Origin of the sequence: Atribacter laminatus (assembly GCF_015775515.1) — a bacterium.
GTDB classification, from domain to species: domain Bacteria; phylum Atribacterota; class Atribacteria; order Atribacterales; family Atribacteraceae; genus Atribacter; species Atribacter laminatus.
Map to the genome: position 1 here is coordinate 2,479,873 of NZ_CP065383.1, position 461,373 is coordinate 2,941,245.

418 protein-coding genes, 5 tRNA genes, 3 rRNA genes, 1 other RNA gene and 5 pseudogenes (1 of these 432 only partly in view) are annotated in these 461,373 nt (G+C 39.6%); 206 read left to right on the top strand and 226 right to left on the bottom strand.

Going from position 1 to position 461,373, the window contains the following annotated elements; all coding sequences use genetic code 11:
- The 4 genes from RT761_RS11155 to istA (RT761_RS11170) all read right to left on the bottom strand — a co-directional run.
- On the bottom strand, positions 1–1,040 hold the 5' portion of the coding sequence (locus RT761_RS11155) for an IS4 family transposase (RefSeq protein ID WP_218111502.1). 340 nt of this gene lie to the left of the window's left edge; only the first 1,040 of its 1,380 coding nucleotides appear in the window; the start codon lies at positions 1,038–1,040; the stop codon falls past the left edge of the window.
- Between the two features lie 653 nt (positions 1,041–1,693).
- Positions 1,694–2,884 carry a uroporphyrinogen decarboxylase family protein gene (locus RT761_RS11160; protein ID WP_218111503.1) on the bottom strand — a complete coding sequence of 397 codons (1,191 nt, stop codon included), beginning with the start codon at positions 2,882–2,884 and terminating at the stop codon, positions 1,694–1,696.
- Between the two features lie 768 nt (positions 2,885–3,652).
- Positions 3,653–4,396 carry an IS21-like element helper ATPase IstB gene (istB, locus tag RT761_RS11165; protein ID WP_218110943.1) on the bottom strand — a complete coding sequence of 248 codons (744 nt, stop codon included), beginning with the start codon at positions 4,394–4,396 and terminating at the stop codon, positions 3,653–3,655.
- Positions 4,389–5,942, bottom strand: a complete 1,554-nt coding sequence (gene istA, locus RT761_RS11170; protein ID WP_218110944.1) for an IS21 family transposase — start codon at positions 5,940–5,942, stop codon at positions 4,389–4,391. The genes istB (RT761_RS11165) and istA (RT761_RS11170) overlap by 8 nt, the downstream gene beginning before the upstream one ends.
- A 788-nt stretch (positions 5,943–6,730) precedes the next feature.
- Here istA (RT761_RS11170) and RT761_RS11175 point away from each other — a divergent pair.
- From RT761_RS11175 to RT761_RS11190, 4 genes are all read left to right on the top strand, one after another.
- Positions 6,731–8,185 (top strand): IS4 family transposase, encoded by a 1,455-nt coding sequence (locus RT761_RS11175; RefSeq protein ID WP_218111504.1) that lies wholly within the window; start codon positions 6,731–6,733, stop codon positions 8,183–8,185.
- Positions 8,186–8,367: 182 nt separating this feature from the next.
- Entirely contained in the window at positions 8,368–8,673 is a 306-nt protein-coding gene (locus RT761_RS11180; protein WP_218111505.1) for a hypothetical protein, read from the top strand.
- A gap of 10 nt (positions 8,674–8,683) precedes the next feature.
- The gene (locus tag RT761_RS11185; RefSeq protein WP_218111506.1) at positions 8,684–9,889 is read left to right on the top strand and encodes a metallophosphoesterase family protein; all 1,206 of its coding nucleotides are present in this window, start codon (positions 8,684–8,686) and stop codon (positions 9,887–9,889) included.
- Positions 9,886–12,603 (top strand): AAA family ATPase, encoded by a 2,718-nt coding sequence (locus tag RT761_RS11190; protein WP_218111507.1) that lies wholly within the window; start codon positions 9,886–9,888, stop codon positions 12,601–12,603. The genes RT761_RS11185 and RT761_RS11190 overlap by 4 nt, the downstream gene beginning before the upstream one ends.
- Positions 12,604–12,738: 135 nt before the next feature.
- Here the strand turns inward: RT761_RS11190 and RT761_RS11195 are convergent, their stop codons facing one another.
- Together RT761_RS11195 and RT761_RS11200 are read right to left on the bottom strand one after the other, a co-directional pair.
- Entirely contained in the window at positions 12,739–13,572 is an 834-nt protein-coding gene (locus RT761_RS11195; protein ID WP_218111508.1) for a class I SAM-dependent methyltransferase, read from the bottom strand.
- A gap of 81 nt (positions 13,573–13,653) precedes the next feature.
- Positions 13,654–13,875, bottom strand: a complete 222-nt coding sequence (locus RT761_RS11200) for a hypothetical protein (RefSeq protein WP_218111509.1) — start codon at positions 13,873–13,875, stop codon at positions 13,654–13,656.
- Positions 13,876–13,985: 110 nt separating this feature from the next.
- Between RT761_RS11200 and RT761_RS11205 the strand changes: the two genes are divergently transcribed.
- On the top strand, positions 13,986–15,326 hold the full coding sequence (locus RT761_RS11205; protein ID WP_218111510.1) for a GH1 family beta-glucosidase: 1,341 nt from the start codon (positions 13,986–13,988) through the stop codon (positions 15,324–15,326).
- Between the two features lie 5 nt (positions 15,327–15,331).
- Here RT761_RS11205 and RT761_RS14310 read toward each other — a convergent pair.
- From RT761_RS14310 to RT761_RS11250, 9 genes and pseudogenes are all read right to left on the bottom strand, one after another.
- A pseudogene (locus tag RT761_RS14310) lies at positions 15,332–15,406 on the bottom strand (hypothetical protein); the annotation flags it as partial.
- 11 nt (positions 15,407–15,417) lie between these two features.
- Positions 15,418–15,963 carry an alpha-L-arabinofuranosidase C-terminal domain-containing protein gene (locus RT761_RS11210; protein WP_218111511.1) on the bottom strand — a complete coding sequence of 182 codons (546 nt, stop codon included), beginning with the start codon at positions 15,961–15,963 and terminating at the stop codon, positions 15,418–15,420.
- Between the two features lie 15 nt (positions 15,964–15,978).
- Positions 15,979–16,551: pseudogene (locus RT761_RS14395) on the bottom strand (hypothetical protein).
- 75 nt (positions 16,552–16,626) lie between these two features.
- Entirely contained in the window at positions 16,627–17,277 is a 651-nt protein-coding gene (locus RT761_RS11225) for an ABC transporter ATP-binding protein (protein ID WP_218111514.1), read from the bottom strand.
- A gap of 156 nt (positions 17,278–17,433) precedes the next feature.
- Positions 17,434–18,483 (bottom strand): amidohydrolase family protein, encoded by a 1,050-nt coding sequence (locus RT761_RS11230; RefSeq protein ID WP_484463098.1) that lies wholly within the window; start codon positions 18,481–18,483, stop codon positions 17,434–17,436.
- A 78-nt stretch (positions 18,484–18,561) separates the two neighbouring features.
- The gene (locus tag RT761_RS11235) at positions 18,562–19,416 is read right to left on the bottom strand and encodes a carbohydrate ABC transporter permease (RefSeq protein WP_218111516.1); all 855 of its coding nucleotides are present in this window, start codon (positions 19,414–19,416) and stop codon (positions 18,562–18,564) included.
- On the bottom strand, positions 19,413–20,324 hold the full coding sequence (locus RT761_RS11240; protein ID WP_218111517.1) for a carbohydrate ABC transporter permease: 912 nt from the start codon (positions 20,322–20,324) through the stop codon (positions 19,413–19,415). The genes RT761_RS11235 and RT761_RS11240 overlap by 4 nt, the downstream gene beginning before the upstream one ends.
- 96 nt (positions 20,325–20,420) lie before the next feature.
- Positions 20,421–21,743, bottom strand: a complete 1,323-nt coding sequence (locus RT761_RS11245; protein WP_218111518.1) for an extracellular solute-binding protein — start codon at positions 21,741–21,743, stop codon at positions 20,421–20,423.
- A gap of 150 nt (positions 21,744–21,893) precedes the next feature.
- Positions 21,894–22,904: a Gfo/Idh/MocA family protein gene (locus RT761_RS11250; protein ID WP_218111519.1), complete on the bottom strand. Its 1,011-nt coding sequence runs from the start codon at positions 22,902–22,904 to the stop codon at positions 21,894–21,896.
- Positions 22,905–23,091: 187 nt separating this feature from the next.
- Between RT761_RS11250 and RT761_RS11255 the strand changes: the two genes are divergently transcribed.
- The gene (locus tag RT761_RS11255) at positions 23,092–23,379 is read left to right on the top strand and encodes a sugar ABC transporter substrate-binding protein (RefSeq protein WP_246465353.1); all 288 of its coding nucleotides are present in this window, start codon (positions 23,092–23,094) and stop codon (positions 23,377–23,379) included.
- Between the two features lie 118 nt (positions 23,380–23,497).
- Here RT761_RS11255 and RT761_RS11260 read toward each other — a convergent pair whose 3' ends face one another.
- Both RT761_RS11260 and RT761_RS11265 read right to left on the bottom strand, forming a co-directional pair.
- Positions 23,498–24,457 carry a sensor domain-containing diguanylate cyclase gene (locus RT761_RS11260; RefSeq protein ID WP_218111520.1) on the bottom strand — a complete coding sequence of 320 codons (960 nt, stop codon included), beginning with the start codon at positions 24,455–24,457 and terminating at the stop codon, positions 23,498–23,500.
- Positions 24,450–25,586 (bottom strand): cobalamin B12-binding domain-containing protein, encoded by a 1,137-nt coding sequence (locus tag RT761_RS11265; RefSeq protein WP_218111521.1) that lies wholly within the window; start codon positions 25,584–25,586, stop codon positions 24,450–24,452. The genes RT761_RS11260 and RT761_RS11265 overlap by 8 nt, the downstream gene beginning before the upstream one ends.
- 745 nt (positions 25,587–26,331) lie before the next feature.
- Here RT761_RS11265 and RT761_RS11270 point away from each other — a divergent pair.
- The 6 genes from RT761_RS11270 to RT761_RS11295 all read left to right on the top strand — a co-directional run bounded on the left by RT761_RS11270 (position 26,332) and on the right by RT761_RS11295 (position 33,902).
- Positions 26,332–27,657, top strand: coding sequence for an ABC transporter substrate-binding protein (locus RT761_RS11270; protein WP_218111522.1), 1,326 nt, complete (start codon positions 26,332–26,334; stop codon positions 27,655–27,657).
- 65 nt (positions 27,658–27,722) lie between these two features.
- A complete protein-coding gene (locus RT761_RS11275; RefSeq protein ID WP_218111523.1) occupies positions 27,723–28,622 on the top strand; it encodes a carbohydrate ABC transporter permease in 900 nt (299 codons plus the stop codon).
- A gap of 2 nt (positions 28,623–28,624) precedes the next feature.
- A complete protein-coding gene (locus RT761_RS11280) occupies positions 28,625–29,449 on the top strand; it encodes a carbohydrate ABC transporter permease (protein WP_218111524.1) in 825 nt (274 codons plus the stop codon).
- 24 nt (positions 29,450–29,473) lie between these two features.
- Complete coding sequence (locus RT761_RS11285) at positions 29,474–30,643, top strand: uroporphyrinogen decarboxylase family protein (protein WP_218111525.1); 1,170 nt, start codon at positions 29,474–29,476, stop codon at positions 30,641–30,643.
- Between the two features lie 530 nt (positions 30,644–31,173).
- Positions 31,174–32,025 (top strand): hypothetical protein, encoded by an 852-nt coding sequence (locus RT761_RS11290; RefSeq protein ID WP_218111526.1) that lies wholly within the window; start codon positions 31,174–31,176, stop codon positions 32,023–32,025.
- 455 nt (positions 32,026–32,480) lie between these two features.
- A complete protein-coding gene (locus RT761_RS11295) occupies positions 32,481–33,902 on the top strand; it encodes a DUF1254 domain-containing protein (protein ID WP_218111527.1) in 1,422 nt (473 codons plus the stop codon).
- Between the two features lie 248 nt (positions 33,903–34,150).
- Here RT761_RS11295 and RT761_RS11300 read toward each other — a convergent pair whose 3' ends face one another.
- Positions 34,151–36,100, bottom strand: a complete 1,950-nt coding sequence (locus tag RT761_RS11300) for an IS4 family transposase (protein ID WP_218111164.1) — start codon at positions 36,098–36,100, stop codon at positions 34,151–34,153.
- 27 nt (positions 36,101–36,127) lie between these two features.
- Positions 36,128–36,484, bottom strand: a complete 357-nt coding sequence (locus tag RT761_RS11305) for a hypothetical protein (protein WP_218111165.1) — start codon at positions 36,482–36,484, stop codon at positions 36,128–36,130.
- A gap of 86 nt (positions 36,485–36,570) precedes the next feature.
- Here RT761_RS11305 and RT761_RS11310 point away from each other — a divergent pair, with 86 nt between their 5' ends.
- The 4 genes from RT761_RS11310 to RT761_RS11325 all read left to right on the top strand — a co-directional run bounded on the left by RT761_RS11310 (position 36,571) and on the right by RT761_RS11325 (position 39,617).
- Positions 36,571–36,708 carry a hypothetical protein gene (locus tag RT761_RS11310; protein ID WP_218111528.1) on the top strand — a complete coding sequence of 46 codons (138 nt, stop codon included), beginning with the start codon at positions 36,571–36,573 and terminating at the stop codon, positions 36,706–36,708.
- A gap of 633 nt (positions 36,709–37,341) precedes the next feature.
- A complete protein-coding gene (locus RT761_RS11315) occupies positions 37,342–37,623 on the top strand; it encodes a type II toxin-antitoxin system Phd/YefM family antitoxin (RefSeq protein ID WP_218111529.1) in 282 nt (93 codons plus the stop codon).
- Between the two features lie 71 nt (positions 37,624–37,694).
- Positions 37,695–37,940: a type II toxin-antitoxin system RelE family toxin gene (locus tag RT761_RS11320; RefSeq protein WP_218111530.1), complete on the top strand. Its 246-nt coding sequence runs from the start codon at positions 37,695–37,697 to the stop codon at positions 37,938–37,940.
- A gap of 1,167 nt (positions 37,941–39,107) precedes the next feature.
- Positions 39,108–39,617, top strand: coding sequence for a hypothetical protein (locus RT761_RS11325; protein WP_218111531.1), 510 nt, complete (start codon positions 39,108–39,110; stop codon positions 39,615–39,617).
- A 189-nt stretch (positions 39,618–39,806) separates the two neighbouring features.
- Here the strand turns inward: RT761_RS11325 and RT761_RS14315 are convergent.
- The 3 genes and pseudogenes from RT761_RS14315 to RT761_RS11335 form a co-directional block, all read right to left on the bottom strand.
- Positions 39,807–39,935 (bottom strand): annotated as a pseudogene (locus tag RT761_RS14315) (ATP-binding protein); the annotation flags it as partial.
- A 496-nt stretch (positions 39,936–40,431) separates the two neighbouring features.
- Entirely contained in the window at positions 40,432–40,809 is a 378-nt protein-coding gene (locus RT761_RS11330) for a HEPN domain-containing protein (RefSeq protein WP_218111532.1), read from the bottom strand.
- The gene (locus tag RT761_RS11335) at positions 40,793–41,167 is read right to left on the bottom strand and encodes a nucleotidyltransferase domain-containing protein (protein ID WP_218111533.1); all 375 of its coding nucleotides are present in this window, start codon (positions 41,165–41,167) and stop codon (positions 40,793–40,795) included. Before RT761_RS11335 ends, RT761_RS11330 begins: the two co-directional genes overlap by 17 nt.
- A 404-nt stretch (positions 41,168–41,571) precedes the next feature.
- Here RT761_RS11335 and RT761_RS11340 point away from each other — a divergent pair, with 404 nt between their 5' ends.
- The 22 genes and pseudogenes from RT761_RS11340 (at position 41,572) to RT761_RS11440 (ending at position 53,945) form a co-directional block, all read left to right on the top strand.
- Positions 41,572–41,796 carry a DUF433 domain-containing protein gene (locus RT761_RS11340; protein WP_218111534.1) on the top strand — a complete coding sequence of 75 codons (225 nt, stop codon included), beginning with the start codon at positions 41,572–41,574 and terminating at the stop codon, positions 41,794–41,796.
- 307 nt (positions 41,797–42,103) lie between these two features.
- The gene (locus RT761_RS11345) at positions 42,104–42,499 is read left to right on the top strand and encodes a HEPN domain-containing protein (protein ID WP_218111535.1); all 396 of its coding nucleotides are present in this window, start codon (positions 42,104–42,106) and stop codon (positions 42,497–42,499) included.
- On the top strand, positions 42,469–42,789 hold the full coding sequence (locus RT761_RS11350) for a nucleotidyltransferase domain-containing protein (protein ID WP_218111536.1): 321 nt from the start codon (positions 42,469–42,471) through the stop codon (positions 42,787–42,789). The genes RT761_RS11345 and RT761_RS11350 overlap by 31 nt, the downstream gene beginning before the upstream one ends.
- Positions 42,790–43,468: 679 nt before the next feature.
- Positions 43,469–43,858, top strand: coding sequence for a DUF5615 family PIN-like protein (locus RT761_RS11355; protein WP_218111537.1), 390 nt, complete (start codon positions 43,469–43,471; stop codon positions 43,856–43,858).
- Complete coding sequence (locus RT761_RS11360; protein WP_218111538.1) at positions 43,855–44,088, top strand: DUF433 domain-containing protein; 234 nt, start codon at positions 43,855–43,857, stop codon at positions 44,086–44,088. The genes RT761_RS11355 and RT761_RS11360 overlap by 4 nt, the downstream gene beginning before the upstream one ends.
- A gap of 241 nt (positions 44,089–44,329) precedes the next feature.
- Complete coding sequence (locus RT761_RS11365; protein WP_218111539.1) at positions 44,330–44,539, top strand: hypothetical protein; 210 nt, start codon at positions 44,330–44,332, stop codon at positions 44,537–44,539.
- The gene (locus tag RT761_RS11370) at positions 44,536–44,784 is read left to right on the top strand and encodes a type II toxin-antitoxin system HicA family toxin (protein ID WP_218111540.1); all 249 of its coding nucleotides are present in this window, start codon (positions 44,536–44,538) and stop codon (positions 44,782–44,784) included. The genes RT761_RS11365 and RT761_RS11370 overlap by 4 nt, the downstream gene beginning before the upstream one ends.
- Before the next feature lie 434 nt (positions 44,785–45,218).
- A complete protein-coding gene (locus tag RT761_RS11375; protein WP_218111541.1) occupies positions 45,219–46,037 on the top strand; it encodes a hypothetical protein in 819 nt (272 codons plus the stop codon).
- Positions 46,027–47,226 (top strand): BREX system ATP-binding domain-containing protein, encoded by a 1,200-nt coding sequence (locus RT761_RS11380; RefSeq protein WP_218111542.1) that lies wholly within the window; start codon positions 46,027–46,029, stop codon positions 47,224–47,226. Before RT761_RS11375 ends, RT761_RS11380 begins: the two co-directional genes overlap by 11 nt.
- Position 47,227: 1 nt before the next feature.
- A complete protein-coding gene (locus RT761_RS11385) occupies positions 47,228–48,481 on the top strand; it encodes a BREX system ATP-binding domain-containing protein (RefSeq protein ID WP_218111543.1) in 1,254 nt (417 codons plus the stop codon).
- A gap of 97 nt (positions 48,482–48,578) precedes the next feature.
- Positions 48,579–48,803 carry a type II toxin-antitoxin system HicB family antitoxin gene (locus tag RT761_RS11390; protein WP_218111544.1) on the top strand — a complete coding sequence of 75 codons (225 nt, stop codon included), beginning with the start codon at positions 48,579–48,581 and terminating at the stop codon, positions 48,801–48,803.
- Positions 48,803–49,044: pseudogene (locus tag RT761_RS11395) on the top strand (type II toxin-antitoxin system HicA family toxin). Before RT761_RS11390 ends, RT761_RS11395 begins: the two are co-directional and overlap by 1 nt.
- A gap of 273 nt (positions 49,045–49,317) precedes the next feature.
- Complete coding sequence (locus RT761_RS11400) at positions 49,318–49,578, top strand: type II toxin-antitoxin system prevent-host-death family antitoxin (RefSeq protein WP_218111546.1); 261 nt, start codon at positions 49,318–49,320, stop codon at positions 49,576–49,578.
- Complete coding sequence (locus RT761_RS11405; protein ID WP_218111547.1) at positions 49,571–49,879, top strand: type II toxin-antitoxin system RelE/ParE family toxin; 309 nt, start codon at positions 49,571–49,573, stop codon at positions 49,877–49,879. The genes RT761_RS11400 and RT761_RS11405 overlap by 8 nt, the downstream gene beginning before the upstream one ends.
- A gap of 129 nt (positions 49,880–50,008) precedes the next feature.
- Complete coding sequence (locus RT761_RS14210; protein ID WP_281387978.1) at positions 50,009–50,140, top strand: hypothetical protein; 132 nt, start codon at positions 50,009–50,011, stop codon at positions 50,138–50,140.
- Complete coding sequence (locus RT761_RS14320) at positions 50,088–50,291, top strand: nucleotidyltransferase domain-containing protein (protein ID WP_218111548.1); 204 nt, start codon at positions 50,088–50,090, stop codon at positions 50,289–50,291. Before RT761_RS14210 ends, RT761_RS14320 begins: the two co-directional genes overlap by 53 nt.
- A gap of 668 nt (positions 50,292–50,959) precedes the next feature.
- Positions 50,960–51,349 carry a hypothetical protein gene (locus RT761_RS11415; RefSeq protein ID WP_218111549.1) on the top strand — a complete coding sequence of 130 codons (390 nt, stop codon included), beginning with the start codon at positions 50,960–50,962 and terminating at the stop codon, positions 51,347–51,349.
- Positions 51,349–51,891 carry a helix-turn-helix domain-containing protein gene (locus tag RT761_RS11420; protein WP_218111550.1) on the top strand — a complete coding sequence of 181 codons (543 nt, stop codon included), beginning with the start codon at positions 51,349–51,351 and terminating at the stop codon, positions 51,889–51,891. The genes RT761_RS11415 and RT761_RS11420 overlap by 1 nt, the downstream gene beginning before the upstream one ends.
- Positions 51,888–52,313, top strand: a complete 426-nt coding sequence (locus RT761_RS11425) for a hypothetical protein (RefSeq protein ID WP_218111551.1) — start codon at positions 51,888–51,890, stop codon at positions 52,311–52,313. The genes RT761_RS11420 and RT761_RS11425 overlap by 4 nt, the downstream gene beginning before the upstream one ends.
- A gap of 537 nt (positions 52,314–52,850) precedes the next feature.
- Complete coding sequence (locus tag RT761_RS11430; RefSeq protein ID WP_218111552.1) at positions 52,851–53,345, top strand: outer membrane protein assembly factor BamD; 495 nt, start codon at positions 52,851–52,853, stop codon at positions 53,343–53,345.
- 21 nt (positions 53,346–53,366) lie between these two features.
- The gene (locus RT761_RS11435) at positions 53,367–53,684 is read left to right on the top strand and encodes a thermonuclease family protein (protein WP_218111553.1); all 318 of its coding nucleotides are present in this window, start codon (positions 53,367–53,369) and stop codon (positions 53,682–53,684) included.
- A gap of 27 nt (positions 53,685–53,711) precedes the next feature.
- Positions 53,712–53,945, top strand: a complete 234-nt coding sequence (locus tag RT761_RS11440) for a hypothetical protein (RefSeq protein ID WP_218111554.1) — start codon at positions 53,712–53,714, stop codon at positions 53,943–53,945.
- Positions 53,946–54,277: 332 nt separating this feature from the next.
- Here RT761_RS11440 and istB (RT761_RS11445) read toward each other — a convergent pair whose 3' ends face one another.
- Together istB (RT761_RS11445) and istA (RT761_RS11450) are read right to left on the bottom strand one after the other, a co-directional pair.
- Entirely contained in the window at positions 54,278–55,021 is a 744-nt protein-coding gene (gene istB / locus RT761_RS11445; RefSeq protein ID WP_218110943.1) for an IS21-like element helper ATPase IstB, read from the bottom strand.
- Positions 55,014–56,567, bottom strand: coding sequence for an IS21 family transposase (gene istA / locus RT761_RS11450; protein ID WP_218110944.1), 1,554 nt, complete (start codon positions 56,565–56,567; stop codon positions 55,014–55,016). Before istA (RT761_RS11450) ends, istB (RT761_RS11445) begins: the two co-directional genes overlap by 8 nt.
- Positions 56,568–56,711: 144 nt before the next feature.
- On the opposite strand from istA (RT761_RS11450), the gene RT761_RS14385 reads away from it, so the two are divergent.
- Positions 56,712–56,804, top strand: coding sequence for an Ada metal-binding domain-containing protein (locus RT761_RS14385; RefSeq protein ID WP_218113420.1), 93 nt, complete (start codon positions 56,712–56,714; stop codon positions 56,802–56,804).
- A 669-nt stretch (positions 56,805–57,473) separates the two neighbouring features.
- On the opposite strand, the gene RT761_RS11460 is transcribed toward RT761_RS14385, so the two are convergent.
- On the bottom strand, positions 57,474–60,587 hold the full coding sequence (locus RT761_RS11460; protein ID WP_218111555.1) for a sacsin N-terminal ATP-binding-like domain-containing protein: 3,114 nt from the start codon (positions 60,585–60,587) through the stop codon (positions 57,474–57,476).
- Positions 60,580–64,185, bottom strand: a complete 3,606-nt coding sequence (locus RT761_RS11465; RefSeq protein ID WP_218111556.1) for a helicase-related protein — start codon at positions 64,183–64,185, stop codon at positions 60,580–60,582. Before RT761_RS11465 ends, RT761_RS11460 begins: the two co-directional genes overlap by 8 nt.
- A gap of 785 nt (positions 64,186–64,970) precedes the next feature.
- Here RT761_RS11465 and RT761_RS11470 point away from each other — a divergent pair.
- The 6 genes from RT761_RS11470 (at position 64,971) to RT761_RS11495 (ending at position 69,621) form a co-directional block, all read left to right on the top strand.
- Positions 64,971–66,350 (top strand): IS4 family transposase, encoded by a 1,380-nt coding sequence (locus tag RT761_RS11470; RefSeq protein ID WP_218111557.1) that lies wholly within the window; start codon positions 64,971–64,973, stop codon positions 66,348–66,350.
- 21 nt (positions 66,351–66,371) lie between these two features.
- Positions 66,372–66,581 (top strand): nucleotidyltransferase domain-containing protein, encoded by a 210-nt coding sequence (locus tag RT761_RS14325; RefSeq protein ID WP_218113421.1) that lies wholly within the window; start codon positions 66,372–66,374, stop codon positions 66,579–66,581.
- Positions 66,526–67,110 (top strand): hypothetical protein, encoded by a 585-nt coding sequence (locus tag RT761_RS11480; RefSeq protein WP_218111558.1) that lies wholly within the window; start codon positions 66,526–66,528, stop codon positions 67,108–67,110. Before RT761_RS14325 ends, RT761_RS11480 begins: the two co-directional genes overlap by 56 nt.
- A 211-nt stretch (positions 67,111–67,321) precedes the next feature.
- Entirely contained in the window at positions 67,322–68,014 is a 693-nt protein-coding gene (locus RT761_RS11485) for an HNH endonuclease (RefSeq protein WP_218111559.1), read from the top strand.
- Between the two features lie 309 nt (positions 68,015–68,323).
- Positions 68,324–69,175, top strand: a complete 852-nt coding sequence (locus RT761_RS11490; RefSeq protein ID WP_218111560.1) for a TIGR02391 family protein — start codon at positions 68,324–68,326, stop codon at positions 69,173–69,175.
- Positions 69,176–69,372: 197 nt separating this feature from the next.
- Positions 69,373–69,621, top strand: coding sequence for a DUF2188 domain-containing protein (locus tag RT761_RS11495; protein WP_218111561.1), 249 nt, complete (start codon positions 69,373–69,375; stop codon positions 69,619–69,621).
- Between the two features lie 286 nt (positions 69,622–69,907).
- Here the strand turns inward: RT761_RS11495 and RT761_RS11500 are convergent, their stop codons facing one another.
- Complete coding sequence (locus RT761_RS11500; RefSeq protein ID WP_218111562.1) at positions 69,908–72,763, bottom strand: hypothetical protein; 2,856 nt, start codon at positions 72,761–72,763, stop codon at positions 69,908–69,910.
- Positions 72,735–73,442: a hypothetical protein gene (locus RT761_RS11505; RefSeq protein ID WP_218111563.1), complete on the bottom strand. Its 708-nt coding sequence runs from the start codon at positions 73,440–73,442 to the stop codon at positions 72,735–72,737. The genes RT761_RS11500 and RT761_RS11505 overlap by 29 nt, the downstream gene beginning before the upstream one ends.
- A 441-nt stretch (positions 73,443–73,883) precedes the next feature.
- Here RT761_RS11505 and RT761_RS11510 point away from each other — a divergent pair, with 441 nt between their 5' ends.
- The 11 genes and pseudogenes from RT761_RS11510 to RT761_RS11560 all read left to right on the top strand — a co-directional run bounded on the left by RT761_RS11510 (position 73,884) and on the right by RT761_RS11560 (position 86,528).
- Positions 73,884–76,637, top strand: coding sequence for a type I restriction endonuclease subunit R (locus RT761_RS11510; protein WP_218111564.1), 2,754 nt, complete (start codon positions 73,884–73,886; stop codon positions 76,635–76,637).
- A gap of 5 nt (positions 76,638–76,642) precedes the next feature.
- Positions 76,643–78,100 carry a restriction endonuclease subunit S gene (locus RT761_RS11515; RefSeq protein WP_218111565.1) on the top strand — a complete coding sequence of 486 codons (1,458 nt, stop codon included), beginning with the start codon at positions 76,643–76,645 and terminating at the stop codon, positions 78,098–78,100.
- On the top strand, positions 78,097–78,873 hold the full coding sequence (locus RT761_RS11520; protein ID WP_218111566.1) for a transposase: 777 nt from the start codon (positions 78,097–78,099) through the stop codon (positions 78,871–78,873). Before RT761_RS11515 ends, RT761_RS11520 begins: the two co-directional genes overlap by 4 nt.
- Before the next feature lie 20 nt (positions 78,874–78,893).
- The gene (locus tag RT761_RS11525) at positions 78,894–80,357 is read left to right on the top strand and encodes a type I restriction-modification system subunit M (protein WP_218111567.1); all 1,464 of its coding nucleotides are present in this window, start codon (positions 78,894–78,896) and stop codon (positions 80,355–80,357) included.
- A gap of 207 nt (positions 80,358–80,564) precedes the next feature.
- Positions 80,565–81,011: pseudogene (locus RT761_RS11530) on the top strand (TrlF family ATPase); the annotation flags it as partial.
- Positions 80,971–82,317, top strand: coding sequence for an ATP-binding protein (locus RT761_RS11535; protein ID WP_218111569.1), 1,347 nt, complete (start codon positions 80,971–80,973; stop codon positions 82,315–82,317). The pseudogene RT761_RS11530 and the gene RT761_RS11535, both read left to right, overlap by 41 nt.
- A gap of 832 nt (positions 82,318–83,149) precedes the next feature.
- On the top strand, positions 83,150–84,229 hold the full coding sequence (locus tag RT761_RS11540; protein WP_218111570.1) for a hypothetical protein: 1,080 nt from the start codon (positions 83,150–83,152) through the stop codon (positions 84,227–84,229).
- A 3-nt stretch (positions 84,230–84,232) separates the two neighbouring features.
- Positions 84,233–85,066 carry a transposase gene (locus RT761_RS11545; protein WP_218111571.1) on the top strand — a complete coding sequence of 278 codons (834 nt, stop codon included), beginning with the start codon at positions 84,233–84,235 and terminating at the stop codon, positions 85,064–85,066.
- Positions 85,067–85,226: 160 nt separating this feature from the next.
- Positions 85,227–85,394 carry a hypothetical protein gene (locus RT761_RS11550; protein WP_218110910.1) on the top strand — a complete coding sequence of 56 codons (168 nt, stop codon included), beginning with the start codon at positions 85,227–85,229 and terminating at the stop codon, positions 85,392–85,394.
- Positions 85,378–85,689, top strand: coding sequence for an IS110 family transposase (locus RT761_RS11555; protein ID WP_218111572.1), 312 nt, complete (start codon positions 85,378–85,380; stop codon positions 85,687–85,689). The genes RT761_RS11550 and RT761_RS11555 overlap by 17 nt, the downstream gene beginning before the upstream one ends.
- A 119-nt stretch (positions 85,690–85,808) precedes the next feature.
- Positions 85,809–86,528 (top strand): transposase, encoded by a 720-nt coding sequence (locus RT761_RS11560; RefSeq protein ID WP_218111573.1) that lies wholly within the window; start codon positions 85,809–85,811, stop codon positions 86,526–86,528.
- A gap of 247 nt (positions 86,529–86,775) precedes the next feature.
- On the opposite strand, the gene RT761_RS11565 is transcribed toward RT761_RS11560, so the two are convergent.
- Both RT761_RS11565 and RT761_RS11570 read right to left on the bottom strand, forming a co-directional pair.
- Positions 86,776–87,717, bottom strand: coding sequence for a nucleotidyl transferase AbiEii/AbiGii toxin family protein (locus tag RT761_RS11565; RefSeq protein WP_218111574.1), 942 nt, complete (start codon positions 87,715–87,717; stop codon positions 86,776–86,778).
- 26 nt (positions 87,718–87,743) lie between these two features.
- Positions 87,744–88,619, bottom strand: coding sequence for a type IV toxin-antitoxin system AbiEi family antitoxin domain-containing protein (locus RT761_RS11570; RefSeq protein WP_218111575.1), 876 nt, complete (start codon positions 88,617–88,619; stop codon positions 87,744–87,746).
- 506 nt (positions 88,620–89,125) lie between these two features.
- On the opposite strand from RT761_RS11570, the gene RT761_RS11575 reads away from it, so the two are divergent.
- The gene (locus RT761_RS11575) at positions 89,126–89,293 is read left to right on the top strand and encodes a hypothetical protein (RefSeq protein WP_218111576.1); all 168 of its coding nucleotides are present in this window, start codon (positions 89,126–89,128) and stop codon (positions 89,291–89,293) included.
- Positions 89,294–89,939: 646 nt separating this feature from the next.
- Here RT761_RS11575 and RT761_RS11580 read toward each other — a convergent pair.
- The gene (locus tag RT761_RS11580; RefSeq protein WP_218111242.1) at positions 89,940–91,202 is read right to left on the bottom strand and encodes a hypothetical protein; all 1,263 of its coding nucleotides are present in this window, start codon (positions 91,200–91,202) and stop codon (positions 89,940–89,942) included.
- Between the two features lie 324 nt (positions 91,203–91,526).
- On the opposite strand from RT761_RS11580, the gene RT761_RS11585 reads away from it, so the two are divergent.
- The 9 genes from RT761_RS11585 (at position 91,527) to RT761_RS11625 (ending at position 101,365) form a co-directional block, all read left to right on the top strand.
- Positions 91,527–92,741: an ROK family transcriptional regulator gene (locus RT761_RS11585; RefSeq protein ID WP_218111577.1), complete on the top strand. Its 1,215-nt coding sequence runs from the start codon at positions 91,527–91,529 to the stop codon at positions 92,739–92,741.
- Positions 92,742–92,758: 17 nt separating this feature from the next.
- Positions 92,759–93,982, top strand: coding sequence for an SIS domain-containing protein (locus RT761_RS11590; protein WP_218111578.1), 1,224 nt, complete (start codon positions 92,759–92,761; stop codon positions 93,980–93,982).
- 223 nt (positions 93,983–94,205) lie between these two features.
- Positions 94,206–95,519 (top strand): M20/M25/M40 family metallo-hydrolase, encoded by a 1,314-nt coding sequence (locus RT761_RS11595; protein ID WP_218111579.1) that lies wholly within the window; start codon positions 94,206–94,208, stop codon positions 95,517–95,519.
- 276 nt (positions 95,520–95,795) lie between these two features.
- Entirely contained in the window at positions 95,796–96,809 is a 1,014-nt protein-coding gene (locus RT761_RS11600; RefSeq protein ID WP_218111580.1) for a beta-galactosidase, read from the top strand.
- Positions 96,781–97,161, top strand: coding sequence for a cupin domain-containing protein (locus RT761_RS11605; protein WP_218111581.1), 381 nt, complete (start codon positions 96,781–96,783; stop codon positions 97,159–97,161). The genes RT761_RS11600 and RT761_RS11605 overlap by 29 nt, the downstream gene beginning before the upstream one ends.
- Positions 97,162–97,218: 57 nt before the next feature.
- Positions 97,219–98,559, top strand: coding sequence for an ABC transporter substrate-binding protein (locus RT761_RS11610; RefSeq protein ID WP_218111582.1), 1,341 nt, complete (start codon positions 97,219–97,221; stop codon positions 98,557–98,559).
- 108 nt (positions 98,560–98,667) lie between these two features.
- On the top strand, positions 98,668–99,546 hold the full coding sequence (locus RT761_RS11615; protein WP_218111583.1) for a carbohydrate ABC transporter permease: 879 nt from the start codon (positions 98,668–98,670) through the stop codon (positions 99,544–99,546).
- A gap of 14 nt (positions 99,547–99,560) precedes the next feature.
- Positions 99,561–100,394 carry a carbohydrate ABC transporter permease gene (locus tag RT761_RS11620; RefSeq protein WP_218111584.1) on the top strand — a complete coding sequence of 278 codons (834 nt, stop codon included), beginning with the start codon at positions 99,561–99,563 and terminating at the stop codon, positions 100,392–100,394.
- A gap of 23 nt (positions 100,395–100,417) precedes the next feature.
- Entirely contained in the window at positions 100,418–101,365 is a 948-nt protein-coding gene (locus tag RT761_RS11625) for a glycoside hydrolase family protein (RefSeq protein ID WP_218111585.1), read from the top strand.
- Between the two features lie 492 nt (positions 101,366–101,857).
- On the opposite strand, the gene RT761_RS11630 is transcribed toward RT761_RS11625, so the two are convergent.
- A complete protein-coding gene (locus RT761_RS11630) occupies positions 101,858–102,304 on the bottom strand; it encodes a hypothetical protein (RefSeq protein WP_218111586.1) in 447 nt (148 codons plus the stop codon).
- Positions 102,305–102,627: 323 nt separating this feature from the next.
- Here RT761_RS11630 and RT761_RS11635 point away from each other — a divergent pair, with 323 nt between their 5' ends.
- The 9 genes from RT761_RS11635 to RT761_RS11675 all read left to right on the top strand — a co-directional run bounded on the left by RT761_RS11635 (position 102,628) and on the right by RT761_RS11675 (position 115,645).
- Entirely contained in the window at positions 102,628–103,362 is a 735-nt protein-coding gene (locus RT761_RS11635) for a GntR family transcriptional regulator (protein ID WP_218111587.1), read from the top strand.
- 1 nt (position 103,363) lies between these two features.
- Complete coding sequence (locus tag RT761_RS11640; protein WP_218111588.1) at positions 103,364–103,912, top strand: chromate transporter; 549 nt, start codon at positions 103,364–103,366, stop codon at positions 103,910–103,912.
- Complete coding sequence (locus RT761_RS11645; RefSeq protein ID WP_218111589.1) at positions 103,909–104,433, top strand: chromate transporter; 525 nt, start codon at positions 103,909–103,911, stop codon at positions 104,431–104,433. Before RT761_RS11640 ends, RT761_RS11645 begins: the two co-directional genes overlap by 4 nt.
- A gap of 93 nt (positions 104,434–104,526) precedes the next feature.
- Positions 104,527–106,593 carry an alkaline phosphatase family protein gene (locus tag RT761_RS11650; RefSeq protein WP_218111590.1) on the top strand — a complete coding sequence of 689 codons (2,067 nt, stop codon included), beginning with the start codon at positions 104,527–104,529 and terminating at the stop codon, positions 106,591–106,593.
- A gap of 72 nt (positions 106,594–106,665) precedes the next feature.
- Positions 106,666–108,063: an ABC transporter substrate-binding protein gene (locus RT761_RS11655; protein ID WP_218111591.1), complete on the top strand. Its 1,398-nt coding sequence runs from the start codon at positions 106,666–106,668 to the stop codon at positions 108,061–108,063.
- Positions 108,064–108,342: 279 nt separating this feature from the next.
- The gene (locus RT761_RS11660; RefSeq protein ID WP_218111592.1) at positions 108,343–109,206 is read left to right on the top strand and encodes a carbohydrate ABC transporter permease; all 864 of its coding nucleotides are present in this window, start codon (positions 108,343–108,345) and stop codon (positions 109,204–109,206) included.
- Positions 109,203–110,039, top strand: coding sequence for a carbohydrate ABC transporter permease (locus RT761_RS11665; protein WP_218111593.1), 837 nt, complete (start codon positions 109,203–109,205; stop codon positions 110,037–110,039). Before RT761_RS11660 ends, RT761_RS11665 begins: the two co-directional genes overlap by 4 nt.
- Before the next feature lie 252 nt (positions 110,040–110,291).
- Positions 110,292–112,187 (top strand): DUF3604 domain-containing protein, encoded by a 1,896-nt coding sequence (locus tag RT761_RS11670; RefSeq protein WP_218111594.1) that lies wholly within the window; start codon positions 110,292–110,294, stop codon positions 112,185–112,187.
- Positions 112,188–113,830: 1,643 nt separating this feature from the next.
- Positions 113,831–115,645, top strand: a complete 1,815-nt coding sequence (locus RT761_RS11675) for a serine hydrolase domain-containing protein (protein ID WP_246465355.1) — start codon at positions 113,831–113,833, stop codon at positions 115,643–115,645.
- Positions 115,646–115,904: 259 nt separating this feature from the next.
- Here RT761_RS11675 and RT761_RS11680 read toward each other — a convergent pair whose 3' ends face one another.
- Positions 115,905–116,720 (bottom strand): M55 family metallopeptidase, encoded by an 816-nt coding sequence (locus tag RT761_RS11680; protein WP_218111596.1) that lies wholly within the window; start codon positions 116,718–116,720, stop codon positions 115,905–115,907.
- 92 nt (positions 116,721–116,812) lie between these two features.
- On the bottom strand, positions 116,813–117,760 hold the full coding sequence (locus RT761_RS11685; protein WP_218111597.1) for an NAD-dependent epimerase/dehydratase family protein: 948 nt from the start codon (positions 117,758–117,760) through the stop codon (positions 116,813–116,815).
- 1,079 nt (positions 117,761–118,839) lie between these two features.
- Here RT761_RS11685 and RT761_RS11690 point away from each other — a divergent pair.
- The 7 genes from RT761_RS11690 to RT761_RS11720 all read left to right on the top strand — a co-directional run bounded on the left by RT761_RS11690 (position 118,840) and on the right by RT761_RS11720 (position 125,645).
- Complete coding sequence (locus RT761_RS11690; protein WP_218111598.1) at positions 118,840–119,979, top strand: uroporphyrinogen decarboxylase family protein; 1,140 nt, start codon at positions 118,840–118,842, stop codon at positions 119,977–119,979.
- Between the two features lie 199 nt (positions 119,980–120,178).
- The gene (locus RT761_RS11695; protein WP_218111599.1) at positions 120,179–120,766 is read left to right on the top strand and encodes a carboxymuconolactone decarboxylase family protein; all 588 of its coding nucleotides are present in this window, start codon (positions 120,179–120,181) and stop codon (positions 120,764–120,766) included.
- 75 nt (positions 120,767–120,841) lie between these two features.
- Positions 120,842–121,909: an aminopeptidase gene (locus RT761_RS11700; RefSeq protein WP_218111600.1), complete on the top strand. Its 1,068-nt coding sequence runs from the start codon at positions 120,842–120,844 to the stop codon at positions 121,907–121,909.
- Positions 121,910–121,919: 10 nt separating this feature from the next.
- Positions 121,920–123,455: an FGGY-family carbohydrate kinase gene (locus tag RT761_RS11705; protein ID WP_218111601.1), complete on the top strand. Its 1,536-nt coding sequence runs from the start codon at positions 121,920–121,922 to the stop codon at positions 123,453–123,455.
- Between the two features lie 361 nt (positions 123,456–123,816).
- Positions 123,817–123,957 (top strand): hypothetical protein, encoded by a 141-nt coding sequence (locus RT761_RS11710; protein ID WP_218111602.1) that lies wholly within the window; start codon positions 123,817–123,819, stop codon positions 123,955–123,957.
- A gap of 3 nt (positions 123,958–123,960) precedes the next feature.
- The gene (locus RT761_RS11715; protein WP_218111603.1) at positions 123,961–124,779 is read left to right on the top strand and encodes a BtpA/SgcQ family protein; all 819 of its coding nucleotides are present in this window, start codon (positions 123,961–123,963) and stop codon (positions 124,777–124,779) included.
- A gap of 92 nt (positions 124,780–124,871) precedes the next feature.
- A complete protein-coding gene (locus RT761_RS11720) occupies positions 124,872–125,645 on the top strand; it encodes an inositol monophosphatase family protein (RefSeq protein WP_218111604.1) in 774 nt (257 codons plus the stop codon).
- A gap of 411 nt (positions 125,646–126,056) precedes the next feature.
- Here the strand turns inward: RT761_RS11720 and RT761_RS11725 are convergent, their stop codons facing one another.
- From RT761_RS11725 to RT761_RS11745, 5 genes are all read right to left on the bottom strand, one after another.
- Positions 126,057–127,040, bottom strand: a complete 984-nt coding sequence (locus RT761_RS11725; RefSeq protein ID WP_218111605.1) for a sugar phosphate isomerase/epimerase family protein — start codon at positions 127,038–127,040, stop codon at positions 126,057–126,059.
- Between the two features lie 73 nt (positions 127,041–127,113).
- Entirely contained in the window at positions 127,114–128,118 is a 1,005-nt protein-coding gene (locus RT761_RS11730; protein ID WP_218111606.1) for an ABC transporter permease, read from the bottom strand.
- 36 nt (positions 128,119–128,154) lie between these two features.
- Positions 128,155–129,165: an ABC transporter permease gene (locus tag RT761_RS11735; protein WP_218111607.1), complete on the bottom strand. Its 1,011-nt coding sequence runs from the start codon at positions 129,163–129,165 to the stop codon at positions 128,155–128,157.
- Positions 129,166–129,170: 5 nt separating this feature from the next.
- A complete protein-coding gene (locus tag RT761_RS11740) occupies positions 129,171–130,682 on the bottom strand; it encodes a sugar ABC transporter ATP-binding protein (protein WP_218111608.1) in 1,512 nt (503 codons plus the stop codon).
- Between the two features lie 154 nt (positions 130,683–130,836).
- Positions 130,837–131,844, bottom strand: coding sequence for an autoinducer 2 ABC transporter substrate-binding protein (locus RT761_RS11745; protein ID WP_218111609.1), 1,008 nt, complete (start codon positions 131,842–131,844; stop codon positions 130,837–130,839).
- 374 nt (positions 131,845–132,218) lie between these two features.
- Between RT761_RS11745 and RT761_RS11750 the strand changes: the two genes are divergently transcribed.
- The 5 genes from RT761_RS11750 (at position 132,219) to RT761_RS11770 (ending at position 137,489) form a co-directional block, all read left to right on the top strand.
- Complete coding sequence (locus RT761_RS11750; RefSeq protein WP_218111610.1) at positions 132,219–133,250, top strand: sugar phosphate isomerase/epimerase family protein; 1,032 nt, start codon at positions 132,219–132,221, stop codon at positions 133,248–133,250.
- A 248-nt stretch (positions 133,251–133,498) separates the two neighbouring features.
- Complete coding sequence (locus RT761_RS11755; protein WP_218111611.1) at positions 133,499–134,767, top strand: ABC transporter substrate-binding protein; 1,269 nt, start codon at positions 133,499–133,501, stop codon at positions 134,765–134,767.
- A 62-nt stretch (positions 134,768–134,829) separates the two neighbouring features.
- Positions 134,830–135,732 carry a carbohydrate ABC transporter permease gene (locus RT761_RS11760; RefSeq protein ID WP_218111612.1) on the top strand — a complete coding sequence of 301 codons (903 nt, stop codon included), beginning with the start codon at positions 134,830–134,832 and terminating at the stop codon, positions 135,730–135,732.
- 32 nt (positions 135,733–135,764) lie between these two features.
- Positions 135,765–136,610 (top strand): carbohydrate ABC transporter permease, encoded by an 846-nt coding sequence (locus RT761_RS11765; protein WP_246465357.1) that lies wholly within the window; start codon positions 135,765–135,767, stop codon positions 136,608–136,610.
- 48 nt (positions 136,611–136,658) lie between these two features.
- Positions 136,659–137,489 (top strand): creatininase family protein, encoded by an 831-nt coding sequence (locus tag RT761_RS11770; RefSeq protein ID WP_218111614.1) that lies wholly within the window; start codon positions 136,659–136,661, stop codon positions 137,487–137,489.
- A 198-nt stretch (positions 137,490–137,687) separates the two neighbouring features.
- Here the strand turns inward: RT761_RS11770 and RT761_RS11775 are convergent, their stop codons facing one another.
- Positions 137,688–140,441 carry an EAL domain-containing protein gene (locus RT761_RS11775; RefSeq protein ID WP_246465364.1) on the bottom strand — a complete coding sequence of 918 codons (2,754 nt, stop codon included), beginning with the start codon at positions 140,439–140,441 and terminating at the stop codon, positions 137,688–137,690.
- On the opposite strand from RT761_RS11775, the gene RT761_RS14135 reads away from it, so the two are divergent.
- The 3 genes from RT761_RS14135 to RT761_RS11785 all read left to right on the top strand — a co-directional run bounded on the left by RT761_RS14135 (position 140,326) and on the right by RT761_RS11785 (position 144,375).
- Positions 140,326–140,811 carry a hypothetical protein gene (locus RT761_RS14135; RefSeq protein ID WP_246465379.1) on the top strand — a complete coding sequence of 162 codons (486 nt, stop codon included), beginning with the start codon at positions 140,326–140,328 and terminating at the stop codon, positions 140,809–140,811. The two genes, RT761_RS11775 and RT761_RS14135, sit on opposite strands and share 116 nt — an antisense overlap.
- A gap of 1,819 nt (positions 140,812–142,630) precedes the next feature.
- The gene (locus RT761_RS11780) at positions 142,631–143,587 is read left to right on the top strand and encodes an ATP-binding cassette domain-containing protein (RefSeq protein WP_218111616.1); all 957 of its coding nucleotides are present in this window, start codon (positions 142,631–142,633) and stop codon (positions 143,585–143,587) included.
- Complete coding sequence (locus tag RT761_RS11785; RefSeq protein WP_218111617.1) at positions 143,584–144,375, top strand: ABC transporter permease; 792 nt, start codon at positions 143,584–143,586, stop codon at positions 144,373–144,375. The genes RT761_RS11780 and RT761_RS11785 overlap by 4 nt, the downstream gene beginning before the upstream one ends.
- A gap of 418 nt (positions 144,376–144,793) precedes the next feature.
- Here the strand turns inward: RT761_RS11785 and RT761_RS11790 are convergent, their stop codons facing one another.
- Positions 144,794–145,618: a zinc finger domain-containing protein gene (locus RT761_RS11790; protein WP_218111618.1), complete on the bottom strand. Its 825-nt coding sequence runs from the start codon at positions 145,616–145,618 to the stop codon at positions 144,794–144,796.
- A gap of 367 nt (positions 145,619–145,985) precedes the next feature.
- Here RT761_RS11790 and RT761_RS11795 point away from each other — a divergent pair, with 367 nt between their 5' ends.
- The 6 genes from RT761_RS11795 to RT761_RS11820 all read left to right on the top strand — a co-directional run bounded on the left by RT761_RS11795 (position 145,986) and on the right by RT761_RS11820 (position 156,923).
- Entirely contained in the window at positions 145,986–147,125 is a 1,140-nt protein-coding gene (locus RT761_RS11795) for a PQQ-dependent sugar dehydrogenase (protein WP_218111619.1), read from the top strand.
- A 357-nt stretch (positions 147,126–147,482) separates the two neighbouring features.
- Positions 147,483–150,209, top strand: coding sequence for a PAS domain S-box protein (locus RT761_RS11800; protein WP_218111620.1), 2,727 nt, complete (start codon positions 147,483–147,485; stop codon positions 150,207–150,209).
- A 1,302-nt stretch (positions 150,210–151,511) separates the two neighbouring features.
- Complete coding sequence (locus tag RT761_RS11805) at positions 151,512–152,678, top strand: IS481 family transposase (protein WP_218110800.1); 1,167 nt, start codon at positions 151,512–151,514, stop codon at positions 152,676–152,678.
- Positions 152,679–153,004: 326 nt separating this feature from the next.
- Positions 153,005–154,516 (top strand): phytoene desaturase family protein, encoded by a 1,512-nt coding sequence (locus RT761_RS11810; protein WP_218111621.1) that lies wholly within the window; start codon positions 153,005–153,007, stop codon positions 154,514–154,516.
- A 120-nt stretch (positions 154,517–154,636) separates the two neighbouring features.
- The gene (locus tag RT761_RS11815) at positions 154,637–156,103 is read left to right on the top strand and encodes a four-carbon acid sugar kinase family protein (RefSeq protein WP_218111622.1); all 1,467 of its coding nucleotides are present in this window, start codon (positions 154,637–154,639) and stop codon (positions 156,101–156,103) included.
- Positions 156,104–156,392: 289 nt separating this feature from the next.
- Positions 156,393–156,923 carry a peroxiredoxin family protein gene (locus tag RT761_RS11820; RefSeq protein ID WP_218111623.1) on the top strand — a complete coding sequence of 177 codons (531 nt, stop codon included), beginning with the start codon at positions 156,393–156,395 and terminating at the stop codon, positions 156,921–156,923.
- Positions 156,924–157,040: 117 nt separating this feature from the next.
- On the opposite strand, the gene RT761_RS11825 is transcribed toward RT761_RS11820, so the two are convergent.
- Together RT761_RS11825 and RT761_RS11830 are read right to left on the bottom strand one after the other, a co-directional pair.
- A complete protein-coding gene (locus tag RT761_RS11825; protein WP_218111624.1) occupies positions 157,041–158,285 on the bottom strand; it encodes a SufB/SufD family protein in 1,245 nt (414 codons plus the stop codon).
- A complete protein-coding gene (locus RT761_RS11830) occupies positions 158,282–159,034 on the bottom strand; it encodes an ABC transporter ATP-binding protein (RefSeq protein WP_218111625.1) in 753 nt (250 codons plus the stop codon). The genes RT761_RS11825 and RT761_RS11830 overlap by 4 nt, the downstream gene beginning before the upstream one ends.
- A 1,322-nt stretch (positions 159,035–160,356) precedes the next feature.
- On the opposite strand from RT761_RS11830, the gene RT761_RS11835 reads away from it, so the two are divergent.
- The 9 genes from RT761_RS11835 to RT761_RS11875 all read left to right on the top strand — a co-directional run bounded on the left by RT761_RS11835 (position 160,357) and on the right by RT761_RS11875 (position 172,350).
- The gene (locus tag RT761_RS11835; RefSeq protein ID WP_218111626.1) at positions 160,357–161,649 is read left to right on the top strand and encodes an extracellular solute-binding protein; all 1,293 of its coding nucleotides are present in this window, start codon (positions 160,357–160,359) and stop codon (positions 161,647–161,649) included.
- 98 nt (positions 161,650–161,747) lie between these two features.
- Positions 161,748–162,623 (top strand): carbohydrate ABC transporter permease, encoded by an 876-nt coding sequence (locus RT761_RS11840; protein ID WP_218111627.1) that lies wholly within the window; start codon positions 161,748–161,750, stop codon positions 162,621–162,623.
- On the top strand, positions 162,620–163,420 hold the full coding sequence (locus RT761_RS11845) for a carbohydrate ABC transporter permease (protein ID WP_218111628.1): 801 nt from the start codon (positions 162,620–162,622) through the stop codon (positions 163,418–163,420). The genes RT761_RS11840 and RT761_RS11845 overlap by 4 nt, the downstream gene beginning before the upstream one ends.
- 659 nt (positions 163,421–164,079) lie before the next feature.
- The gene (locus RT761_RS11850; protein ID WP_218111629.1) at positions 164,080–166,326 is read left to right on the top strand and encodes an FAD-dependent oxidoreductase; all 2,247 of its coding nucleotides are present in this window, start codon (positions 164,080–164,082) and stop codon (positions 166,324–166,326) included.
- A 412-nt stretch (positions 166,327–166,738) separates the two neighbouring features.
- Positions 166,739–167,764: a LacI family DNA-binding transcriptional regulator gene (locus tag RT761_RS11855; protein WP_218111630.1), complete on the top strand. Its 1,026-nt coding sequence runs from the start codon at positions 166,739–166,741 to the stop codon at positions 167,762–167,764.
- A 37-nt stretch (positions 167,765–167,801) separates the two neighbouring features.
- Positions 167,802–169,118, top strand: coding sequence for a hypothetical protein (locus RT761_RS11860; RefSeq protein ID WP_218111631.1), 1,317 nt, complete (start codon positions 167,802–167,804; stop codon positions 169,116–169,118).
- A gap of 85 nt (positions 169,119–169,203) precedes the next feature.
- On the top strand, positions 169,204–170,502 hold the full coding sequence (locus RT761_RS11865; RefSeq protein ID WP_218111632.1) for an ABC transporter substrate-binding protein: 1,299 nt from the start codon (positions 169,204–169,206) through the stop codon (positions 170,500–170,502).
- A 65-nt stretch (positions 170,503–170,567) separates the two neighbouring features.
- Entirely contained in the window at positions 170,568–171,467 is a 900-nt protein-coding gene (locus RT761_RS11870; protein WP_218111633.1) for a carbohydrate ABC transporter permease, read from the top strand.
- Positions 171,468–171,522: 55 nt separating this feature from the next.
- The gene (locus tag RT761_RS11875) at positions 171,523–172,350 is read left to right on the top strand and encodes a carbohydrate ABC transporter permease (RefSeq protein WP_218111634.1); all 828 of its coding nucleotides are present in this window, start codon (positions 171,523–171,525) and stop codon (positions 172,348–172,350) included.
- Positions 172,351–172,385: 35 nt separating this feature from the next.
- On the opposite strand, the gene RT761_RS11880 is transcribed toward RT761_RS11875, so the two are convergent.
- From RT761_RS11880 to RT761_RS11910, 7 genes are all read right to left on the bottom strand, one after another.
- Positions 172,386–173,312, bottom strand: coding sequence for an IS4 family transposase (locus tag RT761_RS11880; protein ID WP_218111635.1), 927 nt, complete (start codon positions 173,310–173,312; stop codon positions 172,386–172,388).
- Between the two features lie 14 nt (positions 173,313–173,326).
- Positions 173,327–173,842, bottom strand: a complete 516-nt coding sequence (locus RT761_RS11885; protein ID WP_218111636.1) for a transposase — start codon at positions 173,840–173,842, stop codon at positions 173,327–173,329.
- 139 nt (positions 173,843–173,981) lie between these two features.
- Positions 173,982–175,334: an FAD-dependent oxidoreductase gene (locus RT761_RS11890; protein WP_218111637.1), complete on the bottom strand. Its 1,353-nt coding sequence runs from the start codon at positions 175,332–175,334 to the stop codon at positions 173,982–173,984.
- Between the two features lie 819 nt (positions 175,335–176,153).
- Positions 176,154–177,716, bottom strand: a complete 1,563-nt coding sequence (locus RT761_RS11895; RefSeq protein WP_218111638.1) for a hydantoinase/oxoprolinase N-terminal domain-containing protein — start codon at positions 177,714–177,716, stop codon at positions 176,154–176,156.
- Complete coding sequence (locus RT761_RS11900) at positions 177,713–178,810, bottom strand: S-methyl thiohydantoin desulfurase family protein (RefSeq protein ID WP_218111639.1); 1,098 nt, start codon at positions 178,808–178,810, stop codon at positions 177,713–177,715. Before RT761_RS11900 ends, RT761_RS11895 begins: the two co-directional genes overlap by 4 nt.
- Before the next feature lie 26 nt (positions 178,811–178,836).
- Positions 178,837–180,123 carry a cytosine permease gene (locus RT761_RS11905; protein ID WP_218111640.1) on the bottom strand — a complete coding sequence of 429 codons (1,287 nt, stop codon included), beginning with the start codon at positions 180,121–180,123 and terminating at the stop codon, positions 178,837–178,839.
- A gap of 122 nt (positions 180,124–180,245) precedes the next feature.
- Entirely contained in the window at positions 180,246–180,983 is a 738-nt protein-coding gene (locus RT761_RS11910) for an aspartate/glutamate racemase family protein (protein WP_218111641.1), read from the bottom strand.
- A 687-nt stretch (positions 180,984–181,670) separates the two neighbouring features.
- Here RT761_RS11910 and rbsK (RT761_RS11915) point away from each other — a divergent pair.
- Positions 181,671–182,627, top strand: coding sequence for a ribokinase (gene rbsK, locus RT761_RS11915; RefSeq protein WP_218111642.1), 957 nt, complete (start codon positions 181,671–181,673; stop codon positions 182,625–182,627).
- On the opposite strand, the gene RT761_RS11920 is transcribed toward rbsK (RT761_RS11915), so the two are convergent.
- From RT761_RS11920 to RT761_RS11930, 3 genes are all read right to left on the bottom strand, one after another.
- Positions 182,628–183,452, bottom strand: a complete 825-nt coding sequence (locus RT761_RS11920) for a carbohydrate ABC transporter permease (RefSeq protein WP_218111643.1) — start codon at positions 183,450–183,452, stop codon at positions 182,628–182,630.
- Positions 183,449–184,330 carry a carbohydrate ABC transporter permease gene (locus tag RT761_RS11925; RefSeq protein WP_218111644.1) on the bottom strand — a complete coding sequence of 294 codons (882 nt, stop codon included), beginning with the start codon at positions 184,328–184,330 and terminating at the stop codon, positions 183,449–183,451. The genes RT761_RS11920 and RT761_RS11925 overlap by 4 nt, the downstream gene beginning before the upstream one ends.
- Before the next feature lie 69 nt (positions 184,331–184,399).
- Positions 184,400–185,809, bottom strand: a complete 1,410-nt coding sequence (locus RT761_RS11930; protein ID WP_218111645.1) for an ABC transporter substrate-binding protein — start codon at positions 185,807–185,809, stop codon at positions 184,400–184,402.
- A gap of 374 nt (positions 185,810–186,183) precedes the next feature.
- Here RT761_RS11930 and RT761_RS11935 point away from each other — a divergent pair, with 374 nt between their 5' ends.
- Positions 186,184–186,897, top strand: coding sequence for a protein-L-isoaspartate(D-aspartate) O-methyltransferase (locus RT761_RS11935; RefSeq protein WP_218111646.1), 714 nt, complete (start codon positions 186,184–186,186; stop codon positions 186,895–186,897).
- Between the two features lie 33 nt (positions 186,898–186,930).
- On the opposite strand, the gene RT761_RS11940 is transcribed toward RT761_RS11935, so the two are convergent.
- The gene (locus RT761_RS11940) at positions 186,931–189,246 is read right to left on the bottom strand and encodes a spermidine synthase family protein (protein WP_218111647.1); all 2,316 of its coding nucleotides are present in this window, start codon (positions 189,244–189,246) and stop codon (positions 186,931–186,933) included.
- Positions 189,247–189,525: 279 nt separating this feature from the next.
- On the opposite strand from RT761_RS11940, the gene RT761_RS11945 reads away from it, so the two are divergent.
- Complete coding sequence (locus tag RT761_RS11945) at positions 189,526–190,650, top strand: GGDEF domain-containing protein (RefSeq protein ID WP_218111648.1); 1,125 nt, start codon at positions 189,526–189,528, stop codon at positions 190,648–190,650.
- 213 nt (positions 190,651–190,863) lie between these two features.
- Here the strand turns inward: RT761_RS11945 and RT761_RS11950 are convergent, their stop codons facing one another.
- The gene (locus RT761_RS11950) at positions 190,864–191,868 is read right to left on the bottom strand and encodes an IS110 family RNA-guided transposase (RefSeq protein WP_218110940.1); all 1,005 of its coding nucleotides are present in this window, start codon (positions 191,866–191,868) and stop codon (positions 190,864–190,866) included.
- Positions 191,869–192,671: 803 nt separating this feature from the next.
- Between RT761_RS11950 and RT761_RS11955 the strand changes: the two genes are divergently transcribed.
- On the top strand, positions 192,672–192,902 hold the full coding sequence (locus tag RT761_RS11955) for a radical SAM protein (RefSeq protein WP_218111649.1): 231 nt from the start codon (positions 192,672–192,674) through the stop codon (positions 192,900–192,902).
- Positions 192,903–193,048: 146 nt separating this feature from the next.
- Here the strand turns inward: RT761_RS11955 and RT761_RS11960 are convergent, their stop codons facing one another.
- From RT761_RS11960 to RT761_RS11975, 4 genes are all read right to left on the bottom strand, one after another.
- Positions 193,049–193,237: a hypothetical protein gene (locus RT761_RS11960; RefSeq protein ID WP_218111650.1), complete on the bottom strand. Its 189-nt coding sequence runs from the start codon at positions 193,235–193,237 to the stop codon at positions 193,049–193,051.
- Complete coding sequence (locus RT761_RS11965) at positions 193,197–194,732, bottom strand: sodium:solute symporter family transporter (protein ID WP_218111651.1); 1,536 nt, start codon at positions 194,730–194,732, stop codon at positions 193,197–193,199. The genes RT761_RS11960 and RT761_RS11965 overlap by 41 nt, the downstream gene beginning before the upstream one ends.
- Complete coding sequence (locus RT761_RS11970; protein ID WP_218111652.1) at positions 194,729–195,043, bottom strand: DUF485 domain-containing protein; 315 nt, start codon at positions 195,041–195,043, stop codon at positions 194,729–194,731. Before RT761_RS11970 ends, RT761_RS11965 begins: the two co-directional genes overlap by 4 nt.
- 270 nt (positions 195,044–195,313) lie before the next feature.
- Positions 195,314–195,931 (bottom strand): hypothetical protein, encoded by a 618-nt coding sequence (locus RT761_RS11975; protein ID WP_218111653.1) that lies wholly within the window; start codon positions 195,929–195,931, stop codon positions 195,314–195,316.
- A gap of 32 nt (positions 195,932–195,963) precedes the next feature.
- On the opposite strand from RT761_RS11975, the gene RT761_RS11980 reads away from it, so the two are divergent.
- The gene (locus tag RT761_RS11980; protein ID WP_218111654.1) at positions 195,964–196,446 is read left to right on the top strand and encodes a GNAT family N-acetyltransferase; all 483 of its coding nucleotides are present in this window, start codon (positions 195,964–195,966) and stop codon (positions 196,444–196,446) included.
- Between the two features lie 119 nt (positions 196,447–196,565).
- Here RT761_RS11980 and RT761_RS11985 read toward each other — a convergent pair whose 3' ends face one another.
- Complete coding sequence (locus RT761_RS11985; RefSeq protein ID WP_218111655.1) at positions 196,566–197,669, bottom strand: alcohol dehydrogenase catalytic domain-containing protein; 1,104 nt, start codon at positions 197,667–197,669, stop codon at positions 196,566–196,568.
- Positions 197,670–197,878: 209 nt separating this feature from the next.
- Between RT761_RS11985 and RT761_RS11990 the strand changes: the two genes are divergently transcribed.
- Positions 197,879–198,040 carry a hypothetical protein gene (locus tag RT761_RS11990; RefSeq protein WP_218111656.1) on the top strand — a complete coding sequence of 54 codons (162 nt, stop codon included), beginning with the start codon at positions 197,879–197,881 and terminating at the stop codon, positions 198,038–198,040.
- 97 nt (positions 198,041–198,137) lie between these two features.
- Here the strand turns inward: RT761_RS11990 and RT761_RS11995 are convergent, their stop codons facing one another.
- From RT761_RS11995 to RT761_RS12015, 5 genes are all read right to left on the bottom strand, one after another.
- Positions 198,138–198,479 (bottom strand): hypothetical protein, encoded by a 342-nt coding sequence (locus tag RT761_RS11995; RefSeq protein WP_218111657.1) that lies wholly within the window; start codon positions 198,477–198,479, stop codon positions 198,138–198,140.
- A gap of 71 nt (positions 198,480–198,550) precedes the next feature.
- Positions 198,551–200,005: an IS4 family transposase gene (locus tag RT761_RS12000; RefSeq protein WP_218111658.1), complete on the bottom strand. Its 1,455-nt coding sequence runs from the start codon at positions 200,003–200,005 to the stop codon at positions 198,551–198,553.
- An 82-nt stretch (positions 200,006–200,087) separates the two neighbouring features.
- On the bottom strand, positions 200,088–200,630 hold the full coding sequence (locus tag RT761_RS12005; protein ID WP_218111659.1) for a hypothetical protein: 543 nt from the start codon (positions 200,628–200,630) through the stop codon (positions 200,088–200,090).
- A gap of 151 nt (positions 200,631–200,781) precedes the next feature.
- On the bottom strand, positions 200,782–201,291 hold the full coding sequence (locus tag RT761_RS12010) for a hypothetical protein (RefSeq protein ID WP_218111660.1): 510 nt from the start codon (positions 201,289–201,291) through the stop codon (positions 200,782–200,784).
- Positions 201,292–201,395: 104 nt separating this feature from the next.
- Complete coding sequence (locus RT761_RS12015) at positions 201,396–202,511, bottom strand: aminopeptidase (RefSeq protein WP_218111661.1); 1,116 nt, start codon at positions 202,509–202,511, stop codon at positions 201,396–201,398.
- 168 nt (positions 202,512–202,679) lie between these two features.
- Between RT761_RS12015 and RT761_RS12020 the strand changes: the two genes are divergently transcribed.
- From RT761_RS12020 to RT761_RS12030, 3 genes are all read left to right on the top strand, one after another.
- Positions 202,680–202,755, top strand: a tRNA-Arg gene (locus RT761_RS12020).
- 130 nt (positions 202,756–202,885) lie between these two features.
- Positions 202,886–205,369: a diguanylate cyclase gene (locus RT761_RS12025; RefSeq protein ID WP_218111662.1), complete on the top strand. Its 2,484-nt coding sequence runs from the start codon at positions 202,886–202,888 to the stop codon at positions 205,367–205,369.
- A 57-nt stretch (positions 205,370–205,426) separates the two neighbouring features.
- A complete protein-coding gene (locus tag RT761_RS12030) occupies positions 205,427–206,575 on the top strand; it encodes a Gfo/Idh/MocA family protein (protein WP_218111663.1) in 1,149 nt (382 codons plus the stop codon).
- 71 nt (positions 206,576–206,646) lie between these two features.
- Here the strand turns inward: RT761_RS12030 and RT761_RS12035 are convergent, their stop codons facing one another.
- Both RT761_RS12035 and RT761_RS12040 read right to left on the bottom strand, forming a co-directional pair.
- A complete protein-coding gene (locus RT761_RS12035) occupies positions 206,647–208,923 on the bottom strand; it encodes an HD domain-containing phosphohydrolase (RefSeq protein ID WP_218111664.1) in 2,277 nt (758 codons plus the stop codon).
- A gap of 83 nt (positions 208,924–209,006) precedes the next feature.
- The gene (locus RT761_RS12040; protein WP_218111665.1) at positions 209,007–211,571 is read right to left on the bottom strand and encodes a hypothetical protein; all 2,565 of its coding nucleotides are present in this window, start codon (positions 211,569–211,571) and stop codon (positions 209,007–209,009) included.
- A gap of 267 nt (positions 211,572–211,838) precedes the next feature.
- Here RT761_RS12040 and RT761_RS12045 point away from each other — a divergent pair, with 267 nt between their 5' ends.
- The gene (locus RT761_RS12045) at positions 211,839–212,129 is read left to right on the top strand and encodes a hypothetical protein (protein WP_218111666.1); all 291 of its coding nucleotides are present in this window, start codon (positions 211,839–211,841) and stop codon (positions 212,127–212,129) included.
- Positions 212,130–212,238: 109 nt separating this feature from the next.
- On the opposite strand, the gene RT761_RS12050 is transcribed toward RT761_RS12045, so the two are convergent.
- A complete protein-coding gene (locus RT761_RS12050; RefSeq protein ID WP_218111667.1) occupies positions 212,239–212,448 on the bottom strand; it encodes a hypothetical protein in 210 nt (69 codons plus the stop codon).
- 390 nt (positions 212,449–212,838) lie between these two features.
- On the opposite strand from RT761_RS12050, the gene RT761_RS12055 reads away from it, so the two are divergent.
- Positions 212,839–213,330: an ureidoglycolate lyase gene (locus RT761_RS12055; protein WP_218111668.1), complete on the top strand. Its 492-nt coding sequence runs from the start codon at positions 212,839–212,841 to the stop codon at positions 213,328–213,330.
- Between the two features lie 148 nt (positions 213,331–213,478).
- On the opposite strand, the gene RT761_RS12060 is transcribed toward RT761_RS12055, so the two are convergent.
- The 6 genes from RT761_RS12060 to thiT form a co-directional block, all read right to left on the bottom strand.
- Positions 213,479–214,738: an extracellular solute-binding protein gene (locus RT761_RS12060; RefSeq protein ID WP_218111669.1), complete on the bottom strand. Its 1,260-nt coding sequence runs from the start codon at positions 214,736–214,738 to the stop codon at positions 213,479–213,481.
- Positions 214,739–215,411: 673 nt separating this feature from the next.
- Positions 215,412–216,275: a carbohydrate ABC transporter permease gene (locus RT761_RS12065; protein ID WP_218111670.1), complete on the bottom strand. Its 864-nt coding sequence runs from the start codon at positions 216,273–216,275 to the stop codon at positions 215,412–215,414.
- Positions 216,276–216,277: 2 nt separating this feature from the next.
- Positions 216,278–217,210 (bottom strand): carbohydrate ABC transporter permease, encoded by a 933-nt coding sequence (locus RT761_RS12070; RefSeq protein ID WP_218111671.1) that lies wholly within the window; start codon positions 217,208–217,210, stop codon positions 216,278–216,280.
- Between the two features lie 76 nt (positions 217,211–217,286).
- Positions 217,287–218,669: a hypothetical protein gene (locus RT761_RS12075; RefSeq protein ID WP_218111672.1), complete on the bottom strand. Its 1,383-nt coding sequence runs from the start codon at positions 218,667–218,669 to the stop codon at positions 217,287–217,289.
- A gap of 39 nt (positions 218,670–218,708) precedes the next feature.
- Positions 218,709–219,503, bottom strand: a complete 795-nt coding sequence (gene budA, locus RT761_RS12080) for an acetolactate decarboxylase (protein WP_218111673.1) — start codon at positions 219,501–219,503, stop codon at positions 218,709–218,711.
- A gap of 78 nt (positions 219,504–219,581) precedes the next feature.
- The gene (thiT, locus tag RT761_RS12085) at positions 219,582–220,157 is read right to left on the bottom strand and encodes an energy-coupled thiamine transporter ThiT (RefSeq protein ID WP_218111674.1); all 576 of its coding nucleotides are present in this window, start codon (positions 220,155–220,157) and stop codon (positions 219,582–219,584) included.
- Between the two features lie 169 nt (positions 220,158–220,326).
- Between thiT and RT761_RS12090 the strand changes: the two genes are divergently transcribed.
- The 8 genes from RT761_RS12090 to RT761_RS12125 all read left to right on the top strand — a co-directional run bounded on the left by RT761_RS12090 (position 220,327) and on the right by RT761_RS12125 (position 230,656).
- Positions 220,327–220,938, top strand: a complete 612-nt coding sequence (locus RT761_RS12090) for a hypothetical protein (protein ID WP_218111675.1) — start codon at positions 220,327–220,329, stop codon at positions 220,936–220,938.
- Positions 220,939–221,135: 197 nt separating this feature from the next.
- Positions 221,136–222,284: a branched-chain amino acid ABC transporter substrate-binding protein gene (locus RT761_RS12095; RefSeq protein WP_218111676.1), complete on the top strand. Its 1,149-nt coding sequence runs from the start codon at positions 221,136–221,138 to the stop codon at positions 222,282–222,284.
- A gap of 40 nt (positions 222,285–222,324) precedes the next feature.
- A complete protein-coding gene (locus RT761_RS12100; RefSeq protein WP_218111677.1) occupies positions 222,325–223,242 on the top strand; it encodes a branched-chain amino acid ABC transporter permease in 918 nt (305 codons plus the stop codon).
- A gap of 6 nt (positions 223,243–223,248) precedes the next feature.
- Entirely contained in the window at positions 223,249–225,135 is a 1,887-nt protein-coding gene (locus tag RT761_RS12105) for a branched-chain amino acid ABC transporter ATP-binding protein/permease (protein ID WP_218111678.1), read from the top strand.
- 10 nt (positions 225,136–225,145) lie between these two features.
- Positions 225,146–225,892 (top strand): ABC transporter ATP-binding protein, encoded by a 747-nt coding sequence (locus RT761_RS12110; protein WP_343073788.1) that lies wholly within the window; start codon positions 225,146–225,148, stop codon positions 225,890–225,892.
- Between the two features lie 286 nt (positions 225,893–226,178).
- A complete protein-coding gene (locus RT761_RS12115; RefSeq protein ID WP_218111680.1) occupies positions 226,179–227,066 on the top strand; it encodes a class II fructose-bisphosphate aldolase in 888 nt (295 codons plus the stop codon).
- Positions 227,067–227,334: 268 nt separating this feature from the next.
- On the top strand, positions 227,335–229,698 hold the full coding sequence (locus RT761_RS12120; protein WP_218111681.1) for a DNA internalization-related competence protein ComEC/Rec2: 2,364 nt from the start codon (positions 227,335–227,337) through the stop codon (positions 229,696–229,698).
- Positions 229,661–230,656 carry a DNA polymerase III subunit delta gene (locus tag RT761_RS12125; RefSeq protein WP_218111682.1) on the top strand — a complete coding sequence of 332 codons (996 nt, stop codon included), beginning with the start codon at positions 229,661–229,663 and terminating at the stop codon, positions 230,654–230,656. The genes RT761_RS12120 and RT761_RS12125 overlap by 38 nt, the downstream gene beginning before the upstream one ends.
- Here RT761_RS12125 and rpsT read toward each other — a convergent pair.
- The gene (gene rpsT, locus RT761_RS12130) at positions 230,595–230,879 is read right to left on the bottom strand and encodes a 30S ribosomal protein S20 (RefSeq protein WP_218111683.1); all 285 of its coding nucleotides are present in this window, start codon (positions 230,877–230,879) and stop codon (positions 230,595–230,597) included. The two genes, RT761_RS12125 and rpsT, sit on opposite strands and share 62 nt — an antisense overlap.
- 398 nt (positions 230,880–231,277) lie before the next feature.
- On the opposite strand from rpsT, the gene RT761_RS12135 reads away from it, so the two are divergent.
- The 25 genes from RT761_RS12135 to RT761_RS12255 all read left to right on the top strand — a co-directional run bounded on the left by RT761_RS12135 (position 231,278) and on the right by RT761_RS12255 (position 260,475).
- The gene (locus tag RT761_RS12135; protein ID WP_218111684.1) at positions 231,278–232,429 is read left to right on the top strand and encodes an MFS transporter; all 1,152 of its coding nucleotides are present in this window, start codon (positions 231,278–231,280) and stop codon (positions 232,427–232,429) included.
- 145 nt (positions 232,430–232,574) lie between these two features.
- Positions 232,575–233,018 carry a 50S ribosomal protein L13 gene (rplM, locus tag RT761_RS12140; RefSeq protein ID WP_218111685.1) on the top strand — a complete coding sequence of 148 codons (444 nt, stop codon included), beginning with the start codon at positions 232,575–232,577 and terminating at the stop codon, positions 233,016–233,018.
- A 7-nt stretch (positions 233,019–233,025) separates the two neighbouring features.
- Positions 233,026–233,415 (top strand): 30S ribosomal protein S9, encoded by a 390-nt coding sequence (gene rpsI / locus RT761_RS12145; RefSeq protein ID WP_218113422.1) that lies wholly within the window; start codon positions 233,026–233,028, stop codon positions 233,413–233,415.
- A gap of 50 nt (positions 233,416–233,465) precedes the next feature.
- On the top strand, positions 233,466–234,599 hold the full coding sequence (locus tag RT761_RS12150; RefSeq protein ID WP_246465365.1) for an alanine racemase: 1,134 nt from the start codon (positions 233,466–233,468) through the stop codon (positions 234,597–234,599).
- Between the two features lie 15 nt (positions 234,600–234,614).
- Entirely contained in the window at positions 234,615–235,550 is a 936-nt protein-coding gene (gene argF / locus RT761_RS12155; RefSeq protein WP_218111687.1) for an ornithine carbamoyltransferase, read from the top strand.
- A gap of 15 nt (positions 235,551–235,565) precedes the next feature.
- Positions 235,566–236,327, top strand: a complete 762-nt coding sequence (cdaA, locus tag RT761_RS12160) for a diadenylate cyclase CdaA (RefSeq protein ID WP_218111688.1) — start codon at positions 235,566–235,568, stop codon at positions 236,325–236,327.
- A 23-nt stretch (positions 236,328–236,350) separates the two neighbouring features.
- The gene (locus RT761_RS12165; protein WP_218111689.1) at positions 236,351–236,626 is read left to right on the top strand and encodes a hypothetical protein; all 276 of its coding nucleotides are present in this window, start codon (positions 236,351–236,353) and stop codon (positions 236,624–236,626) included.
- Between the two features lies 1 nt (position 236,627).
- A complete protein-coding gene (gene fusA / locus RT761_RS12170) occupies positions 236,628–238,715 on the top strand; it encodes an elongation factor G (protein ID WP_218111690.1) in 2,088 nt (695 codons plus the stop codon).
- A complete protein-coding gene (gene acpS / locus RT761_RS12175) occupies positions 238,712–239,110 on the top strand; it encodes a holo-ACP synthase (RefSeq protein ID WP_218111691.1) in 399 nt (132 codons plus the stop codon). Before fusA (RT761_RS12170) ends, acpS begins: the two co-directional genes overlap by 4 nt.
- A gap of 2 nt (positions 239,111–239,112) precedes the next feature.
- Positions 239,113–240,702: an NAD(P)H-hydrate dehydratase gene (locus tag RT761_RS12180; protein ID WP_218111692.1), complete on the top strand. Its 1,590-nt coding sequence runs from the start codon at positions 239,113–239,115 to the stop codon at positions 240,700–240,702.
- Positions 240,668–241,804, top strand: coding sequence for an alanine racemase (alr, locus tag RT761_RS12185; protein ID WP_218111693.1), 1,137 nt, complete (start codon positions 240,668–240,670; stop codon positions 241,802–241,804). The genes RT761_RS12180 and alr overlap by 35 nt, the downstream gene beginning before the upstream one ends.
- A complete protein-coding gene (gene tsaE / locus RT761_RS12190; RefSeq protein ID WP_218111694.1) occupies positions 241,801–242,247 on the top strand; it encodes a tRNA (adenosine(37)-N6)-threonylcarbamoyltransferase complex ATPase subunit type 1 TsaE in 447 nt (148 codons plus the stop codon). Before alr ends, tsaE begins: the two co-directional genes overlap by 4 nt.
- Positions 242,237–242,947, top strand: a complete 711-nt coding sequence (gene tsaB, locus RT761_RS12195; RefSeq protein WP_218111695.1) for a tRNA (adenosine(37)-N6)-threonylcarbamoyltransferase complex dimerization subunit type 1 TsaB — start codon at positions 242,237–242,239, stop codon at positions 242,945–242,947. Before tsaE ends, tsaB begins: the two co-directional genes overlap by 11 nt.
- Positions 242,940–243,413, top strand: a complete 474-nt coding sequence (rimI, locus tag RT761_RS12200) for a ribosomal protein S18-alanine N-acetyltransferase (RefSeq protein WP_246465366.1) — start codon at positions 242,940–242,942, stop codon at positions 243,411–243,413. The genes tsaB and rimI overlap by 8 nt, the downstream gene beginning before the upstream one ends.
- A 15-nt stretch (positions 243,414–243,428) precedes the next feature.
- Positions 243,429–244,445, top strand: coding sequence for a tRNA (adenosine(37)-N6)-threonylcarbamoyltransferase complex transferase subunit TsaD (gene tsaD, locus RT761_RS12205; RefSeq protein WP_218111697.1), 1,017 nt, complete (start codon positions 243,429–243,431; stop codon positions 244,443–244,445).
- 320 nt (positions 244,446–244,765) lie between these two features.
- Positions 244,766–246,349, top strand: a complete 1,584-nt coding sequence (gene groL, locus RT761_RS12210; protein WP_218111698.1) for a chaperonin GroEL — start codon at positions 244,766–244,768, stop codon at positions 246,347–246,349.
- A gap of 375 nt (positions 246,350–246,724) precedes the next feature.
- Positions 246,725–247,891: a GuaB3 family IMP dehydrogenase-related protein gene (locus RT761_RS12215; RefSeq protein WP_218111699.1), complete on the top strand. Its 1,167-nt coding sequence runs from the start codon at positions 246,725–246,727 to the stop codon at positions 247,889–247,891.
- Positions 247,891–249,426 (top strand): glutamine-hydrolyzing GMP synthase, encoded by a 1,536-nt coding sequence (gene guaA, locus RT761_RS12220; protein WP_218111700.1) that lies wholly within the window; start codon positions 247,891–247,893, stop codon positions 249,424–249,426. The genes RT761_RS12215 and guaA overlap by 1 nt, the downstream gene beginning before the upstream one ends.
- Before the next feature lie 50 nt (positions 249,427–249,476).
- The gene (locus RT761_RS12225) at positions 249,477–250,766 is read left to right on the top strand and encodes an adenylosuccinate synthase (RefSeq protein WP_218111701.1); all 1,290 of its coding nucleotides are present in this window, start codon (positions 249,477–249,479) and stop codon (positions 250,764–250,766) included.
- A gap of 18 nt (positions 250,767–250,784) precedes the next feature.
- A complete protein-coding gene (ligA, locus tag RT761_RS12230; protein ID WP_218111702.1) occupies positions 250,785–252,806 on the top strand; it encodes an NAD-dependent DNA ligase LigA in 2,022 nt (673 codons plus the stop codon).
- 117 nt (positions 252,807–252,923) lie between these two features.
- Positions 252,924–253,229 (top strand): Asp-tRNA(Asn)/Glu-tRNA(Gln) amidotransferase subunit GatC, encoded by a 306-nt coding sequence (gene gatC / locus RT761_RS12235; RefSeq protein ID WP_218111703.1) that lies wholly within the window; start codon positions 252,924–252,926, stop codon positions 253,227–253,229.
- A gap of 1 nt (position 253,230) precedes the next feature.
- The gene (gene gatA / locus RT761_RS12240; RefSeq protein ID WP_218111704.1) at positions 253,231–254,724 is read left to right on the top strand and encodes an Asp-tRNA(Asn)/Glu-tRNA(Gln) amidotransferase subunit GatA; all 1,494 of its coding nucleotides are present in this window, start codon (positions 253,231–253,233) and stop codon (positions 254,722–254,724) included.
- Complete coding sequence (gatB, locus tag RT761_RS12245; RefSeq protein WP_218111705.1) at positions 254,724–256,172, top strand: Asp-tRNA(Asn)/Glu-tRNA(Gln) amidotransferase subunit GatB; 1,449 nt, start codon at positions 254,724–254,726, stop codon at positions 256,170–256,172. The genes gatA and gatB overlap by 1 nt, the downstream gene beginning before the upstream one ends.
- Before the next feature lie 4 nt (positions 256,173–256,176).
- Entirely contained in the window at positions 256,177–259,608 is a 3,432-nt protein-coding gene (locus RT761_RS12250; protein WP_218111706.1) for a DNA polymerase III subunit alpha, read from the top strand.
- A gap of 6 nt (positions 259,609–259,614) precedes the next feature.
- Complete coding sequence (locus RT761_RS12255; RefSeq protein WP_218111707.1) at positions 259,615–260,475, top strand: tetratricopeptide repeat protein; 861 nt, start codon at positions 259,615–259,617, stop codon at positions 260,473–260,475.
- Positions 260,476–260,492: 17 nt separating this feature from the next.
- Here RT761_RS12255 and RT761_RS12260 read toward each other — a convergent pair.
- Positions 260,493–260,579: transfer RNA gene (locus RT761_RS12260), tRNA-Leu, on the bottom strand.
- A gap of 72 nt (positions 260,580–260,651) precedes the next feature.
- Between RT761_RS12260 and RT761_RS12265 the strand changes: the two genes are divergently transcribed.
- The 24 genes from RT761_RS12265 to RT761_RS12380 all read left to right on the top strand — a co-directional run bounded on the left by RT761_RS12265 (position 260,652) and on the right by RT761_RS12380 (position 289,532).
- Positions 260,652–261,569: a 5'-3' exonuclease gene (locus tag RT761_RS12265; RefSeq protein WP_218111708.1), complete on the top strand. Its 918-nt coding sequence runs from the start codon at positions 260,652–260,654 to the stop codon at positions 261,567–261,569.
- Between the two features lie 64 nt (positions 261,570–261,633).
- Positions 261,634–263,058: a glycogen synthase gene (locus RT761_RS12270; RefSeq protein WP_218111709.1), complete on the top strand. Its 1,425-nt coding sequence runs from the start codon at positions 261,634–261,636 to the stop codon at positions 263,056–263,058.
- An 11-nt stretch (positions 263,059–263,069) separates the two neighbouring features.
- A complete protein-coding gene (gene coaE / locus RT761_RS12275; protein ID WP_218111710.1) occupies positions 263,070–263,705 on the top strand; it encodes a dephospho-CoA kinase in 636 nt (211 codons plus the stop codon).
- A 4-nt stretch (positions 263,706–263,709) separates the two neighbouring features.
- Entirely contained in the window at positions 263,710–265,770 is a 2,061-nt protein-coding gene (gene uvrB / locus RT761_RS12280) for an excinuclease ABC subunit UvrB (RefSeq protein WP_218111711.1), read from the top strand.
- Between the two features lie 46 nt (positions 265,771–265,816).
- Complete coding sequence (uvrA, locus tag RT761_RS12285; protein WP_218111712.1) at positions 265,817–268,618, top strand: excinuclease ABC subunit UvrA; 2,802 nt, start codon at positions 265,817–265,819, stop codon at positions 268,616–268,618.
- Entirely contained in the window at positions 268,590–270,449 is a 1,860-nt protein-coding gene (uvrC, locus tag RT761_RS12290; RefSeq protein WP_218111713.1) for an excinuclease ABC subunit UvrC, read from the top strand. Before uvrA ends, uvrC begins: the two co-directional genes overlap by 29 nt.
- On the top strand, positions 270,446–271,354 hold the full coding sequence (gene whiA / locus RT761_RS12295; RefSeq protein WP_218111714.1) for a DNA-binding protein WhiA: 909 nt from the start codon (positions 270,446–270,448) through the stop codon (positions 271,352–271,354). Before uvrC ends, whiA begins: the two co-directional genes overlap by 4 nt.
- A gap of 206 nt (positions 271,355–271,560) precedes the next feature.
- Positions 271,561–272,664, top strand: a complete 1,104-nt coding sequence (locus tag RT761_RS12300; RefSeq protein ID WP_218111715.1) for an ABC transporter ATP-binding protein — start codon at positions 271,561–271,563, stop codon at positions 272,662–272,664.
- A 194-nt stretch (positions 272,665–272,858) separates the two neighbouring features.
- Entirely contained in the window at positions 272,859–273,851 is a 993-nt protein-coding gene (gene gap / locus RT761_RS12305) for a type I glyceraldehyde-3-phosphate dehydrogenase (RefSeq protein ID WP_218111716.1), read from the top strand.
- A gap of 12 nt (positions 273,852–273,863) precedes the next feature.
- Positions 273,864–274,634 carry a triose-phosphate isomerase gene (tpiA, locus tag RT761_RS12310; protein ID WP_218111717.1) on the top strand — a complete coding sequence of 257 codons (771 nt, stop codon included), beginning with the start codon at positions 273,864–273,866 and terminating at the stop codon, positions 274,632–274,634.
- A 12-nt stretch (positions 274,635–274,646) separates the two neighbouring features.
- The gene (gene secG, locus RT761_RS12315) at positions 274,647–274,871 is read left to right on the top strand and encodes a preprotein translocase subunit SecG (protein ID WP_218111718.1); all 225 of its coding nucleotides are present in this window, start codon (positions 274,647–274,649) and stop codon (positions 274,869–274,871) included.
- Between the two features lie 18 nt (positions 274,872–274,889).
- The gene (locus RT761_RS12320; protein ID WP_218111719.1) at positions 274,890–275,930 is read left to right on the top strand and encodes a nicotinate phosphoribosyltransferase; all 1,041 of its coding nucleotides are present in this window, start codon (positions 274,890–274,892) and stop codon (positions 275,928–275,930) included.
- Between the two features lie 16 nt (positions 275,931–275,946).
- On the top strand, positions 275,947–277,785 hold the full coding sequence (locus RT761_RS12325) for an ABC transporter substrate-binding protein (protein WP_218111720.1): 1,839 nt from the start codon (positions 275,947–275,949) through the stop codon (positions 277,783–277,785).
- A gap of 71 nt (positions 277,786–277,856) precedes the next feature.
- The gene (locus tag RT761_RS12330) at positions 277,857–278,888 is read left to right on the top strand and encodes an ABC transporter permease (protein WP_343073790.1); all 1,032 of its coding nucleotides are present in this window, start codon (positions 277,857–277,859) and stop codon (positions 278,886–278,888) included.
- Between the two features lie 4 nt (positions 278,889–278,892).
- A complete protein-coding gene (locus tag RT761_RS12335; protein WP_218111722.1) occupies positions 278,893–279,774 on the top strand; it encodes an ABC transporter permease in 882 nt (293 codons plus the stop codon).
- 10 nt (positions 279,775–279,784) lie between these two features.
- Positions 279,785–280,798 carry an ABC transporter ATP-binding protein gene (locus RT761_RS12340; RefSeq protein WP_218111723.1) on the top strand — a complete coding sequence of 338 codons (1,014 nt, stop codon included), beginning with the start codon at positions 279,785–279,787 and terminating at the stop codon, positions 280,796–280,798.
- Positions 280,791–281,810, top strand: a complete 1,020-nt coding sequence (locus tag RT761_RS12345; protein ID WP_218111724.1) for an ABC transporter ATP-binding protein — start codon at positions 280,791–280,793, stop codon at positions 281,808–281,810. The genes RT761_RS12340 and RT761_RS12345 overlap by 8 nt, the downstream gene beginning before the upstream one ends.
- Positions 281,811–281,957: 147 nt before the next feature.
- Positions 281,958–282,467: a translation initiation factor IF-3 gene (infC, locus tag RT761_RS12350; RefSeq protein WP_281388070.1), complete on the top strand. Its 510-nt coding sequence runs from the start codon at positions 281,958–281,960 to the stop codon at positions 282,465–282,467.
- A 12-nt stretch (positions 282,468–282,479) separates the two neighbouring features.
- On the top strand, positions 282,480–282,677 hold the full coding sequence (rpmI, locus tag RT761_RS12355; RefSeq protein ID WP_218111725.1) for a 50S ribosomal protein L35: 198 nt from the start codon (positions 282,480–282,482) through the stop codon (positions 282,675–282,677).
- 58 nt (positions 282,678–282,735) lie between these two features.
- Positions 282,736–283,089, top strand: a complete 354-nt coding sequence (rplT, locus tag RT761_RS12360; protein WP_218111726.1) for a 50S ribosomal protein L20 — start codon at positions 282,736–282,738, stop codon at positions 283,087–283,089.
- Between the two features lie 122 nt (positions 283,090–283,211).
- A complete protein-coding gene (pheS, locus tag RT761_RS12365) occupies positions 283,212–284,231 on the top strand; it encodes a phenylalanine--tRNA ligase subunit alpha (RefSeq protein ID WP_218111727.1) in 1,020 nt (339 codons plus the stop codon).
- A gap of 15 nt (positions 284,232–284,246) precedes the next feature.
- Positions 284,247–286,634: a phenylalanine--tRNA ligase subunit beta gene (gene pheT, locus RT761_RS12370; RefSeq protein WP_218111728.1), complete on the top strand. Its 2,388-nt coding sequence runs from the start codon at positions 284,247–284,249 to the stop codon at positions 286,632–286,634.
- Between the two features lie 23 nt (positions 286,635–286,657).
- The gene (locus tag RT761_RS12375; protein WP_281388071.1) at positions 286,658–287,200 is read left to right on the top strand and encodes a CvpA family protein; all 543 of its coding nucleotides are present in this window, start codon (positions 286,658–286,660) and stop codon (positions 287,198–287,200) included.
- Positions 287,163–289,532 (top strand): endonuclease MutS2, encoded by a 2,370-nt coding sequence (locus tag RT761_RS12380; RefSeq protein WP_246465369.1) that lies wholly within the window; start codon positions 287,163–287,165, stop codon positions 289,530–289,532. The genes RT761_RS12375 and RT761_RS12380 overlap by 38 nt, the downstream gene beginning before the upstream one ends.
- 14 nt (positions 289,533–289,546) lie before the next feature.
- On the opposite strand, the gene RT761_RS12385 is transcribed toward RT761_RS12380, so the two are convergent.
- Positions 289,547–291,511 carry a penicillin-binding protein 1A gene (locus tag RT761_RS12385; protein WP_218111730.1) on the bottom strand — a complete coding sequence of 655 codons (1,965 nt, stop codon included), beginning with the start codon at positions 291,509–291,511 and terminating at the stop codon, positions 289,547–289,549.
- 139 nt (positions 291,512–291,650) lie between these two features.
- Here RT761_RS12385 and RT761_RS12390 point away from each other — a divergent pair, with 139 nt between their 5' ends.
- The 25 genes from RT761_RS12390 to RT761_RS12510 all read left to right on the top strand — a co-directional run bounded on the left by RT761_RS12390 (position 291,651) and on the right by RT761_RS12510 (position 316,127).
- Positions 291,651–292,109, top strand: coding sequence for a QueT transporter family protein (locus tag RT761_RS12390; RefSeq protein ID WP_218111731.1), 459 nt, complete (start codon positions 291,651–291,653; stop codon positions 292,107–292,109).
- A 5-nt stretch (positions 292,110–292,114) separates the two neighbouring features.
- Entirely contained in the window at positions 292,115–293,347 is a 1,233-nt protein-coding gene (gene tyrS / locus RT761_RS12395) for a tyrosine--tRNA ligase (RefSeq protein ID WP_218111732.1), read from the top strand.
- Between the two features lie 417 nt (positions 293,348–293,764).
- Positions 293,765–294,823 (top strand): transcription termination factor NusA, encoded by a 1,059-nt coding sequence (gene nusA / locus RT761_RS12400; RefSeq protein ID WP_218111733.1) that lies wholly within the window; start codon positions 293,765–293,767, stop codon positions 294,821–294,823.
- Positions 294,820–295,122, top strand: a complete 303-nt coding sequence (rnpM, locus tag RT761_RS12405; protein WP_218111734.1) for an RNase P modulator RnpM — start codon at positions 294,820–294,822, stop codon at positions 295,120–295,122. Before nusA ends, rnpM begins: the two co-directional genes overlap by 4 nt.
- On the top strand, positions 295,109–297,034 hold the full coding sequence (gene infB / locus RT761_RS12410; protein WP_218111735.1) for a translation initiation factor IF-2: 1,926 nt from the start codon (positions 295,109–295,111) through the stop codon (positions 297,032–297,034). The genes rnpM and infB overlap by 14 nt, the downstream gene beginning before the upstream one ends.
- The gene (locus RT761_RS12415) at positions 297,034–297,315 is read left to right on the top strand and encodes a DUF503 domain-containing protein (RefSeq protein ID WP_218111736.1); all 282 of its coding nucleotides are present in this window, start codon (positions 297,034–297,036) and stop codon (positions 297,313–297,315) included. Before infB ends, RT761_RS12415 begins: the two co-directional genes overlap by 1 nt.
- Positions 297,316–297,353: 38 nt before the next feature.
- Positions 297,354–297,707 (top strand): 30S ribosome-binding factor RbfA, encoded by a 354-nt coding sequence (gene rbfA, locus RT761_RS12420; protein WP_218111737.1) that lies wholly within the window; start codon positions 297,354–297,356, stop codon positions 297,705–297,707.
- Between the two features lie 2 nt (positions 297,708–297,709).
- Positions 297,710–298,714, top strand: a complete 1,005-nt coding sequence (locus RT761_RS12425; RefSeq protein WP_218111738.1) for a DHH family phosphoesterase — start codon at positions 297,710–297,712, stop codon at positions 298,712–298,714.
- 4 nt (positions 298,715–298,718) lie between these two features.
- Positions 298,719–299,624, top strand: a complete 906-nt coding sequence (truB, locus tag RT761_RS12430; protein WP_218111739.1) for a tRNA pseudouridine(55) synthase TruB — start codon at positions 298,719–298,721, stop codon at positions 299,622–299,624.
- Entirely contained in the window at positions 299,614–300,552 is a 939-nt protein-coding gene (gene ribF / locus RT761_RS12435) for a riboflavin biosynthesis protein RibF (RefSeq protein ID WP_218111740.1), read from the top strand. Before truB ends, ribF begins: the two co-directional genes overlap by 11 nt.
- A 36-nt stretch (positions 300,553–300,588) precedes the next feature.
- Positions 300,589–300,858, top strand: coding sequence for a 30S ribosomal protein S15 (rpsO, locus tag RT761_RS12440; RefSeq protein ID WP_218111741.1), 270 nt, complete (start codon positions 300,589–300,591; stop codon positions 300,856–300,858).
- A 16-nt stretch (positions 300,859–300,874) separates the two neighbouring features.
- A complete protein-coding gene (locus RT761_RS12445; RefSeq protein ID WP_343073791.1) occupies positions 300,875–303,022 on the top strand; it encodes a polyribonucleotide nucleotidyltransferase in 2,148 nt (715 codons plus the stop codon).
- Positions 303,023–303,041: 19 nt separating this feature from the next.
- Positions 303,042–305,231: an FtsK/SpoIIIE family DNA translocase gene (locus RT761_RS12450; RefSeq protein WP_218111743.1), complete on the top strand. Its 2,190-nt coding sequence runs from the start codon at positions 303,042–303,044 to the stop codon at positions 305,229–305,231.
- Complete coding sequence (locus RT761_RS12455; protein ID WP_218111744.1) at positions 305,228–305,998, top strand: helix-turn-helix domain-containing protein; 771 nt, start codon at positions 305,228–305,230, stop codon at positions 305,996–305,998. Before RT761_RS12450 ends, RT761_RS12455 begins: the two co-directional genes overlap by 4 nt.
- Positions 305,995–307,332 (top strand): 30S ribosomal protein S12 methylthiotransferase RimO, encoded by a 1,338-nt coding sequence (rimO, locus tag RT761_RS12460; RefSeq protein ID WP_281387985.1) that lies wholly within the window; start codon positions 305,995–305,997, stop codon positions 307,330–307,332. The genes RT761_RS12455 and rimO overlap by 4 nt, the downstream gene beginning before the upstream one ends.
- Positions 307,329–308,585: a CinA family nicotinamide mononucleotide deamidase-related protein gene (locus RT761_RS12465; protein WP_218111746.1), complete on the top strand. Its 1,257-nt coding sequence runs from the start codon at positions 307,329–307,331 to the stop codon at positions 308,583–308,585. The genes rimO and RT761_RS12465 overlap by 4 nt, the downstream gene beginning before the upstream one ends.
- Positions 308,572–309,147, top strand: a complete 576-nt coding sequence (gene thpR, locus RT761_RS12470; protein WP_218111747.1) for an RNA 2',3'-cyclic phosphodiesterase — start codon at positions 308,572–308,574, stop codon at positions 309,145–309,147. Before RT761_RS12465 ends, thpR begins: the two co-directional genes overlap by 14 nt.
- Positions 309,148–310,158 carry a recombinase RecA gene (gene recA, locus RT761_RS12475; RefSeq protein ID WP_218111748.1) on the top strand — a complete coding sequence of 337 codons (1,011 nt, stop codon included), beginning with the start codon at positions 309,148–309,150 and terminating at the stop codon, positions 310,156–310,158. It begins immediately after the preceding gene.
- Between the two features lie 4 nt (positions 310,159–310,162).
- Positions 310,163–310,630: a regulatory protein RecX gene (locus RT761_RS12480; protein WP_218111749.1), complete on the top strand. Its 468-nt coding sequence runs from the start codon at positions 310,163–310,165 to the stop codon at positions 310,628–310,630.
- A 188-nt stretch (positions 310,631–310,818) separates the two neighbouring features.
- Positions 310,819–312,360, top strand: a complete 1,542-nt coding sequence (rny, locus tag RT761_RS12485; protein ID WP_218111750.1) for a ribonuclease Y — start codon at positions 310,819–310,821, stop codon at positions 312,358–312,360.
- A gap of 12 nt (positions 312,361–312,372) precedes the next feature.
- Positions 312,373–313,146, top strand: a complete 774-nt coding sequence (locus RT761_RS12490; RefSeq protein WP_218111751.1) for a TIGR00282 family metallophosphoesterase — start codon at positions 312,373–312,375, stop codon at positions 313,144–313,146.
- A 46-nt stretch (positions 313,147–313,192) separates the two neighbouring features.
- A complete protein-coding gene (locus RT761_RS12495; RefSeq protein ID WP_218111752.1) occupies positions 313,193–313,459 on the top strand; it encodes a stage V sporulation protein S in 267 nt (88 codons plus the stop codon).
- Between the two features lie 86 nt (positions 313,460–313,545).
- Positions 313,546–314,877: a tRNA (N6-isopentenyl adenosine(37)-C2)-methylthiotransferase MiaB gene (miaB, locus tag RT761_RS12500; protein ID WP_218111753.1), complete on the top strand. Its 1,332-nt coding sequence runs from the start codon at positions 313,546–313,548 to the stop codon at positions 314,875–314,877.
- Entirely contained in the window at positions 314,855–315,826 is a 972-nt protein-coding gene (gene miaA, locus RT761_RS12505; RefSeq protein ID WP_218111754.1) for a tRNA (adenosine(37)-N6)-dimethylallyltransferase MiaA, read from the top strand. The genes miaB and miaA overlap by 23 nt, the downstream gene beginning before the upstream one ends.
- Complete coding sequence (locus RT761_RS12510) at positions 315,819–316,127, top strand: DUF1844 domain-containing protein (protein WP_218111755.1); 309 nt, start codon at positions 315,819–315,821, stop codon at positions 316,125–316,127. Before miaA ends, RT761_RS12510 begins: the two co-directional genes overlap by 8 nt.
- A gap of 65 nt (positions 316,128–316,192) precedes the next feature.
- Here RT761_RS12510 and hflX read toward each other — a convergent pair whose 3' ends face one another.
- The 58 genes from hflX to RT761_RS12800 all read right to left on the bottom strand — a co-directional run bounded on the left by hflX (position 316,193) and on the right by RT761_RS12800 (position 365,422).
- Positions 316,193–317,494, bottom strand: coding sequence for a GTPase HflX (hflX, locus tag RT761_RS12515; RefSeq protein WP_218111756.1), 1,302 nt, complete (start codon positions 317,492–317,494; stop codon positions 316,193–316,195).
- Complete coding sequence (locus tag RT761_RS12520; RefSeq protein ID WP_218111757.1) at positions 317,478–318,155, bottom strand: glycosyltransferase family 2 protein; 678 nt, start codon at positions 318,153–318,155, stop codon at positions 317,478–317,480. Before RT761_RS12520 ends, hflX begins: the two co-directional genes overlap by 17 nt.
- 8 nt (positions 318,156–318,163) lie before the next feature.
- Positions 318,164–319,417 carry a proline--tRNA ligase gene (proS, locus tag RT761_RS12525; protein WP_218111758.1) on the bottom strand — a complete coding sequence of 418 codons (1,254 nt, stop codon included), beginning with the start codon at positions 319,415–319,417 and terminating at the stop codon, positions 318,164–318,166.
- A gap of 14 nt (positions 319,418–319,431) precedes the next feature.
- Positions 319,432–320,505 (bottom strand): flavodoxin-dependent (E)-4-hydroxy-3-methylbut-2-enyl-diphosphate synthase, encoded by a 1,074-nt coding sequence (gene ispG / locus RT761_RS12530; RefSeq protein WP_218111759.1) that lies wholly within the window; start codon positions 320,503–320,505, stop codon positions 319,432–319,434.
- Positions 320,502–321,551: an RIP metalloprotease RseP gene (gene rseP / locus RT761_RS12535; RefSeq protein ID WP_218111760.1), complete on the bottom strand. Its 1,050-nt coding sequence runs from the start codon at positions 321,549–321,551 to the stop codon at positions 320,502–320,504. Before rseP ends, ispG begins: the two co-directional genes overlap by 4 nt.
- A complete protein-coding gene (locus RT761_RS12540; RefSeq protein ID WP_218111761.1) occupies positions 321,545–322,705 on the bottom strand; it encodes a hypothetical protein in 1,161 nt (386 codons plus the stop codon). The genes rseP and RT761_RS12540 overlap by 7 nt, the downstream gene beginning before the upstream one ends.
- Before the next feature lies 1 nt (position 322,706).
- Positions 322,707–323,516, bottom strand: coding sequence for a phosphatidate cytidylyltransferase (locus RT761_RS12545; protein ID WP_218111762.1), 810 nt, complete (start codon positions 323,514–323,516; stop codon positions 322,707–322,709).
- A gap of 3 nt (positions 323,517–323,519) precedes the next feature.
- The gene (gene uppS, locus RT761_RS12550; RefSeq protein ID WP_218111763.1) at positions 323,520–324,248 is read right to left on the bottom strand and encodes a polyprenyl diphosphate synthase; all 729 of its coding nucleotides are present in this window, start codon (positions 324,246–324,248) and stop codon (positions 323,520–323,522) included.
- Positions 324,212–324,778 (bottom strand): ribosome recycling factor, encoded by a 567-nt coding sequence (gene frr, locus RT761_RS12555; RefSeq protein ID WP_218111764.1) that lies wholly within the window; start codon positions 324,776–324,778, stop codon positions 324,212–324,214. Before frr ends, uppS begins: the two co-directional genes overlap by 37 nt.
- Positions 324,778–325,512 (bottom strand): UMP kinase, encoded by a 735-nt coding sequence (gene pyrH, locus RT761_RS12560; RefSeq protein ID WP_218111765.1) that lies wholly within the window; start codon positions 325,510–325,512, stop codon positions 324,778–324,780. The genes frr and pyrH overlap by 1 nt, the downstream gene beginning before the upstream one ends.
- 1 nt (position 325,513) lies before the next feature.
- Positions 325,514–326,110: a translation elongation factor Ts gene (tsf, locus tag RT761_RS12565; protein ID WP_218111766.1), complete on the bottom strand. Its 597-nt coding sequence runs from the start codon at positions 326,108–326,110 to the stop codon at positions 325,514–325,516.
- Positions 326,107–326,988 carry a 30S ribosomal protein S2 gene (rpsB, locus tag RT761_RS12570; RefSeq protein ID WP_218111767.1) on the bottom strand — a complete coding sequence of 294 codons (882 nt, stop codon included), beginning with the start codon at positions 326,986–326,988 and terminating at the stop codon, positions 326,107–326,109. Before rpsB ends, tsf begins: the two co-directional genes overlap by 4 nt.
- Before the next feature lie 178 nt (positions 326,989–327,166).
- Positions 327,167–328,564: an ATP-dependent protease ATPase subunit HslU gene (hslU, locus tag RT761_RS12575; RefSeq protein WP_218111768.1), complete on the bottom strand. Its 1,398-nt coding sequence runs from the start codon at positions 328,562–328,564 to the stop codon at positions 327,167–327,169.
- A gap of 42 nt (positions 328,565–328,606) precedes the next feature.
- Positions 328,607–329,140, bottom strand: a complete 534-nt coding sequence (hslV, locus tag RT761_RS12580; protein ID WP_218111769.1) for an ATP-dependent protease subunit HslV — start codon at positions 329,138–329,140, stop codon at positions 328,607–328,609.
- Positions 329,141–330,079: a site-specific tyrosine recombinase/integron integrase gene (gene xerA, locus RT761_RS12585; protein ID WP_218111770.1), complete on the bottom strand. Its 939-nt coding sequence runs from the start codon at positions 330,077–330,079 to the stop codon at positions 329,141–329,143.
- Positions 330,045–331,394, bottom strand: a complete 1,350-nt coding sequence (der, locus tag RT761_RS12590) for a ribosome biogenesis GTPase Der (RefSeq protein WP_218111771.1) — start codon at positions 331,392–331,394, stop codon at positions 330,045–330,047. The genes xerA and der overlap by 35 nt, the downstream gene beginning before the upstream one ends.
- Before the next feature lie 10 nt (positions 331,395–331,404).
- Complete coding sequence (gene ispH / locus RT761_RS12595) at positions 331,405–332,262, bottom strand: 4-hydroxy-3-methylbut-2-enyl diphosphate reductase (RefSeq protein ID WP_218111772.1); 858 nt, start codon at positions 332,260–332,262, stop codon at positions 331,405–331,407.
- A 1-nt stretch (position 332,263) separates the two neighbouring features.
- On the bottom strand, positions 332,264–332,929 hold the full coding sequence (gene cmk / locus RT761_RS12600; RefSeq protein WP_218111773.1) for a (d)CMP kinase: 666 nt from the start codon (positions 332,927–332,929) through the stop codon (positions 332,264–332,266).
- A complete protein-coding gene (gene aroA, locus RT761_RS12605) occupies positions 332,926–334,284 on the bottom strand; it encodes a 3-phosphoshikimate 1-carboxyvinyltransferase (RefSeq protein ID WP_218111774.1) in 1,359 nt (452 codons plus the stop codon). The genes cmk and aroA overlap by 4 nt, the downstream gene beginning before the upstream one ends.
- Entirely contained in the window at positions 334,277–334,672 is a 396-nt protein-coding gene (gene aroH, locus RT761_RS12610; protein ID WP_218111775.1) for a chorismate mutase, read from the bottom strand. Before aroH ends, aroA begins: the two co-directional genes overlap by 8 nt.
- Positions 334,672–335,199 (bottom strand): cob(I)yrinic acid a,c-diamide adenosyltransferase, encoded by a 528-nt coding sequence (locus tag RT761_RS12615; RefSeq protein ID WP_218111776.1) that lies wholly within the window; start codon positions 335,197–335,199, stop codon positions 334,672–334,674. The genes aroH and RT761_RS12615 overlap by 1 nt, the downstream gene beginning before the upstream one ends.
- Positions 335,183–335,917 (bottom strand): pseudouridine synthase, encoded by a 735-nt coding sequence (locus RT761_RS12620; RefSeq protein WP_218111777.1) that lies wholly within the window; start codon positions 335,915–335,917, stop codon positions 335,183–335,185. The genes RT761_RS12615 and RT761_RS12620 overlap by 17 nt, the downstream gene beginning before the upstream one ends.
- Positions 335,904–336,452 (bottom strand): SMC-Scp complex subunit ScpB, encoded by a 549-nt coding sequence (gene scpB, locus RT761_RS12625; RefSeq protein WP_218111778.1) that lies wholly within the window; start codon positions 336,450–336,452, stop codon positions 335,904–335,906. The genes RT761_RS12620 and scpB overlap by 14 nt, the downstream gene beginning before the upstream one ends.
- Positions 336,445–337,026, bottom strand: a complete 582-nt coding sequence (locus RT761_RS12630) for a hypothetical protein (RefSeq protein ID WP_218111779.1) — start codon at positions 337,024–337,026, stop codon at positions 336,445–336,447. The genes scpB and RT761_RS12630 overlap by 8 nt, the downstream gene beginning before the upstream one ends.
- 3 nt (positions 337,027–337,029) lie before the next feature.
- Positions 337,030–338,034: a tryptophan--tRNA ligase gene (trpS, locus tag RT761_RS12635; protein ID WP_281387987.1), complete on the bottom strand. Its 1,005-nt coding sequence runs from the start codon at positions 338,032–338,034 to the stop codon at positions 337,030–337,032.
- Positions 338,018–340,627 carry a CBS domain-containing protein gene (locus RT761_RS12640; RefSeq protein ID WP_218111781.1) on the bottom strand — a complete coding sequence of 870 codons (2,610 nt, stop codon included), beginning with the start codon at positions 340,625–340,627 and terminating at the stop codon, positions 338,018–338,020. The genes trpS and RT761_RS12640 overlap by 17 nt, the downstream gene beginning before the upstream one ends.
- A gap of 97 nt (positions 340,628–340,724) precedes the next feature.
- On the bottom strand, positions 340,725–341,885 hold the full coding sequence (locus RT761_RS12645; RefSeq protein WP_343073792.1) for a phosphopentomutase: 1,161 nt from the start codon (positions 341,883–341,885) through the stop codon (positions 340,725–340,727).
- Positions 341,886–341,887: 2 nt separating this feature from the next.
- Entirely contained in the window at positions 341,888–342,448 is a 561-nt protein-coding gene (locus tag RT761_RS12650; RefSeq protein ID WP_218111783.1) for an NUDIX hydrolase, read from the bottom strand.
- A gap of 2 nt (positions 342,449–342,450) precedes the next feature.
- Complete coding sequence (locus tag RT761_RS12655) at positions 342,451–343,113, bottom strand: CBS and ACT domain-containing protein (protein ID WP_218111784.1); 663 nt, start codon at positions 343,111–343,113, stop codon at positions 342,451–342,453.
- Between the two features lie 239 nt (positions 343,114–343,352).
- A complete protein-coding gene (locus tag RT761_RS12660) occupies positions 343,353–343,907 on the bottom strand; it encodes a 2-oxoacid:ferredoxin oxidoreductase subunit gamma family protein (protein ID WP_218111785.1) in 555 nt (184 codons plus the stop codon).
- Positions 343,897–344,652: a thiamine pyrophosphate-dependent enzyme gene (locus RT761_RS12665; protein ID WP_218111786.1), complete on the bottom strand. Its 756-nt coding sequence runs from the start codon at positions 344,650–344,652 to the stop codon at positions 343,897–343,899. Before RT761_RS12665 ends, RT761_RS12660 begins: the two co-directional genes overlap by 11 nt.
- Positions 344,653–344,663: 11 nt before the next feature.
- Positions 344,664–345,716 (bottom strand): 3-methyl-2-oxobutanoate dehydrogenase subunit VorB, encoded by a 1,053-nt coding sequence (locus tag RT761_RS12670; protein ID WP_218111787.1) that lies wholly within the window; start codon positions 345,714–345,716, stop codon positions 344,664–344,666.
- The gene (locus RT761_RS12675; protein ID WP_343073752.1) at positions 345,713–345,934 is read right to left on the bottom strand and encodes a 4Fe-4S dicluster domain-containing protein; all 222 of its coding nucleotides are present in this window, start codon (positions 345,932–345,934) and stop codon (positions 345,713–345,715) included. The genes RT761_RS12670 and RT761_RS12675 overlap by 4 nt, the downstream gene beginning before the upstream one ends.
- Positions 345,935–345,984: 50 nt before the next feature.
- Complete coding sequence (recN, locus tag RT761_RS12680) at positions 345,985–347,682, bottom strand: DNA repair protein RecN (protein ID WP_218111789.1); 1,698 nt, start codon at positions 347,680–347,682, stop codon at positions 345,985–345,987.
- A 2-nt stretch (positions 347,683–347,684) separates the two neighbouring features.
- Positions 347,685–348,539, bottom strand: a complete 855-nt coding sequence (locus RT761_RS12685; RefSeq protein WP_218111790.1) for an NAD(+)/NADH kinase — start codon at positions 348,537–348,539, stop codon at positions 347,685–347,687.
- A gap of 6 nt (positions 348,540–348,545) precedes the next feature.
- Positions 348,546–349,406, bottom strand: coding sequence for a TlyA family RNA methyltransferase (locus RT761_RS12690; RefSeq protein WP_218111791.1), 861 nt, complete (start codon positions 349,404–349,406; stop codon positions 348,546–348,548).
- A gap of 31 nt (positions 349,407–349,437) precedes the next feature.
- Positions 349,438–350,328, bottom strand: a complete 891-nt coding sequence (locus RT761_RS12695; RefSeq protein ID WP_218111792.1) for a polyprenyl synthetase family protein — start codon at positions 350,326–350,328, stop codon at positions 349,438–349,440.
- On the bottom strand, positions 350,328–350,762 hold the full coding sequence (nusB, locus tag RT761_RS12700; protein ID WP_218111793.1) for a transcription antitermination factor NusB: 435 nt from the start codon (positions 350,760–350,762) through the stop codon (positions 350,328–350,330). Before nusB ends, RT761_RS12695 begins: the two co-directional genes overlap by 1 nt.
- Positions 350,752–351,138 carry an Asp23/Gls24 family envelope stress response protein gene (locus tag RT761_RS12705; RefSeq protein WP_218111794.1) on the bottom strand — a complete coding sequence of 129 codons (387 nt, stop codon included), beginning with the start codon at positions 351,136–351,138 and terminating at the stop codon, positions 350,752–350,754. Before RT761_RS12705 ends, nusB begins: the two co-directional genes overlap by 11 nt.
- Before the next feature lie 11 nt (positions 351,139–351,149).
- Complete coding sequence (efp, locus tag RT761_RS12710) at positions 351,150–351,716, bottom strand: elongation factor P (RefSeq protein ID WP_218111795.1); 567 nt, start codon at positions 351,714–351,716, stop codon at positions 351,150–351,152.
- 71 nt (positions 351,717–351,787) lie between these two features.
- Complete coding sequence (locus RT761_RS12715; protein ID WP_218111796.1) at positions 351,788–352,849, bottom strand: M24 family metallopeptidase; 1,062 nt, start codon at positions 352,847–352,849, stop codon at positions 351,788–351,790.
- 18 nt (positions 352,850–352,867) lie between these two features.
- A complete protein-coding gene (gene aroQ, locus RT761_RS12720) occupies positions 352,868–353,326 on the bottom strand; it encodes a type II 3-dehydroquinate dehydratase (RefSeq protein ID WP_218111797.1) in 459 nt (152 codons plus the stop codon).
- Positions 353,323–354,420, bottom strand: coding sequence for a 3-dehydroquinate synthase (gene aroB / locus RT761_RS12725; RefSeq protein WP_246465372.1), 1,098 nt, complete (start codon positions 354,418–354,420; stop codon positions 353,323–353,325). The genes aroQ and aroB overlap by 4 nt, the downstream gene beginning before the upstream one ends.
- Positions 354,389–354,907 (bottom strand): shikimate kinase, encoded by a 519-nt coding sequence (locus RT761_RS12730; RefSeq protein WP_218111799.1) that lies wholly within the window; start codon positions 354,905–354,907, stop codon positions 354,389–354,391. The genes aroB and RT761_RS12730 overlap by 32 nt, the downstream gene beginning before the upstream one ends.
- Positions 354,904–355,773 carry a hypothetical protein gene (locus tag RT761_RS12735; RefSeq protein WP_218111800.1) on the bottom strand — a complete coding sequence of 290 codons (870 nt, stop codon included), beginning with the start codon at positions 355,771–355,773 and terminating at the stop codon, positions 354,904–354,906. The genes RT761_RS12730 and RT761_RS12735 overlap by 4 nt, the downstream gene beginning before the upstream one ends.
- Positions 355,774–355,788: 15 nt before the next feature.
- The gene (locus RT761_RS12740) at positions 355,789–357,468 is read right to left on the bottom strand and encodes a secretin N-terminal domain-containing protein (RefSeq protein WP_218111801.1); all 1,680 of its coding nucleotides are present in this window, start codon (positions 357,466–357,468) and stop codon (positions 355,789–355,791) included.
- A 71-nt stretch (positions 357,469–357,539) separates the two neighbouring features.
- The gene (locus tag RT761_RS12745; RefSeq protein ID WP_218111802.1) at positions 357,540–358,124 is read right to left on the bottom strand and encodes a hypothetical protein; all 585 of its coding nucleotides are present in this window, start codon (positions 358,122–358,124) and stop codon (positions 357,540–357,542) included.
- Positions 358,121–358,663 (bottom strand): type IV pilus inner membrane component PilO, encoded by a 543-nt coding sequence (locus RT761_RS12750; protein WP_218111803.1) that lies wholly within the window; start codon positions 358,661–358,663, stop codon positions 358,121–358,123. The genes RT761_RS12745 and RT761_RS12750 overlap by 4 nt, the downstream gene beginning before the upstream one ends.
- The gene (locus RT761_RS12755; RefSeq protein WP_218111804.1) at positions 358,653–359,210 is read right to left on the bottom strand and encodes a PilN domain-containing protein; all 558 of its coding nucleotides are present in this window, start codon (positions 359,208–359,210) and stop codon (positions 358,653–358,655) included. Before RT761_RS12755 ends, RT761_RS12750 begins: the two co-directional genes overlap by 11 nt.
- A complete protein-coding gene (gene pilM / locus RT761_RS12760) occupies positions 359,201–360,187 on the bottom strand; it encodes a pilus assembly protein PilM (protein ID WP_218111805.1) in 987 nt (328 codons plus the stop codon). The genes RT761_RS12755 and pilM overlap by 10 nt, the downstream gene beginning before the upstream one ends.
- Complete coding sequence (locus RT761_RS12765) at positions 360,187–360,660, bottom strand: hypothetical protein (protein WP_218111806.1); 474 nt, start codon at positions 360,658–360,660, stop codon at positions 360,187–360,189. The genes pilM and RT761_RS12765 overlap by 1 nt, the downstream gene beginning before the upstream one ends.
- Before the next feature lie 48 nt (positions 360,661–360,708).
- A complete protein-coding gene (locus RT761_RS12770; RefSeq protein ID WP_218111807.1) occupies positions 360,709–361,218 on the bottom strand; it encodes a PulJ/GspJ family protein in 510 nt (169 codons plus the stop codon).
- Complete coding sequence (locus RT761_RS12775) at positions 361,184–361,534, bottom strand: PulJ/GspJ family protein (protein WP_218111808.1); 351 nt, start codon at positions 361,532–361,534, stop codon at positions 361,184–361,186. Before RT761_RS12775 ends, RT761_RS12770 begins: the two co-directional genes overlap by 35 nt.
- Positions 361,515–361,982 carry a GspH/FimT family pseudopilin gene (locus tag RT761_RS12780; RefSeq protein ID WP_218111809.1) on the bottom strand — a complete coding sequence of 156 codons (468 nt, stop codon included), beginning with the start codon at positions 361,980–361,982 and terminating at the stop codon, positions 361,515–361,517. The genes RT761_RS12775 and RT761_RS12780 overlap by 20 nt, the downstream gene beginning before the upstream one ends.
- Before the next feature lie 79 nt (positions 361,983–362,061).
- Positions 362,062–362,511, bottom strand: coding sequence for a prepilin peptidase (locus tag RT761_RS12785; RefSeq protein ID WP_218111810.1), 450 nt, complete (start codon positions 362,509–362,511; stop codon positions 362,062–362,064).
- 85 nt (positions 362,512–362,596) lie between these two features.
- Positions 362,597–363,019, bottom strand: a complete 423-nt coding sequence (locus RT761_RS12790; protein WP_218111811.1) for a type IV pilin protein — start codon at positions 363,017–363,019, stop codon at positions 362,597–362,599.
- Between the two features lie 100 nt (positions 363,020–363,119).
- Complete coding sequence (locus RT761_RS12795) at positions 363,120–364,352, bottom strand: type II secretion system F family protein (protein WP_218111812.1); 1,233 nt, start codon at positions 364,350–364,352, stop codon at positions 363,120–363,122.
- Positions 364,352–365,422, bottom strand: coding sequence for a type IV pilus twitching motility protein PilT (locus tag RT761_RS12800; RefSeq protein WP_218111813.1), 1,071 nt, complete (start codon positions 365,420–365,422; stop codon positions 364,352–364,354). The genes RT761_RS12795 and RT761_RS12800 overlap by 1 nt, the downstream gene beginning before the upstream one ends.
- A 530-nt stretch (positions 365,423–365,952) precedes the next feature.
- Between RT761_RS12800 and RT761_RS12805 the strand changes: the two genes are divergently transcribed.
- Entirely contained in the window at positions 365,953–366,957 is a 1,005-nt protein-coding gene (locus RT761_RS12805; protein WP_218110940.1) for an IS110 family RNA-guided transposase, read from the top strand.
- Positions 366,958–367,493: 536 nt separating this feature from the next.
- On the opposite strand, the gene RT761_RS12810 is transcribed toward RT761_RS12805, so the two are convergent.
- From RT761_RS12810 to rbsK (RT761_RS12865), 13 genes are all read right to left on the bottom strand, one after another.
- Positions 367,494–369,197: a GspE/PulE family protein gene (locus RT761_RS12810; protein WP_218111814.1), complete on the bottom strand. Its 1,704-nt coding sequence runs from the start codon at positions 369,195–369,197 to the stop codon at positions 367,494–367,496.
- A gap of 500 nt (positions 369,198–369,697) precedes the next feature.
- Positions 369,698–370,564: a shikimate dehydrogenase gene (locus RT761_RS12815; protein ID WP_218111815.1), complete on the bottom strand. Its 867-nt coding sequence runs from the start codon at positions 370,562–370,564 to the stop codon at positions 369,698–369,700.
- The gene (locus RT761_RS12820) at positions 370,543–371,061 is read right to left on the bottom strand and encodes a YqeG family HAD IIIA-type phosphatase (protein ID WP_218111816.1); all 519 of its coding nucleotides are present in this window, start codon (positions 371,059–371,061) and stop codon (positions 370,543–370,545) included. Before RT761_RS12820 ends, RT761_RS12815 begins: the two co-directional genes overlap by 22 nt.
- Positions 371,058–372,041 carry an endolytic transglycosylase MltG gene (gene mltG / locus RT761_RS12825; RefSeq protein WP_218111817.1) on the bottom strand — a complete coding sequence of 328 codons (984 nt, stop codon included), beginning with the start codon at positions 372,039–372,041 and terminating at the stop codon, positions 371,058–371,060. Before mltG ends, RT761_RS12820 begins: the two co-directional genes overlap by 4 nt.
- Positions 372,038–372,451, bottom strand: coding sequence for a Holliday junction resolvase RuvX (ruvX, locus tag RT761_RS12830; RefSeq protein WP_218111818.1), 414 nt, complete (start codon positions 372,449–372,451; stop codon positions 372,038–372,040). The genes mltG and ruvX overlap by 4 nt, the downstream gene beginning before the upstream one ends.
- Before the next feature lie 87 nt (positions 372,452–372,538).
- Positions 372,539–375,151 (bottom strand): alanine--tRNA ligase, encoded by a 2,613-nt coding sequence (gene alaS, locus RT761_RS12835; protein WP_218111819.1) that lies wholly within the window; start codon positions 375,149–375,151, stop codon positions 372,539–372,541.
- Between the two features lie 48 nt (positions 375,152–375,199).
- Positions 375,200–376,186, bottom strand: a complete 987-nt coding sequence (locus RT761_RS12840; protein ID WP_218111820.1) for an adenine nucleotide alpha-hydrolase family protein — start codon at positions 376,184–376,186, stop codon at positions 375,200–375,202.
- On the bottom strand, positions 376,183–378,165 hold the full coding sequence (locus RT761_RS12845) for a S1 RNA-binding domain-containing protein (RefSeq protein WP_218111821.1): 1,983 nt from the start codon (positions 378,163–378,165) through the stop codon (positions 376,183–376,185). Before RT761_RS12845 ends, RT761_RS12840 begins: the two co-directional genes overlap by 4 nt.
- 41 nt (positions 378,166–378,206) lie before the next feature.
- A non-coding RNA gene (gene ssrS, locus RT761_RS14390) (6S RNA) lies at positions 378,207–378,363 on the bottom strand.
- A 66-nt stretch (positions 378,364–378,429) separates the two neighbouring features.
- The gene (gene aspS / locus RT761_RS12850) at positions 378,430–380,196 is read right to left on the bottom strand and encodes an aspartate--tRNA ligase (protein WP_218111822.1); all 1,767 of its coding nucleotides are present in this window, start codon (positions 380,194–380,196) and stop codon (positions 378,430–378,432) included.
- On the bottom strand, positions 380,180–381,466 hold the full coding sequence (gene hisS / locus RT761_RS12855; RefSeq protein ID WP_218111823.1) for a histidine--tRNA ligase: 1,287 nt from the start codon (positions 381,464–381,466) through the stop codon (positions 380,180–380,182). The genes aspS and hisS overlap by 17 nt, the downstream gene beginning before the upstream one ends.
- Before the next feature lie 57 nt (positions 381,467–381,523).
- Positions 381,524–382,186: an MgtC/SapB family protein gene (locus tag RT761_RS12860; protein WP_218111824.1), complete on the bottom strand. Its 663-nt coding sequence runs from the start codon at positions 382,184–382,186 to the stop codon at positions 381,524–381,526.
- On the bottom strand, positions 382,179–383,135 hold the full coding sequence (gene rbsK / locus RT761_RS12865; RefSeq protein ID WP_218111825.1) for a ribokinase: 957 nt from the start codon (positions 383,133–383,135) through the stop codon (positions 382,179–382,181). Before rbsK (RT761_RS12865) ends, RT761_RS12860 begins: the two co-directional genes overlap by 8 nt.
- Before the next feature lie 563 nt (positions 383,136–383,698).
- On the opposite strand from rbsK (RT761_RS12865), the gene purH reads away from it, so the two are divergent.
- Positions 383,699–385,249 carry a bifunctional phosphoribosylaminoimidazolecarboxamide formyltransferase/IMP cyclohydrolase gene (gene purH, locus RT761_RS12870; RefSeq protein WP_218111826.1) on the top strand — a complete coding sequence of 517 codons (1,551 nt, stop codon included), beginning with the start codon at positions 383,699–383,701 and terminating at the stop codon, positions 385,247–385,249.
- 44 nt (positions 385,250–385,293) lie between these two features.
- Here purH and RT761_RS12875 read toward each other — a convergent pair whose 3' ends face one another.
- Entirely contained in the window at positions 385,294–386,868 is a 1,575-nt protein-coding gene (locus RT761_RS12875) for an FGGY-family carbohydrate kinase (protein WP_218111827.1), read from the bottom strand.
- Positions 386,869–387,154: 286 nt separating this feature from the next.
- Here RT761_RS12875 and RT761_RS12880 point away from each other — a divergent pair, with 286 nt between their 5' ends.
- The gene (locus tag RT761_RS12880; protein ID WP_218111828.1) at positions 387,155–387,625 is read left to right on the top strand and encodes a Mut7-C RNAse domain-containing protein; all 471 of its coding nucleotides are present in this window, start codon (positions 387,155–387,157) and stop codon (positions 387,623–387,625) included.
- Positions 387,626–387,740: 115 nt separating this feature from the next.
- Here RT761_RS12880 and RT761_RS12885 read toward each other — a convergent pair whose 3' ends face one another.
- The 59 genes from RT761_RS12885 to ftcD all read right to left on the bottom strand — a co-directional run bounded on the left by RT761_RS12885 (position 387,741) and on the right by ftcD (position 438,957).
- Positions 387,741–388,934 (bottom strand): phosphoglycerate kinase, encoded by a 1,194-nt coding sequence (locus RT761_RS12885; RefSeq protein ID WP_218111829.1) that lies wholly within the window; start codon positions 388,932–388,934, stop codon positions 387,741–387,743.
- Between the two features lie 16 nt (positions 388,935–388,950).
- Positions 388,951–389,385: a CBS domain-containing protein gene (locus RT761_RS12890; RefSeq protein WP_218111830.1), complete on the bottom strand. Its 435-nt coding sequence runs from the start codon at positions 389,383–389,385 to the stop codon at positions 388,951–388,953.
- A gap of 33 nt (positions 389,386–389,418) precedes the next feature.
- Positions 389,419–390,102 (bottom strand): rhomboid family intramembrane serine protease, encoded by a 684-nt coding sequence (locus RT761_RS12895; protein ID WP_218111831.1) that lies wholly within the window; start codon positions 390,100–390,102, stop codon positions 389,419–389,421.
- 70 nt (positions 390,103–390,172) lie between these two features.
- Positions 390,173–391,321: a radical SAM family heme chaperone HemW gene (gene hemW, locus RT761_RS12900; RefSeq protein WP_218111832.1), complete on the bottom strand. Its 1,149-nt coding sequence runs from the start codon at positions 391,319–391,321 to the stop codon at positions 390,173–390,175.
- Complete coding sequence (gene lepA, locus RT761_RS12905; protein WP_218111833.1) at positions 391,318–393,126, bottom strand: translation elongation factor 4; 1,809 nt, start codon at positions 393,124–393,126, stop codon at positions 391,318–391,320. Before lepA ends, hemW begins: the two co-directional genes overlap by 4 nt.
- A gap of 4 nt (positions 393,127–393,130) precedes the next feature.
- Positions 393,131–394,693, bottom strand: coding sequence for a murein biosynthesis integral membrane protein MurJ (murJ, locus tag RT761_RS12910; RefSeq protein ID WP_218111834.1), 1,563 nt, complete (start codon positions 394,691–394,693; stop codon positions 393,131–393,133).
- A 126-nt stretch (positions 394,694–394,819) separates the two neighbouring features.
- Positions 394,820–394,936: ribosomal RNA gene (gene rrf / locus RT761_RS12915) — 5S ribosomal RNA — on the bottom strand.
- Between the two features lie 57 nt (positions 394,937–394,993).
- Positions 394,994–398,004: ribosomal RNA gene (locus tag RT761_RS12920) — 23S ribosomal RNA — on the bottom strand.
- A 130-nt stretch (positions 398,005–398,134) separates the two neighbouring features.
- Positions 398,135–398,210: transfer RNA gene (locus RT761_RS12925), tRNA-Ala, on the bottom strand.
- Positions 398,211–398,246: 36 nt separating this feature from the next.
- Positions 398,247–398,323: transfer RNA gene (locus RT761_RS12930), tRNA-Ile, on the bottom strand.
- A gap of 50 nt (positions 398,324–398,373) precedes the next feature.
- Positions 398,374–399,947 (bottom strand): 16S ribosomal RNA (locus tag RT761_RS12935).
- The 16S, 23S and 5S rRNA genes sit together here with 2 tRNA genes alongside, the layout of an rRNA operon.
- A 751-nt stretch (positions 399,948–400,698) precedes the next feature.
- On the bottom strand, positions 400,699–401,559 hold the full coding sequence (truA, locus tag RT761_RS12940) for a tRNA pseudouridine(38-40) synthase TruA (protein WP_218111835.1): 861 nt from the start codon (positions 401,557–401,559) through the stop codon (positions 400,699–400,701).
- An 18-nt stretch (positions 401,560–401,577) separates the two neighbouring features.
- Positions 401,578–402,381 carry a cobalt ECF transporter T component CbiQ gene (cbiQ, locus tag RT761_RS12945; RefSeq protein ID WP_425491277.1) on the bottom strand — a complete coding sequence of 268 codons (804 nt, stop codon included), beginning with the start codon at positions 402,379–402,381 and terminating at the stop codon, positions 401,578–401,580.
- A gap of 4 nt (positions 402,382–402,385) precedes the next feature.
- Positions 402,386–403,249, bottom strand: a complete 864-nt coding sequence (locus tag RT761_RS12950; RefSeq protein ID WP_218111837.1) for an energy-coupling factor transporter ATPase — start codon at positions 403,247–403,249, stop codon at positions 402,386–402,388.
- On the bottom strand, positions 403,234–404,070 hold the full coding sequence (locus RT761_RS12955) for an energy-coupling factor transporter ATPase (protein WP_425491278.1): 837 nt from the start codon (positions 404,068–404,070) through the stop codon (positions 403,234–403,236). The genes RT761_RS12950 and RT761_RS12955 overlap by 16 nt, the downstream gene beginning before the upstream one ends.
- A gap of 72 nt (positions 404,071–404,142) precedes the next feature.
- Positions 404,143–404,487, bottom strand: a complete 345-nt coding sequence (gene rplQ, locus RT761_RS12960) for a 50S ribosomal protein L17 (protein WP_218111839.1) — start codon at positions 404,485–404,487, stop codon at positions 404,143–404,145.
- An 8-nt stretch (positions 404,488–404,495) separates the two neighbouring features.
- Positions 404,496–405,506, bottom strand: a complete 1,011-nt coding sequence (locus tag RT761_RS12965; protein ID WP_218111840.1) for a DNA-directed RNA polymerase subunit alpha — start codon at positions 405,504–405,506, stop codon at positions 404,496–404,498.
- Positions 405,507–405,521: 15 nt separating this feature from the next.
- Positions 405,522–406,148: a 30S ribosomal protein S4 gene (rpsD, locus tag RT761_RS12970; protein ID WP_218111841.1), complete on the bottom strand. Its 627-nt coding sequence runs from the start codon at positions 406,146–406,148 to the stop codon at positions 405,522–405,524.
- A 17-nt stretch (positions 406,149–406,165) separates the two neighbouring features.
- Positions 406,166–406,552, bottom strand: coding sequence for a 30S ribosomal protein S11 (gene rpsK / locus RT761_RS12975; protein ID WP_218111842.1), 387 nt, complete (start codon positions 406,550–406,552; stop codon positions 406,166–406,168).
- 28 nt (positions 406,553–406,580) lie between these two features.
- A complete protein-coding gene (gene rpsM, locus RT761_RS12980) occupies positions 406,581–406,949 on the bottom strand; it encodes a 30S ribosomal protein S13 (protein WP_218111843.1) in 369 nt (122 codons plus the stop codon).
- A gap of 11 nt (positions 406,950–406,960) precedes the next feature.
- Positions 406,961–407,074, bottom strand: coding sequence for a 50S ribosomal protein L36 (rpmJ, locus tag RT761_RS12985; RefSeq protein WP_218111844.1), 114 nt, complete (start codon positions 407,072–407,074; stop codon positions 406,961–406,963).
- A gap of 179 nt (positions 407,075–407,253) precedes the next feature.
- Positions 407,254–407,472: a translation initiation factor IF-1 gene (gene infA, locus RT761_RS12990; protein WP_218111845.1), complete on the bottom strand. Its 219-nt coding sequence runs from the start codon at positions 407,470–407,472 to the stop codon at positions 407,254–407,256.
- Positions 407,473–407,477: 5 nt separating this feature from the next.
- Entirely contained in the window at positions 407,478–408,239 is a 762-nt protein-coding gene (gene map, locus RT761_RS12995) for a type I methionyl aminopeptidase (protein WP_218111846.1), read from the bottom strand.
- Positions 408,236–408,889, bottom strand: coding sequence for an adenylate kinase (locus RT761_RS13000; RefSeq protein ID WP_218111847.1), 654 nt, complete (start codon positions 408,887–408,889; stop codon positions 408,236–408,238). Before RT761_RS13000 ends, map begins: the two co-directional genes overlap by 4 nt.
- A gap of 21 nt (positions 408,890–408,910) precedes the next feature.
- A complete protein-coding gene (gene secY, locus RT761_RS13005; RefSeq protein ID WP_218111848.1) occupies positions 408,911–410,179 on the bottom strand; it encodes a preprotein translocase subunit SecY in 1,269 nt (422 codons plus the stop codon).
- 2 nt (positions 410,180–410,181) lie between these two features.
- Entirely contained in the window at positions 410,182–410,622 is a 441-nt protein-coding gene (rplO, locus tag RT761_RS13010; protein WP_218111849.1) for a 50S ribosomal protein L15, read from the bottom strand.
- On the bottom strand, positions 410,619–410,828 hold the full coding sequence (gene rpmD, locus RT761_RS13015; RefSeq protein WP_218111850.1) for a 50S ribosomal protein L30: 210 nt from the start codon (positions 410,826–410,828) through the stop codon (positions 410,619–410,621). The genes rplO and rpmD overlap by 4 nt, the downstream gene beginning before the upstream one ends.
- Before the next feature lie 15 nt (positions 410,829–410,843).
- Positions 410,844–411,350 carry a 30S ribosomal protein S5 gene (rpsE, locus tag RT761_RS13020; protein ID WP_218111851.1) on the bottom strand — a complete coding sequence of 169 codons (507 nt, stop codon included), beginning with the start codon at positions 411,348–411,350 and terminating at the stop codon, positions 410,844–410,846.
- 17 nt (positions 411,351–411,367) lie between these two features.
- Positions 411,368–411,727 (bottom strand): 50S ribosomal protein L18, encoded by a 360-nt coding sequence (gene rplR / locus RT761_RS13025; RefSeq protein WP_218111852.1) that lies wholly within the window; start codon positions 411,725–411,727, stop codon positions 411,368–411,370.
- 12 nt (positions 411,728–411,739) lie between these two features.
- Positions 411,740–412,276 (bottom strand): 50S ribosomal protein L6, encoded by a 537-nt coding sequence (rplF, locus tag RT761_RS13030; protein ID WP_218111853.1) that lies wholly within the window; start codon positions 412,274–412,276, stop codon positions 411,740–411,742.
- A 16-nt stretch (positions 412,277–412,292) separates the two neighbouring features.
- Positions 412,293–412,694 (bottom strand): 30S ribosomal protein S8, encoded by a 402-nt coding sequence (rpsH, locus tag RT761_RS13035; protein ID WP_218111854.1) that lies wholly within the window; start codon positions 412,692–412,694, stop codon positions 412,293–412,295.
- A gap of 15 nt (positions 412,695–412,709) precedes the next feature.
- Entirely contained in the window at positions 412,710–412,895 is a 186-nt protein-coding gene (locus RT761_RS13040; protein WP_218111855.1) for a type Z 30S ribosomal protein S14, read from the bottom strand.
- A gap of 14 nt (positions 412,896–412,909) precedes the next feature.
- Positions 412,910–413,449 carry a 50S ribosomal protein L5 gene (gene rplE, locus RT761_RS13045; protein WP_218111856.1) on the bottom strand — a complete coding sequence of 180 codons (540 nt, stop codon included), beginning with the start codon at positions 413,447–413,449 and terminating at the stop codon, positions 412,910–412,912.
- A gap of 14 nt (positions 413,450–413,463) precedes the next feature.
- The gene (gene rplX, locus RT761_RS13050) at positions 413,464–413,805 is read right to left on the bottom strand and encodes a 50S ribosomal protein L24 (protein ID WP_425491279.1); all 342 of its coding nucleotides are present in this window, start codon (positions 413,803–413,805) and stop codon (positions 413,464–413,466) included.
- A gap of 17 nt (positions 413,806–413,822) precedes the next feature.
- On the bottom strand, positions 413,823–414,191 hold the full coding sequence (gene rplN / locus RT761_RS13055; protein WP_218111858.1) for a 50S ribosomal protein L14: 369 nt from the start codon (positions 414,189–414,191) through the stop codon (positions 413,823–413,825).
- Positions 414,166–414,456, bottom strand: a complete 291-nt coding sequence (gene rpsQ / locus RT761_RS13060) for a 30S ribosomal protein S17 (RefSeq protein WP_218111859.1) — start codon at positions 414,454–414,456, stop codon at positions 414,166–414,168. The genes rplN and rpsQ overlap by 26 nt, the downstream gene beginning before the upstream one ends.
- Positions 414,449–414,670: a 50S ribosomal protein L29 gene (gene rpmC / locus RT761_RS13065; RefSeq protein ID WP_218111860.1), complete on the bottom strand. Its 222-nt coding sequence runs from the start codon at positions 414,668–414,670 to the stop codon at positions 414,449–414,451. The genes rpsQ and rpmC overlap by 8 nt, the downstream gene beginning before the upstream one ends.
- Positions 414,671–414,681: 11 nt before the next feature.
- Positions 414,682–415,092, bottom strand: coding sequence for a 50S ribosomal protein L16 (gene rplP, locus RT761_RS13070; protein WP_218111861.1), 411 nt, complete (start codon positions 415,090–415,092; stop codon positions 414,682–414,684).
- Positions 415,070–415,786, bottom strand: a complete 717-nt coding sequence (gene rpsC / locus RT761_RS13075) for a 30S ribosomal protein S3 (protein WP_218111862.1) — start codon at positions 415,784–415,786, stop codon at positions 415,070–415,072. Before rpsC ends, rplP begins: the two co-directional genes overlap by 23 nt.
- The gene (gene rplV / locus RT761_RS13080; protein ID WP_218111863.1) at positions 415,787–416,131 is read right to left on the bottom strand and encodes a 50S ribosomal protein L22; all 345 of its coding nucleotides are present in this window, start codon (positions 416,129–416,131) and stop codon (positions 415,787–415,789) included.
- A 17-nt stretch (positions 416,132–416,148) separates the two neighbouring features.
- Entirely contained in the window at positions 416,149–416,433 is a 285-nt protein-coding gene (rpsS, locus tag RT761_RS13085; RefSeq protein ID WP_218111864.1) for a 30S ribosomal protein S19, read from the bottom strand.
- 18 nt (positions 416,434–416,451) lie between these two features.
- Positions 416,452–417,276, bottom strand: coding sequence for a 50S ribosomal protein L2 (gene rplB / locus RT761_RS13090; protein WP_218111865.1), 825 nt, complete (start codon positions 417,274–417,276; stop codon positions 416,452–416,454).
- Positions 417,277–417,296: 20 nt separating this feature from the next.
- Positions 417,297–417,584: a 50S ribosomal protein L23 gene (locus RT761_RS13095; protein WP_218111866.1), complete on the bottom strand. Its 288-nt coding sequence runs from the start codon at positions 417,582–417,584 to the stop codon at positions 417,297–417,299.
- On the bottom strand, positions 417,581–418,204 hold the full coding sequence (gene rplD, locus RT761_RS13100) for a 50S ribosomal protein L4 (RefSeq protein WP_218111867.1): 624 nt from the start codon (positions 418,202–418,204) through the stop codon (positions 417,581–417,583). The genes RT761_RS13095 and rplD overlap by 4 nt, the downstream gene beginning before the upstream one ends.
- Positions 418,205–418,214: 10 nt before the next feature.
- Complete coding sequence (rplC, locus tag RT761_RS13105) at positions 418,215–418,847, bottom strand: 50S ribosomal protein L3 (RefSeq protein ID WP_218111868.1); 633 nt, start codon at positions 418,845–418,847, stop codon at positions 418,215–418,217.
- Positions 418,848–418,877: 30 nt separating this feature from the next.
- Positions 418,878–419,189, bottom strand: coding sequence for a 30S ribosomal protein S10 (gene rpsJ / locus RT761_RS13110; protein WP_218111869.1), 312 nt, complete (start codon positions 419,187–419,189; stop codon positions 418,878–418,880).
- Between the two features lie 39 nt (positions 419,190–419,228).
- Positions 419,229–420,431 carry an elongation factor Tu gene (gene tuf, locus RT761_RS13115; RefSeq protein ID WP_218111870.1) on the bottom strand — a complete coding sequence of 401 codons (1,203 nt, stop codon included), beginning with the start codon at positions 420,429–420,431 and terminating at the stop codon, positions 419,229–419,231.
- Positions 420,432–420,448: 17 nt separating this feature from the next.
- Complete coding sequence (fusA, locus tag RT761_RS13120) at positions 420,449–422,545, bottom strand: elongation factor G (protein ID WP_343073753.1); 2,097 nt, start codon at positions 422,543–422,545, stop codon at positions 420,449–420,451.
- 18 nt (positions 422,546–422,563) lie between these two features.
- Positions 422,564–423,037, bottom strand: coding sequence for a 30S ribosomal protein S7 (gene rpsG, locus RT761_RS13125; RefSeq protein WP_218111871.1), 474 nt, complete (start codon positions 423,035–423,037; stop codon positions 422,564–422,566).
- A 15-nt stretch (positions 423,038–423,052) separates the two neighbouring features.
- Complete coding sequence (gene rpsL / locus RT761_RS13130) at positions 423,053–423,427, bottom strand: 30S ribosomal protein S12 (RefSeq protein ID WP_218111872.1); 375 nt, start codon at positions 423,425–423,427, stop codon at positions 423,053–423,055.
- Between the two features lie 211 nt (positions 423,428–423,638).
- On the bottom strand, positions 423,639–428,648 hold the full coding sequence (rpoC, locus tag RT761_RS13135) for a DNA-directed RNA polymerase subunit beta' (RefSeq protein ID WP_425491280.1): 5,010 nt from the start codon (positions 428,646–428,648) through the stop codon (positions 423,639–423,641).
- Positions 428,649–428,693: 45 nt separating this feature from the next.
- Positions 428,694–432,440 (bottom strand): DNA-directed RNA polymerase subunit beta, encoded by a 3,747-nt coding sequence (rpoB, locus tag RT761_RS13140; protein WP_425491240.1) that lies wholly within the window; start codon positions 432,438–432,440, stop codon positions 428,694–428,696.
- Positions 432,441–433,306: 866 nt separating this feature from the next.
- A complete protein-coding gene (amrB, locus tag RT761_RS13145; protein ID WP_218111875.1) occupies positions 433,307–434,146 on the bottom strand; it encodes an AmmeMemoRadiSam system protein B in 840 nt (279 codons plus the stop codon).
- A gap of 4 nt (positions 434,147–434,150) precedes the next feature.
- A complete protein-coding gene (locus RT761_RS13150; RefSeq protein WP_218111876.1) occupies positions 434,151–435,533 on the bottom strand; it encodes an NHL repeat-containing protein in 1,383 nt (460 codons plus the stop codon).
- Positions 435,520–436,107: a lysophospholipid acyltransferase family protein gene (locus RT761_RS13155; protein WP_218111877.1), complete on the bottom strand. Its 588-nt coding sequence runs from the start codon at positions 436,105–436,107 to the stop codon at positions 435,520–435,522. The genes RT761_RS13150 and RT761_RS13155 overlap by 14 nt, the downstream gene beginning before the upstream one ends.
- Positions 436,108–436,322: 215 nt before the next feature.
- Positions 436,323–437,096, bottom strand: a complete 774-nt coding sequence (locus RT761_RS13160; RefSeq protein ID WP_343073794.1) for a class I SAM-dependent methyltransferase — start codon at positions 437,094–437,096, stop codon at positions 436,323–436,325.
- Between the two features lie 204 nt (positions 437,097–437,300).
- Positions 437,301–437,378 (bottom strand) — tRNA-Pro (locus RT761_RS13165).
- Positions 437,379–437,479: 101 nt separating this feature from the next.
- Complete coding sequence (locus RT761_RS13170; RefSeq protein ID WP_218111879.1) at positions 437,480–437,965, bottom strand: Hsp20/alpha crystallin family protein; 486 nt, start codon at positions 437,963–437,965, stop codon at positions 437,480–437,482.
- An 86-nt stretch (positions 437,966–438,051) separates the two neighbouring features.
- On the bottom strand, positions 438,052–438,957 hold the full coding sequence (gene ftcD, locus RT761_RS13175) for a glutamate formimidoyltransferase (protein ID WP_218111880.1): 906 nt from the start codon (positions 438,955–438,957) through the stop codon (positions 438,052–438,054).
- Positions 438,958–439,662: 705 nt separating this feature from the next.
- Here ftcD and RT761_RS13180 point away from each other — a divergent pair.
- On the top strand, positions 439,663–439,839 hold the full coding sequence (locus RT761_RS13180; RefSeq protein WP_218111881.1) for a hypothetical protein: 177 nt from the start codon (positions 439,663–439,665) through the stop codon (positions 439,837–439,839).
- On the top strand, positions 439,829–441,304 hold the full coding sequence (locus tag RT761_RS13185) for a sodium:solute symporter family protein (RefSeq protein WP_218111882.1): 1,476 nt from the start codon (positions 439,829–439,831) through the stop codon (positions 441,302–441,304). Before RT761_RS13180 ends, RT761_RS13185 begins: the two co-directional genes overlap by 11 nt.
- 408 nt (positions 441,305–441,712) lie before the next feature.
- Here the strand turns inward: RT761_RS13185 and RT761_RS13190 are convergent, their stop codons facing one another.
- From RT761_RS13190 to RT761_RS13245, 13 genes are all read right to left on the bottom strand, one after another.
- Positions 441,713–442,360 (bottom strand): protein-L-isoaspartate(D-aspartate) O-methyltransferase, encoded by a 648-nt coding sequence (locus RT761_RS13190; protein WP_218111883.1) that lies wholly within the window; start codon positions 442,358–442,360, stop codon positions 441,713–441,715.
- A complete protein-coding gene (locus tag RT761_RS13195; RefSeq protein WP_218111884.1) occupies positions 442,360–442,638 on the bottom strand; it encodes an acylphosphatase in 279 nt (92 codons plus the stop codon). Before RT761_RS13195 ends, RT761_RS13190 begins: the two co-directional genes overlap by 1 nt.
- A gap of 1 nt (position 442,639) precedes the next feature.
- Positions 442,640–443,413: a 5'/3'-nucleotidase SurE gene (surE, locus tag RT761_RS13200; protein WP_218111885.1), complete on the bottom strand. Its 774-nt coding sequence runs from the start codon at positions 443,411–443,413 to the stop codon at positions 442,640–442,642.
- A complete protein-coding gene (locus RT761_RS13205) occupies positions 443,414–444,805 on the bottom strand; it encodes an NAD(P)/FAD-dependent oxidoreductase (protein WP_218111886.1) in 1,392 nt (463 codons plus the stop codon).
- Entirely contained in the window at positions 444,789–445,742 is a 954-nt protein-coding gene (locus tag RT761_RS13210; RefSeq protein WP_218111887.1) for a Gfo/Idh/MocA family protein, read from the bottom strand. Before RT761_RS13210 ends, RT761_RS13205 begins: the two co-directional genes overlap by 17 nt.
- Complete coding sequence (locus tag RT761_RS13215) at positions 445,739–446,845, bottom strand: DegT/DnrJ/EryC1/StrS family aminotransferase (protein WP_218111888.1); 1,107 nt, start codon at positions 446,843–446,845, stop codon at positions 445,739–445,741. The genes RT761_RS13210 and RT761_RS13215 overlap by 4 nt, the downstream gene beginning before the upstream one ends.
- 608 nt (positions 446,846–447,453) lie before the next feature.
- Positions 447,454–447,687 carry a GIY-YIG nuclease family protein gene (locus tag RT761_RS14330; protein ID WP_343073795.1) on the bottom strand — a complete coding sequence of 78 codons (234 nt, stop codon included), beginning with the start codon at positions 447,685–447,687 and terminating at the stop codon, positions 447,454–447,456.
- A 378-nt stretch (positions 447,688–448,065) separates the two neighbouring features.
- A complete protein-coding gene (gene aroC / locus RT761_RS13220) occupies positions 448,066–449,250 on the bottom strand; it encodes a chorismate synthase (RefSeq protein WP_246465153.1) in 1,185 nt (394 codons plus the stop codon).
- The gene (locus RT761_RS14215; RefSeq protein ID WP_218111889.1) at positions 449,237–449,581 is read right to left on the bottom strand and encodes a prephenate dehydrogenase dimerization domain-containing protein; all 345 of its coding nucleotides are present in this window, start codon (positions 449,579–449,581) and stop codon (positions 449,237–449,239) included. The genes aroC and RT761_RS14215 overlap by 14 nt, the downstream gene beginning before the upstream one ends.
- Positions 449,578–450,093, bottom strand: a complete 516-nt coding sequence (locus tag RT761_RS14220; protein ID WP_218111890.1) for a prephenate dehydrogenase/arogenate dehydrogenase family protein — start codon at positions 450,091–450,093, stop codon at positions 449,578–449,580. The genes RT761_RS14215 and RT761_RS14220 overlap by 4 nt, the downstream gene beginning before the upstream one ends.
- A 1-nt stretch (position 450,094) precedes the next feature.
- On the bottom strand, positions 450,095–451,111 hold the full coding sequence (gene aroF, locus RT761_RS13235; RefSeq protein ID WP_218111891.1) for a 3-deoxy-7-phosphoheptulonate synthase: 1,017 nt from the start codon (positions 451,109–451,111) through the stop codon (positions 450,095–450,097).
- Entirely contained in the window at positions 451,108–452,151 is a 1,044-nt protein-coding gene (gene rlmN, locus RT761_RS13240; protein WP_218111892.1) for a dual-specificity RNA methyltransferase RlmN, read from the bottom strand. Before rlmN ends, aroF begins: the two co-directional genes overlap by 4 nt.
- Complete coding sequence (locus RT761_RS13245) at positions 452,133–452,657, bottom strand: ECF transporter S component (protein ID WP_218111893.1); 525 nt, start codon at positions 452,655–452,657, stop codon at positions 452,133–452,135. The genes rlmN and RT761_RS13245 overlap by 19 nt, the downstream gene beginning before the upstream one ends.
- 797 nt (positions 452,658–453,454) lie before the next feature.
- Between RT761_RS13245 and RT761_RS13250 the strand changes: the two genes are divergently transcribed.
- Positions 453,455–453,814, top strand: coding sequence for a TraR/DksA family transcriptional regulator (locus tag RT761_RS13250; RefSeq protein WP_218111894.1), 360 nt, complete (start codon positions 453,455–453,457; stop codon positions 453,812–453,814).
- Positions 453,815–453,865: 51 nt separating this feature from the next.
- Here the strand turns inward: RT761_RS13250 and speD are convergent, their stop codons facing one another.
- Complete coding sequence (gene speD / locus RT761_RS13255) at positions 453,866–454,315, bottom strand: adenosylmethionine decarboxylase (RefSeq protein WP_218111895.1); 450 nt, start codon at positions 454,313–454,315, stop codon at positions 453,866–453,868.
- A 1,015-nt stretch (positions 454,316–455,330) separates the two neighbouring features.
- Here speD and RT761_RS13260 point away from each other — a divergent pair.
- Together RT761_RS13260 and RT761_RS13265 are read left to right on the top strand one after the other, a co-directional pair.
- Positions 455,331–456,785, top strand: a complete 1,455-nt coding sequence (locus RT761_RS13260) for an IS4 family transposase (RefSeq protein ID WP_218111896.1) — start codon at positions 455,331–455,333, stop codon at positions 456,783–456,785.
- A gap of 51 nt (positions 456,786–456,836) precedes the next feature.
- On the top strand, positions 456,837–457,418 hold the full coding sequence (locus RT761_RS13265) for a hypothetical protein (protein ID WP_218111897.1): 582 nt from the start codon (positions 456,837–456,839) through the stop codon (positions 457,416–457,418).
- Positions 457,419–457,601: 183 nt separating this feature from the next.
- On the opposite strand, the gene RT761_RS13270 is transcribed toward RT761_RS13265, so the two are convergent.
- From RT761_RS13270 to RT761_RS13290, 4 genes are all read right to left on the bottom strand, one after another.
- Entirely contained in the window at positions 457,602–457,865 is a 264-nt protein-coding gene (locus tag RT761_RS13270) for a type II toxin-antitoxin system RelE family toxin (protein WP_218111898.1), read from the bottom strand.
- Positions 457,862–458,071: a type II toxin-antitoxin system RelB family antitoxin gene (relB, locus tag RT761_RS13275; protein WP_218111899.1), complete on the bottom strand. Its 210-nt coding sequence runs from the start codon at positions 458,069–458,071 to the stop codon at positions 457,862–457,864. Before relB ends, RT761_RS13270 begins: the two co-directional genes overlap by 4 nt.
- 1,691 nt (positions 458,072–459,762) lie before the next feature.
- Positions 459,763–459,987, bottom strand: a complete 225-nt coding sequence (locus tag RT761_RS13285) for a type II toxin-antitoxin system HicA family toxin (RefSeq protein ID WP_218111901.1) — start codon at positions 459,985–459,987, stop codon at positions 459,763–459,765.
- Complete coding sequence (locus RT761_RS13290) at positions 459,988–460,206, bottom strand: type II toxin-antitoxin system HicB family antitoxin (RefSeq protein WP_218111902.1); 219 nt, start codon at positions 460,204–460,206, stop codon at positions 459,988–459,990.
- Between the last annotated feature and the right edge of the window lie 1,167 nt (positions 460,207–461,373).

Genomic DNA, 461,373 nt, shown 5'->3' on the forward strand with positions numbered 1-461,373 from the left:
TTCACCATCTTGAAGAAGACTTCAATGTCCCAGCGCTTCCCATACAGGGTGACGATCTCTTCTCCAGAAAGGGAGAGATCGGTCGATAAGAGTGCCAGCCATTGGGATTTTTGTTTTTCACTTTTGACAAAGACGATGCGAGCCAGGAGCGGTTCACCGGTATAATTTAAGTTCACCACACCGGAACCAATGATATTTCCATTCGGTCTTTTTTGAATCCGGTTGAAAAGAGATGAAAGAGAAAGGGCTTTCCCGCCAAAAGAGTAGTAAATTTTTGGGGTGTTTTTGAGCATACACACCACAGAAAGTCCCCGGGTTGAGCATTTCCGGATGAGGGTTGGGAAGCTAAACCAACTATCAAAAAGGATGGTATGAACCAAGGGACAGCATTTGAGTGCTCCATCTAAGAGTTTCAAAAGCACTTCTGGAGCCTTTTCCTGGGATTCTTTGCGAATTCGAGCCCTGAGGATCCGTCGATCAATAGAAGGATCCATTGGATAGAGTTGGTTTTTGTGGTGATGGGAACTTAAGAGCGAAAAGGAAAAGGGGATGAAGGTGGCTCCATCAGTCAGACCGAGGGTGAGCATCCGGAAACCCCGGCTGAAACGCCCTCTTGAGTGGTCAAAGAATCGAGAAAGACCTTCGACGCTTGTGCTGCGGGGTCGCTCATAAGGAGAATCATCTACCACCCAGGTATACCGTTTCGGTGTTGTAAAGGGAAGTAGGGCTTCATTCACCACTTTGGCACTCAGTAGAAATAAGAATTTCCGCCAATTACAGCGAGTCTGCTGGAGGAAACGGTAGATGGTATCTTTCTTTCCCTGAAAGGGATTATTCCTGGAATGGAGAAAACCCGAGAAGCTTTTCCCGGTGAAGGCAAGGAGAAAGATCATCTGAAAGACTTCTTTGACTGGGATCCCCTTCTCTTTGTAAATATGACATTTCCGAAACAGTTGGTTCAATTTGAACTCCTTCATAAAGGAGGAAAACATGGGTAACAAGGTCCTTTCATTTTCCACATTTTCTGGTAGTATAGTCATAAAGACACCTCTCTCTTTTTGGGAATTGTTTTATTACCTAAGTCAATTCTACCAAAAAGGAGGGGTGTTTTCATTAAAAATCCCTTTAATATCAAGGTTTTTCTGTATTTATTTTGGTGCGAAAGTTGAGTTATCCATTAAAAAAAACAGATCGGTCAATAATTTCACTTGTTAAAATATATTAGTATCGGCGAAACCAAGAAATTATAGTGATATTATTAACCATTATTTCATTATAAGTTTTATTGCTTATCACAGAATGAAAGTTAAGATACTTGAACTCATAGTAGAAAAAAACCTAAAAAAGTATCAATGAGACCTAGATTATCATCTTTTTTATACATTTTTAATGTTATCAATAAAAAAAATACTTCGAACCAGCAAGAACACATTCAAAGTCATTTTATGCAATCATGATATCAGAAAAGAAATATTCTTATTTATAGATGAATAAATATTTGAATTTCAATTTATTTTAAAATTTTTACAATTATATTTTTATTAAGTTAATCAAACCATAATAATAATATTTAATATAATTTATTATATTATACTATAATTTTATATCAGTATAAATGTGAATGAGTTTTTAATTATCAGTATACTTTTATTCAAATGATTCAAAAATTGAATTAATGCTAAACAAATAATTGCTAATCTATCTCTTTTTTAATTTTCTCACCCAAAATGACTTTACCAATATGAGCCCATCGATAGATATTATTGAGGTCGTCTTCGAGGGTGCTAATTAATTGCATACCATCAGCTCGGACCGTCACTGGCAAACCACTGGTTACTTCTCGAACTGATGTAAGATGAGCTGTTATTTCTTTATCACTTGCTTGTTGAACATCACGCAAAGGATGAAGAACAACCTCTAAGGATATACCGGAATCGCGAAAATTTTCTACTGATTTTTGTAGGTTGGTCCATGGGCTAACGTGAACCATTTCTAGGTGAGGAATTGTTTTTATCGTTTTTTGTAACTTCTCGGTATTACCACAACTATGCCAATACGAAATTCCCCCGTAAAAATTACTAAGTTCAATTTCATAAGGAAGAACCAATTCTTCATAGAATCGGGGAGAGATCATCGGAACATTCACTTCATCGTTATAGAGGCTTCCTACTTGGATTGGAACACCCATAAAGTCAGCTCTCTGTTTTGACCATTTTTTTCTTGCATCGGTGGTTAATCTCATTAAATCATGAACAAATGTTGAATCTTCTGTCATATCAATAATAATCTGATCCATTCCTCGCAAATGGCAAGCAAGACCAAAAGGTCCTCGACACCATTCCGGCATGATTACATTAAAATCACTTGGAATCCTATTTTTTATCTCAAGAAAAAAGGCATGAACTTTTTCCATAATATGACCTTTAAAAAAATCTGGGATAGATAACCTATCAAGATTCTTGGTATTTTTTAAAATTGGCTCTCGCCCTAACCAGGGATCTTTGTCGCTCGTGTATTTTTGTTCCATTCCAAAAAGAGAAGACTCAAAACCTGTTCCCATCCATAATGGAATAGCACGACCTATTGGGGTCTCGTCGAGGAATTTTTCAAAACGATAAACTTTCATGTTTAATTCAGCTAATAAGTAAGTTGAAGGATTATTGTAATAATCATTAAGATGGAATTCTAAAATTTTACCCCACATCTCGTGCTCGGGTTCAATCGTAATAGGTATATATGATAGATCTTTTTTGGGTTTACCATGCCAATACGCTTCTGCAGTATTAACAATAGGAACCCATGCGTTATTACGCCTTTCATTTTCTTTTGAATTTTCAAGATTTCTTATTTTCTCAAAAAGGTAATCCAAATCAGTATTTAACATTTCTGTATTCCTCATTTCATTTATTTTATTATATAGGGAATAGGATTAAAGCATATTAAAAAAATGGTATTAGTTGATTTTTATAATAAGAATTTTTACAGGTTTTTTTAATTTTTTCTCTTTTCTTAAGAATGAAAAATTTTTGGCAGTTTATCAAAAGAAAATAATGAATGAAAAAAAAGTATGGTTCTATCAAAAATAATTTGCTTGATAACTCGAAGCACTTTAAGTTTATTATTAGTACACTACAAAATTATACAAGCTGATAGGGTATATGAATTGCATTTGTTGAAAAAATTCTTCAATAAAAACCAATAGAATAGATAGTTTCGAATTATTCTAAACACTAATAGGGTATTTCTATATGTTTACAAATATATTAATACCAATTCGTTAACTTTATGTTTATTGTCTTATGATAAACCCAGTAGTATGATGTTTTAGACCCATCGAGTGCACCAAATAAATCCACTAGGTGCATACGTTAACTCCATAGCTATATATGACGGTTTAAATGAACCACAATAGCTATAAGCCCACTTTTCCGAATCATGAGTTTTACTGTTCTGAGAATAGTACTCTTTGATGGGTAGTTTGAAGGAACAAGATTAAGATTTCTATAGAACACCAGATGCCGAGGCTGTGGAGAGCGTGAACAACGTGTTTTGGTCGTCCACGAAGCGGAGGGTTGTCCACAAGAGGTCGGTACTATCCATCAGCCTCTTTAACCGGCAGACATAAATACACTCTTAATTACTTAGTTCTGGCTCAATTTTTAATCCCATGTCGTTCCCTCATTGACACTTTGCCGTCAATAAGGATGGTATAGGAATCATGGACAATACGATCAAGAATGGCATCTGCTAGTGTATCTTCGCCGATCTTTTCATGCCACCCACGTGGAGCAAATTGGGTGCAAAAAATAGTAGAAGCATTCTGATGTCTTGCTTCAACGATCTCAAGGAGATCCATTGCCTGGGTGTCTTTAAGTGGAGTTAAGAGCCATTCATCCAAAATGAGTAAGCCAACCTTTTTGTACTTCTTCATCACCATCTGATAGACACCTTCACCTCGAGCCACTGCCAGTTCATCCAGAAGATCCGGTAGTCGGATATACTTAACGGTATAATAGTTGCGACAAGCCGCCATACCAAAAGCACAGGCAACATAAGATTTCCCGTTTCCAGAGGCACCCATGATGATGAGGTTGCGTTTCTCCTGGATGTAAGCGCACCCAGATAGCCGTAGGATTTGTGCCTTATCTAGTTTCCTGTCGGCATGGTATTCAATATCTTCAATGCTAGCCTGAGGATAGCGGAAATCTGCTTTTTTAATGAGATGGAGCAGTTTATTGCTTCTGCGTTTAGCCCATTCCACATCAACAAGAATACCAACCCGTTCTTCAAACGATAGCTCCTGATATTTCTCATCAGACAGTTGGCGTTTGAAAGCATCCGCCATAGCGGAGAGTCGCATGTCATGCAGCTTGTTCATGGTCGTAGAATTAATCATTGTCTTTTCCTCCATAGTAGCCGGCACCCCGGACAAATCCGTAGATGTTGGGATTGTCTTTTGTCGCTTTTTGTCGATCTGATTGGACTGATATTCTATCCTGACCGGTTTTGAGGATGGTCTGGATGATTTTGAAACTCGGACTGGGCGTGTAACAAAGTGCCCGCTGGCACGCTTCTTCAAAGCGGGATAAAGAATACTTGTCAGCGAGTTTCATAAGCGATGTACAAGAACGGTAACCTTGTTTCTCAACTCTTGATGCTGACAAAAGAGCATTCACCACAATGACGGCATGAGGTCCAATGGAAGCAGCCCAATTCCTAAAATGATCAGCATTTACAGCCAGGTACTGTTTATGTTTCTCTGGCATGTGATCCGGTACCGTGACAATCTGGCCTTCCTGACCGCGAATCCGAATATGGGAAGCAATGCGATGATTGTGGTAAAAAACTTCAACAGTTTTGCTGGTTATACGTACCTCCACTTGATGCCGGATGTACTCATAGGGCACTGAGTAGTGATTTTTATCCACAATTATGTGATAATCGTACTGTACGGACGCCGTTGACCAGGTGGCAAGCTCGTATGGGGAAGTAGGCAAAGGCAAAAGCAGTGCTTTTTCCTCTTCTAGGAAGGCGCTTTTCCTGCTTCCCGGCTTCTTTTGAAAAGGTTTCTGGTTGAATTCTTCCAGCTTAAGACGGATGGCGCTATTCAGTTCGTGTAATGAAAAGAACTGTTGGTTTCGCAAAGAGGCAATGATCCAGGTGGAAATAATACCCACCGTACTTTCGGCATGGGGCTTGTCTTTGGGGCGCCTGACTCGGGCTGGAATGACTGCTGTCCCGTAATGCTCGGCCATTTCTTGATAGGTTCTATTAATCTTGGGATCTGGTCGAGAGGCTTTATCTACACTGGTTTTTAAATTGTCTGGCACGAGGATTCTGGCCACTCCACCAAAGTATTTGAACGCATGAACATGAGCATTGACCCAGCTTTCCATATCCATTGACAGGAAGGCTTCTACATAGGCATACTGGCTGCAAGATAGGCTCGCTACGAAGATATAGGCTGGAATAAGTTCACCGGTTAGATTATCAACAATAAAACCAGTCTTTCCAGCCCAGTCCACTTCCAGCATTTCACCGGGTTTGCGCTTAATGCGCATAGTGGCTTTGGTGGTATTGGCATACTTATGATAATACCGACAGAATTGGCTGTACATGAGTGGGATTTCACCATTGAAGCGGCATTGTTCATGGTACTCATGCCACAACAAACTTAAGGTGACACCACTTTTGGCCATTTCTTTATGAACATATTCGCAATCCGGTATTTTTCGATTGGACTGACTCCTTTTTTCCGGAAAAAGGAGTTCCTGAAGATCTGCATCCGACATGTTTTTATCGAAAGGCCATGAAATCTCATGCCTTTCTGCCCGTTCAACCACATTACGGATTGTGGTCCGTGAGCACTGGCAACTGGCAGCAATGCCACGTTGACTCACACCTTGGCTGTGAAGCCGAAGAATTTCTCGATACTTGATCATTTATTTGATCAGCCTCCTAATGAAGATTTACACTTTACAGTGTATTTCCTCATTATATGTCAGGTGGATCTCTCCATGACCAAGGTGGGCCTATTTGATACTCATGGTGGACCTTTTTGAGTATACGAGTGGGTCTATCCCAAAATATTACTCACTTTATATGTGATGAGGTGAAAAACCGTTTCAAAATCGCGGTTATTGAGACATCGCCTCCTTATTGTTTGATAAGCTTGTAAATCGCTTTTAATCCTACAAAAAAATTTTTAATATTTATAACCTTTAAAGCCTGAGTTATTTATTGATTCCAATTATTAACACTAACATGAAAAATAATGAGTGTCCATATAAATCAATAATTTCGTTTATAAATCAATGAAAATTCAAAAAAAATTACCTTTGATTTAGATCATGCTAATCTTTCTATAATTTATTGCTTTTAAATCAATGAAGTTATGTAAAGTTAGTGAGTATATAACCTAAGCTTTTAAGTAATTCTTCATTTTATAGTTGAAAAAATTATCCGATTTAAGAAAGTTAGTTGATCAGGAAAATATGAATAAAAAGAAGGATTCTGAAAAGATAGAGCAAATCATTATAGTTGGCAAATATGGAATTGTGTATTTTTTTTAATTAAAATATTTGTGCTCTTTAGGTTAATAAATAACAGAAGAAATTATTATTTATTTAAATACTATGATATTATAATTATAATAGATAAATTTATTATTATTACCTCAACTTTCGCACTAAAATAAATGCTGAAAAACCTTGATTTTAAAGGGTTTTTAATGAAAACACCCCTCCTTTCTGGTAGAATTGACTTAAGGAAAAAAACCAATCACCACAAAGAGAGAGGTGTCTTCATGACTATCCTACCAGAAAATTTGAAAAATGAAAGGACCTTGTTACCCATGTTTTCCTCCTTTATGAAGGAGTTTAAAGTGAACCAACTGTTTCGAAAATGCCATATGAACAAAAAGAAAGGGTTCCCAGTCAAAGACGTCTTTCAGATGATCTTTCTCCTAGTCTTTACTCAGAAAAACGTTGCTGGTCTTCTCCAATCTCGACATCCCCTTTTCCAAGGAAAGAAAGACACTCTTTACCGTTTCCTCCACAAGACCAGTGGGAGCTGGCGAAAATTGCTCTTTCTTTTGAGTACCAAAGTAGTCTCTGAAGCGCTCCTTCCTTTTACCAGTTTGAAACGCTACACCTGGGTGGTGGATGATTCCCCCTATGAACGGCCTCGGAGCTTGAAAGTTGAAGGGCTCTCTCGATTCTATGATCACGCCCAAGGACGGTTCAGTCGGGGTTTCAGAATGCTCACTTTAGGACTCACCGATGGTGCTACCTTCATTCCCTTTGCTTTTTCATTGTTAAGTTCTCACCGCAAAGAAAACCAGCTCTGTCCCATGGATGCCTCCGTTGATGGGCGGAGCAAAAGAGCTCACCTTCGGAAAGAATCCCAAGAAAAAACTCCAGATGTCTTCTTCAACCTACTGGATGGAGCCTTAAAACACTGTCCTTTGGTCTCAACTATTCTCTTTGATAGTTGGTTCAGTTTTCCAGCCCTCATCCGCAAATGTGCTCTTCGCGGATTATCAGTGGTGTGCATGCTCAAAAACACCCCAAAAATTTACTATTCTTTTGGTGGAAAAGTTCTTTCTCTTTCCTCTCTTTTCACCAGAATTCAGAAAAGACCACACGGCAATATCATTGGATCGGGTGTCGTGAATCTCAATCTCACTGGGAAACCACTTTTAGCTCGGATTGTCTTTGTCCGAAGTGAAAAACAAAAATCTCAATGGTTGGCACTGCTTTCAACTGATCTGTCTCTTTCTGAAGACGAGATCGTCACCCTCTATGGGAAACGCTGGGATATCGAGGTTTTCTTCAAGATGGTGAAATCGGTCTTGAAACTCACTCGGGAATTTCAGGTTCGATCCTATGATGCTCTGGTATCCCATACCAGTATCGTCTTTATCCGCTATATCATGCTCGCGGTTATTGCCCGGAGAAACACCGATCCCCGAACCTTTGGCGAGCTTTTCTATGCCTGCTATGATGAAATTCAGGATATCACTCTTATGGAAGCACTCACTCTTCTTCTTGAGCTCCTGAAGACGACCATCAAACAGATTCTTGTCCTTTCAGAAGAAAAAGTCAAAGAGCTACTCATCTATTTTGTAAATAGTCTTCCAGCATGGTTGAGAGAAAAAGTGCTATTATTGAACTGCGAAAGTTGAGTTATTACTTTTTAAAGCTTCATCAACGATAACTTAAAAAAAGTACATTATTTTAAAGAAATGTATTGATTGATTAACGTTTTATAGAGGTAATGTAATTATAAATAAGCTAAGATTAACCATGAATTTAAAAAAACCGTAATTATAATTTAGCACTTTGATTAAAAAATGAGGAGGGCAAAATGTCACTTTCAGAAGCGTTGAGACAATTAGCATCAGTACAACGGATTCAAGCTTATTCCGATTCACCATCCTATACCGAGAGAGTAACCGCACCAATTTATGCTGCAATCGGACGAGAAATCGAAGTATTAATCAAGGAAGAAGTCTCCGGTATGAAAACTTATATAGCGAATACGATACAGCAAGCAGTACAAGAGGCAGTTCGGGAAGTCGGTCGTGAGGCTATTATTGCTGCAGTCCAATCATTGACTGAAAATGAAAAAGAGACGAAACAAAAAGATAAATCAAAATCAGATCCGGTTTAGGAGGTGAAAAATGGCCAGATTTCTGCACACGGCTGATTGGCATTTAGGGATGAAGTATGCCAAATTAGGTTTGAATGCCGAAAAGGCTCGGGAAGTGAGAATTCAAACCGCCAATGCCGTAATTGAATATGCTCAAAAGCATAATGTCGATTTCATCATTGTTGCTGGAGATTTATTTGATAGCAATGATATTGAAAGAGACCTGATTGATACGGTAATTCGCATCTTACAAAAGGCTATGCCAATACCAGTTTATATTTTACCGGGAAACCATGACCCCTTGACCATAGATTCCATCTATGCAGATCCTTTCTGGAAAACCCTTTCTAATACTTTTATTATTGACCAGCCTAAGCCCTTATCCGTTCCAAATATCCCGGTTACCCTCTATCCGTGTCCAGTCACTCAGAAACAAACCAAAAAAGACCTCACTGACTGGATTCAAGTGACCGGTGGCCAAATCTCTATTGGTATTGCCCATGGGAATCTTCAAATACCAGGGTTTACTGATGATCCCAACTTCCCAATTGATCCCGATCGGGCAGAGCAGTCTGGTTTGGACTATCTTTCTTTAGGAGAATGGCACTCTTTGTTCTCGCTTAAGGGAAAGGACGGGGCCATCCGAACGCTTTACCCCGGAACCCCAGAACCAACCAAATCTGGAGAAAACAACTGTGGAAGAGTGGTTATTGTCGAAATTGAAGAACACGGTTCCAAGCCTATTCTACAAGAGGTTGAAATCGGGACTCTCAAATGGGAAGAACGATTAATCGAAATTTCCAGCTTCGATGAGATCAAATGTGTTGAGAAAGAACTCAAGGACATAACTGACCCGGAAAACTGGGTTTTAGACCTTATATTGAAAGGAATCATTGACCAAGAAGCTTTTAATTATTTAGAAGCTATTGAAAACCAATGTGTTAAAAACTTCCTCTATTTTAAATTAAATAAAGACAAACTGCATATCAACCCCGACCTGACAAAGCTCAAAAACTTGATTCCAGAAGGAGTATTGTTTGGTAAAGTTATCGATGCCATCGAAGCCTTTAAAAGGTGTCATCCCAGTCTTCAAGAATTTTCTAATCTGTCCGCTGAAGATGCTGAAATCATGCTCCAAGAATTAACTAATGCAAGTCTTCCGTTGAATCCTTCACCAGAAGCCTTAGAAAGGGCTCTGATGATTCTCTATCAAATGGCAAGAGAGGTGGCAAGGTGATCATCAAGAAAATTTACCTCGAAAATTGGAAAATCTTTAGAAATCCCTTTGAAAGAGATTTTACCGAAGGCTTGAATATTATCTACGGTCCTAATGAAAGTGGAAAAACCACCTTGATCGATTCAATAAGAACCATCTTTTTTTCCAAACATACCAGTCAATCGGAGAAAATAAAATCATTAATTCCTTGGGGGTCATCATTGTCTCCTGGTGCAACAATTACCTTCTCTCATCATGATGAACTGTATAGAATAACCAAAAAGTTTGTCTCATCTCGAAGTTTAATAGAAAAATTCGCCGGTGGAAGTTGGGAACGAGTTGCTGAAGGTGATAGAGCTGACAACGAAATTATCAAATTAATCGGAGGTAAGTTGCCCAGTAGAGGGGATTCCAAACCAGAACTTTGGGGATTAGGCCAAACTCTTTGGATGGTTCAAGGACAACCAATAATTGAAAAAGAGCAAAGTTTGAACGAAGAGACTATATCCTCAATTCAAAAGCTAATCGGTGCCGTTGTTGAAACTGATATCGAAAAAAAATTATTCAATCAAATCATGGCTCAATTTTTGGATATATATACTGAGAAACGAAGAGATTTTAGAAAAGATTCTAAGGTTTTTATTGTCAAAGAACGAATAGATACCTTAGAAAAGGAAAAAGATGAACTTGATCAGAAAAGAGTAGAAAAAGAAAACTTAATACGGGACATTGAAGACAAAGAAATCCTTCTTCAAAAAAAGAAACCCGGTTTGACAGCAGCCTTGCAAGAAAAAGATGAACTAAAAAGTAAAATAAATTTAGCCCATGAACATCGATTAAACCGAGAAAAACTAAATGAGGAAGTAAAAAGGATATCCTCTGAATATAAATATTTAACTAACCAAATTGGCGAAATACAAAATAATGAGAATCATATCAAAGAAATTGAATTAAATAATGAAAAACTAATCAAGGAGAAAATGCTGAGCGAAGAAGATTTAGAAAAACTACTGGAAGAAATCGAGACTTTTAAACAAAATTTAAAGGATCTAACTGAGATTTATGAGCAAAAAGAAAGTGAACACCGTTACACCAGAACTGCTCATATTGCAATTCAGGAGGAAATAGAATTAAAAGAAAAAGAAGAGCGGCTTAAAAAAGTAAACAACTTAGAACAAGAGAAACTGGAAAAAAGGAAAAAATTGGAATCGCTTAAAGCCCCATCACAAAAAGATTTAAATATCATAGAAGACTATTATCGGAAAATCCATGATACCCAAACCAAATTAGATGGGCTTGGGTTAAAAATCAAGGCAAGTGCTCAAACTAATATATCTGGAACAATCCATTTAGATGATAAAAGGTTTGAATTCGAAATAAAAAAGGGAAAGAAAAAAGATTGGATCTCCCATGAAGTAGCAAGAATCTCGATTGATAAAGTCGGAGAAATTGAAATCATGAGTGGGAGCGAAGATGTCAAGGAAATGAAAAAACAATTAGAAGAACTCGAAATTGAGTTTGAAAAAATAACCGCTCCCTACGAAACCAAAGCGATTGAAGAATTGAGAGACCGTTTCCACCAAAAAAATGAATTGGATAATCATATTAAAAGACTTGAAAATGAAATAAAAGGTCAAACTAAAAATGGAAAAGAAATCTTAATTGGAGAGATTGCCGAACACAAAAAAAGAATTGAGTCCGACTGGAGTAAAATACCAGAGAATTTTGATTTAATAAAATATGCAGGAAATGAAGACAAGATTCAAGCGAAAGAAATATCTGCTAAAAAAATAAATGAATTAGAAAAAGAGCTTGAAGCATACAAAGACAAAGAAAAAAATCTTAAAAAAGAGTTGGAAGAGTTGAATAATAAAAAAGATGCGGTCCAAAGTAAAATTCGAGATTTTGAAAAAATTCTTCATGGAAATAATGAACGAAAGAGTGCCTTACAAAACAGTTTAGAAAACCTTCAAAAAGATGGGTTTACTCTGAAAGAAAGGGAAGAAAAACTAAATGATATTTCGATAGAATTGGATCGAAAAGAAAGAGCTCTTCAAAAATACACCGAAGATATTGAAGAGATGGAAAATCAGCCGGAAAAAGCCTTTGCTGAATGCGAAAATAAGATTAGAAGATTAGATCAAGATATTCACCAATTAGAAAAAGACCTTGCCGAGAAAAACGGAAAACTCAATTCCATGTTGGTTTCTTTTAAAGATACCAACCGGATCGAGGAGGAATTGTTTTTTCTCAAAGAAGAAGAAAAGCGGTTGGAAGTCGAAGCATCAGCGCTTGAATTGCTGTATGATTTAATAAAATATTATAGAACCAAATCAGTAGAAAGCTTATCCGACCCAGTTAAAAAAATGGTCAATGAAGATTTAAAACGGCTTTTGGGGATTAAATATGCGGTTCATTTAGATGAAGGGATAAAGCCTATCTCGGTAACATCGTCCAGCTGGGGAACGGTGATTCCCATCGAAAACCTCTCTTTTGGTACCGAAGAACAGATATGGTATCTTTTCAGGTTGGCTTTGGGGAGATTGCTTAGTCATGAAGAAAGGCAATTAGTCGTTCTTGACGATCCTCTGGCCAATACCGATGCGAGCCGCTTGCACCGTGCTTTGCAAATTTTAGAAGATGCCGCCAATCAGCTCCAAATTATTGTGGTAACCTGTGATGTCGATAAATATAACTGGCTCTCCAATGCCAACTATATTACTATGGAAAAATAATATTTGTAGGGGCACAATGTATTGTTCCCATTTTTTAATTAATGAAGCGACATGCCATGGCATGTCGCTTCTTGGTTTTCATTGTCACCATCTGGTGCCACAAAAGTGACATGAAGGCCTATTAAAAATAATAAATCACTGAGTTTGTTGTTGCTTCCCCAACTGAAAATGAATCACATACTGTATTCCCAATAAATCTGAAAGAAATCCCATAAACTGGTTACGAATTCCTTTGAAATGATGGTCTCGGAAATAGTAATAAGTGCCTAGTAATTTGATTCTCTCATCCCAGGCTAAAATATCTTTTTTATTTTTCAATCCCCATACCAAATTCGATTTTTTGTCTAAACCTGAGCTTTCTATAACCTTTTTATTGGCTATTTTCATTCCAAGGGGCGAGCAGACGTCAACCAATAATTCACTTCCGGGAAAAGTATTCACCAGCGTAATTATAAAATCTCTAATTTCTTGTTCCTGAAAGTAATACAATATTCCTACGGCAATGAACAAAGCCTTTTCTTTGATTTCAATTTCGCTCAACCATGCTTTTTCTAAAAAAGAAGAGGCAATGAACTTTCTTCTTGCGCCTTCTTTAATGAACTTTCTTCTTAATTCAATGACATCGGGTAAATCCAAATCATACCAAATTAAATAGTCATTATCGATTCTTTCAAAAGTCGTATCCAGGCCGCAACCAATATTGACAATGGTTCCTTTTGGAGTGAGATTGATGAATTTTTTGATAATTTGATCACCGATGAGGCTTCGTTTGATCCAGGCAATTTGGGTTATATCATCCAGGTTCCTGGTCATCAATGAAAAGTCGAAATTGACTGAATCAATGATTTTCACTGCCAGGTCATCAATGAGCAGAGGGTGAGGTTTTTTTGATTCCATAGCTCGACCCCAAAGCGGTAAGAATAAGGTTTTCTGAACATCACCCAACTCAACATTTAATTTTGTTATCATTTTCTTTCCTTTTCTCCTCTCAAAAAATAGACCTCAATGTTGACCAGCAATCCTAAATGAGGACAAAAACCAATTCAGGAATCAAATTCTACTTTTAATAAAAGGAATAAGTTGAGCTTGTAATAAAAGGAAACTGATTGAATTCATTTCAATCTCTCTTTCGCAAAAGGGAGAAAATGGTATCTTGGACCAAGAAAATATCTCACCGAAGATACCAACAAAACCAAGAATTGGCCATTCAAACATTACTCGAATGGTAGGCTTTAAAAGAAGATAGCGACTTAAAAATCCCTGCTTTTTCATTTAGGTCAGAGACCCTGGGTAAAAGGTTGTATAATTTTTATTGTATTCATAATATATTATACAATACTGCGGTCTTTTAAGAAGTAAATCAATGTAAGGAGGGACTAAACATGGTTATCTTTCCTTTGCATTTTATATTTGGAGTGGCAACCGCTGCTTATCAAATTGAAGGGGCTTGGAATGAAGATGGAAGGGGAGAGAGTATCTGGGATCGCTTTGCTCATTCACCGGGGAAGATTAAAGACGGAACAACTGCTGATGTAGCCTGCGATCATTATCATCGTTTCGAAGAAGATATCGCATTTATGAAAGACCTGGGTATTGATGCCTATCGCTTTTCTATTTCTTGGCCCAGGGTTTTTCCAAAGGGAAAAGGGCAGGTGAATGAGTTGGGAGTTAACTTCTACCATCGATTGATCCAAAAGCTCAAGGCGGTTCATATTCAACCGGTTGCCACGTTGAATCACTGGGATTTACCCCAAACCCTCCAGGATAAAGGTGGCTGGGAGAACAGAGAAACGATTGATGCGTTTGTTGAATATGCACAATTTCTTTTCCAGGTTTTTGGCAAAGATGTTCCTTTCTGGATCACGCATAATGAACCATGGGTGGTCGCCTTCCTCGGACACTACGAAGGAAGAATGGCACCGGGGAAAGATGATTTTGATTCAGCTCTCTTGGTTTCTCGAAATCTTCTCTTGGCTCATGGATTAGCCATTCGAAACTTTCGAGAAGGAAAAGTCAACGGTAAAATTGGAATCACTCTCAATTTGTCTCCGGTTCACCCAGCTTCAGACAATAAAGAAGATATAGAAGCGACCAGACGGTTTGATGGATATCTCAACCGGTGGTTTTTAGATCCTCTTTATCGAAGGCAGTTTCCCGATGACATGATAGATTGGTACCAACGAAAAGGTTTAAATATTACCCCCTTGACTCATGAAGAATCGAAAGTTGTCTCTCAACCTCTGGATTTTCTTGGTGTGAATTACTACTCACGCCGTATCACAAAAAAAGGAAAAGAGCCGATTCTTGAGAATGATTTAGTTCTCCCTCCAGAGAGTGAATATGCCGAAATGGAGTGGGAAGTTTATCCTTCGGGAATATATGAGATTATAAAAAGAGTAAGCGAAGAGTATAAACCGGTGGAAATCTATCTCACTGAAAATGGTATCTCGATTCAGGATACCATCGATGAAGATGGGAAAGTGAGGGATATTAAAAGAATCGAATATCTCCGTGAGCACTTAAAAAAAATTTCTCAGACAATGCAGGAAGGATGTCCAGTTAAAGGATATTTTGTCTGGAGTTTGATGGATAATTTTGAATGGGCTCATGGTTTTTCTCAAAGGTTCGGTTTGATCTATACTGATTACCAAAGTTTGCGAAGAATTCCCAAGGAAAGTTTTTATTGGTATCAGAAAGTCATCCAGAACCGGAGGATCGATTGAGCAAGTTAACTTTCTCTTACCCACACCGTCATTTCTCCAATACCACGATTATTCCAGGCATAATAAGGAATGAATTGAAGTGGTACTTCTTCTACGGAATGCTTTTCAGAGCTGTAAAGATGCCAAGAGGCGTTCGGCTAGCATGTTTCACGAACAAGTCAAAAACATGATAGATCGGTGTCAAAACTATACTTTGGGAATTGGTTTTTATCATTCCTAAAGCATTGACCATTTGAGCCAGATTGGCCATTTGAACCGAATCACACCTTCGATGCAGGGCAAAAAATACACCGGCAGCAAACAAAGCATCTTTTAGAGCATAAGGTTCTTCAAGAAAGACCATCTTTTTTTCTGTTACTTCGGCTTCTGGTATAACCTGATACCAGACGTTCCATTCATCAAGGGCAATTTTGATATGATCTAGTTGAAGGTGCTTAATTAAGCTGTCTAAAAGTTGTAACCGTTCTTCAACATAGTACGCAGAAGCTACTGTGTCGTAGTAATCATCTGAGCCATGGTACTGGTGTATAGAAATATAATCAATTACTTTTCCTGCATGCTTCAATACCGTCAGGTCCCATTCCGGATTATCGGCTCCCACTGCTATGACTTTTATTGAAGGATCGATACCTTTCATGAACAGGGCATACTGTCATAACTTTTCGGAATATTCATTGGCGCTGCAATGACCAACTTGCCAATCACCGTAGACCTCGTTTCCGATCCCCCAATACTTAACTCGGTAAGGATCCGAGTTTCCATATTTTTTGCGCAAATCAACATATTCAGTAGGAGTGTCAAGGTTGGTGTATTCTAACCAACTCAATGCTTCATCAAGGGTGCTGGTTCCTAAGCTGATAGCGAAGTAGGATTCTACTCCAATTTCCTTACAGTAGTCAATGAATTCGTCGGTTCCAAATTCATTGCTTTCCAGTCCTCACCAAATATAATTTAACCGAGTCGGTCTTTTATCAAGTGGTCCAATTCCATCTTGCCAGTGATAGGCTGATACAAAATTGCCACCGGGCCATCTCAGAATTGGACACTGAATTTTCTTGACAGCTTCTAAAACATCTTTTCGATATCCGCGTTCATCAGACTTCGGTAAATTCTTATCATAAATACCACCATAAATACATCGACCCAAATGCTCGATGAAATGACCATAAATGAGATCATTTATTTCACCGGTTTTAACTTTCCATACTTTAACATAACCATCCATTACCTTCCCTCCCCAATTTATTTCTCTTTCAATCTATTTAAAATATACGAATAAATGAGTTGATAAAAATAGGGATTACCGGTATAACCAGCATACAACATAGTGTTGTTGAGAATCAATATTAAGCAGTTCAGGTCTCGAATCGGAACACACTTCTGTACCTCGAGGGCATCTTGGGCAAAATCTACAACCAGGAGGTGGATTAATAAGACTAACAGGATTCCCTGGGATCGATTTTTTTTCCGTTTTATCACCAATTTTGGGTATTGACGAGAGTAGAAACTTCGTATAAGGGTGAAGGGGATTGGCAAAAACTGATTCAGTCGAGCCAAATTCTATAATACAACCGCCATACATGATTGCCATCATGTTTGACAAACCAGGAACCAAGGAAATATCGTGCGTAATAAAAATAAATGTACTTTTTGATTGATTCTGAATAGTGCTTAAAAGTTGCAAAATATCTCGTTGAGTGACAACATCCAGTGCCGACGTTGGTTCATCAGCAATGATTACATCTGGTTTTAAAAAGGTAGCTAAAGCTATGACACACCTTTGTCTCATTCCTCCAGAAAGTTCAAAGGGGTAAATGCGTAAGACATGAGAAGGAAGATTTACCATTTCTAAATGATCTTTTACTTTTTGTTCGTCAAAAGTTTTTCCATGGGAGTTTGCCAGGTCGGAAAATATATCTTTTAATCTTCTAACCGGATTTAGCGAACTCATTAAAACATAACCACTCAATAAAATCAAGTTGACAATTTGAAGCTAAAATATTTTTTTATAAGGTTTCCAGAAGCTAGAAAACCAAGATGAAGGTTCTCCAAATTCAATCCTTCCTTGCGAATACACTATTTGTTTCTTTTCTTGGTTGCTGAAAGATTATTGCTTATTAATACCTAATATTCGGCTTAGATTTTTATAATAAACTTTTTCTAATACCTCATCGGGTAAATAAAGCCCATAAATAAACCAGCGACCTTGTCGTGGTGGGTAAGTGGGATCATAATTAAAATATTCATCATCGGTTTCTAAAAACCGCGCATAGATTTGATACCATACTTTATCGGGAAGTCGATCAATTCCAAAAATGATACGGTCAGCATAGTCTAAGAAAAATTTTCTTGTCGTGTAAGGCTGCCTTCCTAATTCACCAATTCTTTCTGAAATATCCACATATAAATTGGGACACTCATTTAATAGAGAAGATACCCAAGCAAGATTTTCTGCATAGCTGGCTACATGACAACCAATAAATTGGGTTTTTTTATGGCGACGAATCCGATTGGCAAATTGCTCCATAACTTCTAAAAAAGGTGGGAATTGAGAACCAAAAAAACTCCATTCGGGATGCTCTCCAAGGTCATCAATTCTTTCATTAAATTGGTCCACGGGATCAAAGAAAGCAACTGGATCTGAGATATGCATATATACCGGAATTTTTAACGAAGCGGCTGTTTCAAAAATTGGATCTAATCTTGGATCGTCCACTTTGACTAATTTTCCTTGCGGGCCTTTAACATGAAGCCCCAGATTTTTCCATATTTTAATACCAGAAGCCCCCAATTTTACTTGTTCTTCAACCCGCTTAGCTGCCCAGTCTCCAAAGTTTTTTCCTTTTTCTTCCCATTTAGACCAATCAATTCCACCCATATGATAAAAACGGTCAGGTGCTTTAGCTTTAAATCTTTCTATATGAGTTATAAGCATTTCTTCGTTTTCCATGCCATCAAGGTCAACAATCACCTGCACATTCATATCATCCATCATCGCTAATAATTCTTCTACTGAATGTTCCATCCAGTAACTTCCCAATATCTCAAGATGGTTGTGACCATCTATCAGGGGAATTTTCGGTTTTTCAATATTGGTTTTCTTGACAACCAGTTTTGGTGTCGGGTGATATTCGGCAAGTGTAATCTTCTTACTAATCTTGCATCTCCTCCTTTGTCAGGTTGCTATTTTTATTTATGAAATTATTTACTAAGCCATTTTTAACTACAAAAGAGCTTAACCTTTCACTGCTCCGGAAACCAGACCTTGAACAATATACTTTTGCAACAGTAAGAAAATAATGACGATAGGAATTGTAATCAATACTGATCCAGCAAATAAATAACCCCAATCAATCAAATATTGACCACGAGAGCTGCCAAGTGCTAAAGGTACAGTCCAGTTTTCATAATTATTTAAAAAGGTTAAAGCAAACATGAACTCATTCCAGGAAAGGATTAAAGCTTGAGTAAGGGTGACTACAATGCCTGGGGCTGCCAAAGGGAAAACAACCCGAAACAAAGCTCCAACTGGACTACAACCATCAACTTTAGCTGCTTCATCGATACCAATCGGAATAGAATCAAAATATCCCTTTAGGAGATAAGTGCAATAGGGAAGAGTGAGAGAAGTATAGGCAAAAACCAATCCCATTAAATTATCGATCAACTTTAAATCTCTCATTAATAAATACAGAGGAATTAATATCAATGATCCAGGAAGCAGTTGGCTGAAAATGATCATGTATTTTAAAGAAGAATTTCCTCTGAAGCGAAACCGCGAAAGTGAATAAGAAGCGAACGAAGCTAAAATAACGGTTATTACAGCAGTAAATAATGAGACAACCATGGTGTTCCTCAGAAATTTTCCGAATCCAACACCACCATAGGGTTTTTCACGGATGAGATTTAAAAAAGCATCAAAGGTTGGTTGCCGGGGAATCCAAACCGGTGGGTAAGTAAATATTTCGGCTCGGGGTTTAAAGGAAGATGAAATCATCCAAAAAAAGGGGATAAGAACAAAAGAACACAAAAGAATTAGAAGAATATAAACAATTGTCTTTCTCACAAATTTATGTTTTTTAAAGCTCATCGTTCACTATCCATTCTGTCCAATAGTCTAAGGTAAGCAATTGTAAAAACCATTGTTACGATAAGCACTAAGACGCCAGCAGCTGATGCTTCACCCATTCGCAAAGCTTCAAAAGCTTTTTGATAAATAAAAATAGTTATATGCTCGGTGGCATGAGCCGGTCCACCTTTATTGAGAACATACACAATATCAAAATCTTTAATCGTCCAGACCATTAATAATATAAAAACAGTCAGAGTAACCGGTCTAAGCGTTGGTAAAGTCACATACCAAAACTGCTTAAAATATCCCGCTCCGTCAATTTCAGCAGCTTCATAATGTTCCTTTTGGATTCCTTGTAGTCCAGCTAAAAGCATTATCGCAACCCAAGGCCACCCTTTCCAAATATTAACAAACATGGCAACTGGTAAGGCTAAGTCCTTATTCGAAAGCCACTTTACCGGTTCTTTGATAATACCGACAGCTGCTAACATATAGTTAAAAATACCGTATTGGTAATCAAACATCTGGACAAACAAAAGGCAAACTACCACAACCGGCATTGCCCAAGGAATAACAACAATCGATCGAGCAATTCCTACTCCTTTTATTTTTTCGTTCAAAAGTAGGGCAGCAATTAAACCAATCACGAAACGCAACAGCACAGTGATAACCACATACTTGATGGTGATGATAATGGAATTAACAAAATACTTGTCACCAAAGAAGTTCATATAATGTTTAAGGCCTACAAAGGGGTTTACACCTGGTCGGGCTAAATAATTCTCAAAAAAACTCATTCCCACAGTTTTAGCTATTGGATAAAGAATAACAATTGCCATCATCAATACCATTGGGAATACTAAAACGTAGGGAAGTGACCATTTTCCTAATTTTGGATTTAATATTTTGGCTTCCTTTTTTCTCATAGGCCATCCAAGATATTTTTTAATTTTCTTCGACTCATTAACCTCAAGAAGGAAGAAAATTAATCCTTCCTTCTTGAGTGCTTTTAAACAATCAGATTACCTAAAAAGAGCTTTGATTTCTTCGGCAGCTTCATCCAACACGTCGGCAACATCTTCTTGGTTAATAAAGGCTGCTTGGGCGAAATTAATCATTATGCGGTTAATCTCTCCGAGTTCAGGTATTTCTGGATCAAGAATAGGAGGTTCATAATATCTTTCCTCAGCCAAACTGGCTAATTTCGCATTCAATGGCCAAGTTTCATAGTAATCAGCACCAGTTGAGTAATCAGTGTTAGACGGAATCATACCGCATTCCGATACAAGTGCTTGAGCTTCTGGTGTGGTCATCCAAAGGAGAAATTTGATAGCTTCATCTGGATTCTTGCTGTTACTCGAAACTAAATGAGTAATACCATAATTCTGTTTGTTGAAGGGATATTGCTCACCATTATAAACAATATCTGGTGATGCTATGATATCTAAATCGTCCAACAATGCTTCATTGTATTCCTTAGTCATACCAACAAACCATGGTCCGTCAATATTCATTGCTACCACACCATTCCAAAATAAATCTCTCTCATCGGCTTTGTCGTATGAACCAGGTGCAACCACTTTATGGGTAAATATCATATCTTGCCACCATTTGAAGGCATAATTCCACGCTTCATTGCCAACAATAATATTATCTGGTTCGTAGGGCGGTTTGTTGAGCGGGGAATAAGTAGCACCGATTGGGTAGCAGATAAAGGTCTTCATTTCATCATAAACAAAATCGTGGGTCGAAATTACTGCACCGAAACCATACTGCATGGTTCCATCATCTTTACTTTTAGTTAGTGACTTTGCGACCTCGAGAAAATCTTCATTGGTGATGATGGTATCCGCATCAATTCCAGCTTCTTCAAATAATGATTTACGGTAATACACTCCACGCATCCCCGTTGCATAGTTAGCGATACCAATATAATGACCGTTAAAAACCAATTCTTTTTGTCCAATCAGCTTATCTTCTAATTCCGTTCCTTTAATATATTGATCTAAGTTAACAAAAGCTCCGGTTTCTCCCTCGCGTAAAGATGCATAAGTAGCATATCGTGCCGCAGCGTCTTGTAACTGGACAATATCTGCTTCAGTCCCGGAAACAATTTCGACAGCAAGTTTATCCCAATATTCATCGTAGGCTGGGCCATAGTACACAATTTCTACATTCGGATTTTGTAATTCATAAGCTTCTTTCAACAAATCAAACGCTTTTTTATGAGGAGCTTCAACATACACCGACATCTCAACCGTTAAGCGGACTTTTTCTTGAGCTACAACTGCAGAAACACAAACCAGAATCAACAATATTACTAATGGTAAGGTTAACTTCTTCATTTCTACCTCCTTATATTGCAAAAAATCCAATCCCATGATTAAAAACACTTTTTGAAAAATACCAAACCCTCATCTATCACTTTCTTTTTTAAATTACATTACCACCTCCATATTCGCAGATTTATTTCTTTAAAGAATAACTAAAAAAAGCTATAGATTAAGCTCGACAATCTTTCCTGACTCAATAGACTTCTCAATGGCTACCACAATTTTTGTATTAATGAGTCCATCTTCAACTCCCACCAAACAGGGTATATCGTTAACAACATGATCAATAAAATGAAGAATGGGTTCTTTAAAGAAACCGAACATGCGATCGAAACCGTCTTGCCGACCTCCAATAAAAGGTATTTGGTATCCTTCATCAGCACACATCGAAATCCCATTAAAGGTGGGTTCTAATTCCATTTTTCCATTGGTTGTAAGTATATCCATTCGAAAGTCGAGTGAAGGCCAGTTTTTTGGGACAATCCATGAAGTATCAATGGTAGCGAATGAATCCTCGAATATAAGTTGGGCCTGAATGGCATCATAGGTATCATAGCCAATTGATTTTAAAACTTTTCGCTTTCCTGAAGCGAAAACTTTAATTGGTTTTTGCCCATAAATCCAACAAACCAGGTCCACTATGTGGGGTCCTAAAAACCATTGAGGTCCAGATTTTGCGCTCCAAGACAACCATTTGGTAATCATTATACTGTTAGCTAAGCGAATGTAAGCACTGACTGGTTCACCATATTTTCCTGACTCAAGGTTTTGTTTCGCTTGAATAAAAGGGGTATTCCAGCGGTTTTGAAAATCGGTCATGAATTTGACGCCTTTTCGCCTTACTGCATCGGTGATGGCCTGAGCATCCTCAATGTTGGTTGCCAGTGGTTTTTCAACAATGAGGTTTTTTCCGGCTTCGATAACTTTTAAGCTAATATCTCGATGGGAGAAATCAGGAGTTGCTACGCTAACAATATTAATTGAAGGGTCATTGGTTATTTCTTGAAGATCGGTAGTAAAATTGCAATTATATCTTTGTGCTGCTTGTTTTGCCCGTTCTTGATCTTGGTCACAAACCCAAGCTAAATCTACACTGGGACTTTCTGAATAGGCACGACAATGAGTATCTCCAAATATACCAGCTCCTATAACCGCTGCCTTAATTCTTTCCATAAAGACTTCCTCCTTATTCTTTAACGTTAAAAAATAATTGCAACCATATCAATCAGGTTAAAGAATTTACCTTATATGATCATATTTATCAGCACTCCAATATCCATTTTTATCTTTCTAATGTAAATTAGTCTAACATAATCTATTTTAATTTGCGATAATTTTAACGGTAAAGGACAAGAAAGGTATCTATGTCACTGCCGGTGGTCCTTTTGGAGCAGCCAAAGCCATTAAGGATGCTGGATTGACTGGGAAATTGAAATTGGTGTGCCATGACTGGATGGAAGAAACTGTTGCTTATATCCGGTCGGGTGAAGTCACTGCCTGCCTCGATCAGGATCCTTTCAACCAAGGGTATGCCCCAGCCGTTTCAGCCTTTAATCAGATCGTCGCTGGTATCGTTCCAGAAGAAATTAACTTTTTCGAAGGGGATGTTGCTACTCCAGAAAATGTGAACGAGAAGATCCCACAATAAGAATTAAACAGCTCGGTTTTTTATAGGATTGGGCTAATTGAACGGTCCAATCCTATTTTTAAAAGCCCCTTCACACCAAGGTATTTTTTTTCCTTTATTAGATTCCCAAAAAAGCTTACTAATTTTGACGTTGTGTTTTTTGACAGATGAAAGTTTGATTTCTTCCCTTCCGTTTTGCCTGGTAAAGCGCATCGTCGGCATTTTTCAAAAGTGATTCAAGAGTATCGTTTGGAGTTTTTTCTGCAACTCCGAAACTAACAGTGATTCGAAATCCATATTGCGGAAAATGATAATCCTCAACCATTTTCCGAAGACGTTCGGCAAGATTTGCTGCCACTAAGGAATGAGTTTGTGGAAGAAGAAAAATAAATTCTTCACCACCAAAACGAGCTACGATATCCTCAATTCTGGAATTTTTGATAAAAATATTGCTTACATCAATCAAAACTTGATCTCCAACACTGTGTCCATGAATATCGTTAACAGTTTTGAAATGATCAATATCAGCCATAACCAAAGATAACGGTGAATGATGGCGCTTGGCAAAAGAAAAGGCACTTTCTAATTGAATCATAAAATAGCGACGATTCCATAGATTGGTGAGAGGGTCGGTATTCATCAATTTTTGAATAGTATCATTAGCTTTTTCCAGCGCTTTATTCTTTTTGTTGAGCTCGCGAACCAAGTCAGTCAGCTCGTTATTGAGGCTGGAAATTGTGGAAATTGTATTGTCCCCGGTAAGAACTGGTTTTTCCCCAATTATTAAATAAGAATCGTTTAAGCCAATAATCGTCCCAAAAACCAGAAAAGAAAAAGTATTTTCTCCCTGAAAAAGGAATTTAAAAGGATGAATTTCATTTGGTGAGGGGAGAGGTATCGTTTTTGTCGATTCAGTAGAAATGAAATCCGAAATTGTTCTTCCAATTGGTTCGTGTGAAAGATTCAGAAGTTTGATTAAGCCCTGATTGCAGCCTATGATTTCCAAATTTGAATTAATAATGACCATAACAATTGAACTCATTTGTTCAAAATACTGGAATAGACTTTCTTGATAAAGAGAAAGATATTTTTTAAACATCTAAGGAATTTGCCTCATTCCACCAAGAATTGGCTAATTTTACTGCTTCTAATCCATTTGACGCCCAACCATCAGCGCCAATTTTTTGCCAGAGATTAGTTGTATGAAAAAAGGCTAAACCTCCCACCATAATTTTTATAGCATTAAGATCAGGATCATTTTTCACTGACCAAATGATTTGTCTGGCATTTTCTATAAGATAGGGCATAGTAACCGACAAACCAAACAGAAATGGCTTCTTTCCTTTCAAGTGTTCCAGAAGATCTTGTTGAGGAATATTCGTCCCTATATAATCCACATTCCAGCCTTCAATTTCAAGTAAATCAGCAACGATACGGCCACCAACTTCGTGAAACTCATTAGGTGCCGAGGTAATGACTGCATTTCCATATTTTGTATCTATCAAAGGAAACCGTGTATATAAAGAAGCCATTATCCGGCTTACAATAGCCGTAGAAAGATGTTCTATTGCCACCGATATTTCCCCAATTTGCCAAAGAAAACCCACCCGATATAAAGCTGGTTGAATAACCTGAAGATAAAAGGGGGCTAAGTCGGCGGGGGTTTTCACATTTTTTTCCGAATAAAGAATACAATTTTTATAATCGCCCTGTAGGAGATAATGAAGGAATTGCTCATGTTCTTTTTGAAGGTCCCCATGGAAGGAGAGTCCAATATCTCGATTGGTTTCCACCAAATCTACCAGAGCAGGATGCCATTTAATTAAAAAATGGTAAACGAGACTCAATGATTGAGCCTCATTTGATTTCAAATGTTCTTCGATGGCTTTTATCCACTGATGAAAAGCTATAGGAAAATAATCATAATGAAAACCATGAATGTGATAAGTTCGATAAACCCAGGGAATCATATTTATAAGCATATCGAAATCTTGGAGCTTCATAATTTGAATGATTAAGTTAAAATGATACCGGTGGTTGTCATACATCATTTGAAGGGGGTTGTAGCCAATTAACCGGTGAATATCAGGAAGCATACTTATTCGCGTATTTACCGTTTCAATGATTAGATCTTTTTTTCCGCATAATTCAGACCAAGAATGAGTTAAAGTTGTAGTTAACTGTTTGGCATCATTTCTCATCTGGTACAAAACCATTGGTCGGCTCAAATTAACACCTCCTTTTTTTAAACTCAAAAAATCTTTGTTTATTATACCTTTTTTAATGAGAAGTTATAAAATGATTCCCACTTCATGTTTTTCGTTGATTTTGAATAAGACCAATGCATACCTAACTCGATTGATTTTTAAAAAGCTTTTTCAAAATAATTTCTTTCCTTCTATTGGATAAACATTTCTTTCTTTTCTTAGTTATTATTCTAAGTTGGGTATTGGGTGAAGTAAGAATCCTATCTGATGCTTTGGACGTCATCCTGAACCCGCTTTCTTACTCCTTTTTCTCTCCCTCGCCCCATCGCGCTCTTATTCTCTGAGGGTGTGAATATCCCATCTGACTCCATCGTCATCCTGAGGATTCGCTTTTCGAAGCCGTGAGAATCTCATCCTTTTTTTTTCCACGATCTCCCAATCCCCAATCCAACCTATATTCTAAAATCAAAACCTGAACTTCAAGATTTATTAATTCAAATAGCAATAATTTTCATTCATAAATATAATTTAATTAATAATATTAAATAATGATCGAATTCAAAAATCAAGACATGATGCTCAAGAATTCGTTATACTAAATCAGATAGGGGAAAGAAAGTGGTAAAAAACTAATGAATAATGGAGGAAAATATATTTTATATAATTAAATAATTTAAATAATTTATTGAAAAAGCTTGAATTGGCATTTAAAGCCAGTTAGAATGGGTCTTAGTAAAAATTCTTTATAGATAGGAGAGAGAAAGGAATGATTAAAAAGAGTAAAAAAAGCGTTGTTTTATTAGGACTATCATTTATATTCATTCTTTGTGTTAGTGCTTTTGCTTCAGATTTAGCTGAATTCGAAAAGGCATCCATTAATTGGAGACAAAAAGAAGGGGAACGACTTCTTGTTGGTATGAACAAACACGGATTTACTGATGCTATCCAACAATTTCTTCCAGAATTCGAACAATTAACTGGGATAAAGGTAACCTTGGACGTCTATCCAGAAGAAGAGTTTAGAAAGAAAAGATTGGTTACGATGGCTGGTGGAGGGGGCATTTACGATGTATTCATGATTGACCAGGCATTATACCAATATGCAGAAGCCGGATGGGTTGAACCTTTAATGACGTATATTGAAAATCCAGATCTTACCGATAATAATTGGTATGATTTTGAAGACATATTTGATAAAGCAAGGGGTTTTGGTGAATACAAGGGAGTATTTTATGCATTGCCTATAACCGGAGAAGCCGAGATTCTCTTTTATCGTAGCGACCTTAACGAAGAGAAAGGATTGGCAGTTCCACAAAGCATGGATGAGCTCTATGAAAATGCTAAAAAGTTAAAATCAGATTCCATAGCTGGTATCGTACTAAGAGGTCAAAGAGGATGGGGTGCCAACGTATGGCCTTGGTCTGGGTTTTTATGGACATATGATGGCAGATATTTTGATGCAGATGATAATCCTGCCTTTAATAGTCCAGAAGCAGTAGCAGCAACCGAGATGTACGCAAAGCTACTCATAGATGCTGGTCCTCAAGCCCCAGCTAGCTACAACTGGTATGAAGTTCAGTCTGACATAGCGCTCGGAAAAGCGGCAATGGGTATTGACACAGGTATGTTTATGGCCGTTTATGAAGATCCTGAAAAGTCAGAGGTTGCTGGAAAGATGGGTTATATAACCATGCCAGGAGTAAATGGAAAGAAGTCTGTACCGAACTTCCATTATTGGCAGATAGCTATGGACCCAAAATCAGTTCATAAAGAAGCAGCTTGGTTGTTTATACAGTGGGCTACCAGTAAAAATATCCTGCTTCCAGTTGCGGTTAAAAATGGAACTGCCCCACGAGCAAGTATTTGGAACAATGAGGAATTTCTATCCAAATACTCGAAAGAATGGGCAGAAGCAAGCTCTCAGGGCTTGGCTTCCGCAGACCCTTCACTAGTACCCTATTATAAACCTGAATTTTCGGAATTTGGAGAAATTCTCTCAATTGCCATCAGTGATGTAATTACTCAGACCAAAGATTGTCAAGAAGCTCTTAATTTTGCTGTAGAAGAAACTAAGAAAATATTAAATAAATAATTATATAAACATTCAAACCATGCCTGAGAATTTCAATCCTCTCAGGCATGGCACCCAAAACTCATATGAAAAAAAATAATACACTCAATCTCGAAAATAAAAAATTCATCGTAACGTCTTTGGCTCCAGCATTAATTTCTTTAATATTGATAACGGTTGTCCCTTTTGTAATCAATATTATTAACAGTTTAAGAAACTATTATCTGGCAGATCCAAAAGGACCTACATTTGTAGGTTTAGAAAATTTTAAGCAAATCCTTTTTAATGATGCAAATTTTTGGCATTCACTTTGGATAACACTCCTCTTTACTGCGGGATGTATTTTAATTGAATTTTGGTTAGGATTATATATTGCAGGGCTCCTCAGTTCAGGCGGTACTTTCCGAAACATAATTCGTTCTCTTTTAATACTCCCGATGGCAGCCACTCCAGTCGCAGTTTCGTTTACTTGGAAGATCATGTACAGTCCCTCGCTGGGAATTATTAATTATTTTTTAAAGCTATTTAATATTAACGGAGCTGCTTGGGTTGGTGATCCAAAAATTGCCTTATTATCAGTTATTCTTGTTGATGTTTGGCAATGGACCCCTTTTATGATGTTAATCATGTTAGCAGGCTATATGTCTCTTCCAACAGAACCCTTTGAAGCGGCTACAGTGGATGGAGCAAAAGATTGGCATATTTTCAGATATATCACTTTACCGCTTATAAAACCGGTCGCTCTTACAGCTCTGCTATTTCGAGTAATTGACTCCCTGAAGACTTTTGACATTATTTTCGTGTTAACCCGTGGTGGTCCAGGAAACACTACTGAAACCCTCAATTTGTATACCTATTTGAAGGGATTTAGCTATTTGCGTATTGGAGAAGCAAGTGCACTTGCAATTATATTTTTGCTCATTGTGATTGCCATCTCGCAAATATATTTAAAATATGCCGGACTCGAGTTTGGGGGATCAAACTAACAATGAGGAAAAACAAACTAAAATACTTTATTCAAAATATCATTCTCATTATTGTCGGAATCTGGGCAATCTTTCCAATTTTCTGGATGTTTTCGATGTCCTTAAAAAGGAGAGTTGATGCTTTGGCCATGCCACCCAGATGGATTTTTTCCCCAATAATTGACAATTATATTAAAGTATTTAACTCACAAGATTTCACCCGTTTCTATTTTAACAGCATATTAATTGGTCTTTTTACAATTCTTTTTGTGCTTATCATTGGAATACCCGCTTCATATACTTTGTCGAAAATGAACTTTAGAGGGAAAAAAGATATTGATTTTTGGATCCTTTCCACCAGAATGGCTCCACCGGTTGGTATATTAATTCCTTATTTTCTCATTTTTAAAAATCTTGGCATTTTAGATACAAGAGCCTCAATAGTCATAATGCATATAGCTTTAAATCTTTCTTTTGCCATCTGGGTGATGAAGGGGTTCTTTGCTGAAATCCCAAAAGGAATCGAGGAAGCCGCCTTGGTTGATGGGTGCTCACACTGGCGTGCATTTATAAGAATTATCCTACCACTTGTTGCACCTGGGTTAGTAGCAACCGCAATAATTGTATTTTTATTTTCCTGGAATGAGCTTTTATTTGCGGTTACCCTGGCTGGAAATGCCTCAAAAACGGTACCAGTAGCTCTTTATAACTTTGTATCCTATGAGGAAATTGATTGGGGCCCACTATCCGCATCTGCCATGTTGGCCCTTATACCAGTTTTAGTATTTATAAGTTTCGTGCAAAAACAGCTAATTAAAGGTTTAACTTTAGGGGCTATTAGCAAGTAATTGGAAAGAAAGGGTGGTTTATCTATGCTCGATTCGATTAAAAGGTTGGATGAAAGAATTGATGAATTAATTCACTCTCAGCGAAATAAAGAAATAACAAACTATTGGGAACCTCAGTTATATACCGCTAAAGACCATTGGAGAGGGATACCCAAGAAAAGCACCGATCTAAACATGATTCCTTTTACGGTTGAACCAGAAATTCCTCTTTGGGCAAATATCATTGGATTTGACATTATCGATTACTATAAACAACCACTGGCTTATTTAGAAAATACTTTAAAAATGATGATTTATCGATTTGAAGTTTTTCAGGATTTTACCTGTATCGAGAAAACCATTCCAATCTGGTTAGGTCCTCCTTTTGAATCAACCCTTTTAGGAAGCGAAGCTGTTTATGTAAGCGGGGAGAGCCCCTGGCTAGACCGAGAGCCTGTGATTAAAGATTATGATGATCTTTCCAATATTCAAATGCCAGATTTTTATAAAACTGGTTTGATGCCGCTGGCCCATAAAATGTATCATGAAATATCTGAAATGGTTGATGGAAAATACACAGTTGTATTTCCCGAATGGGGGAGGGGCCCTTTTGGTGTGGCATTTCACATCCGTGGTTTTAACAACTTGCTGATGGATATGATTGTCAATCCAAAGTTTGTGCATCAATTGATGGCTTTAATAAATGAAGCTCGAAAAGAATGGGTATCAGATCGTGCCCAATTTCTTGGAAGACAGGTAGAGAAGGGAAATCTTTATAATGATGAGGTAAACTGCCCCACTTTATCTCCCAATCAGTATGAAGAATTTGTTTTGCCTTACGAAATAGAACTGTGCAATTTCCATGGTGGAATTGTCTATTGGCATAGTTGTGGAGATATTACTAAGCTGCTCGAATCAATAAGGCAAATACCACAGATAGATATGCTTCATATTGGTCCCTGGACAAGCCTTCTTGATTCAGAAAGGGTCTTTGGTAAGGATACAGCTTTGGAGAAATGCCTTATGCCGACTGAGGACGTTCAGATGGCTTCGCCAAAAGAAATGGAAATAAAGCTTCAAGAAATAAAAAATATATTTGAAGGAAGCCATTATACTGTGCGCGCTGATGGTCTTCAGTTAATTAATGACGTTAACCATGATGTAGAAGTAATTAATCAGTGGATAAAAATTGCACGAAAAGTTTTAAAAAATTGAAGACTTTAGACTTCCATAGGAAGCAGCTATTCTTAAATAATTAATTTCCTCTTCGTTTTAAATCAGATGCTGCTTCCTTTTTCTTATTATTGCTATCATCATGCTTCACAACCACAACAACGCTTTTTGCTATTCTAACACCAATAAAGCTTGAAAAATTTATCATTCTTTATTTTCTGGATGATTTCCTTTCAATAACAATTTAGAAAAAATTCACCACTGATCTGAATCTAGAATGAGTATCGTTTATCATGGTCTAGATTTTAGCTAAAAAGCCTTGCAATTTTTCTTATCAAGGTGAGATTAATCATTCAAATAATTACTTTACTTGGATAAAACGGTACAAAATACAACGGGAAGGATGTTGTATTTTTCATCTTGATCACTTGATTCCCAGGGTTTTTACTCAAAAGAGGTATATAATAATCGTGGCAATTGACCTCGAATATGTTTCAATATCACCCATAGGAATAGCTTAGTAACAACTGTTGAAAATTTATTATAACAAAACCTAAAGAAGGGAATAGACAATGGAAACTAAAAGCATGAGTTTAAAACGGGTCATTATTGTTAGCATTTTAGCTATTTTCCTTTCGGCAATTTTTGCTATTTTAGTCCATGCAATTTTACCAGCATCTGTAAATCCTGAGAAATTTAATAGTATTTTGGTTCAATGGCTTGGTTTTCCTGCTGTAGCAACGTTATATTTTGTTCTCCTATTCACCCATTGTACAATTGGCGTCAGGTATGTAGGGTTAAGAACGGCTGCCTTAAAAATACAAATAGGTATTCTATTTGGTATAGCTTACGCCATGATTTATTTACTTGGAATGCAAGAGATAATAGTTGATTATTCTCCTTTTTCAACTTGGGGATTGGATTTTATTAAATATCAATTTTTAATTGGAATAGGGGATGGCATACCGGCATTTTTATTATGTTTGATTATCTCATATTTTACTTTGAGAAATAACCGTCAAAACAAAGCGATTCCAACACTGGGTTTGAAGAAAAGCATTGGGGTTATTGCTATCTTGGCGGTGGCCATTTTAGTTGAGAGAACTATTTTCTACCAATTAGGACTTGTTAATAGTGAACGTGCTACCTATCCAATACCTTGCTACCTTTGGACTGCTTTATTCGGAGTATTAATGGGTCTTATTTATGTCATTTTGCGACCTTTATTATCATATGGAAATAGAAGAATATTCTGGGCTATACCGCTAAGGTTTACCTTAACTATTGGATTAAACTGGATTATCTTTAATAGTTTTATGGGTCTTATCATCAAAGGTGCTATGCCTCAAATGCTTTTACGAAGCGGATTAGACGTTTTTGTATTATTTCTAATATCAGCTGGGTTGGAAAAACTACTTTCATAGCACCAGATAAGGATTAAAATATATACTCAAGAACTCATCTCCCTTTAGAAAAGGGGGAAGAAGGGGAATTTTAGTTTTTTAATACTCTGTCATTACTAAGAGTCCATCTCTTCTTTGGTTGGACGCCATGTGAATCCCATCTGGCTCCGCCTTCGTCATCCTGAGGCTTCGCTTTCCGAAGCCGTGAGGATCCCATCTGACTCCACCGTCGTCATCCTGAGGATTCGCTTTCCGAAGCCGTGAGGATCCCATCTGACTCCACCGTCGTCATCCTGAGGCTTCGTTTTCCGAAGCCGTGAGGATCCCATCTTTTATTTTTAGAATTTTAAGATTCAACCTCACGATTCATACTTACTCATTCACTGTATTTTCATAGTAATTATTTACAATACCAGCATTCAAATGTATTATGGAAAAAATTAATTTAATATTATATTAAAAAATGGAGGGGTAACATGAAAAAATTTAGTCATCATTTCTTCTTCATTACCTGTCTTTTTTTAATTATTCTGAGTGGTACTGCTATGGCCACCGAAAACCTTTATGACATTGCTTATCAGACTTGTGTTTATGCCTATCCGTTAGTTTTAACCAAAGCGACTCAACTCAGTCAGAACATGCCTGATAATCACTTTGGCCACTTTCGGAAACTCCCATCACCCAGTAACCGGGATATCGTCCGACCGAATCGTGATACCATGTATTCAATAGCTTGGCTCAACCTTAACAAAGGTCCAATTCTTTTAACTGTTCCTGAGACATTGGACCGCTACTATCTGGTGCAAATAATGGATATGTGGACTGATACCTTTGCCGGTCCCAGTTCCCGAACCATCGGTCCCAAAGGAGGCCAATTCCTTATTGTTGGTCCCAACTGGGATGGCCAACTTCCCGAAACCACATTACCGGAAATCATAGAGCTCACCAATGATTACAGATTAATAAAATCACCAACCAATCAGGTCTGGATTATGGTCAGGATTGAAGCTGGTAGCGAAGCAGAGTATCCCATCGTCCAAAAAATTCAAGATGGGTATCAGCTTGAGCAAATTGGGATTCCAAAAGATCAATCCAGCCAAACCCTATCAAGTCCACGAAAAGATCCTCGTTTTCTTAAAATAACCCAAGCTATTGAAAAGGGAGCTGCAACCCCACCTCAAGTGGTAGAAAAGATGGATGCCGCAACTTTTTTTGAAACCTTCACTGAATTGATGATCGAAAATCCTCCCCATATTCAGGATTGGCCGATTGTTGCCCTCATGAGTCAGATAGGAATTATCCCGGGTAAAGTTCTTCACTTTGAAAGTTTAGATGAGAATGCTCAGGATGCCCTCAATCAAGCAGTTCAAGATGCTTTAAAAGACATCCATGTTCAAACACCGATCCCCTTTCAGGATAACTGGCGTTTCTTGCCCATGTTTACTGGATCCTACGGCGCCAATTACATGTTCCGAGCGGCTATTGCTTTTACCGGACTGGGGGCGAACCTTCCTGAAGATGCCGTATATCCAGTGACCAATCTAGATTATAACTCCGAAATTCTTGATGGGAGCAAAAATTATGTAGTTCACTTTGAAAAAGACCAAATCCCACCTACTTATGCCTTTTGGTCCCTCACCGTTTATGACTCGGAGATATATCTTATCGAGAATCCTATCCATCGCTATAATCTAACCAGCAGACAAAACGTAATGAAGTTCAATCCTGACGGTTCTTTAGATATTTACTTGCAGAATTCTTCACCGGGGGCGGAGTTTGAGTCGAATTGGCTTCCGATTCCTTCCGATGAACCGTTCAGCATCACCTTGAGAATCTATTGGCCAAAACGGGAAGTTTTGGAAGGAATCTGGAAATTGCCCAAAGTCTGTCCTCGTTAGCAAGGATAGATATCCATGCTGCGAAGCAGTACCAAATGAGGATGAAAACAAAAATTCGACATGCCATGGCATGTCGCTACATTAATCGGGCGCAATAAAATGCGCCCCTACATTTTTTAATTTTTTTGTAGAGGCTTGATTTATCATGCCCGTAGATTTTCAGAATAGACTTTCATGCCATTTTCATGGCACCAGATAAAGATGAAAATACTTAACCAGGAATCGTTTCCCCCTTTAGAAACTCATCGTTACCCATATCTCCCCTGTCTGGACACCGAAGGAGGTTTGCAAGGCGGATCAAATTGACAGTAAGGAAAGAGGACCTTGTACGTCGAGGTGATATCGTCTAAACGTTGGAGTCCCAACCACATGCTTTTGGTTCCAGGATGGCCATCCCCTTTGCGCCCCAAGAACCCTCCCAAGGAAGCCACCATCCTGATGGCTTCTTGAAGAGTCGGAGGATGAGCTGGTGGAAGAGGATTGTGAGTAACATAGGCAACTAAAGCTTTCCACTCGGCTTCTTCAAAGAAAACAGTACAGGGAACATCGGGGGTTTCTCGTCCTTGCTTGGCTAAAAAGAAGATCCGCCAGGCAACCACGAGATCAATAGCCAGACAATTTTCAATTCGATCGGCAGTTCGAAGCTGGCGCTCTTCAATTTTGCAGCCACTCTTCAAGGTCCGGTGGTAGATTTCAATCAACCACCGATGACAGTACCACTGTATTCGTTCACAGGCATCTTGAAAGTGATGAACCGGCATGGTGGTGAGGAGCACCCAGCTGATGGGGTCACTCCCATCGGGAGGAGGAGTCTCTTCTTCCGCGCTCACCGCCCACAGCGTAACGGGAGGTTCTTGAGGACGGTTGCGAGGCGGTTGAAGGGTCACCTCGCAAAAGCGAACAACGAGTTCGGCGTGACGGGCTCGACGGTTTTTCCGTCGGGGAACGGTGATGGGTTGACATCCAGCACCTGGGGTGGTGGCCAGTTTTTGGAGATAGGTTCCTTCTTCTCCAGCCAGAGCTCGTTTTTGAAAAGCTCGAATGAGCAGTTTGGGAGCGTGGGGATGGGTCGTCGCCCGCACAAAGAGATCATACAGATCAGCTTCCCGATCGGCGATACTCACCAGAGTGGTCTGAGGGCATTCTTTTTGCAGACGAGCGGTGGCATCAAAACTTGTTAACCAACGCTGGCTTTCTTTTTCTTCTAAGGGAAGCACTGAGCGCCGGTGTTTTTTCCCGAGGCTTGCTGGATCACGGGCATAACATTGGATATCGACTAATCCTAAAGGAACCCCATTGGGAGTCACGGCTAAGCTAGCATGCAGGAGGAGTCCAATGGCTTTTTGGGAGCTGGTGCCGATTGGTCCGAACCCTTCGGTCTCAAGATGGGTTTGATAGTTGAGGGTGGTGGTGTCTTGACAGACCAGAGCCAAGGGTTCTTGAGCGACTCGATGTTGAGTCGAGCGGAAGTGGGGAGCAAGGATGGTCTTCAGGTTCATGGCTGGATGATCGAAAAACCGGTAGCACGCCTTGGTTTTGGCTCGGCTGCCACAGACTTGGGGGATATTCCCGGTGGGACAGGCATAGAAATCCCGGACCAGGGTGAGCAAGCGTTTTTTGAGTCGGAGATCGCCACAGCTGACTCCTTGGAATTCCTCTTCCACCCAATCGGCAAATTCCACTGGGGAGGAAGGAGGAAAAGTAGACACATCTCTTTCATTATACCGTAAAAGGGTCCGATAGTGACGGTGGAGCGGATAGAGAAAAAGACGTTTGACTGAAACGGGATGCTGGGCGAACCGGTCTTGGCGACCTCGGCCGTTGGTGAAGCCGGCGTCGATCCAGTTGGCGGCTCGATAAGCGGTTCCTCGATAAAAGCGGGTATCAACAAAAGTTTCAAGGAGCAGCGGCCTCACCTGATAGCGATGGTACCAATCAGCAGGAAGCCGACGGATCGCCAGTGAGAGGACAAAAGACGCCAGATTCTTCACCCTTACCTCAGGACGGAGGAGAAACCGGCTGTTATTGACCACCTGTGATAAGTTGGCGGCTCGAGTGTGATCATTCCAGCCGATAAAGGTATCTCGGGCTTTCACCCGCCAGGCGGCAGCGCTAAAGGCCAGACCCCCAATCACTCCATAGCGGTGACTGTGAATGAGGTAGCGAAGCTGGGCTCCGCATAAAGGACCGGATCGCAAGGGATGGTAGCGATCAAAAAGAGTATTTCAGAGGTGAGAGGCTGATTTATCCTGACTGGTCACCAGCACAAGCTTTGTCTCCCCGAGGTCAGCTATTGAACCAGTGATACCCGGCAAGGGTTCAAGGAAGGGATCAGGCCCTGATTTTCGTTGAGGAATCGAGCGGTGATGAGGAGCCGGGAGAGTCAGTTTCCCCCATTTTTCTAGGCGAAGGAGTGCCACCCGGGCGCTCATCTCTTTCCATTTTCCATTGGGGCTTTTCCAGTCCAACCATTCACAGACCAGTCGAGAGAGTGCCCTTCGAGAAATGATCGGTTCCTGGTTGACTTTTTCTTGTATAGTTTGGATCATCGTATCGGTAAACTCGTGACCGCAGACTTTCATGCGGAGGAGTATAGCACCTTTTGCCCATTGTGTCCAGAGTAAGGTTATGGGACACGATGAGCTTTAGAAAAGGGGGTTAGGGGGATTTGATTTTTTACTGCTCAGTCATTGCGAGAAGTCCAACCAGTTTTTTGTTTGGACGACGTGGCAATCTCATCCACCCAGCCTGTCATTCTGAGGAGTCCGGTGTTTTTGCCGGACGAGGTGAGAATCTCATCATTTAAAGTATTTAAAAAAAAGCATATAAAAAATGAAATCTTCACGCGGGAAAACACCAATCCGAATGGCACTCTTTTTAAAATCTTTTTTTGGGCTTAGTTTATCATGCCCTTGGGTTTTCGGAATAGACTCTCATGCTACCTATCAGTACCGGATGAGGATTAGAATATTTACTCAAGAAACAATTTCCCCCTTTAGAAAAGGGGGGTTAGGGGGATTTGATTTTTTACTGCTCAGTCATTGCGAGAAGTCCAACCATTTTTTTGGTTGGACGACGTGAGAATCTCACTTGGTTCATCTTTATTATTTTTTTTACATTGTAAATCCATTAGTTATCATGACAATTCAAGCCTCTACAAGAGATTTAAAAAAGCTGTTTTCCTGAATCCTCTTCTTTTCTCATTTTTCTCCCCCTCGCCCCCTCATTATTTGAGGGCGTGAAAATCTCATCTGACACCACATATGTCATCCTGAGGATTCGCTTTTCGAAGCCGTGAGGATCTCATCTTTTCATTTTTCCATAACCCCAATTCACCGAGCTTCAAGAATCAAGACCTGACCCCACATTTTTTTTAAGTAGAATAAATGATATAATTGTATATATAATTATATATTAAAAGAGTGGAAGGGATGATAATGTGTTGATTGATAGCGATAACATGATCTCGATAACCAAGTTCCAGAAGGAAATGACGAAAAGGATACGAGAACTCCAAAATACCAAAAAAGAGCTCTATATCATGAAAAACAATGTGGTGTCCGCCGTTCTTTTAGATCCTGATGAATACTACCATTTGAAAAAACTGGAAGAGGAGCTTGAACAATCCTCAATCGCCAATGTGGTTTTGGAAAGAATGGCCAACTATGATCGTGCGAAGAACAAATCCTGGGAAGAAATCAAGCACGATTATGAATTATGACTCATAGAATTGAATTCATCACCGAAGCGGTAGAGGACTTTGGTCGTTTGGATGGATAAGTACGAAAAAAGGTGGCAAAAAAGATCGATGAGTTGGCGGCAAACCCCTATCTGGGAAAACCACTCGGTAATCTCAATGATATCAACCTCACTGGATTTTATAAGCTCTATACCGATGATAAAAAAATCCGTATCGTTTACCGCCTTCTTTTAGAAGATAGAGTTATTGTAGAAATCTGGGGAATTGGGAAAAGGGAAAAAAGTCAAATTTACCAAAAGGTAAATCGCAGAGTGCAAAACCGAAAGAAGAAAAAATGAATCGACTTCCATATAATTCTTCTAAAATACTTTAAACACCAACGATATGAGTAAAACCCTTAAGATTTTTTTTTATTTTGATTCTCCGTTTTAATATAGAAAAATGTTTATTGATTATTTAGCAGGATTTGGTTTTTGTATCAGCACAAGCATTGAAGAGAAGCTTGTCATGGGTAGTCGTTTGGAGGAGAATCAAAAGAGTAAGTCATAGAGGTTCAATTATGAAAAAAAGCTCAGCTGTTTTGCCCATTAGATTGTTTAGCTAAGAAAATTCAAGAATCAAGATTTGACCCCAGAAATTGTCACGGACCCCAACAGCCACACCCCGGTCTTAAATTGAATACCATATTTAATCTGGAAATCTTTGATTTTCCTTTTATAATTATATGATAGACCCCACAGGATTTGATCCCTAAGGTTTCATTGATAATTAATAAATGGGACTTTTCCTTTTAGAGTGGGACTATTATCCCTTAAAAGTTAGAAAAAATTATGGTATAAAAAATATATATTTTTTTGTTTGAAGATAATCGTTTTTATGTTTGTGACAAGACATAATGCATAATAAATTAGTAAAAGGATATGAATAAGATTTAAATCATAATAATTACTAGTACTTTAAAACTTTCGTATACGCTGGAAATATCCTTTTTAAATATTTTTCAGTCTTACTGAATAAATGGTTGTATACATTAGTAATTAAAATTGTATTCGTTGTCTTATGAAGAAAAAATACAAAATTATTCTTTTTTTGAAAGTTGAATAAAAAAATGTTTTTGGAAAAATGATTAATGAGAAGCCGGTATTACAGATTGAAAAGTAAATAAATTTACTTTTCAAAAGAGGGGGAACTTAGGAAAGGAGTTGAATCTGAGTCTTTTGATATTCAGGTGGATTTTTATTTATACTAGTTCATTCCTAACTTAATTAAGTAAAGAAAATATAAAGAAAAGGAGGTGTTTCCTGATAAACTTAGAAATTGAAAAGAGAACAACGTGTTAAACGATCAAACTAAACAACTCATGAATTTTCACTGATCTATCATTTTAATGGCGGCAATAATTTAAAGCTTTTTCGAATTTTGTATCATTATGAATAGTATTTATTTGGATTGTAAGGTGTTAATTATTATGAGATTTTACTTAGCATTTATTGGGAGGGAAAACATTGAATAAAAAATTGTTCGTTGAAATTCTATCCATAACATTGATAATGATGCTCGTTGTAGGTTGTTCGTTAACTAATATTCCTGATGCCCCAAACCTAAATGAAACAAAAAAACCTTCAGCACAAAGTATGGCACACCAACAGGCTACAGTACATGTTCCAGCGTGGGCACATGCTGCGTTGCCGTTTAGCCCGGTTTGGACTAGTAAAATAGAAATTCGAGATTATTGGAAAGAAGATAATACTTTTGAAGTAATTAAAATTGGTGACAAAATTATAGCAGAACCTGGTTTGTATACAGGAGTTTATGTAACGAATAAAAGTGAAATTGAACAAATTTTTGAATGTTTTAAGGGAGATACCTGTATTATGGGACCGTACAGTATTGATCCTAATTATGGATCGATGGTGAAGCTTGACTATAACCAATCGCTAACTGGATGCACGCTTGTTAGCGTGGAACCTAAAGAAGATTTTGAGAATTATTGGATAATTAAGTTTTTAGAATAAATATTGAGATAGAATTTATAAGAACAACATTTTGATTTTTTCGCGTTCATTATTAATAAAAATTATTATAACTAAAAAAGGGCGGGAAGGTTCTTAACTGTTTATCTCCGACCTTTTTTAGTTCTCATTGATGTATCTGACAAGTCAACCTGCATTTGGCAAATAAAAACTCCAACACCCCATATGAGATTAGTGATTTAAACTTAAATGTTCCAAACGATAATTCTTTCCTGTAAACACCAATAGATGACAGCGATGGATCAACCAGTCAAGAATAGCACTGATGATCACGTCATCAAAAAATTTCCTATTCTGTTTACTGAAATATTTTGCTAAATATAAACTAGTCCAAACCGATGGAAATTCATACCAGGTCTTTCCTGAAGCAGACCTTTTACAATTACCAGAACAAGCTTTTCGATCTTCCCTTCAAATGCTTGGATTGGTATCCGTCCCAACCTCAAATGATAGCTTTCAATATATTGCATCAAAAAAACCCAAGGTATTTCACAAAATAACATTTGAGTAGGTTGCAACCATCAAAGAAGAAAATCTCATTCATTTTCATAGCCTTGGAGAAGCCCAAGCTTCAGGGAGAAAAGGGTGTAAGAATTGTAAACCCGACAAATAACTCCATTATTCAAAGGAGAAAAGCGGTTGAGAGAGCCATACCAAATAAAATTATAAGGTTTATAATTTATCAAAAGAGGGGAGTAATTGGTCTAAAATTCAAGAATCAAGACCTGACCCCCCATATATAATCAAAAACTATTTAATAGATTCCATGAATTCTTTTATTAAGTTTAAAATTAATTCAGCTTTTTATTGCTTGCCAACATAAACGAGCTAAGACAATTGCTTCCTCTGCCTCTTCTTTTCCAGGTAAACTTTCATCCAAAATCCCAGGTAAGGCATCAGGATAGCGGGTAGGAATATAGAAGATATCCATTTGACTCAATCGGCTTCTCAATTCAAAAAGAAAATCTTGAGGAATTAAACTGAAGAGGTCGACTATCGAATGGGTTCGAGGTGGTGTTTTCCCTTGATTGGCTAAAATACCCTTAAGACATTTTTCAATGCATTGCTGGCTATGAAAACAAACCTGATTATAAATTCCATCTTGGTAAGCAAGCTCCGCCATTTGTAAATCTTGCTGGGCAAAAATGAACCATCGGTTACTTGCTTTGTTCATAAATAATCTTTCCTTTAGCAATGATTTCTTCTCTAAAGAAAGGGCTATTCGCTTGGAGTTGATCAAACTCTTCAGGGGTATACACGACAATATCTAACCCTACCTGTGGTTGGATTAATTCTCGAATCTTACGTAGCCTCTGATAAAAAGGTAAATTGCTTTTTTCGACAACCACAAGATCAATATCCGACCATTCATGGAGCTCTCCTTGAGCGAGAGTTCCGAAAAGAATCAATTTCTCAGGAGAACCGTGTTTGGTCAACAAGCGAATGTAGCGTTTTAATTCCTGGTTCAAAAGCTTCTTTCGATTATTGATCTCAGTTGAGACTTTAAATGGTTTTTTTCTTCTTTCATTCATCAATAAACCCCATTTGGAAAAAGTCCAATATTTTGAAAGGAATTCATTATACATTTAATCACTGTATCTTCCATTCATTATAAAGAATATATTAAACCTGTAAACTACGAGATGAAAAGAGTTCACTTTTTTGTGCCCGACGACGTGGCAATCTCATCCACTCCTGCCGTCATCCTTAGGATTCGTACTTAGAATCCATAAGGATCTCTTCTGACAACCTAGGCGTCATCCTGAGCGATGTTTTTCCGCGTGAGGATCTCATCTTTCTATCTTTTTCCATTCCCATTTCCCCAAAATTCAAGAATCAAGACCTAGCCACAACTGAATTTTGACTTTAAATTATTGATGAATGATGGAGTATAGTAATAAATCAGGGAAGAAAGATACATTTCCGAGGTGAAACAATGGATTATAAGGAAAGGATAGCTTCCGACCCAGATATAATGCTTGGCAAGCCTGTAATAAAGGGGACAAGAATTACCATTGAACTCATCTTAAGGAAATTATCTGAGGGAATGGTGATAGAAGAATTACTTGAAGCTTATCCTCATCTGACAAAAGAAGACATTTTTGCAGCACTTTCTTATTCTGCTGATGTCATATCTCAGGAGGAGTTGATTGAAACTTAGAATTGTTGCTGATGAAAATGTCGATTATAGACCCTCATGCCGCATAGCGGCACCTGATGAGAATGAAAATACCTATTTAAAACCGTCATTGCGAGGAACGCAGTGACGTGGCAATCTCATGTAATGTTTTTTTTTAAATAATGAAAGGATGAGATCCTCACGCGGGAAAGCACCGCTCAGGATGACAGTCCAATGTAGCCGTAGGCTGCTATCCTGTGTAGTTTACAGGATAGACTCCACGTTTTCTTTCTTAATTTTCTCTTATGGTATAATTTAATCCAATATTTAAGATAATATGAGCTAAATTATGGATAAAAATGCGTTCATATCATATTGGATTGAATCAGCCAATCGTGATTATCAAACCATGCTGAACTTGTATCAAAGCAAGGATTATCACTGGAGTCTGTTCATTGGTCACCTCATAATCGAAAAACTGATAAAGGCTATCTATGTGAAAAATATCAATGAGAATCCACCAAGAACTCACGATTTGGTGAGGCTAGCTGAAAAAGCTGGAATTGCAACAACTGAGGAGCAAAAAGATACACTTGATCTCCTTACAACATTCAATATCAAAATTCGATATCCAGATTATGAATTTTTTTTCTATAGGAAATGTGATTACGACTTTACCACGGAGAATATTAAAAAAATCAATGAGGTCAGGGTATGGCTTCTATCGATGATAGAGAAAGAATAGAAGAAATTGTAAAAGCTTTTGGTAAATTAATTAAAGAAAAAATAAGGGTACGACATCTTTATCTCTATGGCTCGTATGCCAAAGGGACTCATTCGCCAGAAAGTGATATCGACGTTGCCGTCGTTGCTGATAATTTTAGTGGAGACCCTATTGAAGATACCATGTTACTCATGAAATTGAGGCGGAAAATTGATTATCGCATTGAACCTCATCCATTCAAAACTGAAGAATTCAATTTATCCAATCCTTTGGCAAAAGAAATAATCACGACTGGAAAAGAAATTTACTAACTTGAACCATGCTTTCTGTTTCAATTGCTCATAAAATACGACCTATCACCTCATTAGTAGTTTATTCCTGTTCGTTTCCTCCTTGGCTGTCATTTTTTGGGATGGATTATGCGACCTGGCAATTTCATCTGTTATCGATGGTGTCATCCTGAGTGGTGCTTTCCTGCGTGAGGACCCCATCTTTCCATCTTTTTCATAATCCCAAATCCCCGAACTTCAAGAATCAAGACCTGACCCCACTAACGAGTAGTTTATTCCTGTTCGTTTCCTCCTTGGCTGTCATTTTTTGGGATGGATTATGCGACCTGGCAATTTCATCTGTTATCGATGGTGTCATCCTGAGTGGTGCTTTCCTGCGTGAGGACCCCATCTTTCCATCTTTTTCATAATCCCAAATCCCCGAACTTCAAGAATCAAGACCTGACCCCACTGATGAACAATTCATTTGATGGAATTCTTTCAATTTTAAAAAATGATCAATAATTCAGCAAAATTCCTTTAATGGTTCCTGTCTCTCTTAGATGGTATAATAAATTTGAAAATAATTGTTTTAGGGGAAGGACTCTTTCTTAATTTGAATATTATGAGCATTATTATATGGTAAATTATTTTTGGAAACACAAAAAGGAAAATACCAACTACTTCAGTAACATTATTAAGTGGAATGAGTGGTAGAAATATGCCTCAGTTTGGAGAAAATGAGACATTGCAATTTCTTGCTGATGTGAATGTTGAAAAAACGATTATTGATTTTTTAAGACAGTTTGGGTATTTAGTCCAATCGGTTGCTGAATTAAGTACTTCTATGTTAGATGAAGATATATTAAATTATGCTCAAAGAAATAATTTTATTCTCATCACGAATGATAAAGACTTTGGTGAATTTGTTTTCCGGCAGAAAAAAATGACAAAAGGAATAATTTTATTCCGGTTTGAAAACCAGAAAGCGATTGAAAAAATAACTACCATTCAATTTGTTTTGGAACATCATCAAGATAAAATTGCAAATCATTTCGTTGTTTTATCGCCAAAAAAAGTCAGATTTATTCCTTTGGAGGTTAATATATGAGAGAAGACCTTCTTAAAAGAATAGAAACCAATCCTAAGGTGATGTTAGGAAAACCAGTCATTCGTGGAACCCGTTTGACGGTAGAAATCATCTTAGAAAAATTATCTTCTGGAATGACCCCTGAAGAAATACAAATGGAATACCCTTTTATTCAAGCAGATGATATTAGAGCAGCCCTGCTTTATGCCTCTGAATTTCTCTCCCTCACCGGAGAATACACAATTAATTAATATCTCAAATCCCTGGGGTCTATCTCTTCTTGATTCTTGGATTTTTGAAGGAAAAATGACATTTCCTATCTAAATCCGTCATTGCAAAGAGGATAGAGGTGTTGACAACCTCATCCTTTCCTGCACACACAACCTTTTATAAATTCAAGAACCAAGACTTGATTCCCATTTTTTTTAATCTTTTATTTAAAAAGGATTCAATGATAAAATAGGGCAAACAAAAACAGTGAGGTATTTCTCAATGAAAGACGAAATTATTTTTTTGGTAGAAGAATCACCAGAAGGAGGGTACGAAGCAAGAGCATTGGGTTTTTCTGTATTCACCGAAGCCGATTCCATTCCAGAACTAAAAGTAAATATTCAAGAAGCGGTTAAGTGTCACTTTGAAGAGGAAGAATATCCTCTCTATATTCGTCTTCATTTCGTTAAGGATGAAATTATCGTTTTATGAAAATTCCCCGGAATATAATTGGTAGCCAACTGGCTACATTGTTAGAAGTTTATGGGTATAAGGTAACCCGTCAAATTGGAAGTCATATTCGACTCACTACTCAGAAAAATGGTGATCATCATATAACCATTCCACTGCACAAAGCTATTCATATTGGTACTTTAAACAATATACTAAAAGCTATTTCCGATCATTTGGAAATTGATAAGGAAACGCTTGTTGATGAACTGTTCTCAGCCAGGTAGAGTTATATTTTTCATAATTCTCAGTTTATACATTGAAACATACAATTGAGAAATTTATTTAGAGAATTCTAAAATATAAAAACTCACTTCTCTATAAATTCCAGTACTCCTTTAGCTTTTTTCATTTTTATCTCGTGCTGCGAATCAGCAGGAGTGCCTATCCTGATAAATACCATCAAATGAATTCTTTAATCCGTCATCATGAGGATTTGCTTTGAGAATCTGTGAGGATCTCATCTTTTCCATTTTTTTCAAGAGCGTTCCATTACCACGATCTCATTCGAATTTCCATTTTTTAATCTAACTTAATTTCAAAAATCAAGACCAGACTCTCAGGATTCTGTTGCAAATATTTATTATTCAAGGTATATATAAAACAAAACATTTAACTTATCCTAAAAATTATGAAAACCAAAAAAAGGGAGGATACTCATATGGAGTTGAATCCAAAAGAAAGTTCACCACCTATCAGCTGGAATTTACTCGAAGATAATACCCATATCTTATCTAAAAGTGTTAAACACCTGAAAAAAGCCCAAAAAAATTGGGATTTTCGGTTTTATGAACAGATGAAACAACAATTCCAAGAATCTTTAAATAAAATTAAAAAGTCCTGGGAGGCTTTGGAACCTTATCTTGAAAACGAAATGACTCTTCATAAAGAATTTGTAACCAATGAACAATTCATCAAAGACTTTGAGCACGAACTCGCTGAATCAAACATTCTTTTTCAAGGTAAGTTTCCAGATTATATTTTTCCACCCTATCACCTCCATTTTGATTTGGAAAATTATCAAGTTCTTCTTATCTTGGGTAGGAAAAGTAAACGTTTTTCTGTTTTACAACCACAAGAATTGGCAATTTTAATCGCCAATGAATATAAGGCAATATATAACTGGCGTTTTAATTCTAAGATTTTTCTTAAGGATTTACTCAACGCCTATAAGATAGCCAATTGCCTTTCATACAAACAAAAGGAAGCTCTATGGGGAAAAGCGGTTTCTCTGGATAAAATTTATGAAATACTCACAGTAAGACGTTCAACTCATCAAGAATATCCAAAAATTTTCTTTCAATTTGAATTAGGTCTTTTAAAGGAAAGATTCGATCTTTCATTGAATGAAGAATATGTATTTGAGTTTGGATTTACTCGAAGTGCAAGGAAAGCTTTAGTTATTTTAGATAGTCAAGGCAGAGAAAGTCGAATCAGTACTTTAACCATTTACAAGGAGGAACGCCCTCATGTTGATTGACGAAAAAGACATCGAGCTTTTAAAAAGAGGGGAACCTCCAATTAATTCTGATATCCTAAAAACTATTACCATTGGTCGTGAACTTTGGCTGGATTTTTTTAAAGAATACTATCTCAATAATTTTATTTACCAGGGTGGAAGCAAGGTCAAGGTTGTGGTTGGATCAGAAGGAACAGGTAAAACTCAATTATTACGCTGCATAGAACAAGAAGCACGTGATCAAGGTTACGCCACCGTATTTTTCTCACTCCGTGATTTTTATTTTAAATTAAATGACCTTACCTCATTGTACATAATGATAGTCTCACAAATTGATTTAGAAGAGCTGGTCCGAGGCCTTTGCCGGAAAACAGCCAGTATGCTTGGATATGATAGCAATCATTATGATGGATCGGAACGCCTCCTTCCTATAATGGTTGAAGATGGTATGACGAAGGTTACAGCGGAAAAAGAAATTCGCAATACTGCCAGTCAAGTTTTTAAAGATGCTGATTTCGGCAGTTCATTCTCAGCATTTGCCTATACAGTAGTTAAAGAACGTATGATAAAAGGCAGGGATGGAACCTTAACGACGGCTTTACGATGGTTGTCTGGTGAAAAATTAGAGCGACAGGAACGACAAACGACTTATTTATTTGAGAAACTGCAAAAATCGAATGCTCGTTATTGGCTCAATTCTTTGATTCGTCTATTGAAGTATGCAGGATGGAGTGGTTTGCTTGTTCTTATCGATGACGTAGATATCATAACCCGCCGTTCTCCAGAAACAGCTCGCTATTATTACACACCAAATGCCATTAAAGATGTCTGCGAGATAATACGACAACTTATTGATGACACAGAGTTATTAGAAAGTTTTGTAATGATATTATCTGGTCGATACCCTATGCTAGAAGATGAAAAAAGGGGATTTAAAAGTTATGAAGCCCTTTGGATGCGCTTACAATCAGGTTTAGTAACAGTTAACCGATTTAATCGTTTTGCTGATATTGTAAACATGGATGATTTCGTAAAAGCATTGGATGACCAATTAGAAACAAAATTAACTTCTAAAATGAATGAACTTTTTACCTCGGCAGGATATGAACGGAAATATCTTGAAGTACTCCCTGACACCTCGACCATGAGTAAGCTTCGGGCTGTTGTAATGGAAAATGCCATGTTTATGAAAAAAAAGGAGGGATATTAATATGGACCATTATAATGAAAATCGTATGGAAGCCATAAAAGTAGTTGAAGCCCTCCGAACTGGAGTACCAACGCGAATTTCGACGAGAACCTTACCGGATCTTCGTAAAAACCTCACCGAAACCCTTCGTGCTGACCTCGATTTATTAACCACCGGAAAAATACCTCGTGGTAGATTAATATGGGGTCAATACGGTCAGGGCAAAACCCACGTTTTAACCACTACCGAACATTTGGCTCTTGATCGACAATTTGCAGTGAGCTTCGTCTCACTCAGTCGTGAGGTATCCTGCCATAATCTTTTTCATTTTTATGGCCGGGCTGCTTCTCGTTTAAGGACTCCTGATTCTTCGATGTTCGGACTGGAACGTGCTTTATCAAAAAAACATGCCAGCGATCTTCAAAAAACACCAATACTTGTACCCGACAGATATATACATCCTCTCCCTGCAATTATTATAGAAAATTATTTACATTCAGCTGGAGAAGAGCAGAACTTGCTTTATGGAGACTTAATGGGTACTCGTATTCCATTGACAGAATTGAAGCGAATCCATCGTCAGAACTGCTCTGAAAAATTTCCCACTTTTGAAACCAGCTTTCGAATGATTGACCACGCAAAAGCTTACTTTGGATGTTTAGCAGACACGATAGTCTTTTGTGGTTATCGCGGGTGGGTCATTCTTATCGATGAATTAGAACTTGTGGGACGCTTGGGTAGTCAATCCCGACTCAAAGCTTATCAAAATCTTCAATGGTTGCTTAATTGGTCGAATGCTCATCACTATCCAATTTACGTTATCGCTGCAGCAGCAACCAGCCTTCAGAGTGAAATGTGGTATGGAGGGAAGGATGATCGTACCCTTATGCCTAAATTAGCTGAAGAAAAGTTTGGAAAAAGCGCTTATAACGAAATGACGGAGTTTTTTGAATTTGCCCTGAGCCCTCAAAGTTTAGTTGTCACTCCAGTTTCAGAGGAATCCATTTCAGAACTCTTAGAACGAATCGTCGAATTACATGGAAAAGCCTACAACTGGGATGCAAAGCTTGATGTTAATGCTTTAATTGGTAATTTAGGTGAGACCACACTTCGTACTTATATTCGAGCCACTCTTGAGAGCTTAGATCATCAGTTCCTCTACCATGAAACTATCCAAACCACTCCGTTCAATTTTAAAGAAAAACCTCTAACTGAAGACGATTCTTTTTCTTCTAATTCAAATAACCAGGAAAACTTTACAGAAAATAATAAATGAAGATTTGCATAATCACCATTATTAAACATTTTCTCCTTAATACAATGTAATAGGTAGTGTTTTCGGAAAGAATTATTATTATAGAGGAGGTGTCTCGGTGCAGCAACTTAAAATTATTGTGGAAAAGCACCCCGATGGGTATGTGGCCTACCCTTTGGGACTTCGGGGAGTCGTGGTTGGACAGGGAGAGACCTACGAGGAAGCTCTTCAAGATGTGAAGTCTGCTATCCGATTTCACATTAACACCTTTGGAAAAGAAGTCTTCGAAATTGACCCACCAATATTAGAGGCATTTGTTGCTGAAACCAATTTTAACCAGTGATGTCAAAAAAATTTCCTACTGATGCCCCAAAGCGAAAAGTCATTCAGTCTTTAGAAATTCTCGGTTTTCGAATTGTGCGCGAGAGAGAACACATTGCCATGATTCGGAAGAACCATGATGGAAGCACAACGCCCCTTACAATGCCCAATCATCCACGAATCAAAGCTTCTACCTTAGAACTATCTGTACTCAAGCAGGCATCTCACGGGACGAGTTTCTCAAAGCCTATGACGAAGTATAATTTGCCCAGTATCGAAAATTTTAGTAAAACCTAATTCAAAAATTCAAGAATCAAGACCTGACCCCAGAAATTCTGGAAATTTCAAGCCCCAGGTGTCATCCTGAGCGGTGCTTTCCCGCGTGAGGATCTCATCTTTCCATCTTTTTCCATTCCCATCTCCCCAAAATTCAAGAATCAAGACCTGACCCTCAGGATTATAATAAACCAATAAATGATTGCATGATATAGGCATAATTATGGTATAATAAGGCCACATTAGGAGGTCAAATAATTATGCCAAAAATCATTCCAATTCGCGATTTAAAAAATACAAGTGTGATTTCACAGATGTGTCATGAATCGGATGAGCCTATTTTTATAACTAAAAACGGATACGGGGATATGGTTATCATGAGCATGAAAATGTATGAAGAAAAGTTATTCATGTCTGATGTATACCGTAAGCTGAATGCTGCTGAAGAGCAATTGACGGAGGGGAAAATACTTGACGGGGATGAATCTCTGAAGAGAATTAAAGAAAAGTACAATGTATAAGCTGGTTGTCACAGAACTTGCTCATCAGGATTTGGATAGTATTATATCGTACATTGCTATCCAATTGGCGAATCCAACGGCTGCGTCAGATTTTCTTTACGAAGTTGACAAATGTTACAGCTATCTGAAAAGCAATCCAGAAATGTATTCCAAATGTAATTATAGTCGTTTGGAAAAAGAAGACTACCACAAGGCTGTTATAAAAAACTATATCCTTGTCTATAAAGTAGATGAGAGCAATAAAACGGTAATTGTTTTAAGGTTCTTCTACGGCGCTAGGGAATATGCCAAATTGTTGTAATTATTAATAATTTGGACATGGTAATTGGAGGTTTATAACGGAAATAAATGAAAGGATTCAGATTGAGGAACATAACCCTGAGTCTCAGAAATTCATGGAGATTCTAAAAAAAATCAATGAGGTCAGGGTATGGCTTCTATCGATGATAGAGAAAAAATAGTAGAAATTGTAAAAGCTTTTGGTAATTTAATTAAAGAAAAAAATAAGGGTGCGACATCTTTATCTATATGGCTCTTATGCAAAAGGGACTCATTCGCCTGAAAGCGATATCGACGTTGCCGTCGTTGCTGATAATTTTAGTGGAGACCCTATTGAAGATACCATGTTACTCATGAAATTGAGGCGGAAAATTGAACATGAGAATCTTATCTGGCACCACATATGTCATCCTGAGCAGTGCTTTCCTGCGTGAGGAGCACATCAATATAATCCGTCATTGCGAGGAACGAAGTGACGTGGCAATCTCTACCGGTTCATCTTTATTTTTTTCCCTTAGAAATCAATTCACTGACACGATAAGTCAAGTTCCTACACAAAATAAAAAAATGAAGTCATCCTTAGTCCACATCTCTTTCATTTTTCTCCCCCTCACCCCCTCATTATTTGAGGGCGTTAGGATCTCATCTTTCCATCTTTTTCATAATCCCAAATCCCCAGAATTCAAGAATCAAGACCTGAAACTCTGACTTCTGGTGGGTGAAGATGCAAGAATTGTAAGCCGGAGGAATAATTTCATTATTTCATAGAGGAAAAGCGGTTGAGAGAGCAACAGTAAAAAACAATAAAGAATAAATGATTATCATGAGAGGAGAGCAGTAGGTCTAAAATTCAAGAATCAAGACCTGACCCCAGTAATTACGCTTCGCCTTTCTCGCGGTGGATAATTTTATCAAAGAACAGTGCTGTTGGAATTTTCTTGTAAAAGGGCCGAGGATCGGGGAAAAGGTATATTGAAGTTATATTTTATTAATAGCATAATTAACCAAATTAGGGAGATAAAAACCATGATTTCATCGTTAATTTTTTTCCCAATACTAATTGACAATATAACAAATGTGTTATATTATTGGTGAACCGTTAATGAAGATAGTTTTTTTCCCTTCTGAAATTCGCCCAAATTCGAGAAAATACGTAGAAGATAAATTGTCTAATATTTCTAAAAAATACCCAAAATTTATTAGTTTATTTGAGGAAATAATTCATAATTTGGGAAAAGATTATGGAAGAGAGCAATTCAAAATATATCAAAAAATTGAAACCATAACTAATCTAGGGGATGGATTATGGGAATTACGATGTCCAAAACAATCAAAAAGTGCAGTTTTAAGGGTATATTTTGCTTTTTCAAATTTAGAAAATAATAAAATTGTATTGCTTGATTGTGAAGTAAAAACAGATAGAAAAGCAAAAACAAGGAATGCGAAAAAGAGACTGATTGAATATAGAAGATGGGAAGAGGAGGAAATATAGTGGTGGAAAAAACATTAAAGGAATTTTTTAATAATTTAAAAAATAATAAAGAAATTGAGTCCAAGATTGAATATTATAAGGCTTTATCTCGTTTGGTTTTAGAAGTAGAAGAAGAGAGGCTTTTTAAAAATATTTCTCAAGAAGAACTTGCGAATCGAATGGGAACCAAACAAGAAGCCATATCACGTTTTGAAAGCTTAAAACATAAACCAGGATATGATTTTCTTGCCAGATTATCCAAAGCGCTGGGTGGTCGTTTATCAATAACAACAAATGGAGATTATGCATTTGTGGTCCCCAATAAATATAGACACATTATTGATAAATGTGCTATGGAAAAAGGAATATTAACGGATGATCTGATTGAAGACCTATTTACTCAAAAACTCGAAGAAATGCAATACTCTACTATAAAACATGAAAAGAAACAAATAAATATTTACGAGAAGACAACGAAGAAATACATTATCATGGAAGATGATAAAGAGGAATATACTGGTAATTTACAATTATTAGATAAGAATCTGGAATACGCGGCATGAAAAAAGAAACATTTGAAGACTTTAGAAAAATCTTAGATAGTATTGAGTTCGAAGATATAAACATTGCGATTATGGGTTATAAGATTGAAAAGCAACCTGAAAAAGGCGAAATAACAATTAATATTGGAAAAAGTATCTCTGATCTTAATATTAATCAAAATATTATGGCTGTAAACGCGTCATTTCGAATTGCAATCGAACAGAATAATGAAAAAATAATGAGTTTTCGAGTTGAATATAAACTATTATTTGATATCCAAATTCTTGAACAATTGGAAAAATCATTAAAAAATAATGAAGCAAAAAAGATGTTTATTGAAAATCAAATTCCTAAATTTGCTTGGTCTTTTTTAAGGGAAGATTTTAGAACAGCTTGTACAAAATTAGGATTGAGACCAATAACTTTAAAAATGATGAAATAATTTATTAAAGATTATTAGGAGACATCATCAATGTTAATTTTAATAATTAAATTAAATTTACTTTTCCTTTAAAATCCAAGAATCCGGGAAACTACTGTCGATACATTCAATATATCATCAATTAATTTGCTTCCATTTGATATTGACCGAATGGACGAAATAGTTGCTCGATTGTCTTCAGTCTGTAGTTAAAACTAGGAAACAAAGGTCGCTGAAAAGGGACATATAGAATTTGCATATTTTTCCAGGTACCAAGGAGGATGCTGATCGTCATCGATTAAAAATTTAAAATAATAATCAAACTCTACCCTACCTGAACATGAGCGTATTCATACCATCCTTCATGAAATTGGATATTTTATACTCCTTGGATAACAGAACCTGTAACTCTTTTTTCTGTCATAAATACCTGGTGAACCCAGATCGAAAAAGAAGCCGATTCCTTCGCTTGGCTCCTGGTAACAAAAGACATAGCTGAGATGTGCATGTGGAATTTTTTTTCCATTATGCCGATAATTAATAATGGAGATTGAAAATATGAATAAATATTTACTGATGATAGTATTTGCTATGATAGTATCGTTATTTATTAATGTATCCTCTTTCGCATCTAATGGTTTCAGCATCCTTGGTAACAAAGCTCAAGAGGCTTACGAAAAGGGGAATTATCAAAAAGCCATCGATTTCCTCTCGGAAATGATTGAAATCGCACGATTAAAAATGGGTGATTCTGAATCCACTAAATTAAATGAGGAATCCTGGAAAGTAATCAAATCGTGGAATGGAAATGGCATCAAGAACACTGAATCGTTTACCATCAAATCAGATGAATGGCGAATCAAATGGACAAACAAAGGTATGTTGTTTCAGATATATGTATATCCCAAAGACGAGGACGCATTTTCATTTTTTGATATGGCAGCCAACACTACGGAACCATGTTCAGATGTTTCATATTTTCATAAGCCAGGTGAATACTACTTAACTATCAGTGCAATAGGCAATTGGTCAGTAGCTGTGGAAGAAAAGTAAAAAAAATCAGGAGAAAGATAATTGAATAAGATTTTCATTATCATCACGTTGATCACCCTGCTCACTCTTCCAACTATTGCACAAACCTACGAGGTCTCGAGAGTCATTGACGGCGATACCATCGAATTATCAAACGGAGAACAGGTCCGCTATATTGGCATAGACACTCCAGAATTTCACAATGGGATACCAAACCCTTACGCTCAAGAATCTTATGAAGCAAACAGAAAATTAGTAGAAGGAAAAGAGGTGTATCTCGAGCTCGATATAAAAGAACGAAACAAATACGGCAGGATCCTCACTTACGTTTATGTTGATGGCATTTTCGTCAATACCTAGCTTATTGAAAACGGATATGCCCAGATCATGACCATCCCACCGAATATTACCCATCAGGAACTATTTTTACCGCCCCAGACCAAAGCACGGGAGGGGAATAGAGGATTATGGGGATTTGAAGGAAATGCAAACATTGAATCCGGTGATATCATTTATCCGTATGTCGGAAAGCGGAACAGTATGAAATTTCATCATCACTACTATAATTTGGTGAACGATATGAAAGATGTTTATTGTCTTATGATAAACCCAGTAGTATGATGTTTTAGACCCATCGAGTGCACCAAATAAATCCACTAGGTGCATACGTTAACTCCATAGCTATATATGACGGTTTAAATGAACCACAATAGCTATAAGCCCACTTTTCCGAATCATGAGTTTTACTGTTCTGAGAATAGTACTCTTTGATGGGTAGTTTGAAGGAACAAGATTAAGATTTCTATAGAACACCAGATGCCGAGGCTGTGGAGAGCGTGAACAACGTGTTTTGGTCGTCCACGAAGCGGAGGGTTGTCCACAAGAGGTCGGTACTATCCATCAGCCTCTTTAACCGGCAGACATAAATACACTCTTAATTACTTAGTTCTGGCTCAATTTTTAATCCCATGTCGTTCCCTCATTGACACTTTGCCGTCAATAAGGATGGTATAGGAATCATGGACAATACGATCAAGAATGGCATCTGCTAGTGTATCTTCGCCGATCTTTTCATGCCACCCACGTGGAGCAAATTGGGTGCAAAAAATAGTAGAAGCATTCTGATGTCTTGCTTCAACGATCTCAAGGAGATCCATTGCCTGGGTGTCTTTAAGTGGAGTTAAGAGCCATTCATCCAAAATGAGTAAGCCAACCTTTTTGTACTTCTTCATCACCATCTGATAGACACCTTCACCTCGAGCCACTGCCAGTTCATCCAGAAGATCCGGTAGTCGGATATACTTAACGGTATAATAGTTGCGACAAGCCGCCATACCAAAAGCACAGGCAACATAAGATTTCCCGTTTCCAGAGGCACCCATGATGATGAGGTTGCGTTTCTCCTGGATGTAAGCGCACCCAGATAGCCGTAGGATTTGTGCCTTATCTAGTTTCCTGTCGGCATGGTATTCAATATCTTCAATGCTAGCCTGAGGATAGCGGAAATCTGCTTTTTTAATGAGATGGAGCAGTTTATTGCTTCTGCGTTTAGCCCATTCCACATCAACAAGAATACCAACCCGTTCTTCAAACGATAGCTCCTGATATTTCTCATCAGACAGTTGGCGTTTGAAAGCATCCGCCATAGCGGAGAGTCGCATGTCATGCAGCTTGTTCATGGTCGTAGAATTAATCATTGTCTTTTCCTCCATAGTAGCCGGCACCCCGGACAAATCCGTAGATGTTGGGATTGTCTTTTGTCGCTTTTTGTCGATCTGATTGGACTGATATTCTATCCTGACCGGTTTTGAGGATGGTCTGGATGATTTTGAAACTCGGACTGGGCGTGTAACAAAGTGCCCGCTGGCACGCTTCTTCAAAGCGGGATAAAGAATACTTGTCAGCGAGTTTCATAAGCGATGTACAAGAACGGTAACCTTGTTTCTCAACTCTTGATGCTGACAAAAGAGCATTCACCACAATGACGGCATGAGGTCCAATGGAAGCAGCCCAATTCCTAAAATGATCAGCATTTACAGCCAGGTACTGTTTATGTTTCTCTGGCATGTGATCCGGTACCGTGACAATCTGGCCTTCCTGACCGCGAATCCGAATATGGGAAGCAATGCGATGATTGTGGTAAAAAACTTCAACAGTTTTGCTGGTTATACGTACCTCCACTTGATGCCGGATGTACTCATAGGGCACTGAGTAGTGATTTTTATCCACAATTATGTGATAATCGTACTGTACGGACGCCGTTGACCAGGTGGCAAGCTCGTATGGGGAAGTAGGCAAAGGCAAAAGCAGTGCTTTTTCCTCTTCTAGGAAGGCGCTTTTCCTGCTTCCCGGCTTCTTTTGAAAAGGTTTCTGGTTGAATTCTTCCAGCTTAAGACGGATGGCGCTATTCAGTTCGTGTAATGAAAAGAACTGTTGGTTTCGCAAAGAGGCAATGATCCAGGTGGAAATAATACCCACCGTACTTTCGGCATGGGGCTTGTCTTTGGGGCGCCTGACTCGGGCTGGAATGACTGCTGTCCCGTAATGCTCGGCCATTTCTTGATAGGTTCTATTAATCTTGGGATCTGGTCGAGAGGCTTTATCTACACTGGTTTTTAAATTGTCTGGCACGAGGATTCTGGCCACTCCACCAAAGTATTTGAACGCATGAACATGAGCATTGACCCAGCTTTCCATATCCATTGACAGGAAGGCTTCTACATAGGCATACTGGCTGCAAGATAGGCTCGCTACGAAGATATAGGCTGGAATAAGTTCACCGGTTAGATTATCAACAATAAAACCAGTCTTTCCAGCCCAGTCCACTTCCAGCATTTCACCGGGTTTGCGCTTAATGCGCATAGTGGCTTTGGTGGTATTGGCATACTTATGATAATACCGACAGAATTGGCTGTACATGAGTGGGATTTCACCATTGAAGCGGCATTGTTCATGGTACTCATGCCACAACAAACTTAAGGTGACACCACTTTTGGCCATTTCTTTATGAACATATTCGCAATCCGGTATTTTTCGATTGGACTGACTCCTTTTTTCCGGAAAAAGGAGTTCCTGAAGATCTGCATCCGACATGTTTTTATCGAAAGGCCATGAAATCTCATGCCTTTCTGCCCGTTCAACCACATTACGGATTGTGGTCCGTGAGCACTGGCAACTGGCAGCAATGCCACGTTGACTCACACCTTGGCTGTGAAGCCGAAGAATTTCTCGATACTTGATCATTTATTTGATCAGCCTCCTAATGAAGATTTACACTTTACAGTGTATTTCCTCATTATATGTCAGGTGGATCTCTCCATGACCAAGGTGGGCCTATTTGATACTCATGGTGGACCTTTTTGAGTATACGAGTGGGTCTATCCCAAAATATTACTCAAAGAGAAAAATAAGGTCTTTTTTAAGACAAGGGAAGAAGCGATTGAGGCTGGATATGTGCCGTGTAAAAGGTGTAAGCTATAATTCAAATTTCATAAGGTGGGATAAATATGCAATTAGAATGGATTAAGTGTCAAGGAAATATTTGGTGTCCACTGAGTAGTGTAAAATTGAGGGACAAATATTTCGATGACTAAGAAGGGGTTTATATTATTTGGTATTAAGATTCTTATGGCTCAATAGTAATAGTACGCGTAGGACAAGGAAATATCAGAGAAAGGCTCCAATCCCATCGTGAAGAATCTTAGGGTTAGGTCTTGATTCTTGAATTTTTAAAAAATTATTGATGTGGCTCAAGGAAAACAATCTCATTACTCCTGTTTTATACGAATAGGGTACCCTCACCCTCATTCTTGATTATAATGTTGCCAGATCTGTGAGAGTTGAGTCATAAAGGATTTTTCCCCTTTATGAAAGATATAGACGAGGATGATGCGTATCATGTATATGTACCTCGTCCCTATATCATTGGCAGGGACAATAAAAAAACCAGGGCGGCATTTCAAAAGCCCGAGTGAACCCAGTTGCCTAGGTAACGAACCCCGTTAGCCACACCCCACGTATTAAATAGAAAAACACATTTTAACCGGGGATGTCTTATTGTACTCTTATTATTGTATGATAAACACCAGAAATTCTTCCTAAAAACTAAAAAATATCCCTCCACAGGATTCTTCTAAATATATTAAAATTTTATCCAAGAATTACCTTTAAGTCACTGAAATGGACTTCAACAAATTTGATACTAGTTTTTAAATTTCCTAATCTTAATTCAATTTCAGGTTTATCATTATTCTTAATAGAGTAATATAGATCATTCATTGTGTTTTCATCGTTCTTTACAAATTCTTTATACATTGCTGCACATAATGGGCAAAGAGCTAAGAACTGTGCTTCATGCTCTTTTTTAAAAAAATCTCTTGATAAAGCTTCTACTGCCTCGAAATAATACTCACCATCACGCTTTTTGAAAGGCATTACATTTTTACAGATCTGGCAAATCATTTCATCATTTTTGTTGGTATATTTGTTTCTTAGCCAAATATTTGGATCTATCGAACCCCTGGATGTCCTAACGCTTCTTTCAGTTTTTTCGTATTCTTTAATAGAAGCATTTTTAATTTGTTTAAATATTTGTTCTTTTCGACGCTCCAAATTATGAGCCGCATCTGTTGGAAAGACTGGCTTTTCGTTTCTCATCGATACACTTTTTTTCCATTGTATGAATTCTTCTGGGTGCAGTTTTATAAAATTAATATCCTCAGCATGAATGCCTACTTTTTCTGCAAGCTCAGCAACCATGTTTTTTTTAAATCCTAATAGATTTTCGAGCTTTTTATCACTTTTAAAAAGTTCAGGAAGTTCGTCAATGTATAATTGACTTGGTTTTTTAAAAACTCCATTAACGTCTGGTAACCAAGAATTTTCCATCAATAATCGTCCAAATTCGGATATTACCTCTTTTTTTTCACTGTTCAGATAGTTTTGATTGGTTGATTTTTCTACAATACCTCTAATGCAATCAGAATTAGGAATAGCAATAGTGTTCCAAATATATGCGCTTTTTTCTAAAGAGGGTGATTTCAAAGCATGTTCTAAACCTTCTATTTGAATATCGGGATCAAATCCGTTTAAACCGCGTTTATGGTCAGCATAATAATCTCTAATTATTACAAACCCTCTTGGATCAGAATTTTTTTTGATAACTTTAACTTTATTTCTAACACCAAGGTCTCTAAATAAATTAAATAAGGAATCACTATAATTCGAAGAAACAAATCCAACTGATATATTACCTTCAAAATATATTTTTAATTTCTCATTAAAAAAATAGACCTCTGATGGTTTACGATATGTTATCTCATTTGAGCCATTAATTTCAGCTAAAATAAAAGCCGATTTTTCAAGAGCCTTATATAATCTATTTTTTTTATCTTGGGAATCCGTTTTATATGCATGTTGGATTTTATCGATATCAGAAAGATGATCTTTTAAAGAGGGAGGTTTTGATGTAGATGAGTATTTAGGAATTACATATTTAATGACCTCCTCTACAATATCCAGCTCTGGAATACCCAATTCTTTTAAAAAAATCCGTGCAGATTTATCGTCAGCGATTTTAGTTTTTACAACTGGTAAAGAAATATCTCCATTTATTTCAATAGGTAAATAGACATTTGGTAAGCCATCATCACTAAAAGGTTTTACATGCTGTCCATTTTGGGTACGTATAATTGGTTTTTCGCGAAGAGGTACATCTCCGTTCCAAATGGAATTAGTAAATCTCTTTTTCCACAAATTTCTTTGTTCTATAAGTTGCCTGTAGAACTCAATGAACCATTTATCTGATTGTTTTTCAAAAAAGTGAATATCCACCTTACGTGCAAATGTGTCAGGATAAATCACATCTATTTTTAATTCATTTCGAAAAAATTTCCATAAAATAGAACTTTCGGTTACATCACTAGAAATCCATTTCAGAGGTGCATTAGTTTTAAATAACTGTTTAAGCTGTTCTTCTCTTAACAATTTTCGTAACCATTCTCCTCTAGCTAATTTAGCATTTCTAGCAGACACGAATGTCTTATCATCAGTTGGAAGTAATTCAGTATTCAGTAGTACATCACGAACCGCAACGAAAATTGGATAAAATATACTATCTTTATCTTCAGAAATGTTATTTAATCTACTAATGAGTGCTTCTAGAAAATTAACTTTTAAAAGATTTCTTTCCTTTAATTCTGGCAATGAGGTCTTAACTAGTTCTGATGCGCATGTCATCAACCAACGATTCCACGGCACATCCCTAATATCTTCTCGTGAACTTGGCAAAATAAAGTCACCATTGATCAGAAAAGGCAAACCCGAATCAGAACGAACAGGCAAATAGGCAAAAATTTTCCCTATGCCCCTTTGATTATTATTTATTGGAAATGCGATTGATACTTCTCGTTCTCTGATATTTTCTCGTTTTTCTTGAATAATTTCAGGTGGTCTATTAAAGGATTTAGAAAAAAATAGAAATTCAAAAGAGTCTAAATATGAATTGACTAACCTCTTTTTCTCAACATAAATTTTGACTAAAGGTAAAAGCGAATCGTCTTTCCATATCCTCATCATACTTACTTTATTAGTTTGGATTCTAATTTCTTTGATCTTTGTCAAAAAAAGAATTATTTCTGGTTGAATATCATGAAGCATTTTTTCAACGTCTGAATAATTAATTTCAATTTTATTGAGAGGCAATATAATAGTAGTATGAGAGTTATTAATTAGTTTATCCGGAAGTTTTTCAACCCATTGGGGTACAATATATCCAAGTCCTGTTATTTCTTCTTCTTCAGGGAAGCAAATACTATAACCATTAGAAATTATATGAGGTTTTGATGTTACTTTAAAAACGGACTTGAAGCCTATTCCTTTTTCTCCGATATATCCCTGATTTTTTTTCTTGGTAGATTTTCCTATTGCACAGATTGCTTCAATGTTTTCTGGAGAAAAACCTAACTCATTATTATGAATAATCAATGCTCCATCAGATCCTTTGGTTTCGGTAGGATCCTTTTGCACTAAATGAAATGACAGACTTGGTTTTGTGTTATGAGGATAAGTATTGTCCTCAGCGTTTTGAATTAATTCAAATATAAAGTGAACGTTACTTGAATAAAGGCCATCGGAAAGATGTTTTATAGAATCCATGAGATCTGAAGATAAAGGATTGCGTCCTTTTTTAAGATAACCATTTTCATCAATCCAATACTTTTTTAATCTTATCTTATTGATATGTTCACGTGCACCTTTAAACAATATTATTACCCCCCTCAATGAATAAAATTCCAATTGCAACAAGGTCTGCAATTATGTCTGCTTTTCTCACAGCAATATCAATATCCTGTATATGTCTTTCGTAATCTGCTTCAGCGGCTAGTATTTGGGATTGGCGCATTCTTTTAATTTTCTCATCAGATGCACTCTTTAACTGTTCTTCAAGTAGCATTAGCCTTGACCGATGGCTGGTAGATAAACTTTCCCTTCGATATTCAGCCAATTCTTGGGTTTGTTGGCGATGCTTATCTCTCGCTTCTGACCATAATTTATAATGTTGCTCATCTAATTCATTCCAAACCGGAATGTTAATAATATCCTGAATTTCAACTGTAAAATCTTTCGCTTTTTCAAGTAATTGAGTAAGATGGGGTTTTATTAACTCTGATTTAGCAACCGGACAAAGTACTAAATCTTCCTTGATACCATGGAATCTCCATTGATAAATGGCAAATTCATATTGACCCGTTGGAACATCATTAATTTGCACTTTTAATTTAGTTATAACTCGTTGTTTTGCATCAAATGTATTTGCTGCTTGTTTTACTAAAGGGTGGTGTGGCATTATAAAAGTAGCATTATGGTTATGTAATGCACAGTCCGATTCGAAGGTAATAATAAGATGAGGATTGCCTTCTTTTAACCACTTCATCCACTCACGATATTGAATAGTGTTTTGTTTTGGAAGACGTTGAAAATCATGCAAAAGTTTATTCCGTGCGTCTTGTGATAGGCGGAGGGTCTTTAAGGGCTTTTCGCCAAGAATGTAATCTTGTTCCTTTCCGCATGTTTGTTTTAAATAGCAATCTACCAACCTATAAATTGATTTGGGTGATAGCCAATAGCTTGTGGCTTCTTCTATTTCTTTTCTAAATTTATCTTCAGGGAAATGAATTCCAAATAATTCCATCTGCCTTTCTTCAAGGGATTCTTGCTCTTGTATCAACCTAATCTTGTTATCTGCTAATTGCTGTAGTTTTGATCTTCGTTCTTCTGTGTTTAGGATATAGTTTTCAGCAATGTTTTTGATCTCCCTAGTAATTTCCCCGAGTATTTCTTCACAGGAACCCAAAGCATTATTAAAAACTCCTATTCGAAGAAGGCAACGCTCATAGATGTCAGCGTCTACAGTTCCTGGAGTAACCATGTTGATAATGGTTACAGTCTCGCTTTTCTGACCTTTTCTATCAATACGACCAATTCGTTGCTCTACACGCATAGGATTCCAAGGTAGATCATAATTAACAATACAATCGCAAAACTGATAATCCAAACCCTCACATCCAACTTCCGAAAATAATAGAAGATCAAGGCTATCTGCTTCTTCTCGTGGTTTCTCAAAGCGATTTCTCAACGAAACTCGTTCTTCTTCAGGTGTATCACCATGTACCATTCCTACTCGGAAACCCTTTTTTACAAGATTTTTATAAAGATAATGAAGCGTGTGTCGAAAACTACTAAACAGCATCAATTTATTATTATAGAGGTTTTGCTTATCTCGAATAACGTTATACAAAGCCTCGAGCTTTGGATCATAAGGATCAAGCAAACGTGCTCTATTAAGCAGTGTCTGAATCTGCATTTGGATTGGAATAACAACATCGTTTTTTGGTATCGTTTCAGTATCATCAGCTTCATCCCATAACAATTCATCTATGTGGCAGTTTAAAATATCTTCAAGGAAAGGAACGAGTCCAAAAATACAACTTGCCGCTTGGCGCCTAATAGTTGTCATCATAAACTTGATATTGACATCTCCATGAAGTCTGCTAAATATTTCAGCTTGTAATTGTAGTAACTCATCATGAAGATTTTTTTGAGCAGGAGTGAATTCAACAGCTACTGTTTCTGGTTTTCGCATTGTAAAATCTCCAATATCTCTACGACGAGTTCTATTAATTATTCCTGCAAATGTATACAAATTTTCAATTTCTGTAACTAAATGTATTCTCTCATTATCGTTTATATTTCCTTCAGTCAATCTTGAACATATTCTCGTAAACTCGGGATTATGTCTTAGAATTGCTTTGCCCCAATTCGTATTTGCTGCTTGAACAAGGGCTTCAAGTGTTTTGGCAGGCCATTCATTTTCTCGGGTACGAACTAGAGACACTGCTTTATTAATGAAAGGATTAGGTTCTGCCATATGTTCATAACTTTCCTGATCTATGATTAAATCTGGCCGAAGAGCATTGAGGAGAACAAAAAGGTCTTGACTTCCTAACTGAATTGGTGTTGCCGTCAAAAAAACGACTGCTCCTGCGTAATCACAGAAGAATCTCACTGCTTTATGGCTAAAAGTGTTTTGGTTCCTAATATGATGAGCTTCATCAACTATAACAAGATCAAACCGTGGGGGTGGGTCGAGATCAAGGAGACCCTTTTTCCGTTTTCTTTTATCACTTGGGTTTGAACCATAAAGTAGAGCCTCGTCGAATAAAGAATAGGGAATTATTGCCTTATGATATTCTTCTGGCCAAACTCCTTCTAGATCCATCTCTTGAATGCAGTATCGTAAGGTTCTTCCATCAAGATGAGAAAATCGTTCATCAAAACGCTTCATCTCATTCTGCCATTTACGTTCAGTAATCAGTGGGCGCGGACATATGATTAGAATAGAACGAATGTCGTGTCTCGCTTGAAGCTCCCGAAGGATTAGGCCTGCTTCAATGGTCTTACCAACACCTACACCATCAGCAATTAGCAACCTCGGTCGATCCGATCTGATAAATCTTAAAACAGGTCTGAATTGATATGGGATAAAATCAATTCGGGCTGCATTAAGTGAGTAGAGTGTGGACACACCTGGATATCTTATATGTAGGGCAGTAAGGTAAGATTGAAATTCCTCACAAGAAAAAAATACATACTCGTTTTCATATATACTTTCAGCATGCAGTTGAGAAGCATAAAACGTTTGAACTTCATTGTCCACAAAGACTTTAATGCGATTCTCTGGCATACTGGGTATAATAGAAATAACAGCACCTCGAACATTTGGGTTCGACTTCAAAAAAACAATTTGTCCTGGTTCAAACTCTGAATAAAGTTTGTTATCTTGTGACGACAGGGAACCATTTTTTTCATTTCGGTTGCAAAAAATTAATTTATTTGCTAGTACATTTTCTTCAATTAAACATAATTCCTTAAACAAATCATCATTTGGTCCAATGATTTCAGAAAAGTTGTGGAGTGTATCTAGATTACGATATAAACTTTCAAGTGAAAAATCTTTTTCTGTCGTGTAAGACCAACGATTGTACATTAACTGCGTTTTTTTAACGAAATGACGTGCTTTTTCTGTAAGGCCTAATTTAATTGATATTTCATACCAATTTTTATCAAATATTCTAAGCAATCCGTCAAGATCTAATTCTTTGAGAGAGCTAATGTTGTTCTGTTCTACAAAGTGCTTTTGCTGAAACGATAAAGAATTTAATACGGCTTGGTTCCACCAATCCTCAAACAAAGATGGCAACATCTTTTCAAGAAATTGAGCAAGTTGTTTAGTTACTATACTTAAAAGTTTTGAAATAGCAGCATTAATTTCAATTTTTTCATGAGTGTTATCACTCGTCATGAATTTTCAACTCCTAAATGATTCCATTTTTGACTTTTTTTCCGAATCATCCGTTCCGTCTTTTATTAATGGAAAGCTTAGTGAAGTACAAAAATATTTAATTAGAACGATGTTATTATTAATCAATTGGTTCATTCGAATTTTAAAAAGGCACTACCTGTCCAATGAAAAAAATGTTGTATTTTATGAATTAATTTAATCAAAATGAAGAAGATTGAAGAGGTTTTTGGCTTCTTTTTTAGTGTAAAAAAATTAATAGTCGGATTAGAAAAAATCATTGGTTTCAACCAGTTAAAGTATTCATATTAAAGGTCTTAATATTTTTATTAATCTAAGAATATCTGTCATTTTTCTAAAATTAATTGTTTTAGATCGAAAATTTAAAAAATTAAAAAAGAACCAAATAAAACAGTTACACTCAGAGATTATGATGCTAAAAACGAATAACACGAGAGAGTGCGTTTTTTTTGTTTTAAAAAAATTTCATTGTGTATAAAGTAAATTATACAATAACTAAATAATAATATTAATTATTTTTTATTGATCTCACTCGGAATTTATAGATAACAGGAAAAATTTCTTTTTGATAATAAACAACCCACTTTGATTTTTTATTCATCTAAGCCCTTAAGACCTAATTCATAAATATACATAACTCAACTTTCGCACCAAAATAAATACTGAAAAACCTTGATATTAAAGGGATTTTTAATGAAAACACCCCTCCTTTTTGGTAGAATTGACTTAGGTAATAAAACAATTCCCAAAAAGAGAGAGGTGTCTTTATGACTATACTACCAGAAAATGTGGAAAATGAAAGGACCTTGTTACCCATGTTTTCCTCCTTTATGAAGGAGTTCAAATTGAACCAACTGTTTCGGAAATGTCATATTTACAAAGAGAAGGGGATCCCAGTCAAAGAAGTCTTTCAGATGATCTTTCTCCTTGCCTTCACCGGGAAAAGCTTCTCGGGTTTTCTCCATTCCAGGAATAATCCCTTTCAGGGAAAGAAAGATACCATCTACCGTTTCCTCCAGCAGACTCGCTGTAATTGGCGGAAATTCTTATTTCTACTGAGTGCCAAAGTGGTGAATGAAGCCCTACTTCCCTTTACAACACCGAAACGGTATACCTGGGTGGTAGATGATTCTCCTTATGAGCGACCCCGCAGCACAAGCGTCGAAGGTCTTTCTCGATTCTTTGACCACTCAAGAGGGCTTTTCAGCCGGGGTTTCCGGATGCTCACCCTCGGGCTCACTGATGGAGCCACCTTCATCCCCTTTTCCTTTTCGCTCTTAAGTTCCCATCACCACAAAAACCAACTCTATCCAATGGATCCTTCTATTGATCGACGGAGCCTCAGGGCTCGAATTCGCAAAGAATCCCAGGAAAAGGCTCCAGAAGTGCTTTTGAAACTCTTAGATGGAGCACTCAAATGCTGTCCCTTGGTTCATACCATCCTTTTTGATAGTTGGTTTAGCTTCCCAACCCTCATCCGGAAATGCTCAACCCGGGGACTTTCTGTGGTGTGTATGCTCAAAAACACCCCAAAGATTTACTACTCTTTTGGTGGAAAAGTTCTTTCTCTTTCCTCTCTTTTCAACCGGATTCAGAAAAGACCACAGGGTCCGATCCTTGGATCTTGTGTGATTAATCTCAATTTGACTGATAACCCCCTGTATGCCCGCATCGTCTTGGTCCGAAGTGAAAAACAAAAAAACCAGTGGCTGGCACTTCTTTCAACCGATCTGTCTCTTTCTGAAGACGAGATCGTCACCCTCTATGGGAAACGCTGGGATATCGAGGTTTTCTTCAAGATGGTGAAATCGGTCTTGAAACTCACTCGAGAATTTCAGGTTCGATCCTATGATGCTCTGGTATCCCATACCAGTATCGTCTTTATCCGCTATATCATGCTCGCGGTTATTGCCCGGAGAAACACCGATCCCCGAACCTTTGGTGAGCTTTTCTATGCCTGCTGCGATGAGATTCAGGATATCACTCTTATGGAAGCACTCACTCTTCTTCTTGAGCTCCTGAAGACGACCATCAAACAGATTCTTGTCCTTTCAGAAGAAAAAGTCAAAGAGCTAGTTGCTTATTTTGTGAATAGTCTTTCAGCGTGGTTGAAAGGAAAAGTACTATTATTGAACTGCGAAAGTTGAGTAAATTAATTCAAGAAAAAAATAAGGGTACGACATCTTTATCTCTATGGCTCTTATGCAAAAGGGACTCATTCGCCTGAAAGCGATATCGACGTTGCCGTCGTTGCTGATAATTTTAGTGGAGACCCTATTGAAGATACCATGTTACTCATGAAATTGAGGCGGAAAATTGAACATGAGAATCTTATCTGGCACCACATATGTCATCCTGAGCAGTGCTTTCCTGCGTGAGGAGCACATCAATATAATCCGTCATTGCGAGGAACGAAGTGACGTGGCAATCTCTACCGGTTCATCTTTATTTTTTTCCCTTAGAAATCAATTCACTGACACGATAAGTCAAGTTCCTACACAAAATAAAAAAATGAAGTCATCCTTAGTCCACATCTCTTTCATTTTTCTCCCCCTCACCCCCTCATTATTTGAGGGCGTTAGGATCTCATCTTTCCATCTTTTTCATAATCCCAAATCCCCAGAATTCAAGAATCAAGACCTGACCCCAGTAATTACGTTGCCGGATTCTATGAAAGGCATAGTTGACATTTTTTCAACATTACGTCGTGGTGAGGCAATATTAATTGGAGATGCTGTTATGATGCCAACTAGAATAAAAGTTGACCAACCAAATCCCACACCAGATAGTGATGATATATCTTTCGTTGAAGAATGGAATAAACAACATTCCATTATTGATGTTGCTTCTGTATTAGACATATGGCGGAAACAGACAATAGAAAAAGATAATATCAACTATGAATAACATCGCGTTTCCACCTCGGGCGCGGATTAGCGTAAGAAGTTGGCAAGGATATAGCCGAAACATATTTCGCGATACACCGATCTAAGTTAAGCATAACCCAGCTCAATGGGACTTATGTTTCCGTAAGTAAAGCTAAATCACGACTATTGCCTTAAAAAAACAGAGCTGTTAGCCAAAATTAATCAACTAATAATAGGAGAGGAGTGAAATTATGGCATTTACTGAGAGTGTTAAGAATGAAGCGAAGCGCAAGGCGAGTTTTAGATGTGTAATATGCCAAAAGTCTTTTGTTGAAGTTCATCATATTATTCCTGAATCAGAAGGGGGAAGTAACGATTTAGAAAATGCTGCTCCACTATGTGCTTCTTGCCATGATTTGTACGGAGGAAATCCAGAAAAGCGAAAACAAATAAGAGAAATGAGGGATCATTGGTTTGATTTAATGGAAAAAAGATACAATGGGGAGATCAACGTACTCAATCCTATAGAAGATGATCCTAATAACTATAATAGGCTTAAAAATAAAGGAATAGCAGTTTATCATGTAGTATATGACCATGAAGACTTTAAAACTTCTGCTAATATTTTGGTTAAATTATTACAAAATACTCAAAAACAGTTTCCTAATTATGAACGATACCTCTATTTAGATATTGAAGGCCATAGAAACAAAAATGGTGGATTTGACCATGATATGTATGAACTTCAAAAAGATTTTGCCTTGGGACTTTTAACGCAGTTTTTTACGGAAATTCATATGCCGCTTGTAGGAGTTAAGAATCCTAAACTTCAAAGAAATGATATGCCGCAAGAATTAGTTATTTTTAATAATGAGAAGGAATTGATATCAAAACTCAAAAAAGAATCTCGAGATAAACATTTTGAGATATATCCTTCTGAATAAAATAATTAAATTAATATGGAAATTTTCTATTATCTTCACCAAAAAATTCTCTCCCAAGGGTCTGGATAGAAGGGTTCAAAGTTTACTGAATTTTGTGGTTTTGCTTAGGCGCACACACCACATTCACGAACTTAACAGAAGTTGTGGATAACTTAATCAAACCCAAGAAAAAACTTTCTTGGTTATTGGCTTTGTCCAAAGGTCGGTAGATGCCGGCAATACAAAACAGTTATCGGAAAGATTAAGCAAGGTCACCACACCCTACAACAGATTACTAATAGAGAGCGTTATGGTTAAAAGGTGATGTTTATGAGAATAGAGAAGAAACTAAATGAACAACATCTTAAGGCAGTGTGCGATGTTATTGCAGACACAAATCGTGGACTTACAAAAACTGAGTTATCAAGATTGTTGGAACAGTGTCATATTCAACTTGAAGATGATAGGAAGTCTTATAACGGCATTACCTATACAATGGGTTTAAATAAAAGAGACTGGCTATACAATTGCTTCGTAAATGAAATCAATCAGAGTCAAACGTTCGAAAAGATTTTTTTATTTATCGAGAAAGCATTAAATCCCGCCAGTTATATAAATGAATCCAGTAGAGAGAAGTATAATTTTCTTTTTGAAGAGATAAATAAGGTACTGTTATTTGTAGGATTGTCTGTATCTAAAGAGGGAGTACTTAGCGAAGTCATTGAAGCTAAAACTCTTGACGAAGTAGATAGGAGAGTAAACAACCTAAGAAAACATCTTTATAATAGGGCCATTCATCACGAGGTCGAGAAATATTGCATTAAAGATTTATTGAGAAAAGATTATTATGATACCGTATTTGAAGCAGCCAAGAGTTTAGCAGAAAGAGTTCGTCAAATTACTGGTTTAACTTTGGATGGTTCTGCACTGTTTCAAAAAGCTTTCGCCAAGAATGACCCTTATATTTTTTTTAATTCACTAAAGACTGAAAGTGAATTAAATGAATTTACAGGATTAAAAGAACTTTTAGAATCAATATTTCATTTGGTTAGAAATTCCGCAGCACATACTCCTAAGATAAATTGGAAAATTGATGAAACAAAAGCTTTAGATATATTAACGTTGATATCATTTTGCCATAAGTATTTAGATGAATGTTATAAATTTCCAAAACAAAGTTAAGGTAATTACAAAAAAGTAGGACGTTCTGTCAAGCTCTCAGCTTGTGAGATCTCAACTTTCCGAAAACAAGGTTTTCAAGGAATGTAACCTAATACTATGGAAACACTTTGGAAATAGATATTTCGGCATTCGTTAAATTTAAATTGCGAATATTATTTGATACAAACCAATAAAATCATCTTTTAGGAGAAAAGCCTATGTCTAAAAAATCCGATAGGATAGTTTACAAAAATGATAATGGGAAATGGGTAAACAAGAAAGCTTCGGCAAAAAAAGCAACAAGTATTCATGATACACAAAAAGATGCTGAAAAAGCAGCAAAAAATAATCTAAAGAATCAGGGAGGGGGAGAGTTAATCACAAAAGGGAAAGATGGAAAAATTAGAAGCAAAGATACTATTTATCCCGGCAACGACCCCAATCCTCCGAAAGATACTGAGCATTAAATTTAAATAAAACGATATCTTTTAGTTTTTTTGATAATAGCTCTATTTATTTCTTTGATATTCTATATTTTATTGATTTAGTAGGGCCTGGAAACATCGCTTATTAAATTACGCATTCTTGATTATCCAGTATAAAATGAAAACTCTATAACTATTTTAAAATAGTTAAGCGTCCTACATTACAATTAAAACATCACTAACAGCTAAACAACTAAGTACCCTAAGCAACAGGTACAATTACGATTATTGGATAAACATATAAACAAGACAGTTATTTAGAAACTTTTTATCTTAAAAGATCTCTGAATTCCAAAAAGCCGATACTTCCCATATAATGAATCAAATTCTCGGCAAGATTTTTTGCTTTAATATCTGAACTTTGGAGTACTTTTTTAATAATTTCTTTGGTTTGTTCATTCCAAATTGTAAATTTCCAATACTCTTTTGTTCTCCTTATCATTGTATCCAAAATTTTTATTGATACTTTAGGGAAAATATCTACTTTAATGTAAATCTTTTCTAAAACTCTTGCATCATCACCAATTGTTCCGCTAGTTTGAAGAACCTGGAATAATTGCTTATAAGCCCATGCATCATTGAACTTTCCTGATGTAAACCACCATCCAAAAGCTTCTAATTCTTCTTTAGATTCTTCTTGATTTGGTGAACTCTTGGCAGCCCTAAGTCTATCTTCCCAAATTTTCTTGAGTCGAAAAATGGTTTTAATTGGAATAGTTTCTTTTGAACTTCTTAAAGAACTACCTATAAATCTTAATGCATGAGATCTAATACTTATTGGTGAACTATTCCAAAACTTTTTTAAAAGTGGATCGTCAATTTCAATTTGACCTCTCCCATAAATTAACATTAAATGTTCTGCAAGTCGTTCAAAGGGATTATTAATAGCATCCCAATTTTCAGGAGACATTGCTAAGCGTTCAATTGCTAATAAATATTGTTCTCTTAAAATGCTAAAGGTTTTACTATGAGGACTATTGAAAACAACAAAAGAATTCCAGGCAGCAAACCAGTAATTAATATATTCTTCGTCTTGAGGAAATATTATATTCACATTTTGAATTGTCCAATTCCTATCAAACAATACCAATTGACTGAAATACCATCCATAGACTGCTCTAATGGTTAACGATGGATCTTTTTTAATATCAAGGTGTTCGCCAAGAATTTTTTTAACTTCTGGGATCAAATCAAGGTTAAAAATAAAATCATCATTATGCTTACTTAATTTTTCTAAGTTCTTTTTCACCCAAAGAGCGTATTTCATAACAGCATGCATGGCAAATCCTCGTGTTGTATTGATAGACATAGTTGCAGGATCCATGTTTTTCCCACCATATTTGTTTTCATACTCGGGAGTTGGGTCAGGATCTTTGGATAAAATTTCAAGAATAAACCATATTCTTTTCTGATGCAGAATATCAAAACTACCTTCTGTCAACTTGAATCCATGTATAAAAAGATCTGCTATTGTTTTTCGTGCCCAACCCCAGTTGGGGTCAGAACCATCAAAATTACTATTTTTTAAGATTGAAATATCACGTGGCTGTTTTACAACCCATTCACAAAGATCAAGAATTGATTCCAATTCTATTGTTTTTAATTTTTTTATTGCTTCGATAAATCCGGAAAGAAGAGATCGAACATAAGTAGCATCTAGTCCAGTGAATCGATTTGCATATTTTGCGAAAGATTCTGGATTTTCTGCCACTAGGTTTGTAATGATTCGTCCTAAACCTTCTGGGGAAGGAGCAGTAAAATCTTTAGATGGTTGCCATGTTTTAAGAAATTGAACCAGTTCTTCAATTGACAATCTTTTAAGTTCTTCAATACTTTTTGGACTTGTTGGGCCTTCCCAAGTTGCTATTGCATAAGAGGGTATAGTGGGATCATCCGGTTTCCCTAATTTCTCAATCAACTTTTCGAAATACTTAGCCAATTCTTTCGGGAGACTTTCTTCTAACCAAGATAATCTATCACGTTGCCAATTTTTTCGATAATGTTCAAATTCTTCTTTGTTAGGAGATCTTCCATGCCACTCTTCAAATCGTCTTTTGTATTCATCAAGATCGGGACCTTTTTCAATCCAATCTATTATTATTTGTTGTTTTTCTTGGGTAAGTATAATAAAGTTCTCCCTCAATAGAAGGATATATTCATGGTAAATATTAGGATTGTCAAATAGATTTTTATCAACCATATATTTAACGACAAGATCTTGATTAATGTTAGGATAAATTCTTATTAGGTAAAGTATTATCCGTTTTAAAACCCACCATGATCTATTTTCAAAAAGATCTATTATCTCTTGAAAATATTTAATATCTTCATTTATAAGCTGTATTGCCGCATCTCTTACTGTTTGAACTAAAATGCATTTGATATCATCACGATGATAATCCAGAGGTAAATCTTCAATAGCTGGATACCAAGTATATGAATGGTCATTGGGCTTTCTCATGTTTTCTGAGAGATAGATTGCTTCTTCAAGAAGATCACAAATTAATATAAAAGCAGGAACTTTAACTGCCTTTAACACTTTTGGGAAGTAGTTTTTTAGGAATACTTCAAAAAAATATAGATTAAACCTTGTCTTTGGTTTTGGTATTTCCTCGTTAATCGAACTGGGAACTAATTTTAAAATTTCTTTACAGAGTTCTAAAGACTCTTTTGAATATCCACCATGAGAAAGATGTACTATTAATGAACCAAGTTTATCTGGGAGGAAAATTTCATAAGGTAATTGAAAAACTTTTTTAATCCTTTGGAGTAATTTAATTGATAAATCCGTAGGCATATTTAACGCAGCTTCAATAAAATTCTCAATAATTTGATAGTTTTCAGTTTCTGGAATATCAAGGATTATCTTTAAAACTTCCTCTGGTTTTTCTTTTGCCATTCTTGCCAAATAATGTGATTCAGGCCATGGAGGAAACTGAATTGTACCATTCTCACTGTTTTGAATTGGTTTGGGAGGATTTTGGAAGTATCCTTTATTTTTTAAGTGTGATATCCATTCAGGATTATCTAAGCGGTCAAAAAAATAACGGTAGCTTTGTATGTCATTTAATAATGATACTGCATGATTTATTTGTTCATGTGTTGGTATCTTCCAGGATTTCATCTAAATCCTCCAATTTTTCAAAAAATTTATTTACAAATGTTAAACTAAACAATAGGTTTTCAAATATTGTGAAATTGTCTTTTAATTCCTTTTCATTAAATTGCTTAGGATTATTTTCCAAATGGGCATATTTCATAAAATAATTATCATGAATTTCTTTCCATAATTTAACTAAAGGGTAAAGGAATTTATTATTATTTTTATAATTAGAAAATATTGTCTCAAAAAGTTTTTGTATTAAATCAAGTTGTGTTACATTAATTTTTAAGAAATCACTTAATAACATCGATATTTCTCTGAATAACTCAATTGGAATATTAATATTATCAGAATGCGATAATTCAGATTCATCCACTAACGACTCTTGTCTAATGGTATTAATTGAAAAACCTGAATTTTCCCACATTTTTAATAAATGCTTAAGGCGATCTTTATATTCAAACCTTTTATTATTTTTTTTCGGACCTATTATAATTGTAGGCATTCTATTTAATATTTCTCGAACAGCATGAGAAATAAAAACAATCCTACCAGGAAAATCTTCGTTGTAGAATATAATTAAAGCAGCCTTATAAAGTTCACCTAAATGCGGAGCATTTCTATCAAACCAACTATTTAAATTTATTCTATTTGTATTCCAGAAAGATTCTTTGAAAAAAAATGAACCATCATTGTCCAATTACACTTTACCCTCCATCATCGAACGTTTCATTTAAGATTAAAGTTTTCAGTACCTGGTGATGGTCTATCTCCAATATTGATAACCACATCTCAAAATTCAACATCTTTTTCTGTTTCGATAAGTATTTCGTTTTTAAAATAAATTAGTCATTTTTTATTAACTCTATTCCCATCTAAATATCTTTTACAGGTTTCTCAAATATTATATTATATATTCTAATAAACTGCAGAAATATATTAATCAGGTGCGACTAATTTTTATATTTTATATACGATATTTAGTTTTATTTGATAAAATAGGAAATGCTGGTGGTTATTTCTTTACAAGAAAAGATAGAAAAGTGCCCCAAAAACGAAAGGCGAGAGTGAAGGAATGAAAAGACCATACATTGTCTTAATCCTCAGCAAAATAATTTGGATAATAGAGCGGTAAAGGACGATGAAACCTGAAGAAAAAGCCAGGCAAGAGATCGACATTTTGCTGGAACAGGCGGGCTGGGTGGTTCAGGATTATTATGAGGTGAACCTCCAAGCCTCTTTTGGTGTTGCAGTTCGAGAGTTTTCTCTTATAAAAGGAACTGCTGATTATTTGCTTTTTGCAAATGGGAAGCCTGTCGCTGTTGTTGAGGCAAAACCTGAGGGAACAACATTAAGCGGTGTTGCTGAGCAGAGTAGTAAATATATTGCAGCCATTAAAGAAAGCCTCCCTTATATAACCAACTCTCCTCCTTTTTCTTACGAAACCACCGGTACAGAAACTTTTTTCCGAGATTTACGAGATCCTGAGCCTTGCAGTCGTAGAGTATTTGCTTTCCATCAACCTAAGACACTTTTGGACTGGCTTTTGGAAAAGGATACCTTAAGAGAAAGACTGAAAAAGATGCCACCCCTTATCAAAACCGGATTGAGAGACTGCCAAATTGAAGCGATTGAAAACTTGGAAAAATCTCTGGCTGATTCACGACCAAGAGCATTGATTCAAATGGCATCGGGTGGCGGAAAAACCTATACCGCTGTGAGTACCATTTATCGACTAATAAAATTCGCTGAAGCCAGAAGAATTCTTTTTTTGGTTGACCGCAGTAATTTAGGACGTCAAACCAGAAACGAATTTCAACAGTTTATAACCCCTGATGATGGGAGAAAGTTTATCGAGCTTTATAATATCCAGCATCTCACGTCAAATACCATAGATCTCGTTAGCCGTGTTTGTATCACCACCATTCAGAGGCTTTACTCAATGCTTAAAGGGGAATCAGAATTTGATCCCGAGCTTGAGGAACAGTCTAACTTTGAGTTATTTCCTTACGAAGAAGCGCCCAAAGAAGTGGTTTATAATCCCCAAATTCCAATTGAGACATTTGATTTTATCATTACCGATGAATGTCATCGATCCATTTACAATCTCTGGCGTCAGGTGCTTGAGTATTTCGATGCTTTTATCATCGGGTTGACGGCAACCCCTTCCAAGCAAACTCTGGGATTTTTTGACCAGAATTTAGTTATGGAATACAGCCACGAACGAGCAGTCGCTGATGGAGTGAATGTTGGATATGATGTATATCGCATTAAAACCGAGATTACCGATAAAGGAAGCAAGGTCGAGGCAGGTTATTATATTGATAAGCGAGATAAACAGACTCGCGAAGTAAGATGGCAACAATTAGATGAGGATTTGGAATATGCGCCTGTCCAATTGGATCGAGACGTCGTTGCCCTGGATCAAATAAGAACTGTTATCAAGTCTTTCAAAGATAATCTCTTCACCGAGATATTCCCCGGGAGAAGAGAAATCCCCAAAACTTTAATTTTTGCCAAAGACGATTCCCATGCCGAGGATATTGTCCATATTGTCAGGCAGGAGTTTGGCAAAGGAAATGACTTCTGTAAAAAGATAACTTATAAAACGACCGGGGAAAAACCTGAAGATTTAATTGCCAGTTTCCGAAACTCATATAATCCGCGTATCGCTGTTACTGTGGATATGATAGCTACCGGCACCGATATAAAACCATTGGAATGTCTTATCTTTATGAGAGATGTGAAGGCTCAGGGCTATTTTGAGCAGATGAAGGGGAGAGGAACCAGGACAATTCAAACAACCGATTTTAAAGCGGTTACTCCTGATGCTTCCAATAAAACCCATTTTGTAATCATCGATGCGGTGGGGGTTTGCGAAAGAGACAAAACTGATTCTCGACCATTGGAAAGGAAAAGGAACATTTCTTTTGATAAACTCCTTCAATTAGTTTCCCTTGGTAATAGAGATGAAGATATTCTCAGTACCTTAGCAGGAAGACTTTCCAGACTGGATAGGCAAGTTGATGAAAGGGATAGAAAAGAAATTGAGACTTCATCGGGTGGCAAGCCTCTCAAGGAGATCATCAACAACCTGCTTGATGCTATAGATCCGGACAAGAAAATTGAAAAAGCAAAGGCAATTTTCAATACTAAAAGCCCTACCGATAAACAAATCGAAAAAGCATCGGAAGAACTCGCTAAACAAGCCTGTACACCCTTTGATAACCCATCCTTCAGGAATACGCTTATTGTCATTAAACAGAAAAATGAGCAAATCATAGATACTGTCAGCAAAGACAATGTGATATATTCTGGTTTCGATGAAAAAGCCAAAGAAAAAGCACGGACTATTGTGGATACTTTTAAAAAATTTATCGAAGAGAATAAAAATGAGCTCACCGCAATCCAGCTTATCTACCAAAAACCTTATAATCAAAGGCATTTAGCCTATAAAGAAATCAAACAACTGGCAGAGTCTATCAAAAAACCACCATATTTATTAACACCAGAAGCTATCTGGCAAGCATACGAACAACTGGACAAGTCAAAGGTAAGAGGAGCAGGTCCACAAAAACTTTTAACCAATATTATTTCTTTAATCCGTTTTACGATTGGACAAACTGATGTTCTTGAACCCTTCAACAATCTGGTTGATCGAAATTTCAAAGAATGGTTGGGTCAACAAGAAAGTATAAATAAAAGATTTACACCAGAACAGTTGGAATGGTTAATCATGATTAAAAACCATATTGCAACATCACTTACCATAGGTATGGAAGATTTTGAATTTGCTCCATTTATTCAAAAGGGTGGAACAGCAAAAGTGTATCAGTTATTTGGACAAGAATTAAACGAGATTTTAGAAGAATTGAATGAAAGGCTTGCGGTATAAGAAATATGGAATTTAATTCAGATTTACCAGCACTCCCTAAAGGTTGGGTGTGGGCAACTTTTGAGGGAATAGCTTCGAATGATAAAAATGCTATCGTGGACGGACCTTTTGGATCGAATTTGAAAGTATCTGATTATATTGATGATGAAAATGGCATACCTGTTCTTACTACAAGAAACTTAGAATACGGTTATGATAAACAATTCGTTAGGTATATTTCGAGAGATAAATTTCTGGAACTAAAAAGAAGTGAAGTTAAGGGTGGAGATATCTTAGTAGCTAAAATTGGTTCATGTGGGAAAGCAGCAATCTATCCTGAAAATCTTCAATCTGCAATGATACCAGCAAATCTTTTAAAAATGACCGTTTACCCTGATATTAATAAACTATATGTATTTTATTTTCTAAATTCCAGATTTTTCAAAAAGGAATTGGAAAACATTACTACTGCAACTGCTCAACCTGCTTTCAATGTGACAAAATTCAGAAAATTACACCTCCCTCTTCCACCACTTCCTGAACAGTACCGCATTGTCAATAAAATTGAGGAACTTTTTACCAAGCTGGATGCTGGTGTTGATGCCCTTAAAAAGATAAAGATTCAACTCAAACGTTATCGACAGGTAGTTTTAAAAAATGCTTTTGAAGGCAAGCTCACCCAGCAGTGGCGAGAAGCTCACAAAGAAGAACTCGAACCCGCCTCAGTGTTATTAGAAAAAATAAAGGAACAACGTAAAAAGGGATCCAAAGAGAAATTTAAAGAACTGCCACCGATAGACACATCTGAATTACCTGAATTACCAGAGGGATGGGTGTGGACATTACTCGAAAATTGTGTAGAAATTTTAGATAACCAGAGAGTTCCAGTTAATTCAAAAGATAGAGAAAAGAGAAAAGGAGATATTCCATATTATGGAGCAACTGGACAAGTTGGCTGGATTGATGATTTTATATTTGATGATGAACTAATTTTATTGGGTGAAGATGGCTCTCCATTTCTCGACCCTCATAAATCAAAGGCTTATATCATCAGAGGTAAAAGCTGGGTTAATAATCATGCTCATGTTTTAAAAGCTATTTTTGGAGTAACAATCAACGCCATTTTGTGTCACTACCTTAATATTTTTGACTTCCATAATTATGTTTCTGGGACTACTAGATTAAAATTAAACCAATCTCAAATGAGACAAATACCAATCCCTCTCCCACCACTACTTGAACAGCACCAGATTGTTGTAGAAATCGAAAGTCGTCTTTCTGTGGCTGACCACTTGGATAAAGTTGTCGAGCAGAGCCTTAAACAGGCAGAAAAGTTACACCAGAGTATTTTGAAGCAGGCATTTGAAGGAAAGCTCGTTCCCCAGGACCCAACCGATGAACCAGCAGAAAAGTTGTTGGAAAGAATCAAGGTAGAAAAAGAGATCATGGGTTTAGCCTCTCAAAAATCCAGAAGAAAAAAATGAAATACATTCAGAATCTACACCATCACCGTCAACCGCTTCGTTTAAAGGATTATGATTATTCCCAGGCTGGGATGTATTTTATCACTATATGCACCCAGAATCATGGGTGTTTATTTGGGGAAATTATCGAAGAGAAAATACTTTTAAATGAAGCCGGAAAGATGATCGAAAAATGGTATGTGGAATTAATCAATAAATTTCCCGACATTGAAGATTATGAATATATCATTATGCCCAACCATATCCATTTTATTATTCATAAAATCGATCAAAATAAACCGGATCAACAAAAAATGAACAATCCCCGTAGGGGCGAACCTGTGTGTTCGCCCAATATATGTTCACGCATTGATATTTTACCAATCACAAATAGGGCGGACACGCAGGTCCGCCCCTACGATGATAAAAATGAAAAATTAAACGATGAAAAAAATTCAATGGATTTGAATTGTATTGGTGTTGACTTGGGCGGACACGCAGGTCCGCCCCTACGGAAAATCGAAAAATATGATGAACGAATCACGGAAAATAAAGAAACTGGTGAATACACCATGGGTTCATCCATACCAAAAATTGTGCAATGGTTTAAAACTATGACCACCAATGAATACATCCGTCGGGTAAAACAAGATGGATGGAAACCGTTTAACGGTAGATTATGGCAACGTAATTATTACGAACATATCATCAGGAATGAAATTGAATTAAACCAAATCCGTGAATACATTATGAATAACCCTTTAAAATGGTTATTAGATAGAGAAAATTTATAAACTAATTGGAGGTAATATAAATGGCCAACGAATCAGCAACCATTGTTCAAAGGCTTTGGAACTACTGCAATGTCCTTCGGGATGATGGTGTCAGTTATGGTGATTATGTCGAACAATTAACCTACCTCCTATTTCTCAAAATGGCCGATGAGCAGACCCAACCACCCTATAACAAACCTTCGAGCATTCCCCAAGGACTTGATTGGCAAAGCCTTATAGAAAAAGATGGTGATGCCTTAGAAATCCATTATCGTCACATTCTCGAAAGCCTCGGTAAAGAAAAGGGTATGCTGGGGGTTATTTTCAGAAAATCTCAAAACAAGATTCAAGATCCAGCAAAACTCAAGCGTCTGATTGAGCTCATTAATGACGAAACCTGGATTGGCTTAGATATTGATATCAAGGGAGATATTTACGAAGGGCTTTTGCAGAAAAACGCTGAAGACGTTAAGGGAGGAGCAGGGCAGTATTTTACTCCTCGATCCCTTATTAAAGCTATGGTAGAAGTGGTCCGTCCCGAACCAGAACAAACAATCTGTGACCCTGCCTGTGGAACCGGGGGATTTATATTAGCCGCCCATGACTTTATTTCTCAAAATTTCCAATTGGATATCGATCAAAAGAAATTCTTAAAATTTCATACTTTTAAAGGGAAGGATATTGTTGATGGCGTCGCAAGACTCTGTGTCATGAATCTTTTTCTCCATGGTATTGGAGGAGAGGAAAGTCCTATAGAGGTTGGAGATTCTCTGATTTCTGACCCGGGAGAGAGGTTTGATATCGTCCTCACCAATCCTCCTTTTGGAAAAAAGAGCAGTATTACCATCGTGAATGGTGTAGGGAAATCAGACCGGGAAACTTTAGTCTATGAACGCCAGGATTTCTGGGCAACCACTTCTAATAAGCAACTGAATTTTCTTCAACACGTTAAAACCATCACCAAGATGAATGGAAAAGTCGGGATTGTCGTCCCTGATAATGTTCTTTTTGAGGGTGGTGCCGGCGAAACCGTCCGAAGAAAACTACTTGCCGAATGTGATGTTCATACCCTTTTGAGGCTTCCCACTGGAGTATTTTATGCTCAGGGAGTGAAAGCCAATGTCCTTTTCTTTGATAGAAGACCAGCCAGTGAAAAACCTTGGACGACGAAGCTCTGGATATATGATTTGAGAACCAACATGCATTTTACTCTTAAAACAAATCCCCTGAAATATGAGGATTTGAAGGATTTTATTAAATGCTTCAAATCAGAAAATCGAATGGAAAGAAAAGAAACCGAACGATTCAAAGCATTTACCTATGACGAATTGATGCAAAGAGATAAGGTAAGTCTCGATATTTTCTGGCTCAAAGATGAAAGTCTTGAGGATTCAGAAAATCTCCCATCTCCGGATATTATAGCGAGTGAAATTGTAGAAAATTTAGGATCAGCCTTAGAGCAGTTTAACGGTATTTATGAAGACCTGGAGGGTGAGAAAACATAGGGAACAGGTTTTGATTCTTGAATTTATAAAATTCTATGGAATAGTGCAATTGAAAAAATGTTAATTGATCTTTTATAAGCTGCTGATAATTTTATATTTTTTGCCGATGCAAAGGTTGCAGCTCATCAAAAAGATTTAGAAAAAACCGAAAAAGAATTCACACCTTTTATGACAAAAGCAAAATTACAGGACGAGTTGGAAAAGATGGACATAATGTCACCTGGCAAGAAAAGTCTTGTGCTTCTGAGCTTTCTTATTGACTTGAATAATGAAGAATGGCCAATTCTTTTGGGCCAACCTGAAGACGATTTAGATAATAGGTCGGTCTATGATGATTTGGTTTCATTTATTAAAAATAAGAAAAAGAAAAGTCAAATAATCATAGTTTCGCATAACCCTAATTTGGTTGTTGGTGCAGATGCCGATCAAATCATTGTTGCAAATCAAGAAGGACAGGAAAGAGGACGAGATAATAAAAAATTCAAATTTGAGTATGTTTCTGGTTCGTTAGAAAATACCTTTGAGCTTTCAGAATCTCAACAAAAAGCTATATTGTTTCGGAAGGGCATACGACAGCATTTTTGTGAAGTTCTTGAAGGAGGTCAGATAGCATTTGAAAAAAGAGAAAAGAAATATGGATTCAAAACAAGTTGAATCCCAGGTAACTGAATTTAAACCCTCATGGCGTGATGATTATTTGAAGTGGGTTTGTGCATTTGCTAATACCGATGGGGGAAGATTGATCATTGGAGTTGATGATAGTGGTAATCCTATTGGTATAAAAGATACGAAAAAACTACTCGAAGATTTACCTAATAAGTTTAGGGACATCCTTGGTATCATACCATCTGTGAGATTTGAAAAGAAAAAAGACATGGATATAATTACAATAGAAGTTAAACATTCAAATGTTCCAATTTCTTATAACGGAAGATTTTATATCAGAAGTGGGAGTACAATTCAGGAATTAAAAGGCAAAGATTTATCAAGGTTTTTGATTTCAAAATCAGGAAAGGGTTGGGATGAGTATATTGAGGAAAGCGCTATTAAAGATGATATAAATATTGGGACAATAGAAAAACTCAAGCGAATTGAAATAAAAAGAATTCCATTTATAAAAGATGAAAATGAGCCCATGAAAGTGCTTGAGAAATTGAATTTGATTGAGAATGGAAAGTTTAAAAGAGCAGCAATTTTGCTTTTTGGCAGGAATCTAAAGAAATTCCGATCAAGTGCCTATATAAAAATCGGTAAGTTCTTATCTGATACAGACATCGTAAGTTCTGATGATGTTGAAGGAAATCTGTTTGAACAGGTTGAAAAGACAATGGAGTTACTCCAGACAAAGTATCTAATATCCGAGATAAGATTTGAAGGGATATATCGAAAAGAAGAACTTGAATATCCTGCAGAAGCACTTAGAGAAGCAATTATTAATGCAGTTATACACAGGGATTATATTGGACCGCATACTCAATTAAAAGTATATCCTGATAAAATAATACTCTGGAATTCTGGAACGCTTCCCAAGGAAATCAAGATTGAAGAATTAAAGAAAAATCACTCATCTTACCCAAGAAATGAATTATTAGCAGATGTTTTTTTCAAAACAGGGCTTATAGAAGCATGGGGTAGAGGAACAATAAAAATTATTGATGAATGTAAAAAGGCAGGATTACCAGAACCAGAATATAAAGAAGAATTTGGTGGGTTTGCTGTTTATTTCTATAAAAATATCCATACAGAAGAAAATTTAAGAAAATTAGGGTTAAATGAAAGACAGATTAGAGCGATAAACCATATTAAAGAGAAAGGTAGAATAACGAACAAAGATTATCAATCGTTAAACAATTGTTCCCGAAATACGGCATTTAATGATCTCTCTGATTTGACAAAAAGAAAAATTTTGAAAGATAGCGGTAAAAAGGGGAAAGGAGCTTTTTACGTTATTGAACAATAAATGCACATATTGCACATTATTTGCACATTATTTGCACATACAGTATTCACAAATTGATCATTAACTGTAACAAAATACGATGGGTCAAGCCTTGATTCTTAAATTTATCAAAATCATGGAATAGTGCAATTGAAAAAGCTTAAGGATGAGATACTCACGGACAAAGGCCGAGGGGGAGAGGGGGAGAGTGGGCGAGGAGGAACAAGTTAAAAGATGAGATCCTCACTGATTTGCAAAACGAATCCTCAGGATGACACCTATGGTGTTTTATGAAAACATTACTTGATAAAGCCGCGTCAATTAAATTTATTCATTCTTAATAATATTTATTATTAGTATAAAGCTTCATAGATCCGCATTATTCTACATTATTGTGTATTATCATTCATTATTCCCCTTAGGTGTGATGTTTATATTACAGCTTGTAAAGCCAAAAAATCAATATTATAATATTTACCATTAGGTGTAAAGGATAATTAAAAATATTAACCGAAAGGGGATATTGACATTGAAAATCCAGATTTGTACTCAAGTACTCAAGAAATACCTGAGCACCAAGAAAATTAGCCAAAACCAACTCGCTAAAAAATTGGTATCTCTCGAGAACACTTCAACCGCATCATACACGGACAGTATATAAGACCCAGCAATCGAGTGATAGCCGGCTTGCTCCACTGGACCAAAATCCCTTTTGAGGAACTTTTTATTCTTTGTCCGAGTTCGGATCTAAGTTCGGTTTCTGAAAATCGTCCGCTTTATCCTTCCGATCCCGCATCGGATCATTCTTAATACTTCTTTTTAACAAAAAAAAATAACTAAGGAGGCCCTCTTTATGAAACTCCACAATCGTCAAATCAAAGCATCATTTTGGACTGACACCGAAATGATCCGGAATTTTACTTTAGAAGAACGACTCTTTTACATTGGTCTTTGGCAGTTGGCTGATGATTCAGGATGCGTAGAAAATGATCCCTATGCTTTTAAGCTGTTTCTTTTCCCACTGAATGAAGAAGTGACCATTGAAATTCTAAATGACTGGACAGCTAAGCTTATTGAAAAGAATAAACTCATTTCCTACCAAGTCCAAGGGAAAGATGGGCTGTATCTTGCCAACTTTCATAAACACCAGACCATCAAAAACCCTCAACCTCCAGAAGTGCCTCTTCCTCCCTGGATTACCTGGAAACCCTATAAGAGTAACCCCCGTACCGGCCGTTATGAAATCAGAGCTCCTCAAGATCATCAAGAGATCCAACACTCAAAAGATACTCAAGAATCCCAGGACTCTTTTTCATCTTCTGACACTTTTCTTACACCTTGCTTACAAGATAAATATAAAGAGAATTTAAATAGAAATAAAAAAGAACCAAAAGAGGGAAGGGATTGTCAAGGGAAGGGAGAAGATTTATCGGCTAACGCCGAATCGCGTTCGGTAAGTAAGGGGGAGAATATAAATGTAAAAGATGTAAAAGATCCAATAGTAATGAATCCAAAACCTAATAATTCCAAACCCAGTACTCGTCAAACCAACAATGCTAAGCCCAAGATTCAAAGTACCAACCCCGTTCCTCAAACCATCATGGACTTCTATAACCAGGAATTTCAAGGTCTTTGGAAAGGACCCTTGCGTTTAACCCGAGAACGAGAACGACAGATCAAAGCCAGGTTAAAATCTTTTTCAGTCGATGAACTCAAAGCTGCTATCACCAACCTTCGGCAATCTCCCTTTCACTGTGGGAACAATGACAAAGAACGAGTCTATGGAACTCCTGAGTATCTCTTTAAAAACGACTCCCAAGTCGATAAGTGGCTGAATGAGAAAGCCCAGAAAAAGTTCAAGAGTCGGGATGAGGTCTGGAAAGAATACCTTGCTCAAAATCCCACCCTCAATAGTAACTGGTTGGGAGTCTAACCCATGTTTTGTCGAAAAGCTGCTCATCTCAATAGCCATTGCCAAGACTATGGAAGCTGTCCTGATTATTGCTTTCTATCGGTTGATAAAGATGGGAAAAATAAAAAAGAGAACATGAAAGAGAATCCAGACCTCCGCCACCGTCGATCGCTTCGGTTAAAGGATTATGATTATTCCCAAGCTGGGATGTATTTCATAACCATAGACACCCAGAATTACCAATGGTTATTTGGAGACATTAAAGGAGAGACAATGCATTTAAATGCTGCCGGGAAAATGATCGAAAAATGGTATTGGGAATTATCCAATAAATTTCCCGATATTCAATACGATGAATACATTATCATGCCCAACCATATCCATTTTATTATCCATAAAATCGATACAACCACCATGCGGCCAGATATGAGGTCAGACACCGTAGGGGCGGACCGATGTGTCCGCCCAAAAGATAATCAAAATTCATCGGTTGAACAAAAAAAGGGCAGACACCCAGGTCTACCCCTACGGAAAATTGGGAAAAATCGTGAATACACTATACGTTCATCCATACCAACACTTGTGCAATGGTTCAAAACCATAACCACCAATGAATATGTCCGTCAAGTAAAACAAAATGGTTGGATACCGTTTAACGGGAGATTATTGCAGCGCAATTATTATGAACATATTATCAGGAATGAAATTGAATTAAACCAAATCCGTGAATATATTATGAATAATCCTTTAAAATGGGAATGTGATCAGGATGATAAACAATATTTCTTAAGAAAATTTCACCATAACTCAAAGGGTCTATCATACAATTTTGAGAGGATAACTATCATACAATTTTGAGAGGATAACGAGGCATCCCCGGATAAAATATGCTATGCTATTTGAGACGGGGGTGTGGCTGTTGGGGTTCGTTATCCAGGAAACTGGGTTCACTCGACTCTGAAATGCCGCCCTCGTTTTTTTATTGTCCCGTAACATCTGCTGGGATGGTGCCGGTCGTGTGACTGTGGCTCTGTTAATAGACGCGATGTGGGACAATAAAGAATACATCCTCAATATATCAAGCTTGGAGGCTCCGCTCATGAACGAACACCTTCTGGTTGGCATCGATGTTGGATGTCATTCACATCAGGTTGCCATTGCAGAATCAAATGGCACACATCTTTAAAGAATTTGGGATTTCTCATAATGCCAGTGGTTTTAACTCTCTTTTTTCTGAAATTAATCATTATGAATCAACTTTGAAATGTCCAGTCATAATCGGAATGGAAGGGTTTAATGGGTATGCTCGACCTCTTGATCAATTGATTCAACAGAAAGGCTATATCCTGTATAACATCAATAATTTAAAACTGGCTCGATTCAAAGAGCTGTTCTCTGGTCCTGCAAAAACTGATGTGATTGTGCCCAAAAAGATTGTCGAGTTCATGCGGATTGCTCCTTCTTTCCAAGGAGAGCGTTGAGCCATCACCGAAATCAAACCAGGAAACGGAGTGAATCAGACCCTCAAACGGCTCACTCGACGACGTCGACAGTTGGTGAATGAAAAGATCAGCATCCAGAATCGAATGCAAGGCTCTCCTTGCAATCAGTCGCTCCGGGGTTAGTTGATTTGGTGAAAAATGTTGATAGTCGCTGGTATCTCCATTTTCTCACCTGCCGTCCTTCACTCCGAAATCTCGCTACCATGCGGAAAGAGAGTCTCCTCAAGATTAAAGGAGTCGGGAAAAAGTATGCTGCAGTAATCGCTTCCTGGCAAAAAGAAGCTCATTTTTCTACTGATGTTGACTTGGTCAGTTCCATGATCATTGAGGATGCCAAACGCATACTAGCGCTTATGGAAGCCATTGCAACCATTGAAAACGAATTCGAGCCTCTCTGCGAACAATCAGATCTGGCTAGAACCATCGGAAGTATTCCTGGTTTTGGACCAATTTCTTCAGCTGAACTAGCTGGTGAAATTGACGATCTCAGTCGTTTTCCGCAAGATATGAGCTTAGCTTTGTACCTAGGAATGGCACCACTTGATAATAGTTCAGGGAAAAAAGAAGGCTGTAAAGTTGCCAAATCAGTGAATACTCGAACTAAAGCAGCAATGATGGTTGCGGTGGCTCATCATTCTTGGCAAGTCGAAGAATCAAAGCGATACTATGAGAAAAAACGATTAGAAGGGAAAAAGCATAATCAGGCTATCCGATCACTGGGGAGACATCTGGTGAGGGTTATTTGGTCACTCATAAAAGAAAAGCGCTTCTATGAAATCCGAGAAGAAAACGAGAGAAATATTTTAAAAATGGCTTGAAATTTGTAGTGGGATGTTCAGGTCTTGAATATTAAAGATATTTGGAAAATATAAGTCTAATTGATTTAAATAAATGATAATAAATGAGAAACAAAATGGGGAAATTGGATGTTTGAAAGAATAGAGATGCTCTTCTAGCAAAGGAAGATGAGATAAAAGCTTAAACTTGGAAAATTTGGAGTTGAGTCAATTGAATGATTAGTATTAATCTGAAAACGAATGTGTAAATCGATATAGGATTTTTTCGTCAGGACAATCCCTTGTGATGTTTTACATTATAAGCTTTCCATTGAAGAAGTGGCTGGGATCGTATGCGCTGTTGAAGAGATGAATCAGTGGTCAAAAGGGTAGGATCAACCTCTCCTCGATCCATTAGTAGATCCAAAAATGCCCGTTCGGAATCTGTGAAAGGTAAGACTACAGATAAACCCTCACGACATTCCCTTACAAGGCGTGCCCCGAATTCCTCCATAGAAATTTGCTCCTTTGTTTCACGGACATGTAAAGTGGGAATGAGTAATTTTGTTAATTCCACAGCATTGAAATCGACGTCTTTGATTGAAATGGTCCTCCAATCTTTGCGGTTCATCCCTCCGTAAACAACGAATGCTAGGCGAAGCGAGTCATGTTTCAGATTGTCCATATGAAGAATCCGATGACTATCGAACAAATCTCTTGCCTGCCCGCGCGCCAATAGAGCCGAAAGTTTGCCAGCTGCTAATTCGTAAATATTTTGAACCGGAATTCCCATGAGCTGAAAATTTCCGAGCGGTTGTGAATCGACGAGATGAAAATCCCAGAGCGGTTGTCTGAACATGAAATTCATGTCGACCTCGAGATTACCGGATTGTCCCGTATAGCTCTGATAGGTAAGTTGCCATTTTCCACCAGCATGTTCGTCTGGGACTCTCTTAGTTTTGAACCCCTCTCGAGAAAACACCGCTTGCATCGCCTGTTCTATCTTTGGTCTTTCAGCCAGCATTTCCTCGCGATCTAACTTTCCGATGTAATTGAGATCGATATCCACTGACAATCTTGGGAGGTTTAGTAAAAACATGTTTAAAGCCGTGCCGCCCTTTAAAATCCATTTACCTTTTAAGAACGGATGTGAATTTAAAGCATTGAGCAAGTTCATCAGGTGAAGAACTTTTTCAACCATCCCTGCTTTGAAACCGGTAACCTCAGCCACTTGTAATACATCCGATGACGAGAATTTCACAGCACTTCCCCCCATGACCGGTTTATAATTTCGACAGGAATCATCAGGTTCCACTCTTTAATCAACCGGCACTCTTTGCGTTGGCTGCGATCAAGGTAGTGTGGTTGCCGGGGACGCAGGTTTCTCAACAGATTCAGGTGGACATCGTCAACCATCAAGGTTTCTTTGTGTTGATTCAGAAAGAAACCAACCTTTGCAGCGGTCGTCGCATTATTCAACAGGTGAACATATTCAACGACCTGATCCAGATCGAAGAATTCGACCGATTCCAGAGAACGAAATATTTCTTCCCAACTCCCCGTCAAATCCGGTCGATCCAGTACGTCGACAAAGGTTCTTTCAAGATTGGTTACCTTGAGTTCCACACCAGAACGTCTGTGGATTACAACACCGAACATCTCCTTTCCCTTTTCCAGAAGGAGATTCGGTATGGGAACACGGGTAAATACATGAGATTGAAAACTCAATGGAAGCGATTTACGCGCGGATAAGTAATACAACCTCGAGTAGACTGTATACGCTTTTCCATGGAATTCCAACGCCGTGTGATAAGCAATAACCGCATCTTCGCTCATTTTTGCCGCCACGAGATAAGGATCGATTGGGCTCGACACAGGATTGTTGCCCAAAGGAATGGTCGCATAAAGTCCACGGCGTATAGATACTATTCTCCCCTGATTGCGATAGTACGTTAGGAGCGACCTGCGGGTATTCCTTTTAACAGGTCCCTTGACAGACAAAAAGCGGTCTAATTCGTCCACCGTAAATACAGCATGCCGAGACAGGAATTCTCCCAATTTTATTATTGTATCCTTTTGACGTTTGTTCGACATAGTATCAAAAATTTTAGTCTTATCTCGATTGTTTGTCAAATTACATCCCTGGCAAATGTGACGAATTGGCGAGATAGTATTAAATTTTTTGCGACCTTTTCACCTATTTGTCAAATAATCCAACAAACCACTAACTAACAAAACTCAAATGGTCAGGTCTTGATTATTGAATTTTTTTATTGATTGCCTACAATGAAAAACCTTAAAAAAAGGGTGGGTAGAGGGTATGGTTAGGATTTATGAGCAGTTAGTAAATAAAGATGATAGATTTGTTGATTTTCTGGATTAAATTCGAAATCTCATCATTAATTTAATCAAATTTTATTCAAGGCAAATCTCCACTGTTTTTAATTGGTTCAAGATTTTAAATTATCATCTTATCCCTCATATGTGAGTAATATTTTGGGATAGACCCACTCGTATACTCAAAAAGGTCCACCATGAGTATCAAATAGGCCCACCTTGGTCATGGAGAGATCCACCTGACATATAATGAGGAAATACACTGTAAAGTGTAAATCTTCATTAGGAGGCTGATCAAATAAATGATCAAGTATCGAGAAATTCTTCGGCTTCACAGCCAAGGTGTGAGTCAACGTGGCATTGCTGCCAGTTGCCAGAAGAAATCAGGGGGTCAGGTCTTGATTCTTGAATTTATGAATCCAGAGGGTCAGGTCTTGATTCTTGAATTTATGAAAAATGCTGTGGTTTAGAGGAATTATGAATAAAGATAAAAGATGAGATCCTCACTGCTTCATAAAGCGAAGCCTCAGGATGACGTGTGCGGCGTCAGATGAGATCCTCAAACCCTCGAAAAGTGAGGGCTCAGGATGACGGCATTTTTTAAATTTTTGTAGAGACTTGATTTATCACACCCGTAAATGGATTTACAATGTTAAAAAATAATAATGATGAACCGGAGGAGATTGCCACGACCTCAAAAAACGAGGTCTCGCAATGACGGATTTGGTTGATGAGATCCTCGCGGCCAAAATAACAATGAGGAAGGAGTATTGGTGAAAAATGCCGAGGGGGAGAGGGGGCGAGGGGGAGATAAAGGAAAAGAAAATTAAATTCAGGAATACGGAGTGAAGACTCAATTAAGGTTCCTTTGATGAACCATTTTTTTATTCCGAAATCATCAAAAATTCTTATATGTGTTAAACATAATTTGAGCTATTTTAAATCTCTGTCTTGTTTGAAATCAACTTCTGAGAAGTAAACTTTTCTTCGTTAAGTTGTTTAACTTTAAAGAAAACCATGCATTTCCCAACAGATTTATGAGAAACGAAATTTTTGATGCTTTAAATAATATATTACAGTATGTTAGCTAAAATTTAAAATTGCACCTTTTAAGTTTTAAAATTGCACTAATTTTAATTCCGAACATTTTATCTTTTCTATTCCCACCAACTGGGATTTATACCAAAAACGAATTTCAGCAAGGTTCATTTCGTCATCTGGGACAATACGGAGCTGAACCTTTTCCCGGATCGGAACCCCGGGAACCTTGAATTCAACATTTTGAAAGGAGATCTTCCGGTAGGGATTCACCACCCGTTCCGCTCGTAAGCAGAAGATATCTTTGGTAGATTGGAAAGGAACCGGAAGAGTAAATTCTCGAAAAAGTGATTTTCCTTGCTCGAAAGCTTTTGCCATCCGGAGCGCTGGTATTTCTCCGGTAGTACTATGAACCTGATGATAATTATAGCGATTCATTTCATTATTGAGGATCTGTTGTCCCTCTTCAATGGTAGTGGCGTTTTCCCGATAACAGGTCCGAACAATGCGATCCTGCAACCACTGAAAAGGTCTTTCAATTTTGCCTTTGGCTTGGGGTGAAAGAGCATAGGCGATCTTGACCCGGCATTCATCTAAGACCTGTTTCCACTGGGGATTGATTTCATCAGTGAGACGTTGATGTTTTCTCCAGAAACTATCCCGGGTTTGAACAAAACGAAAGATCGAGTGATTGTCGACATAATAAGAATAAGGAAAGCCGTAGCGCAGCCAGACGGTTTCTAAAGCTTGGATATGGTTCCAGCTGGTCTCCCTTAAGACGAACTGGGCAAAGACAATCATCCGACTATAATCATCTAAGCTGGTGATAAGATACCACTTGTCTTCGGCACTGGGTGAAAAGCGGTGATGGGAGGAATCATGTTGGATGAGTTCTCCGATATAGTGGGTGAGGACTTCCCGGTCATGAGTTTTTTTGGGTGGTTTTTCTTGAAAAAAGCCATGTTTTTTCGCCCGGTTAATGATGGTGGGAAGAGATACTTTTTGCTGGTATTTCCGAAAGAGTTCATCTTGTATGTAACTATAGTTGTAGGTTCGAATGGGAAGGTCGGGATTCACGATCAGGACTTTTTCCAGAGCCAGTTCGTTAAAGATGTTGATTTCAATCTCGGGAGCAAGGGTTCGAGGTGGTTTTTCCCTGGGAAACACCAGAGAAAAATGTTTCGGATCAGTCTGATACCGGTTGAGGAGCTGGAAAAACCGTCTTCTTTTAATACCGAGGATATCTAAAAGATAAGAAAGCTCAAGGGTCTTATCAAGATATCGTTCCAAATAGGATTGAACCATTTCAGTGGAAAATCGCTTATGAAGTTGTTGTCCCATGGATTTCGACCTCCTTCTTCTTAAAAAGAAGTCTATACCATAGGAGGCTCTGGTGGATACTGACGCTGATGGGGATAATAGAAAGGATCATTATCCCCATCGCTTGGACAACTCTTAAAACGAGTTGCCCACAGTTTCCACCAGCCGACGACGAAATATTTATATGGTAATAATGATCTACCCATTACAATTTAGTGCACTTTTAAATTTTAATTTAGTGCACTTTTAAAACTTAAATGACATAATATATTACAGTATTGACAACTTGGTTAGTTAAGTTTATTATCTACAATATATTATAAAAGACCTGAGGAATTGTGTTATATGCATTATCTAAAACAGTCACAAAGAGACGTTAAAAAAAATAATTTAAACTTAATTCTGAATACCATTATCAAACATGAACCACTATCAAGAGCTGACATCGTTAGGATTACCAAAATCTCAAAGCCTACAGTTTCAAACCTTATTGATTATTTACTTCAAAGAGTAATTATTAATGAAATTGGAATCGGTAAATCAAAGGGAGGAAGAAAACCAATTCTTATTCGCTTTAACAATTTAAGGAAATATATTGTTGCGACCGATTTAGGAAGAGAAGATTGTACAGTTGCCATTTCTGACCTAAAAGGAAATATCCTCGAGAAAGCTTATGAAAAATTTAAAAAGGAAGATCGGCTAAACGATAAACTTAAAATCGCCAAAGATCTTATTCACTTATTGATAAATAGCTTAAAAATCGAACCAAGTCTCATTTTTAAAATTTCATGCATTGCACCAGGAGTTTATGCCGAGCGGGGGAAAGAGCTGAAATGGTCCCCAGTAAACACCCAAAACGAAGGAGCAGATATAAAGAATTATTTTGAATCTGAATATCATGTTCCTGTGATCATAAACCACTCAACCAAGCTTTCTTTACTGGGAGAAAAAGTAGCAGGAAAGGCAAAAGGATACAAAAACGTTTTATATATCGATTTTGCATATGGCTTAGGATGTTCGTTTATGATTGATAGCAATATTTATTTTGGGGTTAATAACTCGGCTGGAGAATTTGGCTATTTTTATTCAAGCCTTCAAGAATTTATGAATAATACAGTAAAGCCGTATGAATTTGGCTGTTTGGAAAAAAGAATTTCAGGATATGCATTACAAAATAAAGGTCTTGAAAAAGTTAAAGAAAATCCTCAATCAAGAATCCTCCAATTAGCACAAGGTGATCAGGACAAAATCACCGGCCGAACCGTTTTTCAAGCAGCAATGGAAGGCGATCAGGAAGCAACCCAAATTTTAAAAAGCTCTTTCGATTATTTTAATATGGCTTTAGCGAATATAATTAATTTACTTACACCAGAAATAGTTATTTTTGGTGGAGGGTTTTCTAATGCTGGTGATTACCTACTCGACCTTATCAACGATGGGATAAAAGATAAGGTTTTATATATGCCAAAGTTTGAAATTTCTGAACTTAAGAAAGATGCAAGTATTGTAGGTGCTATACATTATTTATTAAATAATACTGATCTTTTAGAAGAGATTTGAAAAAAGGAGTCTAATAAATGAACCCTTTATCTGCATTCATTTCCCTGGATGATCCCCAAAAAGAAGCTCTGGGTATTCAATATACCCCCCAGGAGATCCATGACCAAGTGGATCTATGGGCTTCCAGTGTTGAAAGAGTCTTCAAATACCGAGAAAGGTTAACTGAGCTTTTTAACTCGGTATCAGAAAAGAAGAAGAATCTTATCTATTTAGCCGGTGCCGGCACTTCGGAATTTGTCGGATATTGTTTGCAAGGGTTATTTCGTCAGAACTTTCCAATTCCGGTTCAAGTGGTTTCAACCGGGAAGATGGTCACTCATCCTGAGGAGTACTTTGCCCATATCAATCCGCTGATGATCTCCTTTGCCCGATCAGGAGACAGTCCGGAAAGTTGTGGCGCCTATGAGATTGCCAATCAATTCTCCGATTCCATACGTCATCTGGTGATTACCTGTAATAAAGAGGGTGGCTTAGCCCGAAGAGCACGGCACGATCCCAACAGTCTGGTCATCGATCTTGATGAGAAGACCAATGACCGGGGATTAGCCATGACGGCCTCGTTTAGCAATATGGTGATTGCCGGTCAAGCCTGTTCCCAGATTCATTCCCCTGAAGAGTACACCCAAAAGCTTCCCCAACTGGTGGCGGCTGGAAGAAAAGTGCTGACCATGGCCTCAGAAGTGGTCAAGAAAACCGCTGAAAGTGATTTCCAAAGAGCAGTCTTTTTGGGAAGTGGCAGTCACTATGGAACAGCTATTGAATCCCACCTCAAACTCCAGGAGCTCACCAGCGGACAGATCATGTGTGGGTACAACACCTTCCTTGATGTGCGCCACGGACCAAAAGCGGTCATCAATAAGCAAACTTTGGTCGTCGCTTTTCTTGCTTCTGATCCCTATGTTCGCCGCTATGAACTGGAACTCTTGAAGGAAATCCGACAGCAGGAGTTGGGAAAAACAACCATTCTCATCGGAGAGGGACTGGATGATGAAATCAGTCGATATGGAGATGAGGTGATTGATATCAAGAGTGATTCCCAACCAGCTCTTCCCGACTCTCTTACCCCACCAGTCTATGTCATGATTGGGCAATTGTTGGGTCTTTTCAAATCCCTTCACCTCGGCTTCAAACCCGATTCACCAAGTAAGACTGGAGTTATTCATCGAGTGGTTCAAGGAGTGAAGGTGTACGACCCAAAAGTATTTAAAGAAAAAGGGATATTTCAAGAAATCAGAGGATGAGCATTCAATTATTAATAAGCTGGAAAAATTAATTAAATTGAGCCCTGATAAATTATTTAAAATATTAATAAAAAAGATAACGAAATTTATTTAAAACAATTAGATTTTTTCATATGAGAAATACGTTGACACAAGTTTATACTAAGTTAGATAATATATCTAACTTACAAAGTTCTTTTCTTATTAACAAAATTTCAAAAATTGATTAAGGGAGTAGTAAATTATGGACGATATCTCATTAAACTTGAGAAAAAATATTTCTGCGTTGAGAATGGCTGATGATGTTAAGAAATTAGTATCATTTGGACCACGGCATGCAGGAACCGAAAATGAATTTAAAGCTGCAGAATATGTTAAGAAAGAATTTGATAAAATTGGAATTAAGGTTTCTGTTGACAAAGTAGACGGCATCATTTCTTGGAAACAAAAAGATTGTAGAGTAAAAGTTATTAAGCCAATTGAACAAGATTTAACTTCAATTTCTTTACTTGGTTCAGGTTCAACTCCCCCAGAAGGTTTAATCGCCGAATTATTATATGTAGGCAAGGGCACAAAAGAAGATTATGAAAAAGCAGAAATAAAAAATAAAATTATCATGAGAGATCCACCTCGTGCATTAATGTTAGATAATGCCTCTGATGAAGTTGCACCTCAAGGTCCTACTAAAATGCTTTTAGAAAAAGGAGCAGTAGGATTTTTAGAACACTCTCGGATTCCAGGTAAAATTCTACAAATGCCACTTCTTTCAGGACCTGAAGGACTCACTGTACCTGCTGTCGCTATAACTTATGAAGACGGTCAATTTCTAAAAGAATTATTAAGAGAATGGTATGCGATTCCATCTGGTTTTAAAAGAAGAGAGGAGAAATTACCAATTATCCTCAAGCTTGATGTTAAAACTGAAGCTAGTCCAAGCTTTGGTCTTAATGTTATAGGAAAAATAGAGGGAAAAGAAAATAAAGATGAAGTCATTTGTTTGATTGCGCATCATGATAATGCAAATGGACCTGGAGCTTGTGATAACGCAACAGCTGTTGCAGTAAATCTTGAATGTGCTCGAATTTTATCCAGAATGCCTACACCCAAGAGGTCAATTGAATTTCTGTCATTTACTGGGGAAGAATATGGAGAAATAGGTTCTTTTGCATATGTGGACAAATACGTTAAGAAAGACCCATCTAAATATAAAGGTTGTATAAATCTCGACATAATTGGGAATGGTGACCATTTATATTACATTGAGGAATCAATATGCATGGGAAAGTTAGTAAATAACGATAGCAATCTCAATAAGGAAATTGTTAATGTTTGCAATAATCTTGGCTATCATATTGAAGGAACTCCTCTTGAATATGCTGGAGATGATGGACCGTTTATTTTAGCCGGGGTTCCAACTGCATATCTAGCAAAATTAATCTCTGCAAGTTGGCCATATTTGCATACTTATATTGATGATTTTGAAGTTGTTGATATTAATGGCCTTACTGTAATTGCTGAAATTGTATCGAATTTTATTTACAAATTGGCAATACAATAAAAGTATACATCAAAAGGAGAAAAGCTTTTGGATAGCATTATTGGGATGCAAATTCATTTTATCCAAGAATTGTTTGACGAGGGAATAGAAAAGGCGCTCCTCTTTTTAAGGAATGAGGGAAAAATAAATTCAATATTTGTAGCATCTCAACATGACTATTTAGATTCCTCGGGTTTTGATTCACTTTATCACAATAAAAAAAGAAATAAGCATGTTGTTAACGGTTATTTTTTTGACCATCAGCTTGATAAATATGACTCAACACCAATTAAACCCATGAAAGATGTTGATTTGTTTTTATCCTCAAAAGACCCTTTTGGTGATATTCAATATTATGCCAAAAAACTAGGATTTAAATTTTACGCAATGATTCTCAATCGTTGGCCTCAATCAGATTTGTTCCCTGATTGTCATATGAAATCAATCAATGGCAAAATTATTCCAAAGGTTCTATGTGCAAATAACCCAAAAGTGATGAATCTTTATAAATCAATTATAAAAGATCTCGCAACGAAATATGATTTAGATGGTATTTTTTTGGCACTTCTTGATCATTATGTACAATTTGGTTTTATCCATTTAACTGACGAACTGGCTTATTCTCTTGGTATAAAACGATTTAACAGTCCGGAGGTCGGATTGGCTTGCTTTTGTGATTATTGTACTAAAAAAGCAACTTCCGAAGGAATTGATATTGAAAAAATAAAAAAAGGGTTATATCGAGGAATTGAAATGGGTATTATTCCTCATCACGTTGAGAATATTACTTCTCCAGATGAAGTTTTTAATTTTTTAGATAAGGTTCCAGAGTTTTTACAATGGATGCACTTCAGATCAAAATCTTTTACTGAGATTCATAAAGAACTCTATAAGTATATAAAGAAATTAAACCCTTCCATACAAGTTGCACTGAATACCTACGGACCGGCAGATTCGTGGAAATACGCTGCAAATTTTAATGATTTGGTAAGTCAATGTGATTGGGTAAAACCTATGTTTTATTCAGGAACCTATCCTGGATTACCTAAAACTCCTGAACAAGTGAAAGTTGAAATGAGCAAAGCAGTTAAATATGCTAAAGATAAACCGGTGGTAGCAGGCATTAATGGGATCGGTAGCGCTAGTAATTTAGAGAATATTAGGAAGAGCTTTAGCTCCGCTCTATCAGCAGGATCAAAAGGACTCATTTTGTCGTGGGATTATGCCTTAATACCCCTTGAGCACATAACCTATTTTGGAAAATTATGTGAGGAGGTTTTTTATGAAAAAGGTAAATTGGGAAGAATGTGAACCTTACTTAGTTCATGGAGAGGCAATAGAAAGGTCTTTAGTTGGACTTGAAGGTTTTCAAAAATATAGTCCAGTATCACCAAAATTAACAGTGTCAAAGAAAATTTTATTTTTTAATTATGCTATTCTAAATCCCGGAAAGAGACTTGAGAAACACTTTGGTAATCAAGAAGAAATTTATTATATTATCAAAGGGAATGGAATATTTTATTGTGACCAAGAAAAAGCATCTGTAAAAAGCGGAGACGCAGTGTATGTCCCAACTGGGTTAGAACATGGTTTGGATAATAATGGAAACGATGATATTGGATATTTGGTTTTAGGCACAAAGCCAGATAATTTTAATGAATAATTTAAAAAAAAATTTATCTCACCATTTATTTTGGTGAAATAAAGGGAGGATGAAAAAATGAGTAAGAAAATATTTTTAATATTTTTCTTAACAGTAGTAGTAATAGCTTTTTTGTCTTTTCATATTTTTGCAGCTGATCAATTAAAAGAAATACGATTTTTATGTCAAGCATCACCAGCTGGAGAAAAATATGCAGAAGTCTTTTCAGGTTTCGAAAAATATGGTTTTAAAGTAATAGTAGAACAGGTACCTTGGGTTAATTACTTAGAAAAAGCACAATTAGCTGTTCAATCAAAAGTATCACCGTATGACGTTATTAATGCTAACGTTGAGTGGGTTCTTCCGTCTTATGTCATGTCCGATGCTGTTATGCCCTTGAATGAGTTTGTTGAAAAAGATCCAATTGATTATAATGATTTTTTATCAATAACACTCGACAATGTTTTTTGGCCAAAAGATAGTAAATATAAACCAACAGGGACCTATAGAGATTGGCAAAATGGTCTTCTCTATGGAATACCATCACTATCAGATACTACACCTTTATCTTACCGCAGAGACTGGTTTGAAGAAGCAGGTATAGCGGGAACTCCAAAAAACTGGGAAGAATTTCTTGATGTATGTCAAAAAATGACTAAAGATATTGATGGTGATGGAACACCAGATAGGTATGGATATGCTTTTGCATCTATACCAGAAGGTGGGCAATTAACTGATTATTGGATGTTATTTGTTTATAGTTGGGGTGCGGATTTACTTGATGAAAATTTTCAGCCAGCTTTCAATAATCAAAACGGAATTGAAGCAACCCAATTTATGGCTGACCTTTTACATAAACATAAAGTCGTTCCACCAGGTGTCTTAACCTATGGAATTCCCCAGGCTTTTGATGCCTTCAAGAAAGGTATTACCGCCATGACTTCACAATGGGGATATGCTTTGGCATCAGTTGAAGATCCAAATGAATCCGCAGCAGCTGGTAATACTGCTTATGGTGTTCCACCTTCTAAAGACCGCTTGGGTGCACGTTTCGCACAATGGGCTTACACAATACCTACCAATGCCAGAGATCCACAAGCATCCTGGGAGTTTATCAAAATTGCAAGTAGCGTTGAATCTCAAATAGCATTATTACCCGATGTGGCACCTTCGCGACAGCTCGCTGCTGAAAAAGCTATTAGTGAGTTCCCAAATCTTTATTTATCGGCTCAAATGAAAACAATAAGTTATCCTGAAATTTCAATCAAACCTCAAATTCCAAATATTTTAGAACTAGATGCAGCTGTTTCTTACATCGTTTTTGAAGCAATAGCTGGACAAAAAAGCGTTCAAGATGCTTTGAAGGAAGCAGAATTAAATGCAATTGAAGTTTTGAAAAAAGGTAATCTACTGAAATAGCTTTTTTGATACAGGGAGAAACTAACATTATTCAGGTATATTAAAATAATAAGCTAGTTTCTCCCAGAAATTCATTCATACAATAGGAGTATGTGGATGTCGCATGCAATGTTAAAAAATAAAAATTTATTAAGCAGAATCCCACTTTATTTTTGGTTTCTTATTCCTGCTTTTTTAATTATTTTATTTTTTCTTGTTTATCCTATGGTGTACCAAATATATTTGAGTTTTTTTTCAACCACTTTTTATTCAAAAGGCTCTTTTGTTGGATTAAATAACTATATCCAGGTACTTAAAGATAAAATAACTCATGATTCATTCAAAGTGACAGTATCATTTGTTGCTTTATCTACACTATTTGAAATTGCTTGGGGTTTAGTTCTTGCAATAGTATTTAATACAATTACTAAAGGGAAAAAATTTTTAAGAGGAATATTAATAGTCCCCTTAATGCTCACACCTGTTGCTGTTGGTAGTATGTGGAATCTTATGTTTTTCCCTGAGGGTGGTGTAATTAATACTGTTTTTAAAGCATTTTCTATCTCGCAACAAACATGGCTTTCTTCTCCTATTTCAGCTCTATTTTCTCTTGTTCTTGTAGAAATATGGCAATATACTCCTTTCACTACTTTAGTGCTATTAGCAGGCCTACAAAGTATTCCAAGAGAACTCTACGAAGCATCAAATATTGACGGAGCTTCGAAATTTCAAAGTTTCCGCTTTATTACTATTCCACTGCTAAAAAGTTTAATTTTTTTAGCTATTTTATTTAATATCATGAGACAGTTTAAAGCATTTGATATCGTATATACTGTTACTAAAGGTGGACCAGGAAGAGCGACAAGTGTAATTTCGTTTTATATTTATCAGAGAGCTTTTCGTTTTTATAACATAAGTGAAGCAGCAGCTTTATCATTTATTGTTCTCATTATTGTCTTAATTATTAGCAATGTTTTTCTCAAAATATTTCAATCAACTACAGAATAAGGTTGGCTATAATTATGTCAGTACCTTCAATGATTAAACAAAAAAATAAAGCATTAATAATATCCTACATAATAGCAATAGTAAGTATAGCTTTTTTTCTCTATCCAATATTTCAGTTCCTATTAACCTCTGTAAAGCCCACTAAGGATTTATTGTGGTCAATTTGGCCAGAAAATTTTACTCACGTTAATTATCAAGAAGTTTTAAAATCATCAAGCTTCAGGGAAGCTATTCTTAATAGTATTATTATCTCATCTTTTGCAACGTTAATGGTTGTTATTATTGGAGTACTAGCATCCTATGCTTTATCGAGTTTTAAATTTAAAAAAAGAGAAAATATTGCTTTTTTCATACTTAGTTTATATATCCTTCCCCCAATCGTGACCCTTATACCAGTTTGGCACATTGCAAGAGGGTTAGGTGTTCTTGATCAAAAGTGGTTTCTCTCTCTTGTTTACACTTTTTTTAATTTACCCTTTACAGTATGGCTTTTAAGGAATTTTATTATTTCTATTCCAAAAGAAATTGAAGAAGCTGCTTTAGTAGATGGTTGTACAAAGTTAAACTCTTTGTATAAGGTTATTCTTCCATTAATTAGTCCTGGAATTGCTGTTGCTGCAATTTTTGCTTTTATTTTTAGTTGGAACGAATTCCCCTTTGCCGTTGTGCTAACTGAAACCTTATCACGTACAATGCCTGTAGAGATAATTTCACAAGTAAGTTATTTTATTGAATGGGGTAAACTTTCATCGATGACCATCATATCAATAATTCCTGTTCTGGTTTTAAGTTTGTTTCTACAACGCTATATTGTAATGGGGTTAACCTTAGGAGCGGTAAAAGAATAATAAATAAAAAAGTAGGTTAAAGCATGAGTAGCTCGCTTATTGAAAAACTTAGTTTTAATAGGACAATTTATTTTAGTAAACTTTCTCAAATTCCTTTTATAGGGACTAAGGAAAATACTTTCTATCAAGAATCTGCTACAACTGCTGACATTCTAGAATACAAAAATGAAACGATTTTGTTTTTTGGTGGTGTTAAAAATAACCATGAAAGCATTGGGTTAGCTAGGATATCGCAAGTGAATAATGATATAAAAGTGTTTGATATTAAGAATACGCCAGTAGTTGAGCCAAGTAATAAGAATAGTTTTGACAATAATCATGTTACCGATCCAGCAGCGGTTTATACAAATGGTAAAATTTATCTTTATTATAGTGGAATAGGCGCATATGATGATGCAATTGGCTTATCAGTTTCAGTAGATGGAAAACATTTTGAAAAGGTTAACGAGAATCCGATCATTAAGGGTCGTTCACCCGAGGTGGTTTTTCACAAGGGTATATTTTATTTATTCTATGTATTACCGGGTAATAAGGATGGCTATAATATATATTTAGCTTTTTCTAATGATGGTATTCATTTTACTGAAAAATCGAAGAAGCCCATTTTAAGTTCAAGTTCAGAAGGTTGGGATAGTAAAACCGTAACAACGCCAAGAATATTGAGTGCAAATAATTGTTTTTACATGATTTATGCTGGAGATAAAGAAAGTAAAGATTTTCCAAGCGGGTTTGGTTTAGCTTTATCCAAAAATTTAATTGAATGGGAAAAATACCCTAATAATCCTATTTTTGTAAAAGGAGAAAATGGTAGTTGGGATGACTCTGCAATTTGGTTTGGTACGCCATTTATTTTAAATCAAGACTTATATATTTTATATGAAGGTTGCACAAAAAATAAAATGGGTCAATATAAATCACAAATAGGATTAGCTAAATTAATGAAAATAAAGGGCCCAAGTCTTGATTCTTGAATTTAGATAAAGCTGTGGAACTGAGGAATTGGTAGTCTGGAAAAAGAAAAAAGATGAGATCCTCACGGCTTCAGAAAACGAAGCCTCGGGATGACATTTCAGGTGTCTAATGAGATTCTAAAGCAGAAAATTGCTACTCAAGATAATGTCATTTTTAGTTGATCATTGTCTTTATAGGATAGGTAATCGTTAAGTGAACCAAAAAATGAAAAAAATGAAGATTTAACAATTGGTAAAAGAGGGTTGGTAGTAATTCTGTAATTAAAAAAATCAAGATCTGATCTAGTCTGAATAGCTACCTTTAAAGGGCTTTAACCTCAAACCAATGACGTTCAGAGAAAAAAGGTTTGAACCCACCCACTTTAGTGGGTGGGTTTTTTAGAGACCTACAATTAATTTAAGGTTGTGGTCTGATGAGATTAAAAAACTGTCTCACTTAGGATTGGGACAATGAAGTGAAATCAATCAGCGCTAAATTCAAGAAATAGCTACTTAGGATTCATCATCCTCCAGAACGAGTTGATAAATCATGACTTTGGGCAGATCGTTTCCCTCCAAATAGACGATATCAATTTCATTTCCGTTGATAACCTGTCCCATTCCAGTGCCATCAAGGTGCTCTATAATATAGAACCGTTGGGAATTCTTCTCAAAAGCACCGCTGAATTCTTCTTCGAACATCATTTCTCCTGTGTCGGTAAACACTTTCTTGATTCCCCAGAAAAGACGCTCTTTCTGTTCCTGGATTATGTAGTGTACTTTCATTGATTCTCTTTCATCCAAGAACTTGTGGTACTCAGTGGTTCCCTTGATAGGGAAATACCCATGGCCATAAGTGCTGCCGACCCAGGTTCCGGTCAATTGGGGATAATTTGATGCATAAACCACGCTGATCCCGGCCAACAAAATCAAGATGACAATAAGAATGATCTTTTTCATGACAATTCTTCCTCCAGACTTTTTGATATATCAAGCTGTTCCGCGTTTCAGGAACACGTTGATACTTATAATCAATAATCGGCAATCATGACTATTTTTTTAATCTGTGAAAATAACGGTATGCTTGATTCTTGAATTTCTAATAATTTAAAATTTGAGGAAATATGGAGGAGGGGAAGCGGAAAAGAGATGAGATTTTCAAAATTTTAATATTTTTTGAAAGTATTTAAAGCTCACCATATTATCTATCAATTGATTATTATGTATTTATTTTATAAAATATAAAAGTATAATTGTATAGACAATATATGGAGATGATTTTAATGAAACTCATTTTAGATGAGAATAGTCCAGTTCCACTTTATCATCAATTAAGCCGTATTTTTAGAGAAAGAATTGAACGACAAGAATGGAAAGAAGGAGAGAAAATTCCCACCGAGATTGAGCTCTGTGATGAATTTGCTCTATCAAGGGGGACTATCGCTCAAGCTCTAAAGGAATTGGAAAACGAGGGGTTAATATATCGAAAACAAGGGCGGGGAACTTTTGTCAAAGAAAAAATAATAACTCAGGATCTTTCTCATTTTTATAGTTTTGCAAAAGATATGAAAGCTCGAGGTCAAAATTTTTATTCTAAAATTATTAAAATGGAAAAAGAAAAACCTACAAAATCTGTACAAGAAAAATTTTCTTTAGACTTAAGTGAAGTCTTTACCATTGAAAGGTTACGGTATGCAGATAAAATACCAGTCATTTTAGAAAAAATATATCTTCTTCCTCAATTTGAAAGCATAATTCTTAACAAAGAAGAACTTGAGAAAGGGATATTATATGATGTTTTTTTTAAAGAATTGGGAGTACTTGTAAAAAAAGCCAAAGAAGAGTTTGAGGTTATAAGGATGAATCTTTATGAATCAAAACTTTTTCAAGTCGAAGAAGGTTCGCCAGCTCTTTTAGTACGGAGGGTAACTTTCGGTGAGGATGAAAAACCTTTTGAGTACCGAAAAAGTATCGTTCGTGCTGATCAATGCCGCTATACAGTGGAGCTGAAAGCTTAAAATGACTTTCTTTAGCAAAAAAAAGCGAAAAGTTCTTTTTGATCTATTTTTTTCTTTTTTCAAAATTGGAGCCTTCACCTGGGGCGGTGGTTATGCCATGCTTCCATTAATTAAAAGAGAGATTGTTGAAAAAAGAGAATTAATGACTGAAGAAGAATTCATTCAAGGTTTGTCAGTAGCTCAAAGTATGCCCGGAGCCATAGCTATAAACACTGCTTGTTTTGTGGGACGAAAAGTATGTGGAATTTCAGGAACTTTTTTTTCAGTATTAGGGGCATCCATTCCTTCTTTTTTCGTAATCATTGTTTTCATATCACTTTATAAACAATATCGTCATTTAACTGTATTTCAAAATTTTTTTCGCGGCGCTGCTCCTGCTATAGTTGCTTTAATTGGTGGAGCAGTTTTAGATATTGGGAAAAGTGTGCTGAATAATTGGATGGATTTATTAATTGCTATATTTCTTTTTCTCTTGATTTTTTTCTTTAATATCCATCCTCTTTGGATTGTGCTTATTGGGGGCATGCTTGGAATGCTGAGAACTCGATGATTTATTTACAACTTTTCTTAGCATTTATTCAAATTGGTTTTTTTTCTTTTGGTGGGGGGTTAGCTGCGCTTCCTTTAATTGAAAAGGTAGTAGTAGAAAATCATCATTGGTTAGGAAATGGTGAGTTCATAGAATTAGTTACAATTTCTGAACTTTCGCCTGGACCAATAGGAATTAATTCAGCGACCTTTACAGGATTTAAGGTTGGTGGAATTTTCGGTTCTTTTATAGCTACAATTGCCTTCTGTTTGCCTTCGGTTTTGTTAGTTTACTTGGTTTTTCATTTCATTTTCTACTACAAAAAAAACATATTTGTAAAAAAATTCTTATTAGGATTAAGACCATCAGTTATTGCTTTAATGAGCATAGCTGGTTTTTCTATTGCTGAAAAGGGAATATCCGACTGGTTTTCTGTTGTAGTTGGAATAGTGATATTTATATTCATCTACAGGAAGAAAACCGATCCTATTCTTCTCCTTTTCTTGGCGGGAATAAGCGGCTTGGTGTGGTATCGGGGTTGACATTGTTTTAAGATATAATAAAATTCAATAGTATAAATGAATAGACAAATAAAGTAATATAATATATAAATATCCTTGGAGGGATTAAATAATATGAATAAACCGAAAAAAGTGGTTTTAATAGGAATTGATGGAATGATCCCAGAATTTGTGAAAAAATTTTCTCATGAAGGCATAATCCCCAATATGACAAAGTTAATAAATAACGGAGTTTTTTCAGAAATGCTTTCTATGATTCAAGTGGAAACACCTACAAACTGGACCTGTATTGGTACCGGAGCTTTACCTGGAACCCACGGAATAAATTCTTTTGGATTTCATATAGAAGGAGAATCATTCGAAAAGGTTTATGACATGGGAAACAACCTATTTCCCGTTGTCGCTAATGCCAATACAACTCATTTTATGAATAGGCTTTCCCATGCTGATTATATTTGGCAGTCGGCAGAAAAAGCGGGAAAAAAGAGTATTCTTGTAAATTTTCCAGGAGGATGGCCCTCAAACATTCCAAAAGGTATAGTGGTGGACGGTACTGGTCCATTTTCTTCTCCTCTAAGCAAAATGACTGAATGGGGAAGGTATTCTTCAAAACCAGACGCTCTTGATGAATTGATGATTGAAATTTTACCAGCTAATGATTGGAAAAATTTACCAGTATCCAATTTACAGCCCTTAGAATCGGTAATTGATATTACAGGAAGAGAAGAATTTAGCCATTCACCAAAGGGGTGGATTACCAAAGAAACTAGTGAAATTATCCATGATTATAATAAAATCAATCCCACCTATTATTTATTAATTTATTCGGTGAGTGGTGAAAAATATGACACAATAGCAGTAACTAAAGACAAGGACTTTAATAATAAAATTGCCATTTTAAATGTTAATGTTGGAAGTGATTGGCTTTACGAACAATTCCAACCAACAATAGGCGAAAGAGTTTATGCAAACATGCTGGTAAGAAAAGAATTTAAAACCAAGGTTAATGGAAAATTTCGCCTCAAACTTCTAAGTCTTTCACAAGACGGCAAATTAATTCAAATAGATCGAACTCCTATTTATAATTTAGAAAATTGGGCAAGCCCTCAGAATATCGCCGATGAGTTAATTGATAACCTTGGATTAGATAAAACATCGTTTGATCAAGAAAAAAACCGAAAAGGTGGGATCAGTTCAAAAAAATCACCCCTTTGTCAGGTTTATGAAACCGTTGAAGGTATGGCAGAAGGTCTGGTTAAAACCTGTAGATATCTCGCAAAAACCTACGATTGGGATTTATTTTTCATACAAATTCATTCGCCTGATGGCATAAACCACGATGAATTAAATGGGTTGTGTAAGGAATCACCAACCTATGATCCAAATGAAGAAGGGAGGTGTTGGGACAAGTTTCGAGAAGTGTATAAAAGACTTGATTGGTATGTAGGTGAGGTTGTATCAGCATGTGCTGATGAGGAAACAGTAGTTATTGTTGTTTCCGATCACGGTGGAATACCGACAAAGAAATACGTTTTATTAGAGCATTTTTTACTGGAAGATAATCTTTTAGCCTACAAAAAAAATGAAAACGGTAGATTAATTATTGATACAAAAAAGAGTAAGGTTATATCAGGGTTAAATTATGTCACTCAAAATATTTGGATTAATTTAAAAGGGAGAGACCCGGACGGAGTTGTCGATCCTTCAGAATATGAAAAGGTAAGAGATCGTGTCATAGAAGTTCTATACTCTATCAAAGACCCGAAAACAGGAGAACATCCCATCGTTTTAGCTTTAAGAAAAGAAGATGTAAAAAACCTTGGCAATTGGGGAGACCGCTTGGGAGACATTGTATACCTATATAAAGAGGGGTATACAAACAAATTTGCTAATGGTATTACTGGTATTGACCCTAAAGAATTTTCAGGAAATGGATTTGAGGATGTTGTTGAAGGCCCTGAATATGGAAGACATCACTCTTATCTCCCTGCAACTCAGTATTGTGGATGTTCGGTTAAAGCTGCTTTTATCATGGCTGGACCAGGGATTAAAAAAGGTTATTGCAGAAAAACCCCAATTCGGACTATAGATGTAGCACCTACTATATCTTTCTTAATGAAAATCCCTTACTCTGAAACAACCGATGGTTTAGTTTTTGCAGATGGATTATTGTTCGATTAAAAATATTTGTAATTCTCTTAATAATTTTAATCTTTTAATGAGGAGGTGAAGCGCTTTTTAAGCGCGTAAACAATGAATAAAAAGTATTATTTTGTATTTAGTCTAATTTTAGTATCACTTCTTTGCCTTGGTTTTTCAACAATTGCCCTTGGATGGAGTTGGGAAGAAGCATCTGAACCTTATAAAGGAACAACCATTAACGTTTTAACTATTCCTCACCCCACTGCAATAGAACCCGTCAAGCCTCTCATCCAAGAATTTGAAAAGATGACCGGAATAAAAGTTAATATGGAATATTTAGAACGGGTTTCACTTGGAACAAAACAAGAGATGGAATTGGGAGCCCATACTGGAGCCTACGATGTAATGCATATGGATACCTCAAAATTATCAAGATATTATCGGGCAGACTGGGCTTATCCTTTGAATGATTTTTTTGATGATCCAAAACTTACCAGTCCAGAGTTTGTACTGGATGATTTTGTTAAAATTTACGTTGATCTAGTGACTATGGAAGGAAAAATTTTTGGCATTCCCTTTACTGGAGAATCTACAATAATTTTTTATTTGCCTCAGGTTTTAGAAGAAAAGGGTATTGCTGGACCCCCCTCAACTTTTGAAGAAATAGAAGACATAGCGGCAAAAATTCATAATCCTCCTGATTTCGCTGGATTTGGAACAAGAGCAAGAAGAGGAGAAGGTATGAATGTAAGTTGTAATTGGGCTGCCTGGTTGTGGGGTTATGGAGGAAGTTATTTTGATGAAAATGGGAAACCAGCTCTTGATAGCCCAGAAGCAATTTTGGCTACACAAAAATATGCAGAATTGATCCAAAAGTATGGACCACCAGGTGGTGGAGACTTCACTCATTATGAGCTCTACACCCTTTTTGCTCAGGGAAATTTAGGAATGTATCTCGATGCTTCAGTATTTAACGGTATATTTGAAGATAAAACAAAATCTTCGGTTGTTGGAAAATGGGATGCTGCTCCAGTTCCTGCTGGACCCAAAAACCGCACTACATCCGCTTATAGCCATGCTATGATGATTGCCAACGATTCAAAAAATAAAGAAGCAGCGTGGTTATTTATCCAGTGGTTCACCAGCAAGGATGTCCAATTCAGGTCTTCAACTATCGAAGGGGGAGGACCTGGGATTGTGAGACTATCAGTTATGGAAACTCCTGAATATATAGCCAAATGGGGCTCAAACAACTGGATCAACGCCAATGTAGAGTCATTAAAATATGGACGCTCTGATTATCGACCAACATATTTACCAGATTGGCCTCAAATTGGAGACACTATTGGAGCATATGTACAAGAAGTAATAGTTGGTGAAAAGAATGCAGAAACTGCCATGACCGAGCTTAATAAATGGCTAATAGAGTTTATGGATGAAAAAGGATACCCTGATTGGCTTCCAAACTTTTTAAAAGAAAACAATTTAGATATTAACAGAAATATGTAAAATAAATCTCACAACTTGCAAGAAATATTAATCATTTGACTCAGTTTGGTTTAGTTGAATTTGTAACCAAACTGAGTCACTAACCCTTTAATAAAATGCTATTCAGAATATAGAAAAAATAATTTTAACAATTCTCATATCTAATGCATTCATAACCCAACATGATAATGAGTAGTATTTTTAAAAGGAGGCCTTTCTCAGAAATGTTTAATTTTTTAAAATTTATCAGATTAAGTTGTTACATAAATTTTATCTTAGATACTGGGAAAAAATATTAACATGAACCGAAAACATTTATTTTTAATGCTTATACCAACGATTATTGCATTTTTTGTTGTATTCTTTATTCCTATAGGTTATCTCTTTAATTATAGCTTTCTTAATTATGAATTAACTGATCCATTGGGTATTAAATTTATTGGTTTAAAAAATTACTTTCGTATTTTTAGTGACAAAGAATTTTGGAATTCGTTACGAATAACAATTATTTTCTTAATAGTTGGAATAGGTATTCAGGTTCCCATTGCCCTGTTATTGGGGGAAATACTAAGTGGTCCCCTAAAAAGATTACAATTTCTTAGATCTTTATTCTTACCCCCTATGGTTGTTCCACCCGTCGTTGCGGGAGTTATGTTTAGAATTATGTATCATCCAACAATTGGAATTATTAACTATTTCTTGAGTTTTCTTGGTATAAGCCATCCTTGGCTTGCCAACAATAAAACTGCTCTTTTCTCGGTCATTATGGTGGACGTTTGGCAATACGTCCCTTTTCTGTTAATTTTATTTTTAGCCGGATTTTCATCTATCCCTGAAGAAGTATATGAGTCAGCGATGATTGATGGAGCAAATAGGTGGCAAACCTTTATAAAAATCAGCCTTCCTTTAATAAAAGGCTCTTTGCTATTGGGGTTGTTGTTCAGGGTAATAGATATTTTAAAAGTTTTTCCGACCATCCATATTATGACCGCAGGAGGTCCTGGTAGAGCAACGGAAACAGTCAATTATTATACATATAGGATGGCTTTTTCATATACAAATATCGGTTATGCATCGGCTTTAGGAGTAGCTTTAGTAATTATTACAATTCTTTTAAGCCTTATTATGTTAAGATTTTTTAGACAAGCGAGGGTCAACCAATGAATTACTTAAAACATGATCGATCTAGCAAAAGTGTTTTAGATTACATCATAGCAATAATCTTTATATTCGCAGCTCTATTTCCTATTTACTGGATATTAACCCTTTCTCTAAAAAATCAGATAGACAGTTTTGTTTATCCTCCAACTTGGATTTTTAAACCGATTGCTGACAATTATATAAAACTATTTGTGGATGAGTCATTTGTAAAGTATTTGATAAATAGTTTAGTGGTGAGCATTATATCGGTAGGAATTGGGTTAGTTCTTGGAGCTCCTGCAGCATACGCTCTTTCTCGTTTAAAAATTAAAGGAATTGAGTGGTTACTTTTTATTATTCTATGTATAAGAATGATTCCTCCAATGAGCTTGGCCGTTCCATTTTTTACTATATTTGCAAAATACAGAATGATCGATACTTATCTTGGGCTTATTATTGTTTACCTAACATTCACTTTGCCATTAATTATTTGGATTTTAAAAGCATTTTTTGATGAAGTCCCTCAGGCACTTGAAGAGTGTGCCGTTTTAGAAGGATGTTCAACATTTCAGGTTTTTCGAAAAATTTCCTTACCTTTAATATCTGAAGCTACTGTTGCAGCAGCAATTTTAAGCTGGATTTTTTCTTGGAACGAATTTCTATTTGCGATGATCTTAACAAGAGAATCAGCCAAGACAGCTCCAGTAATGATTACATCGTTTATGAAATTTGAAGATCTTGAATGGGGTTTAATAGCAGCTGCCTCAATGATTATAGCTTTTCCAGTTGTAATTTTCGGTATATTTGTGAGACGTTATCTTGTTAGCGGTCTTACAAGTGGTGCATTAAAAGAATAAATCATATTTAAAATGTATAAAATTTTATTTATATTTTGGCAGCAACTTATAAATATGCAAATATAACAAAAATATTTTACCCACTCCGAAACCCTTCCTAAGAGATGAATAAAATAGGTTTAATATTGAAAATTTTAAAAAGATTCCTTTCTCCGAAGGGTGATTTTTTAGTAACTTATTGAACCTATTATCACGACTCAATATTCATTATTTTAAAAGAAAACATAAAAAATTATTTGAGGATTAACTAAAATGAGCGGAATTAAAAATAATAATGGATTTGCAATATTAAAACCGAACAGACCAATTCAGGCAGGCGAATTTGGAACATGGATTTTAAAGTATATTTGTGGGAAAAAGAAACTTGTTCCAGGATCAGTTATTAAGATAACTCTTCCTCGTATTTGGAGTAATTTTCAGATAAACGATCCCAAAGGAGAAGGGTATACAACCATAACTATTTCTAAAAATATAAAATATGATTTGTATATCAGTTATTCGGAAATGGCGGCAGCCTTTCAGCATCTTTTTATAAAGATTATTGATGGATATCTATCTGAAGGAGATGTAATTCAGATTATTTATGGAAATAAGCAATTTGGAAGTATTGGTAGCCAAGCTCAAAAAATAGTAGAAGATTATTTTGTGAAAGACGAAAGCTGGTGGGGTATGCCAACCACCTATTTCCATACTTCTGTTGATTATATGGGAAATAGTCAATTTATCAGTTTACAAGATAATCATTTATGGAATCCTTCAATAATCCCTGCAAAACCCTGGAAAATCGTTTTCACTGGTCATTCGATACTCTCTACTAAAGAAAACACTAACTTCGTTTTGTATGGAATAGATGAATTTGGAAATAAAGTAGATTTGGAACCAACTGATACAATCATTTTTAAGCATGATCCTAATTTGAAATGTAATTTATCAAATCCTAATATGAGATTTCATGATGGTACTTGGATTATTGAAAATATTGCATTTTCCGAACCTGGTCTTTATCGCTTAAAAACAATCTTTAATGATGAAATTGTCGCCGAAAGTAACCCCATTCGGGTTCAGGAAAATCCTGAGGAGAGGATATATTGGGGGGATATTCACATCCACTCAAATTTTTGTGATGGAAGAAAGCATCCAATAGAAATTTATCAATACTGTCGAGATATTGTTAAGCTGGATTTTGCCTCGGTAAGTAGTCATGATTGGGGTCCTCTTATGGATGATGAAGGGTGGCAACAATTACAAAAAATTACCAATCAATTCAATGAGAAAGGAAAATTCTCAACTCTTATTGGTTACGAATGGACAAATTGGGAAGATAATGGGAATCGTAATGTATATTACGCAGACGATTCTGGTCCTTTGTTTAGGTATAAAGTAGGTTCATCTAAGGGCCTTGAGAAAGCCGATATTGATGAGCGTTATCGCACAGCTCAAAAATTATGGAAAGCCCTTGAAGGAAAAGAGGTTTTAGTTATTCCCCATCACTCCTTAGCAGCAATGGATAATACGATAAACGAGGAATTAGAACCGGTTATTGAAATTTATTCATGTTGGGGCAGTTCAGAATATCGAGGAAATCCATTGTGGAATAGCGATATAAATTCTGTCCCTTCTGGAATGAGGTCTCCTAATAAATCGTTATCTGTCCAGGAAATTTTAGAAAAAGGTCATAAACTTGGTTTTATTGCCGGTAGTGATAACCACGGAGGGATGCCCGGGGGTTATCACAGAAGTCCATATCTTAATCTTAGTCTTAAGGGAGGACTAACTGCTGTAATTGCTAAGAATTTATCAAGAAAAAATATTTTTAATGGCATAAAAAGGCGTTATTGTTACGCAACTACAGGAGCAAGGATACTTCTAAATTTTGCTGTGAATAGAACTAGGATGGGTTCGGTTGTAAATTACAACAAATCAAAAAATCCTTACGAAATTTCTTTTGAGATAAATGGAACAGATATTATTAAACAAGTTGATTTAGTAAAAAACAACCAAGTAATTTATCAATGGTTTCCTGGAGGAAAAGATTTTAAAAATAGTTATGTTGAAAAAGGAAATATAGCAAAAGGGACTTACTATTATTTGCGAGTTACCCAAGAAGATGAAGAAATTGCTTGGAGCAGTCCGGTATGGATTGACTAATAATTTTAAGTCAGTAAAAAATTCTATAGATTAAATCCTGATTCTTGAATTTTTTTAAATTGTTGAATAGAGGGATTGAAAAAACTAAAAAAGATGAGATCCTCACGCCCTCAAAAAGCGAGGACTCAGGATGACGCTTGCGGCGTCAGATGAGATTTTTACGACCTCGAAAAGTGAGGGCTCAGGATGACGGCATTTTTTAAAATTTTTGTAGGGACTTGATTTATCACACCCGATAATGAATTTAAAAGGTAAAAAAATAATAAAGATGAACCGGATGAGATTGCCACGTCGTCTAACCAAAAGACGTTTAGCCTCCTCGCAATGACGGATTTGGTTGATGAGATCCTCGCAACCAAAGGGATGAGGGGAGAGGGGGAGTATTAGCGAAATGCGCTGAGGGGGCGAGGGGGCGAGGGGGAGAAAATTAAAAGATGAGATCCTTTCGCCCTCAAAAAGCGAGTGCTCAGGATGATGCGTGCGGCACCGGATGAGATCCTCGCAACCAAAAGGATGAGGGGAGAGAGGGAGATATGAGGAGAAAAAAGAGAAGGAAAGTGTTTTTAGGATAATGCTTTCTTGAAGTTTAAAATTTCCTTTAAGAAGCGATAGAAACAAAACCAGGTGGGGCGATGAATCTTTATTTATTCAGCTTAACTGTGATATATTATGTGAAAATAAACTGACAGTAACAACAATAGAAGTATGTTATTGTTATCATTAAAAGAATATGAAAAAGAATAATTCAACTATCAAAAATAACTATCCTACTGATTGAGTAAAATCTTGGGGCCAGGTCTTGATTCTTGAATTTTATAAATTTAACTCGCGGGATTTCCACAATGTTTTTCTCCTTAGAATGACGGCTCTCAGTTCCTTCTCCCTTGATGGGAGAAGGTTAGAAGACCGCGAATTTCTTCTATTTCTCTACTCACTGTATTTACAGGATGGACTCTCTTGAAGCTTTGCCACACCAGATAAGGATTACAACCAGAGAGGAATTTTATCAATAGTTCTCAGAAAGGATTGCAGTATCTGGTATTCAGAAGGTCCGAATCGAGGTAAAAAAAATAAAGGGTTTATACTAATTATCATTTACGAATAGCCGATAGTAGTCATTAAGAAAGGAGTTATACAAAATACCAGAACGGTTGGGAACGAGAAAGCCATCAATGAAATCGAGCACAAAGTCAGCTGTTCGAACAAAGGCATTTTTCAAGAACTATCCGAACTGACTAGGACTTCATCCGGCAAGGAATCAGCCGGACATTTCAAAAAAAATTGGGCTAACACGTGTAATTGATCATGGAGAATACTCATAACATAGGGGATAATCCCCAAACCTGATCAATTGGTAATAAAAAGCCCAAGAAGAACTGGTAAATCAAATAAAGGAATTAGGAGGTTTTTAATTTATGGGGAAATTTAAGACCATGAAGCGTTTTTTAATCCTTTTATTCGTTATGATAACGATTGCCCTGCTGGCAATCGGACCTGTCTGGGCGGAAGAACAGGACCCTTACCAATCGGCCATCATCACTGCTCGGACGGAATCCTGGCGGAGTATCAATTCCGGAATTTCTGGGAGTGCCACAGTGGCGATAATGGACCAAGGACAGCTGGTTTATGCAGAAGGCTTTGGCATGGCTGACCGAGCCAAGAGTATTCCGGTCGATACCGAGACCATCTTCAATATCGGGTCGATCAGCAAGCTGTTTTGTGCAACCGCAGTGATGCTCCTGGTGGATGATGGACTGGTGGAACTTGATAACCCAGTCATTGAATATCTTTCGGAATTCACCATGGCCGATGACCGGTACCATGATATTACCGTACGGATGTTGCTGGACCACTCTTCCGGTTTTCCCGGCTCGTGCTATGCTAACATGATTGGCTACCAAGCAAAACCCGATGTTTTCCATGACACTCTGGATAATCTGTCGCGGGCAACCTTGAAACACGCTCCAGGAGAAATGGCACCATATTGTAACGATGGTTTTACCCTGGCAGAAATGCTGGTCGAGCGGGTTAGTGGTCAATCTTATATCGATTTTTTATCAGAAAGAGTCTTCCAACCGCTTTCACTGAAAAGGACCGGCAAGAGTCTCGGGGAAAGACCCATGGACCTACTCGCATTATTTTACGCCCCTGATACCGGTCAGGAAATTCCCTTGGAAGTACTATCGGTTTTAGGTGCTGGCGGACTTGCTTCCACGGCGATCGACCTGGTTCGCTTTGCCGATGCTTTTTCCGGAAAAGGTAACCAGATTCTTTCTTCAGAAGCTATTGGGGAAATGACCAGTTGGCAGCCGTCCCTTCTCGCTCAAAAGGCTTGGGAAGAGACGGGATTATATGTAGAATTTGCCTACGGATTGGGTTTGGACCTGGCAATCCAGTATCCCCAGTCGGGGAAAGGGGTCAAGTTGATCGGAAAAGGGGGCGACACGACAGACTATCACTCGATGCTCCTTTCCGTTCCAGAAGAAAGGCTCTCGGTTGCGGTTATCCAGAGTGGCCGGAACGCTGACGCTGTAAAAATTGCTTTTGACATCATGGACAGCCTCCTTATTCAGAAGGGCTTAATGGAAGCTCCCGCAACGACAGTAGCCAAGCCGAAGGAACCGCAAGCCATCCCAGAAGAGTATCTTGCTTTCCAAGGCTATTACGCACCTAACCCATTCAAAGTAACCTTCGATCTTGAAACCAATACCGTTAATGTAACCAAGCTGGATAAAAAAGAAGAAGTACCAGTTATAACCCTGACTTACCGGGATGGGCATTTTTACGGCCCTGATGATAGTCGTTTTTCTTTTCTTACAGTGAATGGCCATCATCTGCTGATGGTCTCCATTTTTAATCAAGTCGTCGAGATGCCTATCGGTCAGCAGCTCAGTAAACTCGATGAACCTCTGAATCTGGGAATCAATGTCGATGGGAAACGATGGCTGAGGCGAAACGTGCTCCCTGGAGAAGCATTCAACCCAGAGCATATCATGACCTCTCAGCTTATTGAAGACCTTCCTGGGTATGTGGTTTTCCAAGGGATCAAACAGATCCTGTCTCCACAGTATGCCGGTATCCCGGTCGGCGCCGTTCGAGACCAGACTGATTTAACTCTTTCCGAAAATAACGGACACACCTGGGCAAGGGTTTTTGATTTTCTCTACAGTTCCATCGAAGCCGCTCCTCCACTGGAAATAGGAGAAAATGAAGTGAATATCGGTAGCCTCAATTACAGCGAGTGGCTATCGGCGCCAGAAGAGTGCATTGTTGACATCCAGAAGTCCGAGCAAAGTAGGGTATTTATCTTTTCTCCGGAAGGATCGGTTCTCTACGACAGCCTGCGTGATAGCGGTGCCGCCTATGTTCCTTCTGGTGGTTTCATTGAGCTAATCGGACATGCCGGTGATGTGTTTCAAGTGTTGAGCAAACAAGATTCTATGAACGATGAGAATTGATTTTTGAGCCGATTGTATAGCCTGGATTTGGAATGGGAAAGCTTGTAATGATGCTTTCCCATTCCATGAAAATCTCTGGATCGGGTCTTGGTTCTTGAATTTTGGAAGATGTTAGATTGGATAAGGATAGGTTCTATTAATTTGGCAAGATGAAATAAATACCAAAACCCACTGCTGGTATCAGGTGGCTATTGATTCAAATAGTTCTATCCTGAAAATACCATCTTATAAATTCCCCCATTGAGGGGGAATAAATTGTTTATTGGTAATTTTGGCAGAAGCCGATGAATTCTTCCCAAAGAAGAGGAAGGTCATCGCCCTGGGCTTGAACGATTAATTCATCAATTCGTGTAACTCCTGCGAGTTTCTCCATTTTTTCGGCTTTTTCAGGAAGGAAAAATTCTACTTCGATACTAAAGGGTGGTTCAAGAGCATAAGGTTTGAATTCTGCGATTTTTTCCAATGATTCTTTGGCAGTTTTCCTGATCTCATTATGAGTTACTTCAACAGGAAGACATAAGGCACTGTGCTCGTTGACAGCCCATTTGACTGTGACGGTGGGAACATCACCCAGAAGGCTTTCGATCTCTTCCGTCCCTTTCGAATCACCAGCTACAAAAATTAACGGCACTCCATAAAAACCAGCAATTGCTGCCTCCATGCCAATTTCTCCAACCAGCATCCCGTTGAGGTAAAGGCTCTTGATAGAATGGTCATAAGTGTGAGTCAATAAACCTCCCGGAGTTTGTGCCATAGCATGGAATCCGACCATCATAAAACCATCGGCTTTTTGATAAACTTCTTTTAAAAGAGGATAAATCTTCCGAGGTTTTCCCATAAAAATCCGGGTTTGAGGATGCATTTTGCTCAGGTTGAGATTTAACCCATAGTAGTGCATATCAAAGATGGTTATCTCGGTAGCCCCTCCATCTAACGCTCCTTCAATGACGGCACTGACGTCGGATAACAGATATTCTCTCGCTTCCTGGTAAAGGGGAGCCCCAGGTTTAGCCTGCTGCTCGTTATCTACTACTCCAGAAACGCCTTCCAGATCAGCTAATATGATTATTTTCAAATGATTCTCCCTCCCTTATTTATGGCTTATCGATTTTTATATCTACAATATTTTTAAATCACGTTTTTCACTGGGTGTTTATCAACTCGTAACTACATTTTAGAACGAAGCTGTTTTTGAATCCATTCGGAGTATTCTGCAACCGCTTTCTCCATCCGATATTGAGGTGTATAACCCAGCTCTTTCATAGCCAAAGATATATCGAGAGTTTCACCGCGAGGGAAGAGTTTGCCTCCACCAAGAATTACTTTTCGAGGTTGCTCACTGTATTTCTGTGCTAACCTGGCTAATTCCGGAAAGCTGGTTGCTTCATCAGTGGCTATATTGAAAACTCGATGTTCGGGATGTTCTGTTTCATAAGCCAACACTGTCCCCAGGGCGGTATCCTTCACGTAGGTAAATCCCAAACTTTGATCTCGACCCTTTTCCAACTGGAGATTATCCAATCCTTCCATTGAGCCCAAAAGGTTTCTGAATAACGGATTCATTTCCGAAGGGAGAAGTCCTGGTCCAAAGAAAAAATAAGGACGGATCACCCGAACATCAATTTGGTAGTGGTTTCCATATTGAAGAGAAATATATTCTGAACCAACTTTTCCAGCACCGTAGAGATCGGAGGGATTAACCGGATGGGTGAGTTCTGATGGCGTATCTTTGACTTCACCATAAACCGCACCAGAACTTACATAAAGAAATTTTGGGATCTGGTAGAGGCGAGCAAATTCCAGCAAGTTGAGTGTTCCTACCACATTCAAATAGGTGCTGCGATAAGGGTTGTTCCAGTATCGGGGAGAAGCCATCTCTGCAGGAGTATGGATTATCCCTTCAATATTCACTCCTTCAGCGTGAAATATCGACAAAAGTTGTGACCATTCCAGTACATCGCCCTGAATAAAGTTTATTTGGTCTTTAAATTCTTCCAGGTAGTCAAAAGCACGTGGTTTGAGATCGACTGAAATAATTCTTTTCCCCTTTTGAGCCAAATAATAGATAATCCAGGAGCTTATAAGCCCGTTTCCTCCAGTAATAAGAACCGACATAAGAGGTACCACCCCCCTCAAGTAATTTAGTTTAAAAAGATATTGTTAGTTGAAAAGTCGATGATAATGAAAGTCATTTCACCCTCATCAATACATTTTCTCATTTAAAGCGAAGGAACTTTTAAAATCATTTTGCCATAGACTGGAGAACTATTCAAGGAAAAATGGTTTGGTTATTTTTAAGGAATTGATGATAATAAAAAAGGTTCATTAATCCTTCATTTTAACGAGCGTTTTGTGCGATTGGAAAATTTCAGATGACATGTCATATTGCGGCACCAGATGACAATGAAAACCAAGGATTCGACATGCCATGGCATGTCGCTACATTATATGAAGATCGGTCGCAATAAATTGTCGCCTCTACATTTTTATATTCTTTGGTAGGGGCTTGATTTATCATGCCCGTGGGTTTTCAGGATAGGCACTCATGTTGCTAACCAGCACCATACAACAATGAAAATTCCTATCTAGATCCGTCATTACGAGGAACGAAGTGACGTGGTAATCTCTCATTCACTCATTTTGTCATCCTGAAGAGCGTCTTGTGCGACGTGAGAATCTCATCCTTTCCGATTCCACAGTTCCACAATTACTCAATTCCACAAATAATAAAAGATGACTCATGAGATTGCCACGACCTCAAAAAACGAGGTCTCGCAATGACGGATTGGGTTGATGAGATCCTCACGCCCTCAAAAAGCGAGGGCTTAGAATGACCGATTTAAGGCACACCCCCCTTTATCCCCCCTCAATGGGGGAATTTATAAGATGGTATTTTCAGGATAGAAACTTAATCAAAGGAAATTACGAAAGTAAATTGAAATTGTTTTTGGTTTTCGAAATCTGAAGAAGAGGATACAATGTAATAAGAAAGAGTAAAGTTGTAATATTCGATGGTAAGAATTTATGCCTTAAATATTAGTCATTATGAAAATTGTCCTTAAAAGGGGATAGAATATTATAGGTAACTATTGGTTTTGTTGGAAAGAATGACTGATTTGAACTTGAAACTAACATATTTAAGAGAATGATGTCAATTTCAAAAGGTTAATTATCCAAATGAAGGAGGAAAAGATATGAACAAAATTCTTAGCTCTCGGGAGAGAGTTCTTACTGCATTGGACCACAAAGAACCCGATCGGGTCCCCCTGGACCTGGGAGGGTATCAATCAGGTATAACCACCATTGCTTATGAGAAACTCAAAAACCAATTGGGAATCAATCGACCCACCAGGATCTCAGAACGCAATCAACAACTGGCGGTGATCGATGACGAAGTTTTGAAAGAGTTTGGAATCGACACCCGATATGTTTTTATGAAACCATCGGTTCATTGGGACCCCAAAGAAGGCAGTGATGAAAACTCAACCTGGTATGTTGATGAATGGGGGGCTCAATGGAAAAAACCCCATACCAGCTTTTATTATGACCCGGTCGGGGTTCCTTTGAAAGAAGCAACGATTGAAGACCTCCGTCATTACCCCTCGCCAGATCCCAATGAAAAAAGCCGGTTTGAAAATGTCGAAAAAGAAGCCCAAGCGATTTATGATGCAGGTTATGCTCTTGGTACCACGGTATCGGGGGTTTTCGAACAAGCCTGGTACCTGGTCGGTTTAGAACGAATCATGATCGAAACCATCGAGAATCCCTCCTTTGTCGAAGCCTTACTGGATCAGGTTCTGGCCATCCTTTCCCAACAATACAGTCGCTTCTTGGAGAAGATTGGTCAGTACCTCACTTTCATTGAAATCTGGGAAGACATCAGTTCCCAGCAAGGACCCCTAACCTCACCCAATATCTACCGAAAAATCATCAAACCCCGAACCCGGGATTTGATCCAAGTCATCAAGTCAAAAACCAAAGCCAAAGTCGCCCTTCACAGCTGTGGGAGCACCAGCTGGGCAATTGACGATTTCATTGAAATTGGAATTCAAGTCTTAAATCCGGTTCAGGTGAGTGCTGCTCACATGGACACCAAGGAATTGAAAAGGAAATATGGAAATTCGATTAGTTTCTGGGGTGGAATTGATACTCAACGGGTTCTCCCCCGTGGGACAACCCAGGAAGTCGAGGATGAAGTGAAAAGACGAATTGACGACCTGGGAGAGAGAGGAGGATATCTGTTAGCGCCAGTTCACAACATCCAGCCTGACGTTCCCCCTGAGAATATTATTGCCATGTACCAGACTGGATTGAAGCATGGAAGATATCATTGATAATACTTAGAAAACTATTAATCGTTTTCTTTGAATAACAAGGAGATAAATCAGCAGGTAAACAATACGAGGCCTATTTGAGCAATCCCAAAAAAACCGCCCCAGAAAAGTTGAAAACCATAATCAGACAACCGGTCACCAAATAATCTACAAGGCCTAATGATCAATAATTGAGGAATAGGAGCTGTAAGAATAAAATATGGAAACCAGCAAAAAATTATATTCGGTTCGTGAATTGTATTGGATATTTTATAACGGACAGCGAACCATGAAGCATCTGTTCAGGGCAAAAAAGAATAAGGAGTTAAGCCAGGAATTCATTGAAAGGATCATGCTTGCCGTAACTGAGGTGAATGGTTGCAGTGTATGCTTCTATGCTCACACCAAAATGGCTCTTGAAGCTGGGATGACTAATGAGGAAATTACCAAGATGTTAGCAGGGGTGATTGATGATGTTCCAGTTGACGAAGTAGCAGGAGTGATGTTTGCCCAATATTATGCGGATTCCAAAGGAAATCCGTCGGTGGAGTCCTGGCAGCGAATCTTAGAGCTCTACGGGAAATCTAAGGCTTATGGTATCTTGGGTGCGATCCGTGCGATTATGATCGGGAATGCTCTGGGAATTGTGTGGTCAGCTTTATTCAGCCGATTGAAAGGCAAGCCGGATTCAAGAACTAGTTTGCTATACGAGGTTGCAATGATTTTGGTGTCCATAGTCATTTTACCGGTTTCATTCATCCACGCCCTTATCTCGGGATCATTGAAAGTACCAATTACTAATTTTTAAGGTATAAAAAGAAATACCTATGGTAGAATAGTTGAACGACGATAAATAAAGAAGAATTCACAAAAGGGAAATAATATGGATAAGCGTTGGAAAGAGCTGGGAAAGCTATTGGTCAATTACTCTACAGGTGTTCAACCGAATGAACGGGTTATGATTGCTATGACGGAGGTCGAGACTTATCCCTTGGTTCAAGCCGTCTATGAAGCATGTATTCAGGCAGGCGCTCACCCACAGGTGCAATTTCTATCGGAAGAATTAAATCGTTCTTTGCTCAAATATGGTTCTGAGAAGCAAATCGAATGGGTTCCTGGGATTGAAGCCCACGGTATGGAGTGGGCAGATGTATACATCGGATTGCGCGGCGCTCATAATTTGAAGGTATTTTGGGACATACCCTCACCTAAGCTTGCCCAACTACGTCGTTCGATGGGAAAAATATCGACTCTTCGGTGGGAAAAGACCCGCTGGTGCCTGGTGCGGGTACCCAATGCCTCTCTGGCTCAGGAAGCTGAAATGGATGAGGAAACCATTACCGATATGTTTTTTAATGCCTGTTTGTTAGATTGGCCTCAAGTGAGCGAGAAGTGGAACCGCTGGGCAGCACTTTTATCCCAGGGGAAAGAAATACGTATCCTTGGTCATAAAACTGATTTGCGTTTTTCGGTAAAAGGACGAAGTTGGCAAGTTGCCAACGGCAAAATTAACATGCCTGATGGTGAAATCATGACTTCACCCGACGATTCAACGGTTGAAGGAGACATCTACTTTGAATTCCCAGGGGTGTTGGGCGGACGCCTCATGCACGACATCCACTTACAATGGCAAAAAGGAGAGCTGGTCAAAGCGGCCTCATCCACTCATCAGGACTTTCTCCAATCGACCATCCAAACTGACCCAGGTGCCAGCCGGATCGGCGAATTCGCTTTTGGAACCAACCCCGAAGTCAAGTACTTCTGCAAGGATATTCTCCTTGATGAAAAAATTGGCGGGACCATTCATATTGCTCTCGGTCGTGCCTATCCCGAAACTGGAGGAACCAATAAATCGGCCATTCATTGGGATATCGTGAAGGACATGAGAAAAGAGGGCGAAGTCTATCTGGATGGGAACTTAATTTTCCAAAAAGGAAAAATGTTGATATAAGGAGAATTTTATGGCCAAAGGGTATTTGCTGGGAGTTGATATCGGCACCTATTCGTCCAAAGGGGTTTTGGTTCAAGAGGATGGGAAAATAATTACTCAAAAGGTTGTTCCTCATGGAATGGACATGCCTAAACCCGGTTATTTTGAACATGATGCCGATCGAGTATGGTGGCACGATTTCGTTATCATTGTAAAAAACCTATTAGATATATCCGGGATTGATCCAAAACACATCTTGGGAATTGGAACCAGCGCTATCGGATCTTGCGTTCTTCCCATTGACGAAGCGGGCCAACCGCTGCGACCAGCCATTCTCTATGGAATAGATACTCGAACTACTCAAGAAATAGAATATTTGGAAAAAACCTTGGGGAAAGAGGAAATCTTTCGCCATAGTGGAATGCATCTGAGTTCTCAGGCTTCAGGTCCTAAAATTTTGTGGATAAAAAACCATGAACCGGAGGTTTTTCAGAAAACCAGATGGTTTCTCACCAGTCAGGCTTATCTCGTTTATAGACTGACCGGTCAAGCCACAATTGATATTTATACTGCGAACGGCTATGCTCCATTGTTTGATGTCCATAATTTAGGTTGGCGGGAGGATATTGCTCCTCAGATTACACCTATTGATCGACTTCCCAAGGCTTTCTGGAGCTGCGAAATAGCCAGCCGAGTCACCGCGCAGGCAGCTCGAGAAACCGGCTTAGCTTCCGGTACTCCGGTCATCGTTGGGACAACCGACGCTGCCGCTGAAGCCATCAGCACTGGAGTAAGAGAATTCAATGATATGATGCTTATGTTTGGAAGCAGCATTTTCTTTATCGTTAAAACAGCTGATTTGGTGAATACCAGTCATTTTTGGAGCGCTCCTTTTCTGGAAAAAGATGTTTATACTTTCTTAGGAGGAACTTCAACCGCTGGAAGTCTTACCACCTGGTTTCGGAACCAGTTTGCCGAATTGGAACTGGAAAAAGAAAAAACCGTAGGCGGTAACGCATACGACCGATTAGCAAAATTAGCGGCTCAGTCTCCACCCGGTGCTAAGGGGCTTATTATTCTTCCCTATTTTGAAGGTGAACGAACACCTTTGAATGATCCGAGAGCAAAGGGAATGTTTTTTGGTATCAGTCTCAGACATACCAAGGCTGATATCTACCGAGCTATATTGGAAGGGGTGGGATATGGTATTCGCCATAATCTGGAAGTCATGGAAGAAGAAGGAGTAAAACCCGGACGTATTTTAGCCACCGGTGGTGGGACTAAAAATGACTTATGGATGCAGATTGTTTCGGATATAACCCGGGTTGAATTGGTTATTCCTAAAGAGCAAATCGGTGCCAGTTATGGGGATGCTTTTATGGCAGGGGTGGGTATCGGATTATTTCATAATCTGACTGAAATTGACCGTTGGGTTCAAATCGGAAAAATTGTTCAGCCCGATTTTGAAGCAAGTGGAAAGTATGATTTCAATTATCGCCTTTTCCGTTCTCTTTACGAAAATACCAAGCCACTTATGCATGACTTATCTGAATCTTTATCAGAATAGACTCTCACGGTGTTTCGCAGCATCAGTTGAGGATGAAAGGTTGATGTGTTGAGGGGAGTGTGCCTTTATCTTTTTTATTTCATCACTTTTCACTTATTTCGATATTTTCAGGATGGACCATCATGCCACTTGTGTGGCACTATATAATGATGAAAACCAAGATTCGATCGACATGCCATGGTATGTCGCTACATTAATTAAAGAATGAGCACAATACATTGTTCCCCTACATTTTTAAATTCTTTTGTAGGGGCTTAATTTATCATGCCCGTGAATGGATTTACAATGTAAAATAAATAATAAAGATGAACCAAGTGAGATTGCCACGTCGTCCAACCAAAAAACGGTTGGTCTCCTCGCAATGACGGATTTGGTTGATGAGATCCTCACGCCCTTAAATAATGAGGGGGAGAGGGGGAGAGAGGGCGAGGGGGAGAGGGAAGAGATGATTAGCCAAGGTGAGAAGAAAAATAAAAAAAAATTACATTCCGAGGAGGAATAGAGAATGCCGAGATCAAATTGGTTAAAAGAAGTATTTCACTGTCAAAAGCCCATCATTGCCATGTGCCACTTTGGTGCTATGCCTGGTGATCCAGGTTTTGACCATAAAGGTGGAATGAAAAAAGTCGTAGAGTGGGCAATCAAAGACTTAACTGCTCTCCAAAATGGTGGGGTCGATGCTGTGATGTTTTCTAATGAATTCAGCTTGCCCTATATGACCAAAGTTGGTACTGTCACTGTTGCTTCTATGGCTCGGATAATTGGGGAATTAATGCCACATTTAAAAGTACCCTTCGGAGTCAATGTTCTCTGGGATCCAGTGGCGAGTCTTGATTTGGCTGCAGCCACTGGTGCCAAGTTTATTCGAGAGATTTTCAGTGGAGTCTATGCCAGTGATTTTGGCATATGGAATACCAACTGCGGAGAGACGGTGCGTCACCAATATGCTATCGGTGCCCAAAATGTAAAACTGCTGTTTAATATCGTACCTGAAGCCGCTCAATATCTCGTTGATCGAGATATCGTCAGCATTGCAAAATCGACGGTTTTTAATGATCGCCCGGATGCTTTGTGCGTTTCAGGATTAACGGCAGGAGTTGAAACTGATGTACAAATTCTAAAAAAAGTCAAAGAAGCTTTGCCAGAAACGATCGTTTTCGCCAATACCGGTGTGAGGTTAGAGAATTTAGGAAAACAGCTTGAGTTTGCTGACGGAGCAGTGGTGGGAACGACTTTCAAATATGAAGGGAAATTCGAAAACCATGTCGATGAAGAACGGGTCAAGGCATTCATGAATAAGGTGAAAAAATTTAGAGAAGAATAAATCAGTGAGATTCTGATCATCTGAAACAGTATCGAATATCCAATATAACCAGCTCAACAACTAACTATTAAATTGATTGGAGGTTTTAATCTATGCCTTCCAGCATCTTGGAAGCGATGATAGTTGCATCGTTAACCGGCGGAAGTATTCTGAGAAAGTACTTTGAGAAAGAAAAATTTTCTGTCGTTCAGAAATCGGTTTCTTATGACCTGGTAACCAATATCGATAAAGAATCCCAAGACAAGATAAACGAAATTTTAACCAATCGTTTCCCAGATATTCCAGTGGTTGGCGAAGAGGGCAGCATTCAAGTCGGAAAGCAATCCCGGGCATTCTATGTCGATCCTCTGGACGGGACTTTTAATTTTGTTCATAAATATCCTTTCTTCTCGGTGTCTCTGGGATATTGGGAAGAGAATGTACCGGTAGCTGGAGTTGTCTTTGATCCAATTAGACGGGATTTGTTTTATGGCCAAAAAGGGGAGGGTGCCTTTTTAAATGGAGAAAGAATCACCGTCTCCGATCGAACCACCTTAGAAGGAAGCTATCTGGTAACCGGCTTCCCCTACAAAGAAGGAAAACATCCACGGATTGAAAAGGAAATTGGTTCGGTTATGAAGCTCACCGATTTGAGAGTTTTGGGAAGTGCAGCCTTAGAACTGTGTTATGTTGCCTGTGGAATTATTGATGGATATTGGGAATATGACCTTTCCTCCTGGGACTTAGCCGGAGGAGTTTTAATCGCAAAAGAAGCCGGAGCAGTGGTTACCAAACCCAATGGCGAAGATTTTGATCTTTTTGAGGGAGACGTGTTGGCGGCTCCGCCGGCTATTCACCAGAAGCTATTAGAGGCGCTAAAGCATTAAAAAATGAGATGACGGAACAGTAAAAAAATCAAATCCCCCCAACCCCCTTTTCTAAAGGGGGAAATTGATCGGCATATTACTATTTTCATTGTCATCTGTATTATCCGGTAGAGTAAAGATCTATACTGAAAATACTAAAAAAGATTAAAAAATGATCAAAAAAGAAAAAAGTACACCTCCCTGAATCCTCCCTCAATGGGGGAATAAGCCGATCAATTCCCCTCCATGGAGGGGTGCCGCTTAGCGGGGGGAGGGTGCTTTTCAGTTTTTCATTAATATATTGAGTAAAGGATAAAAAATATATTAAAAGATGAGATCCTCACGGCTTCAGAATACGAAGTTTCAGGATGACGGCTATATTTACTTGTCACTGGACTGAATAAAAGCATTAGATGGCCTTATACAAGCGCCTTACTTAAAGAAAACTTTTCGGACTACTTCGTGAGTGTCGGCTGCATCCATCTTCTTTTGTCCCTTTAACAAGGCGTCTTTGTCCACCTCTTGCAGCAAACGATAAAGGTCCAGGGTGTTTCGAGTACACAGTTCCAAAGCTCGAACTGGATGAATGCGGTAGGGGAATATGTCAAAACCGAGATAACCTTGATAACCGGATTTCTCTATATAGTAGAGAAACTCCAGAGTTTCATAAAGGTTGGTGCTTCCTGCTATGAGGTCATCATCCCACTCCCGATAGGCATCGTTAAAATGAACATTATAAAGAACCTTTTCTCTGGAGAGAATCGAAACCACTTCACCAGGATTTTCTTTCGCCATCAGAGCATGGCCGAAATCAACCGTCACTCCAATGTTCTTCCGGTTTAAAGCTTTGATGAGATAAAGCGATCGAAAAGCATTTCCCACAAAAAGATATTGTCGAGGTTCTTTGAGCTTATATTCAAGTGATATTTTCACCTGCGAACCATAATCAGCGATTTCCCCGACCGACTCCATAAGCAAATCCCATTCAATTCCATAATCGACCTCAAAGGGATAATCAAAACCATCCACTCCCAACCAAAGGCCCACTGAATCACACTCAAGAAACCCGGTTAAATCCACCAATTTTTTGGCTGCATCAATAGCTTCGCGTCTGAGTTTTTCATCTCGGTGGGTTAGGGCTCCCAACTGCCATTTGGGGCGGGAGTGAGTATTGAGGTTGATACAGCTCACTTTTAGACCATTGTCGTCCAGCAGGGATTTAAAATCTCGAGGGCTTATTTTTTCAAATTCATCATCAAAAAATTCAATCGCCTCAACTTCCGGCACCTTTTTCACTCGTTCTACTCGTTCCTGGATGTTAAGCGGTTCTTCATATCCCTGAGGCAAAAACCGGTCAGACATCCCTCCCATGCACCAGATTCCTACAGAAAGTTTCAATTTTTTCCCGGCAGCCATTTATAACTCCTTTCTCAGCTCGTTGAGCTATTCAATTTGGAAAAAAGACATTTAAAAATTTGCCCATATAAATCTAGTCGACTTTCATTCTTTTTCTTATCTTCTGTGAATATCTTGAACTATAAAAGTTGAGGATCATCACCAAAATCAACATTAAACCCCAAACCACGTTTTTGAAGAAAGGGCTAAAAGATAAAATATTAAAACCACTTTGAAGGATTTGTAAAACAATTATTCCCATAACCAGACCAGATATGTTTCCATATCCTCCGCTGGGATCGACTCCTCCTAAAACACAAACCAAAATGGCTTGAAGGAGATAGGCTGACCCATAACCCGGCCGGATCGAATTGACTCTCGATATCATGATGATCGATGCCAAACCAGAACAAAGACCGCTTAAAATATAGGTCCGAACTAAAATTCCTCGGTTATTTATCCCACTAAAACGAGATGCGACTGGATTAGAACCCAGCATATAGAGATTAAAACCGAAAGAGGTTCGGTTCAGGATTAAAGACATCAATAGGATACAAACAATAAAAATAATCATTGGCATGGGAATGGCAAAAATAGTGCCGCTTCCAATAAACAGAAATTTTTCCGGGAATCCCTGAATACCATATCCTTTGGTTATAACGATGGCAATTCCAGAAAAAATACTCATGGTACCTAAGGTGGCAAGAATTGCCGGTACTTTTATATAGGCTATGAGAAGTCCGTTTGCTAAACCGCAAAGCAGGGATATGCCAATCGCTGAGACTATCGCTAAAAATATTAGATATGACTCTTCATAGGCCCCCAACTGGGGAAGGGCATACTTGGTTAGTATTAGTGCTGCCCCCACACCGGCGAGATTAGCGGTTGATATAATTGATAAATCAATGCCCCCAGTCAGCATAGCTAACATGATGGCGATTGCCAGCAACCCAAACTCCGGTATTTGACTGGCTATGGATTGGAAATTACTCAAGGTTAAAAATTTACCGGGAAGAAAAATAGACATGACAATAAAAGCGCCAAACATCATGACAAACAAAATTGTGGTTCTTGAATGCTTCAAATATTGATCAAACAAGATTTGCCCTCCAACCAAGATTTTTAATTTTCATAATTAAATCATCATACTCTTTCGAATCTGATAAGAACTCAAGCTGACGCTTATGGCTACAATAACTCCAGTGAAAAATTCCTGCCAAAAAGAAGAGAGACCAATCAAAATAAGACTATTATTCAACAAAGTAATCATGGCGACTCCTAATATGGTGCCAATGACCGTTCCCGATCCTCCGGTTATCCTGGTTCCACCCAATACCACCGGCGCTATGACGCTCAGCTCAGAACCAACTAAATAAGTCGGATTACTATAGCGAATGAGTGAAACGTGGAGAACACCGGCTATTCCGGCTAATATTCCAACATAACAGTAAATAAAAAATTGAATGTTGAAAACATTCATACCCGATCGTTTGGCAGCTTCCATATCGCCACCTATGGCGTATATTCCTCTTCCTAACTGGGTATAGGTAAGGATAAACCAGGTGAGAAGAGCAACAGCTATGAAAATCACGGTAAATATTGATAATCCATAACTCCCCCCCTCGGGTTTAACCACAGTAAACACATTGGTAGCACCAAACTTTTTAAAACAATCCGGTAACTGTGCCGAATTCACCGCTTTGGTTCCGACCACGGTGAGCAGGATTCCATGAAAAACATTTAAGGTACCCAGGGTAGCAATAAAGGTTGGAATTTTAAAGTAGGAAATGATTAGGCCATTTACTGCCCCTAAGCTTAACCCAACCAAACAGGAGATTAAAAAAGCGAAAAAGATATTATCCACTCCACTGGCTATCAAAACATTGGCCGCAATGTACTGGCCGGATATGGCGATTGCAGTAAAAGACATATCAATGCCACCGGAGAGGAGAACCACAAAAACTCCAATTGCCATGATGCCCATACTTGCACTGCTTTTTCCCAGATCGAGTAAATTTTCAAAAGATAAAAAAGAGGGATTCAAAGAGGTGACCAAAATAGAGTAGGCCACGATTATTAAAGATAAATACGCTTCGTTTTGATTGAATACTTTCTGGATCTGACTTTTACTAATCGTTCCAGTCATGGTCTTTATCCTTCACTATTTTTTGAATTGCTCGATACTAAATCGAATAACTTATCCTCGGTTATATCAATAGTATTGACTTCTTGAACAATTCTTCCGTCTGCCATTACCAGAATCCGATTACAGTTACGCACAATTTCTGGAACTTCATCGGAAATCATGATAACCCCAATACCTTTTCTTGCTAACTGTCGAATCAAATTGTGTATATTGCTTTTAGAATTGACATCAATTCCAACTGTAGGACTGTCTAAGATAAATACCTTGGGATCGGTAGCCAACCACTTGGCTATAACAACTCGCTGTTGATTCCCACCGGAAAGCGCTTGAACCGCAACTTCTAAAGAAGGAACATTGATATTCAATTCATCAATCCACATTTTGGCATATTCATGTTTCTTGCTGTAATTGAGGAGTTTGGATTTAGTCAATATTTTTCTCAAATTGGTGACGACTACATTATTCTGAATCGACTGCCTTAAAAATAAACCCTGGTTAAGCCGGTCTTCTGGCAAATAACATAAACCCAAACTGATTGCTTTTCGGGGAGAGTTAATTTTCACCGGCTCTTCATTCATATATATAGTTCCTGAGTCAGGTTTATTCAAACCAAATAGGGATAGCGCTACCTCAGTCCTTCCTGAACCCAGAGACCCAATCATACCGATTATTTCACCTGGCCTCAGTTTAAAGCTAATATCCTTGAATTGACCTTTCTTGGAAAGGTCCTTTACTTCCAATAAGGTTTTTTGATCAGCTCCTTCGTGATAGTCGAAAACCGAACGATCGATTTTTTTCCCGCTCATATAAAAAGAAAGGTTATCGTAATCTAATTCACCAGCGTTATAGTCACCAACTTTTTTCCCATCCCTTAAAACCGTCACTTTTTCAGCAATTTGCAAAACTTCACTCAACTTGTGGCTCACAAATAAGGTAGAAATTCCACTTTCTTTCAAATCTAAAATGACTGATAAGAGTTTATCAATTTCTTTCTTGGTGATAGCTGTAGTCGGTTCGTCCATGATAATGAGTTTGGCATTTCGAAGCAGGGCACGGCAGATGGCAACCAGTTGTTTATTGGCAATAGAAATATTTTCTACCTTTTCCTTTAGATCGAGCTCCTTTTTTATTGTTAATAAAACACTCGAAGCAATATCTTTTACTTCTTTCCAATTAATAATTTTCTTTTTTTCTTCAATCAGCTGATTAAGAGAAATGTTTTCGGCTACCGAAAGGTTGGGAAACAAAGATAAATCCTGATATATAACTTGAATCCCTTCATTGATTGAATCGATCGGTCTTAGGTTTTTATAGCTTTTCCCCTGGATAATAATTTCGCCACCATTTGGTGCAACCACGCCAGCAATAATCTTGATGAGAGTAGACTTCCCAGAACCATTTTCACCGACCAAGCAATGAATTTCACCCGGGCCGATAGTCATGCTGACATTATCTAAAGCTTGTACTCCGGCGTAGAACTTACTCACATTTTGAATTTTTAAAAAATCTTCAGTCATGGTATCCCTTCTAAAATAAATGAGCTGGGGAGATAGTACACATCACCCAACTCACTTATTTTATCGTGTTCTTTTTTGAAACTGTCCTTTAATATGGGCTTTTTTAAAGATACATAAAAGAAAAATCACTATCTATTCTATTCATTTGTACCAATTATAAGTCGTAGTCATCCACGTTTTCGGCAGTAACGTCATGCCAGGCCTGGCCATAAATTACCGGGAAGCCATGTTGATTATTTTGAATAGTGATGCTTTCATATCCAGGTTTCCCTAAATCCATACCTTCTTTGATTTCATTTCCTTTAAGAACTTCCCAGGCTACCTTGCAAGAGACATACCCAGCATCGGCTGGAATCCAGAAATGGATTGACTTGGCAGCTCCGTTCTTCAAGTAGTCATAGGCAACTGAGGGGAGGCAGGTTCCATACGCTCCGACTTTGCCAATGAGACCTTTTTCTTCGATGGCTAAAGCTGCTCCCGGAACCGTGCTCATAGCGCTTCCCATAACACCTTTAAGATTTGGATAGGTCCTTAACAATTCCAAGGTTTTTTCATAAGCAATCTGTTGGTTTTCTTGTTCTTCGATCCGATCGGTTACCAATTTCATGTTCGGATATTTTTCCTGTTGTTGGGCGATTTCAGCATCAACCCATTCATTGTGGGTGGTCGAAGTCAGGTGTCCAACAAAACAAGCATATTCTCCTTCTAAATTCAAATCTTCTGCCATAACATCCATCATATGTCTTCCATAGGCATCATTATCGAAGGCTTCAATATCAAAGGTTACCTGTTTTTGGTTGGATGCTTCGTGGGTAAAAGTAAGGATTCCGGCATCATTGGCTTTTTTAAATACTGGCTCTAAGGCAACCGGATCATTCGGTACGACGATAATGGCGTCAACTTTTTTGGCAATCAGGTCTTCAATTAAAGCGATCTGTGAGGCTGGATCAGCAGTAGCAGCACCAATTTGATAGGCGTTAACACCAGTTTCCTCGGCAAATTCTTCAACACCAAGTCTCATGTTATCAAACCAGGCAACTCCTTCAAGTTTGACCACCATAACAATTTCAAAATCAGTATCATCGGCTTCGGCAACGACAAATAGGGATAAGGTTAACAACAATACCGTCGAGAGCAATAATAGCAGTTTAAATCTTTTCATTTTCATCCTCCTTAATAAATTATAAGAAATAAAATTAAACTATTGGATTTACCTAAAAGACAATATCGTTTGTCAATGAATGATAACTAACTTCCGTGGGTCACCTCCATTCCTAGGTATCCAATTTCAGGAATTACAGAAAATACCTCCTTTCCTGCTAGTAAGCTTTATATTTTTAAATTCAAATCTTTAAAAATAATTAACAATATTCTAAACTTCATATTATCCCAATTCTTATTTTAAAGTCAATTTCTCTTCAGAAAATTTGTATACATGATTTTATACCATTTAGAGTCAAACATACGAAAAATATTCTTTCACCTAAAAATTTTGATATTGTCATGATAAAATAAAAAAAGAAAGGGGATATAGCAATGTCAAAATTTAAATTTTCAGTTGGTCCCTGGAACGTTCATGAGGGAGCAGATGCCTTTGGTCCTCCAGTAAGAGAAAGCATACCGTTAACTGAGAAGATCAAGAAATTTAAGGAAATTGGTTTTGATGCAGTGCAGTTTCATGATGATGATGTCGTACCAGAGATGAACGATCTTTCCGATGCAGCTATTAAACAAAAAGCGAAAGAAGTCAAAAAAGTATTAAAGGACAACGGATTGGGAGCCGAATTTGTCGCACCCCGGCTGTGGATGGATCCTAGAACAATTGATGGGGGTTTCACCTCAAACGATCCGAAAGATCGAGATTTTGCCCAATGGAGAGCTTTAAGATCTATAGATATTGCCAATGAACTGGGATGCAACAAACTGGTTCTTTGGTTAGCTCGAGAAGGCACTCTTTGCTATGAAAGCAAAGATCCGGTTCTTTCAGTGAATCGTATTATTGAAGCTATAAACAAGATGCTTGAATATGATAAGAATATTCATGTGCTCATTGAGACCAAACCAAACGAGCCAATAGATAGAAGTTTTTGTCCTACCATCGGTCATGCTATTGCTTTATCTAATAAAACGATCGATCCCGATCGAGTCGGTGCTCTTTTGGAAAGTGCCCATGCCATCTTAGCCGGTCTCGACCCGGCCAATGAGATCGCCTTTGGTCTTGCCAACAAAAAGCTTTGGAGCGTTCATCTCAATGATCAAAATGGTATCAAGTACGATCAGGACAAAACTTTTGGTGTGGAAAATTTAAGACAGGCATTTAATCAGATAAAAGTTCTCGTCGAAAACAACTATGGGAAAAATGGTGAGTACGTTGGTCTCGATGTAAAAGCCATGAGAACTCAAAAAATCGAAGATAGTTACCGCCACCTTTACAATAGTCTTAAAATTGCTAAAATTCTCGAAGACAAAGCCAACAAATTCGATTATACTTTCCAAAAGAAATGCGTTGAGGAGAGAAACTACGAAGCGCTCGAGATGTATGTTCTTGACCTCATAATGAAAGGATAAATGACGGTTTTTGTTATATATGATACTGATGAAAATAGGTTCTCCCTCACCTTTCCTCCCCCTCCCACCAGGGGAGAGGAAAAAAAGAAAAATGGGAGAAGGTGAGGATGAGGGTGAATATAAATAAACTACCGAATTTTTTTATTTTTTTTTAATTCATTGAGAAAGGAGGTTGCTTTTTGGTATTAAAGAAATTTTTGTGTTTATGAATTTGAAAGAATTTAAAAAATGAAGGAGGGTTACAATAAGTGAAAAATTTGACGATAGTTTTTGTCATATTGTTTTTGTTGATTTCCGTTTCTATGGTATGGGCTCAAGAAGAAAAGATAAATATTGTTCATTATCACTGGACTCAGCCTCCTTATGACGAAATAAATGCCAATGCTGCAAAAACCTTTATGGAAAAATATCCCAACGTCAATATCGAAATCATTTTCATTGCTGATCCCGATATGCCTACCAAGGTCAGAACCGCGGCTCTTGGAGGAGGAGGAATGGACTCCTTTGCCATGCCCAACATGCAATCGGCCTGGTTTATGGCCAACGGTATATGTGCTGAAATAATGCCCTCTGCCTTTGGCAAAGAAACCATAGAAGAAGTCCTGGAGATGTGGCAAGAAGGTTCATTACAAAAAACTGGAGGTTTTTACAACGGGAAATATTATGGTATTCCCTTTGAAATGAGTAGTTATGTGGCATGGATTAATACCGGCCATATGAAAGAAGCTGGTTTAGATCCAGTCGCCAATTTACCCAAAACCTGGAAAGAGTTTGTCGATGCCTGCAGTAAGATGACGGTTCGTCAAAATGATGTCATTGTCAGAAACGGTTTTGCCATTAACCTGAAAGCTTCAGTATTTCCATTTTTAGTTCTCCATAGCTTTATGGAGCAAAAAGGCTTAGATTGGCCAACCGAACAAGGGTTAATGGATAGCTTGGATAAACCAGAAGCCCTGGAAGCGCTGTCCACTTTCACCAATTTTGCCACCAAGGATGGTATTTTTAATCCTGGCTTGTTCGATGATGAAAGAGAAGGGTTTGGAAATGGTCTTTGCAGTACCTTCCTTACCGGTGGAAGCTGGTATTGGGGTGTCCTCGACAGCTATTCGGTTGCTCGAGAAGATGTCACACCGATACCCTATCCTCGTTTTGAAGGTGGGAAAGATATCGGTGGACCGGTTTATGGGTACTGTGTATTTGTAGCCGAACAGAGTAAGAACAAAGAATGGGCTTGGAAATGGCTTGACCATCTTGCCAACCAACCGGAAGCTTTCATAGAACATGGGTATTTCCAGCCCAGAAATTCTTTGGATCCTGCTCTTGCAGATAAATACATACTGAATAATGACGTTTTTGATGCCGAAAGACGGAATGGTGCCGCTCTTCTTGCTTCTCCAAAATTCAGTGAAACTCAAGATGCCGTTGGAGAAGCCGTCCGCCGGGTTGTCTTCGGAGGAATGTCCAACGAAGAATCTTTGAACGCCTTGAAGGAAGAATTAAGCGATATTCTTGAATAAGCGTGATGAAGGTTTTCAAAAAATTTTTAAACAATAATAACTGGGGAGGGTTGGGAAGTAACATGAAGAAGAAAAATGCAGGAATCCCAAAAGCCAATTACTACGATCGGTTGCAAAAACAAGGATACATTTTCATTCTTCCAACTCTCCTCCTTTTTTCCATATTTCTTATTTATCCCATGTTAGATGCCTTTCGCCTATCGCTTTACGAGTGGAATTTTACCGGATCACCACTCTATATTGGGCTAAGAAACTTTATTAAATTATTCGCAACTAAAAGATTTTGGAGCTCCTATTCAGTCACCCTCCAATTTACCTTCCTTAGCGTCTTTCTTCTCATGTTTATATCCTTTTGGCTTTCTTTGGCTTTCACCAGCAAGTTGTGCTGGTTCAAACAATTATATCAATCAATGGTGTTCCTCCCGGTTGTCCTGCCCATGGTTGCAATAGCTGTGGTTTGGAAATTTATGTTCCAAAGCACCGGATTGTTGTCGGTGGTTTTCCTGGATATTTTTGGTTGGAACATTCCCTGGCTGACGTCAACCAAGATAGCTCCCTATACTATGGTTTTGGTAAATGTTTGGAAATTTACTGGGTATTATATGGTCATGTTTATCGCTGGTTTATTAAATATTCCCGATGTTTATCATGAAGCCGCTAAAATCGATGGAGCTGGTTTTTGGAGACGTTTGATACACATAACACTGCCGCTTCTAAAAAATACCTTAATTTTGGTTTTTGTATCCTGTGCCATATTCTCTTTTGGCACTTTTGCTCTGCAATATGTTATGACTGGCGGAGGACCAAGCCGATCAACCGAAGTACTGACTCTTTTAGTTTATAAAGAAGCTTTTGAATACACCAAGTTTGGCTATTCAGCAGCTATATCAGTTATGTTTTTTTTGACTTTGTTTATCTTTTCAATCATTCAGTTGAGAATCTTTAGTTCGCAAGCCGAGGTCTAATCATCCAAAGCTTATCGGAGGAAGTGATTTTGGTGCAAATTACAAATAAAGGTAAATTGAGGATAGCAGCCATATTTTTAAACTTGACTTTGTTTATTGTTGGAATTATTTATCTCATTCCTTTTATTTGGATGGTTTTATCCTCTTTTAAGCTTAATGCCGATGTATTATCGATTCCAATAAAAATTTTACCCAGAACCTGGAATTTCCAGAGCTATCCCAACGCCCTGAATTATGCAGGATATAATTTCCCCAGGTATTTTTTCAACAGTTTTATCGTTCTGGTATTTGCGGTCTTATTATGTTTATTTTTGTCGGCCACAGCAGGATATGGTTTTGCCAAATACAAGTTTAAAAAGAATAAACTTCTTTTTGTCGTTGTCATGTCGACTCTGATGATTCCTTTTGAGGCTATTGTGATACCCTTGTTCCTTCTGATAACCAGGCTCAATTTACAAGATAACTACTTAGCTCTGATCATTCCCGGAGGTCTTACTGCTTTTGGCGTATTTCTAATGAGGCAGTTTTTCTATTCAATTCCCGATGAAATCATTGAAGCGGCAAGAATTGATGGAGCATCAGAATGGCAGATATTTTGGCGAGTGTCAATGCCCTTGGCGAAAACAGCCGTTCTCTCTTTAGCTATTCTTCACGGACAATGGGTATGGAACCTTTTACTGTGGCCTTTAATTGTCATGTCAAAACCCGATATGCGAACTCTTCCCCAGGGAATCTCACTTTTCAGTGGAGTTTATTTTACTCCTTATCCCGAGCAGTTAGCCATTAGCGTACTGGCTTGTTTGCCAACTTTAATTCTGTTTATTTTCCTGTCGAGGAATTTCATGGAAGGAGTTGCTTTAACCGGATTAAAGACCTGAGTTTTGAATTGAATAAATTTCTTATAACTTTAGACTGGAGGAATTTCAATGAACAAGAATGATCGGGAAATTCGATTTGAACTTCTTAGACCAGGGCAGTTAATACAAGAAAGAGAAAGATGTCCATTAATTTTTGTACCAATTGCACCCTTGGAGTACCACGGTCCCCATTTACCGGTAGGCATGGACCCAATAAATGCAACCTTTTCCGCTTTAGAAACCTGTAGAAGATTAGGGAAGGGAGTGGTGTATCCCACCATTCATTGTGGAACCGAAAGAGAGCGGCCAGCGTGGATGCTGGAAAGTCTTGGTTTTAAGGCGACTGACTGGGTAGTAGGGATGGATTTCCCAACTGCTTTATGGAAAAGCCATTACTCCAAAGAACACATTTTTGGCCTTATTCTTGCCAATGAAATACAGTTTTTGGTTGACCATGATTACAAGGTGATAGTCATTGTAAACGGACATGGGGCAGTCAATCACCAGGAAACCATCGACCGTATTGCCAAAGATTTTTCTCATACAACCGATACTTTGGTGGTATGGAATTTAACCATTCCTGATGAAGTTCTCAAAGATGGGTTAGCCGGTCATGCTGATATCTATGAAACCTCGATGATGTTGTATTATCAAAAGCTTTTTGGTTCAGATTCTATAGTGGATTTCTCGGCTATACCGGATAAAAGCGTACCAATTCATTATCCTGACTTTTCAATCGTTGACGGTGCAGGATTTAGCAAGGAACCCGATCCGGAAAAAATAGTCAGAACCGACCCCAGAAACGCGAACGAAGCTTTGGGCAAAGAACTCCATGAAAAAATTGTCGGGGATTTTTTGAATCTTACCAAAGATGCCTTGAAGAATAAAGGATTACTATAGAGAAGCGTCCACTTAGGAATTGAGTCAAAGGCAAAGGAACAGCTTCAAACAGAGGCGAAAAAGAACAGCCACCTTCAAGCGTAAGTGCTGGTTGTGGCTGTTCTTTTTATTCAAACACTGAAAGTTTAAAAACTCTTTCCTATTCTTAGATCGCTAAGGCAAACCAAAGACGAGATTGATCTTGGATGTTCTTAATAGCTACTGTTTATTATTTTTCAAGAAATGAAGTGCCGAATCCGCATCAAGCGGTTTACTGATTAGAAACCCCTGTATCCGGTCACAACCGAGGGTTCGTAGGCAACTGAGCTGCTTCTCATGTTCAACACCTTCGGCCACAACACAGTGGCCCAGCTTATGAGCCATGGATATTATGTCTCCAGCCAGCGCTTCTTCTGGTTCCAACACCAGCAAATTATCGATGAAGCTTTTATCAATTTTAACGCAATCAATGTTTAATTCACTTACACGAGAAAAAAAGGAGTAGCCTGTCCTAAAATCATCGATGAGTACTTCAATTTCAGCCGCTTTAAGCGCAGAAATAACCGTGTTTATTTCTGCTCGCTCTGTGGCAAATACCGATTCAGTAATTTCAACGCCGACATTCTCTGGATTCAGATGCATTTCGTTGATCAGATGTAACATCCTATCGGCAAATCCAGGTTCCAGCAACTGCATTGTCGAAATATTAATAGATACGGCAATTGTATCGTGACCATTGGCTTTCAACTTGTTTAAAAAATGGAAAGCCTGAAGAATAATTCTTTCTCCCAAAGAAACAATCATGTTTGATTTTTCGGCTATTGGTATGAACTCCAAAGGATAAACCAATCCATATTTCTCATTGTGAAGCCTGGCTAAAGCTTCGAACCCGCATACTTGATTTGAAGCAAGGTCGAAAATCGGCTGAAACAACAAATAAAGCCGGTCGGTGTTTATCCCTTCTGCGATTTCGGTAAGCTCTTGGTTAATTTCAATCTCACGGGTCGCAAGAGCTTCAATTTCCGGACCATAGAATGAAATGATATTATCCTTGCTATTATTATTTGCTGCCATTTCACTTGTAATCAGAAGCAATTTCAATAACTCATCAGTATTACTTATTCGAGATTCGTCTATCTCGATTACTCCTATACCACCATTAATTCCATGGGTATGAAGATGCGAGTATAATGTATGAGAAATGGCTTCACAAAAAGCCGTTAGGTCTTTTTTATCCTGATAATCTTTCACATAAAAAACAAATCGACTTTCGTGGGTATTGAACAAGGAATAATTCTCATTACAAAAAGTCCTTAAAGAATCAGCGATTCTCTTAAGCATATCTTGGTTGTAACGAAATCCGTAACGCAGACTAAGTATGTGCATAGCAGACAGGTTGATAATTATTAACGCTCTCTTGCCCTCCGGGTGCATCAATGCATCGCGTTCCAATATTTTTTCCAATACATAACGGTTATACAGCCCAGTTAGCAGCACATGCTCATGGTTGTATTTCAAGGTAGCTTCCATTTTCTTGCGTTCGGTTATATCCGTAATAATGCAAAGATGGTCATCGGATTTTCCGCCCGAGGTGCTGAACGGAGCTACCAGCATATTAACCCAAACAACAGAGCCGTCTGGTTTAATATAACACTTTTCCAACGAGTATTGATCGATTTTGCCATTTTTAAATTGCTTGTAATAGGCCAGATCGGCAGCCAGGTCTTCCGGGTCGGTTAGCTCTGCCCAGGTCATTTTTTGCAGTTTTTCTTTTGTACGCCCAAGAATTTGCTCATACGCCGGGTTAATATTAATATCTTCAAATTCTTCGTTTCTTGTATGACTTTTGTCATTCATGATAGCTATTCCAACCGGGGCTTGTTTAAATATTTTGGAATAGAATTCTTCTCTGATTACCTGAGTTTTGATTCTTTTTATATAAGCAGCATTTTTCTCTTTGTAGGCTTTTATCAGCGTGATGATAACCAGGACGCCCGAATAAGAAATGATTCCCGGCAAAGATGCGGTTGAATCGCTTCTTATTAGAAATAATACTGAACTCAAGAGACTGATGGTGTTTATAATAACAGATGAGATATACCCCGGTCTGTTTTCTTTCAATACCAGGTATATTGAAATGAACATCTGTATTTGAACAATAATCCCTCTGATTACTGATTCGTCAAGAACGATCGAACCCACGGCAAGGCTTTTATCTGAAAGAAATACTTGCAAGAAAGAAAGTACTAAATATACAAGAACACTGGCAAATAAGATTATGTAGCTGGTTTTTCTATCTATGCCTTCTTTTGTGCCAAAGCTATCTTTTTGAAGAACGTTGTATATGGAGAGGGCGGGTATCAGCATAATAACAGGCGCTAACTGAGGCAAATCAGAATACAGACTGCTTAAAATCACATCGGTTATTGTTCCAAGAATAAGAGCACTGATTATTGACAGACGAATAATGCGTGATTCCCTTTTTATGATGTTATCGGTTGATTTTTTACTCCATCGATACAAAATCAATAACCCGGTTAGTGTGAATCCGATATAGTAGGCGTAGAATATCCAGTCCCAAATATTATTTTGGGCAATATTAATCCAACCATAATTTGTTTGATAAAGATTATACGGATAAGGGTTTAATCCATTGGGAACAGCAAAAGCAAACAAAGAGAAGAAAGCCGGTAAATAAAGATATAAATAGTACCACCACTTTTTAATTGATATAGCTTTGCCGGTTATGGTGAGTATAAAATGCAGCAAAATCGCGTAAACTGTGCCCCAACCAATCGCCGAAAAACGACGCCATATTTCACTCGTTGCGGCATCAGATGCAATGGTTGACAGCGACATGCCTGACGACCAAATTGTAATCGCTGCGGTAAGAGCAAAGAATACTCTGTTGGTCGGAGCTTTATGGTTGCTTTGCAATGTAAATATTCCGCTGACCAGCACAATAGTGCTCACAGCGAAAAAGAGTAATGAAATCATCCAAGTAATAAGCATCCGGTTTCTCCCTTTATTTTCAGAAGATAACGACTTGATTGCAGCCGTGGTTTTTCTCCTTGCAACAATGAATGCTATGTCTGTTTTTTTTACAGTTTCCAGCAAACCTTCCTCTACACAATATTCTGCAACATCATCTGTTTTATTTCCTGTTTCAGTGTTTGTTCTCCAATCATATTATCTTTCAACATATCAGCCCTATGCGCCAGTTTTCCTATTTCGTCTGCTCCTTGCCTTTATGGTATTGAGTAATCCACTTTCCCTGACTGATGTTCTCCAATATAAGTATATAATATCATTGAATGGTTGGACATATTTTCTTCTAAAATAAATCGAGAGAAAAATAACAATTATTATATTTATAAACAATTGGCTGAGGCTCACCAAAAGATTCTTAAATTTTTTCAATATTCTTTTAATTTTCTGATCTAATCATAAGGTTGTTCATTGGAAACAGCTAAAAAAATTTGATGATATTATGATCTTTCTTTCAGGATAGACGTTCATGCCGCTTAGTAGCACCAGATGTGGATGAAAATACCTATCTAAATCCGTCATTGCGAGGAGCGTCTTGTGCGACGTGGCAATCTCTACCATCCACTTAGTCATTCTGAGGAGTCCGGTGTTTTTGCCGGACGACGTAAGAATCTCATCATTTAAAGTATTTATGAAGAAAAAACTTAAAAGATGAGATCCTCACGCCCTCAAAAAGCGAGGGCTCAGGATGACCGATTAAAGGCACACCCCCCTTTATCCCCCCTCAATGGGGGAATTTATAAGATGGTATTTACAGGATAGACCTTCATGCTGCTTTCGCAGCACCAGATGTGGATGAAAATACTTACCCAGGAATCGTTTCTCCCTTTAGAAAAGGGGGTAAGGGGGTTTTGATTTTTTAGTAACTAATTGAATCCCTCTTAATTTCCCTTAATATAAAGAGAGAAAATAATAAAGATTGAGCATGAGAGATTGCCACGTCACTCCGTTCCTCGCAATGACGATTCAGAGTTCCTTCTCCCTGGATGAGGGTGAAAGCCCAAGATTCGACATGCCATGGCATGTCGCTACATTAAATAAAGAACGGGCAAATACATTGCGCCCCTACATTGTTGATTCTTTGGTATGGGCTTGATTTATCATGCCCGCATATAGATTTTCAGGATAGACCCTCGTGCCACTTTCATGACACTAGATGTGGATGGAAATACTTACCCAGGAATCGTTTCCCCCTTTAGTAAAGGGGGTAAGGGGGATTTGAATTTTTCCTGTTCCGTCATTCAGACTGTGTCACAATTATTCTATAAATTTTTTACCACCACTTATGTTAATGTTTTACAGGAATATTGGGAATAGATAACCCAAAAACTGAAGATAAATAGAATGTATCCTCCACTTTCAAACTATTCTTGGTGTATGAAAGGGATTGTGACACAGCCTGATTGCGAGGAGCGTCCTATGCGACGTGGCAATCTCATTCCTAAAAACAGTGAGTCGTGAGAAGTGAATTGTGAGCCGTGAGCCGAATAAAAAATTAAGAATTGATGAACATTAGTAGCGAGAAATCCATGAAAAAAGCCTCTCCCTTAAAACAAAGGGAGAAAAAACAATATAAAATAATTAGAAGATGAGATCCTCACGCCCTCGAAAAGCGAGGGCTCAGGATGACTAAAAGGGATGTGAGATTGCCACGACCTCAAAAAACCAGGTCTCGCAATGACGGATTGGATTGATGAGATCCTCACGCCATTAAATACTGAGGGGACGAGGGGGAGAAAAAGGAGAAAAGAAGAGGGCTCAGGATGACGGCATTTTTAAGCATTAGTGTATTTTCAGGACAGCAACTTCAGCTATCTAGTTAAATTTTGGGTTCTCAGCTTTTATGATAAAATTGATTGGTTTTTTCTTGTTAGTTAGTCCAATTAATAAATATTAAAGCTGGATTTTAACTATTATTCTTTCTAATTAGAGGCGAGCCAAAATGCAAGATACCAAATTGCTGGGAGCATGTGGCTTGTATTGCGGAGCTGGTTATCACTATCTGGTTTTTTACCGGGAAACGAACACCTTTTGGAAAAGTACCGCCTATTAGGACATGAATTGGAATTAAGAGAACAATCAAAGCGAATTATCTTCAGGAAGGAAGGCAGAAGGTGCACGAGTACGCCATAGAAATAGAAAACCTTAAAAAATCCTTTAAAAAATTAGATGTACTCAAAGGAGTCAATTTAACCGTCAAACCAGGTGAGGTATTAACTTTACTGGGTCCCAACGGTGCTGGGAAAACAACAATTATCCGCATCTTAAGCACGTTATTGAAACCGGATAGCGGAAAGGTCATCGTTAACGGTTATAATCTCAAAACCCAAGCCCAGGAAATCCGCCAAAGCATTGGTCTTACTGGTCAGTATACCGCTGTGGATGAATATCTCACCGGATTGGAAAATCTGGAAATGATGGGAAGACTCTACCATTTGAATCGAACTGAAATAAAACAGCGGGTTCCGAAGTTATTGGAACAGTTTGACCTTATGGAAGCGGCTCGTCGGCCAGTAAAAAATTATTCAGGAGGGATGCGCCGCAAACTTGACTTAGCTGCTGGCTTAATTGCATCTCCTCCCATCGTTTTTTTAGATGAACCGACCAGTTCCCTTGATCCCCGCAGCCGTCTCGCCGTTTGGGAAATTATAAAATATTTAGTATCTGAAGGAATAACAGTTTTTTTAACTACTCAGCATCTGGAAGAAGCCGATACCTTAGCTGATCGAGTAGCGGTGATTAATGGTGGCCGTATTATTGCCAACGATACTCCGGAACGTTTAAAAAATCTGGTTGGGAAGGAGCGCTTGGAATTGGTTTTTAAGACTTCCGAGGATTTTGCCCGAGCTTTGACCATCATCAAGGGGAGTGAGCTGTACCATGATCAAAAAACCAACACGGTGAGTTTAGCTGTGGAAAGAGGGGTAATTGATATTCAAGAAATCTTGAATCGAATGGAGAAAGCCGGGATTCAGGTTGAGACTCTAACTCTTCGCAAACCAACTTTGGATGATGTCTTTATGCATTTTACCGGTCGGAAATCTGAAGAAGGGGAGGGATTGAAGGCATGAAAAGACAATCTCTCTATCAGAAAGCTTGCTGGTTAGCGAATGATATTCAAGTGCTTTTTATTCGCAGCCTCAAACATATCTATAAGAATTATGACCAATTGCTTGGCTTGACTATTCAACCGATCATGTTTATGCTCCTCTTCCGATATGTCCTGGGTGGCGCTATTTTGGTTGAAGAGGGGACTTATATAAATTTTCTGATGGCAGGTATTCTTATCCAAGGAGTGGCATTTGGTTCTTTAACCACTTCCTATAGCATTGCGATGGACCTCCAGCGGGGCATTATCGACCGCCTAAAGACGCTCCCCATTGCCAGCTGGGCGGTAATGATGGGGCACGTAGCCGGTGATCTGGTCCGTAATACTCTTCAAGCAGTTATTATTATTTTTATGGGGCTGTTGGTCGGTTTTCATCCTTCAGCATCAGTACCGGATTGGGTAGTAATCGCTGTTTTAGTTTTTCTTTTTACTCTAGCCGTTTCTTGGATGGCTGCCATTATGGGATTAGCAGCAAAAACTCTGGAATCGGTTTCTTGGATAGGCTTTCTGGTTATGTTTCCTCTGACCTTTGCCAGTGCTGCCTTTGTCCCGACCAAAACCATGCCTCCTGTGCTTCGAACTTTTGCCGAGAATCAACCGGTCACCCACATAGTGGAAGCTATACGCGCTCTGACACTAGGAAAATCAGCAGGTCAGCATCTATGGTTCGCTCTGGTATGGTGCATGGCAATCATTATTATTTCAATTCCCGTTGCAGCCTACTTATTCAGAAGACATGGAGGTAAGTAGTTCAAGGGAGAAGGGTCTTAGTGAATGTGTCATCCTGAGCCCTCTTCTTTTCTCCTTTTTCTCCCCCTCGCCCCCTCGCGCCCTCTCCCCCTCAGTATTTAATGGCGTGAGGATCTCATCAATCCAATCCGTCATTGCGAGACCTCGCTTTTTGAGGTCGTGGCAATCTCATTTTTTTATAATTTCTTCTTCATAAAATTTTAAAGGATGTGATTCTAACGTCGTCCGGCAAAAAACACCGGACTCCTCAGAAAAAAGAATAGCTAAAAGAGATTTCCACGTCGTCCAACCAAAAAACGATTAGATTCCTCGCAATGACGGATTTAGATACCTCATCCTCTTATACTGACTGGTAAATGGTACGGGGGCAGTTTAAGCTATATGGTGGTTTATACGGAAGGCAAGGTCTTATCAGTACTTATTTCTGGCAATGTTCACAGAAATAAATACTCCCTCCCAAATAGGCTTCCTTTTTTATAATTGTTCCGCAAATAGGGCAGGGCTGGTTGGCGGTATTTTTGCATAGAATAGTCTGATACCCACCAGGGTGACCGAAGAGGTCCAGCTCAGTATCACGTCCGCCTTTTTCTGTCATAGCCATAAGTGTAGATCGAACCGCCTGATACAAGGTTTTCTTGTCATCCTCAGAAAGATTGTTAACTTTTCGTTTGGGATGCATTTTCGCATTGAAGAGAATATCCTGCAACACACCATTCCCGAGCCCAGGAATTCTTTGTTTGGTTGCCAGCAATGCCTTAAGGCTGAGTTTCTGTGCATCTGAAGGAGAAATGATTTGATAAAAATAACTCTCATTAAAATCAGGTGATAAGGGGGAAGTCTTTTCCTTGGCAATGAAATAGTAAGGATTATCCAATTCACCAGCAGGGAATGCCCCTAATCCTCCATACATCTGGACTGAAGCGCTCAGAGCGGCACGATCGTCAAATTCAATAAGGAGTTGATGGCGAGCTGGACGGGGTTCGCCTTCTTTATGCAATCTTAGATTTACCCCTTCAGTAAACAAAAGCCGATTCTCCTCAACATCCATTTCAACCATGCTTCCAAAACCGCGGGCCTCTCCACATTTTTTATGAATAAGTAAATTGGGATATTCAGCTGGCTTTCCAAAATACCAGGCTAATTTATGAGGAGTTTGCTCAGCAATTACACTCGTAATTCTTTTTCCTGAGAAAGTTGTTCTCAATTGACCGGCCATATTCATCGCTTCTGGTAATTCGATCATAATCCCACCTCCTTTAATTTGCCCCTCATTTTATCCTTTCTAAATCATTTTACAATAATACGAGGAAGGACGACTCAAAAATAGATTTTATAGCCTTCAAATTACCTGGAATAATATCCCTTTAATTCTTCTTTTATTCTATAACTCAATTTTTCTAAATAGCTAGCGATAAAAATAAAACCAGAAACGACCGATGCATATCAGCTAATAACCGGTAAAAAATATGCAAACAAGTACTTTCACCTTTATTTAGCTTTAAGAAATAAGTGAACACCTATAAGAGGAAAACTTTAAAAATGGCGTTTCATTCAATATCAATTTCAGAGCCAGGATAAGTTGAACTTTTGGAATTTAAGGAGTGAGAACAATGAATAAGTCAATGATAAATAGAATTTTAGGTATTATGATGATCCTCGGCATATTTGCTTTCTCTTCCGTCACTCTTTTAGCAGCTGACGGTTTTCCCGATAGAATGGTTCCAGAGCCTCCCGGTATCATAGTCGAACGATGGGTTGAGAACTTGGAAATCCCCTGGTCTCTCATTTTCCTCCCCAACAATCGCGCCTTGGTAAGTGAGCGTCCGGGAAGAATTCGATTGATCGAAAACGGAATTCTTCGAGAAGAACCCTACGCAACTCTTGAGGTTACCCATATTGGAGAAGGGGGGTTAATGGGTCTGGCCCTCCATCCCAATTATCCAGAGGAACCCTATATATATGCAATGCATACCTTTCAGGGAGCAACCGGCTTGGTTAATCGGATAATATTACTTCGTGACCAAGGCAATAGGGCAGTTTTTGAACGAGTAATTTTTGATGATATCCCGGGAGGACGGAATCATAATGGCGGCCGGATAGCTTTTGGACCGGATGGAATGCTTTATGCAACAACTGGAGAAACCTTTCAGGGTAAGCTGGCTCAGGACCTCGATTCCTGGGGTGGTAAAATTCTTCGTCTAACTCCCGATGGAAAGATACCCAATGATAATCCTTTTCCTGGGTCGCCGGTTTACTCCTATGGAAATCGCAACCCGCAGGGCTTAGCTTGGCATCCCGAAACCGGTGATCTCTTTTCCTCCGAACATGGACCATCTGGCGAACAGGGATGGCGGGGTCATGATGAAATCAATCTGATCATCCCGGGAGGAAATTATGGGTGGCCTATAGAAATAGGAATTCACCAAAACCCTGCTTTCATCGGGCCGATTGTCTTCTGGCAAAACTCAACTCCTCCAACCGGAATGACTTTTTTCCGGAAGGATCTTTTTGTTGCTTCTCTCAGAAGCCAAGCCTTGCTCAGGATTATCTTAGAGATCAAAGATGGCGATTACCAAGTCAAGGAAATAGAGCGATGGTTTGCCAGTGGTCCGTCTGCTGGACACTTTGGAAGACTTCGAGATGTGGTTAAAGGCCCGGATGGCAATTTATACCTTTTAACCAGTAATCGCGATGGAAGAGGGCGACCTCGACCAGGTGACGATACTATCTTGCGTTTGATTTTTCCTTAGTTTCTTGGTCAATTCAGACAAAAAAGTTGATTAGCGAAGCTTTTCTCCCATTTCCGAGTTTGTTGTTTCAAGAATTTTATCGAATCGGATCTTCTCATTTCTATTTATATAGAACTAAAGATTTTGGTTATTATGCCGATATTTTTTAAGAAAGACGTGGGACAAAATCTAGGTAAAGATATTCGAAACGTCTTATGGCTGAGCGAACTTTTTTAAGAAAATAACCAATTTAACTCATCTTAAAATTCCATCAATTCATTTTTTATTGCTGATTTCTTTATTCGTCTTATGAACTCACTCTAAAAATTCAAATAATTGAAAAATGAATGAAAATATCTTAGTAACGGATAAAAAATAATGAAAATATCTACGGCTTTATTAAAAAAAATTCAGCCCTCTCAAAACACTCCAACTCTATTTACCATTTTTATTAGTCTTTATGCTGTCTTTCTTTTTTTAGGAGCGTATTATTTTCCCACCATCATAACGACAATATTAATCCTTCCCTTTTTTATGATTAGTGCTTACCGTTGGAAATTAGTTGGAGGGATATTATCCAGTGTTTGGAGTGTTATACTCATAATTTTCTCCTCAGTTACCCACCACCATTCTCTCCTTCAAGATCTCATCGTGAGTTTATCCTCCTATATGGTAATCGGCTTATTACTAGTCATCTTATACAATTATTTAGAAAACCAGAATCTCAAATTAAAGGAAAGCGAAAATCTTTACCGACAACTTTTTGAGCAAGCTAACGATGCCATCCTGATTGTAGATAATGAAGGAAAAATTGTTAATTGTAACAATGTTGCCAGTAATCTGATTGGATATAGTCGCAACCAGCTTTTGTCCAAAAACTTAAAGGAATTCATTATCCCTCGCCCTGAACAAATAAATCAATTAGAAAACATGGACCCTCAATCGGGGGAATGGACTCTTCGCAATACTCAAGGTCGTGAAATTCTTTTTGAGGTAACTATCACTAAAATTCAAAATGGACTTTTCCTTGGAACCGGAAGGGATATCACTATAAAGAAGCAAATGGAAGAAGCCCTACGGAGTGAGTGGAAACGAGCCCAAACCTATCTGGAATTGGTACAGGTCATCCTTGTTGCTTTAGACAATCAAGGAAGAGTGACGCTCATCAACCGGAAAGGGCGGGAAATTCTTGGTTTCGAAGCCGAGGAAATCATTGGAAAAAATTGGTTCGATTATTTCATTCCAAAAAGCCTAAGAACATCGATAAAATCAGTTTTTCAAAAAATAACCTCAGGAGAAATTCAATCTTTTGAACAGTATGAAAACTCCATTGTAAATAAAGCTGGTGAAGAAATACTCATTGCTTGGCAAAATACTTTTTTATACGATAACACCGGGGAAATCATCGGTACTCTCAGTGCCGGGGAAGATATCACCGAAAGAAAAAGAACTGAGAATCAAATTAAAGAACAAATAAATACCTTGGAGGTTTTATACAAATTATCACAAGAATTTACTAAAACTTTAAATCTAAAAGAAAGAGCTAACGAAATTGTGCAGACTTGTGTTGAAAGGTTTGGTGTTTGTTTAGCTTGGTTAGCTCAGGTTGAACCAGGTGGTCGAGTAAAAATTATTGCCCAATACCCATTAGAACATTCTTACCCTCAGCAAATAAAAATACGCTGGGACGAAACTCCTGAAGGGCAGGGACCTTCCGGTCGGGCAATTCGGAGTGGGACTTATCAAATTGTTGAAGAAAGCACTACCGATCCTTCTTTCACCCCTTGGAAAGTACAAGCTATGCAAGCTGGTTTTGTAACTTCTGCTGCTTTCCCCCTCATCGGTCGTGGTCGGACTTTTGGAACATTGAATCTTTACAGTAAAACACCGGGCTTCTTTCATCCAGAGCGCTTAGAATTATTCCAAACCATAGCCCATCATGCGGCATCATCCTTAGAAAATGCCCGTTTATTTGAAGAAACCGAACAACGCCTTAAGCATATCCAAGCTTTACGTACCATCGATATGGCTATTTCAGGAAGTAGTGAACCAATGTTGGCTCAAAAAGTTGCCTTGGAGCAGATTGTTCAGCGGTTAGAAATTGATGCTGCTTCTTTATTGCGCTATGACCCCCAGCAACAAACTTTAATCTATGCTGAGGGAATTGGTTTTCGCACTCCTGCTATCGAAAAAACCTCTTTGAAATTAGGCGACGCTTTTGCCGGCCAAGCTGCTTTGGAACGTCAAATCATTTCCATTCCAAATGTGAGCGATCATAGCACTTATTGTCAAACCAATCTTTTCCGGGATGAAGGCTTCATTTCATATTATGCTGTACCTCTCTTAGCCAAAGGGCGGTTGTTTGGGGTCCTGGAAATTTTTAATCGCTCTCTCCATATCGGGAGTGAGGAATGGTACGATTTTTTGAGAAGCCTGGCTGAACAGGTGGTTATTGCAGTCGAGAAAGAAGAATTGCTTTACAACTTGGAAAAAACTAATGCTTTGCTGATCGAAACCTATGATGCGACCATTGAAGGTTGGGCTTATGCTTTAGACCTCAAAGATAGGGAAACGGAGAATCATAGTAAACGAGTGACCGAGTTAACTCTTCTCATCGCTCGAGAAATGGGAGTCGAAGAAAAAGACTTAGTACACATTCGGCGTGGAGCGCTCCTTCACGACATCGGTAAAATGGGTATTCATGACTCAATTCTTTTTAAACCAGGAAAGCTTACCAAGGAAGAATGGGAAATAATGAGGAAGCATCCAATTTATGCCTATGAGATGCTTTCACCCATTCAATATCTACACCCAGCTATCGACATTCCTTACTGTCATCATGAAAGATGGGATGGGAGTGGGTATCCCCAAGGCCTAAAAGGCGAAGCTATTCCACTTTCGGCTCGAATTTTTGCCGTTGCCGATAACTTTGATGCCTTGACCAGCAAACGCCCTTATCGTGATGCCTGGCCAGTTAAAAAAGCTCTTGACTATATTCGTAAACAAAGTGGGAAAATGTTTGATCCTCGGGTAGTCGAGGTATTTCTTCATTCAGATGCAATAAAAATTCTGCATAAAGAAAAACCCTCGACTTTAGGATATTAATTTTTCAATAAAAAAACTGAGTATAATACAATTAAAATATAAATTTCAATTATTCTTTCCATAGAAACATGCGATAATAAGGATAGACTTTCATGCCATTTTCGTGGCACCAAATAAGGATGAAAATCCAAGATTCGACATGCCATGGCATGTCGCTACATTAGTCGGGCACAATTTATTGTGCCACTCCATATTTTGATTCTTTTGTAGGGCTTGATTTATCATGCCAGCATATAGATTTTCAGGATAGACCCTCATGCTGCTTTCGCAGCACCAGATGAATATGAAAATAAGTTGCCCCCTCACCCTGGCCCTCTCCCACCGAGGGGCGAGGGAAAAAAGAACAAAAGAATTCAGAGTTCCTTCTCCCTGGATGGGAGAAGGTGAGGATGAGGGTGAAAGCCCTGGATGAGATTCTGGTGAGTTACTTAATATGAGTTACCTTTAAAAAATCATTCCGGTATTTTCAGGATAGACTTGTTCCTCATACGGAACAGGTATTTTCAGGATAGACTTTCATGCCATTTTCGTGGCACCAAAATAGAATGAAAATATATACTCAAGAATCAATTTCCCCCTTTAGCAAAGGGGGTGAGGGGGATTTAAATTTTTTCCTGTTCCGTCATTCAGACTGTGTCACAATCCCTTTCACACACCAAGAAGAGCTTGAAAGTGGAGGATACATTCTATTTATCTTCAGTTTTTTGGTTATCTATTCCCAATATTACTGTAAAATATTAACATAAGAGGTGGTAAAAAATTTACAGAATAATTATGACACAGCCTGATTGCGAGGAGCATCCTATGCGACGTGGCAATCTCTGCCACCTAATTTGTCATTCTGAGGAGTCTGGTGTCTTCTCCCGGACGACGTGAGAATCTCATCCTTTTCAATCTTTTCCAAAATTAAAATATAAAAAGATGAGATCCTCACGGCTTCTGAATGAGAAGCCTCAGGATGACGCTGGCTGCGTCAGATGAGATCCTCACGGCTTCTGAATGCGAAGCCTCAGGATGACGGATTAAAGGCACACCCCCCTTTATCCCCCCTCAATGGGGGAATTTATAAGATGGTATTTTCAGGATAGACCTTCATGCTATTTTGCCGCACCAGATGAGGATGAAAACGAGTTGCCCCCTCACCCTGACCCTTTCCCACGAAGGGGCGAGGGAAAAAAGAAAAAAAGAATTCATAGTTCCTTCTCCCTTGATGGGAGGGTATGATCCGGACACATAGGTAACAGAAAGTTCCTGACACATAGGTAACACTTTGTATACTACTGGCATAAGGAGGAATGCCTTATGCCATGGACGGAGGTACACAAAGTGGATCTCAGACAAGAATTGATTTATCGTTATCTCAACAAGGAAAAGGTGACAGATTTGTGTCGAGAATATGGAATCTCTCGAAAAACCGCCTATAAGTTTATTCATCGTTTTCAAGCCTTTGGTTTGGATGGACTTAAAGATCAATCCCGACGTCCTCATCACCTGGCGGGTCAAACTGATGCCCTGACCGAGCAAATGATTCTGGATACCAAATTCAAGCATCCCAGTTGGGGAGCTAAAAAGCTCAAGCCCGCCTTGGAAAGACAGTATCCCGATATTGTCTTTCCAGCAATCAGTACCATCAGTGCCATCTTATCTCGCCATGGACTGGTGAGATCACACCCTCGTCGATTGAGAAGAAGTGTGCCAACCAGTCAACTTCGAACCAGCCATGAACCCAATGAGATCTGGTGTGTCGACTTTAAAGGACAATTTCGAACCCAAGATCGGAAATACTGTTATCCTTTAACCATCACCGATCACTATAGCCGGTATCTCCTTGCCTGTGAAGCTCTTTCCTCTCCCAGCATTCAAGAATCCCTTCCGGTCTTCAAAGAGTGCTTTTCCACATATGGTCTTCCCCAGGTGATCCGCAGTGATAACGGGAGTCCCTTTGCTTCTCTTCACTCTCCCTTTGGACTCACTCAACTCTCGGTGTGGTTAGTGAAACTCGGCATCATCTTAGAGCGCATTGATCCGGGACATCCAGAACAAAATAGCCGTCATGAACGGATGCACCGCACCTTAAAAGAAGAGGCCTGTCAAAAACCAGCCACCAATCTTTTCACCCAACAAGACCGCTTTGAAACCTTTAAAACCATCTATAACACCGTACGACCCCATGAAGCAATCAACCAAGAAACCCCAGCTTCCTGGTACCACAAAAGTGACCGGCCCTATCCAAAAACCTTAAGTGATTGTGAATATCCTCATCATACGCTCACTCGTAAAGTCGATTCCTCAGGACGGATTTCTCTTTATGGCAACCGTCTGATCAGAATCAGTAAAGTCTTTGCTGGTGAACTTCTCGGATTCAAAGACTATACTCATTCCTGGTTAGTTAGTTTCTCTACCTATGATATTGGTATAATTGATAAAAAGACCCTTACTTTTGAATCAACGGAGATTCAAGATGATTAAAAAGTGTTACCTATGTCCTTAGACTAAAGTGTAACCTATGTCCCCGTTCGTACAGAGAAGGTGAGGATGAGGGTGGATTTTTAAACTGTTCACGGTTCACACTTCACAGTTCACGGTATTTTCAGGATAGACCTTCATGCTATTTTGTAGCACCAGATGAGGGATAAAACCTAAGATTCGACATGCCATGGCATGTCGCTCCATGAATCGGGCGTAATAAATTGTCGCCCCTACAATTTTATTTTTTTTTAAGGGCTTAATTTACCATACCCGTGGCTTTACAGAATCGTTCTTATCGAATTTTGATTTTTTTGGAGGGGTCATTCATGAAGAATCAATCCATAATTGTTATTGGAGCAGGATTTGCCGGGCTTTCAGCAGGAATCTATGCTCAAATGAATGGATATCAAAGCCAAATTTTCGAAATGCACAATCTTCCCGGTGGTTTATGTACGGCATGGAAGCGCAAAGGATATACTATCGATGGCTGTGTCCACTGGTTAGTCGGTACTTCACCTCAGAGTGAGATGTATCATTATTGGGAAGAGGTCGGCGTCATGCCAGGACTCAAAATTGTCAATCCAGAAGAGTTTATGCGCTATGAAACCAGCGATGGTCGGACTCTCATTCTCTATAGCGATGTGGATCGATTAGAAAAACATTTACTTGACTTTTCACCACAAGACGCCAAACCAATACAACAATTCATTCAGGGTATTCGGTTATGTATGAAATTCGATCAACCTTCTCCATCTGACCCTTGGTTGACCCGTTTAGGCAAAAAAATGAAGTTAGGATGGTTATATGTTGCCAAAGGGAAAGCTTTCCATGAAATGATGAAGATAAGCACCTATGAGTTTACCCAAGTTTTTAAAGATCCGATTTTAAGAGATGCCTTCCAAGAAATGTGGTTACCAGAATTCTCGATATTTTTCATCCTTTTTACCTTTGGTTTTCTTCACAAGAAAAACGCCGGATATCCTATAGGAGGATCGATGCCCTTGTCACAGGCTATGGCTCAACGATATCTCGACTTGGGCGGTATAATCCATTACCAAAGTCGGGTGAACAAAATTTTAGTTGAAAATAACCAAGCGGTTGGAATTAAATTAGAGGATGGAAGCCAACCTACCGCCGATCGAGTTATTTCTGCTGCTGACGGGTATAGTACCATTTTTAAAATGCTCGATGGAAAATATGTTGACGACGAAATCAAAGAGCGTTATGAGAAATGGCCTCGGTTTCCTGCATTATTATATATCGGCCTGGGAGTAAACCGTTTATTCCCTGATGAGCCACAATCAGTTTCTGGTTTGAGCTTTCCACTTCGTCAACCTACTGAGATTGGAGATGCTGTACAAAGCCGTTTATCAGTTCATCTATTTAATCAAGATCCAACTTTGGCGCCAGCAGGAAAAACCAGTTTAGTTGTCATGATGCCTTCTAATTACCAATATTGGAAAGACTTATCGTCTGATCCTGCCGCCTACCAAGCAAAGAAAGAGCAAATTGGACAAACTATTGTTCATTTGCTGAACCAGCGCTTTCCCGGTATTTCGCAAGATGTCGAAATGGTTGATGTGGCTACCCCTCTGACTTTTGAACGGTACACCGGTAACTGGCAAGGATCATTTGAAGGTTGGCTGATCACTCCCCAAAACACCATGACTGTGCTCAAACCAACGCTTCAGACTCTCTCAGGGTTACAGAATTTCTATATGTGTGGTCAATGGATAGAACCCGGAGGCGGATTGCCCAGTGCAGTGATGTCGGCAAGACGATTGATTCAGACCATATGCAAAGAAGATAAAGAAGAGTTCCATGCTACGGTTAAATAAAAAAGGGGACGAATATTGGAGCTTAGGAATCTTAATTGGGAGCGATGGAATTGAATAAAAAGAAGACAGATCTAAACTGGGAAGGCCAGTATTTTATCTTTCATGGAGCAAAGATTATTGATGAATGATCAGCTCCTTTTAAATGATTTTTTAAACCGTTTTCCTCATTACACTCGCACCGATATTGTATTCATCGATCAGCAATGGAATGATGCCCTGGAAAAAATACCGACGAAAATTATTGTTTTAGATGATGATCCAACTGGCGCACAGGCCGTTGATTCTGTTCCAGTTTACACCCGATGGGGTAGAGATACCTTTCAGCATATAGCCGATTCTTCCGACCCGATCTCTTTTATCTTAACCAACTCACGTTCGCTCTCAAGAGAAGAAACCATAAAGGTTCACAAAAATTTATGTACTAATTTGCGAACAGTTTTCGAAAAAGATCATCAGGATTTCTGGTTAATTTCACGAAGCGACTCAACTTTAAGGGGGCACTATCCTTTAGAAACTGAAGTCATCTATACCGAACTTAAAAAGTGGAAAAACCTTGGCGGAGAAATTCTTATTCCCTTTTTTAGGGAAGGGGGAAGAATAACCGCCAATGATATTCAATATGTTCAAGAAGGTAATGTTCTTAAACCAGTTGGTCAGACCGAGTTTTCCAAAGATACAAATTTTGCATTCCAGGCATCAAATTTAAGAAACTGGATCGAAGAAAAATCAAATTATTCCATTAAGCCTGAACAAATATCGAGTATCTCCTTAGAGTCAATTCGACAAAAGGATTTTAAATCAATAAGTGATCAATTAATAAATTTAGAAAACTTCAATAAACTTATTGTCAATGCTCTTGAATATACCGATCTAAAAGTCCTGGTAATTTCATTAACCGAGGCTTTTCGGCAAGGAAAATCCTTTATTTTTCGGACAGCGGCATCTTTCATTAAAGTATTAAAAAAGGAGAAGCCGAAACCGATTTTGACTCATTATGATTTATTTCCTCAGGAAAAAAAAGCCAAGGCTGGTTTAATAATCATCGGCTCATATGTAAAAAGAACCAATGAACAATTTAGAAAGTTACAAGAAACAAACAATATAAAATTTATTGAATGGGATATATCCAAAGCTCAATCAGCCGATCTTCGTGACCATGAAACTGAAAGAGTGAGTAAAGAAACCGATGAAGCGCTGAAACAAGGCATTGATGTATGTATCTATACCACTCGACCTGATGAACAAGAAGGAATAGCCGGTAAAGAAAAGGAGATTGGGGAAAGTTCAAACGACATATCCGAAGGATTGGTTGCTGTCCTAAAAAAAATTCAAATTATACCTTCCTTTTTCGTTGCAAAAGGAGGATCAACAGCCAGTGATATCGCAACCAAAGGGATGGGTGTAAAGAAAGCCTTCGCTATAGGACAGATTCTTCCTGGTGTACCAGTATGGCTTTTAGAACCAGAAAAACGCTTTAACCAAATGCCATTTATAATCTTTCCTGGAAATGTTGGCGATGAATTGGCTTTGAAAAAGGTCGTTCAAATTTTGAGAAACCAAGAGAATAATGATGATGAAAAAAAATAGTGACCGAAAAAACCAACATTTGTCAAAAGAACAACGTTTCTTTCAGAATCTCAAATCAGTGATATAAAAATAATCTAAAATGTCTCCTCTGTGGGCAGATTTTAATAATTGAAAGCAACGAATTAAAAAAAGTACTATCGAAATTTTTCAATTTTTTTAAACGAATAAGATGCTCATAACGTATAATAATAAAAAGATTCGTTTCACTTTAGTGTTAAATAGTTGATCTCAAAAACGGATTTAATTATTTTTTCAATAATAATCCAAACAATGGATAATAGGAGGAAATATGATGAAAAAATTTTCCCTTTTGATTATGGCTCTCTGTGTAATAATGCTAATAGCAGTAACTGGATGTATGCCAACTCCTCCCACGCCAACTCCTCCCACGCCAACTCCGACTCCAACTCAAACTCCTGGGATGGAGAAAAATTTTACCCTATTGGATTTAAGCGGTCAATCTTTTACTTTAAGTGACCACTTAGGAAAGCCCATTGTTCTTTGCTTTTTTATGTCCAATTGTCCAGCCTGCAAAAGTGAAGTCCCTCACTTGAATTCAATACATCAAAAATACGCTGACAGTGAAGAGCTGATGGTTATCGGGATTGGTATCCGGGCCGGTATCGCTGAATTCGTCCAATCTCAGGGGGTTCAATACCTGGTTCTACAGGATGATGAAGACGAAACGGTATCAGATCTCTACGGTGTGCGGAGTGTCCCTCATAATGTTTTTATCAACCGTCAGGGGAGGATTACTCGTCAAATTTCTCGCTCTCTCTCGGAAAGTGAGCTGGAACAATATATCAACGAAATTTTCTAATAAGGTTAATCATTGAAATAAAGTGAAAAGCCCAGGCATCTTTTGCTCATTTCTTTGATGAGCACCTGGGCTTATTTTTTAAATAATCTTAAAAAGATTGATTACAGCAAGGTTTTTTTACATGAGGTCTTGCGAGGTCATCTTGACAATTTCCTCAATATACTTTTTTAAGGCTGGTGGAACCCCAGGAAGATCAACGTTCAAAAATCCTCTGGTTATCAAGGATAGAGCTTCTTCTTTGCTGAGGCCCCGTGAACGTAAGTAATTAATTGCTTCTTCCTCTATAGGTCCAACCGCTGCTTCATGAGATAAACGACTTTTAGGAGCGCCGTAAACTTCAAGTTCCGGTATCGAAATAATCTCTGAATCGCGGGAAAAAAGTATACCCTTACATTCTAAATGAGCCTGAGCTTCATCATGATAAGAAGCTAATTTACCCCGAGCATATACCTTCGAATGATCGGCAGCACAAACCCGAGAAACCGAATTCCCCCGGCATCCTCGGCTTTTCATAATTAGATTGGAACCGACATCGATAATCGATGACTCTTTCCCAAAAATGATGCTTTGGAAGTTAGCATTGGCATTCTCTCCCTTTAAAATAGCCTTAGGAAAAGTTTGTAGGGAAAGAAGGGGTTTCATAAGCACATAAGTGCTGCTGTAAAATGAATTATCTTCCATTTCCACTACGGTACGGGGACGAACATGGAAATTTTCACCCCAATTATGGATCATAGTAAAGGTTAACTGGGCATTTTTACCAATATAAAATTCACTGACACCGATATGCAAACCGTTTTTATTTCCCTTAACCGAAGCACACCCAGTATTGATGTTAGCTTGAGCTCCCTCTTCGAGGATAATTAAATTATGAACACTCTGCACTCTGGCTTCCTCTGACATCAACAAACAGGCTTGAAGGGGAACATTAATCTGCTGATGAGCAAAGACCCGGATAAAATATCCTTCGGTCTGGCACAATTCGGTATAAGCGGTATATTTATCAAAATCAACCGGGATAAGATTCCAGTAATAATTCCTCACTTCAGGATATTTTTCAATTGCCTGGCTAATACTCATAATTTCTAATTTTCCCTGAAAAGCTTTTTGTATCTTTTCAAAGATGGCGGAACGATCAACCTGAACATAGGTTGCTGCATTACCGGATTCCTGTAGATCAACACCAGCATATAAAGCAGCCTCTTTCATTGATCGGGAAATGCTTTCGATACTTTCGACCTTTTCATGAGGAGAGCATACTGAAAATTCACTCAAGTCAATATCCGGACCTAATGCTGCTTTTTTATTATATGCTGCTTCAGCTTTTTGTTTGATATCGTGAAAATATTCATCTTTTTTCATCGCTCGCACCTCACGCAGGCTTCATATCCATTGAGCTTAATACCGGAAAAAATATCCCTCGGGTTCCCTTGGCAAATTATTTTCCCATCCATTAAAACATGCCCCATTTCAGCATTTATATAATCCAGAATAAACCCGGTATGAGTGATGATTAACCCTGATCGTTTTTTCTTTCTCACTAACTTCCTATCAAAAAGCTCTTGGAGGGCAATTCCTACCAGCGATATGTTATCAAGATCAACACCCGATTCTGGTTCATCGATCATAGAAAACATAGGACGATGCAAAAGAAGTTGAAAAAGCTCAGCCCGCTTTGCTTCTCCTCCAGAAAATCCTTGACCAATACTACGATTTAAAAGAGAACCACAATTTACTTTCTCCGAAACCTCATCAACGGATATTGAGTTTTTATGTTTTTCAACAATTAATTTCCCGAGAGTTTGAAGTTGGACTCCTGGTATAGTCGGCATCTTTTGGAAAGCCATTCCTATCCCCAGTTGGGAACGTTCTTCTACACTCAGAGAAGTTATGTCTTTTTCCTGAAAAATTATTCGCCCATCTAAAATAGTATATCCTGGCATTCCCATGATAGCCATTAATAGAGTTGTTTTTCCAGCTCCATTGGGTCCAAGTAAAATATGAACTTCACCCTCACCAATGGTAAGATTTACGTCTTTCAAAATGATCTCGTTACCTACCTCAACTTTTAAATGTTCAACCTGAAGCATAATTTCACCTGAATTCTCCATAAATAAGTCTCTTTTTTTTCATTATATCATGGAACCGGATCCTTGTTCTTATCAAAATCAATCATTTGAAATTTTTAGTTCAAAGACATTAAATTTTCCAAGTACAATAGGGCATAGGTTCTTACCATTCTGAGTCCAGTTGAGGGGAGAGGTGAAATTAAGACCATAACTCATAACCGGCTGGAATTTTTGGATCGAAAAAATTGTAGAAATTCACTTTTATCATTATAAAGGGCTTCATAAAGATTCTATTGAAGAATTTTATGTTATTGATATTGCTCTCGTATTATGGGAAAATAGAAAAAAGCTTGACTTCTTGGGTTATTTTTGAAGCCGCCTCGTCATAATAAAAGATTGAACACCAATAAATCTATCCTGAAAATACAATCAAATGAATTCCCCCATTGAGGGGGGATGCAAAGGGGTGTGCCTTTCATCAGTCATCCTGAGTGGTGATTTTACGTGTGAGGATCTCATCTTTTAAGTTTTTTCTTCATAAATACTTTAAATGATGAGATTCTTACGTCGTCCGGCAAAAACACCGGACTCCTCAGAATGACTAAGTGGATGGTAGAGATTGCCACGTCGCACAAGACGCTCCTCGCAATGACGGATTTAGATAGGTATTTTCATCCTCATCTGGTGCTGCGAAAGCAGCATGAGGGTCTATCCTGAAAATACTATCAAACAAATTCCCCCATTGAGGGGGGTTAGGGGGGTGTGCCTTTCATCAGTCATCCTGAGTGGTGATTTTACGCGTGAGGATTTCATCTGACGCCGCTGGCGTCATTTTGAGGCTTCGTATTAAGAAGCCGTGAGGATCTCATCTTTTAGGTTCTTTATTTATAAATATTTAAAAAGATGAGATTGCCACGTCGCTGCGCTCCTCGCAATGACGGGGCGGGTTGATGAGATTGCCACGTCGCTGCGCTCCTCGCAATCAGGCTGGGTCACAATCTCTTTCATACACTAAAAAGAGTTTGAAAGTGGAGGATATATTCTATTTATCTTCAGTTTTTTGGTTATTTATTCCCAATATTCCTGTAAAATATTAACCTAAGTGGTGGTAAAAAATTTACAGAATAATTATGACACAGCCTGAATGACGGAGCGGGAAATAATTCAAATCCCCCTAACCCCCTTTGCTAAAGGGGGAAACGATTCCTGGATACCTATTTTCATCCTCATCTGGTGCCACAAAAGTGGCATGACAGTCTATTCCACTAAGGAGGTGATAAGCATATTACTGCTGAAAAATAAAAATAACTGAGGGCTTCATCTTGGTTCCCCAATTTTCCAAAATATTTAAGGAGGTAGAAGAAATGTTTGATTTTTCTCAATCGAAATGGTGTACCAAAAAGACAGCGTTTTTCCTTATGGTTATATTCGTTTTCCTGGTTTTAACCCCTTTGGTTTCAGCGACTACAATTCAATGGTTAGCCCACCCAGTTCATTTCGCTGTAACTGGCGACGGTGAGTTACTCAAGCAATTTCAAGAAAAAACTGGAATTGAAGTTGTACCGGTGCTCTATGGAGTAGACGTCATCATGGAGAAAGCCATGATGGAAATGCTTTCGGGAAGCAGCACCTTTGATGTTATCTCCTTATCCAATACGACTTGGCGTAACGATTTAGGATCGGATGTCTTCCTTGAACTGGATTCCCGCATTTCTGAAATTGAGGATTATGATGATTACGTACCCGGTCTCATCGAAGCTTTCCGAGCTGCAGATGGAAAATTGGTTGCTTTGCCGATCAGATCCGGCGCAGCCATGCTTCATTATCGCGAAGATCTCTATAATGAATTCGGATTAGCCGTGCCAGTAACCATAGATGAATTTGTCAGCAATGCTCAAGCTCTCACCAAGGACACAACCGGAGATGGGGTTGTGGATGTATATGGATACGCTTTCATGGGAAAAGAAGGATCGCAGCTTATTGATGATTTTGAAAGCTGGCTCTATCCCCATGGCGGTGCTTTTTTTGATGGTGAGAAGGTTGTAGTGAATAATGAAGCCGGTGTAGAAGCCGCCGCTTTACTGACCGATCTTCTCAATACCTTTAAGGTCGTTCCCGCCGGAACTCTTTCCTATACCTCCAGTGAAGTCAAAACTGCCATGCAGGAAGGTTTGGCTGCCATGACCACTCTTTGGTGGCAATATAATATTGACTGGAACAAACCAGAGCTTTCTAAAATCGCTGGCAATGCACGAATGGCCAAACTTCCGCAAAAACCCGATAAAGGATTAGGATATGGGCATATGGGTTGCTGGGCAGTGTTTATTGATAAAAACTGCAAAGAAGTCGAGGCTGCTTGGGAATTCATTAAGTTTATCTCCAGTGCCGAGGCCCAAAAATACATGGTCGCTCGTGGAAATGGTCCAACTCGTTTATCGAGCTTCCAGAGTGAGGAATTTATCAATGCAGTAGGACCAGAAGCTGCCGCGATCATTGCCGATGTGTACGCCGTCGGGAAAATGCCTTCTCCTTCTCCAATCTTCCCCGAAGCCCGGGAGACAGTCGCTCGCGAGCTTCATCAAGCATTCACCGGTGCCAAAACCCCCAAACAGGCAATGGATGATGCCGCTAGCGCAATTCAGAAACTCATTCAATAAATTCTAATAATACCATCTCCCACACGGCATTGACCTATGCCGCGTGGGAGATAAATAATTTTAAAATGGAGCTTCAATCTTGCTTTGGAGGCTATTGAATGGCTTCAAGAAAATTTAATAAAAGCGTTCCGTACTTGCTGATCCTTCCTGCTCTCGCTATCATTTTCCCTTTGTTGATTTATCCGGTTTTTTATAACGTCTACCTCAGTTTTTTTTCCTGGAAAGTTCTTCCTCCAACTTTTAATTTTATCAAATTGCAAAATTATCTTGATGTGTTTAATAATCCGGTATTTTGGAATTCGGTGAAAATAACTCTTCAATTCACCGGAATTGTGGTTGGAATCCAATTTGTCCTCGGCTTGGGCTTGGCTTACCTACTTAACGGTCAAAAATTTGCCAAGCAAACCACTCGTTCTATTGTACTCATTCCCTATATCAGTGCCCCTGCCATAATCAGCTTGATCTGGCGTCTCCTCTGGGATCCGGACCTGGGCCAAATTAATCAGATTCTCCGTTTTTTCGGTATAAGAGGGCCGGGGTGGATCGCCGATCCGGCTACCTCGCTTTTTTCGGTCACCGTAACTGAAATTTGGAGGGGGATTCCTTTTGTCATTTTGGTCCTTCTCGCCGGTCTTCAGGCTTTACCTGATGAACCCTATGACGCCGCTAAAGTTGATGGAGCATCGTCGGTACAAATATTTTTTCTCATTACTGTACCGCTTTTAAAAACCATTATCTGGATTGTTCTTCTTTTTCAAACTATTTTCACCCTTCGGGCTTTCGATATCATCTGGGTCTTAACCGGTGGGGGACCGGGTGGTTCAACCCAAACTCTCAGCATCATGATTTATCGAACGATGTTCCGGTTCTGGGATGGTGGGACATCTTCAACTCTTTCGGTGATCATTCTTATCCTCACCCTGCTGATTAGTTTTGTTTTCTTCCGATATTTGTATAAGGAGATGGAAGTATGAGCCGAAAAATAGAAGGCATCATTATTATCCTGGTTATTCTCTTTATTGCACCGGTCATTCAAATGGTCTTGATGTCTTTCAAACAACCTTTAAACTTGTTTTCAACTTTTTTGTTTTTTAAGCCTACTGGTGCCAATTATATTGATCTGTTCAGCCGGCTCAATCTCACCTACTTTTTTAAAAATAGTATCATTATCGCCTCAGGGACGGCAGTATTATCGGTCATTTTAGGGGCAGTTGCTGCCTATAGTTTCGCCCGATACAATTTTCCGATGCGAAAATTCCTCCTCTTTATGGTCCTCTTTTCTCGAATGCTTCCACCGGTAGCGGGTGTGGTCCCACTTTTTTTAGTCATGAGGAAACTGGGTTTCACCGATACCTATGGAGGGATCATTCTTTTATATACTGCCTTTCAAACCCCCTTTGTCATTTGGATGATGCGAGGCTTTTTTCTGTCCATTCCGAGAGAACTGGAAGAAGCAGCGGTTATAGATGGGTGTTCGCGACTGACTGCTTTTTTACGAATCACGCTTCCTCTCAGTCGGCCAGGTTTAGCGGCGACTTCGATTTTTGCTTTTACCCTCTCATGGAATGAATTTCTCTTTGCCTTAATATTCACCGGTACCAATACGAAAACTATACCAGTCGCAGTACCAGAGCTGATCGGTGAAATGGGTATCTTCTGGGGTCAAATTTGTGCGGCAGGAACCCTGGCGGTCCTGCCAATTTTTATCTTCTCATTTTTAGCTCAAAAACAACTCATCAGCGGTCTTACTTTTGGAGCCGTAAAAGGGTAGACCATTATACCGTTTCGCGGCACTAGATGAGGATGAAAAAACCGAGGGGGAGTATTGGCGGAAAGCACCGAGGGATCGAGGTGGTGTAATCTTTCATTCCTTCTTCCTTGATGGGAGAAGGTTAGGATGAGGGTGAAAAGCCTGGGCTAAGATCCCGGTTAGGCGTTTTTAAATTGAGCCAGGAAGAGATAATCTGGTTCCCCCCTCACCTTAATCCTCTCCCACCAGGGGAGAGGAAAACAAAAAAATTAACAAAAGGATTATAAAAAAGTTAGAAAAAAGCTATCTCAAGAAAAAAGCTAAGGGGTCTATGGGAAAAAAAGATAAAGGATCTCATCTTTTAATGTTATGGAATTTGGTAATCGTGGAACTGTGAAACGGAAAAAGATGAGATTCTCACGTCGCAAAATACGCTCCTCAGAATGACTGATTGGGTGGAGGAGATTGCCACGTCGTCTAACTAAAAGACAGTTAGCCTCCTCGCAATGACGGATTTAGATAGGGATTTTCATCATCATCTGGTGTTGCAAAGCAACATGGATGTCTATCCTTTTGCATTTTTTTATTTTTTAATTTTTTTCAAACGCTTAGACAGCAATTACGGTTTTTGCAAAGCAAAAATTATAATATTGTAAAGAAGAATGACTAAGGAGGTTTTCATGAGCGAACAATATGATCTCATCGTCGTCGGAGGAGGTTTGGCCGGAACCTGTGCTGCTATCGCTGCTGCACGCTTGGGATGTCGAGTTGCCTTGGTCCAAAATCGTCCAGTACTTGGCGGAAATTCCAGCAGCGAAATTCGCGTTCCAGTTGGGGGAGCTTGCGATTTCAACCCCTGGGCAAGAGAAACTGGCCTACTGGAAGAGTTTTTTTTAGAGGATCGCTTTCAGGATACTGCACGAATCTGGACCGGTCATGGATCTTCAACCTGGGACTATACCTTATATAAAGCTGCGGCCAATGAAAAAAATCTTGACCTTTATATCGATACACCAGCTCAGAAGGTTCTGATGTCGAAAACCAATCCAAAATTGATTGATTCAATCGTATGCTATGAAAACGGATCAGAAAAAGAGATCGTTCTTAAAGGTCGTTTGTTTATCGATGCCACTGGAGATGGCGTGATCGCCTACCAGGCAGGAGCGGAATTCCGGATGGGAAGGGAAGCGAGAAGTGAATTTAAAGAAAGTTTAGCACCAGAAAAAGCCGACAGCTATACTCAGGGGAGTAGCTTACTCTTCCATGCGAGAGATGTCGGTTTCCCAGTTCCATTTACCCCACCGGATTGGGTTCCCCAACTCTCCAGCGATGAAGACTTAGCTTTTCGCACCCATCATGATGTTGAAGCTGGCTATTGGTGGATCGAAATTGGAAATCCTCCTTATCATACCATAGCAGATCATGCAAATATCCGAAAGGAACTCATTAAAATGGTCCTGGCGGTTTGGAACCACATAAAAAATCACGACGACCATCAAGCTGACCACTTGGTTCTCAATTGGATTGGAATGGTCCCTGGAAAACGAGAGTCGAGAAGGATTATGGGTGATTATATTATGAAAGAAAAAGATGTCACTTATGGATCTTTATTTGATGACCGAGTAGCCTACGGGGGATGGTTTGTCGATATTCACACTCCAGGAGGCATTCTTGCAAAAGATTTACCTCCTGAACCGTCGTTTCCAGGAAAATCAGAAGAAATTGGAAAACGGCAAGCTACCGTTTACAGTATTCCATTTCGATCGCTTTATTCCAAAGACATTCCCAACCTGATGATGGCAGGAAGGGATATTAGTGTTACCCATGTCGCTCTAGGAACCACTCGTTTGATGGGCACTTGTTCGACCATTGGCCAGGCAGCTGGCACCGCCGCTTATTTGTGTACCAAATATTCTCTTCAACCTCGAGAACTGTATCCGGAGAAAATCCACGAACTCCAACAGCTTCTCCTCAAACAGGATGGTTTCATCCCTCAAATAAAGAATAGCGATCCGAAAGACTTAGCTCAGGATGCCGAAATCACCGCATCAAGTTCAGCCAAGCTCCAATTTGCCCAAGGCGATTTGGCGACCGAGTATGACCACCCCCGGCAGCGGACGATATCAATGACTGGGCTTGAAGTTGAAAGAGCCTTGATTTTTCCAATAACTTCCGACCACATTGACTCAATTGATCTCTATGTCGAATCCCATCTCTCCGAGCCGGTTGAAATAGAGGTTACTCTTAAAAAAGCCAAGCATATTTGGGATTACGATGGATCGGAAGGAATTCTCACAAAACAAAAAGTGAGTGCACCTGCTAATGGTGTTTCCTGGGTGAAGGTCCCCATCAATCTTTCAGTGGATCTGAAATCTTTTTATATTATCACTGCCCGTTCACAAGCCGGTATCTTTTGGAGATATCATAAAATACCACCGGTAGGAACGGCATCTTTATCAAAAGAAAAAAATAAATGGACTTCAACCAAAGGAGCATATACCATTAGGATTTATCCCGAAGTCTTCCCCTACGAAGCAGAAAATATCCTCAGTGGAGTGAGTCGTCCAGAAAACTGGACCAATATCTGGATTTCCGATCCCTCTCAAGGTATGCCACAAACGGTAACGTTGGAATTTCCAGTCGAAACCAGTTTCAATACGGTTTACCTGACTTTCGATACCAATCTTACTCAAACCCATATGTCCACGCCACCTCTCTATCGTTTTCCTGAGTGTGTCAAAGACTATGCCTTGTTTTATGATGCTCAGGGTACCTGGAAGGAAATCATCCACTGCCATGACAATTACCAAAGGAGAAGAATCCATCGGTTTTCACCTATCACAACTCAAAAACTCCAAATCGAGGTCTACGCTACCCAAGGGGAACCTTCAGCGCGGATTTACGAAATACGGGTGTATAACGAATAGAGATTGCTTTTGAGCCCATTCAAAGCACTTTATCCTTAAAAATACACTTCAATTATTATTATTTTTTAAAAAGGAGGGGCTAGTTTTTTTAAATGAATAATCATACTACTTTCCAATGATTTTCTATGAAGATTTACTAATTGAAAATTTTTAGCGTATCACTCATTGATTTAAGAACTCAAAAAATTCATTTTTTTAAAGACATTAATTATATAAAAAGCAAAACGTTTTGTGTTTTATAACCTTCATTAAAAAATTACATCCCTCCATTATAAATTACAATAAAATGCTTGGTTATTATTGCTTTTAGTACTCAATATTCGAATATGTTTTATCTATTTTTTTTCTAAATCTAAAATTATGAATTGACAAATGCAAAACGTTTTGTATATATTATTTGAAGGAGGGTTTCATGGTTACTATACGTGATATCGCCAAAGATGCAGGAGTGTCAATTACAACTGTATCTCATGCATTAAGTAACAAAAGAGCAGTCAGTAATAAGACGCGAGAAAGAATATTTCATTCGATCGAAAAGTTAGGTTACAAACCAAACGCCTTAGCACAAAGTCTTAAAACCAAAAAAACCAATACAGTTGGCTTGATAATTCCTCATAAGAGTAAGTATTTCGTAGAAAATTATACCTTTATTGATTTAATACCCAAATTATTAGAAAATCTCATTTTCAATAATTATTACCTTTTAATTTATAAGGACTACCAAGACTATAATCCGATAATGAGTTATGAATTTCTTATAAAAGAAAATCGAGTAGATGGATTTATTTTGGTTGATCCAAAACATAATGACTTAAGGATTCAGTATTTATTAAAACAAAAAAAACCTTTTGTTATTTTCGGAAGATCACCTGAATATCCTGAGATTCCTTCTGTTGATGTTGACAATATTAATGGAATTTTTAAAGCAACCGAATTTTTAATACGAAAAGGGCATAAAAAAATTGCTTATGTCGGAGTTTCTCCCAATTATATTTATGCCGAAGATCGCTTGGAAGGTTACAAAAAAGCTCTAAAACATTATAACCTTCCTGAAGATTCTCAGCTAATTTATCTCAATCCAACTTATGACGAAAACGCTGGTTACTGGGGTATTAAGGATGTTTATGATCATTGCCAGTCGATAACTGCAGTTGTCTGTCCGAGCGATCAAATTGCCATAGGGGTTATCAAGGGTTTAAAAGAAAAAAGCCTAACTATTCCTAACGATGTATCAGTGATTGGATACGACGACTCTTTGTTGGCCTCTTACTTTTATCCACCCTTAAGCACTGTTCGACAACCAATTGATACCCTCTCAAGTCTTCTCGTTCAAGAAATAATCAACTTGGTAGAACAAAAAAATCCCAAACAGGTTCAGCATCATATTTTAGAAACTCAATTAATTGAAAGAGGTACAACAAAGTCGATAATTAATTGAAATTAATTAAAAATAAATTTTTAAAGAAGGTGTTTAAATGAAAGCATATGAAACTCAGCTTGAGTTCTCCGGAGCAAAGGGTCATGCAGTTATTGTTGAATTCGACAAACCCTGGAGATTGGTTTTTTGGTCAAAAGCCCAGTACGTAGCCTGTTGGGACGTCGGTAATGGTGTCTGGTTTACACCAGAATGGCTTGAAACAAACAGCCCAGAAGATCATCATTGCTATGAACCAATAATGGACAAACAGTTGAAATATAGTCGAATCGAAATCCTAAAATCCGGTCCGGCAAGAGCACGAGTTCACTGGCATTATGCTTGTTGTAACGTAAGATATCAAGTTTTCAATGGGAATACCACTGCTGATGAATATTATACTGTTTATCCTAATGGAGTTGCCGTCCGAAAATTGGTAGCTTGGCCTGGGAATGAAAGTGACTTTGGAGGAAATCCCAATTTTTGGCAAGTCCTGGAATGGATTCTAGTCAATGGAAAGGGAACAACTCCTGATGAGGTTTTAAATGCCCAAGAAGCGTGGACTCTCCAAAATTCTGAGGGAAAGAAAATCAGCCTCCCATGGCCGTTACCAACCAATCCCAACAATGACGGAACTCGTCCTCTTTGTTCTGTTTTTCCGGAAATAAGTGATTGGAATGAGTATATCGGTCGAGTTCATGTCAAAGATCGTCCAAATCCCTATGTAATTTTTGTCAAGGACAAAAGAATTTTTCCTTTCCAACCTTGTGTCGCCTGTGGAAAAAACCACCCCTACTTTGGTCTCTTTGATGGTGCTAATAATATTTATAAGCACTGGCCAGCTACTGACATGGAAGATTTCATTTTAGCTGCTAAAGCAAATGAAAACATCAAGGATATCGCCACTCATTCCTGTATCGTCGATTGCAACTATACTTCAATTCCTGCAGATCGACCTCATCGCCCAACTTCCTGGTTATTCCTTACTGGGGCAACAAATGAACCTACCTCGTCTTTAGTCAATCTTCTTAAATCTTGGTATAACCCAGCTGTTATTCAAACTGGATTTGAAAGTCATGGGAACCTTCCTGGAATGAGTCAAGGACAAATTATTTATGAAGGATATGCATTCTCTGAAATGGCTTATCGATTCAGAAAATATGGAGATGACCGAATTCAATTTCGAATGTTCCCAAAAGAATCAGTTATCAACCCAGTATTCATTATCAGTAACTGGAAAACCCCTGACGTTAAAGTTCGATTAAATGGTGAAACACTTAGTCCAGAGCTCTATCGCAGTCAAATTGAAGGAGATGATTTGGTCGTCTGGGTTGAGAAGGTGATTACCCAAACAACTGAATTTCTATTAGAAAGTTAATTTTATCTGAGTAAAAAATGGGTTTCATGTAATGGTTTAGATAGGGAATGGAATCCATCGTATTAAATTAAAAGGAGGTATTTAAATGAAAAGTCGTTTAACCGCATCTATTTTAATCTTTTCACTGGTAGTTTTTATGGCTTTTAGTTTAATCACTGTTGTTGGTGCTCAGCAGATTACGCTTTCTTTGTGGGATCAACGTAACGATTCAAGAGAACAAGAAGCAATTAAATACATTATTGATATCTTTGAAAAAGAACACCCCAATGTTAAAATAAGCCGTCGGGTTATGCCCAATTTAGAAGCAGATCAAATGGTCAGAATGGCATTTGCTGGCGGAACCCCACCGGATATTTCTGAATCAGAAGATCCCTATACCATGATTGAAACTTTTAAGCAAGGAAAATTGTTGGATCTCACTGAGTGGTATGAAAAATACGGTGATCGTTATCCCCAGTCAGCAAAATCAGCTATGTCATTTGAGGGAAGATATGTCGCTGTTCCAATGATCGGATTTACTACTGAAGCAGTTTTTTATAATAAGAAACTTTTTAATGAAATGGGGTTAACCGAACCTACAGAATACGCAGAGCTTTATAATATCTTTGAAACAGCGAAGGGTAAGAATTATATCCCCATTGCATTAGGAGCTAATGAAGGCTGGCCGGCACAACATATTTATCAGCATTTTCTCAACCAGACCGTTAGCGCTGAGGCAATCAATAATATGATCGATCGAAGGGATCCCAATCAAGGACCAAAATGGACAGATCCCGGTTGGCTAAAAGCTGCTGAGTATTTTGACGATCTTCGTACAAAAGAATTTTTCTCACCAGGTGCTGCCATGAATAGTATGGATATGGCAAAAATGGAGCAATTCGGTGATCGGGCACTATTTTTATTCACTGGCAACTGGTACACCTCTTATGATATGCCTCCCGACTATGAATGGGGTTTCTTTTGGTTCCCACGCATTAAAGGAGAATATGGTTTTGATCGAGATGATCAATTAGTAGATTTCTTTGCTAACTTACAAATTAGTAAAACCACTCAATATCCGGAGCTTTGTCTGGAATTCTTAGAAACCTGGACTCGACCAGAAGTGATGTATAACTCTTGGTTCAAAATTGCTAACAACCTACCCATAGTCATTGGATCAGCTCCAGACGAAGAATTGGATGAATTTCAAAATGCACAATTAGACATTGTTGAAACCAATACTGGTACCTATCGCTTTATGGATGTCTGGAGCCCACCAGCGGTTGGTTTTGGAGCACTTTATAATGATATGACCGCATTAACAGCTGGGCAAATCACCCCACAAGAAATGTGCGAACATATGGAAAAGATTCATGTAGAAGAATTACAAAAACTCATGCAATAACAAAAAGAATAAGCTGGAGATTCAAATCTCCAGCTTATTCTTGACTACCCAGGAGGGAGGGTATAATGAATTCAAAAAGAGTTTCTTTCTGGTCAGGACCTTGTTATTTTATCCTGCCCGCTCTAGTGATTTATATATTATTCATGATTGTCCCTTTCATGGGAACTATTAGTTTATCTTTAACCCGATGGGATGGTATTAGTTTTGATACGATCCGATACATTGGATTTCAAAATTACCGTGAAATGTACACAGATAATGTATTTTGGTTAGCCCTAAAAAATAACCTCTTTTTTGTTGTTTCTGCGGTTGGATTCCAGTGCATTTTAGGATTAATTGTTGCTTTACTTTTGGAGCAAAAGAAGCTATTCCTGGGAAATTTTCTTCGTGGCAGCTATTTCATCCCTGCTATTCTATCTCAAATAATTATTGGTTTATTATTTGAAACAATTCTCAACCCATCATTAGGCGTACTTGATACACTTTTAAGAAAAATAGGCCTTGAACAACTTACTGGTTTAGGACTATGGCTTTCAAGCTCTCAAAAAGCGCTTTGGTTATTAATCTTAATTGAAATATGGTATGGATTTGGATGGAGTATGTTTATATTTATTTCCCGACTCAAAATGATTGATCCCCAAATTTATGAAGCCTGTGAGATTGATGGTGCCAATACATTTCAAAAAAACATCTTTATTACAATACCAATGCTGAAAAGCGTAGCTCCAGTAGCTATACTTTTTGCCACAATGTGGGCAATGAAAGTATTTACCATTCCCTATGTCATCACCAAGGGAGGACCAAATCACGGAACAGAAGTTCTTGCAACCTGGGCTTTTTCTCATGGAATCTCCTATCAGCATGTCGGATATGGTAGTGCTATTTCAGTTATTCTCCTCATTTTTGGAATGGTATTAGGAATACTGATTTTTAAATTTACCGGAATGGGGCAGAGCAAAGCGTGAAAATAACCAACAGATTTTTAGTAATTTTAAGGATGTTTGAAAGGAAAGAATGAACATGTATAAAAAAGATATGATTAGCAGAGGAATCACTTATTTTGTTCTTATTGTTCTTTTTATCATGGTTGCCTATCCGCTTTTCTGGACCTTATCCACTTCTCTTAGAGAAAACTGGGATATTTTTAGAAACCCAATAAGTTTACCAACTCAACCTACTTTTCAAAATTACCAAAAAGTCTGGACCTTAGGAAGGTTTGGATCTTACTTTTTTAATAGTATCATAATTACCATAGTGTCTTTACTTGGCGTGCTCTTTCTTTCAGCTGCTGCTGGATATGGGTTTGCTCGATACCGTTTCAAAGGCTCAAACGGTCTTTTTTTCCTATTTATGCTTAGTTTAGTTATCGTCCCTTCTTCAATTATGATAGCTCAATATCGAGTGATTACCTTTTTTGGACTATTAAATACTTTAACTGGTATTATTCTGGTTTATTTAAGCTGGACGGCTTACGGGATTATAATGTTTCGACAAGCTTTTTCGGATATACCTGAGGATATTATTGATGCTGCAGTTATTGACGGATGTAAAGAATACCAAATATTTTACCGAATAGCTTTTCCACTCCTAAGACCTACTATTGCTACCGTTGCAATTTTTACTTTTGTTTGGATATGGAATGATTTTATTTGGCCTTTAATTTTACTTCAAGATCCCAGCAAGGAAACAATAACTCTTGGAATAATGACTCAAAGAGGACAATATCTTTCTGACTGGGCAGTTCTCACGGCAGGGCTATCAATCGGTTTCTTGCCGGTTTTAATTTTATATTTCCTTTTCCAAAAACAATTCATACAAGGAATCACCATGGGATCACTAAAGGAATAATTAAGTTTGAAGTAAAATATTAATAATTTACCTTCTCAACTTTCGCAGTTCAATAATAGCACTTTTTCTCTCAACCATGCTGGAAGACTATTTACAAAATAGATGAGTAGCTCTTTGACTTTTTCTTCTGAAAGGACAAGAATCTGTTTGATGGTCGTCTTCAGGAGCTCAAGAAGAAGAGTGAGTGCTTCCATAAGAGTGATATCCTGAATTTCATCATAGCAGGCATAGAAAAGCTCGCCAAAGGTTCGGGGATCGGTGTTTCTCCGGGCAATAACCGCGAGCATGATATAGCGGATAAAGACGATACTGGTATGGGATACCAGAGCATCATAGGATCGAACCTGAAATTCCCGAGTGAGTTTCAAGACCGATTTCACCATCTTGAAGAAAACCTCGATATCCCAGCGTTTCCCATAGAGGGTGACGATCTCGTCTTCAGAAAGAGACAGATCAGTTGAAAGCAGTGCCAACCATTGAGATTTTTGTTTTTCACTTCGGACAAAGACAATCCGAGCTAAAAGTGGTTTCCCAGTGAGATTGAGATTCACGACACCCGATCCAATGATATTGCCGTGTGGTCTTTTCTGAATTCTGGTGAAAAGAGAGGAAAGAGAAAGAACTTTTCCACCAAAAGAATAGTAAATTTTTGGGGTGTTTTTGAGCATGCACACCACTGATAATCCGCGAAGAGCACATTTGCGGATGAGGGCTGGAAAACTGAACCAACTATCAAAAAGAATAGTTGAGACCAAAGGACAGTGTTTTAAGGCTCCATCCAGTAGGTTGAAGAAGACTTCTGGAGTTTTTTCTTGGGATTCTTTCCGAAGGTGAGCTCTTTTGCTCCGCCCATCAACGGAGGCATCCATGGGACAGAGCTGGTTTTCTTTGCGGTGAGAACTTAACAATGAAAAAGCAAAGGGAATGAAGGTAGCACCATCGGTGAGTCCTAAAGTGAGCATTCTGAAACCCACGACTAAAATCGTCCTTGGGTGTGATCATAGAATCGAGAGAGCCCTTCAACTTTCAAGCTCCGAGGTCGTTCATAGGGGGAATCATCCACCACCCAGGTGTAGCGTTTCAAACTGGTAAAAGGAAGGAGCGCTTCAGAGACTACTTTGGTACTCAAAAGAAAGAGCAATTTTCGCCAGCTCCCACTGGTCTTGTGGAGGAAACGGTAAAGAGTGTCTTTCTTTCCTTGGAAAAGGGGATGTCGAGATTGGAGAAGACCAGCAACGTTTTTCTGAGTAAAGACTAGGAGAAAGATCATCTGAAAGACGTCTTTGACTGGGAACCCTTTCTTTTTGTTCATATGGCATTTTCGAAACAGTTGGTTCACTTTAAACTCCTTCATAAAGGAGGAAAACATGGGTAACAAGGTCCTTTCATTTTTCAAATTTTCTGGTAGGATAGTCATGAAGACACCTCTCTCTTTGTGGTGATTGGTTTTTTTCCTTAAGTCAATTCTACCAGAAAGGAGGGGTGTTTTCATTAAAAAACCCTTTAAAATCAAGGTTTTTCAGCATTTATTTTAGTGCGAAAGTTGAGTTACCTTCTTTTAACTTTTTGAGAATTAATAAGAAATTCGTATAATGCGTGCCTAGTGGAAATATTCAGGCACGCATTATTTTTTATAAAATTGCTCCTTGATCTTTTAAAGTTCTCTGCAAAACATCTACCGGAACCTTCCGAAGAGAAGAGCACTCCTCTTGAATAGTTAAAGCGCTTGCCACTCCGGCTGCTTGACCGATTGCCATACAGGGTGCCATCACTCGGAAGGATGCCATGGCCTCATGGGTTGCTGATATGGAACGACCGGCAACCAGAATATTTTCTAGTTCCTGAGGTAACAAACAACGGTAGGGAATACCGTATTCACCTTGATCCTCGACATATTGAAAATAGGAATCGATCCGATCCTGCTTGTGAACATCGATTGGATATCCACACCAGGCGATGGTGTCTTGGTATTTTTTGCCCAAAAGAATGTCTTCCTTGTTTAAAGAATAGTCGCCAATAATCCGCCGTGATTCTCGGATCCCTATTTTTACCGGAGTGAAAGAGAGATGAGCATTTTCGAATCCAGGAACATGTTGACGTAGGAATTGAAAAATTTGATGAGCTTCACGTCGTGCCGAGATCTCTGCCCAGGAGAGAGCAGCGGGGTCAAGTGAATCGGCGATGATTTTTATGGTGTTGATAAACATTTCTCCTTGATAGAGGCACATCAACCAGGCACGATGGTCAGCAATTCCATCGAAGAGGCCTTCTTTTTCAATTATTTGTCGCCAAGGTTTAAATTGAGTTGTGATATGAAAAATTGGGGCAAAATTAGAATTGGGATCGTAATGGGGATTCACTACGATCTCCTCGTCGGTTAATTGAAAAGCTTTTTGACTGTCGATGCCATTTATTTTAAAAATCATCGTCATTGGTTGACAGTTCCCCGAATCATCTCCCAATTCAAACTCCATTCCGGCTTTTGCAATAATATCAGCGTCTCCAGTACAATCGATAATAATTTTCCCCTCTAAATAAAAACGACCACCCTTACTCTCAAAAAAAACTCCTTTGACCTGATTATTCTTTAACACAGGATCAATAGCTAAGCAACGGTGAAGAATCTCAACCTTTTGCTCCAAAAGAAGTTCCTGGGCGGCAATTTTCACTTTTTCCGGATCAATAGGGGTAATGGTTTTCATATGTCCATGTTGGAGTGGAACATGCCCTGGTGTACCTCCCAGTTTTTTTAGATAATCGACGAACAACTGGGCAAATCCACCAATGATTTGTTCACCCTTCATATTATGGAAAGTCAATATCGGTAGGCCAGAAGTTGCCATTCCTCCTAAAAATCCATACTGCTCCAAAAGAACAACTTTTACCCCTAAGAGCGCAGCAGAGTATGCAGCAGCAATACCTGCAGGACCACCACCACAAACAATAACATCATAAGATCCATAAGGTTCAACTTGGGTTTTCATTCTTTTCCGAACCGTAAATATCAGCTCCTTTTTTTAAATTATGCTTATTATAATTCATGATAATTCAGGAGATAGTCAAAATTTTTTTTGTCTTTTTCTATTTCTTTTAATATCCTTTTCCTTGGTGGGAAAGGCATAGGTGAGTGGGAACGTCATTTTTTGCCTTTATCTCTATTTTAAAACATCAAACCTGGTTTTCAAACGTAACTTTCACCCTCATCCTGACCTTCTCCCATCAAGGGAGAAGGAACTTTGAGTCGTCATTGCCAGACCTGGTTTTTTGAAGTCGTGGCAGTCTCTTGAGTCATCTTTTATTATGTTTGGAATTGGAATAAATGAGATACTTATCATGTCCGGTTAAAAACGCCACCCTGCTCAGAATAAAAGAATGGATAAATGAGATTGCCACGTCGCCAAACCTAAGAACGGTTGGGCTTCTCGCAATGACGGAGCAGGAAAAAGTTCAAAGCCCCCTAAACACCTTTTTTTAAAGGAGGAAACGATTCCTGGATACCAATTTTCATCCTCATCTGGTGCTGAGAAAGCAGCATGAGGGTCTATCTTGAAAACCAACGGGCATGATACATTGTGCCCATTCTTTTATTAATGTAGCGGCATGCCATGGCATGCCGAATCCTTAGGTTTTCATCCTCATCTGGTACCACCAAAGCGACATGATGGCCTATTTATTAAATAGAAATGTATAAAAAGATGAAGTGTTAGTTCGGTTTATAAAAGCGGAATTCAGGATTGTCAGCCCTTCTTTGAATTATTTATAGGAGATGACAACGAAGGGCTGACGTAATTTTACTATCTCTTTTATGATTCTTGATACTTCAAGTCTCCGGCTGCTTTGGCTCGAATCCGGGTGGCGTTCCCGGGAAGATAAGCCAGGGGGACATCTTCAATTTCGACGATATGAACTGTGGCAGGGTCAGCACCAGCTTTAACAGCTTCTTCGGTTGCAATGGTTTTAGCTTGATGAAGTGCCTGTTCTCGACTCATCTCGCTTAAAGAAAATACTCGCTCAACCTGACCGCTAACCTGAGCAATGGCGGCACCAAGAGCATTGGCCACTTCATAATTATCCGGTCGGAGGATTTCGGAAATTCCTTCAAGGTGATCACCTACCAAAATACTCCCACCTCCAACTAAGATAAGCGGCATTGGATCAGAAGAAAGTTTCATCTTGTCGACAGCTTCATTGAACATATTGCGAATGATCCCCAATACTTGCCGGACAAATCCTTCATCCAGATGGCTCACTCGAGATGCATCACCAATCGATGCCATTCCAGCTCGGACGGCTACATCGGTGGTAGTAAGGGTCTTTCCTCCAAACACCAAAGCCTCCTCAGTGATAAGATATCCAACACTTTCTGGACCTACTTTAATTTTTCCATCATGTTCGGTTACAATTGTTCCGCCTCCCAAACCAAGGGAAATTAAATCGGGCATCCGGAAATTGGTTCGAACACCTCCAATTTCTTCAGCAACCGATGACTCGCGCGGGAAACCTTTGTTAATGACTCCCACATCACTGGTGGTGCCACCAATATCTAAAACAATAGCTTCATCAACACCACTTAAATATGAAGCGCCCCGAATGCTATTGGTAGGACCACAAGCCACGGTTAAAATTGGATAATTCATGGCATAATCTATCGACATGAGTGTTCCATCGTTTTGACAGAAAAAAATGGCGGCTTTTTGGATTCCTTCTTGTTGAAGCCCTTTGATAAATGCTTGAGCAGTCGTTTTAGCAACATGGTGGAGGGCAGCGTTGAGAATAGTGGCATTTTCTCTTTCCAGAAGACCGATTGAACCAATTTCATGGGAGAGTGAGACGGGAATGTCTCCTAATTTTTCCCGAATCATTTCGGCAACTTTCAATTCATGGGCTGATGAAATAGGGGAGAAGACTGAAGTAATGGCTATTGCGTCAACTTTCCCTTTTAATTCGGAGACACAGGTCAGAATCTCACTTTCATCAAGATGAGTAATTTCTCGTCCGTCGAATTCATGGCCACCCTGGACAATGTAATAATTTTCTCCAACCGCTGAAACCAAGTCCTCCGGCCAATCTACCATGGGAACAACAGCCATGGTTGCCGGTTTGGCAATTCGAATAACTCCCACTCGGCAAAGTCGCTTTCTTTCAACAATAGCATTAGTACAGTGAGTGGTTCCCAACATGGCAAAGCGTATTTTATTTCGATCTACACGAGAACTTTCGAGAACCTGATGGACCGCATTCAAAATCCCGGAAGTTACATCAGCAGTGGAAGGGGTTTTTGTCTTGCTCATTAATTCATTGTTTTGGTTGATGAGCACAGCGTCGGTATTGGTACCTCCGACATCGATTCCGAGACTGTAAATCATTGATGGTTTCCTCCTTCGCTGATGAGTTTTTCAACCGGTATATAATCGACATCATATCCAAAATAGCGGGGCCCCACAGTTTCAATCCCCCTTGGTGTCCGCCATTTTGGATCGCAGGGAATGCTCAATACCAAAACCCGATGACCATAACGAATAGCTTCGGTAGTGACCGGAATAGCGCTATCCAAATTAACAATACAGATTAAATCAGGAACCGAGGCGATAATTTTTTCGTCACGAATGGCAATTAAGTTCTCGTTTTGAAATTGGACTTTGAGGTTTTTCCCTCGATAGTCTTCGATGCCCTCAATTTGAGCTTCGCCTCGCACAAAGCCTCCCTCAGTACGACGTAAAACATCAATCACTTTTCCCTTGAAAAGCTCAAAACCTCCGGTCACCTCTAAAAGATTTTTAATGGGATTTTTACCCTTTTTTCGAGCAGTTAGGATCGATTCTCCAATTTTTGCTGAAAGCGAAAGAGTATTTCGAATACAAGCTTCCTTAAGGACCTTGCCTGGCATTTGATAAATACTGAGCATGACCGATCCACCCATGGTTACACAGATATTTCGAGCCAAAGTCTCTGTCCAAAAATTATTAATACTTTCCATGATTACGGTATTTCCCTTTTCATCAGCAATAATCATGGGGGTCGCTGAAACATCCCAAAGATGGAAGGAAGTCATTTGCAATTCAGGAAAAGCTCGTCCCATTCCATCGCAATCTAAAAGTGGAATTCCAGTTCTTGCCGCAACCGATATCGGAATCATTGAATTGACTCCACCAGCTTCAATGGGAAGAGTGGCATAAATATCCTTTCCGGCATATTTCTTAATCCCGTTAAAAGCTCGGAGTACTTCTTCGCCATTGGCCAGTTTCTCAATGAGAACCGTCGGTGCACCCATCATGGCAGTCGGAACAATAACGGCATCATCGGGAACTTCGTCAGGATCAAAGAGCTGAACTGGCCCGTTTTGTTTTATAGCCTGAATGGCCATCAGTTTACCCAGGTGTGGATCGCCACCACCACCGGTTCCCAAAAGAGCGGCCCCGAGAGCGATATATTCAACATCTTGAAGATCAATAAATTTCATTTTTTACCTCCACGCAGTTTTTAAGCTTACTTTTTGGATGGAACCGGTTGAGGTTGCTTAACAACTGAAATTAATCCAAGATAAACAACAAAGGAAACAACCATGGCATTGATTGGAGCAATGCCAATCTTAAGATATATACCTACCAGTGCTCCAATTAGCCAGGATAGGATCCCCACCCAATTGGCTCCCGGATATTTAAACCATTTAGAGGGATCACCTTTTTTCTTAACCCAGTAGTCGGCAATCATGACTCCGGCAACTGGCGGTATAGTCGAGGTTAAAATCGTTAAAAAGTTCAAAAAGTAATTCATAATTCCAGCAACGGCTAACACGGTTCCTAAAATACCTGCTATAGCAGTGGCTAAGGCCCGTTTTGAATCGGGTAGCTGAAACAAATTGGTAAGTGCTATACCAGCCGAATACGCATTGATGGTATTAGTTGTCCAAGTTGCTAAAATGAGAATAATTAAACCCAAAACCGGAGCCCCTAAAGCTGACATGACTTGAGTAATATCATAAGTACCGGCTAAAAGTGCCATAACCGAGCCCATAAAAAGCATAGCAACTCCGGCAGGCCAGACACCCCACACCGATGAAAGAACCGCTTCTCGGCGATTTCGAGCATAACGGGAAAAATCTCCAGCAATAACACCACCTACTGCAAAAGTACCCACCGCCAGGGCAATTCCTTGAACAAATGGAAAGGGAGTAGGAGGTTGATAGGAGGAAAGAATTGAAGAACCGTATTTTACAAAAGACGAATAGGTTCCATATACGCTCAGAGCGATCAAAGCTGGAACGGCAATATAGTTCAAATACTTGACTGCATTAAACCCTATAATCGCAGTACTGAGCATGATAACTCCCCAAATTAATGATGAAAGCCAAACCGGAAAATTCACACCCAACCATGTATTCAATACGCTGCTAAAAGCCGCACCACAAACGTTTGCTTGTACGCCAAACCATCCCAAAGTTGAAATTCCCAAGATCAACGATATCAAAACCCGAGACCCGCTAAAACCAAAAGAAGGAATGGCAGCGCTGACTGTCGGTCTTCCTAAATCGGCTGCTTGCATTCCCTGAAAACTCATATAAATTACCACAATGGTATAGCCAATAATGCCAGCAAGCAGAGCATGTAATAAATTCAAACCGGTTATTAAAGCTCCTCCCATCATCAAGGCCGGAACACAAATCATTGTTCCAATCCAGATCAAAGCAATACTCGGCCAACTTTGACGATTTTCCTTTGGTACAGCTTCTAATGCATATTTTTCAAAAACATCTTCACCTTTCTTAGTACTCATGTTCTCATCCCCCTTAAATATCGGTTATTGTATTCGAAAGCTTTTACAAATTTAGAAATACTTATAAAATCTTATTTTTCAATATTTATATGTATAATCTAGAACTGCTAAAAAAGCTTTTATTATGAACCAAGCCGCTCCCATAGATTCCGTTCTTTGTTAGAAGGAAATTGATAGGTTTTTTTGCTCTGAGCAAGCTTTAAATTAACCAGTGCTTCCAGATAGGCAAGTGCGGTAGATACTGGATAAATCAACGGAACTCGATGCCCTCGCTTGAAAAGCTCCGCAGAAAGTTCATCGGCAACACCCATCATACCGGTACAACCCAAAATAAGAGCATGAGCCTGGTCTTTACAAAGTGCTTTTTCTGATTCTTCAACCAGTGCATTCATTAATTTACTCCGATCGCCTAATTCAAGAACCGGAATATTAACCCATCGGATTGATGCCAATTTTTTCCCAACACCGGCTTCATACGCCAAGTTTTCCAGTAAGACAACGACACTTTCCAAAACAGTAATCACTGAGAAGCGGTGGGAAAGATCAGCAGCAAAAAGTATCGAGGTTCTTCCTGGGCCTACTACCGGAATTTCTAAACGTTCTCGAGCTGCAGCCAGTGCAGGATCCCCCATGCAATCAATAAACACGCCATCGAATCCTTGCTTTTGAGCATTTTCCGCTAAATGAAGAATTCCTGGCGCACAGGCGGCCTCATCATAAGCTGATTCGATAGAAGCCGATCCATAAGGAATACATTCTACATCGATTTCTGTCCCCGGTGACAAAAATTGTTTCACCTCTTTCTCGGTTTCTGCCTCAAATAATTTGGTAATTATTGGTACAATAATTTTAAGTTTCACTATATCCTCCTTAGTAGTTATTTATTATTATATATAAATATATTTACGATAAAATTTAAACAATTCACGTAACAAAAAATTAATAGGATGTTGAAGTTTTAGTAAGTCCTGACTTATCACTTTCGCTCTTAGATAATGTCTCCCGAATAATACAAGATTAGTTATTAATGCTTTGGTTGTCAAGAATAAGAAGTAAAAAGCGAAGTAAAAAAGAAGAGGGGGATTTGAGTTTTTACTGCTCCGTCATTGCGAGGAGATCAACCTTTTTTTGGTTGAGCGACGTGACAATCTCTACCACCCAGTTTGTTATTCTGAGGAGTCCGGTGTTTGCTGCCGGACGACGTGAGAATCTCATCTTTTTCAATACCACAATTCAACACATAATAAAAGATGAATCATGAGATTGCCACGACCTCAAAAAACCAGGTCTCGCAATGACGGATTGAGTTGATGAGATCCTCACGCACTCAAATACTGAGGGGAAGAGGGTGCGAGGGGGCGAGGGTGAGAAAAAGGAGAAAAGAAGAAGGCTCAGGATAACGGATTCAAGGAATTCATATGATGGTATTTTCGGGATAGACAAAGGTTTTTATTAAATCGAAAAGAAAATAGTAAATATCTTCGATTTTTGATATAAAATGGGATACAGATATTTAATTTATCATTTTTCTTTTGAAGGAGGGAAATATGCATTCTCATCAGTCTCAATACAAAGTAGCTATGATTGGTAGCAATATGATGGATTTGATTACCTATTATGATGACTCGTTCCCCAAAGTAGGTGAAACCATCTTTGGAAAAGACTTTGAAATTGGTTTCGGAGGAAAAGGTGCAAACCAGGCAGTTGCCATTGCCAAACTGGGGGGAAATCCTTTCGTAGTAACTGCCGTTGGGAATGACCTTTTTGGACCCTTAGTAAAAGAAAATTTTAAGAATCAGGGAATAGATACCACCTGGATAAAAACCGTCGACGGAAAAACCAGTGGAGTTGCTCCAATATTTGTCGATAAAAATGGGTACAATAGCATTTTTATTATTCCCGGAGCCAATTCTTATCTCGAACCAGAAGATATCTTTCAGATAAAATCGGTTCTCACTGAGATGTCTTTTTTTCTCCTTCAACTTGAAATTAAATTAGATACTGTTTATGCCGTTCTGGACTTAGCCCATGAGCTTGGTAAAAAAGTCATTCTCAATCCAGCCCCGGCCCGCAATTTAGATTGGAAATATCTGGAAGGGATTTACCTTTTTGCTCCCAATGAAACCGAACTTCATACTCTCACTGGAGTAAACACCAGTTCCCGCGATGATATTCTCAAAGGTGCTCATTTGCTCTTAGAAAAGGGAGTCCAAAACGTATTGGTAACTCTTGGAGAAAAGGGATCTTTGTTGGTTAATAACACAATAAATCGATCATTCCCAGCCTATCCGGTTAAATCGATTGATACTACTGGAGCCGGTGATGCTTTTATTGGTGCCTTGGTCCATTTTCTGTGCCAGGGTAAAGGGCTGGAAGAATCAATCGATAAAGCCAGTGGTTACGCTGCTTTATCAACGACTCAAAGAGGCACTCAAAAATCCTTCACTGACAGAGAGACCTTCGAACATTGGTTTTCCCAGCAACCGAAAGAGAAAGATCTTTGATTATCCTTTTACTGCACCTAAGGTGAGACCACGAACTAAATAGCGCTGAAGTAAAATTGCCAGAATGATAATCGGAATACTCGCCATAATGGAAGCGGAAGAAATTTCCGCCCAGAGTATTTCGTGCCCTCCAATCAATCCAGAAATATTTACCGTTATTGGAGTTACTCTGGATCGACCTAAAATGAGAGCAAAAATGAATTCATTCCAAGAAAACATAAAGCAAAAAAGGGCGGTCGCCACTAAGCCTGGAGTTACCAAGGGAAGGGCGATTTTAACGAAAGCCCCCAACCTTCCACAACCATCAACTAAAGCTGCCTCTTCCAATTCATGAGGCAATTCCTCGAAAAAACCTTTCATCATCCATACCGCAAAGGGAACGTTGAAGAGAGAATAGGTTAAAATTAAAGCCTGATAGGTATCAAGCCATCTCAGCGTCCGAAAAAAAAGAAAAAGAGGGAGAATCGATGCGACAGGGGGCATCATACGAATAGACAAAATCCAAAATGCCAAGTTTTCTCCTCCAATTTTAAAACGGGCCAAAGCATATGCAGCCAGGGAACCAAGAACTAAGGCAATTAAAGTAGTAAAAACCGCAATGATTAAACTATCCTGTATTCCCTTTCCCGCTCCCAGGTTCCAGGCTTGAGTGTAATGTTCAAAGTTGATGGTTTGAGAAATGAAAACCGGAGGATAGGTAAAATATTCACCCTTGTCCTTGAATGAAGTCATAAAATTCCAAATAAAGGGGCTTAGAAAAACCAGAAGAAGAACAATGATGACTAAAATAATAAAACTATTAAACCTCCTTTCTGTCCGATTCAAATCGTTTCCCTCCTCTTCCAAGACTTGAGAAAAATATTGGCGATGATGACAATGATAAGCAGCTGGAAATATGCCATAGCCGAGGCATAACCCATATTAAAGTATTTAAAACCGGTTAAATAATTAAAGAACGATACGGTTTCCGAGGATTGACCGGGACCTCCCATGGTCAGCAGAACAACCAAATCAAAAATTTTAAAAGCATCCATTATTCGAATCAGAAGGACCACGATCATAACCGGAGTGAGTAGAGGAACTACTAATGCTGAAAAAGTCTGCCAACGAGTCGCACCATCCACTCGGGCTGCTTCATAAAGTTCATCAGGAATTGCCTGCAGACCAGCGAGCAAGGTAATCATCATAAAGGGGGTCCATTCCCATATATCAGCTATAATGACCGAAAAGATCGAAATCGATCCGCTGCCCAACCAATTAACCGAAGCAATACTGACCCGGTTAAGAATATAGTTGAGAGGGCCATATTGATAATGGTATATAATCCTCCAAATACAACCGACAACTACTGGCGAGATCATCATGGGAAGAAGGTAAAGAGTAGTAACCCAATTTTTCCCTCGGAAGGTACGATTTAAGAGCAAGGCAATGCCTAAGCCGATTAAAAATTGTACTCCAACCCCTAAAATAAGCTCTAAACCGGTATTTTTCATGGCATTCCAGAAACGCTCATCGGTAAGCAGATTAAGATAATTGCGGACTCCGATAAACATCCGTTCTCCACCGGTCCCAATGTTCCACTGGCAGAGACTCAACCAAAAGGAATAAATCAAAGGAAAAATTGAGATCACTAAAAGCAGAATAATAGTTGGAAGAATAAAAAAGAATCCGATGAGTTTTATCCTCTTAACTAAGGAAAACACCCCCCTCTAAAAAATTTGACTACCGGGTTAAGCGCCCGGTAGTCAAATTCTATTCAAATCCTCAACACATTACCAAAGACCGGCATCTTTCCACCCTTTAACCAGTGCTTGAAACATCTCTTTCTGTTTTTCATAACCTAATCGATCAGTTATTTCTTTCCACTGCTGGGCAGCATCATCGAGAGCTTGCTTGGCATCTTTTTCTCCTGAAAGGGCCTTAATCAGTTCAACTCCAAGGGTTTCTTCATATTCAACCGTTCCGGGGAGAACCATCTCCGGATAACCTTTTACCATGTTCATTTGGACGCCTTCAAGATAGATGCGGGCATCTTCAACGTTCTCAAACATATCATATTCTTCTGGATGCTCAAAGTGGGAATACCGGTAGGGATCGAGTCCGGTTTCTGCGGTCGATACATCATCCATACTGGTAACAGTAGAAAGATAATGAATCACCTTAAAAGCTGCTTCCTGATTCCTTGAATCGTTAGCGATAGCCAAAACTCTTCCGCAAGGCATGAGAGCCCGGAAATAAATTTCCCCATCAGTTTCAACACCTGGAACGTGTGATACTCCGACTTTCCCTACAATTTTTGATTGAGCCGGATCCGCTCCTTTTTTCCCAACACAAGGCCATTGAACAACCATGAAGCAATCACCATTTAAGTAAATATCTTTTAATTCTTCGTATCCATAAGCGAGCACATCGGGTGGGCAAAATTGATGAATATTCATGTTCACTTCAAGAGCTTTTAGTGCTGCTTCAGAATTAATCCCTGGTTCAAGAGTTTCTTCATCAAAATAGACTCCGCCATACCCAGCAAAAATATTGCCCCACCAACCAAACAAATTGTCTTTCTGTCCGTAGTAAGCGGTTCCATAGAAATCTCGATCCAATACTTCATCACCAAGGCTCTCACCGGCTTTACGGTTAAAAAACTCAGCAACAACAAGATATTCATCCCAGGTTTCAGGTACTTTTAAGTCGTGTCCATATTTTTCCTTGAAATTGGCTTTTTCATTTTCGTTTTCAATCAAGTCTTTTCGATAGTAAAGATTAAGAATGTCACCGTCAAAGGGTAGAGCATAGAGTTTTCCACCATACTTACAGTAGAAATCTCGATATCCAGGTGTTACATCATCGAGAAGCGGATCATATTTTTGTGCAAGTTCATCAAAGGGATACAACCAGCCATTCGCTGCAAATTCGGTTAAAAATCTTGGATAAACGATTAAAATATCATAAGCACCGGTTCCGGCAATTAATTCAACTTTCTCTTTTTCATACAATTCTCCAAAGGGAACGCCAATGACCTGTAATTCAACATCAAATTTTTCCTTTATATCATCAGCATACCATTCAAAAGGCTTTAAATTGTGACCGGCATCACCAACAACCACTAACTTAACTGGAGCAGCTATTGAAATTGAAGCAAAAAGAAGCACTACCAATAAGGATAACAACAACTTCTTAAACATAAAAACCCCTCCATTTAAAATATAATTTCTTAATCTCCTATTCGGTTGAAGATTAAGAACAACATTTTCTATTATATTTTATAAGAATAGTATATCATTTCTTGTCAAAAGTGACTCAATAAAAATATAAAATATCAGAAATTGGTAATGAACAAGAAGAGATTGAAACCAGATTGAGCTCACTATTTTTATTGACATCAGGTGCCACACAAGTAGCATGAGAACTTATCCTAAAATAGAGGTATGGATCAAAAAATGTAGGAAAATCGCCAGATTAAGGAATAAAGAATTCGTGTTTTAACCTTCTTTAATCGATATAATAAAGATATTGGTTTTTCTTAAAATCAATAATACCTCAAGGGAGGGGGGTTAAAATGAATAAAAAAAATTTTATCACTCTTTTTACCGTATGGATAATTTTTGTGTTGATTTCTTCTGCTTATGCTGAACAATATGACCAAGAACGTCAACTCATGGTTGAGAAACAGATCAAACAACGAGGAGTTGTTGACCCACAGCTTCTCGATGCTATGTTAAAAGTACCCCGCCATCTATTTGTACCAGAAAACTTAACTTCGTCAGCTTATAGTGACACACCACTCCCCATCGGATATGGTCAGACTATTTCTCAACCCTATATAGTTGCGTTGATGACCGAAAGCTTGCAAGCGAAGAAAGGGTTTAAAGTTTTAGAAGTCGGAACCGGCTCTGGATATCAGGCAGCCGTTTTAGCACAAATCGGTTGTCAGGTTTTCAGTGTTGAAGTGATCAAAATTTTAGCAGAAACAGCTCAAGAAAGGCTAAACCGACTTGGTTATCCTGAAATTAGTGTCCGTTGGGGTGATGGATATTTCGGTTGGGAAGAAGAAGCTCCTTTTGATTCAATCATCGTTACTTGTGCCATTGATCACCTTCCACCTCCACTGATTGAGCAACTCAAAGAAGGAGGGAAAATGGTCATTCCAGTCGGTCCACCTTACAGCTTGCAAACCCTCTGGCTTTTCACCAAAGAAAATGGTCAATTAACTTCGGAAAATTTAGGAGGAGTCATTTTCGTCCCACTTCTTCGTGAAGTTCGACAAGAGTAGAAAACAGTTATTAGATCATCTTTCCACATTTGTCTAAGAGATGGGATGGAACGGTTTATTTAAAAAATGCACAATTATCCAAAAACCACCGTACAGCGGAATAGACAAGAGATAAGGGAAATGAATCCCGTATTCAATGGCAGCAAAATGAGAAAGCAGAGAGGCGATAACCGACATAAAACCATTCCAGGCAAAAACCACCTGGAAAAAATCCGGGTTTCTTTTTTGAGTTAATCTTGATAAAACTGGAAAAGGCATTCCCGCTATAAAAGCGACTATTGAGAAAGGAAAAAGGATGACCAATAGGCTTAGTACACCAGGTAATTCCAATAACCAGTTACGAAGGTAATTTATAAAGAGAAAAAATCCTAAAATTACCAGGGGATGAATAAAAATCATCCTGGTAAAAAATTGGTTAACCCGAATATTTTCCACATAGCGACTTCCCAAACCGGAAAAAACTAATAAAACAGTGAGAACCAAAGCAAAAGAATAGATTGGAAATCCAATAATCATCTCTAATTGAACAATTACCGGAATCTCGATCAACATATAACCCACGCCGGTTATAATTGCCGCTAATTCAAGCTCCTTGCACCCGGTAAAATGCAGTTTTTTTCTTCCCAATAAAACTCGTCCGGGAATGAGAATAAAGAGGAGAGAAAGAGCAGTTATAACCAAAAAAATAAAAAGGACGAATAAAAAACCTGCCCCTCCAAAGGGAAGCCAGCGCTTTCCCAGGTTATAGAGAGTATCCTTTAATTGTGCCCAACGGAAAAAATGGAAAAAGTAGGGTTTCATGTCATGGGATGCTTCGACCTGATAAGAAGATTTCTGAAGAGCATCAAACGGGTTTTGAAAGTAGTCTATTACCGTCTGGTAGTTCAATTTTTGATTTTGAAATATAACTTCGGCTTCTTCTCTGTTGATATCGGGATAATAAATGAAGTCAAAACCGTAAAATGAAACCTCCTGGCGAAATTTTTCCACCACCACTTGGTCTAAAACTTGATTGGTAACAATCATACTCACAAAATCTAAATTTTTTATGATAATCATACGATTTTTTAGGAAGTCTGAATTTCCCCAAACCTGAGAAACTAAATCGAGTAGTTTTAATAGAACCATTGGCGGAGCTTGTGGGAAAAAAGATATCACTAACTTCCCATCGTCGTTTAAATGGTTAAAAACCGATTGAATCCCTTCGGTGGTATAGAGATAATTTTCCTTCATTGAAAATGAACCGGGGAATATTTCAGCATTGCCAATAGGGATTTGGAGAAAAATCAGATCGTAGCGAGATTGAGTTTGACTGAGATATTTTCTTGGTAAAGCAATCTCAATTTCAAAAGGTAATGATGGGTGGATATTTTTTAGAAATTCCCGATATAGAGGCGATGAAGTAACGATTCTTCCTGAGACACCGGAATAATACATAGCATACATTTCATATCCCCAATCACATTCAATACAGAGCACCTCATCAGGGTTAAAAATTCGTAAGGGAAGAGAGAAAAGGGTATGGTTTATGAAATCCTTGCTTGGTTGGTTGGGAAAAATGATTTGATGAGTATGATCGGTTATCAGCGAATAAGAAGAGGGAGGAATATCTCGGTACCGCATGCTTAAACCAGTTGCAGCTCTTAAATAGGGAGTTGAAAATACTTCTAAATGCTGAGAAGGATTTCGTTGGGTAGATAAAAGCTGATTTTCAGGAATAAGCCTCAATTGAAGAGTAGGGCTATAATCAGAAATTTTTAAAGTCAATGGTAAGAAAAACAGGATACCAACCAATAATACCAATAAAAAAAAGAGTTTTTTTCGATACCATAGACTAAAACATCCAATGCCCATGATACAAACCAAACTATGGATTTCATTTAAAAACATAAGTAAAACGATTCCGATTATAACTCCAGCTGCCGACCCAAGAAGGTTCATAGAATAAAATCGAGGGAAATGGTCGGGATATTTATCAAAAAGATGGATTTGGTAAAGACCGTGGCAAAAAAAGGGAGTTGAAGTAATAATAATCAGTAAAATAAAATTAATTTTAAAAATAGAATAAGTCCAGAATTCATAAACATCAATAGGTAATATAACAAATCCGGCCAATATGGCTGCCATCCCGATGATAAAATAGAGAGGGATCAAAGATTTCATTGCAACTGGATAAAAGCGGAAAAGAGCACCGGAGGTACCATAACCCAATAAAACCAATGATATAATAAGTGAGACAAAATGAAAACCCGCCAAAAAAGCAAACAATCGAAAGAGAACCATTTCAACTGCCAAGGCGCATAAAGAAAGCATGAAAAGTTGGAAAGATTCGGTGGTTTCCCCTCTCATCTCAATTCAATCCCAGGTTTTTTCCTAATTGTATCATAGTAAGAAAGAGGATTATTTTTGATGAGGGGGTAATACGGTTAAGCCCTTCTTTAAAAAAAACATTTTTGATAGATCTTCATGCTCCTATGCAGCACCAGGATTTTACTAACTTTATTTTCAGTCCAGAATGATTTAAATTTGACATTTTGGAAAAATTCGGTATATATATAGTCCGACGAAAAACTGTAAGATTTTTTACATTTAAATACTCATTAATCGATTATTACAGGTGAAAAATTAGTGGAAAACCTCTATATATCTATCATCTCTCTCGAAATACTCTTTATTAATTTATACACAACTCATGTATGTCTAAAAAGAAAATATTCCGCTTATATAACCTGGAGTGTTTTCCTTGCATTTACTGTCGTAATAATGACAACAGTGATCCCTTTGTTAAGAAAGTTCCCAAGCTATGGAAGCGGAAGCGGTTTGTTTATTTGTATTGGCTTTTTGTATATCATCCCTTTAAAATTTTTATTCCATCAATCGATTAAATATACCTTAACTGTTATGTGCTCGGTCTGGATTTATACCATGTTTTCCTTTTCTTTGTCTATACAAGCTGGAAGTTTTATAACAGGACCACAGAATAGATTATTCGTGGTGATTTTTCAAACCGCCTTTTATTTATTAACGTTTCCTTTCTTTTTCAAGCTGATAAAAAATAAATTGGTTTATATTTTGCAAAATGTGGATGATAAAACACTGAATTCTCTGCTCAAGTTAAGCCTCAGCTGGTTTTTATTCATTCTATTTTTGAATGTGAGTTTTACCATGGGAAATCCTCCGGTCATGAAAATCATCGTCTTCATTTTTTTAGCAATCAATTCCTTGTTATCCTATCATCTTTTTTATTCGTTGGTATTCATGAATAAAACAGCAGAAAAATTGGATGAAAGAACCAAAAGGGATATACTTACCAAACTGAGAAACCGGGAAGGTTTTATTGAAGATGCCCAAAAAATGATGAATAAAGATATTCCCTTTTCAATTATCTTTATCGACCTGGACGATTTTAAAACGGTCAACGATATTCATGGTCATTCGGTAGGAGATGAATACCTGGTTCGATTTTCTCAAACTGTGAAAGGAGCTGTCGGGAAAAAAGGACATCTCTACCGAATATCAGGCGATGAATTCATTTTTTTATATGAAGGGCATGACGTGGATTCCTTTGCTCAATCCTTGAAACATATACGGTTTACCAGATCAAAAAATCTAATTGAATTTAAAGGTCTAAGTATCGGTTGTTCTTCTTTTCCAAAAGATGGAAGAAACCTGAATGACTTGCTTCGTTTAGCAGATTTTAATATGTATCAGGAAAAGAAGAAAAAGCATAGAATGTCAGCAGAAATATCCTGAATTATATCTATCCTGAAAATACCATCTTATAAATTCCCCCATTGAGGGGGGATAAAGGGGGGTGTGCCTTTAATCGGTCATCCTGAGCCCTCGCTTTTTGAGGGCGTGAGGATCTCATCTTTTAAGTTTTTTCTTCATAAATACTTTAAATGATGAGATTCTTACGTCGTCCGGCAAAAACACCGGACTCCTCAGAATGTTCTGTGTTAATTGTCAAGTCAAAACTACTTCAAGATTACTTTTTAGTTTTAGGTAATGAGGATCATAAGGACAACCACTTTTTAATACTGCAAAGGCCTGTCTTAAGAGCTTATTGGCGACTGCTATGAGAGCGACTTTCTTCGGTTTTCCTTTCGCAAGGAGTCGCTGATAGAGTTCCCGACATTGAGCATTAGACCGTGAAGCCGAAAGAGCCGCAAGATAGAGAAGCCTACGGAGATAGCCGTTCCCCTTTTTACTCAGCCAGGCTTTGCCTTTGTCTTTTCCAGATTGAGAGATCTGGGGAGCAAGGCCTAAGAAACTGGCCACTTCTTTCCCTCGAGAGAAGCGATCCATCTTTTGGAGGAGTCCTAAAAGAGCAGTCGCCGAGCATTTCCCGATTCCTTTGATACTCAGGAGCAGTTGGTATTCTTTCGGAGCATACTGGGAAACCAGTCGTTTTGCTTCGGCTTCGAGGGTTTTGATCGCTTTTTCGATCTCTTCCAGCTGTTTTTGATAGATATCCCTCACCACTGGGTTGATCTCGTTATGGCAGGTGAATGCTTCTCGGTAATTCTTCAAGTTGGTTCTTTCTTTTTTGAGTTGGTCTAGACCTTTTAAGACTTGAGTTATTTCTTCAGCCATGCTCTCTTTGGGAGCAAAGAGAGTGACCTCCTGATAAAAACCAAATTGGGCAATCAACCGAGCATCTTTCCTATCAGTCTTGGCTCTTTTTAAGAGCATCTCGGCATATTTTTTGATGATGAAGGGATTGACGACGGCAACGGAGTAACCTTTCTTATAGAGGGTAGTGGCGAGTTTGAGATGATACGCTCCAGTTGCTTCCATGACAAAAAGAGTGTGAGAGGGATCACTTTTTGGGATGCTTTTCTGAACCTCTTTCAGGAACGACTTTTCTTGGTTGGGAAAGGAAAAATCAAAAAAAGTTGTTCCATCAAAGCGACTGGCTTGCACTGAGTCTTTCGCAATATCCATGCCCACTACTTGTTGGTACTTCATGTTTTTTATCTCCCTTTTCTTTTGGTTGGTATTTTGATCTATTCTTCCTTGGACTTTCATCGTTTTTTTATTCAGGCTTTAGTTGCCTCATGTTCTGTAAAGTCTTGGGGAAGAGAAGAAGGTGGTGGACAACATTCTGAACGGTTTTTTAACCAATGACGAAAATGTCCTTTTTCCACCTTCTTTTTTCTTTTATAAAACATTTTAGTAATTATTTGGTATTTTTGGTATAGGAATCAATATACGATGACGGGGAGGGTGGATGAGATTGCCACGTCGCACAAGACGCTCCTCGCAATGACGGATTTAGATAGGTATTTTCATCCTCATCTGGTGCTGCAAAGCAGCATGAAGGTCTATCCTGAAAATACCATCTTATAAATTCCCCCATTGAGGGGGGTTAAAGGGGGGTGTGCCTTTAATCGGTCATCCTGAGCCCTCGCTTTTTGAGGGCGTGAGGATCTCATCTTTTAAGTTTTTTCTTCATAAATACTTTAAATGATGAGATTCTTACGTCGTCCGGCAAAAACACCGGACTCCTCAGAATGACTAAGTGGATGGTAGAGATTGCCACGTCGCACAAGACGCTCCTCGCAATGACGGATTTAGATAGGTATTTTCATTCTCATCTGGTGCTGCAAAGCAGCATGACGGTCTATCCTGTAAATACCAGAACGTTTTTTAAGGAAATTTTTTAGAGCAACTCACCAGGATTTCACTCTGTCCTAGGCTTTCACCCTCATTCTCACCTTTTCCCATCAAGGGAGAAGGAACTTTGAGTCGTCATTGCGAGACCTGGTTTTTTGAGGTCGTGGCAATCTCTTGAGTCATCTTTTAGAAACGGACTTAATATCCCCATTGTTTATAATTGCGGCGGTTATGAAAGTACGGCTATCTTAAAGAAATTGGATGGTGTTATTGATATTTACCTTCCCGATGCCAAATATGCTGATGAAAATACAGCACTGCAATTATCCAGAATACACGGATATCCGGAAGCCATGAAAGCTGGGTTAGAAGAAATGTACCGGTAAGTGGGTGATTTAAAGGTTGATCGACGGGGAATCGCCTAGCGGGGCCTGCTTATCCGGCACCTGGTCCTTCCTGACAATCTTGCTGGAACAAAAGAAATTATGACTTTTATAGCCGAAAAGATATCCCCAGGTTGCTGCCATTAATATCATGGCGCAATATTATCCAGCCTATCAGGCCTATAAACATCAATCACTGCAACATCGCCTCCAACCAAAAGAACATGAAAAAGCGTGTAAATTAGCTTTTTCCATAAGCCCAAAGTTCCAATTTGATTTTTAGAAGCTATAGTACTATTATACCCCTCCGATACAGCTGCGGACAACTTCCTCAGCAAACTGTTCCTCTGCTTGTGAATCATGCGTAAATCTTGAAACTATAATACCTACAAGAAAAGAACCGGCCATAGAAAAAAGCCCGGGATTTTTTAACGGAAAGAGTGCCTGAGCATGATGGAAAATATCCACCCAGATCGTGGGGCTTAAAACGATAAGTATGATTGCTAAACTCAATCCTGTAAACATGCTGGCTACTGCACCTTGAGTGGTAAATTTTTTCCAATAAATCGACATAAGTAACGCTGGAAAATTGGCACTGGCTGAAATTGCGAAAGCTAATCCCACCATAAAGGCTATATTTTGACCTTTAAAGAGGATCCCTAATACAATGGCAACAATGCCCAAAAAAAGAGTGGAAACTTTTGCCACTCTCAATTCCTTTTTTTCATTGTTAATACCCTGCTTAAAAACTCCAGCATATAGATCGTGAGAAACCGCTGAAGCACCAGCCAAGGTCAAACCAGCAACCACCGCTAAAATAGTCGCAAAAGCGACCGCTGCCAAATAGCCAAGAAAAACTTGCCCTCCCAACACCTCAGCCAATAGAAGAGCTGCCATATTCCCGCCTTTATCAATGGCTTGAATAGCAGTTTTTCCGACAATTACTGCCGCTCCAAAACCTAAAATAAAAGTGAGGATATAAAAAAATCCAATGAAACCAGTAGCATAAAAAACTGATTTTCTGGCTTCTTTCGAATTGGGAACGGTGTAAAATCTCATAAGAATATGTGGAAGACCTGCAGTACCAAACATTAATGCGAGTCCTAGAGATATAGTATCCAAGGGATTTTTGACTAAACCCCCCGGGAGAAGAAAATCGAGACCATATTGATTCTGGGCGTCATTAATTAGATTCCCAAAATGGAATCCATAACGAGATAAAGTCCAAACTGCCAAAACAGTTGCACCACCAAGCAGGAGTGCTGCTTTAATTATTTGAACCCAAGTGGTTGCTAACATCCCTCCAAAAAGGACGTAAGCAAGCATGATTGAGCCTACTATAACAATCGCTGCTTCATAAGGAAGACCAAATACAAGTTTAATTAAGGTCCCGGCACCTACCATTTGAGCAAGGAGATAAAAAAGCACAGTGACGATACTCCCTATAGCGGCAGCACTTCGTACCGGTCTTTTACTCAATCGATAGGCCACGACATCCGCATAGGTATATTTCCCTAAATTTCTGAGTGGTTCAGCGATGAGAAAAAGCACCACCGGCCAGCCAACCAGCCAACCGACTGAATATATCAGACCATCATAACCACTCAGAGCCACCATACCGGCAATTCCCAAAAAAGATGCAGCACTCATAAAATCTCCCGAAAGTGCCAAACCGTTTTGAAAACCACTGATGCCATGTCCAGCAGCATAGAACTCACTGGTAGAATGGGATTTCTTTGAAGCCCAATAGGTAATGAACAGAGTAGCTGCCACAAATACAAAAAAGAAAGAAATTGAAATCGGATTGACTTGCCCCAAACTGGTTGTACTCATGAGTGGCCTCCAGTAGTCCTTTTCATTCTATCAAGAAGTGAATCGTATTTTTTGTTCGCCCACCAAACGTAAACTCCCGTGGTGATCCATCCAATAATGATAATTCCAATTCCAATATAAATACCCAAGGTAATACCACCAGATATTTTCCGAGCTAACAATTCCCGATCAAAAGCATCAATCAAAATATATGCAACATAAATACCAACAATAAGCAAAGTTAAAGTAAAAGTAATGGTTTTTCTTCGGTTATATAATTCTTGAAAAGCAGAATTATCTAATCTCTTATTTTTGTTTGGCTTTTTTTTCATTTGCTTCCCCTCACTAGAAATCAAATTGTCGGCTTTGAAGTAAATCAATAATTCATACTGTTAAAACGGCACAATTGTCAGAGGCAATTATAATCCTATCTCCGTAATAAAACGGGGCTCCAAAACAAAGGGCTATAAGCTCAATGAGCTTAGAGGAAATATTAACTTGGTGGAGGATGAAACTGGCGAATCATAGTAAAAATCAACTGCATTCCCCTGTCTTTTATTTTCAATTACCATTTATTATACCTCTCATTGTGAAAAAAGAGGCTATTCGAAACAACTATCCCGGTATAAAATTAAATAATCCACGATAATCGATGTGGCTTCAGGACGAAAGTCTTCCTCAAGGGATTTATTGTTCAATACCGTTTCAGCAAAACACCAAATCTGACACCAATCGTAATCAAAGGCGACCTGACCTCGTGCTATGGCAGTTACAATATTTACTGTAAAACTCTTTGGTTTGATTTTCAAAGCTCTTTCAAGAATTTTCATGGCCTCTAAAGGGTGAAAATAATCATCAAGAAGTTTAAGATATCCAAGACACATCAACTCACTCCTGTTTAAAGCGTAGATGGGAAGGTCCTTGGTCTGAAATCGATATTTTTTCATAAGATATTGGGTAAATATTTCGGTATTCTTTTTCCCCTCGAATTTCCATCCTAAAGCATTAACTAAAGCGGCTTTTTGATCCAAAGAAATATTGAGATCAGTTAAAAATCGACACATTTCTTCATTAAGAACCCCTTGTTCTTGAGCTATTTTGACTAGAGGAATATCCAGATAAGCTTCAGAAAAGGGAGTTGAAGTTGCTGGAGAATCAGCGAAAACGCCTTGCGAAAAAACCAATAGGACATATAAAATAGTAAAAAATTTAATTTTCATTTATCCACCTCCAGTAGGAAAGGAATTTAAATATGAATAAGCCGTTTACGGTCATGGAAGTCACCAACGAAAAAACTTCCATCGATATTATCAAGCAATTATTCTTGGAATACGCCCAATCGTTGAACTTTAGCTTGTGCTTTCAAAACTTTCAAAAAGAACTCGATGAACTCCCCGGCGTCTATTCGCCCCCCAAAGGTTTGCTTTATTTAGCTCTGGTGAATGGAAAACCAGCTGGATGCATTGCTCTGAAACCTCTTAAGGATCAAATCTGCGAGATGAAGCGACTTTATGTCCGACCGGAATTCCGAGGACTGGGAATCGGGAAGGGCTTGGCAATTCATCTCATCTCCCGTGCTAAAGAATTAGGCTACCATAAAATGCGTCTTGATACCATTTCGACCATGAAAGAGGCAATTACACTATACAGGTCGTTGGGCTTTTATGAAATTGAACCTTATTACAATAATCCAGTTGAAGGCGCTCATTTTATGGAAATGAATCTAATTGGGTAAGATGAAATTGTGGAAGAAGGAACTTTATGCTTTTATCTTGAGGTGTACATAAAAATTGCCCCTCTTTTTGATATAAAGAGGGGCAATTGACCATTAGACTTATATATTCATATATGTGGTTACGGAACCAATACCACCTTAATTGACTCGTCCCCTTTTTCTGCCAATTCCATTCCTTTTTCGAACTCAACCAGAGGAAATTCGTGGGTTATGATATCTTCGGCTTTCACTTTGCCTTCTTGAATAAAGCGAATTGCGGCTGGATAAGTGTAGGGGCTTAAATGGGCTCCCCGAATTTCAATTTCTTTCACGTCTCCAATAATCGACCAGTCAAGGAGAGTTGGTTCATTGAAAACGCTGAACTCAACATATCTTCCCAATTTTCGAATCATATTCATTCCTTGATGAACTCCTTTGGGGTTACCACTGGCATGAATATACACATCGCAACCATAGCCATCAGTCAGATCTTTTACTTTGGCAACTACATCTTCCTTTAGCGGGTTCATTACTAAATCTGCACCTAATTCTTTGGCTAAATTTAATCTTTTTTCTTTTGCGTCGATCGCAATCAGGAGTTTCGGATTTTTAAGACGAGCCGTCTGAAGCATACCAAACCCCAGAGGTCCAATACCGGCAATCACCACAACGTCATCGAGTTGGATATCAGCTCTTTCAACAGCATGGATTGCACACCCCAACGGTTCAATGTAGGGAGCCATGTGAAGGGGGAAACCTTCAGGTAGTTTGTGATTGCGGGCAGTAGCAGGGAATCTCATATACTCGGCAAAACCACCCTCGGCATCATGTTTTTGGTAGCCGTAAATATTATGAACTTCGCACATCCAGTATTCTCCACGAAGACAATAACGACAAATACCACAGGGAATAATTTGTTCGGAAGTTGCCCAATCACCCAGCTTCAAACCGTATTTTTTGCTTGCTCCCTCTCCTAAAGCTACCACTTTACCATAAAATTCATGACCGGGAATAACTGGAGGTTTCACATAAGCCGGTTGGCCATCTCCTCCCCAGATTCGTGCGGCGCCATGGAAAGTTTTTACGTCTCCAGCACAAATACCGCAACCACCAACTTTAATTAAAACTTCTTCTGGCCCAATTTCTGGAACATCAACTTCTTCTAAGCGGAAGTCACCGGGAGCATAGTTGACTACTGCCTTCATCTTTTTTGGAATGTTTCCAGTTGATTCGATATGTGCCATAATAAGATACCTCCATAATTCTAATTTTTTTTATTAATCACTTTCCCCAATGATTTTCTTGGTTCACTTTAATATTATATACAAATTTGCAGAAGAAGACAGAAATTATTAGATGGAAAAGAAAATAGTTGCCCCTCACTTTGACCCTCTCCCACCAAGGGGCGAGGGAATATTGGCGAAAGACACCGAGGGGGAGAGGGGGTGATGGGATGATGGGGCGCGAGATTTTGGTTCCTTCTCCCTTGATTTTTTTACTGTTCCGTCATTGCGAGGAGAACAACCGTTCTTTGGTTGGACGACGTGGCAATCTCATCCACCCACCCCGTCATTCTGAGAAGTGTATTATGCGACGTGAGAATCTCATCCTTTAAAGTATTTATGAAGAAAGAACCTAAAAGATGAGATCCTCACGGATTCGCAAAGCGAATCCTCAGGATGACGGATTAAAGAATTTATTTGATGGTATTTTCAGGATAGATGATCAAGGTGTGGGGGTTTTATGTTGGTGGATATTAGTGCGATTGGTAATCCCCGCCGATCTATTTCATAGGCCATAATGTAAGGAGTTTTTTGATCATGATTAAAATTAGGCTGTTCCTCAATAATTTCAATTATAGTTTCCATGAAATTGGAAAGATATGGGTAAATGAGATAGAGAGCAGTAAAGAGCAATATAGCGATAACAATAAGGAAGGGGAGGGTGCGATATTTAAAACGCTGCTTAGCTCGCTGTTGTTGTTCCTCAATTCCTTGCAAGAGGTGGTGAATTTTTTCAGCTTTCTCTTTATTTTCTAAGTCATCCGTTATCATTCACCTCCTGTAAAACAAAGAAACTCATTTCTTTTTTCTTAACTATTAGGTTGTTATTTATAATAAATGACTCAACTTTCGCAGTTCAATAATAGCACTTTTTCTCTCAACCATGCTGGAAGACTATTTACAAAATAGATGAGTAGCTCTTTGACTTTTTCTTCTGAAAGGACAAGAATCTGTTTGATGGTCGTCTTCAGGAGCTCAAGAAGAAGAGTGAGTGCTTCCATAAGAGTGATATCCTGAATTTCATCATAGCAGGCATAGAAAAGCTCGCCAAAGGTTCGGGGATCGGTGTTTCTCCGGGCAATAACCGCGAGCATGATATAGCGGATAAAGACGATACTGGTATGGGATACCAGAGCATCATAGGATCGAACCTGAAATTCCCGAGTGAGTTTCAAGACCGATTTCACCATCTTGAAGAAAACCTCGATATCCCAGCGTTTCCCATAGAGGGTGACGATCTCGTCTTCAGAAAGAGACAGATCAGTTGAAAGCAGTGCCAACCATTGAGATTTTTGTTTTTCACTTCGGACAAAGACAATCCGAGCTAAAAGTGGTTTCCCAGTGAGATTGAGATTCACGACACCCGATCCAATGATATTGCCGTGTGGTCTTTTCTGAATTCTGGTGAAAAGAGAGGAAAGAGAAAGAACTTTTCCACCAAAAGAATAGTAAATTTTTGGGGTGTTTTTGAGCATGCACACCACTGATAATCCGCGAAGAGCACATTTGCGGATGAGGGCTGGAAAACTGAACCAACTATCAAAAAGAATAGTTGAGACCAAAGGACAGTGTTTCAAGGCTCCATCCAGGAGGTTGAAGAAGACATCTGGAGCTTTTTCTTGGGATTCTTTCCGAAGACGAGCTCTTTTGTTTCGTCCATCAACGGAGGCATCCATGGGACAGAGCTGGTTTTCTTTGCGGTGAGAACTTAACAATGAAAAAGCAAAGGGAATGAAGGTAGCACCATCGGTGAGTCCTAAAGTGAGCATTCTGAAACCCCGACTGAACCGTCCTTGGGCGTGATCATAGAATCGAGAGAGCCCTTCAACTTTCAAGCTCCGAGGCCGTTCATAGGGGGAATCATCCACCACCCAGGTGTAGCGTTTCAAACTGGTAAAAGGAAGGAGCGCTTCAGAGACTACTTTGGTACTCAAAAGAAAGAGCAATTTTCGCCAGCTCCCACTGGTCTTGTGGAGGAAACGGTAAAGAGTGTCTTTCTTTCCTTGGAAAAGGGGATGTCGAGATTGGAGAAGACCAGCAACGTTTTTCTGAGTAAAGACTAGGAGAAAGATCATCTGAAAGACGTCTTTGACTGGGAACCCTTTCTTTTTGTTCATATGGCATTTTCGAAACAGTTGGTTCACTTTAAACTCCTTCATAAAGGAGGAAAACATGGGTAACAAGGTCCTTTCATTTTTCAAATTTTCTGGTAGGATAGTCATGAAGACACCTCTCTCTTTGTGGTGATTGGTTTTTTTCCTTAAGTCAATTCTACCAGAAAGGAGGGGTGTTTTCATTAAAAAACCCTTTAAAATCAAGGTTTTTCAGCATTTATTTTAGTGCGAAAGTTGAGTAAATGATAACAAAATGATCGATAAGTCAGTGGAGAAGGCGAGTGTGCGAGTTCGTGTTTTTTTGTATTGAATCCAGGGCTTTCTTCATATTTTCCGGTTTATAAGTACCGAGTAAAATCTTCTTTTGATCAATGGTGACCAATTGAACTCCGATATCTCCAGAGAGAGTATAAGCCTTTCCGTATTTTCCATAACGGATTCCCCATCCCCCATAATCTCGCAAAGGTCGATAATGGATAATTTGGTAACTCACTAGACGGTCTTTTGGTAATCTTTGGTATCGCAGATGAAAAGGACTATAACGGTAACCAACCCCCTGGTTATGAACTATTATTTCTAAACGAATAAGTGACACAAACAGAGGAAGACCAATCACAACAATCAACCCAACGATTAATAATCCAGTATCTGACATTGGATTATTTCCCCAAGGTTTTTTAAAAATTAACTGCTGTATCATCCCAAACAAAAAAACCACAACAAGAATCAAAACTAGTCCCCAGATCCACCAGGATTTGACGGTTTGAATTTCTTTAAAAAATACCTGATTGGAATTTCCAATATTCATCTTTTTCCCTCAATATCTTCATCTTTTTCCTTAAAATAATGTAATTGATTTTTCAGCTTAATGCAAATTACTCTGGATATAATCATAGATGGAAAATTCAAAAAATAAAAAAGGCTGCCCATTCAATGAGCAGCCTTTATTTAAATCATTTTTACCGGTTACGATTTCCCCGGTTTCCCATCATGCCACGACCACTCCCATCTTGATCACGACCGCCTCGTCCGCGGCAATCCCAATCTTCATCTTGGTTTCGATTTCCTCGATTATCATCATTATTTTTTCTACCCGCCCAAAGGGGGTATCCATCAGCATCTCTTAATTCATAAGTTTTATCATTCACTTTGAATGAATAGGGGAGAAACACATTATCGGCGACATATTCACCGGTTAGAGAAATAGATGCTCCAATTTGAAAATCTTTTGGATCATATTGCCATACTGGACCTAATTCAACTTCAACGACTTTACCATCCACATCAACTTTGATTTCAATCTGCGGTGGAGTGAAATCAACGGCTTGTATTGTTCCATTCATATCAACTGTTTTTCCGGTTAATTGTCTCCCATAATTATTATCTCCTCGGCCACGGGCTAAAGCAAAACTACTTACCATCAGAACAACCAGAAGAGCTACGGTAAAACCACTTAAAATCTTTTTCATTTTTTTCAGCTCCTTTTCATCTTTTTACTGATTGTTCCTATTTTAACCGCCCAACCTTAGAATAACCTTAGAATTTCATTAAAGTTTGATTAGAATTCTAGCTTTTATCCTAAAACATCTTCTATAAATTTTCCCTGTTTATAAAACAACTCTCCATCAGCATAGATTTCCCCTTGGTCACGCATGTCGCAAAGCATATCCCAATGAATTGAAGATTGATTGGTCCCACCTGCCTCCGGCATCGAGTCTCCCAAGGCCATGTGTATCGTACCTCCAATTTTTTCATCAAACAACATATTCCGGGTAAATTGCTGGATTTGATAATTCGTCCCAATAGCCACTTCTCCAAAAAAACCAGCACCGTTATCAGTGGTAAGAAGGGAACGAAGTAAATCCTCCCCTTTTTTTGCCCGGGCTTCGACGACTCGGCCGTTACTCACCCTTAAAGAAATCTTCTCAACTTCTTTTCCCATGTATATCCCTGGAAAACTAAAAGTAATACGTCCGTCAATTTGATTTTCAATTGGTGAGGTAAAAATTTCTCCATCCGGGAAATTTTCCCGTCCACAACAGTTAATCCAGGTACGACCAGCAATTCCCACCCGCAAATCTGTTTTCTCACTAACGATACGCAATTCTTTTTTTGAATTGAGATAACGAACCCATTTCTCTTGATCTTTTTCAATTCGCAACCACTCAGCTATGGGATTTTCGGTATGAAGATATCCCGCTCTATAAACAAAATCCTGGTATTCTTCTAAACTCATACCGGCTTCCTGGGCATCGGCATGAGTTGGATACTGAGTTCCACACCAACGCAGACTTCCATCCCCCATTCTTTGGGAAAATTTTCGACGTACTGCTTCGTTGGCTTGAATGCCCATTTTAATTTTTTCGGCATCAATGTTGGTAAAGGACTTGGTATTCCAACTTCCCCAAGCAGACAAAAAGATATCAGCATGATCTACAATGGTTTTAAAAAATAGGTCTTCGGCTTGGATTGCCTCCTGGCTTCCATACCGGAATTTTGCCAGCCTAACCGACTTAAGTTCGACGGTGGTTCGTACCAAAGCACCCATCTGAAAAGCTTGGGACGCAACAGCTTCAATCCAAGGGATAGCAACATCTTCAGCAGTAATAAAAACTTTCTCACCGGGCTGGACTCGGGTGGAATAGGAAAGGAGGAGCTTGGCTAATTTTTCTAAATAAATATCAGACATATTCATCCCTCAATTTAAATATTTTTTTAAAACCAAACCTAATAAGTATATCAAAAGATGATGCATCGCGATATTTAATTTTAAATCGTTAAGAAACCAAACAAGAATAACCGAAATTAAACTCTTTTCTTTTTTCAGGATTTTTCTTATAATATGCAAAGAAGGAGTGCGCCTGTAGCTCAATGGACAGAGCCGCGGACTTCGGATCCGAAGGTTGGGGGTTCAACTCCCTCCAGGCGCGCCATTTTTTTCCTTCATCTCACTTCAAGAAGACCCCTTATGGAAATAATAATGCATTTCATTAAATCTTAGTTATGGTAAAATATTGAAAATTATTAATATTTTAGGTAAAAATATTTGATGGAATGAATCTTATGAAAATGAAGCTTTTTCCGGGACTTAAACCTCCTTCAATTATTCTAACATGTCTAATAGTTGTTTTATTACTTTGGCATTTTTCAGCAGAGAGTTCTGCCTCTCTCCGTATCTCTGAATTTATGGCTTCCAATGGTTCCATAATTTTAGACCAATCGGGAAAACCTAATGATTGGATCGAAATTCATAATACATCTTCCCAACCTATTGATTTGAGCGGTTATTTTATATCCGACAAATTGAACGAACCCTTAAAATGGCAGATTCCGGAAGGCTATCATCAGGAAACCATCGTTCCTGGTGGTGGTTTTATCATTCTCATTGCCGATGGAAATCCTGATCATGGCCCTCTTCATCTCGATTTTGAGCTTTCCAAAGCCGGGGAGAGTATTATTTTAACTGCACCAAATGGGAATACGGCTGTTGATGTCATCACCTTTGGTCCGCAGTGGAAAGACGTCTCATATGGAAGATCAGCAACAAATCCGGAAACCTGGGTTTTCTATCTTTCGCCTTCCCCTGGAAACCCGAATCAGGGAGCAAAAACAGCTTCCTATTGGATTGCTGGTCTGTATCTCTTTTATAAATCGTACAAGGAACTTTTTCTAACCTTTTTTGCTTTTTTAATCATTCTTATCTACATCAGTATTCGGCTTTCTCAGGTGCTCAAAAAGCTTAGACGGGTTGAGGAAAAACAGACTTCCTTGATCCAAGCCGTTCCTGAAATTATCCTTCAACTCAACCACAAGGGACAAGTTGAATGGCTTAACCAGCCAGGTATTAACTTTTTCGGTGAGAATGTATTAGGAAAAGGCTGTCGGGAGTTATTTAAAAATGCTGTTTCCTCAGTACCCATTGAAGATTTTATCCAAGATCATAATTCTGAAAAACTTCCTCCCGATGCTCATTTCATTACTGAATTTCCATCGCATAAGGATGAATTAAAAAAAATTATTGATTGGAGCTCAAATCCCTGTATCCTCCAAGGAAGTAAAAATGGGATTCTTTTAGTAGGGCGTGATATAACTCAGCAGCAATATAATGAAAAAAGAATTAAAGATAGTGAAAAAAACTATCGAGATCTTTTTGAAAAAACTCCAATTGGCATTTTAAAAGTTGATGTACAGGAGAAAATTCTTGATATCAATCAACATATATTGGACATCTTAGGAGCATCTGATAAGGAAGAAATTCTTCAAATGAACCTGGTAAATCTCTTTATCCCAGAACAATTCCTTTTTATTAATGATTATAAACAATTAACTAAAAATCAGGTGATATCAGAAGATAGAGAATGTACTTCCCAATGGGGAAAGAGGTTTTGGCTTCGTTATAAAATTTTTCCAATTTTTGGCGATTCCAATGAACTAAAAGAAATGATTATAACCGGAGAAGATGTTACTGAGAGGAAAGAGGCCGAAGGTAAACTTCAATATATTAGCCTTCACGATAGCTTGACCGGGCTCTATAACCGACCTTTTTTTGAAGAGGAGTTGAAGAGGTTAAACACTGAGCGACAGTATCCCCTTAGTGTCATTATAGGTGATGTAAATGGATTAAAAATATTAAATGACACCTTTGGACACTTAGAAGGAGACCAACTCCTAGAAAGAACCGCTGAAATATTACAAAGATGCTGCCGACATGAAGACATAATCAGTCGCTGGGGAGGAGATGAATATGCAATTATCCTTCCCCAGACCGATCATGAAACGGCATTACAAATTTGTGATCGAATCAGAAATGAATGTCAGATCCAGGAAAATATTCTAATCCCCATCAGTATTTCACTTGGAGTTTCGACAAATTCTTTACCCACTCAAAATGTTCAGAAAATCATTACTGACGCGGAAGAAAAAATGTATCAAGAAAAACTAATAGAATCTGATCATTATCGACGTAAGATGCTTTCTACTTTTATCAGTAACCTGAAACCGAAAACCTGGCATTCTGCTGATCTCTGTCGGCTTTGTCTCTGGTTTGGAATGGTTTTAAATCTTCCCTATTCTGAAGAAGAACTCATGTATTTAACCGACCTCCATGACTTGGGCAAAATCAATATGGATATAAGCTTTCTCTCCCAAGCCGGCTCACTCGATGAAGACGGATGGAAAAAGATAAAAAAACATCCTGAAATCGGATATCGTATCGCCCAGGCTATTCATCAAATATCAACCATCGCTGATGCAATTTGGGCTCATCATGAACGATGGGACGGAGCCGGGTATCCTCGGGGTCTTTCTAAAGAGAACATTCCTCTCTTGGCCAGAATTATGGCTATTGCCGATGCATATGATGCCATGAGATGCGGCCGACCTTATAAATCACCTCTCACCAAAGAAGAAGCCATTAATGAGCTCTTGCGCTGTTCTGGAAGTCAATTTGATCCTTATTTAGTAAGCTTATTCATCAAAAATTGTCCAATAATCATTTCTGAAGATACCTCCATTAATGTTAAGAATGATCAGATCATGGGAAAATAATGGTAGACTAATCCTAATATCTTTATAAATCATAATGTCTATAAAGGAGGAAGCGATATGAATCGTTCACTCAATGTTGGTGTGATCGGAACTGGCTTTATTGGTCCTGCACATATCGAGGCAGCACGGCGAACTTTCTTGGCCGAAGTCATCAGTCTCGCTGATGTTAATGACGAAATTGCCCGGAATAAAGCTCTCCAGTATGGTGTGAAAAACCATTTTGGAAATTACCGCGATTTACTGAAAGACGATAAGATTCAAATGGTTCACATCTGTACCCCCAACCATCTCCATTTCCAGATGAGTAAAGAAGCACTCGAAGCTGGAAAACATGTTGTTTGTGAAAAACCGTTAGCTATGAATCGCCGGGAAGCCGAGGAGCTGGTTGAACTTGCTGACAAGAAAGGGTTGGTCAATGCTATTCATTTTAATCTTCGTTATTACCCCTTAGCCCGTGAATCACAGCGGATGGTGGAACGAGGCGAACTGGGGACGGTTTTTGCTGTCCATGGGTCCTATTTACAGGATTGGCTCTTTTATCCCACTGATTACAACTGGAGGTTGGAACCAGATATGAGCGGCGAATCACGAGCAATTGCTGATATAGGGTCCCACTGGTTGGATATGATTGAATTCATTGCTGGAGAGGAAATAATTGAGGTCTTTGCGGATTTTGCCACTTTTCACCCTATTCGGAAAAAACCATTGAAACCGGTAGAAACCTATGCTGGAAAAATTCTCCAACCCGAAGACTATCAAGATATTTCAATTAAAACCGAAGACTACGCAACCGTTCTTCTCCATTTTGGGAACGGAGGCCATGGCGTGTTGACCGTGAACCAGGTCGCAGCCGGAAGAAAAAATCGATTATACTTTGAACTAGACGGGTCTCAAAAAGCCATTGCCTGGGATTCGGAAAAACCCAACGAACTCTGGATTGGTTATCGAGATCAAGCTAATCAAACGCTCTTAAAAGATCCTTCGCTCTTAGACAGTGAAACCAGGAAAATTGTTTCTTTCCCTGGAGGGCATAATGAAGGCTTCCCTGATACCTCCAAGCAACTCTTTAAAGAAGTGTATCAAGCTGTTCTGGATCCATCCGCTCCAAAAAATTATCCAGGATTTAAGGCTGGCCTTCGAGAGGTCCTTTTGTGTGAAGCGATTCTGAAGAGTTCCAAAACCAACCAATGGGTAGAAGTAAATTAAAACAGTGACCAGAAACATTGAATGTGTGAAAATCAGCAATGATTGAATTGAAGTAAAAATTCAAATACCTATTAATTCATTACCCTTAGAAATACTTCAACCAGGTGCGGGTCGAATTGATATCCTGCACCTTTTTTTATCTCGTTTAAGGCTTCTTTTTTGGCTATCGGTTTTTTATAAGCTCTTCCACTCACCATCACATCATAAGTATCGGCAATAGCAATAATTCTTGACAGGAGCGGGATAGCATTACCCTTTAAACCTTGTGGGTAACCGGTACCATCCCATCTCTCGTGATGGTAAAGGATTGATTCAGCAATGGGGGTTAATTCGGAAGAACTCAAAGCAATCTGATAACCAATCTTGGGATGACGTTTTACCATATCCCATTCTTTGGGTGAGAGGAGTCCGGATTTATTTAAAATAGATTTGGGCGTAGCAATTTTTCCCAAATCGTGCAGTCGAGCTAAAAGGTTCAAATGATGGAGTTTTTCTTGGGAAAATCCTAATTCTTGGCCAATTTTTTGAGTAATTTTTTGGAGTCGATCGGAATGTTTCTCGGTTTCTTGAGTAATTTTAAGAAGCGACTTTTCAATAGCAGTAACCAGGTCTTGGCCGAGCTCGCTGCTTCTCGTCAATTTTTTCCAATACATCCATCCTTCAGCTTTTTCAATAACTTCACCTATCGATTGATCCTGATTTTCTTTCAAGGCATATCCAAAAGCAATACTTACTTGCATAGGGTTGGTTTCGATGTTAAGCAATTCCTTTTGTATTGATTCCACGGTAGTCTGGAGATATTCATTATCGACTTGAGGTGTAAAAAGAATAAATTCATCTTCATCCCAGCGGGCTAAAATATCTTGATTTCGAGAAAACCTCTTTAAGATATTAGCGGTATCAATCAGAATCCGATCGCCTTCCTGATGACTGAATCTTTCATTCACTAAGTGAATTTCATTCACATCTCCTAAAATGATACCGATGGGATGGTTTTCAGGAAAATTTTGACGGGAAATTTCTTCTTCAAAAAAAGCACGATTGTATAATCCGGTAAGTGGGTCATTGAAGCTGATATATCGAATTTGTTCTTCGGCTTTCTTCCTTTCGGTAATATCTCGAGCAATCCCCTCTACAGCTATGATTTTCTTCCTTCGATTATAAACCGGTACATATTTATGCTCCATCCAGATAATTGTGCTGTCTTTCCTAACCATTCTGATAGCCAGTGGCTTATCAAGGGCAGAGGGATTTTTTAAGTATAAGTCCAAAAGCGGTCGATCCTCAGGGTAAACTCTTTGAATAAAAAGAGTAGGGTTAGCATAAAATTCCGACGGGGAAAATCCGATGATTTTTTCTACTGCTGGATTAATATATTCCAATTTTATGGGCTCAATCGCCTGGAAACGAAAGAGAAGGTCCTGAGCGTTATCAACTAAAGATTGGATATGGTCGGGAAGATTAAAATGATCAGGAGAGAAAGAGACTTGGTCTAATCCATGGTCATCGGTCTCCCTCTGGGATTGAGTACTTTGTTTAAAATGACTCCACCAATGACTGGATAGGCGGGCTTTTCCGTTTTTATTTTGAATAGCTTGGACGACTGCCTGATAAATAAAGAGGAGAGATAAAAACTTCACCATTACCCGCCATTCGATCATGAAACCATATTGGTTACGAAGCATAGTGAATATCACTTCCGCTCCAATACTCAGAATTAAAGAAATAATCAGCGGGCGTAGTACCGGGATGGGTATTTTCTTCTTTCGAAAAAGGATAATAGACAAAGCTATATAAATAAAAGCACTGATGAAATATTCACTTAATAACGTAAAATTGGTTAACCCTAAACCTGGTTGATAACTTCGAGGAAATACATTCCATAGAAATGTAGTACAAAATAAAAATACCACTGAGCCTAAATAAATAAGTCCTAAATATAAAAAACGGTATCTTTTAAACCAAGCGAGAAAACCGATTAAAAAAACAGCGCACTCGGCAAAACGAGAAACCAACCAGAGCTGTATGGTTAGGTCAATAATGTTTCTTAATAAAAAAGGATTTCTCCATAACAGGAATACTCGTATAAAATCAATGAGAACATAAACAATGGATAATATGCTAATACTAAAAATGAAGGGTTGGGAAGAGAGTCGCAAATAGTTCGAGCCAAGAAAAAAGATATTATAAGCAATAAGCAGACTTATGATCCCCATAGCACTATGAAAGAAAAGCATTGAAGGTGAAGCAATAAGGAAAAAGATACCAACTAAAACAATCTCACCAATAATCAGTTGATATTCCTTAGGTATAAACTCTAAAATTTTTTTCGCATAAAAATTTTTCATGGTCCCCCCCATGATTGCTTAAGGGTAGTATATCGCAAGCTATTCAAGAATGCGATTTTTTCCAAAAAATTTTAATATAAATCTCAACGAAAATGAGTGCTGAGAGTCAAATACCATTCACCGGAACGATTTGATTCCAATGGTTGAGCAAATCCCAAAGTTAAATTAACCGAAAAGCCTTCTGCCAAAAAGCTTTGTAAAGAAAGTTCGCTCCCTATGTTTCCTATCCAGTTCAAGGTATCCCAGCTTTCCCCAGCAGCTGACTCCACCCAATATATTTTTCCTTGGACACCCTTGACCAACCCTATGCTGAATAGGGGTTGATCAAGAATCAATAAGGGAAATTTATATCCCAACTCAAAACGGCCGGCAATTCTTCCTCGAAGGAAATCTTCGGGATAACCCGCAACTCCCCAAAACGAATCACGACCACCCAAGGCAAAATCCAGGGGGAGGGTGCTTTGTCCCAAAGCTATTTGAGCATACCAGGAATGATCGACACTCCCAGCTCGATAGGACTGGATATCCCAGGAAAAAAGTCCTTTTTGGACGGGATACAACTCATATTGACCATTCTGATAGGTTAGGTTAAAAGATTGGCTGGTAATCCAAGAATCACTACCACCAGTTGTTGAAAACTGGCTATGAAGAAAAAATCCTTCCCAAAATCCAGAATACAAACTGTCATCTCGATAAATCTTTTCATATCCTGCCTGGAAAGTAAGCTGGCTCGGGTGTGATAAAAAAATCGGGTATCCCAATGATAGGGAATACTGAAATTTCTCCTGGTCCAAATATAACCAGGTGTTGATTTCCGGATCCATAAAGAGACCCTGATAGGAAAACGTAGTTGAAAAATTCTCTTGCAAATCACTTTGATAGGCAAGGGAATAGGAATGAAACCCCAGGTAATCACTTGCCCTGGTTGATCCACCCCAAAGAAGCGGCACCCAATAGCGGGGGAAAAGATGTTTGATCGCTTGATAGGGCTTATCCTCGTAATTCTGGGACGGAGTGATTTTATCATCAGAATCAGGAATAATCGCTTTTTCAACCTCAATCTTTCTCCAGCTCTGAATATCGGCAAGTAACTCTACAACGTCAAAGCCCAATCCATGGTAAGAAATACCGTAAAACTTTTGTCCATCATAGCTCGGTTCAAATAAACCATTCACCACATTGGTCACCTGATAGAATTCATCAGTATCAAGATTATAGGCGTAAACATTGTACACGCCATTCCGGTCTGAGGAAAAAAACAAAATTTTCCCATCGGGAGAGAAAGATGGTGATAGATCGGCATAAATATCCGAAGTAATAAAGTGAAGTCTTTTATCTTCATCAAATAATGCCAAATCAAGGAAACCATTTTTCCAGCCGGAAAATACCAGAATTTCTTCCGATGGATTAACCAGGGCTTGATTCGGTCGGAAAGAAGCTGAGAATTCATAAACCAATTCTATCTTTTTTGAAGTGAGATCAATGGAATAAAGACCTTCGGGAAAAATATTCCTTCTTAGAAAATATATTTTATCCTTTCGGAAAAAAGGGCTAAAAGCTCGGGCACCATGAGTCATTCTGCTTTCTTTCCCGGTATCCAAATCATACAGAAAAACATCAAACCAGGAATGATACCGCTCAGTAACAATTTTTGAATAAACCATTTTTTTTCCGTCTTGAGAAAAAACTGGGTTTCCAACAATTGAACCCTGGACTATTAAGCGTTCCTGACTGCTTCTCAGGTCGCGAAGCCGTAATCCTGAGAGATATTCAGGGTGGGATAATGAGTAAATAAGCTTCTCTCCATCGGGAGATAGGCTTAAGCTGGAAACATAATATCCCCGATTGGTTAAAAAGGTAATAGGGGTTATACCCTGTTGCCGAATTTTCTGAAATTGTTGCCGATATTTTTCCTTGAGATTTTCCTTCCAGAGTATCCATAATTCATTGGTATCCACACCGATCGCTTTTTTAAGAGCCGTATCAAATCCATGAATTTGAAAATTCTCTGAGCGGAGGGTGCTAATTTCTCCCAGTTTCTTCTCTCCAAACTCATCAGCTATGAATTGACAAACACTGGCGCCATAAATATAACAACCACTCTGAGCCGGCCATCGGTCAAGATAACTGTATCCACCAAAGAGATGAGGAGGCTCGAAATGATCCCCTAAGGCCATTTCCCTCAAATACATATCGTATAAAGTATCGGATGGACGACCTTGAGTTCCGAAGTGATTTTCGACATACATAGCATATCCTTCCCACGCCCACATTGGTTGAATAACATTGGGAAGAACAATATAACCCAGAAGATTCCGCCAGCGCATTATTTCAGGACTCGCCGCTTCAAGGTGGAGCATGTGGGTCAATTCGTGAGCCAAAACCATTTGTATCCAATTCCGAAACCTGGTTCCTAAAAATTGATTATAGGGATGAGATACCACCAATTGGATTTTACCTTGAAGAGGATCGGCATAGCCATTGGGAATATCGGTATTATCTGCCAAAACGATTGCCGGTCGAAAAGAAAGAGTGGTGTTAAGGAATGTTTCGATTTGAGGAAGAATAGTTTCGGCAAGCACGGCAACCTCTAAAGCGACATTCTTCAAAGAAGATGGAAAAATGACCAGAAAATGACCGGAATCCATTTCCCGCCAATCCAAAAAGGGATCAAAACGTTGAGCAAATACCGAATATGAAAAAGAAATCAGGATGATCAGGATATAAAACCAGATTAAGAAATACTTTTTCATAAAAGGATTATAACTGAGAAAGCTTCCATCAACCAACTTTTTTTATTTTTTTGCAATTAAATTTTTAAATTTTATCTTATCACTTCTTTATGACAGCTGGCATAAATCATCTATTTTTGGGTTGTATTTCATTGGGTAAACGAATAAAAGGATGTGATATGTATGAATTTTGAAGAATATCTTTATACTCTCAACCTGAAAGACCTCTCTGAGCTTCTGCTTAAAAGCAGCCAAAAAGACAGATTTCAATATCAACAAATTAATAATGATCTTTATCTTATCTGTGGTGTTAAAACTCAAGACTGCAAAATGTGGAAAATTTTTCCCGAAGTCAATGACGAAATCAATTTAAAAGCATTACGGTCTATTGCCCTTGAAGCTTATCGAAATGGTTTTTTAAAACCTCTTCTTCCCGAAACCAGCGAAGAAAGGGCAAAAATGAGCAAAGGATGAAGGTCCTCAACAGAATTTTTTGACCTGATGTTTTGTCAACAACAAGGAAGGGATAAATCCAGGGAGAGCAAGAACTATTCCCCCGATTGGAAATTCTTTTTTTATTGGTTTATTGTCCTGAAAATTCCGGCGTCAATTCAATTTCCCAGTCTTCAACAGGAAAAAAATCACAGAAATCAAAACCAAAGGCTTGAATTTGGTTTCGGTTGAGCTCAATGAGCCGATCATCAAAGAGCAGCCAAAAAGAACCGTCCTTTTTTTGGAGTATCCGAATATCATTGACTACCCAAAATATTCCTCTTCCCACCTGTACTACCATGTTCAACCTCCCTTTATACCAGGATGATATTATATACGTAACTCTGTCCGGATGGTTTTTGTGGATAACTTGAATATCAAGCGAAATCGTTGTGATTTCCGTGCAAAAATCTTTTTATACACCGTTTTTTCACCGGATATCAACAGGCTTACTGAGTTGAATGATCATTTTGTTTGAAAGCATCAAAAATTGAATTATCAACTCGTAAAAAAACTGGAGAAAGGGCATCTTTCAAACTTTAATAGTTACTGTTCACTCTCACATTTAACTATCTCCTGAATTCTTACCGGTTGCTTTTTCCGGTAATTATTGAATCGACCATCAGTCAAAAAATTGCTACAATAAGAAAATAAAAAATTACCATCATTTAATTCCAAAGGAGAGAATCTTATGAGCACAATACAAATCCAACCACTGTCTTTTGAAACATTCCAAAAATATGGTGATTTTGTTCAACTGGATAAGGTCAATCCTGATAAATACCAGAGAATCGGACAACCACCAGTTGAATTTTATCCCGACTTAGCATTACAGAATTTAGGAAGTTCTATCCTGGGAGTTTCCCTCTGTCGGGTTTTTCCTCGTGATTTTAAAATTGAGTTCACCGAACACCACAATACTACCGAAGAGGGAATGTTGCCCCTTGATGGAGATGTACTTATTCACGTGGGCGCTTCAGCAGAAAAATCTGAAGACATGAAAGTCGAAATCTTCGAAGTTCCCAAACTTACCTTTGTCAGGCTAAAAATAGGGGTATGGCATCATGCCGCATATGCCAAAGGGGATCAACCAGTTAACATGCTGATTCTTTTGGCAGAGAGGACTTATCACAACGATTGTGAAGTTGAAAACTATCACTTTTCATTCGGTAAAAAATGCTAAAAAGAGAGTAGGGGTTGACATAATAGGGAAAAGGTTTAATTCTTTCCAACTGATGCTTTTTAATATAAATAGAGATTGTTTTATACTTTTTTTAATTTTTGGAAATAAACCAAGGCGAGAGGATCCTCTCGCCTTGGTTTATTTTTTATTAAAGATTTTTCTCAATGGCATCATACATGCTTTGGAGTGCTTCCTGTGGAGTTTTGGTTCCCATCAAAGCATTTTGAACTTCAATCTGTTGAGCGTATGACCATTCGTCATACCAAGTGAGTTGAGGCAAAGCCCGGGCAAATTCTGCCTGTTTTCCAAAATTTTTCCAATAGGGATAGAGAGTTAATAGTTCAGGATCTTCGAAATGGGCTTTCCAGATGGGAAGAGTTCCAATTTCCAGAGAACGAACTTTGTCTCTCTCCGGACTGGTCATATATTCAATGTATTTCCAGGCTGCTTCGGGGTTCTTCGATGTGGCTGGAATAGCTAAAGCTTCCGGGAGGTTTAAAGTAGCTTGAAATTCTGGTTTTGCTGCCGGAATATATTCAGCTATTTCAACTTCCCCAACGATTTGCGAAATAGATTCATCATTTGAAGCGTTATAAACACCCGGCCAGGCTTGGGGGAAAAACGCTGTGCTTCCATTATAAAAAACATTGGCGGTCATTTCCTGATTCATGGTAAGTGAAGCTTGATCAATGACTTTCGTATTCAGGAAACAATCAGCCATAAAGGTGAGGGCATCGATTGCAGGTTGCTCTAAAAAGGTTGGTTTCCCTTCGCTGTTAAACAGATCAGAACCAAAGCTATAGCTTATAAAGGAATGCCAGTTCGCAAGCGATTGGCTTTGTTCGGCCGCTTCACTGCTTCCGTATTGAATCAAGTTGGCAGTAATCATTTTCTGTGACTGCTCGACAAATTCTGCCCAGGTGCGAGGTGGTTCAGCAATACCGGCATCTTTTAATTTCTTTCCGTTATACATAAAAAAGCGAGTGTCGTTATTCCATACTATACCATAGAGGGTACCATCGACACTGAAAGTATTGACTAAACCTGGCAGCATTTGATCGATAACATCAGCTTCCATATATTGGTTGAGTGGAACCAACCAGCCAGCTTCATTAAATTTAGCGACCCAGGCATTATCAAACTCGATAACATCAAAAGATGTTCCGCCCGCAGCCAATTCGGTGAGTACTTTATCCGCTACTCGGTCCCAGGCCATGGTGATTAATTCCACCTTGATACCGGTTTCTTTTTCAAATTCTCGAGTTTGCTGTTCCCACAAACCCTTGACATCCATCTCGTGACGAGGCATAATGACCGCTATTTGTTCCTGGCTATAGCCAACCATTACTATCGATAACATCCAAACCAAGGTTAACAATAATATCCAAACACTTTTTTGGGTTTTCATATCTTTACCTCCAAAATTTTTTTATATAATACTCAGAAAATTCTTATCTTTATTGCACCTCCTTCTTTCCTTTTTTTATAAAATTCCTATTTATATTAGTGAATAAGAATTTATCTACCCTGAAAATACCATCTTATAAATTCCCCCATTGAGGGGGGATAAAGGGGGGTGTGCCTTTAATCGGTCATCCTGAGCCCTCGCTTTTTGAGGGCGTGAGGATCTCATCTTTTAATTTTTTTCTTCATAAATACTTTAAATGATGAGATTCTTACGTCGTCCGGCAAAAACACCGGACTCCTCAGAATGACTAAGTGGATGGTAGAGATTGCCACGTCGCACAAGACGCTCCTCGCAATGACGGAGCAGAAAAAAACTCAAATCCCCCTAACTCCCCTTCGCTAAAGAGGGAAATTGATCGGCAGATAAATATTTTCATTGTTATTTAGTGCTATTAGGCAGCATGAAAGTCTATCCTGAAAATCCCCGGGCATGATGAATCAAGTCCCTACAAAAGATTAAAAAATTGCAGGGGCACAATGTATTGTGCCCGTTCTTCATCTAATGTAGCGACATGCCGTGGCATGTCGAATTTTGGGTTTTCATCCCATTTTCTGACATAAAAAGGAATAGGAGAGACTATCCTTCCTCCCTGGTACGGTACTATTATGAATATTTACCCTTTCACTGATCCAGCAGTTAACCCCTGAATAATAAACTTTTGAAAAATTAAAGCGAGAATAACTGGTGGAAGACTGGCTAAAACTCCAGCCGTACTCATTGAAATAAAATCAGAACCAAATTTACTACTGAATTCTTCAACTAAAACTGATAGGGTTTTCGAAGACTGGGTTGAAGCAAAAATTAGGGCAAAGAAAAACTCATTCCAGGCAATAATAAAAGCAAAAATCGATGTAGCAGCTATTCCGGGTGCCGATAGGGGAAGGACAATCCTCATTAACGCTCCAATTCGAGTACACCCATCAATTCGAGCTGCCTCCTCAATGCTGGAAGGAATTGAAGCAAAATGACCCATCATCAATCGGATGACCAGAGGGAGAATAAAAGAAATATAAGTTAAAATTAAAGAGAGTCGAGTATCGACCATCCCAAAGCCATTGATAATCAAAAACAATGGAATAATGAGAGCAATGGGAGGGAGAATCTGGGGTAAAATTATCGAGGTCCCGATGAATCCTTTCCCTCGAAAATCCAGCCGGGTTAATCCATAAGCAGCTAAAGAACCGGCAACCATCGATATCAAGGTGACAAAAAATGCGACGATAAGACTATTTATTGTACATTGTCCAAATTGGGAAGCGGCATCGGTTACTCCCCGACCACCAAAAAATATCTTCAAGTAATTCTCAAAAGTTGGATTTTTGGGGAAAAAATGGAGTGGTACACTGGTTAAATCTACCTTGTGGGAAATACTGGATATAACGAGCCAGAGAAAAGGGGCTAACACTGCAATAAGGATCACTACCACGGCAATCCATAGGAGTAATCGGTTCAATTTTCTTTTTGATTTATTGTCCATCTTCAATCAACCTCCTGCTTTCGCATATAGCGAAAATAGGGGATGCCAATAAAAATAACCAGGACGATAACCAAATAAGCAATGGCGCTTCCAAAGCCCATTCTTGAGAACTTGAAGCTATTAAGATAAGCGTAATAACTCAAGACACTGGTCCCTTCACCCGGACCACCCCGGGTAATAATATAGAATATATCAAATTCCCGAATCGCCCAGATGATTTTTATAATAGCTAAAGTAACAATCATCGGCTTTAACAGGGGAAGGGTGATATACCAAAATTTTTTCAGAGTATTAGCTCCATCGACTAAAGCTGCTTCGTAGAGTTCACGCGGTATTTGTTCTAAAACTGCCAAAAACATCAGCACCCCTACCGGCGTTTCCTTCCAGATATTTGCAAGCATTACAAAGTGAAGAGCTCGGGTTGGATCGGCCAACCAGACTTGATAACGTTCAATCAGTCCCAAGCGCTTTAAAAGAGCATTCAGAACACCATAGTTGGCGTTATATATCCATTTCCACATGATCCCATTTACCGAAGTTGGTAATGCCCAGGGAAGAATAATCAAACCCCGAACCACACCTCTTCCCCGAAATTTCTGTTGGAGCACTAAAGCTACTCCTAAACCCAAAACCAGCTCAATCCCCACTGAAACAAAGGCAAAATAAAGAGTGCGAATGACACTTTTCAGAAAAAAATTACTTTGTAAAGCTTCAAGGTAGTTGGCTAATCCAATAAAATTGTATATTCCGGGCTTAGTGAGAAGATAGTCATGAAAACTAATATAAAGAGAATAGAGAAGGGGATAGATGAGGATCCCAAAAATAAGCACTAAACTTGGTATCAGCAATAAATAAGCAACACCATTTTTCTTTTCCAAAAAGAAAAGGCTGAGTCTTTTTCGCAGAGAACGATTATTTGGTAGCGAATCAATCACGATTTCAATTTCCTCTCCTTATTCATCTTGTAATGAAAAAACTCACTCTTTGCTCTTAGATGATATTCAAAACGTTCTAAGGTAGAACCACCTTAATTCCGGTTAATTCACAAAAATCAATGATAGCGGGATAAAGTTCTTCTCCATACCCCAAACAAGCATATTCATTCATCCAATTTTCCAGCAAGCATTCAATACTTCCCTCTACGGTTACAAATCCATGAGGCCAGAAAGGAATTCCACATTCATCCAGTCTTTTCATGATGGTTTCTTGGGAAGGTTCAAAAATCGATACCGGGACAACGACCATTCGAAATTCTCCATTTATTCTTCCTAAGCGAGCCAGTATTCCTTTCCCTACCTTCGCAATGGCTCGTATCGATAATCCACCAGCCTGTCCTTCAGTTGGAATTCCGTGAACTGAAAATCCTGCTGGACCTACTTTCCCAGCTAAAGAAGGTGGTATGGCACCATCCCCGATGATCTTAATCTCACGACGTTTTTTATCGATATGTTGAAGATCACCGTAATACACCGGTTCAGAGCTTAATCGGGTCATGAGATAAACCGTTAAAGCAGTGTTAAAATCTCCCAGGGTTGAGGTTCCAACTCGATCCTCGAGCATCATTGACTGGGCAAAACAGGTAGCAGAATAATCATCTCCTAATCCGGGGAAGGATTGGATGGTGTAAAATTCCCATTTTTCTTTTTCAACCAGGATCTTGATTGCTAAATAAAGGCGAAGAGAGCGTTCATTCACCACCGATGCCTCGGGTAATTTACCAAAAAGCTTGGTCATGCGTGGTTCAAGCTTTTTAAGTTGTTCGGAGGTCACTTCTTCTGCAGTGCGAATCAGCTCAGTGGTGTCTCGAGAATCAATATCGATTCCAAAAACTTTCATCCATTGGGAAGGATCGGCAACACCCACCGTTTGCCCCATACCTCGTCCACCAAATGCTCCAATAGTGGCTTGGTTTAAACGATTTTTTAGATGGCATGCTTGACTGAAATGAACAATTTTATCTATTTCGTCTTCATCCTCAGCTAAACCATAAACAAATTTATGAGGAATTCCTATTTCCATGAGCGCTCCATGAAGCACCAAACCGCCTACCGGACGCCACCCCTGAGATCCCGGATGGGTCCAGATGCAAATACCTTTTCCAGTCAATCCATAATCCCGGATAGCTGCAATCATATTCGATGCCCAAACCCAAGTACCGGAAAACAAAATAACTCCGTCGACTCTTTCATCATCTTTCATGGTTTTGAGCGCTAATCGGGCTTCTTCTTTGGTTGCCACCACAATAGGATATTCTACCAACTCAACGCCACGACTTGCTATGGCTTTCTTTGATTGAGCAATTATTTGTTCATCAATGAAAGGATTTCCCATGGGATCTTTTAATCCGTCTTTGTGAACTCCATAAATAATAAAACCCATTTTTGGTGTAATCATATAAATACTCCTATTCTTTGACCCGTATTCGGGGATTTTTTATTTTTCAACCTGTTGAATTTCATCAATCCTCTTGCCAGCAAGATTGGCTCTGGCAAATTCCTGATTGCGAGGAAGCTGCATGAACACATCATAACATGGAGATACTCGAACGGAACCTAACAAAAAAGAACAATCCAGCAGGTGGCCTCCATGTTTCAAGTCTTTATCGATAAAATGAAAATGGTAGCCAGGTACACAGATACCTTCAAAATATTGGGGACACCAAAAACCTACTAAATCACCGCTCATTTCTGTAAATTCAAAAATTGCCTGGTCAGGAGTAACCTCAGTAAGCGGCGGGTAAGGCTTGGTTTGTCGGTGCACACTGCGAGCCTTGAGGGTTTGGAAATCAGCTTCAATGTGAATAATATAAATCAGGTTGGGGTTTTCAATCATCTTATTCAATTCCAACTCAAGTTCTTCATAAGAATCAATTAAAAATAAATTACGTGAATTGGAAGAAGGTTCCTGAGCAATAGCCGCAAAAGGGGTTGTCTCATCTGCTGTCACTTCTTCAACCATTCCTTGGCTATTCACTCGAAAACAACGACCATCGATTATCACCATTTCACCGTCGAGTGCATCAAAAGTTCCCAAGCCTATCTGTCCTTTTTGTAGGAGCTTTTGAATGGTTAATTCTCCCTTATACACCCCCTCAAGAAGAGCATTGATGGTTGAAAACTGAAAGAAGGAAGAAGAATTAGCCGCCCAAAGCAGTGGATTGAAAAAAAACAGAAATATAAATCCGATGAAGATCGAGAATGATGGTTTCTTTATCCAATGCCGATTCAATAATATTAACCTCCTTTCAAGTCATCCTACCCAAAAGAATCAATAATTTTAAATATTATAACCTATGTTTTATCGGCCTTAAGAAACCCGACTTCTTTTTACTAAATCGGAAAAACGGGGGATAAGAAGCCAAATAACCAAAACACTGATCAAGAATTCGATTCCCAAGTAACTTCCATTGTAAATCAATGAATATATCCATGGTGACATCCCCTCTGGAGCATATTGACCCCAAAATACGACACCGGCTAAATAATGGCACAGCAGCCGGCCTCCAATACCCAGACAAACTGCCCCAATTACTCGTGTTATTTGTTGAGAACGGTTTAATTTTCCCCAAATAGATGGTGATAACAGCAGTCCTGCCAATCCTAAGGAACCAAATGCTAAAGGAAAATCAAGAAGGAATTGAAGAGGGGTTAGAAATATCGGGCCTAAGATAAATTGGAGTATTCCATAAATAAAAGCAACTAACAATCCTCCCTTGGGCCCGCGAAGGATGGAAAAGAGGAGAATGGGAACCATGCTAGCAGCAGTGACCGATCCGCCATAGGGTGCTGAAAAAAGTTTAATCATACTCAATCCTGAAGCCAGAGCTAAAACCATCCCTCCTTCGGCTAAAAAACGAGGATTAAATTTAAATTTGGATGTCATAAGAAATCACCCGTCCTGATTATAAATTTCATACCATAATCATTATCTTTATGAGGATTTATCAAAAAGAATATCATTATTTCTTCATCCAATATTATCATGAATAGGAAACTTTTTGATTCGAATTAAGATAAAAGAAGATTAAAAGGTCTGAATTTGGTGAAATGACATGAAAATCCTCTCTTTAATTTTGTTGGTTTTTCTCATGCCCGGAGCGGTCTTGGCTCATTCTTTTAGCGAAATTCCTTCTCATCACTGGTCAATTCAAGCTTTACACGATCTAGAATTGAAATATTCTCTTCAACTATCAATCCAAAATCTTCCTTCAGAAAAAACCACCCTCACTCGTTATGAATGTGCCCAGGCTGTTTTTGAAATTCTCCATACAGTCAATGATAAAATTGCTTCTCATCAAGAAATTCCCTCAGAAGACATCAATCAGCTGGAAAAATTGGTCAGAGAATTTTCAGCAGAATTAAGAAATCGAAAGCTCGAAAAAGAAATTCTTATTCAAATATTTGGTGAAAACCATGAAATTGTTCACTTAATCACCGATTCGAGAAAAAAGTTATCCAGCAAAAATGAACCGCTCTCAATCTCTGGAGAATACACTCTTTCCTATGAGGTCTATTTCCCACCTGACCCTCAACACTATAAAATCAAACCCCGTTGGAAAGATGAACTCCAGCCGGAAATCAATCTAAAATTGAGCCCATCGGTAAGCGGAAAATTGAAATTGAGCATACCTGACGTCTTGGTTACCCCTCAACCTCAATATTAGCTTCTTCCTGTTTCGCTTCAACAAAAAAACGCTCTACCCGTGATAAACTTTGGGTTTCTTTTTTTCTTTTTATAAAAAACTTCTCCCAAATCCTAAAACAGTATGAAAAAAATCCTGAATATTTTGTTATAATTTATCGATTAGGTAAAGGAAAAAAATGAGACTCAATAAAATATTGATATTAGGAGGGTGGAAAAGTGAAAAATAATAAGATATTTTTTATGGTTTTAGCGGTCGGAATTCTTTTCTTTAGTAGTGTATCTTGGGCTGAAGAACCGGTCATTATTGGCCTACAGGCACCTATTACCGGTGATTATGCTATTGAAGGTCAAATGGCAAAACAATGTGTTGAAATTGCCGCCGAACTCATCAATCAAGAGGGAGGTATCAATGGACGACCTGTAGAAATAATCGTCGCCGATGATGCGTCCAATCCTAAAGATAGTGCCTTAGCCGCTCAAAAACTCATTTCTCAAAAGGTAACCGCTGTTGTTGGAAGCTACGGTTCGTCGGTTACCGAACCAGCTGCCGATTTATACGAACGAAACAAAATGGTTTCGATCGGTTATGGATGCACTGCAGTGAGATTAACCATGAGTAAAGATCGAAAATATTTCTTCCGAACCTGTGGGCGCGATGATTCCCAAGGTCAATTTTTTGCAAAATTCGCTGTTGAAACCATGGGCTGGAAACGAATTGCCATTATGCACGATAACCAAACTTACGGAAAGGGCGTTGCTGAAGAAACCTTGAAATACTTGGAACCTTACCTTCAAGAGGGAAAAGCCGAAGTGGTCTATTACGACGCGGTGACTCCGAAAGAGAAGGATTACAGCGCGGCTATTACCAAACTCAGAGAAACCCAACCGGATGTTTGGTATTATACTGCCTATTACCCCGAAGCTGGTTTGCTCGTCCGACAAGGCCGAGAAGCAGGAATAACCATTCCCTTTGTAGGGAGTAACGCTGTTCCCAATGATGACTTTGTTAAGATTGCTGGCATCGAGTATGCCAAGGGTACATTAATGACCCAAGAACCAATGCCTCAAGACATCGATACTCCTATATCAAAAGTTTTCCTTGAAGCCTACCAGGCAAAATTCGGCGATATTCCATCTTCTCCCTGGCCGATTTATGCTGCCGATGGTTTGTTCGCCATAGTTCAAGCTATAAAAAATGCCAACTCAATTCAATCAGAAGACATCGCCAATGCATTAAGATCGATGACCAATGCCGAAGGGGTTACCGGAAATATTCTTTTCACTGAACGCGGTGATCGAAAAGATATTCCCTATGCCATGTATGAATACAACGAAGACGGGAAGCTTCAGATCTATCAACCCTAAATCGAAAATTAACCATTTCTTATAACACTGGGGGTTCGTCGTGGGAATATTTTTCGAACAATTACTTAACGGTCTCACCATTGGTTCATTTTATGCCTTAGTCGCCTTAGGTTATTCAATGGTGTATGGGGTGATGAAACTCATCAATTTTGCCCACGGCGATCTCTTTGCTTTTGGGAGTTATGTTGGGTATACCATTCTGGTATGGGGCTCTGGTCGTATTACCCAAATCTTTGGGATTTGGGGTGGAATGGCAGTAACCTTACTTATCACCTTTATTGCTGTCGCTATGGCTGGAATTTTAGTAGAAAAGGCAGCCTATCGGCCGGTTTATCCAGCTGGAAGGCTGCCCTTAGTCGTATCAGCTTTAGGAATGTCAATATTCATTCAAAATGGAATCATGGCAGTGTGGGGACCACGTTTTCAAGCCTATCCCAGTGAAGTTGTTCCTTCAGCGGCTTTTGACTTCTTTGGGATTCACATCACCCTTTTAAAAGTCTTCATCCTCTTTTTCTCGTTTTTTCTGATGGCAGTCATTTATTATGTTGTGGAAAAAACCACCTTTGGCGCTGCGGTTCGAGCAGCTGCTTTGGATCGGGAAACCGCCACCATGTTAGGGATTGATATCCGTAAAGTAATTTTCTTCGTCTTTGCCTTGGGGCCGGCTTTAGGAGGCATGGCGGGCGTGATGAATGGAATGTATTATCGATCGATCCAATTTAACATGGGGTGGAATTATGGTCTCAAAGCCTTTACCGCAACCATATTAGGAGGAATAGGGAATATACCGGGTGCCATGATTGGAGGGTTACTGTTGGGAATCATGGAGTCGCTTTTCGCCGGTTATTTTCCCGGTGGAGGAGCTTGGAAAGACGGTTTCATTTTTATCGTTCTGATTCTGGTCCTCATTTGGCGACCAACCGGACTTATCGGTGAAAAAATTGCAGAAAAGGTATAAATAGAAATGGACCTGACCCATATTTTTCAACAACGCATTCACAACTCCCAAGTTAGTAATGATTCTCATAAACCACAACGTTCTCCAATTATCCAGAAGTGGTTCAGTGGTTTGATCGTTCTTCTCTTTCTGTTGCTGCCATTTTTTCCCTTTATGAACGATTATTGGATTGACGTGGCTTTTTTTGTGGGTATTTACGCTTTACTGGGTTTGAGTCTCAATATCGTTCTGGGTGAAGTAGGACTCTTCGATCTAGGCCATACTGCTTTCTACGCAATCGGTGCTTATACAACAGCCATCTTAAACACTCAATTTAATATTCCCATTTTGCTTTTACTTCCTTTGAGTGCGATTATGGCAGGAGCTTTCGCCTATCTTGTTATGTCACCAGTCATTCATTTGCGTGGAGACTATCTCTGCATTGTCACCATAGGAATCGGAGAGATTGTTCGCATTATTATTGTCAACAATCCCTGGGGCTTAACCAACGGACCCAACGGGATTACTGGAATCGGCGTCCCCCAAATTGGCCCGTTGATGATATTAAGTTCGACTCATTTTTATTATCTCATCTGGGGACTGATTGCCTTAGCCATTATTGCCTTGATTCGATTGCAGCGTTCCCGAATCGGCCGAGCCTGGAACTATATTCGCGAAGACGCAATTGCCGCCGAACTAAATGGAATCGATGTCCGTTCTTATAAGCTTCTGGCTTTTGTTTTAGGCGCAGCTATAGCCGGCATAACCGGGAATGTCTATGCCTCGAAAATGATGATCATTTCACCGGATAGCTTCCTCTTTATGGAATCGGCATTACTATTTTGCATTGTCTTATTAGGTGGATTGGGCTCGGTACCCGGAACTCTTTTTGGTGCTGCTGTTATCGTGGTTTTTCCCGAGATTTTTCGACAATTTGCCAGCTTCCGCCTGCTATTTTTTGGCGCTGCTCTCATGGTCATGATGATTTTCCGTCCCGGAGGGATACTACCCAGAAGAAGAGGACACGTAGGACTGGAAGGCTTAGGAATTCGAAATCTTCCTCAACCGGATGAAATCTTGGTTCAAAACGGCCAGAATCGAGTTCAAAACCTTCGAGCCTCTCTTCCTAAAATCACCAATCCTGATTCCTCCGCGATTCTGGAAACAAAACGAATCACCCTTCATTTTGGCGGTCTTACTGCGGTGAACTTTTTCGATCTCCATGTCAAACCCAAAAAAATAACCAGCTTGATTGGACCAAATGGTGCCGGAAAAACCACCCTTTTTAACATCATCACCGGAATTTACCGACCCAGTCAGGGTCAGGTTTTCTTTCAAAATAAAGAAATCACCGGATTGAAACCCCATCAAATCGTTCAAAAGGGAATAGCCCGTACCTTTCAAAACATTCGCTTATTTCCTAACATGACTTGTCTGGAAAACGTAATGTCCGGACCTCATTGCCATGCCCGGACTAACTATTGGTCAGCAATTTTACGAACTCCTACTCAATACCAAGAAGAAAAAACCATTGTTGAAATTTCCTCTCATCGCCTTCATCAGGTCGGTCTCTGGGAATATCGGAACGAATTGGCAAGAAATCTTCCCTATGGAAAACAACGGTATTTAGAAATTGCCCGAGCTCTGGCTACTTCTCCCCAACTGCTCATTTTGGATGAACCCTCTTCGGGATTGAACGACAAAGAATCGGAAGATTTGATGGAGCTCCTTCAAAGCTTGATATCTGAAGGCTTCACCATTCTCTTGATTGAACATGATATGAATGTCGTGATGGGTGTATCCGACTGGATTGCGGTAATGGACATGGGATCAAAAATAGCCGAGGGTGTTCCAGCAGATATTTATAATCATCCAGTAGTTATTGAAGCCTACCTGGGGAAGGAGGAAGAGTAGGGTGGATCTACTGCTTGCTATCCAGAACTTAAATGTTTCCTATGGGGCAGTTCAAGCACTGAAGGGGATCTCACTTGAACTCAACCGTGGGAACATCGTGGCGGTTTTAGGGTCCAACGGAGCTGGAAAAACCACTTTATTAAAGGCCATCTCAGGCTTAATTCCCATTAGAAGCGGAAATGTCCTTTTAAAAGGGAAAAATCTCGCTACTATCCTTCCTTATCAGAGAATTGTTTATGGTATCTCTCATGTTCCGGAAGGAAGAAGAGTATTTGCAACTCTAACAGTTGATGAAAATCTTAATTTAGGAGGCTATGGAGTTCGAAACCAGCCGATGGGAAAGGAAATGAATAAAATCAAGGAATGGATCTTTGAACTCTTTCCCATTTTAAAAGAGCGAAGAAGACAACTAGCTGGGACACTTTCTGGGGGTGAGCAGCAGATGCTCGCTATCGGCCGAGGACTTATCTGCAAACCGCAAATTCTTCTCATGGATGAGCCTTCATTAGGATTAGCACCGATAATCGTTCAAGAAATATTTCGAGTAATCAGACAAATCCACCAAGAAGAAAAGGTTTCAATTTTATTGGTCGAACAAAATGCCCGAAAAGCTCTAAGCATATCTAATTATGCCTATATATTAGAAACAGGAAAAATCCCCGTTCAAGGCAAACCGGAAGATTTAAAGAATGATGAGAGGATTCGTGCTGCTTACCTTGGAGGGAATAAAATTCCTCGCCCCCTGACCAGGTCCTGAAGGGAAAACAAACCATATCTTTATTGCAGGAGTACAGCTAAGCAATCTCATCCACCCAATCCATCATTCTGAGGAGCGTATTATGCGACGTAAGAATCTCATCCTTTAAAGTATTTATGAAGAAAGAACCTAAAAATGAGATCCTCACGCGGGAAAGTACCGCTCAGGATGACGGAAACACAAAACGTTGTTATATTTTCAGGATAGAAAAGAGGGTTGATCATCCTATCAAATTTTAAAAATTCACAAAAATTACTCTTTCATAAAGAGAAGGGAGACAAGATAAATGGCTTTAGCACCTTTTAAAAATCTTTTGCACTACGCCTTACAAGAACACTATGCAATTGGAGCTTATACCACCTTCAACATGGAATATACCAGAGGGTTGGTTGAAGCTGCCCAGGAAAACCAATCGCCAATAATTATCATGTTCGGTACAGTTGAAACTGATTATGCCGGCATGGAACGATTATGTTCAATTATTTTGCGAGAAATTTATTTGAGCAAGGTTCCGATTGGTCTCCATTTTGATCACGGCAATTCATTTGAAATAGTTATCAAAGCAATTGCTTCTGGTTTCAATTCGGTCATGTTTGATGGCTCCCATTTACCCTATGAAGAAAACGTAGAAATTACTCGAGAAATAGTTCGAGTTGCCCATGCAGTTGATATCGCCGTTGAAGCTGAATTAGGTTTGGTAGGAGGAACCGAGGGGGAAACGGGAACCGAAGAACTGGACACCGAAACCACCGGGCTCACCGATCCCGATCAAGCCTTGGATTTTGTAAATAAAACCGGAGTTGATGCCCTGGCAGTGGCTATCGGCACTGCCCATGGATTATACCGAAAAAAACCAACTATCGACATCGATCGTTTAATTGCTATTCGCAAGAAAGTTGCAGTTCCTCTGGTATTACATGGTGGATCAGACACTCCTGAAGAGAAGCTTCTATCATCGATTGACCATGGAATTGCTAAAATCAATATTAACAGTGATTTGAAAGCAGCCTTTACCCGATCTTTGAGAAGTTCACTATCAAATGCACCCGATGATATCGCTTTTGAAAAACATCTCGCTCAGGCAACTACGGCCATGAAAAAAGCCCTTAAACAAAAAATGGAGCTTTTCCGTAGTTCGGGAAAAGCCTCCGGTTTGGTTTCTCATTCCTTTTAAAGGAAAACCAATTTTATAATTTTTTCCCGATTGGAAAGGCAACGATGAGGGAATTTTGAATTCAAATGGAACTCAACCTCTATGGGCGAGTTCCATTTCTTTTCCCCATACCTCTTTTCATCCTCAATCTCTCAAAAACAAAAATATTTAAAAACCAAAGTCAAGGGTATTCTCAACAATATTAGTAATAGGGTATTATATTATTACGTTATAATAAAAATACATTTTAACAGTGTCATCTTAAATTAAAATACTATAAATATAAGTTATGAATTTAAAATCATACGATAGATCCGATTCTGAATACAATTATTTATTATCCATTACCAATAAAACCATTCCTCCAAATGTTTTTCACAAATTCTTTCGTTATCCGGCTTTCCTTTTTAGTATCTGGATTATCATTGGTTTTTTTCTTCAAGAGTATTTTAATTTATCCCTATTATTGATAATCGTTTTATTTGGTTTGGGCTTTTTTGGACAAATCTTTCTTTATAAATATTCTCTTTGGTTTAGTCTTGCTAATTGCCTCTTTTGGCTGATGTTTGCCGGTTTCATCCATTATTTTACTTACCAGATTCCCATAAATGCTTTTCGCTTGGTCCAAGGCACAAAGGTAACTTATCAGGGGACAATTCAGCGGATCAATGAAAAATACTATTTGAGCAAAATCGAATCATTTTCGGGATATCGGCCGGTTCTCCTACTAAAAAATCCAGAATTAGATCTCGACCAATTTTTATTTCAGAGAGTGGAGGTAACCGGACTTTTTCAGCCTTTTTTAGCTTGCTCCAATCCCGGAAGCATCAATCTTCAAACCTATTGGAGGCGAAAAAGAATTTTTGGCGAAATTCAAGTATATAAATGTTACCCGATCGGCAACAATACTTTTTGGAATAATTTCCTATCGTGCTTTGAACAAAAGAGAAAAGCCTTATCCAATCATTGGAGGATTAAACTGGGCATTGAATATCCCTATTTTGCTGCCATGCTTTGGGGAGAAAAAAATGATCTTTTTCAAGATAATACTGTTCTTTTACAGGAAACTGGCATCTACCATACTTTTTGCATATCTGGTCTCCATCTCACTATCTTAGGAGGTATTCTTTTCTTCGTTTTACAAAAAATCCGTTGCCCAAAGCCTTTAGCCATGGGCACGAGTATTCTTTTCTGCCTCCTTTATCTTTTTTTCTGCAGTATTGCCCCATCTGCCTTTCGAGCTTTTCTTATGTTCGCCCTTTATCTTGTAACCAAGCAAATAGGTCGCAACACCTTCTCAATTCATTTCATTTCTATTGCCTTTCTGGTGATGTTTTTCCTCCAACCGGAAATTATTTTCCAACCTGGATGTCAACTCTCATTTGTATCAACTCTGGCAATTATTCTTATGAGTTCTCTAAACCCAATTTCCACCCAATCTACAAAATTACTTCGATGGATAATCAATGGTACCTTACTCTCAACGGCTGTTTCTCTTTTTACGCTTCCTCTTCTTATTCTTAACCACCTCTCTTTTTCCAGTCTCATTTGGACCAGCAATCTGATTCTAATTCCCATTGCTCAGCTTTCAATTCTCATAAATTTTATTTCCATTTTTGTTTCGTGGGTTCCACCTTTGACCAACGTCTTTTCTCACTTAATTCGCTTTTTAATTCGAATCCTAATAACACTGTCGGAGTGGAGCCAGAATAATATTCCTCATCTCTTTTGGAATTTTGATGTCGAAAAGCAACGAATTTTCGGCTGGGTATTCTGGGTATCTTTATCATTCTTAATTACTTTGTTCATGACGAAAAAAATAAAAATTATCCTTCTGGGAAGTATGATTTTCTTGTCATTAATATTAATCTTATTCGGTTTCTCTGTACAATCTCAGTTCCAGGTATGGGTTTTGGATGTCGGGCAAGGGTTAGCGTTGGTCGGTCTTTTTGATAATCAGGCTATTTGTATTGATACCGGGGGAGTCATCAGAACTTACGGGAATACTGGATACACCATTTTGCTCCCTTTCCTAAAAAATTATGGCATCCATCAACTCCAGTCAGTTTATCTCACTCATTATCATCAGGACCACACGGCAGGAATTCAAAGTTTAACCGAAGTATATGATGTCTCGGGGATCTACGGACGTTTCGAAAACCAGTTGGAAGGAGGTATAATAACAACTCCAATTGACTCTCCCACCATTTCAAAGCATCACCATCCCTATCAAATAGAAATTATTCCGATTTCTGGGTTTAAAGAAAATGACCAAGCATTGGTATATAGACTTTCCATTCAGAATTTTTCTTGCTTAGTTTGTGGTGATATAGAAGAGGAGGGAATTCATCAACTTCTTAAAGCCGGAGAAGACAAAATTCAATCGGAGGTTATAATTATTCCTCACCATGGGTCTTATACAACCGACTTAGCTCAACTTATCCGACAGGTTCGGCCATCTCTTGCTATAATATCTACGGGTGAAAACCGTTATGGCCATCCCGACCAACGTACCTTGAAGCTTTTAAACGATTTAGAAATACCCTACTATCGGACTGATTCTCATGGTGCAGTTGGTTTTCTCATTCAAAGAACAAACTGGAAGGGTATCGTTCATGGAAAAAACGACTTTTCAAAAATGGATCACCAGTAATATTCCCAGCAACCAATATTTTTTTCTCATTTCACTCAATATCAGTCGTCATTTTTGGGAACAGCATTATTTTCCTCAGATAAAAACCAAATTTAAAACCAATATCGTCTATCGGGTAGACAATGAAAAAACCTGGAAGGAAATGGAAGCGGAAAGAATGCTACCTAAATTGTTTCCAGAAAAGGAAATAATTCTTCTTGATGGGATCTCAGAAAAAGTTGCCTTCGAAATGAATCAAAAAATATCTTTCTCCGCCAATTTAATATTTCTTTATTTAACCGAAAGTGAACTAACCAAACCATGGAAGAATGCCACAATAATTCAAGTAGGGTTTGGTGAAAGGGAGTTTACTAAGTGGATTGAAAAAACTGCTGGAAAGAAGCTTTCTAGCCTTCCTGCAGCGGTCATCAAAAGTCTTTATAAATATTGGGTAGAATACAATCTTGGCGAGGAAGACATCATGGGTTTTATTCGTCAAACCGAATTCTTACCGAAGCTAATACCTTTGGATGTAGAGCTCTTTTTCGAAAAAAGCGAAAAGACTCTTTTGTTTCGATTTTTAGATGCTCTTAGCGATCGCAATACTCAACTTGCGACCAAATATTTCTTTTCTCTTCTAAAAATTAATTATCCTTCTCATCTGCTGGTATCAATGATTGCTCGCCGCTTTCGTTTGATGGCACAAGTTCTGATAACTGGAATAGAAAACCAGGATTTATGGAAAAAGAACCGAGTGAGTCCTTTCGAAATTCGAAAAATTAAAACCTACAGTAAAAAATATAGCCCATCCGAAATAACGAACTTATTTGATTCTCTTCGTCAAATGGACAGGCTACTTAAAACCACCAATAGCGATTTTTCAATTCTAATGTTGGATTTTATCGATCTAACTTCGATTAGGACTCCGACACTCCATCCTCAGCCGGAACAAATAACTTCTTCCCCAAACGGGATTTAATTCGGGAGGATTTGTTTTTGTGAAAAACCTTTTTAGTAGCAGCCATGTCCAGTTGCTTTTGAACAACCGGTAAGTAATCTCGGGCTTCCTCAATTTTCCCAGCTTCGATCAGTTGTAAATATTTTTTAATCATGGTTTTGGTTGAGCTTTTCACGCTGAGATTTTGAATTCTTCTTTTTTGACTTTGTCTTAAATTTTTAATTGCTGATTTTACATTTGGCATTTTTTCACCTCATACCCTATACAATTGAATTCCAAATAACGAAGGAAATTCTATCATTAACTGATAAGGATTTCAATCATTCAATTTTTCCCTTGTCAATTTCTTGAAAACTCTTTAAGCTTATATAGTATCTAAAAAAGAACAGACCCTCATGCTGCCTAGCAGCACCAGATGGGATGAAAATCCAAGATTCGGCATGCCATGGCATGTCGCTACTTTAGTTAAAGAATGGACAAAATACATTACATTATGCCCCTACAATTTTATATTCTTTGGTAGGGGTTTGATTTATCATGCCAGTGGGTTTTCAGGATAGACAACCACCATGCAGCCTGAAGGCAATAAACTTTATTATCAATAGCCATGAAAGGGGATGAAATCCAATCAACAGTTTCACCATGCTCAGTCATGCCAGCCATGCGGTAAACGATATTTATTGGTTTGTTATCCCTGCCGTCCTTCCCGTTATTCTTGACGAATTTAAACTTGGTTATGGATGGGCAGGTGGAATACTCACTGCCTTTCTTTTAACCATTGCCGTTTTCTCTCTCATTTTTGGACATTTTTCCGATCGCTTTTCCCGTTGGGCAATTATCAGTTTGGGTTTTATTTTAGCTTCATTAGGTTTCTTTTTATCCGGGTTTAGTCATACTGAAGGCACCTTAATTGCCACTCTATTAATAGCTGCTGTTGGCGTGAGCACTTATCATCCTTCTATGTACGCAGCGGTCGATGAGAACGCTAAGATAAAAAGAGGGAAAATCTATGGATTTTTTGAATTTTGGGGAGTAGTGGGAATTTTAGGGGTATTCTTTCTTTTCGGTTCACTTCTTCAAAGGGTGGATTGGAGAGGAATTTTCTTCCTCACTGCTATTCCTGGAGTTTGGTTGGCTTTTCTCTTCATTCGAAATCCAGTTCCCAAACAGGATAATTCAAAGCTATCTGATACCACCCAAAGCAAAAAAACAGTTCCCGGTTTTTCGCTTAAAATCATCTCACTATTTTTTATCGGTTTGTCGCTTCGGATCCTCAGTATCACCGCTATTGTTAATTTTGCCCCCACCTATTTAGTTCGAGAATTCAATCTTCCTGTTGATATCGCTAATTATGGAACCGGATTGATATTCCTCGGTGGCATGATTTTTGCGCTCACTTTTGGCATTTTATCCGATCGTTACAACCAACTGGCTATATTACTCTTTTTATCGGGAATGATCGCACCGATCATTTTCTTTTTAGGTATCACTCATCAGCTATTCTTGGTCTATATGCTTCTTTTCTTATTAGGGGGCTTTTGGTTGGGTTTTTCACCCGTTCAAAACATTTATGTTTCAACGCTCACCAGCTCCATAGGAAAGGGAATGGGGTTTGGCTTTTTGATGGGATTCATGACCCTGACCAATGCCTTTGGTCCTGGATTATTTGGAGTACTGGCTGATTTTACCAACCTCCGTACCGCAATTCTATGGTACACATTACCAGCTTTATTAGGATGGATTCTTTTACTCATCATGGCACGGTCTATGAAAAAAACTGTTGTTAATTATTGACGAAAAAATTTTTTAATTTTTAAAAAACAAAAGAGAATAGGGTGTATCGATTGATTGACTGTGGTATAATCGATAGGCACTTGACATTTGGCGGAACGTTCATTAAAATTCGTATGTTCTAATATGCGCGGAGGAGAAGGTGTTTATGGTTCCGAAAACATATATTCCATCATTTAAAAATATTCAGCAAAAATGGTATGTCGTTGATGCCCAGGACTTAGTACTGGGGAGAATGGCCTGCCAAATTGCCAAAATTCTATTAGGGAAGAACAAATCGATGTATACGCCCTTCCTTGATACTGGTGATTTTGTTATTGTCGTTAATGCCGACAAAGTCCGGGTTACCGGAAAAAAGCTCTCCAATAAAATATATCGACATCACACCGGTTATCCCTCCGGCTTTCGAGAAGAAACATTGGAGCATTTAATGAAAAGAAAACCCGAGGAAGTGATTCGTAAGGCAGTATGGGGGATGATTCCCCATCATAAGCTGGGAAACCGCATTATCAGCAAGTTAAAAGTTTATACTGGCGATTCCCATCCCCACGCAGCCCAAAACCCGATTCCTCTTGATCTAAGGAGTGAATGACGTGAGTATGGATATGAAATATTACGCAACCGGGAGAAGAAAAACATCGATCGCCAAGGTGTGGTTAACTTTGGGAAGTGGTAAAGTAGTTATAAACGGCAGAGAATTAAAAGATTATTTTCCCCAACCAGTTCTTCAAATATTAGCCATCCGTCCGTTAACCCTGACCGGGAGTGATAGCCGCTTTAATGTCAACGTCATGGTAGAAGGCGGAGGCCTAAGCGGTCAGGCAGGGGCCATGGCTTTGGGAATTTCCAGATCACTAATCAAAATTGATGAAAATCTGAAACCAACTTTAAAAAAAGCTGGACTCTTGACTCGTGATCCTCGGATGAAAGAGCGGAAAAAATACGGACAGCGTTCAGCTCGGGCTCGTTTTCAATTCTCTAAACGGTAAAATTTTTAATTATTGGAGCCCCCGAAGTCCGGGGGCTCTTTTTGTTTCAGGTGAATTTAGGTTTTTCAAGATTGCCGGTCAAAATAGGAAAGGTTTTGGTGGTGATTGGTTTGTATCCGTTTCTTGAAATTAATTTATCTAAGCTGAAACAAAATATCGAAACCCTTCAAAAAAAATGCTCCCAGTGGATGCTGAAACCGGTCGCTGTCACCAAAGGCTTTTGTGCCGATTCCAAAATAACCGACCTGCTTTATGATTCTGGAATTCAAACTTTCGCTGATTCCAATATATCCAATCTGATAAAATTGATCGATCGGTATGGCCATAAAGCTCAATATCAATTAATCCGTCTTCCCATGAAAGAAGAAATCGATGTAATCCTTGAAAACCAAATAATTCCTATGGTTTCCCAAATAGAAATTCTCAACCTCTTTAATCAGAAAGCCAAGCAATTGCATGCCCGATCGTCGGTTATCCTTGCTATCGAAACTGGTGATGGAAGAGAGGGATTTCTTCCGGAGGAACTACTCAATAATATTGACCAGGTTGTCTCTTTCAATGATCTTACTATAGTTGGTATTGGAACCTCCTTAGCATGTTTGAGTGGAGTCCTTCCTCAAATAACAACACTCGAAAAATTAAACTCTTTGAGAAATCAACTCCGAATATTCCTACATAATCCTCATCTTTTTATATCAGTTGGCGGAACGACTTTCTTTTCCCTTTGGGAGGAATACTCCCAACCACCTCCGGTAGGTCAGATTCGTTGCGGAGAAGCTTTTCTCTTCGGTAGTGATATCAGCAGAAAAAGAAATCTTAATTGGCTGCAACAGGGAGCTTTCCACATCGAAGCTGAAATTGTGGAAATAAAAAGCAAGCTTCCTGACTCCACAGATCGAGGATTTGATGCCTTTGGTCGGGCTTGCAAGATTTCCAGTGAAAATAACTATCCTCGGAAACGAGCGTTAGTTGCGGTCGGACTGCAAGACATTGATGATACGCAGTTATTTTTCGAAGACAGAAATGTTACAATAATTGGAGCAACCAGCAATTATTTAGTTTTAGATTGTGAAGAAAGTCAGCATGATTATCGGATTGGTGATTTAGTCCGATTTCAAGCTGGGTATGGAACTGTACTGCGGGCATTTTTATCGCCCTATATCCAGAAACGCTACATTGAATGAGAAAGGATGGGTACTATGAGGTGGGTATTTAAAGGAAGAGATTTCTTAAATCTAGCCGATTATTCAGCCGATGAAATTTATTACCTTTTAGAAACGGCAGTTGTTTTAAAGAGACGCTGGATGATAGGAGAGAAGATCGAAATCCTTTCCGGAAAAACCCTGGCCATGCTTTTTGAAAAACCATCTTTACGGACCCGGGTTTCTTTTGAAATGGCAATTCATCAACTGGGTGGAAAAGCAATGTACATTGGACCTCAAGAAGTGGGTTTGGGAAAGAGGGAAGCAATTAAGGATGTAGCTATGGTTCTCGACCGTATGGTTGATGCGATTATGATTCGTACTTTCAGCCATGATAACCTCATCCAAATGGCAAAGTATTCTGTAATTCCGATTATTAATGGACTTTCTGACCTGCATCATCCTTGTCAAATTTTAGGAGATATGTTGACCATTTTAGAAAAAAAAGGAACTCTTAAAGGTCAAAAAATTTCTTATTTTGGTGATGGAAACAATGTCTGCCATTCCTGGCTGGTAGCAGCCGGAGTCCTGGGGCTCAATCTCACCATCTGTTCTCCCAACAACTATCAACCGCAAACCGAAATATGGGATTGGGCTCAAGAAAAGGGAAGTCACTCAGGAGCGACCATAGTTTATGAAGCCGATCCAGATATAGCCGCACAGGATGCCGATGTTATTTATACTGATGTCTGGGCAAGTATGGGAAAAGAAAATGAAATGGAGGAAAGGATTCGTCATTTCCAAAAACTTCAGGTTAACCAAAATACTCTTGATAAAGCTCAACCCGATGCGATCGTACTCCATTGCATGCCAGCTCACCGAAATCTGGAAATTACTGATGAAGTTATGGATGGTTCCCATTCAGTCGTAATTGATGAAGCCGAAAACCGACTTCATGCTCAAAAGGCTTTGCTGGCATTGATTATGAGTTAGCGGAGGAGTTATCTTTTGAATCTTTCTGTGCACTGGCGATGGATAATCGAACTTATTCTCATTTTATACTTATCTTTTCGATTGTTTTCTATCACCAAGGGCACTTCGCTTTATTCGGTTTTAAAATTCCTCATGGTCTTTTTTATCATTGCCGGGTTGGCCAATTTTTCCGGGTTAAAAGAACTCAATTTTATATGGAAGGTTATTCTTGTTGCCTATATTGGCGGGGCTTTTATTGTTTTTCAACCTGAGCTTCGCCGTCTCTATGTTAATCGGGCTTACCACCGACCGGATAGCACGTCCCGTTTCTTTTTTCACAGCGAGGAAGATCGAACCAAGTTTATCGACGAAATTACCATTGCCTGTCAAACGCTCTCTCGTAAGAAAGTTGGAGCTTTGGTCGTATTAGAGAGGAACAACGATTTACGCGATTTTCTTCAAACTGGCATTGCCATTGACGCCGTATTTTCATCCGAATTAGTTTATTCAATTTTTTTAACCGAATCACCGCTGCACGATGGAGCAGTGATTGTCAAAGAAAACCGGATTATTGCTGCCGGTTGCATTCTCCCCTTAGCAGAAAAAACCGAGGTTAAAAAATTAGTTGGAACCCGGCACCGAGCTGGAATCGGTATCACCGAACAAACTGATGCTCTATCTTTGGTGGTTTCAGAAACAACTGGGAAAGTATCGATCGCAGTTCAGGGTAAAATGGCCTGGGATGTTGAGACGAGTACTTTGAAAAAAATGCTAAGAATTCTCTATCGAAAACTATGATTAAAATCTCTGATATTATTAAATTGATAAAAAATAGCTGGAAAAAAATTAAAACCTGGTATCATCATGACCGGGAAACCAAATGGTATGCTATTGGTTTTGCTGTTGCTTTATGGTTTTATTTATTAAGTGAAAATTATGCCCAAGTAGGATATAGCTGGCATAAGGTGTGGGATCACTCAACACCTATTCCTATTATCACCACCCAGCAAAACCTATCAGGAGATGCCATACCCGGTGCTATCCTTGAAGAAATAAAACCAATTGATAATGTTAAGACGGTGAAGGGAGGAAATTAATTTGAAAAAGTATGACAGTAAAGACATTCGAAACGTGGGATTATTTTCACATGCCGGTGCAGGAAAAACCACTCTTGCCGAAGCGTTACTTTTTCATTCAGGTCTCATCTCCCGAAAGGGAAAAGTTGAAGAAGGAAACACCGTATCCGATTGGGAGCCAGAAGAAATAAAAAGAGGAATATCAATCGATCTATCAGTGCTCCCCTTTGAATGGCTGGGAAAGAAAATTAATTTGATTGATACTCCCGGATACGCAGATTTTGTCGGAAATGTTTTAGGTGCACTTCGTGCGGTCGATTGTGGATTAATCCCGGTTTGCGGAGTTTCTGGAGTTGAAGTTGGAGTAGAGCGGAGCTGGGCGTATTTGGAGCAAAATCAGCTCCCAGTTTTCCTTTTTATCAACAAAATGGATCGAGAGGGTGCCAATTTTGATAAAGTCTTAGGTGAAATACAAAATGAACTCTCGGCTAAAGCAACTCCATTATACATCCCAATTGGTAAAGAAAGCAATTTTCAGGGTGTCGTCGATGTTTTAGCAATGAAAGCCTTGTATTTCCAAGCCGATGGAAAATCATTTAAGGAAGATGCCATACCGGCAGACCTTCAAAATCAGGCTCAGGAAATTCATGACTTCTTAGTCGAAAATATTGCCGAAACCAACGATGAATTATTAAACATGTATTTGGAAGGACAAACCATCGAACCCGAACTCCTTAAAGAAACTCTTCGCCAAGCAATCTTACAGCGAAAGCTCTTTCCAGTGTTATGTGGGTCTGGTTTAACCGATCGAGGAGTTACTCTTCTTGGAGATGCTTTGTCTCATTACGCCCCATCTCCGCTTGACCGTCCTCCCGTTCGAGGAATTAATCCGAAAACCAAAGAAGAAATAGATAGAAAAAACAATGAAGCCGAGCCTTTTTCGGCTTACGTCTATAAAATTATCAGTGATCCCTATGTAGGAAAGTTGGCTTTAGTGAGAGTTTTTTCTGGAAAATTAACTTCTGACTCCCGTTTGTTCAATGCTTCCCGTGAAACTGAAGAGAAAGTGGGACAGATACTGACCTTACGAGGCAAAAACCAGGAATCGGTGACCGAAATCGGACCGGGAGATATAGGTGCCATCGCCAAAATCAACGAAATCTATCTCGGAGATACCCTTTCAGAAAAGGAAAATCCAATTGTTTTTGCTAATCTGGAATATCCAGAGGCAAATTACTTATCAAGCATTAAACCTCTTGGACGGGGTGATGAAGATAAAATCAGCTTAGGAATCAGCCGAATATTGGAAGAAGATCCTACCATCAAAGAGGTTCGTGACCCCGATACCAAAGAAGATGTTCTTTATGGTTATGGGGATATTCATCTCGACGTATTAATCGAGAAAATGAAACGTAAATTTGGTGTGGAAGTCGGTTTGGCTATTCCAAAAGTTCCTTATAAGGAAACTATCAAGGGAACCACCAAGGTGGAAGGGAAATATAAAAGACAATCAGGCGGGAGAGGGCAGTATGGTCATTGTTGGCTGGAACTCGAACCGCTTCCTCGCGGCAAGGGTTTCGAATTCGTTGATAAAATTGTGGGTGGAGCTATCCCCCGTAATTATATTCCTTCGGTGGAAAAGGGTGTTCAGGAAGCAATGTTGGAAGGAGTTTTAGCCAGTTATCCAGTCATCGATATCCGGGTCACCGTTTACGACGGATCTTTCCACCCAGTCGATTCATCGGATATGGCCTTTAAAATTGCTGGCTCGATGGCTTTAAAAAAGGGATGTCTGGAATGCAATCCAGTTCTGCTGGAGCCAATTATGAACCTTGAAATCACCGTTCCCGAAGAGTTCATGGGAGATGTTATCGGCGATATTAACAGCCGAAGAGGCAGAATCTTGGGGATGGATCCAAAGGATGGTTATCAGCTCATCCGAGCCAATGTCCCGTTGGCTGAAATTTTTCGCTATTCTGTGGACCTTCGTTCTATTACTCAAGGCCGAGGGTTCTATAAAATGACCTTCTCCAACTACGAGGAAGTTCCAGGCCAGATTGCCGAGGGTATTATTCAAAAAGCCAAGAAAGAAAAAGAAGAGGCAGGATGAATCCAAAGGTATATGTTGGAATTGATCTTATCAATCTCTCGAGAGTGAAAAAAACTCTTAGCCGATGTGAAAAAAGGTTTGTAAACCGAATTGCCACCTCAGCTGAGCTTGAATATTACCGTGGCGGGAGCGAGCGGCGTTTTATAGAAGGTGTCGCTTCGCTCTTCGCCGTGAAGGAAGCCGTTAAAAAAATCTTTCTTCAAAAGAATCTGAATCCCAGTTGGAAACATATCCAGGTTTTTCATCACCCTTCAGGAAAGCCTTGGATTTCTTTAACCGAGGAACCATTAAAGCAAAAATTTGAAAGCATATCTCTATCCCTTTCCCATACTGCCGAGATGGTGGTCGCTGTGGCGGTGGGAGTGGAAAGGCTCATAGATAATACCGAGGCTTAACAGTGAAACTTATTACTTCCGAATCCATGCAAAAACTGGAAAAAAGGTTAGTCGAATCCTACCGGATTCCGACTCAGCTCCTCATGGAGAATGCCGGAAGAAATATTGTCGAAAAAATCGAAGGCATTGGAATGGAGAAATCATGGAAACAAGTGGCGGTGATCTGTGGCCCGGGAAACAATGGAGGTGACGGATTGGTCATTGCCCGTCATCTCAATCTTCGTTATCCGTCATTGCCTATTACCATTTTTTTAGCAGGAAATCCCGAGCGCTTAAAAAACGATTCTGCTCTTAATTATGAAATCTGTCAGCGAATCGGTATACCGATACAGCGAGTCTTCCCAGAAAATCCACTCGGTTTCGAGCCAGGAACTCTGATAATTGATTCTCTTTTTGGTACAGGACTATCAAAAAATGTTGAAGGCATTTTTCAAGTAGTAATCGATGCTATCAATGAAGCCAAGCAATCAATGATTATTGCCGTTGATGTCCCTTCGGGTATCGATGCGACCTGGGGGAAAATCATGGGAAGGGCAGTGAAAGCCCACCATACCATTACTTTAGGAATGATCAAGAGGGGATTGGTAGTCGCTCCTGCTCGTGAATACTGTGGAACTATTCATCTTGCTGATATCGGAATCCCTTTTGATCGAGAACCGGGAATTGTTCCCCAAGAAGGCTTTCTAATCACGCCTGATTTCATACGTCCCTTTTTGCCAGAGAAAGCTTTTCTCAGCAATAAAATAAGTACCGGGGTTGTTATGATAGTTGCAGGAAGCCCAGCTATGACTGGAGCTGGTCTTTTAACCTGTCAAGCCGCTTATCGAAGCGGAGCAGGGATGGTTATTTGGGCTACCAACCCTCAACTTGCGCCTTTAGTAAAAACTTCAATTCCTGAAGTGGTGAGCACCATTCTTTCCGACAATAAAAATAGTTTTCAGTGGGAATATTTGCCTCATCATGCCGATGAAATATGTAAAGCCATCTTACAACGAAAATGCCGTTCAATTGCCATTGGTCCTGGTTTAGGTTCGTCTTGGTCATCCAAATACTTTATTGAAAAAGTCATTGAAAAATCACCAGTCAAGGGTGTGATCGATGCTGATGCCTTAAATGCCATCGCTGTAAACCGGGAGTTTTGGAAAAATCGTTTACAAGGTTGGATTCTCACTCCTCACGAAGGTGAAATGGGTCGACTCCTTAACCGCTCGGCTTCTTCAATTGCTGAAAATCGAATCGCCGCGAGTTGTGCTTTGTCTCAATACTTTAACTGTATTACCGTTTTAAAGGGACCGGGAACCATTGTTGTATCTCCCCAGGGAGAAATTGCTATCAACCCGACGGGGAATCCCAATCTCGCTACTGCTGGGAGTGGAGACGTTTTAACTGGAATTATTGCTTCTTTATTAGCTCAAGGGAGGTCTCCGTTTATCAGTGCCGTGACCGGAGTATTTCTCCATGGATTAACAGCTGATTTATATCAAAAACAGTCTCCTCAACTTCTTGCCAGTGATCTAGCATCTTATCTCCCATACGCTATAAAGGTGGTTAAAAATTGTGAATACCGATTACCCATTGTGGATAGAGATTGACTCACGATCGCTCCATAATAATTTTAATCGAATACTACAGCATCTAAGCATCCCCAATGCTTCCCGAATAATCGGAGTAGTCAAGGCAGATGCTTACGGGCATGGCATAGAAAGCGTTTTGCTCCTTCAGAAGTGGGGCATGAATCGCTTTGGAGTTGCTACCGTTCAAGAGGGTGAAGCTCTCCGGCAATTAGGAATCAAAGGGACCATCTATTTATTAGGAGGATTCATAAACCAGGAAATTCCTGGAATTTTTAAAAATCACTTAACACCCGCCCTTTCCTCTCGAGATGAATGGAATCAGCTGAAATCTGCTGTTCAATTGAATCAACAAGAGCTGGAATTTCATTTAAAAATTGATTCGGGGATGTATCGAATGGGCTTTCTTCCGGGGGAGCTGGATGAATCATTCATCAAGCAAATAAGTCATCACCCCTATTTGCGTCTAAAAGGTGTAATGACCCACTTTGCCAGTTCAGAAAATGATCCTGCTTATACCCACCAGCAGTTTGAGATTTTTCAGAAATTTTTACAGAATAAATCCCTATCGGAACAGATCCCAATTCAAAATTTAGAAAAGCATTGCTGTAACAGCGCAGGATTCCTTTTTTTCCCCCATTATCACCTCGATATGGTGAGAGTAGGAATTGCGTTATTTGGTGTTTCGCCCATCCAGGACCCTTCTCCAGTCCGATCACTTGGGTTATCACCAGTGATGAGGGTAAAAAGCCGGGTTAAACTTTTAAAAAACCTTCCATCGGGATGTTGTATTGGATATGGTGGAACCTGCATTACCCAACGTCCGACCCGATTGGCAGTTATTCCTATCGGTTATGCTCAAGGGCTTTTGCGCCGTCTTTCAAACCGAATGGAGGTTTTAATCAAAGGACGACGAGCCAAATGCTTAGGAGTTATTTCCATGGATCAAATGATGGTAGATGTAACCTCTCTCCCTGATGTGAAAAGGGGAGATCTGGTTACAATTCTTGGATCAGATGGACCTGATGAAATTCGAGCGGAAGAGATGGCTGCCTGGGCAGAAACCATTCCTCACGAAATTTTATGTAGTTTTATTCGGATTAAAAATCGGATTGTGGTATGACTCACCTTGATGCTCAATCATCATCCAATGAAGCCCAAACCATGAAAATTGCCGGTTATTTTACTCAGACCTATTTTCAACCGGGAATTCCCATTCTTTTATCCGGTCAGTTAGGTGCTGGAAAAACCTATTTTACCAAAGGGATCGCTCAAGCACTGGGTATTTCCAGCCATGAGGTGATTAGTCCAAGCTTTGCTTTAATCAATGAATATCATGGCCCGGTTTATATTCTCAACCATATGGATTTTTATCGTCTCGAAAACTGGCAGGAGGTTGAACAGCTGGGGATCGAGGAATATTTAACCTCGCATTCTTTTACTGTTATTGAATGGGGTGAACGTTTTTTAGCTCATTTTCCTCCTCCTTATTTTGTGGTTAAATTAACCGAAACTAATGAAAAAAATCGACTCATCGAAATCTTTTATCAAGATTATGAAAAATAATCCATTACCGAATACTCTCGCCTTGGATACCAGTACTCCCTGGCTGACTTTATCTTTAGGAAACAGTTCCGAGATTATCTATCAGCATCGATCCCAGGTCATTGCCGACCATTCCCGGATTCTGATTCAATCTTTAGAGAAAATGCAAAAAAGGGGGCTCTTTTCAAACTTTCCACCAGAACGGATCGTTATCGGTCGCGGCCCTGGTTCTTTTACCGGAATAAAAATAACCAATATTACTGGCCGTTCTTTGGCTTACAGCTTGAATTGTCCTTTATATGGTTTTTCCACTTTGGAGATGTTAGCTTACCAGGGAAGTAGGCTCGTCTCACCCCATGAAGATTTGATTATTCTTCCGGTAATTTTTCATAAAAAGAATGAAGTCTTCTGGTCCGAATTTAAGTCAAACTTTCATAAACAATCGGATCGCCAAGTTAAAATACAAATTGGACCCTGTTCAAATATTATGAAGCTTTATTCTCCTAAAGATGTTTTGATTATTACTCCTTGGCAAGAACTCTATAGCCTTTTTCAAACCAGCCAATTTCAATGCCTTCACCCGGATAAATCGCAACCTGATTCCATTAACCTTATTGAATTAATGGAAAGTCGAGATATTTCTGTTCAAAAGAATGATTCTGAATTCTTCGAAGAAAGCGCTGAACCTTTATACGGATCGCGAGTCTTTGAGCATGAATAACTCTCCTTTCCCAACCGAACCCTATGCCATTGAAAAGATGAAACCAATCCATTTATCAGCGGTTTTAGCTATAGAAAAGAAATCTTTCCCCCAGCCCTGGAGTTTATCTCTTTTTATGAGCGAATTTACCAACCGTCTGGCAACTTACCTAGTTCTTCGCCTGAAAAGAAAGGTGATTGGTTACATAGGTTATTGGTATCTTTTCGAAGAAGCTCACATAACCACTTTTGCCATACATCCCGATTATCGCCGTCAGGGATTGGGGAAGCAACTCCTCAAACACGCTCTGAACCTAATTTTGAATCAGGGTTGTCATGAAGTTTTTCTTGAAGTAAGAATTTCCAATTTCCCTGCCCAAAATCTTTATCATTCTCTGGGTTTTACTGCCGTTGGAATTCGAAAAAAATACTACATTGATGGTGAAGATGCCATCATTATGAAAAAAATCATGAGTCAAGAAAGTTAAAAAGAAAGGATTATCATGTACTGTTTGGCAATTGAAACTAGTTGCGATGATACCTGTGTCGCTATTATAAAAAATGGGAATACTATTCTCTCCAATGTAATATCCAGTCAAATCGATATTCATCGTCGTTTTGGTGGAGTTGTTCCAGAAGTCGCATCCCGACGCCATTTGGAATATTTGATTCCGGCTTTAGAACAGGCTTTTCAACAGGCCAATCTCACTCTAAAAAATATCGATTTAATTGCAGTAACCCGTGGCCCAGGGTTAACTGGATCACTGCTAATGGGACTTTGTATGGGGAAAACTTTCTCTATCCTCCATCAAAAACCCTTCATCGCCGTCAATCATTTGGAAGGACATCTTTTTGCTTCTCGATTGGACCACCCAGACATTACCCCACCTTTCATTTCACTCATCGTTTCAGGAGGGCATACCGAGTTAACCGTGGTTCAAGACTGGGGCAAATATGTTCATTTAGGACGAACTCGTGACGATGCTGCCGGAGAAGTTTTTGATAAGGTAGCTAAATATCTGAAAATCGGCTATCCAGGCGGCCCTTTAATTGACAATCGAGCAAGCAACGCCAATCCAACTCGCTTCCATTTTCGGGGAGGGTTAGAAGATCAAGAAAATTATGATTTCAGCTTCAGCGGTCTCAAAACTGCGGTTATTCGAGCTTATGACCAGCTTTCTGATTCTTCCAAAAAAGATGAAAAGGGAATCAACGATCTTTTGGCATCCTTTCAGCAAAGTGTGGTTCGTACTCTCTGGAAAAAAACCATCCGAGCTGTTAAAAAAACCGGTATTCGAAGTGTATCGCTGGGAGGTGGAGTAGCAGCGAACAGCTCCCTCCGTTCGCTTTTTTCACAAAAAGGATTTCAAAACAACATAAAAGTTTATCTCCCATCACCAGCCTTATGTACTGATAACGCTGCTATGATAGGAAGTTGTGGCTCTTTTCATTTTTCCTTCGGAAGGATTAGCCCTCTCGACTTGGAACCTGATCCCCAGCTTCGCTTGGGTGACGTATGAAGCTCAATTGTGAAATTTCTCAATTGATAGGTAATTTTTATGTATTGACCTTGCTTTATTCTATAGCCAATGTGAGCTGGTTGAATTTTCACCTTTGTTTGATTAATATATTATGATATATTTTCAATGAACCTATAGGTTTTTTTCTTCATTAACGTTATAATATATTTTTGTCGCTGATTTCTAAGAAACTAAAGCTATTCTGATTCACTCCGCTTTAGATTTCGATGCTTTGCCAGACTTCTCCCCAGAGAATAGTCTGACCTTTTCCATGAAATGGAAATAATCTATACGATATAATAGAAGGGAAGGTGTTAATTATGCCAAAAAAACTCATTTTCGATGAAGAAGCTCGCCGTGCAATTGAAAAAGGAGCGAATATTATTACCGATTCGGTAAAGCTAACCTTAGGCCCTAAGGGTCGAAATGTCATTTTAGAAAAAAAATTCGGAGGGCCAACCATCACCAATGACGGGGTTACAATTGCCCGAGAAATTGAGGTCAAAGATCCTTTTGAAAATATCGGAGTAACCTTGGTCCGAGAAGTTGCAACCAAAACCAACGATATAGCTGGAGATGGAACCACTACAGCCATGGTCCTTGCCCAAAAAATGATCCGCAATGGATTGAAAAATGTCACCGCCGGTTATAATCCAGTTTTTCTTAAAAATGGTATGGATAAAATTCTCGTCCAAATCGTCGATAAAATTAACCAATACAGTATTCCGGTTGATGATCAAAAATCCATCGCTCAGGTCGCCGCAATCTCCGCAAAAGATCAGTCAATTGGTCAAATCATTGCCGAAGCCATTGAAAAAGTTGGAAGAGATGGTGTCATTACCGTGGAAGAATCCAAATCAACCGAAACCACACTTGAGGTGGTTGAGGGCATGCAATTTGATCGGGGATATCTTTCTCCTTATATGGTAACCGATCAGGAGAGAATGGTTTGTATTCTGGAAAATCCCTATATTTTGATTACTGATTCTAAAATTAGCTCCATTCAAACGCTGCTCCCCATACTCCAGCAGGTCGTCCAAACCGGAAAACCTCTATTGATCATTGCCGAAGATTTAGAAGGTGAAGCCTTAGCGACTTTAGTGGTCAATCGACTTCGTGGTGCACTCAACGTTGCAGCAGTAAAAGCACCGGCTTTTGGAGATCGACGGAAGGAAATCCTTCACGACCTGGCTATTCTTACCGGTGGTCAGGTTATCTCCCAGGAAATGGGGATGAAATTAGAGAAAGTCAGCATAGATCTTTTAGGAAAAGCCGGTTCGGTAAAAATCAATAAAGACAACACCATCATTGTTGATGGCCAGGGAAATCCCGATGAAATAAAAGCTCGAGAAAAGGAAATCCGAGTACAAATTGAAAAGACCGATTCCAGTTATGACCGTGAAAAACTTCAGGAACGATTGGCAAAGTTAATTGGAGGAGTGGCAATCATCAAAGTAGGAGCACTCTCCGAAACCGAGCTCAAAGAAAAGAAACATCGAGTTGAAGATGCTCTCTCAGCAACTCGTTCGGCTATTGAAGAAGGTATCGTTCCCGGAGGAGGATCAATACTTCTGCATATTGGACAGGAAATCTCTATTGATAACCTATCCAATGATGAGCAAATTGGTGCTCAAATCGTTTTAAATGCTTTGGAAGAACCTCTCAAAAGAATCGCTGAAAATTCTGGATACCAAGGGAACATTATCGCTGGAAAGGTTCGAGACCTGGATAAAAAAATGGGTTTTAACGCTATGACCGGTGATTTGGTTGACATGGTCAAATCGGGAATAGTAGATCCTGCCAAGGTTACTCGAGCTGCTCTCCAAAATGCTGTGAGCATTGCATCCTTAGCCTTGACTACCCAAACCATCATAGCTGAGCACAAAGAAGAAGAACCGGAGTAAAGACAATGTACAATCCGAGTTTTCCAACCATCGGATTACAGGAAAACTCGGATTGTTCTTATATAATCAATTCAAGTGTGCTATTTTGATAATAACCAAAGGACACCCCTTCAAGGAGGGGGATTTTTAAATGTTTATTCCTTTATCACACAACTTCAAAACCTTCTTTTGGGTTGGGGTGTCCCCATACGTTTTCCTTTGCTTTCAAACTGGAGTGGAGTCGAATCCTACCTATTTATACCTACTCAGTGTCCGATATTATGTCTCAAAGAGAGAAAAAGAAAAGCGTCAACCATAATGAATCAAAGGGAATATATTTGTGAATCAATACTTGGTTTTTAATACTGCTGAGATGAACGGAGGAAGGTGAAACCCATGCATGAAGTGTCATTAGGAAAATACCGGATGGCTCGAATGACTTACGGGTTTGATGAAATTTCCTTGGTTCCTGGACTTCGAACCATAGACCCGCTAGATGTTGACCTAAGCATCTCCATTGGGAATGAACATCTCGACCTCCCTATACTTGGAGCAGCCATGGATGGAGTTATTGATCCGATAATGGCGGTGACTATGGGAAAATTGGGTGCCGTGGGAGTTCTCAACCTGGAAGGCATATTCTGTCGTTATCAAGATCCCTATCCGATGATTTCCAGTCTTATTCAAAAATCACGAGAAGAAATCACCAGTTTCTTGCAAAAAACCTATCAAGAACCAATCCAAGAATCACTTATAAAAGAACGAATCCAGCAAATTAAATCCCAGGGTGTTCTTACCGCCGCATCAGTGACTCCTTCTCGAGCTCAAACCTTAGGCATTAAAGCCATTGAAGCCGGTCTCGATCTCTTGGTTATCCAATCCACCGTCACTACTCGGGAATTTTTATCTTCTCGGAGCACTGCTTTTGATTTAAAAAGCTTTTGCCAAGGTCTTCCTATACCGGTTATCGTTGGAAATTGTGCAACTTACGAAGTTGCTCTGGAATTAATGAAAGCCGGTGCTTCAGGAATTTTAGTGGGCATTGGGCCAGGTGCTGCCTGTACGACTCGTGCTGTATTGGGAATAGGGATCCCTCAAATTACTGCTACTGTTGATGCAGCAGCTGCTCGTTATGACTATTGGAAAGAAACCGGTCGATATGTAACGGTCATTACCGATGGAGGAATGAGAGTTGGTGGTGACGTTGCCAAAGCGATTGCCAGCGGTGCTGATGCCGTCATGCTTGGTTCTCCTTTAGCTTCGGCGCAAGAGGCTCCGGGTCAAGGCCATCATTGGGGGATGGCAACTCCCGACCCCAACCTTCCCCGTGGTACACTGGTTAAAGTTGGCATTAAAGGAACCTTAAAAGAAATTCTGCTTGGACCCAGCCATGTCACCGATGGAACGATGAATTTTGTTGGTGCTTTAAGAGGTTCAATGGGTTCTTTGGGAGCTCAAAACATTAAAGAAATGCAGCAAATCCCTATCGATATATCTCCAAGCATTTGGACTGAAGGAAAATTTCTTCAGAAAATTCAAGGAGTGGGCATGGGGAGGTCATAATGGACAAAATCGTAATTTTAGATTTTGGTTCCCAATACACCCAGCTCATTGCTCGAAGAATCAGGGAATATCAGGTTTATTGTGAAATCTGGCCTTATCACTTAAAAGAATGTGATTTGAATAGTTCCGATATCAAAGGGATCATCCTCTCGGGAAGTCCCTACAGTGTTGCTGACTCTCGCGCTCCTTTGCTGGAAGAGATGGTTCTCAAATCCAATAAACCTTTATTGGGAATATGCTACGGTCTTCATCTTTTAGTGAAAACTTTAGGTGGGAAGGTGGTCCAGTCCCAAACTCGAGAATACGGGAAAGCCCTCCTGACAATTTTGGAAAAAAGAGGCATCTTTGAAGGTTTCGGAAACGAAATAGTTTGCTGGATGAGTCACGGTGATAGCGTTAAAGAAATTCCGCCGCAATTCCAATGTATTGCTCGAACTGAAACCTGTGACTATGCTGCTATTGTCGATGATCAGAGAAGAATTTGGGGAATTCAGTTTCACCCTGAGGTATCTCACACTCCTTTAGGAAAAGAGATATTATCCAACTTCATTTTTAACGTATGCGGATGTGCTCCGGATTGGACAGCAGAATCAATCGTCAAACAACAAATTCAATGGCTCCGCAATACTGCTCAAAAGGAAAAAGTGGTCTGTGCTTTAAGTGGTGGAGTCGATTCGGTAACTGCAGCAGTTTTAACCTACCGAGCGATTGGCGATCAGCTGAGCTGTATCTTCGTGAATAATGGTTTGATGAGAAAGGGTGAGCCAGAACACGTTCTCCGGAATATGGAAGCTCTATTGGGAAAGGGACGGGTTATTGCCGTCGATGCTAAAGATCGTTTTTTAAAAGAACTTCAGGGTGTTATCGACCCAGAACAAAAAAGAAAAATTATTGGTCGGGTTTTTATCGAAGTTTTCGAAGAAGAAGCCCGAAATTTAGGTGATGCCACTTGCTTGCTCCAGGGCACCACTTATCCTGATGTTATAGAAAGCATCTCGGTTTGCGGACCATCGGTAAAAATCAAAAGCCACCATAATGTTGGCGGGCTCCCCGAACTGATGCATCTTCGGGTAATCGAACCTTTGCGATTCCTTTTCAAAGATGAAGTCCGACAATTAGCAATAGAATTAGGCATTCCCGATGAGATTGTTTGGCGACAACCCTTTCCCGGGCCGGGTCTTGCGGTCAGAATTATTGGTGAAGTAACCGAAAACCGACTGGAAATTTTGCGGGATATGGATTACATCATCTATCAAGAGTTGAGGAATTCCCCAATTTTCAAAAAACTTTGGCAATCCTTCGGCGTGTTGGTTCCAGTTCGAAGCGTAGGCATCATGGGGGATGAGAGAACCTATAAATACGTCGGTGTACTTCGGGCTGTCATGAGTGAAGATGGGATGACCGCCGATTGGGCAAAAATTTCCTACGAAGCCTTAGACATAATCGCCCGCCGAGTGGTGAATGAAGTTGCTGGTATTGGACGAATGGTTTTTGATATTACTTCCAAACCACCGGCGACAATTGAATGGGAATAGAAAACGAATACTGTATAAATAATATTGGAAAATAAAGAGGAGGAATATCCATGCCTCTCGCAATCATCTCTGGCACCCATTGGGGTGACGAGGGAAAAGGAAAAATAGTAGATTATATCAGCCAAAAAGCCAATATAGTCATTCGAGCTCAAGGAGGGAGTAATGCCGGGCACACAGTCGTCGTTGAAGGTAAAAAATACGTCTTTCATCTTATCCCTTCAGGTATTCTTCATTCTGGTATAAAATGTATTTTAGGAGATGGTATGGTCATTGACCCTGCCGATCTTCTGCAAGAAATTCAATTTCTACGGGATAATGGATGGGAAGAATCACTGCAAAGATTACTCATCAGTGAAAAAGCCCATCTGGTTATGCCTTATCATCGTTTATTCGATCAACTCCAGGAAACTTTTCGTCAGAGTTCCCGAATCGGAACCACCGGTCGAGGGATTGGCCCTGCTTATGAGGATAAAGTTGCTCGATGGGGAATCCGGACTGTCGACCTTTTAAATCTGGATACCTTTAAAGAAAAACTCCAGCTGGTTTTAAATTATAAGAATATTATTCTGGAAAAGGTTTTTCAAAAACCTCCACTTTCTTTTAAAAGTATTTATGAACAATTTGAAAAATACTCTGAGCAATTAAAACCGTATATCGTTAATACCCTTCCTATTATTCACGACGCTCTTGCTTCCCATCAGAATCTAATCGTTGAAGGAGCCCAGGGTACCATGCTGGATCTGGATCATGGAACCTATCCCTATGTTACTTCTTCCCACCCAATAGCTGCCGGTTCTTTACTGGGAGCCAGCTTAGGTCCCCTTTCCCACATCCAATCGGTTGGAATCTGCAAAGCCTATACCTCCCGAGTCGGAGAGGGACCCTTCCCAACTGAATGTCTCGATCATATTGGTGAAACTTTACGGGAACGTGGGGGAGAGTATGGGTCCACTACCGGCCGGCCAAGACGATGTGGCTGGTTGGATGGAGTGGTGCTGAAGTATGCGGCTCGGATTAACGCTCTGACCTCTTTGGTTATAACCAAACTTGATGTCTTAGGCGGTTTTTCGAAAATTCAATTTTGCACTCATTACCGTATGGGAAATCGCATTTCTTGGGAACTTCCCAATCATTCTTTCGACTGGAATACCGCTCAGCCAGTTTACCAAGAATTGGAGGGATGGGAGAGTGATATCTCAAAAATCCAATTCTATAATGACCTTCCCCGGGCTACCCGCGATTATATTGAATTTATTGAAGATTTTATAGAAATCCCGGTGGCAATTCTCTCGGTTGGCCAAGATCGAAGCTCTACCATTGTCCGGAAAGAAATCTTTTAAAAAGGCGGCTTCTCTGGCATGGAAAGAGACACAATTCGTCAAGAAATCGAAAAATTAAGAGAAATTATTCGTCAACACGACTATCGGTATTACGTTCTTAATCAACCAACGGTTACCGATGATGAATATGATGCCTTAATGAGAAAGCTACAGGAATTGGAAAAGAACTATCCTGAATATTTAACCGCCGACTCTCCCACACAGCGGGTTGCCGGTAAACCTCAGGATGGTTTTCCGCCTTTCCTGCATTTTCAACCACTCCTGAGTCTTAGTAATGCGGTTGAAGAAGATGATATTCGAGAATTCGATCAACGGCTGCAAAGGCTTCTCAATCAAAACCAAGCTGAATATGTAGTTGAATTAAAAATTGATGGTTTGGCAATCAACCTCAGATATGAAGAAGGAATTCTTACTCATGGAGCTACCCGGGGAGACGGAACTGTTGGTGAAGATGTGACTCCGAATATTCGGACCATTAAAACCATTCCACTGCGCTTATTGGGTGACAAAATTCCCCAGGTCATTGAGATCCAGGGCGAAATATTTATGGGGAAAAACGCTTTTAACCGTCTCAACCAAGAAAGAATTGCTAAAAATGAACCTCCCTTTGCCAACCCTCGTAATGCCGCTGCGGGTTCGCTTCGTCAACTTGATCCGCGGATGACAGCCACTCGAGAACTCCATTTGTTTGTCTATGGAGCAACTTTGATTGAAAGCAACCTTTCTCCCATCACCCACTGGGAACTTCTAATGTATTTAAAAGAATTGGGATTCATGGTTAACCCCTACATTCAGTTGGTATCTTCCATAGAAGAAGTCATTGATATTCATCGTAAATGGGAAAAGAAACGAAAACAATTAGAATATGAAATCGATGGGTTGGTCATTAAACTTAATTCTTTACCCGATCGAAGTCGTTTGGGATCGACCAGCAAGAGTCCCCGTTGGGCAATCGCCTACAAGTTCGAAGCAACAACTGAGATGACCAGAATCCTTAACATCGAAGTAAATGTAGGACGGACGGGAACACTTACTCCGGTTGCCGTATTAGAACCGGTTAATATCGGGGGAGTTACCGTTAAGCGAGCTACCCTTCATAATGAAGACGAATTAAAGAGGAAAGATGTCCGAATAGGTGATTGGGTTTTGGTCGGTCGAGCCGGAGACGTCATCCCCGAAGTGGTTCGGGTTATTTCAGAACAAAGAACCGGTTCGGAAATTATTTTTCAAATGCCCTCAACCTGTCCAGCCTGTCATGCTCCAGTGAAAAGAGAAATCGGAGAGGCCGCTTGGAAATGCGTCAATATAAACTGTCCGGCTCAGCGAAAGGAGAAAATTAATCACTGGGCTTCACGGGATGCGATGGATATTGAAGGACTGGGGGAAAAATTAGTCAGCCAACTTATTGAGACCGGTTTAGTTCAATCCATTTCCGATCTCTATCGCTTGAAAATCGAGGAATTAATTGATTTGGAACGAATGGGACCGAAATCGGCAGAAAACCTGATTAAAGCCATCGGTCAGTCTAAAACGAGAGAATTAGCTCGTTTCGTCTATGCTCTGGGAATTCCTTTTGTTGGTTCCCATGTTGCCCAGATTCTCACCAATCATTTCTCCTCATTAGATCAGATTATTAAAGCGTCAGAGGAACAATTTCTAATCATAGATGGAATCGGGCCTACAGTTTCTCAATCGATACTCAATTTCTTTTCTATTTCCGAAAACCTTCATTTGATCAAGGAATTAAAAGCTCTTGGGGTCCATCCTACCCAGAAAAAAAAGGAAAAATCGGTAAAACCCCAAGAATTTTTTCAGGGAAAAACTTTCCTTTTTACCGGAACTCTCAGCCATTTTTCTCGTAAAGAAGCCGAGGATCTGGTGGTTTCTCGAGGAGGAAAAGTTGTTAAAGCTATTTCTTCTCAGGTGAATTATCTAATAGTGGGAGAACAACCGGGTTCAAAACGGGAACAAGCGATAAAAAAAAACATTCCTCTTTTAACTGAATCAGAGTTCGAGGAGAAAATTCAATCGGATTTTTGAAAAGAGGAAAGCTTTTCACTATAATAGTATGGTATTGTAAAAAAATAGCAACGTAATCAATGAGCGAATGCAAAAAATGATAATAGAATATACCCCCGCAGGAAAGGAGTGGGTCGATTGCCAGAGACAATTTCATTGTCGGAAATAAAAAAAGTCGTTGCTCTTGCTAAGCTGTCCATTCCCGATATCGATTTGGAACAGTTTTTTATAGAAATTAACAACATCCTTTCTCACTTTGACAAATTAAATCGCCTTGAACTCAAGGAGGTCTCGCCCACATCACATATCTCCTGGAGCCAACCACCATCTAATCCCGACGAGCCTCGGGAATGGATGGCAAAGGAAGAACTATTTTCCCAGGCACCAGACGTCATCGATCAGTATTTTATTGTGCCAAAAGTGGTTGACAAACAGGAGGAATAAAATGAACATCGATACTATTAAAAATTTTACTATAGATGATTATCAAAATGCCTATAAAAATAAAGAAATTTCCCCGACAGAAATAACCCAGCTTTTTCTAGATCGTATACGTCTTCTCGATCCTTCCCTCCGAGCTTTTCTAACCGTTGATGACAAGGGTGCCATGCAACGTGCTCAGGAGTTGGAAGAAAAAAAATTCGGAGAAGCCGATTTTCCCCCTCTCTATGGTATTCCCCTCGCTATTAAAGATAACATCTGCATCCAGGGACTACCGACTACTTGTGGATCGAGAATTCTCAGCAACTACCATTCACCTTTTAACGCAACCGCTGTTGAAAAAATAATAAAAGCTGGTGGTATTTTTTTGGGAAAAACCAACATGGACGAATTTGCCATGGGTTCTTCGACTGAAAATAGCGGTTTTGGGCCAACTCGAAATCCTTTCGATCCCAAACGAGTACCCGGGGGTTCGAGCGGGGGATCAGCTGCCAGCGTAGCTGCCCTGGAAGCACCATTGGCACTGGGCTCTGACACTGGTGGATCAGTCCGTCAACCTGCAGCTTTCTGTGGAATAGTGGGGCTGCGTCCTACCTATGGCCGGATCTCTCGTTATGGATTGATTAGTTTTGCTTCTTCTCTTGACCAAATTGGAACTCTCACTCGTAATGTCCAAGATAGTCTAGCGCTTTTTTCAGTGATCAGTGGTCAAGACAATCGTGACTCGACCTGTGCTCCTTATCCTCCTTTTTCTTCATCCGATTGCCTTCACGAGGATGAAATCAAAAAAATGAAGGTGGGAGTTGCCAAGGAATATTTCACCACCGGTGTAGATCCGGTTATTACCCAGCGAATTCAAGAAATCCTTAATATTCTCACCAAGGAAGGATTTGAAGTAGTAGAGGTTTCACTCCCCCATACTGATTACGCCTTGGAAGCTTATTATATTGTTGCACCGGCTGAAGCTTGTTCCAATTTAGCCCGTTATGACGGCGTTGCTTACGGTTATCGTTGCAATCAACCACTCAACCTTCAAGACCTCTATACTCGAACCAGAACCACCGGTTTTGGAAAAGAAGTACTTCGCCGGATTATTTTAGGAACCTATTGTTTAAGTTCTGGTTATTATGATGAATTCTACCTCAAAGGAATGCAGGTTCGCACTCTGGTGAAAAAGGACTTTGAAGAGAGTTTTGAGAAATGTGATATCCTTCTCGCTCCGGTTACGCCCAGCTTACCTTTTAAGTTTGGTGAAAAGAGCCACGATCCCTATCAAATGTACTTAGCTGATGTTTTTACCATTCCTTCAGCAATGGCAGGCATTCCAGCTCTTTCACTCAATTGTGGGTATCACCAACATCTTCCCATTGGGCTGCAGATCCTCGGAGCGCCCTTCCAGGAAGGAAAAATTTTGAGTTTTGCTTCCTTTTTAGAAAAAATTCTTTTGGTTCCACCTCCCGATATCGATTCACTTCATCCCAAAAAGGAGGTGCATTGATGAGTACTTGGCACATTACCATAGGCTTAGAAGTTCATTGTCAGCTTCTTACCCAGGCAAAACTCTTTTGCCAATGCGGAACCGATTACATTGGTAAATCACCGAACAGCCTCGTGTGTCCAGTTTGTTTGGGGCTTCCAGGTTCATTACCAGTCATGAATCAACACGCCATGCAATTGGCCATTCGAACGGCTTCTTCACTCCACTGCCAGTTGCTGCCAAAGGTAGTTTTTCATAGAAAAAACTATTTTTATCCCGATCTTCCCAAGGGATATCAGATTTCTCAATATGACCTTCCGATCGGTGTTAATGGTTATTTTGAGTTTTTAACTCAGGGTGAAAAAAAACAAGTCCGGATTAAACGAGTTCACATTGAAGAAGATGCCGGGAAACTCATCCATGAGGGGGTCACCCTCCCCGAAAACAGTTCGGGTGTGGATTTTAACCGTTGTGGGATTCCGCTGGTTGAAATAGTTACCGAACCTGACCTTCATCATCCCGAAGAAGCCCGGGATAGTTTAATCGCTCTTCGGGATTTGGTGCGATTTATCGAAGTCAGCGATGGAAATATGGAAGAAGGCTCCTTGCGATGTGATGCCAACATCTCCATATCACCCCATCCAGATCAAATGGGCGCCAAGGTTGAGGTTAAAAATATGAATTCTTTCCGCTCGGTATTCCGAGCACTGGAATTTGAAATTAATCGTCAAAAAAGATGTTTAGAAGAGGGAAATTGCGTTCCTCAAGAAACTCGTCACTGGGATGAGATCAATGCAGTAACTGTTTCTTCCCGGGGGAAAGAGGATGCGGAAGACTACCGTTACTTTCCCGATCCGGATCTTCTCCCATATATAATTCAGGAAGAGGTTATTCAACAAATCAAATCATCCCTTCCAGAGCTTCCCTTGGAACGAAAGGAACGATTTATGATTGACTTTGAACTCACTGAACCAGAAGCCAATGTTTTGGTGCAAGAAAAATCATTGGCGGATTTCTTCGAAAATTGTATTCAGGAATTAAATAAACCAAAATTCATTGCCAACTGGACCATAACCGAAGTCTTAAAAAACTTGAACGCTCTTGATATTGATATCACCCAAAGTAAGATAACTCCTTCGTCTTTTATGGAATTACTCAAGATGATCGACAAAAAAGAAATCAGTGGGACTATCGCCAAAACTGTCTTGGAAGAGATGTTTCAAACCGGGGGTCGTGCCAAAGAAATTATGGCAAAGAAGGGTATTTCTCAAATTAATAGTGAAAAAGAAATTGAAAAAATTATTCGACAAGTTATCGAACAAAATCCACAAAGTGTTGCTGATTTTTTAGGCGGGAAAGAAAAAGCCTTTCATTTTCTTTTTGGCCAAGTCATGAAAACCACTCGAGGGCAAGCTAATCCTGACCTGGTAAAAAGCATTCTCAATAAAGAATTGTCGGCTGAGGGATAAGGAAATGAATTTTACTCACCTGCACCTCCATACCGAATACAGCTTGTTGGACGGATCAATTCGTATTCAGGAGCTTCTTCAAAAAGCTCGAGAAACTGGCATGAAATCAGTAGCCATCACCGATCATGGTGTGATGTATGGAGTCATCGATTTTTATAAACAAGCTCACCATGCCGGTATCAAACCCATAATTGGATGTGAAGCTTATGTGGCTCCGGGCAGTCGCTTTGAGAAAACCGTAACCAAAGGTGAAGAAAGTGCTTTTCATTTGGTTTTACTGGCCCGCAATCAAACCGGATATCGGAATCTGGTTAAGTTAGTGAGTTTAGGATTTCTTGAAGGTTTTTATTACAAACCCCGTATCGATCGGGCTTTATTACAAGAACATTCGGAAGGCCTCATCGCCCTCAGTGCCTGTTTGGCAGGGGAAATTCCCTCGCTCATTTTAACTGGGAAGCAGAAGGAAGCCGAAAAATTAGCAGCTGAATATCGTGAACTTTTCGGAAGTGATGCTTTTTATCTGGAGTTGCAAGAAAATAAGATTCCCGAACAAACTCAGGTCAATCAGGCTTTGATTGAAATCGGGAAAAAACTCAATATCCCCTTGGTAGCTACCAACGATTCTCACTATCTCAACCAAGAAGATGCCCGAGTTCATGAGATTATTTTAGCCATACAAACCGCTACCAATCTCAATGACCCAAAAAGGCTCCGTTTTCCTACTCAAGAATTCTTTCTAAAAACTCCAGAAGAAATGATCCGGGACTTTTCCTCAGTTCCTGAAGCAATTGAAAACACCGAACGGATTGCTGAATTGTGCGAGGTTAAATTGGAGTTAGGCCAGGTTCTTCTCCCGGAATTTTCCGTTCCCGAGGGATTTGATGTTTCTGGATACCTTCGACATCTTTGCCTTGAGGGACTGCAGCGTCGTTATGGTGATCCTCCTCCCGAAAAAGTCAAAAACCAATTAGAATACGAGTTAAAGGTTATTAACAATATGGGTTATGATGCGTATTTCTTGATTGTATGGGACTTTGTCAAATATTCTCGAGAGAAGGGAATCATGGTTGGACCGGGCAGAGGATCGGCAGCCGGAAGTTTAGTTTCTTATTCCCTCGGAATAACCAATATTGATCCCCTGCGTTATGGGCTTTTATTCGAACGTTTCCTCAACCCAGAACGAATTAGTATGCCTGATATCGATATTGACTTTTGTTTCGAAAGAAGAGGAGAGGTCATTGATTACGTTTCCAATAAATATGGACATACCAATGTGGCTCAAATCATTACCTTTGGTCGTATGATGGCTCGAGGGGCGGTTCGGGATGTCGGTCGGGCTTTGGGTTGGAGTTATGGAGAGGTTGATAAAATCGCCAAGCTCATCCCAGGAGCACCGGGAGTGACTCTCGAAAAGGCGATCGACACCAATGCTGAATTAAAAAAACTGGTTAAAAATGATTCAAACGTTGCCCAACTTTTAGAAATCGCCCAAAAAATAGAAGGGCTTTGTCGCCACGCTTCAATGCATGCTGCTGGAGTAGTAATTTCCCATAAACCCCTTACCGAGTATGTTCCACTCCAAAAAATGAGCAATAATGAAATCGTCACCCAATTCGATATGGACACTTTAGGCGAGTTGGGTTTGCTCAAGATGGACTTTTTAGGCTTAAGGACTCTTACCGTTATTGAACGAACTTTAAACATCATTAAAAAAACGGCTCAAATAGATATTAATCTGGATGCAATTGCTCTAGACGACCAAGAGACTTATGAATTGTTAGGGCGGGGAGAAACAACCGGGGTATTTCAGCTGGAAAGTTCAGGCATGAAGGAACTTCTTAAAAGATTCCATCCCACCGTAATTGAAGAATTGACTGCACTTTTGGCTCTTTATCGTCCTGGACCATTGGGAAGCGGAATGATTGATGATTTTATTAAAAGAAAACATGGGAAGGTAAAAGTAACTTATCCCCACCCAAGCTTGGAAGACATATTGAAAGAAACCTATGGTGTCATTCTTTACCAGGAACAGGTCATGAAAATTGCCAGTGAACTGGCGGGCTTTACCCTCGGTCAAGCTGATATTCTCCGCCGAGCCATGGGAAAGAAAAAAGCTGACGTTATGGAACAACAAAGAGACCGATTTATCCAAGGATCCAAAGAAAAAGGCCACGACCCCAAAACCGCCGCTGAGATATTCGACCTAATAGAATATTTTGCTGGATATGGTTTTAACAAGTCACATAGTGCCGCTTATGCTTTTATATCCTATCAAACTGCCTATCTCAAGGCCCATTATCCCACCGAATATCTCACCGCCTGCCTTACCAGTATTCAGGAAGATACCGATAAAATTGCTAAATTTATTATGGAAGCACGCCGACTATCCATCAAAATACTTCCACCTGATGTCAACGAGAGTTTAGCCAATTTTACCGTGGTCGGGGAAAAGAAAATCCGATTTGGATTGGCAGCAATTAAAAATGTTGGTGAAAACGCCGTGAACGAAATTCTGACTCGAAGGAAAGAAGCTCGTTTTCAAAATATCTTCGATTTCATGGAACGGGTTGATCAAAGGGTAATCAACAAACGGGTTATCGAAAGCCTCATCAAAGCCGGAGCTTTCGACAGTCTCCATCACAATCGAAATCAACTTTTCAGCTCTTCAGAAGAGATCATCCATTTTTATACCAAACGAAAAAAAAGAAATCAACCTCAACAGGCTACACTTTTTGGCGACTTGAAACCGGTCATGCAGGAAGTACTTACTCTCAAGGAAGTTCCAGAATTTCGAACCCGAGATCTGCTTTCCATGGAAAAAGAAATAATCGGCCTTTATATCAGTGATCATCCGGTAAGAAATGCTCTTGCCTCTCACACATTTTTAAATGTCATTCCCTTTGAACAAGTTCAAATGATGAAGGATAAGGCTGCTGTTCGGATTATGGGGGCTATCGTTGAATCCAGAAGAATCACCACCAAAACCGGGAAAGATATGTATTTTGTTACCCTTGAAGACGAAACCGGGACGATTGAATCCATCTTTTTCCCAAAAATCGCCGACCGGCTTCAAAATATCCTGGAAAAAGAAAACGTTCTCTGTTTAGAGGGAAGAGTAGATGTATTAGATTCAGGGGTTAATAAAGTCATTGCTGAAAAAATATTAGATCTGGATAAAATAAAGCCAAATGAAAAATCCGTTCACATTGAAATATCGAATCCCGACGACCCTCTATCGGTTTTCTATAGTTTGAAAGATTGTCTACAAAGGCATATTGGGACTCAACCGGTGATTTTGCATGTTATTGGCAATCAGGAACGATGGGCGATTGAAATGGGTAAACAATTTCGAGTGAATTGGAATCAAGAACTCGAACAAGCCCTGTTTGATGTTTTAGAAGGTATTCAAAAAAAGAGATTTTGGTTGGCTGGATGAGGTGATATGGTGATGACCTATCGGAGATGGTTTTGTTTAATTCTGTTGTTTTTGTTGCTCATCGGTGCTCTTTCTTTAGAGCAAACCGCTTACTCCCAAGATGCAGAAACATTTTATAAAAATGGCTATATTTATTTCTCACAAAACAACTTTGAAAAAGCAAAAGAATCCTATCAACAGGCTATTCAAATCAAACCTGATTATTGGGATGCCCGGTACTGGCTGGGAAAAACCTATGAGGTGCTGGAAGAATTTCCCCAGGCAATAAATGAATGGAAGATGATCCTCCAAAATCAACCTGGTCATCAAGAAGCATTTAAAAAATGGCGGTCCTATGCCGTATCTCAGATTCGGCTCAGCAACCAAGAGAGACAGAATTTAGAAAATGTATTTCTCTATCAGAATGGTTCTCCGGAAACCTATCGAAACCAACCCTGGGATGTCGTCATCCCCTATGGATTGGCGATTTCGAGGCAAAATGACTTTATTTCAGCTTTCTTATCCGCTCGTTTATTTCGTTGGGTAGGATCTCAGATCAGTAGCTTGCTTTTTGACCATGCTGCCATCAGTTACCAAAAAGCTTTAGATTTCGCTGCCACCAATCCACCTGAAGATTCGGAGTTAGTCTTTCAACTCATCAAGGATATTACCAACTATTATGGCCAAAGCAATACCATGCAGAAAAAAGTCGAATCCTTGTACCAGAGTATCTTAGCTCAGCAGGCGGGAGTAACAGCCGAAGAAACCGATAATATATCTCAAGTAGAAATCAAAGTGACGGCAAGTGGTATCGAAAGTGGTCCTGCAGACAACCGGAGTCAAAACGGTTCTAATCCAAGATTTTATATCGATACCGATATTGAATGATTCCGAGAGAAACGAATTGGTGCCGAAGGCGGGAGTTGAACCCGCACGAGCCGGAGCTCGCTAGATTTTGAGTCTAGTGCGTCTGCCGATTCCGCCACTTCGGCCCTCGTAGTAGAAATTATAGTCAATTCAAAGCTTTTGTCAACCGGTAACTATTCTGACAAAAAGGATGAATCATGGAAAATTCAAATAATTTAATACTATTATTGGATGGGAGTTCGCTGATTTATAGAGCTTTTTATGCCATGCCACGATTTATCTCGTCTCAAGGCAAACCAACTGGTGCTGTTTTGGGATTTGGGAATATGTTACTTCGATTGATTGAGGATTATCATCCCTTCTCCTTGATTACTAGTTTTGATCATCCCCAAAAAACCTTTCGTCATCAGATCACTGAAGATTATAAAGCTCAACGAAAACCAATGCCGGAAGAACTCATACCTCAAGTTCAGTTGGTTAAGGACTTAATCGATTCTTTTGGATTAAAGTGGATTGAAGTTCCTGGATTTGAAGGTGACGATATAATCGGAAGTCTTCGTCACCAAATCCCAATCCAATTCACCACTGCTATGGTTTCCTCAGATCTCGATCTATTACAGTTAGTGAATGAAAAAACCATTCTTTTGCAGCCAGTGAAGGGTGTTACCCAATTAAAAACAATTGATAAAAATACTTTATTAGATCAGTATGGATTAACTCCCCAGCAGATCATTGATTTTATAGCTTTAACTGGTGATCCCTCCGATAATATTCCCGGGCTTCCTGGTATTGGTGAAAAAACCGCACTCAATCTTTTAAAACGCTATCATGATTGGCAGGGGATTCTACATCATTATGATGAACTTCCATTACGACTCCAAAAAGCGATTCAGGAATTTTCTAAACAGGTTGAACAGAGTCTTCAGTTGGTCACCATAATTGATACCATACCACTTGATATCAATTTTCAGTCTTGGAATTTTCAGCAAGTCCAATGGAAATCTTTATTTACCCTGTTGGACGAATTAGGATTGATAAAATTTAAAGAAAGACTAGTGAAAAAAAGAAATGAAATTCACCAAAAAACTCTCCCTCTTTTTGAAAATAACCAATAAAAGAGGAGAGGAATTGTAATTTTACCCCTTTTTTAACCAAGTAAGGGGAACAGGAGGACAATGAATGGACATCATCATGGTATCCAGCGAAGCGTATCCCTTTGCTAAAAGCGGAGGAATGGCTGATGTGGTTGGAGCGCTCACTAAATATCTCCCGAATAATGATTTTTCTATAAAGCTTTTTTTGCCTGCCTATTCATCACTTATGAATGAGTTTCAGTTTAACCCAGAACAAGATATCACTTTTTCCTTTGGAGAGAAAATGGTGAAGGCGTCCTACTTTGTTCGGAACGAGAAAAACCTACAAATTATTGCGGTTGCAGGTGAAGATTTTTTTAAACGGGAAAAAATGTATGGATTTGGTGATGACCTAAAACGCTTCATTTTTTTCTCTCGAGCAGTGTTTGAGTATATTGTAAGAACTCAAAAGGAAACCTTCATCCTTCATTGTCATGATTGGGAAAGTGCTTTACTCTGTGCTTACACTAAAATGTATTGGCCATCTTATCGGAAAAAACCGAAAAAAGTTGTATTCACCATCCATAATCTTGCCTATCAAGGCATTGGAAGTAGTGAGCTTTTTAAAATAGTCAATTTGCCTGGTCACTTTTTTACCCATGATTATTTAGAATTCTATGGAAATTTAAATCTTTTGAAAGCCGGTTTGGTTTTCTCCGATGTCATCACTACCGTGAGCCCCAGCTATGCTCGAGAAATTGCTACTCCTGAGGGTGGCGAGGGATTAGATGGGCTTATAAGGGCAATTGGATTAAGAAAGCCAATCGTCGGCATTGTCAATGGAATCGATACCGATCTATTTGATCCATCTACCGATAAAAATCTTCCTTATCCTTATAAAACAGGTCAACTGGAAATAAAAAAACAAAATAAAATGGCTTTTTACCAACAGTATTTCCCCGATTTAAAAGAAAAGGACGTTTCATCCCCTCTGATTTCTTTTATTTCTCGATTAGTTGAACAAAAGGGGTTAGATCTCATCCTGAACGATCCAGACAAGCTCTTTAATCTTCCCCTGTGCTGGTTTTTCTTAGGAGTCGGAGAGGCCTCCTATGAAAATTCCTTAACCGAATATGCTAAAAAATATCCCAACCTTCACGTGGAAATGGCTTTCAACGATAGTTTAGCTCGATTTGTTTACGGAGCATCAGATATGCTGGCAATGCCTTCCCGCTTTGAACCCTGCGGCATTAGTCAAATGATCGCAATGCGATATGGAACCATCCCAGTAGTAAGAAAAACCGGTGGGCTTATCGATACCGTGATTGACTATCGATTCAATCCAATTCTAAACAATGGATTTCAGTTTGATAATTATCGACCAGATGAGTTTATTTTTACTCTGGAACGAGCAATAAATTGGTATAATGATACTCCTGAGCTCTGGAAAGTTATGGTCAAAAATGCTATGACTTCTGATTTTTCTTGGAAAATACCGGTTCAGGAATATATCAATATTTATTTGGGTTAATAAAATAACGAATGAGTAAAATTAAAGGATCGGTTCCTATAATCGGAGTTGGTGGAGCAACCGGCTCGGGTAAATCGTCGGTTGCACATTCATTTCGTGCATATAATGCAATGATAATTGACCTCGATCGTCTATCTCATGACCTATCTCGAAAGGGAAGGCGATTATGGAAAGCAGTGGTTCTCAATTTTGGTTCAGGATTTTTAGATCAAAAAGGAGAGTTGCAGCGAAAAAAACTGGGAAGAGTGGTTTTTAAAAACTGGAAATTGCTTTTTCTGCTCAATCGGATTAGTCATCCCATCTTTAAAAACCAATTAAAAAAAATTATTCTTCGCCAACCTCCCTCAGCGATAGTTGTTATTGATGGTGCCATATTATTTGAAGCCGGTCTCATTCCTCTGGTTGATTGTTTAATATTTGTTGAAGCACCTGAAGAACAGAGGTCATCTCGTCTTTCTCAAAAAGGATTGTCTCCGGATGAAATCCGTTCTCGCTTGAAAAGCCAGAAATTTATTTCTTGTTTACGACGAAGATCTCATATTATCATCGAGAATAATACCACACCTGAAGACCTTCAAAAAAAAATAGATTTTGTCTGTCAAATTCCCATTGAAAAAATATCTCATTTCGACCATAAAACCGGGTGATATTGTGTCAGTTAAAGGACGCTTTCAATTAGTTTCCGATTACCAGCCTCAGGGAGATCAACCGACGGCTATAGAAAATCTTAATCAAGGTATTTCCAATGAACTCCGATTCCAAACTTTATTAGGTGTTACCGGATCAGGAAAAACATTCACTATGGCTAATGTAATCCAGCATTACCAGCGGCCAACCCTTATCATCTCTCCAAACAAGACATTGGCTGCACAGCTTTATAGTGAAATGAAAGCTTTTTTCCCCAATAATGCTGTAGAATACTTTGTGAGCTATTACGATTATTACCAACCGGAAGCTTACGTTCCTGCACATGACCTTTATATTGAAAAAGATGCGTCCATCAACGAACAAATCGATCGGCTTCGATTATCTGCCACCAGTGCTTTGATGGAACGGAATGATGTTGTGGTGGTTGCTTCGGTATCCTGCATCTATGGTATCGGTTCTCCGGAGGAATATCGCAAGAGAATTTTCCACGTCAGAAACAATGACACCTGGAATCGGGATGAATTCGCCCATCGCTTGGTTGACCTGCTTTACGAAAGAAATGAAATTGAGTTCATTCCAGGATGCTTCCGAATGAAAGGAGATACCATAGAAATCTACCCAGCCTATAGTGAAACAGCGTTGCGGTTTGAATTCTGGGGAAATCAAGTTGAATGCATTAAAATATTTGAACCGGTCAGCGGGAAAACCCTTAACAAAATACCGGAGATTTTTGTTTATCCAGCCAAACACTATCTTGTCGACCGGGATCAATTCGATCTCGCTTTGGGGAATATCGAATTGGAATTACAAGAACAACTGAAGGATTTTCTCTCTCAAGGAAAATTGGTAGAAGCTGACCGCTTGGAAAGACGAACCCGGTATGACTTGGAAATGCTGAGGGAAACCTTCTACTGTTCGGGTATCGAAAATTATTCCCGTCACTTGGATGGAAGAAAGCCCGGGGAACCACCGTATACACTTATCGATTACTTTCCTCGAGATTTTTTATTATTCATTGATGAATCTCATGTAGCTATTCCTCAAATCCGTGGAATGTTAGCCGGTGACCGATCTCGAAAAAAAGCTTTGGTTGACTTTGGTTTTCGTCTTCCTTCTTGCTTTGATAATCGACCACTATCTTTTGAGGAATTCGAAACAAAATTAGGATACATTATTTATGTTTCGGCAACACCGGGAATCTACGAATACCAAAAAAGCGATCAAATTGTTGAACAGTTAATTCGTCCTACTGGGTTGATTGATCCTGAAATCATCGTTCGGCCGGCAACTGGCCAAGTTGACGACCTGTATCAAGAAATTAAACAAGTCGTTCAATCAGGAGAGAGAGTTTTAGTGACAACCTTAACCAAAAGGAGTGCTGAAGACCTTTGCGACTACCTTTTCAATTTGGGAATCAAAGTGCGATATCTCCATTCCGAAATTGAAACCATCGAAAGAGCTCGAATCATTCGAGATTTACGTGCTGGAGAATTCGATGTTTTAGTCGGTATCAATCTCCTCCGTGAGGGGTTAGATTTACCCGAAGTTGCTTTAGTGGCTGTTCTCGATGCGGACAAAGAAGGATTTCTCCGGTCGGAGGTCTCTTTGATTCAAACCGTTGGGAGAGCAGCCAGGAATGTTAAAGGTCGGGCGATTCTCTACGCTGATCGAATGACTGGGTCGCTGGAAAGAGCGATACAAGAAACCAACAGGAGAAGAAAAACCCAGTTAGAATACAATCGGCTTCATCACATCACTCCGGAATCGATAATCAAAGAAGTGCGAACTCTCATCCCAGAGATGGGAGGGCTTTCTCCAGAAGCTGAAAATACCCTGTACCAGCTTGATCAATTAGAAACCGATCAAGTTGCTGAAGAAGGCCTCATTGAAAAGCTTACCCAAGAAATGAAAAAGGCTGCAAGAAATCTTGAATTTGAAAAAGCAGCGTTGATTCGGGATGAGTTGATTCGAATAAAAAATACCGGGTTTCAAACCGTTCAAAAAAATATCCGCAGTCAGCAAAAAACTGCTTCTCGAATAAGCGGTCAATCTCATTCAAATTGAACGAAATCATCGAAAAAGAATAAACTGAAGCTAAAAGGTGATTACATTGAAAAATTCTTTGTTGATTAAAGGCGCTCGTGAACACAACTTAAAAAATATTGATATTGAAATTCCCCACCAAAAACTAGTGGTCATAACTGGACTGAGCGGATCAGGAAAGTCCTCACTGGCTTTTGATACAATTTTTGCTGAAGGACAGCGTCGTTATTTAGAATCTCTTTCCTCCTACGCCAGGCAATTTTTGGAAAGAATGGAAAAACCGGATGTTGATTTAATAGAAGGATTATCGCCAGCTATTGCCATCAATCAGAAGGCTTCTTCTCACAATCCACGATCAACGGTCGGTACCGTCACTGAAATATACGATTATATGAGGGTTCTTTTCAGCCGCTGTGGAAAAGTATTTTGTCCTCAGTGTGGAAAACCCATTGCTCGTCAAACCATCCAACAAATCGTTGATGAAATCCTTTCTTACCCTGAAGAAGTCCGTATTATTATTCTAGCACCTTTGATTCGTGGTCGAAAAGGAGAATACAAAAAACTCCTCAACGATATGCTGAAAAATGGATTTGCTCGGGCTTTAGTAGATGGGGAATTTATTGAGTTGGAAGATTGGGATTCTTTGAGTTTAGATCGGAATAAAAAACATAACATTGACTTGGTAGTTGATCGACTGACCACCAATCCTGAAGAACAACGTCGTCTTGCCGATTCAATCGAAATTGCTCTTCGGTATGGGAAAGGATTGGTTAAAATTGGATTGGTTACTGATAATATGCAAATGGAAGAGCGAATATTTAGTGAACATTTTGCCTGTCCCGATTGCGGAATTAGTTTCCCCGAGGTAACTCCTCGTATGTTTTCCTTTAACAACCCTTATGGGGCCTGTCCCGATTGTAGTGGAATTGGAGTTTTAAATTTCATCGATCCCGGCTTGGTAATCCCCGACTGGTCTAAATCTTTAGACCAAGGAGCTATTATCCCTTGGATTAGGTATGACGAAAATCACTACTCCATGAATAAAATCAAACGTTTTCTTCGGGAAAAAGGTATTTCTTTTAAAGTTCCCTTTCAGGATTTGTCAGAAGGCGAGCAACAATTGGTCTTTTACGGAGATGGAGATGGAGATGGAATAATCAGTTATTTAGAGAAGCGCATGAAAGCTGCCGAGAGTTGGTGGGAAATGGATGAGGTAGCCCGTTTTATGGCAACTCGAACTTGCCCGTCTTGTCAGGGCAATCGACTTCGTCCCGAAAGTCTTTCGGTAAAAATTCAAAATCGATCAATTGGTGATCTTTCTCGATTGACCATTGATGATTTGGAAACCTTCTTTAATACGCTCAAACTCTCAGAGCACGAAACGCTTATTGCTGCCACTTTACTGAGAGAGATTCAATCCCGGCTTCACTTTTTGGTGGAAGTTGGCTTAAGTTATCTTACTCTCAGCCGTTCAGCTATGACGCTCTCCGGAGGAGAAGCCCAGCGTATCCGGCTGGCAACCCAAATTGGATCAGGATTAGTCGGGGTACTTTATGTTCTTGATGAACCAACCATTGGTCTTCACCCTCGCGATAATCAAAAGCTGATTCAAACTTTGAAAAGACTGCGTGACTTGGGAAATACCGTCATCGTCGTTGAACATGACGCTGAAACCATGAAAAGTTCTGACTATTTAGTCGATATGGGGCCAGGAGCTGGAGAAAAGGGAGGAGAAGTCATTGCAATTGGAACCCCAACTGAAATAATGAATAATCAAAAGAGTCTTACCGGACTATACCTCAGTGGGAAAAAGGAAATACCAATACCTTTGGAGAGAAAAAATCCCCAAGAATGGTTAGTTATTCGTGGTGCTCGAGCGAATAATTTAAAAAATATTGATGTGAAAATCCCCTTAGGGGTCATGGTGGGACTCACTGGCGTATCGGGTTCGGGAAAAAGTACTCTAATGGAAGACGTCCTTTATCGATCTCTCTCTCGGATTCTCTATCATTCCCTTGCCGAACCTGGTGATCATGATACTATTGAAGGTGTTGAATGTATTGACAAGGTGATCGTCATCGACCAATCCCCAATCGGAAGAACTCCCCGTTCCAATCCTGCCACTTATACAGGAATTTTTACTGAAATACGGAGTCTCTTTGCCCAACTTCCGGAATCCAAAGCCCGAGGCTATCGGCCGGGGCGCTTCAGTTTTAATGTGAAGGGTGGTCGTTGTGAAGCTTGCCAGGGAAATGGGGTTATCAAATTCGAGATGCATTTTCTTCCCGATGTTTTTGTAACCTGTGAATACTGTAAAGGGAAGCGGTATGCTCGAGAAACTTTGGATGTTAGCTTTAAAGGAAAAAATATTGCCGAAATACTCGATATGAGTGTTGATGAAGCAGCGGTCTTTTTTGAAAATATCCCAGTCATACGACGAAAATTAGCTGTTCTCAAGCGGGTCGGACTCGGATATATTAAACTGGGACAATCGGCAACCACTCTCTCAGGTGGAGAAGCCCAACGGATTAAGCTAACCAAAGAGCTGAGTAAGATTGCCACCGGAAGAACCCTTTATCTTCTCGATGAACCGACCACCGGCCTCCATTTTGCCGATGTCGAAAAACTTCTCGATGTTCTTTTAGAACTGCGCCGACGAGGAAATAGTATTTTGATTATCGAGCACAACATGGATGTCATTAAATGCTGCGACTATTTGCTCGATTTGGGACCAGAAGGTGGAGATCAGGGAGGTCAGTTGGTTGCTGAAGGAACTCCAGAGGAAATTGCTTTAAACCCTATCTCATATACTGGTTTTTACCTAAGGGAGGTATTAAAGGTTGAGCGAAAAGAATTTTGTCAGGTCTGAAACCACTCGAAATTCCCTTCAGGAATTACCTACCAGTTGTGGTGTATATATTCTATGCAATCAAAGTCACCAAATAATTTATATTGGGAAAGCTATTCATATTCAAAACCGGGTACGAAACCATTTGCAAGGTGATTCTTCATCCCTTCTCAAGAGAGACATGGCTAAAGAAATTCATACTATTCAGTTCATCCTCACCAGAGACGAAGCCGAAGCTCTCCTTCTCGAAGAAGAGCTAATTAAAACTTACCAACCCCAATACAACATCCGAATGAAAGATGATAAAAGTTACCCCTATATTCATTTTGATTTTCGAGGCGATTTTCCAGCGGTTAAAATAGCCCGTCGCAAAACGGCGAAACCGGGATACTTTTATGGACCCTACACCAATTCAAAAAAAGCTCGTGACGGATTGAAAATTCTCCGGCAAATTTTTCTCCTTCGTGGTTGCTCAATTCCTGAATCTCGTTTTCCCTTGTTACGCTCCTGTCTCGATTACGAATTAAAACTGTGTTGTGCTCCATGTATTGGAAAATGCAGTTCTTCAGAATATCAAGATAAACTGAATAAAGCTCGTTTATTTTTAGAAGGAGACTATTTAGAGGTTACTAACTGGTTAGAGGAGGAAATGTGGGATGCCGCCGACCGGCAGGATTTTGAAAAAGCCGCTCAATTCCGAGATCATCTCGACTGTTTGCTTAAAATTATCGGACGGTATCGATTGGTCCTTCCTGATGGTTCAGATATTGATTTTATTGAATTGGAAAGTGAATCCAATCTGGCCAGTTTAGTTGTCGTCAAGGTGAGAAAAGGAAGGTTGATTGGAATCGAAAATTTTCACGCTCAAAGGGAGGAAAACGCTGATCGAGACTATATTCTCAATGAATTCATTGAGAATTTTTATCTTGACCACTTCAATCCACCAACGAAAATATGTGTCCAATTTGATTTTAACCATAATCTCCAGGAAAGGATTAAAGAAAAAGGGCATCTAAGTATTGTTGATTTACCCAGAAATTCTTCTGAGCTTGATCTTCTTCATTTTGCCCAAGAAAACGCCCAAAAAAATCTCCAATTAGAAAAAATAAAAGCGCTTCGTCAAAATATGGATCATCAGCATATTCTAAATGAATTAAAAGCTCTTCTTTCACTTCCTGCCTTACCTCGTCTCATTGAAGGGGTGGATATTTCAACCTTTCAGGGTGATGAATCGGTAGGAGCCATCGTTGCTTTTTTCGATGGTGTACCATTAAAAAAAAGATATCGGAAATATATCATCCGAGAAACCGATCATCCCGATGATTTTGCCATGATTGAGGAAACTCTTACCCGGCATTTTAATAAACTTATTCAAAACCAAACTGAATTTCCCAACCTTTTGGTCATTGATGGGGGTATTGGCCAGCTGAACAGCGCGCTCAAAGTATTACATAATTTTTCTCTCACTATTCCCGTTCTTGCTTTAGCAAAAGAAAATGAAGAAATTTTCCTCCCTAAAAAAAGTGCCTCGCTTCGTCTTCCTCCCGAAAATTCTTCTCTCCAATTCCTCCAAAGAATTCGGAATGAAGTGCATCGATTTGTCATCACCTTTCATCGAGTGAGAAGAAATAAAAATATGTTTTCCTCTGTTTTAGACGATATACCGGGAATTGGTCCCAAACGAAAACATGTCCTCCTTTCAGCCTTTGACAATCTGACTCAAATTTTAGATTATTCCCCCCAAGAGGTATCTCATCAATTAAAAATACCCACCCAAAGCATTATCGAAATTCAAAAAAAACTCAGTCAAAAAAATATATCAACCATGAAAGAGGGAATTGTTTCTTCATGAATTTTAAAGAAAGTCTTAGAACCGAACTGTTTACCATCCAACCGCCAAACAAAGAGGAGGTTGAGAGTGAATTTGTCGGAATAATTAGGACTGGCGCAGTGATAAAAAAGCATTCCCATCAGCTTCTTTTACATTTTTCCAACCGCCATCCGGCTTTGATTAAAAAATGTGTCACTTATAAAAAAATTCTTTTCCCTCGCTCAGTTCACACTATTCACGTACAAGAGAGGAGGGGAATTCCCGGAGGAATATTTTACTGTTTCGAATTTCCCGTCACCAATGACCTACTCGATCAATTTGGTTTTCAAGATGTAGACATCCTCAGGAGCTTTTTCAACCATAAATTAGCAGCCCATTTTTTAAGAGGAGTATTCGAATCTCGTGGTTATATGGGCGATCCCTTAAGAGGATATCACATAGAAATACAGCTCAATTCAGAAAAGCTTGCCAATTTCATACTCAATTATCTCCAAAGTCTCCAGTTTGACTTTCATTCTCGTACAGTCAAAGGAGATGTTAATCTTTATATAAAAAATTCTCAATCGATAGCTGATTTTATCCGCTTTCTTGGAGCCCATCAAAGTTACCTCGAAATGGAAAAAATTATGGTTGAAAAATCGACTATTAACGAAATTACCCGTTGGGTAAATTATGAAACTGCTAATTTAAATAAAATTGTTGCCTCTTCTTCACGACAAAGAAAAAAAATTCACAGTCTTGATTTTGATGACCTTCCTCTCCATCTTCAAGAAATTGCCAGATTACGTATAGAAAATCCCTGTTCCTCTTTACGTGAAATCGGTGACCTTTGCATCCCACCGCTTTCTAAATCAGAGGTTCATCGCCGATTAAATGAAATTGAAAAAATTGCCGATAAAAAAGGGTTTACAGAAAACCAGACTTGACTTAAAATATTGGTAGTAATTTATTTGAGTAACTAGAACATCGATTTTATTCCGTTAAACTATCGGAGTGATAAAATTCCAGTTTCATGAGAAATTTGGTTTTATTGAAATCCACCGCCGAGTTCTATGGTTGGGTTTCATGTCGGCCTTTTTCGGAATAGGGTATAAAAAGGCCTCCCCTATTAAGATTTGAAGGAGGAATATAGATGGCAAATGTTATTTTAAAAGAAATTGTAAAAAAGTTTGGAGATGTTCTCGCAGTTAATAAAGTAAATCTTGAAATTAAAGATCAAGAATTTGTTGTATTGGTTGGCCCTTCTGGTTGTGGAAAAACAACAACTCTCCGTATGATCGCCGGTTTGGAAGAAATCGATGCTGGAGAAATTTACATTGGAGATACTTTGGTCAATGATGTTCCCCCCAAAGATCGTGACATCGCAATGGTATTCCAGAATTATGCCTTATATCCTCACATGGATGTTTATAACAATATGGCTTTTGGTTTAAAACTTCGAAAATTCCCAAAAAGTGACATCGATCAACGAGTCAAAGAGGCGGCTGAAATTCTCGGTATTCAAGAGCTCCTCCAGAGAAAACCAAAGCAACTTTCAGGTGGTCAAAGACAGCGTGTTGCTGTTGGTCGAGCTATCGTTCGGCATCCCAAAGTATTTTTATTTGACGAACCTCTCTCCAACTTGGATGCCAAATTAAGAGTTCAAATGAGAGCCGAACTTTCAAAACTACATGATCGATTGAAAACCACTATGATCTATGTTACTCACGACCAAATTGAAGCCATGACCATGGGTGATCGGATCGTTGTTATGCGTGATGGATTAGTCCAGCAAGTTGGAAGCCCCCTCGAACTATACAACAAACCCATCAATAAGTTCGTCGCCGGTTTTATTGGAACTCCGTCAATGAACTTCATCGATGTTGTTTTGAAGAAAGAAGGGGATGGTCTCTATCTCGACGGTCAATCTTTCAAGCTCAACATTCCTAATGAGTTTAAAGAAAGCCTGCTTCCTCACCTTAACCAGGAATTGACCCTTGGTATTCGACCCCAAGATCTTTTTGATAGTGAAGTGAGCAAAGAGTCGGCATCAACTGGATCGACCATAAATACTACCGTTGACGTTGTTGAACCTTTAGGTTCAGAACAAATCATTTACCTCACCACTGGACCCCATACTTTAGTAGCTGTTCTTGATATGCAAACTCGAACTGGCGTTGGTGATGACCTCAAGATTGCAGTTGATACTTCAAAAATGCATCTTTTCAAATCAGATACTGAAATAGCAATAATTTAATCCCAAAGGCGTGCATTAAGCACGCCTTTTCTTAATTAATACTGCTTTCCCCACCTTCTCCTCCTGAGCATACTAGGTATCTCATGGGGTAGTTGTGTTTATATTCCTGTTTTGTTTGACGAGTTTTATTGATGTTGTATAATAAGGAGTCTAATTGTTGATAATATTACATTCATATAAGGGAGGTATTCGAAGTGAAAGTTGGAATTAACGGATTTGGTCGAATTGGACGTTTAGTATTCAGAAGGATGCTCGAAGTAGGCGGGTTTGATGTCGTTGCAGTGAATGACCTGACCGATAATAAGGTGCTCGCCCATCTGTTAAAATACGATTCAGTTCATGGTCAAATACCGAATGAGGTTTCGGCCAAAGATGATGCTCTTGTAGTTGATGGAAAACCCATCAAAGTATTTGCCCAAAGAGACCCCTCTCAGCTTCCTTGGAAAGATTTGGGAGCCGATTTGATTATTGAATCAACCGGGGTATTCAGGGATCGAGCTGGTGCTTCTAAGCACATTCAAGCTGGAGCTAAAAAGGTCATTATCTCGGCACCAGCCAAGGAACCCGATGCCACCATCGTTATGGGAGTAAACCATCGCAGTTACAATAAAGATAAACACCATATCATTTCCAATGCATCATGCACAACAAACTGCTTGGCTCCCATCGCTAAAGTACTTCATGATAATTTCTCGATCGTTAGTGGATTAATGACCACTATCCATGCCTATACCAATGACCAAGTCATTCTTGATTTTCCTCACAAAGATTTACGCCGGGCTCGAGCAGCGGGGATGTCAATGATCCCTACTACAACCGGAGCTGCTAAAGCTTTAGGTGAAGTGATCCCGGAGTTAAAAGGAAAATTGAATGGGTTCGCCATCCGTATTCCAAGCCCGGATGTATCAGTCGTTGATTTGGCTGCAATTGTAGAAAAAACAACTACAGCTGATGAAGTGAATGCTGCCCTCAAGAAAGCGTCTGAAAATGGCGATTTCAAGGGATATCTGGGATATTCTGAACTGCCGTTGGTTTCAATCGATTACCTCCATTGTGCCAATTCGGCTACCGTCGATGCTCTCTCAACCATGGTGGTTGGCAATCTCGTTAAAGTCTTAGCATGGTATGATAATGAATGGGGCTATTCCTGCCGAACGGTCGATTTAGCCAATTGGGTTATGCAATAAAAGGAGCCTGATATGTCACGAATTCCTATCGCAGCTGGTAATTGGAAAATGAATAAAACTGTCGAAGAAGCCTCGGAATTTGCCGAGGCTCTTCTTGATTTATCTCCGAATACTTCAGACATTGAAGTTATTCTCTGTCCACCATTTGTTACTCTTTATCCTCTTTCCCAAAAATTAGCTCAAAAGGGTATAAAGTTAGCAGCTCAAAACTGTTATTGGGAAGCCAAAGGTGCTTTTACTGGTGAGGTTTCTATACCCATGCTTCTGGCGGCACACTGTCAGTATGTCATTTGTGGCCATTCGGAACGGCGCCATATCTTTGGTGAAACTTCTGAAGATGTTGGCAAAAAAGTTACGGCTGCCATTCACTTTGGGCTTAAACCCATCCTTTGCGTTGGCGAAACCATAGAGGAAAGAGAAGCGGGTCGCACCGAAACCATTGTTTTTGATCATCTATCAAAAGGCATTACCAACCTTAGCAAAGAAGAGGCTTTATCACTGGTTGTTGCTTATGAACCTGTCTGGGCAATTGGAACTGGAAAAGCTGCCACTCCCCAGGACGCTCATCAAGTAATTTCCTACATTCGACAGCAATTAGTCAAAAAATTCGGTGATAATACTGCCAAACAAATTCGAATACTATACGGCGGCAGTGTAACGCCCGACAATGTTTTTGATTTCATGAAAGATCCAGATATTGATGGGTCATTGGTGGGTGGAGCCAGCTTAGATCCAACTAAATTTTACAAAATTATATTAGAAAGCTTAAGGGCTTCCCAATAGAGGAGAGTCGATATGCAAGCTTGGATGATTATTCAGATTTTTATTTCAGTTGGTTTAATTTTAGTGGTCATTTTTCAACCTCGGAAAGCCGGTATGGGAGGAGGTATTTTTGGGGGAATGACCCGTGCTGATCGGAGTAGCAAGTTTAAAAACCTCCCAGTTTTGGGAAAACTAACCGTTGTTTTCGCCGTAGCCTTCATGGTGGTATCCTTAATTTTTGCCTTTCTTCTAACCTGAGAAGAGGTGGAAGGTCAGGTGTCGCAAAAACCTTGGGTTAATGATCTTCAGGAAGCGATTCAATATCGTCCCGATCCAAAACGGCTGTTTTTATCGGCAACCCATGATGAGATAATACAGGGATATACAACTGACATTTATTTTGTTAGTGCACAACAAATTCTACGCCACCTGCAGCTTGATCAAACCCCGGTCGTCGCAGAAATTTTTGCCCGGCATCCGGGGATTTTTTGTGGATTGCCCGACGTTCTTTCTCTATTGTCACACAGCCAAGTGGAAATATGGAGCTTACAGGAAGGTGATCCCTTCGATTCAAGGGAGGTGGTTTTGAGAATAAAAGGTCCCTATTCAGAATTTGGTGTTTTCGAAACTCCTTTACTGGGAATACTTGCTCATAGTGCTGGATGGGCAACCGCAGCCCAAGAATGTAAAGAAGCGGCTGGGAAGAAGATGGTTCTCTGTTTTGGAGCTCGACATGTTCATCCCTCGGTAGCACCAGTAATGGAAAGGTCAGCTCTGATTGGAGGAGCTGATAGTGCCGCCTGCATCCTGGGAGCGAAGCTAGCCGGAAAAATTCCAGGGGGGACCATTCCTCATGCGGCAATCCTTATTTGTGGGGATACGGTGTTGTCAGCTAAAGCCTTCGACGAAAGCATACCGAGCGAATTTCCTCGCATCATCTTAGTCGATACCTTCAAAGATGAAGCCGAAGAATCACTTCGTTTGGCTCAAATCATTGAAAATAAGTTAGAAGGAATTCGTCTCGATACACCAGAGGAAAGGGGAGGAGTTACCTTGTCTCTGGTGAAGGAAGTTCGCGAAAGATTAAATCAAGCAGGATATCCTAATATAAAAATTGTGGTTTCTGGTGGTATCACTCCTGAAAAAATACGTCTGTTCCATGATCATACTGATATTTTCGGTGTGGGGAGTTATATCAGTGGGCATTCTCCTATTGATATGACTATGGATATCAAAGAAGTAGCTGGCCAAAGGATTGCCAAAAGGGGAAGAATTCCCGGAATAACGAATAATCCAAGGCTAGTAAAAATTTCATAATAAGGAGGCATAAAAATTGAAAAAGATTTTGGTTTTGACATGGTTATTGGTTTTTGTATTGGGAATTTCGGTTGCCTTTGCCGAAATAAAAAATCCCGATACGTATGTGTATCTCCATATTGGTGAACCGGATACCCTCGATTCCGGATATGCCTATGATAATGCCAGTGGTGAGGTATTAACCTATGTCTATGAAAATCTCATTTCCTACGATGGAGTAAATCTCCAAAAATTTATCCCCGTTCTGTCAACCGAAGTTCCAACTGCTGAAAATGGTCTTATAAAGGATAATGGCACAACCTACCTATTCCCAATTCGAGAGGGTGTCAAGTTTCACAACGGAAACGAACTTACTCCCGAAGATGTTGAATATTCGTTCGAGCGAAATATCCTTTTTGATCCAGCTAACGGACCACAATGGATGATCATTGAAGCTTTGTTTAATTTCCAGACCCTTGATGATCTGGTTGCCGATAAAGTCGGAACTCCTCTTACCGATATGGTTGATGAAAATGGAAACTTAATCAACCCCGACGATGCCAATAAATTGATAGAATTTTATCAGCAAGTTATTGATCCGGTCATTGAAGTTCAGGACGGTTCGGTAGTGTTCCGCCTGGTGCGTCCCTTTGCACCTTTTCTTTATATTCTCCCGAAACATGCTTACTGGAGCAATATCTTCGATAAAGAAACCTGCGTTGAATGGGGTTGCTGGGATGGGAACGCTGATGGATGGTGGAAATACTATAATGTAAAAAAAGAATCTTCGCCTCTTTATGATAAAGCCAATGGTACAGGCCCTTTCAAATTTACCGAGTGGGATCGAACCCAACAGAAGGTTACCCTGGACCGTTTTGATGGATATTGGGGAGAAAAGGCCAAAATTGCCCAGATTATTGACTGGGGAATTGACGAGTGGGGCACACGACGAGCCATGTTGGAAGCCGGAGATGCCGACCAGATTTATATGCCAGCTCAGTATCTCGATCAGGTTAAAGACTTGGATGATATTAAAATTGAAAGTGGGAAGAGAATCACCGTAACCGCTTTCCATTTTAACTGGACAGTTGATAAAACCAGTGATTTCTTAGGAAGTGGAGCCCTCGATGGGAATGGTATCCCGGCTGATTTCTTTAGTGATATCCATTGCCGCCGTGCTTTTAGCTACGCTTTCGATTATGACACCATGATCCAGGAAGTTTTATTGGGATATGGGGAGCGACCCCCATCAGTTATTCCTTCTGGCATGCTGGGATACAATCCCGATCTTCCCATGTTTGAGTTCGACCTGGCAAAAGCCGAAGAGGAATTCAAAAAAGCTTGGGACGGCAAAGTCTGGGAAAATGGTTTTAAGCTGACTTTGCTTTACAACACTGGGAATGATGCTCGACAAACCGCCTGTGAAATGTTCAAAGAAAACATTGAATCCCTCAATCCCAAATTTAAAATTGATGTACAGGGAGTTCAGTGGCCAAATTACTTGGATGCTTATAAAAGCGGCAAATTACCAGCATTTGTCATTGGCTGGATTGCCGATTATCCCGATCCCCATAACTTCATTTTCACTTATTTCCACAGCAGTGGAGTCTATGGTGGACCCCAAGGAGAAGCCTATATTAATTTTGCTCAAGAAAATCTAAATCCGATCATTGAAGCGGCCATCTCTGAAACCGATGCAACCAAGCGGCAAAATATGTACGAAGAAATTCAGAAAATCGCTTACGAAAATGTGTTAGGTCTTACCTTCTATCAAGAGATAGCGCTTTTCCCAATGAAAACCTGGGTCCAAGGATGGGAATTCAATCCAATACAATCAGGCGAAGCTAATTATAATGGGGTTTATAAAGCCGAATAAATGATTGAAGAATAATGATCGTACTCCGGAGGGAATTCTATTTTCCCTCCGGAGTGGAAGGATTGATAGTTTTGATATTTTATATTATACGGAGAGTCTTATTTATACCTATTACTCTTTTTGGTATTTCTCTCATCGTTTTCTCTATGATTGGCATGCTCAGTCCCTATCAGCGACTTGCCACCTTCATCAGCAGCCCTGACCGCCTAAAAAGTGAAAATGTCGATCAGCTCATTTCTATGTACGGCCTCGATGATCCGATACCTGTTCAGTATGGAAGATGGTTTAAAAATCTGCTTCAAGGAAACCTAGGATGGTCCTATGTTGGAAAAGCTCCGGTTTTGCAAGCTTTACTCCAGCGTTTTCCCTATACCTTAGAACTGACGTTATATTCCGCCATCCCCATTATCTTGATCGGAACCTGGATGGGAGTCCTGTCGGCACTCCATCACAACCGTACCTTGGATCATTCGCTGCGGATTTTTGCCGTGGTAGGGTGGTCCTTTCCTGATTTTGTATTTGGCCTATTCGTTCTCATGATTTTTTATAGTACTTTAGGGCTTTTCCCCCCAGGGAACTTGAGTCTCTGGGCTGAAGGTATTGTTAAATCTACCAGCTTTAGATCTTTTACCGGTATGACAACTATTGATGCGCTTCTCAATGGAAGATTGGATGTTTTTGTAAATGCCTTACGACATCTTGTTGGTCCAGTTCTCACTCTAACCTATGTTCAATTGGCTTACATTCTTCGTATTACCCGATCCTCGATGCTTGATGTTCTCCAACGTGACTATGTCCGTACTGCTCGTGCCAAAGGTTTAGATGAAAGAATTGTTATTAATAAACATGCCAAAAGAAATGCCATGATACCAGTTGCTACCGTGAGTGGCCAAACTATTGTCGGATTGATGGCAGGAACGGTAATTGTCGAAGCAATATTTAATCGGACCGGTTTAGGAAGCTTTTTAGCCTTAGCAGCTCAACAATTAGATTATGCCTCGATTATGGGTGGCGTCCTTTTTTTTGGGCTTATATTGATTATCGGGAACCTTCTGGTTGATATCTCTTATGCTTATATTGATCCTAGGGTTAGGTTGGACTAGAAAAATGAAGTCGGAAACCCATCGGATTATAAAGAAACTATTTCTAAATGCTTCAGCAATTATTGGCTTTGTCCTCTTAGGAGTATTTATTGTAATAGCCATCTTTGCTCCTTTTATAGCTCCTCCTAAAGAGGGGAGAGATCCCTATATGATGCCCATTGTCACCTGGACTTCAAGCCCTCAACCTCCTTCACCGGAACATCCATTTGGGGTAGCCGGGAAAAGGGACATTTTTTATGGAGTAATCTGGGGTACTCGAACCGCTTTTCGTGTGGGAATTATTGTCACTGTCGTTTCAACGCTCATTGGTCTGTTTATCGGATCAATAGCCGGGTATTACGGTAAACTTTTCGATGAAATCCTCATGCGAATCACCGATATCTTTATGGCTATTCCTTTTTTAGTTGCAGCTTTGGTCTTGGCCGCTATCTTAGGAAGCGGATTAAATAAAGTTATGATTGCCATGACGATTTTCGGTTGGATGTATCCTGCTCGTTTAATCCGAGGTAACATTCTTCAAGTGAAAGAAGAACAATATATCATGGCGGCTAAAGCACTTGGTGTAAAAGATTATTTAATCATCATTCGCCATGTCCTTCCCAATACAATTTTTCCGGTATTGATACAAGCCTCAATGCGCATGGGTTCATTAGTTATTACAGCTGCTGCCCTCAGTTTCCTGGGAGTTGGAGCTCCACAAGGATATTCTGATTGGGGAGCACTTCTCAATTATTCTCGAAACTGGATGTTAGGAGGACAGGGCGAAGCTCTTCTTTATTGGTACTCTACTGTCTTCCCTGGTGCAGCGATGGTTCTCTTTGTTTTATCTTGGAACTTAGTCGGGGATGCCCTTCGAGATGTATTTGATCCTCGGTTAAGGGTGTAAGGAGTCAATTATGAACACGAATGACACAATTTTGAACATAGAAAACCTCAAAGTGTATTTTTATAATGATTATGGCCAGGAACTCAAAGCTGTAGACGACATCAGTTTCCAAGTTTACAAAGGTGAAACCATTGCCTTGGTTGGTGAATCGGGATGTGGAAAAAGTGTTACTTCTTTAGCTCTGATGCGATTGATTGATAGCAATGGAAAAATCGTTGGTGGAAAAATAAATTTTAATAATTCTGATTTACTTTTTCTATCTGAAAAACAGATGCAAAATATCCGAGGAAAAGATATTTCTATGATTTTTCAAGAACCTGCTTCAGCACTCAATCCGGTTTATACCATCGGTGATCAAATTATTGAAGCAATCACCCTTCACCAAAAGGTCGGCCACCACGAAGCCCGAAAGCGAGCAGTAGAGATGTTTAAATTGGTAGGAATTCCTGATCCAGAAAAAAGGTTAAACGAATATCCTCATGAATTGTCAGGGGGAATGAAACAAAGAGGCATGATTGCTATGGCACTCTCTTGTCATCCCCAACTTCTCATAGCCGATGAACCAACCACTTCTTTGGATGTAACCATCCAGGCACAAATTATTGAATTAATGATCAGTCTTCAAAAACAGCTTAATATGGCAGTTATCCTCATCACCCACGATTTAGGGATTGTCGCCAACATGGCGAAACGAATTATTGTAATGTATGCCGGAAAAATTGTTGAAGAAGGAGACCGCCACGATATTTTCAAAAATCCTTGTCATCCTTATACCATTGGTTTACTCCGTTCTATCCCTCGTTTAGATATCGAGCAGGAAAAACTCGATTCAATCCCGGGTATGGTTCCTGATCCTTCACAATTTCCCCAAGGATGCCGATTTCGAAACCGCTGTTCCTTTGAAGATGAACAATGCCTCAATCAACCAAATAAAGTTAACGTCAGTTTAAACCATTTTGTCTATTGCCATCACTGGAAAAAAATAAACCAACATTCAATAGAAAAGTGCAAAATTGATGAATAATGTACCTCTTTTAAAAATTGAAAATTTAAAAAAATATTTTCCAGTTAAAGCCGGTGTCTTTCGCTCAACCGTTGGGTGGGTGAAAGCAGTTGATGATATCAGTTTTGAAGTCCATGCTGGAGAAACTTTCGGTGTTGTCGGAGAATCAGGCTGTGGAAAGAGTACTTTGGGTTTGACTATTCTCCGTTTATACGAACCATCATCAGGACGGATAATTTTTGATGGGAAAGAAATTCATAATCTCACCCAATCACAATTCATTCAATATCGGAAAAATCTCCAAATGATTTTTCAGGATCCTTTTAGTTCTTTAAATCCAAGAATGACTGTGGGATCCATAATCGAAGAAGGAATGAATATCCATAAGATTGGTAAATCTCAAGAGCGATCGGCTATGGTTACGGATCTTCTTAAAAAAGTTGGTCTTCAGAGTGATGGTGTAAATCGATTTCCCCATGAATTTTCGGGAGGGCAAAGACAGCGGATTGGCATTGCTCGAGCTTTAGCTATGAACCCTAAGCTGATCATTGCTGATGAAGCGGTCTCCGCACTTGACGTCTCCATTCGTTCTCAAATAATTAATTTAATGATCGATTTAAAAAACGAATTTCACTTAACCTATATTTTTATTTCTCACGATCTTTCGATTATTAAACATGTCTGTGATCGAATTATGGTCATGTATTTAGGAAAAACTGTTGAAATAGCACCTCGTTATCAACTTTTCCAAGCACCACTTCATCCCTATACCGTCGCACTGATATCAGCTGTTCCAGTTCCTGACCCTGATTATCACATTGAAAGGATAATTTTACCAGGGGATGTACCCAGCCCAATTGATCCTCCTTCCGGATGCCGATTCCATCCCCGTTGTCCGGTAGCTCAAAAAAGGTGTTCCGAAGTAGAACCTCACTTAGTTGATCAAGGGAGTGGTCATTTTGTTGCCTGCCATTACCCAGGAAGCTTGTCAATAAGTACACCAATGATATTGACGACTGACGGTATTATATGATATTTTTGTTTGGCTATTTGTCTTAAACCAACCCAATCGGTCCATTGATTTTTTTTTGTTCTCATTGCATAATAAGGTGTTCTATTTATTCAATAGGAATACTGTGAAGATACACGCTCTAGGAAAAAATATTGGGAGGCGATACATATCGAGGTAAAATATCGCGTAAACAATCAAATACGAGCTCGGGAAGTCAGATTGATTTCCTTCGAAGGAGAACAACTGGGAGTTGTGCCAATCAAAAAAGCCCTTGAATTAGCAGAAGAAGCTGGTTATGATTTAGTTGAAGTTGCCCCAGAAGCGAACCCACCAGTTTGTAAAATTATTGATTTTGGCAAATTTAAGTATGAAAAAGAGAAGAAGGCAAAATTCTCTCGAAAGAAACAGAAAGTATCTGAGCTGAAAGAGCTCAAGATGAGGCCAAAAATCGATGAACACGACTATCAGGTAAAGTTAAAAAGTGCTATCCGGTTTCTGGAAGATGGCGATCGAGTCAAATTTACCATTCGGTTTCGAGGGCGAGAGGCTGCCTATGTTGATAAAGGTGTATTATTACTCCAGAAAATAGCTGATGATTTGAATGAGCTCAGTAAAATCGAGCAGGAAATAAAAAACGAAGGTCGGAACCTTACTATGACCATTGCTCCCAAGAAATGAGGAGGATCATTAATGCCAAAAATGAAAACCCATCGCGGTTTAGCTAAACGGGTAAAGATAACTGCGAAAGGAAAAATAAAGGTGGCTCATGGAGGAAAGAGCCATCATTTACATCAAAAAGAACAAGATCGCAAAAGACGGTTACGTAAAACGGTGATTGTTGATAAATCCGTAGAAAAGCGCATTAAGAAGCTTTTGCCCTATGCCTAATTACAGATATCATTGAATTGAATAAGTGAAAATTGGTTGGAAAGATAGGTGATTTTCATTGCCAAGAGTTAAAAATAGCGTGGCGTCTCGACAGAGAAAAAAGAAAATAATGAAATTAGCCAGTGGTTATCGGGGTTCACGTTCCCGTTCCTATCGGCGAGCAAATGAACAAGTTTTAAAATCTCAATTTTATGCTTATCGTGATCGAAAAAACAAAAAGAGAGACTTTCGACGCTTATGGATCGTTCGTATTAATGCTGCGGTTCGGGAACATGGGTTAAAATATAACCAGTTTATGTTTGCTTTAAAGAAAGCCGGTATTGTAATTGACCGAAAGAATTTATCCAATATTGCCATAACGGATCCAGTGGCATTTGCGCATCTCGTTGAGGTTGCCAAATCAGCAACCTAAGTCTATCATTAAGGTAAAAGTTAAAATAAAATGCGATACCACTCTCCACATGGTATCGCATTTTATTTTAATGGTTTTTCCACGAGCAACCCTCTAGTTGATATTGTTGATGGGAGGAAAAGATGTTGACTGATTTAAATAATGTTCTTGAAAAATTTCAGAATGAAATCGAACAGGTAAAAACCCTTGATGATTTAAACCGCTTAAAAGGAAAATACATCGGTCGAAAGGGACAACTTAATGATTTATTTAAAGAAATCACCCAGCTATCCCCCGACGAAAAAAAGGATTTGGGACAAAAAATTAATCATTTAAAAGGTTTGATAGATAGTCGGCTTCAGGAGAAATTAAAAGAACTTACCCAGAAATTAAAACCATCTAGTAAAGTTGATATCTCTCTACCAGGGAAAAAATCCTGGGTAGGGTCACTCCATCCCATTCAATTAACCTGTCACCAAATCCTAACAATTTTCCATAGTTTGGGTTTTCGAATTGAGTCAGGACCGGAAATTGAAAGTGAATATTACAACTTCGAAGCACTGAATTTTCCACCTGATCACCCAGCCCGGGATGCTCAGGATTCTTTTTTTCTCGATGAAGAGTATTTATTACGAACCCATACGTCACCTGCTCAAATTCGAATTATGCAAAAATTACAACCACCCTTTAAAGTGGTTGTACCGGGAAAATGTTTTCGTCGGGATGCAATGGATGCCTCTCATAGCCCCATGTTTCACCAAGTTGAGGGCTTAGTAGTTGCCGAATCAATTTCCATGGGCGATTTGAAAGGAACTATTGAAATATTTGCCCGACGTTTTTTTGGGAGCGACCGACAGCTTCGCTTTCGTCCCAGTTTTTTTCCTTTTACCGAACCAAGTGCTGAAGTTGACATTTCTTGTGGTCTGTGCCAAGGGAAGGGATGCCGTTCTTGTGGACAAACAGGATGGTTAGAAATAATGGGAGCAGGGTTGGTTCATCCTAAAGTTTTCGAAAACGCCGGTTATGACCCCCATCAAGTCCGGGGTTTCGCTTTTGGAATGGGAATCGATCGAGCCGCTTTGTTGAAATTCGATATACCCGATATCCGTTGGCTTTTTGAAAATGATATGTCTTTTATCGAGCAATTCCAAGCTATTCAATAGGAGTATCCAAATACAATGAAAGTTTCCTATTCAATTCTCAAACGTTTTTTACCAGATCTTAACTATACAGTTGAAAAGATAGCTGAGACTCTCACTTCTCAGGGATTTGTGATCGAAAACATAACAAATGCTGCTGATGTTTTTTCTCCTACTTTAACTTCAGGGACAATCGTTAAACGGAAGTCCGGCATTGTTTATGATGTGTGTACCATTCAAATGAAAGAGCACCAATACGATATCAAATGCGAAAAATGGGGAATACCGGAAATCGGAAAAAGGGTTATATTGAATTTAATAGGAAATTCGATAAGCACACAACCCCTTCTAAATCAACGTATACCAGAAAAAGAAGAATTTTTTATTGAACTCCCCGATACTCTGAAAGTCGAAGAAGGAGAAGCCATATTCCCGCAGATAATTGGTGATGACTGGGTCTTAGATGTCGAAATCACCGCCAATCGCGGAGATTGTATGTCAATTATCGGCTTGGTGAGGGAAATAGCAGCAGGTTTGGATTTAGATTATCAAATACCTCCTCATCAATTAACTGTTGATGAAATCAACAGCAACTATCAAGTAAGTATAAATGATCAAGATCTTTGTTCTTTTTACAGCGGTCGGTTAGCAAAAAATTTTAAAATCAAACCTTCCCCATGGTGGATCGTTCGTGAACTTTATCTTTTGGGGCAACGTCCCATCAATCAGGTCGTTGATGTGACTAATTTAGTCATGATGGAAACCGGCCAACCACTTCATGCTTTTAATGCATCGGGATTATCCGACCAAACAATTATCGTGAGAAGAGCGAAAAATAATGAATCATTGGTAACTCTAGATGGGGTGGAAAGAAAATTAAACAATAATATGTTGGTGATTGCAGACGCAAAGCGGCCAGTAGCCATCGCCGGCATTATGGGTGGATATGAATCGGAAGTTTCACCTGATACTCAGGAGGTTTTCTTAGAAGCAGCAATATTTGTAGGAAGCCAAGTCCGTAAAACAGCACGGGAATTAGGATTACGAACTGAAGCTTCCGCTCGCTTTGAAAGGGGAGTCGATCCTGGATCGGTATTATATGCCAGCCAGCGAGCGCTTTCCCTTTTTAAGGAAATTGATCCTTCGATCAAGATTTTAAAAGACTGGGTAGTGGATGGTGAAGCTGTTGCGCCAGAACCAGAAATTGAATTCTCATGCTCCTGGGTTGAAGAAATCATGGACTGTAAAATTCCACTGGAAAAAATGCAAACAATTTTAACCAAGTTAGGATTTGTCCTTCTATCTCAACCTAATGACTCTGTGATCAAAGTTAAGATTCCTTCCTGGCGATCGGATGTCCAACAACCGATTGACTGTGTCGAGGAAATTGGTCGTATCTTCGGATATGATCATATTCAATCTCAAATTCCCAGCTTCCCTTTTGACCCAGGTAATTCCTGCAGAGAGCTCTTATGGGAAGGTGTTCTCCGTGGCTTTTTGCGTTCAAAAGGTTTAAAAGAATGTGTTTCGCTTTCTTTGACCAGCCAGACCAACTGTGATCTTTTAGGCATTCCCGATACTGACGTTATCCGGGTTATGAATCCGCTTTCACAAGATCATGTCATCCTTCGTCCGAATTTAATCATAAGCGCCTTGGATACCTTAAGAATCAACATTGCTCGAGGACGAGAAAATTTTGGTTTTTTTGAATATGGAGAAGTGTTTTCTCGAACCAACAACTCGAACAATCCTTATAAGGAAGAAAGGCGGTTAGTTGTTGTTTTAAGCGGTTTTTCTTATCCTGCTTATTGGCAACAAATTTCCCAGGTAGATATTTTCTCCCTGAAAGGTTTTGCCGAAAGCCTCGTTGATCTTGTTGGATATCCACTTCAGATGGTAAATTGGCAACCTTTAGGCGAAAATACATATTTTGATTCGAATCTTTCGTTTTGCGGTATACTAAAAAATGGTGTTGAAATTTTTAGAGGAGGATTGATTGATAAAACCATCAGTGATGCCTTTGGTTTTTGGGGAGAACATTACTGTTTAGAAGTTGCCTGGCAAAAACTCCTCCATCAATTAGAATTGAAGGATTTTCAAATCCAGGAGATCAACCGATATCCTTCAATTCGGCGAGACATTTCCATTGTAGTCAACCAAAATCAGGTTTGGAAAAACGTCGAATCTTTGGTATTAAAAGTCGCTTCTTCCCATAACTTACCCATTGAAAAAGTCGAACTATTTGACTCTTATCAGGGGAAACATCTTCCTCCGGGGAAGAAAACCTTTTCTTATTCTATGGTTTTCCGTTCAGCACAAAAAACTCTAACCGACAACGAAGTCGATGAGTGGGTGAACATCATCAAAGCAGCGATTAAAAAAGAACCGGAAATACTCCTCCGGGAGGAACTCACAGGAGGATTCTAATCGACTGGTATAGCATAATTTGCATTTTTATCCTTATACTCAATGTTATTCGAAGTTCAATCCGGGGTTTCAGTAAAGAGATTCTGGCTTTGACAGGAGTGGTGATTGGTCTTCTGAGTGCATTGCGGTTTCATCAGGACCTCAGTCAATTTTTGACCAATCTCCTTCATTGGAATTCAGTCTGGATGAATTTGATTAGTTTTTTTGTGATCTTCATACCAGTCGTTCTTTTATTTTCCTGGGTAGGCATGTTTTTTCGAAAAGTTTTCGAAGGTCTTGATATTGTATGGTTTGATGCCATTTTAGGCTTCATTATTGGTATCTTGAAAGGTTTTCTCTGGATCTCCATTATTACTCTTTTTGTGCTCAATGTTTCTTTTCTCGAATTTCTCAATAACGGTATTTATCAATCCCGTTTTTACCAGAGTTTTACCCAGCCAATCATTGTTTCAATTGATTCAATGGTCCAAAAAATTCCTGAATTTTCCTTTCTTGGGGTTTATTTAGAAAAGGGTTTAGATCAAAGTGATGATGAACTTATCCAAAGATATATTGAAGAATTTTGATTTTGATAAAATACTCGATCAGCTGAGTTCTGCTTGTGTTTGTGAAGTTTCCCGCGAAAAAATGATGGAATTGCATCCCTATACCAACCCAGAAGCAATGAATCAAAGGTTGCAAACCGTCCAACAGCTTTTTGATTTTATCACTTTCGACGGGAGTTTGGATCTCTCTGGTTTAAGCGACCTTCGCGAAATTTTTCAAAAAATCGCCATCCCTGGGTCAGTTCTCAGTTTATACCAAGTCATTCTTCTTTTTAACTTTTTACTCTTATGTGAAAAAACCAAACGTCTCCAAAAGGCAACCCGAATAGATGAGAAGTATCCACTTCTTACAGTTTTTTTCAATGACATTGAAAGCTATACTTCTCTTATCAAGAAAATAAAATTGATCTGTTCGCCTGAGGGGTTTATTCTCGATTCCGCCAGCCCTCGTCTCCGTGATATTCGAAGACGTCTGAACCATCTTCAAGCAGAAGTTCGAACCACTATTGAAAAATGTTTGCATAACCGGGACATAGCTCCTTTCCTTCAGGATGCAACTTATACTATTCGACGAGGAAGATACGTGATTCCCATCAAATCAGAGTTTCGAGGACGAATCGATGGAATTGTAGCCGATTATTCTTCATCTGGTTCCTCAGTCTTCATTGAACCAAAACCGATTCTCTATCTCAATAATGAATTAGAAGTATTAACTATTCAAGAAAAAGATGAAATCGATACTATTCTTCTGAAATTGGCCAATGATTTGAGACCGTATCTCAGTCAACTTGAATCTTCATTCCAAGCGATGCTCGAGTTGGATATTCTCCACGCTCAGTCACAATTAGCTCGAAAGTGGCGAGCCCATATCCCCAGGGTAGGAGAAAAAGACCTCATCATCAAAGAAGGCCGACATCCTCTCTTAGGAGAAAAAGCGGTTCCTTTTTCCCTTCAAATAAGTTCCGATAAAAAAACCATGGTTATTAGCGGACCGAATGCTGGGGGAAAAACTGTTTTGTTAAAAAGTCTGGCTTTAATCGTTTATCTTGCCCATTGTGGAATTCCAGTTCCAGTAAATCCTGGCTCTTCATTACCTTTTTATCATCATCTTTTTGTCGATATTGGAGACCATCAGGATATCGAACAAAACCTCAGTACCTTTACTTATCGTCTTTCTGCTTTTCAGGAATCACTTACTCAGCTTTCATCTGAAAGTTTATATTTAATTGATGAAATTGGAGCCGGAACCGATCCTAACGAAGGCTCGGCATTAGCGATTGGAATGATTGACTTTCTTGGTCAACAAGGAGCAACCTGTATCGCAACCACTCACTATCCTTTAATAAAAAGCTATGTTTCTCAACACCCCGCCATGATCTCAGCATCGATGGAGTTCAATCCAATCCTTTTTCAACCAACTTATCGTCTCCTCGTTGATGAAATCGGGGAAAGTTATGGAATCAAAATAGCTGAAAATATTGGTATTCCCCAACCGGTAATCAAGATTGCTCTTCAACAGCTTCAAAAAGAGTGGATCGATCTCAATGAATTAATTATCTCCAATCGGAAAAAAAACCAAGAATTAAATATTCAGTTATTAGAATGGCAAGAAAAGGTAAAAGACGCTACCAATCGGCAGAGGGAGGTTGTACAGCTTCAAGAACAACTGGAATCACAAAAAAAAATCCTTATAAAAGATTTTCAGGAAAAATTAACCCAATACCTCAAAAAAACTCGGGATGATATATCGCAACTCATCGGTCAATTAAGAAAAGAAAAAACTCTTGATGAAAGTGTGTATCAAGAGCTCAAAGAACGAGTTGATCCAAAGTTCTATCTGACCCAAGAGCTAACCTGGTCACCATCAGAAGAAACCATAAAGGATTCTCCACAGGCGGTTTTTCAAGCTGGTGAAAAAGTGATGGTTGATATTTTCCAACAGGAAGGTGAAATAATATCTATTGATGATTTAAAAAATGAAGCCACGGTCGTGGTCAATGGTCGCAAATGTGTCCTTTCTATCAATCATCTTCAAAAAAAATCCAAAGAGGAAGAATTCTCATCCTCTCTCCAGCGGAGCTATTCTTTCCAACCCTCTTTGAATAATGTGAGAAATCAAATTGAAATTCGGATGATGAAAGCCGAAGATGCTCGAGAAAAACTAGATAAATATTTTGATCAAGTGCTCTTAGCTGGATTTAAAACTGTTTATATCATTCACGGGAAAGGAGAGGGAATTTTAAGAAAAGTTACTCACGAATTTCTACAGGATAACCCTGCAGTAGAAAGCTATCGCAACGGCTTGCCCGAAGAAGGAGGCTTGGGGGTAACAGTCGTAATCCTCAAAGATTGACAGCAAAATAACCATCATTCGGTACATCGATCACAGGTTTTGGTCGGTACTGTCCCAGCTTTAAAAGGCAAAACAATGGTTTTTTTACAGGAAGAGGAGGGAAGAAGTCCCGATTTTAAACAAACCGACCTATCAACTACAGATTCCGGTCGGATGAAATCCTGCTTTGGCAGGTTTTCATGGGCAGCTTTCATAACTTTAGCAAAAATTGGAGCGGCAATTATTCCACCGGTTTTCGACTCTCCCAAGGGTTTGCGATCGTCATTCCCCAGAAAAACCCCACATACCATATCGGGAGTAAATCCAACAAACAAGGCATCAATAAAATCTTCGGTTGAACCAGTTTTACCACCCGCCGGACGACCGATATTTGCCCGTCTGGCTGTTCCCCGTTCAATAACTCCCTGGAGTAATCGAGCCATGACATAGGCAGTATCAGCCGGTATGGCCTGGCGCACAGTTTTATTGCTGGAATAGATTACATTACCTTCCCAATCGACAATTTTAGTAATGGCGTACGGTTCAGGAATACGTCCTTCGTTGGCAAAAGCACAATAGGCATTAACTAATTCCATTAAAGTGACCTCTGAGGTGCCTAAAGCAAGCGATAGATTTTTTTGGAGTTGTGATTTCACTTGCATCCTTTTGGCATAATTAATAACCTCGTCGGTTCCCAATTGTTGCAACAGCTTGATAGCAATAATATTGATCGACTGCTCTAAGGCTTCATGAATTTGAATTGATCCACGAAAAGTTTTATCATAGTTTTTCGGTTTCCAACCATCGGGGAACTGGAGTGGTTCATCAACATACCAATCTACCGCAGTGATCCCATTTTCAATGGCGGTCGTGTAAATAAAGGGTTTAAATGTCGAACCCGGTTGCCGATAAGCCTGAGTCGCTCGATTAAATTTACTTTCCTGATAATCTTTTCCACCTACCATAGCTAAAATTTCCCCACTTTTGGGATCCATACAAAGTACAGCGCCTTGATAACCACTTTCTTGCAAGGCTTCGGTAGCAACTTTCTGGATATCTAAATTAAGAGTGGTATACACTTTTAATCCACCGTTAAAAACCATTTCTCCGTCATATTTGGCTAATAACTCCTTTAAAATGTGGTCAATGAAATAGGGGGCACCTGATGGAATATTTTTAAGACCAGATAGAACAATGGGCGTCTCTATTGCTCTTTCCATTTCTGACTGGTCAATATATCCTCTTTCGGTCATAAGGCGTAAAACCCGTCTCTGTTGTAGTTGGGCAGCTCGAAGGTTCACATAGGGGGAAAAATTCCCTGGAGATCGCTGTATTCCAACCAACATCGCTATTTCCGCCAAATTCAATTGGGAAAGATTTTTTCCAAAATAGACTAAAGCTGCGGTTTTTACCCCATAAACTCCATGCCAAAAATAAATTTGATTGAGATGTGCTTCTAAAATTTGGTCTTTGGTGTATTTTCTTTCGATAAACAAAGCCAGAACCTGTTCCTTAATTTTTCGGTTAATAATTCTTTCATGGGAAAGAAAACGGTTTCGGGCTAATTGCTGAGTAATGGTGCTGGCTCCCTCCACAATTCGGCGGTTTATAATATTTTGAAGAGTTGCCCTCAAAATACCGATGATATCTATTCCTGGATGCTGGTAGAAGTTTTGATCTTCGCTGGCTATAAAAGCTTTTTGGAGCAGTTCAGGAATATCGGCAAGAGCAACATACTCACGGTTTTCAGTATAGAGTTCGTGGATCAGTCGATCTTGGTTATCATAAACCCGGGTGGTGAAAGATGGTCGAAAATTATCGATCTGACTGGAAATAACGCGAATATCATCTAAATAAAAAAACTGAACCAATAAGAAAAAAATAATACCAGCTAAAATGCCAAAAATAAATGCCGAGAATAATGGTAAACGAAAAATCTTTGATCGAGAACGTCGTCGTATCTTTATTTTTAAAAGGTTCTCTTTTGATTCTTTATTCATCAATCTTCCCATATTTATGACCAAGAGTTTTCATTTGATTGGGTTTTGATATAATTTCACTAAAGCTTTATTATATCATTCAATTCTCTTTTTTTAGTATTCTATATGAAATAGTCAACCGATTGGATAGGTGAATTCAATGAAGAAACTACCACGTATGGCATTGATTGCCGCACTCTATGCAGCCTTTACTATTCTGCCACCTTTTTATGCTTTTGCATACGGTCCAATACAAATCAGAGTCGCAGAAGCCTTTACCGTTTTACCTTTTCTATTTCCTGAAACAATTTTTGGTTTAACCATTGGATGTTTTTTGGCGAATCTCTTGGGACAGGTTGGGTTTCTGGATATCGTCTTTGGAACCCTCATTACTTTTTTGGCTGCCTTGGTTACTTCAAAAATGAAAAAAGCTTACTTGGCTCCCTTGCCTCCGGTCTTATTCAATTCCTTTGGTGTTTCTTTGTATCTCGCTAAACTTTTTCAAGTTCCCTATTTTTATTCCGTTTTTTATATTATGATAGGAGAACTTATTGCCTGCTATGGTATCGGATATCCGATCTTAAAAATCTTGCTTAAACGTGGAATAGTTAGGAGATGATTAGATTGAGTTTTGAAAAAAGAGCAACTCAAGACCTCGAGATTCTCTGCCGAGGAGTCGAAGACATTATAAATCCCGAAGACCTCCAAAAAAAATTAATTCGCTATTATCAAACCGGACAGCCTTTAATTATTAAAGAAGGATTTGATCCCAGTGCACCTGATATCCATCTGGGACATACCGTTACCCTTAGAAAACTGAAGCAGTTTCAGCTTCTTGGCCATCAAGTCGTTTTTCTGGTAGGTGATTTTACTGGTCGTATCGGTGATCCAACCGGTAAAAAAGAAGCCCGGAAACAATTGACCGAAGAAGAAGTTTTAGCCAACGCGAAAACCTATTCAGAACAAGCTTTTAAAATTCTTGACCCAGAGAAAACCATTATTAAATTCAACAGTAAATGGCTTAAGAATCTTTCTTTTGTCGATATCATTGAAATTACTGCTCATTTTACGGTAGCCCGCATGTTAGAAAGAGAAGACTTCCATCAACGCTTATCAAATGGAAAACCGGTCGGATTGCATGAATTTCTTTATCCTATCATGCAAGCTTACGACTCGGTTGCTCTGCATGCCGATGTCGAGTTAGGGGGAACTGACCAACGTTTCAACTTACTCATGGGTCGTGATTTACAAAGAGAGTTTGGCCAAGAGCCTCAAGTAGTCATGATGATGCCATTGTTAGAGGGTACCGATGGAGTTGAAAAAATGAGCAAGAGTCTCGGTAATTACATCGCGGTAAATGACTCACCCTTTGAAATGTTTGGTAAAATTATGTCAATTCCTGATTCTCTTATAAAAAAATATTTTATACTCCTCACCGATATCCCCATGGATACGATTCTTAAATGGGAAAGGGATTTTTCTAATAATCTTCTCCATCCTCGAGATTGGAAAATAACTCTCGCCAAAGAAATCGTCTCTATATATCATGGGTCAGCTCATTCCAACCAAGCTTTAGAAGACTTCGAACGGGCTTTTGCCAAAAAAGAAAGGCCCGAAGACGCTCAAATACTTACTTTTACTGATGATGACTTAAAAGATGAAAAAATCTGGGTTATTTCCTTGCTTCTTAAAACTGGCGTATCTCATTCAAAAAGTGAAATACGAAGATTAATCGAGCAGGGAGGAGTATATCTCGACAACGAGAGGATATCGGATCCAAATTCTGATATCCAAATTAAAGATGACCAGTTTCTTCGGGTTGGGAAAAAGCTCTTTTTCAAGATCAAAAAAAAATAAAATGAGAAATCTGCAAATTAGAAGCGAAAGATACTCATCTCTATTTATTGAAAGCATGGATGGATATATTTTTCTTAATCCCTTGTATTTATCTTATCTTCTCGTCACTCTATTAAATTCCTGATTTATAATGGCTACATTCATATATTTATAGAGGATAAATTTGCAACCAAAGCCAAGTTAGTATAAAATAGTAGAGATAGAACACCCAGTTGCTCAATGGTAATCCAATAGGGGTGGTGTTCTGTGAGTGGTTGGTTTTTTTGAACTTTACGTCGAAGACTGATCCTGTTTTTTGCAGGAGAATGAAGGAATACAAACAAGAAAGAGTGGGTTTCCTGCCCACTCTTTCTTGTTTGTATGAAAGACAATATCTTATTATCGAATAAGAAAGGAATAGCATGCTGGGGGTTTATTATGAATAAAGATATTTTTTTTGCTATCGAACAAATTGAAAGAGCAAAGGGGATTCCGCGCGAGACCCTTAAACAAGCTATTGAAGCAGCTCTTCTGTCTGCCTACAAAAAAAATTTTAAGGGCCCCCACAAAGCAGTGGAAGTTATTCTTGATTCAAATACTGGGGAAGTCAAAGTTTATACCCATAAAGTAATCAATCCTGAAACTGGAGAAACGCTCGATATCGACGAATATGAAGTTCTATCCGGTCAAGGCACCAACCGCCTTGAATCAGGAGAAATAGTCCAAGTTGAGATTACCCCTAAAGATTTTGGGAGAATTGCTGCCCAAACTGCCAAACAGGTAATTATGCAGCGCATTCGAGAAGCTGAGAGAAGCTTGGTATATGATGAATTTTTAGAAAGAACCGAGGATATCGTAACTGGTGTCATTAATCGTAAAGAAGGAAAAAATATCATTGTCGATCTGGAAAAAATTGAATCTCTTCTTCCCTCCAATGAACAAATATCATCGGAGAATTACCGAATTGGGGCACGGATGAAATTTTATATAATTGAAGTTAAAAAAACCAGCCGAGGCCCCCGTATTGTTCTATCTCGATCTCACCCAGGCTTGGTAAAACGGTTATTTGAATTGGAAGTTCCTGAAGTACAAGAAGGTTTTGTCACCATCAAAGCCATAGCAAGAGAACCAGGAGCACGAACGAAAATTGCAGTCGAAAGCCGAGATGCCAAAGTTGATCCGGTTGGTTCTTGCATAGGAAATAAAGGATCGAGAGTCAAACATATAACTGATGAACTCCGAGGAGAAAAAATTGATATTATTCGTTGGAGTAACGATCCAAAAGTATTTATTTCAGACGCTTTGAGTCCAGCTCATGTTACCTTGGTCGAACTTGATCCTGGCTCCAATACGGCACTGGTGTATGTACCTGATGATCAACTGTCACTCGCCATTGGAAAAGAAGGGCAGAATGCCAGACTTTCTGCTCGTTTAACCGGGTGGAGAATTGATATAAAAAGCGATCGAGAAATTAGAGAGGCGCCTGGTCAATCATGAAAAAGAAGAAAATACCTTTACGGCTTTGCCTTTCTTGTCGCCTTCGGAAGGAGAAAAAATCATTGATTCGGATCGTTGCATCACCGACTGGTGAGATAGATATCGATTTAACTGGAAAAAAGCCCGGAAGAGGAGCCTATATATGTCCTAATGCTGAGTGCAATGCCCGTATAAATAGGCAACTCCTTTCTTTTGCCCTTAAGACTGAGGTGGTTCAGGAAGAGGTTACAGCTCTTCAGAGGGCAATTCAAAATCTAATTGAATCCTTGCCAAAGGAGGTTAAGCATGGCAAAAATTAGAATATATAAAGTAGCAGAACAACTTGGTATGCCAACTCATGAAGTGATGGATATATTAAAAGCTTTGGGATCTGATGTAAAAAACCATATGAGTAGTATTGATGAAGAGTATATTGAGCTTTTACAGGAAGAAAGGGAGTATCGGAAAAAAGAAGAAGAAAAAAACCGGAAAAGAAAAGAGCGAACCATTCAGCTTAAAGAGTCACCTCATTTGAAAGATATCGCGCGACTACTCGACATGCATTGGGAAGATATTGTTATTAAATTAGCTGATTGGAATGTGATTTTTGATTCAAAAAAACCTCTTCCACCACTCGTGGTTGAACGTTTAGCCCGTGAGAAAAATTGGGAAATCATCTGGGAAGATAGTTTACGGGAAAAAACCATTGAAGCTCTTCAAGGTGGCTTAGGTATTCGTCCTCCAATTGTGACCGTTTTAGGTCATGTCGATCACGGGAAAACCACTTTATTAGATGCTATTCGCCGTTCAAAAGTTGCCCAATCAGAATATGGTGGAATAACACAAAAAATCGGAGCCTATCAAATCGAAGTGAGCAATAAAAAGATTACTTTTGTTGATACACCTGGCCATGAAGCTTTTACCGCAATGAGAGCTCGGGGAGCTCAAGTCACTGATATCGCTATTTTGGTAGTAGCCGCTGATGATGGTGTAATGCCTCAAACTATTGAAGCTCTCCAACATGCTAAAGCTGCCGATGTATCTATTATTGTTGCCATTAACAAGATCGATAAATCCGGTGCAAATCCCGACCGAATTAAGCAACAACTCTCTGATTATGGACTAGTTCCAGAAGAATGGGGAGGAGATACAATTTTCGTGAATATATCAGCTCTACAGAAAAAAGGGATTAACGACCTTTTAGAAATGATCTTGCTCCAAGCAGAGTTACTGGAATTAAAAGCTCGTCATCAAGGTTACGCCACTGGAACGATTATTGAATCCCGATTAGATCGAGGGAAGGGACCGGTTGCTACGGTTATAGTAAAAGAAGGAACCCTAAAGATTGGTGACTTTTTTGTTGCCGGTGCCACCTGGGGAAAAGTTCGTTCCCTCTTCTCGGTAAATGGGAAAAAAGTTAAAGAAGCAATTCCTTCTATGCCAGTAGAAATTGTTGGCTTTTCTGAATTACCCCCAGCTGGAACTCAATATATGGTAATAGAAGATGAAAAAATTGCTCGCCTTATAGCGAACCAAAAACAACTGAAGGAGCGGGAAAAATCTTTAAAAGGATCAAGTGCTCAGATTACTTCTCTCGAAGAACTTCTTTCACCAGAAGAGGGGAAAAAGCGAGAGTTGAATATTATCCTTAAGGCTGATTTTCAAGGATCTCTTGACGCTATCGAAAAAGTTCTTTCCCAAATTGGAAGCGAAGAAGTAAGTATTAAGGTCCTTTCCAAGGGAGTTGGCAATATCAACGAAGCCGATGTCGTTTTAGCCGCAGCTTCAAATGGAATCGTTATTGGTTTTGATGTTAAGCTTCCCTCTGAGGTATCAAAAAATGCCAAAAGAGAAGGAGTAGACGTCCGTCTTTATCGAATTATTTATGACGTCATTGACGATTTACAAAATGCTATTAAAGGAATGGCAACGCCTAAGCAATATCAAGAAAGCATCGGAAAAGCTGAAGTAAGAGCAGTTTTTAAAATACCAAAAACTGGAGTGATATCCGGTTCCTATGTCACCTCGGGAAAAATAGAAAGAAATGCTTTTGTACGAGTAATTCGCAAGGGTGAAATACTTGAAGAATCAGCAAAAATTGTCTCCTTAAAAAGGTTTAAAGAAGACGTCAAAGAGGTCTCTATGGGATATGAATGCGGAATTGGGCTTGATCGCTTCGAAGATTTTGAAGAGGGAGACATTTTAGAAGCCTATATCATACGAGAAGAATAATGAGAATCGGAGCCGGTCAGGTATTGCTTTCTATTCCTGAAAGCTTTTCGTTAAAAGATAAAAGAAGAATTATGAATTCTATCAAACAACGACTGAAAAACCGTTTTAATCTCTCGGTTATAGAAATAAATCCTGACATTGCCTGGAATCAAGGCCTTATTGGTTTTGCCTGCGTCGGCGAAGACGAAATGACGGTAAAACATATGATCGATCAGATTGGTCGTTTCATGGAAGATGACGGTCGATATGAAATAATTCAATTTAATATCCAAATCTATTGACCATTCAAAATTGACAACTGTTGAAAGGGGGTCTGGAAATGAAGAGTTATCGATCCCAACGTTTGGCTGAACTCATTAAAAGAGAAATTGCCACTATGGTTTTGTCCGATGCGGCAGATCCACGTATAAAGAGAATGACTATTACCCATGTCAATATTACTCCAGATTTAAAAATAGCTAGAATTTTCGTCACCTTCCCTGGGAATAAAAATGAAGTTGAAGAAAGTTTTCAGGCTTTGTTAAAAGCAAGTCGATTTATTCGAAGTCATATCAGTCAAAATATTCGGATACGCTACATGCCAGAAATTGAATTTATATACGATACCAGCTTGGAAAAAGCTTATCAGGTTATAGACCTCATAAATCAAATAGGAAGAAAAAACGGGAGTTAAAGATGGAAATACAACATTTGTTTCAAACACTACCTCAGAAAAATCCCATCATCATCGCCTCTCATCAGAATATCGATGGTGATGGTTTGGGGTCGATGATATCACTGTATTTATTTCTCATTCAAAAAAAATTGAATCCAATAATGGTTTATGATAATACAATTCCTTATTTCTATCATTTTTTACCAAACTTAAAGGACATCTATCCCCTTGCTCACCCGAAGCTGAAAGAAATCTCTGAAGATACCGTCTTTTTTGCTGTTGACTGCTCAAATCCTCAGCGACTGGGCCAACTGAATGATATTCGAGAAAAGTGTTCCTTGGTCGTTAACATTGATCATCATCCTGATAATTCCTCTTATGGAACCATTAACTATATTGATCCTCACTGCCCGTCAACAACTATTCTTATCTACCAATTAGCTAAAAAAAATAAAGTGAAGTTGGATGCATCACTTTCCATGTCAATTCTCACTGGACTAATTACCGATACCGGTGGATTTCAGTATGTAGAATTAAATCAGCAGCTTCTTGGCATTTTAGAAGATCTCATCAATCATGGGGCTTCGGTCGCAACGATTACACGTTATGCCTTTAAAAGTCGGCGATATTCAGCATTGAAATTATTAGGGATAGCCTTGAATCATTTTGTTTACGATTATCAGTTTCACTTTGGAATGACCTATCTTCTCCGAAGTGATTTTGAACTTTGCGGGGCCTCGGAAGAAGATACTGAAGGAATTGTCGATTATGGACTCTATGTTCCTGGGTCTCTCATATCAGTATTTATTCGGGAAGTTGACAATCAAACTTTTAAAGTTAGCCTCCGTTCCCAAGACGAAACCAACATTCTTCCTATTGCCCATGCTTTTGGTGGAGGAGGGCATTTAAAAGCAGCCGGTTTTAAAATTCAAGGAGATTTTAAAACTGTATACCAAAATCTGAAAGAACATATTCAGGGGTACCTTTCCTCACAATCGGGTACGCCCCATTCTGTATCTGTATAAAAACATGATTGGTGGAATAATCCTTGTATATAAACCGGTGGGAGTCGTTTCCCACCGGGTGGTAGAAACCATCCGTAAGGTACTTGGAGTAAAAGTCGGCCATGCCGGAACACTAGACCCTTTTGCCCGAGGACTTCTTCTAGTTTGTTGGGGGAAAGCAACTCGTTTTACTCCTTTTTTCCAAGAACTCCCAAAATCCTATCGGGCTTGGATGCGTTTTGGTATCTCTACCGATTCCTTTGATGTCCTCGGACAGATTAAAAATTTCTCCCTTCAACCGCTTGCCACTGATATTATTGAAAAAACGATTATTCCTTTTCAAGGAACGAGACAGCAAATCATTCCTTCTTTTTCGGCAACCAAATATCAAGGTCATCGGTTATATAAGTATGCTCGCCAGGGTAAATCAATTCCCGAATTAAAAAAGGAGATTACTATTTACCAGCTTCAAATCACCAATCTGCAACCTGGTTCATTTCCTGAAGCAGAAATGCTAATATCTTGTTCGTCAGGTACCTATATTCGAAGCATTGCCCATGAAATTGGAGAGGAGCTGGGTATAGGTGGATATGTGTATAGTTTACGTCGGGAAAACATTGGTAATTTCTCCTGGTCTGATAGTTTGGTGGTTTCTGATGTCTCTCTTCAACCGGATATGCTGATCCAAAAGTCGATTCCTGTAGATCAAGCTTTATACTGGATACCATCGATCTCTGTTCCAAAAGAGGAAGGATTAAGACTCCTTCAGGGGAGTTCAATCAATTGGCCTGATTCTCTATCATTGGAAACGAATCCATGGGTAAAAATATATTCACAAAATCTTTTTTTAGGTATGGCTCGTATCAATCAAGAAAAACGGCTTCTTCATCCCGAAATTATCGTCGAAGAAAGGAGTCGATATGTTATCTAAAAGTTATCCGAAAGATTACCTTGAATCTGTCGTTGCACTTGGCTTTTTTGATGGTATTCATTTAGGTCATCAAGCCGTTTTAAACCGGGCTGCTACCATTGCCGCAGAAAAAGAGAAACCATTACGAATTATAACTTTTTATCCCCATCCACGAAATTCCATTGGACATAACCATACTATAAAATATATAACCACCTACGCCGAGAAATACCAATGTTTTCAAAGTTTCTACCCAGGGTGTGAAGTTTATTTTCTCCGGTTTAACCGACAGCTTCGTCATACATCTTCTGAAAGTTTTCTCGATCGAATCAATCAGTGGTTTAGACCAATAGCTGTGATAACCGGCGAAAATTTTCGATTTGGATATAGAACCCAAGGAGATCAAATATTTCTCCAAAATTTTTTTAAAAAAAGGGGGGTTGAAACTGCCATTATTCCATCGATATCTCTTGACGGAGATGTGCTATCCAGCACCATGGTCCGCCAACTTATTGAAAAGGGCGATATTAAAAAAGTAAATAAGGTTTTAGGATATCCTTTTTCCATTCGGGGTCGAATTGTAAAAGGAAAACAAATTGGAAGTCAAATTGGTTTTCCGACTGCCAATTTGCTTCCGGTTTCTTCGAAAATAATGCCCCCACATGGTGTTTACTTCGGCTTCATGAATTGGAAAAAGGGAGAATATCCGGCTTTGATTTATATTGGAACCAAACCAACCGTCAGTCAAAATCAAAGAAGGGTTGTTGAAGTTCACATTAGCCATCAAATTTGCCAATCCCTTTACCAAGAAAGGATTACGGTACAACTTCAGCATTTTTGGCGTTTAGAAAAGCATTTTTTAACTATTGAGGCTCTTAAAGAACAAATAACCATAGATCAAGCCGCTTTTAACGCGTATTTACAGCATACTCAGGGTATGATAAACTAAATGTCGAATGTATAGAAATCGGAGGTGTAATATCAATTGGCCCTTACAAAAGAAAAGAAAAATGAGCTCATAGAACAATTTAAAAATCACGATGGAGACACTGGTTCTCCGGAAGTTCAAATTGCTTTGCTGACTGAAAGAATTCGTGAACTTACCGAGCACTTAAAAATCCATACCAAAGACTTTCATTCTCGTCGAGGTCTTTTTATGATGGTCGGTCAACGTCGAAGACTGTTGAATTATCTAAAAAAGTACCATGTTGACCGTTATTATTCGATTTTAGAAAAACTATCGTTACGAAAGTAAGAGGAAGGTGTTGAAAATAAACAGAACTGAAATTGAGTTTGGTGAAAACAATTGTATTATTGAAACAGGAAAGGTCGCCAAACAGGCTGGTGGAGCGGTTATGGTTCGATACGGAGATACGGAAGTTTTAGTAACCGCAACTGCATCTGAAGAACCACGGGAAGATATTGACTTTACCCCCCTTTTGGTCGATTATGAAGAACGTTTCTATGCTGCTGGAAAAATTCCAGGTGGATTTATAAAAAGGGAAGGAAGGCCAAGAAGCGATGCCATTCTGAATGGACGTTTGATTGATCGATCGATTCGACCACTTTTTCCTGAATTTTATCGAAATGATATTCAAGTTGTTACAACTGTCCTTTCGGTAGATGAAAAAAATACTCCGGAAGTACTTGGTTTGTTAGGTGCTTCCTTGGCTTTGGGAATTTCAGAAATACCCTTTGAAGGGCCAATCGGCGCTTGTCGGATCGGCTTGCTGGATCAAGATAATTTTATTATTAATCCCAGCTTGGAGCAACTTATTTCCAGCCGTTTGGATATGGTGATTGCTGGTTCGGAAGAAGGAATTACCATGATCGAAGCTGGAGCGAAAGAGGTTTCGGAAGCAGACGTCACTCAAGCTTTGAAAATAGGTTACAAATTTATTCTCAAAACCATTCAAACCCAGAAAGCAATCGTATCTCAATGGGGAAAACCGAAAAAAGAATTCGAAGTTCCCGCCTATTTTGCCGAAATCGAAGATTGGATCCGAAACAATTATCTAATAAAAATTGCCGATAAAATTGCCGCTTTTGATAAATCTGAACGTCAAAAAACTATCAATCTACTTTATAAACAAGCACTTGAAGAAGCCACTCAAACTTTTGAGAATCTCCAAGGGTTTTCATTGCTTTGGGAAAAAATTGTAAAAGAGAGCATCCAGGACCTTCTCTTTAAAAGTGGATTAAGACAGGATGGTAGACGTCCAAATGAAATTCGACCGATTGAGTGTGAAGTTGGGATTCTACCCCGAACCCACGGATCGGCTCTTTTTACCCGAGGACAAACCCAAGCTATGGCCATTACTACTTTAGGAGCCACCAGTGAAGGCCAGAAAGTTGATGGCCTACAGGATGAAGAAGCTCGGCGTTTTATGCTCCATTACAACTTTCCACCCTTTAGTACTGGTGAAGTGAAACCGATGAGAGGTCCAGGACGCCGGGAAATCGGACATGGCGCTTTGGCTGAAAGAGCACTGGAATATTTTATTCCACCTGAATCGGAGTTTCCTTATGCAATACGGATCGTCTCTGAAATTCTCGAATCGAATGGCTCATCGTCGATGGCGACCGTTTGCGGAGGAAGTCTTTCTTTGATGGATGCTGGTGTTCCGATTCGATCAGCTTGTGCTGGTCTGTCGATAGGTTTAATGAGAAACCAAGAAAACAACATTTTATTGAAAGATATTCTTGGTTCTGAAGATCATTATGGTGAGATGGATTTTAAGGTGGCCGGTAGCCGACAAGGAATCACTGCCATTCAACTCGATGTAAAAAACCGGGGGCTGAGCTGGGATCTTTTAAGTCAAGCACTTGAAGAAGCCAAATCTGGACGGTATCATATTCTGGAAATTATGGATCAAGCTATTCATGCACCGCGTGAAATCCTTTCTCCTTATGCCCCGAAAATCGGTATCATCGAAATTAATCCAGACCGAATCGGCTCCGTTATCGGACCGGGCGGGAAAATTATTAAAAAGATTGTCGATGAAACTGGAGCGATTATCGATATTCAAGATGACGGAAAGATTATCATTTTCTCCCGTAACGAAGAGGGGAAAGTTAAAGCAGTTGAAATGATTAAAAACATTACTCAAGAAGTCGAAATTGGAAAAACCTATTTGGGACGAGTGACAAAAACCACTGATTTTGGAGCCTTCGTTGAAATTTTTCCAGGAAGGGAAGGGCTCGTTCACATATCTCAATTAGCTCGGGAACGGGTTCGAAAAACCGAAGACGTGGTTAAAACTGGTGAAGATATCTTAGTCAAAGTTATCGGTATCGACTCTTTTGGGAAGGTGTCTCTCAGCCATAAAGATACGCTATCTGACTCTCCCGCTCCCTCAAAAGATACCCAGCGCTCCAGAGAAAAACCTCATTTTCACTCAAAAAGAAATAAAGAATAGAAAGATTGAGTAACTAGTTATGCTTTCAAAAAAAAACAAGATACTCATTGACACTTTTTTAGTCATTTTTGGAGCATATGCTTTACTTGCTCTGCTATCCTACGATGTAGGCATCCTTGGTGAATATATTAAAAATTTTTTACTTTATGTGTTCGGTATCGGTGCCTATATTTTCCCATTTTATCTGTTTTACCTGAGTATAGAAATCTATACCTTTGAACATCCCGGTCGATTTCGAATCTGGAGTCGAATCGCCGGGATTACTCTTTGGTTTATTATCTTTCTTACTGTTAGCCAATGGCAAGCCGACCAAAATAACTTCACCTTGCAAAGCGGTGAGTTCGGTGGTTGGTTTGGAAAAGCTCTTTTTTCTTCTCTCATTTATTATTTAGGATCGTCTGGCCTCTTTCTCGTTCTTCTTTGTCTTTCTTTCTTTAGTACCTTCATCATTGGTGAAGGACGCTGGATAAGGGCTCTTTTTTCTACCGTCAAGAAGGGGTTAACTCTTTCTCCACGGCCTAAAAAGAGTCATTACCCAGAAGAGGAGGAAACTCTTCCTCTTCAAAAAGAGAAGAAATCTCGTCTCTTTAAAAAGAAAATTCAACCGAAAGCCACTCCAACCTTAGAATCGCAAACAATAATTAAAGAGCCTCTTTTATCTGAAACAAAAAACCTTGAGGATGACGTCTTTAGGTTGGAAGAATTGGACATTGAGCCTCCAGCTGAGCCACTCCCTCAAATTGTTAACATTCCTCCGGTACCAGAAAAAACCGGAGGAACAGTTTCAAAAACGAAAAAAAAGAAGGGGAAAGAATGGATCCTCCCCTCAATGAACATTTTAAATGAATATCCCAACCGGGGAGATCGAGTTTCCCGAGAAGAAATCACTCTAGGGATTAAAAAGCTGGAACAAACCTTTCTCGAATTTAACGTTCCAGGGAAGGTAGTCAACGTCCGAATTGGACCGACCATAACCCGGTATGAATTCCAGCCGGCTCCTGGAATAAAAGTGAATAAGATCGTTGCTCTATCAAATGATATAGCTTTGGCTTTTGCTGCTGCGGCAGTTCGAATTGAAGCCCCCATACCAGGACGTTCAGCGGTTGGCATTGAAATTCCAAACGAGAGTAAAGAAATTGTGTCGATGAAAGAACTATTAGAAACCACCAACTTCTTAAAAGATACCTCGCCTCTATCCATTGTCGTCGGGAAAGACGTCATTGGAAGACCATTAATATGTGATTTACGCGACATGCCTCACCTTTTAATCGCGGGAGCAACTGGTTCGGGGAAAAGCGTTTGCATTAATGTAATTCTTGCCAGCCTTCTTTATAAAGCTGATCCCAACCAAGTTCGAATCGCAATGGTTGATCCCAAAAGGGTTGAGTTGTCAATTTATGCCGATCTTCCTCACCTTTGCGTACCGGTGATATCTGATGTAAGATGGGTGGTCAAGTTTTTAAAGTGGCTCTGTCGCGAGATGGATACCCGGTATAAAATGCTTTCCGATCTCTCCACTCGAAACATTGAAGAGTATAACAAAACCGTGGAAGATTACGAACGATTACCCTATGTGGTTGTCATTATCGACGAATTAGCCGATTTAATGATGACCGCTCCTTCCGATGTCGAATCCTATATCTGTCGTTTAGCGCAAATGGCTCGGGCGGTTGGCATCCATTTGGTAGTTGCGACACAGCGACCTTCGGTCGATGTCATTACCGGGCTTATTAAGGCGAATTTTCCTTCAAGAATTTCATTTGCTGTGTCTTCTCAAGCCGACTCAAAAACAATTCTTGATGGTCCAGGTGCAGAAAAGCTCTTAGGAAATGGAGACATGCTATTCTCTCCAGTGGGAGTGAATAAATCCATACGAGGTCAAGGAGCTTACGTCAGTACCGCTGAAACAAAAAAAATTGTTGAACATTGGTTAAACCAAGGTGGGGAAATAAATTATGCAATGGACTTTGTTCTTAAAGAAGAGGTTGCTGATACTTCTGACGATGAGGATGAGCTCTATCGAGAAGCGGTCTCAGTGGTCATAGAAAATGGAAAAGCTTCAACCTCTCTTTTACAAAGACGGCTGCGGATTGGTTTTAATCGTGCTGCCCGTCTAATTGAACGAATGGAGAGTGAAGGTTTAGTTGGTCCTTATGAAGGAAGTAAACCCAGAAAAGTAATCGTCAACAGAGGGGACGATATTTTATGAGCGAAGAAAAAATACTGGGAATTGGAAATCTTTTAAAAAGTAATCGGGAAAAACTTGGCTTGTCTTTAGATGATGTTGAACAGCAAACCTTTATCCATAAACGATATCTGAGGGCAATAGAAGAAGAACGGTGGGAAAGTCTTCCCGGGTTTTCTCATGCTTTTGGATATGTTAAAAACTATGGCAGGGTACTCAACCTGGATCAGGAAACTTTGAAGAGTGTTTTTCAGCAAAGTTACCCCAATCTCCCAAAAAAAGAACCTTCTCCTCGAAGTAAATATCGCGATTATACTCCTGAAAAAGCAGATCTTTTTAAAAAAATTCTCCTTTTTCTGATTATTGCTGCAGCAATTTTAACCTCACTCTATTTATCTATTGAATTTAGGAAAAATCGTGTTGACGCAGGTGACACTTTCTTGATAACTGAAGTAACTGAACAACCGGAGTTAACGCCTTCCTTAGTAGAATCAAGTCCGGAGTTAACACCGGCCTTAGTTCAGGTGTCCACACCAACACCAATTCCAGAATATCTATTACGGGTCAATTTACAGACCGAAGACGTCGCTTGGCTCCAAGTTACCACCAACGATAATCAAAAAGTATTCTCAGGAATTTTGATCCCACAAAAGGAATACCGGTTTCTTAGTAATTCACCTTTGATCATGTCTTGTTTAAATGGATCAAAGGTGAGAGTCCTTCTTAATGGAACTGAAGCTGGTTTCCTTGCCGAAAATGATCAAAGATCGGAAAGAACCTTTCGTCCATGAAGAGTTTCTCCTTCGTTTCACTCGGGTGCGATAAAAACCTGGTGGATTCCGAGGTGGTAATTGGAAAGCTTCTTTCTTCCGAATACACCAAGATAACCAGTCCAGAAGCGGCCGACTTAATAGTGATCAATACCTGCTGCTTTATTGATGAAGCAATCCAAGAAACTGAATTCTGGATCGACCGTCTCGTTCAGATAAAAAGAGATAATCCTGGGAAGACTCTTGTAGTTATGGGTTGTTATCCACAGCGTTATGGAAAGCAATTATCCTCAAAATACCCTGAAGTTGATTTTTGGATTGGTGTCAACGACTTTCCCTTTATTAATGAAATCCTCACTCAAAAAGCTCCAAACCAAGTATTCATTAATAAGCCTCTCTATCTTTATGATGAATCAACTGAACGACTTCTTTCAACTCCATCTCATTATGCCTATGTAAAAATTACCGAGGGTTGCAATCATCGCTGTAGTTACTGTGTCATTCCATCCATTCGTGGGAAACAGAGAAGTCGTCAGATCAATTCTATTCAAAAAGAAGCTCTCCAATTGGTTGATCAAGGCGTAAAAGAAATCATCCTCATCGGCCAAGATATTGGTCATTTTGGTTTAGATTGGTCAGGTAAGAAAGAACTTGCCAACCTCCTTCATGCTTTGGATCACTCTCTTCCTAATAGAACCTGGATTCGTCTTCTCTATCTTTCTCCGGACAGCATCGATAACCGGTTAATTGAAACCATAGCCGCTTCGGAGAAAATATGTAAATATTTAGACGTCCCCTTACAGCATGTTCATCCTTTGATTCTGCAAAATATGAACCGGTCATCAAACATAAAAAAAACTTTAGAAAATTTAAACACCCTTCGCCAGACAATACCTGATTTATTTCTTCGTACCACCATGATGGTTGGATTTCCTGGAGAAACTGATGCTATCTTTAATCAAATGGTGTCGGTGATAAAATCCTTTCGATTTGAACGATTAGGATGTTTTATTTATTCTCCACAATCCGGAACGCCTGCTTCGCAATTGACGTATCAAGTCGAAGACGAGATTAAACAAGCGCGTTACCAAAATATTATGAAAATACAGAAAAAAATAGCTAATGATTTTCATCGATCTTTAGTCGGAAAGACCTTGGAGGTAATTTTGGATCAAGGTCCTCTCCCCAAAAAACCATCAATCTTTTTGGGTCGTACCTATGGTGACGCTCCTGATGTCGATGGTCATATCAAGGTAAAAGTCAATAAGAATTCAAAAACCATACGGTCGGGTGATATTTTAAGAGTAACTGTCAGCAAGAGTACTGCCTACGATCTGGAGGGAATTTATTCATGAAATCGGCAATTCTCTGCATTGGAACCGAAATAACAACTGGGCTGGTAAAAGATCTCAACGCTCATTTTTTAGCTTTTAACCTTACAGCAGTTGGCCTTTTCCCCAAGTTGGTTTTGTTTGTACCCGATCATAAAGAGACAATTACCAAAACTTTACAATTTTTATTTAAGGATGAAGAAATTCAATCGATATTTATAACTGGTGGGTTAGGTCCGACCCAAGATGACCTGACTCGAGAAATATTAGCTGAATTTATAGGAAAAAAGTTATGTTTCGTACCCGAACAATGGGATAATATTATTCGATTTTACCAAAAGATTCGTCATACTCTTCCACCTGATAATAATAAAAAGCAGGCTTTTATCCCAGAAGGATCCCTTCTCTTAGAAAATCCCCTGGGAACCGCTCCTGGCTTTATTATCAGTTTTCAAGATAAAAAGATATATGTCATACCTGGAGTACCAAAAGAAACCCAGTACTTTTGGCCGATCATTAAGACCCATCTCCCCTCAAATGATAATCAGTTTTATCGAAGTGAGATGATAAAAGCTTGTGGAGTGGGGGAGTCGCTATTTGAAACCAAACTCCAGCCTATTTTAATGTCTCTACCGGATACCTTACAATCGGCATATCTACCCTATTTTGGAGAGGTATGGTTTTACCTCTATTCTTATCAAAAAAATCCTCAGGTTATTCAAAGTGCTGAAAACATCCTTAAAAAAATCAAGGAAGCATGGAAGCCCTATCTCTTTTCTCGGTGGGGGGATACTCTTGAACAGGCTTGTGGAAATCTTCTCATTGAAAAACACTTAACCATTGCTACTGCAGAATCTTGTAGCGGGGGGTTATTGAGCCATCGCTTAACCAATATTCCCGGAAGTTCAGCCTATTTTAATCGTGGATATGTAGTCTATAGTAACCAAGCCAAAATTGATACAATCGGTGTGCCTTCATCATTGATTACTCAGCATGGAGCTGTATCAGAAGAAGTCGCTCGAGCTTTGGCTGAAGGAGTAAGAGAAAAATCTCATGCCGATATTGGAATTGGAATCACTGGCATTGCTGGTCCTTCAGGCGGCTCAGAACAAAAACCGGTTGGATTAGTTTACATAGGAATATCCTATTCTCAGCACAATCAGGTTCAGAAATATCTCTTTTCCGGTGACCGAGAAGTAATCAAAATCCTCTCGACACAAAGTGCACTTACCCAATTGTTTTTTCAGCTCCAAAGGGGTATAAATGATGAACGATAACCCAATTCGCTGTTTTGTCGCCTTTGATCTCTCACCAGAAACGAAAGCTTTTATTTCTTCAATAATTGAAAAAAATCAAGCTCATTTGCCCCAAGCTCGATGGGTACGACCCGATCAGATCCATGTCACCCTCCAATTTTTTGCTGCATTATTACCCTCTCAAGTCAATCAGGTAAAATCAATTATCCAAAAGCTCTTTACACAGGTTGAAAGTTTTCCTTCAACCTTAGCAGAAATCGGTGCATTTTCTTCATGGAATCGAGCAAGGGTTATTTGGCTTGGTTTTGATCATCAATCAAGTACAATAATGAAGCAGGCAACACAGACTTTTAACCAAAATTGTGCAAAACAAGGAATAGCAGTCGATCTAACCCGTCCTTTTTCTCCTCATCTTACTCTAGCTCGGCTTAAAAATCCGGTTTCTATTCATCCTCAACAATTGTTCCAACCAAAATGTTATACTACTTCTATCAGACAGGTATCATTTTATCAAAGCACTTTGACGCCTCGGGGAGCCATGTATTCCCCTTTGATAACCATACTGCTGAAAGAGGTGAAATAATTGACAGATAAAGAAGATATGGTAAAACAAGCCATCAATATGATTGAAAAAAAATATGGTAAAGGCGCAATTATGCTGTTAAACCAAGAAACCATGGCAACCGATATCGAAATTATAAAAACCGGTTCGGTTCTCCTCAACATGGCTTTAGGAGTGGGTGGTATCCCTCGCGGTCGGGTAGTGGAAATATATGGACCGGAAGCTTCAGGGAAAACCACTATTGCTCTCCACATCATTGCCGAAGCCCAAAAAAAAGGTGGAATAGCAGCTTTTATTGATGCCGAACACGCGCTCGATCCTACCTATGCAGGGAAAATAGGAGTTCAAGTTGACAAACTCCTCATCTCTCAGCCGAGTACGGCCGAAGAAGCTTTGGATATCGTTGACACTTTGGTTCGGAGTGGAGCAGTGGACACGGTGGTTTTGGATTCGGTAGCCGCCTTGGTTCCACGCGCTGAGCTGGAGGGAACTATTGGAGAACAAATAATTGGACTCCAAGCCCGACTCATGTCCCAAGCATTACGAAAACTCACTGGATTTATTAGTAAAACCAGAACCGTAGCAATCTTTGTTAATCAATTAAGAGAAACCATAGGAAACATTTATGGGCCAAGTGAAACTACACCTGGTGGGCGAGCATTGAAGTTTTATGCCAGTGTACGTATTGATGTCCGAAAAAGAGACTTTATCCGCATTGTTGATAATGAAATTGTTGGAACCAAAACTCGAGTTAAAGTAGTTAAAAATAAAGTGGCTTCTCCCTTCAAAGAAGTAGAAATCGAATTGATATACGGAGAGGGGATATCTAAAGAAGGGGAAATTCTTACTCTTGGAGAAAATACCGGACTGGTAAAACGAGCTGGAAGTTGGTTTTCTTTTAATGATAATCGCTTAGGGCAAGGGCGAGAAAATACCCGGTCTTTCTTAAAAGAAAATCCAGATATTGCCAGCCAAATCTTAATCGCAGCATTAGAAAAAATGAATGTAGATCCGAATTTAGTCATGAATTAATCTGATGAAGAGAAAACTGACTGTAGAAGAAAGGATTGTTCGACTAATTAGTAAAGCCTGGTATACCAAAAAAAAGCTTAGAGGGAAGTTAATATCAGAAGGATACCCGGAAAACGATGTTGAAGAAGCCCTTCAGGCTTTTGAACAAGATGGATATATCGATGATGAATTTTTTATGAAAACCTATTTGGAAGGGAAAAGAAACAGCAACCCCCGTGGTTACTGGGCTTATAAAACTGAATTGGAACGATTGGGTATCGAAAAAGATTTACTTGAACAATTTCGATCTATCTATTATCCTCCTTCCGAAGAAGTCAAAGATGGAATTGAACTGATCCGAAAATGGTTTCAACAAGGGGAAACCAGTCGTGATCGAATAATCCACCGCTTATCGCGAAAAGGGTTCAGTTATGATATTGCCGAATGGTCATGGGATCAATTTCAAGCTAATCGGGAAGGGGAGTTATCTTGACTTGATCTTTACCCATCGGTAAAATATTCTCTATGCAGTTTTTTAACATAGCTTTGAATGAGTACAAAATTTTATTTCATTGAAAAGAAGAAAAATCCAAAAATTCTTTAAACATCGAATAGAATCAGTCAATACCCATCAGGCTTTTTATTCGTACTTTGAAAATTGAATAAGGGGTGATCGCACAAATGTTGCTTGTATATATATTAATAGGTATTGTGGTCGGAGTCGGGTTAGGATTTAAAACCGGCATGGCTTTTAAGCTGAAACAGATGCAACAGAAAAAAGAAGATGTGGAGCAAAAAATCCAAGAAATGCTTCAAGATGCCAATCGTGAAGCCGAAACAATAAAAAAAGAGGCCTTACTGAGCTCTAAAGAACAAGTTATTCGAGAAAAACAAGCCTTAGAAGAAGAAATAAGGAAAAAAAGAAAAGATTTACAGGGTTTTGAGGCCCGCTTGTTGAGAAGAGAAGAAATGTTAGAAAGGCGAAGCGAGCAGATTGAAAAAAGAGATAATCATCTTCAAAAAATCACAGAAGACGCAGAAAAAATGCTTATAGAAGTGGAAGAAATGAAGGCAAAAGAAGTGGAAGAACTGGCTCGAATTGGCGGATTAACCATTGAAGATGCCCGTGAAGAATTGCTGGATCGGTTAGAAAAAACTCTGGCGTTTGAAACCGGCTTAAAAATAAAAGAAGCGGAAGAAAACGCGAAGAAAGAAGCGGAAAAAAACGCTCGTCATATCGTTGTTCAAGCAGTGCAGCGATACGCTGCTGAATACACCGCAGAAAACACTGTCTCAATTGTTAGTTTACCGAATGATGACATGAAAGGACGCATAATCGGTAGAGAAGGAAGAAATATTCGGACTTTTGAAATGATGACTGGAGTTGATCTCATTATCGACGATACTCCTGAAGCAGTTATCATTTCTTCCTTTGATCCTATCCGTCGTGAAATTGCTCGTATTGCTTTGGAAAAACTAATCTTAGATGGTCGTATTCACCCAGCGCGGATCGAAGAGCTTATTGAACGAGCAAAAACCCAGGTTGAAGAAAAAATAATCCAAGAGGGTGAGCAGGCTCTTTTTGACACTGGGATGAAAAATGTCAATTCTGATTTGGTAAAGCTTTTAGGAAAGCTTTACTATCGAACCAGCTATGGGCAAAATGTACTCCAACACTCTAAAGAAGTAACCCATTTCGCCGGGATTATGGCTTCTGAACTGGGAATAAATGTCAATCTTGCTAAAAGAGCTGGTCTGCTTCATGATATTGGGAAGTCTTTGGATCATGAAATCGAAGGACCGCATGCCAAAATCGGAGCTGAATTAGCAGAACGTTATGGCGAAAAATGGGAAATCGTTCATGCCATAGAAGCACATCATAACGACATCGAACCACAAACCATTGAAGCTGTTTTGATTCAAGCTGCTGATGCCATATCAGCTTCAAGACCAGGAGCTCGTCGGGAAAGCTTAGAAGCCTATATCAAAAGGTTGGAGCAATTGGAAAAAATATCTAATTCTTTTGATGGTGTTGAGAAATCCTATGCCATTCAGGCAGGCCGAGAAGTTCGAATTATTGTCAAGCCCGAGAAAGTGGACGATGCTCTTTCAGCAAAGTTAGCTTATGATATCGTCAAGAAAATCGAAAAAGAGCTTGAATATCCAGGCCAAATTAAAGTTACTGTCATTCGTGAGACCCGAGCTGTAGAGTATGCCAAGTAGGAGGAAAGCACTTTGAGATTTCTCATCATAGGAGATGTTATCGGAAAACCGGGTCGAAAAATAGTTGGAGAAAAAATTAAAGCTATAAGAAAGTCTCAGAATATCGACGCAGTAATCGTTAATGGTGAAAATTCAGCTGGAGGGCTGGGTATCACCCCCGAAACAACCGAGGAATTACTTGGATTTGGAATAGACGTAATTACCACTGGTAATCACATCTGGGATAAAAAAGAGATCCTTCCTTATATTGATAGTCAATTGAGGTTATTACGTCCTTTGAATTATCCACCTGGTGTTCCAGGAAATGGATCGGTTATTCTTAAAAATAACCAAAGAAAATGGGCAGTCCTCAATTTAAGCGGTCGGGTTTTTATGTCACCACTGGATTGTCCTTTTCAAGCCCTTGATAAAGAATTAGAAATAATAAAAAAAGAAACCAATATTATTCTGGTTGATTTTCATGCTGAGGCAACATCAGAAAAAATTGCTTTTGGATGGTATTGTGACGGCCGGGTTTCTTGTGTCGTTGGAACACATACCCATGTAGTTACTGCCGACGAGAAAATACTACCCAGTGGAACCGCTTATATCACTGATATTGGTATGACTGGAGCTCATCATTCGGTAATCGGTATTGAAACCAAGCAAATATTAAGTCGCTTTTTGACCCAAATACCAGTTCGGTATACTGTTGCCAAAGAGAATATAATTCTGAACGGTGTAATTGTAGAAGTTGATGATCAAACTGGGAAATCGGTTTCCATCACACGATTTAGTTTGAGTTGAAGCGTATTTTATTTTATTTTGACTTCAACAAGGAGGATATTCAAAGGTGGATGTACTGAAGGTTTCTTCAAAATCGAATCCAAATTCAGTTGCAGGAGCTCTTTCTGGAATCATTCGAGAAAAACAAATAGTTGAAATACAAGCAGTAGGGGCTGGTGCTGTCAATCAAGCAATTAAAGCCATCTCTATTGCTCGTGGATTTCTTGCTCCTAATGGAATTGATCTGGTGTGTATTCCAGCCTTCACCGACATCATTATAGATGGTGAGGAAAGAACTGCTATTAAATTAATTATAAAACCTTGGAATAAGTAAATCTTGTTTGAATAATAAAGCCTGTACCATAAATAAAATGTATTGTGTACAGGCTTTATTATTTATCAAATTGAGTAGAAGGTTCAATGATGACCAACACAACTTTTTTTATCGAAACCTATGGATGTCAAATGAATAAAAGCCGCAGTGAACATATTGCCCAGGTTATGATTCAAAATGGATATCAACTGATCGAAGATAAAAAAAGAGCTGATATTTTATTGTTTAATACCTGTGCCGTGCGGGAACACGCTTCAGAAAAAGCCATTAGCAATATTCAAAAAACCATTAAAGACCTTAATAAAACGTCTCGATATCCAATTATTGTAATTTTTGGTTGTTTAAGTCAATTCCTAAAAAACCGTCTCGTACAAAGAGTACCCGGAGCTCAAATAGTGATTGGAACTTCAAATATCGATCATATTCCTCAATTTATTGAAGAACATACCAGAAAAAAAAAGAAAATATTGGATTTCAACCTGCCATCATCTTCTCAGGTTTTTGACGAAAGTGGTTATCTCCGAAACTCTTCACATATATCTGCTTATTTACCTATCACATATGGCTGCGACAATTTTTGTAGTTACTGTGTTGTCCCGTATACCACCGGTCCCCAAAGAAGTAAACCATTACGGACCATCCTGACCGATATCGAGAAAATTATCCAAGATGGATACAAAGAAATCATCCTTTTAGGCCAAAATGTGAATAGCTATGGATTAGACTTAGACTTAAAAAATGGCTTTGAAGTTCTTTTACAAGCTATTGAACAAAATTTTCATAATTCATCGTTCTGGATTCGCTTTTTAACCTCTCATCCTAAAGATATGCGGCCTTCCATTGTTGACATCGTAAAGAATTCGTCTATAATGGCTCATTATTTCCATCTTCCTATTCAATCGGGTTCAGATCGTATTTTGTCTGCTATGAATCGGGGTTATACCCGAGATCATTACCTAAAATTAGCAAAGTACATCCGACAAAACCTGCCTGATTCGGGAATCGGGACCGATATGATTGTTGGTTTTCCCGGTGAAACTGAAAGGGATTTTTTGGATACTCTTAATATCGTTCAAGAAGTCCATTTTGATCAGGCTTACACCTATATTTATTCTTCCCGATCAGGAACTGCTGCTTATCAGCTTCCCGATCATCTTCCTTTGGCAGAAAAGAAAAAACGGCTTCAATTTCTTAATCAAACTCTTTCTGATATCCATCAAATAAAATTATCGAACTGGGTCGGTAAAAAAACCAAGATTTTGATTGATCAAATTGAAGGAATGAATTCTTCAGGGAGAACGACTGATAACCAAAGAATCTATCTTCCTAATACAAATTTTATTCTTGGACAAGTTATCTCAGTCGTCGTGATCAAGACTTTGAAAGGAAAACTTTATGGAGAATTGGTTCTTTCCTGATACTTCGCGTCCCATACCAATCCTTGGTTTGGTTGGTCCAACCGCCAGCGGAAAAACCGATCTTTCCTTTCTTCTTGCTCAGAAATTAGAAAAGGTGGAATTGATTTATGCTGATTCTATGGCTATTTATAAATATTTAAGCATTGGTACTGCAAAACCTACAATAGAGCAGAGACGTCTAATTCCCCATCATCTAATCGATATCCTTGAGCCAGATCAAATTTGGAGTTCCTTTCGTTTTCGCACCGAGGCTTTCCGCTTTATTTGGGAATGTTTAGAAAGACATTCTCTTCCAGTTATCATTGGTGGTACCGGTTTTTACTTAAAAAGTCTATATGAGCCTTTCGTTCCTCAAGGAAGTCCCTCTCATCCCCGATTGCGACTCATTTTTGAAGGTTATTCCAACCCTCAGCTTTTTGCTCGTCTGGTAGCCATTGACCCTCCCCGTGCTTCCCAAATTGGTAAAAATGATCGGAAACGTTTGATTCGTGCTTTAGAAATTTACCACCAAACTAATAAGCCTCCAACTTTCTTCAAAAAATTTCCATCAAAAGCCAAAATCCCTTTCCAATTTATTTTTTTCGGTCTTGACTACAAGAAAGTAGATCTCAAAAGAAGAATTATTGAAAGAACTCAGTATATGATAAAAGAGGGGCTCATCCAAGAAGTCCAAGACATTTTATCAAAAGGTTTTTCTCTAAATGTTCCTGCTTTAAATAATTTTACTTATGGACCGGTAGTTCAATACCTACAAGGTGGTATAACTATCCAACAAATGGAAAAACTGATTACTATAGGAACTTTTCAATATTTAAAAAGACAATTTACTTGGTTTCGGAAAGCTCCAATTCGCTGGATTTCTATTGAGGGGAAAAATCCCGATATAATAAGTGATGAAATTATTCATACATTTTTATCCTATTTCAAAGGAGGTCAGTCAAATGAATGAAAAGAACCATGAAAAGATACCGCCTCAAAAAATTTCTGATTTAGGGTATTACTTTTTAAATGTACTGCAGGCAAAAGCCTGGCAATATTTAGGGCTATTGGTTCATCCTGAAAACGGAGAAACGCTGGTTGATTTGAAAGAAGCTCATCGTGCCATCGATCTCTTTGAACTTATTTTTGAAAATTTAAAGAATGATTTTGCCCCATCAATCAAAAAAGAAATGGAAATGCATCTGACGAATTTACAGCTCAATTACGTGGAAAAAGTAAAAAAAGAAGGGGAACAAAGCGAAAAGAAATAAATTTTACATAATATACCTTATGGGAACCACTATCGAAATCCAACTGGCTTCTTTTCAAGTCCTTTTTAAGATGAAAAATTTAGCTGACGGATTCGGCCAGTGGCTTCCTTAGAAATCGAACAACGAACTTCAACCATGCCATCGATTCGAAATTCAATATTTTCAATATAGCCGTGATGGTATATCTCTTTTTCGATTTGAGGAAGATTTCGGTAGCTTACTGTGAGGTTCAAACTTTCACGATTGCTTTTCAACAGTTTACCGATCGTCTCGATGAGGTTTTCAATACCATTTTTTTTCTCAGCTGATATCATAACATATGGATTATCATCAAATATATCTCTTGAAATAACCGGTACCGGTTCAACCTGATCAATCTTATTAAAAACGATAATCTTAGGTCGGCACGCTATAGCCATATTTTGCAAGATGCGGTTTATCACCTTATGGTGTTCGGGATAACTGGGATCGGATAAGTCTAAAACCTCGAGAAGACAATCGGCGTCATTAATCTCATCGAGAGTGGCTCGAAAAGCATCAATAAGCGTTTCTGGCATTTCCCGGATAAACCCTACTGTATCGGTAAAAATGACCGATCCAATCCCCGGCAAAAATGCCTTCCGGGCTGTAGGGTCAAGAGTGGCAAACAATCGGTCCTCGACATAAGCATGAGCATCGGTAAGACTATTTAAGAGCGTCGACTTCCCGGCATTGGTATATCCAACGATGGCAACAATGGGGAGATTCTTTTTTATCCGAAGGTTTTTCCGTACTTCACGATATCGATTTACTTTATTTAGTTCTTTTTTAAGCTGTCCAATTTTTTGTTTAATGCGTCTTCTTTCAGTTTCTATTTTTTGTTCCCCGGGTCCACGGGTACCAATACCACCACCCAAGCGGGACATTTCAACTCCCTTCCCGGATAACCGACTGAGTTCATACTGAAGTGATGCCACTGTAACTTTAATCTTTCCTTCCGAAGAACGGGCTCGTGCGGCAAAAATTCGGTGGATAAGGGCTATCTTGGTATAAACCTTCACATTAAGGGCTTTTTCGAGGTTTTTTTGCTGTGAAGGAGATATTTCGGTATCAATAATCACACCGCGAATTTCAGGATTTTTCTGCAGAAAAACTTTAATTTCTTCAACCTTTCCCTTGCCCAAATAATAATGAGGAAAAGGATGAAAAATGTTTACCTCCCAAATCTCCGTCAATTGAAAGCCTGCACTGCGAGAAATCTCCAGTAATTCCTGACGAATACCGTCCGCTCCCATATTCGTCTGGCTACCATGACCACTACAAACAATACCAAGGGTTTTAATGAATAATCTTCGACTATTCAGAGCTCTATCAGCCTCCTCCTCCATACGAGTTTTTCAAGATTTCCCAATACATTTTGACTCGATGACGAAATCCTTTCATCAAGCCCATTTTCTCTTCCTTCATCACATGAGTCAATCCAGGCAGCTTCACCAATTTCATGGTCACACCGTTTTTTCGAATATATCGGTTCATAGCAACTTCAACTCCGTATCGGGATACTTCCAGATCGGATATGTTTTGGATGACATCGGTTCGTATCGCCCGTTGTCCTGATAATAACGGAGCAATTTTCTGAGCAAAATCGGTGGCAAAACGCCCTTCTTCAAACACCCCAATGGTTACATCGGCTTCTCTTTCGGTAACTGGGTGAACCAAGCTCAACACATGACTTTCTTCTAACCCAACTAAATCCGCGTCTAATAAAAGAACTACATCGGTTCGTATGTACTCTAACCCCCGGTAAAGAGCACCGCCCTTCCCTACATTACTAATTAAATCAACAACCTCAACATTACGACTTCGAGCAATATCTACCGTTCGATCGGTTGATCCATCGCTCACCACCACAATCTGCTCAATAACGGGCACTCTTTTCAGGACATCAATAATCGGTCCGATAGTTTTTTCTTCATTGTAAGCAGCAATAATTGATGTAATTCGGTGGTTCTTATTGTTTAATTGGTTCATTTCGGTTTGATCTTTCATGTTGATTCCTACAAAATAACCAATTCATCCTTAATTTTTTTTATCACTGATACCAACTGCTCCCGGGTACACTCTATCCTCTTTCCATTTGAACGTATTTTAATTTCCAAAGTGCCATTTTTCAAGGCTTTTTCACCAACAATCACCTGAATTGGAAAACCAATCAAATCAGCTTCTTTGAATTTATATCCTGCTGAAACTTCTCGATCATCCCAGATTGTCTCATACCCTTGATGAGCAAGCTGCTGGGAAATGCTTTCGGCTAGTTCCATACCGGCTTGATTTTTTAATTTTACCGGTATAATGATTATCTCGTAGGGAGCGATATTCCAAGGCCATTTTATTCCATTTTCGTCGTGATTGGCTTCAATTGCTGCAGCCATAGTTCTTCCAATGCCGATTCCATAGCATCCCATAATCAAAGGTTTTTCTTTCCCATCCTGGTCAACAAAATAGGCTTTCATCGATTCCGAATATTTCGTTCCCAACTGAAAAATGTGGCCAACTTCAATACCTCGCTTTTCCTCCATACCAGCATGGCATTCTGGACAATCACTGATCTCCTGGGTTGAGGCAACCAAACACTTTGGACATCTCATCACTTTTTCTTCCCCAGAATCGGCAATAATAAGAAATTCGTGAGAAACATCTCCACCGATTACCCCCGAATCAGCTCTCACTGCTATATATTCTAAACCACAAGACGCAAATATTTTTGAGTAGGCATCATACATTTTTTGGTAACTCACCTTTAATCCCTCATAATCCCGATCGAAGCTGTACAAATCCTTCATAATGAATTCTCGAGACCGCATCACTCCAAACCGAGGTCGGATTTCATCTCGAAATTTCGTCTGGATTTGATACAACAGCAAAGGGAGCTGGCGATAGGAGCGAATCTCTTTCCGAGCTATATCGGTGATCACTTCTTCATGGGTTGGTCCCAAACAAAAATCTCGTTCTCGACGGTCTTGAAAACGGATCAATTCCGGACCATAAATATCCCAGCGCCCGGTTTCTTTCCAAAGTTCTCCAGGTTGAAGGGCGGGTAACAAAAGTTCCTGACCATCAGCATGGTTCAGCTCTCGACGAACAATATTCATGATTTTTTCCAAAGAACGCAAACCCAAAGGAAGGATATTATATATTCCCGATGAAAGTTGCCTGATCATTCCTGCCCGCAGCATTAAGCTATGACTGATCACTTCGGCTTCGGCGGGATTCTCTTTCAGTGTTGGAGCAAACAAAGCTGACATTTTCAAAGCGTATTTTCCTCCTATTTTTTCACCATTGGATTGGATACCATCAATTGTAATTGTTTTACCAGTTCACTCAAAGCATCCTGTTGATGCATGGTTTTAACTACTTTACCTTGAACAAAAAGGAGCGCGGTTGATTTTCCAAAAGCTAACCCTAAATCAGCCTCCTTTGCTTCTCCCGGACCATTCACCTCACACCCCATGATTGCTAATTTTATGGGGAAGGGAGATGATATCATCTGGACTGCTTCTTTTATTTCTCTAACAAATGATACCACATCTCCTCTGGTTCGAGCACAGGTCGGACAGGAAATTACTTCAATTCCTTTTTGCCGTAGTCCCACTCCTTGAAGTATTTGGACCGCAACTTGGGATTCAAGAACCGGATTGGGTGAAGTGAGTGAAACGCGTATATTATTCCCTATCCCTTTTTGGAGGATTGTACTTAAAGCAATTGTCGACTTAATGATTCCTTCAAATCCCTCACCAGCTTCAGTCAGTCCGACATGTAAAGGATAAGAAAAAGCGTCAGCTAAGCGTTCATAAATCTCAATTGTTTCATTAATATCGGTTGATTTGGCAGAAAGAATAATTCGGTGAAAATCATTTTTCTGTGGGATTTCAATCATTTCGATTATACTATCAAGGAGTGCCTCCACTCTCCCCTTTTTCTGGAGATGAGAGGGGAGCGAGCCGGTATTGGCACCTAGTCGAAGCACACCATTTCTTGCTTTCATTCTCTCAATAAGCTGTTGGTATTGGAGCCGATTTTTCCAAGTTCCAGGATTAACTCGAATTCCATCAATACCTGCTTCGACTGCCTTAAGAGCAATGATCGGCGAAAAATGGATATCGGCTACGAGAGGAAGGGGTGAATGCTTTTTCAGCTGTATGATGCCGGACAAAGCTCCTTCATCGGGTACGGCAATTCGAAAGCAGTCACTTCCAGCTGCTGCTGCGGCACAAATTTCATTCAAACATTCATCAACTCGTCCTGGGTAAACTCTCCCCATAGACTCTACCGAAACCGATGAACGTCCACCAATAGCAAGAGAACCAAGAAAGACTTGGAAAGTTTTTTCTCGCTTCATTTTCCGGTAACTATTCTTAGAACATCCTGATAGGTAACGAATATTGCCATCAAAATGATAAATAAAAATCCAATCATATAGAAAAATCCAATTTTACTTGGATCCATCGGTTTCCCCCGGATTTTTTCATAAAGAAAAAGCAAAAGATGACCTCCATCTAATGCCGGAATTGGCAATAAATTAAAAAGGGCTAAAGCCACGCTAATCAATGCCGAAAAATAAAGCAAATTTAAAAACCCATAACTGGCAGCTTGCCCCGACATTCGAGCAATTCCAACAATACCAGTCACTTCCATTGGAACCCGTCCCATTACCATATACAGTAAACCAAGGAAGCTCACAACGAACCATTCTATCACCGAAGAAACACTTTTATAAAAGGCAACGAAAGGATTTACTCGACGATTTTCAACTCCATAAACAATACCAATCAAGAAACGTTTTTCATCTTCATCCCAACGAGGGACTAACTGCACTTCAATCTCTGTTTGTTCTCGTAAAACGGTTAAAGATAATTCTTGTTCACCGTTAAGAGCGATTTGATTGGATAAATCCTCCATTTTCTCGATAGTTTTCCCATTAATCGAAGTAATAACGTCTCCAGGCAATATCCCGGCACTTTGAGCTGGACTATTTTCGATAACTTGTTGAATTTTTAAACTGCTGGTAGGTACGCCCAAAAAACTAAAAACCAAAAAAACTAAAATAATCGATAAAAACAGGTTCATGGCAGGTCCCCCTGCCACAATGAGACTTCTTTGATAAATTGGCTTTTTATCGAAACGCTCAGCATCAGGAACACTTGCTTCACTATACCCTTCAATGAGCGTTTCTTCCATCCCGGCCATTTTGGTAAATCCACCCAGCGGAAAAGCTCGAATCGAATACTCAGTATCCCCTTTTTGCGTCGACCAAAGTTTTGGTCCATACCCTATGGCAAATTTTAAAACTCTAACCTTAAACCATCGAGCAAAAATAAAATGACCGAATTCATGGCAGAGAACTAATAACCCAATAACAAATATAGTAGCCAGGATAGTCAACATTTTAAGGATCTCCTTTGTTGTATCAAGTCCTTTGCGATTTTAAACCCCTGGTTATAGATATAAATAACATCGGATACCGATTGTGGCTTTGCTATTGTTGTTTCCAAGGTTTTTTCCAAAAGAATGGGGATATGATTAAACCCAATTCGGTGACTGAGAAAAGCCTGAACACATGCTTCATCAGCCCCACAAAAGAAAGCTGGATACCCTCCCCCCAAGCGTCCCACTTTGACTGCAAGATAAAAACCCTGGAAACGATCAGGAACCGGATAATCAAAATGCAATTGGTGCAGCTGGGTAAAATCCATTTTATACTCTTCCCAAGGAAAAGTTCTTTCGGTTTTTAAAGCATGCAAAATAACCGATTTCATATCTGGTTTGGAAAGAAGCGCTGTTATAAAGCCGTCTTTTCTCTCGACAAGAGCATGAATCACACTTTCTCTCTGGATGAGAACATCAATTTGGGAATAAGGGAACCGAAAAAGGCAATTGGCTTCAATCACCTCTAACCCTTTATTAATTAAATTGGCCGAATCAACAGTTATCTTCGTTCCCATTTTCCAATTGGGATGAGAGAGAGCCATTTCAGGAGTAATTTCATTCAAATCTCCTTGCCATTCATAAAACGCTCCTCCCGAAGCTGTGAGATAAATCTTGGCAATATGTTCTTGGTTATGGCCTTGAATGAGCTGATGGAGAGCATTATGCTCGCTATCCAATGCAATAATATTTTTATTTTGACTTAAATCTCTTTCGCCTTTCCAAAGCTCGCTTCCGGCAACGATAATTTCTTTGGTGGCCATCCAAATGATCTTATCGGTGTTCAATAAATCATAAAAAAGATCAATCCAGTCAATTCCCGATAAGGCAAAAAATATTCCATCGATAGAATCTCCTAAGAGTATTTCTTTAACCGCATCTCGGTTTTTTAAAACCCTTATTCCCGATTCTTTTAAATCAGAAGCGGCTCTAAAATTCGCTTCAGGATTAGCAAGATAAATCGATGGATTACGAAAAGCTTGGGCTTGTTGAATGAGTTTTTCCCGGTTTATATTCGCAACTAATGTCTTCACTTCAAATTCGGGAAAATAAGAGAGAACATTACAAATCTGCTCTCCCAAATAACCAGTCGATCCAATTACTGCAACTCTCATCTTAACCTCCCCACCAAGTTTGAATAAAATAAATCACTGGGGATACGAAAAAAAAGGAATCAAATCGGTCCAGAAATCCACCGTGACCAGGCAAAAATTGTCCAGAATCTTTTAATTGATATTCTCTCTTCACAGATGACTCAAAGAGATCTCCCAAGAAACCAACCAAAGCTATTATCAATCCAATCAAAAGAGATTGAAATACTGTCCAATGAGAAAGAAAAAATATTTTTAAAAAAAGGGCTCCTCCACAACTCAGGGCTATTCCTCCCCATAATCCCTCCCAGCTTTTTCCAGGACTAATAGCCGGAGCTATTTTATGTTGACCCCACTTTTTACCAACTATATACGCACCAATATCATTTAACCAGACAATGCAGGCAAAACCAACCAGAATCCATCGACCATAATCGAGACCGGTTTTTACCCAAAAAAAAGGAAGCCCGATACAATAGACAATTCCAAATAAGAAAAAACTAACCCGTTCAATTATTCTGGAACGCTCGTAGAAACTCCACCAAACTAAAAGAATAAAGAAAACAAACCAAATAAACGGTGCTGATGAATGAGGATAAAGGAAAGAAAGGTAAAATAAAATTATTGCTATGATGATGAGTACTTTGGTAAATCGGTGTGGAATTTTACAATGGACCATTTGTATATATTCTTGGAAAGCGAAAACCGAAAGAGCAGCAAATACCGCTATCAGGGTTAGGTCATGATACACCATCAAAAACAAGAAAGGAGGCAAGGCTAATAGAATGCTAAAGGTTCTCAGTTTAAATTCCGTCGGCTGGGAAAGTTTGGTCACCTCTTAGCCTAATCCCCCAAATTTTCTTTTTCGGCTGACAAAATCGGCAAGTGCTTGATGATAGTCTCGAGATGAAAAATCAGGCCAAAGAACATCGGTAAAATAGAGCTCACTATAAGCCAACTGCCAGAGTAAGTAATTACTTAAACGTTTTTCTCCACCAGTTCGGATCAAGAGATCGGGATCGGGTTGATTCCCGGTATCGAGATATTGTCGAAAGGAATCTTCATCAATATCTCCTCCCTGATTCAATGAGATCTGAAGGAATTTTTGAAATGCCCTGATTATCTCGTCTCTCCCACCATAATTTAAAGCCAAATTCAAGGTCAAACCCTGATTCCGTTCGGTTAACTTCTCCAGGTTTTCCATTCGCTCAGTCAAATGATCGGGAAAACCCTCTTTTTTCCCTATGAATCGAACTTTTACCTGATTCTGATACAATTCTTCGGCATATCGATCAATTGCCTCAATAAAGATTTGCATCAGTCCCTGAACCTCATTTATTGGTCGCCGCCAATTCTCGGTAGAAAACGAATACAGGGTGAGAAAAGGGATTTTCTCATCCCAGGTTTCTTTAACCACCAATCGAACAGCCTCAACTCCCTGCCGATGACCTTCTAATCTCGGCTTCCCTCGAGTTTGAGCCCAACGACCGTTCCCGTCCATAATAATGGCAACATGATGAATGCCATATTCTAAATACTCATGATTTCCTTTTCTTTTTTCTCCCATATTCCATCTATTTCATTGGTAAATTCATCGGTCATTTTTTGAACTTCTGCCACTGTTTTTTTACTCTCATCCTCAGAAATAACCCCGTCTTTTTCCAACTTTTTAATTCCATCGTTGGCTTCACGCCTTAAGTTGCGTATTGCAACCTTGGCTTCTTCGGCTGTTTTCTTGGTAAACTTGGCAATCTCTTTTCGCCTTTCCTCGGTTAATGGAGGAACATTGATTCGAATAATGTTGGAATCTACCACTGGGTTAAAACCCAAATCGGATTTCCAAATGCCCTTTTCAATCGGTTGAAGGGCATTTTTATCCCAGGGTTGAACAACAATAGTCTTCGCATCAGGTGTATTAATTGATGCTATGGTTTTTAATTCAACCGTGCTTCCATAATAATCAACAACTACATTCTCAATGAGAGCCGGAGTGGCTCGACCGGTTTTCACATGGGACAGTTCATCTCGCAAAACAGCAATAGCCGCTTTCATTCTTTTCTCAATATCCTTTAATAAATCCTTTAATTGTTCTGCCATTATCCTCCCTCCTGAGAAATAAAAGTTCCAATTTTATCGCCTAAAACGACTCTTAAAAGATTGCCAGTTTGGTTAAAGTTAAAAACAATGATAGGAATATTGTTATCCATACACAAAGAAACTGCAGTCGAATCCATGACCTTCAGTCCGAGATTCAGCAAATTAAGATAGCTGATGGTTTCATATTTGACTGCATTCCGGTTGGTTACCGGGTCTGACTCATACACACCATCAACCTTGGTCGCTTTAATAACTGCATCGGCTTTGATCTCAGCAGCTCGGAGAGCAGCTGCAGTATCGGTTGTAAAGTAAGGATTCCCGGTCCCGGCTGCCAAAATGACCACCCGTCCTTTTTCCAAGTGACGAATGGCACGTCTTCGAATATAAGGTTCAGCTACCGCCCTCATTTCGATGGCAGTTTGGACTCGAGTGGGGATATCAGCATTTTCAAGAAAATCTTGAAGAGCTAAGGCATTAATAACCGTTGCCAACATCCCCATATTATCAGCGGTCACTCGGCTTATTCCCCGATCTCCGGCAGTACGCCCTCGAAAGATATTTCCACCACCAACCACAATGGCGATTTCTACCTTTAATTGGTGAACTTGTTTAATCTCTTGAGTAAAATACTCTAATACTCTGTTATCAATACCTGAAGAGAGTGACCCCATCAGCGCTTCACCGGATAACTTTAACAAAATCCGGCGATAAAGCGGCTTCACCTTTTCACCCATGCTATTCTTCACCGAGTTTTAAACGAACAAATCGTTTAATAATTATATTCTCACCCACTTTAGCAATGGTTTCCACCAATAAGTCCTTAATTTTTTTATCACCATCTCGAATGTATTCCTGTTCGAGAAGGCAGTTTGCCTGATAAAACTTATTCAGCTTCCCTTCAACAATTTTCTTTTGGACTGCTTCAGGTTTACCGCTTTCACTAAGCTGAGCTTGGTAGATCTTCTCTTCTTCCTTACGAATATCTTCAGGCACTTCTTCAATCGCTACCCAGCGGGGGGCTTGAGCGGCGATTTGAAGAGTTAATTCTTTGACAAAGTTGACAAATTCTTCAGTACGGGCAACAAAGTCAGTTTCACAATTGACTTCCACCAATACTCCTATCTTCCCGTCAGTATGAACGTAAGAACCGATGAGGCCCTGTTCGGCTGATCGGCTTTGTTTCTTTGCTGCTGTTTCAATTCCCTTCTTACGAAGAAGCTCACAGGCTTTTTCCATATCTCCGTTGGTTTCTTCTAAGGCTTTTTTGCATTCCATGACTCCTGCGCCACTTAGGTTTCTGAGTTCGTAAACTACTTTAGCATCATAGCTCATGGCTGCTCCTCCTTTGCTTCTTCAGTGAGATTTTCATCATTGCTTTCTATTTCTTCCAGTTCAGGGTCCTTGAGCTCTTCTAAAATCGAAAGCGGAGGTTCTTCTTCATCGCTACCAATCGTTACTTCATTTGAAACCGCTGCATCAGTTTCAGGAACAGCTTCTCCTTCAGTAGCAACTTCTTCGCGACCTTCGGTAGCATACTGTTTCCCTTCCATCACGGCATCGGCTATGATGGAAGAAAAGAGACGAATAGCCCGTATGGCATCATCGTTACCGGGTATCACAAAATCGACTTCATCAGGATCACAGTTCGTATCAACTATACCAACGATTGGAATTCCAATACGACGAGCTTCCAATACGGCGTTTCGCTCTCTTCTGGGATCGACAACAAAAACACAATCAGGAACTTTAGACATCTTTCGAATTCCAGTGAGATATTTTTCCAATCGAGTTTTGGTTTTTAAGATTTGCATAATTTCTTTTTTAGGAAGTCGGTTTAAGATACCATTTTCTTCCATTTTTTCAATATGTTCTAATTTATCTATACTCTGCTGAATGGTTACATAATTGGTAAGCATACCACCCAGCCAACGCTGATTTACATAATGCATTCCGCATCGGTTCGCTTCTTGCTCGATCGATTCCTGTGCCTGCTTCTTGGTCCCAACAAAAAGAACCGTTCCACCCTCTTTCGCTAGGTCACGAACAAAATAGTAAGCCTTCTCAGCTAAACCAACGGTTTTTTGTAAATCAATAATGTAAATATTATTCCTTTCGGTAAAAATATAGGGTTTCATTTTTGGATTCCAACGGCGAGTTTGATGACCAAAATGAACCCCAGCTTCCAATAATTGCTTCATGGTAACGATCATAAATAATTCTCCTTCCGGTTTTTTCCTCTGCCGGACCGATGGTTAATCTTTTTGGGAAGATCACCGGAATTTATGTCCGACATGAGAATTTATTCTTATGCTATGCATAAATCGGGCACAGTATATCATGAAAGGGAAAAATATTTCAACCATAATTCCCATTTATCTATAAATGAAGTCATAAAATGTAACGAGTAACATCTTCATCCTGCAAAACATTTTTCAATCGGTCCTGAATATAAGCTTGATCAATAACTACCTCTTTTTCCTTTAAGTTCGGTGCTCTAAAAGAGATATCCTGGAGAACTCGCTCTACTACTGTGTGTAAACGACGTGCACCGATATTTTCCATTTTTTGATTTAAAATTGAGGATATATGGGCAATTTCGCGTAGCCCTTCATCGGTAAATTGCAATTCGAGTCCTTCGGTAGACAGCAATGCTGTATATTGCTTTACCAAAGAATTGTAGGGCTCTACAACGATACGATAGAGATCTTCTTCACTGAGCGCTGAAAGTTCAACCCGTATGGGAAACCGACCTTGTAATTCAGGAAGTAAATCTGATGGCTTGGTATGGGAAAAAGCCCCAGCAGCAATGAAAAGAATATGGTTGGTACGGACTGGTCCATGTTTGGTAACCACCGTTGAGCCTTCTACGATCGGTAATAGGTCACGCTGAACTCCTCCTCGAGAAACATCGGGACCATGGGTGTCTCTCCCCCCTGGTGAGGCAATCTTGTCGATCTCATCGATAAAAACAATTCCACTTTCCTCGACTCGTCGAACCGCTTCACTTTTAATGTCATCCATATCCAACAACTTTTGAGCTTCTTGATTAAAAAGAATTTCTCGAGCATCTTTAACTTTTACCCGTTTTTTCTTCTTGCGAGTGGGGAAAATGCCTCCAAAAAGACCAGAAAAGTCAATACCCATATTATCTAAACCGCCAACATTAACCACTTCTACCGGCATCGAACTCTCTTCTATCTCGATTTCGATTTCCCGGTCTTCTAACTCACCCTTTCGTAATTTTTCCCGGATTTTTTCTCGAGTTCGTTCTGCTGAAGAAGATGGAGCCGGCCATACCACGTCAACCCGAGGGCTGGTTTCAGAAGAAGGAGGTTCATCAAAATCTTCTGGGGTTACTTTTTTATTAAAAAGAAGGTCTAACAAGCGTTCTTCCACAACCCATCTGGTTTTTCCTTCTTGAGCACTTATTTTTTCACTTTTTACCATTCGTAATGATAACTCAGTCAGATCACGAATAATTGACTCAACATCTCTTCCCACATAGCCAACTTCAGTGAATTTGGTTGCTTCAACCTTCATAAAAGGTGCACCAGTCAATTTTGCAATCCGACGGGCAATCTCAGTTTTACCAACACCAGTTGGGCCAATCATAATGATATTTTTTGGAGTAATCTCCTCAGCCATGTCTTGAGGAAGTAATCTCCGTCGAATCCGGTTACGAAGGGCAACCGCTACAGATTTCTTAGCGTCTTCCTGACCAATAATATATTTATCTAATTCCCGGACAATTTCTTCTGGGGTTAAAAAATCATCAATGTGTTCCATGTCATTCGCTTCCTTTCTTTTTGAAACATCCAACCCCTTGTTTTATTCCAATGTTTCCAAATAGATCTGATCGTTAGTATAAATGCAGATTTCTGCGGCAATTTCCAAAGATCGTCGGGCAATTACCTCTGAATTCATATCGGTATTTCGATATAAAGCTTTTGCAGCAGCTAAAGCATAATTCCCTCCCGAACCAATAGCTGCGATTGACTCGTCGGGTTCGATTACATCTCCCTTTCCGGAAATAATCAATACATGCTCTAAATCCATAGCCAGCAATAGCGCTTCAAGATGTCTGAGAACTTTATCCGTCCTCCACATTTTTGCCAGCTCAATGGCAGCCCGAGCCAGATTACCACTATACGAATTCAATTTTTCTTCAAAACGATCAAGCAAGGTAAGACAATCAGCTCCAGCACCGGCAAAGCCGGCCAAAACCTTTCCCTGATAGAGAGTCCGTATTTTTTTAGCTCCTCTTTTCAAAACTGATTCATTCATGGTTACCTGCCCGTCACAAGCCATTGCTGCTTTTCCATTTCGTAAAACACCAAGAACCGTTGTTGATAGGATCTTCATTTAATCCTCCTTTTTATGGGATCGGGGGTGGGCGTTTTCATAAACCTTTTTCATATTGTCCCAGTTTAAATGGGTGTAAATCTGGGTAGTAGAAAGACTGGAGTGTCCCAGTGCTTCCTGAACAATCCTCATTTCAGCTCCTCCGGAAAGAAAATGGCTGGCAAAACTATGACGAAAAGTATGAGGCGAAGCTTTTTTTACCATCCCAATCTCTGATAAAATTTTATTTAAAATGACCCGTACCCCACGGGTGGTTAAGGGTTGTTGAAGGTAATTTAAAAAAAGCTCTTTTACTGCTCCTTTCGGTTGACGAAATGGAAGATAATCTCTGACCGCCTGAAGAGCTTTCTCGTTAAAGGGGACTATTCTCTCTTTACCACCTTTCCCTAGTACCTTTACGATTTTCTGCTGAAAATTCAAATCGATGGTTTTAAGTCGAACCACTTCTCCTACACGTAAACCAGATGAATAAAGAATTTCAAAGAGTGCCCGATTACGGGCCTGAAGAAAATTCGGTTTTTTTTGGAAATTATCTTCCAAATACGTTAAAAACCGGTTGATTTCCTGTTGAGAAAAAAAGGTAGGAAGGCTTTTTTCTTCTTTGAGCCCTCCGATACCATCACAAGGATTTTTTTGAATTTTCCCTCTCTTTCGTAAATATCGATAAAAGGTTTTTAAAGCCGATAATCGGTTCAACTGCGAAACTCTCATTAAATGAGAAATCGTTTTGAGGAAAGCCATAAAACCGGCAACATCTGAAGTATCAATCTCATCCAGGCTTCTTTGGCTGGTTTTCATTAAAAAAGTACAGAATTGATTCACCACCCGAAGGTAATTTTCAACTGTATGAGCAGAGTAATGGCGCTCCAGCTCCAAATATTCACGAAACTCATCAATCAATTGATTATTTATTTTTAAGCTCGATGGTAATGGGCACACCTTCCCAGTCACCTTCCTGACGAATGATTTTCTCAATACTATGAATACTTCTCTCCAGCTCTCGATCATTTCCTTTAAAATTGGTTAAAAATGAAAAACGAGGGGGAGCATTGAGCTCTTGATATCCATAATAGGTACGGAGGAGTCTTCCTTTCCCCATGCTGATATTTAAATCGTTAATCTTTTCCTTGATCTCTCGATTGATAAAGCTGGTTTTAAGCCGTTGATAATATCGGCTGGCAATGGCTGCAAATTGAGCTAAAAAATGCGGTTTCATATTCCGATCAGTTGCCGACCCAATTAAAACCGTAGCATAATCGAGAAAATTTAATTCGCTCCAAATCCACTTTTTGGTTTCCTCAATCTTTTTTCGAGTCAATCGCTCAGGAATTAAATCCATTTTATTCAGAAAAACCAAACAACATTTTTTTTGCTGAAAAATTTGATTGGCAATGTGCCGATCCTGCTGGCTAATTCCCTCTAAAACATCAAGGATTAATACACACAAATTGGTTTCTGCAATTTTTTCCATGGTCCGCACTGTGGCATAAAAGGCGATATCTTCTTTGATACGTGATTTACGAGCTAAACCGGCTGTATCCACCAGTTGATATCGTCCGTATCCTCCGCTAACCAGAGATGATTCCAAGGGGTCTCGAGTCGTTCCAGGAATTGTGCTCACTATAGATCGGTCACTTTCCAACAGCATATTAAATAAGGTTGATTTTCCAACGTTCGGTTTACCAACAATAGCAATCCGAAAATCATGATGTTCAACAATTAGAGCTTCATCCGATTCAGTATCTCTTTTCAAACGGTTGAAAAGGATGGATTTTAATTGAGGAATTCCATCTCCATGCACTGCCGATATTTGTAAGACGTCATCAAATCCTAAAGCGTAGAAATCCGATAATAAACCTAAATGGGTCATCCCTTCTCTTTTGTTGACGACTGGAATAATAGCATCCTGCACTCGACGTAAACGACTTATTAATTCATGATCAACGCTGGTCATTTCTTCTTTTCCATCAAGAACCAACAAAATACAGTCAGCTTTCTTGATGGCTTCCCAGACTTTTTTTTCCGATTCGGTTTGCAGAAGGTTATCCGGCGAAACAGCTAATTCAATGCCAGCGGTATCGACTAATCGAATCTGAACCCCTTCTATTTCAATGATATTTTCAATAATGTCTCTGGTTACGCCTGGGGTTGAGTCAACAATGGTAATCCTTCGTCCCGAAAGACGGTTGAAGAGCGTTGACTTTCCGACGTTGGTTTTCCCTGCAATAACAACTAATGGTATTTCTCTATTCATATATTTTTCCTTATTGAATTTTTTCCACCAATTCTTTTACTGCACAGTCGGGAGTTGAGGCTCCGCTGACAATCAATATCGTTTGATTCGGTTGAAACCACGACTTTTCCACTTCATTGGGATCTTCAATCCAGATGGTTCGTGGAGCCTGATCTTTGGCCACTAAATAAAGACCCCGGGTATTGGAACTATGTTTCCCTCCTAAAATGATTACTATATCTATTTTTCCGGTCTGGAGATAAGAATTTAATTCATTTTGCCGATGTTCGGTCTCCGGACAAAGAGTATTATAAATTAAACATCGATTGGTTCGGTTTTTTTCCTTTAGCAATCGACAAAAATCCAGATATTGTTGCTGAGGAAAAGTAGTCTGTTCGATAACTGCCAATGGTTTATTTTCTGGTAAGGCATTGAGCTTTTTTCCCCAATCGGTTGAATTCTTTCCTAATACCAATGGCTTACTGCTTAGCTCACTGATTAAGGCTTTAATTTCGGCGTGGTTGGGATCACCAAGGATAATCATGGTATACCCTTTCTTTTCTAATTCACCGGCCAATGACTGAACTTTCCGAACTCGAGGACAGGTGGTATCAACTATGGTAATTCCTTTATCCAAAAGCTTTTTCCTGGTTTTCCGCTCCAAACCATGGGAACGGGTAACCACGGTTATCTTATCTGGTATCCGCTCCACTTCATCTTCCAACCGGGCTCCCTTTTCAACTAACATCTTGACCGCTTGATGATTATGAACTAATTCTCCAAGAAGGTAAACCGGCTGGGGGTTTTTATCAAAAGCCTCTATTGCCATGGTATAGGCTCTTTTTACTCCAGGACAGAAACCAATATGCTTCGCAATCAGAATTTTCATATCATTCATCATCTACCGCTTTTTGGTAGAGAAAGTTCACCACTTCTTCAATGCTCATATCAGAAGTATCAACCATCAGGGCATCATCAGCTGGCCGCAAAGGAGCTTCGCTTCGAGTAGAATCGATGGTATCCCGTTCTATAACATTTCCGAGAACGTCCGAATAAGAAATATCAATCCCCTTTTCTTTTAATTCTTTCCACCGTCTTTGTGCTCGAATTTCTGGTCGTGCAGTCAAAAATATTTTTAAATCAGCATCAGGAAGAACTACCGTTCCGATATCTCGTCCCTCAGTTACCGAAGAAGTTGATTGAGCTAAATCCCTCTGTTTTTTCTTTAAAAAAAGGCGCACGGCAACAATTTTTGCCACCGGTGAAACATGCTGGTTGACCATGGTTTGTCGAATTTCTTCATCGCACCGCTTTCCATTGAGAAAAATGACCGAAGCTCCATCAATAACTTGAAAATGAAGGTCGATTTTCTCTAAAGCTTGCTTAAGAGCTTCTGAATCTCCGTAGTCTATACCCTGCTTTATCAAATAATAGGTAATCGCTCGATACATAGCGCCAGTATCTATATATAAATAGGACAACTTTTTAGCCAACAAATGAGCTACGGTGCTTTTTCCTGCTCCGGCAGGGCCATCTATAGTAATCAGGCTTTTCATACTTCCTCCTGTTCATGAGGGCTCATAAGCGAATTGTCGGGAAAAATCTGAAAGTTCCCGTATCCAATTTTTTGAAGGTCTTGAAAGAAATTCGGGTAACTGATTGATATACATTCGATATCTTCAACTTCTACTGGAGCGTCAGCAATCAATCCAGCTATCACCATGCTCATAGCTATCCGGTGATCACCATAACTTTTTACCTTGCCACCTTTCAATCGGACTGGACCGGAAATAACCAAACCGTCTTTGGTTTCATCAACCAGTGCTCCTAAACTGATTAAATTTTCACTGATGGCATGCAAACGGTCGCTCTCCTTTACCCGCAATTCACCGGCTCCTCTGATTATTGACCGTCCATGAGCCTGGGTCGCAAGGACCGATAATATGGGTATCTCGTCGATGAGCGATGGAATCTCTTCCCGATCAATCTCAAAATGATTTAATATTGAGTGTTCTACGGCAATATGGCCTTGTCGCTCTCCCCACTCTTCCCTTGCATCAAAGGTTTTGATTTTGGCTCCCATTCTTTGCAAACAATCCAACATTCCTGTTCGGGTCGGGTTCAAACCCAGGTTTTGAATGATAATATAAGATCCTGATACCAAGAGGGCGGCAGCTATTAAAAAGGCTGCTGAGGATACATCTCCAGGGAGATTAAAAGACCGAGCTTTCAATTCTTTTCCTGGGTAAACTTCAATCACTTCTTTCTGCTTTCGGATATCGCTTCCAACCGCCTTAAGCATATTTTCAGTATGATTTCGCGAAACAATCGGCTCTTTTATGAAGGAAGGACCGTCTCCCCATAAGGCGGTAAAAAGTAAACAAGACTTGACTTGGGCACTGGGAATTTCGAGAGTATGATGAAAAGCGTGTAATGGTTTTTTGCCAATGACATAGAGAGGCGCATATTGGTCTCGATCCCGACCTCCGATAATCACACCAATTTTTCTTAAGGGGTCAATAATGCGTTTCATGGGACGCCTGCGTATACTCTGATCACCAGTTAATATTGATAATCCTTGAACTCCAGCGGTAATACCGGCAATCAACCGCAAGGTTGTTCCTGAATTATCCACATCAAGGATATCGGTTGGCTCAGACAAATCTTCTTTTCCAGAACTGCTTATCTTCACTAATCCCTGATTGGGAAGGGCTTGTACTTTCACTCCTAAAAGCTCCAAGCAATGTAAGGTTGACCAGGTATCGTGACAAAAAGAAAAATTTTGAACGACGGTCTCCCCAACGGATAAGGCCCCAATCATCGCTGCTCGGTGACTCAACGATTTATCTGGAGGACAAAAGATTTTTCCTTTCAATTTTTTTGAAGCTGGAAGCATACGAACCTTACCCATTATTTTCTCCTTTTAAATCCATCCGTAGTTTTTGAGTCTCCCCCAAATAAACATGACGAATGGCATCTTGGCTGGCACTCGGGCAGAATGCGATCATCATCAAACGAATACAACGTTTTAGAGCACCCTCTACGGGAATCTCTTGAGCACACATTAAGGGAAGAAAACGGTATTTTTCAATTTTTCGAATGGATCGAGCGGGAAAAGCCGATTTTAGATCGTGAGTGACGGTTATGAAAACTGCAGTAACGTCATCGGGCACAAGCTGGTTTTTTTCCATCATGGTTTCAAACAAAAGTAAGGTAGCTGCAGCGATCTCATTAGCATTATCCCTTTCAACAGTGATAGCGCCCCTGATCCCTCGCATCGGATTCGTCTGATAATCCATTAATATTCAATCCCCTTTCGAGCTGGTATCCCTTGTTGATAGGGATGCTTTATAAGAGTCATATTAGTAATCAAGTCAGCATATTCGATGAGTTGGGGTATAGCCTTCCTCCCAGTTAATACCACCTCCAGCTTGGGATTTCGAGTGTCCAATTCTGGAAAAAAATCATCCCAACTGAGCATCTGGTAGGTAAAAGCATAAAGAAACTCATCCATTATCAATAAATCGTAGTTCTCGCCTTTTAAAGTTTTTTTGGCCATTTCCCAGCCCATCAAGAATTCTCGATGATCCTCTTCTTGCCAATGCCTATTAAAAATAAATTTACCCGATCCAAATTGATACACTGTTATTCCTGGTAGGTATTGAAGCGAAATGAGCTCACCGGTTATATTCTTTTTAAAAAATTGGAGAAAAAGAACTTTTAATCCCTGACCGGTAGCTCTTACCGCTAAACCAATGGCAGCAGTGGTTTTTCCCTTTCCATCCCCATAATAGACTTGAACGTATCCTCTACCGGCCGACATCATTCCCAACACCACCTCTTTCAAAAAGAAGTTCAATTTCATCTTTCAAAAGATACCGCCACTCACCGGGCAACAAATTCTCATCCAGGGTTATCGGCCCCATTTTGGTTCGTATTAAGCGTAATACCGGATGGCCAATACCTTCAAAAAGGATACGAACTTCATGCTTTTTCCCTTCATTTAAAACCACTTCAGCAATGGTAAATCCTTTCTGATGTTCAATGAGCTTCACCGAATGAGCTTGATACCATCTCCCGTTCTTCAATAGTCCATCGGTAAGCACTCTCATCTCCTGGCAGTTTAAGGAGCCTGAAGCGTAAACTCGATAGGTTTTCAATACTTCATAGCGGGGGTGGGTTAAAATATTAGTGATTCGCCCATCATTGGTAAAAAGAAGCAATCCCTCGCTATCACAATCCAAACGACCAATCGGAAATATTCTTTCCTTGATATCAGCAACATATTTCATAACCGTTTCCCTTCCCTGGGGATCTCGGACTGTTGTCAACGTTCCTCGAGGTTTGTATAGCTGGAGATAGATCAGACGAGTTCCCGACTGCACTGGGGATCCATCAAAAGCGACTACATCAGCTGGTTCGACTTGATAGGCTGGTTGGATTCGGATTTCGTCGTTGACGGTTACCCTTCCCTCTTGTATAAAACGATCACAGGCTCGTCGAGAACCAATTCCAGCCTGAGCTAAATATTTATTCAATCTCATGGGTCAATTCCTGACTGGTAATTATTTGTTGAATACGCTGCAGGGCTTCCTGGTCTTCTAAACCAAATACCTCATAAAATTTCTCAGTAAGCTGGTAAAGAAAAGGTTTTCCTGGTCGGTCAACCTGACCAGCAATAATGATTAAACCCCTTTCTAATAGAACACTGATTGCAGCTCCGGAATCTACTCCTCGTTTGATATCGATTTGAGTTTTGGTAACCGGCTGTTCAAGGGAAACGATAGCTAGAACCTCCAAAGCAGCACGGGATATCCCTTTTTTAACCGTGATCTGAGCATAATCCTTCAAATGGCTTCCATACTCCGGCCGAACCGCCATTTGCCACTGCCCGGCTACTCGGCGTAAAAATATGGCGCTCTGCCGTAACCGGTAGTCCTCGGCTAAATTCAAAATTTCTTTTTCAACTCTTTCTCGGTCGGCTTGAGTCACTCTCATTAACTCCTCAATCGGAACCGGCTGAGGAGAGGAAAAAAGAAAAGCTTCGATTAATCCTTTTAACAAAATATCATCACTCATTTTTTAGGAGGTACACCAACCCGTCTTCTTCTTTCATTTTTAGAAGGTCTCGAAATACCATGTCCAGTAAAACCAAAAAGGTTGCAATAACGATTCGAAGTTCTCGTCTATTCTGAAACAAAGCATCCATTCTGAACCATTGACCGGTTCGCTGGTCAAAAAAACCATTGATGTAATCTCTCTGCTCTTCAATCAGATTTTCAAAGTGATCATCTATTTCAATATCCGGTTGATTCGATTCGGTATTCAAAAATTTCCGATATAAACCCAACAAGCTGTCCAGTGACATCTTTTCCAGATCAAGAACTTCACGGGTTTGAATTTTTTTCCAGCGCTCTGGTGGAACTTTCAAAATGTTTTCTTCCTGTTGCTTCAGCTCGGCAAGAACCTGAGAAAACAATTCAAAGATCTTCTTCTCAATTGGTTGATTTTCTTCTTCCGAAATGGCTTCTTCCTCAATCTGGAGAATTTCGTTCAACTGTTTTTCAACCAACTCAATATCTTCTTGGAGCAGGTTTACCCTCCCCCAAAGAGCATTGGCTTTTTCAATTCGATCTTTCCAGTCGGTATCCATAATCTATCGGGGTATTTGATAAGCAATATGCATTGCTTCTCGAACCTTTTGCATTGTTTCACGAGCAAGAGTCTGAGCTTTCCGACTCCCTTCTACTAATATATTTTTGACTAACTGGTCTTTCCCTTGATATCGTTCCCGGAAAGGCGTAATCTCTTCCAGATAATCAACCATATATCCCAATAGCTCTTTTTTGCAATCAACGCATCCCAAATCTCCGGTTCGGCAGTCTTCTTCAATCTGTTCGACTCGAGGATTTCCAACAATATTATGAAATGAAAATACATTGCATCTTTCCGGATGTCCCGGATCACGTTTTCGAACTTTCTCCGGATCGGTAAACATTGAAAGAACCTTGGTTCGCAACTCTTCCTTGGTATCAGATAAGCCGATAGCGTTATTTAAACTCTTACTCATCTTTCTCCCATCAATCCCCAAGATTCGTGGAGTTTCGGTAAGAAGCGGTTGGGGTTCCTTGAACACCTCTTGTTGATAGAGAAAATGAAAACGTCGTACCATTTCTCGGGCAATCTCAATATGAGGAACTTGATCTTCTCCAACCGGCACCTTAACTCCTTGATATATTATGATGTCGGCAGCCATTAAAACCGGATAGCCAAGATGCCCATAACCAACCGCTTCTTTCAAACCCATGTCTTGGAGTTGCTGCTTTAAGACCGGATTTCGTTCCAGCCACCCCAAAGGAGTGACCATGGAAAGAAGAAGATGAAGTTCAGCATGCTCCGGTACCAATGATTGAATCATGGGAATACATACCTCGGGATCAATGCCCACGCTAAACCAATCAACAGCCATATCAATGATATTTCTCTCTATATCCTCAGTATGTTCAAATGAGGTGGTCAAAGCATGCCAATCGACAATACCAAAAATACAGTCATATTCTTTTTGGAGCTGCAGCCAATTTTTTAACGCTCCAAGATAATGACCGATATGCATTTTACCGGTCGGTCTCATTCCACTAAAGATCCTATCTTTGCTCCCCACGTTTATTCACCCTTTCCCAACTTTGCTTAATCAATTGTTCTTCTTCAAAACGGTTCTTGGCATATCCATCAATTTTAGCCAATTTTAACTCATCCAGCATTGTAGCATAGTGAGGTCCAGCTTTAATTCCCATTTCTTGTAAATCAGAGCCTTTTAAAATGGTTTTAATCGTCCTCCATTCTTTAAGATAACGGTTTATTCGCTGATTGGCCAAACTTTTCTCCGGATAAAAGCTGAGCAAAAAGTACAAAAATTCAAGCGGCATTAAACGACAGCGAAGATAAATTTCTGAAGGGCGAATGTCTTTTTCTTCGACAGCAGACATAAATTCACTTTTATAGGAGTGATAACTCACCACTTTATGGGAGAAATGACGAGATAGTGCCAAACGCTTTTGCAATAAAGAAATTTGCTTGACGTCAAAGTCGTCGAAAAGAGGAGTTAATTGATAAAGAAATTTATCTATCCCGATAATGGTTTTTACTTCTGGGAGTCTTCTTTCCACGCCAATAAACCGATCGGAATATTCCCTTTTCCAGATACATCCTGGTAAAATTGACGGAATCATTTCCAATTGGTAAAGACGTTCTAAATAGCGATAATAATTGGGAAGCTCCAGAATAAGTTGGATTTCTTCTTTAAGACGATCGGGTTTAATACTATCTAACAAATTTTTTCGAATAGTTTGTTTTAAAAGACTCATGGTAAATGGTTCAATGTGAAAATCATATTTTTTTTCAAACCGGACCGCTCGTATGGACCGAGCCGGGTCATCAACAAAACTTAACGGATGAAGAATTCGAAGAATCTTATTTCTCAAATCACGATAACCGCCAAAAAAATCATAGAGCTCTCCCCAATTATCGGGATAAATGCTAATTGCCATCGCATTCAAGGTAAAATCTCTTCGAAACAAATCTTTTTTTAAGTCAGAATATTCCACGTCGGGTGCCGCTCCTGGAAAAGCATAAAATTCTTTACGAGCACTGGCAAAATCGATTCGTTTCTTCTCTTTCATAAAAATGACCGATGTGCCAAAAGGTGGATAGGAAACTACCTTCCCATTCAACAGTCGGTTGAGATTTTGGGAAAATTCAATTGCGTCACCTTCTACTACCAAATCCAAATCATGATTGGGAACACCCAAAATAATATCCCTTACCACTCCTCCAACCAGATAAGTTCTCACTCCAACTCGGCGGGCGAGACCACTGATCAAGTTGATCAATTCCAAATCAGCAGCACTAAAATGGGCAAATACCGACTCGGAAACATTCAATCGGGTTAACTCATTCACTACAATATTTTCTTTCTGATGAAACACCCGCAAAAGATCGCTTCGGGTGATTATCCCGATCGGTTTTCCCGCTTTGATAACCGGCACTCTCCCTATATCGTTTTCTACCATTAAATTTCGTATGGTGTAAATCGAATCACGGGGCGAGACTCCAATAATTTGAGGTGACATAAAGCTCTTTATTGGGGCATTTTGTAAGCCATGGTGAATGGCTTTTTCCATATCCCTTCGGGCAATTATACCTACCAGTGTCCCCTCGTCATCCACCACCGGTAATCCGGAAAAACCCGAACGAATTAAAGTTAAATAAGCATCGTTAATACTGCTTTCATGGTGAATGGTTTTTACAGGCGTTGACATAATATCAATAGCTCGAGTAAAAGAAAATGAGCGTTTCATCATGTTGATGATTTTTTTTCTGACTTCTTCCAATGAACTCCCCTTAATCGAAACCGACGCAGCGCTTTTATGCCCCCCACCATTTAAGCCAGTGGTGATGATGCTTACATCGATTTCTTCTAAGCGGCTACGAGCAATGACATACACTTTATTTTCCATATCAAAGAGTGAAAAAAGGACATTAATTTCTTCCAAATCCATCAATTTATGAACCAGAAAAGATACCCCGTCGACATAATCTTTCACCTGAACTGATGTAAAATGAACCTGAATCCCATTTACTTCAACCACTGCGAGGGAATTCACCATCAGTTTTAAAACATCCCGTTGCTCACTGGTAAGCTGCATATTGACATAATCAGGTATGGCACTCAACTTCGCTCCGTGTTCGACTAAAAAAGCTGCGGCTTGAAGGTCTCGGGCGGTTGTGGTTGGGAAGGTTAACGATCCGGTATCTTCATATATTCCAAGAATTAGCAGAGTCGCTTCCAAAGAATTAAGTGGAAGATTCTGTTCTTTGATCAGCTCTACCAAAATAGTGGTACAGGCACCGGTTGGCTGAACAATCACCTGTTCGCCTTTTAATCCATCCGGTGTTTCAGGATGATGATCATAGATTGCATAGGCTACCCGTCCAGCTTGAATCAGCTCTTCGGCTCTTCCGCCCCTCGAAGGAGAAGAAGCATCCACAATCCATATTTTCTTAACCGATTTCCAATCCAATTCTTTCTCAACTGAATAATCAAAAAAAGTTCCATAAAGAGTGAGAAAGCGCCGAACATTTCGATTCACACTACCACCGATAATGATGCGGGTTCCCGGATAAAGTTTGCAAACTGCAAACATCGAGGCTAAGGCGTCAAAGTCAGTACCTTCATGGCTAATGACAATATTCATTATTGATTAAACTCCTGAATAGGATGTAAGACCGGCGGAAAATAGTAAATCATCTTAAAATAATAATTCATCGGATCTAAACCTTCTTCCTTCTCAATTAATCTTCGAGTATGAAGGAAAAACTGGTTCCCGGACCCGACCAAGGAATTCCGAACAACTGGGCAATCGTCGCCCCAATATCAGCAAACGAAGAACGGATTCCCAAAGAATTCCCCGTCAATAATTGGGGAGAGGCACAGATTAGAAGTGCGTGTTCGCGGGAGTGATCAGTGCTGGACGTGGTAGGATCACACCCATGGTCACTGGTAATGATTAAAATGTCATCAAAACGTAATCGAGGGAGAAATTCTTTTAATTGAGCATCCCAGGACTCAAGAGCCTTTTGAAAACCAATAGCGTCATTACGATGACCATAGAGGGTATCGAAATCATTGAAGTTTGCCCAAATCAAACCAAAACGCTCATCTTCGAGTAATTCAAAAAATACCCGAAAGGTATCAGAGTTATTGGTGGTCTTAAAATTTTTACTGATTCCTCGCCCGGCAAAAACATCACCAATTTTTCCAACTCCAGCTACTTGAATTCCTCTCTCCAAAAGAACATCTAATACCGTTGGATAAGGAGGTGGCAGCGAAAAATCTTTCCGCCTTGAGGTCCGTTGAAAGCTTCCTGGCTGGCCAATAAAGGGACGCGCAATAATACGGGCAACAGCGTGATCGCCATTCATAATTTTTCGAACCATTTCACAAAGACGATACAGGTCTTTAACCGAGACGATCTCTTCATGTGCAGCGATTTGCAGCACGCTATCGGCTGAAGTATATAAAATAGGAAAACCGGTACGGATATGTTCGGCACCATATTCTTCAATAATGGCAGTTCCTGATGCCGGTTTGTTTCCCAAAATCCGGAAACCTGTAACCCTTTCGATCTCATCGATAATCTCTTCGGGAAAACCTTGCGGATAAACCGGGAAAGGATGCTCGGTAATGACCCCCATCATCTCCCAATGACCAGTAGTCGTATCCTTCCCTGCTGATTTTTCCACCATCTTCCCATACCATCCCTCGGCTTTTTTTACCGCAACAACTCCCGGTATTGGTTCGATTTTTCCCAAGCCTAATCTTTCCAGAGTCGGGCAAGACAAACCACCAACCTCCCGAGAAAGATTGGCTAACGTATGGCTTCCTTCGTCTCCATATTCAGCGGCATCAGGAAGTTCACCCATTCCTAAGCCATCAAGAAGTGCAATGAATATTCTCAAGTCAATCCTCCCAGCCAATATTGTAAGGCAATTATGGTCTTGGCATCTTGTATTTCTCCTTTAGTCATCATATCCTGAGCTTTTTCTCGATTTACTTTTAAATAATAAATTTCCTCATCATCATCTCCCTTTCGAGCTTTTTCAACCGGTTGTACTTGGGAAGCAAGAAAAAAATGGATCCGTTCGGTACTATATCCCGGTGCCAGAAATACCGGGAAAAGGTACTTCCAACATTCACTGGCAAAACCAGTTTCTTCCTCCAACTCTCGAATCGCACAATCCAGTGGATCCTCATCGAGTTCCAAGGTTCCGGCAGGAATTTCCCATAGCCATTGTCCAGCCGGTGCTCGAAATTGTCGTATTAAAATTAATTGATTCTCTGGCGTGGTGGCGATAATTGTCACCGCTCCCGGATGATTGACGAAAATTCGTTCTAAATTATCAACATATATATTTTTTTTCAATTGAAATAAACGAGTTTCACAGAGAACATCACTGCTCTTTATTTCAGGGATAACCAGTTTTGACGACTTTATTTCATCATACGGAAAAAACACATTTACGCTCCTTCATCAACTTGGGTAACCCAGACATGTTTCACAGTAATACCATCAGCTTTAAAAGCCTCAATAATTGGCTCATAATCGCGAGTCGCAATCCGTATCACAACATAACGTAAATTTGGTTTTTCTTTTATATAAAAGGTTGCCAAACTCAAAATATTTACCATGAATTGAGAAACGATTCCGGTAACTCGATGCAATTCACCCGGTTTTTCAGGAAGCTCAAGGGTGATTCGGGTTCCACCTAACTCAACCCCCAGAGTTTCAACTAATACATCAAAAATATCTGATTCGGTTATCATTCCAACCACCCGGGTTTCCTCAACCACCGGAAGTCCACCGACTTGATTTTTTTTCATGATTAAAGCAGCTTCTTCAATTGGGATATCGGGTTTTATGGTGATTACCTTTTTTTCCATGATTTCAGATACATTCATTTTACTGAGGAGATAAGTCAACTCAAAACGACTCAAGGTGGTTGCCTTAGATGGTTCTGCTTCTAATAAGTCGTTATAAGTAACAATCCCAATTAATTTATCCCGATCAACGACCGGAAGTCTTCGAACTTCATTTTCTTTCATTAATCTCTCTGCTTCCAAAATAGTTGTAGTGCTGGAAATAATCACCACGTCTTTGCTCATACGGTCTCTTACTAACATTGGCAATCCCCCCTTCCAGGGAATTTTCTTTTTTAAGAATTTTTAAAACCACTTAAAAGTATCTTACTCATCACTATTATAGCTATCCTGAAAATCCATGGGCATGATAAATCAAGCCCCTAAAAAGAATTATAAAATGGAGGAGCACAATTTATTGCGCCCAATTCATGGAGCGACATGCCATGCAATGTCTAATCTTTGTTTTCATTCTCATCTGGTACCATCAAGCACTCCTGGTTCTATTCAGGAATTTTCTTGGATATCGAATTCTTTCCTGCGTAGAAAGCTTTCATATTGATATCAATTAACTTACTTTTCTTCCCTTGTAATATTTCTTCCAAAGCATTCCGGATTGACTCCTCTTTAACTGTTGAATGATATCCAATCAAGGCTCCAAGGATAACCATATTTAAAGTTCGAGGATCGCCTACATCATTGCCGGCAATATCATTTCCAGGAACTTCCAATATTTGAATTTTGGAATCATGATGCGTTTGGGTGATTAAAGAAGAATTAACAACCAATAACCCTCCCGGTCTTACGGTAGGAGCATAACGTCGCAGGGATGGTTCATTCATGACAATACAAACATTGGGATGATCAGAGATAGTTGATCCTATTTCCTGATCAGAAATGATAACAACACAATTCGCCGTTCCACCCCTCATTTCAGGACCGTAGGAGGGAAACCAGCTGACATGATATCCATCAATCATGCCAGCTGTCGCTAATACTCTTCCTAAAAATAAAATTCCTTGGCCACCGAATCCTGCTACCACGGTTTCAACGTGCATCGGGAACTCCCTCCTTGACTTTTATTTCACCAAGGGGAAATACTGAAATAATATTCTTTTCCAACCATTGGACGGCTTCGAGTGGCGGCAGAGCCCAATTGGTAGGACAGGGTGATAAAATTTCTACTAAAGAAAAGCCTAAACCAGCTTGTTGGGTTAAAAAAGCTCGCTTGATTGATTGTTTCGCTTTTTTTATCAGCTGAGGCTTGGTTAGGGCAACTCGAGCGATATAAGCCGACCCTTCGGCAACTGCCAACATTTCTCCCAGTTTAAAAGGAAATCCTGCTTCGGCTTGCTTTCTTCCCCGAGGAGAGGTTGTCGTCCGTTGGTCAAGAATAGTGGTGGGCGCCATCTGTCCTCCCGTCATCCCAAAAGTAGCGTTGTTAATAAAAAAAGCCGAAATACATTCACCTCTTACTGCACAATGCACAATTTCTGCGGTGCCGATAGCGGCAATATCACCATCACCTTGATAAGAAAAAACCATCCGGTCGGGAAGTGCTCGTTTTATACCAGTAGCGGTAGCCGGAGCCCGACCATGAGCACCCATAACAAAATCAATATCCAAACATTCATAGATATATACCGAACAGCCTACCGGTCCAACACCGATGGTTTTATCAGCAATGTCCAGTTCATCGATAACTTCGGCAATTAATCGCTGAGCCAAACCATGATTACAGCCCGGACAATAACGGAAAGGTTGATTAATTAAGGTCTTTGGTCTCTCAAATACAGTCTGCATAGCCATTCTCCTTACTTCCCTAAAATATCACGAATTCTTTTCAGGGTATCTTCAACCGATGGAATCATACCACCGCTCCGCCCATAGAAATGAACCGGAACTGCACCGTTCACCGCTAATTTGACATCTTCTACCATTTGTCCCATGTTCATTTCCACATCCAAAACCCGTCCAGCCCGTTGGGCCAATTTATGAATGACCGCCGAGGGAAAGGGGTAGAGAGTAATCGGTCGGAGCAGTGCTAATGGAATCCCCAAATTTTTAGCCTCTCTGACCACGCTCTTGAGAATCCGAGCGACGGTTCCATATCCAACTAACAACATCTCAGGTTTATCTTCTCCAAATACCTCATAGCGAATTTCTTCTTGCTCAATTTTTTGATATTTTTCAAATATTTTATTGTTGAACTGTTCCAAGCCTCTCGGATCCAGGTCAAAACAAAGGATATACTGACGCTCTCTACCATCTTTACCAGTGATTGCCCAGTCTTTAGCTGGCAATGGCGGAAAGTCTGGTTTATTAAAAACCACCGGCTCCATCATCTGACCTAACATTCCGTCTCCCAAAATAATGACCGGATTTCGATATTTATCAGCCAGATAAAATGCCAAGTAGGTCAGATCGACTAACTCCTGAACGGTTGATGGCCCTAAAACAATAACCTTGTAATCCCCGTGTCCCCCTCCCTTTACTGCCTGAAAATAATCACTCTGAGAGGGCTGGATGTTTCCCAAACCCGGTCCTCCTCGGCTCATATTAACGATCACTGCCGGCAATTCAGCCGAAGCCAAATAAGAGATTCCTTCCTGTTTGAGACTAATACCAGGCCCGGAAGAGGAGGTCATCACCCTTTTTCCGGCTGCCGCTGCTCCATAAACCATATATATTGAGGCAATTTCACTTTCAGCTTGGAAAAAAACCTTCCCTTCTTCAGGCATTCTCTGCGACAGGTATTCACTGATCTCGGTCTGTGGAGTAATTGGATAGCCAAAATACAGATCACATCCCGCTTGGATAGCAGCTTCGGCAACCGCATCGTTTCCCTTCATTAAAATTTTTTTCATTTTTCATTCTCCCGATAGACTGAAATTGCCACTTCTGGGCACACTTGTGCACAAAAACCACATCCGATACAATGTTCCTCATCGTTGATCATTGCCGGGTAGTATCCGTGCGAATTAAAACTTTCCGATAAAACCAGCACTTTTTTCGGGCAGATTTGGATACAATATCCACAACCCTTACAAAATTCCTGATTAATCAATACTTTATTCAATACCATCTACTCTCCTGTCAATATCAACAGATTTTCTCAGTTTCAATCACCGAGTCTTACTTTCCGGCTCTCTCCATTAAAGTTTCAGCAAACTGGAGAGCTGGAACTGTCGAATTTTCTCCTCCCATCATTCGGGCTAATTCTTGTAATTGCATTTCCCGATCTTGTAAATCGCTTATCTCCGCCCAGGTGTCCTGACCATCAGTGTACTTATCGACTCTCAAGTGTTGATCGGCAAAACAGGCAATCTGGGGAAGATGGGTGACACAAATAATCTGGCGACCGGAAGCAATCACTTTTAACTTCTCACCGATCCAAAAAGCGGTTTTCCCTCCTACTCCCTGGTCAATTTCATCAAAAATCATAACCGGCAGATTCTTCATTTCTAAAGCAATGGATTTTATTCCCAATACTAAACGTGACAACTCCCCACCCGAAATGACTTCCATAACCGGTCCAATAGGCTGTCCGGGATTTAATGAAATCATAAAACCGACGTTATCCAAACCCGTAGCAAAAAATTTTTTCTGCTCAACTGGAATAGGATTAAAGCTGACTTCAAATTTGACTTTAGTAAAGGCTAGTTGCTTTAATTCTTCTTCTAATCGGTTTTTCATAATTTCTGCCGCTTTTTGTCGATGCTGAGAAAGCATTTCACCACTGTCAAGCAATTCCTGCTGGCAATTTTTCAGTTGTTCTTCCAGTTGCTTTTTTTTCTCAGTTTGACGTTCTACTTCCAACAGTTTCTCTTCAATGCTTTTCCGGTAACCAATGAGTTCACTGGTTGTCCGGCAGTGGTATTTTCTTTTCAAGCGTTCTATTTCAGCCACTGATTTTTCCAATTTTTCAATTTTATCCGTCGAATAGTCTAGTTGGCTTCTTAATGCAGCGACTTCTGAAGCTATTTCTTGTAGTTCAGTTTCGATATTCCGAAGGTTCCCTACAATCCCATTTAAAGCCAAAAACTTCCCTTCGGCGGGGATTTTTTCCACCTCAAAGGTTAAACGGGAAAGGAGAGTTGATATTCCTTCCCCACTTTCATTCCCTTCCATTAAAACAAAGAAAGTATCTAACGCTGAACAGTAAGATTGCATATTAGCCAATAAACGAAACTCTCCTTCAATTTCATTTATCTTTTCAGGAGATAAACCCATCTCCTCAAATTCTTGAAAAGCAAACTTGAGCTCAGTCCAATGGGAAAGGTCACCGGCCATTAACTGTTCTAATTCATGTTTGATTCGCAACCACTCAGTATATTTTTGCCGGTAATGCTCTCTTTCTTTTTTCCCGGTTTCATCCAAAAAATCATCCAAGATATTCAGCTGGTTTTCGCTTGCCAAAAACCGTTCATGTTCTCTTTGACCGTAAATATCAATTAACATTGCAGCTGTTTCTTTTAGCCATCCAACTGGCACTGATCTCCCATTAATGCGAGCTCGATTTTTCCCATTTCGGTGAATCTCCCGAGACAATACCACTTCCCCGGGAATTTCACCGGTTAATTCATTATCCTCTAGCCATTGAATTAAATCAGGACTAGAAGAAAGGTCAAAAAGTCCCTCAATAAGAGCTGACTTTCGATCTCGACGAATCATATCTTCAACCGCCCGTCCTCCTTTAAGGAGACTTATAGCGTCAATTATTAATGATTTACCGGTTCCTGTTTCACCGGTAATCGCTACCAGGCCATCATTCAATTCAAGGTGTTGAGAGTCAACAATGACAAAGTCTTTAATGACCAGTTCTCGGAGCATTTCTAATCAATCCGTTTTCTAATATCCATCCCCCAGGATAATTTATCTCTCAGCAAAGAATAAAAGGGTTTTTCGGGAACAAGTTTTACCATATGATTGGTCAGTTTCGATTTTCGAACCTCAATATAATCTCCTTTATCCAAGCCAAAACCTCTCTGTCCGTCCAAAGTAACCATGGTGCCTTCCTTGGTTGATTCCAATATCAGTCGAATCGAGGAGGTCGGTTGAACGATAATTGATCGAGCATAAAGGGTATGGGCACATATTGGGGTAATGATGAAAAGATCCAAAGTTGGATGAATAACCGGACCACCTGCTGACAAGGAATAAGCCGTTGAACCGGTAGGTGTACCGATGATTAACCCATCGGCCGGAAAAGTTGCCAGATATTCGTCATCAATGAAGGTGCTGAGGTGAATCATCTGCGCAAAGGGTCCACGGTAGATTACCACGTCATTTAAAGCAATATCCTGTTCCGTCCCCCTTTGGGTATGATGAATGGAACAATCCACCATCATCCGGTCTTCAACGGTGTAATCTCCTTCTAAGACTGCTTTTGCAGCATCGAATAGGACCTCGACACTCACTTCGGTTAAAAAACCCAATCCACCCATATCAATACCCAATATCGGAATTCCTTTTGCTGCATACCTGTGACTTGCTGATAAAAAAGTACCATCACCACCTAACACAAAAACCATATCGGGTTTTTCATCAGGAATATGATTGGTATTGATTATGGAACACGATACCAGATGCTGATTAAAAAAATCATGCAATTCTTGCGCTTTTTGGGAAATCATATCATTCACTTTTCTGGAAAATATATGAACTCTCTGAATTGGATTTTTGTTCATTCCATCTCACTTTTTATTCCTTTTTTGGGTTGACTCATTTGGTGAAAGAAAATAAAAATGCGCCTCGTTTACTTCTTTCCTTATTATATCCCCAAATTCAGTTTTATCAAAAAAATTAGAGCATTTCTTCCAACAGGCTAAATATTCAATATTCCCTTCTCTCCCTTGAATCGGGGAGAAAGTAACACCTTGGAGGTGGAGATGATTGTCTCGAGCCGATTCAAAAACATCCTCAAGAACCTGGATGTGGATTTCTTTTTTTCTTACCAAACCGCCTCGTTCCACCTTGTCTTTTCCCGCTTCAAACTGGGGTTTTATCAAAGCAATACAGATTCCATGTTCCGGAAGGAGTGAACTGATAACCGGAAAAATAAGTCGAAGCGAGATAAAAGACACATCAATAGTAATACCCTGGATAGATTCAGGAAGGTCTTGGGGGATAAAATAACGAATATTTATTCTCTCTAAAGGAACCACCCGGGGATTTTTGCGAAGCTTTTCATGAAGTAACCCATATCCAACATCGAGGGCAAATACTTTTTTGGCTTGTTTCTGCAGTAAACAATCTGTGAATCCTCCGGTTGAAGAACCAATATCTAAAAAAGTTTTACCAACCGGATTGATTTGAAAACAAGAGAGGGCTTTGGCTAACTTTTCGCCGCCTCGACTAACAAATTGAGGCAAACTTTCAAGAATAATTTCAATATCATCCCAAACTCGAGATGATGGCTTTAAAATTCCTGACACTTTTTCAACTTTAACATCACCCGCTAAAATCATCCGCTGGGCTTTTTCTCGGCTTTCAACCAAACCTCTCTTGACTAATAATTCATCAATTCGGATTTTTTGTCTTTTTTCTTCCATCATTTCAGCTGTGGATAGATAGTTCCAATAGGTTTTAATGGTGACGGGTTATAATAAAGTGGGCTATTTCTCTTAATAAAGAAAAGGAACGACTGGTCTGATTTAAAACCGCCTCAGCTTCTCGAAATAAGCTTTCCATAATTTTTTGAGTTTCATTCATCCCATAAATCCCCACCAGAGTTGCTTTCTTCTGTTCGATATCTTTTCCGGCTGTTTTGCCTAATACCCCACTTGGTTGAGTTACATCTAACAAATCATCTTTAATTTGAAAACATTGTCCTGTTAACAGTCCAAATCGCTCCAAATCATTGAGTTCTTTCTTATTGGCACTCCCAACAATTGCTCCGCAAAGAATTGGCGCTTGAATAAATCGAGCGGTTTTCATCCGATAAATATCCATTATCTGGTCTTCATCGGCGTCGGTTCCTTCCAGATCAATATCAAGCACTTGACCACCAACCATTCCTTCTACGCTGAGGGCATCCAACAATACCTTAAGAATTCTGATCAGTTTGGTATTATTAACCATCTTACAAAATTGACTATCGGAAAGAAAAAAACGAAATCCCTCGACCAGTAAAGCATCGCCGGCAAGGATTCCCATCGCTCCTCCAAATGCTTTATGCAAACTATATTTCCCACGACGATAATCATCATTGTCCATTTCTGGCAAATCATCGTGGACCAAGGAAAAAGAGTGTATCATTTCGATTCCACCCGCCAAAGAAAGAAGATCTTCGCGTTTGATACCATAGGCTTCGCCGGTTGCCAGGCACAAAGATGCTCTGATCTTTTTCCCCCCTCCAATGACTCCATAGCGAAGAGCTTCCATTAATCGAGTCGGGGCTTCTGGAAAAATTAGTCTTTGTTCCAAATGATTATCCAAAAGGATGGCGTTTTCGTTGATATACTGAATGATATCCACTATTCTTTTTTATTAACCCCCAAAGATTTAAATTCGGCCTGAGAACTTCGAGCCAATTTCCCTAAAATTCCGTTGACGAATTTACCTGAATCGGTGGTGCTAAATTTTTTAGCCAGTTCTACTGCTTCGTTAATCGAAACTCCAACCGATATATCAGAAAGATAGAACATTTCAAAAACTGCTATCCTCAACAGGTTTCGGTCAATAGTTGGCATCCTATATAAAGGCCAATCCAAACTATAGGCTGAAATGATGCGTTCGATTTCAGGTAAGTTTTGCTCCACTCCCCGCACCAGTGAAAGAAAAAAGCTCCGATCATCATCCTTCCAATTGGAGGGTATTTTAAATACCGATAAGATTTCAGAAAATGTTTTTTTTCTGAGATCCATTTGAAATAAAATTTGCAGAGCAGTTTCTCTGACTTTACGGCGCATGATTGACCTTCAACCCCGAATTAGACGATTCAGAAAATAAATTTTCAAAATTTTCATTTAGTCCAACGGACGAAAACCCTTGGACAAAAATATCAATTCGATCGACCCTCAATCCCGTTTTTTTCTCAAAACTATCCTTGAGGCTTTTCTGGATATCCCAAGCTACTTCTGGTATCCTCTTTTCTAAAGTAAATATGAGATATAAAGAGATATTTAAGGATTCTTTTTTGGTTTCGATCTTAATGCTCTCATCGGACTGTTTTTCCAAAGAATCAACCCCTGAGACTTGACGAACGATTCCCTCAATCAATTTTACTAAAACCCGATGAGAATATTCAATTTTTCCTTCCGACAAATGAATATCAACATACTTCAATATCGGCACTCCTAAGCTCTCTCTAAGTATTCCCGAGTACGAGTATCTACCCTGATAACCTCACCAATATTCACAAATAAAGGAACTTGAACAACAATCCCTGTTTCAAGGGTTGCTGGTTTTGAACCACCCGAGGCTGTATCGCCTTTGATTCCTGGAGGAGCATCAACCACCTTTAATTCAACATAGGAGGGAAGATTTACACTTACATGCTTATCTCCATACATCAGTATTTCAACCATCATATTTTCTACCAGAAAATCACTGGCTTCACCAAGCAAATCATTTGGTAGTAGAACATCTTCGTAGGTTTCTTGATCGAGAAAATGGAAACCCCCATCATCTTTATACATATACTGTGCTTGTCTTCCTTCAAGAATGGCTCTAACGATTTTGTCTCCCGGTTTAAAAACTTTCTCGACGATAAAACCGCTGTTTATATCTCGAAGTTTGGTTTTAGTCACCCAACTCCATTTTCCAAATTTAGCCGGTTGAAAAGCGGTAACAATATATAATGTACCATCAACATCGATACAAGTCCCCACTCGAAGATCAGTATTGGATATAATATCGGCCACTATAAAACCTCCCATGAATCGGAAAAAAAATGACTTAAATTGTCTTTTTCGTTCATTCCTTTGCTTTATCTTTACAAAATTACTGGAAGCCTATTTAAAACTCGACAGGATTCTTTTTCAACCACAACAATATTTTCCAGCCGTATCCCACCTTTCCCAGGGATATAAACTCCTGGTTCCACCGTTACGACCATGTTTTCCCGAAGAATAACTTCACTGGTAATACTTAGTCGGGGTGATTCATGAACAAGAATTCCTACCCCATGACCCAAACTGTGAGTAAAATATTGTTCAATTTTATGTTGTTGGAAAAAATCCCGAACCGCCCGTTCAACATCAGCAGCTTTTACTCCATCACAAATAAAGTTCTGGGCTAATTGTTGAGCTTCCTGAACTATTTGGATGGCTTTTTTAAACCATTGATCCTCAACCCGACCGATGGGAACCGTGCGGGTAATGTCACCACAATACTTTTTATAACGAACTCCCCAATCTACCACCAACCAGCTTCCCGCTTCCAATTTCTCGTCGGTTGGTTGAGCATGGGGAAGAGCTGACCTTTCTCCGCTCGCTACTATAGTTGGAAAAGCAATTGAATCTCCGCCCATTTTGATCATTTGATAATCCAATTCCAGAGCAAAATCTTTCTCTTTGATTCCGGGGCGAACCATTGGGCTCACTGCTTCCCAGGCTTTTTCAGAAAGGTGCAGCGCCTTTGTTAGTAATTCCAGCTCGCCCGGCGCTTTAATCATCCGCATTTCTTCTAACCAGTTGGTAACCGGAATCAACTCGAGATTTTTCTCTTTTAAGCTGAGATAGCTTTGATAAGTGAGATTGGTCTCAAAATAAACCGTTTGAAAACCATTTGATACGCAGGTATCGGCAATTTTTTTATAGACATCGGTATTAAACTCAATGATATCAGTCGCAATTTTTAGCTCCTTCTTGGCCTGCGTAGTATAGCGACCATCACAGAGAAACACCGGATCCTGGTCGGGAAATAGAATTAAAAATCCACTCGATCCGGTAAAACCGGTCAGATAAAAGATATTGGAAAGATCGGTCAGCAAAAAAGGAATACCACGATCATTTTGTAAATTTTCTTGGAGTTTTTTTATTCGATTGGTTTCCATGTTTAATAGTCCCTTTCGTTAAGCAAGACGTATAGGTTCTTCTATTCCTTTCAAAATTAAAGCATCCATGGCCAAAATATAACCAATCCAACCTAAACCACTAATCTGACCCCAACAAACCGGTGCGGTTACTGAATGGTGTCGAAATTCCTCTCTGGCATAGATGTTAGACATGTGTACTTCAATTGATCGAATTTTTACGGCGCTAAGAGCATCTCGAAGTGCTATGCTATAATGAGTCAACGCTCCCGGATTGATAATTATACCATCAATTTCTTTTCTTTTCTGTTGTATTTTATCAACGATCTCACCTTCGTGGTTGGACTGAAAAAATTCTGTTTGTACCCCTCTTTTTTTGGATTCTTCGGCAATTTTCTTGATTAAAGCATCGTAACTCATTGAACCGTATAGGCTGGTTTCTCGCTCACCTAAAAGATTGAGATTGGGGCCAAAAATATAGAGCAATTTATGATTCATGGTTCCACCTCAACTAACTGTGGCAAGACATCAAGGACCAGTCCCATTTCCACCGGAATCGAGGACACTGGTTTACCGATAGCTTCTAATAGAACCATCCTCAAGCTTCCACTCACATTTTTTTTATCTTTTAACAAGGATTGAATGAAGATATTAGCGTTGACTGAATAAGGTAATGATGTGGGCAACCCACATCTCACCAGCAACTTTTGATGAATATTTACCAAATCAGCAGACATCATGCCCATTTCCTCAGCGATCTTAGCCGCTCCTATCATCCCAACTGCAACAGCTTCACCATGACGAAGGGCTCCATACCCTAAAGTTTTTTCAAAAGCATGCCCTAAAGTATGGCCGTAATTTAAGATGCTCCTTATTCCACTTTCTTTTTCGTCCTCTTGAACGATTTCTCCCTTGAATTGAATCGACTGATAAATAACCTCTTCAAGAGTTTTTTGATCTTGTCCAAGAATCATCGAAATGTTCTTTCGAAAAAATTCAAAAAATTCTCCACCCTTAAGCAAAGATGCTTTAATCACTTCGCTCAAGCCTTCTCGGAATTCGCGGTCGGGTAAAGATTGTAAAAAATCAAGTCCAACTATAACCCCTTCAGGTTGATAAAAGGTACCGATTAAATTTTTTCCCTCTTCAAGGTTTACTCCGGTTTTTCCACCAACCGAACTATCAACCTGGGCTAAAAGACTGGTGGGAATTTGAAAATAGGGAATTCCACGCAGATAGGTTGAGGCAACAAAACCGGTGATATCGGTAATCACTCCTCCACCCAAAGCAATTAAAAAACTCTTTCTATCTAATCCCTGACGTAATAATTCGTGGTAGATCTTCTCAACAGTATTCAGCTGTTTATACTCTTCACCATCCGGAATGGTCACTGATGAAACAATAAAATTCTTTTCTTTAAAAATGTTTTTAATTTTTTGGAGATAGAGTGATCCCACAATGGAATTGGTTACTATGGTCAGCTTTCGGGATGGAAATTGGATTTGATCGAACCAATCAGGAGAAGTAAAAAGCGATGGAAGGAGGATAACCGGGTAACGCTTAGTTTTGGTTTGTATAGAAAGGGTACGCATGTTCAATAATTTCTCCAAGTATTCTTTCCAGCTTTTTTTGAGTCGTATCAATTATAGCATGAGCTCTTTCATACCAACCTAAGCGGCTTAAATACAGTTCTTTGAGATGTTTTCTGGTAGGGTATTTTTGTAATAAGGGGCGGGTTGGGTCTCCAGTTATTCTCAAAAAAAGTTCATCGAAATCGGCCTTTAAGTAAACAGTAAAAAAACGCTGGTGAAGGATCTCCCAATTTTCTTCACCTACCGGGAGCCCGCCACCGGTTGCCAATACAACTCTCTCTAACTCAGCTATCTCGGCTAAAACTGACTTTTCGCATTTCCGAAAATACCCTTCACTATTTTTTGCAAAAATCTCAGCTATCGTACAGTGCTCCTTTTCTTGGATTAGCACATCACTATCCAGGAATGTCCATCCGAATTGGCAAGCCAGTCTTTTACCAATGGTTGTCTTCCCTGATCCCATAAAACCAATAAGTGCAATGTTCATTTAAGAGAACATGAGGAACAGGATGAGCCCGGGTTTTGTCCTTGATTTTGAATGATTTGATCTATTTCGCTTTGTAGGCTGTCATCTATCATGTCGGCATTGATTGAAACGGCTTTTTTTATAGTGATAGGATGGCCAGCCCCATCTATCCCATTGAAGGTAATGATTGCCTGGCCAAAGGGAATATCATGATTTATATAATAGTCTTGAGTCGATTGGTCAAAGATTTCAAGATTCAGGATTCTACTGAAATTATTGGTTGTTTCTTCATTATCTTCCTCAGCCTTGCCAAAGGGTGGAAGATAAAGAAAAACTGACAAGTTTTTTCGCAAGCTATCGATTGGTATTCCTTTGTTATCGGTATAAACAACTTCACAATCTTGAATTTCCGCTCCTACATTGTTAATTGGAGCAAAGGTAAATTCAACAACCCGAGCAAAATCAACTGCTATTGTTGTTACATAAGATTCTTGAGAGCCTGTAGTGCTTGCAGTGCTTGATATTGAACCATAACCACCAGTTAGAGAACCAGTAGATTCTACTCCAACAGATCCATCTTCACCGATGGATACTGCATACCAATTAGGATTTGCTCCATCGATTCCGACCTCATTAGTTGAAGTATTAATATTTGCAGTACTAGCAGATGCTACATTCAATACAGTAGAATCACTAGTTATATCAGTTACCGAAACTACTCCTAAAATACCGTTGGTCGCTTCCTCGCCATCTTCTTTTAACACCTTATAGCTCACTTCAAACTTTCCAGTGGGAAACATAGGGTTACCGGCAAACCAGCGACAACCGGTCAACAAAAATAATCCAATCAATAAAAAGAATAAAATATATATAAAGAATTTTTTCATAACTCCTCCTCCTCCTCAATAAGCCACTAAACTTGGAGTTAAAAAAATAATCAATTCGGTTTCTTCATGGGTTTTACTTCGTAAAGTAAAAAGCTCCCCAATGATAGGAATTTCACTCAGAAGAGGTATTTTAGTTATTCTCTCGATGTCGCTGCTCTTGATCAACCCCCCGATCACCAGAGTTTCCCCAGCTCGCAATCGGGCTGTGGTATCGGCAGATTTTTCACTGGGCTGTGGATCCTTAAAGGTAAGTCCTTCCAAAACATATTCTCGTTCTATAAAAGTACTTACTTTGGGAAATACATGCAAAATAATATATCCATCCTGTGTAACTTCGGGAGTTACACCCATTTTAACTCCCACATCCAGCCATTTTATTGGAAAAGATTTATTTCCTTCGGAATCCATTACCACATCTCGATAGGGGACTTTTTCGCCAACGTTGATAACTGCAGTTTTTCCACTCAGAGTCAAAATACGAGGGCTCCCAACTAAGCGACCTAAATTCTTTTTTTCCAAAGCTTGGATCCGTATTGTTACCAAATCCTGCCGCTCCATAGTTCCGCCCAACGACATCTCGCCAAAAGAGATCTGCCCTTCCTGATCACCGACAAACCAACTGACTCCCAAGTCCTTGGTTTTGTTTCGATTGATTTCGACAATCTTGGCTTCTATCATAATCTGAGGAAGCTTACGGTCGATATTAGAGATGAGTTCACTAACTGCTTCCAATTCCTCTTGGGTTCCTTTCACAACGATATAAGGGTTCCCGATCGGCACCTTAATCTTTTCTTCACTCATAGCAATATTTTCATTTAAAGTATAATTTAAACTGATTCTGTTCTCGTCAGGAATGATAATTTTAACCAGCTCGACGATCCGACCCAGCTGATCTCCCCCATCATATAAATTGTTATTGAGTGGAAATATCTTCGTTTCCAGAGCCACATCTATAGTCTTTAGTACTTCTTCAGCCTTAGCAAGTTCATCTTCTCTCCCCCTTATTAAAAGACTGCGGGTAGTCGGGTCTATTGAAATTCGGTTCGGTTCGGGAATATACATTGATAGAACCGAAGCAGCAGCATTGGGATCAGTATATTTTAAGGTAAATCTTCGTGACGTTAATAAATCAAAATTTTCCTCAAGGGTCTCTTTCTTGCCAATTATAATATTATTTCCTAATTTTACTTGTTCCAAACCTCTCATTTTCAGGATATATCCTAAAGCCTGGTCAAAAGAAAGTCCTTCAAATGCCAACGATATTTTTCCTTCAACCGTATCGTCCACAACCATGTTGACTCCGGCTGATTTTGCCAAAGCCATTAAAACATCTCGAACATCGGTATCACGGAAATCAAAAGAAAACAAATTCTCTTGTGGCTGGGAAGTAGAAAAAGGTCCCTTTAAAAGGATGGTCAGCAGCCTCCCATTTGACTCGTCAAGAACTTCGTACTGAACTGTTTGGGATAGTTCACACCAAATTCGAATACCCGATTCAGAACTTCGAATAATGATATTTCGTAATGGACCCATGTTCATTAGTCGTTCGGAAAAGGATAAAGAACTGGCTGCTCCTTCAATATCCAAACCGATACGATAAGGATCAGGTGACACTTCTTCCCAGGAGACCTGGTTATCAAATTTAAAAGTTAATTTGATTTCAAGATTATCAACCCGATAGAAAAAATCCTTCAACTCAAGGGCGTGCGAACAGGAAAAGAAGAATAATATAAATAGAAGGATGCCAATCAAGTAATGGGAAAATTTTAAAATTTTAATACGATTTCCCTCCCTTTATAGGCCAATACGGCTTCTTCTTTAGATACTTTAACCAATTCGATACCGGATTGCAAGGGTTTTTGGGAGGTTAAAATTTCTATTTTTCCATCCACATTAAGAATAATTGCCTGTTTATTGTCAGAAAGAACAACTCCTTTCATGGCTATATCAGGCAGTGGCTCTTCTTTTTTTTCAGCAACAACATTTTTTGCTGGAGGGTTTTGAGCTTTATTTTCTTGAACTGCGACTATCTCGTCACCGCCCCCCATGGCTAATGGAATGGTTGAATCATCTATATCACCCTGAGCTTCAGCTAAAACAAAACGAGGTTGAAAGATGTTTCTCATCCCTGAAATTGATTCATCTTTATAGGTAACCAAAAATATTTCATTATTATCAATTTTCGGTGGTTCATACTGCAATCCATTAGCTTTGGGTCGGATAAAGGCTGGAATTGGTTGAATGTCAGTCCCAGGTGTAAAAGTCCGATCGTAGATATTCATACCTAAATACATACAAAAAACGAATATGGCTATAAACCCATACTGAAGATATTTTTCAATGGTTTTCATTGGTTCATTCCTTCTTTGGCAGCTAAGTAGGTGGAAAGGTTCATTTGAACTAAGAAATTTCCCTCGGCTTTATCCTTCTTAAAGTCGAAGTTTTTGACTTGAATAAGCCTTGGAGATTGACGTAGATAGTTCATAAAATAAAGAATGCTATAATAAGAGCTTTTTAAGGCTGTACTAAATGGAACCTCGGTATATCCATCATTAGAGACTAAGGTTTGAGGCACTAAGGACTGGATTTCGGCCTCGGAAAGAAAGGCTGCATCTTCAACTGTTATCAATAGATTTGGTATCTCTTTTTCATCGGGCAGTCGATCTTCAAGGACGATAGCCGCCGATTTTAAGCTTTCTAATTGATATTGTAATTGTTCTAAGTTGCTAACTTTTTTTCGTAAAACGGTTATTTGATTTTGAAGGGTGCTTTTCTGGTCACCAAGAGTATCGATAAATTGGTATTGAGATGTCATAACCAAATAAAAAAATAAAATTATCACCCCGCACCAAGCAATAAAGATTAGCGGCCAGTATTTTTCAAGATTCATGTTTTTTCAGCTCCAAAATTAAATTGAAATCATACAAACTGTCCTTCAAGGAAAGGGATTGAAATTCAGCATTTAGGTATAAATCCTGATATCGACTTAAACTCTCAATAAATTGAGCAATACTGAATATACTTTGAGAAGTTCCCGCGCAGGTTATTTGAGTTCCGGTAAAATTGGCCGAATTTAGAAAAACATCATCAGGCATACTATTCCCAATAGAATTAACTATCTTCAACCAGTCCGGTTCGCTCCCAATTAAAGATCTGACAACGTCGATCCTATTTTGAATAATATCAATCTGTTTTTGGGTTTCCTGTAATCTGGTTTCTTGTTCTTTAAGATAGTTTATTTCTGCAGTCATCGATTCAATTTGAGTAGTCAAGATTTGTAATCGATTCCCATTTATTGTATAAGCATAAAGAAAATAGAGAGTCATTCCCAAGGTTAAGGTAAAAAACAAAATCCTTATCCAGTTCGGTGTCTTTTTAACGATATATTTTTTTGGAATAAGATTAATCTTTATCCGATAAGAAGATTTCAATTCCATAATGAAGCTCCCATAGCTGAAAGATAAATTCCACTGGAAGCCACTTTTTTATGACCCGTATCAATTGGCTTGATATCCTGAAAAGTAACGTTCAAATTAACCGTCAACATGGTTTTTAACGGAATAATATTAGAACCTCCTCCAGCCAGGAAACAATTATCCAAAACTATTTTTCCGTACTCACTCTGAAAGAAGGTTAGAGAGCGCCTTAATTCGGAAAGGAGCGGGTCAGAGGTGTCATTGAGAGCTTCTTCCAATTGATAAGGCAGATTGTTATCCTGAGTGCTCCGGTTTAAGATTTCCTGGATCTCGGCTGGCAGTAACTTAAATTTATCCCTTAAATAATCCCAAATCCTACGTATTCCCCAGCCAAAATGACGGGAATAAACCAGTTTCCCATTTTCAAAAAAAACCACAGTACTTTTACTAAAACCAACATCAATCAGGATAAACCATGCATCTTTGGTTAAATCGGATCGTAAAGTTAAAAACCCTTTTAAAAAGCTTATTATTTGAGGTTCAATGGCTTCAATCCGAATTCCAGCTTTACGAAAAACATCCAGATACTCAGTGACTATAATAGCCGGCGAAGCTGTATATAATAGGTCTAATTTGTCATTCTTTTTCTCGATAATCTGCCAGCCGATCTGGATATTTTCTTCACCGGTCATAATCGAGCTGGCTTCCCATTTCAGAGCATTTTCTAATTCTTGATCTGACATTTGAGGAAGAGATATATTTTGAACCACCATGCGTGGGTGGTAAAAAGATACTACCCCGTCGTGTGGAAGACGATTTTTGTCCCAAAATATTTTTATATTCTCAACCAAAGTATTTTTTCCTTTTATTTCGCCTTCGAAGAATACATCATTCGGCAGAACCAATTCGCCACTCCGAATAGTCTCGAATACTCCTTCTCTTTTTTTCTTAGTTTGAAAATACTTCAATGCATAAGAACCTAAATCAATTCCAAGCATTATTCCCTCACATAAATTTGATTTGATTGACTTCTTACTCCTGTAATGCAAACCTTCCTATTATAGACTTTATAGTTTGCAATTAAAATATTTAATGATCCTTTTTCGATATAAATTTTTTCATCGTCAAAATAATAGCTATAGTTAGGTTGAAAACTTGACGTAATCCTTTCAGAAGGATCAACTGTTCCTTTTTTTTCTCGATACTTTTTTGCTTCCATTAAGACCCCTTCTACCCGGTAATCTTCTTGAATACTTTTTTGATAAGCACTGCAAATCTTCCCGTGGAGAAGAACTTCTTGAAACAGTTGCATCGAAAGCAAAAGAAAGAAACTCATTAAAATCAAAGAGTATATTTCAATAAAACCTCTTTCTTTTCTGGTATTAACATTGTGATCACCTAATATATCGGCAATATTTAAAAAATATTTATGGTATCTTTTTTTAAAATCTTTTTTTGTCCCTTTTATCACCTTTAGACCTTTTCTATCATCTGGTATTTTAATTTTTCCCCTCTCCTCTCATTCTTCGATCTCCTCATCCACCACTTCACACCATGATAAACACTGAAGGTCAAGATGTTCCCTTGAATTATCCTGAAATAAGAAATCCAGAGAGACTTGGACACGGATTTTTCCATTTTCCAATACTTCGAGTTCAAAAAGAGGACCTATTATGGAACAGTGATCTAAAATCGGATTTGCAGCATTCGAGTGTTTAACCAAAAGATTCGAATCCTTAGGATAAATTTCAATAAGATTCTTGCCCATGGCGATCTGCAATCGGTTACCATTTTGAAGAAGAGCAATTGGATAACCAGTCTTGATAAAAGTCTTTAATTGGTCAAGTGCAGATAAAAAAGTTTCATTTTTCTCAATTATATCGGCATAAACATCAACAGTGCGGCCCAAATTGGCTATCAGGCTCGAAGAAATAACCAAGAAAACCATAAATAAGCAAAATACCACGAGCATTTCAATCAGAGAAAATCCTTTCTCATTCAACCAAAGTTTCAAGGGTAAAGATTGCATTCTGCTCAAAATCCCTCACTTCGATCAAAACTCGATATAAATCATCATCAAACTCATTTATTTTGTGATTTATTTCAAAGCTATCCTTCGGTAATATAAAACCATTCATTTCTGCATAATTCTGGTTGATCTTCAGCGATTCTATAGAATTAACCGCTTCTACAATTGCTAATCGAAGAAGTGAACTTTTCCTTTGGAATCGATGAGCGATATGCAGTCCCTGGTAAGCAGCCAGAGAAAAAAGTGAAAAAAGGGTTATGGCAGTAATTACTCCAATATAAGAAAAACCACTTTCATTAGGACGGCGGTTTATCATCGATGCGCACTCTCCCGGTAACTGGTGTAATAATGATATATTTCAAATGATTAGCGATACGAAGGGTGATCGTTCCTCCGCACGATGGTGTGCCGGTTGAATAAAAACGAAGGGTATTGAGCGGAAAGTTGGTTCGGTAAAGAATTACTTCATCAGGTAAAAGGGAGTGAGTTGACTTTCCCGAGCTATCGGTATAAATATACTTATTTCGAGCAATATCAAAAACAATTTTAGTGGTCTTGCCATTATTGAGAGCTTCAATTTTAGCAATGCGTATTTGGCTGGAGATTTTTTGTACCACAGTTTTCCCAACGAAGGTACTTCTTAAGTGAGCCAGAGATGGAAAAGAAAAAGCAAATAAAAAAGAAAACAAAGCAAGAACGACAATCAGCTCTATTAAAGTAAACCCTGGATAGTTAAAAGTTATGAGATTATTTTTTTTCTTCATAAATGCAATTAATGTTCAAATAATAACATTATATTTTATGTCTTTTAAATTATGAATATTTTTATTAACCTGATATTTATTATATAAATAATCCCATATACCAGTCAATAATATATTCACCAAAAAATAAAGAGGCAATTGCTCCTAAAGCCAAGAATGGTCCAAAAGGGATGGGATCTTTCATGGTCTTTTTTCCCAGAGCAATTAGGAGAAGACCGACAATGGCTCCACTGAAGAAAGAAAGCAGGATAGCTAAAATGGTGAGCTTAAATCCGAGGAATAACCCTATGGCACCAGCCAATTTCACATCACCAAAACCAATGCCTTTGGGGAAAATGAGGTAAAGAACGAAAAATAAACCGAAACCAAACAATAAGCCTATAGAATATTGAATTAGATTTATATTATTAAACAAAAGATTTGTCGATCCAATAATAAAAAGTAAAAATACGAACTTGTTTGGAATGCGTAAATACTTAATATCATAAATAATGATTGCGATCAATATTCCAAGAAAAACTAAAAGCAATGTATAATACATCATACTATATTAAAAGGCTATGTCTCATAAATAACATAGCCTTTTAACCCTTTATAATTTATTTAACTATATTTTACATTCCGTGTAATATTCCACCTTCAGTTACATATAAATTACCAGCAGTAACAATGTCTGGATAACCAGCAGAGTCAGTAATTTGATAACCTGACCCGCCACCTGTTTGGGTGTATGTATATGATCCGCCACCTGGGGACCCAGGTACGCCACTTGGCATATAGGCTGACACCATTGAAGCAAGACTTCCAGATGGATAAGAAGACAAATTATTTTCTGTCGCATAAAGCTCGACTGCGTTTGCCAGGTTTTTCAAATTCGCTGCTGAAGCGTTGACTGCAGCCCTTGTTCTTGAAGTATTATACCTCGGAATGGCTATCGCTAATAGAAATCCTAAAATGGCGATGACGACGATCAGTTCGATTAATGTGAAACCTTCTTCACCCTTTTTATTTTGTTTTCTTCTCATAATTGACCACATTCTCTTACACCTCCGATTTTCTTTCTTTATATCGGTTATTCTATTTAAATATATATATCGGTTAAATAATGGAAAACTTTAACTTTAAATTATAAAAATCTTACCCTCCGCCCATTCCCTGAGATGCCATTTCAAAAATGGGAAGGAAGAAAGCTAAAGCCATGATTAATAATCCAACACCGATGACTGCCGTTAGGACGGGTTCAATGACCGTTGAAATCCGACCAACAAAAACGTTAACTTCTTTATCATAGAGCTCGGATAATTTACCCAGGGTCATTTCTAAGTTGCCTGATTCCTCTCCAACATTGATCATTTGATTAAGAATCGGAGGAAAAAATTCATAATCCCTGACGCTTTGAGAGAGATTTCTCCCCTTGCGAATTTTTTCCGCAACCTCCAGGAGGATATCCCGAACGAAATAATCACCTACCGCTGAGGAAACGATTTCCAAGGCTTCGACTATCGGCATTCCGCTGCGCAGCAGACCATTCATAATCCAGCAGAATCTTGAGATGACCAGTTTTTTAAACAGTTCTCCAAAAAGCGGCAAATTGTGTTTTTTTTGGTCCCACCACCTTTTTCCTTTCTCTGAATTGACATACATATAGAAAATAATAAATCCACCTACCAATCCCCCATATACAAAATACCAGTTGGCATTCATAAATTTAATAACATTTAAAAAGACCTTAGTAATGGTTGGAAGCTCTAAGCTGAAACTCTCAAAAAGAAGAAGAAATTGGGGAAAAACAAAATACACCATAAAAAAAGAAGCAGCAATCATGGCTACGACTAAAATAATCGGGTAATACATTGCTGACTGTACCTTGTCTCGAAGGTCTTTTTCCCATTCCAGATATTCCGCCAAACGCCCTAAAGCCCAATCAAGGTTCCCGCCAGCTTCTCCCGATTGGACCATCCCAATAAAAACTCGGTTAAAAACCTTGGGATATTCGCTGATTGCTTGAGAGAATGAATAGCCTCGCTCAATCTTGCCGGCTATATCCCTTATAACCGAAGCAAAACTCTTGTTAGAGGCTTGCTGACCCATACTTTCTAAAGCCGCTATCAGAGGAACTCCAGCTTCTATCATTGAAGCTATGCCACGGCTAAAAAGAGCTAACTCTTTAAGATCAGTTTTCCCTCCGGCTCTGGTAGAGAAAAGAGAGATCTCTTTTTTTAGGCCTTTTGGTTTCTCTTCAGCAATAGAAGTGATAAAATAGCCCCGATCACGAAGAGTTATGACTGCATCTCTTTCGCTGTTGGCTTCTATTGATCCTTGATGAGTTGCTCCTAAGGTATCCCGTACCTTATAAATATAATTAGACATTAAGTACGATTCCTCCAGGCTTTAAATTCCTTCTGGTCGATAGCATTGTCAAAAGCATCTTCCCAAGTCACCAAACCTTTCCGATACAGCTCATAGAGCGAACGATCCATAGTGATCATTCCCTCTGAAAGAGAGGTTTGCATTACAGTATAGATTTGATGACTCTTCCCTTCTCGTATCAAATTTCGAATAGCATTGTTGGCCAGCATTACTTCAATTGCCGGTACTCTCCCTTTGGCATTGGCACGGGCTAAGAGTTGCTGACTGATAACGCCTTGAACGGCACCGGCTAACTGGATGCGAACTTGCTGCTGCTGATGGGGAGGGAAGATATCGACTATCCGATCAATAGTCGAAGGTGCATTATTGGTATGGAGGGTTGCGAAAACTAAATGCCCGGTTTCTGCAGCGGTCAAGGCAATGGCAATAGTTTCTAAGTTTCTCATCTCGCCTACCAAAATAACGTCAGGATCTTGACGAAGAGCATGAACTAAGGCATTTTCAAAGGAATGGGTATCAGCACCCAGCTCCCTTTGATTGATAATACTTTTTTTATGGCTGTGGAGATATTCAATTGGATCTTCAATGGTTATAATATGACACGCTCTGGTATTATTGATGTAATCAATCATCGATGCTAACGAAGTTGATTTTCCACTACCGGTTGGTCCGGTTACCAAGATGAGACCCCGAGGAAGTGCTGTTAATTTTACCAGAGTGTCCTTAGGGAGATGAAGTTCTTCCATGGAAGGAATGACATAACTCAAAGCCCGAAGCACTAAACCAAAAGATCCCCGCTGTCGGTAAACATTGACACGAAAACGACCGGTTTGAGGAAGGCTAATAGAAAGGTCCAGTTCATTACTTTTAAGAAAATGCTCCCAGCGTTCGTTCTTTCCAGCAATAAATCGAGCGATCTGTTCGGTGTCTTCTGGTTTTAATACCGGCAAGTCGGTTTTGGTTAATTTTCCATCGATGCGTATTACTGGTGGCAATCCAACCGTTATGTGTAAATCCGATCCTTTGCTATCTACAACTTTTTTAAGAAGCTCAAGTACATCCCAATCCATTTTGATCCTTTCTTTTGTTTATCCTGAAAATCCATTTTCAACCATAGTACAGAGTTGAAAAAATTTCACCCTCATCCTCATTTTCTACCGTTTTTCTTCTTTTTTCCTCTCCCCTGGTGGGAGAGGATCAAGGTGAGGGGGAAACATAAATAGTTTATCAAGCTTTTATTTCAAAAATCCAAATCTGGTTTTCATACTGGTTTTCACCCTCATCCCAACCTTCTCCCATCAAGGGAGAAGGAGCAACTAAATTAAAGAGGAAATGTTCATTTATAATCCGTCATCGTATATTGATTCCTATACCAAAAATACCAAATAATTACTAAAATGTTTTATAAAAGAAAAAAGAAGGTGGAAAAAGGACATTTTCGTCATTGGTTAAAAAACCGTTCAGAATGTTGTCCACCACCTTCTTCTCTTCCCCAAGACTTTACAGAACATGAGGCAACTAAAGCCTGAATAAAAAAACGATGAAAGTCCAAGGAAGAATAGATCAAAATACCAACCAAAAGAAAAGGGAGATAAAAAACATGAAGTACCAACAAGTAGTGGGCATGGATATTGCGAAAGACTCAGTGCAAGCCAGTCGCTTTGATGGAACAACTTTTTTTGATTTTTCCTTTCCCAACCAAGAAAAGTCGTTCCTGAAAGAGGTTCAGAAAAGCATCCCAAAAAGTGATCCCTCTCACACTCTTTTTGTCATGGAAGCAACTGGAGCGTATCATCTCAAACTCGCCACTACCCTCTATAAGAAAGGTTACTCCGTTGCCGTCGTCAATCCCTTCATCATCAAAAAATATGCCGAGATGCTCTTAAAAAGAGCCAAGACTGATAGGAAAGATGCTCGGTTGATTGCCCAATTTGGTTTTTATCAGGAGGTCACTCTCTTTGCTCCCAAAGAGAGCATGGCTGAAGAAATAACTCAAGTCTTAAAAGGTCTAGACCAACTCAAAAAAGAAAGAACCAACTTGAAGAATTACCGAGAAGCATTCACCTGCCATAACGAGATCAACCCAGTGGTGAGGGATATCTATCAAAAACAGCTGGAAGAGATCGAAAAAGCGATCAAAACCCTCGAAGCCGAAGCAAAACGACTGGTTTCCCAGTATGCTCCGAAAGAATACCAACTGCTCCTGAGTATCAAAGGAATCGGGAAATGCTCGGCGACTGCTCTTTTAGGACTCCTCCAAAAGATGGATCGCTTCTCTCGAGGGAAAGAAGTGGCCAGTTTCTTAGGCCTTGCTCCCCAGATCTCTCAATCTGGAAAAGACAAAGGCAAAGCCTGGCTGAGTAAAAAGGGGAACGGCTATCTCCGTAGGCTTCTCTATCTTGCGGCTCTTTCGGCTTCACGGTCTAATGCTCAATGTCGGGAACTCTATCAGCGACTCCTTGCGAAAGGAAAACCGAAGAAAGTCGCTCTCATAGCAGTCGCCAATAAGCTCTTAAGACAGGCCTTTGCAGTATTAAAAAGTGGTTGTCCTTATGATCCTCATTACCTAAAACTAAAAAGTAATCTTGAAGTAGTTTTGACTTGACAATTAACACAGAACATTCTGAGCGGTGCTTTTCCGCGTGAGGATCTCATCCTTTTCTTTTTTTAATTCAAAATTATTTTAAGGATGAGATCTTCAGGTCTTTAGGAAAAGAAACACCATATTGTCGTTTTTATCATTAATTGCTTTTTCTTTTATTCGACTCACAACTCACTGATTCTAATAAATGAGATTGCCACGTCGTTCAACCATAAAACGGTTGAACTCCTTGCAATGACGGAGCAGGAAAAAACTCAAATCCCACTAACCCCCTTTGCTAAAGGGGGAAACGATTCCTGGGTAAGTATTTTCATCCTCATCTGATACAGATATATGGCATGAGGATCTATCTTAAAAATACCTGAACAATTTTAATAAGTAATTCATTCAGAGCAATTAACCAAGGTCTTTTTCTGACCTTTCACCCTCATCCTGATCTTCTCCCATCAAGGGAGAAGGAATAATAGTGACCTAATCGCACAAATATATTATCGGCTGCTTAAACAAAAAGTTTAAAAGATGATTTTTCTTGAGGAAAATCAAATATTGGCGGTAACTCGATACATTTCTTCCGGACTAATAATACCAGTAAGTACTTTTATGGCAGCGTTTTCACGAAGCGTTCTCATTCCTTCTTTGCGCGCTGTTTCGGTTAGTTCCCTCTCGGTAGCATGGTTTAAGATCATTTCTCGGAGTTGATCGCTCAAATTAAAAATACTGTGGATGGCTACTCTTCCCTTGTATCCCGAGGTACAACGGGAACACCCTTTTCCTTGGTAAACCACAACATGATCTTTCTTACCGTCGGTAAGATCGAGTGCAGCATCCCCTTCTAATTCAACCGGATATTTACAAAATTCACATACCTTCCTCGCCAATCGTTGGGCTACTACTCCAATGATAGCTGAAGAAATAAGAAAAGAAGCTACGCCCATCTCTTGGAGACGGGTTACCGCTCCAGGTGCAGTATTGGTATGGAGGGTAGAAAAAACTAAATGTCCGGTGAGAGCGGCGTGAATGGCAATTTCAGCGGTTTCACGGTCTCGAATCTCACCAACCATGATAATATCCGGGTCCTGTCGCATAATAGCACGGAGTGAGTTTGCAAAAGTAAAGTCAATTTTAGGTTTAACCTGGATCTGGTTGATATTTTCCAAAATATACTCAACCGGATCTTCAATGGTGATAATATTTAAATCCGGACTGCTAACGTGATTGAGAGCAGAATAGAGAGTGGTGGTCTTCCCGCTCCCAGTGGGTCCGGTGAGAAGAACCATTCCATAGGGTCTTTCAATCATCCGATAAAAACGTTTCAAGTCATCAGACTCAAATCCCAGCCGTTCGAGATTTAAAAGTAAACTTGATTTATCCAGAATACGCATGACGATCTTTTCCCCAAAAATAGTCGGAAGTGATGAAACCCGAAAGTCTATAGTTCGATTTTCTACTGTAACCTGAAATCGTCCATCTTGGGGAAGACGTCTTTCGGCAATGTTCATACGGCAAAGAATCTTAATACGGGATATTAAGGCAGGATGAATTTTTATGGAGGTACTGGTTGAGTCTTGAAGAATTCCATCAATTCGGTATCGAATTCGCACTCGGTTTTCATGAGGCTCAATGTGGATATCGCTAGCACCCGCTCGAATGGCTTGTAGAATTATCATATTTACCACCCGAATAATTGGAGCTTCTTCACCCATCTCCTTGAGTTGATCGATTCTTAACTCCTCGGCTTCATCAAGGTAGATCATGCCCTCTTCTTCTTCGGCTTCCTTGAGAATCTCGCTAACCGAACTACCACCACCATAATAAGTATTTATAATACCCTCGATCACGTCGGGAGGAGCAATTGCTGGATGGACATCTTTTTTGGTCATCATTCTTGCTCGGTCAATGGTCACAATATCCACTGGATTCACCATAGCCAAAACTATAAAATTGGCTTCTTCATTCACCACCACGCAATGGTTTTGTCGACAAAACTTTTCCGGTAGACGAGTTACTGCGTTAGAATCAACGACATAATTATCGTGGTCAATATATAAAGTACCCAACTGCTCTGCGAGGGCTTGAAATAGTTCATTTTCCTTCACAAAGCCTTCTCTTCGTAGAATTTCTCCTAACTTTTCTCCGGTTTTTTTTTGAATTTCTATTGCTTTCATAAGCTGGTCAAAGGTAATAAAACGCTTGGCAACCAGTATCTCGCCTAACTTTTTTGAATTGAGTGTGCTCATTTCCATAAATCATTTCTCCCACATTATTACTAATAAGGTAACTTATTTTACTTAACAATACCTTTATCAAAAACAAATAAGTAGTAATTAGTAAAAAAACACTGATTCAGAGCCTCATTTGAACATCTGCAGACTTGACCAATCAAGCCTCTACAAAAAATATAAAAAGGTAGTGGTGTAATTTATTGCATCCGATAAATGGATCGATATGCCATGGCATATCGAATCTAGAATATTATTATCATCGGATGATCCTATGCAGCATAAAAGTCGACCCGCAATATAATAATTTACCACGAATACCTCAAAGTTGTCACCCTGAGAATACGGAATAAGAATCCGTGAAGATTTCATTATTTAGGTTATTTCCATTTCAAATGCTTTAACCGATGAGATTCTCACGTCGCACAAGACGCTTCTCGGAATGATGGAGAAGCCGGATGAGATAGTTACATCATCCGGTCAAAAACCGAACTCTCCAAAAAGACAGAAAGTCATCAAGATACTTACCTCAATGCCTCATTCAAAGCTCTTTCCATAACTTCAATGGGAGCCTCGTGGCCGGTAAACAAACGAAAACTCTCCGCTCCTTGATAAAGCAACATTATCTTCCCATCAAAAGCTTTTTTTCCTTTTTTTCGTGCTTCTCTTACCAGAGGAGTTTCTTCTCGATGATAAACCACATCAATTATCCATTCACTGTTTTCAACATTGTTCCAAGGGACTTCTATAAATTCCCGGTTCAGCCCCAAACGAGTGGCATTGATCAAAACATCAACCTGGTTCAAAAAAGAAGATTGACCATTTATAAAGCTCTCCCAGCTATCAATTTCTACTTCCGTTGTGAATGAATTTTTTACCCATTGTTGAAATTGGAGAGACCTCTCGAGTGAACGGTTATACACCGTAACTTTATGAATTCCTCTTTCAATGAGTACCGATAACACAGCACGAGCAGCTCCTCCAGCTCCCAAAAGAGCAATATTTTTACCGTTGAGGTCAACCTGATTAAAATCCAAGGCTTTGGCGAAACCAATTCCATCGGTATTATAACCAACCAACTCTTCATCATTTAGAACCACAACATTCACTGCTCCCAACAGCAAGGCAGTATCATCCAACCTATCCAGCCATTGAATAATTTTTTCTTTGTGCGGAACTGTAACATTTATTCCTTTCAATCGCCAGGTTCGAAGTGTACAAACGGCATTTATTAGATTATCGGCTGAAATATCAAAAGCTAAATAAACGTAATCAAGTTTTAAGGCGTTAAGAGCTGCATTTTGAAAAACTGGTGACAAGGAATGATTCACAGGATGTCCAATGAGCCCTAATAATTTGGTTTCAGCAGTTATTCGGTTTTGTTGAACCATTGAAGGAACCTTTTCATAACAAATTTCTCCGCCAATCGAACCAGACGGGTAAAAAAGAATTCTTTCCGATTGATGGGGTTGACTAAAATCGTATGGAGATTTAAACGATTTCCCCCTAAAACATCGGTAAATATTTGATCACCAATCACTGTAACCTGATTGTAATTCAAATCCATTGTCTCCAATGCTTTACGAAATGAGCCACGTCGCGGCTTTTGAGCCATGGATATCCCGGGTATTCCCAGGGATTCCATGAAGTAATTGACCCTTGAAGTTGTTGAGTTGGATACCAGAAATATTTTAAACCCATCATTTTTAGCTTGTTTTAACCATTTTTCCGCCGATTGGGTAACGGTCGGTTGGTCCCAGGGAGCAATGGTATTATCGAGATCGATAATCAAACCCTGTATACCCTTTTTCCTCAACAAGTCCAGAGGGATTTCAGATATTTCATCAACGTAAAGTGATGGATAAAATTTCCTTAAAAATTGTTTCATTGAATTGCGCTCTGCTTTTTATTTTTTAAATGTTCGTCAAAGGTTTTGGAAAAATTGTGTGTCCCGTTTTCTCCCAGTACAAAAAAATAATAATCGGTTTGGGGAGTATCAACCACTGCTTCTAAAGAATCGAGACCAGGATTGCATATCGGAGTTGGTGGAAGTCCTTGATGAAGGTAAGTATTGTAAGGAGATGGTATGGTTAAATCATCCAAGCTCAATGATGAGAGCTGCACTCCTTTTTCCTGATTCCAAGCATAAATGACTGTTGCACACGACTCTAATTTCATATTCGATTTCAAGCGATTTAAAAATACCGAGGCGACTATAGGTTTTTCATTTTTTGCCTGCGCTTCTCTCTCAACTATTGAAGCCAATATGACTTTTTGATTCATCTCGGTATAATTTTCCTCCAAAAGATTCCCAGGATAAATTTCTTCAAATCGATTTAATTGGATTTCAATAACCTGTAATGGATGAGTACCTGGCGATAAATAATAAGTGTCGGGGAATAAATATCCTTCTAAATTTTGGGCTTCAGATAACCATGGTTTATGAAAAACTTCTGGTTGCTGCGTAAAGTTTAAATATTCCTCCCGTTGACAAATTCCAGCTTGATCAAGCAATGTAGCCATTTGTTTAACTGTTGAACCCTCAGGAAAGGTTACTTTAACCCGATAGGAACGACCTTGGGCTATTCTATTTACAATTTGTGAAATGGTTTCTCCCGATTGAAACTGGTAATTCCCGGCAATTAATTGACTTTGATCGCTTAAAAATGTAAAAGCCAAAAAAAGGGTCGGAGAAATTATGAGACCGTTTTTCTTAAAATCTTGGGCGATCACTTGGTTGGTCATTCCCGATTGAATAACCACGGTTTGAGAATCATCACCAACCCCTGGTGAATAATAGAATGATATATAGAGAATAAAACAGAATAAATAACTAACAATTATCAATCCGATATGGTTTTTTTTCATATTTGAGTAGAATCAATATAGGTTTGAAGAATTATAGTTGCCGCTAACTGATCGATAACCATTTTTCTTTTTTTTCGGCTTACATCAGCTTCCAACAGTCTTTTCTCTGCTTCTTTGGTCGTTAACCTCTCGTCAAAAAGCACCACTTCACCAGGAAAACCCTTGGTTAACAATTCACGAAATGCCATTATTTTTTGTGCTTCACTTTTTGCCGAATTGTTTAATCGCAAAGGCAAACCCAAAACAATGACTTCGGCTTGAATTTGCTGGGCAACTTCAATGATATGAACGACATTTTTTTTCAGGCTTTCACTGGAAATCACTTTCAGAGGAGAAGCAAAGCTTGTCCCACGATTGTAAGATAATCCTATTCTCTTTTCTCCAATGTCAACCGCTAAAATTTTTTTCACCAACAAATTCCTTTGAGTTTTTGATATTGAAAGATCAAGTTTTAGTGAATTTATGATATCTAAAGCTTATCTTCCTCTTCCTCAATATCAAGAGATTTGATCGGTCATTTTCTTGATTGCTTTAATAAATTCTTCCCAAGAGCCAAAGGGAATGCCACCAAATTGGACCAAAGAAGGCCTCCCTCCACCACCGCCACCAATTTTCTTGGTTATTTCACGAACCAAACGATTCAGATCGATTGATTGGGGGAGATTTATCCCAGCTAAAACACCAGAAATTGCTTCATCTTTTTTTATTCCCAGAACCACCATTCCCTGTTTTAACCGAGTACGTAATTCATCAATAATTTCTTTTAAGTAATCTACCTCCGGAGGATTTTCAACAAAAAGATGCGTCAGGTATATCGGTGTGTCGTTGCTGCCAGCAACTTTGAGAGCATCAAATATTGCCTGGCGGGCATGAGATTGAAAGGTTCGCTGGAGTTCCTCTTTATAACGCTTATTATTCTCAATTAAATTATTAATTGTCGGTAATATCTGATGATGATCCGACCCTAAAATATTTTTAATATTTCGCCCCAGGCGGTAATATTCTTGAAGGTAGCTAAAAGCAACTGGTCCGGCCACAGCTTCTACTCTTCTTAAACCCGACCCAATGCTGGATTCGGTAATAATTTTAAAAAGACCCGCCTCACTGGTTCGTCGTAGGTGGGTTCCTCCGCAAAGCTCGGCAGTGTAATCGCCTACTCGGATGATCCGAACCAGTGATTGATATTTCTCTTCAAACAATGCGACCACACCGGCTCTCTGAGCTTCATCAAGGCTTGAATAACTTATCACTACCGGTAAGTCTTCAAAAATCTTTTGATTTACAATGTCTTCCACGGCGTCGATTTCATCTTCAGACAAAGCAGAAAAATGGGTAAAATCAAAGCGAAGTCCGCTTTCTCCCACCCAAGACCCAGCTTGTTTTACTTGCGAACCCAAGATTTCCCGTAACGCTCGATGAAGCAAGTGAGTGGTCGTATGATGAATTTCAATGAGTCGGCGACGCTGGGTATCAATTTTTGCCCAAACTCGATCATTCTCTTTGATTTGTCCACTGACTACTGTCCCCTCGATTAAAAACTCAGAGTAGACTTTCTCGACCTGAACCCTTCCTTGTTCGGAGTCTATCCAGCCGGTATCATACTCCTGCCCTCCTTTTTCCGGGTAAAAGGGTGATTCTTTTAAAGCGATGATTACTTTTTGGTCAGTTTCCGCTTGACTGATACGGTCCTCTCCATCGGATAAAGCTACAATCTCGGTATTGACCATAGATTGATTGTATCCTACAAAGCGGCTGTTAACACCGGTAAATAGCTCCTCGATTTCCTTTTGGCTCCTCATAAGCTGATCTTTTTCACCGCGCGCTTTACGAGCTCTATTTTTTTGTTGCTCCATTTGGTCTTCAAATTCGGCTTTATTAAATTGTAAACCCTCTTCTTGAAGAATATCTTCAGCTACATCTGAAGGAAATCCATACGTATCATAAAGCATGAAAATATCCTTTCCAGAAAGCTGCTGTCTTTGGCTTTTTTTGGCTTGTTCAATTAATTGATTTAAAAAAACTTCTCCACTTTTCAGGGTCCCCTCAAAGCGGGCTTCTTCTTGATAAACAATTTTTGAAATAATATCTTTTCGCAGGTCTAATTCAGGGTAAGCGTTCCCCATACCATCGATGACTATAAATAATAATTCATGAAGAAAAGGTTGGTGAATTCCTATTTTCCCACCATATCGATAGGCACGACGGATCAGTCGTCTTAAAATATACCCTCTTCCCTCGTTTGAAGGATAAATTCCATCGGCAATAAGAAACACGATAGCACGAATATGATCGGCTATAATCCGGAAAGGTGGCTTTAATGCCAGTATCGAATAATCATTGCCTGACATTTTTTCTAAATCCTGAATGATGGGGAGAAAAAGATCAGTTTCGTAGTCAGTCTCTGCTTCCTGAACCACCGAAGCTAACCGCTCCAGACCCATACCGGTATCGATATTTTTTTTAGGAAGCTCCTCGAGAGTCCCATCGGCTTTTCGATCAAATTCCATAAAAACCAGATTCCATACTTCAAGGTATCTATCACAATTACATCCGGGGGCACAGGTAGATTGTCCACAACCCATTGCATCTCCACGATCATAATAGATTTCTGAACAATACCCACAAGGTCCAATTGGTCCTGAAGCCCAGAAGTTATCCTCGTCTCCTAAAAAAACAATCCTTTCCGGTGGGACTCCAACATAATTTTTCCACACTTCATATGCTTCTTGGTCTTTTCGATGAACTGAAACCCACATTCTTGCCGGACAAAAACCGATCCACTGAGTAAGAAACTCCCATCCCCACAGACAGGCTTCCTTTTTAAAGTAATCACCAAAAGAAAAATTTCCTAACATTTCAAAAAAGGTATGATGACGGGCTGTATGGCCAACATTTCCTAAGTCATTCACGCGAACACATTTCTGAACACTGACGACCCGCTTAAAATTTGGCTGGATTTTGTTTAAAAAAATTGGTTTAAAAGGCACCATACCAGCAATAGTTAAAAGCAGGGTTGGATCATTTGGTATCAGCGAAGCACTGGGAAGTATCTTGTGTTCTTTTTCTTCAAAAAAATCCAGAAATTTTTGCCTCAGCTCAGAACTGGTCATTGAACGTCACTTCTCTCCTTTTTAATCACCATCATGCTTTTCGCTTGTTCATATTTTAATCCAATAATCGACAACCTGAAAGGTCCGAAGCTTTCGATTGGTTGATGGCATCCATTGAAATGAAACTGGTTGAACAAAGTCTGGTTGAATTTTACCATTTTCAATCCAATACCGGGAATCGAAGTTGTGATACAGGCCAAGATTAGCACGTAATACCAAGGTAAGAGGCCACTCGACCCAGGTTATGGTATCGATTTCTTCGATGTCATTTAATCTTTGGGAAATCATTGATTTTAGTTTTGGATTGGGAGTCGGTTGGAGATTAATCAGGGCTTGATTCTTTTGTAAGGGTCCAACGATTTTAACATTAGCAATATCGCTTTTAAACTCTTCTTGTTGGATTGTTTTTAATAAAACCTGGTTGGCTTTTACAACTGCCTGTCCATGAACATTTGCTGCTAGAGGTTTATAGAGATGTTTTAAAACACAACCCTCTCGAAGGCTATTTTCGCCTATTCGTCGGATGGGAACATTCATGATCTGGCAAGTCTGAAATATTTCCTGCTTGGAGAAGTCAAAAAGAGGTGAATAGGTGTTTCGAACAATTTTAACACCGCGGACTCCCCAACTATCACTCTGATTTGCCCCACCAATTATCAGCGTTTTTTCTCCAAATTTTTTTTGAAGATTTTCTAATTTGGCTTTTCGCGTGCAGAGATTACAGGCAGGTCCACGGCTTACAACCTCTTCAATTATATTTTTTCCGGGAAGATACCGGTGTGAGACATGAAGAGAGGTAATAAGAAAATCGATATTTTCTCGGGCATGATAGGGAAAATACTCTCCCCAATCAACAGTACACGCTTGTACTTTTTCTCTCCCCAGAGCTTTTAACGAAAGGAAAAGCGCAAGCGTACTGTCGACCCCTCCAGAAAATGCCACTACAACTCTTTCATAGCTTTTTGCTACATCTTGTATTTCATGAATAACACTTTGGATCCGTTTCTCAAAATCAACATCAACAGCTTCTATCATGAATTATTTTTCATATTATTGAGAAGATCATTAAAAGTATCTCCAAAAACATCGCCCAAGGTGGTTCTGCCGTTGGTTTGACTCGGTGGTTGTTCCTTTTTGGGCTTATCTTTTTCACTTTCTTTCATTCTTTCTTTTTCTTCATCTCGAGGGAGTGTTTGCTTGATACTCAGACCAATTTTTCTTTCTTGGTCATCCAGCTTAATAATCTTCACATTGACTTCTTGATTCTCTTCAATCACTTCCGAGGGAGAGGAAATTCTTCTATCAGATATTTCCGAAATGTGAACTAAACCATCCCATCCCTTTTCTAATTCGATAAAAGCTCCAAAATCAACAATTCTGACAACTTTGCCAGGATGAACGCTTCCTACTGGGTATTTATTTTTTATTTCGAACCATGGATCGGGAAGGATTGCTTTTCGGCTTACCACAATCCTTTGCTCTTCTGGCTGAAATTCAATAATTTTAACTGGAAGAGTCTGACCTTTTTTAAGCAGCTGACCGGGATGTTTAACCGATTCCCAATCTAATTCCGAAAGAGGGAGAAGAGCTTCAACATCAGGTATCAGCTCAATAAAGGCTCCAAAATTCATTAATCTCTGAACATTCCCATCAACCGTATCTCCAACCTTCCAAAGGTTATGAGCTTGTTCCCATGGATTTTCTTTCATCTGCTTTAGGCTTAAAGTAATTTGGCGGTTTTCAGGATCGACTTCGACAATGCGGGCATCAATTAGTTGATTCCTGCGTAAAATTTCGCTGACTCGATTTACTCGTTTCCAGGATAGTTCTTCGATGGGTATCTTTCCCTCAACACCATCTTCAATTTCAACAATGGCACCCTTGGGGTTGATCCGCTCTACTCGCACTCGAGCAACACTGTCAACTGGGTAAGTTTCATCAACTGAAAGCCATGGATCCGGGTGGATTTGTTTTAAACCAAGCGATAAACGTTTCTTTTCTTTATCGATATCGAGGATTCGAGCATCAACCATATCCCCGATTTTAACCGCTTCCTGTGGATGTTTAACATATCCCCAGGATATATCAGAAATATGAACCAGACCCTCAACTCCCTCTTCAGTTTCGACAAATACTCCAAAATCCTTAATGGAAATGACTTTGCCTTGAACAACATCTCCAACTTTTATTTTTTCTTCTATGTTTTCCCATGGATCGGGTTTAAGGCGTTTCATACTTAATGATATTTCTTCTTTATCAGGGTCCCAGCCTATTACTCGAATATCGATTTCATCGCCTTTATTGAAAATATCTTCTAATTTACCGATTCTTCCCCAAGATATCTCTGAAATATGCAGCAATCCATCAATACCACCTAAATCAACAAAAGCCCCAAAACTGGTGATATTTTTAACAATCCCTTTTCGAGTTTGACCAATTTCTAGAGTAGCTATGGTTTCTTGTTTCTTTTTTAATTCCTCTTCTTCGATGATAACCTTATGGGATACTACTACATTCCGTGTTCTTCGATCGGCTTCAATGACTTTTACTGGTAAGGTTTTATCAAGATATTCATCTAAATTTTGAGGAACCTTATCAACACAGGATGCAGGAAGGAAGGCATTCACACCAACATCAACGGTTAACCCCCCTTTTACCTTTTTCAATACTTTTGCCATAAGGGGTTTTCCGCTATTCATGCTTTCTTCAATGTCAATCCAAGCCCCTCGATACCGGGCTTTTTCACGAGACAACCATACATAACCCTGATCATCAAACCGATTAACAACTACCCAGATTTCTTCTCCTTCTTCGGTGTCATTAACGACTTCTCCTTCACCGTCAGTGAGCTTTTCTTTAAAAGGAAGAATTCCTTCCGCCTTATAATTAATATTGACAAAATAACCCTCTTCTCCCTTTTTAATAACCTTTCCTTTAATCAGCTCACCGGGTCTGATTGGATGGATGTTTTCGATGTCCTCGTGAAGCATCTCAAGGTTTTTGTTTTCTTCCACAGTGGAACACTCCTTCCTCCGGGTTTCCTTCTATCACAAATTATAGCCCCACATTGTGGTGTGCCATCTGCTTTGATCCTTGCCCTCAAAAAAAGTGGGTGCCCTCTCCTGCAAACCACAGTTTGCCGGAAGATTGACTCCCAGGGAAAGGATGTTGGGTCAAAGCCAACTATGGCATCACCTGCATAGCAGGGCTACAAACCCAAATCACCTTTTTGCTAAATAATAACATAACCTGTATAGCATTTCAAATTCAATTCCACATTAGGAACCATCCTTCGTTGATCTGGGTTCCTTCTTTTTTTTCAACTGTATTCCTAATACCATAAGTTGGTCATCGGAAACCGGAGATGGAGCACCCGACATCAAGCAGGTCCCCTTCTGGGTTTTGGGAAAAGCCATGGTTTCACGAATAGAGCTTTCACCGCTCATGAGCATCATTATACGATCCAGTCCCAAAGCTATACCTCCATGAGGAGGACAACCATATTGAAGGGCTTCAATAAAGTAACCGAATTTCTGCTGAATTTCTCCTTCACTTAAATTGAGCAACTGGAATATTTTCTCTTGCAAATCGGACCGGTGAATTCTGATGCTTCCCCCGCCTATTTCAAAACCATTGAGAACAATATCATAGGCCTGGGCTTTGACTTTGCTGGGATCGATATTTAATTGATCCAATTGGTCCAAAAGAGGAGCTGTAAAAGGATGGTGCATCGAATCCCATCGGTTTTCTTCAAGATTCCATTCGAAAAGCGGAAAATCATGGATCCAACAAAACTTAAACTGATTCTGGATGAGGTTGAGTTCTTCGCCCAGATTTACTCGCAGATTTCCCAAAAAAGCAAGAACCTTTGGTCGATCGCCCCAGGCAATGAGCAAAAGCGAATCTTCTTGAAATGGATATTTCTCAATAATTTTTCTCCAGGTTTGCTCAGCAATTTTATTTTTTAAAGGCGAAGTCCCTGCTTCATTGGCGAACTTTATATAGGAGAGAGAAACTCCGGCATTTTTAGCCATTTGAGAGAGAAGGTCAGCTTTTTTTCGTGAGAAACCTTTCCAATCTTGAAGAAACAACCCATTCCAGGAATCGGTTTTTGAACCTACTTCAATATTCCCTTCTAACAAGGACGAAAGATCATCAATGGTGCAGGTAATCCTAAGGTCTGGTTTATCGCAACCATAACAATTCATCGCTTCATCATAACTCATTCGGGGAAAGGGGGCTTCTAATTGTATTCCTAATACTTCATAAAATAAATTTTTCATCATGGTTTCAATTAATTCAAAAATATCTTCCCGTTCAACAAAGGACATCTCTATGTCCACTTGGGAAAACTCTGGCTGACGATCAGCGCGAAGGTCTTCATCACGAAAACACTTAGCAATTTGAAAATACCTATCGTAACCAGCTATCATCAATATTTGTTTAAAAAGTTGAGGTGATTGGGGAAGCGCATAAAAGTTCCCTTCATTCAAACGACTGGGCACCAAAAAGTCACGAGCTCCCTCAGGAGTGCTCTTGGTTAAGAATGGGGTTTCGACTTCAATAAACTGCCGTTCAGAAAGATAGCGGCGGACCGACTGACAAACCTGATGGCGAAGCATTAAATTTTTTTGCATTCTGGTTCTGCGAAGATCTAAATATCGATAGCGCAGTCTCAAACTTTCGTCGGTCTCGTTTTTCTCTTCAATTTCAAAAGGAAGAGGTTTCGATTCGGAAAGAATAATAACTTCAGAAACAGCCACTTCGATTTCTCCGGTGGGTAACTTTAGATTTGCCAAACCTTCAGGCCGAGCTCGAACTATTCCTTTTACTTGGAGAACAAATTCACTTTTCACTGAATTGGCATGTTGGTAGATCTCTTGCTGGTTGGAATCAATCACCAGCTGAGTTAAACCCCACCGGTCCCGAAGGTCAATAAAGATAACCCCACCGTGGTCCCGACGACGGTTAACCCATCCAGCCAGAAGTACCTCTTTGCCAATATCTTCCTTGCGTAATGCCCCACAATTATGTGTTCTTAACATTTTGGTATGCCTCCAGCAAATCACCAATTAGAGTTGTTTGAGAAACTACTTTTTGTTCCCCAGATAACATGTTTTTTAAAGTATACGTCTTGGTCTGATATTCGTTTTCTCCAGCAATGATAATAAAAGAAGCGTCCATTCGCTGAGCATTTTTAAAATGGTATTTCAGGGATTTATCTGAAAAATCTAAATGAAAGGGAATTGAATTTTCGTCAAGAACGATAGAAAGCCGTAATAAAACATCTTCTCCCTGTTGATCAAGAGGAGATAAATAAATAAATGGTTTCTGGAAAAATGCTTTTGATTCGCTCTGTTTTTGCAAAAGGAGAATAATTCGTTCCATCCCGGCAGCAAATCCGACCCCCGGGATGCCTTTTACTCCTAAAGCATCAGATAAATTATCGTATCGGCCTCCTCCTCCAATGGCATTTTGGGCTCCTAATTCTTCGGTCTTCATTTCAAAGGTAGTTTTTATATAATAATCAAGACCTCTTACCAGATAAGGATTAATAACCGGGTGGATTTGAGCGCTTTCGAGAATTCCGATTACGTGGTTTTGATGAGTGAGACAGTCATCACAGAGAAAATTTTGGATAATCGGGAAACTTTCACTATGAAGGATATTCTGACAAGATGCATTTTTACAATCCAGCACTCTGAGAGGATTGGTCTCAATACGGTTGGAACAATTTCTGCAGAATTGGGCTGCTTGGTTTCGCAAAAAATTTTTTAAAGCTTCCAGATATTGCGGTTTACATTTTTTACATCCCAAACTATTGATTTCTAAACGGATATTTTTTAATCCAATTTTTTTATATATTCGATCAGCCAAAAGAATAATCTCGGCATCGGCTGCCGGACTTTGAAATCCGATTGCCTCAAATCCAAATTGGTGAAACTGCCGCATTCGACCAGCTTGGGGTCGTTCATAACGGAACATGGGTCCCATATAAAAATATTTCATCCGAGGATTGTGGATATGGAAGCTCTGTTCGAGATAGGACCTCATGACCGGTGCCGTTCCTTCCGGTCGGAGGGTTACACTGCGGCCTCCCTTATCAAGAAAGGTGTACATCTCCTTTTGGACAATATCGGTTTCCTCTCCTACCCCTCGAGCAAAAAGCTCAGTCTGTTCAAAAAGAGGTGTTCTTAATTCGATATAATGAAAATGAGCTGCCTCTTTTCTGACAATATTCTCGACGTGATACCAAATAAATATTTCCGGATCTCCGATATCCTTTGTTCCTTTAGGTAAAGTAATTTTTTCCATTTTTTCTCAAGTTTTCCTTCTCGTTCTTTAAATTATCTTTATTTCAATATAAAGCGCTTAATCAACTTCAACCTCTTGGACCGCATCTAATTCCTGAAGTGCACTCAAAACCATGGTTAAAGAGAGGTGGGCAGGGAGGTCTAACCAGAGGTAACATCTCATCAAATTTAATCCCTCCCGAAGCATTTTTATGTTTTTTATGCTTACTTCCATTTCTCCTAATTTTTCCCCAATTTTTCCAATTGTTCCTGGGGTATCGAATATCAAGACTCGGATTAAATGGGCTCCTTTAGTTCTTAATCGCTGTTCAAAGAGTTCCAATAAAGCCAATACTGCCATAATCAATAAAACTGATAAGAGAGCAGCAAAATAAAGACCAACTCCAATAGTAATGCCAACTCCACATACCGCCCACAAGCTGGCAGCCGTTGTCAATCCTTTTACTGAAGGTCCAAAACGGAAAATTGTCCCCGCCCCAAGAAAACCAATTCCACTGACAATTTGTGCCACAATGCGGGAAGGGTCAGAACCCATTTTCCCAAAGCCATAAATCGATACTAAAGTTATTAAAGCTGAACCGATACAAACCAATATATGAGTCCGCAGACCTGCTGGTTTTTCTGCTTTTTCACGCTGATAACCAATAAGTCCACCTGCCATAAAAGCCAGTATCAATCGGAGAAAAATCTGAATATTTTCATCAAAGGTTAGATTAAACATCGAAGTATCGAATTTCACCCGCGCCTTGAATTGAATAGAAACTATCAATATCCCGCAAATAAGGAAGAGCACTCTGAGCGCCAATTCGAGTACAGGCAATAGCACCGGCATTATTTGCCAATTGAAGAGTTGTTACCCAATCCAATCCTTTGGATAATCCATAAGCCAGACCAGCATTAAAAGCATCACCCGCCGCAGTGGTATCCTGAACATCAATTTTTCTGGGAACCAAATGAATACATCGATTTCCAGAATCACTGGCTAATGCTCCTTTTTCTCCCAAAGTAATAACCTTACGAGATGGACATCTTTTATCCAAGGTTTTCAATGCTTGCACGCCATCCTCAATGCTTCGTATCTTAACCCCGCTCAATACTTCAGCCTCATATTGATTAGGGGTGATAACGTCTTTTTCAGTCAGGACTTCAATAGGAAAAGGTTGAGCGGGTGCCGGGTTAAGAATGACTTTAACATCGTTCTCGTGAGCTTTTTGGATCGCGCTCTTTACCACACTATGGGGTACCTCGAGTTGAAGTATGAGATAATCACATGTTTTAAAAAGCTGGGAAGCATTTTCTAAATCGTCAACTGAAAGTTTCATATTTGCTCCGGGCGCAACTAAAATTCGGTTTTCTCCTTTGGTATCGATAAATATAAAAGCCAAACCTGAATGAGTTAAAGCTTGCTTGGTGACAAAATTGAAATCAACATTTTCTTGCTCCAAATTCAAGCGAAGACGAGCTCCAAAATCATCATCTCCAATTTTACCAACCATGTACACCATAAGCCCTAACCGTGCACAAGCTATGGCTTGGTTATTTCCTTTTCCACCGGGCAGCATAGTGAATTGACGGGCAAAAAGGTTCTCCCCGGTCTCAGGCATTCGATCAACTTTCAAAATCATATCGATATTCAAACTTCCAACAATCAATATACGAGAACTCATCATTTTTTTCACACACCTCATTCCAAAACCGGTCGTAAAATATATATAATATTACTCAAGTTAACCCTGAACGTCCAGTTTTTCAACGAAATTCATAATTTTTATTTTGAAAAAGGGTTGCCATGGAAGGTTATCATTCTGAGGAGCATATTATGCGCCGTGAGAATCTCATTGAGCCATTCTTTCATTCTGAGGAAGGTAGCATTTACCGGACATGATAAGCATCTCATTTATACCAATTCCACAATATCACACATAATAAAAGATGACTGAAGAGATTGCCACGACCTCAAAAAACCAGGTCTTGCAATGACGACTCAAAATTCCTTCTCCCTTGATGGAAGGATGAGGGTGAGTTCTTTTCATTCATCATTCGCTATTCACTACTCGCAACTCATCTCTCGTGTTCACCGTATAAATGGAATTTAAAATTGAGCTCCTCGAAAGAAGAATTTCTCTTTTTGAATGAAAACATTATAATAACCAATAAACTATCTTCATAATAAATTGAAAAACCTAAACAAACGGTTTTTTCGATAAACTTACCAAAAAATGGAGGTAACAGCATGATACCGATTAAGACCGCTTTAATTAGTGTTTCAGACAAATCCGGCTTGGCTGATTTAGTCGCTTTCTTTTCGAAACATAATATTTCCTTGATTGCTACCGGTGGAACTGCAAGATTCATTCGTGATTTGGGCTATCCAGTCAAAGAGGTTTCAGAAGTAACCGGTTTTCCTGAAATATTAGGGGGTCGGGTAAAAACTCTTCATCCTATTATTGAAGGTGGAATTTTAGCCCGTCGCGATCTTGAGGGCGATATAAATGATCTCAACACCCACAATATCAACCCGATTGATTGCGTCGTTTGTAACCTGTATCCTTTTGAACAAATGATGGCTTCAGGAGAAACTGCTTTGGAAAAAGTAGTTGAGGAGATCGATATTGGTGGAATTACTCTCCTTCGGGCTTCGGCAAAAAATTTCAAACATGTAGTCATCCTATCCTCTCCCGAGCAATATCCTTCATTTATGGAAGAATTAGAAAAAAACCATGAACACTTCCCTTCCCATTTGTCTGGACAGTATGCTATTCAAGCTTTTCTAAAAAGCTCGGAATATGATTCTTATATCGCCAATTATCTATCTCAACTGATGGATAATCAAACCGATGATTTCCCTTCCTATATTTCCATAAAAATGAAGAAAAAAAATTCCCTTCGCTATGGAGAAAATCCTCATCAAAAAGCTGCACTGTACGAAGACCTTTCCCTAGATCGTCAAGGCTTTATGAATGCTTATCAGCAATTTGGCGGGAAAGAGCTTTCTTTCAATAATCTTTATGATACCCAGGCAGCCTATTCCTTGGTTCGGGAATTTACTCAACCAGCAACGGTTATTGTGAAACATAATAATCCCTGTGGAGTGGCAGTCGATCCAGTATTAACTCAATCAGCAACCAAAGCCTTGGAGTGTGATCCAGCATCAGCTTTTGGCGGAATCATCGCTTTTAATCGAACCGTAGACCCCGAGACAGCAATGGTTTTTAAGAATTTATTTATTGAAGTAGTTATTGCTCCTGAATTTCAACCTGAAGCACTGAAAATTTTCGAAGCAAAGAAAAACTTGAGAATTTTAAAAGCTCCTTTAAGTAACCCAGCAGAATATGATATTAAAAAATTGGATGGCGGTTATCTGGTTCAGAATCCTGACCGGATTAGTTATGATCCCAATCAATTAAAAACCGTAACCAACCTCTCCCCCTCCGATCAGGAAAGAGAAAGCCTTTTGTTTGGATGGATAGTAGCCAAACATACCAAGTCCAACGCGATCATTCTTACTAAAGGGTTGCAAACCGTAGGAATTGGAGCTGGTCAAATGAGTCGGATTGACTCTCTAAAAATTGCCTGCATAAAAGCCGAGGGAAAGGAAGTTGGATCGGTTTTGGCCTCTGATGCCTTTTTCCCCTTTCCAGACGTTGTTGAGGCTGCCGCCGAGCATGGGATAACAGCAATTATCCAACCTGGAGGGTCAATTCATGATCAGGATTCAATCGATGCCTGTAATCGCTTAGGTATTGGTATGATCTTTACCGGAATTCGCCATTTCCGACATTAAAGGAGTGAGGAGCGAAAGAAAAAAGAAAAATTCCGCCCGGTTACTTAATGGGACCGAGCGGAATTTTGATTGCGGTTAACACGAGTAGAAATTTCGTGCATTAAATCTTTCATTGAGAAATAACTCTTGATATATTTATCATAGTAAAAACGATAGATTTCATAGTTTTCTTTAATTGGGTAAATTTGTCCGGATATTTGTACCATTTTCAACGTCGCATCAGGAATGTTATTATAAAACCCAGCTCCAACCGCTGCGTATATTGCTGTCCCCAAGGTGCTGGCCTCCTCAACTGTCGTTAAATAGATCGGAACATTGGTTACATCAGCATGGATCTGCAACCACAGTTTGCTCCGGGCTCCACCACCGCTGGCATACATTTCCTGAACATCAAAACCATCTTGAGCTAAGACTTCAAGAATATGGAAAGTCCCATAAGCTGTTCCTTCATACATCGCTCTCAGCACATGGGCTTTGGTATGGCTCAGGGATAGACCCCATAAAGCTCCACGTGCTAACGGGTCCTGATAGGGACTTCGATTCCCCTGGAAATTATCAAGAACGATCAATCCATCAGAACCAGGAGCCACCTGGGCAGCAATTTTATCCAAAACATCAAACAGGCTTTCTCCGATATCACAAGCTTCTTTACATTCCTGGGCAGCAAAATTATCACTAAACCATTTGATAATCGAACCAGTGGAGCTCTGCCCACCTTCCAAAATCCACATATCCGGAAGAACCGCTCCCTGGTAAGGACCCCAAATTCCTTTACTGAATATTGGCGTTTCCGATAATGCCATATGACAGGTTGATGATCCGATCACTATGGCTAATCGTTGAGGATGGACTACATCTAACCCAACCATTGCAGCATAAGCATCAATTCCACCTTGTATAATAGGAATCCCTGGTATGAGACCAAGTTCATGAGCAGCCCGTTTGGTTAACTCACCCACCGGTTTTCCTACCGGAATGATTTCGCGGGGCCATTTTTGGAGAACTTCTTCAAAATTTAAATCTCTTAAAAGAGATACCGGCCATCCATCTTCAGTAGGACAATAATTCCACTTACAAATGGCATTGTTCAGCGATGTTACCCAACGATCGGTAAGTTTATAAACCACCCAGTTTTGACATTCAACGATAAAATCAGAATTGGCAAATATGTCTGGTAAGTTCTCTTTAAGCCAAAGAGCTTTCGGAATCATCCATTCCGGTGACTCGTGGCCACCTGCGTATCTTAAAATCGGATTCTCAGTGGCATTAATCCTCGCTGCTTGATCAAACGCTCTCACATCCATCCACATAATAGCTCGGTATTTGGGGTTCCCAAAACGATCTACCGGTAATACGGTGCAAGAGCTGGCACTAACACTGATTGATGCAATATCTTCAGGTTGGATTTCTCCCTCATAGATACAACGTCGAACGGTATCCTGGACTGCCTTCCACCAATCGATAGGATCTTGTTCGGCCCATCCTGGACGGGGATGGTATTCGGGATAGGAGTAAAAAGAAAGTGCAACAACATTTCCTCTTAAATCAAATATACCACTGCGCAAACCTTGTGTTCCAACATCAATGCCAAGAAAATAAGGCGCCTTGGTTTCTGCCATAATATGACCCTCCGGATTTCCAATCTCTAAAAAACCGTGAAAAAATAACTTGTTCTTATCCGTATTAAGGCTTTTAAACCATTTTACCAATTATGACACACTTCAAGTGAGTTTGAATACTTTTTTTGGATTTTTTTATGAGCTATTATTCATACCAATAATTCCCATTTCTTGATATTATTATACATAATATTTAAAAACAGTTTTTCTGTTTTTTTAAATGGGGTCTAAAGAAGTTTGTGTTGGTTGTCAACAAACAGGAAGTCGCAAAAATTGGTAGGAATAAATGAGTAACAACAAATTTATTGCTGATTGTATGTTAGGAAAGTTAGCCCGCTGGTTGAGAATTCTCGGTTTTGACACCCAATATGTTCGTTATCTCGCTGATGCACAATTACTGGCTCAAGCCCGATATCAAAACCGGATTTTATTGACCAAAGACACTCTGCTGTATAAAAAGGCCAAAAACCTTGGATATTTGGTCAGATCGGTAACCGTCGAAAAGCAAATTAACGAAATTTTGCATCATTTCCAACTTCATCCTCATCTGTCTTTAACCCGCTGTCCACATTGCAATATACCATTAGAAATTCCCTCTCAAAAGGCTCAAATCCCCTGGGCGCCACTCTATGTTCTTCGCAGTTTTTCCGATATAAAGGTATGCCCTCGGTGCAACCAAACTTTTTGGCCTGGAACCCATTGGAAGAATATAATAAAAAAATTAGAATCCCTCGATCTTGGTTTTGATGAAAAATAAAACCCTCAAATCCCTTTTTAGAATTTGAGGGTTTTCAGTTATACAAAATTATTTATTTTTATTAGGTCCTTCATTGTACCAACCCATAAAACATCACGGTATTTGTGAAGAGAAATTACTTGTTTTGAAGAACCTCAACACCAGGCAACTTTCTCCCTTCCACAAACTCTAACGAGGCACCACCTCCGGTTGATATATGAGTAATGGCATCAGCCACACCAGCTTGGTTTATGGCTGCGATTGTATCTCCTCCCCCAACCACGGTCACTGCTCCACTTTGGGCTACTTTTTTCGCCATTTCTACTGTTCCGGTGGAAAATGGTTCAACTTCAAAAAGACCAACCGGTCCATTCCAAAAAATGGTCTTGGCTTTCATAATTGCTTGCCCAAATTTCTCAATAGTTTTGGGACCAATATCAAAACCACCCATATTCGCCGGCATTTGATTCCATGCAACCACCTGAACGGGAACTCCCTCTTTTCCCTCTGATGCCACAATAAAATCATCAGGTAATATAAAATCGACATTTTTTTCTTTCGCCATATCCATAATCTTTTTGGCTTCTTCCAGCATACTCTCTTCAAGAAGCGAGGTACCAACTTCATACCCCAAAGCCTTAATAAAAGTATAAGACATGCCTCCACCAATAAGGAGAACATCGACCTTCTCAATCAGTTTTTGTATCACACCGATTTTACTCGAAACTTTTGCTCCACCTAAAATTGCCAAGAAAGGACGAACTGGATGATTCAACTTCTCACCAAGAGACTCCAATTCTTTTTCCATGAGGAATCCTGCATAGGCGGGTAAAAAGGCGGCAACACCAGCTGTTGAAGCGTGTGCTCGGTGGGCGGTTCCAAAGGCGTCATTAACATAAATATCGGCTAAGCTTGCTAATGAACGGGCAAATTCTGGATCGTTTGCTTCTTCCTGGGGAGAGAATCGAACGTTTTCCAGTAAAAGAACCTCACCATCTTTAAGCCCGTTAGCCATTTGAGTAACCGATTCACCAATACAATCATCAGCTTTTTGCACTTTACGTCCCAAAAGCTGTTCCAGTTTTAAAGCAACCGGATTCATTTTGAGCTCTTCTTTAGGTCCACCTTTCGGTCTTCCCAGGTGCGAAACGAGTATAACTCGAGCTCCGAGTTCCAGCAAAAAACGAATAGTCGGTAAGCTCATGACAATACGAGTGTCATCAGTGACTTCGCGTTTTTCATTCAGAGGAACATTAAAATCTACCCGTACTAAAACTTTCTTGCCTTTTAATTGATCTTGAGGGATGTCTCGAATGGTTTTTTTGTCCAATTTTTACAACCTCCTCTTATTTGTTTTCTAGCATAACCTGGAGTAATTTCGTTTTACTCAACATTCCAACAACTTTACCCATCCGTACCACTGGAACTGATTCTAAATCTGATTGAAGGAAAAAATGAATTGCGTCTTCTTCAGTTTGGCTTACTTCAAGAAATTCGCTTTTTTCCGATAAAAATTCGGAAACTTCTTTATCAAAAACTTCTCTCATTTTCTTTCGGAATTCATAAAAAGATAAGATTGCGCCTCCTATTTCTTTTTTTACTTCGCTTTGAATGTAATTAAAAAAATCAGTTCCAGAAAAGTAACCAACTAAGTTTTGTTCCAGATCTACTACCGGAACTCCAGAGAGTTTTCTGCGATTTAAAAACTGAATTGTATCTCCAACGGTATCGAAGTCATTGACCGTTGGAGCTTCTGGAATCATTATTTCTTCTATAAACAAGTATCTTCCTCCTCAAACATTCGAATTCATTTTTTACCAATAATGGGTTCGATAATATCGGTTCGAAACTATTTTACACCATAACATGCCTAATAAAAAACCTCCAATGTGAGCAAACCAGGCAACTCCTCCTTTTGAACTCATACCCAACGAGGTTAAACCGGAAACCACCTGGAGAAGTATCCAAATTCCTAAAACTAAAATAGCTTTCACTCGCACGAATGTAACAAAAAAACCAAAAATGAGCATGACAACAACTCTTGCTCCAGGGAAGAGTATGAGATAGCCTCCCATCACTCCAGCAATAGCACCACTTGCACCTATTGTTGGTATAGTTGACGAGGGAAAAAGAAGAGCATGAACCAACCCGGCAAACATACCACTAATAAGGTAAAAAATAAGATAATGAAACCGTCCTAAAAAATCCTCCACATTATTTCCAAAAATCCACAAATAGAGCATATTTGAGCCCAGGTGAAGGATGTTTCCATGCAAAAACATTGAACTAAACAAGGTAAACCAGGGTGTAACGAAAGACGTACTGAGCTCACCCCTACCCCACAGAGAAGCTGGTACCAAACCACCGTATTGAAAAAACGGTTCCAATCTGTGACCAAGTAAGATTTCAAATAAAAATATAAATATATTAATAACGATTAAAATAACCGTGATGAATGGAAATTTCCTGGTGGGTAACTCATCTCGAATGGGAATCATAATATAAAAATATCATATTCATAAGGACTTTGCACTGTTTTTTATGTGTCAACGGTCTTTTTGTATTCGGTTAATCTAAGATCTCAAGGAATAATTGGTTAGCAATTAAAGTCCCCTTGGATGTAAGAATCCACCTTCCCGTCTTCTCTTGAATAAAATGACTTAGAGCAAAATTCTCAAGAAGAGCAAGTTTCTCTTGAACCATATTTTCTGGGTAAGATTGAAATAGTTTTTCCGTTTCAAACCCTTCGCTCATTCTCAAGGCGAGAATTATCTCTTCCGCTAATTTTTGTTTAAGGGTAAGAATGTCTTTGTTTACCACTGGAGATCGGCAATTTTTGATTCTTTTTTGATAGTGACTCAACGTCGAGGCATTTTTCATTCTGATTCCTTTTAAATAAGAACAGGACGATACTCCCAAACCCAAATATTCTTGATTTCGCCAATAGGTAAGATTGTGAAGACATTCATATCCAGGTTTGGCAAAATTTGAAATTTCATATCTTCTATATCCACATTTCCGTAATGCTTGCTGTGTCCATCGGTAGACTGATGCTTCCCAGTCTTGTCCAGGAAATAAAGCGAAGTGATTTTTATAAAAAACTCCCAAGGGCACCCGATGACTTAGGGTAAGGTTGTAGAGAGAAAAATGAGGGGGTTGATACCTGAATAGATATTCTATTTCTTTTTTCCAATCAGAAAAAGTTTGAAAGGGAAGACCGTACATCAGATCGAAACTCCAGTTCAAAAACAAACCAGTGTCAATTATATCTTTTAGAAGGTTATGAACTTCTTTTTCCTGATAAGTTCTCCCTAAAAAAAACAAAAATCGGTTTTGAAAACTTTGAATTCCTAAACTGAGACGGTTTACTCCTAAATGAGCAAGCTCACGAATTTTCTCTGAATTCAAGGTTCCAGGATTCGCTTCCATGGATACTTCAATCGATTCAGAAAACCGAAAGTTTTGACCAAGAAACGATATAAAATCATTTAAAATTTCGGATGGGACTAAAGATGGGGTCCCCCCACCGAAATAAATGCTCTTTAAAACAATATTTTGAAGATTCTCCTTCTCTACTCGTATTTGAATCTCTTGAACGAGAACTTTAAAATAATCAGAAATAGCTTCCGACTGATGATAGGGATAGGAAACAAAATCACAATAACGACACTTTTGAATACAAAAGGGAACATGAATATATAAAGCAATTTCTCTCATTGTTCTTCAGTTTGTAAAACGGCTAAAAACGCTTCCTGGGGAAGGCTTATTTTGCCTACCGCCTTCATTCTCTTTTTCCCTTCTTTTTGCTTTTCTAAAAGTTTTCTTTTCCGGGTAATATCTCCACCGTAACATTTTGCTAATACGTCTTTTCGTAAGGCTGCCACATCTTCTCGAGCAATGATTTTTCCACCAATAGCAGCTTGAACTGAAACAGTAAACATCTGCCGAGGAATTAATTTCCTCAAACGGGTCACCAATTCTCGTGACCGACGGGCAGCATTTTCTTCGTGACTGATAAAGGATAATCCATCAACCTTTTCCTTACTCACTAAAATATCCACTTTAACCAGATTGGAAGAGGCATAACCAAAAAATTCATAGTCCATGCTTGCATATCCACGACTAACCGATTTAAGACGGTTATAAAAATCGAAAAGAATTTCAGCCATGGGAAGATGGTAACGTATAATCACTGTATTTGGATCCAGATAAGTCATGTCTTGTAAAACCCCTCGCTTGGATTGGCAGAGGTCCATAACCCCTCCAATGGCGGTAGATGGAGTTATAATTTTCATTTCGACAATTGGTTCCTCGGCCTCTTCAATTTCTCCGGCAGAAGGGAAATCCCGAGGAGATTTCACCTCAATAATCTCTCCATTTTTTGTCAAGACGTGATAAACTACGTGAGGAGCAGTCGCTACCACTTCAATGTCAAATTCTCGCTCGATACGTTCTTGTATGATTTCCATGTGGAGTAAACCTAAAAACCCACAGCGAAAGCCGAATCCCAAAGCCTCAGAGACATCGGGTTCAAACATCAAAGAAGCATCGTTGAGCTGGAGCTTTTCCAATGCCTCTTTTAAGATTTCATATCCCTCGGCATTTATCGGATAAAAACTACAAAAAACCATCGGTTTTGCCTTTTTGTAGCCCGGCACGGCTTGAGAAGTTGGATTGATCGCCAAAGTTATCGTGTCTCCGACTCGGCAATCCTGAATAGCTTTTATATTACAAGAAATATATCCAACCTCACCTGGCCCAAGAGATTCAATCTCTTTCATGTCAGGATTAAATATACCTATTTCTATCACTTGGTATTTTTGTTTATTCGAATAAATCATTATTTCAATACCTTTATTAATGAGACCTTCAAAAATTCGTATAAAAGGCAGAACCCCCCGGTAGGAATCATATATCGAATCAAATACTAAAGCCTTCAGAGATTTTTTCGCCTGACCCTGAGGTGGTGGAATGAAATCAATTACTTTTTCTAAGAGTTCTTCAACCCCCTTCCCCAATTTAGCACTCACTAAAGCTATAGGGAGGTGGTCAGGGCCAAGGACATTCTCAATTTCTTCACAAACTCGATCGGGGTTGGCTGAGGGAAGATCTATTTTATTGATGACTGGCAATATGGCTAAGCCTTCGGCTAAAGCAATGTTGGTATGAGCTAAGGTTTGTGCCTCAACGCCTTGGGTAGCATCGATAACCAATATTGCTCCTTCGCAAGCCGCTAAACTTCTTGACACCTCATAACTGAAATCGGCATGACCGGGAGTGTCGATCATATTAAAAACATAAGAAGAATTCCGCTGAGAAGAAAAATATTCTAATCTCACTGCTTTTGCCTTGATAGTAATTCCTCTTTCTCGCTCTAAATCCATCCGATCCAATACTTGATCTCGCATTTTCTGTTTAGGAATAGTATGGCATAAATCCAAAATACGATCAGCCAAGGTTGATTTTCCGTGATCGATGTGAGCAATTATACAAAAGTTTCGAATTGATTGATTCTCTGTCATATCTTTAACCCTTTCCAACCAGCTTTCGAAGCATAAAAGACCAAATTGATTTCCCTTCTTTCAATCCCATAAGTTGAGATAGTAAGACATAGATTAAGCTAAAAATAATTAATGAAATCCCAAAAAAAGCCAGCAACGATAGCGTGCTCTGTAGGTTTTGCACAACAGGAAGGATTCCCCAACAGAGTCCAATAAAAAAAAGATTTAGAATGACTATTTTGACCAACCAAGAGTAAAAGGTACGGTCTTTTTCATAAAAGGCATGTTTTCGTTTAAGAGAAAAAAATAACCAAATACAATTAAACACTGCAACCAGAGCAGTTGCTAAAGCTAAACCACTAAAACCTAAATAACGAACCAATATTAAATCTAAAATCACATTGATGCCTACCATAATAACACTGATTCGAACTGGCGTCACAGTATCTTTGAGTGAATAAAAGGCTTTGGTGATAACATGATTCATCGAGAAGAAAACCAGTCCAGGAACGTAGAACAAAAGACTCTGGGCAGTCATTTGAGTGGCTACAGAGTCAAACATCCCCCGTTCATATATGAGGCGGATTGCTTCATTGCGAAATATAGCGAGATAACTTGTAACAGGGATCATAATGAATAAAACCAATCGGATTCCTTGGGTAAAAGTATTGTTCCATTCCTGAGGATTGTTTTTAAAAACCAACTGTGACAGAGAAGGAAGAATCGCCGTTGAAAGAGCGATACCAAAAATTCCCAAGGGGAGCTCTAATAAACGGTCAGCATAGTAAAGAGCGGATACGGCTCCTTCTTGGCAGGTTGAAGCAATAATTCGATCGACTAAAGTGTTCAACTGACCAACTGCCAAAGCTAAGGTAACCGGCAGCATGAGTCGAATCACCTCACGAAACCCTGGATCGTGCCAAAATTTTCTAAAAAAACGGAGAACATACCCTTTTTTATAAAAGGGATAAAGTTGAATAACAAATTGACCAACACCGCCAACCAGCACACCGATTGCTAAAGAATACGGGCCGGCATAGGCTCTGAGCAGCAAAAGAGTAAGAATCGTCCCAGCATTAAAAAAAACCGGTGCTATCGCTGACCAACTGAAAATGTGAAGGGTGTTCAGTATTCCCATGACCAAAGCTGACCAGGATATGATGAGCAAGAAGGGAAACATAATGCGAGTCATATTAATAGCCATTTGAATTTTATCCGGTTCGGAACGAAAGCCGACTCCAACCATTTCAACAATCCAAGGTGAAAAAGTCATTCCTATCATACAAACAACTGATACGACCATAGTAAGACCAGTGAATATTGAATAAATAAACTTTTGGGATTCTTCGTGGCTTTTTTCTGAATATTGAGAAAATACCGGAATAACCGAAGTACTGAGAGCTCCCTCTGCAAACAAGCGCCGAAGCAGGTTTGGTATGGTGTAGGCAACAAAAAACACATCAGTTACCCAAGAAGCTCCAAACATTGAGGAAACCAGGATTTCCCTGATGAGTCCAGTGATACGGGAAAGAAATGTACCAGCTCCAACTACCGCGGCATTTCTTATCAGTGATCGTTCTTTAACCATGCTCTCATTATATACGAATCATATTATTCTTGTTAACTCATAACCAAAGTAACATTGATGATATATTCAAAAAAATAGGGCTGAAGATCATCTCTCCAGCCCTATTTTTGTCATTCTCATATTAGCTCCCGGCAGCGTCCTACTTTCCCACCCAGCTGCCCAGGCAGTATCATCGGCGTTGGAGGGCTTCACTTCCGGGTTCGGAATGGGACCGGGTGTGGCCCCTCCGCCATGGCCACCGGGAAACGTGCTAAAATCTGTCAGGAATACCTGGTGTCTATTTGAAATGATGAGTGCAATGCGGTCAAGTCCTCGACCGATTAGTACTCCTCAGCTCAAGATGTTACCATCTGTACACTTGGAGCCTATCAACCGGGTCATCTTCCCGGGGTCTTACCTGGTTACCCAGTGGGATATCTGATCTTGGGGTGGGCTTCGCGCTTAGATGCTTTCAGCGCTTCTCCCTTCCGAACACAGCTACCCAGCAATGCCCCTGGCAGGACAACTGGAACACTGGAGGTTCGTCCATCCCGGTCCTCTCGTACTAGGGACAGCTCCCCGCAAATATCCTCCGCCCGCGACAGATAGGGACCGAACTGTCTCACGACGTTCTAAACCCAGCTCACGTACCGCTTTAATGGGCGAACAGCCCAACCCTTGGGACCTACTTCAGCCCCAGGATGCGACGAGCCGACATCGAGGTGCCGATCCTCCTCGTCGATGTGGACTCTTGGAGGAGACCAGCCTGTTATCCCCAGAGTACCTTTTATCCGATGAGCGATGGCCCTTCCACTCAGAACCACCGGATCACTAGGCCCGACTTTCGTCTCTGCTTGAAGTGTCCCTCTCGCAGTCAGGCTCCCTTCTGCCCTTACACTCGACGCACGATTTCCAAACGTGCTGAGGGAACCTTAGGGCGCCTCCGTTACATTTTAGGAGGCGACCGCCCCAGTCAAACTGCCCGCCTGACACTGTTCCCCTTTGGGATTCACCAAAGCGGGTTAGAACCTGGATAGGCCAAGGGTGGTATCTCAAGGATGGCTCCCCGGAAGCTAGCGCTCCCGGTTCACCGCCTCCCACCTATCCTGCACAGGGTATATCCGGATTCAATATCAGGTTACAGTAAAGGTTCACGGGGTCTTTCCGTCTAGTCGCGGGTAACAAGCATCTGCACTTGTAATGAAACTTCGCCGAGCTCCCCGTTGAGACAGCGCTCCAGTCGTTGCGCCGTTCATGCGGGTCGGAACTTACCCGACAAGGAATTTCGCTACCTTAGGACCGTTATAGTTACGGCCGCCGTTTACCGGGGCTTCGGTTCAGAGCTTCGCTCGAAAATTGCTTTCCAAGCTGACCCCTCCCCTTAACCTTCCGGCACTGGGCAGGCGTCAGACCCTATACATCGCCTTGCGGCTTAGCAGAGTCCTGTGTTTTTATTAAACAGTCGCCAGAGCCATTTCTCTGCGACCCCTGCCGGCCTGTGAGGGCGAACCTCTCAACCGGTATGGGGCACCCCTTCTTCCGAAGGTACGGGGTTAGATTGCCGAGTTCCTTAACGGGGGATCACTCGCGCGCCTTGGAATACTCTTCCCACCTACCTGTGTCGGTTTGCGGTACGGATACCGCCGTTCTCACTAGAGGCTTTTCTTGACAGCATGGGATCAACCAGTTCGCTCCCGTAGGAGCTCCCCGTCACCTCTCGGCGTTCTCGAGGAAAGGGATTTGCCTCCTTCCTCCGCCTACCGGCTTAGACAGCGACGTCCTTCACGCTGCTGGCCTACCCTTCTGTGTCCCCCCATCGCTACAAACGATTGGCGGTAGTGCCGGAATGTGGACCGGCTGCCCATCACCTACGCCTTGCGGCCTCGGCTAAGGATCCGACTAACCCTGAGAGGACGAGCCTTCCTCAGGAAACCTTAGGTTTACGGCGGAGAGGATTCTCACCTCTCTTCTCGCTACTCATGCCGGCATTCTCACTTGGGATACCTCCATGGGTCCTTACGGTCCCACTTCGACGGCCTACCCAACGCTCCCCTACCAACCAGCGTATGCTGATTCCGCAGCTTCGGCAGCAGACTTGAGCCCCGTGAATATTTCGGCGCAACACCGCTCGACCAGTGAGCTATTACGCACTTTTTAAAGGATGGCTGCTTCTAAGCCAACCTCCTGGCTGTTACGGCAGTGTCACCACCTTTCCCACTTAGTCTGCGTTTGGGGGCCTTAGCTGGCGGTCTGGACTGTTTTCCTTTTGACAACGAAGCTTATACCCCGCTGTCTGACTCCCAGGCGTTGAGGAGAGGTATTCGGAGTTTGGTTGGGTTTGGTAGGCGGGTAAGCCCCCTAGCCCATCCAGTGCTCTACCCCCTCTCCTTTTGCCTGAGGCTAGCCCTCAAGCTATTTCGGGGAGAACCAGCTATCTCCAGGTTTGATTGGCCTTTCACCCCTATCCACAGCTCATCCAAGCAGTTTTTAACCTACACTGGTTCGGACCTCCACGGGGGTTTAGCCCCGCTTCATCCTGGCCATGGATAGATCACCTGGCTTCGGGTCTACAGTGACTGACTGATGCGCCCTCTTCAGACTCGGTTTCCCTCTGGCTTCGTGGGGAAAACCCACTTAACCTCGCCAATCACCGTAACTCGCCGGCTCATTCTCCAAAAGGCACGCAGTCAGGCGGACTCGGACTAGGTCCGGATCATCGCCCTTCTACGTTTTGTAGGCATACGGTTTCAGGTTCTATTTCACTCCCCTCCCGGGGGTCTTTTCGCCTTTCCCTCACGGTACTGGTTCACTATCGGTCGTCAAGGAGTATTTAGCCTTAGGGGGTGGTCCCCCCAGATTCCCACGGAATTCCACGTGGACCGCAGTACTTGGGAGCCAACTCAAGAGATACCGCTGGTTTTGCCTACCGGGCTTTCACCGTCTTTGGCGAGGCTTTCCAGACCTCTTCGACTACCAGGGTATTTGGTGACTCTTGGGTGGTGCCGGACACCACCACAGTTGGTCCCACGACCCCGTATCCGCAACGCTTCCGGGCTTGACACGGATACGGTTTAGGCTGTTCCCGGTTCGCTCGCCGCTACTTCGGGAATCACGGTTGTTTTCTGTTCCTCAGGGTACTGAGATGTTTCAGTTCCCCTGGTTTGCTTCCTCAGTGAAGAGGATGCTGGAGGTTGGCTCCAGCGGGTTGCCCCATTCGGAGATCTCCGGATCAACGCTCGCTTACAGCTACCCGAAGCTTATCGCAGTTGGCCACGTCCTTCATCGCCACTTGACGCCAAGGCATCCACCGTACGCCCTTTCTTAACTTGACCGCAAAATCCTAAAATTCTTTTTGATCAGGTTTAACAAAAGGTTTGATTGATTGAAGTGTATTCCTGACAGATTCTATTCGGTTTTCAAGGTGCAAAACATCTTTATTTTTTGAAAATAATGAAACCTTTTTGGTGGAGATGACGGGATTCGAACCCGTGGCCTCCACGTTGCGAACGTGGCGCTCTCCCAGCTGAGCTACACCCCCGACATAATCATTTTGCCGAGTGATAAGCATTGATCATGGTGGGCCTATCTGGAGTTGAACCAGAGACCTCACGCTTATCAGGCGTGCGCTCTAACCATCTGAGCTATAGGCCCAAACTTATATCTCAAAAAAAATTCCGCCTACTCCCAACAGTTCTCCTTAGAAAGGAGGTGATCCAGCCGCAGGTTCCCCTACGGCTACCTTGTTACGACTTCACCCCAATCACCGACCCTACCTTCGACACCTGCCTCCCTTGCGGGTTAGCTCAGTGACTTCAGGTAAAATCGACTTTCGTGGTGTGACGGGCGGTGTGTACAAGGCCCGGGAACGCATTCACCGCGCCGTAGCTGATACGCGATTACTAGCGATTCCGCGTTCATGCAGGCGAGTTGCAGCCTGCAATCCCAACTGGGGCCAGCTTTTTGGGATTGGCTCCCCCTCGCGGGTTCGCAACCCTCTGTACTGGCCATTGTAGCACGTGTGTCGCCCAGGACATAAGGGCCATGCGGATTTGACGTCATCCCCACCTTCCTCCGGTTTGTCACCGGCAGTCCCCTTAGAGTGCTCAAGCATAACCTGGTCGCAACTAAGGGTAAGGGTTGCGCTCGTTGCGGGACTTAACCCAACATCTCACGACACGAGCTGACGACAACCATGCAGCACCTGTGCTGGCTCCCTCGGAAAACCGAAGGTCGTCACCCTTTCAGGCTTCTACCACCAGCATGTCAAACCCTGGTAAGGTTCTTCGCGTTGCATCGAATTAAACCACATGCTCCACCGCTTGTGCGGGCCCCCGTCAATTCCTTTGAGTTTCAACCTTGCGGCCGTACTCCCCAGGCGGGATACTTAATGCGTTAGCTGCGGCACGGAAGGGGTCGAACCTCCCACACCTAGTATCCATCGTTTACGGCCAGGACTACCCGGGTATCTAATCCGGTTCGCTCCCCTGGCTTTCGCTCCTCAGCGTCAGCAACAGACCAGAAAGCCGTCTTCACCACTGGTGTTCCTCCCGATATCTACGCATTTCACCGCTACACCGGGAATTCCACTTTCCTTTTCTGTCCTCAAGCCGGCCGGTTTCCCGCGACCCTCCCCGGTTGAGCCGGGGGATTTTACGCGAGACCTGATCGGCCGCCTACGAGCTCTTTACGCCCAGTAAATCCGGACAACGCTTGCTCCTTACGTATTACCGCGGCTGCTGGCACGTAATTAGCCGGAGCTTTCTCCTGGGGTACCGTCAGCGGGATGAATTATTCACGCACCCCGTTTTCTTCCCCCAGAACAGGAGTTTACGACCCGAAGGCCTTCATCCTCCACGCGGCGTCGCTGGGTCAGGCTTTCGCCCATTGCCCAAAATTCCTCACTGCTGCCTCCCGTAGGAGTCTGGGCCGTGTCTCAGTCCCAGTGTGGCTGACCATCCTCTCAGACCAGCTACCCGTCATTGCCTTGGTGAGCCATTACCTCGCCAACCAGCTGATGGGGCGCGAGCCTCTCTTCTGGTGTGAGCTTCTTACGAAGCCCACTTTTCTCACTGACCCGGCGGTCAGGGAGCATATGGGGTATTAGCCACCCTTTCGGACAGTTATCCCCCACCGGAAGGTGAGTTACTCACGTGTTACTCACCCGTTCGCCACTCAAGTGTCACCTTTCTTACGAAAAAAGACACTCGCGTTCGACTTGCATGTGTTAGGCACGCCGCCAGCGTTCGTCCTGAGCCAGGATCAAACCCTCCGTGACACATCTGTATCACAATCTTTTCTCCTATTTGAAAAAAAGATGTGGGTTTCAATCTCGGCCCGAATGTGGACCGCTTGTTACTTGGAAACTTCTTTTGGAAGTAGGCGGAATATTTACTTTTCAAGGTACTCTAGCTTTCGGGTTTTTTACCTTAACCCGAGTGCAAGAGTTAATTTAACACAGCCTATATGGAATTGTCAACCATACCTTAGGTTTTTTTTAAATATTTTTAATTGAGTCTCTTCCCCTATACGGTCATACCAGATGTGGATGAAAACTCAAGATTCGACATGCCATGGCATGTCGCTACATTAATCGGGCGCAATTCATTGCGCTAATACAATTTTATATTCTTTATTAGGGGCTTGATTTATCATGCTCGTGTATTTTCAGGATAGACTCTCATGCCACTTTCGTGGCACCAGATGAAGATGAAAATATATACTCAAGAACCAATTTCCCCCTTTAGAAAAGGGGGTAGAGGAGATTTTAAAAGAACTGGAAAAAATCGAATCTCGAATCATTTCCTTTTATCCAAAGGGAGAGAATTAAAAAAGATTGAACTCATGAGATTGCCACGTCACTTCGTTCCTCGCAATGACGAGTAAGAGTTCCTTCTCCCTTGATGGGAGAAGGTGAGGATGAGGGTGAAAGCCCAGGATGAGATCCTGGTTGGTTGTTTAATATGAGTTACCTATTAAAATCGTTCCGGTATTTTCAAGATAGAAAAATAGCAGAGATTATTGTTTCATTATTTAAATATTGAGCCCTTATTTTGAAAGAAAAACGGAAAGGAAAGTGAAAAGTGATCACTTTCCCCAAAATCATAGTCTGGATAAAAAACCCGGGTAAGATACAACCCGTGAGGAGGTAGGCATAACCGATGCTTCCCTCGGTTGGGTTGGGACAAAGCAAAGTGAAGGTCATCAATCTTTTTCTTCCCCAACTGAACCATCCAGATTTCCCCTAAAAGGATTCGAACCATTTTATACAAAAAACCATTTCCTACGATCCGAAAAGACAAAAAACCATCTTTATAATCACAAACTTCAAATTGATGAATTTCACGAACCATGTTCACTGCGGAGCTTCCAGAAGCACTATAGGCAGTGAAATCATGTTCCCCTAAAAAGAGATTGATACATTCTTTTAAAAGTGGCCAATCAATCCGGTAATTTCCCGGGTAAAACATATAATGACGCATAAACACTGGAAATTGGCTTCCACAATACATCCAATAATGATACTCTTTGCCGGTAGCGTCTTTGCGAGCATTAAAGGAGAAAGGGGCTTCTTGAAGGTGTATCACTCTGATATCTGGAGGAAGGTAGGAATTTAACGCCCGAAATAGAGGAGGTATATCCAAGTTTAATTCGACATGGCAGTTCGCCACCTGTCCTAAAGCATGAACTCCGGCATCAGTTCGACCTGATGCATGGAGAACGACCGGTTGATTTAGAACTGATGAGAGTCCTTGAGTGAGAACCGATTGGACGCTCCGGTGATTTGGTTGACTTTGCCAGCCAAAATAATTGGTTCCATCATATTCGATTATCATTACCAAATTGTTTCTTTTAGTGCTTCTCGATGTACTATCTTTCAATTTATGCATGAATATCTTAAGTTTCCTTTACCAAATAAACCGGGACAAAAAAATAACCATAGTTATAAAAATTATAGTAATACTAAGAAAAAGAATATCAGCTTTCCGCAACTTTAGGATTCGTAGGCGACTCCGACCGATACCACCACGATAACAACGAGATTCCATGGCAATCGCTAAGTCATCAGCTCGTTTAAATGAATTAATAAATAAGGGAACCAATAACGGAATAAGATTTTTAGCTCGTTGAATCAAACTTCCCGATTCAAAATCGGCTCCTCTAGCTTGTTGGGCTTTAATGATTCGGTCAGCTTCTTCCATTAAGGTCGGTATAAAACGGATGGCGATTGTCATCATCATCGCTAATTCATGAGCAGGAAAACCCCATTTCTTGAAAGGACTCATGAGTGATTCCAATCCATCGGTCAATTCAACTGGTGAAGTAGTAAGGGTTAAAAGAGCGGTACATAAAATTAAAAGACAAAGTCGAACAATGATAAATAACCCGCGGATAAGCCCCTCTCTGGAAACATGCAGAACACCATACTCCCAAATATAATCTCCAGGGGTAAAAAAAACCTGTAAAACCAGAGTAAAAGCCAGTAGGAAAAGAATCGGTTTCAAACTTTTTCCGATATAAGAAATTGGTATTCGGGCTGTTATGGTTAACAAAATGATAAAACTTCCAATAAAAAGAAAGGATAGCCATTCCTTAACAATAAATAAAACAACAATAAGAATAGCCGAAATTAGGATTTTTACTCGAGGATCCAGCCGGTGGATGGGCGATTCAATTGGGATAAATTGTCCAATCGCTATGCTCTTTCCCAGCATATTATTGGCATCCTCCATTTAATATCTTTTCTTCTATTTGTTCAGATAATTCCTGAGCGGTTAAAATTCCTTCTCCAATGTCAAATCCTTTTTTTCGAAGTAATTCAGCTATTTGAGCAGTAGTAGGCGGCTTTATTCCATAGCGTTCTATAACTTCTCCCTGAGAAAAAATTTGACGTACTGGACCATCTAATCCAATAGTCCCTTTATCCATCACAATTATTCTTTCCGCAATCATGGCCAAGTCATCCATGCTATGGGATACTAGGATCAGGGTTGTCCCATTTTCTTCTCGTAGGCTTTTCAGTTTCCCCAGAATGAGTCTTTTCCCCTCCGGATCAAGTCCAGCCGTTGGCTCATCTAAAATTAAGGCTTCGGGCCGCATTGACAGAATACTGGCAATGGCAACTCGTCTCATTTGGCCTCCGCTTAATTCGAAGGGATTCTTTTTATTCAATTCCTGGTAATCCAAACCAACACTTTCCAAAGCCCATTTAACAGTTACTTCTAAGCTTTCACCACTCACACCGTTATTTCGAGGTCCGAAGGCAACCTCGTCAAAAACCGTTTCTTCAAATATTTGATGTTCAGGATATTGAAACACCAAACCAATTTTACTTCGTATTCCTTTCAGCCGGGAGCCTTTTTTTTGGACTTTTTCATCATCAATGAAAACTGATCCTTGAGCGGGGAAAAGGAGAGCATTAAAGTGCTGAATGAGGGTGGATTTTCCACAGCCAGTTCTTCCAATAATACCTACTGACTCTCCCCTGTCAATAGTGAGAGTGACATTCTTAAGAGCTTGAACTTCAAAAGGAGTATTTTGGAAATAACTGTAATAGACATTTTCTAGACGAATGAACACAAGGCAGCCACCAATTCTTCTGCTTGAAGCGGAAGGGAAGGAAATAGTTCGGGAAACCGACTCCGAAGGATCCAGGCAGTTTCCGATACCAATGGGAGCTCTAAACCCCATTCATATATTTGATCTCTCTGATTAAATATATCAGTTGGTCTTCCCTGAGCAACAATTTGGCCTTGATCCATGATAATAACCCGATCAGCATCAACTGCTTCTTCAATATAATGGGTAATGTGGAAAATAGTGATTGATCCACGAAGTTGAGAAATAAGCGACATGATTTCGTTTCTGCCCTCCGGATCAAGCATTGATGTTGCCTCGTCAAGCACTAAATACTCTGGTTGCATAGCCAAAACACCGGCGATTGCGACTCGCTGCTTTTGACCACCAGAAAGAAGGTGGGGTTCTTTTTTTCGAAAATCGTTCATTCCAACAATATTTAATGCTTGATCAATCCGTTTTCGTATTTCATCTTGAGGTACTCCAAGATTCTCTGGTCCAAAGGCAACATCTTCTTCAACGGTTGTGGCAATAATCTGATTATCAGGATTTTGGAAAACCAATCCAACCTTTTGGCGAATATCCCACAAAAATTCTGATTGATTGGTTTTTTTTCCATCTACATTAACCGTTCCTTTTTTGGGAAGTAACAATCCGTTACAGTGCTTGGCTAAGGTTGATTTTCCCGAACCATTCCTTCCCAATAAAACAACAAACTCGCCTTTAGGAATGACAAGCTCAACATTATGAAGAACTTCATCCTTTTTTTCTATTAAGGTTTCATCTTCAGAAAACCAGAAGGACACTCCGTCAAATTCAATCACCTTCACAGGTCCTTTCCATAAAAAAAGCCAGCCCTTTGGCTGGCAGGGTTTACTACAATCCAACTCATTGATTTATTCAGAAAGTATTTCAACCCGTGCCATTGGAGCCCCGTCTCCTTGGCGAAATCTCGTTTTATAAATCCGACAGTATCCCCCTTTTCTTTCTTTCAAGCGTGGAACTAAACTCCTTTGAAGGGTTTTAAAGGCTTCTTTATCGTCAACCCAACGCATTACTTGAATAGTTGTTGCATTAGTTCCTTCGATTGCTTGAGATATAATTCTTTCAAAAAGCGGTTTGAGGTTTTTTGCTTTACACTCAGTTGTTTCCACTGCCCCTGACTTAATCAAGGAAACTAAAAGATTCGATAACATGGCTTCTTTATGGGAAGTCGTGCGACCTAACTTCCCTCTTTTCATTCTATGCCTCATTGGTTGTTCACCTCATTTATATCTACTTTATTGAGTTCGTAACCAAGTTTCTCAACTTTCTCAACAATCTCTTCATAGGTTTTTTGACCCAAGTTTTTGATTTTTTTTAAGTCTTCCGGGTGTTGGTTAATGATCTCTAAAAGTTCATGAAGATTATTAATTCGAGCACGTTTTAAACAATTATAGGCACGAACTGATAATTCTAACTCTTCGATAAGCTTGTCTTCTCCCGTTTCATGCTCTTCTAAGGCAACATCCACTGGAGCCGTTAAATCGTCTGACAGACTTTCCTTAACCAAGCTGTAAATATAGCTAATTTCACCAACCAGCGACTCAAGAGATTTTTTTAAAGCTTCTTGAGGAAGGATAGAGCCGTTGGTCCAAATTTCAAGAATAAGTTTATCAAAGTTGGTAAACTGACCAACCCGAGTATCAACTACACTATAATTTACTTTTCTAACTGGGGTAAATATCGCATCAATTTGAATATTCCGATAATCACGCGCAACCTTTTCGGAAGTCTCCTGATACCCTTTGCCATGATTGACATAAAGAGTCATCGCCAGTTGTCCTTCGTGGTTCAACTCGGCTAAATAATGATCCGGATTAATAATCTCAACATTCGGATTGGGCTGAATATCACGAGCTGTCACTCGCCGGGGAAGGTCGGAATCTTCATTTCCTCTTACATCAATCCTTAGTACTTCCTCTTCTTCTGTTGACGATGAAGAAAGAACCAAACCTTTAACGTTAAGGAGAAGATCGGTAATATCTTCTCTCATTCCCGGAAGAGAAGAAAACTCATGAATGATATTATCGATCTCAACCGAAGTCACCGCTGTTCCTTCCATAGAAGAGAGAAGGACACGCCGAATGGCGTTCCCCAGAGTCACGCCCCATCCTGATTCTAGTGGTTCTATGGAAAATTTCCCATAATGAGCTCGGGTAATCGGATCCTCACGAAGCTCAATTGTTTCAAATTTCATCATTTCCTTAATATCGGGCATACTTACACCTCAAATTTACTTGGAATAAAACTCAACGATCAAAGATTCTTCTACCTGATAATCAATATCATCCCGATTCGGTTCTCGTAACACCGTAAAAGTGAATTGTTCTGGCTGAAATTCTAACCAGCTCGGTGGATTGAGTTGCTCTTTTTCGTCAATAATCTCTTTGATCTTTTTATGCTTTTTCCCAACATCAGTTAATTCAATCTTATCTCCCACTGAAACCATGAAAGAAGGGATATTAACTATTTTTCCGTTCACCTTGAAATGGCGATGGAGCACCATTTGCCGAGCATCACTTCTTGAATCAGCAACTCCCCCTCGGAAAACGACGTTATCCAAGCGCTTTTCTAACAAACGTAAGAAATTTTCACCAGTAACTCCCGGAATACGATTTGCTTTTACAAAATAATTATTAAATTGCCGTTCTGAAATTCCATAAATATAGCGAACTTTTTGTTTCTCTCTCAATTGCACACCATAATCGGAAAGGCGTCTTCGTGAACCTCGGCTCATTCCCGGTGCAAAAGGCCTCTTTTCAAAAGCACATTTAGGAGTCATGCAACGGGGCCCCTTTAAAAATAACTTTACTCCCTGTCGCCGGCATAATCTGCATTTGGCATCGGTATATCTTGACATATGAATTAATCCTCCTCTTAAACCCTTCTTTGCTTGGGTGGTCGGCAACCATTGTGAGGAATTGGAGTCACATCTTTAATCGATTTTATGACCAAACCAGTCGCTTGCAAAGAACGAATAGCTGTTTCACGCCCTGATCCAGGTCCTTTCACCAAAACCTCTATTTCTCTTAAGCCTTGGTCCATGGCTTTTTTTGCAGCCGTCTCAGCAGCTAACTGAGCTGCAAAGGGAGTTCCCTTCTTAGTCCCCTTAAAACCACTTCCTCCCGATGTTGCCCAAGAGATGACATTTCCCTGTCTATCGCTAATTGCAACTATCGTATTATTAAATGTCGATTTAATATGGGCAATTCCTTCGCGAACTACCTTTTTTTCTTTACGTTTCCCTTTTGTTCTTTTAACCAAAGCGCGATGCCTCCTTATTTATAATAAGCTACTTCTTGCGGCTTATCCCAACTGTTCGTTTTGATCCCTTACGAGAACGGGCGTTGGTTCTTGTTCTTTGACCACGAACTGGCATACCTCGCCGATGTCTTATCCCTCGATAAGCACCAATCGAAATCAACCGTTTTATATTTTGAGATACCTGAGAACGCAACTCTCCCTCAACTGGATATTTCTCAACTGCTTTTTGCAGTTTATTCAGCTGTTCATCGGTTAAGTCTTTCACCCGAATACTCGGATCAATCTGGGTTTCTTCAATAATATTTTTCGAAAGCACTGGCCCAATACCATAAATATAAGTTAACGCAATGTCTATCCTTTTGCTGTTCGGTAAATCGACTCCAGCAATTCGAGCCATGGAATAACCTCCTAACCTTGCCTTTGTTTATGTCTTGGGTTAGTACAAATAATAAATACTCTCCCATTACGACGAATAACTTTACATTTTTCACACCTCGGTTTGACCGATGCGCGGACTTTCATTTTAATACCTCCCTATCGAAAATTCAAGACAGAAAAATAAATCATCTCTTTCTTGGGGATCAGTTATGGCTATGACGTTTTAAACCAATTTTGTCTTCCTGAACCCTTGTTTTTTCGGGGCATGAAGACCTTATCCCTTCCTATTTCTGTTTGCGTACTTTAGAAAATTATATAAAATATTATTTATGGCGATAGGTAATGCGCCCCTTGGTCGGATCGTACTTGGAAATTTGAACTGTTACCCTATCTCCCGGCAAGATTCGAATGTAATGCATTCTCATCTTTCCAGAAATATGGGCTAGTATAATTTTTCCACTTTCCAATTCCACCCTGAACATAGCGTTGGGTAAGGGTTCGACTACTTTGCCAATCACTTCAATAAATTCATCTTTGGCCATGTATCCTATTCATCCCCTCTCTTATCCATGGTCAATATCTCCGGTCCATCTTCGGTTATTAGAACCGTATGTTCATAATGAGCTGAAAGCCCCTGATCTCGGGTGACAACTGTCCAACCGTCGTCTAATATTTGAACTTGAAAACCTTTTTCGTTGACCATGGGTTCAATAGCCAGCACCATTCCTTTTTTTATTAACGGACCCTGATTTCTTGATCCGAAGTTTGGTATTTGAGGTTCTTCATGAAGCGAGAGTCCTAATCCATGACCAACAAAATCCCGAACGACTGAGAATTTATTTTTCTCAATGTATTTTTGAATCGCATTGGAAATATCACCAATACGATTTCCCGCTTTTGCTTTCTGTATTCCTTCAAAAAGTGACTCCTTGGCAACCTTAACCAATTGATAAGCTATACCGTTATTATTACCAGCTACAACACTAAAAGCAGCATCGGTAAAATATCCCCGGTAATCAACTCCAATGTCCAAGCTTACCAGATCACCGTCATGGATAACTCTTTCTCCCGGGATACCATGCACTACCTGCTCATTGATAGAAATACATACTGAAGCCGGGAAACCACGGTATCCTTTAAAAGCTGGTCTAGCGCCCCTTTGAACGATAAATTTTTCAACTATTTCATCAATAAAAGCGGTCTTCATTCCTGGTAAGATATGCTTTTTAGCTTCTTTTATAGCATCAGCTAAAATCCCACCGCTGTGCCGCATTAAATTGAGATCACTTTCCTTAAGAAAAATGCTCATTCTTTTATTGACTCCAAAACCTTTTGAACTTGTTGAAACACATCGTCTATCGACCCCTTAGAAGTGACAACCTTGAGAATACTCTGGGAACGATAGTAATCAATTAAAGGTTTGGTTTGTTGCTCATAAGTATTCAATCGATTCATGATAACTTCAGGCCGATCATCAGGTCTTTGTACGACTCGTCCCTGACAGATATCACAGATCTCATCGTTTTTGGGTGGCTTAGAAACCATATTATAAGGAGTTTGACATTTCTCGCAGATCCTTCGTGCCGAGAGCCGTTCGATTACTTCATCGCGATCCACATCAAAATATAAAACCAGGTTCAGCTGAATCCCTATTTCTTTTAAAAGCTGGTTTAATGCTTCAGCCTGTTCAAGATTACGGGGGAAACCATCGAGCATAAAACCATTACGGTAGGTGTCCTGGGTAAGTCTTTCCCGTATAATTCCAATGACCACTTCATCGGGCACTAACTCACCAGACCGAACATATTCTTCGGCTTTTTTTCCCCATTCCGATTTGCTTTGAATAGCTAACCGAATGATATCACCAGTTGAGATCTGTGGTATATTATATTGCTCTTCTATTCTTTTCGCTTGGGTTCCCTTACCAGCCCCTGGTGGTCCAAGGAGCACCATAAACATTTATATAATTCCCCCTTTGAATTATTTTTTAATAAATCCTTCGTAATGTCTCATAAGAAGCTGTGCTTCCAGTTGTCTCACAGTTTCAATAGCTACTCCGACCATGATGATAATTCCTGTTCCACCAAAATAGAGGGTGGTCACATTGGTAACTCTCACCAGCAAATCGGGCAAAACAGCAACGATCATCAAAAAGAGAGCTCCCCACAAAGTGATCCGGGATAAAGACCGATCGAGGTATTCAACGGTTGGCCGACCAGGCCGAATACCAGGGATGAAACCACCATACTTTTTCATATTATCAGCTAATTCCATTGGATTAAAAGTAACCGCTGTATAAAAGAAAGTAAAAAATATGATTAACGCTGCATAAATCGTCAAATATAATGGCGAATTAGGAGTCAAAGCATCGGCAATCGACTTCATAAAAGCCGAGCCTTGGAAAAACTGAGCTAAAGTCGCCGGGAAAAGAAGAATCGAAGATGCAAAGATAATCGGAATAACCCCTCCCTGGATAACTCGGATGGGGATATGGGTACTCTGTCCACCATACATTCTTCGTCCCACTACTCTTTTTGCATATTGAACTGGTATCCTTCTTTGCGCTTCTTGAAATAAAACAACAAAGGCAATAATGAGAATCCAAAATACCAAATTGAGAATAAACATAATCGGATTAATTTCACCAACTCGAATCAAGGCAACCGTGCTCACCATTTGTGGAATAATTCGAGCGACGATACCGGCAAATATAATTAAGGATATTCCATTACCAATACCATAGTCTGACACCAATTCTCCCAACCACATTAGAAACATACTTCCTGCGGTAAGGGTTAAAATAACCGTAATTCGATAGGGAATGCCTGGAGCAAATACTACGCCCATACTCTCTAACCAAACGGTAATACCAAAACCCTGCACTGCTGCCAGAAGAATAGTCCCCCATCGGGTATACTGTGCGATTTTATCGCGGCCTTCTTCACCACTCTTGGCAAGCTCTTCCAGCTTGGGAACTACCGAGGTTAAAAGTTGAAAAATAATTGATGCGTTAATATAAGGCATGATACCCAGTGCTAAGATAGAAAAACGGCTTAACGCTCCTCCGGCAAACATATCTAGAAAACTCAACAAGCCACCCTGAGAAAAAACATTTGCCAGAGCTTGGGGATCAATACCCGGAACCGGGACATGAGCTCCAACTCGAAATATAACCAGCATCAGGAGAGTAAATATAACTCTTTTTTTAAGATCTGGTATTCTAAAAAGCTTCAGCAATGATTCCCACATTTTTAAAGCACCTCGGCTTTTCCGCCCTTTTCTTCAATAAGGGACTTGGCTTTTTTCGAAAAAGCATCCGAACGAACAGTTAAAACTTTATTCAGTTCTCCCTTGGCAAGAATCTTCAATTTGAGAGAGGTGCTTCCAATAAGACCAGCTTCCTTAAGAAGGTCCTTGGTTATTTCAGTTCCTGGCTCAAAGCGATTCAGTTGAGACAGGTTGACAATCTGGTATTCCTCTTGAGTAAAGGAATGAAACCCTCGTTTTGGTATCCGCCGAACGAAGGGCATTTGTCCTCCTTCAAAATGAGCGCTGATATGGGTTCCTGATCGAGATTTTTGTCCATTTTCACCCCGACAAGCATTTTTCCCATGGCCTGAACCAATTCCGCGTCCAACTCTTTTGCTGCGGTGGAATGATCCATTCTGTGGTTTGAGGTCATTAATTTTCATTCAGAAACCGTCTCCTCTCCTTCGATATTTTCAACCTCTAAGAGATATGAAACCTTATTGACCATGCCTCGAATAGAGGGGTTGTCATCTTGAATGACACTATGGTTCACTTTCCTGAGTCCCAATGATTGCACAGTTCTTTTGTGTGATTTTAATCTCCCAATCACACTTTTTCTTAGGGTAATTTTCAGTAATTTTTTAGTCATAAACCTATCACTCCGCTATACTCTTTCGAAAAAATCCTGGGAATTTTTTTCTCTCAAATGAGCTATTTCCCGAGGATCCTTAAGGCTCATTAATCCTTGCAAAGTAGCATTGGCAACATTAACAGGATTATTGGTCCCTAATGATTTGGTCAATATATCGCGAATACCAGCAACTTCCATTATGGCACGTACCGGACCCCCGGCAATCACACCAGTACCGGGTGAAGCTGGTTTCATAACCACTGAGCCTGCTCCATATTTCCCCAAAACTTCATGGGTAATTGTTGACTTCCTTCTTGGGAAAGAAAACAGCGATTTCTTGGCTCTTTCAACCGCTTTACGAACTGCATCGGGAACTTCTTTAGCCTTTCCGATCCCCAAGCCAACGACTCCATCACCATTCCCTACTGCCACAATCGCTCTGAAACCAAATCGCTTTCCTCCCTTTACAACTTTGCTCACTCGACTAACTGATATTAATCTTTCTTGAAGCTCAAGCCCTTCTGGCTTCACTTTCTGCATTGTCCAACCTCCAAGGATTAAAATTCAAGACCGCCTTCTCGAGCGCTCTCAGCTAAAGCTCTAACCCGACCATGATACCTATTACCACCCCGGTCAAACACCACTTGCTTAATTCCTTTTTGAAGAGCAATTTCAGCAATTCCCTTGCCTACTTCCCGGGCTTTTTCGGTTTTGGTTCCGGAGATAGTTTTCATTGATGGTGAAAGAGTAGAAAAAGCTGCCAAGGTTTCTCCCTTATCATCATCAATAATTTGACTGTAAATATGACTTAAACTCCGGTAAATACAGAGTCGGGGACGTTCGGCGGTTCCTTTTATTTTTGAACGTACTCGTTTATGTCGGTAAAATCTCTTTTGTTTTTTATCTACCAAAGGCATGTTCGGTCCTCCTTACTTCGCCGTGGTCTTCCCCTGTTTTCTTCGGACATATTCATTAATATACTTAATTCCTGTTCCTTTATATGGCTCAGGCTCTCTGATTTTTCTAATGTCAGCTGCCACCTGTCCAACCTGTTCCTTGTTAGCACCTTTCACTTTGATAATTTGTCCTTCAACATCAAATGAAATTCCGCTAGGAGGAACAATTTCCACCGGATGACTAAAACCGAGGTTCATGACCAAAGCGTCTCCTTTTTTCTGAGCTTTATAACCAACTCCGACTAGTTCCAATGATTTTTCAAAACCATCACTAACCCCGTGGACCATGTTGGCAATAAGAGTTCGAGTGAGTCCATGAAGAGACTTGTCAAGCTTCGTCTCTCCTTGCGGAAACACCTTGATCTCATTTTCCTCTTTAACGATTTTCATGCGTGGATGAAATTGCCTCTCTAATAATCCTTTGGGACCCTTCACCCGAACGGATAGACCGTCGATCTCAATATTGACCCCCGAAGGAACAACGATCGATTTTTTTCCTATGCGTGACATATCATGGATCCCCTTTCTACCATATATAACAGATGACCTCTCCGCCAACACCGGATTTTTTTGCGGCTTTTCCAGTCATAATTCCCTGAGAGGTCGATACGATTACCGTTCCCATGCCACCTAAGAGAACGGGTATTTCATCTTTTCCTGCATAAATTCGTAAACCTGGTTTGCTAATTCTTTTTAAACCATTAATAATTCGCTCTTTTTTCATTCCATATTTCAGATCGATTATCATATCACTCGATTTATTCTCGCGAGCAACTATTTTATAACTTTGAATATATCCTTCTTCCTTTAAAATGCGTGCTAATTCACCTTTCAGCTTCGAATAAGGTACTAATACAGAATTTTCTCGCGCCTTCAAAGAATTCCGTATACGGGTAAGCATATCAGCAATAGGATCAGTATGTGCCATTTTAATTATTCCTTCCTACCAACTCGATTTTGTAACACCGGGTATTTCCCCCTTATTAGCAAGGGACCGGAAACAGATTCGACACATGCCAAAATCCCGTAAATATCCTCGGGACCGGCCACACAAGGCGCAACGATTTCGATATCGATTTTTATATTTTAATTGTTGCTGATTTCGAACAATTTTGGCCTTTCGAGCCATTCAATATTCCTCCTTTACTTTCGAAAAGGTAATCCCAATACCTCGAGAAGCGCCTTGGCTTCTTCGTCGGTTTTGGCAGTGGTAACAAAAGTAATGTTCATGCCTCTCACTCTTTCAACTTTATCATAATTAATTTCGGGGAAAATGAGCTGTTCTCGAATTCCAATAGTACAACTCCCTCTACCATCAAAACACCCATCAGGAAATCCTCGAAAGTCTCGAATTCTTGCTATTGAGATATTGAGAAAACGATCCAAAAACTCATACATCCGCTGGCCCCGAAGGGTAACCTTACATCCAATAGGATTTCCTTTTCGCAACTTAAAGTTAGAAATCGATTTTCTCGCTCGGGTAACAACCGGTTTTTGACCGGTTATTGCAGTCAATTCATCAACAGCAAGGTCAAGGAAATGTTGGTTTTGAGTTGCATCTCCTATCCCTTCATTGATAATGACCTTGGTAATTTTTGGTATTTCCATTACATTTCCATACCCAAACCGCTTCATAAGGACCGGTATAACTTCTTTCGTATATTTTTCCTTGGTCACTGACACTCCCAAAATCCTCCTTATACCTTGTCAATAATTTCACTGCATTTTTTGCAGATACGTACCCGGTACTCAGAATCAGAAACGGTTGATCTTTTTATTTTGGTCAACTGATTGCACCGGCTGCATACTAAACGCAAATTGGATATCCTCATCGGACTTTCTTTGGTGATAATACCCCCTTGAGGATTCTCTTGGGTTGCCCGGGTATGTTTTTTTACTAAATTTATACCCTCTACAACCGCCTTCAGATCGGAACGAAGAACGGTCAGAACTTTTCCTCTTTTTCCTCTGTCCTTTCCGTGAATCACTTCAACCGTATCGCCCTTTTTTATTGGTACTTTTATATTTTCCTTTTTCATCATCATCTTCACATCCCTTATACTACTTCTGGAGCGAGGGAGACGATTCTCATAAATTGCTTTTCACGCAGTTCTCGCCCGACTGGTCCGAAAATTCGAGTTCCTCGGGGCACGTTTGCCGGCGTAATGAGAACCGCTGCATTATCATCAAAGCGGATGTAGGTCCCATCCACCCGACCGATTTCTTTACGAGTTCTCACTATAACCGCTCTCACCACTTCGCCCTTCTTCACATTTGATCGTGGCTCGGCTTCTTTAACTGCAGCTATGATTATATCTCCGACCGATGCGTATCGATGTCTCGAGCCACCTAAAACCCGGATACACATAATCTTTTTGGCACCGGTATTATCTGCAACTTCAAGCATTGTTCTCGGTTGAATCAATGTCCTCTCCTCCCTTTACCTTCGCCTTTAAAGTTACATCCACTACTCTCCATCGAACTGTTTTACTGAGAGGCTTGGTTTCTTCGATAATGACCCGATCCCCTATTTCACAAATTCCAGCTTCATCGTGGGCTTTATATTTTTTGGACTTTTTCATTTTCTTTTTATAAAAAGGATGCTCGCTAATTCGTGTTACTCGAACCAGTACAGTTTTATCCATTTTGTTGCTGATAATTTCACCTGTGAATCTTTTTCGGTCAGCCATTTGATTTGACCTCCTGCGTCTTTCCAAACATTTCGCGTTCATTAACTATGGTTTTGATCCGGGCAATATCTTTTTTAACCATATGGATCCGTCGGGGATTTCCTAATTGCCCAGTTATCGCTTGAAATCGTAAATTAAAAAGCTCGGTTCGCAGGTCACTCAATTTTTTATTAAGTTCATCCCCAGTCATATTGCGGATTTCCGAAGCTTTCATTAACAACACCTCTATTCTGCTTTTCTCTCAACTATTCTTGTTTTAATGGGCAACTTCTGAGCAGCTAGGTGAAGTGCCTCATAGGCAATTTCCCGATCAACACCCGAGACTTCAAAAAGAACACGTCCTGGTTTGACCACCGCTACCCATCCCTCAACTGGTCCCTTTCCTTTTCCTTGACGGGTTTCAGTTGGTTTTTTTGTAAAAGGTTTATCGGGAAAAATTCGAATCCATATCTTTCCCTTTTTAAGATGCCGAGAAATGGCTATTCGGGCTGATTCGATTTGAGGGTTGGTTATCCATTGTGGCTCCAATGCTTGCAAACCGAATTCACCAAAATCTACTTTTGCACCGCGGGTTTCTATTCCTCTCATTCTTCCACGGTTTTGTTTTCTATATTTAACTCTCTTCGGAATCAACATAAGCCTTAGTATCCTCCTTACGATTGTCAACCTTAGTACTGGATACTCCCTCCAAAACTTCACCGGTTTTGATCACTTCACCCTTGAAAATCCACACCTTCACTCCTATTTTTCCATAAGTCGTGTTGGCTTCGGTAAATCCATAATCAATATCAGCCCGAAGAGTTTGCAAGGGCAATCGACCTTCACGATACCATTCTTCCCGTGCAATTTCTGCTCCGGAGAGTCTCCCTGAACAAGATATTTTTATTCCAATAGCACCCGATCGAAGAGCGCGGGTAATGGCTTGTTTCATGGCTCGCCGATAAGAAACCCTTCTTTCAATTTGAAAGGCAACATTTTCAGCAACCAAGTAAGCATCAATTTCTGGAACCTTAATCTCATCAACAGTTATTTGAACATTTGGATTATCAACCAGTTTTTGAATCGATTGACGAAGACTTTCAACTTCCGATCCTTTTCGTCCAATTACAATTCCTGGTCGTGAAGTTTTTATGATTATCTTAACCTGGTTGGCAAGTCTTTCTACTTCAACTCCTGAAACTCCGGCTCTTTTCAACTTCTCTCTAACAAATTGCCGAATTTGAAGATCTTCTGCCAAATATTCTCGATATTTTTTATCTGCATACCAGCGAGATTGCCATCCTCGAATAATTCCTAACCTAAGTCCAATCGGATTAACTTTTTGTCCCAATTAACTTCCCTCCTCCATATCTGATACTGCAATGGTAATATGAGAAGTTCTTTTTCGAATAACATATGCTCTTCCCATTGCTCGAGCCCGAATTCTTTTCATGGTTGGACCTTGATCTATAAAAGCCCTTGAAACCACCAAACTATCGGTATCTAAATTCAGGTTATTTTCAGCATTGGCAACTGCCGATTTAAGCACCTTATAAACTAGTCGGGAAGCTTTTTTGGGAACAAATTGAAGCAAAGATAAAGCTTCATCGGCTTTTTTCCCACGGATAATATCTACAACCTGTCGAGCTTTCCGTGGCGATATTTTTATAAATTTTGCGGTCGCTCTCGCTTCCATCTATGTTATCCTCCCTCTTATTTGAGCGACGTTGATCGCTCGGTAGGATTTCCATGACCTTTAAAAGTACGGGTCGGCGCAAACTCACCCAATTTATGTCCTACCATTTGCTCAGTGACATAAACCGGAATATGCTTCTTTCCATTGTGAACTGCAATCGTATGTCCGATCATGTCCGGAATAATCATACTGGCACGCGACCAGGTTTTCAGTACTTTCTTATCACCTTTTTTATTCATTTCTTCAATACGCGAACGTAATTTTAAATCAATATATGGACCCTTTTTCGATGATCGTACCAAAAGGAATTCCTCCTCCCATTATTTTCTTCTCTTCACAATCCATTTATCAGTATTTTTATTCTTGCGGGTTTTATACCCCTTCGTATACTTTCCCCACGGTGTTACTGGCTGTCGTCCACAATGAGCTTTATTCTCTCCACCCCCGTGAGGATGGTCAATCGGGTTCATAGCATTTCCGCGAACTGTGGGTCGAATACCCATCCATCGTTTTCGACCTGCTTTTCCAACCGTGATATTTTCGTGATCAAGATTCCCCACTTGACCAACTGTAGCTAAACAATCAATATGAATAAGCCGAACTTCACCAGAAGATAACCGAATCTGGGTATAGGTTCCTTCTTTTGCCATAAGTTGTCCATAGGAACCAGCAGCTCTAGCTAATTGCGCTCCCTTTCCCTGTTTCATCTCAATGTTATGAATAATAGTTCCAACCGGTATGCTTTTTAATGGGAGAGCATTACCAGGTTGAATCTCCGCTTTTGGACTGGATAATACGGTGTCACCGACTTTCAAACCCAAAGGAGCAATAATATACCGTTTCTCTCCGTCTGCATAAACCAAGAGAGCTATTCTTGCTGATCGGTTAGGATCATATTCGATACTAGCAACCTTAGCTGGTATATCGAATTTATTCCGCTTAAAATCGATGATCCGGTATTTCCGCTTGTGACCACCACCCTGATGACGCACTGCAACTCTTCCCGAACTGTCTCTTCCGGCTTTCCGCCGATGAGAAACAAGAAGCGATTTTTCCGGCGCTCCAGAAGTAATTTCCTCGAAAGTATGCCCGGTCATGTGACGTCGGGGGTTCGTTGTCGGCTTGTATGCCTTAATATTTGCCATAGCAATAATCTCCTTTAGAATTATCCGATATCAAAGGCTTTGATTTTCTCGCCGGGTTTGACATAAACAATTGCTTTTTTCCATGAGCGAGTGTATCCCTCAAAACGTCCCATTCGTTTCACTTTTCCTCTTACATTCATAGTATTGACCTGTAATACCGTAACCCCAAATAAATTATGGACGGCATTTTTGATGTCATTTTTGGTCGCCCGGGGATCAACTCGAAAAACATACTTATTGGCTTTTTGTTGGTCAACCGCTTTTTCAGTTATAATCGGATGAATCAATATCTCCCGGTCTTGAATCATACACCAAACACCTCCTGAATTCCAACCAAAACATCCTTTTCAAAAATCACCACATCACTTTTAACTATACTATAGGTATTGAGTTCATTGCGACTTAACAATTTCACTAATGGCAAATTCGCAAAAGCCCGGAGGATATTCGGGTTTATCTCTGAAACGACTAATAAAACATTTCCTTGAACATTCATCCGGTTGAGAAATTCGATCGCATCCTTGGTTTTCGGTTGATCAATATTGAGCTGATCAATAACCATAACAGCATTATTATTCAGTTTATCAGTTATAGCATGAATTAAAGCCAATCTCTTTTCATTTTTTGGTAGAGGATGACTATACGATCTGGGCTGAGGTCCAAACACTATTCCTCCATGACGCCAAATCGGAGACCGGTTACTTCCGTGCCGGGCTCTTCCGGTACCTTTTTGCCGCCAGGGTTTTCTCCCACCACCATGAACCTCGCTACGGGTTTTGGTTTTAGCGTTTCCCTGCCGTTGATTATCAAGATATCCCTTAACCGAGAGAAAAATGAGATGGGGGTTAATTTCTCTTTGAAAGAGAACATCTTCTAAATTAAGGGTACCAACCTTATTCCCTTCTCTATTCTTTACCTCAAGTTCCATTTCTTTCCTCCTAAACGGCATTCTTTCGCACAAGTACGGTTTGACCGGGTGCGCCAGGTATTGCGCCTTTCACCACTAATAAATCTCTTTCTTCATTGATTTGCACCACGGTTAAATTTTTCATCGTCACTCTCTCTCCACCCATTCTTCCGGGGAGGCCTTTTCCTTTAAAAACTCTCCCGGCATCGGTTCCCCCAATTGAACCTGGAGCTCGGTAATGCATAGAGCCATGAGAGGCTTTCCCACCATGATAACCATGGCGCTTCATAACCCCAGCAAACCCTTTTCCCTTCGATTTTCCAATAATATCGATGGTATCTCCAACCTTAAATCCTGATACCTTAAGGACCTGACCAGATTGAAAAGCCGATAAATCTTTTACTCGAAATTCAACTAATTTTCTTAGGGGTTCAATACCGGCTTTCTTTAAATGGCCTCTGATCGGTTTGTTTACTTTCTTTTCCTTGGTTTCCCCATAGCCAATTTGTACTGCTTCGTAATTATCAGTAGTCTTTTCTTTCTTTTGGACGACATAACAAGGGCCGCATTTAATTATCGTAACCGGTATAGATTCGCCATTATCGGAAAAGATCCGGCTCATACCTACTTTTTCTCCAATCATGCCATACTCTGTTCGTGGCATTCTATTTCTCTCCTTCCGTTCCCACCGTTTCTACAGTTTAATTTCAATGTCAACTCCAGCCGGTAAATCAAGATGCATTAACGCATCAACGGTCTTTGGATTCGGTTCTAATATATCAATCAGTCTTTTATGAGTTCTTTGCTCAAATTGCTCTCGAGATTTTTTATCGACATTAGAAGAACGCAATACCGTATATTTAACAATATCAGTTGGCAAGGGAACTGGACCAGAAACCAAAGCTCCAGTCTTTTCCGCAGTCTGAACTATTCGTAAAGCTGATTGATCTAATATTTTATGGTCATAGGCTTTCAATTTTATTCTTATTTTTTGTGCCACTTTCATGCCTCCCAGTAAAGGAATTTCCCAAAACAGGCAAATGAATTACTCAGTAATATCAGTTACGACTCCGGCTCCGACGGTACGACCACCTTCACGAATGGCAAAGCGGAGACCTTTCTCCATTGCAATGGGGTAGATGAGTTTGACATCGAGGTCAGCATTATCTCCTGGCATGATCATCTCGACCCCTTGGGCAAGCTTGATCTCACCGGTGACATCGGTGGTCCGGAAATAGAACTGAGGACGATAGCCGTTGAAGAACGGAGTATGACGACCCCCTTCTTCTTTGGTGAGAACGTAAACTCGTCCTTTGAAGACGGTGTGGGGAGTGATGGAACCGGGAATGGCCAAGACCTGACCCCGTTCCACTTCTTTCTTCTCGGTGCCACGGAGGAGCACTCCGATATTGTCACCCGCCTGGGCTTCATCGAGGAGCTTGCGGAACATTTCAATTCCGGTGACGACCGTCTTTTTGATGTCATGGGAGAGACCAACGATTTCAATCTGATCTCCGAGATGGAGCACCCCTCGTTCCACTCGTCCGGTGACCACAGTTCCGCGTCCGGTGATGGTGAAGACGTCTTCAACCGACATGAGGAAGGGTTTATCCAGTTCCCGTTGGGGATCAGGGATATAGCTATCCAGGGCATCCATCAGTTCCCAGACACTCTTGCACCACTCACAGTCCCGTTTGCCACAACCACATTCCAAGGCTTTCAAGGCGCTCCCTTTGATGATGGGGATATCGTCTCCAGGGAACTCGTAGCGGTTGAGGAGATCGCGGACTTCCATTTCCACCAGTTCCAAGAGTTCCGGGTCATCGACCATGTCGATCTTGTTCAGGTAGACCAGGATGTAGGGGACTCCGACCTGACGGGCGAGCAGGATGTGTTCCCGAGTCTGGGGCATGGGACCGTCTGCTGCGGAGACGACCAGGATGGCACCATCCATCTGGGCAGCACCGGTGATCATGTTCTTGACATAGTCAGCATGGCCGGGGCAGTCGATGTGGGCATAGTGCCGTTTCTCGGTCTGGTATTCCACGTGAGCGATGGCGATGGTGATGCCTCGTTCTCGTTCTTCAGGAGCCTTGTCAATCTGGTCAAAGGGAACATAGCTTGCCATCCCGAGTTTGGAGAGGGTCTCGGTGACGGCAGCGGTGAGAGTCGTTTTCCCGTGGTCAACGTGACCGATGGTTCCGACGTTGACGTGGGTTTTGGTTCGTTCAAACTTTTGTTTCGCCATAGGTATCCTCCTCTTTCTTACCTCAATTTATCAATAATTTCTTTCATCATATTCTCAGGCACTTCTTCATAATGAGAAAACTGCATGGTATAAGTAGCTCTTCCCTGGGTAACCGAACGAAGAGCAGTTGCGTAACCAAAAAGCGAAGCCAAAGGAGCCTGGGCATTGATAACCTGTAATTCTCCTTTGCTTTCGATTCCTTCAATTTTTCCTCTTCGGGCGCTTATATCTCCAATAACATCACCTAAATAGTCTTTTGGAGTAATAATTTGCACTTTCATAACCGGCTCCAAAAGGATCGGTTGAGCTCTTTTTATCGCATCCCGCAATGCCAGAGACCCGGCAATTTTAAAAGCGATATCGGAAGAGTCCACTGGATGATAAGAACCATCAACCAAACGAACCCGAATGTTCATGACTGGGTAACCAGCAATAACACCATTATCCAGTGATTCTTTTACTCCAGCTTGAGCCGAAGGAATATATTCTCTTGGTATTGCTCCCCCAACAATTTTATCTTCAAAAACAAAATTATCTTCACAGGGTTCGATCTCTAAAACAACATGGCCGTATTGTCCTCTTCCACCGGTTTGGCGAACATAGCGTCCCTCTCCTCGACTACTTCGCCGGATTGTTTCTCGGTAGGCAACTTGAGGTCGACCCACATTGGCCTCGACTTTAAACTCTCGTAAAAGACGGTCGATGATGATTTCAAGATGTAATTCTCCCATTCCCGAAATCAACGTTTGACCGGTTTCCTCATCAGTTTTTACCTTAAAAGTCGGATCTTCTTCAGCTAATTTTGATAAAGCTAAACCAAGTTTTTCTTGATCGGCACGAGTTTTGGGCTCTATTGCGACCTCGATTACTGGTTCAGGAAACACCAGTGTTTCTAAAACGATAGGATAACGTTCTTCGCAGAGGGTATCGCCGGTAGTTGCATTTCGTAATCCCACAATACCACATAAGTCTCCAGCTTTTACCATTTGTACGTCTTCCCGTCGATTCGCATGAATGATCAAAATTCGGCTAACTCGCTCCTTTACTCCTTTATTACTGTTATATACATAAGTACCGCTTTGCAGTTGACCAGAATAGACTCGGAAAAAAGAAATTTTCCCCGCATGGGGATCCATATTTATCTTAAAAACCAAACCCGAAAAAGGCTCTTTCTTCATGGGAAGGCGTTTTTCGGATTCATTGGTTTTCGGGTTTTTCCCTTCAACTGGCGGTAGATCAAGTGGGGATGGAAGATACCAAACCACTGCGTCTAAAAGAGGTTGAATGCATTTATTACGAAGAGCCGAGCCACCTAATACCGGTATAAATTTTCCGGTGGTCGTTCCCTTCCGAATAGCTTGACGTATTTCTTGAGGATTTATCTCATTTCCATCCAAATATTTTTGCATGATGTTTTCATCGATCTCGGATATTGCTTCCAGAAGTTTATCTCGATAGATTAAAGCTTCTTGCCGATAAGCATCCGGGATATCTACCCAATCAAATTCCATCCCATTACTGTCTCTTCCATAAATAAAAGCTTTCATTTCAATTAAATCAATAACACCAATAAAGTCGCTTTCTTTTCCAATGGGAATTTGGGTTGGATGAGCGTTCGCATTTAATTTTTTACGAATAGCATTGACGACCGCAAAAAAATCAGCACCAACCCGATCTAATTTATTAATAAATGCAATTCGAGGAACTCGGTAATGGTCTGCTTGGTGCCAAACTGTTTCTGATTGTGGCTCTACACCGCCAACTCCGCAAAATACCGCTACTGCACCATCTAACACCCGAAGGCTTCTCTCTACTTCAACAGTAAAGTCCACGTGGCCTGGCGTATCGATAATATTTATCCGAGCATTATTCCAAAAACAAGTGGTCACCGCTGAACTGATGGTAATTCCTCTTTCTTGCTCTTGGGGAAGGTAATCCATGGTTGCCATTCCCTCATGGACTTCACCCACACGGTGAATTTTTCGGGTAAAAAATAAAACTCGCTCAGTAACCGTTGTTTTCCCGGCATCTATGTGAGCCATAATCCCTATGTTTCGAACTTTTTCTATATTCAATTGTTCAAAATCTTGTTCCTGATTGAGGTTACTATTCAAAAAAATAAAGCCCCTTTCCTAAAACCACCGATAGTGGGCAAATGCTTTATTGGCTTCTGCCATACGATGAGTGTCTTCTCTTTTCTTCGACGATGCCCCTGTCCCATTGGCGGCATCAATGATTTCATTGGCTAATTTCTCGGTCATGGTTCTTCCAGACCGTTGACGGCTATAGTTGACCAACCATCGAATACCAAGACTTTTGCTTCGTTCGGGACGAACTTCCATAGGCACTTGGTAGTTAGCTCCGCCAACCCGCCGAGCTCTCACCTCAACTAAAGGCATTACATTATTCAAAGCTTGAGAAAATACTTCTAATGGATCGCGTTTCGACTTCTCACGAACTATCTCAAAAGCATCATAAACAATTTGCTCTGAAACACTCTTTTTTCCCTTGAGCATGATCTTGTTCATTAATCGTGCCACATCAATACTGTTATATACTGGATCTGGTTGGATTTCTCTTTTTGAAACCGGACCTTTTCTCGGCAAAACCCTTCACACTCCTTATGATTTTGGTCTTTTCGCTCCGTATTTTGAACGGCTTTGTTTACGATTCTCAACACCAGCCGTATCTAGCGTTCCACGCACTATATGATACCTCACACCAGGAAGGTCTTTCACACGACCACCACGAATAAGGACTAGGGAATGTTCCTGAAGATTATGTCCTATTCCAGGAATATAAGCGGTTACTTCGATTCCATTAGTCAAACGTACACGAGCGACCTTCCGCAATGCCGAGTTGGGCTTCTTAGGAGTAATAGTCCATACCCGGGTACACACTCCTCGTTTTTGAGGAGAGCTTTTCAAAGCAGGAGCACTGCTTTTCTTTTTTGGCTGCTTTCTGCCTTGTCGAACCAACTGGTTTATGGTCGGCATATCGTTCCTCCTTCTGAATATCTTACTCTTGTGAGTTGAATATATTTAATTTCTAATATTTTTCCCTATTTCTTTATACCATCGGAGTTTCAACGGTATCCTCAAGTGCAACGGAGCAATTTTACCAGCATTAAAAATGAATGTCAACTGGAAGTTTTAGTATTTTATAAAAAAGTGGGAGTGATGAGCTCCCACTTTTTTATCCTATTTTTCAATCGTCCAAAATACTATCTTCTTTGCTGTCATTATCATCGATTTGATTTTCAAAATGGCCGAACTCTTCAGAATCCTCGTCAACTTCCTCATCTTCAGTTCTGTTTCGATCGGGATGAAGGATATCTTCAATATCGATTTCTTCCTCGTAATTCATCAGCTCACGAAGATCGACACTTTGGTCTCCGTGAAGAGTCAATTCACTTGAACCTTCGAGTTCTTCGGTTTCCAGTCTCACCTTTCGATAATTAGGGAAACCAGTTCCAGCTGGTATAATCTTACCGATTATTACATTTTCTTTTAATCCTACCAGTTCATCAACTTTTCCTTTTATTGCTGAATCCGCCAAAACGTGAGTTGTTTGTTGGAAAGAAGACGCCGACAGAAAGCTCTCAGTCGCCAAAGAGGCCTTGGTAATTCCCAGAACGACTGGTCTTCCAGTTGCTACCTGTTTGGTGCCTGCCAAATAGACCACATTTTCAACCAAGCTTTTTATTTCCGTTTCGGCATCCACTTCTCGTATCAACAGAAACTCGACATTATCGTCAGCAATTTTAATGACTCCATCGCGATCGATGGTTTGCCCTGCTTTGATCAGAACTGAGCCGTTTTCTTCAATAGAAATATCTTGGGCAGCGACTTTCCCTACGACCTCCCGCTCTAAAAGTTCACTCAATCGTCCTTCAATGGAAAAGAAGCGTCCATCACCCAGTTCGACTTCTTTAACATCTTCCATAACCAAACGCCGTGCCACTGCCCGGCTTATTTGCTGACCCGAGGCGATTATCAAATCACCGCTTTTTGGACTGATAATATCTTTTTCTACTTCTTTCCCAAGAATTTCTTCACGTAATTCCCGAATTAAACTTTCTTTAATTTGGAAAGTCTCTACATTCTTCCAGATCGCTATCCGATCGATATTATGAGCTTCAATGATATCTTGATGTTGTGCTTCTATTTTTGTATTGGCGTTGAGAACCACTTCTCCGGTTTTCTGATCGGTCACGTCTTCGGCTAAAATGGCACCTTTTAGTTTTTCCCAGGTCGACTTCTCTCGGGTTCGAAGAATGACCGGACCCAAATCAGCGATATGTTCAACCTTCTGCTCACTGATCACTTCACCGGCTTTAACCAAAACCGTCCCTTCTTGATCAAGGATGTCATCAACACTCACCTGGTCTTTTAATTCAGATTTTAATGGGCGGTATCCTCGAATCATTTTATAGGGTGTCTGATCATTATTAATGATATAAAAAGGCTTGCAATCGGTAGATAGAATAAGCCTTAACTTTTCCTCGTCTATTCCTTCTCCTTTTTGTACAATCGCTTCACCCGTAATATCAAAAGCCGGTTCTCGCAAGGTGAATCCTTCAAAAAGCGAAAGTGCTTTTTCTAAAACCAATCGGTTTTCTTCATTAATTCGATTATTTTCTTGCTCAAAATCTTCTATATGAACCAGTTCTCCGGAAAGGAGTTCAGTATCACCAGCATTCTCAACCATAACCTTATTTAGACGAGCAATTTGTCGGACAATGGTTTCGATGTGCTTATCGTTGATATTCACCCCTTGTGAGAGATAAACCGATTGAATTTCTTCAACCAAATGACTTTGGACCTCTCGTATTCCTTTGATTCGAAGGATATCTCGAGGATTAATTGGACCCAAGGTCAATCGATCACCAGCTTTAACCCGAACGTTTTCATTAACCTTAATCCGAATATCGGGTGGAACCAAATACGCCCGAACTGATTGATCAGCTTCATCGTCATCGGGACGAACCATGATTTTCTTTCGGTTTCCAATAGCTTCAATCTTTTCTACTTCCCCATCAACATCGGATAGGATAGCGGCCTTTTTTGGTTTTCGGACTTCAAACAACTGCTCGACTCGCGGGAGACCCTGAGTAATGTCTTCCCCGGCAATTCGAATTCCTCCGGTATGAAAGGTCCTCATGGTCAACTGGGTACCTGGTTCACCGATTGATTGGGCGGCAAGAATTCCAACCGACTCTCCAATATCAACCATTTTACCAGTCGCCAAGTTCCTTCCATAACATTTGGCACATACCCCATATCGCGCTTTACAGGTAAGAACTGACCGAATTTTTAATTCACGGATATTATGTTCAAGAAGTTTCTGGATTATATCTTCATTGATTTCTTCACCAGCAGCCAAAAGGAGCTGATCAGAATCAGGAACATAAACATCGTTGAGAACCATCCGGCCTAAGACTCTTTCTTCAAAATATTCAATAATATTATCATTTTCATCTTTTAAGTCTCCGATAATGATTCCATCATCGGTTCCGCAATCAATCTCACGAACAATCATATCCTGTGATACATCAACCAGCCTCCGGGTTAGATAACCTGATTTTGCCGTTCTTAGTGCCGTGTCAGCTAATCCTTTCCTTGCACCATGAGTAGATATAAAGTATTCCAGTACCCCCAGACCTTCACGGAAGTTGGCTCGAATTGGGTATTCAATAATTCGACCGGAAGGATCAGCCATCAATCCTCGCATTCCTGCCAGCTGGCTGATTTGCCGAATGCTTCCTCGGGCACCAGATTTCGCCATCATATTTACTGGATTAAAATCATCCAGTAATTCCAAAATAGCCTCAGCGACTTTATTGGAAGCATCAGTCCAAATATCGATAACCGACTGTTCTCGTTCTTCTCCGGTAATCAGGCCTTCATTATAATGGTCGTTGGTATCGCTAACCCGCTGAGTTGCATTTTCAATGATTGAGAATTTTTTTTCTGGGATTTCCAAGTCCACAACTCCGATGCTGGTTCCTGATTGGGTAGCATATCGAAAACCTAATTTTTTAATTCGATCAAGGGTTTCAACGGTAATCTGATTCCCAAATTTTCTAAAACATGAATCAACAATATCCGATAGTTTCTTTTTGGTCATTGGATCATTGTAATAAGACATCCCCTGAGGAAGAACCTGATTAAAAATCACCCGGCCAATTGTTGTCATAGCCACGTTGGGGTCTTTCTCTTGAATTTCTCGAATATAAATTGGTTCATGAAGATCGACTTGTTTGTATTCAAAAGCCAGGAGTGCTTCATCTATATCAAGAAATCGTTTCAGAGCTGTTTCTTTGGTTACTTTCCTCATTAAGGTCAAGTAATAACAACCTAAAACCATATCTTGAGTTGGTACTGCAATCGGTCGTCCTGACGCTGGAGATAAGATGTTATGAGATGAAAGCATCAGAATTTCCGATTCAGCTTGAGCTTCTGCGGAAAGCGGAACATGAACTGCCATCTGATCACCATCGAAATCAGCATTAAAAGCCGGACAAACCATGGGATGAATGTGAATGGCATTGCCTTCTACCAATACCGGTTGAAATGCCTGAACGCTTAATCGGTGTAGGGTTGGCGCTCGGTTTAGGAGAACTGGATGTTCAGCAATAACTTCTTCTAATACTTCCCATACTTCATCGCGGGTTTTCTCTACCATTCTTTTGGCACTCTTGATATTATGAGCATGACCTTTATCGACTAAGCCTTTCATGATAAAAGGTTTAAATAGTTCTAATGCCATTTTCTTGGGGAGACCACATTGATCGAAGTTCAACTGAGGTCCGGCGACAATAACCGAACGGCCGGAATAATCAACCCTTTTCCCTAATAAATTTTGGCGGAAACGACCTTTCTTCCCTCGTAACATATCGCTGAGTGATTTGAGTGGTCGATTGCCCGGACCTAAAACTGGACGTCCTCGTCGTCCATTATCAAATAGCGCATCGACAGCTTCCTGAAGCATACGTTTTTCATTTTTTACAATAATGTCAGGAGCTCCAAGCTGTAATAACCTTTTTAAACGATTGTTTCGGTTAATCACTCTCCGATAGAGGTCATTTAAATCTGAGGTTGCAAACCGACCACCATCCAGCTGAACCATAGGACGCAAATCGGGCGGAAGCACCGGAACCACTTCCAATATCATCCACTCTGGTCGATTTCCCGATTTACAAAAGGATTCAACAACTTGTAATCTCTTGATGATTTTCTTGGCCTTTTGGCCGGTTGCTTCTTTGAGTTCTTTTCGTAAACTTCGAGCCAGAGTCTGAACATCCAAAGTCCGAAGAATTTCTCTGACCGCTTCGGCTCCAACACCACTTTTAAATTCGCTATCATAATGGGGAAGCAATTTCGCTTCGGTTTCAAGGATCATCTGGGCTTTTTTCAAACCGGTTGACCCTGGATCAATAACCAGATAACAAGGCTCCTCAGCAGTATCAGTCAAGATTTCTTCTTCAAAGAGGTCACCATAGACTTCCCTTAATTGATAGACTTCCGATTCAGAAATTTCTTCATCGCGTTGATAAGGAAATACTCGGACATCGATCACTTCATAGCGATTATTTTCTAATTCTTCTACCGTGAAGCTTTCTTTATATTTTGTACGGAATCGAGTTAATTCCTTGGTTGAGAGTTCATCGCCAACCGAGAAGGGAAGATTGTGGACTTCAGTAATCCGATGAGCAGTCTCGGCTTTAAAGTTTGGATCATACTTTTGATGAATCCGATATTCAGTATCCCGTATAATTGTTCCTGGCTCAAGATAGGTCGAACCTGGTTCGATAACTTTATAACAGTCTTCTTTTTTTCTTCCTGAAGCAAAATAGAGAACTTTCTCCAGGTTTTTGGGAAGAACACCCAAAAGGAGAGCCATTTTACTGGGAATACTTTTAAAATACCAAATGTGCGAAACCGGAGCAGCCAGTTCGATATGTCCCAGACGAGCCCTTCTTACCGAAGAACGAGTGATTTCCACTCCACAACGGTCACAGACGACTCCCTTATGACGAATTCTTTTATACTTTCCGCAATAACATTCCCAGTCTTTGGTTGGTCCAAAAATCTTCTCACAAAACAAACCGTCTTTTTCCGGCTTGAGGGTCCGATAATTAATGGTTTCGGGTTTTTTTACTTCCCCTCGAGACCATTTGCGGATTTGCTCGGGAGAAGACAAACCAATTTGCATAGCTCCAAGATCATTGACATCTATCAAGGGTTTTTCCCCCTTCTTTTATTTTTTCTCTCGTCCCTGGAGATTAACACCTAATCCAGGCATATCATCTTCGGCATCTTCCATTTGTTCGATGGAAATTTCCTTTTTCTTGGAATCAAACACTTTCACATCGAGACATAAACTTTGTAATTCCTTAACCAAAACCTTAAATGATTCCGGAACTGATGGTTTAAGTACGTTTTGACCTTTAACAATTGCTTCATAGGCTTTTACTCTTCCAACAATATCATCGGATTTCACCGTCAGAATTTCCTGTAATGTATAGGCAGCTCCGTACCCTTCTAATGCCCACACTTCCATTTCTCCAAAACGCTGTCCACCGAATTGGGCTTTACCTCCCAACGGCTGCTGGGTTACTAAAGAATACGGTCCGGTTGAACGAGCATGAATCTTAGTTTCAACCAGATGGGCAAGTTTCATCATATATATATAACCAACTGTCACTTCATTATCGAAAGGTTCACCAGTTCGTCCATCATAGAGAATCACTTTTCCATGCGGAAGGAGATTAAATTCCGGAGATATCCTCTCGTCAAAAGTAAAAACCGGATACCGGTTTTCCTCACTGATGGTTACATTTTTCAATGCTTCTAAAATTTCTGATTCTTTTGCTCCGTCGAAAGGAGCGCTGGCGATTAATTCATGTTCTTTATTAGAAACCCAACCCAAGTGAGTTTCTAAAATCTGCCCGATGTTCATACGAGAAGGAACTCCTAGAGGATTGAGAACAATGTCAACCGGTGTACCATCAGGGAGGAAAGGCATATCCTCCTCAGCAAGAATCCTGGCTATTACCCCTTTGTTTCCATGGCGACCGGCCATTTTATCCCCAACAGTAATTTTTCTTTTCTGAGCGACAAATACCTTAACCAGTTTATTGACCCCTGGCGCCAGCTCATCATCATTTTCACGAGAAAAGACCTTTACATCAATAACTTTGCCATATTCTCCATGGGGAACCCGGAGGGACGTATCGCGTACTTCTCGGGCTTTTTCTCCGAATATTGCCCGAAGCAATCGCTCTTCGGGAGTAAGCTCGGTTTCTCCTTTAGGGGTAACCTTCCCGACTAAAATATCTCCCGGTTTCACATCGGCTCCAACTCGGATAATTCCTTCATCATCCAGATTCCGAAGAATTTCATCTCCTAAATTGGGGATGTCACGAGTAATTTCCTCTGGACCTAACTTAGTGTCTCGGGCTTCGATTTCATACTCTTCAATGTGAACCGAAGTAAAAACTTCTTCTTTAACCAATCGTTCGCTAATCAGAATGGCATCTTCAAAGTTCTCACCTTCCCAGGGCATAAAAGCCACTAAAACATTTCTCCCTAAGGCAATCTCACCCATTGAAGTACAAGGTCCATCAGCAATAATCTGTCCAGTTTCAACATACTGTCCAACTCGAACGATCGGTTTTTGATTGATACAGGTACTCTGGTTGGACCTCTGAAACTTTTCTAATTCATAGAGATCGATATCGCCATCATCTTTTTCAATCTCAATAAAAACCGAATCAACTTGTTTCACTATTCCACTATTTCTGGCAACAACCGTTGCACCTGAATCTTGGGCAACTTTATATTCCATTCCCGTCCCAATGAGAGGCGGCTTGGAAACTAATAGAGGAACCGCTTGACGTTGCATATTGGTACCCATCAAAGCTCGGTTGGCATCATTGTGCTCTAAAAATGGAATGAGCGATGCCGAGGCACTAATGATCTGTTGAGGCGAAACATCGATAAAATCAACTTTTTTGCTTTCTACCTCTACAATTTTCGAACGGAAACGAACCACGACGTTTTCATCGTGTATCATTCCGTTCCCATCGATGATGGTATCGGAAGGGGCAATATGATAGCGGTCTTCTTCATCAGCGGAAAGATACCGAATTTCATTGCTTAAACGTCGATTTTCAACTTTCAAGTATGGGGTTACAATAAAGCCATATTCATTGACCTTTGCATATATGCATAGAGAGGTAATTAAACCAATATTTGGTCCTTCCGGAGTTTCTATTGGGCACATTCGTCCATAATGGGTATAATGGACATCACGAACCTCAAAACCTGCCCGTTCACGGCTTAACCCCCCAGGTCCCAAAGCACTCAGTCGTCTCTTATGGGTAATTTCCGAAAGTGGATTGATTTGATCCATAAACTGGGAAAGCGGGCTACTTCCTAAAAACTCTTTGATGGCAGCTACCACCGGTCGAACATTAATCAGGTTTTGGGGAGTTGCCGAATCGGTGTCAGGCTGAATGGTCATTTTTTCTCGGATGACTTTTTCAACTCTCAGTAACCCAGTGCGGAATTGATTTTGTAAGAGCTCCCCCACTGGTCGAGCTCGTCGATTTCCCAAATGGTCGATATCATCATCATAGCCAACGCCGTTCAACAAGTTGAGGAGATAGCGAATGCCCCCGACTACATCGGCCCGACTCAAAATCCGTCCCTTTTCAGCCCAAATACTTTCTATTCCATGAACTCGCAGTGTCCTTAAGGCTTCCAAGGTTACAATATCACCTTTCTTGAGCAGGATCTCTCCAGTCTCCGGTTGAACCACATCCTGGCTTATTGTTCTGCCCTCCAAATCATCACCAACTAATTCCAATTCATCTTCGCGCTCAATAAATACTTTTATGATTTGATCTTCGTCGTTATAAACTTGTATGTAATCGATATTATATTCTTGATTCAACTCCTCTAAAGTAAGAGCTAATTGCCGTCCAATTTTGTCTCCTTTACGAAGGAGAATTTCATATCGAGAAGGATTATCCTCATCAATTGCTGCTTGATTACGAAGACATTGATGTTCTTCATGGTCAAGAATAATATCCTCAGCTCCGACAAACTCTTCGATTCGTACAATGCGTTCTTCTAATTTAAGTTTATTATTTAGCTTATATCGACCTACTTCGCCAAGGTCATAACGGCGGGGGTCAAAAAATAAATATCTCATAAAATCTCGAGTATTCTCTTCAGTTGGTGGTTCGCTGGGACGCAGGCGCCGGAAGATCTCCATAACTGCTTCTTTTGGGTTTGAAGTGGTATCTCTTTCCAATGTTGCTTGGATGTAAGGAAGGTTATCGAACAGTTCGAGGATTTCCTCGTCATTAGAAAACCCCAAAGCTCTGATCAAAGTCATAGCATTGATCTTGCGCCTCTTATCAACGCGAACAAATAGGATTTCTCCCGGGTCTATTCCAAATTCCAACCAGGCACCACGGTTCGGTATGATCTTAAAACCATATTCGATTTTTCCTGTCGGTGTTATCTCTTTGCTAAAAAATATTCCTGGAGATCGAATGAGCTGCGTTACTACAACACGTTCCGCACCATTTACTACAAAAGTTCCCTTATCAGTCATGAGTGGGATTTCACCCATATAGACATCTTGTTCCTTTATTTCATTGGTTTCTCGGTTGATTAATCGAACCCGGGCAAACAACGGTGCAGCATAAGTTCGTCCCCTGTCCTTGCATTCACGAACTGAGAAAACTGGCTTATCCAAGCGATAATCGATAAATTCCAGCATAAGTTTCCCGGTAAAATCCTGTATGGGAAAAATTTCGGTGAAAACCTCTTGCAAGCCATGCCTTTTTCGCTTTTCGTGAGGAACATTTGCCTGTAAAAATAGGTCAAATGACTTTCTTTGTATCTCAATAAAATGGGGAAGTTCGGCATATGAAGTTACCTTTGAAAATGTTTTTCTCTGAATGTATCCAGAATTCACCCAGCACACCACCTTTGTTGAAAATTAAAAAAAAGAAATTACTCTCCAAACCAAATCAGTTTTTCATCATCATTAAACTGTGGCGAAACGGTGTAAGTTTAAAATGTGGAATATATGAAATTCACAATGCACAGGTAAAAAAAATAAGAGGACAAAACGATTGATTTTATCATCGATTTGTAAGATAATAATAACACCCACTCAGTGAAAATTTGGAACGAATTGAAAAAATGGTGTTCCAAAACGAAAGAACCGACAATTTACTATAATATTTTATTCCTTCTCATCTGTCAATATCTTCTTGTAAATTTTTCTAAATTTTTTTTTAAATCCTCTATTTTTCTAATTTTATGAATGAAGTCAGTTTCTTTTCCCTTCTTTCTAAGTGGGAAATCTTCTTTCTTTTTTTCCTCTCCCCTGGTGGGAGAATTTCTTCCTTTTCTTTTTTTCCTCTCCCCTGGTGGGAGAGGATTAAGGTGAGGGGGATTTTTTTAAATTTTCTTCGTTTGCTTTACTGAGAGCAACTAACCGGGATCTGAATCTTAAGTCTCACCCTCATCCCAACCTTCTCCCATCAAGGGAAAAAGAACTTTGAAAAATCAAGGTGAAAAGTATTTGTAGATATGCGTCATCCTGTGCCCTCGCTTCTAGAAGGCATGAGTATCTCATCTTTTAATATTTTTTCTCCCCTTAACTAGGAGAGGCTTTTTTCATGGGTTTCTCACTACCAAAGTTCATCAATTCTTAATTTTTTTATTCGACTCACGACTCACGATTCACTGCTCATGGCTCACTGTTTTGAGGGATGAGGTTGACACGTCGTCCGGCAAAAACACTGGGTTTCTCAGAATATCAAAGTAAATTTAAAGACCCCACAACTATTGAGGAAAGGCTATGGCAGCGTACCCAACCACCTGGTCATACTGGCCGTTGATATCACCACTGGTGGCATAGCAAAGAAGAGTACCTCGGGGCGAATGGCGAATTTTTTGAAATTCAATTAAAGTACCAACCCCACCTGGCCCACAGATAGAAACTTGATTCCGATGAATACAGTGAAAAAATTCATCCCCATCAAGACGAACAATATTATCAATACAAATTAAATCCTTCTCACGAGCCATTGTGTCGGATTCATAATGAGTAAAATCGGTACTAGCGATTATTACAATTTTCTTTCTTTGTGAAAACTCATTGATTACCTGGCTCATTTTCTGCGCGGTTTCCATGGTCTGATCTAGAAGAGAAATTGGACAAATTTTAAAAGGAAAAGGAATAAATTGTTGGAGAAAAGGAAGGTGTATCTCACACGAATGCTCATATTGATGGGCACGATCATCGATGCTAAAAATCCCCGAAGATGACACAAAATAGTCCACCATTTCCTGGTCAACCTCAATCTTCCCCAGTGGGGTGATCCATGATTCGGCTGAACTTAGCGAAGCTCTTCGTCCCAAACCTCGGTGATTGGGTCCAATGATAATAAAAGTATCAATCGGGTCGATGCGAGAAAGAACAGCATAAGCCCAGGAAGCAACTGCACCAGAAAAAATTATCCCTGCATGAGGACAAACCACCCCATTAATCGCGGTGGGGAATTCCTGATCAATTTTTCCAGAAGCTCCGAGTTCTGATTCATAAACTTTTCGAATGAGACTCTCTAATTCATTTTTATTCTCTGGATAAAAATAACCGGCAACAGCTGGACGTCTCTCCATTTTCTTACCACCTCCTTGTACGAGCTATGCGAATTCTATATAACACAAACAATAAAACTAAAAGCATAACTAAGAGGATAATGAGAAAAAGATTAGACCCACCCAACATCAAAAATGATGTCCAGACATAGGGGATATAAGCTTTCTTATAACCATATTGTATTGATTTACGATAAAAGTCTTTTATTATTGAAGCTGGTTGTGTTGCCCGAGACAGAGTAGCTTTTCGATAGTAAAGTTTCCCCAATTCTTCTGACCAGGTAGATCGATTTTCCTCATCTATCATCCAGAGATTTTCGGCTTCAACAATCATATTCTCTAAATCATCTTTTTTCTGGTAGGCAGTATAAAACAGGGCACTCAATTCAGGGAGTTGTCTTTTTTCTGGAGAAAGAGAGGCAGCTTCTCTTAAAAATTCATCGATCTTGTCTTTGGACAATAATGATGCTAGATACGCTTCCCGGTTCATTAAAAAAGTCATATCCAATTTAACAATTCGATTATTACCGGAGTCTGCTACCCAGAGATAACCGTTGCTATCAATCCAAAGCCCTTCAGGATTGAGGAGATAATCACCACCAATTCTATCGACTATACCAATCAGCTCGCCTTGAGTATTGTGAATCTTCAAACGATTATTTCGATAATCAGAAATAATCACTGTTTCATCTTTAACGATTACATATCGAGGCCGATCTAACTCATCTGGACCGCTACCCCCTTTTCCTATACGAAAGAGATAATTTCCTGCTGGATCAAATACCTTCACAGTATGATGAAGGGTATCGGTCATCCAGATTCTTCCCTGGGAATCAACTGATACACCCCGAGGATAATAGAATTCATCATCTCCCATTCCTTCTTTTCCAATGGTCCTAATTAGATTTCCGTCTTGATCAAAAACCACAATTCGCGAATTCATAGTGTCAACGAGATAAATTTTGCGGTCTTCATCCATCCAAAGACCCCGTGGTTCATTCAGCGTAATTCCCTGAATTTTAAACTCTCCAACCGGTGCGAAAGTAGAACCATCCAATATTCGAATCCGGTTAGCTTTCTGCTCAGTAAGATAGAGGCGATTACTCATCGAATCATAAACCATCCCTACCGGCCCTTCCAAACCAGGTACAATTTTTTGGGTTTTTCCATTTTGATCGGTGATAACCAGACGGTCGTTTGCCCAATCGCAAATTAGTACCAGATCGCTCCCCTCTTGCACCAAAACAGCAACTGGATAATTCAAATAGGGGGTTTTTTGGTCAGTGACTTCTTCTATGCTCATTTCAATTTTGTCGATTTGAGCTTGAACCGAAGAACCGATAACAACAACCATAAAAAAAGTGATGAAACCTGTTAGGTACCAATTGAGCTTTTTACCGGTCATCATGAATGAATTCCTCCATCTTTCTTTTTAATCTTTCCTCCCATTCAAACTGATTGAGACCGTTTTGGGAAAGAGGTCCAGAAAAATGAACCTGGATTGGATGAGGTTTGGGAAACTTCGCACCGCGGGGATAGCTTTCAAAAGTCCCGGTCACCCCAGCTACGACTACATCTGCTTTGGCTTTCATCAATAATTTTATCGCACCGGAACGAAAATCACCAACCTCACCTTGGTTTCTCGTCCCCTCAGGAAAAAGACACACCACTCTATTCTCTCTCAAGAGAGAAAATATCCTTTTAACCGCACTCCGATCAGCTTCACCCCTCCGTAAGGGAAAGGCTCCTAACTGATTGAGGAAAAATCGGGCAACTGGATTTTGAAACAACTCTTCTTTAGCGACGAAATAGACTCGCCTTGGGCAAGCACAGCCGATAACTATGGGATCCAAGTAGCTAGCGTGATTAGAAACGATCAAACAGGGAGTCGATTTTGGAAAATTTTGCCGGCCAATAACCCGAAAGCGGCAAAAGAGGTAAAGAAGAAACAAACCCAAGTATTTACTGATGTAATAAATCATAAAACCCTCGGCTTTTTAAAAAAAATAAACCACCAAACCTATGGGTATTGTAATTCTATTCTTGAAGGCTGTAAACCAGATGATATAAAAAGCAAAACGATTATGAATTATCAACAAAGAATTAATTTTACTTAGATAAGGAAGAATGTATGAAGGTTTCCAAATTGGTAAGTCTACCCTAAGGCGCTACACAAAGTGAGGGCGTACTTCATTTTTTATATTTTTTTCCCAATATAAAAAACATATCCATAATACTGTTTATATTTTGAATACAACTCCGCTTCATACTTCATATATTCAACAAAAGCCTCAGCGGCTTTATTTCCAGCATTTTTTTCCAAAAATGCTTTTTGTATTGCTTTTTGCGGAATAAAAAAAGTATCCGTCCAGCATTTTTCAGACAATGTAAATGCGGCAACAAAACTATAACCGGCTTTTTGCATTATTGAAATATTATGCCCTATTGTACCAATTTCGGGAACAGCATTAACCCAAAACTTTTCAATTTCATTGGGTCGTTCATCGGTAAACCATGACTCATATGTTACAGCAATATAACCGTCTTTTTTTAGAAAGCCTTTCCAATAATTCAAGCCTTTTTCAAAACCTATATTGGCAATAGCCCCTTCAGACCATATAACATCAAATTCTTCATTTTGAAAAGGTAAATTATCCATTGAACCGACAATTCCTTTTACTCTATTCTGTAAACCAAGCTTTGCAGCGTTTGTATTAAATTTTTTAATAAAATCAGGAGAAAGATCAAGACCAGTAATTGTTCCTTTGGTGTTTTGTGCAAGAGTCATTGTTTGACCGCCTGTTCCACAAGCAAAATCTGCAATATTTAATTCATTGGAAAAATTGTCAATAAAACTTAAAGCCCTAATAGTAGACTCAGGACTACCAGGCCCTTGCCGTTCCAGCCTTCCAAAATAATCACAAATTAAGTTTAAATCAAAATCGTGAATTAATGTTTTTTCGTTTTCCATATGCAAAGTGATTTTTGGATTAATTGAGCCTTTCCCTTTCATTCAATTTCTCATCCTCTTAATGCCGGTTTCGAGTCTTTCTCTTTCCTCATGAAAAAGCCTTGGGATTCAGTATTTTTTGCAGACAATGATTTTAAGAGGTTTGTCCAGATTCCACCCGAAGGGCTCGAAAAAATTTTTATAAAAAAATGCTCATATTCGATATGGTCGGGGCGAGAGGATTTGAACCTCCGGCCTCTTGAACCCGAGTCAAGCGCGCTAACCAGACTGCGCTACGCCCCGATAGATTTAAACTATAGCAAAAAAAAGACATCCCTTCAACCGGTCTAATGGTTTTTTAAACAAAAAAATGGCGGGCAGATTGCCCGCCATTTCACCGGCTTTTATTTAGTTTCTATTTCAACCTTTTTTGCCTTGGGTTTACTCGGTTCACTTTTAGGTAAGGTAATTTTTAAAATTCCATCTTGATAATTCGCTTTCACTCCCTCTTGATTTACTTCAGCTGGTAATCCAATTACTCTTTCGAAAGTTCCGTGATATCGTTCCATAATGCAGCAACCGGTATCTTTCTGTTCCCATTCATCCTTCACTTCTCCACGAATTTCGATCCTATCTGGTGTGACATTGATATCGATGTTCTTAGGATCAATTCCGGGGAGTTCAGCTTTTAAAGCAAACTCTGTATCGGTCTCCGTCAAATCGATCGGTGGATAATTGCCTCTTCTTAGTGGTACGTTCGCCAGTGAAAAATCAAACAAATCGTCAAACATGCGATCGATATCGGAACGGAGATCAAATACATCCCAAAGTCGACGAACCGGTCGTACTAACCTGTCTTCCCTTTTTACCGGTAGGGATCTGTTCACCATATTTCGTACCCCCTTCATGTTTTTTTTATTTACGACCTTATTATAATCAAAGAAGGTCAAATTGTCAAGACTAATGTCAAATATAGTCAATTTTTTTCTAAAAAATGATACTCTAAAACCTGGGATATTTTTAAATCGGGAATAGAAAGATAAAATCCAACAATATCAACCAAACACTCCAATGGTACCAACCCGATAATTTCTGACCCTTGAACTTCTATACCGTAACGACGGGCTTCTATCTTTACCAATTCATAAGCCTGAACAACCGTACTCATTCGATAATTTAACAGGTTCATTGATATTTGAACCAAATCTCGACTTCCTAAGTTGACACCGATAGCTTTGACTCGAGTTAGCCCTCCATACTCTCCTCTTAACTTTCTAGCGATTTCTTTGGCAACTCCTCTGTCCTTGCTTTTTAAATTCACATTAAAAGCTACCAGTGGATTTCTAGCACCGATTGCTACGGCTCCGAGGGTTGGATGAAGACGAGCCAGTCCATAATCTGGCTTTCGGTCAGCAATTCGATGTATCTCTTGTTTGAGACTTTCATACCCGCCTCTCCTTATCAGAGACAAATTGACATGTTCTGGTATCAATGCGGCTTCACCATATAAATAGACTGGTATCAAGTATTTCTTTGCAACTTCTTTCCCGACACTTTGAGCTAAAGCAATACAATCTTCCATGGTTGCACTTCCCCAGGGTGTAAAAGGAATAACGTCAACCGCACCTATACGGGGGTGTTCTCCATTGTGATGGGAGATATCAATCGTTTCAAGGGCAATTTCAAAAATAGCAAAGACCGCCTTGGTAAGGCTTTTCTCGTCTCCCAATAGACTGATTACTGAACGATTGTGGTCGATATCGGATGAATAATCAGCAATTAAACATCCCGGAATTTGTCCAAGACTCTTGGTCATTTCATTGATAATATTCTCATCAGAACTGCTGATATTAATTGCACTTTGGATGATTTTCCTTTTCATTTTCGACTCTCCTTTTTATCCTGAAAATACCGGAGCCTTTTTTTAAGGTAATTCTTTTAGAGCAACCAACCCGGATCTCATCCTGGGCTTTCACCCTCATCCTGACCTTCTCCCATCAAGGGAGAAGGAACTTTTAGTCGTCATTGCGAGACCTGGTTTTTTGAGGTTGTGGCAATCTCATGATTCATCTTTTATTATGTGTTGAATTGTAGTATTGAAAAGATGAGATTCTATCCTGTAAATAAAGATATTAGCAAAAAATTGAACAAAAAAACTGAGAAAGGCACACCCCCCTGAATCCCCCCTCAATGGTGGAATGAATTCAACAATTCCCCTCCGTGGAGGGGTGCCGCTTGCGGGGGGAAAGTGTCTTTTGGTTTTTCCTGGTTAAAATGAAAGTTATAAAAAATTTCACAATGTCTTTTTATCAGAGCTTTATTTTTTTATCCGGTTCACAGTTCACTTCTCACGATTCACTGATTCCTATAAATGAGATTGCCACGTCGCATAGGACGCTCCTCGCAATGACGGAGCAGGAAAAAACTCAAATCCCCCCTCAATGGGAGAATGAATTAAAATAATTCCCCCTGCGCAGAAGGGAAATTGTTGAATCGTCATCATATGTTTTCTCTATGATTCTAAACCTTTTTATGCTTAAATAGTAGGAACAATTTTTTGATTCAATAAAGCAATCGGAGGAAGGCAATGAAAAAATACTTTTTTGGGTATTTTCCCTTGGTTATTCTTGCCTATTTAATTCCTTTTACCTTACTGCAAAAAGTTCATAAATTCTATGGAAGTTTTTTATTCTGGATCGGATATTCTTTAATAGCAATATATCTTATGACAAAAATGATGGATCACTGGAAAAATGAAAATTGAGCTCATTTGGATCTCAATAGTTATCTATATGGTTTGGGGAACTTTAATCGCTCTTCTATCCCGCCGGGGAGGAGCAACTGGAGTTGTCGATTACTTCCTTGCCGATCGGAAACTAAAAGGATATATTTCCACCCTCTCCTATAGCGCAACAACCTACAGCGCCTTTATGCTGGTTGGTTTAGCCGGGCTAACCTATAAAGGTGGCGTTGGGGCTCTCGGCTTTGAGCTCATATACCTATCCGGTCTTTTTTGGGCAGTTCTTTTTGGCCCTTATTATTGGCGTGCAGGGAAACATTATAATTGTGTAAGCCCTGCTGAATTACTTAGCACTCGCTATCAAAATAAAAAAGTTGGTGCCGTATCAGCGTGGATTTCTCTCGTTTTTCTGATTCCCTATTCTTCAATTCAATTGATGGGAATAGGATATCTATTAGAGACTTTATCAAATGGAAAAATATCCTTCTTCTGGGGCGCTTTGATCGCAACGCTGATCACCTTGGTTTGGACCGAAATCGCCGGACTTCGTTCAGTAGCCACGACCGATAGTTTACAAGCTGGGATTATGCTAGTTAGCTCAATTATCTTCATATTTATACTCATAACTAAATATTTAGGAGGATTCAATAACTTCCTTCATCAAATTGAAGTGAACTACCCACTATGGTTATCCGTTCCCGGAAACGGCTATTTTGGTTTTCATACTTTTTTAGGATTATCTCTTCCTTGGTTTTTTTTCAGCATATCCAACCCCCAAGTCGCACAGCGATTATTCGTTCCTTCTTCTCTTCCCAAAATGCGGTCAATGATAAATGGTTTTCTCGGCTATGGCTTGGTTTATACTCTCATTACCATTCTAATCGGATTCTGCGCTCTCCTACTTTTCCCCGGTCTTTCCAACCCTGATCAAGCAACACCAACCCTGCTTGCCCAGCTCAAGGTTCCGCTTATAATTGTCTTGCTAATGATTGTCGGGATATTCTCAGCAGCCATCTCAACCATCGATTCGGTGATGTTAACCATCTCCTCCATGTTCGTTCGTGATATTGTTCGTGCTCAGCGGGAAATCCCTGAAAAACAACAGTTGGCAATCGCTCGTTGGTTTATTTTAATTTTAGGAATAGGTATCTTTCTTTTTGCTATTCAGCGTTTTAATCTTATCGCTGTTCTTTCCGTTGCCTCTTCAGCCGGGCTATTGGCCACGGTTCCTTCGACCATAGGAGGATTTTTGTGGAAGAAAGGAAGCGCATTTGGAGCTCTCAGCAGTATGATAGGAGGTGCCGGTATTTCTCTTGTTCTTCAAGTTACCTCCTGGAAACCCTGGGGATGGTGGCCAGGAGTTTGGACGATTATTATTGCGACCCTCATCTACATCTTTATGAGTTACGCGAAACCGGCAACAATCAATCAGGAATTCTTTAAGGTAATTCAGCAAAGCCAGCCAAAAAATACCTCATTCTCCCATTAAGGGAAGATGAGTTCTTTATTCCGCCATCCTCACCTTCTCCCATCAAGGGAAAAGAAACTTCTTGTCGTCATTGGAGACCTCGTTTTTTGAGGTCGTGGCAATCTCTTGAGCCATCTTTTATTATTTGTAGGATTGTGGAATGGGAAAGAATGAGATTCTCGCGTCGCCCGGTTAAAGCACCGGACTCCTCAGAATAACGAATTGGTTAAATAGAGATTGCCACGCCGTCCAACCAAAAGACGGTTGGCCTCCTCGCAATGACGAAAATTAGAGTGGTTTGATAAAACAAACCACATTAAAATACTTTTAAAATTAAGGGCAAGAATTTATTGTGTCCGATGGTTAAAGGACGGGATTCTCGCGTCATAAAGTATATGCTTAGAAATAAAGGATTAGGATGCCGGCTTTTTAGGGGGCGTTTTCTATCAGTGGAACAAAAACAACTGACCCATGTTTTTCAATTTGCAACGATCCTTTTTGCTTTCTTCCCCGAATAAGAGTTTGACGAAAATCTCCTCCCAAAGGAAGAACAATGATGCCACCTTCTTTTAATTCCTCAACCCAAATCGGGTATATCTCATTGGCATAAGCAGTGACGATGATTTTGTCGAATGGAGCGTATTCCGGAATTCCCCGACTTCCATCACCTACAAAAAAATTGATATTACTATAATCAAGACTTTCTAAAACCTCTTCGGCTTTTTGGGCCAATTCTTCGATGCGCTCTATGGTATAAACTTCTTTGCCCAATTCTGCGCAAACTGCGGTTTGATAACCCGAACCGGTTCCAATTTCTAAAATTCGATCAGTTGGTTGAATTTCTAACAATTCTGACATCAAAGCAACTATATAAGGTTGTGAAATGGTTTGTCCTTCACCAATGACTAAAGGAGTATCTTGGTAAGCATATTTCTGGTAAAATTCAGGGACAAAAACATGTCGAGGAATTCTCAGCAGTGCTTGGGTTACTCTTTGGTCTTTAATATTCCGGGAGATGATTTGTTTTCGAACCATATTTTCCCGTTCTTGAAGTGTTCTGGCATTATCTATTTCCATTAGTATTCAACCTGAAATGTTTCATAATTTCCCGAATAAGGCAACCACTCCTCAAAAATATCACGGATTGATGCGCTCACTGGTCCCTCGCGAATTTCCCGAAAGAAGCTTTCAACTTCGGATTTCTCTCCTTCAGCAACCACTTCCACTTCACCATGGTATAAATTCTTGACAAATCCTGTAACCTCAAACCCGGAGGCTCTTTTTAAAACAAAATAGCGAAAACCAACCCCCTGAACACGACCCCTGAAAACCAACCTCCCCTGAATGTACTTCACTTCAACTATTCTTCCCCGATAATACTTCTACAAGTTCGTTTTTTATCAACCAGTCAGTCAGATTCGGTCGAAGGGGGGTAATTGACACTTCCGAATTCACCACTGACCAATAATCCGAACTACTTTGGTATTCTACCTGGCGTTTTTCTTCAATAAAAACATATTCTTGGAATTCATCATTCTGAGTGGTTTTTTGAACTTTAGTAAAATAAAATCGATCGGCAAGCTCGGTAATCTTCCATCCGTTCAGTTCTCTCGAATGAGCCACATCAGGTATATTCACGTTGAGTACCAAATTTTTTTGCCGAGAAAGAGTTTCTTCAAAATGGAGAAAAATATCGAGAGCAGTTTCTGCTGCAACCTCATAATTCAATTTTTCCTGTATTGATAGTGAAACCGCCATGGCTGGTATTCCCGACATAGCTGCTTCCATCGCTGCTCCAACCGTTCCTGAATAAAAAACGTCAAAACCCAGATTGGGTCCCCTATTGATACCGGATATAACAAAGTGGACTGGAGCTTTAGAAAACAAATTGAGACCCAATATTACTGTGTCGGCTGGTGTCCCATCAACTGCTAAACCGCTTATTCCATCGACTTGAACTTCCTTCACTTTTAATGTCTGTCGTGAAGTTATGCTGTGACTCGAACAACTTCGCTCTTCGAGAGGAGCAACTAATATTATATTGGCTATCGGCTTAAAAGCTCGAACCAAAGCTCGAATTCCATCACTTTGATAGCCATCATCATTGGTAATGAGTAGGTTTCTTTTCATTTATATTTGACCTCCAATCCGGTGTTGGATTTCTCTGGCTACGATTACACCTGATGTGGACGCCTGAATCAAACCTCTGGTTACTCCAGCTCCATCTCCAGCCATGAATAGATTCTCGATATCACTTTCTAAATATTCATTGAGTTTCACCCGTGATGAATAGAACTTTACTTCTAACCCATAAAGAAGATTATGAGGAGAACTGATTCCTGGAATAAACTTATCCATTGCTGAAATAATCTCTAATACATCTTGCAAAAACCGATAAGGAAGAACAAAGCTCAAGTCTCCAGGACTGGCACCGTTGAGCGTAGGCTTTAAAACTGATTTGTTGATACGTTCCGGAGTAGATCTTCTTCCCAATTGTAAATCCTTTAGTCTTTGTATAATAACACCACCACTGAGCATATTCGCCAAACGAGCCACATAGCGACCGTATTCGATTGGTTCTTTAAAGGGTTCAGTAAAATGAGTACTTACCAGGATGGCAAAATTAGTATTGTTGGTTTTTCGATTTTCATAACTATGACCATTAACGGTAATAATCCCATCGTTATATTCGCTGACCACTTCACCGTGGGGGCACATACAAAAAGTTCTCACTCGATCGTCAAAGGTATGGGAATAATAGATGAGTTTTAATTCGTATAAAATTTTCGTGTATTCTTCCATAATTGAAGCTGGTACTTCCATCCTGACGCCTAAGTCTACTGGATTATTGACCAAGTCCAGCTTTAACTTTAATGCTTCTCTTCGTAACCAATCGGCTCCAACCCGACCAGGCGCAACGATCAAGTAGCGACTTTTAATTACATCACCACTTTTCAGTTGAACACCAACTGCTCGATGGTTTTCGGTTAAGATTTCAGCAGCTTCAGTACGAGTGAGGATAGTAATCTTCTCTTTCAAATGATTTTTTATGCGAGTTAATATTCCTCGGCAGCTGTCAGTTCCCAAATGTCTCACTCGTGATGGAAGTAATATAAGTTCAGCCATTTCCGCTTTTTTCCGGAATTCTTCTACCTTTTCTCCATCATCTCCGTAAACCCGTGGGGTTGCTCCATAGCGAAGGTAAATATTATCAACATACTGAAGAAGCTGCTCTAAATCGTCCGGTTTTAAATAAGAGGTTAATTGACCACCAACGTCATGGGAAAAAGTCAGTTTTCCATCGCTGAATGCCCCTGCTCCCCCCCAACCACAGAGCAAAGAACAAGGCTGACATTTTTGGCAGATATTTTTCTTTTCCCGGGCAGGACATCTTCGCTGCTCAATGTCTCCGCCTCGATCAATTATGAGGACATCAAGATCAGTTTTGTCGGCAAGCTCCAATGCGGCAAAAATTCCCGCTGGTCCTCCTCCGATTATGATAACATCATAGGTATTTTTCATTCACAAGCCCCTGATTCTTTTTTATTTCTTCAAGTATTTTTAATGCTACTTCGAGTGCATTCTTCCCTTCCTCTAAACCGACCAGTGGTCTTTCTCCATTTTTCACACAGCGGGTAAAGTGTTCCAATTCAAACCGAAGCGGCTCCCCTTTTTGCATCATTGGTTTCTCCATGAGGATGGGGGGAACTGCCGTGATTGTCTTCTTGTAAACCGCTAACTCTTGTTCTAAATAATCGATGGAAATAAAGGCATCGACCTCGGTGATTTCCATGCGGCGTATTTTTTTCCGGGTGATTCGGCTAGCGGTGAGATTGGCGATACAACCATTTTCAAAAAGTATCTGTGCGTTAGCGATATCTTCTTGACGGGAAAATACTGGATACCCAAAAGCACTGATTTTCATTACTTTACTTTTAACAATACTCGTTACAATATCGATATCATGAATCATCAAATCGAGTACAACTCCCACATCGGTATTCCGGTTGGTATAGGGTCCCATTCGATAACAATCGATAAAGACTGGCCGATCAATTATTTTTGATAGTTCCATGACTGCGGTGTTAAACCGCTCAATGTGACCTACTTGGAGAATCACTTTCTTTTTATTTGCCATCTCCATCAATTCTCGAGCTTCTTCAAGAGTCGTCGTTACTGGTTTTTCTATGAGTATATTAACCCCTTCCTCGATAAAGTGTCCGGCAATCAAACGATGGAGCACGGTTGGAACGACAATGCTTACAGCATCAATTTTTCCAAACAATTCACGATAATCGTAATAGGGAGTTGTTGAGTAACGCTGGGCAATTTCTCTTGCTCTTTCCTGATTTATATCAACCACACCTACAAGGGTAGTATCTGGTATTTCAGAATAAATTCGGGCATGATGTTGTCCAAGATAACCAACCCCAACCACTCCAACTTTTACCGAACTCAATTGAAACCCCCCTGGCAAAATAATTTGATTAAATCAACCACGTGTTCCAGCTCCTCTTTTTTTAGAAGTGGATGAACCGGAATTGAAAAAACCTCTCGAGAACAAGCGTCAGCCATGGGATAATTACCGTTTCCGACTATTTTATGGATAAATTTTTGTTGGTGGAGAGGAACAGGATAATAGATTCCATATCCAATTTCTTTCTGGTCAAAAAAACGTGCCAAATCATCTCGGTGATGTTTTAATTTTATAGTATATTGATGGAAAACCGGGAGTACATAATCAGGCACTACTGGTGTTTCAATTTCTGGAAGTGATGATAATTCACGATTATAAAAAATGGCGTTTTCTCTTCGTTTTTGGTTAGAATCATCCAATTTTCTTAACTGCACGCGTCCGATGGCGGCGGCAATATCGGTCATCCGAAAATTATAACCTAAAAATTCATGGTAATATCTCTTTTTACTCCCGTGATTAATCAGCATTCGACACTTTTTTCCAAACTCTTCATCATTGGTTAAAATCATACCACCTTCGCCAGTGGTCATGTTCTTAGTAGGGTAGAAGCTAAATGCTGAGGCCCTTCCAAAAGAGCCGACTTTTTTTCCACGATACTCGGCGCCATGAGCTTGTGCGCAATCTTCAATAACCGGAATACCGTATTGATCGGCAAGCGCTATAATTTCTTCCATCGGACAAGGTAAGCCATAAAGATGAACGATGAGTATGGCTTTGATTGAGTTTCTATCTTTTTTTAGAACTCTTTCCAAAGCGTTGGGATCAATATTAAAAGTTTGGGGATTAATATCACAAAAAGTTGGAATTGCACCACAGTGCATTATCGAAGACGCAGTCGCAACAAAAGTAAAGGGTGTTGTTATTACTATATCATTTGGAGAAATCCCCAACGCTTTTAAGGCAATAAACAACGCTGCAGTCCCACTGCTTGTGGCTATCGCTTGTGATACTCCAATATACTTTCCAAATTCTTCTTCAAATTGAGCAACTCTCTTTCCCTGGGCTAAAAATCCTGAATTGAGAACGTCTTGAACCGCATTTTTTTCTTCTTCATCAAGATTGGGTTTGCTGATCGGTATTTTCATTTTCGATTATCAACCTCATTTTTTATAAAAACGATAAAAAGCATCGATTAAAAACGTAATATATTATAAACCCGTCATTCTGAAGAACGTATTCTGCGACGTGAGAATCTCATTCTAGCGAATCCATCAAAAATGTCGATAAAAAATAAATGCACGCTCTCCGTCACATCGTAACGCCCCCCCCAAGGAGGGGAATTCATTTTGATGAAAACTATAAACTCGACATGCCATGGCATGTCACTACATTAAACGGCGCAATTCATTGTCGCTCCAACATTAATTAATTGTATTTTAATATGGTTTGTTTTATCAAACCACTCTTATTCTCGTCTTTGCGAGGAGCACAGCGACGTGGCAATCTCATCCTTCCCAATTCCGCAGTTCCACGATTCTCCGATTCCACAATTTTTAAAAAATGAGATCCTCGCGGCTTCTGAATACGAAGCCTCAGGATGACGAATATTTTTAAATCTTTTAATGTGGTTTGCTTTAACAAACCACTCTATTCTCCGTCATTGCGAGGAGCGTCCTATACGACGTGGCAATCTCTAATTGGATAGCTTTTTTATATAAATCATACAAATACGAATTAAAAGCATGAATGAGTTCTATCTTCTCGCTCCGCGAACAAGATTTGATTTATTTTCTCGATTGATCAAAATTTTAATATCATCATATATTTCGTAATAGACTAATTTACTAAGGTTATATCTCCTGGTAAAACCATCAATGACTTTATTTTTATGTTCCCATACTCTTTTTATTAGATTGCTGGTGATACTAAAGTATAAGATTCTATTCCAACGGTCACTCTTGATATAAATATATGATTCCTTTCCTATTCTTTATCCTTAAAGCTTCTCATCATGAGATTGCCACGTCGCTGCGCTCCTCGCAATGACGATATTTAATGAGACAGCATATCAATTGTAGACGATGAAAATGACTTTATGCCGGTCAATCTCCCTATATCCAAAGAGAGAGGTCTCTTTTATAGTTTTTTTTAATCTTTTCATTCGTTACTTATTAGTGTACTTACAAGATTAAACCAAAACATGAAAAAATTAGATCCTCGCTGCTTCATAATTCAAAGCTTCAAGATGATGACATATTTTAATTCTTTGGTAAGGGCAAGATGATATCCAAAATACTATACCAAAAAAACCTTCATATTTAAAAGATGGTTCCTAAAGAAAAACAGTTGAATAGGATACAATATTCTATTTGGTTTTTTTCGTAGAAAAATCCTTTAAATACTCCAAATAATTCCTAAAATTCCCTTTCACTTCGTTCATACTATCGCCACCAAATTTTTCCCGGACTGCTGAGGCTATAACCCAAGCCATCATTGCTTCGCCCACTACCAATCCACGAGGAACAGCACAAACATCCGATCGTTCGTACCGTGATACTACATCGGACTTTTCAGCAATATCAACCGATGGCAATCCTTTTTGTAAGGTTGGTATGGGCTTCATGGCACATCTAACTATAATTGGTTCGCCAGTAGAAACTCCTCCTTCTATTCCTCCTGCCCGATTGGTAGAACGAAAAAAGGAAAAGGGTTTTCGATCTTGATTAAAGTAAATTGCGTCATGAGCTTCACTCCCAAAAAGTTGGGCTGACAAAAAGCCATTCCCAATTTCAACACCTTTCACCGATGGAATGCTCATCAATCCTCCCGCCAATTGAGCATCGAGCTTTCTAAAAGCTGAGGTATAATCACCTATTCCGGGAATCATTCCAAAGGCTACCACAACAAATGTTCCACCTAAAGAATCACCTTTTTCCCGGGCTTCATCAATAGCCTCCATCATTTTCTTGGTAGCTTGTAGGTCAAAGGTCGCAAGTTCGGATTCATGAGCTGCTTTGATTTTTTCCTCAAGATTTATTTCGCCCTCAGCGATAATTCCTCCAATGCTTTCCACATAACCTCCAACTCCTATACCAAGCTGATTCAAAAACATCTTGGCAAAACTTCCGGCTACACAACGACCAACCGTTTCCCGGGCACTCGCTCGTTCGATAACATTTCTAATGTCGGTAAACTGATATTTAACCGTTCCAGCCAAATCAGCATGGCCTGGTCGCGGAACAACCACTTCACGATAATCAGAAGGAGGAGCACCAAGGGGATCCATCTGCAACTTCCAATTCACTGAATCCCGGTTTCTCACCAAGACAGAAATGGGCGATCCTAAGGTTTCTTTCCACCGTACTCCACCCAAAAATTCAACAGTGTCTTTTTCCATTTTCATTCTTGGACCTGAACCATAGCCTTTTTGGCGACGAACTAACTCGTTTTGTATAAAATCAATATCAACCCGAAGATGAGAAGGGAATCCACTAATTAGGGTAGTGATTCCCGTACCATGAGACTCTCCAGCAGTTTCATAATGAATCATAACCATCAATCCGTTCTTTCAGTTTTTTTACCTTGGTGAGAAATGCCTTCAACCCGTCCACATCTCCACTTTTGATGATTTCCTTCATGATTCGAATACCTTCTTCTAATTCATCAATAAACGATAAAATCTGAGCTTGATTGGTGAGAAAAATATCTAACCAAACCTCAGGAGAGGAACCAGCTATTCGAGTAAAGTCTCGAAATGATGATCCGGCTAATTGACTAAAACTATAATCCTTTTCATAAACCTGTGAGGCATATACATTGGCTATAACATGCGGCAGGTGACTCACCAAAGCACAAATACGATCATGTTCTTGAGCGGTCAAAAAAAAACCTGGCTCTCCAAACATTTTGCAATCTCTTCAATTAAATCTTTTTCTCCATCCTTGAAAGGCCGATAGGGAGTAACCAGAAGCGGTCTCCCCTTGAAAAGCCGTTGTTGGGCAAAACGTGCTCCACCATCAGCCCCACCACCCATAGGGTGAAAACCACAATAGAGATTTTTATCGGGAGCTGGAATCAAGTGGTTAAAAACCCACTGCCGAGTGCTCCCCAGATCGAAAACCATTGCTTGAGGTAATAAATAAGAATGAATATCTGAATAAATCTTTGGAATGACTCGAACTGGCGTGGCAATAAAAACTAAATCTGATCCTTTTACAGCCAGTTGTGGTGATTCAGCTATGCGATCAACTATGCCTTTTTGGAAGCAAAATCTATTAGTTTCCTCATCGATATCATAACCGGTAATAGAGATTTTTTTTGTCCATTGCGACAGGTCACACGCCAATGAGGAACCCATCAAACCCAAACCGATGATCGCAATTGAATAAGTCATATTACATAGCCCTTCCTTTTAAACCAGCAATTTTTTTAAGCTCTGCCATCATTGATGAAAATTGAGCAGGGTCCTGTGATTGAGGACCATCGGAAAGTGCCTCGATTGGATTAGGATGAACCTCAATAAGCAAGCCGTCGGCTCCGGCAGCAAGAGCGGCAAAACTCATTGCCGGGACCAACTCGGAACGACCAGTTCCATGGCTGGGATCAACTACAATAGGTAGGTGGCTTTGTTTCTTAACCAAAGGGACGCAGCTTAAGTCCAGGGTATTCCTGGTAGCCGATTCGAAGGTTCTGATTCCTCTCTCACATAAAACTACGTTATAGTTACCTTGAGAAAGAATGTATTCAGCTGACATAAGGAGCTCGTCAACCGTGCTCATCATGCCCCGCTTTAATAAGATTGGTTTTCGTAACCTTCCGGCCGCTTCTAACAATCGAAAGTTTTGCATGTTCCTTGCCCCGATTTGAATCATATCAGCGTATTCATTGACTAAGGGAAGTTCTTCTATACCTAAAGCTTCAGTCACTATCGGCATTCCAGTTTCCTCTCGGGCTTTGGCTAAAATTTTTAGACCTTTTTCTCCTAAACCCTGAAAACTATAAGGAGATGTCCGCGGCTTAAAAGCTCCAGCCCGTAAAATCATTGCACCGGCTTCCTTTACACGATTAGCTGTTTCCATAAGTTGTTTTTCTGATTCAACCGCACAGGGACCGGCCATGACTACAAATTTACCCGGACCGATAGGAACCTTTCCCACTTCTATTACCGAATCTTCCAACCGAAATTCACGACTGGTCAGCTTATAAGGAGCAAGAATTGGAATAACTTTTTCAACGAAGGGAAGAACACCAATTTTTTCTTCTAAATTGACCTGGCGTTCATCACCAATAGCTCCAATAATAGTTCTCTCGGTTCCTTTGGATATATGGGCTCCAAAACCCAACTTCTTCAGCCGATCAACGATTTCATCGACTTCTTGTTGTGAGGTTCCATGCCGTAGAACAATAATCATTCAACCACACCTCTTTTATGATGCAATCCGTAAAGTTCACCACATGCTGCCCCTATGTCCTGACCGTGGGGTTCCCGAATGGTGACATTTATCTGGTTTTCTTCTAAAATTCTGGCAAAAGTCATGACCCTTGCCGGAGAAGATGGAACGAAATGACATTCTGCGATAGGATTGCCTGGGATGAGATTGACATGCACCAACAACCCTCGCAAAAGAGAAGCTAATTGAAAAGCATACTCCCGCTGATCATTGATATCGGTCCATAAAGAATACTCAATAGTCACTCGTCGATGTGTCATGGCAATATATTTCTCTACCGTTTTCATTATTTGAGAAATGGGATAGACGTCATTTATAGGAATCAGCTGCTTCCTTAATTCGTTTTTGGGGGCATGAAGTGAGACCGCTAGATTAACCTGAGGCCAATCCTGGGCCAATCTGATAATTTTATCTGGTATCCCAATAGTCGATACGGTCATATGGCGAGAACCAATATTGAAACCATCGGGATGGTTAAATGTTTGAATCGCTTTGGATAGTTGTTCGTAGTTTAACAATGGCTCTCCCATCCCCATAAACACGATATTTTTAACAACTCTATTACTTTCAATCTGGGCTCTCCAAGCACTTTCAACAATTTCTTGGTAGGTCAGATTTCTGGTATAGCCGTTTTGTCCGGTAGCACAAAAGGAACAACCAACCGGACATCCTACTTGAGTTGAAAGACAGATAGTTGTGTGTTTGCGATGGGAAATGATCACAATTTCAATTCCATTTCCATCGGCGAGTCGCAATAAATACTTCATGCTTCCATCGGATGAAACCATTTTTGTTTCAATTCTTGTCTGACCAATATCAAACCTCTGGGATAATACCTGGCGAAAACCAAGAGGAAGATTTTTCATATCATCCCAGGTGGTTGCTTTAAGTTGGTATAACCAATGAGTGATTTGCTTTGATCGGTAACTGGGCTCACCCATCATTTCAAGAAAGGATAATAAGTCGCTTGGAAGCAAACCGATTATATTTGATTTTTCCATTCAATACATCCTTTTAGTTTTGATATTATTGGAAATCTTTTTCGAATGCTCCTTACTATAAAGAGAGAGAGGATAATTGCAACTACACATTGTATAACATCAACCGGTATTTCATAGATAAGCACCGGCCATCCAAAAAGGATTATTGTAGCAATTGCATATCCACCAATCATCAACAGTGAACCTATAAAAAGAGCAACGAGATCCTTTTTCCCCTCATGTCCTTGGCTGATCCAGCCAACAACTAAACCTTCAAATCCTTTTATCACCAATGAAAAAGGAATCCACACCGCCAGCCCAGCCTGCAAATCCGCTAAAGAGGAACCTATTGCTCCAGAAACAGCTCCGGCAATGGGACCGAAAAGGAGTGAAACAATAAATATTATTGTATCACCCAGATGAAAATACCATCGTATCGAAGGTATGGGAATCCGGATTAACGAAGCAATGAAAGTCAGAGCTATGCCTAGAGCACTCAAACAGAGTAAACAAATGCTTCTTTTCATAAAACTCTTACCAGGTCTTTTTTAATTTATATTGTACAATAAAGGGTTTTTAATTTAAATAACTGTTAATCTTTATTGTTTACTCTCTTGTATACTTGAGGGCATGATAAATCAAGCCCCAACAAAGAATTTTAAAAAAATTCTATCATCCTGAACGATGTTTCCCCGCTTGAGGGTCTCATTTGTCTCAGTAGGAGTCATACTGAGCCCTTGCCTATTAAGGGTGTGAGGATCTCATCCACTCAATCCGTCATTGCGAGACCTCGTTTTTTGAGGTCGTGGCAATCTCTTGAGCTTTCTCAGTCATCCTGAGCGGTGCTTTCCCGCGTGAGGATCTCATCTTTTTAAGTTTTTGTTTTTCTTAATTATTTTTAATAAATATAAAAGGTGGGATTCTCACATCACACAATACGTTCCTCAGAATGAAGAATTGGCTAAATGAGATTGCCACGTCGCACTGGACGCTCCTCGCAATGACGAGAATTAGAGTGGTTTGATAAAACAAACCACCATTAAAATGCTTTTTAAAAGTGTAGGGGCGACAATTTATTGCGCCCAATTAATGTAGCGACATGCCATGGCATGTCGTGTTTTGGGTTTTTGCTTCATTAATAATTAAAAAGATGGGATTCTCACGCCGGCTGGCAAAAAACGTCACTCTTCTCAGAATGACCCAGAAAATATCTCCCCCTCGCCCCCTCGGTCTTTTTCTCTTCGCTGTACTTTCCTTAATAAAATGGTAGAATGGACTATAAAAAGTCAGCACAGGTTTTTTTCTTGCGAAAGGAGGGAAAAAGGTGGATACGACCAAAATTCAGCATTATAAAAAGGCATTACTGAGCATCCAAACAAGGATTAATCAACTATTAACCAAAGAACAGAGCTTTCTTCGGGAATTCAATCCCTTAACCGAATCCCTCGATGAAGGCGATTTTAGCCAAGCAACTGTAGATCGAGAGATGGAGCTTCTCTCCCGTGATGCTCTTTTACAAATTTCCAAGTTAGTTGAATCAGCTTTAAAAAAAGTTGAAAGCGGAACCTATGGAATTTGCGAGAGATGTCAGCAGGAAATTCCTGAAGGCCGTTTAAAAGCCTTACCCTATACTCCTTACTGCGTCAGCTGCCAATCAATCATCGAAAAAAAGTACGAAAAATAAAAAACCGAGGATCAATCAAACGACCCCCGGTCTTTATATTTTTATCGCCAGTCAAGTACTTGCCATTCTCTCCAAGTTCTCTAGACGATCCTCATACACCATGGAAATACTTTCACCTAATTCCTTAGGATATTCAACTCCTCGATCTAAAATTTGCCGCTGAAAATCTGAGAGATGAAAATACTCAATCAAATACTGAGTTGCCTCTTCTGCATCAAAAGGCTTGCAGGAAAAAACATCAACACTCAGATAACCCTTCGCAGGGAAAGTATGGATACTAATATGACTTTCAGCGATTATGACAATACCTGAAAGACCGCTTTCTTGGGAAGTATCTCCCTGATAACGGAATACATAAGGCGGCATAATCTTCGTCATATGCATCCGATCTGGATACTCGTCCAAAAATGCCCGGACGCGATCCAGATCCTGGAGTAACGACGTGTCGCTGGTAAAACCATCCAACACAAGGTGAGTACCGGCTTCAAAGACCTTTTTCATTGGGTATCCCCCCTTTCTCATATTCGCGAGAATAAAATTGTCCCCCGCAAACCATCATTCCGACGGAGACAAAAAGAAATAGTCACAGTTTGTATGCCAAACCATGACTATTTCTCTATTCGATTCTCAAGATAAAATAATGACTGATGATTTTTTCTCATCAGGTGCTCCCACCCAGACTTTTTTGTCCAGAAAAACAAAATGGGTGCACTCACCCTCGGGGAAGGGGCCCTTCCCTCTGCGAGTGTTTTGGAGGGACTCCCATTAGGACATCAGATGACGTCCGTCTTTTTTGCCCTCAATTCCACCCCCATAAAAAATCATAACATTGCAATTATATACCCTCCCCCCCTGGTGTCAATAGGTTGTGGAAAAAGTTTTGAGCAACTCATTAGATGGTAGAAGATGGGAAGCATTGAGGATTTTAAAATAATCGACTTTCTCATTTTTCTATTCAGTAAACCCACGGGCTTAATCGAGCAAATCCCTACAGAGGAATTTTAACGTAGCGACGTGCCATGGCATGTCGAATTTAGATTTTCACCCTCATCCTTACCTTCTCCCATCAAGGGAGAAAAAACACAAAAATGTCATTGCGAGACCTCGTTTTTTGAGGTCGTGGCAATCTCTTGAGTCATCTTTATCATTCCTGAACCCTCTTTCCTTTTCTTCTTTTCTTCCTCTCTCCCCCTCAGCATTTGAGGGCGTGAGGATCTCATCAACCTAATTCGTCATTACGAGACCTCGTTTATTGAGGTCGTGGCAATCTCTTGAGTCTTCTCAGTCATCCTAAGCGGTGCTTTATCGCGTGAGGATCTCATCTTTTCATTATTTTATATTATTTCTTCTTCCTTTGGACAAAGGGTGAAGAAGAAAACCAATCATATCTTTTCCTGATACTCGAACCCACTGTGATTTTAAATATTTTTCGTTTCTTTTTTATTGCTATATATTAATTAACTCAACTTTCGCACTAAAATAAATGCTGAAAAACCTTGATTTTAAAGGGTTTTTAATGAAAACACCCCTCCTTTCTGGTAGAATTGACTTAAGGAAAAAAACCAATCACCACAAAGAGAGAGGTGTCTTCATGACTATCCTACCAGAAAATTTGAAAAATGAAAGGACCTTGTTACCCATGTTTTCCTCCTTTATGAAGGAGTTTAAAGTGAACCAACTGTTTCGAAAATGCCATATGAACAAAAAGAAAGGGTTCCCAGTCAAAGACGTCTTTCAGATGATCTTTCTCCTAGTCTTTACTCAGAAAAACGTTGCTGGTCTTCTCCAATCTCGACATCCCCTTTTCCAAGGAAAGAAAGACACTCTTTACCGTTTCCTCCACAAGACCAGTGGGAGCTGGCGAAAATTGCTCTTTCTTTTGAGTACCAAAGTAGTCTCTGAAGCGCTCCTTCCTTTTACCAGTTTGAAACGCTACACCTGGGTGGTGGATGATTCCCCCTATGAACGGCCTCGGAGCTTGAAAGTTGAAGGGCTCTCTCGATTCTATGATCACGCCCAAGGACGGTTCAGTCGGGGTTTCAGAATGCTCACTTTAGGACTCACCGATGGTGCTACATTCATTCCCTTTGCTTTTTCATTGTTAAGTTCTCACCAAAAAGAAAACCAGCTCTGTCCCATGGATGCCTCCATTGATGGGCGGAGCAAAAGAGCTCACCTTCGGAAAGAATCCCAAGAAAAAGCTCCAGATGTCTTCTTCAACCTCCTGGATGGAGCCTTGAAACACTGTCCTTTGGTCTCAACTATTCTCTTTGATAGTTGGTTCAGTTTTCCAGCCCTCATCCGCAAATGTGCTCTTCGCGGATTATCAGTGGTGTGCATGCTCAAAAACACCCCAAAAATTTACTATTCTTTTGGTGGAAAAGTTCTTTCTCTTTCCTCTCTTTTCACCAGAATTCAGAAAAGACCACACGGCAATATCATTGGATCGGGTGTCGTGAATCTCAATCTCACTGGGAAACCACTTTTAGCTCGGATTGTCTTTGTCCGAAGTGAAAAACAAAAATCTCAATGGTTGGCACTGCTTTCAACTGATCTGTCTCTTTCTGAAGACGAGATCGTCACCCTCTATGGGAAACGCTGGGATATCGAGGTTTTCTTCAAGATGGTGAAATCGGTCTTGAAACTCACTCGGGAATTTCAGGTTCGATCCTATGATGCTCTGGTATCCCATACCAGTATCGTCTTTATCCGCTATATCATGCTCGCGGTTATTGCCCGGAGAAACACCGATCCCCGAACCTTTGGCGAGCTTTTCTATGCCTGCTATGATGAAATTCAGGATATCACTCTTATGGAAGCACTCACTCTTCTTCTTGAGCTCCTGAAGACGACCATCAAACAGATTCTTGTCCTTTCAGAAGAAAAAGTCAAAGAGCTACTCATCTATTTTGTAAATAGTCTTCCAGCATGGTTGAGAGAAAAAGTGCTATTATTGAACTGCGAAAGTTGAGTTAATAATGAAAGATGTTATTTAGCTTTCATTTATCCAAGGAGGTGGATCATGAAGAAAATATCTGTACTTATTTTAGCGATTTGCGTTTTAGTGTTTTCTCTCTCTTCTCTGGTTTTTGCTCAAGAGGAGCAGGAACTTTTACAATCAGCCATGAATTCTATTGAAGCCAGCGACTTCATTTTGGCCCAAAAAACTCTTGATCAACTTCAATTCATCCTCTGGAATAAATCGCCTATGATAATTGAAAATGCAACCTTTACCGAGGGTGAGACTCATGCTTACGGTGTTTTTAATAAAAGAGTTTCCAACGTTTTTGGACTTGATGAAACTATCTACGTTTATGCTGAACCAAAATATTTCACTCTAACGAAACAAGATGAGCAGTATGTGATTTTTCTCATCCTGGATTTCAATCTTTACGATAAAGCGGGAAATTTGCTTATTAGCAGAGAGGCTTTTAGTCAATACCAATATTCTACCAAGAAAACAGTCAGAGAAATATTCGTAGATTTATATTTTAATCTTAAAATTGATCCTGGCGAATACCAGCTTGAAGTTGTTTTTCACGACCAATCTTCTGATAAAACCGCCAGTTTCAAGCTTCCTTTCCAGAAACAACAAAAATCCTAATTATCTTGTGGAAAAAACTTTTTAAAGATAATTTTTATTTTTTCCTCATAACTATTTTTTCAAGATGAACCCTCATAACAGGTTTTGACTCTAGATGAAGGTAAAAATACTTATTCTAAAACCGTCACGCGAGGAGGTCAACCATTTTTTGGTTGGACGTCGTGGCAATCTAATTCTTTATTTTCATTCATCATATACCTCATCCCTTTTCCCAACCTTTAATACCAATATAAGAAGATGATTTTCCTGAATTGTATAAATAACACGAAACTTTCCTATACGGTATCGAAAGAATCCCTTGAAATTGCCCTTGAGTGGCATACTAAGTTTTATTGGATCTCGAGCTAAATATTTTTCAACTTTACTTATGATTGATAATGCAATTTTTCGGTCAATTTTTTTTAAATCCTGAACCGCATCTTTATGCCACAGAATCTGGTAATTCATGATTCAATTTCTTTTTTAACTTCTTCGGTTGTATAGTAGTCACTTCCTGGTTGGGAAAACCTTTCAAGCACAACATAATAATCCTCAATATCTTCGAGATAACGAGTCAAAGCTTCCTTAACATAAAAGCTCTTGGATCGTTTTGTTGATTGAGCTAATATATCTAACTTTTTTTCAAGATCTTTAGGTAAACGAATAGATATCATTATGTCATCACCCTATATCATTGTAATACATCGATTACGTTAGTGCTACATTAATCGGTGGAAATAAATTGCCGCCTCTACATTTTTTGAAAAATCTTTAATGTGGTTTGTTTTATCAAACCACTCAGTTCTCCATCATTCAGAGTTCTTTCTCCCTTGATGGGAGAAGGTGAGGATGAGGGTGAAAGCCCAGGATGAGATCCTGGTTAGTTGTTTAATATGAATTACCAATAAAAAATCATTCCAGTATTTTTTTGATAAAACCCCATGCCACGTTGTGGTAACAGATGAGGATGAAAATAGTAATCTAAATCCGTCATTACGAGGAGGCCAACCGTTTTTTGGTTGGACGTCGTGGCAATCTCACCCACACTCTCCGTTATTCTGAGGAGTCCGGTATCTTTTATCGGACAACGTAAGAATCCCATTTTTTATTCATGTATAGTTCTAAAAGATAAAGGCACTCTCCCAGCCGCAAAGCAGCACGCCTCTAAGGAGGGGAATTATTGAATTCATTCCCCCATTGAGGGGGGATTCAGGGGGGTGTGCCTTTATCTTTTTTTTGTTTTATTACTATATATTCGTTCCTATATTTTCAAGATAGACCTCAATACCGCATAGCAGCATTAGAAGATGATAAAATATCTAAATATAACCGTCATTGCGAGGAGACTAAGCGTTCTTTGGTTAGTCGACGTGGCAATCTCTAATTGTATAATTTTTCATATAAATCATCCCAAAAGGGATCCGAAGCATTTATGAGAGCTATCTTTCTCCTCCATGGCTACGACTTGATTTGTTTTTCATGATTAATAGTAATTAGAATATCATCATATATTTCGTAATAGACTAATTTATTCAGGTTGTATCTCTTGGTAAAGCCATCAACGACTTTATTTTTATGTTCCCAGACTCTTTTTTATCAAATTACTGGTAATACCAACATATAGAACTTTATTCCAACGATTGCTCATGAAATAAACATATACCTGCTTTTCCATTGCTTAATTCTTTAAATATTTTATTAAGAGATTGCCACGACCTCAAAAAACCAGGTCTCGCAATGACGAAAAAAAGATATGGTTTTTGATAGGCAACATAGAAATCGATCGAATCCCTCTCACTCTCCCTTTGTCCAAAGGGAGAAATCAAAATAACGAGAATTTGGTTGAAATTGTATTTTCCGGATAGAGCTTCATGCTGCTTTGCGGCGCCAGATGAGGATAAAAACCAAGATTCGACATGCCATGGCATGTCGCTACATTAATTAAAAAATGGGTACAATACATTGTACCCCTACGATTTTATATTCTTTTGTAGGGGCTTGATTTATCATGCCTGTGGGCTTTCAGGATTGACCCTCATGCTGCTGCCTAACAGCATCCCGATGAGGGTGAAAGGAGCTGCCCCCCTCACCTTAATCCTCTCCCACCGAGGGGCGAGGAAAAAACAGTCTCCCTCTTTAGCAAAGGGAGAAGCATTTTATGCTTAATCGCTTTGAAAGTTTTTAAAATCCTAAATTTTATTCAACTCAACACTCACGACTCACAACTCACGATTTATATATGAAAGAATAACAATTTATTTTCAATCAACAAAAATGAGGCAAAATACTAAAGAGGAAAAATAGAAGTTATTTATTCATTTGATCTAAGGTGTGCTCTTTGTATAGTTCGATCAAAAAAGGAATTCTACGATGTTCTGGCATTTAAGAATTTATCAACAGATATACCACTCTTTCTAATTAATCCCCGAAGCAAACCCGGTGCTAACTCTTTATGGTTTGGAATTGATAGGGTTGGTCTTTCTTCGTGATATAAAATCATATGACTTCCAGTTTGATGATCCAGAATGTAACCAAATTTTTGGAAGATTTTTACTGCTTCCTTACCCGAAATACGAGGGAGAAATCCCATTTAGATAGTAACCTCTCCTAAGAACACCTCGTTTTCCTCGAAATAATTCAATCTCCCATGCCTTTTTTCCACTTCCAGCCATCCCCTAATGGCATCCTTTATATTGCTCAGGGCTTCATCAAAAGTTTTTCCCTGACTCATGCATCCGATGAGTTCAGGAACATCCACTACATATCCTTCATATTCTGGATCGTAGGTGATTACAACCTTAAATTTCATAATCTTCTCCTTCCTTTAAGGATTCCCCAACTCATATTATACTTCATCCTTGAGGCTTTTTTAATAACTTATTAATCGATTCTAATTCCATGAGATTGCTACATCGCTTTGCTCCTTGTAATAACGATTAAAAGCTCCTTCTCCCTTGCCGGGAGAAGTTGAAAAACAAAATTTTAAAGTAATTTAATCTCCCCCTTTAGAAAAGGGGGTAAGGGGGGATTTGATTTTTTTTCCTGCTCCGTCATTGCAAGGAACGTCCTGTGCGACATGGCAATCTCATCGCCCCACTCTGTCATTCTGAGGAGTCCGGTGTCTTCTACCGGACGACGTGAGAATCTCATCCTTTTAATTATTTATGAAGTAAAAATCCAAAACACAATATGCTATGGCATGTCGCTACATTAATTGAGCACGATAAATTGTAGACCTTACATTTTTAAAAAGTACTTTAATGTGGTTTGCCTTATCAAACCACATTATTTATCGTCATTGCGAGGAACGAAGTGACGTGGCAATCTCTTTTAGAAAGCTTTTCTTTTATGAAATTATAAAAAGATATGCTTCTTATTTTAGAAAGTGCCACTCATAAAGACATCAATTATTTTATAGTACTTCATTTATTAATTAGGAAATGAAAATTTCATTGAGAGATTGCCACGACCTCAAAAAACGAGGTCTCGCAATGACGGATTGAGTTGATGAGATCCTCACGGCTTCAAAACACGAAGCCTCAGGATGACGCCTTTTTTATTCGTTCCTATATTTTCAGGACAAACCATCATGCTACTTTCTTACCAACAAATGAGAATGAAAACCCAAGATTCGACATGCCATGGCATGTCGCTATATTAGATGAAGATCGGACGCAATACATTGTGTCCCTCCATTTTTTAATTCTTTTGAAAGGGCTTGATTTATCATACCCGCAGGTTTTTAGGATAGAACCTCATGCTGCTTTCGCAGCACCAGATGACAATGAAAATAAGTTGCCCCCTCACCCTGGCCCTCTCCCGCCGAGGGGCGAGGGAAAAAAGAACAAAAGAATTCAGAGTTCCTTCTCCCTTGATGGGAGAAGGTGAGGATGAGGGTGAAAACCAAGAATGAGATTCCAGTTGGTTGCACTCATTAAGATATCTATAAAAAACATACCTGTATTTTTAGGATAGA

Coding starts and splice junctions, on each gene's coding strand:
- pheS (WP_218111727.1), top strand. CDS start 283,212: ATGTTGACTGATTTAAATAATGTTCTTGAAAAATTTCAGAATGAAATC.
- RT761_RS12425 (WP_218111738.1), top strand. CDS start 297,710: ATGGAAATACAACATTTGTTTCAAACACTACCTCAGAAAAATCCCATC.
- RT761_RS11695 (WP_218111599.1), top strand. CDS start 120,179: ATGGAAACCAGCAAAAAATTATATTCGGTTCGTGAATTGTATTGGATA.
- tsaD (WP_218111697.1), top strand. CDS start 243,429: ATGTACTGTTTGGCAATTGAAACTAGTTGCGATGATACCTGTGTCGCT.
- RT761_RS12665 (WP_218111786.1), bottom strand. CDS start 344,652: ATGCAGACTGTATTTGAGAGACCAAAGACCTTAATTAATCAACCTTTC.
- RT761_RS11555 (WP_218111572.1), top strand. CDS start 85,378: ATGGCACACATCTTTAAAGAATTTGGGATTTCTCATAATGCCAGTGGT.
- RT761_RS12125 (WP_218111682.1), top strand. CDS start 229,661: ATGGAAAAAACGACTTTTCAAAAATGGATCACCAGTAATATTCCCAGC.
- RT761_RS11885 (WP_218111636.1), bottom strand. CDS start 173,842: ATGAAAACACCCCTCCTTTCTGGTAGAATTGACTTAAGGAAAAAAACC.
- RT761_RS11605 (WP_218111581.1), top strand. CDS start 96,781: ATGAAAAAGGTAAATTGGGAAGAATGTGAACCTTACTTAGTTCATGGA.
- RT761_RS11855 (WP_218111630.1), top strand. CDS start 166,739: ATGGTTACTATACGTGATATCGCCAAAGATGCAGGAGTGTCAATTACA.
- RT761_RS12540 (WP_218111761.1), bottom strand. CDS start 322,705: ATGAGAGTTGCAGTAATTGGATCGACTGGTTATTTGGGAGAGCAGATT.
- rny (WP_218111750.1), top strand. CDS start 310,819: ATGTTGCTTGTATATATATTAATAGGTATTGTGGTCGGAGTCGGGTTA.
- RT761_RS11660 (WP_218111592.1), top strand. CDS start 108,343: ATGAACCGAAAACATTTATTTTTAATGCTTATACCAACGATTATTGCA.
- RT761_RS12105 (WP_218111678.1), top strand. CDS start 223,249: ATGGACCTGACCCATATTTTTCAACAACGCATTCACAACTCCCAAGTT.
- rplV (WP_218111863.1), bottom strand. CDS start 416,131: ATGGAAGCGAGAGCGACCGCAAAATTTATAAAAATATCGCCACGGAAA.
- RT761_RS11740 (WP_218111608.1), bottom strand. CDS start 130,682: ATGACTGAAGATTTTTTAAAAATTCAAAATGTGAGTAAGTTCTACGCC.
- RT761_RS11520 (WP_218111566.1), top strand. CDS start 78,097: ATGAAATACATTCAGAATCTACACCATCACCGTCAACCGCTTCGTTTA.
- RT761_RS13215 (WP_218111888.1), bottom strand. CDS start 446,845: ATGAAAATACCGATCAGCAAACCCAATCTTGATGAAGAAGAAAAAAAT.
- uppS (WP_218111763.1), bottom strand. CDS start 324,248: ATGGGAGAAAAAAGAAAAGGAAATCATGAGTATTTAGAATATGGCATT.
- acpS (WP_218111691.1), top strand. CDS start 238,712: ATGAATCCAAAGGTATATGTTGGAATTGATCTTATCAATCTCTCGAGA.
- RT761_RS12730 (WP_218111799.1), bottom strand. CDS start 354,907: ATGAACATTGCACTTATTGGTTTTATGGGATCAGGGAAGACAACCATT.
- RT761_RS11400 (WP_218111546.1), top strand. CDS start 49,318: ATGCCAAAAATCATTCCAATTCGCGATTTAAAAAATACAAGTGTGATT.
- RT761_RS11690 (WP_218111598.1), top strand. CDS start 118,840: ATGAACAAAATTCTTAGCTCTCGGGAGAGAGTTCTTACTGCATTGGAC.
- RT761_RS12750 (WP_218111803.1), bottom strand. CDS start 358,663: ATGAATCTTGAAAAATACTGGCCGCTAATCTTTATTGCTTGGTGCGGG.
- rbsK (WP_218111825.1), bottom strand. CDS start 383,135: ATGATGAGTTCTCGTATATTGATTGTTGGAAGTTTGAATATCGATATG.
- murJ (WP_218111834.1), bottom strand. CDS start 394,693: ATGGTTAAAGAACGATCACTGATAAGAAATGCCGCGGTAGTTGGAGCT.
- RT761_RS12690 (WP_218111791.1), bottom strand. CDS start 349,406: ATGATGGAAGAAAAAAGACAAAAAATCCGAATTGATGAATTATTAGTC.
- RT761_RS12225 (WP_218111701.1), top strand. CDS start 249,477: ATGCCTCTCGCAATCATCTCTGGCACCCATTGGGGTGACGAGGGAAAA.
- RT761_RS12385 (WP_218111730.1), bottom strand. CDS start 291,511: ATGAATAAAGAATCAAAAGAGAACCTTTTAAAAATAAAGATACGACGA.
- RT761_RS11580 (WP_218111242.1), bottom strand. CDS start 91,202: ATGGGACAACAACTTCATAAGCGATTTTCCACTGAAATGGTTCAATCC.
- RT761_RS12390 (WP_218111731.1), top strand. CDS start 291,651: ATGAAGAAACTACCACGTATGGCATTGATTGCCGCACTCTATGCAGCC.
- RT761_RS11370 (WP_218111540.1), top strand. CDS start 44,536: ATGAAAATTCCCCGGAATATAATTGGTAGCCAACTGGCTACATTGTTA.
- rplQ (WP_218111839.1), bottom strand. CDS start 404,487: ATGAAAAGAGGGAAGTTAGGTCGCACGACTTCCCATAAAGAAGCCATG.
- RT761_RS11270 (WP_218111522.1), top strand. CDS start 26,332: ATGATTAAAAAGAGTAAAAAAAGCGTTGTTTTATTAGGACTATCATTT.
- RT761_RS11890 (WP_218111637.1), bottom strand. CDS start 175,334: ATGAAAACCCAAGTTGAACCTTATGGATCTTATGATGTTATTGTTTGT.
- istA (WP_218110944.1), bottom strand. CDS start 5,942: ATGATCAAGTATCGAGAAATTCTTCGGCTTCACAGCCAAGGTGTGAGT.
- hslU (WP_218111768.1), bottom strand. CDS start 328,564: ATGGAACACATTGATGATTTTTTAACCCCAGAAGAAATTGTCCGGGAA.
- RT761_RS14220 (WP_218111890.1), bottom strand. CDS start 450,093: ATGACTTATTCAATTGCGATCATCGGTTTGGGTTTGATGGGTTCCTCA.
- rpsM (WP_218111843.1), bottom strand. CDS start 406,949: ATGGCTCGAATTGCTGGAGTCGATTTACCGAACAGCAAAAGGATAGAC.
- RT761_RS11830 (WP_218111625.1), bottom strand. CDS start 159,034: ATGGAGAATTCAGGTGAAATTATGCTTCAGGTTGAACATTTAAAAGTT.
- RT761_RS11940 (WP_218111647.1), bottom strand. CDS start 189,246: ATGAGAGGGGAAACCACCGAATCTTTCCAACTTTTCATGCTTTCTTTA.
- miaB (WP_218111753.1), top strand. CDS start 313,546: ATGATGACCAACACAACTTTTTTTATCGAAACCTATGGATGTCAAATG.
- aroQ (WP_218111797.1), bottom strand. CDS start 353,326: ATGAATCATAAATTGCTCTATATTTTTGGCCCCAATCTCAATCTTTTA.
- RT761_RS13265 (WP_218111897.1), top strand. CDS start 456,837: ATGAAGAAAATATCTGTACTTATTTTAGCGATTTGCGTTTTAGTGTTT.
- RT761_RS11950 (WP_218110940.1), bottom strand. CDS start 191,868: ATGAAGTACCAACAAGTAGTGGGCATGGATATTGCGAAAGACTCAGTG.
- RT761_RS11500 (WP_218111562.1), bottom strand. CDS start 72,763: ATGAAATCCTGGAAGATACCAACACATGAACAAATAAATCATGCAGTA.
- RT761_RS12675 (WP_343073752.1), bottom strand. CDS start 345,934: ATGGTATTGAATAAAGTATTGATTAATCAGGAATTTTGTAAGGGTTGT.
- tsaB (WP_218111695.1), top strand. CDS start 242,237: ATGAAAAATAATCCATTACCGAATACTCTCGCCTTGGATACCAGTACT.
- RT761_RS11295 (WP_218111527.1), top strand. CDS start 32,481: ATGAAAAAATTTAGTCATCATTTCTTCTTCATTACCTGTCTTTTTTTA.
- RT761_RS11665 (WP_218111593.1), top strand. CDS start 109,203: ATGAATTACTTAAAACATGATCGATCTAGCAAAAGTGTTTTAGATTAC.
- RT761_RS12000 (WP_218111658.1), bottom strand. CDS start 200,005: ATGAAAACACCCCTCCTTTCTGGTAGAATTGACTTAAGGAAAAAAACC.
- RT761_RS11290 (WP_218111526.1), top strand. CDS start 31,174: ATGGAAACTAAAAGCATGAGTTTAAAACGGGTCATTATTGTTAGCATT.
- RT761_RS11615 (WP_218111583.1), top strand. CDS start 98,668: ATGTTAAAAAATAAAAATTTATTAAGCAGAATCCCACTTTATTTTTGG.
- RT761_RS11280 (WP_218111524.1), top strand. CDS start 28,625: ATGAGGAAAAACAAACTAAAATACTTTATTCAAAATATCATTCTCATT.
- der (WP_218111771.1), bottom strand. CDS start 331,394: ATGAATAGAGAAATACCATTAGTTGTTATTGCAGGGAAAACCAACGTC.
- hemW (WP_218111832.1), bottom strand. CDS start 391,321: ATGAGAGAAATTGCTTTATATATTCATGTTCCCTTTTGTATTCAAAAG.
- coaE (WP_218111710.1), top strand. CDS start 263,070: ATGAGTAAAATTAAAGGATCGGTTCCTATAATCGGAGTTGGTGGAGCA.
- RT761_RS12075 (WP_218111672.1), bottom strand. CDS start 218,669: ATGATTACACCAAAAATGGGTTTTATTATTTATGGAGTTCACAAAGAC.
- scpB (WP_218111778.1), bottom strand. CDS start 336,452: ATGAGTGATGATATTTTGTTAAAAGGATTAATCGAAGCTTTTCTTTTT.
- RT761_RS12615 (WP_218111776.1), bottom strand. CDS start 335,199: ATGATGTCGGCCGGTAGAGGATACGTTCAAGTCTATTATGGGGATGGA.
- RT761_RS11625 (WP_218111585.1), top strand. CDS start 100,418: ATGAGTAGCTCGCTTATTGAAAAACTTAGTTTTAATAGGACAATTTAT.
- RT761_RS11210 (WP_218111511.1), bottom strand. CDS start 15,963: ATGAAAGGTATCGATCCTTCAATAAAAGTCATAGCAGTGGGAGCCGAT.
- tsf (WP_218111766.1), bottom strand. CDS start 326,110: ATGAGCTATGATGCTAAAGTAGTTTACGAACTCAGAAACCTAAGTGGC.
- RT761_RS11380 (WP_218111542.1), top strand. CDS start 46,027: ATGTTGATTGACGAAAAAGACATCGAGCTTTTAAAAAGAGGGGAACCT.
- RT761_RS11845 (WP_218111628.1), top strand. CDS start 162,620: ATGAGCCGAAAAATAGAAGGCATCATTATTATCCTGGTTATTCTCTTT.
- istA (WP_218110944.1), bottom strand. CDS start 56,567: ATGATCAAGTATCGAGAAATTCTTCGGCTTCACAGCCAAGGTGTGAGT.
- RT761_RS11875 (WP_218111634.1), top strand. CDS start 171,523: ATGTATAAAAAAGATATGATTAGCAGAGGAATCACTTATTTTGTTCTT.
- aroC (WP_246465153.1), bottom strand. CDS start 449,250: ATGATTCATTATGAAACTGCTGGAGAGTCTCATGGTACGGGAATCACT.
- nusB (WP_218111793.1), bottom strand. CDS start 350,762: ATGCGCCGTAAAGTCAGAGAAACTGCTCTGCAAATTTTATTTCAAATG.
- RT761_RS12035 (WP_218111664.1), bottom strand. CDS start 208,923: ATGAAAAATTTTTATGCGAAAAAAATTTTAGAGTTTATACCTAAGGAA.
- RT761_RS12875 (WP_218111827.1), bottom strand. CDS start 386,868: ATGGCAGAAACCAAGGCGCCTTATTTTCTTGGCATTGATGTTGGAACA.
- RT761_RS11685 (WP_218111597.1), bottom strand. CDS start 117,760: ATGTCGGTTCTTATTACTGGAGGAAACGGGCTTATAAGCTCCTGGATT.
- RT761_RS14210 (WP_281387978.1), top strand. CDS start 50,009: ATGGCTTCTATCGATGATAGAGAAAAAATAGTAGAAATTGTAAAAGCT.
- RT761_RS11835 (WP_218111626.1), top strand. CDS start 160,357: ATGTTTGATTTTTCTCAATCGAAATGGTGTACCAAAAAGACAGCGTTT.
- RT761_RS13160 (WP_343073794.1), bottom strand. CDS start 437,096: ATGGAAAACGAAAAAACATTAATTCACGATTTTGATTTAAACTTAATT.
- purH (WP_218111826.1), top strand. CDS start 383,699: ATGATACCGATTAAGACCGCTTTAATTAGTGTTTCAGACAAATCCGGC.
- RT761_RS14135 (WP_246465379.1), top strand. CDS start 140,326: ATGCCTGACGACCAAATTGTAATCGCTGCGGTAAGAGCAAAGAATACT.
- RT761_RS12640 (WP_218111781.1), bottom strand. CDS start 340,627: ATGAATATTGTCATTAGCCATGAAGGTACTGACTTTGACGCCTTAGCC.
- RT761_RS11805 (WP_218110800.1), top strand. CDS start 151,512: ATGCCATGGACGGAGGTACACAAAGTGGATCTCAGACAAGAATTGATT.
- RT761_RS12030 (WP_218111663.1), top strand. CDS start 205,427: ATGAATCGTTCACTCAATGTTGGTGTGATCGGAACTGGCTTTATTGGT.
- surE (WP_218111885.1), bottom strand. CDS start 443,413: ATGAAAAGAAACCTACTCATTACCAATGATGATGGCTATCAAAGTGAT.
- RT761_RS11175 (WP_218111504.1), top strand. CDS start 6,731: ATGAAAACACCCCTCCTTTCTGGTAGAATTGACTTAAGGAAAAAAACC.
- RT761_RS11970 (WP_218111652.1), bottom strand. CDS start 195,043: ATGAAAAAAAAGCCAAACAAAAATAAGAGATTAGATAATTCTGCTTTT.
- RT761_RS11340 (WP_218111534.1), top strand. CDS start 41,572: ATGGATTATAAGGAAAGGATAGCTTCCGACCCAGATATAATGCTTGGC.
- RT761_RS11675 (WP_246465355.1), top strand. CDS start 113,831: ATGGCTGACCGAGCCAAGAGTATTCCGGTCGATACCGAGACCATCTTC.
- RT761_RS12630 (WP_218111779.1), bottom strand. CDS start 337,026: ATGGATACCGACTGGAAAGATCGAATTGAAAAAGCCAATGCTCTTTGG.
- RT761_RS12015 (WP_218111661.1), bottom strand. CDS start 202,511: ATGTCTGATATTTATTTAGAAAAATTAGCCAAGCTCCTCCTTTCCTAT.
- RT761_RS13260 (WP_218111896.1), top strand. CDS start 455,331: ATGAAAACACCCCTCCTTTCTGGTAGAATTGACTTAAGGAAAAAAACC.
- speD (WP_218111895.1), bottom strand. CDS start 454,315: ATGAAAAAGGTCTTTGAAGCCGGTACTCACCTTGTGTTGGATGGTTTT.
- RT761_RS12380 (WP_246465369.1), top strand. CDS start 287,163: ATGATGAACTTATCCAAAGATATATTGAAGAATTTTGATTTTGATAAA.
- RT761_RS11385 (WP_218111543.1), top strand. CDS start 47,228: ATGGACCATTATAATGAAAATCGTATGGAAGCCATAAAAGTAGTTGAA.
- RT761_RS11820 (WP_218111623.1), top strand. CDS start 156,393: ATGATGAAAAAATTTTCCCTTTTGATTATGGCTCTCTGTGTAATAATG.
- RT761_RS11185 (WP_218111506.1), top strand. CDS start 8,684: ATGGCCAGATTTCTGCACACGGCTGATTGGCATTTAGGGATGAAGTAT.
- RT761_RS12795 (WP_218111812.1), bottom strand. CDS start 364,352: ATGTCTAATTATATTTATAAGGTACGGGATACCTTAGGAGCAACTCAT.
- rpmD (WP_218111850.1), bottom strand. CDS start 410,828: ATGACTAAAAAATTACTGAAAATTACCCTAAGAAAAAGTGTGATTGGG.
- RT761_RS11800 (WP_218111620.1), top strand. CDS start 147,483: ATGAAAATATCTACGGCTTTATTAAAAAAAATTCAGCCCTCTCAAAAC.
- gatB (WP_218111705.1), top strand. CDS start 254,724: ATGAGTACTTGGCACATTACCATAGGCTTAGAAGTTCATTGTCAGCTT.
- RT761_RS12045 (WP_218111666.1), top strand. CDS start 211,839: ATGAATTTTGAAGAATATCTTTATACTCTCAACCTGAAAGACCTCTCT.
- RT761_RS12050 (WP_218111667.1), bottom strand. CDS start 212,448: ATGGTAGTACAGGTGGGAAGAGGAATATTTTGGGTAGTCAATGATATT.
- RT761_RS11640 (WP_218111588.1), top strand. CDS start 103,364: ATGACTTTCTTTAGCAAAAAAAAGCGAAAAGTTCTTTTTGATCTATTT.
- guaA (WP_218111700.1), top strand. CDS start 247,891: ATGGACAAAATCGTAATTTTAGATTTTGGTTCCCAATACACCCAGCTC.
- RT761_RS13170 (WP_218111879.1), bottom strand. CDS start 437,965: ATGGTGAACAGATCCCTACCGGTAAAAAGGGAAGACAGGTTAGTACGA.
- RT761_RS12735 (WP_218111800.1), bottom strand. CDS start 355,773: ATGAAAAAATTCTTTATATATATTTTATTCTTTTTATTGATTGGATTA.
- pilM (WP_218111805.1), bottom strand. CDS start 360,187: ATGCTTGGAATTGATTTAGGTTCTTATGCATTGAAGTATTTTCAAACT.
- RT761_RS11790 (WP_218111618.1), bottom strand. CDS start 145,618: ATGATCGAATTACCAGAAGCGATGAATATGGCCGGTCAATTGAGAACA.
- aroB (WP_246465372.1), bottom strand. CDS start 354,420: ATGCGTACCCTTTCTATACAAACCAAAACTAAGCGTTACCCGGTTATC.
- RT761_RS12135 (WP_218111684.1), top strand. CDS start 231,278: ATGCTCAGTCATGCCAGCCATGCGGTAAACGATATTTATTGGTTTGTT.
- recN (WP_218111789.1), bottom strand. CDS start 347,682: ATGCTCCGAGAACTGGTCATTAAAGACTTTGTCATTGTTGACTCTCAA.
- RT761_RS12965 (WP_218111840.1), bottom strand. CDS start 405,506: ATGCCCGATATTAAGGAAATGATGAAATTTGAAACAATTGAGCTTCGT.
- RT761_RS12065 (WP_218111670.1), bottom strand. CDS start 216,275: ATGGACAATAAATCAAAAAGAAAATTGAACCGATTACTCCTATGGATT.
- hisS (WP_218111823.1), bottom strand. CDS start 381,466: ATGGAAAAAATTACTTTACCTAAAGGAACAAAGGATATCGGAGATCCG.
- RT761_RS11750 (WP_218111610.1), top strand. CDS start 132,219: ATGTCAAAATTTAAATTTTCAGTTGGTCCCTGGAACGTTCATGAGGGA.
- RT761_RS11600 (WP_218111580.1), top strand. CDS start 95,796: ATGAAAGATGTTGATTTGTTTTTATCCTCAAAAGACCCTTTTGGTGAT.
- RT761_RS12880 (WP_218111828.1), top strand. CDS start 387,155: ATGAGTAACAACAAATTTATTGCTGATTGTATGTTAGGAAAGTTAGCC.
- RT761_RS12060 (WP_218111669.1), bottom strand. CDS start 214,738: ATGAAAACCCAAAAAAGTGTTTGGATATTATTGTTAACCTTGGTTTGG.
- RT761_RS11810 (WP_218111621.1), top strand. CDS start 153,005: ATGAAGAATCAATCCATAATTGTTATTGGAGCAGGATTTGCCGGGCTT.
- aroA (WP_218111774.1), bottom strand. CDS start 334,284: ATGGGTAAGGTTCGTATGCTTCCAGCTTCAAAAAAATTGAAAGGAAAA.
- frr (WP_218111764.1), bottom strand. CDS start 324,778: ATGGCAGAACAATTAAAGGATTTATTAAAGGATATTGAGAAAAGAATG.
- rplM (WP_218111685.1), top strand. CDS start 232,575: ATGGTTCCGAAAACATATATTCCATCATTTAAAAATATTCAGCAAAAA.
- RT761_RS12745 (WP_218111802.1), bottom strand. CDS start 358,124: ATGAAAACCATTGAAAAATATCTTCAGTATGGGTTTATAGCCATATTC.
- rpsB (WP_218111767.1), bottom strand. CDS start 326,988: ATGATCGTTACCATGAAGCAATTATTGGAAGCTGGGGTTCATTTTGGT.
- RT761_RS11540 (WP_218111570.1), top strand. CDS start 83,150: ATGAAACTCCACAATCGTCAAATCAAAGCATCATTTTGGACTGACACC.
- RT761_RS11240 (WP_218111517.1), bottom strand. CDS start 20,324: ATGAGAAAAAAGGAAGCCAAAATATTAAATCCAAAATTAGGAAAATGG.
- RT761_RS11815 (WP_218111622.1), top strand. CDS start 154,637: ATGAATGATCAGCTCCTTTTAAATGATTTTTTAAACCGTTTTCCTCAT.
- RT761_RS13285 (WP_218111901.1), bottom strand. CDS start 459,987: ATGGGATTTCTCCCTCGTATTTCGGGTAAGGAAGCAGTAAAAATCTTC.
- RT761_RS13155 (WP_218111877.1), bottom strand. CDS start 436,107: ATGATTTATTACATCAGTAAATACTTGGGTTTGTTTCTTCTTTACCTC.
- rnpM (WP_218111734.1), top strand. CDS start 294,820: ATGAAAAAGAAGAAAATACCTTTACGGCTTTGCCTTTCTTGTCGCCTT.
- RT761_RS11985 (WP_218111655.1), bottom strand. CDS start 197,669: ATGGCACATATCGAATCAACTGGAAACATTCCAAAAAAGATGAAGGCA.
- lepA (WP_218111833.1), bottom strand. CDS start 393,126: ATGACAGAGAATCAATCAATTCGAAACTTTTGTATAATTGCTCACATC.
- RT761_RS11350 (WP_218111536.1), top strand. CDS start 42,469: ATGGCTTCTATCGATGATAGAGAAAGAATAGAAGAAATTGTAAAAGCT.
- RT761_RS12455 (WP_218111744.1), top strand. CDS start 305,228: ATGAGCGAAGAAAAAATACTGGGAATTGGAAATCTTTTAAAAAGTAAT.
- RT761_RS11375 (WP_218111541.1), top strand. CDS start 45,219: ATGGAGTTGAATCCAAAAGAAAGTTCACCACCTATCAGCTGGAATTTA.
- ispH (WP_218111772.1), bottom strand. CDS start 332,262: ATGAAAATTCTGATTGCGAAGCATATTGGTTTCTGTCCTGGAGTAAAA.
- RT761_RS11425 (WP_218111551.1), top strand. CDS start 51,888: ATGAAAAAAGAAACATTTGAAGACTTTAGAAAAATCTTAGATAGTATT.
- whiA (WP_218111714.1), top strand. CDS start 270,446: ATGAATTTTAAAGAAAGTCTTAGAACCGAACTGTTTACCATCCAACCG.
- tsaE (WP_218111694.1), top strand. CDS start 241,801: ATGACTCACCTTGATGCTCAATCATCATCCAATGAAGCCCAAACCATG.
- RT761_RS12450 (WP_218111743.1), top strand. CDS start 303,042: ATGCTTTCAAAAAAAAACAAGATACTCATTGACACTTTTTTAGTCATT.
- RT761_RS11335 (WP_218111533.1), bottom strand. CDS start 41,167: ATGAATGAAAGAAGAAAAAAACCATTTAAAGTCTCAACTGAGATCAAT.
- RT761_RS11720 (WP_218111604.1), top strand. CDS start 124,872: ATGCCTTCCAGCATCTTGGAAGCGATGATAGTTGCATCGTTAACCGGC.
- aspS (WP_218111822.1), bottom strand. CDS start 380,196: ATGTTAAGAACACATAATTGTGGGGCATTACGCAAGGAAGATATTGGC.
- rimO (WP_281387985.1), top strand. CDS start 305,995: ATGAAGAGTTTCTCCTTCGTTTCACTCGGGTGCGATAAAAACCTGGTG.
- RT761_RS11485 (WP_218111559.1), top strand. CDS start 67,322: ATGGCATTTACTGAGAGTGTTAAGAATGAAGCGAAGCGCAAGGCGAGT.
- RT761_RS12340 (WP_218111723.1), top strand. CDS start 279,785: ATGAACACGAATGACACAATTTTGAACATAGAAAACCTCAAAGTGTAT.
- RT761_RS11205 (WP_218111510.1), top strand. CDS start 13,986: ATGGTTATCTTTCCTTTGCATTTTATATTTGGAGTGGCAACCGCTGCT.
- RT761_RS11745 (WP_218111609.1), bottom strand. CDS start 131,844: ATGAAAAGATTTAAACTGCTATTATTGCTCTCGACGGTATTGTTGTTA.
- RT761_RS12025 (WP_218111662.1), top strand. CDS start 202,886: ATGAAAATGAAGCTTTTTCCGGGACTTAAACCTCCTTCAATTATTCTA.
- RT761_RS13000 (WP_218111847.1), bottom strand. CDS start 408,889: ATGTTTATGGTGCTCCTTGGACCACCAGGGGCTGGTAAGGGAACCCAA.
- ligA (WP_218111702.1), top strand. CDS start 250,785: ATGGAAAGAGACACAATTCGTCAAGAAATCGAAAAATTAAGAGAAATT.
- RT761_RS11650 (WP_218111590.1), top strand. CDS start 104,527: ATGAATAAACCGAAAAAAGTGGTTTTAATAGGAATTGATGGAATGATC.
- RT761_RS12345 (WP_218111724.1), top strand. CDS start 280,791: ATGAATAATGTACCTCTTTTAAAAATTGAAAATTTAAAAAAATATTTT.
- RT761_RS12780 (WP_218111809.1), bottom strand. CDS start 361,982: ATGAAGAAAAAAAATAATCTCATAACTTTTAACTATCCAGGGTTTACT.
- RT761_RS13205 (WP_218111886.1), bottom strand. CDS start 444,805: ATGAAAAATACCTATGATGTTATCATAATCGGAGGAGGACCAGCGGGA.
- RT761_RS13185 (WP_218111882.1), top strand. CDS start 439,829: ATGAAAATTGAGCTCATTTGGATCTCAATAGTTATCTATATGGTTTGG.
- RT761_RS13190 (WP_218111883.1), bottom strand. CDS start 442,360: ATGGAAATAGATAATGCCAGAACACTTCAAGAACGGGAAAATATGGTT.
- secY (WP_218111848.1), bottom strand. CDS start 410,179: ATGTGGGAATCATTGCTGAAGCTTTTTAGAATACCAGATCTTAAAAAA.
- RT761_RS12715 (WP_218111796.1), bottom strand. CDS start 352,849: ATGGAAACCAATCGAATAAAAAAACTCCAAGAAAATTTACAAAATGAT.
- ftcD (WP_218111880.1), bottom strand. CDS start 438,957: ATGAAAAGGAAAATCATCCAAAGTGCAATTAATATCAGCAGTTCTGAT.
- tpiA (WP_218111717.1), top strand. CDS start 273,864: ATGTCACGAATTCCTATCGCAGCTGGTAATTGGAAAATGAATAAAACT.
- RT761_RS12840 (WP_218111820.1), bottom strand. CDS start 376,186: ATGATAGAAGCTGTTGATGTTGATTTTGAGAAACGGATCCAAAGTGTT.
- rplF (WP_218111853.1), bottom strand. CDS start 412,276: ATGTCACGCATAGGAAAAAAATCGATCGTTGTTCCTTCGGGGGTCAAT.
- ribF (WP_218111740.1), top strand. CDS start 299,614: ATGTTATCTAAAAGTTATCCGAAAGATTACCTTGAATCTGTCGTTGCA.
- secG (WP_218111718.1), top strand. CDS start 274,647: ATGCAAGCTTGGATGATTATTCAGATTTTTATTTCAGTTGGTTTAATT.
- RT761_RS11250 (WP_218111519.1), bottom strand. CDS start 22,904: ATGGAAAGAATTAAGGCAGCGGTTATAGGAGCTGGTATATTTGGAGAT.
- RT761_RS12270 (WP_218111709.1), top strand. CDS start 261,634: ATGGACATCATCATGGTATCCAGCGAAGCGTATCCCTTTGCTAAAAGC.
- RT761_RS11980 (WP_218111654.1), top strand. CDS start 195,964: ATGAATAAGCCGTTTACGGTCATGGAAGTCACCAACGAAAAAACTTCC.
- rpmJ (WP_218111844.1), bottom strand. CDS start 407,074: ATGAAAGTCCGCGCATCGGTCAAACCGAGGTGTGAAAAATGTAAAGTT.
- relB (WP_218111899.1), bottom strand. CDS start 458,071: ATGATATCTATTCGTTTACCTAAAGATCTTGAAAAAAAGTTAGATATA.
- RT761_RS11975 (WP_218111653.1), bottom strand. CDS start 195,931: ATGAAAATTAAATTTTTTACTATTTTATATGTCCTATTGGTTTTTTCG.
- RT761_RS11895 (WP_218111638.1), bottom strand. CDS start 177,716: ATGATTTACAGTCTCGGAATCGATGTCGGAGGTACCAATACCGACGCT.
- RT761_RS11710 (WP_218111602.1), top strand. CDS start 123,817: ATGACGGATTTGGTTGATGAGATCCTCACGCCCTTAAATAATGAGGGG.
- RT761_RS12300 (WP_218111715.1), top strand. CDS start 271,561: ATGGCAAATGTTATTTTAAAAGAAATTGTAAAAAAGTTTGGAGATGTT.
- RT761_RS12335 (WP_218111722.1), top strand. CDS start 278,893: ATGAAGTCGGAAACCCATCGGATTATAAAGAAACTATTTCTAAATGCT.
- RT761_RS11630 (WP_218111586.1), bottom strand. CDS start 102,304: ATGAAAAAGATCATTCTTATTGTCATCTTGATTTTGTTGGCCGGGATC.
- RT761_RS11245 (WP_218111518.1), bottom strand. CDS start 21,743: ATGAAGAAGTTAACCTTACCATTAGTAATATTGTTGATTCTGGTTTGT.
- RT761_RS11490 (WP_218111560.1), top strand. CDS start 68,324: ATGAGAATAGAGAAGAAACTAAATGAACAACATCTTAAGGCAGTGTGC.
- RT761_RS11760 (WP_218111612.1), top strand. CDS start 134,830: ATGAAGAAGAAAAATGCAGGAATCCCAAAAGCCAATTACTACGATCGG.
- rplO (WP_218111849.1), bottom strand. CDS start 410,622: ATGAAAATTAATGACCTCAAACCACAGAATGGATCATTCCACCGCAGC.
- RT761_RS11735 (WP_218111607.1), bottom strand. CDS start 129,165: ATGACTGGAACGATTAGTAAAAGTCAGATCCAGAAAGTATTCAATCAA.
- gatA (WP_218111704.1), top strand. CDS start 253,231: ATGAACATCGATACTATTAAAAATTTTACTATAGATGATTATCAAAAT.
- RT761_RS11825 (WP_218111624.1), bottom strand. CDS start 158,285: ATGAAAAAAGATGAATATTTTCACGATATCAAACAAAAAGCTGAAGCA.
- cmk (WP_218111773.1), bottom strand. CDS start 332,929: ATGAAAAGCCTGATTACTATAGATGGCCCTGCCGGAGCAGGAAAAAGC.
- aroF (WP_218111891.1), bottom strand. CDS start 451,111: ATGATTATTGTTCTACGGCATGGAACCTCACAACAAGAAGTCGATGAA.
- RT761_RS12620 (WP_218111777.1), bottom strand. CDS start 335,917: ATGAGATTGAATAAATATTTAGCTCAGGCTGGAATTGGTTCTCGACGA.
- istB (WP_218110943.1), bottom strand. CDS start 55,021: ATGATTAATTCTACGACCATGAACAAGCTGCATGACATGCGACTCTCC.
- RT761_RS11480 (WP_218111558.1), top strand. CDS start 66,526: ATGAGAATCTTATCTGGCACCACATATGTCATCCTGAGCAGTGCTTTC.
- RT761_RS11965 (WP_218111651.1), bottom strand. CDS start 194,732: ATGAGTACAACCAGTTTGGGGCAAGTCAATCCGATTTCAATTTCTTTC.
- RT761_RS11635 (WP_218111587.1), top strand. CDS start 102,628: ATGAAACTCATTTTAGATGAGAATAGTCCAGTTCCACTTTATCATCAA.
- RT761_RS13270 (WP_218111898.1), bottom strand. CDS start 457,865: ATGAATTACCAGATTCTGTGGCATAAAGATGCGGTTCAGGATTTAAAA.
- RT761_RS12755 (WP_218111804.1), bottom strand. CDS start 359,210: ATGGAATTGAAATCTTCTTATCGGATAAAGATTAATCTTATTCCAAAA.
- RT761_RS11870 (WP_218111633.1), top strand. CDS start 170,568: ATGAATTCAAAAAGAGTTTCTTTCTGGTCAGGACCTTGTTATTTTATC.
- RT761_RS11610 (WP_218111582.1), top strand. CDS start 97,219: ATGAGTAAGAAAATATTTTTAATATTTTTCTTAACAGTAGTAGTAATA.
- rpmC (WP_218111860.1), bottom strand. CDS start 414,670: ATGAAAGCTTCGGAAATCCGCAATATGACTGGGGATGAACTTAATAAA.
- RT761_RS12465 (WP_218111746.1), top strand. CDS start 307,329: ATGAAATCGGCAATTCTCTGCATTGGAACCGAAATAACAACTGGGCTG.
- RT761_RS12480 (WP_218111749.1), top strand. CDS start 310,163: ATGAAGAGAAAACTGACTGTAGAAGAAAGGATTGTTCGACTAATTAGT.
- alaS (WP_218111819.1), bottom strand. CDS start 375,151: ATGACCAGTTCTGAGCTGAGGCAAAAATTTCTGGATTTTTTTGAAGAA.
- rplB (WP_218111865.1), bottom strand. CDS start 417,276: ATGGCAAATATTAAGGCATACAAGCCGACAACGAACCCCCGACGTCAC.
- RT761_RS12250 (WP_218111706.1), top strand. CDS start 256,177: ATGAATTTTACTCACCTGCACCTCCATACCGAATACAGCTTGTTGGAC.
- RT761_RS11195 (WP_218111508.1), bottom strand. CDS start 13,572: ATGATAACAAAATTAAATGTTGAGTTGGGTGATGTTCAGAAAACCTTA.
- pheT (WP_218111728.1), top strand. CDS start 284,247: ATGAAAGTTTCCTATTCAATTCTCAAACGTTTTTTACCAGATCTTAAC.
- RT761_RS12805 (WP_218110940.1), top strand. CDS start 365,953: ATGAAGTACCAACAAGTAGTGGGCATGGATATTGCGAAAGACTCAGTG.
- RT761_RS11725 (WP_218111605.1), bottom strand. CDS start 127,040: ATGGCTGCCGGGAAAAAATTGAAACTTTCTGTAGGAATCTGGTGCATG.
- mltG (WP_218111817.1), bottom strand. CDS start 372,041: ATGAAAAAAAACCATATCGGATTGATAATTGTTAGTTATTTATTCTGT.
- RT761_RS11700 (WP_218111600.1), top strand. CDS start 120,842: ATGGATAAGCGTTGGAAAGAGCTGGGAAAGCTATTGGTCAATTACTCT.
- RT761_RS11595 (WP_218111579.1), top strand. CDS start 94,206: ATGGACGATATCTCATTAAACTTGAGAAAAAATATTTCTGCGTTGAGA.
- RT761_RS12415 (WP_218111736.1), top strand. CDS start 297,034: ATGAGAATCGGAGCCGGTCAGGTATTGCTTTCTATTCCTGAAAGCTTT.
- RT761_RS13095 (WP_218111866.1), bottom strand. CDS start 417,584: ATGATTCAAGACCGGGAGATATTGATTCATCCGATTATAACTGAAAAA.
- truB (WP_218111739.1), top strand. CDS start 298,719: ATGATTGGTGGAATAATCCTTGTATATAAACCGGTGGGAGTCGTTTCC.
- map (WP_218111846.1), bottom strand. CDS start 408,239: ATGAGCATTTTTCTTAAGGAAAGTGATCTCAATTTAATGCGGCACAGC.
- argF (WP_218111687.1), top strand. CDS start 234,615: ATGAGGTGGGTATTTAAAGGAAGAGATTTCTTAAATCTAGCCGATTAT.
- RT761_RS11840 (WP_218111627.1), top strand. CDS start 161,748: ATGGCTTCAAGAAAATTTAATAAAAGCGTTCCGTACTTGCTGATCCTT.
- RT761_RS11275 (WP_218111523.1), top strand. CDS start 27,723: ATGAAAAAAAATAATACACTCAATCTCGAAAATAAAAAATTCATCGTA.
- RT761_RS12520 (WP_218111757.1), bottom strand. CDS start 318,155: ATGAAAGATCAAACCGAAATGAACCAATTAAACAATAAGAACCACCGA.
- RT761_RS13245 (WP_218111893.1), bottom strand. CDS start 452,657: ATGAAAAGAAGCATTTGTTTACTCTGTTTGAGTGCTCTAGGCATAGCT.
- RT761_RS11200 (WP_218111509.1), bottom strand. CDS start 13,875: ATGAAAAAGCAGGGATTTTTAAGTCGCTATCTTCTTTTAAAGCCTACC.
- RT761_RS11465 (WP_218111556.1), bottom strand. CDS start 64,185: ATGACGAGTGATAACACTCATGAAAAAATTGAAATTAATGCTGCTATT.
- RT761_RS11355 (WP_218111537.1), top strand. CDS start 43,469: ATGCCTCAGTTTGGAGAAAATGAGACATTGCAATTTCTTGCTGATGTG.
- RT761_RS12670 (WP_218111787.1), bottom strand. CDS start 345,716: ATGAAAAAAATTTTAATGAAGGGAAACGATGCGGTTGCCGAAGCTGCT.
- rpsL (WP_218111872.1), bottom strand. CDS start 423,427: ATGCCGACCATAAACCAGTTGGTTCGACAAGGCAGAAAGCAGCCAAAA.
- RT761_RS12005 (WP_218111659.1), bottom strand. CDS start 200,630: ATGAATATTGGAAATTCCAATCAGGTATTTTTTAAAGAAATTCAAACC.
- RT761_RS13150 (WP_218111876.1), bottom strand. CDS start 435,533: ATGATGACCGGTAAAAAGCTCAATTGGTACCTAACAGGTTTCATCACT.
- RT761_RS11865 (WP_218111632.1), top strand. CDS start 169,204: ATGAAAAGTCGTTTAACCGCATCTATTTTAATCTTTTCACTGGTAGTT.
- RT761_RS12055 (WP_218111668.1), top strand. CDS start 212,839: ATGAGCACAATACAAATCCAACCACTGTCTTTTGAAACATTCCAAAAA.
- miaA (WP_218111754.1), top strand. CDS start 314,855: ATGGAGAATTGGTTCTTTCCTGATACTTCGCGTCCCATACCAATCCTT.
- RT761_RS11415 (WP_218111549.1), top strand. CDS start 50,960: ATGAAGATAGTTTTTTTCCCTTCTGAAATTCGCCCAAATTCGAGAAAA.
- RT761_RS11360 (WP_218111538.1), top strand. CDS start 43,855: ATGAGAGAAGACCTTCTTAAAAGAATAGAAACCAATCCTAAGGTGATG.
- RT761_RS11990 (WP_218111656.1), top strand. CDS start 197,879: ATGATGGGGCGCGAGATTTTGGTTCCTTCTCCCTTGATTTTTTTACTG.
- infA (WP_218111845.1), bottom strand. CDS start 407,472: ATGGCCAAAGATGAATTTATTGAAGTGATTGGCAAAGTAGTCGAACCC.
- RT761_RS12115 (WP_218111680.1), top strand. CDS start 226,179: ATGGCTTTAGCACCTTTTAAAAATCTTTTGCACTACGCCTTACAAGAA.
- tuf (WP_218111870.1), bottom strand. CDS start 420,431: ATGGCGAAACAAAAGTTTGAACGAACCAAAACCCACGTCAACGTCGGA.
- rpsQ (WP_218111859.1), bottom strand. CDS start 414,456: ATGGCTGACCGAAAAAGATTCACAGGTGAAATTATCAGCAACAAAATG.
- RT761_RS11715 (WP_218111603.1), top strand. CDS start 123,961: ATGCCGAGATCAAATTGGTTAAAAGAAGTATTTCACTGTCAAAAGCCC.
- RT761_RS12120 (WP_218111681.1), top strand. CDS start 227,335: ATGAATTTAAAATCATACGATAGATCCGATTCTGAATACAATTATTTA.
- RT761_RS13040 (WP_218111855.1), bottom strand. CDS start 412,895: ATGGCTCGAAAGGCCAAAATTGTTCGAAATCAGCAACAATTAAAATAT.
- RT761_RS11365 (WP_218111539.1), top strand. CDS start 44,330: ATGAAAGACGAAATTATTTTTTTGGTAGAAGAATCACCAGAAGGAGGG.
- ispG (WP_218111759.1), bottom strand. CDS start 320,505: ATGAAGCGAGAAAAAACTTTCCAAGTCTTTCTTGGTTCTCTTGCTATT.
- RT761_RS11620 (WP_218111584.1), top strand. CDS start 99,561: ATGTCAGTACCTTCAATGATTAAACAAAAAAATAAAGCATTAATAATA.
- RT761_RS11305 (WP_218111165.1), bottom strand. CDS start 36,484: ATGAAAGTCTGCGGTCACGAGTTTACCGATACGATGATCCAAACTATA.
- nusA (WP_218111733.1), top strand. CDS start 293,765: ATGAATAAAGATATTTTTTTTGCTATCGAACAAATTGAAAGAGCAAAG.
- rplP (WP_218111861.1), bottom strand. CDS start 415,092: ATGTTGATTCCGAAGAGAGTTAAATATAGAAAACAAAACCGTGGAAGA.
- RT761_RS11330 (WP_218111532.1), bottom strand. CDS start 40,809: ATGAACAAAGCAAGTAACCGATGGTTCATTTTTGCCCAGCAAGATTTA.
- RT761_RS11510 (WP_218111564.1), top strand. CDS start 73,884: ATGAAACCTGAAGAAAAAGCCAGGCAAGAGATCGACATTTTGCTGGAA.
- thiT (WP_218111674.1), bottom strand. CDS start 220,157: ATGACATCCAAATTTAAATTTAATCCTCGTTTTTTAGCCGAAGGAGGG.
- thpR (WP_218111747.1), top strand. CDS start 308,572: ATGATGAACGATAACCCAATTCGCTGTTTTGTCGCCTTTGATCTCTCA.
- RT761_RS12860 (WP_218111824.1), bottom strand. CDS start 382,186: ATGTTTAATCTAACCTTTGATGAAAATATTCAGATTTTTCTCCGATTG.
- pyrH (WP_218111765.1), bottom strand. CDS start 325,512: ATGGGTGAAAAGGTGAAGCCGCTTTATCGCCGGATTTTGTTAAAGTTA.
- rseP (WP_218111760.1), bottom strand. CDS start 321,551: ATGTTGACTATCCTGGCTACTATATTTGTTATTGGGTTATTAGTTCTC.
- rpsE (WP_218111851.1), bottom strand. CDS start 411,350: ATGCAGAAAGTGAAGCCAGAAGGGCTTGAGCTTCAAGAAAGATTAATA.
- rimI (WP_246465366.1), top strand. CDS start 242,940: ATGAATAACTCTCCTTTCCCAACCGAACCCTATGCCATTGAAAAGATG.
- RT761_RS13290 (WP_218111902.1), bottom strand. CDS start 460,206: ATGAAATTTAAGGTTGTAATCACCTACGATCCAGAATATGAAGGATAT.
- RT761_RS11225 (WP_218111514.1), bottom strand. CDS start 17,277: ATGAGTTCGCTAAATCCGGTTAGAAGATTAAAAGATATATTTTCCGAC.
- RT761_RS11405 (WP_218111547.1), top strand. CDS start 49,571: ATGTATAAGCTGGTTGTCACAGAACTTGCTCATCAGGATTTGGATAGT.
- RT761_RS12815 (WP_218111815.1), bottom strand. CDS start 370,564: ATGGTTCAACAAAACCGAATAACTGCTGAAACCAAATTATTAGGGCTC.
- rpsT (WP_218111683.1), bottom strand. CDS start 230,879: ATGCCAAATGTAAAATCAGCAATTAAAAATTTAAGACAAAGTCAAAAA.
- RT761_RS11860 (WP_218111631.1), top strand. CDS start 167,802: ATGAAAGCATATGAAACTCAGCTTGAGTTCTCCGGAGCAAAGGGTCAT.
- amrB (WP_218111875.1), bottom strand. CDS start 434,146: ATGGAGAGACGTCCAGCTGTTGCCGGTTATTTTTATCCAGAGAATAAA.
- istB (WP_218110943.1), bottom strand. CDS start 4,396: ATGATTAATTCTACGACCATGAACAAGCTGCATGACATGCGACTCTCC.
- RT761_RS11160 (WP_218111503.1), bottom strand. CDS start 2,884: ATGTTAAATACTGATTTGGATTACCTTTTTGAGAAAATAAGAAATCTT.
- rplR (WP_218111852.1), bottom strand. CDS start 411,727: ATGCCTTTGGTAGATAAAAAACAAAAGAGATTTTACCGACATAAACGA.
- RT761_RS12790 (WP_218111811.1), bottom strand. CDS start 363,019: ATGTGGTCAATTATGAGAAGAAAACAAAATAAAAAGGGTGAAGAAGGT.
- infB (WP_218111735.1), top strand. CDS start 295,109: ATGGCAAAAATTAGAATATATAAAGTAGCAGAACAACTTGGTATGCCA.
- rbfA (WP_218111737.1), top strand. CDS start 297,354: ATGAAGAGTTATCGATCCCAACGTTTGGCTGAACTCATTAAAAGAGAA.
- RT761_RS11180 (WP_218111505.1), top strand. CDS start 8,368: ATGTCACTTTCAGAAGCGTTGAGACAATTAGCATCAGTACAACGGATT.
- RT761_RS11995 (WP_218111657.1), bottom strand. CDS start 198,479: ATGATAACGGATGACTTAGAAAATAAAGAGAAAGCTGAAAAAATTCAC.
- RT761_RS12215 (WP_218111699.1), top strand. CDS start 246,725: ATGCATGAAGTGTCATTAGGAAAATACCGGATGGCTCGAATGACTTAC.
- RT761_RS12010 (WP_218111660.1), bottom strand. CDS start 201,291: ATGAAAAAGATTTTAAGTGGTTTTACCGTAGCTCTTCTGGTTGTTCTG.
- RT761_RS12800 (WP_218111813.1), bottom strand. CDS start 365,422: ATGGATTGGGATGTACTTGAGCTTCTTAAAAAAGTTGTAGATAGCAAA.
- RT761_RS11645 (WP_218111589.1), top strand. CDS start 103,909: ATGATTTATTTACAACTTTTCTTAGCATTTATTCAAATTGGTTTTTTT.
- RT761_RS12265 (WP_218111708.1), top strand. CDS start 260,652: ATGGAAAATTCAAATAATTTAATACTATTATTGGATGGGAGTTCGCTG.
- RT761_RS12775 (WP_218111808.1), bottom strand. CDS start 361,534: ATGATAAACCGCCGTCCTAATGAAAGTGGTTTTTCTTATATTGGAGTA.
- RT761_RS11930 (WP_218111645.1), bottom strand. CDS start 185,809: ATGTTTAAGAAGTTGTTGTTATCCTTATTGGTAGTGCTTCTTTTTGCT.
- rplX (WP_425491279.1), bottom strand. CDS start 413,805: ATGAAAAAGGAAAATATAAAAGTACCAATAAAAAAGGGCGATACGGTT.
- RT761_RS12770 (WP_218111807.1), bottom strand. CDS start 361,218: ATGCAATCTTTACCCTTGAAACTTTGGTTGAATGAGAAAGGATTTTCT.
- RT761_RS11770 (WP_218111614.1), top strand. CDS start 136,659: ATGAACAAGAATGATCGGGAAATTCGATTTGAACTTCTTAGACCAGGG.
- RT761_RS12660 (WP_218111785.1), bottom strand. CDS start 343,907: ATGCACGTTGAAACCGTGGTAGCAGGATTCGGTGGCCAAGGAATTTTA.
- RT761_RS13180 (WP_218111881.1), top strand. CDS start 439,663: ATGAAAAAATACTTTTTTGGGTATTTTCCCTTGGTTATTCTTGCCTAT.
- RT761_RS12820 (WP_218111816.1), bottom strand. CDS start 371,061: ATGAAACAATTTTTAAGGAAATTTTATCCATCACTTTACGTTGATGAA.
- rplD (WP_218111867.1), bottom strand. CDS start 418,204: ATGGAACTTGAGGTAAAGAATAGAGAAGGGAATAAGGTTGGTACCCTT.
- rpsJ (WP_218111869.1), bottom strand. CDS start 419,189: ATGAAAGTGGCACAAAAAATAAGAATAAAATTGAAAGCCTATGACCAT.
- groL (WP_218111698.1), top strand. CDS start 244,766: ATGCCAAAAAAACTCATTTTCGATGAAGAAGCTCGCCGTGCAATTGAA.
- RT761_RS11850 (WP_218111629.1), top strand. CDS start 164,080: ATGAGCGAACAATATGATCTCATCGTCGTCGGAGGAGGTTTGGCCGGA.
- RT761_RS12655 (WP_218111784.1), bottom strand. CDS start 343,113: ATGTTAGTAAGAGACCGTATGAGCAAAGACGTGGTGATTATTTCCAGC.
- RT761_RS11670 (WP_218111594.1), top strand. CDS start 110,292: ATGAGCGGAATTAAAAATAATAATGGATTTGCAATATTAAAACCGAAC.
- RT761_RS11345 (WP_218111535.1), top strand. CDS start 42,104: ATGGATAAAAATGCGTTCATATCATATTGGATTGAATCAGCCAATCGT.
- truA (WP_218111835.1), bottom strand. CDS start 401,559: ATGCATAAATTGAAAGATAGTACATCGAGAAGCACTAAAAGAAACAAT.
- RT761_RS12040 (WP_218111665.1), bottom strand. CDS start 211,571: ATGGATTCCGGTCATTTTCTGGTCATTTTTCCATCTTCTTTGAAGAAT.
- RT761_RS11285 (WP_218111525.1), top strand. CDS start 29,474: ATGCTCGATTCGATTAAAAGGTTGGATGAAAGAATTGATGAATTAATT.
- rpsH (WP_218111854.1), bottom strand. CDS start 412,694: ATGGCACATACTGATCCTATTGCTGATATGCTTACCCGTATACGGAAT.
- RT761_RS11495 (WP_218111561.1), top strand. CDS start 69,373: ATGTCTAAAAAATCCGATAGGATAGTTTACAAAAATGATAATGGGAAA.
- rpsI (WP_218113422.1), top strand. CDS start 233,026: ATGGATATGAAATATTACGCAACCGGGAGAAGAAAAACATCGATCGCC.
- RT761_RS11525 (WP_218111567.1), top strand. CDS start 78,894: ATGGCCAACGAATCAGCAACCATTGTTCAAAGGCTTTGGAACTACTGC.
- rpoC (WP_425491280.1), bottom strand. CDS start 428,648: ATGCAAATTGGTTTGTCTTCTCCCGAGCAAATCCGCAAATGGTCTCGA.
- RT761_RS11655 (WP_218111591.1), top strand. CDS start 106,666: ATGAATAAAAAGTATTATTTTGTATTTAGTCTAATTTTAGTATCACTT.
- RT761_RS11440 (WP_218111554.1), top strand. CDS start 53,712: ATGACCATCCCACCGAATATTACCCATCAGGAACTATTTTTACCGCCC.
- RT761_RS12510 (WP_218111755.1), top strand. CDS start 315,819: ATGAATGAAAAGAACCATGAAAAGATACCGCCTCAAAAAATTTCTGAT.
- RT761_RS12255 (WP_218111707.1), top strand. CDS start 259,615: ATGGTGATGACCTATCGGAGATGGTTTTGTTTAATTCTGTTGTTTTTG.
- hflX (WP_218111756.1), bottom strand. CDS start 317,494: ATGGAGGAGGAGGCTGATAGAGCTCTGAATAGTCGAAGATTATTCATT.
- RT761_RS12090 (WP_218111675.1), top strand. CDS start 220,327: ATGAAAATCCTCTCTTTAATTTTGTTGGTTTTTCTCATGCCCGGAGCG.
- RT761_RS11585 (WP_218111577.1), top strand. CDS start 91,527: ATGCATTATCTAAAACAGTCACAAAGAGACGTTAAAAAAAATAATTTA.
- RT761_RS11795 (WP_218111619.1), top strand. CDS start 145,986: ATGAATAAGTCAATGATAAATAGAATTTTAGGTATTATGATGATCCTC.
- RT761_RS11900 (WP_218111639.1), bottom strand. CDS start 178,810: ATGAAATTTATTGATCTTCAAGATGTTGAATATATCGCTCTCGGGGCC.
- RT761_RS11785 (WP_218111617.1), top strand. CDS start 143,584: ATGAAAAGACAATCTCTCTATCAGAAAGCTTGCTGGTTAGCGAATGAT.
- RT761_RS11705 (WP_218111601.1), top strand. CDS start 121,920: ATGGCCAAAGGGTATTTGCTGGGAGTTGATATCGGCACCTATTCGTCC.
- hslV (WP_218111769.1), bottom strand. CDS start 329,140: ATGAAGATCCTATCAACAACGGTTCTTGGTGTTTTACGAAATGGAAAA.
- RT761_RS11880 (WP_218111635.1), bottom strand. CDS start 173,312: ATGCTCACTTTAGGACTCACCGATGGTGCTACCTTCATTCCCTTTGCT.
- RT761_RS11235 (WP_218111516.1), bottom strand. CDS start 19,416: ATGAGCTTTAAAAAACATAAATTTGTGAGAAAGACAATTGTTTATATT.
- rpsD (WP_218111841.1), bottom strand. CDS start 406,148: ATGTCAAGATATACCGATGCCAAATGCAGATTATGCCGGCGACAGGGA.
- rlmN (WP_218111892.1), bottom strand. CDS start 452,151: ATGGAAAAATCAAATATAATCGGTTTGCTTCCAAGCGACTTATTATCC.
- RT761_RS11515 (WP_218111565.1), top strand. CDS start 76,643: ATGGAATTTAATTCAGATTTACCAGCACTCCCTAAAGGTTGGGTGTGG.
- rpmI (WP_218111725.1), top strand. CDS start 282,480: ATGCCAAAAATGAAAACCCATCGCGGTTTAGCTAAACGGGTAAAGATA.
- RT761_RS11935 (WP_218111646.1), top strand. CDS start 186,184: ATGAATAAAAAAAATTTTATCACTCTTTTTACCGTATGGATAATTTTT.
- rbsK (WP_218111642.1), top strand. CDS start 181,671: ATGCATTCTCATCAGTCTCAATACAAAGTAGCTATGATTGGTAGCAAT.
- RT761_RS11545 (WP_218111571.1), top strand. CDS start 84,233: ATGTTTTGTCGAAAAGCTGCTCATCTCAATAGCCATTGCCAAGACTAT.
- rplC (WP_218111868.1), bottom strand. CDS start 418,847: ATGCCACGAACAGAGTATGGCATGATTGGAGAAAAAGTAGGTATGAGC.
- RT761_RS11905 (WP_218111640.1), bottom strand. CDS start 180,123: ATGAGTACTAAGAAAGGTGAAGATGTTTTTGAAAAATATGCATTAGAA.
- RT761_RS11470 (WP_218111557.1), top strand. CDS start 64,971: ATGACTATACTACCAGAAAATGTGGAAAATGAAAGGACCTTGTTACCC.
- RT761_RS11575 (WP_218111576.1), top strand. CDS start 89,126: ATGATCAAGTATCGAGAAATTCTTCGGCTTCACAGCCAAGGTGTGAGT.
- RT761_RS11260 (WP_218111520.1), bottom strand. CDS start 24,457: ATGTTTAAAAAATATCTTTCTCTTTATCAAGAAAGTCTATTCCAGTAT.
- RT761_RS12895 (WP_218111831.1), bottom strand. CDS start 390,102: ATGATTCCCATTCGAGATGAGTTACCCACCAGGAAATTTCCATTCATC.
- RT761_RS11590 (WP_218111578.1), top strand. CDS start 92,759: ATGAACCCTTTATCTGCATTCATTTCCCTGGATGATCCCCAAAAAGAA.
- RT761_RS12685 (WP_218111790.1), bottom strand. CDS start 348,539: ATGAACAAAAATCCAATTCAGAGAGTTCATATATTTTCCAGAAAAGTG.
- RT761_RS11430 (WP_218111552.1), top strand. CDS start 52,851: ATGAATAAATATTTACTGATGATAGTATTTGCTATGATAGTATCGTTA.
- aroH (WP_218111775.1), bottom strand. CDS start 334,672: ATGGATTATCAGACGAATCCGATGCGAGGGATCAGGGGCGCTATCACT.
- RT761_RS12810 (WP_218111814.1), bottom strand. CDS start 369,197: ATGGAAATGAGCACACTCAATTCAAAAAAGTTAGGCGAGATACTGGTT.